This window comes from Acidovorax sp. M2(2025) (genome assembly GCF_049330835.1).
Lineage (GTDB): Bacteria > Pseudomonadota > Gammaproteobacteria > Burkholderiales > Burkholderiaceae_C > Acidovorax.
This window is the reverse complement of the sequence record NZ_CP186262.1, coordinates 2,406,443-2,852,738: the sequence shown is the minus strand read 5'-3', so window position 1 is coordinate 2,852,738 and position 446,296 is coordinate 2,406,443. Positions and strand designations below refer to the sequence as shown.

General features: G+C 67.6%; 412 protein-coding genes, 2 tRNA genes, 1 other RNA gene and 4 pseudogenes (1 of these 419 only partly in view). 187 read left to right on the top strand and 232 right to left on the bottom strand.

The window, feature by feature from the left end; all coding sequences use genetic code 11:
- The first annotated feature begins 238 nt into the window (after positions 1-238).
- The 3 genes from ACOYR3_RS13260 to ACOYR3_RS13250 all read left to right on the top strand — a co-directional run bounded on the left by ACOYR3_RS13260 (position 239) and on the right by ACOYR3_RS13250 (position 2,462).
- A complete protein-coding gene (locus tag ACOYR3_RS13260; protein ID WP_422842840.1) occupies positions 239-1,192 on the top strand; it encodes a class I SAM-dependent methyltransferase in 954 nt (317 codons plus the stop codon).
- Positions 1,193-1,339: 147 nt separating this feature from the next.
- On the top strand, positions 1,340-1,861 hold the full coding sequence (gene xrtH, locus ACOYR3_RS13255; RefSeq protein ID WP_422842839.1) for an exosortase H: 522 nt from the start codon (positions 1,340-1,342) through the stop codon (positions 1,859-1,861).
- Positions 1,851-2,462: an exosortase H-associated membrane protein gene (locus ACOYR3_RS13250; RefSeq protein WP_422842838.1), complete on the top strand. Its 612-nt coding sequence runs from the start codon at positions 1,851-1,853 to the stop codon at positions 2,460-2,462. The genes xrtH and ACOYR3_RS13250 overlap by 11 nt, the downstream gene beginning before the upstream one ends.
- Before the next feature lie 50 nt (positions 2,463-2,512).
- Here the strand turns inward: ACOYR3_RS13250 and ACOYR3_RS13245 are convergent, their stop codons facing one another.
- The 5 genes from ACOYR3_RS13245 to ACOYR3_RS13225 form a co-directional block, all read right to left on the bottom strand.
- Entirely contained in the window at positions 2,513-3,004 is a 492-nt protein-coding gene (locus ACOYR3_RS13245; RefSeq protein ID WP_422842837.1) for an EVE domain-containing protein, read from the bottom strand.
- 177 nt (positions 3,005-3,181) lie between these two features.
- Positions 3,182-3,835 (bottom strand): DNA oxidative demethylase AlkB, encoded by a 654-nt coding sequence (gene alkB, locus ACOYR3_RS13240; protein ID WP_422842836.1) that lies wholly within the window; start codon positions 3,833-3,835, stop codon positions 3,182-3,184.
- 159 nt (positions 3,836-3,994) lie between these two features.
- Positions 3,995-4,744: a 2OG-Fe(II) oxygenase gene (locus ACOYR3_RS13235; RefSeq protein WP_422842835.1), complete on the bottom strand. Its 750-nt coding sequence runs from the start codon at positions 4,742-4,744 to the stop codon at positions 3,995-3,997.
- A complete protein-coding gene (ada, locus tag ACOYR3_RS13230) occupies positions 4,741-5,877 on the bottom strand; it encodes a bifunctional DNA-binding transcriptional regulator/O6-methylguanine-DNA methyltransferase Ada (RefSeq protein ID WP_422846588.1) in 1,137 nt (378 codons plus the stop codon). The genes ACOYR3_RS13235 and ada overlap by 4 nt, the downstream gene beginning before the upstream one ends.
- 389 nt (positions 5,878-6,266) lie before the next feature.
- On the bottom strand, positions 6,267-8,873 hold the full coding sequence (locus ACOYR3_RS13225; protein ID WP_422842834.1) for a DEAD/DEAH box helicase: 2,607 nt from the start codon (positions 8,871-8,873) through the stop codon (positions 6,267-6,269).
- Positions 8,874-9,162: 289 nt separating this feature from the next.
- Here ACOYR3_RS13225 and ACOYR3_RS13220 point away from each other — a divergent pair, with 289 nt between their 5' ends.
- The gene (locus tag ACOYR3_RS13220; protein WP_422842833.1) at positions 9,163-10,182 is read left to right on the top strand and encodes an alpha/beta hydrolase fold domain-containing protein; all 1,020 of its coding nucleotides are present in this window, start codon (positions 9,163-9,165) and stop codon (positions 10,180-10,182) included.
- Between the two features lie 37 nt (positions 10,183-10,219).
- On the opposite strand, the gene ACOYR3_RS13215 is transcribed toward ACOYR3_RS13220, so the two are convergent.
- The 6 genes from ACOYR3_RS13215 to ACOYR3_RS13190 all read right to left on the bottom strand — a co-directional run bounded on the left by ACOYR3_RS13215 (position 10,220) and on the right by ACOYR3_RS13190 (position 14,939).
- Entirely contained in the window at positions 10,220-10,942 is a 723-nt protein-coding gene (locus tag ACOYR3_RS13215; protein ID WP_422842832.1) for a hypothetical protein, read from the bottom strand.
- A gap of 55 nt (positions 10,943-10,997) precedes the next feature.
- Positions 10,998-12,356 carry a sensor histidine kinase gene (locus ACOYR3_RS13210; RefSeq protein WP_422842831.1) on the bottom strand — a complete coding sequence of 453 codons (1,359 nt, stop codon included), beginning with the start codon at positions 12,354-12,356 and terminating at the stop codon, positions 10,998-11,000.
- An 8-nt stretch (positions 12,357-12,364) separates the two neighbouring features.
- Positions 12,365-13,036, bottom strand: a complete 672-nt coding sequence (locus tag ACOYR3_RS13205) for a response regulator (RefSeq protein WP_422842830.1) — start codon at positions 13,034-13,036, stop codon at positions 12,365-12,367.
- A 15-nt stretch (positions 13,037-13,051) separates the two neighbouring features.
- Complete coding sequence (locus ACOYR3_RS13200; RefSeq protein WP_422842829.1) at positions 13,052-13,555, bottom strand: cytochrome b/b6 domain-containing protein; 504 nt, start codon at positions 13,553-13,555, stop codon at positions 13,052-13,054.
- Between the two features lie 73 nt (positions 13,556-13,628).
- Positions 13,629-13,886: a PepSY domain-containing protein gene (locus ACOYR3_RS13195; protein WP_422842828.1), complete on the bottom strand. Its 258-nt coding sequence runs from the start codon at positions 13,884-13,886 to the stop codon at positions 13,629-13,631.
- A gap of 141 nt (positions 13,887-14,027) precedes the next feature.
- On the bottom strand, positions 14,028-14,939 hold the full coding sequence (locus ACOYR3_RS13190; protein WP_422842827.1) for a helix-turn-helix transcriptional regulator: 912 nt from the start codon (positions 14,937-14,939) through the stop codon (positions 14,028-14,030).
- A gap of 130 nt (positions 14,940-15,069) precedes the next feature.
- Between ACOYR3_RS13190 and ACOYR3_RS13185 the strand changes: the two genes are divergently transcribed.
- Positions 15,070-15,558 (top strand): DUF3237 domain-containing protein, encoded by a 489-nt coding sequence (locus ACOYR3_RS13185; protein ID WP_422842826.1) that lies wholly within the window; start codon positions 15,070-15,072, stop codon positions 15,556-15,558.
- 81 nt (positions 15,559-15,639) lie between these two features.
- Entirely contained in the window at positions 15,640-16,665 is a 1,026-nt protein-coding gene (locus ACOYR3_RS13180; RefSeq protein ID WP_422842825.1) for a Bug family tripartite tricarboxylate transporter substrate binding protein, read from the top strand.
- A gap of 36 nt (positions 16,666-16,701) precedes the next feature.
- Here ACOYR3_RS13180 and ACOYR3_RS13175 read toward each other — a convergent pair whose 3' ends face one another.
- Positions 16,702-17,202 carry a hypothetical protein gene (locus ACOYR3_RS13175; RefSeq protein WP_422842824.1) on the bottom strand — a complete coding sequence of 167 codons (501 nt, stop codon included), beginning with the start codon at positions 17,200-17,202 and terminating at the stop codon, positions 16,702-16,704.
- 85 nt (positions 17,203-17,287) lie between these two features.
- Positions 17,288-17,539 (bottom strand): GlsB/YeaQ/YmgE family stress response membrane protein, encoded by a 252-nt coding sequence (locus ACOYR3_RS13170; protein ID WP_422842823.1) that lies wholly within the window; start codon positions 17,537-17,539, stop codon positions 17,288-17,290.
- 235 nt (positions 17,540-17,774) lie between these two features.
- Between ACOYR3_RS13170 and ACOYR3_RS13165 the strand changes: the two genes are divergently transcribed.
- Positions 17,775-18,161 (top strand): hypothetical protein, encoded by a 387-nt coding sequence (locus ACOYR3_RS13165; protein WP_422842822.1) that lies wholly within the window; start codon positions 17,775-17,777, stop codon positions 18,159-18,161.
- Between the two features lie 67 nt (positions 18,162-18,228).
- On the opposite strand, the gene ACOYR3_RS13160 is transcribed toward ACOYR3_RS13165, so the two are convergent.
- A complete protein-coding gene (locus ACOYR3_RS13160) occupies positions 18,229-18,810 on the bottom strand; it encodes a C40 family peptidase (RefSeq protein ID WP_422842821.1) in 582 nt (193 codons plus the stop codon).
- A 207-nt stretch (positions 18,811-19,017) separates the two neighbouring features.
- Here ACOYR3_RS13160 and ACOYR3_RS13155 point away from each other — a divergent pair, with 207 nt between their 5' ends.
- The 4 genes from ACOYR3_RS13155 to ACOYR3_RS13140 all read left to right on the top strand — a co-directional run bounded on the left by ACOYR3_RS13155 (position 19,018) and on the right by ACOYR3_RS13140 (position 23,465).
- Positions 19,018-20,106 carry a PQQ-dependent sugar dehydrogenase gene (locus ACOYR3_RS13155; protein WP_422842820.1) on the top strand — a complete coding sequence of 363 codons (1,089 nt, stop codon included), beginning with the start codon at positions 19,018-19,020 and terminating at the stop codon, positions 20,104-20,106.
- 156 nt (positions 20,107-20,262) lie between these two features.
- Positions 20,263-21,900, top strand: a complete 1,638-nt coding sequence (locus ACOYR3_RS13150; RefSeq protein ID WP_422842819.1) for a thymidine phosphorylase family protein — start codon at positions 20,263-20,265, stop codon at positions 21,898-21,900.
- Positions 21,901-21,902: 2 nt separating this feature from the next.
- Positions 21,903-22,844, top strand: a complete 942-nt coding sequence (locus ACOYR3_RS13145) for a ribose-phosphate diphosphokinase (protein WP_422842818.1) — start codon at positions 21,903-21,905, stop codon at positions 22,842-22,844.
- A 15-nt stretch (positions 22,845-22,859) separates the two neighbouring features.
- Positions 22,860-23,465: an isochorismatase family protein gene (locus ACOYR3_RS13140; protein ID WP_422842817.1), complete on the top strand. Its 606-nt coding sequence runs from the start codon at positions 22,860-22,862 to the stop codon at positions 23,463-23,465.
- Positions 23,466-23,724: 259 nt separating this feature from the next.
- On the opposite strand, the gene ACOYR3_RS13135 is transcribed toward ACOYR3_RS13140, so the two are convergent.
- The 17 genes and pseudogenes from ACOYR3_RS13135 to ACOYR3_RS13055 form a co-directional block, all read right to left on the bottom strand.
- Positions 23,725-24,402, bottom strand: coding sequence for a hypothetical protein (locus ACOYR3_RS13135; protein ID WP_422842816.1), 678 nt, complete (start codon positions 24,400-24,402; stop codon positions 23,725-23,727).
- A gap of 264 nt (positions 24,403-24,666) precedes the next feature.
- Positions 24,667-25,095 (bottom strand): hypothetical protein, encoded by a 429-nt coding sequence (locus ACOYR3_RS13130; protein ID WP_422842815.1) that lies wholly within the window; start codon positions 25,093-25,095, stop codon positions 24,667-24,669.
- A 73-nt stretch (positions 25,096-25,168) separates the two neighbouring features.
- A complete protein-coding gene (locus tag ACOYR3_RS13125; protein WP_422846651.1) occupies positions 25,169-25,663 on the bottom strand; it encodes a hypothetical protein in 495 nt (164 codons plus the stop codon).
- 22 nt (positions 25,664-25,685) lie between these two features.
- Positions 25,686-25,793 carry a DUF1010 domain-containing protein gene (locus ACOYR3_RS13120; RefSeq protein ID WP_422846587.1) on the bottom strand — a complete coding sequence of 36 codons (108 nt, stop codon included), beginning with the start codon at positions 25,791-25,793 and terminating at the stop codon, positions 25,686-25,688.
- Positions 25,794-25,825: 32 nt separating this feature from the next.
- Positions 25,826-25,969, bottom strand: a pseudogene (locus tag ACOYR3_RS13115) (hypothetical protein); the annotation flags it as partial.
- 68 nt (positions 25,970-26,037) lie between these two features.
- Positions 26,038-26,574, bottom strand: a complete 537-nt coding sequence (locus ACOYR3_RS13110; RefSeq protein ID WP_422842814.1) for a hypothetical protein — start codon at positions 26,572-26,574, stop codon at positions 26,038-26,040.
- Between the two features lie 197 nt (positions 26,575-26,771).
- Complete coding sequence (gene mmsB / locus ACOYR3_RS13105) at positions 26,772-27,659, bottom strand: 3-hydroxyisobutyrate dehydrogenase (RefSeq protein ID WP_422842813.1); 888 nt, start codon at positions 27,657-27,659, stop codon at positions 26,772-26,774.
- Positions 27,660-27,974: 315 nt separating this feature from the next.
- A complete protein-coding gene (locus ACOYR3_RS13100; RefSeq protein WP_422842812.1) occupies positions 27,975-28,364 on the bottom strand; it encodes a DUF488 domain-containing protein in 390 nt (129 codons plus the stop codon).
- Between the two features lie 25 nt (positions 28,365-28,389).
- Positions 28,390-28,920, bottom strand: a complete 531-nt coding sequence (locus tag ACOYR3_RS13095; protein ID WP_422842811.1) for a TfoX/Sxy family protein — start codon at positions 28,918-28,920, stop codon at positions 28,390-28,392.
- Positions 28,921-29,183: 263 nt separating this feature from the next.
- A complete protein-coding gene (locus ACOYR3_RS13090; RefSeq protein ID WP_422842810.1) occupies positions 29,184-30,350 on the bottom strand; it encodes an acyl-CoA dehydrogenase family protein in 1,167 nt (388 codons plus the stop codon).
- A gap of 45 nt (positions 30,351-30,395) precedes the next feature.
- The gene (locus tag ACOYR3_RS13085; protein ID WP_422846586.1) at positions 30,396-30,776 is read right to left on the bottom strand and encodes a lysozyme inhibitor LprI family protein; all 381 of its coding nucleotides are present in this window, start codon (positions 30,774-30,776) and stop codon (positions 30,396-30,398) included.
- Between the two features lie 146 nt (positions 30,777-30,922).
- Positions 30,923-32,446 (bottom strand): CoA-acylating methylmalonate-semialdehyde dehydrogenase, encoded by a 1,524-nt coding sequence (locus ACOYR3_RS13080; protein ID WP_422842809.1) that lies wholly within the window; start codon positions 32,444-32,446, stop codon positions 30,923-30,925.
- 227 nt (positions 32,447-32,673) lie between these two features.
- Entirely contained in the window at positions 32,674-33,198 is a 525-nt protein-coding gene (locus tag ACOYR3_RS13075; protein ID WP_422842808.1) for a phage tail protein, read from the bottom strand.
- A 15-nt stretch (positions 33,199-33,213) separates the two neighbouring features.
- Positions 33,214-34,413, bottom strand: coding sequence for a hypothetical protein (locus ACOYR3_RS13070; RefSeq protein WP_422842807.1), 1,200 nt, complete (start codon positions 34,411-34,413; stop codon positions 33,214-33,216).
- The gene (locus ACOYR3_RS13065; protein ID WP_422842806.1) at positions 34,410-35,435 is read right to left on the bottom strand and encodes a sulfotransferase family protein; all 1,026 of its coding nucleotides are present in this window, start codon (positions 35,433-35,435) and stop codon (positions 34,410-34,412) included. The genes ACOYR3_RS13070 and ACOYR3_RS13065 overlap by 4 nt, the downstream gene beginning before the upstream one ends.
- The gene (locus ACOYR3_RS13060; RefSeq protein ID WP_422842805.1) at positions 35,423-36,271 is read right to left on the bottom strand and encodes an aspartyl/asparaginyl beta-hydroxylase domain-containing protein; all 849 of its coding nucleotides are present in this window, start codon (positions 36,269-36,271) and stop codon (positions 35,423-35,425) included. The genes ACOYR3_RS13065 and ACOYR3_RS13060 overlap by 13 nt, the downstream gene beginning before the upstream one ends.
- Positions 36,268-37,098, bottom strand: coding sequence for a hypothetical protein (locus tag ACOYR3_RS13055; protein WP_422842804.1), 831 nt, complete (start codon positions 37,096-37,098; stop codon positions 36,268-36,270). Before ACOYR3_RS13055 ends, ACOYR3_RS13060 begins: the two co-directional genes overlap by 4 nt.
- 260 nt (positions 37,099-37,358) lie before the next feature.
- Here ACOYR3_RS13055 and ACOYR3_RS13050 point away from each other — a divergent pair, with 260 nt between their 5' ends.
- A complete protein-coding gene (locus ACOYR3_RS13050) occupies positions 37,359-38,261 on the top strand; it encodes a LysR family transcriptional regulator (protein WP_422842803.1) in 903 nt (300 codons plus the stop codon).
- Positions 38,262-38,324: 63 nt separating this feature from the next.
- Here the strand turns inward: ACOYR3_RS13050 and ACOYR3_RS13045 are convergent, their stop codons facing one another.
- From ACOYR3_RS13045 to ACOYR3_RS13030, 4 genes are all read right to left on the bottom strand, one after another.
- Positions 38,325-39,434, bottom strand: coding sequence for a hypothetical protein (locus tag ACOYR3_RS13045; protein ID WP_422842802.1), 1,110 nt, complete (start codon positions 39,432-39,434; stop codon positions 38,325-38,327).
- 181 nt (positions 39,435-39,615) lie between these two features.
- Entirely contained in the window at positions 39,616-41,391 is a 1,776-nt protein-coding gene (locus tag ACOYR3_RS13040; protein WP_422842801.1) for a DUF4384 domain-containing protein, read from the bottom strand.
- A 41-nt stretch (positions 41,392-41,432) separates the two neighbouring features.
- The gene (locus tag ACOYR3_RS13035; RefSeq protein WP_422842800.1) at positions 41,433-41,867 is read right to left on the bottom strand and encodes a hypothetical protein; all 435 of its coding nucleotides are present in this window, start codon (positions 41,865-41,867) and stop codon (positions 41,433-41,435) included.
- Between the two features lie 164 nt (positions 41,868-42,031).
- Positions 42,032-42,505, bottom strand: a complete 474-nt coding sequence (locus ACOYR3_RS13030) for a hypothetical protein (RefSeq protein ID WP_422842799.1) — start codon at positions 42,503-42,505, stop codon at positions 42,032-42,034.
- A gap of 481 nt (positions 42,506-42,986) precedes the next feature.
- Here ACOYR3_RS13030 and ACOYR3_RS13025 point away from each other — a divergent pair, with 481 nt between their 5' ends.
- Both ACOYR3_RS13025 and ACOYR3_RS13020 read left to right on the top strand, forming a co-directional pair.
- Positions 42,987-43,805, top strand: a complete 819-nt coding sequence (locus ACOYR3_RS13025; protein WP_422842798.1) for a LuxR C-terminal-related transcriptional regulator — start codon at positions 42,987-42,989, stop codon at positions 43,803-43,805.
- Positions 43,806-43,864: 59 nt separating this feature from the next.
- Positions 43,865-44,683 carry a sensor histidine kinase gene (locus ACOYR3_RS13020; protein ID WP_422842797.1) on the top strand — a complete coding sequence of 273 codons (819 nt, stop codon included), beginning with the start codon at positions 43,865-43,867 and terminating at the stop codon, positions 44,681-44,683.
- Positions 44,684-44,903: 220 nt separating this feature from the next.
- Here the strand turns inward: ACOYR3_RS13020 and ACOYR3_RS13015 are convergent, their stop codons facing one another.
- From ACOYR3_RS13015 to metE, 13 genes are all read right to left on the bottom strand, one after another.
- Positions 44,904-45,062 carry a DUF3309 family protein gene (locus tag ACOYR3_RS13015; protein WP_291484101.1) on the bottom strand — a complete coding sequence of 53 codons (159 nt, stop codon included), beginning with the start codon at positions 45,060-45,062 and terminating at the stop codon, positions 44,904-44,906.
- 241 nt (positions 45,063-45,303) lie between these two features.
- Positions 45,304-46,947 (bottom strand): DHA2 family efflux MFS transporter permease subunit, encoded by a 1,644-nt coding sequence (locus tag ACOYR3_RS13010; protein WP_422842796.1) that lies wholly within the window; start codon positions 46,945-46,947, stop codon positions 45,304-45,306.
- Between the two features lie 15 nt (positions 46,948-46,962).
- Positions 46,963-48,282: an efflux RND transporter periplasmic adaptor subunit gene (locus ACOYR3_RS13005; protein ID WP_422842795.1), complete on the bottom strand. Its 1,320-nt coding sequence runs from the start codon at positions 48,280-48,282 to the stop codon at positions 46,963-46,965.
- A gap of 166 nt (positions 48,283-48,448) precedes the next feature.
- Entirely contained in the window at positions 48,449-49,921 is a 1,473-nt protein-coding gene (locus ACOYR3_RS13000) for an efflux transporter outer membrane subunit (protein ID WP_422846585.1), read from the bottom strand.
- A gap of 64 nt (positions 49,922-49,985) precedes the next feature.
- Positions 49,986-50,495, bottom strand: a complete 510-nt coding sequence (locus tag ACOYR3_RS12995) for a MarR family winged helix-turn-helix transcriptional regulator (protein WP_422842794.1) — start codon at positions 50,493-50,495, stop codon at positions 49,986-49,988.
- 140 nt (positions 50,496-50,635) lie between these two features.
- Complete coding sequence (locus ACOYR3_RS12990) at positions 50,636-52,147, bottom strand: hypothetical protein (protein ID WP_422842793.1); 1,512 nt, start codon at positions 52,145-52,147, stop codon at positions 50,636-50,638.
- Between the two features lie 150 nt (positions 52,148-52,297).
- Positions 52,298-53,122 carry a glycosyltransferase family 2 protein gene (locus ACOYR3_RS12985; protein ID WP_422842792.1) on the bottom strand — a complete coding sequence of 275 codons (825 nt, stop codon included), beginning with the start codon at positions 53,120-53,122 and terminating at the stop codon, positions 52,298-52,300.
- Positions 53,122-53,478, bottom strand: coding sequence for an EamA family transporter (locus ACOYR3_RS12980; RefSeq protein WP_422842791.1), 357 nt, complete (start codon positions 53,476-53,478; stop codon positions 53,122-53,124). Before ACOYR3_RS12980 ends, ACOYR3_RS12985 begins: the two co-directional genes overlap by 1 nt.
- A complete protein-coding gene (locus ACOYR3_RS12975) occupies positions 53,475-54,311 on the bottom strand; it encodes a sugar phosphate isomerase/epimerase family protein (RefSeq protein ID WP_422842790.1) in 837 nt (278 codons plus the stop codon). The genes ACOYR3_RS12980 and ACOYR3_RS12975 overlap by 4 nt, the downstream gene beginning before the upstream one ends.
- Positions 54,308-55,099 (bottom strand): pyridine nucleotide transhydrogenase, encoded by a 792-nt coding sequence (locus ACOYR3_RS12970; RefSeq protein WP_422842789.1) that lies wholly within the window; start codon positions 55,097-55,099, stop codon positions 54,308-54,310. The genes ACOYR3_RS12975 and ACOYR3_RS12970 overlap by 4 nt, the downstream gene beginning before the upstream one ends.
- Complete coding sequence (locus tag ACOYR3_RS12965) at positions 55,096-56,244, bottom strand: FAD-dependent oxidoreductase (protein ID WP_422842788.1); 1,149 nt, start codon at positions 56,242-56,244, stop codon at positions 55,096-55,098. The genes ACOYR3_RS12970 and ACOYR3_RS12965 overlap by 4 nt, the downstream gene beginning before the upstream one ends.
- Positions 56,241-57,269, bottom strand: a complete 1,029-nt coding sequence (locus ACOYR3_RS12960) for a glycosyltransferase (protein WP_422842787.1) — start codon at positions 57,267-57,269, stop codon at positions 56,241-56,243. Before ACOYR3_RS12960 ends, ACOYR3_RS12965 begins: the two co-directional genes overlap by 4 nt.
- 356 nt (positions 57,270-57,625) lie before the next feature.
- Entirely contained in the window at positions 57,626-60,007 is a 2,382-nt protein-coding gene (metE, locus tag ACOYR3_RS12955) for a 5-methyltetrahydropteroyltriglutamate--homocysteine S-methyltransferase (RefSeq protein ID WP_422842786.1), read from the bottom strand.
- Between the two features lie 108 nt (positions 60,008-60,115).
- On the opposite strand from metE, the gene ACOYR3_RS12950 reads away from it, so the two are divergent.
- Positions 60,116-61,042 (top strand): LysR substrate-binding domain-containing protein, encoded by a 927-nt coding sequence (locus tag ACOYR3_RS12950; RefSeq protein WP_422842785.1) that lies wholly within the window; start codon positions 60,116-60,118, stop codon positions 61,040-61,042.
- On the opposite strand, the gene ACOYR3_RS12945 is transcribed toward ACOYR3_RS12950, so the two are convergent.
- On the bottom strand, positions 61,020-61,454 hold the full coding sequence (locus ACOYR3_RS12945) for a nuclear transport factor 2 family protein (RefSeq protein WP_422842784.1): 435 nt from the start codon (positions 61,452-61,454) through the stop codon (positions 61,020-61,022). The genes ACOYR3_RS12950 and ACOYR3_RS12945 overlap by 23 nt on opposite strands.
- 92 nt (positions 61,455-61,546) lie before the next feature.
- On the opposite strand from ACOYR3_RS12945, the gene ACOYR3_RS12940 reads away from it, so the two are divergent.
- Positions 61,547-62,413 (top strand): LysR family transcriptional regulator, encoded by an 867-nt coding sequence (locus ACOYR3_RS12940; RefSeq protein ID WP_422842783.1) that lies wholly within the window; start codon positions 61,547-61,549, stop codon positions 62,411-62,413.
- 189 nt (positions 62,414-62,602) lie between these two features.
- Here ACOYR3_RS12940 and kdgD read toward each other — a convergent pair whose 3' ends face one another.
- Together kdgD and ACOYR3_RS12930 are read right to left on the bottom strand one after the other, a co-directional pair.
- Positions 62,603-63,514, bottom strand: coding sequence for a 5-dehydro-4-deoxyglucarate dehydratase (kdgD, locus tag ACOYR3_RS12935; RefSeq protein WP_422842782.1), 912 nt, complete (start codon positions 63,512-63,514; stop codon positions 62,603-62,605).
- Between the two features lie 49 nt (positions 63,515-63,563).
- A complete protein-coding gene (locus ACOYR3_RS12930; protein WP_422842781.1) occupies positions 63,564-64,544 on the bottom strand; it encodes a Bug family tripartite tricarboxylate transporter substrate binding protein in 981 nt (326 codons plus the stop codon).
- A gap of 273 nt (positions 64,545-64,817) precedes the next feature.
- Here ACOYR3_RS12930 and ACOYR3_RS12925 point away from each other — a divergent pair, with 273 nt between their 5' ends.
- The gene (locus ACOYR3_RS12925; protein ID WP_422842780.1) at positions 64,818-64,964 is read left to right on the top strand and encodes a hypothetical protein; all 147 of its coding nucleotides are present in this window, start codon (positions 64,818-64,820) and stop codon (positions 64,962-64,964) included.
- An 80-nt stretch (positions 64,965-65,044) separates the two neighbouring features.
- Positions 65,045-66,046 (top strand): Bug family tripartite tricarboxylate transporter substrate binding protein, encoded by a 1,002-nt coding sequence (locus tag ACOYR3_RS12920; RefSeq protein ID WP_422842779.1) that lies wholly within the window; start codon positions 65,045-65,047, stop codon positions 66,044-66,046.
- 26 nt (positions 66,047-66,072) lie between these two features.
- On the opposite strand, the gene ACOYR3_RS12915 is transcribed toward ACOYR3_RS12920, so the two are convergent.
- The 9 genes from ACOYR3_RS12915 to prpC form a co-directional block, all read right to left on the bottom strand.
- Positions 66,073-66,396, bottom strand: a complete 324-nt coding sequence (locus ACOYR3_RS12915) for a helix-turn-helix domain-containing protein (protein WP_422842778.1) — start codon at positions 66,394-66,396, stop codon at positions 66,073-66,075.
- Between the two features lie 285 nt (positions 66,397-66,681).
- Positions 66,682-68,511 (bottom strand): ABC transporter ATP-binding protein, encoded by a 1,830-nt coding sequence (locus tag ACOYR3_RS12910; protein WP_422842777.1) that lies wholly within the window; start codon positions 68,509-68,511, stop codon positions 66,682-66,684.
- Positions 68,512-68,656: 145 nt separating this feature from the next.
- Complete coding sequence (locus tag ACOYR3_RS12905; protein ID WP_422842776.1) at positions 68,657-69,127, bottom strand: CopD family protein; 471 nt, start codon at positions 69,125-69,127, stop codon at positions 68,657-68,659.
- Between the two features lie 86 nt (positions 69,128-69,213).
- Complete coding sequence (locus tag ACOYR3_RS12900) at positions 69,214-70,566, bottom strand: diguanylate cyclase domain-containing protein (protein ID WP_422842775.1); 1,353 nt, start codon at positions 70,564-70,566, stop codon at positions 69,214-69,216.
- A gap of 157 nt (positions 70,567-70,723) precedes the next feature.
- Positions 70,724-71,584 (bottom strand): isocitrate lyase/PEP mutase family protein, encoded by an 861-nt coding sequence (locus ACOYR3_RS12895; protein ID WP_422842774.1) that lies wholly within the window; start codon positions 71,582-71,584, stop codon positions 70,724-70,726.
- Between the two features lie 55 nt (positions 71,585-71,639).
- Positions 71,640-72,815 (bottom strand): 2-methylaconitate cis-trans isomerase PrpF, encoded by a 1,176-nt coding sequence (gene prpF / locus ACOYR3_RS12890; RefSeq protein WP_422842773.1) that lies wholly within the window; start codon positions 72,813-72,815, stop codon positions 71,640-71,642.
- Positions 72,812-73,210, bottom strand: a complete 399-nt coding sequence (locus ACOYR3_RS12885) for an endonuclease domain-containing protein (RefSeq protein WP_422842772.1) — start codon at positions 73,208-73,210, stop codon at positions 72,812-72,814. Before ACOYR3_RS12885 ends, prpF begins: the two co-directional genes overlap by 4 nt.
- 269 nt (positions 73,211-73,479) lie before the next feature.
- Entirely contained in the window at positions 73,480-76,146 is a 2,667-nt protein-coding gene (gene acnD, locus ACOYR3_RS12880) for a Fe/S-dependent 2-methylisocitrate dehydratase AcnD (protein WP_422846584.1), read from the bottom strand.
- Between the two features lie 120 nt (positions 76,147-76,266).
- Entirely contained in the window at positions 76,267-77,424 is a 1,158-nt protein-coding gene (prpC, locus tag ACOYR3_RS12875; RefSeq protein WP_422842771.1) for a bifunctional 2-methylcitrate synthase/citrate synthase, read from the bottom strand.
- 157 nt (positions 77,425-77,581) lie between these two features.
- Between prpC and ACOYR3_RS12870 the strand changes: the two genes are divergently transcribed.
- The 8 genes from ACOYR3_RS12870 (at position 77,582) to ACOYR3_RS12835 (ending at position 93,995) form a co-directional block, all read left to right on the top strand.
- Positions 77,582-79,060, top strand: coding sequence for a short-chain fatty acyl-CoA regulator family protein (locus tag ACOYR3_RS12870; RefSeq protein ID WP_422842770.1), 1,479 nt, complete (start codon positions 77,582-77,584; stop codon positions 79,058-79,060).
- A gap of 229 nt (positions 79,061-79,289) precedes the next feature.
- Positions 79,290-82,421 (top strand): bifunctional diguanylate cyclase/phosphodiesterase, encoded by a 3,132-nt coding sequence (locus tag ACOYR3_RS12865; RefSeq protein WP_422842769.1) that lies wholly within the window; start codon positions 79,290-79,292, stop codon positions 82,419-82,421.
- A 358-nt stretch (positions 82,422-82,779) separates the two neighbouring features.
- On the top strand, positions 82,780-86,301 hold the full coding sequence (gene smc, locus ACOYR3_RS12860; protein WP_422842768.1) for a chromosome segregation protein SMC: 3,522 nt from the start codon (positions 82,780-82,782) through the stop codon (positions 86,299-86,301).
- 61 nt (positions 86,302-86,362) lie between these two features.
- A complete protein-coding gene (locus ACOYR3_RS12855; protein ID WP_422842767.1) occupies positions 86,363-87,487 on the top strand; it encodes a cell division protein FtsZ in 1,125 nt (374 codons plus the stop codon).
- Positions 87,488-87,973, top strand: coding sequence for a GNAT family N-acetyltransferase (locus tag ACOYR3_RS12850; RefSeq protein WP_422842766.1), 486 nt, complete (start codon positions 87,488-87,490; stop codon positions 87,971-87,973).
- Positions 87,966-90,056, top strand: a complete 2,091-nt coding sequence (ligA, locus tag ACOYR3_RS12845) for an NAD-dependent DNA ligase LigA (protein ID WP_422842765.1) — start codon at positions 87,966-87,968, stop codon at positions 90,054-90,056. Before ACOYR3_RS12850 ends, ligA begins: the two co-directional genes overlap by 8 nt.
- Before the next feature lie 10 nt (positions 90,057-90,066).
- Positions 90,067-92,433 (top strand): penicillin-binding protein 1A, encoded by a 2,367-nt coding sequence (locus ACOYR3_RS12840; RefSeq protein WP_422842764.1) that lies wholly within the window; start codon positions 90,067-90,069, stop codon positions 92,431-92,433.
- A 257-nt stretch (positions 92,434-92,690) separates the two neighbouring features.
- Positions 92,691-93,995 (top strand): hypothetical protein, encoded by a 1,305-nt coding sequence (locus ACOYR3_RS12835; RefSeq protein ID WP_422842763.1) that lies wholly within the window; start codon positions 92,691-92,693, stop codon positions 93,993-93,995.
- Positions 93,996-94,024: 29 nt separating this feature from the next.
- Here ACOYR3_RS12835 and ACOYR3_RS12830 read toward each other — a convergent pair whose 3' ends face one another.
- On the bottom strand, positions 94,025-94,576 hold the full coding sequence (locus ACOYR3_RS12830) for an NUDIX hydrolase (RefSeq protein ID WP_422842762.1): 552 nt from the start codon (positions 94,574-94,576) through the stop codon (positions 94,025-94,027).
- A gap of 98 nt (positions 94,577-94,674) precedes the next feature.
- On the bottom strand, positions 94,675-95,370 hold the full coding sequence (locus ACOYR3_RS12825; RefSeq protein WP_422842761.1) for a fumarylacetoacetate hydrolase family protein: 696 nt from the start codon (positions 95,368-95,370) through the stop codon (positions 94,675-94,677).
- Positions 95,371-95,518: 148 nt separating this feature from the next.
- Between ACOYR3_RS12825 and ACOYR3_RS12820 the strand changes: the two genes are divergently transcribed.
- The 3 genes from ACOYR3_RS12820 to ACOYR3_RS12810 all read left to right on the top strand — a co-directional run bounded on the left by ACOYR3_RS12820 (position 95,519) and on the right by ACOYR3_RS12810 (position 97,624).
- Complete coding sequence (locus ACOYR3_RS12820) at positions 95,519-95,974, top strand: MarR family winged helix-turn-helix transcriptional regulator (RefSeq protein WP_291490006.1); 456 nt, start codon at positions 95,519-95,521, stop codon at positions 95,972-95,974.
- Between the two features lie 97 nt (positions 95,975-96,071).
- Entirely contained in the window at positions 96,072-96,740 is a 669-nt protein-coding gene (gene maiA, locus ACOYR3_RS12815) for a maleylacetoacetate isomerase (protein WP_422846583.1), read from the top strand.
- On the top strand, positions 96,740-97,624 hold the full coding sequence (locus tag ACOYR3_RS12810) for a polyphenol oxidase family protein (RefSeq protein ID WP_422842760.1): 885 nt from the start codon (positions 96,740-96,742) through the stop codon (positions 97,622-97,624). Before maiA ends, ACOYR3_RS12810 begins: the two co-directional genes overlap by 1 nt.
- Here ACOYR3_RS12810 and ACOYR3_RS12805 read toward each other — a convergent pair.
- Entirely contained in the window at positions 97,544-97,879 is a 336-nt protein-coding gene (locus ACOYR3_RS12805; protein WP_422842759.1) for a hypothetical protein, read from the bottom strand. The two genes, ACOYR3_RS12810 and ACOYR3_RS12805, sit on opposite strands and share 81 nt — an antisense overlap.
- A 127-nt stretch (positions 97,880-98,006) precedes the next feature.
- On the opposite strand from ACOYR3_RS12805, the gene ACOYR3_RS12800 reads away from it, so the two are divergent.
- The 3 genes from ACOYR3_RS12800 to phbB all read left to right on the top strand — a co-directional run bounded on the left by ACOYR3_RS12800 (position 98,007) and on the right by phbB (position 102,020).
- Positions 98,007-99,707 carry a PHA/PHB synthase family protein gene (locus tag ACOYR3_RS12800; RefSeq protein WP_422842758.1) on the top strand — a complete coding sequence of 567 codons (1,701 nt, stop codon included), beginning with the start codon at positions 98,007-98,009 and terminating at the stop codon, positions 99,705-99,707.
- 101 nt (positions 99,708-99,808) lie between these two features.
- Positions 99,809-100,987: an acetyl-CoA C-acetyltransferase gene (locus ACOYR3_RS12795; protein WP_422842757.1), complete on the top strand. Its 1,179-nt coding sequence runs from the start codon at positions 99,809-99,811 to the stop codon at positions 100,985-100,987.
- Positions 100,988-101,282: 295 nt separating this feature from the next.
- Positions 101,283-102,020 carry an acetoacetyl-CoA reductase gene (phbB, locus tag ACOYR3_RS12790; protein ID WP_422842756.1) on the top strand — a complete coding sequence of 246 codons (738 nt, stop codon included), beginning with the start codon at positions 101,283-101,285 and terminating at the stop codon, positions 102,018-102,020.
- A gap of 588 nt (positions 102,021-102,608) precedes the next feature.
- Here the strand turns inward: phbB and ACOYR3_RS12785 are convergent.
- The 6 genes from ACOYR3_RS12785 to dapC form a co-directional block, all read right to left on the bottom strand.
- The gene (locus tag ACOYR3_RS12785) at positions 102,609-104,627 is read right to left on the bottom strand and encodes an ABC-F family ATP-binding cassette domain-containing protein (protein ID WP_422842755.1); all 2,019 of its coding nucleotides are present in this window, start codon (positions 104,625-104,627) and stop codon (positions 102,609-102,611) included.
- Between the two features lie 107 nt (positions 104,628-104,734).
- On the bottom strand, positions 104,735-105,676 hold the full coding sequence (gene prmB, locus ACOYR3_RS12780; RefSeq protein WP_422842754.1) for a 50S ribosomal protein L3 N(5)-glutamine methyltransferase: 942 nt from the start codon (positions 105,674-105,676) through the stop codon (positions 104,735-104,737).
- The gene (dapE, locus tag ACOYR3_RS12775; protein ID WP_422842753.1) at positions 105,673-106,872 is read right to left on the bottom strand and encodes a succinyl-diaminopimelate desuccinylase; all 1,200 of its coding nucleotides are present in this window, start codon (positions 106,870-106,872) and stop codon (positions 105,673-105,675) included. The genes prmB and dapE overlap by 4 nt, the downstream gene beginning before the upstream one ends.
- A gap of 173 nt (positions 106,873-107,045) precedes the next feature.
- Positions 107,046-108,209: a PilT/PilU family type 4a pilus ATPase gene (locus tag ACOYR3_RS12770; RefSeq protein WP_422842752.1), complete on the bottom strand. Its 1,164-nt coding sequence runs from the start codon at positions 108,207-108,209 to the stop codon at positions 107,046-107,048.
- Positions 108,210-108,370: 161 nt separating this feature from the next.
- Positions 108,371-109,204 (bottom strand): 2,3,4,5-tetrahydropyridine-2,6-dicarboxylate N-succinyltransferase, encoded by an 834-nt coding sequence (dapD, locus tag ACOYR3_RS12765; RefSeq protein WP_291489996.1) that lies wholly within the window; start codon positions 109,202-109,204, stop codon positions 108,371-108,373.
- Between the two features lie 11 nt (positions 109,205-109,215).
- Positions 109,216-110,421: a succinyldiaminopimelate transaminase gene (dapC, locus tag ACOYR3_RS12760; protein ID WP_422842751.1), complete on the bottom strand. Its 1,206-nt coding sequence runs from the start codon at positions 110,419-110,421 to the stop codon at positions 109,216-109,218.
- Positions 110,422-110,855: 434 nt separating this feature from the next.
- Between dapC and ACOYR3_RS12755 the strand changes: the two genes are divergently transcribed.
- Positions 110,856-112,346, top strand: coding sequence for a methyl-accepting chemotaxis protein (locus ACOYR3_RS12755; protein WP_422842750.1), 1,491 nt, complete (start codon positions 110,856-110,858; stop codon positions 112,344-112,346).
- A 48-nt stretch (positions 112,347-112,394) separates the two neighbouring features.
- On the opposite strand, the gene rsxB is transcribed toward ACOYR3_RS12755, so the two are convergent.
- From rsxB to ACOYR3_RS12740, 3 genes are all read right to left on the bottom strand, one after another.
- A complete protein-coding gene (gene rsxB, locus ACOYR3_RS12750) occupies positions 112,395-113,123 on the bottom strand; it encodes an electron transport complex subunit RsxB (protein ID WP_422842749.1) in 729 nt (242 codons plus the stop codon).
- Positions 113,124-113,173: 50 nt separating this feature from the next.
- Entirely contained in the window at positions 113,174-114,703 is a 1,530-nt protein-coding gene (locus ACOYR3_RS12745; RefSeq protein ID WP_422842748.1) for a polyhydroxyalkanoate depolymerase, read from the bottom strand.
- Between the two features lie 195 nt (positions 114,704-114,898).
- Complete coding sequence (locus ACOYR3_RS12740) at positions 114,899-115,996, bottom strand: GTP pyrophosphokinase (protein WP_422842747.1); 1,098 nt, start codon at positions 115,994-115,996, stop codon at positions 114,899-114,901.
- A 199-nt stretch (positions 115,997-116,195) separates the two neighbouring features.
- On the opposite strand from ACOYR3_RS12740, the gene ACOYR3_RS12735 reads away from it, so the two are divergent.
- Positions 116,196-118,982, top strand: coding sequence for a bifunctional diguanylate cyclase/phosphodiesterase (locus ACOYR3_RS12735; protein ID WP_422842746.1), 2,787 nt, complete (start codon positions 116,196-116,198; stop codon positions 118,980-118,982).
- A gap of 28 nt (positions 118,983-119,010) precedes the next feature.
- On the opposite strand, the gene dusA is transcribed toward ACOYR3_RS12735, so the two are convergent.
- Positions 119,011-119,997 (bottom strand): tRNA dihydrouridine(20/20a) synthase DusA, encoded by a 987-nt coding sequence (gene dusA / locus ACOYR3_RS12730; RefSeq protein WP_422846582.1) that lies wholly within the window; start codon positions 119,995-119,997, stop codon positions 119,011-119,013.
- A 432-nt stretch (positions 119,998-120,429) separates the two neighbouring features.
- Between dusA and ACOYR3_RS12725 the strand changes: the two genes are divergently transcribed.
- Positions 120,430-121,017, top strand: coding sequence for a lysophospholipid acyltransferase family protein (locus ACOYR3_RS12725; RefSeq protein WP_422842745.1), 588 nt, complete (start codon positions 120,430-120,432; stop codon positions 121,015-121,017).
- Between the two features lie 216 nt (positions 121,018-121,233).
- On the opposite strand, the gene ACOYR3_RS12720 is transcribed toward ACOYR3_RS12725, so the two are convergent.
- On the bottom strand, positions 121,234-121,734 hold the full coding sequence (locus ACOYR3_RS12720) for an Lrp/AsnC family transcriptional regulator (RefSeq protein WP_422842744.1): 501 nt from the start codon (positions 121,732-121,734) through the stop codon (positions 121,234-121,236).
- 164 nt (positions 121,735-121,898) lie between these two features.
- On the opposite strand from ACOYR3_RS12720, the gene ACOYR3_RS12715 reads away from it, so the two are divergent.
- On the top strand, positions 121,899-123,047 hold the full coding sequence (locus ACOYR3_RS12715; RefSeq protein WP_422842743.1) for a saccharopine dehydrogenase family protein: 1,149 nt from the start codon (positions 121,899-121,901) through the stop codon (positions 123,045-123,047).
- A 33-nt stretch (positions 123,048-123,080) separates the two neighbouring features.
- Here ACOYR3_RS12715 and ACOYR3_RS12710 read toward each other — a convergent pair whose 3' ends face one another.
- Positions 123,081-124,952, bottom strand: a complete 1,872-nt coding sequence (locus tag ACOYR3_RS12710; RefSeq protein ID WP_422842742.1) for an AMP-dependent synthetase/ligase — start codon at positions 124,950-124,952, stop codon at positions 123,081-123,083.
- A gap of 327 nt (positions 124,953-125,279) precedes the next feature.
- Here ACOYR3_RS12710 and ACOYR3_RS12705 point away from each other — a divergent pair, with 327 nt between their 5' ends.
- Positions 125,280-126,614, top strand: a complete 1,335-nt coding sequence (locus ACOYR3_RS12705) for a ferredoxin reductase family protein (RefSeq protein WP_422842741.1) — start codon at positions 125,280-125,282, stop codon at positions 126,612-126,614.
- Between the two features lie 23 nt (positions 126,615-126,637).
- Here the strand turns inward: ACOYR3_RS12705 and ACOYR3_RS12700 are convergent, their stop codons facing one another.
- Positions 126,638-127,276, bottom strand: coding sequence for a GntR family transcriptional regulator (locus ACOYR3_RS12700; protein ID WP_422842740.1), 639 nt, complete (start codon positions 127,274-127,276; stop codon positions 126,638-126,640).
- Between the two features lie 118 nt (positions 127,277-127,394).
- Here ACOYR3_RS12700 and scpA point away from each other — a divergent pair, with 118 nt between their 5' ends.
- From scpA to bioB, 9 genes and pseudogenes are all read left to right on the top strand, one after another.
- Complete coding sequence (gene scpA / locus ACOYR3_RS12695; RefSeq protein ID WP_422842739.1) at positions 127,395-129,566, top strand: methylmalonyl-CoA mutase; 2,172 nt, start codon at positions 127,395-127,397, stop codon at positions 129,564-129,566.
- Between the two features lie 137 nt (positions 129,567-129,703).
- Positions 129,704-129,865 (top strand): annotated as a pseudogene (locus ACOYR3_RS12690) (GIY-YIG nuclease family protein); the annotation flags it as partial.
- A gap of 288 nt (positions 129,866-130,153) precedes the next feature.
- Positions 130,154-131,119 (top strand): methylmalonyl Co-A mutase-associated GTPase MeaB, encoded by a 966-nt coding sequence (gene meaB, locus ACOYR3_RS12685; protein WP_422846581.1) that lies wholly within the window; start codon positions 130,154-130,156, stop codon positions 131,117-131,119.
- A gap of 46 nt (positions 131,120-131,165) precedes the next feature.
- Positions 131,166-132,698, top strand: coding sequence for an acyl-CoA carboxylase subunit beta (locus tag ACOYR3_RS12680; protein ID WP_422842738.1), 1,533 nt, complete (start codon positions 131,166-131,168; stop codon positions 132,696-132,698).
- 21 nt (positions 132,699-132,719) lie between these two features.
- On the top strand, positions 132,720-134,768 hold the full coding sequence (gene accC, locus ACOYR3_RS12675; RefSeq protein WP_422842737.1) for an acetyl-CoA carboxylase biotin carboxylase subunit: 2,049 nt from the start codon (positions 132,720-132,722) through the stop codon (positions 134,766-134,768).
- Between the two features lie 31 nt (positions 134,769-134,799).
- A complete protein-coding gene (locus ACOYR3_RS12670) occupies positions 134,800-135,642 on the top strand; it encodes a YdcF family protein (protein ID WP_422842736.1) in 843 nt (280 codons plus the stop codon).
- A 62-nt stretch (positions 135,643-135,704) separates the two neighbouring features.
- A complete protein-coding gene (locus ACOYR3_RS12665) occupies positions 135,705-136,172 on the top strand; it encodes a VOC family protein (RefSeq protein WP_422842735.1) in 468 nt (155 codons plus the stop codon).
- Between the two features lie 23 nt (positions 136,173-136,195).
- Positions 136,196-136,663, top strand: a complete 468-nt coding sequence (locus ACOYR3_RS12660) for a YiiD C-terminal domain-containing protein (RefSeq protein WP_422842734.1) — start codon at positions 136,196-136,198, stop codon at positions 136,661-136,663.
- Between the two features lie 370 nt (positions 136,664-137,033).
- Positions 137,034-138,095, top strand: a complete 1,062-nt coding sequence (gene bioB, locus ACOYR3_RS12655; protein ID WP_422842733.1) for a biotin synthase BioB — start codon at positions 137,034-137,036, stop codon at positions 138,093-138,095.
- Positions 138,096-138,104: 9 nt separating this feature from the next.
- On the opposite strand, the gene ACOYR3_RS12650 is transcribed toward bioB, so the two are convergent.
- Genes ACOYR3_RS12650 through ACOYR3_RS12640 form a run of 3 tightly spaced genes read right to left on the bottom strand, consistent with a single transcriptional unit; the run spans position 138,105 to position 142,923 of the window.
- Positions 138,105-139,301, bottom strand: a complete 1,197-nt coding sequence (locus tag ACOYR3_RS12650) for a response regulator (protein WP_422842732.1) — start codon at positions 139,299-139,301, stop codon at positions 138,105-138,107.
- A complete protein-coding gene (locus tag ACOYR3_RS12645) occupies positions 139,270-142,347 on the bottom strand; it encodes a response regulator (RefSeq protein WP_422842731.1) in 3,078 nt (1,025 codons plus the stop codon). The genes ACOYR3_RS12650 and ACOYR3_RS12645 overlap by 32 nt, the downstream gene beginning before the upstream one ends.
- Before the next feature lie 42 nt (positions 142,348-142,389).
- A complete protein-coding gene (locus tag ACOYR3_RS12640) occupies positions 142,390-142,923 on the bottom strand; it encodes a molybdopterin-dependent oxidoreductase (RefSeq protein ID WP_422842730.1) in 534 nt (177 codons plus the stop codon).
- A gap of 177 nt (positions 142,924-143,100) precedes the next feature.
- Here ACOYR3_RS12640 and ACOYR3_RS12635 point away from each other — a divergent pair, with 177 nt between their 5' ends.
- From ACOYR3_RS12635 to ACOYR3_RS12625, 3 genes are all read left to right on the top strand, one after another.
- Complete coding sequence (locus ACOYR3_RS12635; RefSeq protein WP_422842729.1) at positions 143,101-143,349, top strand: hypothetical protein; 249 nt, start codon at positions 143,101-143,103, stop codon at positions 143,347-143,349.
- 224 nt (positions 143,350-143,573) lie between these two features.
- Positions 143,574-144,938, top strand: a complete 1,365-nt coding sequence (locus ACOYR3_RS12630; RefSeq protein ID WP_422842728.1) for an IPTL-CTERM sorting domain-containing protein — start codon at positions 143,574-143,576, stop codon at positions 144,936-144,938.
- 711 nt (positions 144,939-145,649) lie between these two features.
- Complete coding sequence (locus ACOYR3_RS12625) at positions 145,650-146,450, top strand: SDR family NAD(P)-dependent oxidoreductase (RefSeq protein ID WP_422842727.1); 801 nt, start codon at positions 145,650-145,652, stop codon at positions 146,448-146,450.
- A 73-nt stretch (positions 146,451-146,523) separates the two neighbouring features.
- On the opposite strand, the gene ACOYR3_RS12620 is transcribed toward ACOYR3_RS12625, so the two are convergent.
- From ACOYR3_RS12620 to ACOYR3_RS12605, 4 genes are read right to left on the bottom strand one after another with little or no spacing between them, the layout of a single operon-like run.
- On the bottom strand, positions 146,524-147,999 hold the full coding sequence (locus ACOYR3_RS12620) for an MATE family efflux transporter (RefSeq protein ID WP_422842726.1): 1,476 nt from the start codon (positions 147,997-147,999) through the stop codon (positions 146,524-146,526).
- Entirely contained in the window at positions 147,996-148,511 is a 516-nt protein-coding gene (locus tag ACOYR3_RS12615; protein ID WP_422842725.1) for a MaoC family dehydratase, read from the bottom strand. Before ACOYR3_RS12615 ends, ACOYR3_RS12620 begins: the two co-directional genes overlap by 4 nt.
- A 33-nt stretch (positions 148,512-148,544) precedes the next feature.
- A complete protein-coding gene (locus ACOYR3_RS12610; protein ID WP_422842724.1) occupies positions 148,545-149,804 on the bottom strand; it encodes an MFS transporter in 1,260 nt (419 codons plus the stop codon).
- Positions 149,794-150,297, bottom strand: a complete 504-nt coding sequence (locus ACOYR3_RS12605; RefSeq protein WP_422842723.1) for a MarR family winged helix-turn-helix transcriptional regulator — start codon at positions 150,295-150,297, stop codon at positions 149,794-149,796. Before ACOYR3_RS12605 ends, ACOYR3_RS12610 begins: the two co-directional genes overlap by 11 nt.
- Positions 150,298-150,380: 83 nt before the next feature.
- On the opposite strand from ACOYR3_RS12605, the gene ACOYR3_RS12600 reads away from it, so the two are divergent.
- Both ACOYR3_RS12600 and gloA read left to right on the top strand, forming a co-directional pair.
- Positions 150,381-150,932: a PaaI family thioesterase gene (locus ACOYR3_RS12600; RefSeq protein ID WP_422842722.1), complete on the top strand. Its 552-nt coding sequence runs from the start codon at positions 150,381-150,383 to the stop codon at positions 150,930-150,932.
- Positions 150,929-151,342 (top strand): lactoylglutathione lyase, encoded by a 414-nt coding sequence (gloA, locus tag ACOYR3_RS12595; RefSeq protein ID WP_291489961.1) that lies wholly within the window; start codon positions 150,929-150,931, stop codon positions 151,340-151,342. The genes ACOYR3_RS12600 and gloA overlap by 4 nt, the downstream gene beginning before the upstream one ends.
- 154 nt (positions 151,343-151,496) lie before the next feature.
- Here gloA and ACOYR3_RS12590 read toward each other — a convergent pair whose 3' ends face one another.
- The gene (locus ACOYR3_RS12590; RefSeq protein WP_422842721.1) at positions 151,497-152,009 is read right to left on the bottom strand and encodes an OmpA family protein; all 513 of its coding nucleotides are present in this window, start codon (positions 152,007-152,009) and stop codon (positions 151,497-151,499) included.
- A gap of 120 nt (positions 152,010-152,129) precedes the next feature.
- Between ACOYR3_RS12590 and ACOYR3_RS12585 the strand changes: the two genes are divergently transcribed.
- Together ACOYR3_RS12585 and ACOYR3_RS12580 are read left to right on the top strand one after the other, a co-directional pair.
- On the top strand, positions 152,130-152,723 hold the full coding sequence (locus ACOYR3_RS12585; protein ID WP_422842720.1) for a gamma-glutamylcyclotransferase: 594 nt from the start codon (positions 152,130-152,132) through the stop codon (positions 152,721-152,723).
- Between the two features lie 98 nt (positions 152,724-152,821).
- The gene (locus ACOYR3_RS12580) at positions 152,822-153,373 is read left to right on the top strand and encodes a superoxide dismutase family protein (protein WP_422842719.1); all 552 of its coding nucleotides are present in this window, start codon (positions 152,822-152,824) and stop codon (positions 153,371-153,373) included.
- A gap of 87 nt (positions 153,374-153,460) precedes the next feature.
- On the opposite strand, the gene ACOYR3_RS12575 is transcribed toward ACOYR3_RS12580, so the two are convergent.
- Positions 153,461-154,021, bottom strand: a complete 561-nt coding sequence (locus tag ACOYR3_RS12575) for an NTP transferase domain-containing protein (protein ID WP_422842718.1) — start codon at positions 154,019-154,021, stop codon at positions 153,461-153,463.
- A gap of 64 nt (positions 154,022-154,085) precedes the next feature.
- The gene (locus ACOYR3_RS12570; RefSeq protein WP_422842717.1) at positions 154,086-154,985 is read right to left on the bottom strand and encodes a LysR family transcriptional regulator; all 900 of its coding nucleotides are present in this window, start codon (positions 154,983-154,985) and stop codon (positions 154,086-154,088) included.
- 110 nt (positions 154,986-155,095) lie between these two features.
- Here ACOYR3_RS12570 and ACOYR3_RS12565 point away from each other — a divergent pair, with 110 nt between their 5' ends.
- The 9 genes from ACOYR3_RS12565 (at position 155,096) to ACOYR3_RS12525 (ending at position 169,100) form a co-directional block, all read left to right on the top strand.
- Positions 155,096-156,379 (top strand): alpha-hydroxy acid oxidase, encoded by a 1,284-nt coding sequence (locus ACOYR3_RS12565; protein WP_422842716.1) that lies wholly within the window; start codon positions 155,096-155,098, stop codon positions 156,377-156,379.
- Between the two features lie 198 nt (positions 156,380-156,577).
- Positions 156,578-156,847, top strand: a complete 270-nt coding sequence (locus ACOYR3_RS12560; RefSeq protein WP_422842715.1) for a hypothetical protein — start codon at positions 156,578-156,580, stop codon at positions 156,845-156,847.
- Positions 156,848-156,990: 143 nt separating this feature from the next.
- Positions 156,991-158,274 carry a TolC family protein gene (locus tag ACOYR3_RS12555; protein WP_422842714.1) on the top strand — a complete coding sequence of 428 codons (1,284 nt, stop codon included), beginning with the start codon at positions 156,991-156,993 and terminating at the stop codon, positions 158,272-158,274.
- A gap of 49 nt (positions 158,275-158,323) precedes the next feature.
- Positions 158,324-158,935 (top strand): hypothetical protein, encoded by a 612-nt coding sequence (locus ACOYR3_RS12550; protein WP_422842713.1) that lies wholly within the window; start codon positions 158,324-158,326, stop codon positions 158,933-158,935.
- A 50-nt stretch (positions 158,936-158,985) separates the two neighbouring features.
- Positions 158,986-160,131 (top strand): efflux RND transporter periplasmic adaptor subunit, encoded by a 1,146-nt coding sequence (locus ACOYR3_RS12545; protein ID WP_422842712.1) that lies wholly within the window; start codon positions 158,986-158,988, stop codon positions 160,129-160,131.
- A gap of 24 nt (positions 160,132-160,155) precedes the next feature.
- On the top strand, positions 160,156-163,338 hold the full coding sequence (locus tag ACOYR3_RS12540; protein ID WP_422842711.1) for an efflux RND transporter permease subunit: 3,183 nt from the start codon (positions 160,156-160,158) through the stop codon (positions 163,336-163,338).
- Positions 163,339-163,692: 354 nt separating this feature from the next.
- Positions 163,693-164,115 (top strand): hypothetical protein, encoded by a 423-nt coding sequence (locus ACOYR3_RS12535; RefSeq protein WP_422842710.1) that lies wholly within the window; start codon positions 163,693-163,695, stop codon positions 164,113-164,115.
- Between the two features lie 162 nt (positions 164,116-164,277).
- The gene (locus tag ACOYR3_RS12530) at positions 164,278-165,888 is read left to right on the top strand and encodes a Fic family protein (RefSeq protein ID WP_422842709.1); all 1,611 of its coding nucleotides are present in this window, start codon (positions 164,278-164,280) and stop codon (positions 165,886-165,888) included.
- A gap of 650 nt (positions 165,889-166,538) precedes the next feature.
- Positions 166,539-169,100 (top strand): SIR2 family protein, encoded by a 2,562-nt coding sequence (locus ACOYR3_RS12525; protein ID WP_422842708.1) that lies wholly within the window; start codon positions 166,539-166,541, stop codon positions 169,098-169,100.
- Between the two features lie 297 nt (positions 169,101-169,397).
- On the opposite strand, the gene ACOYR3_RS12520 is transcribed toward ACOYR3_RS12525, so the two are convergent.
- The 3 genes from ACOYR3_RS12520 to ACOYR3_RS12510 form a co-directional block, all read right to left on the bottom strand.
- Positions 169,398-171,677 carry a molybdopterin cofactor-binding domain-containing protein gene (locus ACOYR3_RS12520; RefSeq protein WP_422842707.1) on the bottom strand — a complete coding sequence of 760 codons (2,280 nt, stop codon included), beginning with the start codon at positions 171,675-171,677 and terminating at the stop codon, positions 169,398-169,400.
- Positions 171,678-171,847: 170 nt separating this feature from the next.
- Positions 171,848-172,312, bottom strand: coding sequence for a (2Fe-2S)-binding protein (locus ACOYR3_RS12515; protein WP_422842706.1), 465 nt, complete (start codon positions 172,310-172,312; stop codon positions 171,848-171,850).
- Positions 172,313-172,462: 150 nt separating this feature from the next.
- The gene (locus ACOYR3_RS12510) at positions 172,463-173,035 is read right to left on the bottom strand and encodes a TetR/AcrR family transcriptional regulator (RefSeq protein ID WP_291489942.1); all 573 of its coding nucleotides are present in this window, start codon (positions 173,033-173,035) and stop codon (positions 172,463-172,465) included.
- A 115-nt stretch (positions 173,036-173,150) separates the two neighbouring features.
- On the opposite strand from ACOYR3_RS12510, the gene pdxH reads away from it, so the two are divergent.
- A complete protein-coding gene (pdxH, locus tag ACOYR3_RS12505) occupies positions 173,151-173,825 on the top strand; it encodes a pyridoxamine 5'-phosphate oxidase (RefSeq protein ID WP_291489941.1) in 675 nt (224 codons plus the stop codon).
- 16 nt (positions 173,826-173,841) lie between these two features.
- On the opposite strand, the gene ACOYR3_RS12500 is transcribed toward pdxH, so the two are convergent.
- From ACOYR3_RS12500 to msrA, 10 genes are all read right to left on the bottom strand, one after another.
- Positions 173,842-174,798, bottom strand: coding sequence for an AEC family transporter (locus ACOYR3_RS12500; RefSeq protein WP_422842705.1), 957 nt, complete (start codon positions 174,796-174,798; stop codon positions 173,842-173,844).
- Positions 174,799-175,044: 246 nt separating this feature from the next.
- Positions 175,045-176,055 (bottom strand): ABC transporter substrate-binding protein, encoded by a 1,011-nt coding sequence (locus ACOYR3_RS12495; protein WP_422842704.1) that lies wholly within the window; start codon positions 176,053-176,055, stop codon positions 175,045-175,047.
- A gap of 231 nt (positions 176,056-176,286) precedes the next feature.
- The gene (locus ACOYR3_RS12490) at positions 176,287-178,413 is read right to left on the bottom strand and encodes a TonB-dependent receptor domain-containing protein (protein ID WP_422842703.1); all 2,127 of its coding nucleotides are present in this window, start codon (positions 178,411-178,413) and stop codon (positions 176,287-176,289) included.
- A gap of 220 nt (positions 178,414-178,633) precedes the next feature.
- Positions 178,634-179,002 carry a hypothetical protein gene (locus tag ACOYR3_RS12485; protein ID WP_422842702.1) on the bottom strand — a complete coding sequence of 123 codons (369 nt, stop codon included), beginning with the start codon at positions 179,000-179,002 and terminating at the stop codon, positions 178,634-178,636.
- Positions 179,003-179,278: 276 nt separating this feature from the next.
- Positions 179,279-179,896 (bottom strand): DUF3299 domain-containing protein, encoded by a 618-nt coding sequence (locus tag ACOYR3_RS12480; RefSeq protein WP_422842701.1) that lies wholly within the window; start codon positions 179,894-179,896, stop codon positions 179,279-179,281.
- Between the two features lie 50 nt (positions 179,897-179,946).
- Positions 179,947-180,201 (bottom strand): hypothetical protein, encoded by a 255-nt coding sequence (locus tag ACOYR3_RS12475; protein WP_422842700.1) that lies wholly within the window; start codon positions 180,199-180,201, stop codon positions 179,947-179,949.
- A gap of 77 nt (positions 180,202-180,278) precedes the next feature.
- Entirely contained in the window at positions 180,279-181,514 is a 1,236-nt protein-coding gene (locus ACOYR3_RS12470) for an FtsX-like permease family protein (protein WP_422842699.1), read from the bottom strand.
- A complete protein-coding gene (locus ACOYR3_RS12465; protein ID WP_422842698.1) occupies positions 181,511-182,194 on the bottom strand; it encodes an ATP-binding cassette domain-containing protein in 684 nt (227 codons plus the stop codon). The genes ACOYR3_RS12470 and ACOYR3_RS12465 overlap by 4 nt, the downstream gene beginning before the upstream one ends.
- Complete coding sequence (locus ACOYR3_RS12460; RefSeq protein WP_422846580.1) at positions 182,191-182,616, bottom strand: Fur family transcriptional regulator; 426 nt, start codon at positions 182,614-182,616, stop codon at positions 182,191-182,193. Before ACOYR3_RS12460 ends, ACOYR3_RS12465 begins: the two co-directional genes overlap by 4 nt.
- A gap of 225 nt (positions 182,617-182,841) precedes the next feature.
- Positions 182,842-183,375, bottom strand: a complete 534-nt coding sequence (msrA, locus tag ACOYR3_RS12455; RefSeq protein WP_422842697.1) for a peptide-methionine (S)-S-oxide reductase MsrA — start codon at positions 183,373-183,375, stop codon at positions 182,842-182,844.
- Between the two features lie 208 nt (positions 183,376-183,583).
- Between msrA and ACOYR3_RS12450 the strand changes: the two genes are divergently transcribed.
- The 6 genes from ACOYR3_RS12450 to ACOYR3_RS12425 all read left to right on the top strand — a co-directional run bounded on the left by ACOYR3_RS12450 (position 183,584) and on the right by ACOYR3_RS12425 (position 191,246).
- Positions 183,584-184,294 (top strand): TetR family transcriptional regulator, encoded by a 711-nt coding sequence (locus ACOYR3_RS12450; protein ID WP_422842696.1) that lies wholly within the window; start codon positions 183,584-183,586, stop codon positions 184,292-184,294.
- Between the two features lie 2 nt (positions 184,295-184,296).
- Positions 184,297-185,487 carry an efflux RND transporter periplasmic adaptor subunit gene (locus ACOYR3_RS12445; protein ID WP_422842695.1) on the top strand — a complete coding sequence of 397 codons (1,191 nt, stop codon included), beginning with the start codon at positions 184,297-184,299 and terminating at the stop codon, positions 185,485-185,487.
- A gap of 15 nt (positions 185,488-185,502) precedes the next feature.
- A complete protein-coding gene (locus ACOYR3_RS12440) occupies positions 185,503-188,697 on the top strand; it encodes an efflux RND transporter permease subunit (protein WP_422842694.1) in 3,195 nt (1,064 codons plus the stop codon).
- Positions 188,698-188,722: 25 nt separating this feature from the next.
- Positions 188,723-189,436 carry a protein-L-isoaspartate O-methyltransferase family protein gene (locus ACOYR3_RS12435; protein WP_422842693.1) on the top strand — a complete coding sequence of 238 codons (714 nt, stop codon included), beginning with the start codon at positions 188,723-188,725 and terminating at the stop codon, positions 189,434-189,436.
- A gap of 34 nt (positions 189,437-189,470) precedes the next feature.
- Complete coding sequence (locus ACOYR3_RS12430; RefSeq protein WP_422842692.1) at positions 189,471-189,815, top strand: rhodanese-like domain-containing protein; 345 nt, start codon at positions 189,471-189,473, stop codon at positions 189,813-189,815.
- Between the two features lie 90 nt (positions 189,816-189,905).
- Positions 189,906-191,246 carry a TolC family outer membrane protein gene (locus ACOYR3_RS12425; protein WP_422842691.1) on the top strand — a complete coding sequence of 447 codons (1,341 nt, stop codon included), beginning with the start codon at positions 189,906-189,908 and terminating at the stop codon, positions 191,244-191,246.
- Here the strand turns inward: ACOYR3_RS12425 and ACOYR3_RS12420 are convergent.
- From ACOYR3_RS12420 to ACOYR3_RS12410, 3 genes are all read right to left on the bottom strand, one after another.
- Entirely contained in the window at positions 191,236-192,600 is a 1,365-nt protein-coding gene (locus tag ACOYR3_RS12420; RefSeq protein ID WP_422842690.1) for a 3-deoxy-D-manno-octulosonic acid transferase, read from the bottom strand. The two genes, ACOYR3_RS12425 and ACOYR3_RS12420, sit on opposite strands and share 11 nt — an antisense overlap.
- Positions 192,597-193,391 (bottom strand): carbon-nitrogen hydrolase family protein, encoded by a 795-nt coding sequence (locus ACOYR3_RS12415; RefSeq protein ID WP_422842689.1) that lies wholly within the window; start codon positions 193,389-193,391, stop codon positions 192,597-192,599. Before ACOYR3_RS12415 ends, ACOYR3_RS12420 begins: the two co-directional genes overlap by 4 nt.
- Positions 193,392-193,454: 63 nt before the next feature.
- Complete coding sequence (locus ACOYR3_RS12410) at positions 193,455-194,843, bottom strand: phosphomannomutase/phosphoglucomutase (RefSeq protein ID WP_422842688.1); 1,389 nt, start codon at positions 194,841-194,843, stop codon at positions 193,455-193,457.
- Between the two features lie 145 nt (positions 194,844-194,988).
- Between ACOYR3_RS12410 and ACOYR3_RS12405 the strand changes: the two genes are divergently transcribed.
- The 4 genes from ACOYR3_RS12405 (at position 194,989) to ACOYR3_RS12390 (ending at position 202,182) form a co-directional block, all read left to right on the top strand.
- A complete protein-coding gene (locus ACOYR3_RS12405) occupies positions 194,989-196,593 on the top strand; it encodes a DNA-3-methyladenine glycosylase 2 family protein (RefSeq protein ID WP_422842687.1) in 1,605 nt (534 codons plus the stop codon).
- A 58-nt stretch (positions 196,594-196,651) separates the two neighbouring features.
- The gene (locus ACOYR3_RS12400) at positions 196,652-197,293 is read left to right on the top strand and encodes a methylated-DNA--[protein]-cysteine S-methyltransferase (RefSeq protein ID WP_422846579.1); all 642 of its coding nucleotides are present in this window, start codon (positions 196,652-196,654) and stop codon (positions 197,291-197,293) included.
- Positions 197,250-198,164, top strand: coding sequence for a DMT family transporter (locus ACOYR3_RS12395; protein WP_422842686.1), 915 nt, complete (start codon positions 197,250-197,252; stop codon positions 198,162-198,164). Before ACOYR3_RS12400 ends, ACOYR3_RS12395 begins: the two co-directional genes overlap by 44 nt.
- Positions 198,165-198,357: 193 nt before the next feature.
- Positions 198,358-202,182, top strand: a complete 3,825-nt coding sequence (locus ACOYR3_RS12390) for a sensor domain-containing protein (protein ID WP_422842685.1) — start codon at positions 198,358-198,360, stop codon at positions 202,180-202,182.
- A 59-nt stretch (positions 202,183-202,241) separates the two neighbouring features.
- Here ACOYR3_RS12390 and ACOYR3_RS12385 read toward each other — a convergent pair whose 3' ends face one another.
- From ACOYR3_RS12385 to ACOYR3_RS12365, 5 genes are all read right to left on the bottom strand, one after another.
- Positions 202,242-202,475 carry a DUF2798 domain-containing protein gene (locus tag ACOYR3_RS12385; protein WP_422842684.1) on the bottom strand — a complete coding sequence of 78 codons (234 nt, stop codon included), beginning with the start codon at positions 202,473-202,475 and terminating at the stop codon, positions 202,242-202,244.
- Positions 202,476-202,497: 22 nt separating this feature from the next.
- Positions 202,498-202,731 (bottom strand): thioredoxin family protein, encoded by a 234-nt coding sequence (locus tag ACOYR3_RS12380; RefSeq protein ID WP_422842683.1) that lies wholly within the window; start codon positions 202,729-202,731, stop codon positions 202,498-202,500.
- Between the two features lie 51 nt (positions 202,732-202,782).
- Entirely contained in the window at positions 202,783-203,829 is a 1,047-nt protein-coding gene (locus ACOYR3_RS12375) for a permease (protein ID WP_422842682.1), read from the bottom strand.
- A 109-nt stretch (positions 203,830-203,938) separates the two neighbouring features.
- Complete coding sequence (locus ACOYR3_RS12370) at positions 203,939-204,472, bottom strand: sigma-70 family RNA polymerase sigma factor (RefSeq protein WP_422842681.1); 534 nt, start codon at positions 204,470-204,472, stop codon at positions 203,939-203,941.
- A 125-nt stretch (positions 204,473-204,597) separates the two neighbouring features.
- Positions 204,598-206,490, bottom strand: coding sequence for a propionate--CoA ligase (locus tag ACOYR3_RS12365; RefSeq protein ID WP_422842680.1), 1,893 nt, complete (start codon positions 206,488-206,490; stop codon positions 204,598-204,600).
- Positions 206,491-206,725: 235 nt separating this feature from the next.
- Here ACOYR3_RS12365 and chrA point away from each other — a divergent pair, with 235 nt between their 5' ends.
- Positions 206,726-208,090, top strand: a complete 1,365-nt coding sequence (chrA, locus tag ACOYR3_RS12360; protein WP_422842679.1) for a chromate efflux transporter — start codon at positions 206,726-206,728, stop codon at positions 208,088-208,090.
- Positions 208,091-208,102: 12 nt separating this feature from the next.
- Here chrA and ACOYR3_RS12355 read toward each other — a convergent pair whose 3' ends face one another.
- Both ACOYR3_RS12355 and icd read right to left on the bottom strand, forming a co-directional pair.
- Complete coding sequence (locus tag ACOYR3_RS12355) at positions 208,103-209,425, bottom strand: IS4 family transposase (RefSeq protein ID WP_422842678.1); 1,323 nt, start codon at positions 209,423-209,425, stop codon at positions 208,103-208,105.
- A 233-nt stretch (positions 209,426-209,658) separates the two neighbouring features.
- On the bottom strand, positions 209,659-210,918 hold the full coding sequence (gene icd / locus ACOYR3_RS12350) for an NADP-dependent isocitrate dehydrogenase (protein ID WP_422842677.1): 1,260 nt from the start codon (positions 210,916-210,918) through the stop codon (positions 209,659-209,661).
- A gap of 201 nt (positions 210,919-211,119) precedes the next feature.
- Between icd and ACOYR3_RS12345 the strand changes: the two genes are divergently transcribed.
- Positions 211,120-211,317, top strand: a complete 198-nt coding sequence (locus tag ACOYR3_RS12345; RefSeq protein ID WP_422842676.1) for a hypothetical protein — start codon at positions 211,120-211,122, stop codon at positions 211,315-211,317.
- A gap of 139 nt (positions 211,318-211,456) precedes the next feature.
- Positions 211,457-211,960 (top strand): DUF192 domain-containing protein, encoded by a 504-nt coding sequence (locus ACOYR3_RS12340; protein ID WP_422842675.1) that lies wholly within the window; start codon positions 211,457-211,459, stop codon positions 211,958-211,960.
- A 130-nt stretch (positions 211,961-212,090) separates the two neighbouring features.
- Here the strand turns inward: ACOYR3_RS12340 and ACOYR3_RS12335 are convergent, their stop codons facing one another.
- Both ACOYR3_RS12335 and xseA read right to left on the bottom strand, forming a co-directional pair.
- Positions 212,091-212,672, bottom strand: a complete 582-nt coding sequence (locus tag ACOYR3_RS12335) for a superoxide dismutase (RefSeq protein ID WP_422842674.1) — start codon at positions 212,670-212,672, stop codon at positions 212,091-212,093.
- Between the two features lie 201 nt (positions 212,673-212,873).
- On the bottom strand, positions 212,874-214,199 hold the full coding sequence (xseA, locus tag ACOYR3_RS12330) for an exodeoxyribonuclease VII large subunit (RefSeq protein ID WP_422842673.1): 1,326 nt from the start codon (positions 214,197-214,199) through the stop codon (positions 212,874-212,876).
- Between the two features lie 471 nt (positions 214,200-214,670).
- On the opposite strand from xseA, the gene ACOYR3_RS12325 reads away from it, so the two are divergent.
- The 6 genes from ACOYR3_RS12325 to adk all read left to right on the top strand — a co-directional run bounded on the left by ACOYR3_RS12325 (position 214,671) and on the right by adk (position 218,859).
- Positions 214,671-215,303 carry a MotA/TolQ/ExbB proton channel family protein gene (locus ACOYR3_RS12325; RefSeq protein WP_422842672.1) on the top strand — a complete coding sequence of 211 codons (633 nt, stop codon included), beginning with the start codon at positions 214,671-214,673 and terminating at the stop codon, positions 215,301-215,303.
- Between the two features lie 46 nt (positions 215,304-215,349).
- Entirely contained in the window at positions 215,350-215,784 is a 435-nt protein-coding gene (locus tag ACOYR3_RS12320; RefSeq protein WP_291485812.1) for an ExbD/TolR family protein, read from the top strand.
- A 66-nt stretch (positions 215,785-215,850) separates the two neighbouring features.
- Positions 215,851-216,918, top strand: a complete 1,068-nt coding sequence (gene lpxK, locus ACOYR3_RS12315) for a tetraacyldisaccharide 4'-kinase (protein ID WP_422842671.1) — start codon at positions 215,851-215,853, stop codon at positions 216,916-216,918.
- Positions 216,919-216,993: 75 nt separating this feature from the next.
- The gene (locus ACOYR3_RS12310) at positions 216,994-217,176 is read left to right on the top strand and encodes a Trm112 family protein (RefSeq protein WP_291485815.1); all 183 of its coding nucleotides are present in this window, start codon (positions 216,994-216,996) and stop codon (positions 217,174-217,176) included.
- Positions 217,173-217,994, top strand: a complete 822-nt coding sequence (gene kdsB / locus ACOYR3_RS12305; RefSeq protein WP_422842670.1) for a 3-deoxy-manno-octulosonate cytidylyltransferase — start codon at positions 217,173-217,175, stop codon at positions 217,992-217,994. The genes ACOYR3_RS12310 and kdsB overlap by 4 nt, the downstream gene beginning before the upstream one ends.
- Positions 217,995-218,202: 208 nt before the next feature.
- The gene (gene adk / locus ACOYR3_RS12300) at positions 218,203-218,859 is read left to right on the top strand and encodes an adenylate kinase (RefSeq protein ID WP_291485819.1); all 657 of its coding nucleotides are present in this window, start codon (positions 218,203-218,205) and stop codon (positions 218,857-218,859) included.
- A 160-nt stretch (positions 218,860-219,019) separates the two neighbouring features.
- Here adk and ACOYR3_RS12295 read toward each other — a convergent pair whose 3' ends face one another.
- Positions 219,020-219,979 carry an asparaginase gene (locus tag ACOYR3_RS12295; protein WP_422842669.1) on the bottom strand — a complete coding sequence of 320 codons (960 nt, stop codon included), beginning with the start codon at positions 219,977-219,979 and terminating at the stop codon, positions 219,020-219,022.
- Positions 219,980-220,068: 89 nt separating this feature from the next.
- On the opposite strand from ACOYR3_RS12295, the gene lexA reads away from it, so the two are divergent.
- From lexA to ACOYR3_RS12280, 3 genes are all read left to right on the top strand, one after another.
- Positions 220,069-220,743, top strand: a complete 675-nt coding sequence (gene lexA / locus ACOYR3_RS12290) for a transcriptional repressor LexA (protein ID WP_422842668.1) — start codon at positions 220,069-220,071, stop codon at positions 220,741-220,743.
- 168 nt (positions 220,744-220,911) lie between these two features.
- Positions 220,912-221,448 (top strand): hypothetical protein, encoded by a 537-nt coding sequence (locus tag ACOYR3_RS12285; RefSeq protein WP_422842667.1) that lies wholly within the window; start codon positions 220,912-220,914, stop codon positions 221,446-221,448.
- Positions 221,449-221,719: 271 nt separating this feature from the next.
- A complete protein-coding gene (locus ACOYR3_RS12280) occupies positions 221,720-222,727 on the top strand; it encodes a D-2-hydroxyacid dehydrogenase family protein (RefSeq protein ID WP_422842666.1) in 1,008 nt (335 codons plus the stop codon).
- Positions 222,728-222,844: 117 nt separating this feature from the next.
- Here the strand turns inward: ACOYR3_RS12280 and ACOYR3_RS12275 are convergent, their stop codons facing one another.
- The 4 genes from ACOYR3_RS12275 to ACOYR3_RS12260 form a co-directional block, all read right to left on the bottom strand.
- On the bottom strand, positions 222,845-223,972 hold the full coding sequence (locus ACOYR3_RS12275; protein ID WP_422842665.1) for a branched-chain amino acid ABC transporter substrate-binding protein: 1,128 nt from the start codon (positions 223,970-223,972) through the stop codon (positions 222,845-222,847).
- A gap of 130 nt (positions 223,973-224,102) precedes the next feature.
- Positions 224,103-224,357 carry a hypothetical protein gene (locus ACOYR3_RS12270; RefSeq protein ID WP_422842664.1) on the bottom strand — a complete coding sequence of 85 codons (255 nt, stop codon included), beginning with the start codon at positions 224,355-224,357 and terminating at the stop codon, positions 224,103-224,105.
- Positions 224,358-224,680: 323 nt separating this feature from the next.
- Positions 224,681-225,115 carry a DNA polymerase III subunit chi gene (locus ACOYR3_RS12265; RefSeq protein ID WP_422842663.1) on the bottom strand — a complete coding sequence of 145 codons (435 nt, stop codon included), beginning with the start codon at positions 225,113-225,115 and terminating at the stop codon, positions 224,681-224,683.
- An 18-nt stretch (positions 225,116-225,133) separates the two neighbouring features.
- On the bottom strand, positions 225,134-226,630 hold the full coding sequence (locus ACOYR3_RS12260) for a leucyl aminopeptidase (RefSeq protein ID WP_422842662.1): 1,497 nt from the start codon (positions 226,628-226,630) through the stop codon (positions 225,134-225,136).
- Between the two features lie 23 nt (positions 226,631-226,653).
- On the opposite strand from ACOYR3_RS12260, the gene lptF reads away from it, so the two are divergent.
- From lptF to ACOYR3_RS12205, 11 genes are all read left to right on the top strand, one after another.
- Positions 226,654-227,757 carry an LPS export ABC transporter permease LptF gene (gene lptF / locus ACOYR3_RS12255; protein ID WP_422842661.1) on the top strand — a complete coding sequence of 368 codons (1,104 nt, stop codon included), beginning with the start codon at positions 226,654-226,656 and terminating at the stop codon, positions 227,755-227,757.
- Positions 227,754-228,860 carry an LPS export ABC transporter permease LptG gene (gene lptG / locus ACOYR3_RS12250; RefSeq protein WP_422842660.1) on the top strand — a complete coding sequence of 369 codons (1,107 nt, stop codon included), beginning with the start codon at positions 227,754-227,756 and terminating at the stop codon, positions 228,858-228,860. The genes lptF and lptG overlap by 4 nt, the downstream gene beginning before the upstream one ends.
- Positions 228,857-229,252, top strand: a complete 396-nt coding sequence (locus ACOYR3_RS12245; protein ID WP_422842659.1) for a sirohydrochlorin chelatase — start codon at positions 228,857-228,859, stop codon at positions 229,250-229,252. Before lptG ends, ACOYR3_RS12245 begins: the two co-directional genes overlap by 4 nt.
- Before the next feature lie 68 nt (positions 229,253-229,320).
- On the top strand, positions 229,321-230,262 hold the full coding sequence (locus ACOYR3_RS12240; protein WP_422842658.1) for a CysB family HTH-type transcriptional regulator: 942 nt from the start codon (positions 229,321-229,323) through the stop codon (positions 230,260-230,262).
- Positions 230,263-230,310: 48 nt separating this feature from the next.
- The gene (locus ACOYR3_RS12235) at positions 230,311-231,462 is read left to right on the top strand and encodes a pyridoxal phosphate-dependent aminotransferase (RefSeq protein WP_422842657.1); all 1,152 of its coding nucleotides are present in this window, start codon (positions 230,311-230,313) and stop codon (positions 231,460-231,462) included.
- A gap of 312 nt (positions 231,463-231,774) precedes the next feature.
- Positions 231,775-231,870, top strand: a complete 96-nt coding sequence (gene kdpF / locus ACOYR3_RS12230) for a K(+)-transporting ATPase subunit F (RefSeq protein ID WP_422842656.1) — start codon at positions 231,775-231,777, stop codon at positions 231,868-231,870.
- Entirely contained in the window at positions 231,867-233,663 is a 1,797-nt protein-coding gene (kdpA, locus tag ACOYR3_RS12225) for a potassium-transporting ATPase subunit KdpA (RefSeq protein ID WP_422842655.1), read from the top strand. Before kdpF ends, kdpA begins: the two co-directional genes overlap by 4 nt.
- Positions 233,664-233,796: 133 nt before the next feature.
- Complete coding sequence (kdpB, locus tag ACOYR3_RS12220; protein WP_422842654.1) at positions 233,797-235,878, top strand: potassium-transporting ATPase subunit KdpB; 2,082 nt, start codon at positions 233,797-233,799, stop codon at positions 235,876-235,878.
- Positions 235,879-235,930: 52 nt separating this feature from the next.
- Positions 235,931-236,548, top strand: coding sequence for a potassium-transporting ATPase subunit KdpC (gene kdpC, locus ACOYR3_RS12215; RefSeq protein ID WP_422842653.1), 618 nt, complete (start codon positions 235,931-235,933; stop codon positions 236,546-236,548).
- 67 nt (positions 236,549-236,615) lie between these two features.
- Entirely contained in the window at positions 236,616-239,336 is a 2,721-nt protein-coding gene (locus ACOYR3_RS12210; protein ID WP_422842652.1) for a DUF4118 domain-containing protein, read from the top strand.
- Positions 239,337-239,372: 36 nt separating this feature from the next.
- On the top strand, positions 239,373-240,071 hold the full coding sequence (locus ACOYR3_RS12205) for a response regulator (RefSeq protein WP_422846578.1): 699 nt from the start codon (positions 239,373-239,375) through the stop codon (positions 240,069-240,071).
- A 1-nt stretch (position 240,072) separates the two neighbouring features.
- Here the strand turns inward: ACOYR3_RS12205 and ACOYR3_RS12200 are convergent, their stop codons facing one another.
- The gene (locus tag ACOYR3_RS12200; RefSeq protein WP_422842651.1) at positions 240,073-241,026 is read right to left on the bottom strand and encodes a helix-turn-helix transcriptional regulator; all 954 of its coding nucleotides are present in this window, start codon (positions 241,024-241,026) and stop codon (positions 240,073-240,075) included.
- A 94-nt stretch (positions 241,027-241,120) separates the two neighbouring features.
- Here ACOYR3_RS12200 and ACOYR3_RS12195 point away from each other — a divergent pair, with 94 nt between their 5' ends.
- Positions 241,121-241,729: a glutathione S-transferase family protein gene (locus ACOYR3_RS12195; protein WP_422842650.1), complete on the top strand. Its 609-nt coding sequence runs from the start codon at positions 241,121-241,123 to the stop codon at positions 241,727-241,729.
- A gap of 30 nt (positions 241,730-241,759) precedes the next feature.
- Here ACOYR3_RS12195 and rng read toward each other — a convergent pair whose 3' ends face one another.
- From rng to ACOYR3_RS12160, 7 genes are all read right to left on the bottom strand, one after another.
- Complete coding sequence (gene rng / locus ACOYR3_RS12190) at positions 241,760-243,247, bottom strand: ribonuclease G (protein ID WP_422842649.1); 1,488 nt, start codon at positions 243,245-243,247, stop codon at positions 241,760-241,762.
- A 45-nt stretch (positions 243,248-243,292) separates the two neighbouring features.
- On the bottom strand, positions 243,293-243,907 hold the full coding sequence (locus tag ACOYR3_RS12185) for a Maf family protein (protein ID WP_422842648.1): 615 nt from the start codon (positions 243,905-243,907) through the stop codon (positions 243,293-243,295).
- A gap of 102 nt (positions 243,908-244,009) precedes the next feature.
- The gene (gene rlmH / locus ACOYR3_RS12180; RefSeq protein ID WP_312563133.1) at positions 244,010-244,477 is read right to left on the bottom strand and encodes a 23S rRNA (pseudouridine(1915)-N(3))-methyltransferase RlmH; all 468 of its coding nucleotides are present in this window, start codon (positions 244,475-244,477) and stop codon (positions 244,010-244,012) included.
- Between the two features lie 81 nt (positions 244,478-244,558).
- On the bottom strand, positions 244,559-245,311 hold the full coding sequence (rsfS, locus tag ACOYR3_RS12175) for a ribosome silencing factor (protein WP_422842647.1): 753 nt from the start codon (positions 245,309-245,311) through the stop codon (positions 244,559-244,561).
- 194 nt (positions 245,312-245,505) lie between these two features.
- A complete protein-coding gene (hemF, locus tag ACOYR3_RS12170) occupies positions 245,506-246,477 on the bottom strand; it encodes an oxygen-dependent coproporphyrinogen oxidase (protein WP_422842646.1) in 972 nt (323 codons plus the stop codon).
- Entirely contained in the window at positions 246,477-247,772 is a 1,296-nt protein-coding gene (purD, locus tag ACOYR3_RS12165; RefSeq protein WP_422842645.1) for a phosphoribosylamine--glycine ligase, read from the bottom strand. The genes hemF and purD overlap by 1 nt, the downstream gene beginning before the upstream one ends.
- A 222-nt stretch (positions 247,773-247,994) precedes the next feature.
- The gene (locus tag ACOYR3_RS12160; protein WP_422842644.1) at positions 247,995-248,714 is read right to left on the bottom strand and encodes a YebC/PmpR family DNA-binding transcriptional regulator; all 720 of its coding nucleotides are present in this window, start codon (positions 248,712-248,714) and stop codon (positions 247,995-247,997) included.
- A gap of 303 nt (positions 248,715-249,017) precedes the next feature.
- Between ACOYR3_RS12160 and ACOYR3_RS12155 the strand changes: the two genes are divergently transcribed.
- The 11 genes from ACOYR3_RS12155 to ACOYR3_RS12105 all read left to right on the top strand — a co-directional run bounded on the left by ACOYR3_RS12155 (position 249,018) and on the right by ACOYR3_RS12105 (position 260,875).
- Positions 249,018-250,556: a helicase HerA-like domain-containing protein gene (locus ACOYR3_RS12155; protein ID WP_422842643.1), complete on the top strand. Its 1,539-nt coding sequence runs from the start codon at positions 249,018-249,020 to the stop codon at positions 250,554-250,556.
- A 187-nt stretch (positions 250,557-250,743) separates the two neighbouring features.
- The gene (locus tag ACOYR3_RS12150) at positions 250,744-251,556 is read left to right on the top strand and encodes a glycine-rich domain-containing protein (RefSeq protein ID WP_422842642.1); all 813 of its coding nucleotides are present in this window, start codon (positions 250,744-250,746) and stop codon (positions 251,554-251,556) included.
- A gap of 136 nt (positions 251,557-251,692) precedes the next feature.
- Positions 251,693-252,535, top strand: a complete 843-nt coding sequence (locus ACOYR3_RS12145) for an enoyl-CoA hydratase-related protein (protein ID WP_422842641.1) — start codon at positions 251,693-251,695, stop codon at positions 252,533-252,535.
- Between the two features lie 238 nt (positions 252,536-252,773).
- Entirely contained in the window at positions 252,774-253,748 is a 975-nt protein-coding gene (locus tag ACOYR3_RS12140) for a threo-3-hydroxy-L-aspartate ammonia-lyase (RefSeq protein ID WP_422842640.1), read from the top strand.
- A 77-nt stretch (positions 253,749-253,825) separates the two neighbouring features.
- Positions 253,826-254,455 carry a uracil phosphoribosyltransferase gene (upp, locus tag ACOYR3_RS12135; protein WP_274113290.1) on the top strand — a complete coding sequence of 210 codons (630 nt, stop codon included), beginning with the start codon at positions 253,826-253,828 and terminating at the stop codon, positions 254,453-254,455.
- A gap of 225 nt (positions 254,456-254,680) precedes the next feature.
- The gene (locus tag ACOYR3_RS12130) at positions 254,681-255,691 is read left to right on the top strand and encodes a BMP family protein (RefSeq protein ID WP_422842639.1); all 1,011 of its coding nucleotides are present in this window, start codon (positions 254,681-254,683) and stop codon (positions 255,689-255,691) included.
- 129 nt (positions 255,692-255,820) lie between these two features.
- The gene (locus ACOYR3_RS12125; protein WP_422842638.1) at positions 255,821-256,792 is read left to right on the top strand and encodes a 5'-methylthioadenosine/S-adenosylhomocysteine nucleosidase; all 972 of its coding nucleotides are present in this window, start codon (positions 255,821-255,823) and stop codon (positions 256,790-256,792) included.
- 201 nt (positions 256,793-256,993) lie between these two features.
- Positions 256,994-258,541 carry an ABC transporter ATP-binding protein gene (locus tag ACOYR3_RS12120; protein WP_422842637.1) on the top strand — a complete coding sequence of 516 codons (1,548 nt, stop codon included), beginning with the start codon at positions 256,994-256,996 and terminating at the stop codon, positions 258,539-258,541.
- 117 nt (positions 258,542-258,658) lie between these two features.
- Positions 258,659-259,720 carry an ABC transporter permease gene (locus ACOYR3_RS12115; protein ID WP_422842636.1) on the top strand — a complete coding sequence of 354 codons (1,062 nt, stop codon included), beginning with the start codon at positions 258,659-258,661 and terminating at the stop codon, positions 259,718-259,720.
- Positions 259,721-259,727: 7 nt separating this feature from the next.
- Positions 259,728-259,955, top strand: coding sequence for a hypothetical protein (locus tag ACOYR3_RS12110; protein ID WP_422842635.1), 228 nt, complete (start codon positions 259,728-259,730; stop codon positions 259,953-259,955).
- A complete protein-coding gene (locus tag ACOYR3_RS12105; RefSeq protein ID WP_422842634.1) occupies positions 259,952-260,875 on the top strand; it encodes an ABC transporter permease in 924 nt (307 codons plus the stop codon). Before ACOYR3_RS12110 ends, ACOYR3_RS12105 begins: the two co-directional genes overlap by 4 nt.
- Here ACOYR3_RS12105 and ACOYR3_RS12100 read toward each other — a convergent pair.
- Complete coding sequence (locus tag ACOYR3_RS12100; protein ID WP_422842633.1) at positions 260,854-261,222, bottom strand: VOC family protein; 369 nt, start codon at positions 261,220-261,222, stop codon at positions 260,854-260,856. The genes ACOYR3_RS12105 and ACOYR3_RS12100 overlap by 22 nt on opposite strands.
- A 73-nt stretch (positions 261,223-261,295) precedes the next feature.
- Between ACOYR3_RS12100 and ACOYR3_RS12095 the strand changes: the two genes are divergently transcribed.
- Positions 261,296-262,564, top strand: a complete 1,269-nt coding sequence (locus ACOYR3_RS12095) for an amidohydrolase family protein (protein ID WP_422842632.1) — start codon at positions 261,296-261,298, stop codon at positions 262,562-262,564.
- Positions 262,565-262,741: 177 nt separating this feature from the next.
- Here the strand turns inward: ACOYR3_RS12095 and ACOYR3_RS12090 are convergent, their stop codons facing one another.
- The 9 genes from ACOYR3_RS12090 to ACOYR3_RS12050 form a co-directional block, all read right to left on the bottom strand.
- On the bottom strand, positions 262,742-263,875 hold the full coding sequence (locus tag ACOYR3_RS12090) for an ABC transporter permease (RefSeq protein WP_422842631.1): 1,134 nt from the start codon (positions 263,873-263,875) through the stop codon (positions 262,742-262,744).
- A 1-nt stretch (position 263,876) separates the two neighbouring features.
- Positions 263,877-266,618 carry a ribosome-associated ATPase/putative transporter RbbA gene (gene rbbA / locus ACOYR3_RS12085; protein ID WP_422842630.1) on the bottom strand — a complete coding sequence of 914 codons (2,742 nt, stop codon included), beginning with the start codon at positions 266,616-266,618 and terminating at the stop codon, positions 263,877-263,879.
- Positions 266,615-267,724, bottom strand: coding sequence for an HlyD family secretion protein (locus tag ACOYR3_RS12080; protein WP_422842629.1), 1,110 nt, complete (start codon positions 267,722-267,724; stop codon positions 266,615-266,617). Before ACOYR3_RS12080 ends, rbbA begins: the two co-directional genes overlap by 4 nt.
- 275 nt (positions 267,725-267,999) lie before the next feature.
- On the bottom strand, positions 268,000-269,223 hold the full coding sequence (locus tag ACOYR3_RS12075) for a GGDEF domain-containing protein (protein WP_422842628.1): 1,224 nt from the start codon (positions 269,221-269,223) through the stop codon (positions 268,000-268,002).
- A 183-nt stretch (positions 269,224-269,406) separates the two neighbouring features.
- A complete protein-coding gene (locus ACOYR3_RS12070; protein ID WP_422842627.1) occupies positions 269,407-270,708 on the bottom strand; it encodes a hypothetical protein in 1,302 nt (433 codons plus the stop codon).
- Positions 270,709-270,863: 155 nt separating this feature from the next.
- Positions 270,864-271,631 carry a hypothetical protein gene (locus ACOYR3_RS12065; RefSeq protein ID WP_422842626.1) on the bottom strand — a complete coding sequence of 256 codons (768 nt, stop codon included), beginning with the start codon at positions 271,629-271,631 and terminating at the stop codon, positions 270,864-270,866.
- A gap of 4 nt (positions 271,632-271,635) precedes the next feature.
- Positions 271,636-272,211 carry a hypothetical protein gene (locus ACOYR3_RS12060; RefSeq protein ID WP_422842625.1) on the bottom strand — a complete coding sequence of 192 codons (576 nt, stop codon included), beginning with the start codon at positions 272,209-272,211 and terminating at the stop codon, positions 271,636-271,638.
- The gene (locus ACOYR3_RS12055; RefSeq protein ID WP_422842624.1) at positions 272,208-272,507 is read right to left on the bottom strand and encodes a DnaJ domain-containing protein; all 300 of its coding nucleotides are present in this window, start codon (positions 272,505-272,507) and stop codon (positions 272,208-272,210) included. The genes ACOYR3_RS12060 and ACOYR3_RS12055 overlap by 4 nt, the downstream gene beginning before the upstream one ends.
- Positions 272,508-272,681: 174 nt before the next feature.
- On the bottom strand, positions 272,682-273,395 hold the full coding sequence (locus tag ACOYR3_RS12050; RefSeq protein ID WP_422842623.1) for a YebC/PmpR family DNA-binding transcriptional regulator: 714 nt from the start codon (positions 273,393-273,395) through the stop codon (positions 272,682-272,684).
- 203 nt (positions 273,396-273,598) lie between these two features.
- Between ACOYR3_RS12050 and ACOYR3_RS12045 the strand changes: the two genes are divergently transcribed.
- Complete coding sequence (locus ACOYR3_RS12045; RefSeq protein ID WP_422842622.1) at positions 273,599-274,828, top strand: nucleoside recognition domain-containing protein; 1,230 nt, start codon at positions 273,599-273,601, stop codon at positions 274,826-274,828.
- A 319-nt stretch (positions 274,829-275,147) separates the two neighbouring features.
- Positions 275,148-275,873, top strand: coding sequence for a hypothetical protein (locus tag ACOYR3_RS12040; RefSeq protein WP_422842621.1), 726 nt, complete (start codon positions 275,148-275,150; stop codon positions 275,871-275,873).
- Positions 275,874-275,891: 18 nt separating this feature from the next.
- Here the strand turns inward: ACOYR3_RS12040 and ACOYR3_RS12035 are convergent, their stop codons facing one another.
- The 3 genes from ACOYR3_RS12035 to sbcB form a co-directional block, all read right to left on the bottom strand.
- A complete protein-coding gene (locus ACOYR3_RS12035; protein ID WP_422842620.1) occupies positions 275,892-277,211 on the bottom strand; it encodes a protein kinase domain-containing protein in 1,320 nt (439 codons plus the stop codon).
- Positions 277,212-277,241: 30 nt separating this feature from the next.
- Positions 277,242-278,489 (bottom strand): cystathionine gamma-synthase family protein, encoded by a 1,248-nt coding sequence (locus tag ACOYR3_RS12030; protein WP_422842619.1) that lies wholly within the window; start codon positions 278,487-278,489, stop codon positions 277,242-277,244.
- A 241-nt stretch (positions 278,490-278,730) separates the two neighbouring features.
- Positions 278,731-280,176: an exodeoxyribonuclease I gene (gene sbcB, locus ACOYR3_RS12025; RefSeq protein WP_422842618.1), complete on the bottom strand. Its 1,446-nt coding sequence runs from the start codon at positions 280,174-280,176 to the stop codon at positions 278,731-278,733.
- Positions 280,177-280,384: 208 nt separating this feature from the next.
- On the opposite strand from sbcB, the gene ACOYR3_RS12020 reads away from it, so the two are divergent.
- On the top strand, positions 280,385-281,797 hold the full coding sequence (locus ACOYR3_RS12020; protein WP_422842617.1) for a lytic murein transglycosylase: 1,413 nt from the start codon (positions 280,385-280,387) through the stop codon (positions 281,795-281,797).
- A 37-nt stretch (positions 281,798-281,834) separates the two neighbouring features.
- Here the strand turns inward: ACOYR3_RS12020 and ACOYR3_RS12015 are convergent, their stop codons facing one another.
- The 4 genes from ACOYR3_RS12015 to dnaE form a co-directional block, all read right to left on the bottom strand.
- A complete protein-coding gene (locus tag ACOYR3_RS12015; protein ID WP_422842616.1) occupies positions 281,835-282,092 on the bottom strand; it encodes a DUF2789 domain-containing protein in 258 nt (85 codons plus the stop codon).
- A gap of 325 nt (positions 282,093-282,417) precedes the next feature.
- Positions 282,418-284,769: an ATP-dependent Clp protease ATP-binding subunit ClpA gene (clpA, locus tag ACOYR3_RS12010; protein ID WP_422842615.1), complete on the bottom strand. Its 2,352-nt coding sequence runs from the start codon at positions 284,767-284,769 to the stop codon at positions 282,418-282,420.
- 57 nt (positions 284,770-284,826) lie between these two features.
- Positions 284,827-285,195, bottom strand: a complete 369-nt coding sequence (clpS, locus tag ACOYR3_RS12005; RefSeq protein WP_422842614.1) for an ATP-dependent Clp protease adapter ClpS — start codon at positions 285,193-285,195, stop codon at positions 284,827-284,829.
- A 111-nt stretch (positions 285,196-285,306) separates the two neighbouring features.
- Positions 285,307-288,846, bottom strand: a complete 3,540-nt coding sequence (dnaE, locus tag ACOYR3_RS12000) for a DNA polymerase III subunit alpha (protein ID WP_422842613.1) — start codon at positions 288,844-288,846, stop codon at positions 285,307-285,309.
- Positions 288,847-289,040: 194 nt separating this feature from the next.
- On the opposite strand from dnaE, the gene ACOYR3_RS11995 reads away from it, so the two are divergent.
- Positions 289,041-289,841 carry an outer membrane protein assembly factor BamD gene (locus ACOYR3_RS11995; RefSeq protein ID WP_291485931.1) on the top strand — a complete coding sequence of 267 codons (801 nt, stop codon included), beginning with the start codon at positions 289,041-289,043 and terminating at the stop codon, positions 289,839-289,841.
- Here the strand turns inward: ACOYR3_RS11995 and ACOYR3_RS11990 are convergent.
- The gene (locus tag ACOYR3_RS11990; protein WP_422846577.1) at positions 289,804-291,858 is read right to left on the bottom strand and encodes an ATP-dependent DNA helicase; all 2,055 of its coding nucleotides are present in this window, start codon (positions 291,856-291,858) and stop codon (positions 289,804-289,806) included. The genes ACOYR3_RS11995 and ACOYR3_RS11990 overlap by 38 nt on opposite strands.
- Before the next feature lie 238 nt (positions 291,859-292,096).
- Here ACOYR3_RS11990 and ACOYR3_RS11985 point away from each other — a divergent pair, with 238 nt between their 5' ends.
- Positions 292,097-292,903 carry a PP2C family protein-serine/threonine phosphatase gene (locus tag ACOYR3_RS11985; RefSeq protein WP_291485935.1) on the top strand — a complete coding sequence of 269 codons (807 nt, stop codon included), beginning with the start codon at positions 292,097-292,099 and terminating at the stop codon, positions 292,901-292,903.
- 125 nt (positions 292,904-293,028) lie between these two features.
- On the opposite strand, the gene ACOYR3_RS11980 is transcribed toward ACOYR3_RS11985, so the two are convergent.
- The 5 genes from ACOYR3_RS11980 to ACOYR3_RS11960 all read right to left on the bottom strand — a co-directional run bounded on the left by ACOYR3_RS11980 (position 293,029) and on the right by ACOYR3_RS11960 (position 300,694).
- A complete protein-coding gene (locus ACOYR3_RS11980) occupies positions 293,029-293,793 on the bottom strand; it encodes a hypothetical protein (protein WP_422842612.1) in 765 nt (254 codons plus the stop codon).
- Positions 293,790-294,887: a cell division protein ZapE gene (gene zapE, locus ACOYR3_RS11975; protein ID WP_422842611.1), complete on the bottom strand. Its 1,098-nt coding sequence runs from the start codon at positions 294,885-294,887 to the stop codon at positions 293,790-293,792. The genes ACOYR3_RS11980 and zapE overlap by 4 nt, the downstream gene beginning before the upstream one ends.
- A gap of 83 nt (positions 294,888-294,970) precedes the next feature.
- The gene (gene lpdA, locus ACOYR3_RS11970) at positions 294,971-296,398 is read right to left on the bottom strand and encodes a dihydrolipoyl dehydrogenase (RefSeq protein ID WP_422842610.1); all 1,428 of its coding nucleotides are present in this window, start codon (positions 296,396-296,398) and stop codon (positions 294,971-294,973) included.
- 90 nt (positions 296,399-296,488) lie between these two features.
- Positions 296,489-297,763, bottom strand: coding sequence for a 2-oxoglutarate dehydrogenase complex dihydrolipoyllysine-residue succinyltransferase (gene odhB, locus ACOYR3_RS11965; RefSeq protein ID WP_422842609.1), 1,275 nt, complete (start codon positions 297,761-297,763; stop codon positions 296,489-296,491).
- A 51-nt stretch (positions 297,764-297,814) separates the two neighbouring features.
- Entirely contained in the window at positions 297,815-300,694 is a 2,880-nt protein-coding gene (locus tag ACOYR3_RS11960) for a 2-oxoglutarate dehydrogenase E1 component (protein WP_422842608.1), read from the bottom strand.
- 256 nt (positions 300,695-300,950) lie between these two features.
- On the opposite strand from ACOYR3_RS11960, the gene ACOYR3_RS11955 reads away from it, so the two are divergent.
- Positions 300,951-302,006 (top strand): AI-2E family transporter, encoded by a 1,056-nt coding sequence (locus ACOYR3_RS11955; RefSeq protein WP_422842607.1) that lies wholly within the window; start codon positions 300,951-300,953, stop codon positions 302,004-302,006.
- A gap of 379 nt (positions 302,007-302,385) precedes the next feature.
- Here ACOYR3_RS11955 and ACOYR3_RS11950 read toward each other — a convergent pair whose 3' ends face one another.
- Complete coding sequence (locus ACOYR3_RS11950; protein WP_422842606.1) at positions 302,386-303,084, bottom strand: SOS response-associated peptidase; 699 nt, start codon at positions 303,082-303,084, stop codon at positions 302,386-302,388.
- A 37-nt stretch (positions 303,085-303,121) separates the two neighbouring features.
- Between ACOYR3_RS11950 and ACOYR3_RS11945 the strand changes: the two genes are divergently transcribed.
- Together ACOYR3_RS11945 and ACOYR3_RS11940 are read left to right on the top strand one after the other, a co-directional pair.
- Positions 303,122-303,571, top strand: a complete 450-nt coding sequence (locus ACOYR3_RS11945) for a LexA family protein (protein ID WP_422842605.1) — start codon at positions 303,122-303,124, stop codon at positions 303,569-303,571.
- Positions 303,572-303,597: 26 nt separating this feature from the next.
- Positions 303,598-304,899, top strand: coding sequence for a Y-family DNA polymerase (locus ACOYR3_RS11940; RefSeq protein ID WP_422842604.1), 1,302 nt, complete (start codon positions 303,598-303,600; stop codon positions 304,897-304,899).
- A 337-nt stretch (positions 304,900-305,236) separates the two neighbouring features.
- On the opposite strand, the gene ACOYR3_RS11935 is transcribed toward ACOYR3_RS11940, so the two are convergent.
- The 4 genes and pseudogenes from ACOYR3_RS11935 to ACOYR3_RS11920 form a co-directional block, all read right to left on the bottom strand.
- Complete coding sequence (locus ACOYR3_RS11935) at positions 305,237-306,046, bottom strand: DNA-methyltransferase (protein ID WP_422842603.1); 810 nt, start codon at positions 306,044-306,046, stop codon at positions 305,237-305,239.
- An 85-nt stretch (positions 306,047-306,131) separates the two neighbouring features.
- A pseudogene (locus tag ACOYR3_RS11930) lies at positions 306,132-306,200 on the bottom strand (hypothetical protein); the annotation flags it as partial.
- Positions 306,201-306,383: 183 nt separating this feature from the next.
- Entirely contained in the window at positions 306,384-307,472 is a 1,089-nt protein-coding gene (locus ACOYR3_RS11925; protein WP_422842602.1) for a phage portal protein, read from the bottom strand.
- Positions 307,472-309,265: a terminase ATPase subunit family protein gene (locus ACOYR3_RS11920; protein WP_422846576.1), complete on the bottom strand. Its 1,794-nt coding sequence runs from the start codon at positions 309,263-309,265 to the stop codon at positions 307,472-307,474. Before ACOYR3_RS11920 ends, ACOYR3_RS11925 begins: the two co-directional genes overlap by 1 nt.
- Before the next feature lie 157 nt (positions 309,266-309,422).
- On the opposite strand from ACOYR3_RS11920, the gene ACOYR3_RS11915 reads away from it, so the two are divergent.
- The 28 genes from ACOYR3_RS11915 (at position 309,423) to ACOYR3_RS11780 (ending at position 329,175) form a co-directional block, all read left to right on the top strand.
- Positions 309,423-310,250, top strand: coding sequence for a GPO family capsid scaffolding protein (locus ACOYR3_RS11915; RefSeq protein ID WP_422842601.1), 828 nt, complete (start codon positions 309,423-309,425; stop codon positions 310,248-310,250).
- Positions 310,251-310,316: 66 nt separating this feature from the next.
- Positions 310,317-311,327 carry a phage major capsid protein, P2 family gene (locus ACOYR3_RS11910; RefSeq protein WP_422842600.1) on the top strand — a complete coding sequence of 337 codons (1,011 nt, stop codon included), beginning with the start codon at positions 310,317-310,319 and terminating at the stop codon, positions 311,325-311,327.
- A gap of 17 nt (positions 311,328-311,344) precedes the next feature.
- Entirely contained in the window at positions 311,345-312,046 is a 702-nt protein-coding gene (gene gpM / locus ACOYR3_RS11905; protein WP_422842599.1) for a phage terminase small subunit, read from the top strand.
- Positions 312,047-312,155: 109 nt separating this feature from the next.
- Positions 312,156-312,620, top strand: coding sequence for a head completion/stabilization protein (locus ACOYR3_RS11900; protein ID WP_343734490.1), 465 nt, complete (start codon positions 312,156-312,158; stop codon positions 312,618-312,620).
- Entirely contained in the window at positions 312,620-312,823 is a 204-nt protein-coding gene (locus tag ACOYR3_RS11895) for a tail protein X (RefSeq protein ID WP_422842598.1), read from the top strand. Before ACOYR3_RS11900 ends, ACOYR3_RS11895 begins: the two co-directional genes overlap by 1 nt.
- Positions 312,824-312,829: 6 nt before the next feature.
- On the top strand, positions 312,830-313,060 hold the full coding sequence (locus ACOYR3_RS11890) for a hypothetical protein (RefSeq protein WP_422842597.1): 231 nt from the start codon (positions 312,830-312,832) through the stop codon (positions 313,058-313,060).
- Positions 313,057-313,620 (top strand): glycoside hydrolase family protein, encoded by a 564-nt coding sequence (locus ACOYR3_RS11885; protein ID WP_422842596.1) that lies wholly within the window; start codon positions 313,057-313,059, stop codon positions 313,618-313,620. Before ACOYR3_RS11890 ends, ACOYR3_RS11885 begins: the two co-directional genes overlap by 4 nt.
- Positions 313,617-313,874: a hypothetical protein gene (locus ACOYR3_RS11880; protein WP_422842595.1), complete on the top strand. Its 258-nt coding sequence runs from the start codon at positions 313,617-313,619 to the stop codon at positions 313,872-313,874. Before ACOYR3_RS11885 ends, ACOYR3_RS11880 begins: the two co-directional genes overlap by 4 nt.
- Positions 313,868-314,425, top strand: a complete 558-nt coding sequence (locus ACOYR3_RS11875; RefSeq protein WP_422842594.1) for a DUF2514 family protein — start codon at positions 313,868-313,870, stop codon at positions 314,423-314,425. Before ACOYR3_RS11880 ends, ACOYR3_RS11875 begins: the two co-directional genes overlap by 7 nt.
- Complete coding sequence (locus ACOYR3_RS11870; RefSeq protein WP_422842593.1) at positions 314,409-314,903, top strand: phage tail protein; 495 nt, start codon at positions 314,409-314,411, stop codon at positions 314,901-314,903. The genes ACOYR3_RS11875 and ACOYR3_RS11870 overlap by 17 nt, the downstream gene beginning before the upstream one ends.
- Positions 314,904-315,007: 104 nt before the next feature.
- Positions 315,008-315,472, top strand: coding sequence for a phage virion morphogenesis protein (locus ACOYR3_RS11865; protein ID WP_422842592.1), 465 nt, complete (start codon positions 315,008-315,010; stop codon positions 315,470-315,472).
- Positions 315,473-315,547: 75 nt separating this feature from the next.
- A complete protein-coding gene (locus ACOYR3_RS11860; protein ID WP_422842591.1) occupies positions 315,548-316,147 on the top strand; it encodes a phage baseplate assembly protein V in 600 nt (199 codons plus the stop codon).
- On the top strand, positions 316,144-316,494 hold the full coding sequence (locus ACOYR3_RS11855) for a GPW/gp25 family protein (protein ID WP_422842590.1): 351 nt from the start codon (positions 316,144-316,146) through the stop codon (positions 316,492-316,494). Before ACOYR3_RS11860 ends, ACOYR3_RS11855 begins: the two co-directional genes overlap by 4 nt.
- On the top strand, positions 316,491-317,432 hold the full coding sequence (locus tag ACOYR3_RS11850) for a baseplate J/gp47 family protein (RefSeq protein WP_422842589.1): 942 nt from the start codon (positions 316,491-316,493) through the stop codon (positions 317,430-317,432). The genes ACOYR3_RS11855 and ACOYR3_RS11850 overlap by 4 nt, the downstream gene beginning before the upstream one ends.
- Positions 317,425-318,645 carry a phage tail protein gene (locus tag ACOYR3_RS11845; RefSeq protein ID WP_422842588.1) on the top strand — a complete coding sequence of 407 codons (1,221 nt, stop codon included), beginning with the start codon at positions 317,425-317,427 and terminating at the stop codon, positions 318,643-318,645. Before ACOYR3_RS11850 ends, ACOYR3_RS11845 begins: the two co-directional genes overlap by 8 nt.
- 4 nt (positions 318,646-318,649) lie before the next feature.
- On the top strand, positions 318,650-320,896 hold the full coding sequence (locus ACOYR3_RS11840; RefSeq protein WP_422842587.1) for a hypothetical protein: 2,247 nt from the start codon (positions 318,650-318,652) through the stop codon (positions 320,894-320,896).
- A 10-nt stretch (positions 320,897-320,906) separates the two neighbouring features.
- The gene (locus tag ACOYR3_RS11835) at positions 320,907-321,572 is read left to right on the top strand and encodes a hypothetical protein (RefSeq protein ID WP_422842586.1); all 666 of its coding nucleotides are present in this window, start codon (positions 320,907-320,909) and stop codon (positions 321,570-321,572) included.
- Positions 321,572-321,931: a hypothetical protein gene (locus ACOYR3_RS11830; protein ID WP_422842585.1), complete on the top strand. Its 360-nt coding sequence runs from the start codon at positions 321,572-321,574 to the stop codon at positions 321,929-321,931. The genes ACOYR3_RS11835 and ACOYR3_RS11830 overlap by 1 nt, the downstream gene beginning before the upstream one ends.
- A 2-nt stretch (positions 321,932-321,933) precedes the next feature.
- The gene (locus ACOYR3_RS11825) at positions 321,934-322,392 is read left to right on the top strand and encodes a hypothetical protein (protein WP_422842584.1); all 459 of its coding nucleotides are present in this window, start codon (positions 321,934-321,936) and stop codon (positions 322,390-322,392) included.
- Entirely contained in the window at positions 322,389-322,631 is a 243-nt protein-coding gene (locus tag ACOYR3_RS11820) for a hypothetical protein (RefSeq protein ID WP_422842583.1), read from the top strand. The genes ACOYR3_RS11825 and ACOYR3_RS11820 overlap by 4 nt, the downstream gene beginning before the upstream one ends.
- A 24-nt stretch (positions 322,632-322,655) precedes the next feature.
- Complete coding sequence (locus tag ACOYR3_RS11815) at positions 322,656-323,852, top strand: phage tail sheath protein (protein ID WP_422842582.1); 1,197 nt, start codon at positions 322,656-322,658, stop codon at positions 323,850-323,852.
- 39 nt (positions 323,853-323,891) lie between these two features.
- Positions 323,892-324,401 carry a phage major tail tube protein gene (locus ACOYR3_RS11810; protein WP_422842581.1) on the top strand — a complete coding sequence of 170 codons (510 nt, stop codon included), beginning with the start codon at positions 323,892-323,894 and terminating at the stop codon, positions 324,399-324,401.
- A gap of 153 nt (positions 324,402-324,554) precedes the next feature.
- A complete protein-coding gene (locus ACOYR3_RS11805) occupies positions 324,555-324,836 on the top strand; it encodes a phage tail assembly protein (protein WP_422846575.1) in 282 nt (93 codons plus the stop codon).
- 8 nt (positions 324,837-324,844) lie between these two features.
- The gene (locus tag ACOYR3_RS11800) at positions 324,845-324,961 is read left to right on the top strand and encodes a GpE family phage tail protein (protein ID WP_422842580.1); all 117 of its coding nucleotides are present in this window, start codon (positions 324,845-324,847) and stop codon (positions 324,959-324,961) included.
- A gap of 41 nt (positions 324,962-325,002) precedes the next feature.
- Positions 325,003-325,179: a hypothetical protein gene (locus ACOYR3_RS11795; protein WP_422842579.1), complete on the top strand. Its 177-nt coding sequence runs from the start codon at positions 325,003-325,005 to the stop codon at positions 325,177-325,179.
- Positions 325,180-325,212: 33 nt separating this feature from the next.
- Positions 325,213-327,693 carry a phage tail tape measure protein gene (locus ACOYR3_RS11790; RefSeq protein ID WP_422842578.1) on the top strand — a complete coding sequence of 827 codons (2,481 nt, stop codon included), beginning with the start codon at positions 325,213-325,215 and terminating at the stop codon, positions 327,691-327,693.
- Positions 327,694-327,703: 10 nt separating this feature from the next.
- Positions 327,704-328,147: a phage tail protein gene (locus tag ACOYR3_RS11785; protein WP_422842577.1), complete on the top strand. Its 444-nt coding sequence runs from the start codon at positions 327,704-327,706 to the stop codon at positions 328,145-328,147.
- Positions 328,144-329,175 carry a contractile injection system protein, VgrG/Pvc8 family gene (locus ACOYR3_RS11780; protein ID WP_422842576.1) on the top strand — a complete coding sequence of 344 codons (1,032 nt, stop codon included), beginning with the start codon at positions 328,144-328,146 and terminating at the stop codon, positions 329,173-329,175. The genes ACOYR3_RS11785 and ACOYR3_RS11780 overlap by 4 nt, the downstream gene beginning before the upstream one ends.
- Positions 329,176-329,287: 112 nt before the next feature.
- On the opposite strand, the gene ACOYR3_RS11775 is transcribed toward ACOYR3_RS11780, so the two are convergent.
- From ACOYR3_RS11775 to ACOYR3_RS11740, 8 genes are all read right to left on the bottom strand, one after another.
- Positions 329,288-330,253 (bottom strand): hypothetical protein, encoded by a 966-nt coding sequence (locus ACOYR3_RS11775; RefSeq protein WP_422842575.1) that lies wholly within the window; start codon positions 330,251-330,253, stop codon positions 329,288-329,290.
- A gap of 317 nt (positions 330,254-330,570) precedes the next feature.
- Positions 330,571-330,750 carry a DUF1496 domain-containing protein gene (locus tag ACOYR3_RS11770; protein ID WP_422846574.1) on the bottom strand — a complete coding sequence of 60 codons (180 nt, stop codon included), beginning with the start codon at positions 330,748-330,750 and terminating at the stop codon, positions 330,571-330,573.
- Between the two features lie 219 nt (positions 330,751-330,969).
- On the bottom strand, positions 330,970-331,848 hold the full coding sequence (locus ACOYR3_RS11765; protein ID WP_422842574.1) for a hypothetical protein: 879 nt from the start codon (positions 331,846-331,848) through the stop codon (positions 330,970-330,972).
- Positions 331,848-332,687 (bottom strand): hypothetical protein, encoded by an 840-nt coding sequence (locus tag ACOYR3_RS11760; protein ID WP_422842573.1) that lies wholly within the window; start codon positions 332,685-332,687, stop codon positions 331,848-331,850. Before ACOYR3_RS11760 ends, ACOYR3_RS11765 begins: the two co-directional genes overlap by 1 nt.
- A 102-nt stretch (positions 332,688-332,789) precedes the next feature.
- The gene (locus tag ACOYR3_RS11755) at positions 332,790-333,188 is read right to left on the bottom strand and encodes a hypothetical protein (RefSeq protein ID WP_422842572.1); all 399 of its coding nucleotides are present in this window, start codon (positions 333,186-333,188) and stop codon (positions 332,790-332,792) included.
- Positions 333,175-333,489: a hypothetical protein gene (locus ACOYR3_RS11750; protein WP_422842571.1), complete on the bottom strand. Its 315-nt coding sequence runs from the start codon at positions 333,487-333,489 to the stop codon at positions 333,175-333,177. The genes ACOYR3_RS11755 and ACOYR3_RS11750 overlap by 14 nt, the downstream gene beginning before the upstream one ends.
- A 36-nt stretch (positions 333,490-333,525) precedes the next feature.
- Positions 333,526-333,945 carry a helix-turn-helix domain-containing protein gene (locus ACOYR3_RS11745; protein ID WP_422842570.1) on the bottom strand — a complete coding sequence of 140 codons (420 nt, stop codon included), beginning with the start codon at positions 333,943-333,945 and terminating at the stop codon, positions 333,526-333,528.
- Between the two features lie 363 nt (positions 333,946-334,308).
- A complete protein-coding gene (locus tag ACOYR3_RS11740) occupies positions 334,309-334,536 on the bottom strand; it encodes a hypothetical protein (protein ID WP_422842569.1) in 228 nt (75 codons plus the stop codon).
- 24 nt (positions 334,537-334,560) lie between these two features.
- Here ACOYR3_RS11740 and ACOYR3_RS11735 point away from each other — a divergent pair, with 24 nt between their 5' ends.
- The 11 genes from ACOYR3_RS11735 to ACOYR3_RS11685 all read left to right on the top strand — a co-directional run bounded on the left by ACOYR3_RS11735 (position 334,561) and on the right by ACOYR3_RS11685 (position 340,435).
- A complete protein-coding gene (locus ACOYR3_RS11735) occupies positions 334,561-334,803 on the top strand; it encodes a hypothetical protein (protein WP_422842568.1) in 243 nt (80 codons plus the stop codon).
- 147 nt (positions 334,804-334,950) lie between these two features.
- Positions 334,951-335,268, top strand: coding sequence for an ogr/Delta-like zinc finger family protein (locus ACOYR3_RS11730; RefSeq protein ID WP_422842567.1), 318 nt, complete (start codon positions 334,951-334,953; stop codon positions 335,266-335,268).
- 90 nt (positions 335,269-335,358) lie between these two features.
- Positions 335,359-335,514, top strand: coding sequence for a hypothetical protein (locus tag ACOYR3_RS11725; RefSeq protein WP_422842566.1), 156 nt, complete (start codon positions 335,359-335,361; stop codon positions 335,512-335,514).
- Between the two features lie 11 nt (positions 335,515-335,525).
- Complete coding sequence (locus ACOYR3_RS11720) at positions 335,526-335,666, top strand: hypothetical protein (protein ID WP_422842565.1); 141 nt, start codon at positions 335,526-335,528, stop codon at positions 335,664-335,666.
- Positions 335,667-335,668: 2 nt separating this feature from the next.
- Entirely contained in the window at positions 335,669-336,007 is a 339-nt protein-coding gene (locus ACOYR3_RS11715) for a hypothetical protein (RefSeq protein ID WP_422842564.1), read from the top strand.
- Complete coding sequence (locus ACOYR3_RS11710) at positions 336,007-337,929, top strand: replication endonuclease (RefSeq protein WP_422842563.1); 1,923 nt, start codon at positions 336,007-336,009, stop codon at positions 337,927-337,929. The genes ACOYR3_RS11715 and ACOYR3_RS11710 overlap by 1 nt, the downstream gene beginning before the upstream one ends.
- A gap of 21 nt (positions 337,930-337,950) precedes the next feature.
- On the top strand, positions 337,951-338,181 hold the full coding sequence (locus ACOYR3_RS11705; RefSeq protein WP_422842562.1) for a hypothetical protein: 231 nt from the start codon (positions 337,951-337,953) through the stop codon (positions 338,179-338,181).
- Positions 338,178-338,441, top strand: a complete 264-nt coding sequence (locus tag ACOYR3_RS11700; RefSeq protein ID WP_422842561.1) for a hypothetical protein — start codon at positions 338,178-338,180, stop codon at positions 338,439-338,441. The genes ACOYR3_RS11705 and ACOYR3_RS11700 overlap by 4 nt, the downstream gene beginning before the upstream one ends.
- Positions 338,442-338,465: 24 nt before the next feature.
- Positions 338,466-339,104 (top strand): hypothetical protein, encoded by a 639-nt coding sequence (locus tag ACOYR3_RS11695; RefSeq protein WP_422842560.1) that lies wholly within the window; start codon positions 338,466-338,468, stop codon positions 339,102-339,104.
- Positions 339,105-339,129: 25 nt separating this feature from the next.
- Positions 339,130-339,333, top strand: a complete 204-nt coding sequence (locus ACOYR3_RS11690) for a DUF4224 domain-containing protein (protein WP_422842559.1) — start codon at positions 339,130-339,132, stop codon at positions 339,331-339,333.
- A gap of 1 nt (position 339,334) precedes the next feature.
- Complete coding sequence (locus ACOYR3_RS11685) at positions 339,335-340,435, top strand: tyrosine-type recombinase/integrase (RefSeq protein ID WP_422842558.1); 1,101 nt, start codon at positions 339,335-339,337, stop codon at positions 340,433-340,435.
- Here ACOYR3_RS11685 and ACOYR3_RS11680 read toward each other — a convergent pair.
- The 6 genes from ACOYR3_RS11680 to tolB form a co-directional block, all read right to left on the bottom strand.
- Entirely contained in the window at positions 340,395-341,144 is a 750-nt protein-coding gene (locus tag ACOYR3_RS11680; RefSeq protein WP_422842557.1) for an HNH endonuclease, read from the bottom strand. The two genes, ACOYR3_RS11685 and ACOYR3_RS11680, sit on opposite strands and share 41 nt — an antisense overlap.
- Before the next feature lie 145 nt (positions 341,145-341,289).
- Positions 341,290-341,365, bottom strand: a tRNA-Lys gene (locus tag ACOYR3_RS11675).
- A 42-nt stretch (positions 341,366-341,407) separates the two neighbouring features.
- Complete coding sequence (locus tag ACOYR3_RS11670; RefSeq protein WP_422842556.1) at positions 341,408-342,193, bottom strand: tRNA threonylcarbamoyladenosine dehydratase; 786 nt, start codon at positions 342,191-342,193, stop codon at positions 341,408-341,410.
- 2 nt (positions 342,194-342,195) lie between these two features.
- Entirely contained in the window at positions 342,196-342,990 is a 795-nt protein-coding gene (gene ybgF, locus ACOYR3_RS11665) for a tol-pal system protein YbgF (protein ID WP_422842555.1), read from the bottom strand.
- Entirely contained in the window at positions 342,990-343,526 is a 537-nt protein-coding gene (gene pal, locus ACOYR3_RS11660; RefSeq protein WP_422842554.1) for a peptidoglycan-associated lipoprotein Pal, read from the bottom strand. The genes ybgF and pal overlap by 1 nt, the downstream gene beginning before the upstream one ends.
- A gap of 45 nt (positions 343,527-343,571) precedes the next feature.
- Entirely contained in the window at positions 343,572-344,900 is a 1,329-nt protein-coding gene (gene tolB / locus ACOYR3_RS11655) for a Tol-Pal system beta propeller repeat protein TolB (RefSeq protein WP_422842553.1), read from the bottom strand.
- Positions 344,901-345,204: 304 nt separating this feature from the next.
- On the opposite strand from tolB, the gene msbA reads away from it, so the two are divergent.
- Complete coding sequence (msbA, locus tag ACOYR3_RS11650; RefSeq protein ID WP_422842552.1) at positions 345,205-347,010, top strand: lipid A export permease/ATP-binding protein MsbA; 1,806 nt, start codon at positions 345,205-345,207, stop codon at positions 347,008-347,010.
- 19 nt (positions 347,011-347,029) lie between these two features.
- Here the strand turns inward: msbA and ACOYR3_RS11645 are convergent, their stop codons facing one another.
- The 6 genes from ACOYR3_RS11645 to mltG all read right to left on the bottom strand — a co-directional run bounded on the left by ACOYR3_RS11645 (position 347,030) and on the right by mltG (position 351,742).
- Positions 347,030-347,704 (bottom strand): ankyrin repeat domain-containing protein, encoded by a 675-nt coding sequence (locus tag ACOYR3_RS11645; RefSeq protein ID WP_422842551.1) that lies wholly within the window; start codon positions 347,702-347,704, stop codon positions 347,030-347,032.
- Positions 347,701-348,507, bottom strand: coding sequence for a TatD family hydrolase (locus ACOYR3_RS11640; RefSeq protein WP_422842550.1), 807 nt, complete (start codon positions 348,505-348,507; stop codon positions 347,701-347,703). Before ACOYR3_RS11640 ends, ACOYR3_RS11645 begins: the two co-directional genes overlap by 4 nt.
- A gap of 129 nt (positions 348,508-348,636) precedes the next feature.
- Complete coding sequence (locus tag ACOYR3_RS11635; RefSeq protein ID WP_291485964.1) at positions 348,637-348,996, bottom strand: PilZ domain-containing protein; 360 nt, start codon at positions 348,994-348,996, stop codon at positions 348,637-348,639.
- A 16-nt stretch (positions 348,997-349,012) separates the two neighbouring features.
- Positions 349,013-350,023, bottom strand: a complete 1,011-nt coding sequence (locus tag ACOYR3_RS11630) for a DNA polymerase III subunit delta' (RefSeq protein ID WP_422842549.1) — start codon at positions 350,021-350,023, stop codon at positions 349,013-349,015.
- Positions 350,020-350,697 (bottom strand): dTMP kinase, encoded by a 678-nt coding sequence (tmk, locus tag ACOYR3_RS11625; protein WP_422842548.1) that lies wholly within the window; start codon positions 350,695-350,697, stop codon positions 350,020-350,022. Before tmk ends, ACOYR3_RS11630 begins: the two co-directional genes overlap by 4 nt.
- Before the next feature lie 58 nt (positions 350,698-350,755).
- Entirely contained in the window at positions 350,756-351,742 is a 987-nt protein-coding gene (gene mltG, locus ACOYR3_RS11620) for an endolytic transglycosylase MltG (RefSeq protein WP_422842547.1), read from the bottom strand.
- Positions 351,743-351,787: 45 nt separating this feature from the next.
- On the opposite strand from mltG, the gene ACOYR3_RS11615 reads away from it, so the two are divergent.
- Positions 351,788-352,705 carry a YgfZ/GcvT domain-containing protein gene (locus ACOYR3_RS11615; protein WP_422842546.1) on the top strand — a complete coding sequence of 306 codons (918 nt, stop codon included), beginning with the start codon at positions 351,788-351,790 and terminating at the stop codon, positions 352,703-352,705.
- A 27-nt stretch (positions 352,706-352,732) separates the two neighbouring features.
- On the opposite strand, the gene ACOYR3_RS11610 is transcribed toward ACOYR3_RS11615, so the two are convergent.
- Genes ACOYR3_RS11610 through ACOYR3_RS11600 form a run of 3 tightly spaced genes read right to left on the bottom strand, consistent with a single transcriptional unit; the run spans position 352,733 to position 355,513 of the window.
- On the bottom strand, positions 352,733-353,644 hold the full coding sequence (locus ACOYR3_RS11610; protein WP_422842545.1) for a YbgC/FadM family acyl-CoA thioesterase: 912 nt from the start codon (positions 353,642-353,644) through the stop codon (positions 352,733-352,735).
- Positions 353,645-353,653: 9 nt separating this feature from the next.
- The gene (locus tag ACOYR3_RS11605) at positions 353,654-354,616 is read right to left on the bottom strand and encodes an alpha/beta hydrolase (protein ID WP_422842544.1); all 963 of its coding nucleotides are present in this window, start codon (positions 354,614-354,616) and stop codon (positions 353,654-353,656) included.
- Positions 354,617-354,643: 27 nt separating this feature from the next.
- Positions 354,644-355,513, bottom strand: a complete 870-nt coding sequence (locus ACOYR3_RS11600) for a 2-keto-4-pentenoate hydratase (RefSeq protein WP_422842543.1) — start codon at positions 355,511-355,513, stop codon at positions 354,644-354,646.
- Between the two features lie 103 nt (positions 355,514-355,616).
- On the opposite strand from ACOYR3_RS11600, the gene ACOYR3_RS11595 reads away from it, so the two are divergent.
- Positions 355,617-356,753, top strand: coding sequence for an iron-containing alcohol dehydrogenase (locus ACOYR3_RS11595; RefSeq protein WP_422842542.1), 1,137 nt, complete (start codon positions 355,617-355,619; stop codon positions 356,751-356,753).
- 258 nt (positions 356,754-357,011) lie between these two features.
- Positions 357,012-359,861, top strand: coding sequence for a bifunctional diguanylate cyclase/phosphodiesterase (locus tag ACOYR3_RS11590; protein ID WP_422842541.1), 2,850 nt, complete (start codon positions 357,012-357,014; stop codon positions 359,859-359,861).
- Positions 359,862-359,904: 43 nt separating this feature from the next.
- Here the strand turns inward: ACOYR3_RS11590 and ACOYR3_RS11585 are convergent, their stop codons facing one another.
- From ACOYR3_RS11585 to ACOYR3_RS11575, 3 genes are read right to left on the bottom strand one after another with little or no spacing between them, the layout of a single operon-like run.
- Positions 359,905-361,080, bottom strand: coding sequence for a patatin-like phospholipase family protein (locus ACOYR3_RS11585; protein WP_422842540.1), 1,176 nt, complete (start codon positions 361,078-361,080; stop codon positions 359,905-359,907).
- A 2-nt stretch (positions 361,081-361,082) separates the two neighbouring features.
- Positions 361,083-361,910 (bottom strand): HDOD domain-containing protein, encoded by an 828-nt coding sequence (locus ACOYR3_RS11580; protein WP_422842539.1) that lies wholly within the window; start codon positions 361,908-361,910, stop codon positions 361,083-361,085.
- A 60-nt stretch (positions 361,911-361,970) separates the two neighbouring features.
- Positions 361,971-364,340 (bottom strand): Tex family protein, encoded by a 2,370-nt coding sequence (locus ACOYR3_RS11575; RefSeq protein ID WP_422842538.1) that lies wholly within the window; start codon positions 364,338-364,340, stop codon positions 361,971-361,973.
- A gap of 124 nt (positions 364,341-364,464) precedes the next feature.
- Here ACOYR3_RS11575 and ACOYR3_RS11570 point away from each other — a divergent pair, with 124 nt between their 5' ends.
- Positions 364,465-364,869: a hypothetical protein gene (locus tag ACOYR3_RS11570; RefSeq protein WP_422842537.1), complete on the top strand. Its 405-nt coding sequence runs from the start codon at positions 364,465-364,467 to the stop codon at positions 364,867-364,869.
- A 26-nt stretch (positions 364,870-364,895) separates the two neighbouring features.
- Positions 364,896-365,975, top strand: coding sequence for a DUF72 domain-containing protein (locus ACOYR3_RS11565; RefSeq protein WP_422842536.1), 1,080 nt, complete (start codon positions 364,896-364,898; stop codon positions 365,973-365,975).
- Between the two features lie 49 nt (positions 365,976-366,024).
- Here the strand turns inward: ACOYR3_RS11565 and ACOYR3_RS11560 are convergent, their stop codons facing one another.
- From ACOYR3_RS11560 to ACOYR3_RS11455, 22 genes are all read right to left on the bottom strand, one after another.
- Entirely contained in the window at positions 366,025-367,290 is a 1,266-nt protein-coding gene (locus ACOYR3_RS11560) for a multidrug effflux MFS transporter (RefSeq protein WP_422842535.1), read from the bottom strand.
- Positions 367,291-367,356: 66 nt separating this feature from the next.
- Positions 367,357-368,379: a GGDEF domain-containing protein gene (locus ACOYR3_RS11555; protein WP_422842534.1), complete on the bottom strand. Its 1,023-nt coding sequence runs from the start codon at positions 368,377-368,379 to the stop codon at positions 367,357-367,359.
- 221 nt (positions 368,380-368,600) lie between these two features.
- Entirely contained in the window at positions 368,601-369,194 is a 594-nt protein-coding gene (locus ACOYR3_RS11550; RefSeq protein WP_422842533.1) for a methylated-DNA--[protein]-cysteine S-methyltransferase, read from the bottom strand.
- A gap of 215 nt (positions 369,195-369,409) precedes the next feature.
- The gene (locus tag ACOYR3_RS11545) at positions 369,410-370,315 is read right to left on the bottom strand and encodes an SDR family oxidoreductase (RefSeq protein WP_422842532.1); all 906 of its coding nucleotides are present in this window, start codon (positions 370,313-370,315) and stop codon (positions 369,410-369,412) included.
- A gap of 223 nt (positions 370,316-370,538) precedes the next feature.
- On the bottom strand, positions 370,539-371,474 hold the full coding sequence (locus ACOYR3_RS11540) for a glutathione S-transferase family protein (protein ID WP_422842531.1): 936 nt from the start codon (positions 371,472-371,474) through the stop codon (positions 370,539-370,541).
- Between the two features lie 30 nt (positions 371,475-371,504).
- On the bottom strand, positions 371,505-373,172 hold the full coding sequence (locus tag ACOYR3_RS11535) for an isovaleryl-CoA dehydrogenase (protein ID WP_422842530.1): 1,668 nt from the start codon (positions 373,170-373,172) through the stop codon (positions 371,505-371,507).
- Between the two features lie 52 nt (positions 373,173-373,224).
- On the bottom strand, positions 373,225-373,677 hold the full coding sequence (locus ACOYR3_RS11530) for a GNAT family N-acetyltransferase (RefSeq protein ID WP_422842529.1): 453 nt from the start codon (positions 373,675-373,677) through the stop codon (positions 373,225-373,227).
- Positions 373,677-374,693, bottom strand: coding sequence for an NADP-dependent oxidoreductase (locus ACOYR3_RS11525; RefSeq protein WP_422842528.1), 1,017 nt, complete (start codon positions 374,691-374,693; stop codon positions 373,677-373,679). The genes ACOYR3_RS11530 and ACOYR3_RS11525 overlap by 1 nt, the downstream gene beginning before the upstream one ends.
- A 98-nt stretch (positions 374,694-374,791) precedes the next feature.
- Complete coding sequence (locus ACOYR3_RS11520; RefSeq protein WP_422842527.1) at positions 374,792-375,223, bottom strand: PaaI family thioesterase; 432 nt, start codon at positions 375,221-375,223, stop codon at positions 374,792-374,794.
- Positions 375,224-375,356: 133 nt separating this feature from the next.
- A complete protein-coding gene (locus tag ACOYR3_RS11515) occupies positions 375,357-376,148 on the bottom strand; it encodes an SDR family oxidoreductase (RefSeq protein ID WP_422842526.1) in 792 nt (263 codons plus the stop codon).
- A gap of 180 nt (positions 376,149-376,328) precedes the next feature.
- Positions 376,329-376,541: a hypothetical protein gene (locus tag ACOYR3_RS11510; protein WP_422842525.1), complete on the bottom strand. Its 213-nt coding sequence runs from the start codon at positions 376,539-376,541 to the stop codon at positions 376,329-376,331.
- Complete coding sequence (locus tag ACOYR3_RS11505) at positions 376,541-378,394, bottom strand: acyl-CoA dehydrogenase (RefSeq protein ID WP_422842524.1); 1,854 nt, start codon at positions 378,392-378,394, stop codon at positions 376,541-376,543. The genes ACOYR3_RS11510 and ACOYR3_RS11505 overlap by 1 nt, the downstream gene beginning before the upstream one ends.
- Positions 378,395-378,442: 48 nt before the next feature.
- The gene (locus tag ACOYR3_RS11500; protein ID WP_422842523.1) at positions 378,443-378,919 is read right to left on the bottom strand and encodes a hypothetical protein; all 477 of its coding nucleotides are present in this window, start codon (positions 378,917-378,919) and stop codon (positions 378,443-378,445) included.
- 198 nt (positions 378,920-379,117) lie between these two features.
- Entirely contained in the window at positions 379,118-379,624 is a 507-nt protein-coding gene (locus tag ACOYR3_RS11495; RefSeq protein ID WP_422842522.1) for a PaaI family thioesterase, read from the bottom strand.
- A gap of 3 nt (positions 379,625-379,627) precedes the next feature.
- Positions 379,628-380,803, bottom strand: a complete 1,176-nt coding sequence (locus ACOYR3_RS11490; protein WP_422842521.1) for an acetyl-CoA C-acyltransferase — start codon at positions 380,801-380,803, stop codon at positions 379,628-379,630.
- Between the two features lie 201 nt (positions 380,804-381,004).
- Positions 381,005-383,104, bottom strand: coding sequence for a 3-hydroxyacyl-CoA dehydrogenase NAD-binding domain-containing protein (locus ACOYR3_RS11485; RefSeq protein WP_422842520.1), 2,100 nt, complete (start codon positions 383,102-383,104; stop codon positions 381,005-381,007).
- 304 nt (positions 383,105-383,408) lie between these two features.
- Positions 383,409-384,104, bottom strand: a complete 696-nt coding sequence (locus tag ACOYR3_RS11480) for an ABC transporter ATP-binding protein (RefSeq protein WP_422842519.1) — start codon at positions 384,102-384,104, stop codon at positions 383,409-383,411.
- 93 nt (positions 384,105-384,197) lie between these two features.
- A complete protein-coding gene (locus ACOYR3_RS11475; protein ID WP_422842518.1) occupies positions 384,198-384,983 on the bottom strand; it encodes an ABC transporter ATP-binding protein in 786 nt (261 codons plus the stop codon).
- A 2-nt stretch (positions 384,984-384,985) separates the two neighbouring features.
- Positions 384,986-386,305: a branched-chain amino acid ABC transporter permease gene (locus ACOYR3_RS11470; RefSeq protein WP_422842517.1), complete on the bottom strand. Its 1,320-nt coding sequence runs from the start codon at positions 386,303-386,305 to the stop codon at positions 384,986-384,988.
- A 3-nt stretch (positions 386,306-386,308) separates the two neighbouring features.
- Positions 386,309-387,262, bottom strand: coding sequence for a branched-chain amino acid ABC transporter permease (locus ACOYR3_RS11465; RefSeq protein ID WP_422842516.1), 954 nt, complete (start codon positions 387,260-387,262; stop codon positions 386,309-386,311).
- Between the two features lie 90 nt (positions 387,263-387,352).
- Positions 387,353-388,588 carry a branched-chain amino acid ABC transporter substrate-binding protein gene (locus ACOYR3_RS11460; protein ID WP_422842515.1) on the bottom strand — a complete coding sequence of 412 codons (1,236 nt, stop codon included), beginning with the start codon at positions 388,586-388,588 and terminating at the stop codon, positions 387,353-387,355.
- A gap of 272 nt (positions 388,589-388,860) precedes the next feature.
- Positions 388,861-390,504, bottom strand: coding sequence for a 3-(methylthio)propionyl-CoA ligase (locus tag ACOYR3_RS11455; RefSeq protein ID WP_422842514.1), 1,644 nt, complete (start codon positions 390,502-390,504; stop codon positions 388,861-388,863).
- A gap of 212 nt (positions 390,505-390,716) precedes the next feature.
- Here ACOYR3_RS11455 and ACOYR3_RS11450 point away from each other — a divergent pair, with 212 nt between their 5' ends.
- The gene (locus ACOYR3_RS11450) at positions 390,717-391,403 is read left to right on the top strand and encodes a Crp/Fnr family transcriptional regulator (protein WP_422842513.1); all 687 of its coding nucleotides are present in this window, start codon (positions 390,717-390,719) and stop codon (positions 391,401-391,403) included.
- Positions 391,404-391,686: 283 nt separating this feature from the next.
- On the opposite strand, the pseudogene ACOYR3_RS11445 reads toward ACOYR3_RS11450, so the two are convergent.
- Positions 391,687-391,836: pseudogene (locus ACOYR3_RS11445) on the bottom strand (IS110 family transposase); the annotation flags it as partial.
- 309 nt (positions 391,837-392,145) lie between these two features.
- Positions 392,146-393,192 carry an IS110 family transposase gene (locus ACOYR3_RS11440; RefSeq protein ID WP_422842512.1) on the bottom strand — a complete coding sequence of 349 codons (1,047 nt, stop codon included), beginning with the start codon at positions 393,190-393,192 and terminating at the stop codon, positions 392,146-392,148.
- A gap of 356 nt (positions 393,193-393,548) precedes the next feature.
- Here ACOYR3_RS11440 and ACOYR3_RS11435 point away from each other — a divergent pair, with 356 nt between their 5' ends.
- From ACOYR3_RS11435 to ACOYR3_RS11415, 5 genes are all read left to right on the top strand, one after another.
- Positions 393,549-395,033: a protein adenylyltransferase SelO gene (locus ACOYR3_RS11435; protein WP_422842511.1), complete on the top strand. Its 1,485-nt coding sequence runs from the start codon at positions 393,549-393,551 to the stop codon at positions 395,031-395,033.
- Positions 395,030-395,443, top strand: coding sequence for a peptide-methionine (R)-S-oxide reductase MsrB (gene msrB, locus ACOYR3_RS11430; protein WP_422842510.1), 414 nt, complete (start codon positions 395,030-395,032; stop codon positions 395,441-395,443). The genes ACOYR3_RS11435 and msrB overlap by 4 nt, the downstream gene beginning before the upstream one ends.
- 23 nt (positions 395,444-395,466) lie before the next feature.
- Positions 395,467-396,006 carry a septation protein A gene (locus tag ACOYR3_RS11425; protein WP_422842509.1) on the top strand — a complete coding sequence of 180 codons (540 nt, stop codon included), beginning with the start codon at positions 395,467-395,469 and terminating at the stop codon, positions 396,004-396,006.
- A 26-nt stretch (positions 396,007-396,032) separates the two neighbouring features.
- Complete coding sequence (locus ACOYR3_RS11420; RefSeq protein ID WP_422842508.1) at positions 396,033-396,293, top strand: BolA family protein; 261 nt, start codon at positions 396,033-396,035, stop codon at positions 396,291-396,293.
- Positions 396,294-396,360: 67 nt separating this feature from the next.
- Positions 396,361-397,146: a foldase protein PrsA gene (locus tag ACOYR3_RS11415; protein WP_422842507.1), complete on the top strand. Its 786-nt coding sequence runs from the start codon at positions 396,361-396,363 to the stop codon at positions 397,144-397,146.
- 82 nt (positions 397,147-397,228) lie between these two features.
- On the opposite strand, the gene ACOYR3_RS11410 is transcribed toward ACOYR3_RS11415, so the two are convergent.
- Positions 397,229-398,041 carry a DUF1624 domain-containing protein gene (locus tag ACOYR3_RS11410; RefSeq protein ID WP_422842506.1) on the bottom strand — a complete coding sequence of 271 codons (813 nt, stop codon included), beginning with the start codon at positions 398,039-398,041 and terminating at the stop codon, positions 397,229-397,231.
- 248 nt (positions 398,042-398,289) lie between these two features.
- Between ACOYR3_RS11410 and ACOYR3_RS11405 the strand changes: the two genes are divergently transcribed.
- The gene (locus ACOYR3_RS11405; RefSeq protein ID WP_422842505.1) at positions 398,290-399,234 is read left to right on the top strand and encodes a midcut-by-XrtH protein; all 945 of its coding nucleotides are present in this window, start codon (positions 398,290-398,292) and stop codon (positions 399,232-399,234) included.
- A gap of 220 nt (positions 399,235-399,454) precedes the next feature.
- Here the strand turns inward: ACOYR3_RS11405 and ACOYR3_RS11400 are convergent.
- The 3 genes from ACOYR3_RS11400 to ACOYR3_RS11390 form a co-directional block, all read right to left on the bottom strand.
- Positions 399,455-399,531: transfer RNA gene (locus ACOYR3_RS11400), tRNA-Pro, on the bottom strand.
- A gap of 176 nt (positions 399,532-399,707) precedes the next feature.
- The gene (gene infA, locus ACOYR3_RS11395; protein WP_422842504.1) at positions 399,708-399,965 is read right to left on the bottom strand and encodes a translation initiation factor IF-1; all 258 of its coding nucleotides are present in this window, start codon (positions 399,963-399,965) and stop codon (positions 399,708-399,710) included.
- A 333-nt stretch (positions 399,966-400,298) separates the two neighbouring features.
- On the bottom strand, positions 400,299-401,516 hold the full coding sequence (locus ACOYR3_RS11390) for an HPP family protein (RefSeq protein WP_422842503.1): 1,218 nt from the start codon (positions 401,514-401,516) through the stop codon (positions 400,299-400,301).
- 181 nt (positions 401,517-401,697) lie between these two features.
- Here ACOYR3_RS11390 and ACOYR3_RS11385 point away from each other — a divergent pair, with 181 nt between their 5' ends.
- From ACOYR3_RS11385 to asd, 6 genes are all read left to right on the top strand, one after another.
- On the top strand, positions 401,698-402,885 hold the full coding sequence (locus ACOYR3_RS11385) for an ABC transporter substrate-binding protein (protein ID WP_422842502.1): 1,188 nt from the start codon (positions 401,698-401,700) through the stop codon (positions 402,883-402,885).
- 226 nt (positions 402,886-403,111) lie between these two features.
- On the top strand, positions 403,112-403,975 hold the full coding sequence (locus tag ACOYR3_RS11380; RefSeq protein WP_422842501.1) for a branched-chain amino acid ABC transporter permease: 864 nt from the start codon (positions 403,112-403,114) through the stop codon (positions 403,973-403,975).
- The gene (locus tag ACOYR3_RS11375) at positions 403,972-404,970 is read left to right on the top strand and encodes a branched-chain amino acid ABC transporter permease (protein WP_422842500.1); all 999 of its coding nucleotides are present in this window, start codon (positions 403,972-403,974) and stop codon (positions 404,968-404,970) included. Before ACOYR3_RS11380 ends, ACOYR3_RS11375 begins: the two co-directional genes overlap by 4 nt.
- Positions 404,963-405,739 carry an ABC transporter ATP-binding protein gene (locus tag ACOYR3_RS11370; RefSeq protein ID WP_422842499.1) on the top strand — a complete coding sequence of 259 codons (777 nt, stop codon included), beginning with the start codon at positions 404,963-404,965 and terminating at the stop codon, positions 405,737-405,739. Before ACOYR3_RS11375 ends, ACOYR3_RS11370 begins: the two co-directional genes overlap by 8 nt.
- Before the next feature lies 1 nt (position 405,740).
- Positions 405,741-406,457, top strand: a complete 717-nt coding sequence (locus ACOYR3_RS11365) for an ABC transporter ATP-binding protein (protein ID WP_422842498.1) — start codon at positions 405,741-405,743, stop codon at positions 406,455-406,457.
- A 50-nt stretch (positions 406,458-406,507) separates the two neighbouring features.
- Positions 406,508-407,356, top strand: a complete 849-nt coding sequence (gene asd / locus ACOYR3_RS11360; protein WP_422842497.1) for an archaetidylserine decarboxylase — start codon at positions 406,508-406,510, stop codon at positions 407,354-407,356.
- Positions 407,357-407,485: 129 nt separating this feature from the next.
- Here asd and hutG read toward each other — a convergent pair whose 3' ends face one another.
- The 22 genes from hutG to ACOYR3_RS11250 form a co-directional block, all read right to left on the bottom strand.
- On the bottom strand, positions 407,486-408,304 hold the full coding sequence (gene hutG, locus ACOYR3_RS11355; RefSeq protein WP_422842496.1) for an N-formylglutamate deformylase: 819 nt from the start codon (positions 408,302-408,304) through the stop codon (positions 407,486-407,488).
- A gap of 22 nt (positions 408,305-408,326) precedes the next feature.
- Entirely contained in the window at positions 408,327-409,730 is a 1,404-nt protein-coding gene (locus ACOYR3_RS11350; RefSeq protein ID WP_422842495.1) for a formimidoylglutamate deiminase, read from the bottom strand.
- Positions 409,727-410,974 carry an imidazolonepropionase gene (hutI, locus tag ACOYR3_RS11345; protein ID WP_422842494.1) on the bottom strand — a complete coding sequence of 416 codons (1,248 nt, stop codon included), beginning with the start codon at positions 410,972-410,974 and terminating at the stop codon, positions 409,727-409,729. Before hutI ends, ACOYR3_RS11350 begins: the two co-directional genes overlap by 4 nt.
- A 69-nt stretch (positions 410,975-411,043) precedes the next feature.
- Positions 411,044-411,637: a HutD family protein gene (locus ACOYR3_RS11340; protein WP_422842493.1), complete on the bottom strand. Its 594-nt coding sequence runs from the start codon at positions 411,635-411,637 to the stop codon at positions 411,044-411,046.
- Between the two features lie 22 nt (positions 411,638-411,659).
- Complete coding sequence (locus tag ACOYR3_RS11335; protein WP_422842492.1) at positions 411,660-412,457, bottom strand: amino acid ABC transporter ATP-binding protein; 798 nt, start codon at positions 412,455-412,457, stop codon at positions 411,660-411,662.
- Positions 412,454-413,122, bottom strand: coding sequence for an amino acid ABC transporter permease (locus ACOYR3_RS11330; RefSeq protein WP_422842491.1), 669 nt, complete (start codon positions 413,120-413,122; stop codon positions 412,454-412,456). Before ACOYR3_RS11330 ends, ACOYR3_RS11335 begins: the two co-directional genes overlap by 4 nt.
- Positions 413,123-413,155: 33 nt before the next feature.
- On the bottom strand, positions 413,156-413,911 hold the full coding sequence (locus ACOYR3_RS11325) for a transporter substrate-binding domain-containing protein (RefSeq protein WP_422842490.1): 756 nt from the start codon (positions 413,909-413,911) through the stop codon (positions 413,156-413,158).
- A gap of 51 nt (positions 413,912-413,962) precedes the next feature.
- Positions 413,963-414,739 carry an IclR family transcriptional regulator gene (locus ACOYR3_RS11320; RefSeq protein WP_422842489.1) on the bottom strand — a complete coding sequence of 259 codons (777 nt, stop codon included), beginning with the start codon at positions 414,737-414,739 and terminating at the stop codon, positions 413,963-413,965.
- 85 nt (positions 414,740-414,824) lie between these two features.
- Positions 414,825-416,558 (bottom strand): urocanate hydratase, encoded by a 1,734-nt coding sequence (gene hutU / locus ACOYR3_RS11315; protein WP_422842488.1) that lies wholly within the window; start codon positions 416,556-416,558, stop codon positions 414,825-414,827.
- A 39-nt stretch (positions 416,559-416,597) separates the two neighbouring features.
- Positions 416,598-418,136, bottom strand: coding sequence for a histidine ammonia-lyase (gene hutH / locus ACOYR3_RS11310; protein ID WP_422846509.1), 1,539 nt, complete (start codon positions 418,134-418,136; stop codon positions 416,598-416,600).
- A gap of 66 nt (positions 418,137-418,202) precedes the next feature.
- The gene (hutC, locus tag ACOYR3_RS11305) at positions 418,203-419,015 is read right to left on the bottom strand and encodes a histidine utilization repressor (protein WP_422846508.1); all 813 of its coding nucleotides are present in this window, start codon (positions 419,013-419,015) and stop codon (positions 418,203-418,205) included.
- A gap of 30 nt (positions 419,016-419,045) precedes the next feature.
- The gene (locus tag ACOYR3_RS11300; protein ID WP_422846507.1) at positions 419,046-419,825 is read right to left on the bottom strand and encodes an ABC transporter ATP-binding protein; all 780 of its coding nucleotides are present in this window, start codon (positions 419,823-419,825) and stop codon (positions 419,046-419,048) included.
- Positions 419,822-420,658, bottom strand: a complete 837-nt coding sequence (locus ACOYR3_RS11295) for an ABC transporter permease (RefSeq protein ID WP_422846506.1) — start codon at positions 420,656-420,658, stop codon at positions 419,822-419,824. The genes ACOYR3_RS11300 and ACOYR3_RS11295 overlap by 4 nt, the downstream gene beginning before the upstream one ends.
- 22 nt (positions 420,659-420,680) lie before the next feature.
- Positions 420,681-421,646, bottom strand: coding sequence for an ABC transporter substrate-binding protein (locus ACOYR3_RS11290; RefSeq protein ID WP_422846505.1), 966 nt, complete (start codon positions 421,644-421,646; stop codon positions 420,681-420,683).
- A 379-nt stretch (positions 421,647-422,025) separates the two neighbouring features.
- The gene (locus ACOYR3_RS11285; RefSeq protein ID WP_422846504.1) at positions 422,026-423,426 is read right to left on the bottom strand and encodes a HAMP domain-containing sensor histidine kinase; all 1,401 of its coding nucleotides are present in this window, start codon (positions 423,424-423,426) and stop codon (positions 422,026-422,028) included.
- Between the two features lie 8 nt (positions 423,427-423,434).
- Positions 423,435-424,133: a response regulator transcription factor gene (locus tag ACOYR3_RS11280; RefSeq protein WP_422846503.1), complete on the bottom strand. Its 699-nt coding sequence runs from the start codon at positions 424,131-424,133 to the stop codon at positions 423,435-423,437.
- Positions 424,134-424,150: 17 nt separating this feature from the next.
- Positions 424,151-424,480, bottom strand: coding sequence for a hypothetical protein (locus ACOYR3_RS11275; RefSeq protein ID WP_422846502.1), 330 nt, complete (start codon positions 424,478-424,480; stop codon positions 424,151-424,153).
- Positions 424,481-424,497: 17 nt separating this feature from the next.
- On the bottom strand, positions 424,498-424,965 hold the full coding sequence (locus ACOYR3_RS11270) for a Spy/CpxP family protein refolding chaperone (protein ID WP_422846501.1): 468 nt from the start codon (positions 424,963-424,965) through the stop codon (positions 424,498-424,500).
- 147 nt (positions 424,966-425,112) lie between these two features.
- Positions 425,113-425,394, bottom strand: a complete 282-nt coding sequence (locus tag ACOYR3_RS11265; RefSeq protein WP_422846500.1) for a hypothetical protein — start codon at positions 425,392-425,394, stop codon at positions 425,113-425,115.
- A gap of 27 nt (positions 425,395-425,421) precedes the next feature.
- Complete coding sequence (locus tag ACOYR3_RS11260) at positions 425,422-425,622, bottom strand: hypothetical protein (protein WP_422846499.1); 201 nt, start codon at positions 425,620-425,622, stop codon at positions 425,422-425,424.
- A 193-nt stretch (positions 425,623-425,815) separates the two neighbouring features.
- Positions 425,816-426,133 carry a hypothetical protein gene (locus ACOYR3_RS11255; RefSeq protein ID WP_422846498.1) on the bottom strand — a complete coding sequence of 106 codons (318 nt, stop codon included), beginning with the start codon at positions 426,131-426,133 and terminating at the stop codon, positions 425,816-425,818.
- A 146-nt stretch (positions 426,134-426,279) separates the two neighbouring features.
- Positions 426,280-426,540 (bottom strand): hypothetical protein, encoded by a 261-nt coding sequence (locus ACOYR3_RS11250; RefSeq protein ID WP_422846497.1) that lies wholly within the window; start codon positions 426,538-426,540, stop codon positions 426,280-426,282.
- Positions 426,541-427,482: 942 nt separating this feature from the next.
- Between ACOYR3_RS11250 and ACOYR3_RS11245 the strand changes: the two genes are divergently transcribed.
- A complete protein-coding gene (locus tag ACOYR3_RS11245; protein ID WP_422846496.1) occupies positions 427,483-427,965 on the top strand; it encodes a hypothetical protein in 483 nt (160 codons plus the stop codon).
- Positions 427,966-428,311: 346 nt separating this feature from the next.
- Here the strand turns inward: ACOYR3_RS11245 and ssrA are convergent.
- The 4 genes from ssrA to ompA form a co-directional block, all read right to left on the bottom strand.
- Positions 428,312-428,697, bottom strand: a transfer-messenger RNA (tmRNA) gene (gene ssrA, locus ACOYR3_RS11240).
- A gap of 13 nt (positions 428,698-428,710) precedes the next feature.
- Positions 428,711-429,388 carry an HAD family hydrolase gene (locus ACOYR3_RS11235; RefSeq protein ID WP_422846495.1) on the bottom strand — a complete coding sequence of 226 codons (678 nt, stop codon included), beginning with the start codon at positions 429,386-429,388 and terminating at the stop codon, positions 428,711-428,713.
- Entirely contained in the window at positions 429,388-430,101 is a 714-nt protein-coding gene (ubiG, locus tag ACOYR3_RS11230) for a bifunctional 2-polyprenyl-6-hydroxyphenol methylase/3-demethylubiquinol 3-O-methyltransferase UbiG (protein WP_422846494.1), read from the bottom strand. The genes ACOYR3_RS11235 and ubiG overlap by 1 nt, the downstream gene beginning before the upstream one ends.
- A 93-nt stretch (positions 430,102-430,194) precedes the next feature.
- On the bottom strand, positions 430,195-430,836 hold the full coding sequence (gene ompA / locus ACOYR3_RS11225) for an outer membrane protein OmpA (RefSeq protein WP_422846493.1): 642 nt from the start codon (positions 430,834-430,836) through the stop codon (positions 430,195-430,197).
- Positions 430,837-431,060: 224 nt separating this feature from the next.
- Here ompA and gyrA point away from each other — a divergent pair, with 224 nt between their 5' ends.
- From gyrA to ACOYR3_RS11170, 11 genes are all read left to right on the top strand, one after another.
- A complete protein-coding gene (gyrA, locus tag ACOYR3_RS11220) occupies positions 431,061-433,706 on the top strand; it encodes a DNA gyrase subunit A (RefSeq protein ID WP_422846492.1) in 2,646 nt (881 codons plus the stop codon).
- A 108-nt stretch (positions 433,707-433,814) separates the two neighbouring features.
- Positions 433,815-434,924: a 3-phosphoserine/phosphohydroxythreonine transaminase gene (gene serC / locus ACOYR3_RS11215; RefSeq protein WP_422846491.1), complete on the top strand. Its 1,110-nt coding sequence runs from the start codon at positions 433,815-433,817 to the stop codon at positions 434,922-434,924.
- Positions 434,925-434,987: 63 nt separating this feature from the next.
- On the top strand, positions 434,988-436,085 hold the full coding sequence (gene pheA / locus ACOYR3_RS11210; protein ID WP_422846490.1) for a prephenate dehydratase: 1,098 nt from the start codon (positions 434,988-434,990) through the stop codon (positions 436,083-436,085).
- A 12-nt stretch (positions 436,086-436,097) separates the two neighbouring features.
- Entirely contained in the window at positions 436,098-436,970 is an 873-nt protein-coding gene (locus ACOYR3_RS11205; protein ID WP_422846489.1) for a prephenate dehydrogenase, read from the top strand.
- A gap of 163 nt (positions 436,971-437,133) precedes the next feature.
- Positions 437,134-439,170 (top strand): bifunctional 3-phosphoshikimate 1-carboxyvinyltransferase/cytidylate kinase, encoded by a 2,037-nt coding sequence (locus ACOYR3_RS11200; RefSeq protein WP_422846488.1) that lies wholly within the window; start codon positions 437,134-437,136, stop codon positions 439,168-439,170.
- Between the two features lie 195 nt (positions 439,171-439,365).
- The gene (rpsA, locus tag ACOYR3_RS11195; RefSeq protein WP_422846487.1) at positions 439,366-441,051 is read left to right on the top strand and encodes a 30S ribosomal protein S1; all 1,686 of its coding nucleotides are present in this window, start codon (positions 439,366-439,368) and stop codon (positions 441,049-441,051) included.
- A 99-nt stretch (positions 441,052-441,150) separates the two neighbouring features.
- Positions 441,151-441,483, top strand: a complete 333-nt coding sequence (locus ACOYR3_RS11190) for an integration host factor subunit beta (protein WP_422846486.1) — start codon at positions 441,151-441,153, stop codon at positions 441,481-441,483.
- A 121-nt stretch (positions 441,484-441,604) separates the two neighbouring features.
- Positions 441,605-441,946 carry a LapA family protein gene (locus ACOYR3_RS11185; RefSeq protein WP_422846485.1) on the top strand — a complete coding sequence of 114 codons (342 nt, stop codon included), beginning with the start codon at positions 441,605-441,607 and terminating at the stop codon, positions 441,944-441,946.
- Positions 441,936-443,093, top strand: a complete 1,158-nt coding sequence (gene lapB / locus ACOYR3_RS11180) for a lipopolysaccharide assembly protein LapB (RefSeq protein ID WP_422846484.1) — start codon at positions 441,936-441,938, stop codon at positions 443,091-443,093. Before ACOYR3_RS11185 ends, lapB begins: the two co-directional genes overlap by 11 nt.
- Before the next feature lie 40 nt (positions 443,094-443,133).
- Positions 443,134-443,448 carry a ComEA family DNA-binding protein gene (locus tag ACOYR3_RS11175; RefSeq protein WP_422846483.1) on the top strand — a complete coding sequence of 105 codons (315 nt, stop codon included), beginning with the start codon at positions 443,134-443,136 and terminating at the stop codon, positions 443,446-443,448.
- Positions 443,449-443,569: 121 nt separating this feature from the next.
- A protein-coding gene (locus ACOYR3_RS11170; RefSeq protein WP_422846482.1) for a monovalent cation/H+ antiporter subunit A crosses the window boundary here: on the top strand, positions 443,570-446,296 show its 5' portion. Its footprint extends 219 nt past the window's final position; only the first 2,727 of its 2,946 coding nucleotides appear in the window; its start codon is at positions 443,570-443,572; its stop codon lies beyond the right edge, outside the window.

Below are 446,296 nucleotides of genomic sequence, written 5' to 3'. Positions count from 1 at the left end.
GGCTCCCCGACGCGCTCGCGCGCCACGTCCTGCGGGTGGAAGGCATCTGCGGCGTGACGCCGGGCGCCTACTGGCAGCGCTTCAAGCTGCGCACCGCGCGCAGGCAGTGGTTGGTGACGGATGCCGGGCCGGGGCGATAATCGGCGGGTGCTATTAATTCAGTAGCTGCTGGTGCAGCGTGTGCAAGCGCCACGGCCCATTTTTGTTTCAGTCCTTCTTGAACCCCGGTCCACCTTCCATGCAAGCCCTGCTCGACGCCATTGCGGCCATGCCCCTGCCCACCGACGCGGCGCGCATCTTCCACGGCCGGGGCGGGCGGCACCCGGGCTGCGAGCAGTGGTCGCTGGACGCCTACCCGCCGGTCTTCGTGCTGACCAGCTTTGCACCGGTGACCGAGCCGGAACTGGCCACCCTGGGCGCGGCTCTGCAGGCCCGCTGGGCGCAGATCGCCCCGGCGGGCGAGCCGCTGAACTGGGTGTTCCAGCACCGCGGCGAGGCCTTGCGGTCGGAAGGCCGCAGCGAGACGCGCCTGATGGCCGGCGCCGCGCCCGACCCGCACACCGTGACCGAGGCGGGGGCCCGCTACCGCGTGCAGGTGCTGCGCGGGCAGAACCACGGCCTTTTTCTGGACATGGCCGAAGGCCGGCGCTGGGTGCGCGAGCATGTGGCCGCCCGCCGTGGCGAGCGCCCGGGGCTGAAGGTGCTGAACCTGTTTGCCTACACCTGCGCATTCTCGGTGGTGGCGCTGCAGGCGGGTGCGCGCCAGGTGGTCAACGTGGACATGAGCCACGGGGCCATCGGCACCGGCCAGCAAAACCACCAGCTCAACGGCCTTGCGGCCGGCGCCAGCTTTCTGGCCCACGACATCTTCAGCAGCTGGGGCAAGATCACGCGCAGCGGGCCCTACGGCCTTGTCATCGTGGACCCGCCCAGCTACCAGAAGGGCAGCTTCGTGGCCACCAAGGACTACGCCCGCCTGATCCGGCGCCTGCCCGACCTGCTGGCGCCCGGCGGCCATGCGCTGCTGTGCCTGAACGCGCCGGAGCTGGACACCGCCTTCCTGCAGCAGCAGGTGCGTGAACTGGCGCCCGAGCTGGCGTTCGTGGAGCGCGTGGCCAACCCCGCCGTGTTCGCGGACGCGCAGCCGGAGCGGGCGCTGAAGGTGCTGGTGTATGCCGCGCCAGCGTTGTGAGGCGGCAAGCCCGGCCGCCTGGCAAAGAAGCCATTGGCGATTTCGGCTTTGGGCCTTTGCGGGGGCATCTGATATTCTTCGCGGCACTTTGACGGGCGCAACGGGCATCGCGACGGTGGGCGCTCCACCGGTTTCTTTCGGCGGCGTATGGTTCGATTTTTCCTGATTTTCATTGCCGTGCTGGCAGTCCTCTTTCGCATCGACATGCTGGACGACGTGCAGCGCGTGGCCGTAGAGCCCTGGACCAGCCTGCTGGCCACGGCCAGCGCCGCGCTCATGACGCCGCTGGACTCCGACGTGGCGCACCACGGCCGCATCCTGATGAGCAAGGCCACCGGCTTTGCCGTCTCCATCGAGGCGGGCTGCAACGGGGTGGAGGCCGCCATCATCCTGATCGCGGGCATGATCGCCTTTCCCTCGCGCTGGATCCACAAGCTGGCGGGCATCGCCATCGGCATTGCCGCCGTGCAGGTGGTGAACCTGCTGCGCATCATCAGCCTGTACTACCTGGGCAAGTGGAACATGGCCGTGTTCGAGTTTGCCCACCTGTACCTCTGGCAGGCGCTCATCATGCTGGACGTGCTGGTGGTCTGGATGCTCTGGATCCGCTGGATCGCCCGCCAGACGCCACCCCCTTCCGACCAACCTCCCGTTGCCCATGCAGCTTAGTTCGCTCGGCCGTTTCCTGCTGGTGGCCATCGCCAGCCTGCTGTGCCTCATGCCCCTGTGGTACTACCTGTCGGCCCAGTTCTCCGTGCCCGTGTTCTTCATGGCCGGCGAGGCGGCTTCCTCCCTCTTTGACTGGGCGCTGAGCTACACGCGCAACGAGACCGTGGGGGTGCTGAACACCACGCTCAAGGTGGTGTCGGTGCAGAACGGCCAGTTCCGTTCGGGCAAGCTCGCGCCCATGGTGGACTACCGCATGCTGGGCTACGGCATCGTGATCCTGTGGGCCTTGCTGCTGGCCTCGTTCCCCCGCCACTGGGGGCGCAAGCTGCTCATCGGCTCCCTGGCCATGCTGCCGGTGCAGGCCCTGAACGTGGCCGTGCAGTGGTGCAACGATGTCCTCAACCGCGCCGGCCCCGAAGTGTTCGTGCAGACCGGCTCGCCCCAGTGGGTGGCCGACGTGGTGGCTTTCCTCTACCACTTCAACCTGTTCATCTTCACGGCGCTGGCGCCGGTGCTGCTGTGGCTGTGGCTGGACCGCGAGTACCTGGCCAAGCTGCGGGAGCAGGCGCGCGCCGCCATGGCCGTGCGCCAGGCTTCGTAGCCAGGTTGCCGCGCGCCCCCTGCGGCCCCGCGCCGCCGCAGGGGCAGCAGCTACAGCATCTGCAGCACGGCAGCCCACTCCGCCGGCTCCACCGGCGTGATGGACAGCCGGTTCCCCCGCTGCAGCACGCGCATGCCCGCCAGCGCCGGGTGCTGGCGCATCTCGGCCAGCGAGAGCAGCCGCGTCTTGCGCACCGCCTGCACGTCACGCAACAGCCAGCGCGGGGCGTCACTGCGCGACTGCGGGTCGTAGTACGGGGAGGCCGGGTCGAACTGCGTCGGGTCCGGCCGCACGCCGGAGACCACCTGGGCGATGCCCGCAATGCCGGGCTCGGGGCAGCTGGAGTGGTAGAACAGCACGCCGTCGCCCACCTGCATGGCGTCGCGCAAAAAATTGCGGGCCTGGTAGTTGCGCACCCCCGTCCACGGCACGGTGGCGCCCGGCGCGGCCAGGGCGTCGTCGATGGAGCATTCGTCGGGCTCCGATTTCATGAGCCAGTAGCGGGGGGGCGGTGGCGCGGGCGGGGTGTCTTGCAAGGTCATGGCCGCCATTCTGGCAAAGGAGTGCAGAGCGTGCCACGGGTGGTCACGGCGGCGAGATGCTCATTTATTGATAGCTGCTTGCGCTTGCTGTATGGGCGCTGCAGGTCATTTTTGCTTGATTTTTTTGCTGCGTCTCCCGCCCCGGCCGCGCGCTGCCCGCAAAGCGGCACACCGCGATCAGCCGGCTTTGCGGAAGGTGAGGTTGATGCGGCACGCGCCCGTCAGCGGGTGCTCCGCCGCCGGCAGCGGCAGCACGCCGTGAAAGCGCAGCCGCGCCGGCCCGCCCCACACCACCACATCGCCATGCAGCAGCGGCACGCGCCGCGCCTTGTCGGCGCGCTCTGCGCCGCCCCACAGGAACAGGGCCGGAATGCCCAGCGACACCGACACGATGGGGTGCGCGTAGTTGCCCTCGTCGCGGTCCTGGTGCAGCGACAGGCGCGTGCCGGGCGCGTAGCGGTTGATGAGGCAGGCGTCCGGTGCAAACCCGGCAAACCCTGCGGCCTCGGACGCATCGCGCGCCAGTTGTTTGAACAGCGCCGGCATGGCGGGCCAGCGCTCGCCCGTTTCGGGGTCCCGCGGGCCGTAGCGGTAGCCGCTGCGGTCGCTGATCCAGCCCAGCGGGCCGCAGTTCGTCATGGCCACCGACATGCGCTTGCCGCCTGGCGTGATGAGATGGCGGAAGGGAGATTGGGCCGTGATGGCATCGACGGCCTGCAGCAGTTCTGCCGCCTGCTCCAAGGCAAAGCCGCGCAGCACCACGGCGCCCGGCTCCAGCCACTCGGGCTCTTGCGGGGCGGAGGGCAGATCGTCGAACAGGCCGAGGGTCATCGCTTTTTCCCGTTGCATGCCATTGCGACAGTGCGTCGCCACTGGCGCAATGCCGCGAGTGCACCCGTGGAACGGGCTTTGCCGGGCCACCGGGTGCGTCCCCCTCCCGCGCAGCGAGAGAGGGGTGAAGGCGCCGCAGGCGACGCAGGGGGTGTCACGCTATTGGGCATCATGAAAGATGATGCCCACGGTATGGCGCTGCCCCGAGCGCACGCGGCTCACACCGTGGCGCATGTTCACGCGGTACGTGCCCCGCGTCCCCTGCACCGGCCGGTGGTGCACCGCGAACGCGACCGCATCGCCCTGGCGCAGCGGCACCACTTCGGCACGCGACTGCATGCGCGGGCGCTGCTCGGTCAGCACGAACTCGCCTCCGGTGAAGTCGCGCCCCGGCTCCGACAGCAGGATGGCCACCTGCAGCGGGAACACGTGCTCGCCGTACAGGTCCTGGTGCAGGCAGTTGTAGTCGCCCGGCCCGTACTGCAGCAGCAGCGGGGTGGGGCGCAACTGGCCTGCCGCATGGCAGCGGGCGATGAAGTCCGCATGCCGCGCCGGAAAGCGCACATCGATGCCCATGGCGGCGTTCCAGTGGTTGGCGATGGGCTGCAGCTGCGGGTACAGCGCATCCCGCAGCCCGGCCACGGCGTCGGGCAGCGGGTAGCTGAAGTACTGGTACTCGCCCAGGCCGAAGCCGTGGCGCTGCATGACCACGCGGCTGCGAAACAGCGGCGGGCCGGCGCGGCCGTACAGCGACGCCAGGGCCGCGCATTGCGCCGCGTCCAGCAGCTGCGGCAGCACGGCATGGCCCTGGGTGTGCAGGTCGTCGGCGGCCTGCGCCCAGTCGATGGCCGCCACACGGGCGGGCCAGGCCGTGGCGTCGGGGCGCGCAGGATGGGGCAGGGCGCTCATGCCGCTTTCTCCCGGGCCGCGGCGTGCGGCTGTGCGGCGACGGCCTCGCGCTCCAGCAGCGCCCGCTTGCGTTCCACACCCCAGCGGTAGCCGGAGAGGGCGCCGTCGCTTCGCACCACGCGGTGGCAAGGTATGGCCACGGCCAGCGCGTTGGCGCCGCAGGCCTGGGCCACGGCACGGGTGGCGGCGGGAGCGCCGATGCGTGCGGCAATCTCGGCGTAGCTGGCGGTCTGCCCGGCGGGAATGGCGCGCAGCGCCTGCCACACCCGCTGCTGAAAGGCGGTGCCCCGCACGTCCAGCGGCAGGTCCAGCCCCAGCCCGGGCGCCTCGACAAAGGCCACGACCTGCGCCACCAGCGTTTCGTAATCGGCATCGCCGCCCACCAGCTCGGCCTGCGCGAACCGGTCCTGCAAGTCGCGCACCAGGGCGTCGGGGTCGTCGCCCAGCAGGATGGCGCACAGACCCTGGCCGCTGTGCGCCACCAGGATCGCGCCCAGCGAGCACTGCCCCACCGCAAAGCGGATGCGCTGGGCCGCGCCGCCCGCGCGGTAGCGCGTGGGCGTCATGCCCAGCACCTGGGCGGACTTTTCGTAGAAGCGGCTGCTGGACTGGTAGCCCGCGCCGTAGATGGCGTCGGTCACCGAATCGGCGCCGGGCTGCCCCAAGGCACTGCGCACGCGCTGCTCGCGCTGGGCCGCCGCATAAGCGCGGGGCGTGAGCCCGGTGGCCTGCTTGAAGACGCGGTGCAGGTGCGAGCTGCTCAGCCCCAGGCGCTCCGCCAGCGCGCCGAGCGTGGGCGCGCGGCCCGCGGCGGTATCGGCCTCGATGAGGCGGCAGGCCTGCGTGACCCAGCCGGCGTGGTGGGCCTGTGCCGAGGGCTGCTGTGGCTTGCAGCGCTGGCAGGGCCGAAAACCGGCGCGTTCGGCCTCGGCGCAGCTGGCGTGAAAGCGCACGTTCTCGGGCCTGGGCGTGCGCGCCGCGCAGCTGGGGCGGCAGTACACGCCGGTGGTCTGCACGGAATACCAGAAGCTCCCGTCCGCTGCCGCGCTGCGGGCGACCACGGCCGCCCAGCGCGGGTCGGCCTGGGTGGCGGCGGCCTGCTGGGCTTTGGCGGATGGGGCGGCGTGCGGCATGGCTGGGGTGAACGGGCGCAAGGGCGAGGGGCGGGTGGCGGCAGTCAACAGCATGGCGGGCTCCGGAAGACAAGAAGGGATGCCTGCCACTCTAGGGACCACGCACCCGCGGCGCACTCCGAAGCTTGCTTTTGAATTCTGCGCCATCGGGGGCACAAAGCAGTGCGTACGGTTGCTATTGTATTGATAGCTACTCGCGCTTTCTGGATGGGCTACGCAGGTCATTTTTGCCTGATTAGCGACCTACCTCAGACGCTTTCTCTTCCCCACCCGTTCGGGCTGAGCCTGTCGAAGCCTTGCACGCGCGCTGCAAGCCCTGGCTTCAATGGGCTCAGCCCGAACGGATGGAGTGGTATCTGAGACAGGTAACTAATCAGGCAAAAAACGCCTCAAACTTCCGGTGGCTGCAGCGCACGGGCCCGCCGCTTGCCCGTGCTGCCCCAGCGCCGCGCGTCCTCCCCGGGAATGCCCAACGGGTTGTTGGCCGGCTCGGTCAACGGCGCCAGTAGGGCATGCAGGTCGGCCTCGCTGAACTTGACTGCGCCCTCGGCATCGTGCCCAAGCACGCCGCTGGCCAGGGCTGCCTTGCGGGCCTGCAGCTCCAGCATGCGTTCCTCGATGCTGCCTTCCACCACCAGCGAGTAGACGAAAACCGGCTGCTCCTGCCCGATGCGGTGGGCGCGGGCCGTGGCCTGCTCCTGCACGGCGGGGTTCCACCAGGGGTCCAGGTGGATCACGGTGTCGGCGGCCGTGAGGTTCAGGCCCACACCGCCTGCTTTCAGGCTCACCAGCAGGATGGGGGCGCTGGTGTCGTCCTGGGCCTGGAAGCGTTTCACCACGGCACCCCGCTCGCGCGGCGGCGACTGACCCGTGAGGGTGAGGTAGGGCAGTGCCAGGGCATCGAGCTGCTCGGCGGCCAGTGTCAGCATCTCGGTGAACTGCGAGAACACCAGCACGCGGCGCCCTTCCTCGACCAGCGGGGGCAGCAGGTCGGCCAGCAGTTCGAGCTTGGCGCGCTCCATGGTGTGGGCGGTCTTCGTGGTTCCTTTGACGAGCCGCGGGTCGCAGCAGACCTGGCGCAGCTTGAGCAGTGCATCCAGGATGGCGATCTGCGCCCCGTCAAAGCCCTGGCGCTCCAGTGCGCGGCGCACCTGCTTGTCGGCCGCCGTGCGCACGGCCTCGTACAGCTCGCGCTGCTTGCCCTGCAGCTGCACGCGCAGGATGGTCTCGGTGCGCGGGGGCAGCTCGGTGGCCACGTCCTGCTTGCGGCGGCGCAGGATGAAGGGGCGCACGCGCTGGGCCAGCAGCTGGGCGCGCAGGGTTTCACCGTTCTCTTCGATGGGCTTGCGCCAGCGGGCGTTGAAGCTGCGCACATCGCCCAGAAAGCCGGGCATCAGAAAGTCAAACTGCGCCCACAGCTCGCCCAGGTGGTTTTCCAGCGGCGTGCCCGTCAGGCACAGCAGGTGCGGGGCCTGCAGCTTGCGCAGCGCACGGGCACTGCGGCTGCCGGCGTTCTTCACCATTTGCGCTTCGTCCAGGATCAGCAGGTGAAACGGCTGCGCGGCCAGCGCGTCCACGTCGCGCCACAGCAGCGGGTAGGTCGTGAGCGCGAGGTCGTGGTCGGCGATCTGCGGGTAGCGCTGGCCCCGGTCCGGCCCGTGCAGCGCCAGCACGCGCAGGCTGGGGGCCATGCGGGCCGCTTCGGCCTGCCAGTTGAAGAGCAGCGAGGTGGGCAGCACGACCAGGGCGGGGCGGGTGAGCCGGCCGGCTTCCTTCTCGGCCAGCACATGGGCCAGCGCCTGCGCCGTCTTGCCCAGGCCCATGTCGTCGGCCAGGATGCCGGAGAGGCCCTGTTCGCGCAGGTACTGCAGCCAGGCCAGGCCCTCCAGCTGGTAGGGGCGCAGCTGCACCCGCAGGCCCGCCGGCGCGGCCACGGGGCGGGGCGTGCCGATGCGGCGCAGGCGCTGGGCCAGCTGCGCCAGGCCCACGTCGCCCTGCAGCTGCCAGTCGTTGCTCCAGCCGTTCACGGTGCCCACGCGGTGGGCCTGCACCAGCCCGGCTCGCAGGGCCTCGATGCGGCGCGCCTCCCAGGCGCCCAGGTGCAGGGGGGCGCCGTCCTGGCGCAGGTTGCCTGCATTGCGAAGAGGGTCGGCCAGCAGGTCCACCATCGCGCCCACGATGGCCTTGAGCGGCCCGGCGGGCGCCTCGATGCGCTTGCCGCCGGGGGCCCGCAGTTTGATGATCGCCAGGTCGTCAATGGCCGCCATCTGCTGCGCGTTCAGCCAGCGCGGGTCGCGGCGCAGCAGGTCGGCCAGCAGCGGCGCCAGGTCCAGCGTTTCGCCGTCGATCTCGATGCCCAGCGTCAGCAGCCAGGCGCCTTCGCGCTCGGGCAGCAGGAGCTTTTGCACCGGGCGCTCGCGCGGCGCCAGAGGGCCGTCCACCTCCTTGCCCAGCAGCTCGCCGGTGTCGGGGGCGATGTGCAGCTTCCAGCGCAGCACGGGCACGCTTTCGTGCGCAAAGCCGGGGTGCACCACCACGCTCCAGCCCTCGGCTCGCAGCTGCGGCACCACGTCGGCCCAGAAGTCGCCAAACTGCGCCTCCTGCGCCAGCGTCCACACGGGGCCCAGGCTGCTGGCGGCGGCGCGGTGGCGCCACTGCAGCTTGGTTGCGTCCACGGGGATCAGGCCCAGGTCCCACACGCGGTCCAGCGCGTCGGCCTCGGCCGCCAGGTTGCGCTGCAGGCGCACCACCGGGCCGCCGGTGTCAAACAGCTCCTGCACGGCAGCGGGGCGTGGACCCAGGATGGAGGTGGGCGCGCTTTCGTGCCAGGTGGCGCCGCCGTCGGTGCGGTAGGTGAAGTCGATCTGCGCCAGCGTCACGCTGTCGCCGCGCGGACCCAGGCGGCCGTGGGGCGCCATGCCCAGCAGGCCCTGGCCGCGGCCCAGGGTCATCAGCGTGATGCGGGGCTGGAAATGGCCGGGGACGGGGGCCGTCATCGGGCGGCGCGCGCCGCGGTGCCTTGCGGAGCAGTGCGGGCAGTGCGGGCTGGGCGGGCTGGGCGGGCTGGGCGGGCTGGGCGGGCTGGGCGGGCTGGGCGGGCTGGGCGGGCTGGGCGGGGAGCGAGGGGCGGCATGGGCCGATTGTGCCCGGCAGCGCTCACCCCTGGGCCGGGGCGCCTGCCGTTGGCGTAATCACCTAGGATAAAAAGGTAGTTATCGCTATAAATTAGCCCATGAAAACGCCCGCGCTTCGTGTTCCGTATGTCCTTTTCCCGTCACCTTCACCATGAGTTCATCGCCTCTCAAATGGGCGGCACGCGCCGCCTGCCGCATGCCCATGCCCCTCATCAAGCGCCTGGCCGGGCCCGCGCGCACGGTGGACGGCCAGCAGCTGGACCCGTTGGTCCAGTTCATGGTGCGCTACTTTGCCGACCCGCCGGGCACCCTGGATTCGGTGGAAAAGACCCGCAGCGGCTTCGACACGCAGGGCGACTGGCTCACCCATGCCCCCGAGCCGTCGGTCCATGCCGAGCGCTGGGTGGCGCAAGGCCCGGCGGGGGCCGTGAACTGCGACATCTACCGGCCGGCCTCCCTGCCGCGGCGAGACGCGCCGGTGCTGGTGTTCTTTCACGGCGGCGGACATGTTGCGGGCTCGCTCGTCTCGCACCGCGACGTGTGCCGCCAGCTCGCCCACGAGGGGCAGTGCGCCGTGGTGGCCGTGGACTACCGGCTGGCGCCGGAGCACCGCTTTCCGGTCGGCATCAACGACTGCCTGGCCGCCTTTGACGCCGTGGTGGAACAGGCTTGGCAGCTGGGGTTTGACCCGGCCCGCATCGGCGTTGGCGGCGACAGCGCTGGCGGCAACGCCGCCGCCGTGGTGGCCCAGCAGCGCCGCGGCGCACCGTGCCCCCCGCGGCTGCAGATGCTGTGGGTTCCCTGGGTGGACATGAGCCAGCAGTCGCGTTCGTACGAGCTGTTTGCCGAGGGCTACTTCCTCGAGAAGGCCAAGATGGAGTGGTACACGGACCTGTACCTGCGCGGTCCGCAGGACGCCCTGGACTCCCGGGCGTCACCCCTGCTGGGGGATGTGCAGGGCGTCTGCCCGGCGGTGCTGTGGATGGCCGGCTTCGATCCCCTGCGGGACGAGGGGATGGCGTATGCCGCAAAGCTCCGGGCCGCCGGCGTGCCCGTGCATGCCAAGGTGTTCGAGGGGCTGGTGCACCCGTTTCTCAACGTTGCAGGGGCCGTGCCTGCAGCCCGGGCTGCGTTTGCCGAGGCCACCACCTTCCTGCGGGCCGTTCTCTGACCCGTGGTGCGTGCGCCGCCGTGCCGCAGCGCGGGCTCTAGCGGAATTCCCAGGCCACACCCGCCTGGGCAAACGTGCGCCCGCTGCCCCAGCCTGCGGAGGCCGAGAGCTTGAGCCCCTCGGCCAGCGTGTAGCGCACGCCCAGGGCCTTGTCGGGGCGGGCGCGTTGCTCTCCGTGGATCTCGGCGGTCAGCTGCAGCGCGTCCGTGAGCGGTGCTTCGGCGCCGGCAGCCCAGGTGACGGCGGTGTCGCGCACGCCCAGGGTCTTGGTGCTGCGCTGGCCTGCATTGAAATGCAGTGCCCAGCGGTCCTGGCGGTAGGTGGCCAGGGCCAGGAGGGCGCGTTCCCGGGTGCTCACGGGCTGGGGGGCTGCGTCGGTGTGCGTGCGGGGGGTGTTCAGGTCCAGCCGCGCGCCCAGCGACCAGCCGGCGTCGGCCTGCAGGGGCACCCATTTCAGGCTCAAGCCCTGGCCTTGCGTCTCCACGGCGTTGCGGGTCTGCCGGTCCTTGTCGCGGGAAACCGCCACGCCCAGCTCCAGCCCTTCGGCCACGCCCGCGCCCAGCGCCAGATCGACCCCGCGCGCGCGGTCGTCGCGGTGGAGGGTGCTCTCCACCTTGAAGGCGCCCCGGTCCAGGGTGCCCGCGTCATCGGTGGTCATGGGTGCTTCGGCCCGCGCCAGGCCGGCACAGGCCCAGCCCAGCGCCAGCAACAACGTTGCGGCGGAGCACCTGCCCGGGGCGGGTGCACGCGTGGTCTTCATGAAAAGGTCCTCTCTGGGGGCGGGCCCAGACGCCGCCCATCTTTGAAAATAATTGTTACACATGTGAGCCGCCAGACGGCGGCCCGGCGGGCCAGCGAAGCTCGACGCAAAAGCCTTGCGGCGTGCGCGGCACGCTGGCGTGGCCTCCGTGGGCGCGGGCCACCAGGTCGGCCAGCGCCAGCCCCAGGCCTTGCAGGGCGCTGCCCTCGCCATAGGTCTGCCGCTGCAGTGACTCCTGCAGCCGGGCGCAGGTGTCGGGGGCGCAGCCCTGGCCGTCGTCCTGCACGCGCAGCACGCTGTCCGTGGCGTCCTGGCGAACGCTCACCGCCACCTGCCGGGCCTGGAAACGCCGGGAGTTGTCGAGCAGGTTCCACAAGGTGGCCGCCAGCAGGTCGGGGTCGGCCCACAGGGTCGCCTCCTGGTGGAGGGTGACGGCCAGGCCGTGGAAGGCCAAGTCGTCCAGCAGGTGGCGCAGGTCCAGGTTCTGGCGCTGCGGCTCCGCGCTGGTGCGGAACATCATCAGCAGCGCGTTCATGGCGTTGGCCAGCCGCGCCGCCGCCTGGCGCGTGCGCACCAGGCGGGGCTGCAGGGCTTCGGGGGCCTCGCGGATGGCCAGCGCCAGCTGCACGTCGATGCCCGCCACGGGCGTGCGCAGTGCGTGCGCGGCATGGGCCGTGAAAGCGCGTTCGCGCACCACACGATGCGCCAGCCGCTGCCCCAGGTCCGCAATGGCCTGCTCGATGGGCTGCAGCTCCTGCCGCGGCGTGCCGCGGGGGGCAGTGCCGGGGACCAGCGGGTCATAGGCCTGCACGGTGCGGCCCAGCCAGCCTAGAGGACGCAGCTCCTGCCGGATCCGCCAGTTCATCAACAAGGCGGAGAACAGGCTCACGGACAGGGCGGCCGCCAGCGTGTACAGCACCACCTCCTGGTGGATTCCGTCGCGCTCGGCACGGCTTTGCGCCACCACCAGGAAATGGCCGGGCTGGTGGCGAAAGGCGGAGGTGTACGCCCGCCATTGGCCGTCGGCGGTCCATTGGGCTGCCGGGGCCGGGGCCGCCAGCAACGCCTGGGCCGGCGCCTTGGGCGAGCGGCTGACGACCGTTGCCTCGGCGCTGTCGACCACCTGCCACACCAGATGTTCTTCGTCCGGGGCGTCCGGCCCGGACGTGCCCGCGGGCCGGGGTGCGGGATTTTCCGCGGAAGCCATGGCGCTCTGGACAATCTCGGCCGCCTCCAGCAGTTCCTGGTCCATCAGTTCTCCCAGCTCGTGGGAGATCACCTGCCACACGACCACGGCCGTGAGCACGCCGAAGACGACCGAAATCCACAGCAGCGACTGGACCAGCCGGGCGCGGATGGACGGGGGCGGCGGGGCGGATGCCGCGGGCGATGAGGAGGAAGAAGGCGCTGCCATGGCAAGAATCAGCCCGGCCCCGCAGCCTGTGCAGCCGGCACCCGGTAGCCCATGCCGCGCACGGTCTGGATGGCTTCCTTGCCCAGCTTGCTGCGCAAATTGAAGATGTGCACCTGCAGCGCGTTGCTGGACAGTTCGCCGTCCAGGCCCAGCACCAGCGCTTCCAGATCGGCTGCGGACACCGTGCGCCCGGCCCGCAGCACCAGGGCCTCCAGCACGGCCCATTCGCGCGCGGTCAGGTCCACCTTGCGCCCGTGCAGCCAGGCCTGCCTCTCGGCCAGGCTGACTTCCACCGGGCCCATCACCTTGCGGGGCGCGCCGCCTGCCACGCGCCGCGCCAGGGCGCGCAGCCGGGCGCAGAGTTCTTCGGGGGCGAAGGGCTTGACCAGAAAGTCATCGGCCCCGCTGTCCAGGCCCCGGATGCGGTCGCCCAGCAGGTCGCGGGCCGTGAGCACCAGCGCCGGCGTGGTGTCGCCCTTGGCGCGCAGGCTGCGCAGCCATTCCAGCGCCGAACCGTCGGGCAGGTTCCAGTCCAGCAGCCAAGCGTCGTAGGGTTCTCCCACCAGGGCCCGGGCCTGGGCCAGCGTGGTGCACCAGTCCACCAGATACCCGTCCTGCAACAGAAAGTCGCGCAGGCCTTCTCCCAGCGTCGGGTCGTCTTCCAGCAGCAGCAATCGCACAGGCGCCCCTCCGGTTCAGAAGCGTTCCTTGGTGCCCGTCACCATGGCCCGCACCAGGCGCACCCGCTCCAGACGCCCCATCACCAGGGCGGCCGCAGCGTGCAGCCCGGCCGCCACCAGCAGGGCATGGGCGAGGAACTCGTGCAGTTCCATCAGCCACTCTTCGCCAAAATAGGTGTCCGTGGTCTGCAGCCACCCCGTGAAGCCCAGGGCCAGCACCAGCGCCATCAGCGCCAGCATCATCAGTGCGCCCAGCGGGTTGTGGCCCAGGTAGACAGGGTGCTCGCCCCGGCGCAGCGCGCGCGCATGCGCGGCAAGCCGGCCCGGCGTGGGAAAAAAATCCGCGAAACGTGCATGCCGGCTGCCCACGAACCCCCACACGGTGCGGGCCAGCACCAGGGCTGTGGCGGTGTAGCCCGCCCATTCGTGGGCCGTTTTCCCTTCTTCCAGCACAAACTGGTTGAGCACCACGCAGGCGACCAGGCTCCAGTGGAAGATGCGGACAAAAGGGTCCCACACCGGGGTGGCGGCGGGTGGCGGAGACAGCGGGGCGGAGGGGGCAGATGTTTCGCGGAGCATGGGGCCGGGCCGGTTACTTGCGTTCGAGTTCCGCGCCGGTGGCGGGGTCGAAGTAGATCTCGACCTTCTTGCCGGCCTTGTCCAGCCCATAGATTTCATAGCACTTGCCCTTGCTGACCTTGAAGGTGCGGATCTGGTAACCCTGCTTCTCCATGGACGCCTTGAAGTCGGCCTCCTTCATCCACTTGTCTTCAGGAACCTTGCAGGTCGGGCCGGCGAACGCGGTGCCGCAGCACAGGGCCAGGGCGAGGGCGGGGAGTTGCAGTTTCATGGGGAAAAGCCTTTGCAGTAGAGGTAGAACGGCGCGGGCGAAGTGCCCGCGCCCTGCATTGGACGGGGGCCAGATTAAGTGGGCATGAAGCCACAGGCGGGCAGGGCAGGCCGAGCTGGGCCAGCTTCCGTCTGGGCGGGCCTACGCGCCCAGGACCCGGGCAAACAGTTCGTTGCGAAAGTGAATGCCCAGGCGCGCGAAAGCGCGGTTGCGGTAGGTCTTGACGGTGGGCACGCCCAGTTGCAGATCGCTGGCGATGCCCTCGTGCGTCATGCCTTGCAACAGGCGTGCGCACACGTCCAGCTCGCGGTCGGTCAGGCCCACCTGCAGCCGCACCAGGCGCATGCGCAGCAGGGCCAGGCTGTGACTGCCCTGCGGGGCCTGCAAGGGCAGGGCTGCGTGGTGCGGTGGCTCCGCTGCGCGCGCGCGCCCATCTGCGCACACGGGGGGCGGCAGGGCGGGCAGGACGCCCGGGCGCTGCGACAGCTGGATGTGCTTGCGCGTGAGCGCCAGCAGCACGGGCGCCACCGATTCGAACGCGCCGATCTGCCGGTCGCTGAAGGGGCGCTGGTGCTGGTGGCGGTAGAAGTTGACGGCGAAGACCGAGCCGTCGCTTTCGTGCTCCACCACCGATACGCGCTCGGACACCCCATGCGCGTCGTACACCCGCGCGCGGTGCTCGCCCGGGACGTCGGCGGCGCTCAGGTGGCACAGGCGCGTGGCGGGCTCGTCCAGCGGCATGTCGTCAAAGGCGCGGCCCCAGGTGCGGTCGCTGCGGTAGGGGCCCGACAGGTAGGCCCACCAGCAGTCGCGCGTGGTGTCCGGCACGCCCCTGCTGGCGGAAAGGAACAGCGTGGGCTTGCAGCGGTGGCCCGTGCGGTACACCGACCACGATGCCGCGGGCAGCACGGGCTCCAGGTCCTGCAGCAAGCCGGTAGCGAAGCCGGGCTCGCCCACCCGCTCGACCATGGGGGCCAGCGCGGCGCTCGCGCCCTGCGGCGCCATCGGCCGGCCGGCCGGCGTCTGCAAGGAGGAAGGAAGCCACTGCCGCATGGGTGAAAGGACGTTGTCGGTGGAAGGCCCTTGGGGGCGGGATGGAGGGGATGTGCGCCGCACTCTCCGGGTTGGTCCGTCATCCTCCGGGATGACAGGCGGGCCGGGCAACGGGACTTACGCTAACGCCATGCCTGAATCCCGCACCGAGACCTCCGTCATGCCCCCGCCCGCCTTGCGTTTTTTTGCCGACCTGCGCGTGGAGGTGGGCACGCCCCAGGAGGTGGGCCGCACCGCGCACGGCGTGCGGAGGGTGATCCCCATCCTGGGCGGCACCGCCGCCGGCAACGGCTGGACGGCGCGGGTGCTGCCCGGCGGCGCGGATTTCCAGCTCATCGTGAACGAGCGGCTGTCCGAGCTGGATGCCCGCTACGTGCTGGAGATGGACGGCGGCGACCGCCTGTATGTGCACAACCGCGCCGTGCGTTCGGGCCCTGCCGAGCTGATCGCCCGCCTGGTGCGGGGCGAGCCGGTGAATCCGGCCGAGATCTATTTCCGCTGCAGCCCCAGTTTCGAGACGGCCTCGCCGGCATGGTCGTGGGTGGCCGAGCGCCTGTTTGTGGGCACCGGCGCCCGCTACCCGGACGCAGTGGCCATGCGCTTCTTCGAGCTGCAGTAGGCAGCACGCGCCGCCCCCGCTTTCGCCGGGTGCGGCGCCCTGGCCCAGGACATTGACAACCTACGAGAACAGGAGACACCCATGACAAACCCCCAGCACCCGCAGCCGTGCGCCCAGCCTTTGCGCCGCGCCATGGTGGCCGCTGCCTGCGCCCTGGCCGGCCTGGCCCCCTGGGCGGGCGCCCACGCGCAAACGGCGCCCGCCGGCTATCCCAGCAAGCCGGTGCGCATCATCGTGGGCTTTGCCGCGGGTACGGGGCCGGACATCGTGGCGCGCCTGCTGGCGCAGAAGCTCTCCGAAGGGTGGGGCAACCTGGGCGTGATCGTGGACAACAAGCCCGGCGCCGGTGGCCTGATCGCCGCGACCGAAGCCGCCCGGGCCGCGCCGGACGGCTACACGCTGATGCTGGGAGAGACCGGCCAGCTGAGCATTGCGCCCAGCAGCTACAACAAGCTGCCGTACGACCCGGCCCGCGACTTCGTGCCCGTGAGCCAGGTGGTTACGTCGGACTTCGTGCTGCTGGTCAATCCCCAAAAGGTGCCCGCGCGGAATGTGAAGGATTTCGTGGCCTGGACGCAGCAGCAGAGGGGGCTGTTCCTGGCCACGTTTGGCGCGGGTACGCCCGGACATTTTGGCGCCTTCATGTTTGGCGACGCGGTGAAGCTCAAGCCCGAGCCGGTGCACTACAAGAACACTGCGGACGCGCTGGGCGGGCTGTTCAGCGGCGACGTGCAAGGCGTGTTCGCCAGCGTCGGCCTCGCCGCACCCCAGGTCAAGGCGGGCAAGCTGGCGGCGCTGGGCACGACGGGCGCCACCCGCAACCCCAGCCTGCCCGAGGTGCCCACTATCAAGGAGCAGGGCTATGCCAACCTGGAGTTCTCGTCCTGGTTCGGCATCGTCGCCCCGGCCCGCACGCCGCCGGAGATCGTGGCTAGGCTCAACGCCGACGTGGTGCGCGCCGTGCAGTCCCCGGAAGGCCGCGCGAAGATGGAAGAGGCGGGGTTTCGCGTGACGGGCACCAGCGCGCAGGAGTTTGCCCGCACCATCGCTGCCGACACGGCCACCTGGGGCAAGGCCGTGGCCGCCACCGGCTTCAAGGCGGACTGAGCCGCCGGTTCCCGCCGTTACCCGGCCTGCCGCGGGTCAGGGGGCCGTTCGTCCCTTGGCAACCGATGGGGCTGGCAGCTGCAGCTGGGCCGCCTGCACCACCCGCACGCAGTCGCGAAGGTGTTGCTCGCCCAGGTAGCGCAAGGTGGCATAGCCCAAAGTTGCCGCCACGGCCTGGCCCGCCAGGGGCACGTACTTGGCGGCCTGCCGGGTGGTCAGGCGCACGCCCACCGTCTGGGTGGCCCGCAGCACCAGCTCGCGGGTGATGAACTTGCCGATCAGCACCGACCCCACCAGGCCCACCGCCTTTTGCACCTGCTCGCGTTTGTGTGGAGACAGGCGGTCGAGCTGCTCGGGCGCCAGGCCGAACTCGGCATTGATCTGCGGCAGCAGGCGCGACAACAGGGCCGCGTCCACCGCCCAGTCCAGCCCCGGCACGGGCACCAGGCTGGCGCCGGCGGCCACCAGCGCCCTGCGGTGCAGCAGGCGCCGGCTGCGTTGCACGGCGGCGGTCAATGCCGGATTGCCGGCGGCCATTTGCAGGGAACTGGGTGTGGATGCCACGAGCATGTTGTACCGCAACACGGCGCAATGCGGAAGCAATGGGAGGCTTCCGGCGCTGTCAGCCGTTGCCCCGGGAGCGGCTGAACAAGGCCAGGAGCAGCGCGGCGCCCACCACCGCGGCCACCCAGCCGGTGGCTTCCTCCTGGTGGTACCAGCCCATGGCCAGGCCCACGTAGGTGGCCAGGAAAGCGCCGATCACTCCCAGCAGCAGGGTCATCACCCAGCCGAGTTGCCTGTGCCCCGGCAGCAGGGCCCGGGCCAACAGCCCCACCAGGGCTCCTACCAGCAGTGTGTCCAACAGCGCTTCCATGATGTTTCTTCCCCGGTTGTTGTGCCATGCAGGCGTCTGGATTCACTGTACGAAAGGGGAAGAAGCCCCGCTTGTCGGACAACGCGCCCTGGCCGTGCCTGCGATTCCTGCAGCGGGCGGTACACGCAGGCCTGGGGCCTGTGGGCCGTGTCTGACATCGCTGTGCGGCAGGAGCCTGCTGTACGGGCTGCATGCCGGGGAATACAGTGGAGCTTCGCATCGAAAGGAAGCACACATGGCAGAAAAAAGTTCGTCCCGCGCCTTTTCCCTGGTGTTCGCGGCCGCGTTTACTGTGGCAGGCGTGCTGGCCGGACCGGGTACCGCCCTGGCCCAGAACGACGACGAGGCCTCGCTGGCCCGCGGCGCCGTGCCCGACACGATTCCCCAGCAGCGCTACCAGAGCGCGATCCGCGAGGCCGGCGGGGGACTGAAGGTGAGCTTGGCAGAATGCCGCGCAATGGCGGCGGCGGACCGCAAGGCCTGCGAATCCCAGGCCCGGGCACGTTACCAGGCGGACATGGAGCAGGCCAAGGCCATGCTGCGGGACGCATCCCTGCGGCCCGTGAATGTGGTCGGGGGGCCGATTCGCAGCAGCGAAACGGTGTACCAGGTTAAGCCGTAGCCCGGCGGACCTTCAGGAGCCCCGGGGCGGGGCGCTTCGGCGGCTGCCGCAGAGTGCGGCGGCTCGATTATTTGACTTGGGGCGCGTCTTCCGCAGCGGCGGTGGAGGTTGGCACGCGGCGGGCGCCGTTGAACCGGCGCACCCAGTAGGCTGCGCCCATGTCTTCTACCCGCACCTGGGCACCGCTACGTGGCGCGTGGATGAACTTGTTGTCACCCACATAGATGCCCACGTGGCTGAAGCTGCGGCGCATGGTGTTGAAAAACACCAGGTCGCCCGGCTGGAGTTCCTTTTTGTCGATCACCTGCGTGGCGGCGGCCTGCTGGTCGGCGCGGCGGGGCAGCATGAGCCCCACGGTTTGTTCGTACATTGCGCGCACGAAACCGCTGCAGTCGAAGCCGGTTTCTGCGCTGTTGCCGCCGCGCTTGTACGGTACGCCCAGGAAGCCCATGGCGTTGACCACGAGGTTGGACGCCCGGTCGGCCACCGTGTGGGCCTGGTTGGCCACCTTTTGGCTCACGTCTTCCAGACGGGTCAAAAGGCCCTTGTCCGTCAGAAAACGGTCCATTTCATCGGGGTTGGTCGCCTGTGGAGCGGCCTGAACGGAGGTGGCGCAGGCCAGGAGAAGGGTGCAGAGCCATCGGGACATGGGGGCGAAGGGTACCACGTGATGGTTGCTTATCAGAAATAATCACCCCGCAAGCCCTTGATTTTGTTGAAGTAAGTCAAAACGCGCCGTCGCGGCGCGGGGGAATCCGCCGTGGAAAACTTGGGTAAAAAATCGTTTGCAGCGCCCTGTGGTCCAGCGCGGGCAGCTCTGCTTTTGATAGCGCTTGCCGGCACCGGTACCGGTGGTTTGACCCAGCCCGCCGGTGCGCCCGCGGCCCCCCTTGCGGTGGAAACCGTGGCCCAGGGGCTGGAGCATCCGTGGGCCGTGGCATTTTTGCCGGGTGGGCGGTTTCTGGTGACCGAACGGCCGGGGCGCCTGCGGGTGGTCCAGGCCGATGGCCGTCTGGAGCCGCCGCTGGCCGGGTTGCCGCCAGTGGCGGCGGGCGGGCAGGGCGGCCTGCTGGACGTGGTGACGGACGCGGACTTCGCGCGCAACCGCCGTATCTACTTCTGCTACGCCGAACCCGGCCCCCCTGGCCTATCCCGCAGCCGCACCAACAGCACGGCCCTGGCCCGCGCCACCCTGCCCGAGGGAGCGGCCGGCCTGCAGGACGTGAAGGTGCTGTTCAGCCAGCGGCCCAAGGTGGCCAGCTCCCTGCACTTTGGCTGCCGGATTGCCCAGGCGACGGACGGGAACCTGTTCCTGGCGCTGGGCGAGCGCTACCACCACAAGGACGACGCCCAGCAGCTGGGCAACCACCACGGCAAGCTCGTGCGCATCACCCCCGATGGCGCGGTGCCGCCCGACAACCCGCTGCGCAGGCAGGCGGGCGCTTTGCCCGAGATCTGGAGCTACGGCCACCGCAACCCGCAGGGCGCCACCTTCGGGCCCGACGGGCAGCTGTGGACGCATGAGCACGGCCCGCAGGGAGGCGACGAGGTCAACCGCCCGCTGCCGGGGCGCAACTACGGCTGGCCGGTGATCACCCATGGCGAGAACTACGGCGGCGGCAAGCTGGGCGAGGGCGCCGCCCGCGCAGGCATGGAGCAGCCGCTGCATACCTGGGTGCCCTCGATTGCGCCGTCGGGCATGGCGTTTCTGACCAGTGCGCGCTATGGCCCGGCCTGGCAGGGCAGCCTGTGGGTGGGCTCGCTCAAGTTCGGCACGCTGCACCGGCTGGAAGTGGGCGACGGCAAGGTGCTGCGGGAGGAGGCGCTGCCGCTCCAAGGTCCCCGCGAGCGCATCCGCGACGTGCGCCAGGGCCCCGACGGCCTGCTGTACCTGCTGACCGACAGCCCCCAGGGCCGCTTGTTGCGCCTGCCAGCGGCGCAGTAGGCGCAGCAGGGCCAGAGCCTGCCGCCGCGCGGACAAGTTTTGCGGGGCCGCGGCGGTCTTGATCTGGATCATGAAGGGTGGACGATTTGCACCGCCCGCCGGATGGCCGGGTGGCCCCTGTGCCGCGGCGGGGCGTTTTCGGTTTAGGCTGGCGCGATGCACGCCGAGACGCTTCCTCCTCCTTCCTCTCCTTGCGCGGATTCCCCGGCCGGTGCCGGGGCCGCGCCGCTTTCTGCCGACAACCCGGGCGGCGCCCCGCGCTCGCAACTCGCGCTGCGCCGCGTGGCCATCGACACCTGGCGCGAGAACGTGGCCTACCTGCACCGCGACTGCGCCGTCTACCGGGCCGAGGGCTTCCAGGCCCTGTCCAAGATCGAGGTGCGCGCCAACGGCCGCCGCATCCTGGCCACGGTGAACGTGGTGGACGACGCCGCCCTGGTGGGTTGCCACGAGCTGGGGCTGTCGGAAGACGCCTTTGCCCAGCTGGACGTGGACAATGGCCACACCGTGTCGGTGGCCCAGGCCGAGCCGCCGGAGTCCATGGGCGCGCTGTTCCGCAAGATCGCCAGCGAGCGCCTCACGCGCGAGGACTTCGGCGCCATCGTGCGCGACATTGCCGAGCACCGCTATTCCAAGATCGAGCTGACCGCGTTCGTGGTGGCCTGCCAGAACGAGCTGGACCGCGAAGAGGTGTTCTTCCTCACCGATGCCATGGTGGCCAGCGGCCGGCGGCTCGACTGGCACGAGCCGCTGGTGGTCGACAAGCACTGCATTGGCGGCATCCCCGGCAACCGCACGACGATGCTGGTGGTGCCCATCGTGGCGGCGCACGGCATGCTGTGCCCCAAGACGTCCTCGCGCGCCATCACCTCGCCCGCCGGCACGGCCGACACCATGGAGGTGCTGGCCAACGTGGAGCTGCCGCTGGAGCAGCTGGCCGACATCGTGCGCGACTACCGGGGCTGCCTGGCCTGGGGCGGCACGGCCCACTTGTCGCCGGCCGACGATGTGCTGATCTCGGTGGAGCGGCCGCTGTCCATCGACTCGCCGGGGCAGATGGTGGCGTCCATCCTCTCGAAGAAAGTGGCGGCCGGCGCCACCCACCTGGTGCTGGACATTCCCATCGGCCCCACGGCCAAGGTGCGCTCCATGCCCGAGGCGCAGCGCCTGCGGCGCCTGTTTGAATACGTCGCCCGGCGCATGGGCCTGTCGCTGGACGTGGTCATCACCGACGGCCGCCAGCCCGTGGGCAATGGCGTGGGCCCGGTGCTGGAGGCGCGCGACGTGATGCGCGTGCTGCAGAACGATCCGCGCGGGCCGGACGACCTGCGCCAGAAGGCCCTGCGCCTGGCCGGGCGCCTGATCGAGTGCGACCCCGACGTGCGCGGCGGCGACGGCTACGCCATTGCCCGCGACATCCTGGACTCCGGCCGGGCGCTGGCGCGCATGAACGCCATCATCGCCGCGCAGGGTGGCAAGGGGTTCGACCACAACCACCCGGCCCTGGGCGCGCTGACGCTGGACGTGGTGGCGCCCACCAGCGGCGTGGTGGCCGGCATCGACAATTTCCAGATCGCCCGCGTGGCCCGGCTGGCCGGCGCCCCCAAGGTGCCCGGCGCTGGCGTGGACCTGCTGCGCAAGCTGGGCGACACCGTGGCCGCGGGCGAGGTGCTCTACCGCGTGCACGCCAGCTACCCGGCCGACCTGGAATTTGCCCGCCAGGCCTGCGCGCAAGGCATCGGCTACTACCTGGGTTCGGCCGAAGAAATGCCCAAGGTGTTCGTGGAGTTCTGACCATGGCCGCACACCCCGCCGAACCCCACAACGCCGCCGGCCCCGCCTGCCTGCTGCTGCACTTTGCCGACGAAGCCGCGCCCGCCCAGCGCCTGGCCCATGCGGCCGGGCTGACCGCAAAGGAGATTGACCGCCACCGCTTCCCCGACGGCGAGCTCAAGCTGCGCCTGCCGGTGGATGCCGCAGGCCGCCTGCCGCCCCGTGCCGTGCTGCTGCGCAGCCTGCACGACCCCAACGAAAAGCTGGTGGAGCTGCTGCTGGCCGCCCGCGCCGTGCGCAGCCTGGGCGTGCAGCACCTCACGCTGGTGGCGCCGTACCTGGCGTACATGCGGCAGGACATGGCCTTTCACCCCGGCGAGGTGGTCAGCCAGCAGGTGGTGGGCGGCTTTCTGGCCGGGCTGTTCGATGCCGTGGTCACGGTGGACCCGCACCTGCACCGCATCGACACGCTCTCCCAGGCCATTGCCGTGCCGCAGGCCCTGGCCCTCAGCGGCGCCGAGCCGCTGGCCGACTGGATTGCCCAGCGGCGCCCCGGCGCGCTGCTGGTGGGGCCCGACGGTGAATCCGCCCAGTGGATCGCCCAGGCCGCGGCGCGCCACGGCTTTGACCACGCCGTGTGCACCAAGGTGCGCCACGGCGACCGTGACGTGGCCATCGAGCTGCCGCCGCTCAACGCCCAAGGCCGCGCGGTGGTTCTGCTGGACGACATGGCCAGCACCGGCCGCACGCTGGCCCTCGCTGCCCGCCTGCTGCTGCAGGCCGGCGCCGCATCGGTGGACGTGGCCGTGACCCACGCGCTCTTCGCGGGCGACGCACTGCAGGTGCTGCGCGACGCCGGCGTGGGCGAAGTCTGGAGCACCGACTGCATTCCCCACCCCAGCAACACCGTGCCCATGGCCGGGCCGCTGGCGCAGGCGCTGCGACAATGCAGCGTTTCGAGCTGAGGAAACCTCCCAACCATGCTGCTTGACGCTACCGAATCCCAACTCGTCCTGGTGGACTACCAGGAACGCCTGATGCCCGCCATCCACGAAGGCCCCGCCGTGCTGGCCAACGCCCGCCGCCTGGCCGAGGTGGCCCGCATCCTGGACGTGCCCGTGTGGGGCACCGAGCAAAACCCCTCGCGCCTGGGCCCCAACGACGCCGCGCTGCGCGCCGCCTGCCGCAAGACCCTGGCCAAGATGCACTTCAGCGCCACGGAAGAAGGCCTGGGCGAATGGCTGCGCCCGCCCGCCAAGCCCCAGCAGGGCGGCAACGCCCGCAGCCTGCCCAAGCACCTGCAAAAGCCCGCCCAGCAAGCGCCCGAGCGCGGCACCATCGTCATCGCCGGCTGCGAAGCCCACGTGTGCCTGCTGCAGACCGCGCTGGACCTGATCGACGACGAGTTCGAGGTGTGGGTGGTGACCGACGCCTGCGGCTCCCGCACCGAACGCAACCGCGACGCCGCCTTCGACCGCCTGGCCGGCGCCGGCGCCGAACTGGTGACCACCGAAATGGTGGCGTTTGAATGGCTGGGCAGCTGCGAGCACCCGGCATTCAAGGACGTGCTGGCACTGATCAAGTAGCCCGGGTTGAGGGTCTTTTTGCCTGATTAGTTACTTGTCTCAGATACCACTCCATCCGTTCGGGCTGAGCCCGTCGAAGCCAGGGCTTGCAGCGCGCGTGCAAGGCTTCGACAGGCTCAGCCCGAACGGGTGGGGAAGAGAAAGCGTCTGAGGTAAGTCGCTAATCAGGTCTTTTAGGCCTCCTGCGCTTGCCCAGCAAGCGCGGGCAGCTATTAAATTTGCAGCAATTGCCTGCGCGCCATGCGCTGTTCCGCGGTGGTCAGCGCGCAGGCTGCGGTGCCTGACCCCGCGCCCGCGCCTGTGCGCGGCGCATCCACAGCTTCCAGCCAAACGCCGCCACCACCACCGCCGCAAAGCTCCAGCCCAGCACGCGGGACGCGAGCAGCTCGCCTTCGCGCGCCGCGCCCATGAAGAACAGCAGGAACGCCAGCGCGTGCACCAGCCAGCGCTGCACCCGCACCCACAGCGGCTCGCCCTTGTACAGCCAGGCCAACGCCACATCCACGCACCACCACACGGCAAACACCGTGTCCAGGCGCGGTGCGGAAACGCGGGAGGTGTGCAGGATGCGGCTCCAGTCGTTGCCAAACATCACCACCACCGCCCAGTAGAAGTGCACCGCGAAGGCCAGCAGCGAAGCCGTCCAGAACGCCCGCCACAAGCTGCCCAGCAGAGCCGATTCGCGCCGCACCACAAAGAACGCCAGCGCCGGCGCGGCCAGCACCAGAGCGGCCCAGATGGTGAAAAACGTGCGATGCAAGTCCTGCCGCTGCGCGGCGCTGAAATCCGGCGCCGCGCCGTCGGGCGGCAGCAGCGAGAACAGATCAGTCTGCCGCGTGAAGTAGGCGGCGGCAAATGCCAGCCCGAGCAGGAGTGCCAGCGCGATGCTGGCGATGCGCACGGCGCGGGAAGAAGGGGCAGGGTGCCAGGGAGTCATGCAAACGTCTCGTCAAGGGGGTGGGATCAAGGTTTGCATGGTATGGACTGGCCCCGGTTGGGAGCGTCGGGTAGCCGACGTTGGCGGCTGGGGGGCGAACGGTGTAGTGCGGGTTGTGTCGAGTGCCCGCCAACATTGGTCAGGCCGCCGACCGCCTGACTTAAACCAACAGGCCTCTGCGGAATGCGGGGCGGTTCACCTTTCTTGATTGATCGATCGTGACGATATGTCAGGCGGCTAACGCTGGAGGTAAGCGGGCCAGCGTTAGCTGGTCTGCTTGACCGATTTTTTAGGCACGCTCTCAGAAATGCATAATTGCTCGAAGAGCGGCGCGTGATCCTTGTCGAGCTTGCCATCAGCAACCCATTTTGAAATTTGAGCTCTTGTGAATAATGGCTCATTGAGTTGGATCTGGCGAATGGTTTCTCGGAATAAGTCTTGGCCGAAAGCATCTGTTTTTGCCAAGAGCTCTATGATTTCTATATTCTGATTTTGATAGTGAGATTTCTTGTAAGTGCGCAGCGTTGCTTGTGCAATGCCTGTGACGTTATTGGCTTTGGAAAAGACGTACCAACTTTGTGATCGGACGAATTCTTGAAGTTTTCGCTTTTCATGTGTTTGGTAAACTGCATAAGCCAGTCCGGCAATACCAAGAAGAACGCCAATGACTCCTAAGATGTCAGAAAAATTCATTCGATACCTAACGTTTGAATTCACCGGCCTGCGCGGCTCTTCGCGCAGGTCCGGTGGAATGAGAGGTTAGCCATCAGAGGTTGTACCAGCGGCAAGCAAAAGACGCGACCAAGAACAAAAAGCCGATGCCGAACACCGTGCCTTTGGGACACCGGATTAGAAACTTGAGTACGAGCCCAATTGAAGTAGCCATGGCAACGGGGATCAGATACCCAACGATTGCGGTTAAGAGTTTTGGCATGCCGCCGGCAACGAGGCCGAGCGCGAGCAGCGACAGCAAAACAACAACCCATGGGCCAACTGCTCCACCAATGGCTGGCAGCAGGAACGCAACTACGAGCCAACCCAACAATAGGAAGAGGGCAGAGACAATCAACGACGCAAGATTCTGCGTAGCACTTTGCACACGAAACCTAACATCAGCATCTATCTGTTGGTTCATTGGTATCAACGCGCGCTGAATTGCCGAGTTGATAGGACTTCTCTCCTCCTCTCTGAAGAAGTAGTCCGCGGCCATGAATACGGCTGCGCTCGATTGCAGAAACAAAATTGTGGCTTCGGAGATCATGGTGATGGCTAACGCCCTGAGTTCAGTCGCCGCCGTAGGCGGTCGGCTGCGACGAATAGTTAGACCCGAAGGCCAAAAGGGAGCGCCCAGACTTGAAGACGGGTGCGGCCCATGAAAAGCGCTGCGCCACGGAAGCGGCGCAGCGCTGCAAGAATGATAGCGGGTAGCGCTTGCTGCACAAGCGCTGGAGGCCAAAAGGCTTGAAGCCGACAAAGTGAATGCAGGCGAAGCCCAGCAGAGCACCAAAACCCCCCAAGGAGAAATCTTTGAGAAGGGCGAAGCGCTGGAGTTAATGGCAGCCTGCATAAAGCGAAGTGTGAAGGGACTAACGAACCAAGGTAAGCGGCGGCGTAGCCGTCCGCTTGAGCGCCGAGTTAGCCACGGGGGTCAAAGGATGCAAACCCACTTCTCTGTTCCTTTTTTTGTTTAAGGAAGTGTTCGACGTTGTGTAGGTTCAGCATGTCTTTCGCGTGAACCCGCTCAACTTCCTCCCGGAGTTCCGCAATAGGCGGATAGTTAGATTTTCCGAATTCGATAAGATCTCTTTTGTCATGACTGGCTTTTAGAAACATAATATTAAGTTCCCGAGTTTTTGAGAACACTTCGCTGCTCAGCCAAAGAGGATGGGATGTTGAATCGAGAAATAACTTGTAAACCTCAGTCCAGGTTGCCTCATTCGAAAATACTTGATGGTAAGGCCGCTGGTCATCATCAAGTACAGTCAACTTAAGGGCATTTATCAGCTGCTCTAGCCGTTCATACGCTTCTAATCTGCGCTTAATTATCGTCTTGAAATAATCATTGACATAGTCATTGCGTTTACCACGTAGGCCGAATGCACCTGCTATAAGTGCGCCAACGACACCGGACAGCAGTGAGCTTGAAAAAATGGCAATCCAAAAATCCGGCATAGGGCTAACTAGAAATGGACGACGCCACAACCGCAGCCGTGGGTCTGATAAAAAATTCTGACATCGTTTTCTCCAGATAAATTCATCAAAACCTCATTTAGCCAAGTCTAAGAACTTCAGGATAAAAACCATAACGGGCGCTGTAACGACATGCTACAGCGCCCGTTCTCATCCGCAAAGGGCCGCAGCCCAACCCATCAAGCCTTTTTCTGCACCATCTTGATCACGCTGGAGAAATCTTCCGCGCCATGTCCCGCCAAGCTGTGCGCCGCATACAGGTTGCGCGCCATGCCCCCTAGCGGCGTGGCAGCCTTCACCGCCATCGCATTTTCTTGCGCCAGGCCCAGGTCCTTGAGCATCAAGTCCGTCCCAAACCCTCCCGCATAGCCTTTGCTCGCAGGCGCGGTTTCCATCACGCCCGGGTAAGGGTTGTACTTCTCCAGCGCCCAGTTGCCGCCGGAGCTGCGGCGCATGATTTCGCTGAGCACCTTGGGGTCCAGGCCGTTGGCGACGCCCAGGGCGATGGCTTCGCTGGTGCCGGCCATCAGGATGCCCAGGAGCATGTTGTTGCAGATCTTGGCGGTCTGGCCTGCGCCCACGCTGCCGGCGTGGAAGATGTTGGCGCCCATCTTTTCGAGCACGGGGCGGGCGCGCTCCAGGTCGGCCGCGTCGCCGCCCACCATGAAGGTGAGGGTGCCGGCGATGGCGCCGCCGGTGCCGCCGGAGACGGGGGCGTCGATGAAGGCCACGCCTTTGGCCTTGGCGGCTTCGGCCACCTTGCGGGAGCTGGCGGCGGCGATGGTGGAGCAGTCGATCACCAGCGTGCCTGCGGGTAGCTGGGCCAGCAGGTCGCCTGCGCCCAAAAAGAGGCCTTCCACGTGCTGGCTGGCGGGCAGCATGCTGATGACGACTTCGGCACCCGCCACGGCGGCCTTGGCGTCGGCGGCGATGGGTACGCCGTCTGCGGCCAGCTTGTCGCGCGCGGGTTGCGAGAGGTCAAACGCGCGTACCTCGTGGCCGGCCTTGTGCAGGTTGTGGGCCATGGGGCCGCCCATGTTGCCGAGGCCGATGAATGCGATTTTCATGGTGTGTGTCTCCTGGGTTTGAAAGGGAAAGTTGGTATGGTTTTGATAGCTGCTTGCGCTTGTCCATCAAGCGCAAAGGGCTAAAAATGTTTGATGATTTGTTTGCCTTCAATGGCCCATTCGCACTGAGCCTCTCGAAGAGACTGGGGTAAAAGTGCCCTGGCTTCGACGAGCTCAGCCCGAACGGGGCGGGGGAATCGGAGGCATGCGGTCGAAGGGCTCGGGCCAGAACGTGCCCCGGCTTCGACGGGCTCAGCCCGAACGGTTGGGGGCGGATCTGGGGCATACAGCTGGTGTACCCAATAGGTTGGACATTCATTCGCGGATGTCCGCCCCGCGGCTGGCCAGCTCGGCGCGCAGCACGGACCGGTGGCAGCGCGCCTCGTCCTCGCAGTAGCAGCCTACGGACATGGCGCTGTGGTGCGACAGTGCGGCCAGCAAATCCAGCGTGCGGCTGGCTTCGGGCTGGGTCAGCTCCTTGCGGAACTGCTTGACGAAGGCCTCCCATTCCTTGTCCGTCTGGGCCTGCTGGCCCTGGGCCATCAGCTCGGGGGTGGGGGAGAGCAGGGGGTACCACACGTCGTAGTAGTCGCGGCTGGCGAACTCGGCCTTGGGCACGCCGCGCGGTGGGCGGCGCACGGTGCCGATGCGGGTGCCTTCCTCGGCGGAGCGCGGGGTTCCTAGGCGGACGATGCGAAGGGGCATGGGAGGAGCCTTTCCGGGGCGGGGGTCAGTCGTCGGCTTCGAAGATGCTGTGCTTCTTGGCGGCGGGCTTTTTCGGCTGGGCCGGGGCGCTGGCTGCGGTTTTGGCGGTGGCTTTTGTACGCGCTTTCGTACGCGCTTTTGCCGCGGTCTTGGCGGCCGGGCGGGCGGCGGTGGCTGTTTTCTCGGTGGCAGTTTTCTTTTTCTTCTTGGGTGGCGTGGCCTTGGCGTGGGGGTTGTAGGCCAGGGCTTCGTTCAGCCAGTAGTTCCACTGCGCGCGGGTGGCGTAGCCGTTGGGCTCCACCCAGAAGTAGCCCTTCATGCCGCCGCCGGGGGACAGCTCGCGCGTGTTCTGCATTTCTTGCAGCGCGCCGTGCTGCTCGGGCGGCAGGCGCACCAGCAGGTCTTCGCCCTTCACGCCGATGCACAGCTTGCCGTCCACAAAGAAGCAGTAGCAGCCGAACATGGTGCGCTCGTCCACGTCACTGCGGTGCGCGAGGGCGCTGCGCACGGCGTCGATCAGGTGCAGGGTTTCGTCGCTGAGGGGGCGGGCGGGCATGGTGGGTGGTTCCTGGGGCTGGCTAGGTGCCTGGCTCGGAGGGCTCTGGCGCCCCTACCTCTGGTGGGTGAGGGCGTGAAAACGGCGTTGTATGGGGGCGGCCCCCTCTCCCCAACCCTCTCCCGCGAGGGGAGAGGGAGTAAGCCCCAGCGCCGCAGGCGGGTGTTCCAGTCCAGGGCAGATCGTTCATCAGTCAAATTGGCTTCTAGCGCTTATAGGGAAAGCGCTAGTAGCTATGAAAAATGGAGCAAATGCGCCGCGGGTCATCGAATCACCTCCGGCGCGTCCCCATCGAGCATGCGCCGCGCAATGATGACGCGCATGATCTCGTTGGTGCCCTCCAGGATCTGGTGCACGCGCGCGTCGCGCAGCAGGCGCTCCAGCGGGTATTCGCGGATGTAGCCGTAGCCGCCGTGCAACTGCAGGGCTTCGTTGACCACGTTGAAGCCGGCGTCGGTGGCAAAGCGCTTGGCCATGGCGCAGTAGGTGCTGGCGTCGCGGGCACCGGCGTCGAGCTTGCTGGCGGCCAGGCGCACCATCTGGCGGGCGGCGACCAGCTCCGTCGCCATGTCGGCCAGCTTGAACTGCAGCGCCTGGAAGCTGGCGATGCTTTTGCCGAACTGCTTGCGGTCCTGCATGTACTGCTGGGCCTGGGTCAGCGCCCCCTGGGCGGCGCCGACGGAGCAGGTGGCGATGTTGATGCGCCCGCCGTCCAGCCCCTTCATGGCGATCTTGAAGCCTTCGCCCTCCTGGCCCAGCAGGTGGTTGGCGGGAATGCGCACGTTGTCAAAGCTGATGGTGCGGGTGGGCTGGCTGTTCCAGCCCATCTTGTGTTCCTTCTTGCCGTAGCTGATGCCGGGCGCATCGGCCGGCACGGCAAAGGCGCTGATGCCGCTGGCGCCGGATTGCGCATCCCCGGTGCGGGCCATGAGCACCAGCAGGTCGGTGCTGCCCGCGCCGCTGATGAAGGCCTTGCTGCCGTTGAGGACGTATTCATCGCCCACCAGCTCGGCCCGGGTCTTGAGCGAGGCGGCGTCCGAGCCCGCGCCGGGTTCGGTCAGGCAGTAGGAGGCGAGCTTGTGCCCGCTGGTGAGCTGCGGGCCCCAGAGGCCGCGCACCTCGGGGGTGGCCCAGGTGCCCAGCATCCAGGTGGCCATGTTGTGGATGGTGATGAAGGCGGTGGTGGAAGGGTCCACGGCCGCCATTTCTTCAAACACCAGCGTGGCGTCCAGCCGGGGCAGGGCCAGGCCGCCGGCGGCCTCGGGCGCATACAGGCCGCAAAAGCCCAGTTCGCCGGCCTTGGCGATGGCCTCGCGGGGGAAGATGCCCTCGGCGTCCCACAGGGCGGCGTGGGGGGCCAGCTCGGCCTGGGCAAAGTCGCGCGCCGTCTGGGCGAAGGCGCGTTGTTCTTCGGTCAGCTCAAAGTCCATGGTGTTCGGGTCTCGTCGTCGGTTCTTGTTGTTCTGGGGCAGGGTTCAGGGCTTGGCGGAGGGATGGTCCGGCGTCAGCCAGCGCAGCAGGCCCCGGCGGCGCGCCTGGGTCTCGGCCGTCAGGCACTCGTGGTACAGGCGCGGCCACTCGGGCTCCGACTCGCTGCTGCGCTGTGCCTGCTTGCAGCGCGTGGTGCGCTCGCGCTGCCAGGCCGCCTGCTCCTGGCGCAGCTGCGGCCGTTCGTGGGCCGCCAGCGCCCGCATCACGTCGCCGTAGAGGATGGCGATCTCCGTGTCGGCCGCCTGGAAGGCCTGCACGGCGCAGGCATTGGTTTCTTCCACCGTGCCCGCAGCGTTGCAGGCGGCCCCGGCCTGTGCGTGGGCCTGGGCCCCGACCAGCATCCCGCACGCAGCGCCGAAGACCATGGCCCATCCCCGCATCGTTGTCAGATAAGTTTGCATGCCCCGCTTTTACCACCGACCCCACGGGCCGCGACGGGTGTTCCCCTCCGCATCGCGCAGCCATGCAGGGAAAGGGGGAGCGGCGCAGCCGCGCAGCCGCCCTTGGGGGATTACTTCAGGCTGATCGTCGTGTTCACGCCCTGGCTCACGGTGCTGTCGTCAAACCAGCGCGCCGTCACGGTCTTGGTCTGGGTGTAGAACATCACCACCTGCTTGCCGTAGGGCCCCAGGTCGCCCAGCTTGGAGGCGCGCGAGCCGGTGAACGAGAAGATCGGCACGGGCACGGGGATCGGCACGTTGATGCCCACCTGGCCCACGTCGATCTCTTCCTGGAACTTGCGCGCTGCGGCGCCGCTTTGCGTGAAGATGGCCGTGCCGTTGCCGTTGGGGTTGGCGTTGATGAACTCGATGGCTTCGTCCAGCGTGTCGGCGGCCGCCAGGCACAGCACGGGGCCGAAGATCTCCTGGTCGTAGATGGCCATGCCGGGCTTCACGCCGCTGAAGATGGTGGGGCCCACGAAGTTGCCCTTTTCGTAGCCGGGCACGCTGGGGTTGCGGCCGTCCAGCTCCAGCGTGGCGCCGTCGGCAATGCCGCGTTCGATGAGGCTGCTCACGCGGTCGCGTGCGGCGCACGAGATCAGCGGGCCCACATCGGTGCCCTTTTCGGTGCCGCCGCTCACCTTGAGCGTCTTGGCCTTGGCCACCAGCTCGGGAATCCACTTTTGCGATTCGCCCACCAGCACCACCACCGACAGGGCCATGCAGCGCTGGCCCGCGGCGCCAAACGCGGCGCCGGCCAGGGCGTTCAGGGTCTGCTCCTTGTTGGCGTCGGGCGCCACGATGGCGTGGTTCTTCGCGCCCATCATGCACTGCACGCGCTTGCCGTTCAGGCTGGCGCGGTTGTAGACATGGGTGCCCACCTTGGTGGAGCCCACAAAGCTGATGGCCTTGATGTCCGGGTGGTCGCAAATGGCGTTCACCGCGTCTTCGCCGCCGTGCACCACGTTCAGCACGCCCGGCGGGATGCCCGCCTGCAGCGCCAGTTCGCACAGGCGCATGGTCACCATGGGGTCTTGCTCCGACGGCTTCAGCACGAAGGTGTTGCCCGTGGCAATGGCCATGGGGAACATCCACAGCGGAATCATGGCCGGGAAGTTGAACGGCGTGATGCCCGCGCACACGCCCAGGGGCTGCAGCACGGTGTAGGTGTCTACGCCGCCCGCCACGTTGTTGGCCAGCTCGCCCAGCTGCAGGTTGCCGATGCCGGCCGCGTGCTCCACCACCTCCAGGCCGCGGAACACGTCGCCTTCGGCGTCGGGCAGGGTCTTGCCTTGCTCGGCCGTCAGCAACGCTGCCAGCTCGCCCATGTGCTCGCGGATCAGCTGCTGCAGCTTCAGGAAGATGCGCGCACGGGCGCCGATGGGCGTCTTCTTCCAGGTCTTGAACGCCTCTTTGGCGCTGGCCACGGCGGCGTTGATTTCTTCGGGCGTGGCAAAGGGCACGCGGGCCAGCACCTCTTGCGTGGCCGGGTTCACCACATTGCGCCACTGGGTGGACTTGGAATCGACAAACTGGCCGCCGATCAGCAGCTTGACGGTGGGGGCCAGGGCGGCCACGGGGGCGGGGGCATTCATGCGGTTGTCTCCTCGAAGGGGGTGGGCCTGTGGTCAGGCGGTCCGCGCATGGTATGCGTGCAAATATGTAATTTCAACTGCGCAAACTGCAACCTGATTGTGCTTTTATGCACAGGCTCCGCTGTGGCGCGCTGCGCTGGCGCATTGGACGGCGCAGGCAAAAAAAGGGCCGGCCCCATGGGCCAGCCCCTTTGCGTATTGCTGCGGCTGCGCGGCTTGCGCCGCCTTCAGTTTCTCGACGGGTAGATCCCTTGCAGGGCAATGATGAAATTCATGCCCAGGTAGGGCTGCATGATCGAAAACGGCTGGCTGCCGCCCGAAATCCCGGCGGTCGCGCTCAATTGCACGTTGCCCGATGGCGCAAACTGCGCGCTGCGCTGGTTGGAGGCTGCGGGAACGGAGCCATTGGCAGGCGCGTCCAGGGTGCCGATGGCAGACGAGGCCGGGACCGACACCACATGGTTGTGCGCGGGCATCTCCGTAATGATGAGGGTGTGCGTGGGGCTGCCCGATATCTCGCCAAGGTCTACTGGAGGTAGCCCTGGCCCCTGGCCCGTACCGACCGGAACCCGGCCCCGCAAATCGGGCAGCGCGAAGGTGGTTTGCCCATTGCCGCCGTAGGTCGTGCCCACCAGGGAGAAGAGGGCAGTGTTCTGGGCAATGGACATGATTTGCCCCATGCAAAAGGCCCAACCGCGGGGAGCAAAGTTGCCCGCAAACATCCGGATTTCAGCAATAAACGGTTCACTCATAGCAATTCCTCATCATCAAGTCAGAAAGTAGCCGGTGGTCCATCCGCCGCGCGCGCGAGACGCAGCCGGCAAGACCGGTGGATGTTGGTGCTGCAGCCCGGCGCTGGCAGATGCGGCCGTGGCGTGCCACAGCGGGCCGGCGCTGTCCTGGCCTGCGTCCTGCCAGCGGCGCTCGCCACGCGGCCCAGCCAACGGGGCGGCATGCAGGGCGGCCCATACGTCTTTTGCGCTGGCGCCAGGGTGCGCTGCGGCGAGGGCCGCGCCCAGGCTCGCGCCAGCTTCTGCGCCCAGCAGCGCAGCGGGCGTCCATGCCAAGCCGGCGCGGGTGAAAAGCCCGGCCCATGGCTGGGGCGCGCGCTCCGCGTCAGGCCAACTGCCCACCGTCCAGGCCGGCAGGCCTGTGTCCGGCGAGGCCAGCCACGGGAAGCCCGCCAGCGCGCTGCGCGCAGGCCGCTGGGTGCGCCACCACTGGCCGAAACGCTGGGCCTGGCTGCCCGAGAAGAGGGCGACCACCACGTCCGGCTGCAGGGAGACGGTGGCCTCGCGCAGGCCGCTGAACTCATGGGGCTGCTCGGGGGTGCCCGCGATATGGCGCCCGACAATCTGGCCGCCCAGCGTGCGCCAACGGTGCTGGAAGGCCTGGACAAAGTCATAGCCCGACTCGTGCCAGCCCAGGGCCAGGAACGCGCGCGGCCCGCACTGGCGATAGACCTGCTCGGCCAGCGCGCACGCCATGGGACACAGTTCCAGGCTGTGGCGCACCTGCCAGGGATGCCGGTGCGCGGCCTGCCCGGCCTGCACTGGCATATCCGCACCGCTGTCGCTGATCCACAGCGGGATTCCGCGCGGCCCGGCCAGCGCCGCCACGTTGTCGGCCAGCAGGGGGGGCATCCAGCCCACCACGGCGTCGAACTTTTCCGTGCGCAGCTTGGCGTCGATGGCGCGGGTGGGCTTGGACGGCAGCGGTCCTGCGCTCAGCCAGTCGATCGACACCTGCCCGGCGCCGGCCTGGGCCAGGCCCAGCTCGACGCCCCGGCGGTAGTCGTCCGCCAGCTGCGGAAGCTTTTCAGAGGCCGGGGCAACCCCCAGGATGCGCCAGCGCGTGGGCGCGCGCCCGGCTGGCGCGGCAAGGGCACGGGCCCCCGCCGGCAGGCCGGCCGCCATGGCCGCGCCGCTGCTGGCAAGAAAGTGGCGCCGGGGCAGGGCGGTGGTCATGGCAAGGCCTCCTCGGATTGGGGGCTGGTGGCTGTGCCGTGGGCACGCCGCAGGTCCTGGAGCGCTTGGTAGTGGGGCGTGATCCATTGCGCGGTCACGGAGTGAAGAAGATCGCTGGCCATGCTGTGCTTGGGTAAGGTGTCCGGAACGTACGGCTGGTGGGGGTGTTTGCTGTGCCGTGTAAGGCGCTCGCGCATGCGGGCGTGGTCCTGCGGCGGCACGTGCCACCGCATGTGGGGCAGCACCTGGTCGATGATTGCGCCGGGCAGATCGGCATGGTCCAGCAGGAGCGTGCGCGCGGGCGCGAACTCCCGCACCATGGCCGCGTAGATGGCGCCCAGCACGCGGGCGCAGTACTGCTCGGTGGGCATGCGCAGCTGGTCTTCGGCGGCGACGCCGTCCAGGAAGTCGCCCAGGCTGCCGGGCACCAGGAAGAATCCGCGCTCGCGCATCTGCGACACCATCACCGACAGCGGCTCACGGGCCAGGAACAGCCAGGGGGCGTTGGGCCAGGCCTCGGCAACCAGGGCGGCATGGCGGGTATTCCACGCGTCCATCTTGAGGCTGCAGGACTGAAGGGCCGGACTGGCCGGATCACTGCGCTGTGCCCAGGCGCTGTTCCATGCCCGCAGCGCCTGCACCGTGGTGGCCCGGTCGAGCAGTCCCTGGGGCAGCGCCACGCGCAGCAGATAGTCCACCGGCGCGGGTTCGGACAGCTGCAGGTGGTGCGGGCTCTCGGCCAGGGTTTGCGTGATGAGGGTGGAGCCGCAGCGCGACACGTGGAACGTGATGAGCGACGGCGCCAGGCCCGGAGACTGTGCGTGCCAGGCCAGCAGGTCTTCCAGTGGGGTTTGCCGGCGGAAGGCCTGGTGGAACGGATGCCGCATCTGGCGCTGGATGCTGTCCTGGAAAAACGGGGCCAGCAGGGGCTCGTCCCCCAGGCGCATCCAGTCCACCTGCACACGGCCCGCGTGCGTGTAGAACCGGATGGGGCGCCAGCCGCTGAAATTTACAGCACCCATTGTTCTGTCCATGCGCGGCGCCCGGCCTTCATGGCCGATTCCACGTCCGAGGGGTCAAACGGGAAGCCCGCCGCGGCGCCCAGGCGCACCGATGCTTCCTTGAACTCCGCGGGGTCCGAAATGGCGCTCAGCCGCGCCGCACAGTCGGCATCGGTGCCGACGAAGTCCCGAAACCGGAGAAAGGCTTCCCAGGGGTCGCTGGCGCCGGGCAAGGGGTCGCCGCGGTCTCCTTGCGCGAACGCTTCGGCCAGGCGGGCATCCACCGCCGCATCCGCCACCAGGTGGATGCGTGCCAGGTCGCCGCGGTTGCGCACGCGGTGCGGGCGGGACACATCGATGTACCAGCACTCGCCCTCGCGCAGCGGCACACGCTCGCCGTCCACGTGGAAGAAGACGCGCTCCCCGGTCTGCAAGGGAACGTGCAGCCGGGCTTCGCCGCGCGCGGCGTTCAAGCCGGCATCCACGTGCTCCTTGATCTCGCAGCCCGGCAGCAGGCGCATGAGGCGCACGGACTTCCAGGGCAGTGCCATGGCCTGCAGCATGGCGCGCAGCGTGGGCACCTGTGCCAGCGCCGGCGCTTCCTCATAGGCCGAAGGCGGTGCCTCCAGCGGCACCACGTCCATGGCGGCGGCCGGCGCGTAACGCAGGGCCAGCGCCTGCCACCCGCCATCGTGGCGGCCTTCGTTGAAGTGGGTGCGCCACAGCGTTTCCGGCAGAGCGTTCACTTCCGCCAAGGCTGCGGCGGTGTCGAACCGCCACGGCAAGCGGGTGGTCGGAACGGCCCGCAATCCATCTGGCTGCGGCCATCGCTCGGCAAAGAGCCCGGGAGCGGTCATTGCGCGCAGATGGCGTAGGACGAACAGGAGGTGGTCTGGGTTGCCTCGCGGTAGGAGTTCAGCAGCTGAACCGTCCAGCTTTGCACGCCCACCCCGCACGTACCGCCGGATGTCGGGAAGCTGGAGGCGACGAACACCGCGCCGGCATTGTTGCCGCCCACGCTGTTGGCGCCCTGGTAGCCACCGCCGATCACCTTTTCGCCGGCATTGCAGCAGGCGATGACGGCGCAGGTGTCTGCGTTGCCTGCAGCCGTGGCGGACCGCACGGTCACCACCAGCGCGCTGCCCGCAGGGCCCTGGGGACCGGTCGCTCCGGTGGCGCCTGCGGCTCCGGTCGGGCCGGTAGGCCCGGTAGCGCCCGCGGCACCGGGGGTTCCTGGTGTGCCCGAAGGGCCGGCAGGGCCCGTGGCCCCAGTAGCGCCGGTCAGCCCGGCGGGGCCGGTGGCCCCTGTGGCACCTGTTGCGCCGGAGGGCCCCGTCGCGCCGGTGGCCCCGGTGGCGCCTGCGGGGCCGGTGGCCCCGGTGGCCCCCGTTGCGCCGGTGGCCCCCGTGATGGCGCCCGCTGCGCAATGCCCCAGCCGGCCGGACGGACCGTCAAAGCACAGCACATTGGCATTGCTGCTGGGCGTGCCGCCCAGGCTGGGCATGAACACGTCGCCACTGTCTTGAACCCGCAGGCGCTCGGCGTTGGCGGGGCCCTTGACGACAAACCCACCGCCTGGCGGCGGCGTGACGCTGACGTCGGCCGCATGGACCGTCAAGGAAGCCAGTGCCATGCAGGCCTGACCGGCCCAAAGCGACTTGTGCAGGAAAGCGGTACGTTTCATAAATCCCTGGAATGAACGAGGCAGATAGGCGGGGGAGCATCGCAGCGATGCCCCGGGCGGGGGCCGGGCTCGCAAGGCCCTTGGGCTCTGGCGGTTCGGTCAGCGCGGCGGAGTGTGCAGTAATTTGCATTTGTTGTAAATTTTTCTATGACCTGTGTCATGGGACTGCGTTATCAGGGCGATCCCGCCTGCGGCAGGAGCCAGGGCGTGCGCAAGGCTGCGGGCCCGAAAAGGACCCTGGCGGGGCCCACAATCCGGGCATGGACTGGGACCACTTCCGTTACTTTCTTGAACTGGCGCGCGCCGGCACTCTGGCAGGGGCAGCCCGGCGGCTGGGCGTGGAGCACACCACGGTGTCGCGGCGCCTGCAGGCGCTGGAGAAGCAGGTGGGCGCGCCCCTGTTTGCGCGCGAGTCCGGCGGGCACCGGCTGACCGAGGCCGGGCGCCAGCTGCTGCCGCAGGTGGAGGCCATGGAGGCGGCGTTCCTGGCCATTGAAAACGCCACGCCGGGCGTGCGGCAGGGCCTGCACGGGCTGGTGCGCATCGGCACCACCGAGGGGTTTGGCAACCTGGTGCTGGCGCCCCAATTGGCCCGTTTTGCGCAGGATCACCCCGGCCTGGTGGTGGACCTGCTGGCGCTTCCACGCCTGGTGCACCTGTCGCGGCGCGAGGCCGATATCGTGATTTCGCTGGAGCGGCCAGCCCGCGGGGCGGTGCTGGTGGTCAAGCTCACCGACTACGTGCTGCAGCTGTATGGCGCCCGCGACTACCTGGCGCGCCACCCGCCCATCCGCACGGCCGATGACCTGCGGGGCCACGCCTTCATCAGCTATGTGGACGACCTGTTGTTCAGCAAGGAGCTCCAGATCCTGGACGAGCTGCACCGCCCGGCGAACTTTGTGCTGCGCAGCACCAGCGTGCTGGCGCAGTACGAGGCCGCCCGGGCCGGCACCGGCCTGGCGGTGCTGCCGGCCTTCGTGGCCGCGCAAGATTCGTCGCTGGCCCCGGTGCTGCCGCAGGTGGCGCGCTTCCAGCGCACGTTCTGGATGTCCATGCCGGCCGAGAACAAGCATGTGGCGCGCATGCAGGCCACCTGGGCCTTTCTGCGCGAGGCCGTGGCGGCCCGGCAGGGGCTGCTGTTGCCGGCGCCCGATGCTGGATAGGGTGCTATACAAAACAGAGCGCCAGGCGACGCGCCGACGCCATGGATATGCCGGCGGAGACTGTCAACGGCCGCCCGGTGCGGCGGTCGCCTTCCACTCGGCTGGAACCCATTCGTACAGCGGGCTCGGGTCGCGCTGCCAGCCCTGGGGCGCTGGCAGCCGCCCGGCGCCCGGGGCCGCGCCGGTGGGCCCGGTGTCGATGGACGCCAGCTGTTGCATCCAGGCGATGTTGACCGTGCCGTCGGGCGCGGGCTGCGAGAAGATCAGTGCAAGCATCCTGCGGGCTTTTGGATCGCCGCCGCCTGCGGCGATCTGGTACAGGCGTATGGCTTCGGCGTAGTTGGCGGGAACACCGTCCCCCTGGTGGTAGCGGCGGGCCTGGTCGTACCAGTCGGCCGCGCTGCGGCGCGCCACGGGAACACCGTTCGCGGCGCCCGAGCGGATGCGGGCTGCCAGCAGGCTGGCGTTGGCGGCCGCGGCTTCCGACCGCGCGGCTGCAGCCTGGAATTGGGCCAGCGCCTTTTCCGTGTCGCCTGCGGCCAGGAACTCCAGCCCCAGTTCGTTGCGCGCCGAGGCACTGCCCGCGCGGGCGGCATCCAGCAGAAGTTTTTGCAGCGCGGCAGGGGAGGGAGGGGGCGCAGCTGCGGGCGTCCCGCCGCGTCCTGCGAGCGTGGGGGATGCGTTCTCGTGAGGGGAGATCGGAGCCATCGCCTTCGCCGCGTACCACTGCAGGTACCGGGCCAGCCCGCCGTCCGTGCTGCGCAGCTGCGCAATCCAGCGCATGGCGACGGCAGGGTCGGGCGGCTTGACGCAGCCGCTGAGCTGGCACCACGCCAGGCCGGCGGGCGCCAACGGGTGGCCCAGCAGGTGCGCGCGTTCAAACCAGTGCTGGGCCTGCGGCGGGTCCGCGGGCATGGCAAGGCCGTGAAGGGCCAGCAGGCCCAGCAGCCAGGCGGCGTCGGCCGGGGCGAGGTCGCCTGCGTTGCGTTGCTTGTGCGGAGGTGGACCGTCCGCTTGCGCGGTGTTGCGAAGCGTCTGCAGTGCTTTTTCCCGTGCTGGGTCGTCTGGCCCTGCGGCGCGGGGCGATGGGTCGCCCAGCACCGGGCGTTCGACGGGGAACTCGGCCGGTGTGGGAAGTGCCTGGGCCGACGCCTGCACGGGCGGCGCGGGCACCCACAGGCATGCGCAGGCCAGTACAAGGCTGGCGGGCCGCCAACGCCACCACGCGCCGCAAGGCGAGGGGTGCGGGAGGGCCGGGCGGGCAGCGGCGGCGCCGGGCACCGCACTCCCCCGTTGGCGTGGCCTGGTACCGGATGCGTGCATGTCGCCAGTGGGGCTGAGCGTGCCGTACCACTTACTTGCGTGCGGCGGGTTGCGCGGCCGCGGCAGGCATCACGCGGCGGGGCACCACATGCCAGTACACCGCGTTGCCCGTGTATCCCTGCGGGCCCACGGCCGCTGCGAAGGCCTCGTTCACGCGCTCAAGCGCCTGGTAGTCCTTCACGGGCTTGAGGGGGGCGCCGCGCAGGGCCTCGGGCAGGCGGGGCGTGCTGTCTTCGTCGGTGGCAAAACAGGCCACGCCTTCGGTGCCGGGGCTGGCCGCGTCCATGATGAAGCCGGGGTTGGGGCTCATCCAGTCGGGGATGCGGATGGCTTGATTGGCCGACACCCAGCCTGTGGGATTGGCCTGGTTGGGCAGCAACCGGATGACGGTGCCGGTGGCATCGGCCAGATAGCACTGCAGGTAGGACGCCCGCGATACCGTGGCCGACAGGAAGATCTGTTCGCCCACTTCAAACGCCGTGCGCTCGAGCAGCACGTTCTCGATCTGCAGGTCGATGGTGCGGTCGGGCGCTGCCGCGCCGTAGCGCCATGGCGCCCGCCCGCCGAACACTTCGGGCGCGGTGGTCGCAGGGGGGCCGGCGGCGGCATCCGCCGAGGCGACTGTTTCGGCCACGGGCTCCGCATGCGTGCTGGCCCAGCCGATGCGGGCCAGCGTGCCATCGGCGGACAGGCCGACGAAGTTGCGCAGTGCGCGTTCGTAGGTGGCGAAGTCCACCACGCCGGTCACCACCATGCCGTTGTCCGCCTGAAAGCGCGCCAGGGCTCTGCGCAGGTCCGGGCTGTTGTCGGGCACGGGCGTTGCGCTGGGGGCGAGGTAGCCTTGGCTGGCCAGCGACCGCGCGATGAGCTGCGTGCGCACGGCAGGGGAGCCCTCGTCGAACCAGTCGCGCAGCTGGCGCTGGAAGTCGGGGTGGTTTTGCTCCAGCGTCAAGCACTGCCAGTACGGTACCCGCGCCCACTTGCCGATGAGCTCGATGGTGGCCAGGTCCACCAGCGTGCGCACGGCGCCGCCCGAGCCCTGGGTGTAGTCGCGCCCGACGTTGAACTGCACGCCATAGGTGCCGATGCGGCCCGCCAGATCGATGCCCTGGCCGCCATTGCCGATGATGACCTCGTTGGCCGAGTCCAGCCCCGGGATCAGCGTGCGCGTACGGAAGTCGCCCAGGTGCATCTCCAGGCCGATGATGGTGGCGTTGCGGCTCTGGCTGTATCCGAGGTCGACGCGGGGGCCGGAAAGCCCGGCGTCGAACCGATTGTTGATGACGTTCTGGTCCACAAAAGAGATGGAGCCCGACAGGTACAACGCCGGCCGCTGGAGCTGCATCTGGTTGTTGTTGAGCAGGATCGTGGTGAGGTTTTGCACCGTGTCCTGCCGCGCAATGTCCACCTCGTAGTCGACAAAGCGGAACGCATTGCTCAGCCGCGACATCTGGGACAGCGCGGTGATCACCATGTCCTTGGTGGCCACGGTCACGCGGGTGGAATAGTCAGGGATCTGCTTGCTGGTGATGAGCGTGGTGGGCAAGCGTGCATCGCGCAGCAGGTGGTCCATGCACATCAGCGAATCGGAAAAGCTGGAGATGGAACGCGTGGGGCGCACCACGGGCCGGTCGGTGATGGAGGCCATGCCCTGGAATTCCTGGTCCTTGCGCGGATCACGCGGGGTGGCGCAGCCAGCAAGCCCGAGGACCACGGCCAGTGCCAGCAGCACCCTGCGGAGTTTGGCGGGGTCGGGCCCCGCCCAGAGGAAGGGGCCGGAGCGGGCCGGGCTGGCGGTGGGGCGCATGGGGATCTCCTCGGTACCGGAGCTGTGCCGGGCAGAACGGGCTATTTGCAGATGTTGACGAGGTCGCCGCGCAGAACGACGACTTGCGGGGCCTGGTTTGGACCGTACCGGCCCGCGCCAGCGGCGCCCCCTGCCACCGTATTGCTCCCCACCTCCTGCACGCAGGTCTTCTGCATGCCCTGCGCATTGGCGGTGGTCACGACATCGTTCTGCGTGGCCACGCCGGCCGGGTCGTCCGAAAAGGCTTTGGCTTCGTACCGGGCAATGCGGGCACGCAGCCACGACGGCATGGTGCCGGGGTTGTCCAGTCCGGTGGATTGCGCGGGTGCACCCGTGGGCTGCATCTGCACGGTCAGCTTCTTGGTGAGGACCACCGGGTCTTCACCGGGCGCCTGGGCGCCGGCGGGGGCTGCAGCGAAGGCGGCTGCCAACGCAGCCGCACCTGCCGAACGCAGCGCGTTGAAAAGTGTGCGCATGGAACACCTCGAGAAAACGGGAAGTCCGCAATGGGAACCTGGCCTGCGCCCTGCGGGGGGCAGTGCACCCGGTGCGCGCCTTGGCATGCGCGCGACCGGGCAGCGATGCAGCGCCCCGAGCCGGCCACTCTAGGCCCGCAGTGCGCTGGCGGTTGCCCTGGGGTTCAGTGGGGCCAGCCGGAGGTCTTGGTGGGCTGGCAGGTGAAGCAGGCGTTGTTGCTGGCGATGTTCTGAACCGCCTTGCTGTTGCTGCCGCTGGACAGGTTGTTGACCGACGAGCCGAACATCGCGGTGAACTGCTGCGAGTTGCCGCTGATGGTGACCTCGCCCACGTTGGACGACAGGTTCTGGCTGGCATAGGCGTCGCTGCCGCTGGCCGTGTTGGTCACGTTGCCGCCCACGCCGGTGACGGTTTGCACGGAGTTGCCGCTGATGGAGACGTTGCCGGTATTGGATGCCAGGTTCTGGAACGCTTCGCTCTTGGCGCCCGTCGAGTTGTTGCTGACTGACACGGAGGTCAGCGACACCGACTGGGTGGAGTTGCCAGTGATGGAGATTTCCGGGTTCGATGCGACAGGGCCGGTGGCGAGCGCAGCGGTGGCGAGGGTGCTCAGGGCAATGAAAGCAAGGGTTTTCATGACAGTTCCTTTGGGAATGAACATCGGCACATGCTGCAGCCCCAGGAGAAGGCGGCGCAGCGTTGGGACAGGGCTTGCGGCCGCGATCTCCGAGGAGGCCGGGAGCCGTGGGCGCTGTCTGGTTTCAGTGTGGTTCGGGATCTGTCTTGCGCGAATCCGCTGAACAAGGTAGCCGGATCGGTGGAGCGTTGCCGCTTCGGGGCCGCCATTTGCCTGCCGTAGTTGACCGAGGGTCCCCCTGTTTGAACGCAGTGCACCCGGCGCCGCAGATCTGCAATTTCAGGTAGTAACTATTTGTAACGTTTGTAAGTTGATTATTTGATGATGGATTTCAACCATTTTTTAGCGCATCTTGCAGGCCGGCTGCTGCATTGGCGCGCGACCACGGCGCCCGCAAGCGCCTTACGGGATCTCTGGAAAGCCCGGCGGGGTAACGATTGTTTGAAGACGCAACGGACGCACACACAAGGAGTTTTCGGGAATGAACCACTGGCAAACGGGCACCTCTTCGCCACCGCCTTCGGTCGACCTGGCCGATCTGGGGGTTGCGACCACGGACCCACCTTCCGCCTGGGTACCAGGCCAATTCGATACCTTCGACAATCCTCCCTCCGTATGGCCGGCTTTTCTGGCGGGGCAGAAAGCCAGCCCTGTGCGGGTGGTGCTGGTCGACGATGACGCGCATGTGCGCCTGGTGATCGCCCAGGACCTGATGGCCGATCCCCGCACTTTGCTGGTGGGGCAGGCGGGCAGCGTCCGGGAGGGGCGCAGGGTGATCAAGCAGCAAGAGTTCGACGTGCTGCTGGTGGACCTGAATCTGGGCGATGGCGACGCTTTCGATCTATTGCAGCAGCTGCGGGCCTCGCGGCCTTCCGCCCAGGCCGTCGTGATCTCGGTCATGGAGAACGACGAGCAGGTCATGCGTGCTTTTGAACTGGGCGCATCGGGCTACGTGACGAAGAACTCCTGGTTCCGCAACTACGCGCAGGCGGTGTTGCAGGTCGCCAATGGCGGGGCCTCCATCACGCCCAACATTGCTCGCAGGCTGCTGCAGCGTTTCGACCGGGCCCGAGGCGCAGAGACCAAGCGCCGGCAGCCCGACGAGGTCGAGCGTCTGTCGGTGCGCGAGAAGGAGATCCTGCGCATGGTGGCCAGCGGCTACACCAGCGACGAGGTGGGCGCGCGCTTGCTGATCAGCGGCATGACGGTCAACACCCACCTGCGCAACATCTACCGCAAGCTCCAGGTGCGCACGCGCGCCCAGGCCGTGCGCTTTGCTTCGTTGCGGGGGCTCTTCTAGCCGGCGTCGGACGGGGTCGCAGGTGCCAGAGCAGCCCGCCAAACCACCCGGTTTCACCCATGTTTCGTACCCGTCCGCCGTGGTTCGCCGCAGTGTGCATCGGCACCTGGCTGCTGCAGTTTGCGCTGATGACCGCAGTGGCTCTCTGGCGGGAAACCACCAGTGGGCCGCAGCATCGGTGGCTGGAGCTGGCCGCTTTGGGTACCACGTTGGTGCTGGGCGTCATGCTGCTGGTCCAGTTGCCCCGGGCCCTGCAATGGCGTCCCCGGCTCAGCGTGCGGCCCAGCGCCGAAGTTCTGGCACAGCGGCGGCGCATTGCCCGGGACTTGCATGACAACGTGGGCTCGCAGCTGGTCTTCGCGTTGGCTCTGCTGGAATCCTCCGAAGACCGGGATCAAGTCCGGGCTGCGCTGGAAAAATGCCTGCTGGACCTTCGGCTGCTGACCGATGCCATGGGCGGCGACGACGCATCCTTGGCCGACCGTCTTGCGCAGTTGCGCTACCGTATCGGCCCCGTGCTTGCGCAGCGTGGTATCCGCATGTTCTGGAACGTGGAGGTCGCCCCCGAAGCCGATTTCCCGCACCGAGACAGCGCCGCGCAACTGGTCGCCATCGTTCAAGAAGCGCTGAGCAACGCCCTGCAGCATGCCCAGGCCACCGAGATCGAATTGCGCGCAAGCACCCTGCCGGACCCCGCATGCTGGTGCCTCGAGATCCGCGACAACGGCCAGGGTTTGGCATCGCCCCACGGGGGCTCGGGAATGGCGGGGATGGCCCACCGGGCGATCCTGGCTGGCGGCGCATTGCACGTGCTGCCAGGTGCGCAGGGCGGCACATCGATCCGGGTGGTGATCCCGCTGACCGGCCGGATGGACTGAACGGCGCGGGGGCGCACCGGCTCATCCCTGCATGGGCTTCCGGTGCCTGGGTGGTGTGGCGCTGTCCACGCACGGGATGCAAGCGCTGCAGCCCTTGGGCTCCCTACCTGTTGACACCCTAAAACCCGCTGAAAGAAAAAAGAAACGGCCGGGACTCGGCCGTTTCCTTGGGGGCTTGCCGCGGCAACAGGGACAGGAACCCCGGTTGCCGCCGGCACCGTCATATCCGTCCCATCAGCAGCAGGATGACCAGAATCAGCACCACCAGCCCCACACCGCCGCTGGGCCCATAGCCCCATGAGCGGCTGTGGCCCCAGGTGGGCAGCACGCCGATCAGGATGAGGATCAGAACGATCAGGAGAATCAGCGAAAGCGACATTGCGGTTCCTTGTTGTGGATTGCGGTGTGTGCATTGTTGGCACCGCTGCGCACAGGCCCCGCAGGCGCGCCACCCGCCGGGCGGTCAGCCGTTTCCGACACCCCCTGTGGGAACGTGCGCCCCGGGGAATTTTCTTTTGCTATCAAAAAAATAGCTTGCAGCGCTTGAAGGACGGGCGCTGCAAGCTCGCAGGACCTCAAAGTCCTTCACGTGCGCGGATGCGGCGTTGGGACCCTTTCCGTCAATGGGCGCCGCCTGCATCGGCAGCGCCGCCGCCTGCCGCACGGGGCGGCCGCCGGGTCAGCCAGATGAGCGCGATCAGGAACAGGAACAGCGCAGACGAGCCCAGGAAGATGTCGTCGGCAGCGCGCGTGAACGCCTGCTGGTCGATGAGCCGGTTGATCTGCGCCAGCGCCTGTTCCTGCGAAAGCCCGGCTGCCGCCAGGCTGCTGAGCGTCTGGGCAAACACCCCCTGGCCTTGCACCAGCCCCTCGGTCAGGTGTGCGTGGTGCATGGCGGCGCGGCTCTCCCACAGCGTGGTGGCAATGGACGTGCCCATGGCCCCCGCGGTGATGCGCACGAAGTTGGACAGGCCTGCCGCCGCAGGAATCCGTTCGGGCGCAATGCCCGCAAGCGTCAGCGTGGTGAGGGGGATGAAGAAGAACGCCATGGCCGCGCCCTGCAGCAGCGTGGGGACCAGGATGTGGATGAAGTCGGTCTGCACGGTGAACTGCGAGCGCATCCACAGCACTGTGCTGAACACCACAAAGGCCCCCGTGGCCATGCGGCGGGGATCCCACTGGCCGACCTTGCGCCCCACCAGCGGCGTGAGCAGGATGGCAAACACGCCCACCGGCGCCAGCGCCATGCCGGCGGACGTGGCCGTGTAGCCCATCCACTGCTGCAGCCACAGCGGCAGCAGCACCACGTTGCCGAAGAACAAGGCGTAGGCCACCGACAGCGCCAGCGCGCCGAACGTGAAGTTGCGGCCCTTGAAGAGCTTCAAATCCACCACGGGGTGCTTGTCGGTCAGCTCCCAGACCAGAAAGATCGCAAATGCGATCACCGCCACGACGGCAAGGATCACGATCTCATTCGAGGCAAACCAGTCCAGCTCCTTGCCCTTGTCGAGCATGAGCTGCAGCGCGCCCACCCACAGCACCAGCAGCGAGAGGCCCACGGTGTCGATGGGCAGCTTGCGGACCGGTGTTTCGCGCTTGCGGTAGATGCCCCAGGTGAGCACGCCGGCCAGCAACCCCACGGGCACGTTGATGTAGAAGATCCAGGGCCAGGAGATGTTGTCGGTGATCCACCCGCCCAGCAGCGGCCCGACCACGGGCGCCACGAGTGTGGTCACCCCCCATAGCGCCAGCGCGGTGCCCGCCAGCGCGCGCGGATAGCTGGCCAGCAGCAGGGTTTGCGACAGCGGAATCATCGGCCCGGCCACCAGGCCTTGCAGCACGCGGAAGAACACCAGCATCTCCAGCGATGAGGCAAAGCCGCACAGCCAGGACGTGAGCACGAAGAGCAGCACGCTCATGGTGAACAGGCGCACGGCGCCAAAGCGCTGCGTGAGCCAGCCGGTAAGCGGCACCGAAATGGCGTTGGCCACGCCAAAGCTGGTGATGACCCAGGTGCCCTGGCCGGGACTCACGCCCAGGTCGCCGGCGATGGCGGGGATGGAGACGTTGGCGATGGACGAGTCCAGCACGTTCATGAACGTGGCCAGCGACAGCGACAGCGTGCCCAGCAGCAGGGGGGAGCCTTGCAGCGGCGGGTAGGCAGCAGGCGGGCCGGGCGGAGCGGATGGCGGCGGCGCGGCGGCGGGCGCTGCCGGGGCAGGCACCGGGCCGGCAGCGTCAGCAGAGGGGTTGGCGGCACTCATGCGGAGTTCACCTGCTTACTGCACCACGGGCGACTGCATGGCAGCAGACGCTGGGGCCGAGGCGTGCTTTTGGGCCTGCACGGCAGACGGGCTGCTGCTCACCTTGGGCGACGCCATGGCCACGGCGGCCTTGCCGCTGCGCCCCAGGTTGGCCGCGATGATGTGCGCCACTTCGTCGTCGGCAGCCTTGAACTGCTCGTCAAACACGGCGGTGGCTGCCACGGGCGCGGTGCGCTGGGTGTCGGCCAGGGTCTTGCCGCTCTGGTCGGCCGTGTCCACCTTCACTTCCATGGACAAGCCCACGCGCAGCGGGTGTTCGGCCACTTCCTTGGGGTCCAGCGCAATGCGCACGGGCACGCGCTGCACCACCTTGATCCAGTTGCCGGTGGCGTTTTGCGCCGGCAGCAGCGCGAACGCGGCGCCAGTGCCCGCGCCCAGGCCGGCCACGGTTCCGTGGTAGACCACCTTGGTGCCGTACACGTCGGCTTCCAGTTCGGCGGCCTGGCCGATGCGCAGGGTCTTGAGCTGGCTTTCCTTGAAGTTCGCATCCACCCACAGATCGTTCAGCGGCACCAGCGTCATCAGCGGGGCGCCGGCCTGCACGCGCTGGCCTACCTGCACGCCGCGCTTGGCCACATGGCCGTCCAGTGGAGCCACCAGCTGGGCACGCTGGACGGCCAGATAGGCCTCGCGCACCCGCGCTGCGGCGCGCTGCACGTTGGGGTGCTGTTCCACCGACGTGCCTTCGGTCTGCGTCTGGCTGGCGGCCAGCTGCTCCTGCGCGGCCACCACGGCCGACTGGGCCGCGGCCACGGTGCTCTTGGCGGCGGCCAGCTGGGCATTGGCGTGCTGGAACTCTTCCTTGCCCACGGCGCCGCTGGCCATCAGCGGGGCGCGGCGGTTCACGTCGTCCTGCATGCGCGCGGCATCGGCCTGGGCGCGGGCCAGGTCGGCACTGCGCAGGCTGACCTGCGCCTTCAGCGCCGAGGTGTTGGCATACAGCGTGCGCACCTCGCGCACCGTCTGGGCCAGCTGGGCCTCGGCCTGCTCCAGCGCCACGCGGGCATCGGCGGGGTCCAGCTTGACCAGCACCTGTCCGGCCTTCACGTAGTCCGTGTCGTCCGCGCCGATGGACACCACGGTGCCGCCCACCTGGGGCGTGATCTGCACCACATTGCCCGCCACATAGGCGTTGTCGGTGGTCTCGACATGGCGGCCGTTGGCCCAGTGCCAGCCACCCCAGCCCAGGGCGGCGATGGCCACGGCGGCGGCGATGAGGGTCAGGCCCCGGCGGCGGGCGGTGTTGGCTTCGTTGGCGGTGAGGGGTTCGCTCATGGCGGTAATCTTTCCTGTTGGTGTTGTTGTGTGCTTGTTTGGTGCACCCTCACCGTTCGGGCTGACGCTGCCGATGCCTTGCGCGGCGCTTCGACAGGCTCAGCATGAACGGGTTGGGGTGTGCATGAAAAGGCGCTTTGCGGCTTTCTGCGGCGGACTCTTGCGCCTATTTGGCAGCGGTCTTCAGCACCGCCGTGTCATCGGTCCACCCGCCGCCCAGCGCCTTCATCAGCACCAGGCGCGTGTCCAGCTGGCGGGCCCGCAGGTCCACGGCGAGGCGGCGCTGGGCCAGCACCTGGCTTTCGGTGGACAGCACCACCAGGTAGTTGCCCAGGCCCGCGCGGTAGCGCTCCTGCGCAAAGCGGTAGGCTTTTTCGGCGCTGGCCACGGCTTCGTCCTGCAGCGCCTGCTGGCGGGTGAGGGACTGCACCGACGCGATGGCGTCCCCCGCTTCCTTCACGGCGTCCAGCACCGCGCCGTTGTACTGGGCGATGGCGGCGTCCAGCTCGGCCTGGCGGCCACCCAGCTGGGCGCGCAGGCGGCCGCCGTCAAAAATGGGCAGGCGCAGCGCGGGTGTCACGCCCATCTGGCGCGAGCTGGCGTTGAACAGCCGGTCCAGCCCCAGCGAGTTCAGGCCGATGAAGGCGCCGATGTTGATGTTGGGATAGAACTCGCTTCTCGCGCTGTTCACGCCCTGGGTGGCGGCCTCCACGCGCCAGCGCGCGGCCACCACGTCGGGGCGGCGGCCCAGCAGGTCGGCGCCCAGCACGTCGGGCACGGCCAGGGGGTGCAACGCGGCCAGTCGGGGCGTGAGGCCGGGCAGGGCGTCCGGGGCCTGCCCGGTCAGCACGGCCAGCTGGCGGCGGCCCAGGGTGATCTGCTCGTCCAGCGCCTCGATCTGCGTGCGCGCATCGGGCACGGCAGCCTGGGCCTGGGTCAGCTCGACCTGGCTGTCCAGGCCCGCCGCGGTGCGTTCCTGCGTGAGCTTGCGCTGTTCTTCACGCTGCTCCAGGGCCCGCACGGCCACGTCGCGCTGCGCCACCAGCCGGGCCAGCGCCACATAGCTGCGGCCCACCTGGGCGGCCAGCGTGTTGGCGGCAGCGGCCGCGTCAGCCTGCGCGGCTCGCGCCTGGCCCAGTGCGGCCTGCAGCTCGGCCGCGTGCTGGCCGAAGAAGTCCGGCGACCAGCTCAGCGTGGCCTGCACGTTGCCGCTGTTGTAGGTGTTGCCGGCAATCGGCGCGGGCACCAGGCCGTTGGCGCTGTAGCGCTGGCGGGTGGCGTCTACGCCCAAGGTGGCCTGCGGGCCGTTGGCGGCCTCGCGGACCTGGCTCAGGGCGATGGCCTGCTCCAGCCGGGCGCGGCTTGCCGCCAGGCTGGGGCTGCCCTGCAGAGCGGTGTCGATCAAGGTGTTCAGCTGGGCGTCGCCCAGGGCCGTCCACCATTGGGCAGGCGCAGCCGTCTCGTTAGGCGCGGCGGTGCTCAGGCCGGCGGCGGCTGGCGTGGTCTGGGCCAGCGGCGTATGGGGCGCGCCAGGGCTGGCACAACCCGCCAGCAGGGCTGCGGCGGCCAGGGCCAGCGCTGACACTGCGAAATGTGCCGCCAGGGCCTTGCGGGTGGAGGGCAGGGGAGCGTCGGAAATCACGGGTTTCTCCAGAATGGTTTTTCAGATGTTGTGTGGAGTGCGAAACGTGGCGGGCGCGGGCTCAGGCGGCAGGAGCGTCCGTGCCGCGCTGCTGGCGCAGTGCCTCGCCATTGGCCAGCATGCGGCGCAGCAGGCCCAGCAGCGTCTGCCACTCGTCGTGGCTGAAATCGCTGAGGTGGCCGTTGAGCACATCGGCGAGGACGGGCGGCACCAGCGCGGCGACACGCTGTCCTTCCGGCGTGAGCCGAAGCTGCACCACGCGCCGGTCTACCGTGGAGCGTTCGCGCACGACGAGGCCCTTGGCTTCGACGCGGTCCAGCGACCGGGTCATGGACGCCGGGTCCGTTTCCAGATCACGGGCCAGGGCGGCCACGGTGGCGCTCTCGTGCAGCGACAGCTTGAACAAAGGCAGCCACTGCGCGTAGGTCAGATCGTGCGCTGCGAGTTGGGCATCGGCCTGCGTGCGAATGGACGACATCACCCGGCGCATGAGGTAGCCGACGCTCTCTTCGGGAACCAGATGGCAGGGCTGGTAGAAGCCGGCGCCAGGTGAGGAAGAACGAGAGGTCATGGGGCGAATCTAATTTCCAAGACAATATTTGTCTTGTCAATGATTGATTAGCCCTGATTCATGAAGGGGAATTCGGCCGGGGAGGGGGCCGTCGCGCGAGGCTGCCAAGCCCCCTGGCGCAGCGTCAGGGGGCAGCAGACTCAGGGGTTTAAGGCGTCGGCGCGGTAGATGTCGTTGCGCAGATAGTAGGGGCGCCCGGGAACCTGGGTGTAGTGCTCATCGACCAGTGCTTGAACACAGCCGGCGTAGCTCTCCCAGGGAAAGCGGTCCCACACCTTCCATTTGTCGAGCAGCATGACCTTGGGGCGATATGCGGCAATTTGCTCGCAGGTATCAATCTTGATTCCGTACTGGGGATTTTCGTTGTATTTTTCTTGCCAGGGGAAATAGAAAAAATTTCCGGAAGCGGGCAACCGGTCTGCGACGATGTAGTCGTAGTTCCGGTTGGTGTAGGCGATAATTTTATCGTCCTTGCTGGTGAATTTTTGCACGAGCTTCGAAAATTCTGTTTCTTCCGCTATTTTACGCATCGTAAAATACTGCCGCTCACCGGGCAGAACGAGCGAGACCTTGAGGGTCAAGATGATGAGCACGAAAGCGCTCACTATTTTTGCCTGCGTATTCAACGTGGCAATGTGCAACGTCAGCAGGATGACCAAGCCAATCACCGCATGGTAATAGGGAAGCCCGTGAAAGTCCTCCCCGCGAATGAGCAGGCTTGCAATGCCCAGCGCGAGAACAATAGTGCGCCACGGCACACCTTTCTCGCGCGACGCCAACACCATTATCCCTGCCGCCGCGCCCATGAAGTAGCTGAATTGTCCCAGATTGCTCGTCAGGGCCCGGAGGGTGACGAAAACGAACGACTCAAAAGTTGGCGAGCCGAGGTAAATTGGGAGGATCGTACTGTTGAGGTAAAAGTGAAAGGCCAGATAACCGGGAAAAGAACTATAGGCGGCAAGAAAAAGCAGGTTTGCAGCAATCCCGACCGCCGTTCCGGCCAGCGCGGGACGCAGGTAGCGTTTTCGGAGCGAGGCAATAAAAAGAATCCCCGCCAGCGGAATGTAGGTGACGGCGAGAAACGGCAATCCTGCGATCAGCACCGATCCTGTGAAGCTTCGAGCGGACGTGACCGAATCAGGCCGTAGGATGGCGGGGAACGTGTACAGGAACAAGATGATGAGAAGAAATGCCCCTGTAATCGCCTGGTAGGTGTACATGTGCCCCAGCAGCTCGGGAAAATACAGGAGCATCACGCTGGCGGCAAAGACTGTGCAGCCGATCTTGACGCTCTTGCTGGAGAAGAGGGGGGAAAAATAGATGGACAGCAGCCCCGCACATTGCAGCAGCGCGACGGGAACCCGGTGGGCGCGTACGCCGAAGTTACCAAAGCTTTCCAGCACCACGCCACTGAGAAACGTCAGCGGTCCATGGTGGTTGAAGATTTCAGAATACAGCCTTTGCCCAGCCGCCATCATTTTCGCGGTGACCACGGTCTCGGACTCGTCTCCCCACTCGATGTGGCGCAGCAGGAAATACTGGTAACGGATCGCCAGCAGCACGAAAAGGGCGAGCACGGCAAGGAGGAATCCGTTCAGCAGGCGCTCTGTTTTTTCTTGACGGGATAAGATGGGGGAAGTATCTTTATTCACGGAAGAATAGATTCTCGATTTTTGGAGGCAGCTGCTCTGTATTTGAATCAGTGGTGCAACTGCACTCAACTTTCCCGCGCTCACGGGGTTCAGGCAACGTTGGGCGGCTTCGGAATGCGGGCCGCGACGGGGAGAACGTTGCCGCCGCGGTCAAGCTCCCAAAACCCGTGGGTCGTACCTGCCTGTGCAGGCGCGGAAAAGGGTCATCAGAACCGCAAGGTTGCCTTTGAAACTGCTGATCTTTGTGGGAACTTCGCCCTGCGGGTATTTTCTGGACGTGGGCAATTCCACGCACCGGTAGCCCAGCTTGGGAGCCCGGTACGAAAGGTAGGCCAGGAGCTCATACGCCACGAAAACGTCCCTGAACGGCGCTATCTGCGGGTCCAGCAGCATCCGCCGGCTGTAGGCGCGAAAGCCCTGGGTGGTGTCTGTCCAGGAAAAGCCCGAGGCCATGCTGAGGCAGGGCGCGTGAATCCAGCGGATCGCAAAATCACGCGATGCCGGGGTGTTTTCTGCAATCCCGCCTTGGATGAAGCGCGACGCCTGGACAAAATCGACGCCGTCCTGCAGCGCCGCAATGAACCGGGGAATGGCTTCCGGATCGTCCTTGTCGTTGCCGTCGATGGTGATGATGCCCTCGTAGCTTTCGTCCAGGGCGAAGGCATAGGCACAGCGCAATTGCGCGCTGAGTTTGCCTGCGCCGGTCTTGACCAGCAAGCCGCGCACGCCAAGGCTCTGCAATCGGCCGGTGTCGGTGGAACCGTCCCGGCTGCCGCCGTCCACGACCAGGATGTCAGCCACCTCGGAAATGCCATGCTGCGCCATGCGCTGCAGCAGCCGCGCCAGCCGTTCTCCCTCATTGATCACCGGGATGACCACGCACCAAGGGTGCAGGCGCCCCTTCCATAGCGGGAGGTCAAAACTTGGTACCTTCCAGGTCGCCCGCACGGGCGCGGGAATTGGTTCGGAAGCCATCACCACACCTTTGCTGAAATAAGGGCCACGCCGGCAATGACCAGGACGATGCCGGCGATGGTCGTCCCATGCAACGGCTCGTTGAAGACCAGCGTGGAAAGCACCGCCACCGTGGCCACCGCGCCGCACGTGAGGATGGGGTGGGCCACGTTCAAGGGCAGGCGGGCCAGCGCGGCCGCATACAGCAGAAAGGCGCCACCGTACAGCAGCAGGCCCAGCCAGAACGGCCAGTTGGCCAAGGCCGCCTGGGGATCGGCAGGCGAGGGAAAGCGCCGCGGCGGTGTCATGGCGATCTTGATGAGTACGCTGGCCCAGGCGTTGGACGCAATGCCCAGGACAAGAATCAGCCACTTCATGCCACGGCCTCCTTTCGGTCCGCGCGGTAATGCGCGTTTGCGAACCGCAGTGCACGTTCGACCGCTTCCAGCGGTGGCTCCGCCGTCGTCGCCAGCATCTCGATGGTCGCGACGTGGCGGGGCAGGGCGGCCGCGATGGCGCGGTGCAACGCGCCGTGGTCCACGCCCTTGTCTCCCAGGGGAGCGAGGTCGGGTTCGCTGAGGTGGATGTGGCCCACCAGAGGGCCGTGGGCTGCCAGTACTTCGGCAATGGACTCGCCGTTGATGGTGACGGCCCCGGTGTCGAGCTGCATGCGGATGGCGGGATGGGCCACGGCCTCCACCACGCGCGCCGTCTCGGCACTGGTCGTCATGAAATTGGCGCCGTAGCAGGGAGGATTGGGCTCCAGGCACACCACCACGCCATGTTGTTGCGCCACATCGCCCAGCCGCGTGAAGAACGCGACGGCATCCGCGTGGGCTTGCGCATGGGTCAATCCGGCGCGATCACGGTTCTTGGGCGATCCGAAGACCAGCCGGGTCGCGCCCAGCTGCCCCGCGATGCGGCAGACGGCGTTGAGATGCGTGAGCAGGGCTTGTTGTGTTGGCGGGGGGGCGAACACGTTCAGGCCGGTCGTGCCAAACAGCAAGGCTTGCATGCCCACGATCTCGATGCCCCGTTGCGCCCACCACTGCCGCACGCGCTGGATGTCTTCCGCGCGCGCCTCCAGCGGCCGGGGAAAGTACTTGCCGGGCGCAATGTCGATGGCATCCACGCCGCAGCGCGCCAGCAGCGCGGCGACGGCTTCATCCTCGCTGGGGTCCCAGGCGATGTTCGAGATCGAGAGCCTCATGCGCCCACCTCCGGCGCCAGAGCGCGGGGCTCCCATTGCGCGTACGAACGAATCGCCTGGAGGGTCTCGCGCTGGCTGTACTGGTAGGCTCCCTGGCCGCCGAAGACCTCCGCGTGGAGGGTCTGCATGTCATAGGTCGCGGGGTCGCGGCCTTCGAGCGTTTGCGTGAACGTTTGGCCAAAACCCTCCTGGGCGACCTGCGCCACGGTGATCGGCGCCGCTGTCAGGTGGACCAGCTTCAATCGCGCCTTCAATGCGGTCCCGATGTCGGACCACAGGTTGACCATGGGATAGAACTGGAAACAGCCGCGGCTTTCGATGGCGTGCAACTGGTTGGCGTTGTGCAGGTCAAAAATGACGTTTTTTCGCAAACCCGGGCCGACCAGGCCGGGCAGCCGCACGATCAAGTGGTTGGCAAAGCGCTCCTGCACAAATTCCTCCAGATAGCGCCTGTGCAGGCCATAGGCGTGCAAACCCTCCGCCGGCACGGGGGAATCCTCCCGCACCCCGATGGGGTGCTGGAACACGTCCACCGTGCTGATTAGCACAAACGTCCGGCATTGCATGGAGCCCAGATGGGCCATCAATTGCCGGATTTTTTCCAGATCGGCCCGCGGATCCTTGTTGGCGATCCACTTCTGTGCGGGGGCGCCGGCGCAGACCACGGTGTCGAAATCGCGTCCGGCAATTTCCTGGATATCGGTCGAGCGAAACATCGCTTCAAACCGCGTCTGCTTCAGCAATGTGCTTCCTACGAAGCCTGAATGCCCAATGAGCGCATTGTTCATACGTTGTACGGTTGCTTTAGGAATAAATTCTCTGTGTCCAGCTTCTGCAGGACATCATAGATATTGTCAATTTTTCCGCCGAGAATGGAGTAGCAGCCGGGCAATTCCTCGTGCTTTTCCCAAAGAATAGGGCGCCCATCATCGGCCTCGTTTTTCTGAAGCACCGTCTTGACCTCGAAAATGGATTCTGCGTATTCCATGCTCCGGGCGGAGGGGATATACCTTGCAACGTCCCGCAGCATCCGGTCAAAACGTGTTTCCTGCGGGTATGCGGAAAGGCGGGTGTAGGGATTGATGCCTCTTACATCCATCCAGTAGTCGTGCGGCGTATACCGCACATGCGACAGCGTGTGCAGGCCGCGGGCGGGAAACGGCATCATGGAGAAAAAAGGGCCGTCCATGACCGTGATGCCCAGTTCTGCAAGCGGTGCCGGCATGCGGACCAGCGCCATTTCGGTAATTTCCTGCTTCAGGCCGGTCTTGACGCCCGGAAAATCCCCTTCCAGCTGGTTGAGGCCGCTGTATGTGCAATTGAATACATAAGGGCTCTCCACGGCTTGCAGCCTGCCATCCGCACGTTGCACGGAAATCCGGATGTTTCCTTCGCCCGTGGCATAGAGCGCTTTGGCGCAGGATGAGAACCACACTTGGGCGCCGGTTTCCTGCAATTCCCGCGTGGCCTGCTCTGCGAGCTTTCTTGCGTTGAACGCGTACTCCTCGACCAGAAAGACCTCTTCGATCAAGCGGGGCTCGAACAGCTTGTGCAGCGTATCGTCAGCGCGCTGGATGGTGGCGCCAATATCGCGGCAAAAGCGCTCGAATTGCCGTGCGGTGACTTTGGAGTTGCGGCGCGCGATCGCGTACAGCTTGGTGAAGTCCTGGGTGACGGCCTGGGGCCAGTCCCGCACGAACTGCGGCAAGTTCACACGGCTGCGAAACGCCGTGGTGAAGCTGCGCGGATAGTGGTAGCCGTTGTGAACCCGCGCCTGGTTGTGGTAGGACGCCCGGGCCAGAAGGCTGGGCTCGCGCTCCAGCAGCAGCACACGCGGCAAGCCGCGCCGGCCTGCCAGGTAGATTGCAATCGCCGCACCGTAGAACCCCCCACCAATCACCGTTGCGTCGAAAACCTGGGTCGGCGATGTCATGCCACCGGTTCGGTTTGGGGTGCCGCACGTGCCGGCCGGGAGTGCGGCCCGACTTCCTCCAGGTTGAGCTTGTTCTGGCGGGTCATGTGGGTACTGGTGAACTCCTGCACCACGTGGTAGAGCGGCCCGTCCGTGGATGCTTTCACGACGTGGACGATGTACTCGCCAAGGACCAGGAGCACCAGCGACAGGAGAAAGAACATGCCCGATTGCTGCAAGGACAAGCTGATCCAGCCGGGCGCCACATTGGTCTTGAAGATCCCGATGGCCACGACATAAATGGAATAGACCAGGTTCGCGGCGGCACCAAAAAGGGATAAAAAAGTCACTGCCCGCAAGGGTGATTGCGTGGTCGATACCAGCAGGCGCAGGCCGCGGTGGATGCTCTCTCCCAGCCTCTTGACCTGTGGCGTTTGAGGGCGGCTGCGGTATTCCAGGTTGGCCCGTTCAAACCCGCCCGTTGCGGGCAGGTGCCGGTAGGTCAAGGCGGGCTGGGGGTGTTGAAGAATGAAGTTGATGACACGCTTGCTTAAAACCCGGTATTGCGGAGCCTCTTTGTCGAGGTGAATGCCACTGAATACCTTGTAAAGCTGCAAAAAGGCGTGATAGGCAACGGTGTAGGCAATGCTCTGCTGGGTCTTTTCCACATTCTTTGCAAAAACCACTTCGGCCCCCTTGCTTGTCTGCGCAAGCATCTGGGGCAGGAAGGCAATGTCATCCTTCAAGGGGTCCAGCACCGCAACATAATCGCCGAGGGCATTTTCAAGCCCGACCCAGGAAGCCGTGTCGGTATCGACTTCCTTGACAAGTGAATAAACCTGGACGTTTGGAATGGAGGCCTGCGACACCAACTGGCGCAGGCGGGGGGTGGTGCCGTCCGTGGAGGCATTGTCCACGATGATCAACTCATAGTCGCACACCAGCGAGCGCAACTGGGCCGTGGCCGATGTCAAGAGGTTTTCAATGCGCTCTTCCTGGTTGCGCACGACATAGACGACAGAGAGAAAAATCGGATAGAAATTCATCAAAAATCTCCAAAGAGGCGGACCCGCTTGGAGTTGATTGCGGAGGTTTTTTTGCCACAGAAATACGGTGCGCTGAAAATAGAGGCTTCACGATTGAGGTAGAAACTACCGAGAATCATCCGCATGCCCTACGCGGCGCCTCAAGGCAAGCGCAGGCAGTCACGCCTCGAGAAATCATCACCTCTAAAAAGAACCAGCCTCCAAGCCAAAGACTTGGAGGGCTGGCAGGCCCGAAGGCTGTTTGCCCGAGGGTCTTTAATTGTTAAATATGTTTTCCCATCCCGTCAACTATTTCGACAAGTTCTCTATTTTTCAAATTTTACAAAAAATAACATTAAAAATAGATGGATTTGCTTTCACCCTTGCCGCGCCAGTTCAGCCGCCCGCACCATATTTCGCAGCGCGGCCTCGGTTTCCGGCCAACCGCGCGTCTTGAGGCCGCAGTCGGGGTTGACCCACAGGTGTTCCACCGGCACCACCTCGGTGGCTTTCTTTAGCAACGCCAGCATTTCGGCCACGGTGGGCACGCGGGGGGAGTGGATGTCGTACACGCCGGGGCCGATCTCGTTCGGGTAGCGGAAGTTGGCCGTTCCCCCCGCGTCGGGGGCGCCGAACGCGTGCAGCAGTTCCATGTCTGATCGGCTGGTTTCGATGGTGATCACATCCGCATCCATGGCGGCGATGGCGGGCAGGATGTCGTTGAACTCGCTGTAGCACATGTGGGTGTGGATCTGTGTGTCGTCGCGCACACCGCTGGCACTGATGCGGAAGGCGCGCGTGGCGCGGTCCAGGTAGTTCTTCCACCCGGCGCGGCGCAGCGGCAGGCCCTCGCGGATGGCGGGTTCGTCGATCTGGATGATGGCGATGCCTGCGGCTTCCAGGTCACACACCTCGTCGCGGATCGCCCAGGCGATCTGGTCGGCCGTGGTGGCGCGGGGCTGGTCGTCGCGCACAAAGCTCCATTGCAGTATGGTGATGGGGCCGGTGAGCATGCCCTTCATGGGCTTGGTGGTCAGGCGCTGCGCGTACTGCGTCCAGGCCACGGTCATGGGCGCGGGGCGGGCCACGTCTCCGTAGATGATGGGCGGCTTCACGCAGCGTGAGCCGTAGCTTTGCACCCAGCCGTTGGCGGTGAAGGCAAAGCCGTCGAGCTGCTCGCCAAAGTATTCGACCATGTCGTTGCGCTCGGCCTCGCCGTGCACCAGTACGTCGATCCCCAGCGCTTCCTGCTTGCGCACGGCCAGGGCGATTTCTGCTTCCATCTTTTGTTGGTAGTGGGCTGCATCGAGCGCACCGCGCTTGAAGGCGGCCCGGGCCGCGCGGATCTCGGCCGTTTGCGGGAACGAGCCGATGGTGGTGGTGGGCAGCAGCGGCAGCTTCAGCCGGGCGCGTTGGGCCTTTTGCCGGATGGGAAAGGCGCTGGCGCGCTGGTCCGCACCCGGCGCAGCAGCGGCAATGCGGGCGGCCACGGTGGCGCGGTGCACGCGCGGGCTGGCGCGGCGGGTGGACAAGGCGGTGCGGGCGGCGCGCAATTCGCCTCCCACAGCATCCTCGCCTTGGACCAGGGCGGTGGAGAGCACGCGCAGCTCATCGAGTTTTTCCACCGCAAACGCCAGCCAGGATTTCATCTCGGCGTCCAACTGCGTCTCGGCCTGCAGGCTGAACGGCACATGCAGCAGCGAGCACGATGGCGCCAGCCACAGCTCGCCCTGGTGCTTGTCGGCCACAGGGCGCAGCTTTTGCAGCGCCGCATCCAGGTCGGTGCGCCAGATGTTGCGGCCGTCCACAACGCCCACCGACAGCACCTTGTGCGAGGGCAGCCAGTCGGCCACGCCCACCAGCTCGTCGGGCGCACGCACGGCATCCACATGCAGGCCCGCCACGGGCAGCTGGCAGGCCAGGCGCAGGTTTTCGGCCAGGGGCGAGAAGTAGGTGGCCAGCAGCAGCTTGGGCGCGCTGCGGGCCAGTTGCCAGTAGCTGGGCTCAAACGCGTGGCGCCATGCATCGGGCAGGTCCAGGCCCAGGATGGGCTCGTCGATCTGCACCCATTCCACGCCCTGGGCCTTCAGGCGCGTTAGCACGGCTTCGTACACGGGCAGCAGTTGCTCCAGCAGGCTGAACCGGTCGAAGCCCGCCGTTTTGGATTTGCCCAGCCACAAGAAGCTCAGCGGCCCCAGCAGCACGGCCTTGACGCGGTGGCCCAGCGCCTGGGCCTCGGCCACTTCGGCAAACAGGCGCTCGCTGGCCAGGTGGAACTGGGTGTGGGCGCTGAACTCGGGCACGAGGTAGTGGTAGTTGGTGTCAAACCATTTGGTCATCTCCAGGGCGGGCTGGCCGGTGGTGTGGTGTTTTGCAGTGCAACCGGCGCTGCAGCCCGCGTGGTCGGCGGCCGCCTGAGCCGACACCCCCCGCGCCATCGCGAAGTAGCGCGCCAGCTCGGGCGTGTGGGCGTCAAAGCCAAAGCGCGCAGGCTCGCAGCCCAGCAGCTGGATGTGGTTGGCCACATGGTCGTACAGGGCAAAGTCGCCCACGGTCACAAATCCCAGGCCGGCGTCGGCCTGCGCCTGCCAGTGCAACTGGCGCAGCTGGGCGGCGGTGGCCTGCAATTCGGTTTCGGTGCTGGCCCGGCGCCAGAAGGATTCGAGCGCGAACTTCAGTTCGCGCTGCGCCCCCATGCGCGGAAAGCCCAGGGTGTGCGTGAGCACGGGGCGGCGGGTGGTCGGAGCGGCGAGCGACATGGTGATTTCCTTCTTCTGAATGGAGCAATGCAATGAAGGCACCGATGGTCGCGCGGGCTCGTTTATTATTCAAACGAAAGTTTTATTCGTTCAACTTGAAAAATATTAATGGTTCAGTCGATCCTGGAAGTGCGCCACCTGCGCACGCTGGTCGCCCTGCGCGACAGCGGCAGTCTGGTGCGGGCCGCGCAGCTGCTCAACCTCACGCAGTCGGCGCTGTCGCACCAGATCAAGCTGCTGGAAGACCGCTACGGCCAGCCGCTGTTTGAGCGCAAGTCCGTGCCGCCGCAGTTCACCGCCGTGGGCGAACGCCTGCTGGCGCTGGCCGATGCCGTGCTGCCCCAGGTGGAAGGGGCCGAGCGCGACATTGCCCGCCTGGTGCTGGGGCAGGGCGGGCAGATGCGCATCGCGGTGGAATGCCATACCTGCTTTGACTGGCTGATGCCCGCCATGGACGCCTTTCGCACCCGCTGGCCCGAGGTGGAGCTGGACATCGTGAGCGGCTTCCATGCCGACCCCGTGGGCCTGCTGCACCAGGGCCGGGCCGATGTGGCCATCGTGTCGGAGGTGGATGCCGACGAAGCGGGCGTGGACTACCACGCGCTGTTCGGCTTTGAGATCCGCGCGCTGCTGGCCAACACGCACCCGCTGGTGGCCCGGCCGCACCTGGTGGCGCAGGACTTTGCCGACCAGACCATCATCACCTACCCCGTGCCCGACGAGATGCTGGACCTGATCCGCCAGGTGCTGGAGCCCGCTGGCGTGCGCCCCCCGCGCCGCACCACCGAGCTGACGGTGGCGATGCTTCAGCTGGTGGCCAGCGGGCGCGGGGTGGCGGCGCTGCCGCTGTGGGCAGTGCAAAGCTATCTGGACCGGGGATACGTGACTGCCAGACCGATTGGCGACAAAGGCTTGCGCGGCGAGCTGCACGCGGCCTGCCTGCCCAGCCTGTCGGCCAAGCCGTATCTGCAGGACTTTGTGCAAGTGACGCGCGAGACCAGTTTCGTCACGCTCAAGGGCGTGGAGTTGCTGTGACCGGATCAGGCGCGTACTTGTCGCCCACCGCTTCGCGCAGCGGGTGCGTGTCGTAGACGATGTTCATGTCGCGGATGCGGGTGCTGCCCGCGTCGAAGGTGAACACATCCACGCAGGTGAACGTCACCTCACGGCCATCGCTCAAGGTCCAGTCGTAGCGGAAGTAGGCGGCCACACGCACCGATCCGTCCTGGCCGGGCTGTGCAGAGGCAAAAAGATCCAGCACCGTGATCACGCTGCCGCTGGAGGCCTGGGCGAGCTTCCTGAAAAAGTCGCTGGCGCGCATCGTGCCCAGGAAGGGGGAATGCACCACGCCATCGTCTTCAAAACAGGCGATCAGCCCGTCGGTGTGGCTGGCGTGCAGGTGGGCGAGGTAGGTGCGGACGGTGTCGAGCGGGGTGGGCGCGGTCATGGTGGAAGCCTGGTGAAGAAGGATGCCCCGAGCTTCGCCGCGCAGGGCGCCTGCGGCAAGGGACAATGAAGCCTCATACATAAAAGCTGCTTATGTATCTGCGTTATCTCCACTACCTTCAAGCCGTCATCGAACAGGGCTCGTTTGCGCGCGCGGCGCAGGCCTGTGGGGTTTCGCAGCCCGCCATCAGCCAGGGCTTGAAAGTGCTGCAGGGGCAGTTCGCCGCGCCCTTGCTGGTGCGGGACGGGCGTCGCCATGTGCCCACCGAGCTGGCTCGGCGGGTGGTGGCAGAAGGGGTTCCGCTGGCGCAGCGCATCAACGCCTTGCCGCAGACCCGGCAGAGCGCGGCAAACCGCAAGGTGCTGCGGGTGGGGCTGACCAGCTCGGCCGCGCTGGTGTGCGGCCCCCTCTTGTACAGCACCTGGTGTCTGCCAGACTCCAGGCGATCGCTGCACATGCGGACGGCCGATGAGGGCAGCCTGCTCGCCGGCCTGCTGCGGCACCAGTTCGACGCCGTCGTCGCGCCCCGGCCGCGCAAGTTCGCGCACTCCGACGTGGCGCAGTGGCCTTTGTATGAACTGCATCCGCGCATCTACGCGCGGCGTCACCACCCGCTGGTCCGGGCGCGGTCGCTGGCGCAGTTGCAGGGCGCTGCATGGGCCTGTGTAGAGCCCAGTGTGAGCGGGCCCGTGGATGTGTTGACGGAGGCCCACCGCGTGCGGGGCTTGCCCGTGCCCTCCATGACCGTACGCTGCGCCGACTTTGCCAGCATGCTGAACCTGGTCGTCCAGACCGATTTGCTCGCCGTGTTCCCGCACCCGGCCCTGCTGGGCGCGGCGACCGAGTTGCTGGTGCCGTTGCGGCTGGCCGAGTCGTTGCCGCTGTACACGATGTGGCTCTTTCAACGGAACGGTCGCAAGCCGCTGATCGACCCGGGGGTGTTCGCACCCAGCGGGTGAGTGGCTCTTGGGGCGTTGAAACAGTGCGTGGTCGCGCCTGCGCTTCAGGGTCTGAATGCTCCTGTTTTTATAGCTGCCTGCGCAAGGTAGATGAGCTCTGCAGCCCAAAATGGCTCAAAATGTGCAGCCGCTGGTGCCGATCTCGCCAGCCCGTTCGGCCCCGGGGCCCCGGCAGCGCTGCCAGGCGGCTTACTGCGGCCCCAGCTTGGCGATCAGCGCCTTGAGCTCTTCCATCTCCTGCGGCTTGAGGTCCACCAGCGGTGCCCGCACCGGCCCGCCGTCGTGCCCCACGATGCGCGCGCCCGCCTTGATGATGGACACGCCGTAGCCCTCCACGCGGTTGCGGATGGCCAGGTACGGCATGAAGAACTCCTTGAGCAGCCGGTGCTGCGTGGCCATGTCGTCGGCCGCCACGGCCTGGTAGAACTCCATCGCCGTCTTGGGAATGAAGTTGAACACCGCTGAGGAATACACCGGCGTGCCCAGCGCCTTGTACGCCGCCGCATACACCTCGGCCGTGGGCAGGCCGCCCAGGTACGAGAAGCGGTCGCCCAGCTTCATGTAGATGGACGACATCGTCTCGATATGGCCCACCCCGTCCTTGAAGCCGATCAGGTTGGGGCAGCGGTCGGCCAGGATGGCCAGGGACTCGGCCGTGAGCTTGGTGCGGTCGCGGTTGTAGACGATCACGCCGAACTTCACGCTGTTGCAGACCTGCGCCACGTGCTCGATCAGGCCCTCCTGGCCCGCTTCGGTCAGGTAGTGGGGCAAGAGCAGGATGCCGTGCGCGCCCAGACGCTCGGCCTCTTGCGCATGGGCAATCGCCGTGCGCGTGGGGCCGCCGGCGCCGGCAATGATGGGCACCTTGCCGCGGCAGGTGTCCACCGCCGTCTTGATGACCTCGCTGTACTCTGGGCCCGAGAGCGAGAAGTACTCGCCCGTGCCACCGGCGGCAAACAGGGCGCTGGCGCCGTAGGGGGCCAGCCACTCCAGGCGCTCGATGTAGGTCTTGGGGCGGAAGTTGCCTTGCTCGTCGAAGTCCGTGATGGGGAACGAGAGCAGGCCGGAGCCCATGATGGATTTGAGGTCTTGGGGGGTCATGGTGGGGCGGGTTCGAAACAACTAAAAAAAGGGGGCGGGGCCGGAGGCGTCAGTCGAGCTTGATGTTGGCGGCCTTGACCACGCTGGCCCAGCGGGCGCGCTCCTTGGCAAAGAACTGGTCTTGCTCGGCAGGCGCCATGGTCACCACCTCGGCGCCCTGGCCGGCCAGGCGCGAGCGGATCTCGGGCGCGCGGATGGCGGTGATGAGAGCCTTGTTCAGCTTTTGCACCACGGCCTCGGGCGTGCCGCGTGGGACCAGCACGCCTTGCCAGGTGCCGGACTCGTAGCCGGCCACGCCTTGCTCGGCAATGGTGGGCACGTCGCCGATCAGCGGCATGCGGGTGGACTTGGACACGCCCAGCACCTTGAGCTTGCCGTTCTGCACCTGGGGCAGGGTGGCCAGCATGCCGTTCATCAGCACCTGGGTCTGCCCGGCCACGGTGTCCTGGATGGCGGTGACGCCGCCCTTGTAGGGGATGTACTGCCAGCGTGCGCCGCTGGCGCGCTCCAGCGCCACGCCGGCCAGATGGGGGGCGCTGCCGGTGGCCGTGACGGCGAAGTTCAGGTCGTTCTTCTTGGAATAGGCGACCAGTTCCTTGAGGTTGCTGACGGGCACCGAGGGGTGCACCACCAGCAGGTGCGGCGAGTAGGCCAGCATGGTCACGCCGCGCAGGTCCTTGGACGGATCGAACGACAGCTTCGTATACACCGAGGGGCTGATGGCCAGCGCGCCCACGTCGCACAGCAGCAGGGTGTAGCCGTCGGCATCGGCCTTGGCCACGAAGTCGGCGCCCAGGTTGCCGTTGGCGCCGGGCTTGTTCTCCACGATCACGCTTTGCTTGAGCGATTCGGACAGCACCTGGCTGATGGAGCGCGCAATGATGTCCGAGCTGCCGCCGGGTGGGTAGGGCACCACGATGCGCAAGGTCTTGGCGGGCCAGTCGGCACCGCCCGTCTGGGCCAGGGCGGGAACGGCTGCCAGCAGGGCAGAGCAGGCCAGCAACGCGGCACGGCGGCGAATCAGGGGCATGGGATGTGTCTCCAAGAAGTTGTTGTTAGTCATCGTACAACTTGATTTGGCCAAAGGCAATGAATTCCCCCCGAGCTAAGGGTAATTGCGGAGGATGTTGCCCCATTGTCTTGGCTTGCGTATCAGCGTAACTGCATCCGCAACGGCCCGAGGAGCGCTAAGGGTAATTCCCGGAGCCGCCGGGTTCTTGATCGCACCAAAATCCCATTTGTTGTATGACAACGTATGACATGACCGGCCCCCAGATTGACGCTTCTTGCAAGAAAGCCCCTGATGAAACCTGCCACTCCTCGCCTGCGCCGCAGCTGGCCGCCTTGCCTGGCCCTGGACCCCGCCATGAGCATCCCGGGCGTGCCGGTGTCGGCGGGCGTCCCAGCGGGCAGGGGGCCGAACGGGCTGCAGATCGTGGACTTGCCCTGACGCAGCACGCGCTCCGCGCGCCCCTTGCGCAGCTGCCCTTCTTACCTCCCTTATCCGAACCCCATCCCAGGAGACACACCATGCACCGCAGAACCTTCGTCCGCACCGCCGCCGTGGCGGCCGCCACCACCGCGCTGGGGGCCGCCGCGCTGCCCGCGGCCGCCCAGGGCAGCTGGCCCACCGGCAAGGCCATCACCTACGTCGTGCCCTTTGCGGCGGGCGGCACCACCGACACGCTGGCCCGGCTCATCGGCCAGCAACTGGGGCCGGCCCTGGGCACCACGGTGGTGGTGGAGAACAAGGGCGGCGCGGCGGGCAGCGTCGGGTCGGAAGCAGCGGCCCGCGCCGCGCCGGACGGCTACACCCTGCTCGGCGGCACCGTGAGTTCGCACGCCATCAACATCAGCCTGTACCCCAAGCTGGGCTATGACCCGCTCAAGTCGTTTGCCCCGGTCACGCTGATCGGCACCAACCCCGTGGTGCTGGTGGTGGCGGCCAACAGCCCGTACAAGACGCTCAAGGACGTGCTGGCCGCTGCCAAGGCGAAGGCGGGCGGCCTGTCGTCGGCGTCGGCCGGCACCGGCAGCTCCCAGCACCTGGCGGTGGAACTGCTCGCGTACAAGTCGGGCGTGAAGTTCACCCACATTCCTTACAAGGGCAGCGGCCCTGCCATCCAGGACGTGATCAGCGGCCAGGTGGACATGATGTTCGACACCACCGTGGTGGCTGCGCCGCACATCCAGAGCGGCAAGCTGCGCGCCATTGCCGTCACTTCGCCCCAGCGGCTGGCGTCGCTGCCCGACGTGCCCACGGTGGCCGAGTCGGGCGTGAACGGCCTGGCCGATTTCCAGGTGCAGTCGTGGCAAGCGGTCTTCGTGCCGGCGGCCACGCCCGCGCCGGTGGTCACGCGCCTGCACGACGAAATCCGCAAGATCCTGGCCCAGCCCGACATGCAGAACCGCCTCAAGGGCTTCGGCATGGAGCCGGCCGACCTGCCGCCTGCGCAGGTCGCGGCCTTTCAGAAAGCCGAAGTCGACAAGTGGGCGCAGCTCATCAAGGCCGCCAACATCAAGGTGGACTGACCAGCTCCCGCTTGCCGCCAGGAGCCTCAGGCGCCTGGAGCCGCGCCGGCCGGGGCCGTGCGCGGGGAGAGCACCCAATCCGGGTGCTGGCCTGTCAGCAGCAGGAACATGGCGAACACCGGCCCCTGCATGTTGCGCTCGTCGCCCATGCTCTCCAGCGCCTGCCAGGTGCGCGACTGCAGGCCGCCCCGGCTGCCGGTCTGCAGCGGATAGCCCATCAGCTGGGCGGCCTCGGCCTGGCTCAGTCCCGCTGCGGTGCGCGCGGCTTTGAGCTGCTCGCCCGTGGGAACGGGCATTGGCAGCGCAAGGGGTGGTGTGGGCTTGGGGGACTGGGGCAGGGGTTGGGGCATGGTGAGTTTGCTATTAAAAAGATAGCTTCTTGCGCTTTATGGATAAGCGCCAGAGCCCATTTTCACCTGATTAGTTACTGGTCTCAGATACCACTCCATCCGTTCGGGCTGAGCCTGTCGAAGCCAGGGCTTGCAGCGCGCGTGCAAGGCTTCGACAGGCTCAGCCCGAACGGGTGGGGAAAAGAAAGCGTCTGAGGTAGGTCGCTAATCAGGCATTTTCATGCAAATCCATGCCCAGCACGCGTGCACTGGCGCGGTACCGGGCGACGCGGTGGGGAGGGCTGTTCACTCGTCCTCGCCCAGGAAGCCGCCGCTCTGGTGCGCCCACAGGCGCGCGTACACGCCGTCCTGGCCCAGCAGCTGCGCGTGCGTGCCTTCCTCGACGATGCGGCCGGCGTCCAGCACGATGAGCCGGTCCATGGCGGCGATGGTGGACAGGCGGTGGGCGATGGCGATCACGGTCTTGCCTTGCATGAGGCGGTCCAGGCTTTGCTGGATGGCTGCTTCCACCTCGGAGTCGAGCGCGCTGGTGGCCTCGTCCAGCAGCAGGATGGGCGCGTCCTTGAGCATCACCCGCGCGATGGCCACGCGCTGGCGCTGGCCGCCCGAGAGCTTCACGCCGCGCTCGCCCACCTGGGCGTCGTAGCCGGTACGGCCCTGCAGGTCGGTCAGGCTCTCGATGAAGTCGGCGGCCTCGGCCCGCTGGGCGGCGGCGCGCATCGCGTCCTCGGTGGCGTCGGGCCGCCCGTACAGGATGTTCTCGCGCATGGAGCGGTGCAGCAGCGAGGTGTCTTGCGTGACCATGCCGATGTTGCGGCGCAGGCTGTCCTGCGTGACCTGTGCGATGTCCTGCCCGTCGATCAGCACGCGGCCCGCGTTCACGTCGTGAAAGCGCAGCAGCAGGTTGACCAGGGTGGACTTGCCGGCCCCCGAGCGGCCGATGAGGCCGATCTTCTCGCCCGCGCGGATGGTGAGGTTCAGCTGGTCGATGACCGGGCGGCCGTTGCCGTAGCCAAAGCTCACGTCCTCGAAGCGCACCTCGCCGTGCGTGACCTGCAGCGGCTGCGCGTGGGGCGCGTCCACCACGGTGCGCGGCCGGGTCAGGGTGTTGATGCCGTCCTGGATGGTGCCCACGCTTTCGAACAGCGTGGTCATCTCCCACATCACCCAGTGGGCATGGCCCGACACCCGCAGCGTCATGGCCGTGACCGCGGCCACGGCGCCGGCACCCACCTCGCCGCGCGACCACAGCCACAGGGCCGTGCCGCAGGCGCCCAGGATCATGGCCACCACCAGCAGCTGGTTCACGATCTCGAACCGGCTCACCAGGCGCATCTGCGCGTAGCCGGTGAGCTTGAACGCGTCCATGGCGGCCCGCGCGAACTCCGACTCGCGCCGGGTGTGCGAGAACAGCTTGACGGTGGCGATGTTGGTGTAGGCGTCGGTGATGCGCCCGGTCATCACGGACCGCGCATCGGCCTGCGCCTTGCCCACCTTGCCCAGGCGCGGCACGAAGTACCAGCAGGCCAGGCCGTAGGCCACCATCCAGGCCGCAAACGGCAGGATCAGCCGCGCATCAAAGCCGGCCAGCAGGGCCAGGATGGTGATCAGGTAGATGCCCATGCCGATCACCACGTCGGTGGTGGTGAAGATCATGTCGCGCACCGCCAGCGCGGTCTGCATGATCTTGGTGGTGATGCGCCCCGCAAACTCGTCGGCGTAGAACGCCATGCTCTGGCCCAGCATCAGCCGATGGAAGTTCCAGCGCAGGCGCAGCGGAAAGTTGATGGCCAGCACCTGGTGCTTGAGGCTGGTCTGCCACGCCACCAGCACCACCGAGCCCAGCAGCAGCGCGGTGATGGCCAGGATGGAGCCCTTGCGCTCGGTCCACAGCGCGGCCGGTGCCACGCTGGAAAGCCAGTCCACCACATGCCCGAGCACGGCGAACAGCAGGGCCTCGAACACCGCGATCGCGGCCGAGAGCACGGCCATGGCCACCACCCAGCCGCGCAGGCCGCGGGTGCAGTCCCAGACAAAGGCCATGAAGTCCTTGGGCGGCAGGTGCGGTTCGGCGGGGGGGTAGGGTGGAAGGCGGTTTTCGAAATACTTGAACACAGGGCAGCTCCTCGGCGCCGCATGGTAGAGGAGTGCCGGGCCCCGGGGTGTCAGCAAGGGGCTTGTCCGCAGCCTTCGTGGGTGAAACCCTGCGCATGCAGCGCGGGACGCATTTCTGTGCGCACGGAACGCGTGCGCGCCGCGGCTACGGCAGCACGGCAATCACCACGGTCAGCGAGCCCAGCGCGAGGTTGACGGCCACCCAGCGGCGGATGTCCGCCAGCGCCTTGCCGCCTGCGGGCCAGTCTGCGGCCGCCACGGCCCGCCGCAGGCGGGGAAACAAGGCAAGGCGGATGTGGCCGAAGATGGCTGCCATGACCAGCCCCAGCACCGCCATGGCGGCCCAGCCCAGGGGCATCGAAAAGCCCCCGGCCTGCGCGGCCTGGCGGGCGGCGCGGCCGATCATCCACATCCCGCTGGCCAGCACCACCGCCACGGCGCCGCCCACCGCGCCCAGAAAGCGCTGCAGCACGCCCTGCATCAGCTGCACGCGCAGGGGCGGCTCCAGCGATTGCGCCGCGGGCCGCAGGAAGAAATGGGCAAAGACCATGCCCCCCACCCAGACGATGACGGCCAGGAGGTGCAACAGCAGCAGCGCGCGGTGAACGAGGTCCATGGTGGAAGGCTCCGGTCAGCGGATCGGGAGGGCATTGTGCCGTGGGTGCGGCCCTTGCGGCCGCCACGTGGGGGCACCGCGGCCCGTCATGGCAACCCGCTGCCCCCGCCGGGCGCCGTGTGCACGCGGTTGCCGCCGCTTTTCTTGGCCCGGTACATCGCAGCGTCCGCGTGCCCCAGCAGGTGGTCTGCTTCGCTGCCGTGGTCCGGGTGGTTGGCGATGCCGATGCTGGGCTGGACGTGCAGGCGCACGCCGTCCAGGTCAAACGGCTGTCCGAACGAGGCCAGGATCTTTTCGGCCACCGTCAGGGCCTGGCCGCCCTCCAGCAGCACCACGAACTCATCGCCGCCCAGGCGGGCCACCGTGTCGGAATCGCGCACGCAACCCTGCAGCCGCTGCGCCACCCGCTGCAGCAGCATGTCGCCCATGGCATGGCCCAGCGTATCGTTGACCTGCTTGAAATCGTCCAGGTCGATGAACAGCAGCGACAGCAGGCCCTGGTCGCGCCGCGCGCGCGACAGGGCCATGCGCAGCCGGTCCAGGAACAGCTGGCGGTTGGGCAGGTGCGTGAGCTGGTCGTACTGCGCCATGTGCTCCAGGCGCTGGTGCATCTGCTTGCGTTCGATGGCGGCGGCCACCTGGGTGGAGACGAACTGCAGCAGCTCCTTGTCCTTCTCGGTGTAGCGGCCCCGTTCGCCGCCGTCGCTGCGCAGCACCAGCGCACCGATGGGGCCGTTCAGGGTGGGCAGCGGCGCGCCCAGCCAGTGCTGGGGCGTGCCATCGTGCGGCAGCGGGGCGTGTTCCAGGGTCGCGGGGGCGTGCGAGGTCAGCAGCACCGTGTTGCCGCTGCGGATCACCTCGGTGCACAGCGCGTCGCGCACCTGGACATGGGGCGCCGCGTCGTCGCTGGCGCTGGCCAGGTAGGGGAAACTGAGAGCGTCCTGGGCGGCGTCATACAGGGCCACGGCGAAGTGGGAGGCCGGCAGCAGCTTGCCCACGATCTCGTGGATGTGGCGGAACAGCGCCTGCAGGTTCTGCGTGGCGTGGGCCGCTTCGGAAATGGCATAGATGGCGGCCTGCATCGACTCGGTGAACTTGCGCTCGGTGATGTCGTGCGCCACCGCCAGCCGCACCTGCTGCTCGGGCAGCCAGCGCGCGGTCCAGCGCACATGCGCAACGGAGCCGTCCTTGCGCAGGTAGCGGTTTTCAAACTGCAGCTGCAGATGGCCCTCGGTCACGCGCTGCGCTTGCTGCGCGGTCATGGCGAGGTCGTCGGGATGCACCATGTCGAGCATGCGCTTGCCGATGACCTCGTCGGGCCGGTAGCCGAAGATGCGCTCGAAGGCGGGGCTGACAAACTCGATCGTGCTGTCCCGTTGGACAACGCAAACCGCGTCGAGCAGCAGGTCCACCACGTTCTGGGAAGAGATGCTTTGCATGGGGCGCACGGAGGCTGGGACGGCCCATTGTGCCGCGCACGCCCCGGTCCCGCTGGACCTTGTGCATTCGGCGCGGGCGCGGGGGGTGCCGCGCGCTGCAATGTGCTACCAATGGTATAGCTGCCTGCGCTTTATGGGCGGGCGCTAGAGCCTGTTTTTATTGGTATTTTTGCTCCAGCGCGTCCCAGTGGGTTTTGCGCACCAGCCGTTGGCGTTCTGCAAAGGGCGCCACCAGCGCAGGGTCTTCATCGATGCGCTGGTGGTCGCGCAGCACGGTCAGCGCCCTTTGCATTCCGGCCACGGCGCCCTGCAGGGCCGCGTTGGCGTACAGCACCAGGCCGTAGCCCAGGTCCGCCAGCTCGCGGGCGCCGGTGATAGGGGTCTTGCCGCCGATCACCAGGTTGATGAGCTGGGGCCGCGGCAGCAGCGCGGGCAGGGCGCGCACCTGCTCGGCGGTGGTCACGGCCTCCACGAACAGGATGTCGGCCCCGGCTTCGGCGTACTGCCCGGCGCGCTCCACGGCGGCGTCAAAGCCGTGCACGGCGGCCGCGTCGGTGCGGGCCATGATGAGCAGGTCGCCATCGCGCCGCGCATCGCACGCCGCGCGGATCTTGCCCACCATCTCGCGCGCATCGACCACGTCCTTGCCGTGGAAGTGGCCGCAGCGCTTGGGGCTGACCTGGTCCTCCAGCTGGATGCAGTCGGCGCCCGCGCGCTCCAGCGTGCGCACGGTGTGGTAGGTGTTGAGCGCGTTGCCGAACCCCGTGTCGGCATCGACGATCAGCGGCAGCTGCACCGCGTCGCGGATGCGGGCCGTCTGGTCGGCGATGTCGGCCAGGCCCATGAAGGCCTGGTCCGGCAGGCCCAGGCCCATGTTGGTCACGCCGGCGCCGGTGATATAGAGGGCTTCGAACCCCAGGTCTTCCACCACGCGGGCGGAAAGGGGATTGAAGGCGCCGGGGACGAGGACGCCGCGGCGGGCCTGGGCGAGCGCGCGCAGCTGCTGTTTGGTGTTCATGGTTTTGCTTTCTTGGTGGAGCTACAGAGGGACGGGCGTGGAGAGGTGCTGCCGTTTAGAGCGGAGGCACCCGGACCCAGCCCTCCATCAGGATTCGGGCGCTGCGGCTCATGAGGGCTTTGGTGACGGTCCATTGGCCGTTGATCCGCTCTGCCTCGGCCCCCACGTGCAACGTGCCGGAAGGGTGGCCGAAGCGCACGGCGCTGGGCGTGCCCCCGCCCGCCGCCTGGTTGACCAGCGTGCCCGGCACGGCCGCCGCCGCGCCGATGGCCACGGCCGCCGTGCCCATCATGGCGTGGTGCAGCTGGCCCATCGAGAGGGCGCGCACCAGCAGGTCCACGTCCTCTTTGCGCACCCGCTTGCCGCTGGCGGCCGTGTAGCTGGCCGGCGGTGCCACGAAGGCGATCTTGGGCGTGTGCTGGCGCGTGGCGGCCTCGGCGGGCGTGGCGATCAGGCCCATCTGCACGGCGCCGTGCGCGCGAACGGCCTCCAGGCGCGCCAGCGCCGCGGCATCGCCGTTGATGTCGGCTTGCAGCTCGGTGCCGGTGTAGCCCAGGTCGCCGGCGTTGAGAAAAATGGTGGGAATGCCCGCGTTGATGAGCGTGGCCTGGAAGCTGCCCACGCCGGGCACCTCGAGCCGGTCCACCACGTTGCCCGTGGGGAAGAGGGCTCCGGCGTCATCGGACGGGTTCAGGAACTCCAGCGGCACTTCGGCGGCGGGAAACGTGACGCCGTCCAGCTCGAAGTCGCCCAGCTCCTGCACCTGGCCGCCCGCAATGGGCACGTGCGCCACGATGGCCTTGCCAATGTTGGCCTGCCAGATGCGCACCGCCAGGTGGCCGTGCTGCGGAATGCGTGCGGCATCGATCAGCCCCATGTGCAGGGCGCACGGCCCCACGGCGGCCGAGAGGTTGCCGCAGTTGCCGCTCCAGTCCACCAGCGGGCGGTCGATGGCGACCTGGCCGAACAGGTAGTCCACGTCGTGCCCTGGCCGCGTGCTGCGCGAGAGGATCACGGCCTTGCTGGTGCTGGACGAGGCGTTGCCCAGGCCGTCGATCTGCTTGCCATACGGGTCGGGGCTGCCCAGCACCCGCAGCAGCAGGGCGTCCCGCGCGGGGCCGGGTCGCTGCGCGGCCTGGGGCAGGTCTTGCAGGCGGAAGAACACGCCTTTGCTGGTGCCGCCGCGCAGGTAGGTGGCGGGGATTTTGATTTGGTTGGTGATAGGGGTCATGGTGTGGTGGTTTCTCCCCTCTCCCCTTGCGGGAGAGGGGCCGGGGGAGAGGGGGGCTGCGCCTGCAGCGCTGCCCAGATGGCTTCGGGCACGCTGTGCGTGTTGTGCAGGATGTCGTTGTTCCAAAAGCGCAGCAGGGCGAAGCCCTGGCTGCGCAACCAGGCATCGCGGGTGGCGTCGTGGTCTGAATCCACATGTTGCCCACCGTCTGCCTCCACGATCAGCCGCAGGCCGAAATGCACGAAGTCCACGAAGTCCACGATGTAGGGGCCGATGGGCTGCTGGCGCCGGAATTTCTGGCCGTCCATGCGGTGGGCGCGCAGGTGCTTCCATAGCAGCTGCTCTGCGTCGGTCATGTTCTGGCGCAGGGTTTTGGTGAATTGGCGTTGGTGCATGGGCGGGGACCCCTCTCCCCCGACCCCTCTCCCGCGAGGGGAGAGGGGGGCAAAACGGATGGCAACGATTGTCTTCACGCTCGCGCCTCTCGCCCGCCAGGGGAGCGGGGAGGACGATATGGAGCCGCGCCGGTTGTCGCGCGCAAGCCCCTCTCCCCCAGCCCCTCTCCCGCGAGGGGAGAGGGGAGCAAAACGGACGGCAGCGATTGTCTTCACGCGCGCGCCTCTCCCGCCAGGGGAGCGGGGCGGAAGATATGAAGCAGCGGTTGTCATCGCGCGCAAGCCCCTCTCCCCTCGCGGGAGAGGGGTTGGGGAGAGGGGGCAGCCCCAGTCCGCGCCGCCAAAAAATCCTGCGCAAACCGCTGCAGCACACCACCCGCCTCATACACCGACACCTCTTCCGCCGTGTCCAGCCGACACGCCACCGGCACCCGCAGCGTCTCGCCGTTGCGCCGGTGCACCACCAGCGCCAAGGTGGCGCCCGGTGTCCGCTCCCCTTCCACGCCATAGGTCTCCGTGCCATCCAGCCCCAGCGTCCGGCGGTTCACGCCGGGCGCAAACTCCAGCGGCAGCACCCCCATCCCGATCAGGTTGGTGCGGTGGATGCGCTCAAAGCCTTCCGCCACCACCACCTCCACCCCCGCCAGCCGCACGCCCTTGGCGGCCCAGTCCCGGCTGGAGCCCTGGCCGTAGTCGGCACCCGCGATGATGATGAGCGGCTGGCGGCGGTGCAGGTAAGTCTCGATAGCCTCCCACATGCGCACCACCTGGCCCTCGGGTTCCACCCGGGCCAGCGAGCCTTTTTTGACCTGGCCGTCGACCACGGCCATTTCGTTGACGAGCTGCGGGTTCGCCAACGTGGCGCGCAGGGCGGTGAGGTGGTCGCCCCGGTGGGTGGCGTAGGAGTTGAAGTCTTCCTCGGGCACGCCCATGCGCGCCAGGTATTCGCCTGCGGCACTGCCCGGCAGGATGGCGTTGGAGGGCGAGAGGTGGTCGGTCGTGATGTTGTCGGGCAGGATGGCCAGCGGGCGCATGCCCTGCAAGGTGCGCGGGTGGGCGGCCAGCGCGCCAACGCCTTCGGTGTCCCAGTACGGCGGGCGGCGGATGTAGGTGGACTGCGGGCGCCAGTCGTACTGGGGCGGCACGGCCCGGCCGTCGTCCTGCCGCAGCGCAAACATGGGCTCGTACACGGCGCGGAACTGCGCGGGCTGGACCGCCCGGGCCACCACGGCGTCGATTTCTTCGTCGCCGGGCCACAGGTCCTTGAGCCGGGTGGGCTGGCCGTTGACCTCCGCCAGCACATCGTTTTCGATGTCAAAGCGCACGGTGCCCGCAATCGCATAGGCCACCACCAGCGGCGGCGACGCCAGAAACGCTTGCTTGGCATAGGGGTGGATGCGCCCGTCAAAGTTGCGGTTGCCCGAGAGAACGGCCGTCGCATACAGGTCACGGTCAATGATCTCCTGCTGGATGGCTGGAGGAAGCGCGCCGCTCATGCCGTTGCAGGTGGTGCAGGCAAAGCCCACGATGCCAAAACCCAGCTGTTCCAGCTCGGCCAGCAGGCCCGCCTCCTTCAAATAGAGCTCCACCGCCCGGGAGCCCGGCGCCAGCGACGTCTTGACCCACGGCTTGCGCGTGAGGCCCAGCCGGTTCACATTGCGCGCCAGCAGACCGGCGGCGATCACGTTGCGCGGGTTGCTGGTGTTGGTGCAGCTGGTGATGGCGGCGACGACCACGGCGCCGTCGGGCATCGTGCCCTCGCCGGGGGCGGGCATGGCCCAGGGGCCGGCAATGCCCCGGGCTGCCAGCTCGGTCGTGGCCACGCGTGCGTGCGGATGGGAGGGGCCGGCCAGGTTGCGCACCACGGTGGACAGGTCAAAGCGCAGGGTGCGGTCGTACACGGCGCCCGCGAGCGTGCCGGCCCACAAGCCGGCGGCTTGGGCATAGGTTTCGACCAGCGCCACCTGGCGGGCCTCGCGGCCGGTCAGCCGCAGGTAGTCCAGCGTCTGTTCGTCGATGCTGAACAGCGCGGCCGTGGCGCCATATTCGGGCGCCATGTTGGAGATGGTGGCGCGGTCGCCCAGGGTGAGCTTTGATGCGCCTTCGCCAAAGAACTCCAGGTAGGCACCCACCACCTTGGCCTTGCGCAGGAACTCGGTGAGCGCCAGCACCACGTCGGTGGCGGTGATGCCGTCCTGGCGCTGGCCGGTCAGCTCCACGCCCACGATCTCGGGCAGGCGCATCCACACGGCGCGGCCCAGCATCACGCTCTCGGCCTCCAGGCCGCCCACGCCCACGGCGATCACGCCCAGCGCATCCACGTGCGGCGTGTGGCTGTCGGTTCCCACGCAGGTGTCGGGGTAGGCCACGCCGTGGTCGGCATGGACCACGGGCGACATTTTTTCCAGGTTGATCTGGTGCATGATCCCGTTGCCCGCCGGGATCACCGCCACGTTGGCAAAAGCCTTCTTCGTCCATTCGATGAAGTGGAAGCGGTCTTCATTGCGGCGGTCTTCGATGGCGCGGTTCTTGGCAAACGCACCGGGGTCGGCGCCGCCGCACTCCACGGCCAGCGAGTGGTCCACGATGAGCTGCACCGGCACCACCGGGTTCACGGCGGCCGGGTCGCCGCCTTCCTGGGCGATGGCGTCGCGCAGCCCGGCCAGGTCCACCAGCGCCGTCTGGCCCAGGATGTCGTGGCACACCACCCGCGCCGGGAACCAGGGGAAGTCGGCGTCGCGCCGGCGCCCGATGAGCTGGCGCAGGTAGCTGTCCCGCTGCGCAGGATCGGCGCGGCGCACCAGGTTTTCGGCGTGCACGCGCGCGGTGTAGGGCAGGGCGGCCCAGGCGCCGGGCTGCAGGGCTTCAACGGCTTCGCGCGCGTCGAAATACTGCAGCGCCGTGCCGGGAAGCGGTTTGCGGTGGGCGGTGTTCATCATGGGATGGGGTGGGCTTGCTCTTGTTTTGTGAGCTGCTCGCGTTTTAGGGGCGCTATTTTCAGAAGAAAAACATGCTGGAAATGGCGTGAAGCGAGCGCGGGCAGCTATGGTTTTTGATCAGCGGCGCTCGTCAATCGGCACAAACTGCCGGTCTTCCGGCCCGGTGTAGTGGGCGCTGGGGCGGATGATCTTGTTGTCCTGGCGCTGCTCGATCACGTGCGCGGCCCAGCCGCTGGTGCGGGCAATGACGAACAGCGGCGTGAACATGGCGGTGGGCACCTGCATCATGTGGTAGCTCACGGCGCTGAACCAGTCGAGGTTGGGGAACATCTTCTTCTCCTCCCACATCACGGACTCCAGGCGCTCGGCGATGTCGTACATCTTGGTCGACCCGGCCTCTTGCGACAGGCGCCGGGCCACGCCCTTGATGATGGCGTTGCGCGGATCGCTCACGGTGTACACCGGGTGGCCGAAGCCGATCACCACCTCCTTGGCCTGCACGCGGCGGCGGATGTCGTCCTCGGCCTGCGCGGGGTTGTCGTAGCGCTTCTGGATCTCGAACGCCACCTCGTTGGCCCCCCCGTGCTTGGGGCCGCGCAGCGCGCCAATGGCGCCGGCCATGCTGGAATACATGTCGCTGCCGGTGCCGGCGATCACGCGGGCGGTGAAGGTGCTGGCGTTGAATTCGTGCTCTGCGTACAGGTTCAGCGAGGTGTGCATGGCGCGCACCCAGCTGGCGGGCGGCGGGGTGCCGTGCAGCAGGTGCAGGAAGTGGCCGCCGATGGAGTCGTCCTGCGTCTCCACCGCAATGCGCCGGCCCGAGTTGCTGAAGTGGTACCAGTACAGCAGCATGCTGCCCAGGCTGGCCATCAGCCGGTCGGCAATGTCTCTGCTGCCGGGCAGGTTGTGGTCGTCCTTCTCGGGCAGCGCGCAGCCCAGGGCCGAGACGCCGGTGCGCATCACGTCCATGGGGTGGCTGGCGGCGGGCAGCTGCTCCAGCGCCGCCTTCACGCTGCCGGGCAGGCCGCGCAGGGCGCGCAGCTTGGCCTTGTAGGCGTTCAGTTCGGCGTGGGTCGGCAGCTTGCCGTGCACCAGCAGGTGCGCGATCTCCTCGAACTCGCACACCTCGGCCATGTCCAGGATGTCATAGCCGCGGTAGTGCAGGTCGTTTCCGGTGCGGCCCACGGTGCACAGGGCGGTGGTGCCGGCCTCCACGCCGGACAGGGCGACGGATTTCTTGGGCCGGAAGGCGGGGGCCAGGATGGGGGCGTTCATGCAAAGGTCTCCTGCAGGTGGGGTGGCGGTGTTCAGGCTTGTCATACTTCGCAATCTACGCACAATGGTGTGTGTGCAAAAGACCTGAAATGGCGAAGATTTGCGAACGCCGCCACGGCAGTTTGCAAATGTTGCGAATAACCGGATCCGCCCAACAATGAAAAAGACCTTCATGGGAGTGCGCCTGCGCCGCCTGCGCGAAGAGCGCGGCATGACCCAGGTGGCTCTGGCGCGCGCGCTGGACCTGTCCGCCAGCTACCTCAACCAGATCGAGCAGAACCAGCGCCCGCTGACGGTGCCGGTGCTGCTCAAGATCAACGCCGTGTTCGGCGTAGACGTGCAGCGGTTTTCCGACGATGACGAGGCGCGCCTGATCACCGCGCTGCGCGAAGCGCTGGCCGATGCGCCCCCCGCCGCGGGCGGGGAGGGGGTTTCGCTGGCCGAGATCCGCGAGCTGGCCGCCCACATGCCCGCCGTGGCCCGCACGCTGCTGGCGCTGCACCAGGGGCGGCGCGAGGCGCTGGAGCGCCTGGAGGCCCTGGGCGCGCAAAACGCCCAGTGGGGCCTGGGCGACGACCGCAGCGCTGCCGCCGCGCCCTGGCAGCCGCCCGCGCCCATGGCGTACGAGGAAGTGCGCGACTTCTTCTTTGCGCGGCAGAACCACATTGCCACGCTGGACGATGCGGCCGAACGCTGTGCGAGCGACTGGGCGCTGCAGCCCGGCCGTGCGGACGAGAGCCTGGCGCGGCGGCTGGAGGCCGCCCATGGCGTGCGCCTGGCCGACGGGGCGGAGCTGCCCGGCGGTGCGCAGCGGGTGTTCCACGCGGACACCCGCGTGCTGCAGCTGGCGGCGGGGCTGTCGCGGGGGCAGCGGGCCTTCCAGATGGCCACGCAGCTGGCGTTTCTGGAGCAGGGCGCCGAGCTGGCCCGCCTGGCCGAGGGCGCCGGCCTGTCCAGCGACCAGGCGCGGGCGCTGGCGCGCATCGGGCTGGCCCAGTATTTCGCGGGGGCGCTGGTCTTGCCCTACACCGCGCTCCTGCGCGCCGCCGAGGCCGCGCACTATGACATCGACCGGCTGTGCCGCCAGTTCGGCGTGGGCTTCGAGACGGTGTGCCACCGGCTGTCCACCCTGCAGCGGCCCAGTGCCCGCGGCGTGCCGTTCTTTTTCATCCGCGTGGACCGGGCGGGCAACATCAGCAAGCGGCAGTCGGCCACGCACTTCCACTTCAGCAAGGTGGGCGGCACCTGCCCGCTGTGGAATGTGTACGAGGCATTTGCGCAGCCCGGCCGCACGGTGCCGCAGGTGGCCCGTATGCCCGACGGGCGCACCTACCTGTGGATCGCCCGCACCGTCGCCCGCCGCGCCGGCGCCTGGGGCGCGCCCGGCAAGGAGTTTTCGGTGGCGCTGGGCTGCGACATCCGCCACGCGCCGCAGCTGGTGTATGCCCGCGGGCTGGACCTGGCCAACCCCGAGGCCGCCGTGCCCATCGGCATGGGCTGCAAGGTCTGCGAGCGCGGCGACTGCCCGCAGCGGGCGTTTCCCCCCATCGGCAGGGCGCTGGCCGTGGACGAAAACCGCAGCCTTTTCACGCCCTACGCCGTTGCGGCCGCTCGGCCGGAGCGGCCTCATTTGTGACTGATAAGTTACAAAATACGCTCTTCATTTCATAGCTTGCACCGCCCGGTAATGTTGCGCAGGAGGCACTTTTTTGCAAAAAGAAGCGTGGTAACCGTTTGTTGGCCGAGGCAACCGTAGATTGCCGGTATCCTGCGCTCTTTCCCGTGCGGCCGGGTGGCCGCCGGGGCGGCAACGCAAGGTTTTCCCCCTGGACTCTCCGAGCACTTTCTTTCCTGCGGCGGACCCGGTGCCTCCACCGGGCCGGTACCGGCACTGGGTGTCGGGCGTGGCCGTGGCCGCGTCCGGGCTGGTGCTGAGCGGATTGCTGGGCTGGCACCAGGCACAGGCCACGGCCGAGATCGAAAAGGCCCGCTTCAGCCAGGAAACCCGGGCGTTCACCGAAGCCCTGCGCCAGCGGCTGGCGGGCCACACCGAAGTGGTCAACGCACTGCGCGGCCTGTTCACCGCCAACCCGCACCTGTCGCGGCTGGACTTCGAGCGTGCCGCCAGCGAGATGGAGGTGGGCCAGCGCTACCCCGGGGTGCGCAATCTCTCGTTCACCCGCTGGGTGCCGGGCAGCGAGCGCGCAGCCTACGAGGCCCGGGTGCGGGCCGACACGTCGCTGTCCCCGCAGGGCCTCCCGGATTTCCACATCCACCCGCCTGGCGAGCGGGCGGAATACTTTGTGGCCGAGTACCTGTGGCCCATGGTGGGCAACGAGGGCATCCTGGGCCTGGACATCAGCGCCCAGCCGGCCAACCTGGCGGCCATGCGCTACAGCCGGGACAGCGGCCAGACGGTGGTGTCCGCACCGTTCGACCTGCTGCAGGAAGCCGAGCACCGGGCCGGCATCGTGATTCGCGTGCCGGTGTTCGACCCCACGGCCGGCACGGCCGAGCTGCGTTTTCTGGGCGCGGTGGCGTCGACCATCCGCGTGTACGACCTGGTGCAAGGGCTGGGCCAGCAGGGCCTGCTCGAAGGCATTGCCGTGGCCATGTCCGACCTGGGCCCCGTGCGCACCGACCCCAGCCAGAGCACCGCGCTGCCGCTGCTGGAGCTGACGGCCCCCGCGCTGCCAGGCGCCCAGCCCGTGGTGCGCGACGTGGTGGTGCACGACCGGCGCTGGCGCTTCACCTTCTACCCCACGCGCACGTTCCTCACCCCGTCGGAATCCCGCCTGCCGTGGCTCGCCGGGCTGGCCGGGGCGCTGGTGTCGCTGCTGCTGGCCACCACCGTGGGGCTGCTGTCACGCCAGCGCACCCTGGCGCTGGCACGGGCGCAGGCCTCCGAAGAGGCGCGGCGCGAGAGCGAGGAGCGGTTCCGCGCGCTGTTCAACCAGGCCACCGTGGGCGTGGCGCAGGTGGACACCGCTACGGGCCGGTATGTGCGCGTGAACCAGCGCTATGCCGACATCCTGGGCTACGCCCACCCGCGCGACCTGCTGGGCCGCTCGTTCCACGACATCGTCCACCCCGCGGACCTGCCGAACGACCTGGCGCAGCTGGAGCGGCTGAAAACCGGGGAGGTGCCGCAGTACCGCCTGGAACAGCGCCTGCTGCGCCAGGATGGGCAGGTGGTCTGGGGCGACGTCACCGTCTCGCCGCTGTGGCTGCCCGGAGCGGCGCCGGAGCGCCACATCGCGGTGGTGCAGGACATCACCTCGCGCAAGCGCATGGAAGAGACCCTGCGCAGCAACGAACACCGCCTGCGCGGCATTCTGGAGCGGCTGCCCATGGGGCTGTGCCTGGTGGAGCCGGACGGGCGCATCACCTTCCGCAACCAGCGCTACGTGGAGATCTGCGGCTACACCGAGGCCGAGGTGCCCGACGTGGAGACGTGGTGGGCGCGGGCCTTTCCCGACCCGCAGCGCCGCGCCGCGGCCCGCCAGAGCTGGCGCGATGCGCTGGCGCGGGCGCAGGCCCGCAACGGGGTGGTGCCCAGCGGCGAGTACGCCATCCGCTGCCAGGACGGCCAGATGCGGCCGGTGGAAGTGTCCGGCGTGCAGGTGGAGGGCGGGCACCTGGTGACCATGCAGGACCTGAGCGAGCGCAAGGCGGCCGAGGAGGAGATCAACCACCTGGCCTACTACGACCCGCTCACCCGCCTGCCCAACCGGCGCCTGCTGATGGACCGCCTGCAGCAGGCGCTGGCCACCAGCGCCCGCCACGAGCGCAGCGGCGCGCTGCTGCTGCTGGACCTGGACAACTTCAAGACCCTGAACGAAACCCGTGGGCACGACAGCGGCGACAGCCTGCTGCAGGAGGTGGCGCACCGCCTGCGCAGCTGCCTGCACGAGGACGACACGGTGGCCCGCCAGGGCGGCGACGAGTTCGTGGTGGTGCTGGAGGCGCTGGGCGACAGCCCCGAGGAGGCCGCCGCGCGCAGCGAGGAGGTGGGCCAGCGCATCCTGTCGGTGCTGCGCGAACCGTACCGGCTGGCGGGCGGCGAATACCACAGCTCCATCAGCATGGGCATCACCATCTTCAGCGGCATGCGCGAGACGGTGGACGAACTGCTCAAGCGGGCCGACCTGGCGCTGTACCAGGCCAAGAACGCGGGGCGCGACACGCTGCGCTTCTACGACCCGCAGATGCAGGCCGCCGTCAGCGCCCGGGCGGCGCTGGAGCTGGACATGCGCGCCGGCCTGGCCCAGGGCCAGTTCGAGCTGTACTACCAGCCGCAGATCGACCGCGGCCGCATCACCGGCGCCGAGGCCCTGCTGCGCTGGCGCCACCCGCGGGACGGGTTTGTCTCGCCCGCGCAGTTCATCCCCCTGGCGGAGGAAACCGGCCTCATCCTGCCCCTGGGCGAGTGGGTGCTGCAGGCCGCCTGCGTGCAGCTGGCGCGCTGGGCCGCGGCCCCCGAGCTGGCGGGGCTGAGCCTGGCGGTCAATGTGAGCCCGCGGCAGTTCCACCAGAACAGCTTTGTTCCCCAGGTGCTCGCGGCCCTGGCCAGCTCGGGCGCGGACGGGCGCCAGCTCAAGCTGGAGATGACCGAGGGCCTGCTGCTGCAGGACGTGGAGGACACCATCGACAAGATGGGCCAGCTCAAGGGCTATGGCGTGGGCTTCTCGCTGGACGACTTCGGCACGGGGTATTCGTCGCTGGCCTACCTCAAGCGCCTGCCGCTGGACCAGCTCAAGATCGACCAGAGCTTCGTGCGCGACGTGCTGACCGACCCCAACGACGCCGCCATCGCCCGCACCGTGGTCGCGCTGGGCACCAGCCTGGGCCTGCGGGTGATTGCGGAAGGCGTGGAAACCGAAGCCCAGCGCGAATTCCTGGCGCGCCACCACTGCCACGCCTGGCAGGGGTACCTGTTCAGCCCGCCGGTGCCGGCGGCCGACTTCGAGGCGCTGGTGCGCCAGATGAATAGGTAGTCCCCCAGAGGCGCTGCGCGCCATCCCCCCGGAGGGGGGCGCACCCTTGTGGCCTGGCGGAGCCAGTTCCACGGGTGCACTGGCGTGGGGGAGCGCCAGTATCGGAGCGAGCGGGTCCTTCGTCGTACTGCAAAATTAATAGCTGCTACCGCTTGCTGAACGGGCGTTTCAGCCTATTTTTATCTCTAGTGCGGCAAACTTGGTGCCACAGCACCGCGCGCAAACCATTTGCAGCAGGTGAGGGCAGGGTGGCGCGGTATCATTCCGCCCTTGCCGCCAGCGGGTTTCCCTATGGAGCGGCCACCCGGCGCCACCGCCTGTCCTGTCTGTCACGCCTTCTTTGCCCGCTTTCTGACCCGTGCGTCTTACCTCCATCAAGCTTTCCGGCTTCAAGTCGTTCGCTGAGCCCACCAATTTCATGCTGCCCGGCCAGCTGGTGGGGGTGGTGGGCCCCAACGGCTGCGGCAAGTCCAACATCATGGACGCCGTGCGCTGGGTGCTGGGCGAGAGCAAGGCCAGCGAGCTGCGCGGCGAGTCGATGCAGGACGTGATCTTCAGCGGCACCACCACCCGCAAGCAGGCCAGCCGCGCCAGCGTGGAGCTGGTGTTCGACAACTCCGACCACCGCGCGGGCGGCCAGTGGAGCCAGTTTGCCGAGATCGCCGTGCGCCGCGTGCTCACGCGCGACGGCACCAGCAGCTACTTCCTGAACAACCAGCCCGTGCGCCGCCGCGACGTGCAGGACGTGTTCCTGGGCACGGGCCTGGGGCCGCGGGCCTACGCCATCATCGGGCAGGGCACCATCAGCCGCATCATCGAAAGCCGCCCCGAGGAGCTGCGCCTGTTCCTGGAAGAGGCCGCCGGCGTCTCCAAGTACAAGGAGCGCCGCCGCGAGACGGAAAACCGCCTGTCGGACACGCGCGAGAACCTCACCCGGGTGGAAGACATCCTGCGCGAGCTGAACGCCAACCTCGAAAAGCTGGAAAAGCAGGCCGAGGTGGCCGCCCGCTACAACACCCTGCAGGCCGACGCGACCCTCAAGCAGCACCAGCTGTGGTTCCTCAAGCGCGCCGATGCCGAGGCCGACCAGGCCAAGGTGCGGCTCGACGGCCTGCAGGCCGTCAACGACCTGGAATCGCGCATGGCCGACCTGCGCGCCGTCGAATCGGACCTCGAAACCATCCGCCAGGCCCACTACGCGGCCGGCGACCAGGTCAACCAGGCCCAGGGCAAGCTCTACGAGGCCACGGCCGAGGTCGGCAAGCTGGAGGCCGAGATCCGCTACGTGGTGGAAGGCCGCCAGCGTGTGGAGCAGCGCCTGGTGACGCTGGCCGAGCAGATCGCCCAGTGGCAGGCCCGCAAGGAAGAGGCCGACATCGAGCTGGAGAACCTGGCCGGCGCGGGCGTGGACGCCGAAGAGCGTGCCGAGCTGCTGGCCGCCCAGATGGAAGAGCAGGCGATGCAGCTGCCCGACCTGGAAGACGCCCTGCGCCAGGCGCAAAGCCGCGCCAGCGAGCAACGCGCCAGCGTGGTGCAGGTGCAGCAGCAGATCGGCGTGCTGGCGGCGGAGCAGCGCAGCATCGACGAACAAAGCCGCCAGCTGGACGCGCGTTTTGAGCGCCTGCGCTCCGACCGCAATGCGCTGGCGGCGCCGGACGAGGCCCGCCTGGACAACCTGCGCGAACAGCTCGATGCCGCCCAGGAAATTGCCGGGACCACCGAGGCCCGCCTGCAGGAGCTGCAGGAGGCCGTGCCCCAGCTGGACGACGACCGCCGTGCGCGCCAGCAGGCCGTGAACAGCGAAAGCGCCCGCCAGGCCGACCTCTCGGCGCGGCTGGAGGCGCTCAAGGCGCTGCAGGAAAAGGTCAAGACCGACGGCAAGCTGCGCCCCTGGCTGGCCAAGCACGGGCTGGAAGGCCTGCAGGGCCTGTGGAGCCGCATCCACATCGAGCCCGGCTGGGAAAACGCCCTGGAGGCCGCGCTGCGCGAGCGCCTGGGCGCGCTGGAGGTCGGCCGCCTGGAGATGGTGCGCGGCTTCCTGGGTTCGGGCACCGACGCGCCGCCCGCGCGGCTGGCCTTCTACAGCCCGCCCGCCGCGGGCCAGGCCGAGCCGCCGTCGGCACAGCCCCGACTGTCCGATCTGCTGCGGCTTCATGACGGGGGGCTGCGCGCCGTGCTGTGCGACTGGCTGCAAGGCTGCTTCACCGCCCCCACGCTGGACGAGGCCCTGGCCCGCCGCGCCGCACTGCAGCCGGGCGAGGTGATTTTTGTGCCGTCCGGCCACGCCGTCAGCGCGCACAGCGTGTCCTTCTATGCACAGGACTCCGAGCAGTCCGGCCTGCTCGCCCGGGCGCAGGAGATCGAGAACCTCGAAAAGGAGCTGCGCGCCCAGGCTTTGATCGCCGAGGAATCCCGCACGGCGCTGGTGCGCGCCGAAGCGGCCTACGCCGACGCATCGCAGCGTTTGGTCGCGGCGCGGCGCGAAGCCTCCGAGGCGCAGAGCCGGGCGCACGAGCTGCAGGTGGAGACGCTGCGCCTGTCCCAGCTGGCCGAGCAGACCCGCGCCCGCAGCCAGCAGATCGACGGCGACCTGGCCGAAGTGGAAGCGCAGCTCGCTGATCTGCAGGAGCGTCGCGTGGCCGCCGAGGCCCGGTTTGAAGAGCTGGACATGCAACTGGCCGAAAGCCAGGAGCGCGAAGCCAGCCTGGGCGACCGCGTGATCGAGGCCGAGCGCCGCCTCGCCGCCTGCCGCGAGCAGCAGCGCACGCTGGAGCGCCAGGTGCAGGAAGCCACGTTCTCCCAGCGCAGCCTGGAGGCGCGCCGGGGCGAGCTCAACCGCTCCATCGAGACGGCTACGCAGCAGGCCGTCGCGCTGGCCGACGAGCAGCAGCGCGCCCGCGATGAGCTGGCGCGGCTGTCCGACGCGGCCGCCCAGGGCGGGCTGCAGCAGGCGCTGGACGTGAAGATGGAGCGCGAAAAGCAGCTGGCCGCGCAGCGCAGCGAATACGACGACCTGACCACCAAGCTGCGCGCCAGCGACGAACGCCGCATGCAGCTGGAACGCGCGCTGGACCCGCTGCGCCAGCGCATCACCGAATTCCAGCTCAAGGAGCAGGCCGCGCGCCTGGGCCTGGAGCAGTACACCACCTTGCTGGCCGACGCGCAGGCCGACCTGGAGGCCGTGGCGCGCTCCATCGCCGAGGGCAATGTGCGGGTGCAGGGCCTGCAGGCCGAGATCGACCGCCTGCACCGCGAGATCGCCGCCCTGGGCGCCGTCAACCTGGCCGCGCTGGACGAGCTGAACCTGGCGCGCGAGCGCAAGGTCTTCCTGGACGCGCAGACCGCCGACCTGACCGAGGCGATGAACACGCTGGAAGACGCGATCCGCAAGATCGACGGCGAAACCCGCCAACTGCTCTCGGGCACCTTCGACACCGTGAACGCGCACTTTGGCCGCATGTTCCCCGAGCTGTTCGGCGGCGGGCAGGCCAAGCTCATCATCACCGGCGACGAAATCCTCGACTCCGGCGTGCAGGTGATGGCCCAGCCGCCCGGCAAGAAGAACCAGACCATCCACTTGCTGTCGGGCGGCGAAAAGGCCCTGACGGCCATCGCGCTGGTGTTCGCCATCTTCCAGCTCAACCCCGCGCCGTTCTGCCTGCTGGACGAGGTGGACGCGCCGCTGGACGACGCCAACACCGAGCGCTATGCCAAGCTGGTGTCCAGCATGTCCAAGGGCACGCAGTTCCTGTTCATCAGCCACAACAAGATCGCCATGGAAATGGCCGAGCAACTGATCGGCGTGACCATGCAGGAGCAGGGCGTCTCGCGCATCGTGGCGGTGGACATGGAATCCGCGCTGTCGATGGTGGATGCTTGAAGAAAGAAGATGACGCCCCCCTGTGTCGCTTCGCAACGGACAGTAGAAGACCCCCTCACCTATGAGCACATTGCAACTGAGTCTGGCCATCGTGGGCGGCCTGGTGCTGGCCCTGATCGTTGCCTACAACACCTGGACCTCGCGCCGCAACGCCCCCAAGCGCGCCTTGCCGCAGGAGCACGAGCCGGCCGCCGGTATGGCGGACCCGGCCCTGCGCCAGGAGCCCGGCTTCGACGGCGGCGCGGTGGCCGTGCCGGGCGATGCGTTCCAGGACCTGGACCGCGGCCTGGAGCCCGCCGACGGCCATGCCGTGGACCTGAGCGAAGCGTTGCACATGCCCGTGCCGCCGCTGTCGGCCGAGCGCCGCCTGGGGCTGGACCCGCTCATCGACGTGATTGCCGGCCTGCAGGTCGAGCACGTGGTGTCCGGCGACGCCGCGCTGGCCGCGCTGCCGCCCACGCGCCGCGCCGGCAGCAAGCCGTTTGCCATCGAGGGCCTGAACGAGGCCACCCAGCAGTGGGAGACGCCCGCCGCCGGCCAGCGCTACCAGGGCTTCCAGGCCGGCGTGCAGCTGGCCAACCGCATGGGCGCGCTCAACGAGATCGAGTTCTCTGAGTTCGTGATGAAGACGCAAGGCTTTGCCGACGCGATCAACGCCGCGCCGGACTTCCCCGACATGCTGCAGGAGGTGGCCCGCGCCCGCGAGCTGGACCAGTTTGCCAGCGAGCATGATGCGCAGCTGATGTTCATGTTGCGGGCCCGCCAAGCCGCCTGGAGCCCCGGCTACGTGCAGCAGAACGCCGCCCGCCTGGGCTTTGTGCCCGGCGCCATGCCCGGGCGCCTGGTGCTGCCCGTCTCGACGCCCGGCCTGCCGCCGCTGCTGACCCTGGGCTACGACACCCAGGCCGCCCTGGCCGAGGACCCCGACCAGTCCGCCATCCGCGACATCACGCTGAGCCTGGACGTGCCGCAGGTGTACCGCACGGAACAGCCCTTCACCCGGCTGCGCGACGTGGCTGCCGCGCTGTGCCAGGCCATGGACGGCGTGCTGTGCGACCAGAACGGCACCCCGCTGCCCGCCATGGCCATGGAGCCCATCGCCGCCGACCTGGAGCTGCTCTACGACCAGCTGGACGGCCGGGACTTGTCCGCAGGGTCGGCGCTCGCGCGCAGGCTCTTCAGCTGAGTGGCCGTGGCACGGGGGGCGAGCGCCGCGCAGGTACGGCTGGCTAACGAAGCCGACCACCGAGCCGTCAGGGCGCTGTACCGCGAACTGCGTCCGCAGGACCCGGAGTTGAGTGACGAGGCGTCCTTCCAGGCGTTCCGCGCGGTTCTCCATTCGCCGCAGGCAAGGCTGGTGGTTGCGCTGGACGATGGCGAAATCGGTGCCACCTGCATGCTGGCATGCCTGCCGAATTTCGCGAGCGCGGGCAGGCCCATCGGTGTCATCGAGCACGTGATTACCGGCGAGCGATTTCGCCGCCGGGGCTTGGCGTGGGCGGCGCTGGCGTTCGCCCTGGACGAGGCCTGGGCTATGGACTGCTGCAAGGTGTTCCTGCTCTCGGGTGCGCAGCGGGTGCAAGCCCACCGGCTCTACGAATCCGTCGGGTTTGTCGGGGGACGGGAACTGGGTTTTGTCCAAAAGAATCCCAGCGGGGTCCACCATGACTGAGCAATCCGACCTTTTTTCGGCCGCAGCGCAGACCAGCCAAGCGCAAGCAGCTATCAAAATTGAAGCGCTGCGGGCGCAGCTCAACACCTGGGCGCACCAGTACTACGTGCTGGACGAGCCCTCCGTGCCCGATGCGGAGTACGACCGGGTCTTTCGTGAGCTGCAGGCGCTGGAAGCCGCGCACCCCGATCTCATCACGCCCGATTCGCCCACACAGCGCGTGATCGGCGCGGTGATGGACGGCCTCACGCCCGTGCGGCACGCGGTGCCCATGCTGAGCATCCACACCGAGACCGACACCGAGGCCACCGGCGCCCAGGCGTTTGACACGCGGGTGCGGCGCGAGCTGGGCCTGGCGCCGGCCGACCCGCCGGTCGAATACGTGGCCGAGCCCAAGTTCGACGGCCTGGCCATGAGCCTGCGCTATGAGAACCGCCGGCTGGTGCAGGCTGCCACCCGCGGCGATGGCGAGGTGGGCGAGGACGTGACGCACAACATCCGCACCATCCGCCAGATCCCGCTGACCCTGCCGGACGGCGTGCCGCCACTCCTGGAGGTGCGCGGCGAGGTGTACATGCGCCGGGCCGATTTCGACGCACTGAACGAGCGCCAGCGCGAGCAGGGCGGCAAGACCTTTGTGAACCCGCGCAACGCGGCGGCGGGCGCGGTGCGCCAGCTCGACTCGGGCATCGCGGCCCAGCGGCCGCTGAGCTTCTTTGCCTACGGCCTGGGCGCCGTCACCCCGGCAGGCGAGGGCGGGCCCGTGTTCCGCACCCACTACGAGCTGCTGCAGGCGCTCAAATCCTGGGGTTTTCCGGTGGCAGCCCAGGTGCAGATTGCGCAAGGTGCTACTGAATTGGTAGCGTACCACCAGCAGGTGGGGGCCAGCCGCGACGCGCTGCCCTACGACATTGACGGCGTGGTCTACAAGGTGAACTCGCTGCAGCTGCAGCGCGACCTGGGCTTCAAGACCCGCGAGCCGCGCTGGGCCGTGGCACACAAGTACCCCGCGCAGGAGATGGCCACGCGGGTGGAGGGCATCGACGTGCAGGTGGGCCGCACCGGCAAGATCACCCCCGTGGCGCGGCTGGCGCCCGTGTTCGTGGGCGGCGTCACGGTGACCAACGCCACGCTGCACAACCTGTTCGAGATCCGCAAGAAGGGCGTGCGCAAGGGGGACACGGTCATCGTGCGCCGTGCGGGCGACGTGATCCCCGAGGTGGTGGGCGTGATGCCCGGCAACCGCGTGGGCTACGTGCCCAACTTCCACATGCCCAAGACCTGCCCCGTGTGCGGCAGCGCCGTGGTGCGCGAGAAGGGCGAGGCCAACCACCGCTGCACGGGCGGCCTGTTCTGCGCCGCGCAGCGCAAGGAGGCCATCCTGCACTTTGCCGCGCGCCGCGCCATGGACATCGAGGGCCTGGGCGACAAGCTGGTGGACCAGCTGGTGGACCAGGGCGTGATCCGCACGCTGCCCGACCTGTACCGGCTGGGCCTGGCCTCGCTGGTCGCGCTGGAGCGCATGGCCGAGAAATCGGCGCAGAACGTGCTGGCCGCGCTGGAAAAGTCCAAGCAGACCACGCTGCCGCGCTTCTTGTTCGGCTTGGGGCTGCGCCATGTCGGCGAGGCCACGGCCAAGGACCTGGCGCGGCACTTTGGCACGCTGGACGCCATCATGGATGCCAGCGTGGACGAGCTGCTGCAGGTGAACGACGTGGGCCCCGTGGTGGCGCAGGCCATCCACACCTTCTTCGAGCAGCCCCACAACCGCGAGGTGGTGGAGCAGCTGCGCGCCTGCGGCGTGACCTGGCCCGAAGGGGCGCCGGCCGAGCGCGCGCCCCAGGTGCTGGCGGGCAAGACCGTGGTGCTCACCGGCACGCTGCCCACGCTCAGCCGCGACGCGGCCAAGGACTTGCTCGAGGCGGCCGGCGCCAAGGTGGCCGGCTCGGTGAGCAAGAAGACCAGTTATGTAGTGGCCGGTGCCGAAGCCGGCAGCAAGCTGGCCAAGGCCGAGGAGCTGGGCGTGCCGGTGCTCGATGAAGCCGGCATGCTCGCCCTGCTGGCGGCCGGCCCGGACCTGTGAGGTTTTATTGATGCGCAATCCCTGGTTGCAATCGGTCCGCGCGCGTGCCGCGGCCGCACTTCGCTGGCTGGCCGCCGCCCTGGCATGGATCCCGCGCCCCGTGCGGCGCGTGCTGCTGTGGGGCGCCCTGGCGCTGCCGGCCATCGTGCTCGCCTACACCCTGGTGCTGTTGCCGCTCACCCCGTCGGTGGCCGACATCCGCAAGGCCAAGAGCGAGCTGCCGGCGCAGCTGGTGTCGGCCGACGGCAAGCTGCTGGCCGAGTACCGCTGGGCCAACCGTGAGTGGGTGGAGCTGGACAAGATTTCGCCGCATGTCGTGGACGCCCTCATCGCCACGGAAGACCACCGCTTCTACGACCACTTCGGGCTGGACTGGAAGCGCACGGCCTCCTCGGTGGTGCTCACGCTGCGGGGCGACCCGCAGGGCGGCTCCACCATCACGCAGCAGCTCGCGCGCAACCTCTTTCCGGACGAGATCGGCCGCTCGCGCGTGTTCCCGCAGGCGCTCACGCGCAAGCTCAAGGAGGCGATCACCGCGCTGAAGATCGAGGCTTCGTATTCCAAGGACGAGATCCTGGAAACCTATCTCAACACCGTGCCGTTCCTCTACAACGCCTACGGCATCGAGATGGCCGCGCGCACGTACTTCGACAAGTCGGCCGACAAGCTCAACGTGCTGGAAAGCGCCACGCTGATCGGCATGCTCAAGGGCACGGCGTACTACAACCCCGTGCTCAACCCCGAGCGCGCCCGGGACCGCCGCAACACGGTGCTGTCGCAGATGGTCAAGCGCGGCAAGCTCGACGAAAAAGAGTTCGAGACGCTGCAAAAGCGCCCGCTGCGCGTCAATTTCGAGCGGCAGACCGAGGTGATGGGGCCTGCGCCGCACTTCGCCATCCAGCTGCGCAAGCAGCTCATCGACTGGGCCGACAGCCATGGCTACAGCCTGTACGCCGACGGGCTGGTGATCCGCACCACGATCGATTCGCGCCTGCAGGCCATCGCCAACCAGGCCGTGGCCCACCAGGGCAAGCAGCTGCAGGCAGTGGCCGACGCCGCCTGGAGCCGGCGCGACGGCTGGAACGCGGCCAACGAACTGGTGCAGACCCTGGTGCGTGAAAGCGCCGAGTACCGCGCCGCCGTGGACAAGGGCGAGGCGCCCGAGGATGCGCTCAAGGCCCTGCTGGCCGACGATGCCTTTTTGCAGAAGCTGCGCACGGAGAAGACGCGGGTGCAGGCCGGCTTCCTGGCGCAGGATCCGGTCACCGGCCACGTGCTTGCGTGGGTGGGCAGCCGCGACTTTGCCCTGGACCCGTTCGACCACGTGCAGGCCGCACGGCGCCAGCCGGGCTCCACCTTCAAGCCTTTTGTCTATGGCGCCGCGTTTGCCAAGGGCGCCTCGCCCGAAGACACGCTGATGGACACGGCCGTTGAAATCCCCCTGGGCGGCGGCCGCGTGTGGCGCCCCACGGACGGGCGCGCGCCCAGCGAAGAGCCGATGACGCTGGCCGACGGCCTGGCGTTCTCCAAGAACACCATCACCGCCCAGGTCATGCAGCAGGTGGGGCCCGCCCGCGTGGCCGAGGTGGCCCGCGCCCTGGGCGTGCGCCAGTCGCCGCTGGAAGAGGTGCCCTCGCTCGCGCTGGGCACCAGCCCGGTCACCCTCAAGGAGATGGTGACGGCCTACTGCTCCATCGTGAACCTGGGGCGCTACGTGGAGCCGGTGCTGATCACGCGCATCGAAGACCGCGACGGCAAGGTGCTGGAGACCTTTGCCGAATCCACGCCCCAGGAGGTGTTCGACCCGCGGGCCGCGCAGACGCTGCGCAACACCATGCGGGGGTCGGTGGACCGCGGCACGGCCGCCGCCATCCGCACGCGCTACGGCATCCAGGCCGATGTGGCCGGCAAGACCGGCACCACGCAGGACAACACCGATGGCTGGTTCATCCTCATGCACGCCCGCGTGGTGGCGGGGGCCTGGGCCGGCTTCAACGACGGCCGCGTCACCTTGCGCAGCGATGCCTGGGGGCAGGGGGCCCGCAGCGCCCTGCCCATGGTGGGCGAGTTCATGCAGCAGGCCTTGCGCGCCAAGGTGGTCAATGCCGGCGACCGCTTCGTGGACGAGTTTGCCGAGGCGCCGCCCCAGCCGTCGCCACCGCCCGCAGACGCCTCGCTGGGCAGCATGCGCGAATGGATCCGCGGCCTGTTCCGCACGGACCCCGCCCCCCAGCCAGCTCCCCAGCCCGCGCCGCCACCCTGGCCGCTGGGGCCCGCGCCCCAGGCGCCCCCGGGGGGCGGCCCCAGCGGCCTGCCGCCTTCCACCTACGACCCCGGCCGGCCCCCGCCGCCCGCCGAGGAGCGCGTGGGCGGCTGAGGGCGGGGCTGCGCAGCGCGCGGCCTGGCACTTTTTTGCTGGCGTGGCTGGTGCCATGCCGCTAGCATGCGCGCCGGTGTGGGGTTGCGCCGCGCCCGGTGCGTGGTCCGGCCTGCCTGTTCGTGTCTGTGCAAACCTTTTGTGCTTCCCGCCTTTTCATGATCTCTTGCCCCTTCCGTTCGTCGCGGCTGGCCCCGGCTGTGGCCACCGCCGTTCTGCTCTGTGCTCCGCTGGCCAGCCGGGCCACGGATATCCGCATGACCCCGCCGCCCGGCGGTGCCGTGGTCGTGACCGACTCGGCCACCCAGTCGGTGCGCTTTCGGGTAGACGACAGCGGCAGCGTGCGCGCCCCCGGGCTGGTGGCGGCACCGGCCCAGGGCACCTTGCTGTGCTTTGACGGCACCAGCGGCACGCTGGGCAAGTGCTCTGCCGGCGTTGCGACGGGCGCCGTGGGCCCCACCGGCGCCACCGGTCCGGCGGGGCCCGCGGGCCCTGCGGGGTTGCCCGGCGCCCCGGGGCCCATGGGGCCAGCGGGCGCGACAGGCGCCACCGGAGCTCCAGGCGCCACCGGGCCGGCGGGAGCCCAGGGCCCCAGCGGCGCCATGGGGCCTGCGGGCCCTGCAGGCCCCCAGGGCCCGGCCAGCTCGATGGGGGTGTACGGCGATGGCTCGGGCGGCGCGTTCTCGGTGTTGCCGGGTGCCAACCTGGACCTGACGACTGTCAGCGGCTTCAACAGCCTGGCCGGGCGCCATCACCTGCAGTTCACCACCATCCAGGTGGATGGCTCCCTGAAGGTCCCCAGCGGAACGGTGCTGCGCGCCACGGGCGACGTCACGATCTCCGGCACCGTCACCGTGGTGGAGGGGGCCGGTGCCAGCGGGGCGGCGCCGCATCCGGGCATTGCGCTGTCGGCCGCAGGGGCATCGCAGGGCGGCACGGGGCTGCCGCCGTTGACGGCTTCGCTCTTGAAAAAGGCGCCCGCAGCGGCGGGCGGGGCGGGCTACCGGCCCAACGTATCGAACACGGGTGGCGAGGGGGGCGGCTCCCTGGTCATCCTGGCCGGTGGCAAGGTCACGATCTCGGCCCTGGGCGCGATCGATGCCAGCGGCCGCAATGCCTCCAACGCGCCCGCGGCCGGCGTGGATGCGGCCGGGGCGGGCGGCGGGGCCGGCGGCGTGATCATCGTGGCCTCGGCCAACAGCATCGTGGTGAGCGGGGTGCTGCGCGCCAATGGCGGCGCGGGTGCCTCGGGCGTCAACGGCAACACCGGCAACACGCAGGGCGCCGGTGCGGGCGGGGGCGGCGGTGGCGGCATCGTGCACCTGATTGCCCCCACGGCGCCGAGCATCACGGGCACGGTGCAGGCCAATGGCGGCCCTGCCGGCGTCGACGATCTCACCGGCACCCTGGCCGTCGCTGGCGGCGGGGGCGGCGCCAGCGGTGGGCAGGGCGGCAGCGGAGGGCTGATGAGCAGCGGCGTGCCGCAGTCTGCGCAAGCCGGCAGCAGCGGCTACGTGTTCACGACCGTGGTGCCGACGCCGGCGGATCTGTTCCTGCCCTGAGGCATTGAGCAGGTTCTGGTCCGGGCAGGCTACTCGATGTCGATGCAGTGCAGCCCGAAGGCGCCGGCCTTGCGGTCGGCAAAGTAGGCCTCCAGCGTTTCCTTGACGGTGCGGAACGCGATCTCGTCCCAGGGCACCTCCTCCTCGTGGAAGAGCCGCGCCTCGATGGTTTCGTAGCCCGGGTTGAACAGGTCGCTCAGCAGGGTGGCCTGGTAGAACAGGTGCACCTGCCCGACCCGGCGCACGTTCAGCAGGCTGAACAACGGGCCCATGCGGATCTGGGCGCCGGCTTCCTCGTCGGTCTCGCGCGCGGCGCCCTGGGCCGTGGTCTCGTCCAGCTCCATGAAGCCTGCGGGCAGCGTCCACTTGCCCCAGCGCGGCTCGATGTTGCGCTTGCACAGCAGCACGCGGCCGTCGGCCATCACCGGCACCGTCCCCACCACGTTGAGCGGGTTCTCGTAGTGCACGGTGTTGCAGGCGGGGCAGACGGCGCGCTGCTTGGTGTCGCCGTCGTCCGGCAGGCGGTAGACCACGGCGGTGCCGCAGGCGCGGCAGTGTTTGATAGGGCTGCGGAAGGTCATTCAGAGACTTTGGGTCAAACAGGCCTCCAGCGCTTGCGCCATAAGCGCGGGAAGCTATGAAAATTATAGTATCCGGCCCACGGAGGGCCGGTGCGCCGTTACACCACGTTCAGCCGCAGCGTGCCCAGGCCGTCAATGCCGCCTTCCAGCACATCGCCGCGCACCACGGCGCCAACGCCCTCGGGCGTGCCGGTGTAGATGAGGTCGCCCGGCTGCAGCTCCCACGCGGCCGAGAGGTGCTCGATGGTCTCGGCGATGTTCCAGATCAGCTGCGCGACCGTGCTGCGCTGGCGGTCCGCTCCGTTGACCTGGAGCCAGATGGCCGCGCGGGACACATCGCCCGCCTGCGCCGCCGGGGTGATGGGGCCAATGGGCGCGCTGGCGTCGAAGCCCTTGCCGATGCACCAGGGGCGGCCCTGCTTCTTCATGTCGTTTTGCAGGTCGCGGCGGGTCATGTCCAGGCCCACGGCGTAGCCGTAGATGTGCGAGAGCGCGTCGGCGGCCGCGATGTTCCGCCCGCCCTTGCCGATGGCCACCACCAGCTCGATCTCGTGGTGCAGGTTGGCCGTGAGGCTCGGGTACGGCAGGGGCACCGTCTCACCCTGCGGCGCCACGACGATGGCGTCTGCGGGCTTCATGAAGAAGAAGGGCGGCTCGCGGCCTGTAAATCCCATTTCCTTGGCGTGCTCTTCGTAGTTGCGGCCCACGCAGTAGATGCGGTGCACAGGAAAGCGGTCGCCGCTGCCCACGATAGGCACGCTGGCCACCGGGGCGGGAGAAAACACGTAGCTCATGTCCGTCGGTCTTTCGGGTTGGGCCTGCGCCGAGAGAAAACGCGGGCAGGCCTGGAATGAAGGGCTGGATTTCGTCGGGGCGCGGGCGCCCCCGGCGCAGTGTGCCATGGCTGCGGGCCGCGCGCCGGGGAGCGCTACACTCGCGCCCATGGCACAGAGCTTCGACTTCCACAACACGCCGGGCCACCTGGTGCGCCGTGCGCACCAGCGAACCGTTGCGCTTTTCATGGAGGAGACGGCCGGCTTCGACGTGACACCGGTGCAGTTTGCCATCCTGCACGAGCTGCTGGCCCGCCCCGGCGAAGACCAGGTCACCGTGGCCTCGCGCGTGGCCTTCGATGCGGCCACATCGGGGTCGGTGATCGGCCGGCTGGAAAAGCGTGGCTGGGTGCGCCGCGAGCCGGATACGCGGGACCGGCGCCGCAAGCTGCTGTGGATCACGCCCGAGGGCGAAGTGGCCGCGCTGCAGATGCGCGACGCGGCCCAGCGGGTGCAGGAACGGCTGATGGCCCCGCTGAACGCGCAGGAGCGCAGCGATCTCATGCAGCTGCTGCACCGCGTGGTGTACCAGCACCAGGACCCCGCCGGCGCCTCGGGCGCCTGAGCGCCCTCGCCGCCGGCGCAGCGCAGCCGCAGCCGTCCCGCGCCTGACTGCCTGCCGGCTCCCTTCCTTCCTTTTCACCGCAACCATGGGTTTTGCCATGCAGCTCTACAACTATTTCCGTTCTTCTGCCTCCTTTCGCGTGCGCATTGCCTTGCAGATCAAGGGCCTGGACTACGACTACCTGCCCGTGCACCTGGTCAAGGGCGAGCACAAGGCGCCGGCCTATGCCAGCCGCGTGGGCGATGCGCTGGTGCCCACGCTGGTGACCGACGAAGGGGCGGCACTCACCCAGTCCATGGCCATCATCGAATACCTGGACGAGACGCACCCCACGCCCGCGCTGCTGCCGGCCACGCCCCTGGCGCGCGCGCGGGTGCGGGCGCTGGCCCAGATGGTGGCCTGCGAGATCCACCCCATCAACAACCTGCGCGTGCTCAAGTACCTGGTGCACGAGCTGCACGTGGAAGAAGACGCCAAGAACGCCTGGTACCGGCACTGGGTGCGCAGCGGGCTAGAGGCCTTCGAGCGGCAGCTGGCGCTGTTGGCGCAGGAGCGCGCCGCGCAAGGCATGGCGCCGTCCGTGCTGTGCTGGGGCGACACGCCAACGCTGGCCGACTGCTGCCTGGTGCCGCAGATCTTCAACGGCCAGCGCTTCAACGTGAGCCTGGACCAGCTGCCGCTCACCATGGGCGCTTTCGAGGCCTGCATGGCGCTGCCCGCGTTCCAGCGCGCGCAGCCCTCGGCCTGCCCGGACGCCGAGGCCTGATGGACGTGTCCACGCCAGCGCCGGCACCTTTGGCGCCTGCCGACTGGCTCGCGCCGGACTGGCCCGCGCCGCCCGGCGTTCAGGCCCTGTGCACCACCCGGGCGGGCGGCGTCAGCGCCGCGCCCTACGACAGCCTGAACCTGGGCAGCCACGTGGGCGACGACCCCGGGGCCGTGCGCGCCAACCGCGCGCGCCTGCAGGCGACCTTGCAAAAGCTGGCGCCCGGCACGCGGCCCGTGTTCCTGGACCAGGTCCACGGCGATGGCGTGGTGCACCTGGAGGCCACCACCCCCGACGGTGTGAAGGCCGATGCCTGTACCGCCGCCGCGCCCGGCGTGGCCTGCACCATCATGGTGGCCGACTGCCTGCCCGTGCTGTGGGCCCACCGCTCGGGTGCCGTGGTGGCCGCGGCCCACGCCGGCTGGCGCGGGCTGGCGGGCACCGGGGGGCAGGGCGTGCTGGAGTCGGTGTTTCAGCGTTTTCAGGCCCTAACGCAGGCTGGATCTGCGCAAGAAGCTATCAAATTAGGAGCGTTTTCACCCTCCGCCGCGGTGGCTGCAGACACCCTGGTGTGGCTGGGCCCGTGCATCGGTCCCCGGGCCTTCGAGGTCGGTGCCGAGGTGCGGGACGCCTTCTGCCGCGACGACCCGGGCGCGCAGGCGTGCTTCGTGGCCCAGCCGCAGGCGCCGGGCAAATACCTGTGCAACCTGGCGGGCCTGGCGCGGCGGCGCTTGCGGGCCCTGGGCGTCACGCACGTCTACGGCAACGACGGCACCGACGCCTGGTGCACGGTCACCAATGCCTCACGGTTCTTTTCGTACCGCCGGGATGCCGCCACCCTCGGCAGCAGCGGGCGGCTGGCCGCCTGCATCTGGCGCACCTGACGCGCTGGCGGCCGCGGCGCCTTGCGCAGCGGCCGCCAGCTCGGCGTCGTAAGCCGCCTGTTCCGCCGCCTCGCGCGCCTTGATGGCCCGCTTGCGCGACGGCGTTCCCAGGATGTACACCAGGATGCCCATGGGCAGCGCCCCGTAGAGCGCAAAGGTGAAGAACGCGCCCAGCAGCGTGCCCGTGGGACTGGCGGCCTCGGCCACCGCCATCATGAGCGTGACGTAGGTCCAGGCAATGACGATGAGGTACATTGGTTTGTGTTCACTGCACGTGTTGTGATTCCGTTGCCAGGTGCCAGGGCGTCGGCAACAATGAATCCCGAAAGAGGGCGTTCCCGCCGGCCTGGCCGCCGCGGGCCCCCATCACCGAGGAAAGAGCATGCATTCTGAATCACCCTGGGCAGAAGGCGCCCAGCAGTTCCAGCAGATTTTCGGGCAAACCTGGGCCCAAGCGCTGCAGTCGTTCCAGAAGATGGACCTGGGCGGCGCGCTGCCTTCCGCAGCGGCCGTCAAGCTCTCGCCCGACAAGCTGCAGGCCTTGCAGCAGCAGTACCTCCAGGAGGCGCAGGCGCTGTGGTCGCAGGGCCTGCAAGGCACGCCCGAGATCAAGGACAAGCGCTTTGCGGGCGAAGGCTGGGCCAGCAACCCCGTGGCGGCCTTTTCCGCAGCGGCCTATCTGCTCAACGCCCGCACGCTGATGGGCCTGGTCGATGCCGTGGAGGCCGACGAGAAGACCAAGGCGCGCATCCGCTTCGGCGTGGAGCAGTGGATGGCCGCCATGGCCCCCAGCAACTTCCTGGCCTTCAACGCCGAGGCGCAGAAAAAAGCCATCGAGACCAAGGGCGAAAGCATTGCGAAGGGCATGCAGAACCTGCTGCACGACATTTCGCTGGGCCATGTGTCCATGACGGACGAGAGCCTGTTCGAGGTGGGCCGCAACGTGGCCACCACCGAGGGCGCCGTGGTGTACGAGAACGAGCTGTTCCAGCTGCTCGAATACAAGCCCCTCACGGCCAAGGTGTACGAGCGCCCGTTCTTGCTGGTGCCGCCGTGCATCAACAAGTTCTACATCCTGGACCTGCAGCCCGAGAACTCGCTCATCCGCTACGCGGTGGAGCAGGGCCACCGCACCTTCGTGGTGAGCTGGCGCAACCCCCACGAAGACCTGGGCCACAAGACCTGGGACGACTACGTGGAAAACGGCGCCATGGCCGCCATCGACGTGGTGCAGAACATCACCGGCGCTGAGCAGATCAACGCCCTGGGCTTCTGCGTGGGCGGCACCATCCTGAGCAACGCCCTGGCCGTGCTGGCCGCGCGCGGCGACGAGCCGGTGGCCAGCGCCACCTTCCTGACCACGCTGATCGACTTTGCGGACACGGGCATCCTGGACGTGTTCATCGACGAGGCCTTCGTCAAGTTCCGCGAGATGCAGATGGGGCACGGCGGGCTGATGAAGGGCCAGGACCTGGCGTCCACCTTCAGCTTCCTGCGGCCCAACGACTTGGTGTGGAACTACGTGGTGGGCAACTACCTCAAGGGCGAAACCCCGCCGCCGTTCGACCTGCTGTACTGGAACAGCGACAGCACCAACCTGCCCGGCCCGTTCTACGCCTGGTACCTGCGCAACTTCTACCTGGAGAACAACCTCGTCAAGCCCGGCAAGCTCACCGTGTGCGGCGAAAAGATGGATCTGGGCCAGCTCACGATGCCGGTGTACATCTACGGCTCCCGCGAGGACCACATCGTGCCGGCCACGGCCGCGTATGCGTCCACCCAGGTGCTGCCCGGCAAGAAACGCTTCGTGATGGGGGCCTCGGGCCACATCGCCGGCGTGATCAACCCGCCCGCCAAGGGCAAGCGCAGCCACTGGATGCGCGCCGATGGCAAGTTCCCCGCCACGCTGGACCAGTGGCTCGAAGGCGCCACCGAGCACCCCGGCAGCTGGTGGACCGACTGGTCGCAGTGGCTCAAGGGCCATGCCGGCAAGCAGATCGCTGCCCCCAAGGGCTACGGCAAGGGCACCAAGTTCAAGGCCATCGAGCCCGCGCCGGGCCGCTACGTCAAAGAGAAGGCCTGAGGCGCCCTGGCCGGGTACGCAGAAACCCTGGTATGGAACAGTGCGGATCTGCCGCGCTGCGAGAATCCCAACCAGCAACCCATCAACCACAAGGACATTCCATGGAAGACATCGTCATCGTTTCGGCCGCCCGCACTGCCGTGGGCAAGTTTGGTGGCGCCCTGGCCAAGACGCCCGCGACCGAGCTGGGCTCCGTCGTCATCCGCGAGGCCATTGCCCGCGCGGGCCTCTCCGCCGACCAGATCGGCGAGGTCATCATGGGCCAGGTGCTCGCCGCCGGCGTGGGCCAGAACCCCGCACGCCAAGCCGCGATGAAGGCCGGCGTGGCCAAGGAAACCCCGGCGCTGACCATCAATGCCGTCTGCGGCTCGGGCCTGAAGGCCGTGATGCTGGCGGCCCAGGCCGTGGCCTGGGGCGACAGCGAGATCGTGGTCGCTGGCGGCCAGGAGAACATGAGCCTGGCACCGCACGTGCTCAACGGCTCGCGCGAAGGCCAGCGCATGGGCGACTGGAAGCTGGTCGACACCATGATCGTGGACGGCCTGTGGGACGTGTACAACCAGTACCACATGGGCATCACCGCCGAGAACGTGGCCAAGCAATACGGCATCACCCGCGACATGCAGGATGCCCTGGCACTGGCCAGCCAGCAGAAGGCGGCCGCCGCCCAGGACGCGGGCAAGTTCGCGGATGAAATCGTGGGCGTGAGCATTCCCCAAAAGAAGGGCGACCCCGTCGTCTTCAATGCCGACGAATACCTCAACCGCAAGACCAATGCCGAAGCCCTGGCGGGCCTGCGCCCGGCCTTCGACAAGGCCGGCAGCGTGACGGCCGGCAACGCCTCGGGCATCAACGACGGCGCCGCTGCCGTGGTGGTGATGACGGCCAAGAAGGCCGCGGCGCTGGGCCTCAAGCCGCTGGCGCGCATCGCCTCGTTCGGCACCTCCGGGCTGGACCCGGCCATCATGGGCATGGGCCCGGTGTCCGCATCGCGCAAGGCACTGCAGCGCGCGGGCTGGAGCGCGGCCGACGTGGATCTGTTCGAGTTGAACGAAGCTTTTGCCGCCCAGGCCTGCGCCGTGAACAAGGAGCTCGCCATCGACCCGGCCAAGGTCAACGTCAACGGCGGTGCTATCGCCATCGGGCACCCCATCGGCGCCTCGGGCTGCCGCATCCTGGTGACGCTGCTGCACGAAATGCAGCGCCGTGATGCCAAGAAGGGCCTGGCCGCCCTGTGCATCGGGGGCGGCATGGGGGTGGCGCTGGCGCTGGAACGCTGACGCGCTGACACGCGCCTGCCCCCGCAGGCCAGCTGAAGAAGCCGCGCACCGACGCGGCTTTTTTTGCGTCTTTTTGTTGCTGCTTGTCGGCACCGTTGTCTCACGCCGGGGTGGCGGCGCAAGCCCGCGTGCAGAAGCTGCGCACGGGGCCCGGCGCAGCGCCATGATGCGTGTCAAACGTGTGAAGCATGCGGATATGTCAAAAATGAAAGGGGTTCAGTGTTTTCCTCCACGGCAGTGGCCTGTTTCTTGGGTAGAGTGGCTGCTGAGACGTTAACCAACAAGGAGAAATCACATGAGCCAGAAAGTCGCATATGTCACGGGCGGCATGGGGGGCATCGGTACAGCCATTTGCCAGCGCCTGCACAAGGAAGGCTTCAAGGTCATCGCCGGCTGCGGCCCCACCCGCGACCACGCCAAGTGGCTGGCCGAGCAGAAGGCGCACGGTTTCACCTTCTATGCATCGGTGGGCAATGTGGGCGACTGGGACTCGACGGTGGAAGCGTTCACCAAGGCCAAGAACGACCATGGCCCGATCGATGTGCTGGTGAACAACGCCGGCATCACGCGTGACCGCATGTTCCTCAAGATGTCGCGCGAGGACTGGGATGCCGTCATCGAGACCAATCTCAACAGCATGTTCAACGTCACCAAGCAGGTGGTGGCGGACATGGTGGAAAAGGGCTGGGGCCGCATCATCAACATCAGTTCGGTCAATGGCGAAAAGGGCCAGGCCGGCCAGACGAACTATTCGGCTGCAAAAGCCGGCATGCATGGTTTTTCGATGGCCCTGGCGCAGGAACTGGCCACGAAGGGCGTCACCGTCAACACGGTGAGCCCTGGCTACATCGGAACGGACATGGTCAAGGCCATCCGCCCCGACGTACTGGAAAAAATTGTCTCGACCGTGCCGGTGAAGCGCCTGGGCGAGCCCAGCGAGATTGCCTCCATCATCGCCTGGCTGGCCTCCGAAGAAGGCGGCTATGCCACGGGCGCCGACTTCTCGGTGAACGGCGGCCTGCACATGGGCTGAGGGGGCTTGGGATTCTCTTGAGGAATCCTTCGCACCGTGTGCATCTGCGGTCCCGTGGGGTCTGCTGCGCCCACTTTCCCTCGATTCGTGCAGAGCGTCCCTTGCGGTGCCGCAACGCGGTACCCCGCCGCACCAAGCAAAAGACCCCGCAATGCGGGGTCTTTTTTTGTCAGGGAACTGCCGGAGCGAAACCGGGTCTTCATCCTTGGATTTTCATCCAGCGCCGCATCAGGTCAGTCGTGAAGCCATTGTTTGGCATGATTCCTGCTTTTGCTAGGTGGCGGCACAGCCCAGGCGCAGGAACTTGCAAGTTGCGCTTCTCAGAAGCGGGCGGGAGCGCGCTTGCGATCGCGTTCGTCTTCGGGCCAAGCAGACATGATTGCGGTGGTGTTCATGGTGGAAAAACTCCTGTGATGTACCCACAACGCAGGCCATTGCGCGGCCGTTGACAGTGTTTCGCAAAAAAAAGCAACGGCACGTGCCCGAATGTGACGCCTCGGATTTGCTATCTTTTATGTAGCGCTCTGCGCAGATTGTGCAAGCGCTGGGTGTCAAAAAGACGGGCGGAAAAACACAAGAAATTACACTTCAGCCGGCGGCCTGGGCCGAAATTTCTTCCAGCGACCCTGAAATTTCCAGCCAGCGTTCTTCCAGCTGCGCGGTTTCGTCCTGGCCGGCCTTGAGGCGGCGGCCGCACTCCGCAATCTCGGCGGGGGGCAGTGTTTCGGCGAGCCGATGCTCCAGTTCGGTGCGCTCCGCCGCCAGGGCCGCGAGGCGCTTGTCGATCTGTTCCAGTTCTTTTTTGAGCGGGCGCGTCTTCTCGGCCAGTTGTTGGCGGGCCTGGGCGTCCAGCTTGCGCTGCTCGCGCTGGTCGCGGACCGGGGCGGCCGGGGCCGGGGCTGCGGTGGCGGGCGCGGCAGGGGGCGGCGCTGGCGCCGGCGGGGCGGATGCCGCCGCGGCCTGCTGCTCGGCCAGGCGGGCCTCTTCGCGCAGGCGCCGCGATTCCTCCAGCAGGTAGCGTTGGTAGTCGTCCAGGTCGCCGTCGAACGGCCCCACCACGCCGCGGCCCACCATCCAGAAGTCCTCGCACACCGAGCGCAGCAGCGCCCGGTCGTGGCTGACCAGCATCACCGTGCCGTCGAAGTCGTTGAGCGCCATGGCCAGGGCTTCGCGCGTGGCCAGGTCCAGGTGGTTGGTGGGCTCGTCCAGCAGCAGCAGGTTGGGGCGCTGCCAGACGATCATGGCCAGCACCAGGCGGGCCTTTTCGCCGCCGCTCATGGTGCCCACGGCCTGCTTGACCATGTCGCCCGTGAAATTGAAGCTGCCCAGGTAGCTGCGCAGGTCCTGTTCGCGGCTGGGTTGCTTGGCGTCGGGGCCCAGCTCCTTGGCCAGGCGGACCATGTGCTCCAGCGGGTTTTCCGCCGGGCGCAGCACGTCCAGTTCCTGCTGGGCAAAGTAGCCGATGTTCAGCCCCTTGCCTTCGGTGATGCTGCCGGCCAGCGGCTTCATGGTGCGGGCAATGGTCTTGACCAGCGTGGACTTGCCCTGGCCGTTGGCGCCCAGGATGCCGATGCGCTGGCCGGCCAGCACGGAGCGGTTGACGCCGGTGAGGATGGTGGTCGGCGTGCCTTCCTCGTCCACGTAGCCGAACGATGCGTCGCTGATGGCCAGCATCGGGTTGGGCAGGTTGGCGGGCTCCTTGAACTCGAAGGTGAAGTCGGCCTCGGCCAGGACGGGCGCGATTTTCTCCATGCGGTCCAGCTGCTTGACGCGGCTCTGGGCCTGCTTGGCCTTGCTGGCCTTGGCCTTGAAGCGGTCGATGAAGCGCTGCAGGTGCGCCATCTTTTCCTGCTGCTTGGCGTAGCTGGCCTGCTGCAGTTCCAGCTGCTGCGCGCGCAGTTCCTCGAACTTGCTGTAGTTGCCGCCGTAGCGGGTCAGCTGGCCGCTCTGGATCTGCAAGGTAACGTTGGTGACCGCGTCCAGGAATTCCCGGTCGTGGCTGATGACGATCATCGTGCCCGTGTAGCGCTTGAGCCAGGACTCCAGCCAGACCAGGGCGTCCAGGTCCAAGTGGTTGGTCGGCTCGTCGAGCAGCAGCAGATCGCTGGGGCACATGAGGGCGCGGGCCAGCTGCAGCCGCATGCGCCAGCCGCCGGAGAAGCTGTTGACGGGGTGGTTCAGCTCGCTGGCGCGAAAGCCCAGGCCCAGGATCAGCGCCTGCGCGCGGGCGACGGCGTCGTGCGCGCCGGCATCGTGCAGGTCGGAGTAGGCATGGGCGATGGCCATGCCGTCGTCGCTGGCCTCGGCCTCAGCCAGTTGGCGCTGCACTTCCGTCAGGCGCGTGTCGCCCTCCAGCACGAACGCGGTGGCCGGCTGGTCGGTCTCGGGCATGTTCTGCGCGACTTCGGCCATCCGCCAGCTGGACGGGATGTGGAAGTCGCCGCCGTCTTCGTGCAGCTTGCCGCTGAGCAGGGCGAACAGGCTGGATTTGCCGGCGCCATTGCGCCCGACCAGGCCCACGCTTTCGCCGGGATTGATGGTGGCGGACACGCTGTCGAGCACGACTTTCGTGCCCCGCCGCAGGGTAACGTTCTTGAGGGTGATCATGGGAGACCAGAAAAAGCACACCCGCGCAAGGCGGGTGGCATGCATGCGAAACAATGCGCGGGCCGTAACGGCCGCAATCGGGCCGCCCGGGGCGGCCTGCAAGGGCTCTATTGTGCCGTGAGCCGGGCGTAGGCCGCCAGCGCCTCGCGGGTGACCAGCAATACCTGGTCTTCGCCCGCGCTGGTGTCGAGCCAGAAAACCGGCAGCTCGGCGAAGGCCGCTTCGAAATGGGCGCGTTCGTTGCCGATCTCCAGCACCATCACGGCGCCCTCGCTCATGCAGGCGGGGGCCTGCGCGAACAGCCGGCGCACGAAGTCCATGCCGTCGGTACCGCCAGCCAGTGCGAGCTCCGGCTCGGCACGGTACTCGGCCGGCAGGGCGGCCATGCTGGTGGCATTCACATAGGGCGGGTTGCACAGGATCAGGTCCCAGGGGCCGGGCAGGGCGCCGAGGCCGTCGGACAGCTGCAGCCGTATGCGGTCCTGCAGGCCGTGCCGGGCCACGTTGATCTGCGCGACGGCCAGGGCGTCGGGCGAGATGTCCGCGCCGGTCACTTGAACCTCGGGCCACGCCATGGCGGCCAGCACGGCCAGGCTGCCGTTGCCGGTGCACAGGTCCAGCACCTGCTGGGTGCGGTCGCTCAGGAATTCATCCACGCCGCCGTCCACCAGCAGCTCGGCAATGAAGCTGCGGGGCACGATGGCGCGCTCGTCCACGTAGAACGGCACCCCCTGCAGCCAGGCCTCGCGCGTGAGGTAGGCCGCGGGCTTGCGGCTGGTGATGCGCTCTGCAAACAAGGCGGCCACCAGCGCCTGGTCAGCGGGGGCGACGGGCTGGTCTTTCAGGGAACCGGGCGCGTCCGAGAGGTCGCTGTCCAGCGGCAGGCCCAGGCGCCACAGCACCAGCCAGGCGGCCTCGTCGTGGGCATTGGTGGTGCCGTGGCCAAACGAGACGCCGGCATCTGCCAGGCACTGGGCACCCGAGGCGACGAGCGCGCCCACCGTGGTGCCCACGGGCAGGGCGGCGGGCTGCGGTGCGGGGGCGCTCATGCGCGCTCCGATCCGCCGGCCTGGCCTTCGGCCTGCGCCTGCAGGTTCTCCAGCGTGCGCCGGTAGATGTTCTTGAGCGGCTCGATATCGGCCACCACCACGTGCTCGTCGATCTTGTGGATGCTGGCGTTGGGCGGCCCCAGCTCGATGACCTGCGTGCAGATCCGGGCGATGAAGCGGCCGTCGCTGGTGCCCCCGGTGGTGGACAGCTCGGTGGCCAGCCCGGTTTCGGCGGCAATCGCCTGCTGCACGGCATGGACCAGCTCGCCCGGGGTGGTGAGGAAAGGCTCGCCCCCCAGCGTCCAGCGCAGGTCGTATTCCAGGCCGTGGCGGTCCAGCACCGCGTGCACGCGCTGCTTGAGGTCTTCGGCCGTGGATTCGGTGGAGAAGCGGAAGTTGAAGTCCACCACCACGTCCCCGGGGATCACATTGGTGGCGCCGGTGCCGCCGTGGATGTTGCTGATCTGCCAGCTGGTGGGCGGGAAGAAGGCGTTGCCTGCGTCCCAGGCGGTGGCGGCCAGTTCCGCCAGGGCGGGCACGGCCTGGTGGATGGGGTTGCGCGCCAGTTGCGGGTAGGCAATGTGGCCCTGGATGCCCCGCACCGTGAGCTTGCCGCTGAGGGTGCCGCGGCGACCGTTCTTGATCATGTCGCCGGTTTTCTCGACCGAGGTCGGCTCGCCCACGATGCAGTAGTCCAGCCGTTCGGCGCGCGCCTGCAACTGCTCCACGACCACCTTGGTGCCGTCCACCGACGGGCCTTCCTCGTCGCTGGTCAGCAGGAAGGCAAGGTTCAGCAGCGGCGCGGGCGTGGCCGCCAGAAACTCCTCCACGGCGACCACGAAGGCGGCGATGGAGGTCTTCATGTCGCTGGCGCCGCGGCCATACAGGCGGCCGTCCCGGTGGGTGGGCACGAACGGGTCGCTGCTCCATTGGGCCAGCGGGCCGGTGGGCACCACATCGGTATGGCCGGCAAAGACTACGGTTTTGATAGCTGCTTGCGCTTGCCCAGCAAGCGCTGCAGGCATTTTTGCCCACAAATTGCTGACGCGGAAGTCCGCCGGGCCGCTGTCCAGGCGCTCGCAGGTGAACCCCAGCGGCGCGAGCCGTGCCGCCAGCAGCTCAAGGCAGCCCGCATCGTCGGGGGTGGTGGAGGGCAGGGAGATCAGCTGTTCAGCCAGGTGCAAGGTGCGGGACATGGGGTGGGCAGGGCGTACAAAAAAGGTTGCGGAACTCCCGCAGCACGCGGGGCTGCGCGGCAGCATGCGCACGGCCCGGCAGACGAGGCAGATACGGCCATGCCGGGGCCGCACACAGCAGGGGCGCGGCTCCCCCGAAGGGGCGCGGTGTCGACGCGGCGCTCAGGGGATTCTCACCCCGCCGGCTTCACGTCCAGCACGATTTCCGTGAACGAGGGCAGGTCGTCGGGCGCGTCGCGGGCCTCCTTCTGGGCCTTGGCGGCCTTGGCCGCCAGCGAGAAGTCGTTCTGCAGGCGCCACATCAGGTTGGTGGGCGAGTCGGCGTACGCCAGGCCTTCCTTGCGGTCGATCTTGCCATCCTTGATCAACACGGCCAGGGCCTCCTCGAAGGTCTGCGAGCCCTCGGCCATGGACTTTTCCATGGCCTCGCGCACGCCGGAGAAGTCGCCCTTTTCCACCAGCTCGGACACGAGCTTGGAGTTGAGCATGACCTCCACGGCCGGCACGCGGCCGCCGTCGGACTTGCGCACCAGCCGCTGCGACACCACCGCCTTGAGCGCCGAAGCCAGGTCGCCCAGCATGGTGGGGCGCACTTCGACCGGGTAGAAGGACAGGATCCGGTTGAGCGCGTGGTAGCTGTTGTTGCCGTGCAGCGTGGCCAGGCACAGGTGGCCGGACTGCGCGTAGGCAATGGCGGCCGACATGGTTTCCCGGTCGCGGATTTCGCCGATCAGGATCACGTCGGGCGCCTGCCGCAGGGCGTTCTTCAGCGCCGTCTGCAGCGACTGGGTGTCGCTGCCGATCTCGCGCTGGTTGACGATCGACTTCTTGTTGCGGAACTGGTATTCGACCGGGTCCTCGATGGTGAGGATGTGCCCCGTGAGTGCCTCGTTGCGGGTGTCGATCATGGAGGCCAGGGTGGTGCTCTTGCCCGACCCCGTGGCGCCCACCACCAGGATGAGCCCGCGCTTTTCCATGATCAGGTCGCGCAGCACCGTCGGCAGCCCCAGCGACTCGAACTCGGGGATCTGCTGGGAGATGAAGCGGACCACCACCGCGTAGCTGCCGCGCTGGCGCATGGCGCTGATACGGAAGCGGCCCACCCCGCTGATGGGAACCCCCATGTTGAGCTCGCCCGTTTCCTCCAGCTCTTCGACACGGTCGGGCGGCACCACTTCGGACAGCAGGTTGCGCGGGGCGTCCGGCGGCAGGATCTGGTTGTTGATCGGGATGCACTCGCCGTTGATCTTGATCAGCGCCGGGGCATTGGCCGACAGATAGACATCGGAAGCCTTTTTCTCGGCCATCAGGCGAAGAATCCGTTCCATCGTGCTCATGGGGTGTCCCTCCGAATCATGGGCTCTTCGGCCCTGGAAAACGGGCACCCGCCTGGAGCGGCCCCCGCGCGCCCCGGCCGCGCGGCCGCACAGGCGGCGCCGGGCTGGTGCGGGCGGGGCGGGGCAGTGGTGCCGCCGCTCAGCAGGGGGGTGTCGTTCATTTAGTCGCGCAGCAGGTCGTTGATGCTGGTCTTGGAGCGCGTCTGGGCGTCCACCTGCTTGACGATGATGGCGGCGTACATGCTGTAGGGGGCGCCGTTGGCGGCCGTCTTGGGCAGGTTGCCGCTCACCACCACCGAGCCGGCGGGCACGCGGCCGTAGCTGATCTCGCCGGTGGCGCGGTTGAAGATGGGCGTGCTCTGGCCCAGGTACACGCCCATGCCCAGCACCGAGTTTTCCTCGACCACCACGCCTTCGACGACCTCGGAGCGAGCGCCGATGAAGCAGTTGTCTTCAATGATGGTGGGGCCGGCCTGCAGCGGCTCCAGCACGCCGCCGATGCCCACGCCGCCCGACAGGTGCACGCCCGCGCCGATCTGCGCGCACGAGCCCACGGTGGCCCAGGTGTCGACCATGGTGCCTTCGCCCACGTAGGCGCCGATGTTCACGTACGACGGCATCAGGATCGCGCCCTTGGCGATGAAGCTGCCGCGCCGCGCCACGGCCGGGGGCACCACGCGCACGCCGGTGGCCTTCATCTCGTCTTCGGACAGGTGGGCGAACTTGGTCTGCACCTTGTCATAGAAACCCAGGTCGCCCGCCTTGACGACTTCGTTGTCCTTCAGGCGGAACGACAGCAGCACCGCCTTCTTGATCCACTGGTGCACCGTCCACTGGCCCACGCCCTGGCGCGTGGCCACGCGCAGCGTGCCATTGTTCAGCTCGGCAATCACCTGTTCGACAGCGTCCTGCACTTCCTTGGGGGCCGCGGCGGGCGAGAGGCTGGCGCGGTTGTCCCAGGCGTTGTCGATGATGGTTTGCAATTGTTGGGTCATGGTGTGGTCTGTCAGGCAGTACGGGATTGGATGAATTGCACGATGCGCAGCGCGGCTTCCACGCATTCTTCGGCTTCGGCCACCAGGGCCATGCGCACGCGCTGGGCGCCAGGATTGCTGCCCTGGGCCTCGCGGGCCAGGTAGCTCCCAGGGAGCACCGTGACATTGTATTGAGCCAGGAGAGCCCGTGCGAACTCTGCGTCGTCCATTCCCAGGGCGTCGGGGACCTTGGCCCACAGGTAGAACCCGGCATCGGGCAGCGCCACGTCCATGACGCCGGCCAGCAGGGGCGTGACCTGGGCGAACTTCTTGCGGTAGAGCGTGCGGTTTTCCACCACGTGCTGCTCGTCACCCCAGGCCGCGATGCTTGCCGCCTGGATCACCGGGCTCATGGCGCTGCCGTGGTAGGTGCGGTACAGCAGGAAGGCCTTGATAAGGGCCGCATCGCCCGCCACGAAGCCGCTGCGCATGCCCGGCACATTGCTGCGCTTGGACAGGCTGGTGAAGGAAATCAGGTTCTTGTAGTCGCTGCGCCCCAGCTGGTCGGCCGCCTGGAGGCCACCCAGGGGCGGCTCGTCGCGGAAGTAGATTTCGCTGTAGCACTCGTCCGAAGCGATCACGAAGCCGTAGCGGTCGCTCAGCTCGAAGAGCCGCTTCCACTCGCTCAGCGGCATCACGGCGCCGGTGGGGTTGCCGGGGGAGCACACAAAGAGCAGCTGGGTGCGCTGCCAGACCGTTTCCGGAACGGCGTCCCAGTTGACGGCGAAGTTGCGCGAGGGGTCGCTGGCGACGTAGTAGGGCTGCGCCCCCGCCAGCAGGGCCGCGCCCTCGTAGATTTGGTAGAACGGGTTGGGGCAGACCACCAGCGCCTGCCCTTGCGACGGATCGACGACGGTCTGGGCAAAGGCAAACAGCGCTTCGCGGGAGCCGTTGACGGGCAGTACCTGCGTGGACGGGTTGAGCCCGACACCATAGCGCCGCTGCAGCCAGCGGGTGAAGGCTTCGCGCAAGGCCAGGTCGCCCGCGGTGGCGGGATAGCTGGCCAGGCCATTCAGGTTGTTACTGAGTGCATCTTTGATGAACTGGGGTGTAGGATGGCGTGGCTCACCCATCCCCAGGCTGATGGGGCCATACGCCGCCGGAGGCGTCACCCCCGCAAAGAGTTGCCGCAGACGCTCGAACGGATAGGGCTGGAGGTGGGAAAGCAGGGGATTCATGGGCCGCCATTATGGGCGATGCCCCGCGCGGGTTTAGAACGTGTTTACGATCTCCCAGGGGTCGCGCAGCGGTCTTTGCGGGAGGGGATGCAAGGCGCGGTGCGCCGTGGATAGCTCGGCTATCCACAAGCGCCGCAACGCCGCAGACCGCCCGCAAAGGCCGCTGCCCGAAGGGTTGGAGCGAAATCGGGTGATTGGACGCCCCGGCTGCTTGCATGGGCATGAGCCCATGCGGCGCATCCGAAGCATCCACTCTTCCCGATTGCGCTCCAACGCGATCCCCTGCGAGATCGTAAACACGTTCTTACAGGGTTCCCGGGCTGCGGTCTCCTCCCGCGCCTGGTAGCCGTACGACCTGTGGGCCTGTCAATCCTTCGTAAGTGCGCCCCCCTAGATTCGCGCCATTTGACAAGAACGACAGAGGAGACAAGAAGATGCCAGGATTCCTACCGCTGCGCCCGGGGCTTTGGTGGATGCGCAGGTGGCATCTGCCGGGCAAGCTGCTCTCGCTGGCGTTGACCGTGGCCGCGGCGCTGGCCGTGGCCCTGGCCGGCAGCCCCTGGTGGGCCGTGGCTCTGGCCGCAGGGCTGGTGGCCTATGCGCTGTGGGCGCTGTATGCCAGCCTGCGGGCCGACCTGGCGGGCCTGGCCCGGACGGTGGCTCTGACGCAAGGCGGCGACCTGCGCGTCCAGCCCGCCAGCCACTACGGCCGCGACGAGATCGGCGAAATGGCCGGATCGCTGGACCGCATGGTGCTGGCCCTGTCCTCCATGGTGGCCGACATCCGCAGCAACGCGGCCCTGGTGGCCCATGCCGGGGAAAGCCTGGCCGAGGGCAGCCGGGCCCTGGCGGAGCGCACCGAGCAGCAGGCGGCCAACCTGGAGCAGACGGCCGCCAGCGTGGAGCAGCTGTCGTCGGCGGTGCAGAACAACGCCCAGACGGCGCAGAGCGCGGACGCCCAGGCGGCCCAGGTGCGCGGCGCGGCCGATGTGGGCGCGCAAGCCATGGAGCGCGCCGTGCAGTCGGTGGAGGCCATCCAGCAGGGGGCGCGCCGCATGACGGAGATCATCGGCGTGATCGACAGCATCGCGTTCCAGACCAACATCCTGGCCCTGAACGCGGCCGTCGAGGCGGCCCGGGCCGGGGAGCAGGGCCGGGGTTTTGCCGTGGTGGCGTCGGAAGTGCGCATGCTGGCCAAGCGCTCCAGCGACGCCGCGCATGAGATCCGCGAGCTGATCGGCACGTCGGTGAACCAGGTGGAAACCAGCGCCGGGCTGATCCGCTCGGCGGGCGAAGGCATCTCGGGCATGGCGCGGGGCATTCGCAGCGTGGCGGCCAGCATGAGCGAGATCTCGGGCTCCAGCGCGCAGCAGAGCACCGGCCTGCGCGAGGTGAGCGCTGCGGTGCAGCAGCTCGACCAGATCACCCAGCACAACGCGCAGATGGTGGGGCATGCCGTGTACCAGGCCGAGGCCCTGGAAAGCCGCGCGTCCACCCTGTCGCGCGCCGTGTCCGCGTTCCGCCTGCAGCAGGGCACGGCCGAAGAGGCGGTAGCCCTGGTGCGCAAGGCGGTGGCGCTGCACAAGACCACTTCGCGCGACCAATTCCTGCGCAGCATCACCGACAAGCACCAGCCTTACCACGACCGCGACATGTACGTGTTCGTGCTGGACACGGCGGGCACCTACCTGGGCTTTGGCGGCAACCCGGCCAAGGTGGGCACGCGAGTGCAGGACATTCCCGGCATCGCCGGCGACCAGCTGGTGCGCGACATCGTCGCGCAGGCCGACCGCGAACCGGGCTGGGTGGAGTACGACATCACCAACCCCGCCACGGGCAGCGTGCAGACCAAGATGTCCTATGTCAGCCGCGTGGGCGACCTGTACGTGGGCTGCGGCGTGTACAAGACGCTCGCGGCGCGCTGACCCCACCCCTCCAGCAGGCCGCAGGACGGGCGTAGACCGGGCTGTGGACTACTGCGGGCCGGCCGCGCGCCGTTGCCGCGCGCGTTCCAGGGCGGCAGCAATTGCCGCCTGGCGCGATGCTGCTGCGGCATCGGCCGTGGCCCCAGCCGCAGAGGTGGCTGCCGGCTGGGGCGCACCGGGGACGGCCAGAGAGCGGTCTTGCCGGTCTTGCGCTGCCGCGTCGCCGGCATCCCCTGTGTCGTTCACGGTTTCCAGCGGCACCCGTTCGCGGTGTGCCTGGTAGCGCTGGCGGGCTTCCTGCGCCTGCGCGGGTGACCATGCCGCCCAGCCGGTGGCGGAGCCGCTGGCGTTTTCCAGCTGGATGCAATCCACCGGGCACACGGGAATGCACAGCTCGCAGCCCGTGCAATGCGGCTCGATGACGGTGTGCATCTTCTTGTGGGAGCCGACGATGGCGTCCGTGGGGCAGGCCTTGATGCACAGGGTGCAGCCGATGCACCAGGATTCGTCGATCCAGGCCACGGACCGCGGTGCCTCCACCCCGTGCTCGGCGCTCAGCGGCAGGGCCGGGCGGCCCGTGATCTGCGCCAGCCGGGCAACGCCCTCGGCACCGCCCGGGGGGCACTGGTTGATGGGGGCGGCGTCCTCGGCGATGGCGCGCGCATAGGCGGCGCAGTCCGGGTATCCGCAGCGGGTGCACTGGGTTTGCGGCAGCGCCGCGTCGATCCGGGCCGCCAGCGCCGCATCCGCCGGCGCGGCCTGGCGGGCAGGGGGCACAGACGGTGCTGGGGACCGCGCTGGAGACGGCGCTGCGGACTGCTGCGGGCTCAAGCCTTGCGCGCCGCGCTGCGGCGGGTGCGGGGCGCGGCACCCACCTTCGCGGGGGCTGCGGCGGGTTCGGCCCGCTCGGCTTGCGCGGCGCTGCCCACGGCCGGCGTCACCCAGCGGGTTGCCACGGTGGCGGCTTTTGCAGCCGCCTGCGCCGGCGCAGCAGCGCGCGGGGCGGCCGCCTTGGCCGCTGCGCGGCGGGGCGGATTGTCGTCCGGCGTTTCGGCCGCGTTGGCGGGCGTGCTGGCCGGCGCCTGGCGCTGGGGCTGCTCGTGCTGCTGGATGAAAGCGCGCACCTGCGGGTACGCCACTTCCCGCCAGCGGCGGCCGCTGAAGATGCCGTAGTGGCCTGCTCCCTGGACTTCCAGGTGCTGCTGCTCCTTGTGCACGATGCCGCTGCACAGGTCGTGGGCGGCACGGGTCTGGCCCGAGCCGGAGATGTCGTCCAGCTCGCCTTCCACCGTGAGCAGCGCGGTGGTCTTGATGTCCTGCGGCCGCACGCGCTCGATGGTGCCGTCCGGAGACCGCACGTCCCAGGTGCCATGGACCAGCTTGTAGTCCTGGAAGACGGTCTGGATGGTTTCGAGGTAGTAGTCCGCGTCCATGTCGAGCACGGCGTTGTACTCGTCATAGAACTTGCGGTGGGCCTCGGCGCTGGCGTCGTCGCCCTTGATCAGGTCCTTGAAGTAGTCGTAGTGGCTGGTGGCGTGGCGGTCCGGGTTCATGGCCACGAAGCCGGTGTACTGCAGGAAGCCCGGGTACACGCGCCGGCCTGCGCCGGGGAAGTTGTCGGGCACGCGGTAGATCACGTTGTTCTCGAACCACTCGAAGCTGCGGTTCGTGGCCAGGTTGTTCACGGCCGTGGGCGACCTGCGGGCGTCGATGGGGCCCCCCATCATGGTCATGGACAGGGGCGTGGTCTCGCCCCGGCTGGCCATCAGCGACACGGCCGCCAGCACGGGCACCGTGGGCTGGCACACGCTGATCACGTGGCAGTTGCCGTACACGCCCTGCAGGTGGCGGATGAATTCCTGCACGTAGTTCACATAATCGTCCAGGTGGAACTCCCCGTCGGACAGGGGCACCAGCCGCGCGTTCTTCCAGTCGGTGATGTAGACCTTGTGGTCCTTGAGCATGGTGCGCACGGTGTCGCGCAGCAGCGTGGCGTAGTGGCCGGACAGGGGCGCCACGATGAGCACCACCGGCTGCGCCTTGATCTTGGCCAGGGTGGCCGGATCGTCCGAGAACCGCTTGAAGCGCCGAAGCTCGCAAAACGGCTTGTCGATCTCGATGCGCTCGTGCACCGCCACGCCCACGCCGTCCACGTCCACCGAGTGAATGCCGAAAGCGGGCTTTTCGTAGTCCTTGCCCAGGCGGTACATGAGTTCGTAGCCGGCGGACATGCGCTGGGCAAACGGTGTCTCGCTGAACGGGGACAGCGGGTTGCTGAACAGCTTGGCCGCGGCCTGGGCGAAGTCGGTGAACGGCTCCATCAAGGAGCGCTGGGTTTCGTAAATGTGGTACAGCATGGGGCGAAACTCCGTTATGTTGCAGTGCAATATAGCAGCACCCGGTAACGCGCGCATGGAGGAAAACCACCAATGTGGAGTCGCGCAGGCGACAGATGGCGGGCCCGGCCGATCACCAGACAGGCTTGTTGAAAAATTGCTATAAAATTAGTAGCATCTTGCGCAATGCCCACTGCGCTAGAGCCTTGTAACGCGTCAGGACGCCTTGGGCTCGCCCGTTTCCCGGAGCCAGGCCTCGAACGCCTCGCGGGCGGAGTTGCGCAGGGCCGGGCGAAAGGCGGCCTTGTTACTCAGGTACAGGCAGTGGCGCATCACCGTATAGGGGTTGAAGCTGGCCTGTGGGTTGTGTTCCTCGAAATGCTGCTTGTAGCGCTTGACCACGCCCACGGTCTCGCGCAGCAGGCTGTTGAAGCGGGCGCGCGTCATGGCGCCGCGCGACCAGGCCTGGATGTCGTCCACAAAGCTGTCGACCTTGGACGGCTCGAACTCGAAATCCTTGAAGAAGTGCGTGGCGATCTTCAGGAAGGTGAAGGCATTGAGTTCGCTGCTGAACGCGTGGAGCTGCGACGGCGAAGCGGCGCTACCGTCGGCCGCAGCACCGTCGGGGGCCGGCTCGGCGGTCTCGTCAGGCGCCTGCAGCAGCTCGGCCGCCGTGGCGTCCCGGATCTGGCGGAACTCCCGGTCGGCCAGCTCGAACAGGGCGGACAGCACGTTGATGCGCCGCTTGAGCTCGCCGGGAATCGACTTCTTGTACTTGATGCGGTGGTCCAGGACGCTCCAGGAGTCCTGGATGATGGTGCGCACCTGCAGCTCGAACGGCAGGTGCGCATAGGCCGCGTGCTCGGGCAGGGCGCGTTCCGCGGTGCTGAGCTTGAGGTCCAGGTGCAGGCCCTTGTAGCCGAACGAGGCCTCCGTGCTTTCCACGGCCGACACCTTGTCCGTCACGTCGATCACCGCAAAATGCGCCCGCACGATGGCGGCGATCTTCTCCAGCTCGTCCTCGTACAGGCACACCACGCGCACGCCCACCAGGTCGGTGATGTAGTGCTGGATCTCGTAGGGCGTGTTGCCTTCCTCCAGCGCAGGGCGGTACTTGCGCACGAACTTGCGGATGCACTCGTCCACGTCCTTCACGCGCCCTTCGACCTTGGCCACCTCCACGCCCCCGGCGCGGGCAACCGCGGAGGCCACCAGCCCGGTGAACGCGGCGCAGGCGCCCTCCAGTGCGCCGGACTGCTGCGCATACCACGCGCGGAAGTGGGATTCCTCCAGGTCGAAATCAAGCGATGCCATGCGGGGCCTTGGGGTCGGTGGATGGGAGCCGGAAGCATCCGGCAGCCGTGTGAACCTGTTTTGACGATGGCGGGAGCATACCCAACCCGCCGGGGCAAAAAGTCCTGTTCCCCGCGGGGCGGATGGCCATAATAGCCCTGTCCGTTCTCCGCCACGGGCTCTTGACGCGCAGGCAGGCCATTCACCGGAACGACACCCCATGACGCAGCACTCCGACGCCGGCGCGCCCGCCGGACCAGCCTCCGGGGCCCCGCGCCGCGGTGCGATGGGTGCTGCCGCCAGCCAGCGGTGGCTGGCGGTGCTGCTGGCCCCGCTGGTGGGCCTGCTCACCCTGGGGCTGACCTTTCTCTACTGGCAAAGCGAAGAGAAGGGCGCCCAGGCGAAGCAGCAGCAGAACTTCCAGGTGGCGGCCGACCAGATCGCCTACAACCTCAAGGACCGCATGGCCACCTACGAGGTGGTGCTGCGCGGCGTGAAAGGGTATTTCGAGGGATCCGAGCGGATCGACCGGTCTGAATTCCAGGCATATGTGGGCGCGCTGGAACTGGCCAAGACCCGCCCCGGCCTGCAGGGCATCTCGCTCATCCTGCAACTGCCGGCCACGGCCATGGCGGCGCACCTGGAGGACATGCGCCAGCGCGGGTTTGCGCAGTACACCGTGCGCCCCGAGGGGCAGCGCGACGTGCTGGCTCCCGTGACCCACATCGAGCCACTGGAAGGCAACAACCTCAAGGCGCTGGGCTTCGACGTGCTGACCATCCCCGCCGCGCGGGAGGCGCTGTACCGCGCCCGGGACACGGGCACGCTGGCGCTGTCCGGCCAACTCCTGCTCATGCAGGACAGCGGGCCCGGCCTGGTGATGTACCTGCCCCTGTACCTGCGGGAGGCCGACACGCGCACCGAAGCAGGCCGGCGTGCGGGCCTCACCGGCTGGGTGGCCGCACCGTTCCGTATGCAGGACGTGATCCTCGGCCTGTCGCGGGAGTTTGATGCGGACATCGGGCTGCGCATCACCGACAGCACCGGGCACGACGCCGTGCTGTTTAGCAGCACCGCGCCATTGCAGGGGGCGGCGACTGCTGCGGCCGGCCTGGAAGCCCGCCGCGTGCTGGAGCTGGGCGGCCGGCGGTGGATGCTGCACATGGCGCCTCTGCCGGCCTTTGCGAGCCGGTTCCGGGACGCGGGCCACCATGCCGTGGCGCTGCTGGGCTTGGCGCTGAGCCTGCTGCTGGCCTGGTCCACCTGGCAGCTGGCCACCGGGCGGCAACGGGCCGTGGCCCTGGCGCGCAGCATGACGGCCGAGCTGCGCGCCACGCGCGACGACCTGGAGAGCACCCTGAGCGCCATCCCCGACCTGCTGTTCGAGCTGGACCTGGATGGGCGCATCCACCACTACCGGTCGGCCCGGGCCGAGGAGCTGGCCGTGCCCCCGGAGATGTTCCTGGGCCGGCTGCTGCGCGACGTGGTTCCGCCGGAAGCGGCGGCGGGCTGCCATGTGGCGCTGGAAGCGGCCGACCGCACGGGCTATTCCGCGGGCCACCAGTACCGCCTGGAGTTGCAAGGCGCCACGCACTGGTTTGAGCTGTCCATCGCCCGCAAGCAGAACGCGGCGCCGGGCACCGCGCCCCGCTTCATCGCCCTGTCGCGCGACATCACCGAACGCAAGCGGGCCGAGGCCCGCACGCACCAGCTGGCCTACTTCGACGCCCTGACCGGGCTGCCCAACCGGCGCATGCTGCTGGACCGCCTGGAGCACGCCCTGCTCAGCGCGCAGCAGGCTGCGCAGGTGGGCGCCGTGCTGTACATCGACCTGGACAACTTCAAGCAGATCAACGACGCGCTGGGCCATACGCTGGGCGATGCCCTGCTGCGGCAGGTGGCGCGCCGGCTGGAGGAGCACCTGCGCCCCGGCGACACGGTGGCGCACCTGGGCGGCGACGAGTTCGTGGTGCTGGCGCACAACATCGCGGCCGACATGGACACCGCCGGACGTGCCGCGCTGCTGGTGGCCGAGGAGATCCGGGCCGCGCTGGAGGTGCCGTACGCCATCGAGACCCACCTCTACAGCACCACGGGCAGCATCGGCATCACGCTGTTTCCCAAGCGGGGCGAAGGCGTGGAAGACCTGCTGCGCGAGGCCGATACCGCCATGTACCGCGCCAAGGACCTGGGGCGCAACCGCATCCGCTTCTACGAGGCCGCCATGCAGGCGGACGTGCAGGAGCGCCTGGCCCTGGAGCAGGACCTGAAGAAGGCCCACGAACTCGGCCAGCTCGCCGCCTATGTGCAAAGCCAGGTGGACGCGCAGGGCAGGGTGGTGGGCGGGGAGCTGCTGATGCGCTGGAACCACCCTGTGCGCGGCAACGTGCCGCCCAGCCGCTTCATCCCCGTGGCCGAGGCCTCGGGGCTGATCCTGCGCATGGGCGACTGGATGATCCAGCAGGCCTGCGAAGCCCTGGCCCGCCTGCAAGCCCAGGGGCTGGCGCTGTCGCTGTCGGTCAACGTCAGCGAGCGGCAGTTCCGCCAGGACGACTTTGTCGAGCGCGTGCGCCATGTGCTGGCCCACACCGGCGCCAACCCCGGCCACCTGGTCCTGGAAGTGACCGAAAGCCTGCTCATCGAAGACCTGGACGACACCATCGCCCGCATGACCGAGATCGTGCGCCTGGGCGTGCGCTTTTCCATTGACGACTTCGGCACCGGCTACTCCAGCCTGGCCTACCTCAAGCGGCTGCCGTTGTACGAGCTCAAGATCGACAAGAGCTTTGTCGACGACACGCCGGACGACCCCAACGACACGGCCATCGTGCAGTCCATCCTCTCCGTGGCCCGCCACCTGAACCTGCGCGTGGTGGCCGAGGGCGTGGAGACCCAGGCCCAGGCCGACTTCCTGGTGCAAAGCCAGTGCGACTTCCTGCAGGGCTACCTGTTTGCGCGGCCGGAGCCGCTGGCGGCCTGGGTGGCCCGGCAGCGCGGTGATTCGTGAAGAAGGTGCTTGGCCGCACCCGCCAGCGCTACAGGGCCGGCGCTGGGGCCTCTTCGGCAGTGGCCTGGTGGTACGACTGGCGCGCCAGCGCATGCACCTCGCGCGCCGGCCGGTCCTTGAGCAGGTGGTTGCTCCACACCTGGCGCCAGATACGGGCGCCAGGCAGGCTGTGGCGCAGGCCCAGCATGTGGCGGGCGATGTGGGGCCAGGGCGTGCCGTGCTGGGCGGCCTCGCGCTCCATGTACTCCACCATGGCCAGCTCCACTTCCTCGCGGGTCAGCGGGCAGGGCACACCACCGTGTTCGCCGTAGTAGAGCTGGTCCCAGCGGGCCAGCCACCAGGGGTTGTGGTAGGCCTCGCGGCCGATCATCACGCCGTCCAGGTGGGCCAGCTGCTCCTGCACCACGGCATCGGTGCTGATGCCGCCGTTGATGGCGATGGTGAACTGCGGGAACTCGGCCTTCAGGCGGTGCACCACTTCGTAGCGCAGCGGCGGAATGTCGCGGTTTTCCTTCGGGGAGAGGCCTTGCAGCCAGGCGTTGCGGGCGTGGACGATGAACACGGTGCAGCCGGCCTCGGCCACGGTGCCGATGAAGTCGCGCACGAAGCCGTAGTCCTCCACCTTGTCGATGCCGATGCGGTGCTTGACAGTGACTGGCAGGCTCCCGCCCACGGCGTCGCGCATGGCCTTCACGCAGTCGGCCACCAGCTGCGGCGCCTTCATCAGGCTGGCGCCGAACGCGCCGCGCTGCACGCGGTCGCTGGGGCAGCCGCAGTTCAGGTTGATCTCGTCATAGCCCCACTGCGCGCCCAGGCGGGCGGCCTCGGCCAGCTTGTCGGGCTCGTTGCCGCCCAGCTGCAGGGCCACCGGGTGCTCTTCGGCGTTGTAGCGCAGGTGCCTCTCGGTGCCGCCGTACAGGATGCCGCCGGCGTTCACCATTTCGGTGTACAGCAGGGTGTGGCGCGTCAGCAGCCGGTGAAAGTAGCGGCAGTGGCGGTCGGTCCAGTCCATCATGGGGGCGACGGACATGCGCCAAGGGCTCAGGGGGGTGGAGTCCACGGATATCAGGCAAAGGGTGGAATAGACGGCGGGGCGGGCGCCGGGCGCAGCGGCGTGGCCTTGTAAAGCCGGGCCGCGCGCAAAGCGGCAATTATCCCCGACCCGGGTTGGGCACGGCCGCTCCCAGGGTGTTGGGCGCGCAGAGGTTTGAAGCAAAAATGACCGCCAGCCCTTATGGGGAAAGCGCAAGCAGCTATTAATTTTGACACCTTCACCGTCAGCGGCCCTGCAGCCTTTTGCCCTGGCTCAAGGCGGGACAACGGGGGCATCAGCGATACTCGCGCCCTGCGTTCTGTTTCGTTTTGTCACGGGCGGCGAAATGCTGCTGCCCCAATTTCCCCAGCGCAGCGGTGTTGCCGCCTGCGCCCGCGCTGCCCGGTTCCTTCCATGCACTCCACCATTTTTGACACGCCCGTGGTCAACACCCTGCTGCGCGCCGTCTCCCGCGCCACCCTGCGCATCACCGGCTGGAGGGTCGAAGGCTGTCTGCCGCCCGATGCCGCCAAGAGCGTGCTGATTGCCGCGCCGCACACCAGCAACTGGGACCTGCCCTACACCCTGATGCTGGCGTTTTCGCTGCGCCTGCGGGTGTACTGGATGGGCAAGCAGAGCCTGTTCCGCGCGCCGTTTGGGGGCGTGATGCGCTGGCTGGGCGGTATCCCGGTGAACCGGGAGCAGGCCAGCAACCTGGTGGCCCGCTCGGCCCAGGCCATGCGCGATGCCGTGGGCCCCATGCAGCTCATCGTGCCGCCCGAGGGCACGCGCGGCAAGACGCGTCACTGGAAGACGGGCTTTTACTTCATCGCCCAGCAGGCGCAGGTGCCCATCGTGATGGCGTTTGTGGACTACGGCCGCAAGGTGGGCGGCCTGGGGCCGGTATTCCAGCCCACGGGCGACGTGGAGCGCGACATGGCGGCCATCAAGGCGTTTTACGCGCCCATCCAGGGCAAGAACCCGGCGCAGTTCGAGGCGTGATGCGTGCTGGGCCAATTTGGCTTGCAGGCCTTGATGGATAAGCGCAAGCAGCTACGCTAAAGATAGCGTCTGCATGCTCTTCGGGGCGCGCCCGTTGCGACTGGCGCGGCCCAGGCCGGGGCTGCGGCTCCAAGCCTGCCTGCGCAGGGTTGGACGGCCTGAAGAACTGCAGCCTGGGGCGGCCAGCACCGGGCGGTGCAGCCGCTCAGGGGGATGTCACCCCACCTGTCGGCGGTCGATCTTGCGGCTGAGCACGATGCTGGTCTGCGTCTGGTGCACGCCCTCCAGCTGGCCCAGCCGGTCGAGCAGGGTGTCCAGCTGCTCGTGCGTGGGGCAGCGCAGGAACACCAGGTAATCAAACGGCCCGCTCACGGCCGAGACCTCTTCCACCTCGGGCATGCCCGCCAGCGCCCGCAGCACGGCGGGGGCGGCGCGGGGCAGCACGCTCAATGAACACCAGGCGCGCACGGTGGTGGCGTCCAGCGGTGCGCCCAGGCGCACGCCGTAGCCGGTTACGACGCCTGTACGCTCCAGGCGCGCAATGCGGGCCACCACGGTGGTGCGGGCCAGGCCGAGCTTGCGGGCCAGCGTGGCGGTGCCTTCGCGCGCGTTGGCCTGGAGCAGGCTCAGCAACTGGCGGTCGGTGGCGTCCAGCACGGCCGGCAGGGGCAAGTGCGAGAGCGCAGGGGCGGATGACGGTGCGGAGGCAGAGGCCATGAAGCAGCCCAACAGTGATTGTGACCAGCATCTTCGCCGTAATGACGAAATTGGGCAAGTTGATCGACGGCTTTGGCGCTACACATTGACAGCAGGCTTGCCTAGCATCAAGGGCCTATCAACCTGGGAGCCACCCGCACCCGCCGCTTGCCAAGGAGCCTGCCATGACCACCCGTTTTGCCCCCACGACGCCCCGCCGTCCCGCCATCACCATCCTGGGTGCCGGCCACATCGGCTTTGCCATGGCCTTGCTGCTGCACGAGGCGGGCGACTATGAACTGACCGTGGCCGACCGGGACGCCGCCCGCCTGGCGCCGGTGGCCGCGATGGGGCTGGCCACGTTGCACATTCCCGGCGATGCGGAACTGGCCGGCGCGCTGCAAGGGCGCTTTGCCGTGCTGAACGCGCTGCCGTTCCATTGCGCCGTGAAGGCGGCCACGCTCTGCGTCCAGGCCCGCGTGCACTACTTTGACCTGACGGAAGACGTGCAAAGCACCCAGGCCATCCGCGCGCTGGCGGCCACGGCGCGCACGGTGCTGATGCCGCAATGCGGGCTGGCCCCCGGCTTCATCGGCATCGTGGGGCACGACCTGGCCCGCCGGTTCGATGCGCTGCACACGCTGCGCATGCGCGTGGGTGCGCTGCCCCGCTACCCGCAAGGGGCGTTGCGCTACAACCTGACGTGGAGCACCGAGGGGTTGATCAACGAATACTGCAACCCCTGCGAAGCCATCGTGGACGGCGTGCGCACCACCGTGCCGCCGCTGGAGGGGCTGGAGACCTTCGCGCTGGACGGCGTGGAATACGAGGTCTTCAACACCTCGGGTGGCCTGGGCACGCTCACCGAAACCCTGGCGGGCCGGGCGCGGCAGGTGGACTACCAGTCCATCCGCTACCCTGGGCACTGCGCCATCCTGAAGCTGCTGCTCAACGACCTGCGCCTGCGCGACCGGCGCGATCTGCTGCGCGACATCCTGGAGGCCGCCATTCCCACCACCGACCAGGACGTCATCGTCGTGTTCGCCACCGCGTCCGGACTGCGCGAGGGGCGGCTGGTGCAGGACTCCTACTCTGCCCGCATCCTGGGCACCCGCGTGGCCGGCCACACCCTGAGCGCCATCCAGCTGACCACGGCGGCGGGCATCTGCACCGCGCTGGACCTGGTGGCCGAGGGCCGCCTGCCGCAGCAGGGTTTTGTGGGGCAGGAGGCGGTGGCGCTGGCGGACTTTCTGGCAAACCGGTTCGGGACGGTGTATGCGGGGCAGCGGCCCGAGCGCACGGGCCTTCCGGCGGCGCGCGAGGTGGCCGCCTGACCTTCCGCCAGTGGGCGGCGCGAAGCCCCCGGCTTACCGCCCCCCGGGCTTTTGCTGGTACATCCCCTCGATGGCCGCCGCAAAGTGGCCCATCAGGTTGTTGCGCTTGAGCTTGAGCGTGGGCGTCATGAACGTGTTTTCAATCGTCCAGGGCGCAAGCGTCAGGTGCACGGTGCGGGGCACGGCATAGCGCGGAAAGCTGGCCGTGTTCTTTTCGATGCGCGCCAGCACGGCGCGGTGCACGCTCGGGTGGTTGAGGCTGGCGGCGTCCTGCGGGTCCAGGCCCAGGTCGGCGGCCAGGCGCTGCCATTCGTCCGCGTTGACCACGGCCACGCAGGCGATGAAGGGGCGGTTCTCGCCCACCACAAAGGCCTGCTCCAGCAGCGGGTCGGCCAGCAGGGCCAGCTCCAGATCGCCGGGCGGCACTTTTTCGCCGGTGGAGGTGACGATGATTTCCTTGATGCGTCCGCGGATGTAGATGCGGCCGCCCACGATGTCGGCCTGATCGCCCGTGCCCAGCCAGCCCTCGGCGTCCACGGTGCGGGCCGTGTCCTCGGGCCGCTTCCAGTAGCCCTTCATCACGATGGGGCCGCGCACCTGCAGCTCGCGGTTCTCGCCAATGCGCACCTCCACGCCCGGCAGCGCCCGGCCCACGCTGGCCGGGTCGTTGTCGTTGAGCGCATTGACCGACACCACGGGTGTGGTCTCCGTCATCCCGTAGCCCTGCACCAGCGGCAGGCCCAGGCCCAGGAAGCACTTGGCAATGGTGGGCGACAGCGGCGCGCCGCCGCTGACCGCCACACGCACCCGCCCGCCAAACTGGGCGAGCAGGGGTTTGGCCACAAGGGCCCGCAGCAAGGGCCAGGGCAGGGCAGCCATCCAGCCGCCGCCGGGTGCGGAAGCGTCCGGCGCCGGCGCGGGCAGGCCCTGCGCGGCGCAAAAGCGCGCCCACCCCTTGGCCTGGGCGGCTTCAAAGAGCTGCATCTTCCAGGGGCTGGGCGAGAGGGTTTCGAGCAGCTTGGCGTGGATGCGCTCGTAAATGCGCGGCACCGACACCAGCACCGTGGGCTGCACGGTCTTCAGGTCTTCCGCCAGCTGGGCCACCGAGCGCGCATACGCCACGCAGCTGCCGGACGCCATGGGCAGGTAGTACCCGCCCGTGCGCTCAAAGGTGTGCGACAACGGCAGGAAGGACAGGAACACGTCGTCCGCCGTGGGCGCAATGCGTTCCAGCACCGCCTTCACGTCGCTGATGACGTTGTGGTGCGTGAGCATCACGCCTTTGGGCTTGCCGGTGGTGCCGGAGGTGTACACGATGGCCGCCAGGTCCTGCGGGCCGGGCGGGGCCGGCAGCGCCACGCCCGTCTGCGCCGCGGCGCCCGCCAGCCATTGCGCCAGCGTGCCCACGGCCGGGCCGTCCTCCGCCGTGGCGGCCGCCGGGGCGGGGACTTCCCCATCCGTTACCACCACGGCCCGCAAGGCCGGGAAGGCGGTGCCCACGGCGCGGATCTTTTCCCACTGCGCGGCGTGCTCGACGATGAGCACCGACGCCTCGCAGTCCGCCAGGATGTAGGCAATGCTGCCGGGGTTGTCGATGGCGTGCAGCGGCACCGGCACGCACCCGGTGGCCAGGGTGGACTGGTCCGCACACAGCGCGTTGAGCCCGTTGGGCAGCAGGATGGCCACGCGCGCCGAGGCGGGCAATTGCAGCGCGGCCAGGGCCTGCGCCCAGGTGTCCACGCGCTGCCGGGCCTGCGCCCAGGTCAACTGGGTCCAGGTCTGCGTGGCGGGGTCGAAGGCCTGGTAGGCCGCGCCATCAGGGGTGCTGGCGGCGCGGAAGGCAAGAAGCTGGGGCAGCGTCTGGACGCTGGCGATGGAATGGGGGGCGGCGGAGGAAAGCGTCATCAGACTCACAAACAGGCGGAGCAGGCCGTGGCGGGCAAGGGCTGGGCGCACGGGCTCCTTCGCGTGCGCCGGCGCATCATATCCAGCAGGGGCGGGCAGAACCGCCGTGGGATTGCGCGCATTGTCAGGAATGGTTTGTTCCTGAATGCGGAATGGCGGCGCCGTGATCGGGGGCTCCGTCTCCTTTGATCTATCGCAAATCCGCGCCGTTTGGGCGCCACGGCGTCCGCGATGCACCCTTTGTTCACACGCCAGATACGCCAGGTCAATCCAGGTTTACACGGAGTTCGTACAGTTGAGCAGACTCCTTTGTGACCGTTGGCTTTTATGCGATCCCTTCACCGATATTTCTGGCTTTACCTTCTGGCCCTGAGCGGGCTCTGGCTTGCCACCGATTTCACCCCGTGGTCCACGGCCCCCAACTTTTTCGCCTGGCGTGCCGTGCTGATGCAGTACGGCGGCGTGCTGGCCATGGGGGTGATGAGCGCAGCCATGGTGCTGGCCGCGCGGCCGGTGGCGGTGGAGCCGCAGCTGGGGGGGCTGGACAAGATGTACCGCCTGCACAAGTGGCTGGGCATTGCGGCGCTGGTCATTTCGCTCAGCCACTGGCTGCTGGCCAAGGCGCCCAAGTGGATGGTGGGCTGGGGGTGGCTGGAGCGTCCGGCCCGCGGGCCCCGCCCGGAGCTGCTGGATGCGCCCGTGCAGCAGTTCTTCCTGAGCCAGCGTGGCTGGGCCGAAGGCGTGGGCGAATGGGCCTTTTATGGCGCGCTGGTGCTGATGGTGCTGGCGCTGATCCAGCGCTTCCCCTACCGGTATTTCTTCAAGACCCACCACCTGATGGCAGTGGCCTACCTGGCCCTGGTGGCGCACTCCGTGTTCCTGCTCCGGTTCGAAGACTGGACGGGCCTGCTCGGCCCCGCCATGGCGGCGTTGATGGCGGCAGGCACGGTTTCCGCGTTGCGGGTGCTGCGCGGCCGCGTGGGGGCCGGGCGCACCGTGGCGGGGCAGGTGGCCGCCCTGCGCCAGCATCCGGCGCTGGACGTGCTGGAGGTGGACGTGCAGTGCGCTGGCCGCTGGCCTGGGCACCAGCCGGGGCAGTTTGCGTTCCTCACGCTGCACGAGGGCGAGGGGCACCATCCGTACACCATTGCCTCGGCCTGGAAGGGACAGGGCACCATCACCTTCGTCATCAAGGCCCTGGGCGACTACACCCGCACCCTGAAAGACCGCGTGCGCGTGGGCGATGCCGTGCGGGTGGAGGGGCCCTACGGCCGCTTCACCTTCGACGGCCCCTGCCGGCGGCAGATCTGGGTGGGCGCGGGCATCGGCATCACGCCGTTCATCGCGCGGCTGCAGGCGCTGGCGGCTGCGCCCGATGGCCGGGCCATTGACCTGTTCCATCCCACCTCCGTGTACGACGAGCACGCCATCGGCCTGCTGGCCCGCGACGCCGAAGCTGCGGGCGTGAAACTGCACGTGCTGTGGAGCGAGCGGGACGGGCTGCTGGACGCGCAGCGGCTGGTGGCGGCGGTGCCCGACTGGGAAGACGCCGACATCTGGTTCTGCGGTCCGGCGCCGTTTGGCGCGGCGCTCAAGAAGGGCCTGCTCGCCCTGGGCATGCCCGAGTCACGCTTTCACCAGGAAGCGTTCCAGATGCGGTGACGGGACGGCCTGGCTGCGTGCGTTCAGGTCGCAGCTTCGAGGCCGTGCGAAAAGTGCTCCTGCATGGCCTGCACGGTTGCCGGGCCATTGCCTGCCAGCATCGCATCCAGGATGCAGCGGTGCTCGCGCAGCGAATCTTCGATGCGCCCCTGCTTGAGCAGCGAGTTGTGGCGGTTGAGCTTCATGACCTTGCGCAGGTCCGCCACCATCTGGCTGCGCCAGCGGTTGTCGGCCATCTCCAGCAGCTGCATGTGAAAGCGCTCGTTGATGGCGAAGAACTTTTCACGGTCGTTCACCGCAGCTTCCAACTCGGCATGCAGGGCCTGCAGGGCCTGGAGCTGGGACGGCGTGGCCCGCTGCGCCACCACGCCCGCCGCGTCGCTCTCCAGCAGCGACAGCAGGTGGTACACGTCGCGCAGGTCTTTTTCACTCATCTCGGTCACATAGGCGCCGCGGCGCACCTTCATCGTGACCAGGCCCTCGGCCGCCAGCACCTTGAGCGCCTCGCGCAAGGGCGTGCGGCTGATGCCAAATTCCTCGGCGATCTTGAGCTCGTCAATCCACGAGCCGGGCTCCAGCTCGCGCCGGAAGATGCGCTGGCGCAACTGCTCAGCCACTTCTTCGTACAGGGCGCGGGGGGTAAGCAGGGGCAGGGCAGACATGGCGGGATTGTAAGGGGTGAGCAATATTTTGAATCAATAATTATGAATGATGTAAACTTCGCACCACAGCCGGTAACCCTTGGTTGCTGATTCCTGCCAACTCCGCACGCCCCACGCCATGAGTGACTCTCCTCGCAACGCTCCGTCTGAATTTGCTCCTTCCACCCTGGAGGCCTGGGCCAAGGCCGCCGCCAAGTCGGCGCCCGGTGGCGACGTGAATGCGCTCAACTGGGTCACGCCCGACGGCATCACCGTCAAGCCTCTCTACACATCGGCAGACACCAAAGACCTGCCTTACGCCGATACGCTGCCCGGCTTCGAGCCCTTCCTGCGCGGCCCCCAGGCCACCATGTACTCTGTGCGGCCCTGGACCATCCGCCAGTACGCCGGCTTTTCCACCGCCGAGGAATCCAACGCCTTCTACCGCAAGGCGCTGGCCGCGGGCGGGCAGGGCGTTTCGGTGGCGTTTGACCTGGCCACCCACCGGGGCTATGACTCGGACCACCCCCGCGTGACGGGCGACGTGGGCAAGGCCGGCGTGGCGATTGACTCGGTGGAGGACATGAAGATCCTCTTCAACGAGATCCCGCTCGACAAGGTGTCTGTTTCCATGACCATGAACGGTGCCGTGCTGCCCGTGCTGGCCGGCTACGTGGTGGCCGCCGAAGAGCAGGGCGTGTCGCAAGACAAGCTCTCCGGAACCATTCAGAACGACATTCTGAAAGAGTTCATGGTGCGCAACACCTACATCTACCCGCCCAAGCCGAGCATGCGCATCATCGGCGACATCATCGAGTACACGAGCAAGAACATGCCCAAGTTCAACTCGATCTCGATCAGCGGCTACCACATGCAGGAGGCCGGGGCCAACCAGGCGCTGGAGCTGGCCTTCACCCTGGCCGACGGCAAGGAATACGTGAAGACTGCCATCGCCAAGGGCATGGACGTGGACGACTTTGCCGGGCGCCTCTCCTTCTTCTGGGCCATCGGCATGAACTTCTACCTGGAAGTCGCCAAGATGCGCGCCGCGCGCCTCTTGTGGTGCCGCATCATGAAGGGCTTCAACGCCAAGAACCCCAAGAGCCTGATGCTGCGCACGCACTGCCAGACTTCGGGCTGGAGCTTGACCGAGCAGGACCCCTACAACAACGTGGTGCGCACCACCATCGAAGCCATGGCGGCCGTGTTTGGCGGCACGCAATCGCTGCACACTAACGCGCTCGATGAAGCCATTGCGCTGCCCACCGAGTTCAGCGCCCGCATTGCGCGCAACACGCAGCTCATCATCCAGGAAGAGACCCACATCACCAACGTGATCGACCCCTGGGCCGGCAGCTACATGATGGAAAAGCTGACGCAGGACATGATGGACGCCGCCTGGAAGATCATCGAAGAGGTCGAAGCCATGGGCGGCATGACCCAGGCCGTGGACAGCGGCTGGGCCAAGCTAAAGATCGAAGCCGCTGCCGCCGAGAAGCAGGCGCGCATCGACAGCGGCAAGGACGTGATCGTCGGCGTCAACAAATACAAGCTGGCCAAGGAAGACAAGGTCGATATCCTGGAAATCGACAACGTGAAGGTGCGCGACGGCCAGATTGCCCGCCTGCAGGAAATCCGGGCAAAACGCGATGCAGCCAAGGTGCAGCAAGCGCTGGATGCTCTCACTTCTGCAGCAGAGTCAGGCCAGGGCAACCTGCTCGACCTCTCCATCCAGGCCATCCGCCTGCGCGCCACGGTGGGCGAGGTGTCTGATGCGCTCGAGAAGGTTTTTGGGCGCCATCGCGCCGATACGCAAAAGGTGACCGGTGTGTACGCAGCTGCCTATGACTCGGCCGAAGGCTGGGAAAAACTCAAGACCGAAATCAACGCCTTTGCCGAGAGCCAAGGCCGCCGCCCCCGGGTGATGATCGCCAAGCTGGGGCAGGACGGCCACGACCGGGGTGCCAAGGTGGTGGCCACCGCCTTTGCCGACCTGGGGTTTGACGTGGACATGGGCCCGCTGTTCCAGACCCCCGAAGAATGCGCCCGCCAGGCCATTGAAAACGACGTGCACGCCGTGGGCGTGAGCACCCTGGCCGCGGGCCACAAGACACTGGTGCCCGCGATCATTGCCGAGCTGAAGAAGCAGGGCGCGGACGACATCATCGTGTTCGTGGGTGGCGTGATCCCGGCGCAGGATTACGACTTCTTGTACGAAGCGGGCGTGAAGGGCGTCTATGGCCCCGGCACCCCCATCCCGGCCAGCGCCAAGGATGTGCTGGAGCAGATTCGCAAGGCCGTGGCAGCGTGACATCACTCTTTGCCACAACCCCCACCGTTCGGGCTGAGCCTGTCGAAGCCAGGGCGCGGGTCTGCGCAGGCCTTCGACAAGCTCAGGCTGAACGGGCTGGGATGCTCTGGGTATTTACCCAAATCAACGCCTGAAGCATGCGCCCGTTTTACGTCTACATCCTGCACTGTGCCGACGGCTCTTACTACGTCGGCCACACCGATGACATGGTGCTGCGCATGCAGCAGCATGAAAACGGTGAAGTGGGCTATACCTCACTGCGCAAGCCTGTTGAGCTTCTTTGGCAGGGCGAGTTTGAAACCCGAGAAGGTGCGTTAGCTTTTGAGCTTCAAGTCAAAGGTTGGTCAAGGGCCAAGAAGGAAGCTTTGATGGCGGGTGATTGGGAGCGAGTTCAGGAACTAGCCCATTCGCATGGGAAAACCACCAGTACGCCCTGGCTTCGACAGGCTCAGCCCGAACGGTCCGGGGAAGGCGGTCCAAGCGTGCCCCCTCCCGTTCAGCCTGAGCCTGTCGAAGGCCGGATCAAGCTCGTTCAAACTCTCCTGCAAGGGATCACAGGCCAACCCGGCCCCATCCAGCGCCGCGCCATGGCCAAAGCCATCACGCTGCTGGAATCCACCCGCGCCGACCACCGCGCGCAGGCGGACGAGTTGCTCACGGCGCTGCTGCCCCACACGGGCAAGGCGTTTCGCCTGGGCATCAGCGGCGTGCCCGGCGTGGGCAAGTCCACCTTCATCGAGGCGCTGGGCCTGTACCTGATCGGGCAGGGCCACCGCGTGGCGGTGCTGGCGGTGGACCCTTCCAGCACCGTGTCGGGCGGCTCCATCCTGGGCGACAAGACGCGCATGGAGCACCTCTCGGTGCATGAGAAGGCCTATATCCGCCCCAGCCCCAGCAGCGGCACGCTGGGCGGCGTGGCCGAGAAAACGCGCGAGGCATTGCTGGTGTGCGAAGCCGCGGGCTACGACGTGGTCATCATCGAGACCGTGGGCGTGGGCCAGTCAGAGACCGCCGTGGCAGGCATGACGGACATGTTCGTGCTCATGCAGCTGCCCAACGCAGGCGACGACCTGCAGGCCATCAAGAAGGGCGTGATGGAGATTGCCGACCTGGTGGTCATCAACAAGGCCGACATCGACAAGAACGCCGCCACGCGGGCCGAGGCGCAGATCACCTCCAGCCTGCGCCTGCTGAGCCAGCACGGCAACCCCGAACACGCCCACCACAACGCCACCCAGTGGCACCCCAAGGTCGTGCAGATCAGCGCGCTGCTGGGGCAGGGCGTGGACAGCTTCTGGGCCGCGGTCAGCGAGTACCAAAGGCTGCAGACCGCCAACGGCCGCCTGGCCCAGCGCCGCGAGAAGCAGGCCCTGGCCTGGATGTGGGAGCGCATCGAGGCCGGCCTCAAGCTCGCGTTCCGCCAGCACCCGCAGGTGCGCGCGCTGCTGCCGCAGCTGCAGGCCGACGTGGTGGCGGGGCGCATCGCCGCATCCACTGCAGCAAGAAACCTGCTGCTGGCGCAATCAGGAAAAGCGCAGGTAGCTATTGAATAGATAGCAAATTCATTCCCACGAGACAGCATTTCACCGAAGGACGACCATGCAAGACATCCTGGACCAACTGGAGAAAAAGCGCGAACTTGCCCGCCTGGGCGGGGGACAAAAGCGCATCGACGCCCAGCACAAGAAGGGCAAGCTCACTGCACGCGAGCGCATCGAGCTGCTGCTGGACGACGGCACTTTTGAAGAATGGGACATGTTCGTGGAGCACCGCTGCACGGACTTCGGCATGCAGGACAACAAGGTGCCCGGCGACGGCGTGGTCACCGGCTACGGCATGATCAACGGCCGCCTGGTCTTCGTCTTCAGCCAGGACTTCACCGTGTTCGGCGGCGCCTTGAGCGAAACGCACGCCGAGAAGATCTGCAAGATCATGGACCAGGCCATGAAGGTCGGCGCACCGGTGATCGGCCTCAACGACTCGGGCGGCGCCCGCATCCAGGAAGGCGTGGCGTCCCTGGGCGGCTATGCCGACGTGTTCCAGAAGAACGTGCTGGCCAGCGGCGTGGTGCCGCAGATCAGCATGATCATGGGCCCGAGCGCCGGCGGCGCCGTGTACTCGCCCGCCATGACGGACTTCATCTTCATGGTCAAGGACAGCAGCTACATGTTCGTGACCGGCCCCGAGGTGGTGAAGACCGTGACGCACGAGGAAGTGACGGCCGAGGAGCTGGGCGGCGCCATCACCCACACCACGAAGAGCGGCGTGGCCGACATGGCGTTCGAGAACGACGTGGAGGCGCTGATGATGCTGCGCCGCCTGTACAACTACCTGCCGCTCAACAACCGCGAGAAGGCCCCCGTGCGCAAGAGCAACGACCCGGCCGACCGCATGGACCTGAGCCTGGACACGCTGGTGCCCGACAACCCCAACAAGCCCTACGACATGAAGGAGCTGATCCTCAAGACCGTGGACGACGGGGATTTCTTCGAGCTGCAGCCTGAATACGCCAAGAACATCCTGATCGGCTTTGCCCGCATGGAAGGCCAGACCGTGGGCATCGTGGCCAACCAGCCGCTGGTGCTGGCAGGGTGCCTGGACATCAAGAGTTCCATCAAGGCCGCGCGCTTTGTGCGCTTTTGCGATGCGTTCAACATCCCCGTGGTCACGTTTGTGGACGTGCCCGGCTTCATGCCCGGCACCAGCCAGGAGTACGGCGGCATCATCAAGCACGGCGCCAAGCTGCTCTACGCCTACGCAGAGTGCACTGTGCCCAAGATCACCGTCATCACCCGCAAGGCCTACGGCGGCGCGTACGACGTGATGGCCAGCAAGCACCTGCGCGGCGACGTGAACCTTGCCTGGCCCAACGCCGAAATCGCGGTGATGGGCGCCAAGGGCGCGGTGGAGATCATCTTCCGTGAAGACAAGAACGACCCCGCCAAGCTGGCCGCCCGCGAGGCCGAGTACAAGGCCCGCTTTGCCAACCCCTTCGTGGCCGGCGCGCGCGGCTTCATCGACGACGTGATCCTGCCGCACGAAACCCGCAAGCGCATCTGCCGCTCGCTGGTGATGCTGCAGAACAAGAAGATCGAGAACCCCTGGCGCAAGCACGGGAACATCCCACTCTGAGCGGACGCGGAGAACAACAACATGTTTACGAAAATCCTGATTGCCAACCGCGGTGAGATTGCTTGCCGCGTCATCGCCACCGCCCGCAAGATGGGCATCAAGACCGTCGCCGTCTATTCCGACGCCGACAAGGAAGCCCGCCACGTCAAGCTGGCCGATGAGGCCGTCAACATCGGCCCCGCACCCAGCCGAGAGAGCTATCTGCAGGCCGAGAAGATCATTGCCGCCTGCAAGCAGACGGGCGCGCAGGCCATCCACCCCGGCTACGGCTTTCTGAGCGAAAACGAGGCCTTTGCTCAGCGCTGCGAAGACGAAGGCATTGCCTTCATAGGCCCCAAGGCGCACTCGATTGCTGCCATGGGCGACAAGATCGCTTCGAAGAAGCTGGCCAACGAAGCCAAGGTCAACACCATCCCCGGCTACAACGACGCGATTGCAGGCCCTGAACAGGCGGTGGAGATTGCCAAGGGCATCGGCTACCCCGTGATGATCAAGGCCTCGGCCGGCGGCGGCGGCAAGGGCCTGCGTGTGGCCTACAACGACAAGGAAGCGTTCGAGGGCTTTGCCAGCTGCCAGAACGAGGCGCGCAACAGCTTTGGCGACGACCGCATCTTCATCGAGAAGTTTGTGCAGGAGCCGCGCCACATCGAGATCCAGATCCTGGGCGACAGCCACGGCAACGTGATCTACCTGAACGAGCGCGAATGCTCCATTCAGCGCCGTCACCAGAAGGTGATTGAAGAGGCGCCCAGCCCCTTCATCAGCGACGCCACCCGCAAGGCCATGGGCGAACAAGCCGTGGCCCTGGCCAAGGCCGTGAAGTACCAGAGCGCCGGCACGGTGGAATTCGTGGTGGGCAAGGACCAGGACTTCTACTTCCTGGAGATGAACACCCGCCTGCAGGTGGAGCACCCGGTGACGGAATGCATCACCGGCCTGGACCTGGTGGAGCTGATGATCCGCGTGGCGGCGGGCGAGAAGCTGCCCCTCACGCAAGCCGATGTGAAACGCGAGGGCTGGGCCATCGAATGCCGCATCAACGCGGAAGACCCGTTCCGCAACTTCCTGCCGTCCACCGGGCGCCTGGTGCGCTTTCAGCCGCCGGAGGAGACGATGTTCCAGTCCGACACCAGCAAGAAGCTGGGCGTGCGGGTGGACACGGGCGTGTACGAAGGCGGCGAGATCCCCATGTACTACGACTCGATGATCGCCAAGCTCATCGTGCACGGCACGGATCGCAACGACGCCATCGCCAAGATGCGCGCGGCGCTCAACGGCTTTGTGATCCGCGGCATCAGCAGCAACATCCCGTTCCAGGCGGCGCTGCTGGCGCATCCCAAGTTCGTGTCGGGCCAGTTCAACACCGGCTTCATTGCCGAGCACTACGGCAAGGGCTTTGCGGCCGAAGACGTGCCGCACGACGATCCGCTGTTCCTGGTGGCCCTGGCCGCGTTCATGAACCGCCGCTACCGCGCCCGGGCCTCGGGCATCAGCGGGCAGCTGGCCGGGCATGAGGTGAAGGTGGGCGAGCAGTTCGTGGTGGTCACGCTGGGCGCCGAAGGGCAGAACCAGCACCACGAGGTGACGGTGTCTGACTTTGAAGACAAATCGGGCTCCAGCGCAGTCACGGTGGGCGGCAGAAGCTATCAAATCAGTAGCAACGCCACCCTGGGCCAGATCCGCGTGCAGGGCGCTTGCAACGGCCAGGGCTTCACGGCCCAGGTGGAGCGCGGCGCGGGCAAGAACCCGCTGGCCCTGCGCATCCAGCACAACGGCACGCAGATCGAGGCCATGGTGCTCTCGCCCCTGGGGGCGCGGTTGCACCAGCTGATGCCGTACAAGGCGCCGCCCGACCTGTCCAGGTTCCTGCTCTCGCCCATGCCCGGCCTGCTGGTGGATGTGGCGGTGCAGCCCGGCCAGAAGGTGCAGGCCGGCGAAAAGCTGGCCGTGATCGAAGCCATGAAGATGGAGAACATCCTCTTCGCCGCGCAAGACGGCGTGGTGGGCAAGATCGTCGCCGGCAAGGGCGAGTCGCTGGCGGTGGACCAGGTAATTCTGGAATTCCAGTGAAGCCAAGGCCCGTCCCCCCGTGGCCGCACCGTTGCCTTCCGCACGCCCGGTAGTCCCCACGGCAGACGGGCCGACGGGGCGCAACGCCCCGTGGCCGCTGCTGCGGTGCTTTTGCGCCGCGACGGGCGCCGTGCTGCTGGCGGACGGGCTGGCCCTGATGGCCCTGGGCTATTTCTCGGTGGGCGTAACGGTGCCGGCCGCGCTGGGCGCCGCGGGCAGTCTGCTGGCCTGGCGCTGGCACGCCGTGCAGGCCTGGCTGGGCCGGGCTGCGCCACGGCGCAGGTTGTGGCGCATGGGCTGGGGACTGTTTCTGCTCTGGGCGCTCAGCGTTGCCGCCTTCTGGGCGGTGCTGGCACGCCAGATGGGCGGCCACGGCCCTGCTGCCATCCGCCCGGCGCCGCAAGCCATCCTGGTGCTGGGCAGCGGCACGTCGCAGGGGCAGCCGTCGCCGGCCTTGCGCGAACGGCTGGACAAGGCCCGCGAAGTGGCCCTGGCCTACCCGCAAGCCTGGGTGGTGGTGTCTGGCGGCGTGGACTTTGGCGAAACGCTGAGCGAAGGCCAGGTGATGGGCAATTACCTGCGGGCGCAGGGCCTGGACGCCCGCCGCATCCTGCAGGAAGAGCGCAGCACCAGTACCGAGCTGAACCTGCGCTACAGCCTGCCCGTGCTGCAAGCCCAGGGGCTGGGGCCGGATGCCGCCGTGGCCCTGGTCACCAGCGACTTCCACACCGTCCGCGCGCAGCGCATCGCCCGCAAGGCGGGCTACACCCGGACGGTACCGGTGGCGGCCCCCACGCCGCTGTACATCCGCTACAACGCCTGGCTGCGCGAGTACTTTGCGTTTGCGGCTGGCTGGGTGCTGAACGAGTTGTAGGCCCCTCCGACGGCCCGCGCGCCGGGCCGCATTTCCAACCTCTTTTTCTATCGACCAACACCATGAGCACCCCACGTCCTTTCAAAGTCCTCGGTATCCAGCAAGTCGCCATCGGCGGCACCGACAAGCAGCGCATGAAAACCCTGTGGGTGGACATGCTCGGCCTCACGCAGACCGGCACGTTCCAGAGCGAGCGCGAGAACGTCGACGAGGACATCCTCGCCATGGGGCAGGGCGCCTTCAAGGTCGAGGTGGACATCATGCAGCCGCTGGACATCGACAAGAAGCCCGCCGTGCACACCACGCCGCTCAACCACATCGGCCTGTGGATCGACGACCTGCCCAAGGCGGTGGAATGGCTCACCGCGCAGGGCGTGCGCTTTGCCCCCGGGGGCATCCGCAAAGGCGCTGCGGGCTACGACATCACCTTCCTGCACCCCAAGAGCAACGACGAGTTCCCGATTGCGGGCGAGGGCGTGCTGATCGAACTGGTGCAGGCGCCGGCGGACGTCGTTGCCGCCCTGGGCTGAACGGGCAACGAAGGAGCGGCACGATGGCAGCCATGGCGCCGGCCGAACTGGAACGTTACCTGCACGAGCACATTCCGCTGTCGCACGCCATGGCGGTGGAAGTGGTGTCCGCGGACCCTGCCGGCGTGCTGCTGCGCGCGCCGCTGGCGCCCAACATCAACCACCGGGACACGGTGTTTGGCGGCAGCGCGTCGGCGCTGGCCATCCTGGCGGCCTGGTCCTTGCTGCACCAGCGGCTGCGGGCCGAGGGGCTGGACTGCCGCCTGGTGATCCAGCGCAACACCATGGAATACGAGCAGCCCATCGCCGGGGCCTTCCAGGCCCGCTCGGAACTGCTGGAGCCGCAGCTGTGGCCGCGCTTCACGCAGATGCTCGAGCGCCGGGGCAAGGCGCGTATCGCGGTGGCATCGGTCCTGAGTGGAGACGACGGACTCCCTGCGGGCCGCTTGGTGGGTGAGTTCGTGGCGCTGAACACCCGCAGGGTGGACTGACGCCAACGCCCGCCCCGCCGCACTGCCATAACTTCCGGCACACGCCAGCACGGATGGGCGCGGGATGGGCGCCGTAGCCCGCCAAAGCAGTCCAGATGCCGGCACCGCCCGCGCCGTGCGCGCAAACGCACGCAACGTCGCCCATCAGCGCCGATCCTGGGCGCGAAATGGCGGTTGTTCCGCGCGGAAAAGGCGGGGAAAAGATTGGCAGTTTTTGTGACCCCTGGATGCACCTTTGCGCGCATTTGTGTTTGAGAATGCGCGCTTTCTCCGCCCGCCACGCCCTCGCGGTGTGGCGTGATTTGTACCTCCGTCCCTGCCGCCGTGCCCGCCATGGCGCCAGGGACTGCCGATGAAGGACCGGACCCATATGGAAACTGCCGCCACCGCGATTGCCCCCCAGCCCGTGCAAGTGCACCCCCGCCCCAGCCTGCCTGCCGCACAAGGCCCCTGGAGCGTGGAAGCCATCCAGGCGCTGCTGGACAAGCCCCTGCTGGACCTGCTGTTCCAGGCCCAGACCGTGCACCGCGCCCATTGGCCCGCCGGCGACATCGAGCTGGCCACGCTGCTGTCGGTGAAGACCGGCGGCTGCCCCGAGAACTGCGGCTACTGCCCGCAGTCCTCTGAATTCGACACCGGCGTGCAGGCCCAGAAGCTCCTGAGCGTGGAAGAGGTGACGGCCGCCGCGCAGGCCGCCAAGGACGCGGGCGCCACGCGCTTTTGCATGGGCGCCGCCTGGCGCGCCCCGAAGGACCGCGACATTGAAAAGGTAAGCGCGCTGATTGGCGCCGTGAAGGGCCTGGGCCTGCAGACCTGCGCCACCCTGGGCATGCTGGAGCCGCACCAGGCGCAGCACCTGAAGGCCGCGGGCCTGGACTATTACAACCACAACCTGGATACGGCTCCCGAGTACTACACCGATGTGGTGAGCACCCGCCAGTACCAGGACCGGCTGGACACCCTGCAGGCCGTGCGCGCTGCCGGCATCAGCGTCTGCTGCGGCGGCATCGTGGGCATGGGCGAGGCGCCCGTGCACCGCGCGGGCCTCCTTGCCCAGCTGGCCAACCTGCAGCCGTACCCGGAATCGGTGCCCATCAACAGCCTGGTGCGCGTGCCCGGCACGCCGCTGGCGGACAGCGAACCCATCGACCCGCTGGACTTCGTGCGCGTGATCGCCGTGGCCCGCATCACCATGCCCAAGGCGCGCGTGCGGCTGTCCGCCGGGCGCCAGCAGCTGGGCGAAGCGGTGCAGGCGCTGTGCTTTCTGGCCGGCGCGAACTCCATCTTCTACGGCGACAAGCTGCTGGTCACCGGCAACCCCGATGTGCAGGCCGACGTGCAGCTGCTGGCCAAGCTGGGCCTGCACGGCCACCGCACCGAGGTGGCCGGGGAGGGCGGGGCGCCGCAGGGCTGCGGCACGGCCTGCGGCTGATCCGCCAAGTCAGGCCGCCGGGCTGGCACCTGCGCCTTCGCCGGGCTCCGCCTCGGTGGCCAGGTCCTGGGCCATGCGCTGGCGCTGGGCGTGCAGCGCGTGCTCGCTGTCCGCGAACTCCTGCGCAATGCGGCGGAACTCCTCCGACAGCGCGAGGAAGGCGTCCACCATGTCGGGGTCGAAGTGGCTGCCGCGGCCGTCGCGGATGATCTCGACGGCGTCCTCATGCGTGAAGGCGGGCTTGTACACGCGCTCGGAGATCAGCGCGTCGTACACGTCGGCCACCGCCATCAGCCGCGCCGACAGCGGGATCATGTTGCCCACCAGGCCCTCGGGGTAGCCCGATCCGTCCCATTTTTCCTGGTGGCTGTAGGCGATCTCCTTGGCGTAGCGGAAGAATGGGTTGTCGTGCGTGGTGTGGCTCTCGGCGGCGACGATGGCGTCGCGCCCCAGCGTGGTGTGGGTCTTCATGACCTCGAATTCCTCGGGCGTGAGCTTGCCGGGCTTGAGCAGGATGCGGTCCGGAATGCCCACCTTGCCGATGTCGTGCAGTGGCGCCGACTTGAAGATCACCTGGATCGCCTCCTCCGTCAGCTCGTCGCGGAACCGCGGGTGGTCCTGCAGCTTGCGCGCCAGCGTTTCCACATAGTGCTGGGTGCGCCGGATGTGGTTGCCGGTCTCGTTGTCGCGCGTTTCGGCCAGCGACGCCATGGCGCGGATGGTGGCGTCCTGCAGTTCGGCCAGGGCGCGCGTGCGGTCGAGCACCTCCTGCTCCAGAAACTGCTTTTGCCGGGCCAGCACGTCGCGGGCGCGTTTGACCTGCAGGTGGTTGCGCACCCGCGCCAGCGTGATGGCCGGGTTGATGGGCTTGGTGATGTAGTCCACCGCGCCCAGTTCCAGCCCCACGGTCTCGTCGTCGGCGGCGCTCATGGCGGTCAGGAAGATCACCGGCACGTCCTCGGTCTCGGGGTTGAACTGCAGCCGGCGCAACACCTCGTAGCCGTCCATGTCCGGCATCATGATGTCCAGCAGGATCAGGTCGGGCTTTTCGGCGGCCACGATCTGCAGGGCGCGCTCGCCGCTGGGCGCCAGCTTGACCTTGTAGTCCGGCCGCAGCAGATCGCTCATCAGCGACAGGTTGGCAGGGGTGTCGTCCACCACCAGCACGGTGCATTTACCGCTCGGTTCCAGAGGGTTGGTGTTCATGGGCAGGGTTCTCCTTGGAGGGCGTATCGGGCGCGGGCGCGCTGTGCAGCACGGCCAGGGCGTCGGTGAAGAGGTAGTTGTCCAGCGCGCGCTGCATGTCGCCATAGGCTGTGGGCCCCAGCAGCGCGGCCAGTGCCGGGCCGGCTTCCTTGAACAGTTCCACGGCATCCGAGTCGTCGTCCGCCAGCAGGGCGGCCAGGCGCTGCAGCAGGGCGCGGTCTGCCGCGTCCGCCACGCGGACGGGTGCGCCAGCGGGCAGGGGCGCCGGCCCCGCAGGCGGGGGCAGGGCCGCGGCCAGGGCCTGGCACAGCGCCCGGTTGGCAGCCTCCACGGGGCGCAGCAGGGCTTCCAGCTCGCCACGGCCCTCGGGCCTGGCCAGGGCCTGCTCCGCGGCCTGGGCCAGTGCCGCCAGGGCGTGGGCCCCGACCGTGCCCGCAGCGCCCTTGAGGGTGTGCAGCGTGCGCTGCGCCGCCTGCGCCTGCCCCGCGGCCAGCTGGGTGCGCGCGAGCGGCACCGCGTCGGCCTGGCCCGCCGCAAAGGTGCGCAGCAGGGCCTCGTAGGCCGCGCGCCGGCCCAGCACGCGGCGCAATCCGGCGGCGGTGTCCAGGCCCTTGATGCGGGACAGCGGACCGTCCCCGGCGTCCGCCGGCTGCCGGGGCGGTTGCGCAGGCGGCGGCGGGACGGGCTGCGGGGGAGCCTCCCCGGGTGGGCGGGGGCGCACCCATTGCAGCAGCGCGGCAAACAGCGTGTCGGGGTCGATCGGCTTGGCGATGTGCCCGTTCATGCCGGCGGCCAGGCATTGCTCGCGGTCGCTTCCCATGGCGTTGGCGGTCATGGCCAGCACGGGCAGGTCGGCCCAGGCGGGGTTCTGGCGCAGCTGGCGCGTGGCCGTGAGTCCGTCCATCACCGGCATCTGCATGTCCATGAGCACGATGTCGTACCGGGCCTGGGCCAGCCGGTCGAGTGCGGCCTGGCCGTTGTCCGCCACGTCCACCGCCAGCCCGGCACTCTCCAGCAGTTCCCGTCCCACTTGCTGGTTCAGGTCGTTGTCGTCCACCAGCAGCACCTTGGCGCCGTGCAGCGGGGCCAGCCATCCGGGCAGCGGCGCCGTGCGTGCCCGGCCGGCCGCTGCCGGGGCGTCTCCGCCCAGGGCGCGCAGCGCGGCATCAAAGAGCTGCGACGGGCTTACGGGCTTGGTCAGCACCAGCTGGATGCCCGCGCGGGCCAGCGCGTCGTACACATCGTTGTGGCCGTGGGCCGTGACGATGACGGGGCGGGGCGGGTGGGGCAGCAGCGCCAGCTGGCGGGCGGTCTCGAAGCCGTCCATGCCGGGCATCTTCCAGTCCAGAAAGGCAATTTCGCACGGCCGTCCCGCCGCATCGGCAGCCCGGGCCAGGTCCACCCCCTGCGCGCCGGAGCTGGCCAGCGTGACCGAAAAGCTCATGCTGGAGAGCAGCTCGGCCAGGATCTGGCGCGCCTGCTCGTTGTCGTCCACCACCAGCACGCGGCGCCCCCGCAGGTCGGGCTCGGGCAGCAGGGGCCGGGGCGCGGCACCGCCCAGCCCCAGGCGCGCCGTGAACCAGAAGGTGCTGCCGCGGCCCGGGGCGCTGCGCACGCCCACCGTGCCGCCCATCAGCTGGGCCAGCTGCTTGGAGATGGCCAGGCCCAGGCCGGTGCCGCCGTATTTGCGCGTGGTGGAGGTGTCGGCCTGCTCGAACGAACGGAACAGGCGCGACTGCTGCTCCTCGCTCAGGCCGATGCCCGTGTCCTGCACCTCGAAGCGGAGGGTCACGTCCTGCGCGTCGCGCGCCACTTCGCGCACGCGCAGAATGATCTCCCCCGTGTCGGTGAACTTCACCGCGTTGTTGGCGTAGTTGACGAGGATCTGCCCCAGCCGCAGCGGGTCGCCCCGCAGGGAGGAGGGCAGGTGCGGGTCCACGTCGAACATCAGCTCCAGCCCCTTGCTGGCGCATTTCTCGCCGAGCAGGTTGGCCACGTTGTCCAGCACCGCGTGCAGGTCGAAATCGACGGTTTCCACCTCCAGCTTGCCGGCCTCGATCTTGCCGAAATCCAGGATGTCGTTGATCAGACCCAGCAGGTGCTGGCCGGAGCGCTGGATCTTCTCGACGTAGTCGCGCTGGCGCGGCGTGAGGTCGGTGGCCAGGGCCAGGTGGCTCATGCCGATGACGGCGTTCATGGGCGTGCGGATCTCGTGGCTCATGTTGGCCAGGAAATCGGACTTCATGCGCGAGGCGTCCTCGGCCTTGGCCTGGGCGACCACCAGCTCATCCTCGTGCGCGCGCAGCGCCGCATTGGCCTGCTGCAGCTGCTCGGTGCGCTGGGCGACGCGGGCTTCCAGGGCCTCTTCGTTGCGCTTGAGGGCTTCCACCAGCTCGGCCTGCGCATCCAGCGCCAGGGCGTTGGCCTTTTCGCGCTGCAGGAACTGCCGCGCCATGGCAAATGCGAGCAGGAAGGTCAGCACGGCCTGGAACGCCGTGAGTCCCGTGGTGAGCAGGGTCTGGTGCTTGACTTCCTCGTTGCGCCGGTCGCCCAGCAGGGCCGAGTTGCGCGAGGCCTGCAGCGAAAGCTCCTGCACCGTGTCGCGCAGCTGGTTCAGTTCGGCGCGCAGCAGCCGCATGTTGGTGCGGCTGGAGGCCGGGTCCACGCTCTGGCCGAAGTAGCTGTCGCCCGCCGCCACAAATTTCTGCAGCGCCTGCAGGGCCGTGCCGTAGATCGGCTCGTCCTGCATGAGCGTGCGCGCCGTGCCGGTCTCCAGCGCGCTGAAACGGCTCAGGAACAGGTCGTAGCGCAGTTCCAGCCGGTCCATGGGCAGGCTGGCCGGGTCCTGGTCGAACTGGTAGAGCGCGTGGTCCAGCTTTTCATATTCCACGTTCAGCTGCAGGAAAGACCACAGGGCATTCACGTCGCCGCGGCGCATGACGGCTTCGACACTGCGGTACTGGTGGTATTGCACGCCCGCAATGGCCACGTACGCCAGCACCAGGCCGGCGATGATGAGCTGCAGAAGGTGCTTGCCGCGGTGCATGGCGCGTTGCAGTGGGGCGGAGGCAGGCCGTGGGCGGCGCGTTCAGCGGATCTGCAGCAGGTGCAGCTGCCATGCCGCGCGGTTGTAGTACAGCTCGCTGCGCAGCTCGGCCTTGGTGTCGAACGGGTACACGATGAACAGCGGGCCTTTTTCGCGCACCCGCATGGGGCGGCCGTTCATGAGGCGGGCCACGATCACATCGTGGCGCGTGGCGTCCTCCACCGGGATTTCCGTCTTGTAATCGTTCAGCGCCACGGCGGTGATGGTTTTCCCCTGGGCGCCGACGGCGGCCAGCACATCGCGAAGCAGCGGTCCCGTGAAGGTGACGGCGCTGGGGTACCACGGGGTCTGGGTGGAAAAGCTGTGCTGCGGCAGCTTTTCCAGCATCGCCATGTCGAACTGGGCGCGCGCACCCTGGTTGGCGTGGCGGATGGCGCCCTCGACGGTCAGCACCACCGGGCCGGTGGGCGCCTCAAGGGCATGGCTGACGGAGAGGCAGAACACCGCCGCGGCAGCGGCCGCCACGGTGGTGCAGCGGCGCGCCAGGCGATGCCTTGCGGGAAGACATGTGTGCATTCCGACCCTCCTGTTGTTGAGGCACAGTCTTACCGACGCTGGCGTGGGCTGTAAAGGCCTTTGTAGCCGGGGGCCCGGTGGCCGAGTAAGCAAGTGAAGTTGTCCGCAATCGGATTCCGGGCGCTTGATAGCGACGGGAATTTAGCCGGTTGGCGTGGATTAATACCACACCGGCGGATGAGAAGCTACACCAGACAAGCCAAGCTTAAACCAGATCAGTGGGGCAACGGTCTTTCCGGTGCATTGCAACTTCTCTTCTCAACAGAGAACGGACACGCTCTTCGGACAAGCTTTGAAAAAAGAATACTCCGCAAATTTCATTATTCATTAGAGGGAAGAAAGAGGCAGAAAAAAGATCTTGTATTTTGGTTCCTCGCCGAGGATAAAAAACTATTCCCAAACTATCAAGAACATTGGCCATCGTAGGAACATGTCGTAGGGGCGAAATGCTAGACCGCCTCCTAGTGTTAACAATTGTGAAATGTGAGACAACTCTGTTGACAATGATGGGCCACCTGGCAGAATTTTCGTCACGACAGACTTCGTTTTTTGTCGGTATTGCGCTTGTTGGGGACATGGTCTGGCGTCCCGTCTTGCCGTTATTTAGTAAATTTTTGATGAAATTAGCACGTTTTGCGAAGGAAAGATGAATGATTTTTGAATTCCTTAAAAGGACACCTTCGCGTGTGACTCTGGCTATATTTTCTGGCTTTTCGCTGGCATCCTTTTCTTCTATGGGTCAAGCGGCAGATTGCGTGAATGGAGCAATCATCACTGCGGCCACGACCTGCACTGTCCCTGCAGGAATGAACATTATGAGTTTCACCGTCGATGGCGGCGGTGGGGGAGCGGGTGGCTACAGCGCCGGAAGTGACGTATCGGGCAAAGGCGGCAATGGTACGGCCGGTTCACGAGTGACCGGACTCTTGCAAGTCGTCCCATCCAATCCCGTCAATATCGAGATTGGCTTGGCCGGTACGCCAGGGTTGGACAATATTGGCGGCCAAACTGGAGGACAAGGAGGAGTTGGCGCAGGCAACGGCGGGAACGGTGGCGGTCAGGAGGACCCTTCTGGATTCGGAGGGGGGGGCGGAGGGGGGGGGGGAGCCTCCGCACTTCACGTAGTAGGCGTTGGGGGGTGGGTACGCGCCGGAGGGGGCGGCGGGGGCGGCGGCGGAGGGAGCCTTGAGGGTGGGGTTGGCCACTTGAATGGAGGTGCGTCAACGATCGGTACAGCCGGAATTTTTAGTGCAAATGCTGGCGTTCCCGACCTCTGTGTAAACGCTGCGCCTGGTGGCGCGGGCGAAAACGTAGATATAGTGACCTTGGACGGCGGCGGCGGCGGCGGCGGGGGAGGAACATTCAGCGGTGCACCTTCGGTTGGATTCCACGCGCCAGCCGGAAGTCAGTTCGGCAGTGGCCAAAGTTCCCAAGGCGGACACATCGGAGATTCTTGCACTTCGGGTCGAGCTGAAGGAGTAGTTTATCTCGAAGGCGGGAGCAGCGGGACGGGCGGCGTTAACCCCTCAACTGCTCTCAGTCCGAGCACACCTATTAGCGCAAAGGGTGGACAGGTGGCATTGAGTTTTGCGTTTGATCCAGCTCGGACTGCTGAAGTCACAGCGATCACAGAGAACAACGTTACCGTCGTCGGTCCTTCTTCGAAACCCCCGGGATATGACGTGACTGGATATTCAGTCACCTGCCAAAGCGAAACCGGTGGAACTCCAGTCAGCGGCGGCATCAGCGGCTCAACTCCGCTCGTCTCGCCTTACACAATTAATATGCACCTGCCAAACGGCCATGCTTGGTCGTGTCAGGCGGTGGCCATCGTTGCAAATCTGGTCACTGGCGATGCTGTGAATACCATACCGGTTCCGAGAACAATCGTTCCTGCGGCTCCGTCCGCAGCACCCATACCAACCATAAATGAATGGGGTGCACTCCTACTTTCAGCGATCATTTGGATATTCGGGGTATCTAAAATTCGACGGCGCGTGCCCCCCAAAGAGTGATAATTTTCAAGAGGAGATCGCTTCATTAATGTAGCTGCTTAGATCCATTTGAGATCAATTTGAAGGTGGAGCACTATATAGTGCCGGTCGACGAATATTATTTCTAACTATGATTACCGCTTGACTTTGCATGGCCGGTATTCGCTTGCCTGAGCAAGCTTGCCGGTCAGAGTAGCTCGCCATAGAGGAGACTACACCGATGGACCGCCGTGGACGCTCCGCCACCAAATTGCAGATCCCCGACGCCAATCGCGCTGAGCTCAAGGCTCTGCTGCGTGTGCGCAAAGCGCCCGAGGACGAGAGGTTGGCATGCGAATCGTGCTCGGTTGCGCGGCTGGAGAGTCGGGACTGAGATTTACGAGAGTTTGGGCATGACAGTGCAAACCATCGCAAAGCGGCGTTGGAGCTAACAGGCGTACCGCCCGAGTCCACAATCTTGGACAACCGGGTTGAATCTGTCCAAAAATTTGGACATCCACTTGGCCCGTGCCGAAGTCGCACTACGCAACTATGTCGCACAGGTACGGCTTAGATTCAGCTTTAGCGTACAACTTTCCTATCCTTTTAGCGTACAAGTTTGCTTAGATACTCGGTAGCGGGCATCTGGATGCCGACTTGCACATTTGATATTTAACATAATATACATCGTATCTATTGACATGGGGGGCTTGCGTGCCCGCTGGGCGCCAGGCACCGGCTACCATGCAGCCCATGGCTTCTACCACCACCTCACCATCGTCCCGCCCGCCGGTCCAGTTTGGCCACCAGGGCCGCGTTTGCATCATCACGGGCGCAGCCCAAGGCATTGGCGCGGCGTGCGCACGCCGGTTTGCGGCCGAAGGCGCTCGCGCCGTGCTTGCCGACGTGGCCGACGCGCCCGGCCAGGCGCTGGCGCAGGAACTGGGCGGCCTGTACGTGCACTGCGACGTGGGCGACAAGGCGCAGGTCGATGCGCTGGTGGCGCAGGCGCTGGCCGCCCACGGCCGCATCGATGTGCTGGTGAACAACGCCGGCATCTTCCGCGCCGCGGATTTTCTGGATGTGACCGAGGCCGATTTCGACGCGGTGCTGCGCGTGAACCTCAAGGGCTCTTTCCTGGTCGGGCAAGCCGTGGCGCGCGCCATGGCGGCGTCGGGCGGCGGCGCCATCGTCAACATGAGCTCCGTCAACGGCGTGCTGGCCATCCCCAACATCGCCAGCTACAACGTGAGCAAAGGCGGCATCAACCAGCTCACGCGGGTGATGGCCCTGGCCTTGGCCGACCGGAACATCCGCGTCAACGCCGTGGCGCCTGGCACCATCGCCACCGAACTGGCGGCCCAGGCGGTGCTGACCAGCGACGAGGCCCGCAACAAGATCATGAGCCGCACCCCCATGAAACGGCTGGGCGAGCCCGCGGAGATCGCCGACGTGGTGGCCTGGCTGGCAAGCGACGCCGCCAGCTACGTGACCGGCGAGATCGTCACGGTGGACGGCGGCCGCATGACGCTGAATTACACCGTGCCGGTGTAAATTGCGCGGTAAAATACTCCTGATTTGATAGCTGCTCGCGATTTACCCATAAGGGCTAGAGTCTGATTTCTCTCTAATTCATCGGGCGCCCGGCCGGACAGCGGCCCAGCACGCTGGCGATGCTGCGCGGCCAGCCCACGGGGCCAAACCAGGCGCCTGCGGCGATGGCCCAGGCATTGACCAGGCCGTACAGCACCAGCGCCGCGGCCTGTGCGGCGAACACGGCCCCCAGGCCGCCGCCCCAGCGCAGCGCCAGCCAGCCGCCCAGCACTGCCATGGCCAGTCGCACCAGGTTGCCAGCCACCGGCCACAGCAGCCGCCCTGCCCCTTGCGAGGCAAAGTACAGCACCAGGCCCAGCCCGAAGAAGCCATACACCGGCCCTACCACGCGCAGGTACTGCGCGCCGGCGGCGTGCATGGCGACGTCGGCATTGAACAGCGAAAGCCATGCCGCAGGAAATGCGGCCGCAGCCAGCCCAATCGCCTGTGCCATGGCAAACGCCAGGCCGGCGCCGATCCAGGTGGCGCGCAACGCACGCTCCCGCTGACCCGCGCCCATGCAGGTGCCCACCATGGCCACCAGCGGCGCGCCCAGGCCAAAGACCAGCGGCACCAGCAGGTACTCCAGCCGCGCCGCCGTGCCATACCCGGCCAGCGCCGCGGTGCCAAAGCCGCCCACCAGCGCCGTGGTGGCGCCTATCGCGGCATTGGTGGCCACGGTGGAGACGGTGCCCACCAGCCCGACGCGCAGGATGTCCCAGAACAAGGCACCGCGCCAGCGCAGCTGCGCCAGCCGCGGCCGCAGCAGGCTGTGGCGTGACACCAGGTAGCCGCCCAGCACCAGGCTGCCCGCCAGGTAGTAGCCCACCAGCGCCAGCGCACCGCCCGCAATGCCCAGGGCGGGCACGGGACCCCAGCCGAAGATCAACAGGGGCGAGAGCGGCACTAGCACCGCGGCCCCCAGCACCGTCACCCAGGCTGGCACCGCCATATTGCCCGTGCCGCGAATGACGGCCGAGAGGGTGTTGAACAGCCATACCAGCACCGCGCCGGCAAATACCCCGTCGGAATAGACCAGCGCGGCCTCCAGCGCGCCGCCGGTGCCGCCCATGCGGGTGTAGAGCCAGCGCCCTCCTCCCACCACCGCCGCGGTGAACACCAGCGCAAACACGCCGGCAATGGCCAGGGCGTGCCAGACCAGGGCGTTAGCGTCGTCGCGCCGCCCGCCCCCCAGGGCGCGGGCAATGGCCGAGGCAATGCCCCCGCCCATGGCGCCGGCCGAGGTCATCTGCATGAGCATCAGCACCGGAAACACCAGCGCCATGCCGGCCAGCGCGTCCGTGCCCAGTTGGCCGACAAAGTAGGTTTCCACCAGCCCTACCCCCGCCTGCGCCAGCATCACCAGCACATTGGGGGCGCCAAGGCGCAGCAGCGTGGGCGCGATGGGCGCCTCCAGCAGCAGGCGGGTGCGCGGGTCCAACGGGGTGCGCACTGCGTCGTGCGGCGGCCCCCCTGTCTGGGCGGGGCTGGCCGCGGCGGGGGCGCTCATGGATTGGCCGGCGCAGGCGCCGGGGCGCCCGGGCGGCGCGGCACGACCACCCGCACGGTGGCCACCTGCACCACGTCGCCGTGCTGGTTGCGGGTTTCGCTGCGCACGGTGACCATGCCGCGGTCGGGCCTGGAGCGCGAAGGCTGGATCTGCAGCACCTCGCTGACCACATGCAGCACGTCGCTGGCGCGGGTGGGCCGCGGCCAACTCAGCTCGCCGCCCGCGCCGATGATGCCGCCCGCGATGGGCAGGCCCGAGGTCACCTGCAGCCGCATGGTGATGGCCGCCGTGTGCCAGCCGCTGGCGGCCAGACCCCCAAACAGCGTGGCGCGGGCGGCCTCGTCGTCCAGGTGGAACGGCTGGGGGTCGAACTGCGCGGCGAAGGCCTTGATCTGCGCCTCGTCCATCGCGTGCTCGCCGCTCTTGAACTGGTCGCCCACCGCCAGGTCGTCCAGGTACACGGGCGGCCGCTGTGCGTTGGCAGCAAGGTCGGGGGTCGGGGATTCCGTCATGGTGGGCGTTCCTCTGCAGAAGATGGGGCTGGCTCAGGCGGCGGACGCTGCCGGACGCGGCGGTTGCGCTTCGCGGATCGGCAGGTGGACCAGCGCAGCGCCCGCGGCCAGGACGATGTCGATGTACCAGACCCAGTCATAGCTGCCGGTGGCCTGGAAGACGCTGCCGCCCAGGTAGGCCCCCAGGAAGCCGCCGATCTGGTGCGACAGCATCACCACGCCGAACAGCAGGGCCATGTTGGCCGTACCGAACATCTTGGCCACCAGCCCGGCCGTGGGCGGCACGGTGGAGAGAAAGGTCACGCCCATCACCGCGGCAAACACCAGCACCACGGCCGGCGTCTTGGGGGCCAGCAGAAAGGCCAGCACCGCCAGGCCCCGCACCGCATACAGCAGCGAGAGCAGCGATTTCATGCGCCACCGGCCCACCGCCCAGCCCATGGCCAGGCTGCCCACGATGTTGAACAGCCCGATGACGGCCAGCGACCAGCCCCCCACTTCGGGGGCCAGCCCGCAGGCCGCAATGACGCCCGGCAGGTGGGTGGCCAGAAACGCCACATGAAACCCGCACACCAGGAAGCCCGCCGCCAGGTACCGGTAGCTGGGCGTTGCCAGCGCCTGGACCACGGCCTCGCGGGCGGTGAGCGCCTTGACGCCCGACGCGGCGGCGGCCTGCGCCGCCAGCGCTTGCGAATTGCCCCGCAGCACCCACACGGACGGCAGCGCCAGCAGCACCAGCACGCCCAGCCACTGCATGGCGCTGGCCCAGCCCACGGTGGCGGTCAGGCCGATGGCGATGGGCGCCATCACGAACTGCCCGAACGAGCCGCCCGCGTTGACCACGCCGGTAGCAAGGCCTCGGTGGCGCAAGGGCACCAGCCGCGCCGTGGCCGCCATCAGCACCGAAGGCCCGGCCATGCCGGCCCCGCCGGCCGCCAGCACGCCGATGGCCAGCACCAGCCCGGCGGTGGTCGTCATGTAGGGGGTGATGAACGTGCCCAGGGCCACCAGGGCCACGCCCAGCAGGATCACGCGCCCCGTGCCCACGCGGTCGGCCACGGCGCCGGCAAAGGGCTGCGTCAGCCCCCACCACAGCTGTCCGAAGGCAAACGCCAGGCTGATGCTGCCGATGCCCAGCCCCGTGGAGGTGTTGAGCGCCGACAGGAACAGGCCCATGGTCTGCCGCGTGCCCATGGTGAGCGCGAACGCGCCTGCTGCAGCCAGCAGCACCAGCCACAGGGCCCGGGGGGCAGCGGGCACGGCGCTGCGGGGTGGGGCATTCTCATTCTTCACGGGCCGTCTCCTGTTCAGGCGTGCCGGCCAGCAGCGGCAGGCATTCATCCACCAGCAGGTGCAGGGCTTGCACGCGCCCCACACCCAGCGTTTCGTTGAGCGCCAGCTGCGCCGCTTTCCAGTGACGCTGCGCCTGGGCGCGCTTGTCCCGGCCGGCGTCGGTGATGTGGACCAGGCGGCTGCGGGCATCCGGCCCGGCCTGCAACTGCACCCAGCCGGCATCCACCAGCGGCCGCAAATTGCGCGTGAGGGTGGACGCGTCCATCCGCATGGCCTGCGCCAGCTCGCCGGGCCGCACCGGGCCCAGGGTGAGTACATGCGAGAGCAGCGAATACTGCGTGGTCTTCAGCCCGCACTGGGCCATCTCCGCGTCGTAGTGCTGGGCCACACGGCGCATCAGCTGGCGCAGCTTGAAATTGGTGCAGCCCTGGGGGCGCGCCAGCGCGGCGCCGTCGGCTGCCGCGGGGGCAAGAAGGTCGGGTTCGGCTTGCATGGTTTTTATTGTAGCTACAATAATTGCATATGCAAGCGTTGGCTTGTATGCCCCCGCCCTTCCCCACTCCCTGAGGACACCCCATGACCCGACACAACCACCTGGAAGACTGGCTCGCGCAGGAGCGCGAGATCCTTGCGCGCCTGGACGCCGGCCCCGGCCCCGGCGTGGCGCGCCGCGAGCAGATTGCCCACCTGAACGGCCTGGAGCAGATGCAGGCCATGCTGCGCGCCGAGCTGCCCTATGCCCCGATCGCCAGGACGCTGGACTTCCTGATCGTGGAGGTTGGCGAGGGCACGGCCGTCTTCCAGGGCACGCCCCGGCCGGAGCACCTCAACCCCATGGGCACGGTGCACGGCGGCTGGTTTGCCACCCTGCTCGACTCGGCGCTGGGCTGCGCCATCCACACCCGCATGGAGCCGGGCCGGGGCTACACCACGGCCGAGCTGGGCATCAACCTGGTCAAGGCCATCACCCCCAAGGTGCCGCGCGTGCGCGCCGAAGGCCGGGTGATCCACTGCGGGCGCCAGCTGGCCACGGCCGAAGCGCGCCTGGTGGGCCCGGACGGCACGCTCTACGCCCACGCCACCACCACCTGCCTGGTTTTCGATCTGCCGGCACAATCGCGGGCATGAGATTCCTCCACACGATGCTGCGCGTTGGCAACCTTCAACGCTCGATTGACTTCTACACCCAGGTGCTGGGCATGCAACTGCTGCGCCAGTCCGAGAACCCCGAGTACAAGTACTCGCTGGCGTTCCTCGGCTTCGAGGGCGGCAATCCCGGCCAGGCCGAGATCGAGCTGACCTACAACTGGGGCGTGGAAAGCTATGAGCTGGGCACGGCCTACGGCCACATCGCCCTGGGCGTGCCCGATGCCTACGCCGCCTGCGAAAAGATCAAGGCCGCCGGCGGCAACGTGACGCGCGAGGCCGGCCCGGTCAAGGGCGGCAGCACCGTGATTGCCTTTGTGACCGACCCGGACGGCTACAAGATCGAGCTGATCCAGCGCGCCGATGGCGCTGCGGGCCAGGGGCTGCGTTGATTTTGCTATAAAAAATAGAGCTGCCAGCGCTTGCTGCAAAAGCGCTAGAGCCTGTTTTGGATTGAAGTAAAAAAACCCGGCGAGGCCGGGTTTTTTTGTGGGCGAGCCCGGCGCAGACGCCGGGCGCCACCGCGATCAATGGCAATCGGGGCGGTTACTGGCCGCCCAGCACCACTTCCACGCGGCGCGCCTGTTCGTTGGTGCCGGTGGCGGCGGTGACCTCGGGCTTCTTCAGCTCGATCTGTTCTTCGGCCACGCCCAGCGCCTTGAGGGCGTCGTGCACGGCCAGGGCGCGCTGCTTGGCCAGCTCGGCGTTCTGGGCCGCGTCGCCCGTGGCGTCGTGGAAGCCCGAGACGATGGCCTTCTTGCCGTCGGCCACGCCCTTGACCACATCGGCCAGGGCTTCGTTGGCGCCGGCAGCCAGGTCGGCCTTGGCGGTGGCAAAGAAGAACATCACCACACCGTTCTCCACGCGCACGCTGGCTTCTTCCACCAGCACCGGGGCTGTGGCGGCGGCAGGCGCTTGGGCCGCGGCCTTGGCCGGCGCGGCAGCACCCAGGCGCTTGACCACCACGGAGCCCACGACCACAGAAATGACCAGCGCGATGAGCGCAAACAGGAAACCAAGGGCAAAACGTTGTTGGCTATCGTCGTCGGAGCTGGACATGAGAAAAAGGTCCTGTGATGAGAGTGGATTGGAAGGGAAAATCGCGCAACGCGGCCGCCGAACCTGGCATCCAAGCCCCTGGGCCGCCTGCAACAAAGCTATCAATTGTAGAGTGAACGCATGACCCAGCTCCCAGCCCCCTTGCGCGATCCCGCTCCCATGCTGGAGCGCGTGCTGCACGAATGGGGCGGCCGCGAGGACCTGTGGATCTTCGGCTACGGCTCGCTGATCTGGCGGCCGGACTTTGACTACACGGAACGCCGCCCCGCCAAGGTGCATGGCTGGCACCGCGCGCTGAAGATGTGGAGCCGCATCAACCGCGGCACGCCCGAATGCCCGGGGCTGGTGTTCGGCATGCTCTCGGGCGGCAGCTGCCGGGGCATGGTGTTCCGCGTGCCGCAGGTGCACGGCCGGCCGGTGATGATCAACCTGTGGCAGCGCGAGATGGTCACCGCCGTCTACGACCCCCGCTGGCTGGAGTGCCACACGCCGCAGGGCCCGGTGCGGGCGCTGGCGTTCACCCTGTCGCGCAAAAGCCCCAGCCACACCGGCGTGCTGCCCGACCACGAATACTGCCGCATCTTTGCCCAGGCCAGCGGGCGATACGGCACCACGCGCGACTATGCGCAGGCCACCTACGACGAGTTGCGCCGGCACGGCATCCACGACCGCGCCCTCGCCCGCCTCATCGCGCTGGCCCAAAAAGAGGCATAGTGCACGTTTTGCGCCGTGCGCAAGCCCCCGGGCCGCAAGTGCGCGCCCACGGGCCCGCACAATGCCGCGTTTTTCCACCTGCAAAGGAGTTTCCCGCCATGAAGACAACCCCTTTCCGCCTGGCCGGCGTCCTCTCGCTGGCAGCTGCCGCGGCACTTGCCGGCTGCGCGGCCTATTCCAACAGCTCCTCGGGCGCCGCCGGCCCCTCGGCCACCGCCCTGCTGGCCCCCACGCGCGGCAACACCACCGCCGGCACCGTGACGTTTGTGCAGTCGGGCGCCACCGTGAAGGTCAGCGGCGAGATCACGGGCCTCAAGCCCGGCGCCGAACATGGCTTCCACATCCATGAAAAAGGCGACTGCTCCAGCGGCGACGGCATGAGCGCCGGCGGCCATTTCAACCCCGGCGGCAAGCCCCACGGCCACCACGGCATGGGCGAGCACCACACCGGCGACCTGCCCAGCCTGAAGGCCGACGCCAACGGCGTGGCCAAGTTCAGCTTCGAATCCAGCACCCTGCGCGTGGGCAGTGGCGACACCAACATCGTCGGCCGCGGCCTGATCGTGCACCGCGATCCGGACGACTACAAAACCCAGCCCACGGGCAACGCCGGCCCCCGCCTGGCCTGTGCGGTGATCGCTGCCAAGTAGACGGCCACCCGCCCTCCCGATGCCCCAGCCGCTGTCCGTCGCAGCGGCTTTCTTTTTGCGGGCATCAAGGCAAGAGGTGTTCGGCGGCTAGCGGCCGCGCGCCGCCAGCAGCGCCTCGGCGTGGCGCAGCGCGTCCACCGTGTCCACGTCGGTGACCACGCCTTCGTCCTCGACGGGCACCGCCAGGCCCCTGCCCTGCTCCACCCAGTGGCGCACCACGGGCGCGGCGCCTTTCTCGCCCGACAGGGCCAGCAGGGCAGCTCGGCAGGGCGTGCCAAACGCCACGGGGTGCCCGCGCTCGCCCCGGAATTCCGGCCACGCCACCACGGCCTGCTGCTGCACCAGCACCTGGGCCAGGGCCAGCAGCGTGGCGGGCTGCACCAGCGGCAGGTCGCCCGGCAGCACCAGCCAGCCCGCTGCGTTCGCCGTGCGGCGCACGGCGGCGGCAATGGAATCGCCCATGCCGGGGTGGCCCGCGTCTTCCACATGCCACGGCAGGCCGCTGGCGCGCACGGCGTCCAGCGTGTGCTGCAGCACGGGCTTGCCTGCCAGCAGGGCCTGCAGCTTGTGCACCGTGCCGCCCGAGGCGGCAAAGCGCTCGCCCCGGCCGGAGGCAAGGATGAGGACCGTGGGGGATGGAGGGGGCATGGGACGTCTGCGCTGGGGGAGGCCTGGCCAGCCCGAAGTGTGCATCGCCGAGTGCGCCGGGCCGTCAGAAAAAACCGTCGGCCACCGAGAAATCCGCATGGAGTGCTGCCTGGCTGCGCAGTTCGCCCACCAGCGGCCGCACATCGTCACGGCGGCTGTGCAGCGCGTAGGCCAGGCGGCCCAGGGGGACGGCGCTGGGCAGCTCCTGCAGCACCTGGCGGCGGCCCAGGGCCTGCGCCAGCCCCTGGGGCAGCAAGCCCACGCCGCGGCCATGGGCCAGCAGCCCCACGATGGCCCCCCAGTGGTTGCACGCCAGGCGCCGCACGGCGGGCGAGCCTGCCTGGCGCAGCCAGTCGTCCACCAGGGCGGTGACCCCCGAGCCCTGCGGCAGGGTGACCAGCGGCTGCTGCAGCAAGGCGTCTGCGTCCATGCAGCGCACGCTGCCCGCCACCTGGGGCGCCGCGCACCACACGAACGCCGCGTCCGCCAGGGGCACCGAGGTCAAGGCGCCGCGGCTCGCGGCACCCGCGATCACGGCGGCGTCCAGCTCGCCCTTGTCCAGCCGCTCCGAGAGGGCCTCGCCCACGTCGACATGCACGCTCAGCTCCAGGGCCGGGTGGGCGCCGGCCAGCGCCGTCGCCAGCCGGGGCAGCCACGTCAGGGCCGTGAGCTCGCCCACCCCCAGGCGGCAGGGGCCCCGCAGGCCGGTGCTGCTGCCCATTTCCTGGTGCAGGCGGTCGGCCTGCTGCAGCAAGGCACCCGCCAGCGGCACCAGGCGCGAGCCGGCTTCGGTCAGCGTGGCGCGGTGGCCGCCGCGGTCGAACAGCACCTGCCCCAGCGACGCCTCCAGCTCGGTGATGCGCTTGGAAAGCGACGACACCGACAAGTGCACCCGCTCCGCCGCCGTGGCAAAGCTGCTGCAGGTGGCGGCCCAGTAGAAGGCTTCAAGCTGTTTGAGGGTCATTTCGTTTCTATCTGGCAAATAAATCAATCTCAATAAATTCGCTTTCTTGATTTTCGCGGATTCCGGACACTGCCAGCCAGCCGCTGTTGGCACCTGACCGGAACGATCCCATGTCCGCCCCCTCCCCCGCCCTGACCCCGCCGCCCCTCAACGCCTGGGGCGCCTTCGACGGCGCGCGCCGCAGCGGCCGCACGCGCCACCTGCTGTCGCTGGAAGACTTTGAAGCGGCCGCCCGTCGCGTGCTGCCGCGCCCCATCTTTGGCTATGTGGCCGGGGCCGCGGAAGACAACCAGGCCCTCGTCGGCAACCGCCAGGCCTTTGCCGAGCTCGCCCTGGTGCCGCGTGTGCTGCGCAACGTGGCGGGGCGCGACCAGGGCGTCACGTTGTTCGGCCAACGCTATGCCAGCCCCTTCGGCATTGCGCCCATGGGCATTGCCGCCTTGTCGGCCTACCGGGGCGACATCGTGCTGGCGCGGGCCGCGGCGGCTGCCGGCATCCCCGCCGTGCAAAGCGGCAGCTCGCTCATCAGGCTGGAAGAAGTGATGGCCGCCGCCCCCGGCACCTGGTTCCAGGCCTACCTGCCCGGCACGCCCGAGCGCATCGACGCCCTGCTGCAGCGCGTGAAGGCGGCGGGCGTGCAGACCCTGGTCGTCACGGTGGACATTCCCGTGGCCGGCAACCGCGAGAACAACATCCGCGCGGGCTTCTCCACCCCGCTGCGCCCCAGCCTGCGCCTGGCGTGGGACGGCCTGGTGCGCCCGCGTTGGCTGGCGGGCACGCTGCTGCGCACCCTGGCACGCCACGGCATGCCGCACTTTGAAAACTCGTTCGCCGAGCGCGGCGCGCCCATCCTGTCGTCGCGGGTGCAGCGCGACTTTGCCGCCCGCGACCATTTCGACTGGAGCCACGTCGCCCGCATCCGCCGCCAGTGGCACGGTCCGCTGGTGGTCAAGGGCATCCTGAACCCGCTGGATGCCGCGCTGGCGCGCCAGCACGGGGTGGACGGCATCATCGTCAGCAACCATGGCGGCCGCCAGCTCGACGGCGCCGTGGCCCCGCTGCGCGTGCTGCCCGCCATTGCCGAGCAGGCGGGCAGCGGCATGACCGTGATGCTGGACGGCGGCATCCGCCGGGGCACCGACGTGATCAAGGCCCTGGCCCTGGGCGCCCGGGCCGTGTGGGTGGGCCGCCCCTTCAACTACGCCGCGGCGGTGGACGGCCAGGCCGGCGTTGCCGCTGCCATTGAGCTGCTGCGCGCCGAGGTGGACCGCAACCTCGCAATGCTGGGGGTGACCACCTGCGCGGAGCTGGGCCTAGAACACCTGATGGACCGGCGGGTGCTGACGGAACTGGCGCCGCCGTCTCCTGCCCAAACTCTTCCCGTCACAGGGTGATGAAGAAGGGCGTTGCCTTTCGCATTCCCGTACTTTGAAACGGTGATCGCTTCAAGGGCCTCTGCACAGCCCTACAATCCGCCGCGCATGCGCCGCTGGCTTCTCACTCTCTTGCTGGTCTTGTTGCCGCTTCAATCCGTCTGGGCTGAAGCGGCGGCCTATTGCCGGCATGAGCGCGGCGCTGCCAACGGCTTGGGCATGCGCTCTGCCGAGCGACACTGGGGCCACCACGAACACCAGCACGGCAACGCCGCGCCGGCGGCGGATGCGGACGATGCGTCCGGCCTGTTGGCAGGCGCCGATGTGGACTGCAACGTCTGCCACGCCGGGGGCGCTGTGGCCGTTCCCCTGTGGCAACCCGCGCCGGCCCTGCACGGGATCAGTGCGCAGCCGCGACGCCACACGCCCAGCCTGCCCACCCGCGCCCTCGCGCCGCCGGACAAGCCCAATTGGGCCGCCGCTGCCTGATCGGCGGACGGCAACGGCTTTCTCTCCCCTCCTTCGTTAGCCCTGTCGCCAGCGCTGGCCGTTGAATGCGGCCGGGCTGCGGCTGCGCGTGCCCTTGCGCCGATCTCCCTGCGTCTTTTCTTTTTGACTTTCAGGAGATCCGGATGAATTGCTTTTCCCGAAGCAAAGCCGCGGCGTGCGCGGCGGTGCTTCTGTGGGCGGCGGTTGCGAGTTCCGCCGCCCAGGCCCAAACCCTGGCCGAATGGGTGAGCGCCGCGTGGCACCGCCAGCCCGAAGCGGCCTCGACCGCGCTGCGCCAGCAGGCGCTGCAAGCCCAGGCCCAGGCCGCGCAAAGCTGGACGCCCGAGCCACCCGCGCTGCAGCTCAGCACCCAGACCGACCGGCTGAACCGCAACGCGGGCAGCCGCGAACACGAGGTGGGCATTGCCGTGCCCCTGTGGCTGCCCGGCGAGCGCGCACGCACCGCTGATGTGGCCCATGCAGAAACCACGGCCCTGGACGCCCGCCTGCGCGCGGCCGAATGGCGCAGCGCCGGCCAGGTGCGCGAGGCCTTCTGGGCCTGGCAACGTGCGCAGGTGGACGTGCAGGCGGCGGCCGAACGCCTGGCCACCGCCCGCCAGCTGGCCGCCGACGTGGCCCGCCGCGTGCAGCGCGGCGACCTGGCCCGCGCCGACCAGCACCAGGCCGATGGCGCCGTGGCCTCCGCCCTGGCCGAGCAGGCCAACACCCACGCCCAGCTGGCCGAAACCGCCCAGCGCCTGCGCGCCCTGGCCGGCATGGCGCCCACGCCGCAGACCATCGACGCTGATGCTGAACCCGCGCCCACCCCGGCGCCGGGCAGCGCCGACTGGGCCGGGCACCCCGCTGTGGCCGAGGCCTGGCAGCGCTGGCAAACGGCCCGCGCCCAGGTGGCGCTGCTGGAGCGCCAACAGCGCGCCAACCCGGAGCTGACCCTTTCCACCACCCGCACCCGTGATGGCCGGGGCGAGCCCAGCGCGCAAAGCCTCACGCTGGCCCTGCGCGTGCCCTTGGGCGGGGGCGACCGTCACCGCGCCAAGCTGGCCCAGGCCCAGGCCGATGCGCTGGAAGCCGAACTGCAGTGGCAGGCCGAGCAGCAGCGCGTGGTCGCCGACTGGGCCAGCGCCCAGGCCAAGGCCGATGCCGCGCAGGCGCAATGGGCGGCCGCGCAGGAACGCCACCGCCTGGCGGCGGAGGCCCGAGGCTTCTTCGCCAAGTCGTTCAGCCTGGGCGAGACCGACCTGCCCACCCGCCTGCGCACCGAGGCCGAGGCGGCCGACGCCGCCCGCCAGCTGCAGCGCGCCCGCGTGGAGCTGGCAGCCGCCCAGTCCACGCTGCGCCAGGCCGCCGGGCTGTTGCCTGCAGACGCCCCCACGGCGCTGGCAACGCACGGCACGCCACGGCCCTGAGGCGCTGCCCATGCCCACTTCGCACAACCCTTTTCCTTGGATTTCAAGCATGTTGACCCTGAAACCTTCCCGCACCACGCGCTGCCTGCGCGGTGCCAGCCTCGCCCTGTGGGCCGCGCTGGCCGCACTGACCCTGGGCTGGACAGCCGCCGCCCATGCCGACGCAGGCCACGACCACGGCGAGACGCCTCCCGCCGCCGCCGCCACGGCCCAGCCCCGCTTTGCCGCCACGTCGGACGAATTTGAATTGGTCGGCGTGCTGCAAGGCCAGCACCTGAGCCTGTACCTGGACCGCGCCTCCGACAACAGCCCGGTGGATGGCGCCCAGATCACGCTGGAAGTGAACGGCGCCGCCGTGCCCGTGCAAGCCCACGGCCCCGGCGAATACGAAGCCGCCCTGCCCCAGCCCCTGCCCGAAGGCGAGCACGCCATTGCCGCCACCGTGGTGGCAGGCGCGCAAAGCGACCTGCTGGCCGCCACGCTGGACCTGCATGGGGACGAGGCCGCCCACGCCGAAGGTGCCTCGGCCCCCGCATGGCGCAAGGCCCTGCCTTGGGCCGCAGGCCTGGCCGCCGTATTGGCTGCCATCGCGCTGGCCCTGCGGGCAACGCGGCGCAAGCGCCGCACGGGCAGCACCCCTGCCGCCGGAGGTGCCGCATGACCGCCCGCACCGCCCCGCTTGCCGCCCCCACAACCCCTTCACCGAACGCCATGCCCGTCCGCCGCCTCCCGCTGCTCGCCATCACCCTGGCCCTGTGCGCCACTTTGGCCCCCTTTGCCTGGGCCGGCCCAGGGCATGACCATGGCGATGCCCCGCCCGCCGCCACCGGCAACGGCCCGCGCCGCCTGCCCGATGGCAGCGTGTTTTTGCCCAAGCCCTCGCAGCGGCAAATGGGCGTGCGGACCCTGCCGGTGGAACTGGCCCCGCTGGCCCGCACCACCACCCTGCCCGGGCGCGTGGTGATGGACCCCGCCGCCGGTGGCAAGGTGCAGGCCGTGCTGGCGGGCCGCCTGCAGCCCGGCCCCAAGGGCCTGCCCCAGCTGGGCCAGGCCGTGCAGCGCGGCGAGGTGCTGGCCTATGTGGAGCCCGCCACCGGCACGCTGGAGCGCGCAGGCCAGCAGGCCCAGTTGGCCGAGCTGCGCGCCAGCCACGCCCTGGCCGCCAAGCGCCTGGCCCGCCTGCGCGAGCTGGCCGACACCGTGCCCCGCAAGGACATTGAAGCGGCCGAGAGCGAGGTCGCCAGCCTGCAGGCCCGCATCAACGCCGTGGGCGGCGGCCTGCAGGCGCGCGATGCGCTGCTGGCCCCTGTCTCGGGCGTCATTGCCTCGGCCAACGCCGTGGCGGGCCAGGTGGTGGATGCGCGCGAGCTGGTGTTTGAAGTGGTCAACCCCCAGCGCCTGCAGGTGGAGGCCCTGGCCTACGACCCCGCCCTGTCCGCCGATGTGGCCGGTGCCGCCATTGCCGTGGGCGGGCACAGCGTGCCGCTGCGCTTTCTGGGCGCGGCCCGCAGCCTGCGCGAGCAGGCCCTGCCGCTGCTGTTTGCGCCCGCCGCGCCGGACCCGGCCAAAGCGGGCGCAGCTCCCGCCAGCCTGGCCGGTGTGGCCGTAGGCCAGGCACTGGAAGTGCACGTGCAGCACCGCACCCAGCTGCAAGGCCTGCGCGTGCCCAGCACTGCGCTGGCCAAGAACCCCGCCAACGAAACCATCGTGTGGGTCAAGACCGCCGCCGAGCAGTTTGCGCCGCGCGTGGTCACGGCCGCGCCGCTGGATGGCAGCTCGGTCGCCGTCACCGCCGGGCTGGCCGCGGGCGACCGCGTGGCCGTGCAGGGTGCCAACCTCATCAACCAGGTGCGCTGAGCACGCGCGAAAGGCCCCCGCACCATGTTCAAGTGGATTCTGGAAAGCAGCCTGCGCAACCGGCTGCTCGTCATCATCAGCGCCCTGGTCTTGATGGCCTATGGCGCGTTCACGCTCACCCGCACGCCGGTGGACGTGTTTCCCGACCTCAACAAGCCCACCGTCACCCTCATGACCGAGGCGGGCGGCATGGCCGCCGAAGAGGTGGAGCAGCTCATCACCTTCCCGCTGGAGACCACCATGAACGGCCTGCCGGGCGTGGAGAGCGTGCGCTCCGTCTCCAGCGCCGGGCTGTCGTTCGTGTATGTGACCTTTGACTGGCGCACCGACATCTACCGCGCCCGGCAAATGGTGTCCGAGCGCCTCACGGCCATGGAAGAAGGCCTGCCGCCCGGCGTGGTGCCCCGCATGGGGCCCATCAGCTCGGTGATGGGCGAGATCATGCAGATCGCCATCCCCATTGGCGCGCCTCCGGCCTCGGAGCCTGCAGCGGCAAATGCAGCCACCGGCAAGGCCCCTACCGGCAAGGCCCCGCCCCTCAGCGCCATGCAGGTGCGCGAATACGCCGACTGGGTGCTGCGCCCGCGCCTCATGGCCATTGCGGGCGTGGCGCAGGTCATCCCCATCGGGGGCGAGGTGCGGCAGTTTCAGGTGCAGCCCGACACCGCCCGCATGGCCGCGCTGGGCATTACCGAAACGCACCTGGAGGCCGCGCTCAAAGGCTTTTCGGCCAACACCTCGGGCGGGTTTCTGGAGCTGAACGGGCGCGAATACCTCATCCGCCACCTGGGCCGCACCTCGCGGCTTTCGGACTTGCAGAACCTGGCCCTGAGCACCCGCAACGGCCAGCCCATCGTGCTGCGGCAGATTGCCACCGTGCAGTTCGCCCCCGCCATCCGGCGCGGCGACGCGGGGTTTGAAGGCCAGCCCGCCGTCATCCTGGGCATCCAGAAGCAGCCCACGGCCGACACTATTGCCCTCACCCGCAGCATCGAAGCCGCCTTGCAAGAAATGAAGCCCTCGCTGCCCGCCGGCATGAACGCGCCGCGCGTCACCTTTCGGCAGGCCAACTTCATCGAGGCGTCCATCACCACGCTGCAGGGCAAGCTCATCGGGGCGTCCGTCTTTGTGGCGGTGATCCTGTACTTCTTCTTGGGCACGCTGCGGCCGCTGGTGATTGCGCTCACCGCCATCCCCACGTCCATCTTCCTCACGGGGCTGGTGTTCCAGTACTTTGGCCTGTCCATCAACACCATGACGCTGGGCGGCCTGGCCATTGCCATCGGCGGGCTGGTGGACGACGCCGTGGTGGATGTGGAAAACATCATGCGGCGCCTGAAAGAAGACCGCATCCGCCACCCTGAGCACCGCCTGCACCCGCTGGAGGTGGTGGCGCGCGCCTCCATGGAGGTGCGCTCGGCCATCCTGTATGCCACCGTCATCATCGTGCTGGTGTTCTTGCCCCTGTTTGCGCTGCCGGGCATGGAGGGGCGGCTGTTCGTGCCGCTGGGCGTGGCGTTCATCGTCTCCACGCTGGCGTCGCTTTTGGTGTCCGTCACCATCACGCCGGTGCTGTCGTACTACCTGCTGCCGGGCATGAAGCAGCTGGGGCATGACGACACGCGCGTGCTGCGCTGGCTCAAAAGCGGCTACCGGAGCAGCCTGCAGGCGGTACTGAACCGCCCGCGCGCCGCGCTGGCCGCCGCAGGCGTGGGCGTGCTGGTGGCTGCGGCGGCGGTGCCGTTCTTCCCCACCACGTTCTTGCCGCCCTTCAACGAAGGCACGCTGATGGTGGGGCTGCGGCTCAACCCCGGCGTGACGCTGGCGGAATCGTCCGCGCTGGCGCAGCAGGCCGAGCGGCTCGTCAAGCAGGTGCCCGAGGTAACGCACGTAGGCCGCCGCAGCGGCCGCGCCGAGCTGGACGAGCACGCCGAGGGCGTGCACGTGAGCGAGCTGGACGTGGGCCTGCGCCCCGCCGCCGAGCTGACGCGGCCCATGGACGCCATCGTGGCCGACATCCGCGCCCGCCTGGCACCGCTGCCCGCCGCCATCGGCATTGGGCAGCCCATCTCGCACCGCATTGACCACATGCTCTCGGGCGTGCGGTCGCAAATCGCCATCAAGGTGTTTGGCGAAGACCTGGATACCCTGCGCGGCCAGGCCGAATCGCTGCGCGGGCGGCTGGCGGGCATCCCCGGCCTGGCCGACCTGGAGGTGGAAAAGCAGATGCTGGCCCCACAGATCAAGGTGCGCGTGGACTACGCCGCCGCCGCCCGCTACGGCGTGCCCGCGCCCCAGGTGCTGGCCACGCTGCAAAGCCTGGTGGAAGGCGAGCGCGTGACGCAGATCGTGGAAGGCAACCGCCGCTTTGCCCTGGTGGTGAAGCTGCCCGAGGCCGCCCGCAGCATCGAAGGCCTGGGCCAGGTGCTCATCGACACGCCCCTGGGCGCCGTGCCCCTGTCGCGCCTGGCCACCATTGAAGACAGCGACGGCCCCAACCAGATCAGCCGCGACGACGGCCGCCGCCGCATCGTGCTTTCGGCCAACGCGCAGGGCCGGGCGCTGTCCGAGGTGGTGGCCGACATCCGCCGCGTGGTGGCCGAAACGCGCCTGCCCGAGGGCTACTTCGTCACCCTGGGCGGCCAGTTCCAGGCGCAGGAAGAAGCCTCGCGCCTGGTGGGCCTGCTCTCGCTGGTGTCGCTGGTGCTGATGTTTGTGGTGCTGTACAGCCGCTACCGCTCGGCCACGCTGGCCACCCTCATCATGGCCAACATCCCGCTCGCGCTGGTGGGCGCCGTGCTGGGGCTGTGGCTGTCGGGCCAGCCGCTGTCGGTGGCAGCCATGGTGGGCTTCATCACGCTGGCGGGCATTTCGGTGCGCAACGGCATCCTCAAGGTCAGCCACTACATCAACCTGATGCGCTTTGAGGGCGAGAACTTCTCGCACGCCCTCATCGTGCGCGGCTCCATCGAACGGCTCAGCCCCGTGCTGATGACCGCGCTGGTCACCGCCTTTGCCCTGGCCCCCCTGCTGTTCGAGGCCGAACGCCCCGGCACCGAAATCCTGCACCCCGTGGCCGTGGTCATCTTCTCGGGCCTCATCAGCTCCACCCTGCTCGATACCTACCTCACCCCCGCCCTGTTCTGGCTGTTTGGCCGAAAGAGCGCCGAACGTCTGATGGACGAGCGGGATGCGGAGGCGTTTTGATGCAGACGACTACGGCGATTTGCCCCCACCCAACCGCCCTTGCGCTGGCACCGGTATGCACCTTGGTCCGCGCCCACGCTTTGATCGGCGCCCGGCCCCCATGACCTAACCCGCCCCCTGCCGTTCACGCTGAGCCTGTCGAAGCGCCACACAAAGCCGTCCACAGGTCCAGCCCATGCGGCTGTTGTATTGAGAGGCCCTTTTGAAAAACTGAAATATCCGTTCGGGTTGAGCTTGTCGAAACCGCGCGCCGCGCTTCGACAACCTCAGCGTGAGCGGTGGAAGCAGGCGCTGGCCCATCAACAAGCACACCGAAATCCATTCATTCACCCACTTACCAACCAGGAGAAAACCATGCCCTTCAACACCCCATCCACCATCAGCAAACCCCTGCGCCGCCTGTTCACCCTGGCCGCCCTCACCACCGCCACCCTGCTCGCCCCTGCCCTCCCCGCCCACGCCCACGGTGAAGCCCACAGCCACGCCCCGCAGCACGGCGGCGTGGTGGTGGAGGTGAAAGACATGGATCTGGAGCTGGTCGCCAAGCCCGACGTGCTGCAGCTCTACCTGCGCGACCACGGCAAGCCTGCCGACGTGAGCAAGGCGAGCGCCAAAGTCACGCTGCTGAATGGTTCTGAAAAGCAGGAAGCCACACTGGCCCCTGCAGGCGACCGGCTGGAGGCCAAGGGCAGCTTTCGCGTAGCGCCGGGCACCAAGGCGCTGGCGCAGGTAACGGTTGGGGGCAAGGTGCTTTCCGCACGCTTTGAGATCAAGTAAGCGGAGAACTGCTCAATCGGGCCGCCACAGGTGCGGCTCCAGCGCCCGAACACCGGGCGCTGGGTGCCTCGCTCATCAACGCCCTGCACCAATCAATAAAGATTTATAGGAAAAATCAAGATTTCATAACAAAATAAAGAACCTCTGACGAAAAAACATGCCATGACTGCCACCGCCCTGGGCTTTACACGCATTGCCGAAATGCTGGGCATTGAACCCGTGCAGCCCCTGTTCACGCGCAGTCACATCGGCTCGCAAAACCGCACCGAACTGCATTTGGCGGCCGAAATCCGCACCTGGACCCCGCAATACCAGCCCAGCGACACCTTTCGCGGCCACTTTGAATTTGGGCTCAAGTACGAGCGGCTGAACTTCGAGTTCTTCTCCCGCGTGTTTGAGCGCATCAACCCGCTGGAGATCACTGCCTGGCTCCAAGACGCGCCCACCGGCGCCTACGCCCGGCGCACCGCCTTTTTGTACGAATGGTTCACCGGCCAAACGCTGGACGCGCCCGACACCGGCGCCAACGTGGGCTATGTGGATGCCATCGACCCGGCCCTGTACCTCACTGCCACCCGCTCCGCCAACCACAAGCGCTGGAAGGTGCGCAACAACCTGCCCGGCCCACGCAGCTATTGCCCGCTGGTTTACCTGGGGCCGCAGTCCGAGCGCAACCTGTACGACGTGCGGGCTGGCGTGGAGCGGCTGAACACCGCCTACGGAGCCGACCTGCTGCTGCGCAGCGCAGCGTGGCTCACCCTGAAGGAATCCCGCGCCAGCTTTGCCATTGAACGGGAGCAAGAGCAAGGCGACCGCGTCAAGCGCTTTGCCGCCGCCATAGGCGAACTGAGCGGCCGCATGGAGGCTCCGCTGGAGCCCGCAGGCCTGGCCCAACTGCAAACCGCCATCCTCGGCAGCACCGCCCTGCGCCTGGGCGTGCGGCAATCACCCGTGTTTGTGGGGCAATCGGGCTTTCAAGGGCAAGTGGTGCACTACATCGCGCCGCCACCGGCTGCGGTGCAAGACATGCTGCAAGGCCTGCGCAGCTTTGAAGCCAGCACCCGCCGCGCCCCAGCAGACATCACTGCAGACGCCAGCGCAGAAACCGCCGCAGGCACCGCCACCGTGGCACGCGCTGCGGCCGTGTCATTCGCCTTTGTGTACCTGCACCCCTTGTCAGACGGCAACGGGCGCGTGCACCGCTTCCTGTTCAACCACCTGCTGGCAGCCGACGGCGCGGTGCCACCCAACCTCATCATCCCCGTGTCGGCCACCATCGCGGGCTCGCCCGCCGGGCGCGCCGCCTATGACCGCGTGCTCGAATCCTTCTCCAAGCCGCTGATGCGCCGATACGAAGGCCAATACCGCTTTGCCACCCTGCACACCTACCCCGACGGCGTGACCAGCGACTTTCACTTTGCGGCGGAGCAAGACGCCCTGCACGCCTGGCGCTACCCCGACCTCACCCCCCACGTGCGCTACTTCAGCGACCTGCTGCGCGACACCGTAGACCATGAAATGGCCCGCGAAGCCGCCGCCCTGCGCGACAACGACGCCGCCCGCGAGGCCATCAAACAATGGGTGGAAATGCCCGACCCCGATGCCGACCGCATCATCGCGTCCCTGCGCAGCAACGGCTGGGCCGTAACCGGCAAACTGCGCCGCGACCAGCCCGACATCTTTGCGCCGGGAGGTCGACTGCACCACTTGCAGGACGCGATTGTGGAAGCCGTGAAAGAGGTGATGACGCGGCATGGGACGCCTGCGCCATAGGGTTTTATGGAAGATTAAGGCGATTGCTAAAGAAAAATAGGAGTCGCTAGCGAATCTGCGGGCTTGTGGCAGTGCTGATTGCCACGCACCAGCGGCGCCACGACAAGCCCGCTGAGAAGCAAGCTGTCGCAAAACCTCGCCACAAGGTGGTGGCGCAGTGGACTCTGGGGAGCAAAGTGCAATCGGCGCAGAGTCAAATGCAGCGAGGGGGCCGCAGCCAACACGCCCAAGTTCCGCACTTCAAAATTGATAGCTGCTAGCGCTTATCCAGAAAGGGCTAGCAGCACTTTTCATTCAATATGGATGTTCTGCTGCGCCAGGGACGGCTTTAGGCTGGGTGCAGACGGTCAGGATGCGCTGGCAAATATCGGCGGGCGCCGATACCTGACTTTGGCCGGCTCGCCTAGCGGCTGACCGCTGTGCCTGAAGTTGCCCTTCGGCCGCGGCAGGGCGGAGGGGTAGGTCCACGATCTGGCGGCGACGCAGGGCCAACGATTGCCCCCGCTAGCGGAGAAATAGGACTTTCGACCCTGAAGAGACATAGGCAGACCCCAGCCCGGAAGCCAGCCGACTCGCACCCCACGTTTGAAGCTCTGGTCGATGTGCCTTTAAAGTGCAAAATGGACAGCAGTTTCACACCGAGCGCATCAATGAGCGAATCGTCCCAGTCTGTAGTTGAAGCCCTCAAGTCGTTCTTCCAAGACGCAGCCGAACCGGTGATGTTTACCGGCGCGGGCGTTTCAATGTTGGCGGGGTTGCCCGACTGGAAGGCGCTCTTGTCTCAAATGGCCGAATCTGTTCGGGCAAAGGATGCCTTGACAGCCAACATGATGACGCAGCTCATTGCGAAGGGAAGCCTGACAAAGGCGGCAGAATACTTTTGGCTTAGCGGCGAAGTGCCCGACGGGGACAAGAATAAGACCCTCAAGAGCATTCTTGACTCCTATGACGCGACACCTCTCTTGCCACTTGCATCATTGCCGGTCAGTTCCGTTTTGACGACCAACTTCGACCGCAGCATTATTGATGCAATTGCTACCGCTAGAAAGCAAGCTCCCCGCGATTATCGGCTCGGAGACTCTACATTTTCCGGAGCGGTTTGGGAAACCGATCTCTATGTGGCGCGGATTCACGGATGCATTGAGGCGCCAAATAGGATGGTGCTGTCGGATTCGCAGTTCAATGTCATGCTATCCGATGAGATTTATATTGACCTATTGACTCAGACGTTTCTACGCAGGCCGGTTCTGTTCTTGGGATTCTCGTTCTACGACCCTGCGATAAAGTTTGTACTGGAGTCCATCGAAAAGCGGTATGGGCACGCTGCGCCAGGTCGTCATATGGCCATCCTGCCAGATTCCAATGCCTCCGACCTGATTCATAAAGCGAATCGTCTGAATATCACGGTTGTGCAGTACGACTCGGCCGACCGGCACAAAGCTCTGTGGGATGGCATTGCTGAGTTCTCCAGGTCGCTGAAGAAGGAAAAAATCAGGCCGGTGGTTTCTTCCGATCATCCATATGCTGCAGCGAAGCAATACCTTGCAGCGTGCTATACACGAGTTAGTGTTGCCTCTGAATACACTCCGCTTCGCGAAATTGTCATTGAGGGAATTATCTCGGCCTCTCTGCAGGATAGCCACCCGAAATCACTCGGTCTTCCTGACTTGCACGAGAGTGTTCGAAAGGCGCTTGGAATCAAAGGCAAGGAGGTAAACGTCCTGGTCGATGGGGCAGTCAAGCAGCTAGTTGACGCAAAGCTTGTTCGTAGGCACAAGGTTGAGTCTGAGAAGGGAAAGAGGTTTGCCTGGAAAGGTGAGCCCGAGGGCGCGTCGTTTCTCGACGATGCGATAAAGACGCTGGTAACCAGCCTGTGCAACCGAGCCTACGTTCAGGAAGGTTGGAGGCCGCCACAGCATGTTTCTGACGTGATGCATAGTTTTCTTAAGGAAATCGTCTTCCGCAGAGGCTGGGATTTGGGGGCGGCATTTGCATCCGGTAAGGCCCCCGATAATGTGGCATTTCGCCCTGTTCTGCTAGAAGTCGGAGGGCGTCTTTCCGCCTTCGACCGTGAACGCGTTGAGCGTACGGTGGAAAGCCTCTTTCAGCGCCCAACTGAGCAAGAGGGGGCGTTGCTGGGTGAGCTTGGGCGCATCAGCTTTGCGGTTGAGCTGGCCTTTCAGGCACCAAGGAGTACCCTGCTACATAAAACAACGCTGCCGCGGAGACTGTACTTCGATGCAAACCTGCTGCTTCCGATTTTCGTGGAGGGTCATCCACACCATCGAACCTACAGCAATACGCTTCGGACACTGAAGGCAGCTTCTTCAGGCGCCGGCAACAGCCTCCAGCTGGTTGCATATAGTGGCTATTTGAATGAGATGATAAGTCACAAGAACGCCGCAGTGGCATACGTTAAGGAGGCAGGCGATGACTTCGATGCGCTGGCTAGGAGCGACGCAATGTATCACGGCGCTGGCAATATAAATGTTTACATAGGCGCCTATGTAAATATGGTTGTCAACGGCCAAGTCTCAGACTTTGATGGCTTCATTAAGCGAGTAGCCCCATATTCAAATGAGACGGAGCTTAGGCGTTGGATTGAGAAGCAGGGGTTTATTGTCGCCAACTCTGCCAAAAATTCCGCCTATACGAAGCTCTACGGTCTTTTGGAGCGAAGCAATGCCACTCGACTCGAATTCGGCAAGCAACCGATTCTGATTGAACATGATGCGCTGCAGCTTGCCTTGTTAGATGCTGACTGCAGTAAGGGCGAACGGGCGCTCTTCGTAACTGCTGACCGTGCGCTGTACGAAGACATTTCCCCGTCTGATTTTGGTCGCTTGGCTGAATTTATGGTCAGCCATGTTGGCATCGTTCAAATAGTGGACCTCTTGGTTGGTAGCAAGGGAGACGAACAGACCTTGGGCGAGCTGCTATGGAGCAATAAGGTCTCGGATAAGGCGCAGCGCGTCAGGTCCTATCTGACCATTGAAGCTCTAACCAAGTACGACGCCGCGCTTGCAATGGACATGCACTCGGTGGTCGAGGCGCAGTCCGAGGCCATCGCCAAGGAGCTGGAGAGGGTAGGAGCAGACCTTGACTCACATGAGTCCAAGACGCGTGTCAAAGCATTCAGGTCGCTTGGGTCGCTGGAGGCCAACTTCTTCGCAGGCATGAGCGAGGCCATCGACAAGCAGCGCAAGAAGTGAGCCGGCCGTGGGTCGCCCACGGAGGTCGTACTGTTGACGTTCGAGCGCCCCGTGGTCTCAAGATCCAGTGGCTGCTTGGTGCCGGTCAGCGTGAGTTCGATCGGCGACGCTGAGAGGCCGCAATCGCTGCATTGCAGTCACCTCTCCCACCACATCCTTTACCGCTGGTAGCAAGCCGAAAGCTGCTCGCCAAACACCACCTCAGCAATAGCTGGAGCGCTGAGCTGGTGTAATCGAATGGGCTAAAAAAAACGCCGGGCTTTCCCAAACCCGGCGCTCTCTTTTCATCCGCCCCGCTCAAGCCAACTTAAACGGCAACTCCCGCGGCGTCTTCCCCGTCAACCGCGCCACCGCATTCGCAAACGCCGGCGCCAGCGGCGGCAACCCGGGCTCGCCCATGCCCGTTGGCGGCTCCGCGCTCGGCACGATGTGCACGGCCACCTGGGGCATGTCGGTGATGCGGGGCACGGCGAAGTCGCCGAAGTTGCTTTGCTCCACCACGCCGTCTTTCAGGGTGATGGCGGCGCCGGGCAGGCACATCGACAGGCCCATCAGCGCCGCGCCCTGCACCTGGGCTTCCACGCTCTTGGGGTTGACGGCCAGGTTGCAGTGCACGCCGGCCGTCACAGTGTGCAGCTTGGGAGTGCCATCTTTGCTCACCGATGCTTCGACCACATACGCCACCACGGAGCTGAACGACTCGTGCATCGCCACGCCCCAGGCGCGGCCTGCGGCGAGCTTCTTTTTGCCGTAGCCGGACTGGTCCACCGCCAGTTGCAGGGCGGCCTTGTGGCGGGGGTGCTTGTCGCCCATCAGGCGCAGGCGGTAGGCCACGGGGTCTTGCTTCGTCGCGCGGGCCACTTCGTCCAGCAGGGTTTCCATAGCGTAGGCGGTGTGGGTGCTGCCCACGCTGCGCCACCACAGCACGGGCACGTTGACCTGCGGGTGGTGCACCGACAGGCGCATGGGGATGTCGTAGGGCTCTTTCATGCCCTCCACGGCCGTGGCGTCCACGCCGTTCTTGACCATGAAGGCCTCGAATGGCGAGCCCTTGAGGATGGATTGGCCGACGATGACGTGGTCCCACGCCAGGATGTTGCCCTGGGCGTCGAACCCGATCTCGGCGCGGTGCACGTGCATGGGGCGGTAGTAGCCGCCCTTGATGTCGTCCTCGCGGCTCCACAGGGTGCGTACGGGGGCGGTGATGCCGGCGGTGCGCGCGGCCTTGGCCACGCCGCAGGCTTCCACCACGTAGTCGCTGGTGGGGATGGCGCGGCGGCCAAAGCCGCCACCGGCCATCTGGGTGTGCACCTTGATGTTTTGGGGCTGCAGGCCCAGCACCTTGGCGGCAGCCATGGCGTCCAGGCCGGGCATCTGGGTGCCCATCCACAACTCGGCTTTGTCACCGTCGAGCTTCACGGTGCAGTTCAGCGGCTCCATGGGCGCGTGGGCCAGGTACGGAAAGGTGAACTCGGCGCTGATTTTTTGCGGCGCGTTGGCCAGCGGGGCCACATCGGCGGGGATGGCGATGGTGCCGGTCTGCTGGGCCAGGGCGCGGTATTGGGTGAGCAGCTGGGCGGTGTCGGCCTTCTCCACGCCGGCGGTGTCCCATTCCACCTTGAGCGCATCGCGCCCCTGCTTGGCGGGCCAGTAGCCTTCGGCAATGATGGCCACGCCTTCGCCGCCGCGGTCGGTGGGCACGCGCAGCACGGCTTTCACGCCCTTTATGGCCTTGGCGGCGCTGTCGTCCAGCGACTTCACCTTGGCGCCGAACACGGGCGGGCGGGCCACCACGGCGGTGAGCATACCGGGCAGGCGCACGTCAATGCCGTAGTCCTGCTGGCCGCTGGATTTGGCCTGGGCATCGAGCCGGCCCGTGGGCTTGCCGATGATGCGGAACTGTTTGGGGTCCTTGAGGGTGACTTTCTCGGGCACGGGCTGCTGCATGGCGGCCTCCGCCAGCGCGCCGTAGCTCAGTTTTTTGCCGCCGGGGCCCACCACAAAGCCTGCGTTGGTGCGCAGGGTGGATGCGTCCACACCCCACTGCGCGGCAGCTGCGGACACCAGCATGGCGCGGGTGCGGGCACCCAGCTCGCGGTATTGGGTGTACGAGTTCTTGAGCGAGTTGGAGCCGCCCGTGAGGTGCATGCCAAAGGCGGGGTCGGCATAGGCGGGGTTGGCGTCGCCGAGCACGCTGCGCACACGGCTCCAGTCGGCGTCCAGCTCTTCGGCCAGGATCATGGGCAGGCCGGTTTGAACGCCCTGGCCAAAGTCCAGGCGGTTGATGGTGACGGTGACGGTGCCATCGGTGTCAATGCGCACAAAGGCCGAGGGCTGCTCGAAGGGCTTGAGGCCGGCGGGTGCGGCTGCGCTCGCTGCGTCCTGCGCGGCAGCCACCAACGGGTAAGCCCCCAGCGCAAAGCCGGATGCGGCCGCGGCCTTGAGGAAGGTGCGGCGTGGCACGCCCTCGGGGGCTGCTGCATTTGCTTCGGTATTGATAGCGCCTTGCGCTTGATCCATGAGCGCTACCAGGCCTTTTGGCATGTGGTTGCGGGCGGTTTGAGCGTCGAAATGCATGGTGTTCTCCTGCTCGTAACTGTTTTGACGATGTGTTGGGGATGCGGCCTTGCCGCCACCGTTCGCCCTGAGCTTGTCGAAGGGCTCCGGCAGGGAGCGCCCTGGCTTCGACAGGCTCAGCCCGAACGGCTGGTGGGTGGCCGTGGCTGTAATGCGTGCTCGAAATCCGCTCAAGCAGTCAGCGACTTGGCGGCGTCGTGGATGGCGGCGCGGATGCGCACGTAGGTGCCGCAGCGGCACACGTTGCCCGCCATGGCGGCGTCGATGTCGGCGTCGGAGGGCTTCTTCTTGCCCTTGAGCAGCGCGGTGGCGCTCATGATCTGGCCGCTTTGGCAGTAGCCGCACTGGGCCACGTCGTGCTTCACCCAGGCGGCGTGCACGGCCTTGCCCACCTTGTCGTCGGCGGCAATGGCTTCGATGGTGGTGATCTTCTGGCCCACGGCGGCCGAGATGGGCGTGATGCACGAGCGCACGGGTGCGCCGTTCAGGTGCACCGTGCAGGCCCCGCACAGCGCCTGGCCGCAGCCAAACTTGGTGCCGGTCATGCCCAGCGTGTCGCGCAGGGCCCAGAGGATGGGGGTGGAGTCGTCGGCGTTGACGGCGGTGTCCTTGCCGTTGATGTTCAGGGTGGGCATCGTGGGTTCTCCGGGGGGTGTAGCGAAGCGATTGCGGGAAGGCGAATGCGGGGCGCGTGAGCGCGCTCTGGTTTTAAGGGAATAAATATTCGATTAAACAGCAAAGTTGGGGTTTGTGCACGGTGCCGCTACCAGGGCGGCAGCATCCGGTCAGGCTTTGATAGCGTCCCAGCAAAGGCTGAAAGCCATTTGCAAAACCTGCTCGTCATCGGCCAGGGTGCCCGACCGGATCAGGTTGGCCGTCTCGCGCACCGACCCGACCAGGCTGGCGGTGAGCAGCGGCACGGGCACATCCTTGAGGATCTCTTGCCGCTGGCCCTCTTCCACCACTGCAAAAAAGCCGGCCATCAGGCGCGTGGAGAACTCGCGGTTGCCGGGCGTGAACCAGGGGGAGTTGTAGTACTGCTCCTGAAACACCACCTCCGCATACTGGTCCAGCCGGTGGCGCAGCAGGTTGCCCCACATGCGGCGCACTTTGGCGCGGTAGGGCAGCTCGGGCGTCACGCCTTCCATGATGCGGGCAGCCGTGACGGTCTTGGCGTCCTGGTAGAGCTGGCTGATCAGCTCGTCCTTGGACGGGTAGTACACGTACAGCGTGCTGGTGGCCAGCCCGGCGGCGCGGGCGATCTGGGCCATGGTCAGGCCGCTCAGGCCCGTCTGGGCCACCAGGTCGAAGGTGGCCTGGGCAATGGCGCGCTGCTTTTCGTCGTCTTTGGGTTTCATGGGAGCCTGCGACTATAAGCGAATGAACGTTCGGCGTCTGTTCGTCGCTCCACCCAGCCTGGAGCCGGGCGAATAGTGGGGTTGACCTGTGGCGGGGTACTGCGCGGCAGCGGCCATGCACAATCGGCCCATGACCTCGCCCTCCTCTCCCCTTTCCTCCGCCATTGCCGACCTGCGCAAGAGCTACGAGCGCGCCGAGCTGAACGAAGACGCCTCGCACGCCGCGCCGCTGCAACAGTTTGACCAGTGGCTGCAAGAAGCCATCAAGGCCCAGATCCCCGAGCCCAACGCCATGACGCTGGCAACCGTGGGCAGCGACCTGCGCCCCAGCACGCGCATCGTGCTGATCAAGGGCTATGACGAGCGCGGCATCGTCTGGTTTACCAACTACGACAGCCGCAAGGGCCGCCAGCTGGCGGGCAACCCGTTTGCGGCGCTGCAGTTCCACTGGGTGGAGCTGGAGCGTGTGGTGCGCATCGAGGGCACGGTGGAGAAAGTGAGCGACGAGGAAAGCGACGCCTACTTCCACAGCCGCCCGCTGGATTCGCGCATCGGCGCCTGGGCCAGCCCGCAGAGCCAGGTAATTTCAGGCCGCAGCGTGCTGGTGGCCAACGCGGCCAAGTACGGCGCGCAGTTCATGCTCAAGCCGCCGCGCCCGCCGCACTGGGGCGGCTACCGCCTGAAGCCTGAGCAGTGGGAGTTCTGGCAGGGCCGCAAGAGCCGCCTGCACGACCGCCTGCGCTACCGGCTGGATGCTGGCGAGTGGGTGCGCGAACGGCTGGCGCCTTGAACCCGGGGGCGGTGGGTCACCCCACCACCCAGCGCGTCACGGCCAGGATGACCACCGGCATGGTGGCCAGGGCCAGGGCGGTGGAGACGGCCACGCTGGCGGTCACCTCGTCCTCGGCCACGCTGTAGCGCTGGGCAAACAGGAACACGTTGGCGCCCACCGGCAGCGATGCTGCCACGATCATTACCGCCAGGGGCAGGCCCGAGAGGCCGAGCGCCCAGCCCAGCGCGGCCAGCACGGCGGGATGCACCACGCACTTGACCAGCGCGATCCGCAGCGCCGCGCGGAAGTGGTGTCCCACCTTGGTGAAGGCCAGCGTCACCCCCACCAGCAGCAGCGCAATGGGGCCCAGCGCCTGGCCCAGCAGCTGCAGCGGCTTGTTGATCACTTCGGGCACCACCAGCCCCGTCTGCGCAAACAGCAGGCCCGCGATGATGGGCAGCGGCACGGGGTGCAGGATGCCATTGCGCACGGCCTGCAGCACGGTGCGCCACATCGGCTGCTGCGCCCCGCCCGGCCGGCCCGCATGCTCGCGCGCCACGGCCAGCTCGAACACCACGGTGGCGGCCGTGAGCAGGATGAGCGAGTGCACCGAGATCAGCGTGAACAGGGTGACCAGCCCGGCCTCGCCAAACACCAGGCCCACCAGCGGCACGCCGATCATCAGCGTGTTGCTGAAGGTGTTGGCCAGCGCCCGCGCCGCCCCCAGGCTGCTGAAGCCCAGCACCGCCAGCGTGGCCGCGTACACCAGTCCAAACGCGGCAAAGTAAATGCCCACCGGGCCGAAGTCCAGGTCCTGGATGTGCACCGTGCTCATGGTGCGGAACAGCAACGCGGGCGTGAGCACCATGAACACCAGGTTGGCCAGGTCCTTCACCGCGGCGGCGCGTATCCACCCGCGCCGCCCCACATAAAAGCCCAGGGCGATGAACAGGATGACGGGGGCCAGCGAGGTGAAGACGGGCGAGTTCAAGGCAGGAAACCGGTGGGTGCGCGGCAGGGGCGTGCCGCAAGAGATGGCAGAGGTGGCCGGTATTGTGGCCGACGGCGCAGCTATTGTTGTTGTAGCTGCTCGCGCTTGTCCCATAAGCGCTGCGGCCCATTTTTATTCAGATTGCACCCGACAGCCGGGTCTTGCATGGGGCCTTCTGGCGCACTCCAACGGAGGTCCGCTGCTTGAGCCGCAGCCGCACCCGCAGCGGCAGGCGCTGGCGCGGGGTCAGTGCGGCGGCGCCGTGACCTCGCGCTCCCAGCGGTCGATGAGCCGCTGCCGCTCGGCCACCGATCCGTACTTCACGTAGTCGTAGTTCACCAGCCGCGTGCGGGGCAGCGAGGGCATGCGCGGGTCCATGGGCGTGTCGCGGTGCGATGGCACATGGAACTGCCCGGCCGCGACGCCGAACTGCTGGGCGCCCGGGGTGAGCGCCCATTCGTAGAAGCGCCGCGCCAGCTCGGGATGCGGCGCGCCCCGGACCATCGACATGGAGCCGATCTCCGCGCCCGTGCCCTCGCAGGGCACGACGCCGGCCACCGGCGCGCCCTGGAGCCGTTCGGCCGGCACGTCTTGCAGAAAGCTGACCGAGGCCATGGCTTCGCCCCGCCCCACCACCCGCACGGCGGCCGTGCCGGCGCGGGTGTACTGCCCCACGTTCTGGTGCAGGGCCTTGAAGTAGTCGAACGCCTTGTCCTCGCCCAGCAGCTGCACCAGCGTTGCGACAAAGGTGTAGGCCGTGCCGGAGCTGGCGGGGTGCGACACCACCACCTGCCCGCGAAAGGCGGGCTGCAGCAGGTCGTGCCAGCACTGGGGGGCGGCCACGCCGCGCCGCGCCAGCACGTCGGTGTTGACGGCGATCCCCAGGGGGCCCATGTAGACCCCCACGGTGTGCCAGTTGGATTGCTTGGCCTGCGCCTGCGCCCACAGGCGCAGCTGAGGCAGCGAGGGCGACTTGTACGCCTGCGTCAGCCCCAGCTCGGCCGCCTGCAGGTGGGGGTCGCCGGTGCCGCCGAACCACACGTCGATGCGGGGGCTGGCGCGCTCGGCCGCCAGCTGGGCCAGCGCATCGCCCGAGCCGCGGCGCACCACCTGGACCTTGGCGCCGCTCACGCGGCCAAAGGTGGTTGCGATCAGCGAACACCATTCCTCGCGCACCGAGCACATCAGCTGCAGCGGCTCGCCGGCGCCCTGCGCCCACAACGGTCCGCCAGCCCCGGCCAGGACCAGGGCGGCCATTCCTCGGAAAATGCGGTGCGCCTTCATCATCGTGGAGGTTCCTGTTGCTGCTGCGCGGAGCCCTGCCTGCGGGCCTGCGGCGCCGTCGGCCTTGCGGCACCTTACGCCTGGGCGGCGTTCACCCCCTGATATGTATCAGATTGTTGCTCCGCCGTGGACTGGGACCGTCCCGCAGGCGCCAGGGCCGACGCGCGCCGCGGGGCCCCACCGCAGGGCCGCGGCGGCGGCGCGTCAGAACGCCACCTTCATCCCCACGGTGATGTTGCGCCCCATGAGCGGGGCCGCCGTCTTGATGAACGAGGTGTGGGCGTAGGCCAGCCGGTCGGTGAGGTTGTTGGCCTTCAGGTACACCTGCCAGGGCGTGCCGGCGCTGAACTGGCCGTTGTAGCTCACGCCCAGGTTGAGCATGCCGTAGCCGGGCGTGGCGGATTCAAACGCGGCCACGCGGTTCTGGCGCGCCACCTGTACCCACTCCACCTGGCCTTCCCAGGCGTTCCAGTGGGCGTCCAGCCGCACGCCCGCGCGCGTGGCGGGGATGCGCGGCAGGTTGCCGCCGCCGTCGACGCGGGCGCGCACGGTGTCGCCGAACAGCGTCAGGCCCAGGTGGCGGTTGAGGCGCTGGCGCACCTGCCCTTCGATGCCGGTGAAGGTGGCGTCGGCCTGGCTGTACTGCAGCAGTTGCAGCCCGTCCAGCGCGTCCAGGGTGCGGCCGTAGATGTAGTCGTGGATGCGGTTCCGGAACACGCTGACGCCAAAGGTCGTGTCGCCGCTGGTCTTTTTCAGGCCCAGGTCGATGTTCTGCGAGATCTCGGAGCGCAGGTCGGCGTTGCCGCGCTCGTAGGTGCTGGTGGCCATGTGCAGGCCGCGGGCGTACAGCTCTTCGGCCGTGGGCGCCCGGCTGGCGCGGGTGAACGAGGCGCCCAGCTGGTAGCCGGGCGTGAACTTCCAGACCGCGCCCAGCGATGCCGAGGTGCCGTTGTGGCGGCGCTCGATGCCGCTGGTCTGCGCCTCGGCGGTCTGGCGGTCGTGGCGCAGCGCGGCCTCGAAGCGCCAGTCGCCCACGCGGTATTCCTCCAGCGCGAACAGGCCGGTGCGGCGGGTGATGGTGGGCTGCACATAGGCTTCCTCGCCGTCCGCGCTGAACTTGCGCTGCGAGGTCTGCAGGCCGATCACGCCCTTGAAGCCGGCGATGGGCTCGTGCTGCAGCTCCACGCGCGTGTCGTAGGCCTTGTTCTTGAAGGTGGTGCTGATGGCGCCGTCCTCGACCTCGTCGTGCACGTAGTCGGTCACGCCCGCGCGCAGCCGCAGGGCCGAGACGCCCGCAAAGGGGTTGCGCAGCTCGCCGCGCAGGTCCAGCCGTTCGCTGCGCAGGTCCACCACGGGCACGTCGGCCGGATCGGCGCCGCCGTGGTCGTGGTCGTGGCCGTCGTCCTCCCCGCCATCGTGCGCACCGCAGTGCAGGTGGTCGCCGTGGGTGTGGCAGCCGTCAAAGCCATGGTTGTGGCCCGGCAGGCCGTACTTGGCCGTCTGGCGGGTGTAGGCCGCGCCCAGGTAGCCGCGGTCGCCCACCCACGACAGGCCCACGCTGCCGGTGTCCGTGCGGTTGAAGCTGCCGGGCACCTTGCTGCCCCCGGCCCAGCCCTTGCCCACGCCGTAGTCGCCGGCATCGCGCGCCACGCCTTCCACATGCACGGCGAGGTTGCCGGCGCCCCCGGTGAGCGAGAACGCGCCGGCGCCCTCGCGGGCCCCGGTGTTGGCGCGCAGCTCGGCGCTGCCTTCATAGCCCTTCTCGGGCACGGCGGTAGGCACCTTGCCGTCCAGCACGTTGACCACGCCGCCCACCGCGCCGTTGCCGTACACCAGCGCCGAGGGGCCGCGCAGCACTTCGATCTGCGTGGCCAGCAGCGGCTCGGACACCACGGCATGGTCGGGGCTGAGCGTGGAGGCATCGTGCAGCTCGGCGCCGTCGGTCAGCACCTTGATGCGCGGGCCGTCCATGCCGCGGATGATGGGGCGGCTGGCCCCCGCGCCAAAGTGGCTGCTGGTGATGCCGGGCTCGCTGTTCAGCGTCTCGCCCAGGGTGGCTTCGCGGCGGCGCAGCAGCTCGTCGCCTTCGAGGACGGTCACGGGCGTGGTCATGTCGCCCGCGCCCAGCTGCAGCCCGCTGGCGGATACGGTGACGGCGGGAAGGCTGGCCGGCGTGGGCGCGCCGGGCGTTTCGCTGGCGCTGGCGGGCGCGCCTTGCGCTTGTACGGAGCCACTGCCGCCAAAGGCCAGCAAAGCGGCCAGGGCCACGGGATGGAGGGCGGGACGGTAGCGCAGCGCCGTGCGGCGGGTGGCGGTGAAGGTGTAGGTCATGGTGTGCAAAGGGGTTCGCAGCAGGTGCGGTCCATACGGAAGCCCGTGGCGGCCCGGCACGCCGGGCAGGCCAACGGCCGGCCCGCGCGAACGCGGCATCCACGAGAAAATGAATAAAAATGGCCGCCAGCGCTTTACCAGAAAGCGCAAGCAGCTATGAAATCAGGAGTATTTGCGGCCATCCGCCGCAAGGCGGTGCCGTGGGGGAGCGTGCCGCCGGTCAGGCGCGCGGCGGGCCCCGCGCGTAGAACAGCGCTTCGTGGGTGGCCCCGGCCTGCCCGGCGGGCCCGGGGGGCGTCTGCGCAGGCGCCGCACCAGGCGGCAGCGCCAACGGGGTGGCGTGCGCGGCGTCACCCAGCGCCAGCTGGTCGAGCACCAGGCAGTCTGCGGGGGTATGGCTGCCCAGCAGCTGCAGCAGGGCCTGGGGCGCTTCAGTCGGCGCGCGGCCTGGGGCCTGGGCGTCCCGCGCGTCGCGGGCGGGCTGCTCCGCGCCTGCCAGCGCGTGGCCGGCATGCACCCGGTCCAGTGCCGTGGCGTGGGCGATCTGGTGCAGGCGCCCGATCGCGGGCACCAGCACCAGGGCCAGCACCAACCAAGCCAGGAGTGTGGGCGGCAGAAGACATCGAAGCGAAACGCGCGAAAACCGAGGATCGCGCGGTGCTACCGACAAGCCCAGGGTGGGCCCCTGGGCGCAGGAGGTGGGACCGCGCGAGACCGGTTTATCGCGCGTTGCAGCCGATGCTCCTTCTGCCGCCCGCACTCCTAGGGCGGCGTGCGCAGCCCAGCGCCGCCGGTCGTGGCGGCGTGCGGGCGTGTTGCGCGGGGCGGTGCGGGCCATGCAGAAAAAAAGGCGCGGGGCGGACTGTTACTTCACGGGCACGGCGTCCACCACGCGGTAGTACAGGCCGTAGGGGTCGTTGGGGAGCACGGCAAACTGGCCTTCCACCACCACGGGCTCCAGCGAGTAGCGCACGGGGGTCTTGGCCTTGACCTCGACCATGCTCTCGGGGCCGCCCGGCGTGCAGAACGAGCAGGTCAGCGGCACGGAGGTGAGGATGAAGTGCGTCTGGGTGGGCTTGGCGTCCAGCGGCACCATGAAGCCCTGGATGCGCTGCACGGTCTTGTCCATGCCCTTCTGCGCGCTGCTGAACACCGGCAGGATGCCGTTCTTGGTGGTCTTCTTGCTCAGGTCCGCCAGCACCGACCAGGGCACCACGTCGCTGCGCTGGGGCAGCGGCGCGATGGGGCTGTTGGGGCTGTGGTAACCGGCGCCGGTGCCGGCGGGCAGCGGTGGGGACAGCGCCGGGGTGGCGGCGGTGGAGGCCGCTGCGTCGGCCGGCGCCCTGCCGGTGGCACGCTCGAACGCCCCGGGCTCCGGCTTGGTGGCCCCGCTCACGGGCTGGGCCAGCACGGTGCCGGCCCCGCCGGCCCACAGGGCCAGGGTCAGCGCAGGGATCAACAGGGAACGGGGACGGGTGGCCATGGCGGGGAACCTCCGGAAAAGTCCGTGTCGGGATAGAAGGTGGATCGGTGTCAGTGCGCGTGCTTCATGCCGCAGTACTTGCCGATGGCCAGGTTGCGGCAGGCGGCCTGCAGGTCTTTCTGGCACTGGTCTTCGCCCTTGCCGGATTCCAGGCATTTGGCGGCGGCCTCGTGCGCCGCGGCCATGGCGCGGTGGCGGGCGATGTCTTCCTTGGTTTCCTTGTCGTTGTGGGCCTGGGCGTGCGCCAGCGCACCCGCCAGCAGCAGCAGCGGGGCCAGGGCCAGGAGGGAAAGGCGTTGGGTCATGAGGGGTCCTTCAGGGTAGCGAACAAAAAAATAGGTGGGTCCAGCGTGTCCAGCGGATTGCACGGCTTGGCGGGCTTTCACGGCTGGCTCAGCAGGTCCGCCACATCGGTGCGGTAGGCCTGCATGGCGGGCAGCAGCGCTGCCAGGGCCGCCACGCCCGCCGCCAGCAGCGGCACGCCGGCCTCGGCGGGCATCCAGATCCAGCCGGTCACGGGCAGCAGGCCCTGCGCCTGCAGCGCCCAGCCCAGCCCGTGGGCCAGGCCGTGGCCCAGCAGCAGGCCCAGGGCGGACGCCAGCGCGGCCAGCCACAGGGCCTCCCACAGCACCAGCCCGGCCACGCGGCCCGGGGGGGCGCCCAGCATGCGCAGCATGGCCAGGTCGGCGCGGCGCTCGCGCACGGCATTCCACAGGGCGATGAAGACGCTCAGGGCCGCCACGGCCAGCAACACGCCGCCAAAGGCGCGCAGCACGTCGGCCCCCACGCCCAGCAGGCGCAGCAGGCGCGTGACCTCGATGGCCGGCGCCGCCGCCTGCAGGCTGGTGCCGCTGTTGATCTGCCGCGGCAGCGTGACGGCGGCCATGGGCGTGCGGTAGCGCACCAGGGCGACGGTGACTTCGCGCTCCTCTTTGAGGATCTCCAGGTCTTCGGCGTCGTTGGCCGTGGCCATCTCGTGCACCGTCCAGACGGACTCGGTGCTGGTCAGGATCAGCCGGTCCAGCACGCAGCCGCAGGGCGCGAGCACGCCGCTCACGCGGTAGGGGTGGTCGCCGTGCGCGTGCCCTCCCCCGCCCAGGCCGTGGCTGCCGACGAAGGTGGCGCCCACCAGCGGCGCACCGGCGTGGCTGGCCCGGACGATGCCGCGCGCCGCGCTGGCGCCCAGCACGGCGTCCATGGGCTGCTGCCAGAGCGCGCCTTCGGCGAACGTGGCCTCGTAGTGCGCCACGTAGTCGGCGGTGGTGCCCACGATGCGAAAGCCCTGGTAGCTGTCGCCCAGGCTCAGCGGTATCACCTGCGCCACCAGCGGGTTCTTCTGCAGCGCCTGCACTTCCTGCAGCGGGATGTTGCCCGTGGGCACGTCGATGTGGAACACGCCCGCCAGGATCAGCTGCAGCGGGCTGCCTTTGGCGCCCACCACCAGGTCGATGCCGGTCAGGTCGCGCTCGAACGCGCGGTCCAGCTGCGTGGCCACCAGCAGCACCAGCGTGATGGCCGCCAGCCCCAGCGTGAGCACCAGCAGGTTGAGCACCGCCGCCAGCGGGCGCGACCACAGGTAATGCCACGAGAGCCGGGCCAGATTTACTATGGATTTCATAGCTGCTCGCGCTTGTCCAGCAAGCGCTGGGAGGCTATTTCATTCAAATCCAGCGTCTGCGCGCCGGCCAGCGCCTGCACCACGCGCTGGTCGTGCGTGGCAATCACCAGGCTGGCGTCGCAGGCCGCGGCGCTGTGCTGCAGCAGGGCCAGCGCATCGGCAGCGGCCTCGTCGTCCAGGCTGGCGGTGGGTTCGTCGGCCAGCAGCACCTGGGGCGCCAGCAGCACGGCCCGCGCCAGCGCCACGCGCTGCGCCTGCCCGCCCGAGAGCTGGTGCGGCCGGCGGGCGGCCAGCGCGGCCACGTCCACCTGCGCCAGCGCACGCTCGATGGCGGCGTCGTCGCGGGGCAATCCGGCCGCAAAGTAGGCCAGCGCCAGGTTGTCCGCCACCGAAAGCGCGCTGCTGAGGTACAGCTTTTGCGGCAGAAAGCCGATGGTGCGTGCGCGCCAGGCGTCGATCTCGCTGCCGCGCTGCGGGCCCAGCTGCGTGCCCGCCACGAACAGGTCGCCCCCGCTGGCGCCGCGCAGGCCCGCGATCAGCGCCAGCCAGGTGGATTTGCCGGCGCCCGAGCGCCCGCGCACTAGCAGCGTGCCGCCCTGGCGCAGGTCCACGTCCGGAAACCGCAGCGGCGCCGCGCCGCCCGTGGTAAAGGTGTAGGAAAGCCCCCGGGTGCGGATCATGCGGCCGCCCCTCCCGCCGGGTGGGCGCAATCTGCGCAGCGTCCGTGTACTGCAATGTCCACCGCCAGACTCTCATGCCCCGCAGTGGCCAGCGCCTGCAGCACTTGCTGCAGGGCGTTCTGCACCGTGGCCGAGCCTTGCGAGAGCCGGAACTGGCGATGGCAGTCGTCGCATTCAAAACGCGGCGCCACGCCCTCTTCGCCTTGCGGGGCCCGCGCGTACCGCGTGACGCGGGCGGCGTCCACGTGCTTGTGCAGCAGGCCGGCGGCGGCAAAGCGGTCCAGCAGGCGGTAGACGGTGACTTTGTTCACCCCCACGCCCGCCGCGGCCAGGGCGGACTCCACTTCGGCTTCGGACAGTGCCGCGTCGGGCCGGTCCGCATACAGTGCCGCCAGCGCCCGCGCAGCCCGCGTGGCCCGCATGCCGGGCGGCAGGGTCCATTCAGCAGCAGAGGCGGGGGACGAGGTGGTTTGGCGCAAGGAAGGCACGGCAGAAAAGGCCGGCGCCGCCCCCGCCCGGGCGGGGTGCGGCAACCGCGCCATAACGCAATTGGCTTGCATTATGCAGCCTTTGGGCGTCGGCGCCGCTCCAATGCCCGCCTGCGGCGCTGGGCCACCGTGTGCTCCGGGCTGCGCGGGCCCGGCCGGTCACTCTGCCTTGAGATACCGCGCAAACGTCTTGCGAAACTTCTCCACCTTCGGCCCCACCACGAACGCGCAGTACCCGGCGCCGGGGTTCTTGGCAAAGTAGTCCTGGTGGTAGTCCTCGGCGGCGCTGTAGTTGTGCAGCGGTTTCACCTCGGTGGTGATGGGCGCGCCAAACAGCTTGTCTTGCGACATCTGGCGGATCATGGCGTGGGCGATGTCGCCGTGCGCGGGGTCTTCAAAGTAGATGCCGCTGCGGTACTGCGTGCCCACGTCGTTGCCCTGGCGGTTCAGGGTGGTCGGGTCATGGGTGTGGAAGAAGATCTCCAGGATCTCCTCCAGGCTGATCTCGCTGGCGTCAAACGTCAGGCGCACCACCTCGGCATGGCCGGTGTCGCCGGTGCAGACCTGCGCGTAGCTGGGCTGGACGGTGTGGCCGTTGGTGTAGCCGCTTTCCACGTCGGTCACGCCGCGCACGCGGTCGAACACGGCTTCGGTACACCAGAAGCAGCCCCCGCCAAGGGTGATGGTCTGCAAATTTTGGGGGGTATCTGCCAAACAGGCCTCCGTGCAATTTGGCGCGGATGGTACGCGCACCGCCCGGCCATCCGGGCAGCGCGGGATTGTGCCCCAGGATGTAGCAAGGGCTACACATTTAAATGCGCACGGGTGATCACACTCCATTGACGCTCCGCCGTCCCGTGGCTACATTACTAACCAGTCAGTCATTAACTACGTCTTTCCGGTGTCCCCCTCGCCCCCTCCCTCTTCTTCCGTTGCCGGCCAGCCCAAGCGCGAGCGCCGCAAGGAGGCTCGCCCCGGCGAACTGCTGGAGGCCGCGCTGGACCTGTTTGTGGAAAAAGGCTTTGCCGCCACGCGCGTGGACGAGGTGGCCGCCCGGGCCGGGGTGTCCAAGGGCACCCTCTTCCTGTACTTCCCCAGCAAGGAAGAGCTGTTCAAGGCCGTGGTGCGCGAGAACATCGCCGGCCGCTTTACCGAGTGGAATGCCGAGCTGCAGACCTTCGCGGGCTCCACCAGCGATCTGCTGCGCTACTGCTACCAGGTGTGGTGGGAGCGCGTGGGCAGCACCAAGGCCTCGGGCATTACCAAGCTGATGCTCAGCGAGGCGCAGAACTTCCCCGACATCGTGGCCTTCTACCAGCACGAGGTCATCCTGCCCGGCAAGGCGCTGATCCGGCGCATCCTGGAGCGCGGCATTGCGCGCGGGGAGTTCCGCGCCATCGACCTCGACTACGGCGTGTTCCTCGTCCTGGCGCCCATGATCTTCCTGATGATGTGGAAGCACTCGCTGGGCGCCTGCGTGCCCGAGGGCGAGAACCTGACCCCCGAGCGCTACATCGCCTGCCAGGTCGACAACCTTCTGCAGGGCCTGTGCGTGCGGCCGGACGCTGCGCCTGCACCCCAGTCCCCTCCTCCCTCCCCTTCCCGCTCCTGACCATGAAACGCTGGATTCCCTGGGTGGCTGCCGCCATCGTCATCGTGTTGCTCGGCGGCGGCGTGTGGCGTGCCCTGGCCGCGCGCCAGGCGCAGCAAAAAGCGCTGGCCGCAGCCGCCACCCAGCGCGCCGAGGCCCCGCTGCAGCTGGCGGCCGACGAGGTGCTGCGGGTGCAGCGCCGCGACCTGGTGCTGGGCGTGCCGATCTCGGGCGCCCTGCGGGCCGTGGACTCGGCCATGGTCAAGGCCCGCGCGGCGGGCGAACTGCAAGGGCTCACGGTGCGCGAGGGAGACCGCGTGAAGGCCGGCCAGGAGATCGCCCGCATCGATCCCACCGAGGCCCGGGCCCGGGTGCGGCAGGCGCAGCAGCAGGCGGACGCCGCCAAGGCCCAGGTGGACATCAACCAGCGCCAGTACGACAACAACCGCGCGCTGGTGGCGCAGGGCTTTATCTCATCGACCGCGCTGGTCACCTCGCAGGCCAGCCTGGAAGCTGCCCAGTCCAGCCACCAGGCCGCCGTGGCGGCGGCCGACGTTGCCCGCAAGGCGCTGGACGACACCGTGGTGAAAAGCCCCATCAGCGGCCTGGTGGCGCAGCGCCTGGCCCAGCCCGGCGAGCGGGTGGCGGTGGACGCGCGCATCGTGGAGGTGGTGGACCTCTCGCGCCTGGAACTGGAGGCGCAGCTTCCCCCCGCGGACGCCGTGGCCGTGCGCGAGGGCCAGAAGGCTTCGCTCACCGTGGAAGGCCTGGCAGAGCCGGTGCCGGCCACCGTGGCACGCATCAGCCCCAGCGCCCAGGCCGGCAGCCGCACGGTGCCGGTCTACCTGCGCGTGGATGCCCGCCCTGCCGCAGCGCCGCAACTGCGCCAGGGGCTGTTCGTGCAGGGCCTTCTGGACACGGGGCGCGCGCCGGTGCTGGCCGTCCCGCTGGACGCCGTGCGCACCGACAAGCCGGCCCCCTACCTGCAGACCGTGAAGGACGGACGGGTCGCGTATGTGGAGGTCCAGACCGGCCAGCGCGCGCTGGTGGACGGCCAGACCCTGGTGGCCGTCCAGGGCGTGCCCGAAGGCACCGTCGTGGTGGCCGGGCGCATCGGCCAGCTGCGCGAAGGCACGGCCGTGGCCTTGCCGCCGGCCGCCGGGGGGGCGCCTGCGCCCGCCGCTGCGCAAGCCGCTTCCAGCCCGACCCCCTGAGCGCCGCAGCCTGCCATGTGGTTCACCAAAGTCAGCCTGAAGAATCCCGTGTTCGCCACGATGGTGATGCTCGCCATCGTGGTGCTGGGCCTGTTCTCGTACCAGCGCCTGAAGGTCGACCAGTTCCCGAACATCGACTTTCCCGTGGTGGTGGTCACCGTGGACTACCCCGGCGCCTCGCCCGAGATCGTCGAGAGCGAAGTCACCAAGAAGATCGAGGAAGGCGTCAACTCCATCGCGGGCATCAACGCCCTCACCTCGCGCAGCTACGAGGGCACGGCGGTGGTCATCATCGAGTTCCAGCTGCACATTGACGGCCGCAAGGCCGCCGAGGACGTGCGCGAGAAGGTGGCCACCGTGCGCCCCAACCTGCGCACCGAGGTCAAGGAGCCGCGCGTGCTGCGCTTCGACCCCGCCAGCCGGGCCGTGTGGTCCCTGGCCGTGCTGCCCGATGAGACATCGAACCGCAGTGCCGTGGAGCTGACCACCTGGGCCGAGCAGGTGCTGAAAAAGCGCCTGGAAAACGTGCGCGGCGTGGGCGCCGTGAACCTGGTGGGCGCCACCAAGCGCGAGATCAACATCTACCTCAACCCCCAGGCGCTGGAGGCCTACGGCATCACCCCCGACCAGGTGGCCAGCGCCGTGCGCAATGAAAACCAGGACCTGCCCGTGGGCTCCATCCGCTCGCTGGCGCAGGAGCGTGTGGTGCAGATCGATGCCCGCATGCAGCGGCCGGAGGACTTCGGCAAGATCATCGTCGCCCGCAAAAACGGAGCGCCCGTCCGCCTGGACCAGGTGGCCCGCGTCAACGACGGCGCCCAGGAGGTGGAAAGCCTGGCGCTCTACAACGGCCAGCGCACGCTGCTGCTGTCGGTGCAGAAGTCGCAGGGCGAAAACACCATCGAGGTGGTGGACGGCCTGAACGCCGCGGTGGCCGAACTCAAGAACCAGTTGCCGCCCGGCGTGCGCCTGGAGACCATCGGCGACAGTGCCCGCCCCATCCGCGTGGCCGTGAACAACGTGCGCCAGACGCTGATCGAAGGCGCCATCCTCACGGTGCTGATCGTGTTCCTGTTCCTGAACTCGTGGCGCTCCACCGTCATCACGGGCCTCACGCTGCCGATCGCCCTCATCGGGACGTTCCTGTTCATGAACATGTTCGGCTTCACCATCAACATGATCACGCTCATGGCGCTTTCGCTGTGTGTGGGCCTGCTGATCGACGACGCCATCGTGGTCCGCGAGAACATCGTGCGCCATGTGCAGATGGGCAAAGGCGCCTACGCGGCCGCCATGGACGGCACGCAGGAGATCGGCCTGGCGGTGCTGGCGACCACGCTGTCCATCGTGGCGGTGTTCATGCCCATCGGCTTCATGGGCGGCATCATCGGCAAGTTCTTCCACGAGTTCGGCATCACCATCGTCGCCGCGGTGATGATCTCGATGTTCGTGAGCTTCACGCTGGACCCCATGCTGTCGAGCGTCTGGCACGACCCGAGCATCCATGCGCACGGCCAGCGCACGGTGCCGGTCACGTTCTACGACAAGACCGTCGGCCGCGTCACCGGCTGGTTCGACCGCGCCACCGACGCGCTGGCCGAGGGCTACCAGCACATCCTGCGCTGGTCGCTGGTGCACAAGCTGGCCACGCTGCTGATTGCGCTGGGTGTCTTTGTGCTCAGCATCTTCATGGTGCCGCTGCTGGGCACCGAGTTCGTGCCCAAGGCCGACTTCTCGGAGACGACGGTCAACTTCTACACGCCGGTCGGCTCGTCGCTGGAGGCCACCGAGGCCAAGGCGCGCCAGGTGGAAGGCATCCTGCGCGAGCTGCCCGAGGTGCGCTACACGCTGGCCACGCTCAACACCGGCAACGCGCAGGGCAAGATGTACGCCGGCATCTACGTGCGCCTGGTGGACCGCAAGGACCGCAGCCGCAGCGTGGACGCCATGTCCGCCGTGCTGCGCGAGCGCCTCAAGCAGGTGCCGGGCATCACCGTGACGCACGTGGGCTTGCTCGACCCGGTGGGTGGGCAAAAGCAGATCGAGTTCTCGCTGCAGGGCCCGGACCTGCAGGAGCTGGAGCGCCTGACGCGCCAGGTGAGCGAGAAGATCCGCGACATCCCCGGCCTGGTGGACCTGGACAGCAGCGCCAAGCCCGACAAGCCCGTGATCGCCATCGACGTGAAGCGCGACGTTGCCTCCGACCTGGGCCTGTCGGTGGCGCCCATGGCCGCCTCCCTGCGCACGCTGGTGGCCGGCACCACGGTGGGCAACTGGCGTGCGCCGGACGATCAGACCTATGACGTGAACGTGCGCCTGGCGCCCGAGTCGCGGACCGCGCCGCAAGACCTGGAACGCCTGCCCTTCGCCCTGGCCGCCGCGGACGGCAGCACCCGCATCGTGCGCCTGGGCCAGGTGGCGAGCGTGACCGAATCCACCGGCGCCAACCAGATCAACCGGCGCGACCTGACGCGCGAGGTGGCCGTGAACGCCAACGTGGCATTGCGCTCCGCGGGCGAGGTGTCGGCGGACATCCGCAAGGCGCTGGACTCCATCAGCTTCCCGCCGGGCTACCGCTACCAGTTTGGCGGCTCCACCAAGAACATGGCCGAGTCGTTCGGCTACGCCGTGTCGGCGCTGGCCATGGCCATCATCTTCATCTACATGATCCTGGCCAGCCAGTTCAAGAGCTTCCTGCAGCCGCTGGCGCTCATGACCTCGCTGCCGCTCACGCTCATCGGCGTGGTGCTGGCGCTCATGATGTTCCGCTCCACGCTGTCGATGTTCTCCATCATCGGGGTGGTGATGCTGATGGGCCTGGTCACCAAGAACGCCATCTTGCTGGTGGACTTTGCCATCCGCGCCCGCGAGGAGCACACCGACGACCAGGGGCGCCCCCTGCCCGGCCTGCCGCGCGCCGACGCGCTGCTGCTGGCCGCGCGCGTGCGGCTGCGCCCCATCCTGATGACCACGCTGGCCATGATCTTCGGCATGGTGCCGCTGGCGTTTGCCCTGTCCGAAGGGTCCGAGCAGCGCGCCCCCATGGGCCAGGCCGTGATCGGCGGCGTCGTCACCTCGTCGCTGCTCACGCTGGTGGTGGTGCCGGTCGTCTACTGCTACATGGACGATCTGGCGAACTGGGCGCTGCGCAAGATGGGGCGCGGCGGCGCACCGGCCCGCGAGGCCTCTAAAATCGAGGGTTTGTCCTGACCCACGCCTCCCCCGGAGAAAACCCATGAACCTGCCCCTGAACACGCTTGCCAACACCAGCGACCCGGTCTCCCAGGCCCGCTACAACATGATCGAGCAGCAGATCCGCCCCTGGAACGTGCTGGATGCGGACGTGCTGGACCTGCTGGCGGTGGTGCGCCGCGAGGACTTCGTGCCCCCGGCCTACCGCAGCATGGCCTTCATGGACATCGAGATCCCGCTGCTCGGCGGCGATGCAGAGGCCGCCGTGCGCCAGGGCCAGTGCATGCTGCAGCCGCGCGTGGAAGCCCGCATGCTGCAGGACCTGCAGGTGCAGCCCACGGACCGCGTGCTGGAGATCGGCGCCGGCTCCGGCTACATGGCCGCCCTGCTCGCCCACCGGGCCGAGCGCGTCGTGTCGCTGGAAATCCACCCCGAGCTGGCCGAGATGGCCCGTGAGAACCTGCGCGATGCCGGCATCCAGAACGCCGACGTGCGCGTGGGCGACGGCGCGCGCGACACCATTCCGGACGGCCCGTTCGACGTGATCGTGCTCAGCGGCTCGGTGGCCGAAGTGCCCGCCAGCCTGCTCTCGCTGCTGCGCGACGGCGGCCGCCTGGCTGCCGTGGTGGGCAACGAGCCGGTGATGCGCTTCACCCTGGTGCGCCGCACTGGCGACCGCTTTGTCACCACCTCGCCCTGGGACACCATCGCCCCCCGCCTAGTGCACTTCCCCGAGCCGTCCGGCTTCACGTTCTGAGCCCGCACCGCGCCCTTCTTCGGAGTTTCCTCGCATGATCGATCACGTCCGCCCCACCCAGCTGCCGGCCTGGTTCGCAGCAGCGGCCCCGCAGGGCGGCCGCCCCCTGGTGCTGGACGTGCGCGAACCCTGGGAGCTGCAGACCGCCAGCGTGCGCGCCGATGGGTTTGATCTGCTGGCCATTCCCATGGGCGAGCTGCCAGGACGCCTGGCGGAGCTGGACCGTTCACGCCCCACCGCCTGCCTGTGCCACCACGGCGCACGCAGCCTGCGGGTGGCGGCTTTTCTGGAACACCACGGTTTCGAGTCGCTGGCCAACATCACCGGCGGCATTGATGCCTGGTCGCACGAGTGCGACCCCGGGGTGCCGCGCTACTGACCCGGCCGTGCCCTGGCCCGCTGCAACGGCTCCCTCGCACTGTTTCGCCTGTTCCGCTCGATCCGCAGACTCTTCCGAAGGACTTTCGTCATGACACCGCCCCGGCTTCTCTCCCCGCTGTCCCTACTGTCCCTGGCGCTCGGCGCGGCGCTGGCCGCACCGGCGCAAGCCCAGAGCCTGCTGGAGCTGGTGGAGTCCGCCCGCACGTACGACACCACCTGGCAGTCGGCCCGCGCCCAGCTGGACGCCGCCGAGCGGCGTGCCGACCAGGCCCGCGCGGGGCTGCTGCCCAGCGCCGCACTGACCGCCGGCCTCAGCCGCGCCAACGTGGAGCTGAGCCGCCCGCCCATGGAGAACACGGGCAACACGCAGACGGTGGGCGTGCAGGCGTCGCAGCCGCTGTACCGCCCGGCCAACCGCATCAGCCTGGAACAGGGCCAGCGCGGGGTGGACGTGGCGCAGGCCCAGCTGGACGCCGCCACGCAGGACCTGCTGGTGCGCGTGAGCCAGGCCTACTTTGACGTGCTGGCCGCCCAGGACACGCTGACCTTCGTGCAGGCGCAAAAGGCGGCCGTGTCCGAGCAGCTTGCGGCGGCCAAGCGCAACTTCGAGGTGGGCACCACCACGGTGACCGATTCGCGCGAGGCCCAGGCCCGCTACGACCTGGTGCTGGCGCAGGAGATCGCCGCGGAGAACGACCTGCGCGTCAAGCGCCTGGCGCTGGACCAGCTGGTGGGCGTCACCGGCGCCCAGCCCCGGCCGCTGGCCCTGCCCGTGCAGCTGCCCCCCATGGCGCCCGACAACGTGGCGGCCTGGGTGGACACCGCCCGCGACCAGCAGCCCGGCGTGCGCCAGGCCGCCATCGCTCTCGACATCGCCCGCCTGGAGACCAAGAAAGCCGAGACGGGCCACCTGCCCACCGTGGACCTGCAGGCCGGCTACAACATCACCCGCAACCCGCACGGCACCATCACCGCGCCCGGTGTGAACAACCGCACCAACAGCGCCAGCGTGGGCGTGGCCTTCAACCTGCCGCTGTTCGCCGGCTTTGCCGTGCAAAACCGCGTCAAGGAAACCCTGGCGCTGGAAGAAAAGGCCGCGGCGGACCTGGAAACCACCCGCCGCAACGTGGCGCAGGCCACCCGGGCAGCGTTCTTTGGCGTGCAGTCCGGCCAGGGCCAGGTGCAAGCGCTGGAGGCGGCCGAGGCGTCGAGCCAGAGCGCCCTGGACGCGAACAAGCTGGGCTACCAGGTGGGCGTGCGCATCAACATCGATGTGCTCAACGCCCAGAGCCAGCTCTACCAGACCAAGCGCGACCTCGCCCAGGCCCGCTACAACGTGCTGCTGGGCACGCTCAAGCTGCGCCAGGCCGCGGGCACGCTGACGCAGCAGGATATCGAAGCAATCAACGCGCTGCTGGTCAAGCCCTGACAGCGCCGGGCGCCGCCGGCGGTAACTGCGCCACCTGCGGCACCAGCGCCCGCACGGCCTGGGCCGTGGCTTGCGCGGCGCCGCGGTGCGCCGCCGCAAAGCGGTGGGCGTGCTCGCGCGCCAGGGCGAGGCTGGCGGCGTCCTCCGCCAGGTCCACGGCCCGCACCATGCCCTGCGCCAGATCGGGCACCCGCTCGGCCGCGCCGGCGGCGCAGGCCAGCTCGGCCGCCTCGGCGAAATTGAAGGTGTGCGGCCCCAGCACCACGGGGCACCCGCAGGCCGCCGCCTCGATGAGGTTCTGCCCGCCCAGGGGGGCAAAGCTGCCGCCCAGCAGCGCCACGTCGGCCAGGCCGTAGTAGAGCGCCATCTCGCCCAGCGAGTCGCCCAGCCACACGTCGGCCGCCCCGGGCGCGGACGCCCAGCGGCTGCGGCGCGAGACGGTGAGGCCGGCGCCCTCCAGCAGTTGCTGCACCTCGTCAAACCGCTGCGGGTGGCGCGGGACGATGAGCCACTGGACCGAATTTGCTACGTTATTGATAGCTTCTTGCGCTTGCGCAGACTGGGCTAGAGGCTGTTTTTTTTGGAAATTTTCAAGCCACATCGCCTCTTCGCCCTCGCGGCTGCTGGCCAGCATCACCACCGGCCGGCCGGTCTGCTGGCGCCACGCCCGGCCCTGCGCCAGCAACGCTGCGTCGGGCACCAGGTCGAACTTCAGGTTGCCCAGCACGCCGCGCACCGGCGCCCCCAGGCTGCGCAGCCGGCGCGCATCATCCTCGGTCTGCGCCCACACGGCAGCCAGGCCGGCGTAGGCGGGCCGGGCCAGCGGGGCCAGCCGTTGCGCCTGGCGCTGGGATTTTTCGCTCAGCCGCGCGTTGGCCAGGACCAGCGGCACCCCGGCGCGCTGGCAGCCCGCCACCAGGTTGGGCCAGACCTCGGTTTCCATCAGGATGCCCACGGCGGGCCGGAAGCGGCGCAGGAACCGGGACACCGCGCCCGGCGTGTCCCACGGTTGCCACACCTGCACGTCGCCGGGCTGCAGCAGCTTGGCGCCCTCGGCCCGGCCCGTGGCCGTGCCATGGGTGAGCAGCAGGCGCATGCCGGGCAGTTGCGCGCGCAGCTGCGCCAGCAGGATCGCGGCGGCGCGGGTCTCCCCCAGCGAGACGGCGTGGATCCACACCCAGTGTCCCGGCGGCTGCGTGCTGGCGGACGGATGGACGGGCCCATAGTGGCCAAACCGCTCGTCCACCGCATGCGCATAGCCCGGCTCGGCCACCGCACGGCGGCGCAGCTTGCGGCGCAGCAAGGGCTGGGCGCACCAGGTCAGCAGCGAATAGCAGGCCAGCGCGGCCTTCATGCGGCCGTCCAGGCTTGCAGCTCCACCACCCCGCCGGACCAGCCGCTGTCCCCGCGCGCGGCCCAGACCATGCAGGGCGCATCGTCCGGCGCCGCCGCCACGCAGCGGCCGCCGGGGGCCCAGAACGCGCTGCGGCCGGCGCTGGCGTAGCCGCCGGTGCGGCCGCTGTAGTTGGCCAGCAGCACGCCCATGTCGAGCTGGCGCGCATAGCCCTCCAGCTGGGCGGACTCGGGGCCGTAGCCCCGTTCGGACACGAGGGCGCTGGCCACGTACAGCGCGGCGCCGGCGTCGCGCGCGGCCTGCGCGTGTTCGGGGTGGGTCAGGTCCGCGCAGACCGCCACGCCGACCGGTTCGCCCGCCAGCAGCTGCACGCCCACGTCCTCGGTGCCGGCGCTGGCGAACGACGCCTCGCTGTCGTGCAGGTGGCGCTTGCGGTACAGCCCCACGCTGCCGTCGGGCCCCAGCACCCAGGCGCCGATGGCGGGCAAAGCGCGGCCTGCCCCGGCGTCAGGCGCCTGCGCCGCCGGGGCGGGCGCGCCCACCACCAGCGTCATGGCGTGGTCGCGTGCCGCCTGGCACAGGGGGGCCAGCGCGGGGTGGTCCGGCGCCAGCACGTGGTCTGCGAGCAGGTGCGGCTCGTACCCGGTGAGCGACAGTTCGGGGAACACCAGCACCTGCACCCGCTCGTAGGCAGCCATCCGCACGAAGGCGAGATGGGTCTGTACGTTGCGCTCAAGGTCGCCCGCCACCGAGGCCGATTGGGCGGCCGCGATGCGCAAGGGGGTGGACAAGGACGGATGCATACGGGACAAAGCCGGTTACGGCGGTCTGGGCGGCGGTCCGCCCTGCGGTTTTCAGTGGCTGGAGGCCCCGACCTGCGCGCCGGGCTTGACGCGCTGCAGCAGGGCCAGCATGGCCGATTCGATGCGCTGCAGGGCCTCGGGGGTGTGGCCTTCGAAGCGCAGCACCAGCACCGGCGTGGTGTTGCTGGCGCGGATCAGGCCAAAGCCGTCCGGCCAGTCCACGCGCAGGCCGTCGATGGTGCTGATGGCGGCCGGCGCCGCGAACGTGGCCGCGGCCAGCGCCTGCAGCTCGGCCGTCAGGCGGTGGGGTTCGCCCTCGGCACAGGCCACGTTCAGTTCGGGCGTGGAGAAGCTGGTGGGCAGGGCGTTGAGCACGGCGCTCGGGTCGCTGTGGCGGCTCAGGATCTCCAGCAGGCGGCAGCCCGCGTAAGTGCCGTCGTCAAAGCCGTACCAGCGCTCCTTGAAGAAGATGTGGCCGCTCATCTCGCCGCCCAGCGGGGAGTTCGACGCCTTCATGCGTGCCTTGATGAGCGAGTGGCCCGTCTTGAACATCACCGGCACGCCGCCCGCTTCGCGGATGGCGGGCGCCAGGCGCTGGGTGCACTTCACGTCAAAGAGGATCTCGCCTCCGGGCACCCGGGTGAGCACGTCCTGGGCAAAGAGCATCATCTGGCGGTCGGGGAAGATGTTGGTGCCGTCGCGGGTGACGATGCCCAGGCGGTCGCCGTCGCCGTCAAAGGCCAGACCCAGCTCGGCGTCGCTGCCCTGCAGGGCGGCGATCAGGTCGCGCAGGTTCTCGGGCTTGCTCGGGTCGGGGTGGTGGTGGGGGAAGTTGCCGTCCACCTCGGAGTACAGCTCCACCACCTCGCAGCCCAGCGCGCGGAAGATCGCGGGCGCCGAGGCCCCGGCAATGCCGTTGCCGCAGTCCACCACGATCTTCAGCGGGCGGGCCAGCTTCACGTCGCTCACGATGCGCTCGCGGTAGGCGGGCAGCACGTCCACCGTGCGCACCGAGCCGCCGGGCTGCAGCTGCCAGCTCTCGCGCTCCATGGTGGTGCGCAGGGCCTGGATCTCGTCGCCGTAGATGGCGCGGCCGTTCAGCACCATCTTGAAGCCGTTGTAGTCCTTGGGGTTGTGGCTGCCCGTGACCTGGATGCCGCTGGCGCACAGCGTGTTGGCCGCAAAGTACAGCAGCGGCGTGGTGACCATGCCCACGTCGATCACCTCGATGCCCGCCTCCACCAGTCCTTGGATGAGTGCCGCCGCCAGCGCCGGGCCGGACAGCCGGCCGTCGCGGCCCACGGCCACGGTGGTCTGCCCTTCGGCGCGAGCGGCCGTGCCAAAGGCGCGGCCCAGGCCCAGCGCCACCGATTCGTTCAGGGTGGAGGGCACGATGCCGCGGATGTCATAGGCTTTGAAGATGGCGGGCGTGGGCTGCACTGAAGGCCTTTCTCAGGAGGAGTTTGCAAAGTCCGGAGCATTGTAGGCGGGCACTTTGCCGCGCCGCAGCAGATGTCCACGGCAGTGGTAACCACATGTCCGAAAACGGCCGGTGTCGCCGCCACGGCTGCCTATCATGCGGTCCATGACCTCCCTGGCCCCGCCCTCCTCCAGCGCGTGCGACACCCCGCCGCCCCCCGCCGCCGATGCGGCATCGGACGACGGACGCTACCTGGCCGTGCTGGCCCGCGACGCGCGCTTCGACGGGCATTTCTTCACCGGCGTGACCTCCACCGGCATCTACTGCCGCCCGGTCTGCGCCGTGCGTGCGCCGCGCCGGGAAAACTGCCGCTTCTTCGCCCTGGCCGCGCAGGCCGAGAACGCGGGCTTCCGCCCCTGCCTGCGCTGCCGCCCCGAGCTGGCCCCGCAGGCGCTGGTGTGGTCGGTGCAGGACGCCAGCAGCATCCTGGTGCAGCAGGCCGTGCAGCTGCTGGAGGCGCCCGAGCTGTGGACCGCTGCCGGCGTGCCCGAAGCGACCGGCGGCGCCACCGTGGCCCGGCTGGCCGCGCGGCTGGGGGTGAGCGACCGGCACTTGCGCCGCATTTTCGAGGCCGCGCTGGGTATTTCGCCCCTGCAGTACCTGCAGACCCGGCGGCTGCTGACCGCCAAGCAGCTGCTGACCGACACCGACCTGCCAGTGACCCAGGTGGCGCTGGCCAGCGGCTTTGCCAGCGTGCGCCGGTTCAACGCGGCCTTTTCGGGGCACTACGGGCTCAACCCTACGCAGTTGCGGCGCACCGGCACGGGCGCGGGAGCCCGGTCCGCCGGGGCGGTGCGCCTGGCCTACCGCCCGCCGTACGACGTGCCGGCCCTGCTGGGCTTCTTTGAGCGCCGGCAGTTCCATGGCGTGGAATGCGCCTGGGCGGACGACCCCGCCGGCCCCAGCCTGCGGCGCACCGTGCGGCTTGCGCCAGCCGCCACGGGGCACGCCGCCGAGACAACGGGCTGGCTGCACCTGCGCTTTGACACGGCCCGCCACCAGGTGCTGCTGCAGACCAGCGACAGCCTGGTGCCGGTGCTGCCGCTGGTGATCCGCCGGGTGCGCGCCCTGCTGGACCTGGACGCCGATCCGGCCGCTATCCATGCCGTGCTGCACCCGTATTTCCCGCAAGGTGGTGGCCTGCGCGTGCCGGGCGCGTTCGACGGCTTTGAACTGGCCGTGCGCGCCGTGCTGGGCCAGCAGATCACCGTCGCGGCCGCCCGCACCCTGGGCCAGCGGCTGGTGGAGCACCTGGGCGAGTCCCTGGCCACCCCGTGGCCGGAGCTAAACCGCCTGTTCCCCACGGCCGCCGTGCTGGCCGCCGCCGATGGCGACACGCTGGGGCAGCTGGGCATCGTGCGCCAGCGCCAGGCCGCGATCGTGGCGCTGGCCCGCGCGGTGGACAGCGGCGCCCTCGCCCTGCACGCGGGCGCGGACCTCGCCCGCACCACCGCCGCGCTCTGCGCGCTGCCCGGCATCGGCGACTGGACCGCCCAGTACATCGCCATGCGGGTGCTGCGCTGGCCGGACGCCTTTCCCGCCGGGGACGTGGCGCTGCACAAGGCGCTGGGGGTGCAGGGGCAGCCCCACCCGGCGCGGGCCGCCGAGCAGGCCTCGCAGGCCTGGAGGCCGTGGCGCAGCTACGGCGTGCTGCGCGCCTGGGCGGCGGGCACGGTCGCGTCCCCGGCAGAAAAACTATCAAAACAATAGCTGCTTGCGCTTATCCATCAAGCGCTGGAGCCACTTTTTACCCCAATCACCCATGTCCATGCGATTTCATCCCCTCACGGTGCAGCGGCGCACCGACACGGCGCTGGGGCCGGTGCGCCTCGCGGCCTCGCCCGCCGGGCTTGCGGGCGTCTGGTTCGAAGGCCAGCGGCACGCGCCCGTGGCAGCACTGCAGGGCGCCGCCGCCTGGCCCCACGCCGCCGGCGACCACCCGGTGCTGGCCGCCGCAGCGCGCCAGCTGCAGCAGTACCTGCAGGGCGAACGCGCGGACTTTGACCTGCCCCTGGACCTCTCGGGCGGCACTGCGTTCCAGCAAGAGGTCTGGCGGGCGTTGCTGGCCGTGGGCCGCGGCGCCACGACCACCTACGGCGCCCTGGGCCGGCAACTGGGCCGCCCGCTCGCGGTGCGGGCCGTGGGGGCGGCCGTGGGGCGCAACCCGCTCAGCGTGGTGGTGCCCTGCCACCGCGTGCTGGGGTCGGACGGCAGCCTCACCGGCTACGCGGGAGGCCTGGATCGCAAAACGGTTTTGCTGCGCCTTGAAAATGCCCTGCCGCCCGGCGCTTCCTGGCCGCCGCCCGGCAGCGCCGCGGCCCGCCCTGTGCCTTTTCCTGATCCCTCTTCTTCACCGAAAGACCCGCATGACCACTCCCGCCCACGCGCCGGCATCGCACTGGATTGCTGAATTCATCCTGCTGGCGGCGCTCTGGGGAGCCTCCTTCCTCTTTATGCGCCTGGGCGCGTCCGAGTTCGGCCCGCTGCCGCTGGTGGGGCTGCGGGTGGCGCTGGCTGCCGCCTTCCTCTGGCCCATCATGGTGCGCCAGGGGCATGGCGCGGCACTGCGGCGGCACTGGCGGCCCATCCTCTTTGCGGGGGTCATCAATTCGGCCATTCCGTTTGCGCTGTTCGCCTGGGCCGTGCTGCACATCGCCACCGGGGTCACGTCCATCCTGAACGCCACGGTGCCCTTGTTCGGCGCCCTGGTGGCCTGGATGTGGCTGGGCGACCGCATCAGCGCCCTGCGCTGGACCGGCCTGGCGCTGGGCTTTGCGGGGGTGGCGCTGCTGGCCTGGCGCGCGCCGGCAGGCACGGGCTTCAAGACCGGCCAGGCGCACTGGGCCCTGGCGGCCTGCCTGCTGGCCTCGGCGTTCTACGGCCTGTCGGCCAGCTTTGCGCGGCGCTATCTGGCGGGCATCCCGCCGCTGGCCACGGCGACCGGCAGCCAGCTGGGCGCGGCGCTGGCGCTGGCCCTGCCCACGGTCTGGTTCTGGCCCAGCCAGCAGCCGGGCCTCAGGGCCTGGGGTGCCATCGCGGCCATTGCGGTGATGTGCACGGGCATTGCCTACATCCTGTACTTTCGCCTCATTGAAAGCGCCGGCCCCAGCCGGGCGCTGGCCGTCACCTTCATTGCGCCGGTGTTCGCGGTGCTGTACGGCACCCTGTTCCTGGGGGAGCAGGTCACGCCGTGGATGGTGGGCTGCGCGCTGGTGATCGTGTGCGGCACCTTGCTGTCAACCGGGCTTGTCAGGACGCTGGGGCGCGCAAAAGCTGCTTAGAAAGGCGGCGCCGAAGCCCTAAACTCGCCCTATGGGTGTTTTTCCGGGCTTCCGCTGTCTGACCCCGCCTGCGGGCGGCGCGGGACGGGCCACCGCCTTTTTCTCCGCCCTGCCTCGCCCTCCTGTCCCCTTCGCCCACGCGGCCGTGCCGCCCCCCGCGCCCCCGTGCGGGCCAGCCACAGGATGACCGCCCATGGGTAACAACACCCTGCTGGCGGGCACGGCCCTGATGCTGCTGCTGCTGGTGCTGGCCTGGCTCCCGCCGCAAGAATCCCTGCACCCGTCTCCCCGCACCTCGCTGCTGCTGGGGCTGGCGGGCGGCGTGGTGTCGGTGGCGTCGTTCGAGGCGCTGCAGTGGAATGCGCCCGAGCTGCGCGTCGTGGCCTACCCCACCGCCGCAGCGTTCCTGGCGCTGTACTTTGGTGCCGCCGCTGCCACGCTGGCGGCGCTGATCGCCCTGCTGGCAGTGCTGCGCGTCGACCCCTCCGCCGCCATCGCCGCGGTGGCCGTGCTGGGCACCGCCGTGGCCACCGGGCTGCTGTGGCGCCTGTGCGAACAGCACCTGCGGCTGCGCCACAAGGAATGGGGCGTGCTGGCGGGGCTGACGCTGACGCTGCCGTTGTCGGTGGCGGCCAGCCTGTGGGCCGCATCGGGGGCGGCCGGGGCCGCCAGCAGCCTGCCGTGGTACCACGGGGCCGGCGTGTTCATGCTGGGAGTCGGGCGGCTGCTGCTGGCCGGCATGGCGCGCTCCGAGCTGGCACGCCAGGACATCCAGCACACCCTGGCCCAGCAGGAAAAGCAGTTGCGGCTGACCGTGGACTCCATGGGCGGCGGCCAGTGGCAATGGGACGTGGTGCGCCGGCAGTTCCGCTGCCACGGCCGCTTCTATGAGGCGTTTGGCATCAGTGCGGCTGAGCAGGACGGCGGCGACCTGTGGCAGCGCTGGTACGCCCTGCGCCACCCGGCGGATGCCGACCGCAACGCCGCCAGGCTGGCGCGGACCATGGACGGGCTGGAAGAAACCTATGAAGCCGAGTTTCGCGTGCAGGACACCCAGGGCCGCTGGCGCTGGATCATGTCGCGCGGCACGGTGGCCAGCCGCGACGCCCAGCAGCGCCCCACCAGCCTGATCGGCATGGACGTGGACATCACCGACCACCGCGAGGTCCAGAACGCCCTGCGCTCGTCGGAAGCCAAGTACACCACCTTCTACCTGACCCTGCCGGACCCGGCGGGCATCTCGCGCATCGCCGACGGGCGCTACGTGGACGTGAATCCTGCGTTCTGCGAAGTGCTGGGCCGCCCGCGCGAGGAGATCGTCGGCCGCACCTCCATGGACCTGCGGATCTGGGCCTCCGAGCAGGAACGCACCCGGCTGGTGGAAGCCTTCCGCCGCGACGGCAAGGTGGACCGGCTGCCGCTGGTGGCGCAGCGCGACGGGGTGCGCATCCCGGGGCTGATGTCGGCCCGCTCCGTGCTGGTCGAGGGCGAGCCGTGTTTCGTCTTCGTGTTCCATGACATGTCGGAATCGGTGCGCGCCAGCGACGAGCTGCGCGCCCTCAACGGCCTGCTGCAGCAGGCGGGCCGCCTGGCGCGGCTGGGCGCCTGGGAAGACGCGCGCGGCCAGGGGCTGGTGTACTGGTCGGACGTGTGTTTCGACATCCATGGCCTGCCGCCCGGCGCGCCCCTGCCACGCGACTACATCGGTCGCCACGTTGCGCCCGCCTACCGCGAGCCGCTGCGCCAGAACTTCCGCCGCTGCATCCTGGAGCGCCGCGACTGGAGCATGGAGCTGGAAGTCCAGCACGCCGACGGCCGCCTGGTCTGGGTGCGCGCCCGCGGCGAGCCGGTCATCGAGAACGACCGGGTGACCCGCGTTCGGGGCGTGATGCAGGACATCGACGAGGCCAAGCGCGCCGAGCAGCGCCTGCGCCAGTCGGAGGAGCGCTTCTCGCGCATCTTCCAGCTCATGCCCTACCCCATGGGCCTGTCGCACCGCAAGGACGGGCGCTATGTGGACATCAACCCGGCCTGGGTGGAGATGCTGGGCATTCCCCGCGAGGAGGCCATCGGCCACACGGCCGTGGAGCTGGGCATCTTCAGCACGCAGGACCGGCAGAAACTCCTGGAGGAAGTCGAGCGCGCAGGCCACCTGAGCAGCTACGAGGTCAACCTCAACGTGCGCGGCGGCCCGCCGCGCACCGTGCTGCAGTCCATGCGCGCCACCGAGTTCGACGGCGAGCCCTGTTGGCTGTTCTCGGTGCACGACATCACCGACCGCAAGCGCAACGAGGAGCGGGTGCGCGAGCGCGAGGAACTGCTGTCGCTCACTCTCTCGGCCGCATCGCTGGGCTTGTGGGACTGGAACCTGGGCGCCGGCACCGTGACGGGGGATGCCCGCTGGTGGTCGCTGCGCGGCGCACCGGCCCCGGACGACCTGTCGGCGCCCACGCCCTGGACAGCGGGCATTGCGGCGGAGGACATCGACCGCATCGCAACGGAACTCGCGCGGCATGCGGCCCACCCCGCGACGCCCTTTGACGCCACCTGGCGCGTCAATGCGGCGGGCACGCCGGCGCGGTGGGTGCGCAACCTGGGCAAGATCGTCGGTTTCGACGCCCAGGGCCGCCCCGAGCGCATGCTGGGCGTGGCCATTGACGTGACGCCGCAGCGCGAGCAGGAAGTCCTGCTGCAGCGCCTGGCCCTGTTCGACGCCTTGACCGGACTGCCCAACCGCGTGCTCCTGGCGCGCAAGCTGCAGGAAAGCATGGACCAGGCGCGCCAAGGCGGGCGGCAGCTGGGCGTGGCCTATCTGGACCTGGACGGTTTCAAGCCGGTGAACGACCGCCTGGGCCATGGCGCCGGCGACCGCCTGCTGGTGGTGGTCGCCGGGCGCCTCACCCGGGCCCTGCGGCCCATGGACACGGTGGCGCGGCTCGGCGGCGACGAGTTCGTCATCCTCCTGCCCGACCTGGGTGCCGTGGGCGACTGCGAGCGCCTGATGGACCAGGTCATGGAGAGCATCTCGGCCCCCTACACCCTGGACGGCGAACGGGTGGTGGTGACCGCCAGCATCGGCTACACCATGTTCCCGCAGGACGACGCCGATGCGGACACCCTGCTGCGCCACGCCGACCAGGCCATGTACGCCGCCAAGCAGGCCGGCCGCAACCGATTCCACCAGTTCGACGCCACCCAGGAGCGGGCGCTGCAGTTGCAGCGCGAGCAGGGGCGCAACCTGCGCGACGCGCTGTCGGCATCGCAGTTCACGCTGTTCCTGCAGCCCAAGGTGGACATGAAGTCCGGCACGGTCGTGGGGGCCGAGGCGCTGGCCCGCTGGCTGCACCCCGAGCGGGGGATGGTGCCGCCGGGCGAGTTCCTGCCGCTGCTGGAAGGCACCGAGCTGGAAGTGGCCTTCGGCGAGTGGGTGGTGGAGGCCGCGTTCGGCGTGCTCGGGCAGTTGCAGGCCCGCGGCGTGCAACTGCCAGTGAGCGTGAACATCGCCGCCCAGCACCTGCAACGGCCGGATTTCGCCGACTGGATGGTCCGGTGCGCCGCGCGCCATCCCGGCGTGCCGCCCCGCCTGCTCGAAATCGAGATCACCGAAAGCGCCGCGCTGTACGACCTGGCCGCCGTGGCCCAGACGCTGACGGCGTTGCGCGCCGTGGGCATGGGGGTGTCGCTGGACGACTTCGGCACGGGCTATTCCTCGCTCACGTACCTGCGGCGGCTGCCGGTGGACACGCTCAAGATCGACCAGAGTTTTGTGCACGGCATGATGGGCGACCCGGGGGATCTGGCCATCGTGCAGGGCGTGATCGGGCTGGCCCGCTCGTTCGGCTACCGCGTCATCGCCGAGGGCGTGGAAACCGTCGAGCAGGGCCAGATGCTGCTGCAGCTGGGGTGCAGCCTGGCCCAGGGCTACTGCGTGGCGCGGCCCATGCCGGTGGCGGACTTTGCCGGCTGGGTGCCGGGCTGGCAGCCGCCGCAGGGCTGGCAGCGGGGCCGGCCGGCTTGAGCGCGAAATGGACCGCAGCGGTCCATTGGCAGCCGGCGATTTCCCGGTCCGGCAGGCTCCTAGCCCGGCTGCACTCCCAAGAGCCTGCCGGTGATCTTGCGCGCGAGCGGAGCGAGGAAAAAGATCACGGGCACGCCCACCACGTAGGCAATGCCGAACGCCCTCGCCCAAGCGCGCAGAAACTGGGCGCTCCAGCCCACGTTCACCAAGGTGATGACAAACGTCATGATGAAAATCATCAACGCGCCCATCACCATGGAGAACACCAGATGAAATTTCTTCTGCGGGTGCATGGCGGCAGTCCTTTCGGAGAATTCAGGCGGAGAGCCATTGTTCGATTTTCTCGCGGCTTGGAACGCCGCCCGCGTGCACCACTCTTCCGTCGATGACCACGCCAGGAGTGCTCATGACCCCGTAGCTGGCGATTTCGCGCATTTCCTCCACCTTCTGCAGCTGGACCTTGACGCCCTTGGCCTGCGCCACCTGGTCAATGAGCGCGATGGTGTTCTTGCAATTGGCACAGCCCGAGCCGAGTACCTTGATGTCCATGGAAGTTCCTTTGGGTTGGGATTGGGATTGGGATTGGGGTTTGGGAAAGGACTAGAGCACTGCGTTGAACACAAAGCCGACCAGCAGGATGCCCGTTGCCACAACGGCAGCAAACGTGGCGATCAGCCGGACTTTGAGCACCTTGCGCAGGATGATCATTTCGGGGAGCGACAGCGCGATCACGCTCATCATGAACGCCAGGACGGTGCCCAGCGCAGCGCCCTTGGCCAGCAACGCCTGCACGATGGGGATGACGCCCGCCGCGTTGGTGTACATGGGGATGCCCATCAGCACGGCCAGCGGCACCGACCACCACGCCTGCTTGCCCATGAAGGCGGCCATGAAGTCTTCGGGCACGTAGCCATGGATGGCGGCGCCCAGCGCAATGCCGCCGACGATGTAAGGCCAGACCTTGCCAACGATCTCGTGCACGGCGGAAAAGCCGGCCTGGATACGGTCTGCCAGGGTGGCCTCGGGGTCGTCAAACTGTGCAGCGGCCTTGGGCATGTCGCGCACCCAGTCTTCCAGATGGGCTTCCATTTTCAGGCGCCCGATGGTCCAGCCAGCGACGATGGCAACGCTCAGGCCCAGGCCCATGTACAGGAGCGCGACTTTCCACCCGAACATGCCCAGCAACAGGGTCAGCGCCACCTCGTTCACCATGGGGGCCGAGATGAGAAAGGAGAACGTCACGCCCAGCGGCACCCCCGCCTGCACAAACCCGATAAACAGGGGCACGGCCGAGCACGAGCAAAACGGCGTGACGATGCCCAGGCCCGCCGCCATCACATTGGCGGCCCCCTCGCTGCGCCCGGCCAGCAAGGCCCGGGTGCGTTCCGGCGTGAAGTAGCTGTTGACCATTCCCATGGCGAAAACCACACCCGTGAGCAGCATCAGTACCTTGGGGGTGTCGTACAAGAAGAACTGGAGGGCACTGCCCAGGTGGCTGGCGCGGTCCACCGGCAAGGCGGCGACCAGCGCTTCCGACACCGGGACCAAGGCCCGGTACAGTCCCAGCCAGGCAAGGGTAGCCAGGGCCAGAAAGGCGATGGGATGGCGCAGTGCCCAGGGCTTCTGGGGAGCATTGGTGGAGTCCATGCCTGTGAAGACGTAGCGCTCCGCCAAAAGATGCACCTTTCCCAAAAATAAATGCCGAGAGGATGCCGGCCTTTTGCGGCGGCCCACCCGGCACCAGGAATGGCGCCTTTCAGAGAGGCGACCGTGGCACAAAGTCTTGGACGTGCCCCGCCGTGTCCAGCTTCACGTTGCACGCAGCGGTCATTTGCCGCTTCATGCGCAGCCGGGCGCGCTGAATACGCGACTTGGCGGCGCTCAGTGTCAGCCCCTTGACGGCGGCGTAGTCCGCCTGCGCCATGCCCTGCAGATCGCACAGGGTGATGGCTTCGCGGTCTTCGGCGGACATTTCCGACAACACGCGGGGTAGGCAGGCGCTCAAGCCATCCACGGCGTCGGGAAGCTCGGCCTCCGGACTGGGGAGATCGTCCGGCAGCTCTACCGTATCGCGCACGACGCGCAACCGGTCGGCCAACGTGTTGCGAGCGACTTCGAACAGCCAGGCGCGGGCATTTTCAACAGAGCAAAACCGCTCCCCCTGGCGGAGCGCCTTGAGAAACAAGTCTTGCAGCAAGTCGTCCACGTCGGCCGTGTCGCGCAAGCGGTGGCGCGCCCAGGAGCGCAACTCCGGCTCGTTCTGCATCCAGGCTCTTTGCAAGCAGTTCATCGCGAAATTTCCAGCAAATCCGCTTCCGCGGCTCCCCTGTCTATCATCGCACCGGCGTGCGGGTCTGCTTGCCGCCTTGCCCGCACGCAACAACAACGTCGCCTTTGCGCGGGGCCGCGCGGGCTTCAGCCGACCAGTTCCTTCACCTGCTGCAGCGCCGCCGGGTCTTCCATGGTGGTCAGATCGCCGGGATCCCGCCGCTCCGCCACGGCCTGCAGCGCACGGCGCAGCAGCTTGCCGCTGCGCGTTTTGGGCAGCACCGTGACGAAATGGACGCGCGACGGGCGCGCCACGGCGCCCAGCTGGCTGTCCACCTGCTTCATCACCTCGCCTTCGAGCTTCAGGCGCGCGGCGTCGTCCGTCAGTACCGAGGCATCGCGCACCACGGCAAACGCCATGGCCACCTGCCCCTTCAGGCTGTCGGCCACGCCCACCACGGCCACCTCGGCGATGTTGGGGTGGGAGGCAATGCTTTCCTCGATCTCCCGGGTGCCCAGGCGGTGGCCCGCCACGTTGATCACGTCATCCGTGCGGCCCAGGATGAAGTGGTAGCCGTCGGCATCGCGGATGCCCCAGTCGAACGTGCTGTAGATCAGGCGCCCCGGAATGCTCTTCCAGTAGGTGTTGACGAAGCGCGCATCGTCGCGCCACACGGTCTGCATGCAGCCCGGCGGCAGCGGGCCTTCGATGGCGACCACGCCTTTCTGGTTGGCCCCGGCAAGTTCCTCGCCCGTGGCCTCGTCGATCAGCTTCACGTCATAGCCGTACATCGCCTTGCCGGGGCTGCCGAAGCGCGTGGCCTGCTGCTGCACCCCGTTGGCGAGGGTGAGGATGGGCCAGCCGGTCTCGGTCTGCCAGTAGTTGTCGATGATGGGGACCTGCAGCGCATCGCTGATCCACTGGGCCGTGGGTTCGTCCAGCGGCTCGCCGGCCAGCCACAGCGCCTTGAGGCTCTTCACGTTGTACTTGGCCAGGTAGGCCGGGTCCTGCTTCTTGAGCACGCGCACGGCCGTGGGGGCCGAGAACATGTGCGTCACTTGGTACTTCTGCACGATGCTCCACCACACGCCCGCGTCGGGCCGCGTGGGCAGGCCTTCGTACATGATGGTCGTGAGGCCGGCGATCAGCGGGCCGTAGATGATGTAGCTGTGGCCCACCACCCAGCCGATGTCGCTGGTCGCAAAGTACACATCGCCCGCCTTGGCGTCGAAGATGTGCTTCATGCTGGCCGCCAGCGCCACGGTGTAGCCGCCCGTGTCCCGCTGCACACCCTTGGGCTTGCCCGTGGTGCCGCTGGTGTACAGGGTGTAGCTGGGATGGGTGGATTCCACCCATTCGCAGGGCACCTGGGCGCTCAGGTGCTGCTCGCGCAAGGCCGCCCATTCGTGGTCGCGCCCGGGCTGCAGGTGCATGGGGGCCAGGCCCCGGTTGACCATCAGCACGGCAGCCGGCTTGTGTTTTGACAACGCAATGGCTTCGTCCAGCAGCGGCTTGTAGGGCACCACCTTGCCGCCGCGGGAGCCTGCGTCGGCACTCACCACCGCGGTGGGCTCCGCGTCTTCGATGCGCGAGGCCAGCGAGCCCGACGCGAACCCGCCGAACACCACCGAGTGCAGGGCCCCGATGCGCACGCAGGCCAGCATAGCGAAGGCGGCCTCGGCAATCATGGGCATGTAGATCAGGACCCGGTCGCCCTTCTTGACGCCCAGGGATTGCAGCACCGCCGCCATGCGCTGCACTTCCGCGTGCAGTTCGGCAAAGCTGTAGCTGCGCTCGGTGTTGGTTTCGGTGGAGATCGCCACCAGGGCGCTCTGCCCTGCGCGGGCGGCCAGGTGGCGGTCCACGGCGTTGTGGCAGAGGTTGGTGGTGCCGCCCACGAACCACTTGGCAAAAGGCGGCTGGCTGTAGTCGCAAACCTGCAGGGGAGGCGTATGCCAGTCGATGAGCTGGGCTTGCTCGTTCCAGAAGGCATCGCGGTGGTCGATGGACTGGCGGTAGAAGTCGGCGTACTCGGTCATGAAAGTCTCCTCGGCATCTCTCTCGCGCCCTGCTGCAAGCAGGTTTTGAATTCATAATTATTCATGATGGGCTTGCGGCAAACTGACGGCAGTGCCGGGCGCACCAACCTGAGGGCCCGCGGCTGGGCGCCGCGGTGCGCCGTGTCACCCCGGATTGCTAGACTGCGCAGCAGCTTGACTGCCCCGGCAGCCCACCCCGGGTGGGGCTGGACCCGCAACCGTTCCAAACCGCCGCATGCCCCCTGCCCCGCCAGATTCTGCACCCCCGCCCGCCGAGCGGCCGGCGCCCGTGCACTTTCAAGAGGCTTTCCTGTTCTGGCTCAAGCTCGGCTTCATCAGCTTCGGCGGGCCTGCCGGGCAGATTGCCATCATGCACGCCGAACTGGTGGAGCGCCGCCGATGGATCAGCGAAGCCCGGTTTCTGCATGCGCTGAACTATTGCATGGTGCTGCCCGGCCCGGAGGCCCAGCAGCTCGCCACCTACATCGGCTGGCTCATGCACCGCACCCGGGGCGGCATCGTGGCGGGCGCCCTGTTTGTGCTGCCCTCGCTGTTCATCCTGATCGGGCTGTCGTGGGTGTACGTGCGCTTTGGCGACGTGCCCGTCATCGCCGGCATCTTCTACGGTGTGAAGCCCGCCGTGACGGCGCTGGTGCTTCAAGCGGCCCACCGGGTGGGAACCCGTGCACTCAAGAACGGCTGGATGTGGGCCATTGCCGCCGCCTCCTTCGTGGCCATTTATGCGTTCAGCGTGCCGTTTCCGGCCATCGTCCTGGCCGCCGGCCTCATCGGCACACTGGGCGCACGGCGCTGGCCCGCCGTGTTTGCGCTGGGCGGCGGCCCGGCTGCAGGGCGCCAACACTACGGCCCCGCACTCGTCGACGACGACACCCCGGCGCCGCCGCACGCCCGCTTTTCGCGCTGGCACCTGCTGGCGGTGGTGGGCGGCGGCGTGGCGCTGTGGCTGCTGGCCCTGGGTACCCTGGCGGCCACGCAGGGCTGGCAAGGCACGCTCACGCAGATGGGCTGGTTCTTCACCAAGGCAGCCCTGCTGACCTTCGGGGGGGCCTACGCCGTGCTGCCCTATGTGTTCCAGGGGGCTGTGGAGCACTACCACTGGCTCTCGGCGGCGCAGATGATCGACGGCCTGGCGCTGGGCGAAACGACGCCCGGGCCGCTGATCATGGTGGTGGCGTTTGTGGGCTTCGTCGGTGGCTGGCTCCACCAGGTGGGCGGGCCCGACGCCGTGTTCGCTGGCGCCGCGGCGGCAGCCGCCGTGGTGACGTTCTTCACCTTCTTGCCGTCGTTTGTCTTCATCCTGGCGGGCGGGCCCCTGGTGGAAGCGACGCACGGCAAACTGGGCTTCACCGCACCGCTGTCGGCCATCACGGCAGCCGTGGTGGGCGTGATCCTGAACCTGGCCCTGTTTTTTGCGTACCACCTGCTGTGGCCGCAGGGGCTGGGCGGCCGCATGGACTGGGCGTCTGCCGTGATCGCCGCGGGCGCGATGGTGGCCCTGCTGCGCCTGAAGGTGGGCGTGCTGCCGCTGCTGGGCGCCTGTGCAGCGGCGGGCCTGGCCGTGCAGTGGCTGGCGCGCTAAGAGCCATCCCTTTCAAGGTCTTTTCCCGGCAGCCTTCTTAAGCAAGCGAGCGGTAGAGAAGTGGGCGCGAGCGATGGCGCCGCCGACGTAGCCTTTGGCTTGAGCGACCTTGGGCTTGCGTTTGGAGGTGGCCAGTTGTTTGGGGCTCATGAGGCTGGCCAGGCGCAGCAGGCGTTCGAGCAGTCGCCCGACATCGCCGCCGGGGCGAGGCAGTTGCTCGGGTGGCAGCATTCGCAGCATCGTCCCGTAATCGGCCGCGATGTCCACCGCCAGATGGTAGGTGGATACGTCCAGTTCCGGATGGCTTTGGCGATGCGCATGTTCGATGAGTTGTTTGAGCACCGCCAGCACGTTGTACGCCAGCACCGCCACCGCAAATCCCAGCAGCGCCGCACGCGGGTGGCCCAGCGTCTTGATTTCGCTGTTCAGCACGGATTCCAGGCGGCCGAACAGACCTTCAATGCGCCAGCGCTTGCGGTACAGCTGCGCGATGGTGGCTGCGTCGACCTCGGGCGGCAGGTTGCTCCACAGCACGAGGGCCTGGTCGCCGGACTCGGTGGGCGTGTGCAGCGTGAGTTCGATGCGTCGCCACTGCCGCAGGGCTCCTTCGTGGGGTTCGGCCAGCTCGATAGCCTGCTCGCGCACCCCGCCCGTCTCGATGGCGGTGGCCTCGCTCCACGGCCCGCAGCCGCGCAGCCGCGGATGGCGCGCGTGCTCGCGCACGATGCAACCCGCACCGCGCTCGGCCAGCCCTTGCACGATGGCCCGGGTGCAGAAGTGCCGGTCGCCGATCCACACCTGCTGAGCCTGCGCCTGCTCAATCAGCGCCGCCGCGCCCGTGCGCTCGCTCTCGTGGGCGTCCTCGCAGGCCACGATGTCGCACACCAGCGCGCTGTCCGGGTCGTACACCACCAGCGTGTGGCCTGGCAGCGCCGCGCCCCGTAGTCCGCGCAAGGGGCCCAGCCGCTTCTCGCTGGCCGGCAGATGATTGCCGTCGAACACCCGCAACTGCCAGCCCGGCAGGCTTTGCCGCTCGGGCATGCCGCTCACCAACGGCGCCAGACGCCGGGCGCTGCCTTGCACCAGCGCCCGCAGCACGGCAGGCTCGGTGCGCTGGACCTCGGCATACAGTGCGGCCAGCGACACCGGCAGCTGCCGGGCCATCTTGCGCGCGGCCGCATGCAGCGAAGGCCGCAGTCCCAAGGTGACCAGCAGCATCAGCTCCACCACGCTGGAGAACAGCAGCTCCCGGGGGTACTGCCGTTGCCGGTGTGCCTGGAACACTTCGTCTATCCAGCTCGCTGGCAAGGCCTGTTCCAGTGCCAGGTGCGCCATCACCGCGCCCGGTGCCTGCTCCTCAAACCGCTCAATGATTTCCCGCCAGATTCTTTGCTCCCAGGTCCCACGATCCCCGTGAAATCAGAAGCTTAGATGATCAAACTCCAAAGACCTTGAAAGGGATGGCGCTAAGGGGTCCTCTTCACGGTTGCGCAGCGCCCAAAAGGAAAGCCCCGGCTCCACGACAAGAGCACGGGGCCCGCGGCCGTTGCGCCCTGCCGGGCGAACGTTCACATGTGGTCGATCATGACCTGGCCGAAGCCGGAGCAGCTCACCTGCGTCGCGCCCTCCATCAGGCGGGCGAAGTCGTAGGTCACCTTCTTGGAGGCAATGGATTTTTCCAGTGCGGCGATGATGAGGTTGGCCGCCTCGACCCAGCCCATGTGCCGCAGCATCATTTCTGCCGAGAGAATCTCGGAGCCCGGGTTCACATAGTCCTTGCCCGCGTACTTCGGCGCGGTGCCGTGGGTGGCCTCGAAGCAGGCCACGGAGTCGGACATGTTGGCGCCCGGCGCGATGCCGATGCCCCCCACCTGGGCCGCCAGCGCGTCCGAGATGTAGTCGCCGTTGAGGTTGAGCGTGGCCACCACCGAATACTCTGCCGGGCGCAGCAGGATCTGCTGCAGGAAGGCATCGGCAATGCTGTCCTTGATGGTGATGTCCTTGCCGTTCTTGGGGTTCTTGAGGCGGCACCACGGGCCGCCGTCAATGGGCTGGGCACCGAACTCCTTCTGCGCCAGGGCGTAGGCCCAGTCGCGGAAGCTGCCTTCGGTGTACTTCATGATGTTGCCCTTGTGCACGATGGTCACACTGGGCTTGTCGTTGTCGATGGCGTACTGGATGGCCTTGCGCACCAGGCGCTCCGTGCCCTCGCGCGAGACTGGCTTGACGCCCAGGCCGGAGGTGTTGGGGAAGCGGATCTTCTTGACGCCCATTTCATCCTGGAGGAACTTGATGAGCTTCTTGGCCTTGTCGGACTCGGCCTCGAACTCGATGCCGGCGTAGATGTCTTCCGAGTTCTCGCGGAAGATCACCATGTTGGTCTTCTCGGGCTCCTTCAGCGGCGAGGGCACGCCGCGGAAATACTGCACCGGGCGCAGGCAGACGTACAGGTCCAGCTCCTGGCGCAAGGCCACGTTCAGCGAGCGGATGCCGCCGCCCACGGGCGTGGTCAGCGGCCCCTTGATGGACACCACATAGTCGCGCAGCGCCTGCAGCGTCTCGTCCGGCAGCCACACGTCCGGCCCGTAGACCTTGGTGGACTTCTCGCCGGCGTACACCTCCATCCAGTGGATCTTCCGCTGGCCGCCATAGGCCTTGGCCACGGCCGCGTCCACCACCTTGATCATCACGGGCGTGATGTCCAGGCCCGTGCCATCGCCTTCGATGAAAGGAATGATGGGCTGGGCGGGCACATTCAGGGACATGTCGGCGTTGACCGTGATCTTCTGGCCTTCGGCGGGCACCTTGATGTGCTGGTAAGTGGTCATGGGGGCAGATCTCCTGTGGGGCGCTGCGGGGTGTCAGCAAATGGGAACGCGATGCGATCGCCGGCCCATTCTAATGATAAAAATTTTCCGAAAATCCCCTGCCTGCGCTTGCGCCACTGCTATCGTTGCGGGCGAAGCGGTGCCAGGCAGGCATTGCTTCGATCGATTGATTTTTCAACCCTCACACTGGAAACGGCATATATGAAAAAACTCCTCGCTGTCCTGGTGGCTGGCCTGTTCGCTGCGGGTGCTTTTGCACAAGCACCTGCCACGGCGCCTGCCCCCATCGCCCCCCTGGCATCCCCTGCTCCCGCCGCCAAGGCCAAGACTGCCAAGGTCCACAAGAAGAAGGCCACCAAGAAGGTCGCCAAAAAGAAGACCGCCCACAAGGCAGCTTGATTGCGGGCACGCGTGCGCGCCCTCCCTGGTGCGCCGCCCGCTGGTACAAAATCGCCCGCAGCCGCGGGCGATTTTTTTGCTGGTGCGTGTACTCGCCCATCCCCGTGTCCCCTCCTCTTTTGTTGCCGTGAGAGTTCCCATGCCCGCTTTTGCCCCCGCCCTTGTTGCCGCTGCGCGCCCGCTGGGTGCGCACATCGCTGTCCGTGCCGCCGCTGCGGCCCTTCTTGCTGCGTGCTGCGGCGCGGTCGGCGCCCAGGAAGCCCCCCAGCTGGACCTGCCCCGGGTGGAACTGACGGCCGGCATGCACCGCATTGATGCCCAGGTGGCGGCCACGCCCCAGGAGCGCCAGACGGGCCTCATGTTCCGCAAGGAGATGCCCGCGCACGAGGGCATGCTGTTCGTGTTTGAACAACCGGCTGCGCAGTGCTTCTGGATGAAGAACACGCTGCTGCCCCTGACAGCGGCGTTCGTGGATGACGATGGCACCATCGTGAACCTGGAGGACATGAAGCCGCAGACGCTGGATTCGCACTGCTCGGCCAAGCCCGTGCGCTACGTGCTGGAGATGAACCAGGGATGGTTCGCCAAGAAGGGCCTCAAGGCGGGCACGAAGCTGGCGGGGGTGCCGTTCCGCCGCAAATAGCGCGCCACGCCCCTTGGCAGCACCATGAAAAAACGGCCCCGCGGGGCCGTTGTGCTTTGCAAGCGCCCGGGCTTGCGGGGAGCTTGTGGGGGCTTGCGGGGTAAGGGCCGCGCCAGGGCGCGGCACAGGCTCAGGCGAAGTTGGCTTCAGCGAACTTCCAGTTCACCAGCTTGTCCAGGAAGGTCTCGACGAACTTGGGACGCAGGTTGCGGTAGTCGATGTAGTACGCGTGCTCCCACACGTCCACCGTCAGCAGCGCCTTGTCGGCGGTGGTCAGCGGCGTGCCGGCGGCGCCGGTGTTCACGATGTCCACGCTGCCGTCGGCCTTCTTCACCAGCCAGGTCCAGCCGGAGCCGAAGTTGCCCACGGCGCTCTTCACAAAGGCTTCCTTGAAGGCGGCATAGCTGCCCCACTTGGCGTTGATGGCCGCGGCCAGCGCACCCGTGGGCTCGCCGCCGCCGTTCGGTGCCATGCAGTTCCAGAAGAAGGTGTGGTTCCAGATCTGGGCTGCGTTGTTGTAGATGCCGCCGCTGGACTTCTTGATGATCTCTTCGAGCGCCATGTTCTCGAACTCGGTGCCCTTTTGCAGGTTGTTGAGGTTCACCACATAGGCGTTGTGGTGCTTGCCATGGTGGTACTCCAGGGTTTCCTGGCTGTAGTGCGGCGCAAGGGCGTCGATGGCGTAAGGCAGCGGAGGCAGGGTATGTTCCATGGTGGTGTTTCCTTGTGGTTTGAGATTCCGGGAGGCCCTTTGCACCGCCAATTGCCTGAGCAATGCAGTAGGACACGGCGCGAAGGGGGCATTGTAGGAAGATCAGGCGACCTGTGCAGCGTGAGGCCACTGACGGCGCAGGGACAGCGTACGAACAGGCCCGGACCCGGACCCGGACCCGGGCGCTGGCGCCTGCAGGGCCTACAGCAGGCGGGGCTGCTCCACCGTCACGTCCACCACGCCATCGGCCAGCTGGGCCCGCAACGCGTCGCCGGGACGGGTCTGGCGCACGCTGGACACCGCCCCGCCCTGCGTGTCGGTCAGCAGCGCATAGCCGCGCTGCAGCACCAGGCGGGGGTCCAGCAGATCCAGCCGCAGGGCGGCGCGCTCCAGCCGCTCCCTCTGCCGCGACAGGGCCTGGCCGATGCTTTGGCCCAAATCGGCCTCCAGGGCTTTCTGCGACTGCGCAAGGCGCTGCAATTTCAATAGCACTCCGTGCTGCATCTGCTGCGCCAGGCGGGCCAGTTGCACCTGCTGGCGCCCCACCAGGCCCGAGGGGCGGCCCAGGCGCGCGGCCGCCTGGTCGAGCCGCTGGTGGCGCAGGTCCAGCTGGCGCTGCACCGCATCGCCCAGCCGGTCGGACAGCAAGCCCAGCGCCCCCAGCCACACGTCGCGCGGCTGGGCCACCAGCTCGGCCGCGGCCGTGGGGGTGGGGGCGCGCAGGTCGGCACAGAAATCGGCAATGGAAAAGTCGGTTTCATGCCCAACGCCGCACACCAGCGGCACCGGGCTTTGCACGATGGTGCGCGCCAGTTGCTCGTCGTTGAACGCCCACAGGTCCTCCATGGACCCGCCGCCGCGCACCAGCAGAATGACGTCGATGGGCGGACTTGCAGGCAATTCGCCCCCCGGCGCCCGCCCCGCCTGCGCAAGCTGATACAGTTTTGATAGCGCCGCCACCAGCGATGCCGGCGCCGCAGCCCCCTGCACCTGCGCTGGCGCCAGCACCACCGGAATGTGCGGCACCCGCCGGCGCAGCGCGGTGACGACATCGTGCAGCGCGGCGGCGCCCAGCGAAGTGACCAGGCCGATGCCCCGGGGCTGCAGCGGCAGCGGCCGCTTGCGGCCGCTGTCGAACAGCCCCTCGGCCTCCAACTGCGCCTTCAGCCGCAGGAACTGCTCGAACAGGGCGCCCTGCCCCGCGCGCTGCATGCTTTCCACGATGAACTGCAGGTCGCCCCGCGCTTCGTATACCCCCAGGCGCCCGCGCAGCTCCACCAGTTCGCCGTCCCGCGGCGAAAAGTCCAGCAGGCTCGCGGCCCGCCGGAACATGGCGCAGCGCAGCTGCCCCGTGGCATCCTTGACCGAGAAGTAGCAATGCCCGCTGGATGCGCGCGAGAAGCCCGTGATCTCGCCGCGCACCGCGACAGGATTGAACCGCGCCTCCAGCGCATCAGCAATGGCGCGGCACAGCGCGCCAACTTCCCAGATGCGCGGCGCGGCTGCGGGGTTTGGACGGTCAAACATGAGATGTGGCGGGCCTTGGCGCCGTGCGCCGTTGCGAAGTACTCCACAGAAACGCGTGAGCGGGAGTGCCGGTGTGGAGCGCCAGACCAACTGCCGGCAAACCCAGCGCGTACGTGCAACCTGATGATTTATAAGGAATTTTCACTGCGCAATTTTTCATCAATCTGTTGCAACCACGGCGTGGCGCCACTTTGCCGGGGTTCATATCCGGGTTTCCCACAAAGTTATCCACAGTTTTTGTGGGTGAGACGGAAAGGGCACCGGGCGCTGATCCACCTCAACGGCGAGTGTGCAAGACCCGGTGGCAAGCCGAGGCTTCTCTGCACGGTTCGAGCGGGAAGTGTGCGCTGCGGATCGGGAGGGGCTGCAAGGCGCAAAACGCCCGAGTTCGCAGATGCACACGGCGCGATGATTTTTGCAGAGGATCCCTAGGCCATAATCGCCCGTTGCTTCATCTGTGCGGAGAGAGATTTGCTGTCCATCATACAAGCCGCAGGCTGGCCGATCTGGCCCCTGGTCGCATGTTCCGTCCTGGGATTGGCGCTGATTTTTGAACGCTTCGTGGCCCTCAAGACTGCCCGCGTCGCGCCCCCGAAGCTGCTCGACGAAGCCATCACCGTCTCCTCCAAGGCCTTGCCCACGCCCGACGTGGTGAACCAGCTGGCCCAGAATTCCGCCCTGGGCGAAGTGCTGGCCAGTGGCCTGCGCACCCTCAACAGCAACCCCCAGTGCACCGAGACCGACCTGCGCTCGGCCATGGAAGGCACCGGCCGCGCCGTCGCCCACCGGCTGGAGAAATACCTGGCGGCGCTGGCCACCATTGCCTCGGCGGCGCCGCTGCTGGGCCTGCTGGGCACCGTGATCGGCATGATCGAGATCTTCGGCTCGCAGTCCGGCACCGGCGGCGTGGGCAGCGGCAACCCCGCCCAGCTGGCCCACGGGATCTCGGTGGCGCTGTACAACACGGCGTTCGGCCTGATCGTGGCCATCCCCACCCTGATCTTCTGGCGCTACTTCCGCGCCCGGGTAGACGCCTACCTGCTGGCACTGGAGCTGGCCTCCGAGCAGTTTGTCCGCCACCTCCTGCGCGTGCGCAGGAAGTGAGCCGTTTGCAACGCCGCCACCGCGAGCCGCCCCTGGGACCGCTGACATGAACTTCCGCCCCCGCGCCAAGGAAGAGCCCGAGATCAACCTGATCCCGTTCATCGACGTGCTGCTGGTCATCCTCATCTTCCTGATGCTGACCACCACATACAGCAAGTTCACCGAACTGCAGCTGACCCTGCCCGTGGCCGATGCCGAGCAGCAGCGCGACCACCCGAAGGAAATCATCGTGTCCGTGGCCGCGGACGGGCGCTACGCCATCAACAAGACCAGCGTGGACGGCAAGAACGTCGATGCCATCGCGCAGGCCCTGCGCGCCGCCGCCGGCGCGGGTACGGGCAGCGTGGTCATCATCAGCGCCGATGCCATGGCGCCGCACCAGTCGGTCATCTCCGTGATGGAAGCCGCGCGGCGCGTCGGGCTCACGCAGATCACCTTTGCCACCCAGTCCTCGGCGTCTTCGCGCGCCGCGGGCGGCTGACCGGGCCAGCTACCCGGCCTCGCAGCCCCTTGGGGCGGTGGCCCTTCACGACGGCCGACGCATCACATGCCTGCCACCGGGGCACCGCCGACTTCCCGCCAGGGCACCGCGCACGCCGGCGCCCGGTTGCGGGCGCTGTGGCAGACGCGGGGGCTGGGCGCCTGGCTGCTGTGGCCGCTGTCGCTGCCATACCGGGCGCTGGTGGCGCTGCGCCGCGGGCTCTACGCAGCCGGCCTGCTCCCGTCCGGCCACCCGGGGCGCCCCGTCATCGTGGTGGGCAACGTGGTCGCTGGCGGCGCCGGCAAAACCCCCGTTACCCTGGCGCTGGTTCGCCACCTGCAAAGCCGGGGTCTGCGCCCCGGCGTCATCTCCCGCGGCTACGGCCGTAGCACGCACGACTGCCGCGCCGTGGCGCCCGACAGCCCGGCTCAGTCCGTGGGCGACGAACCCCTGCTGATCGCCCGCAGCAGCCAGGTGCCCGTCTTTGTGGCCCCCCGCCGCCTGGACGCAGCCCGGGCCCTGCTGGCCGCCCATCCCCAGACCGATGTGCTGGTGTGCGACGACGGCCTGCAGCACCTGGCCCTGGCGCGCGACCTGGAAATCTGCGTCTTCAACGACGAAGGCGTCGGCAACGGCTTCCTGCTTCCGGCGGGCCCGCTGCGCGAGCCCTGGCCCCGTGCCGTGGACTGGGTTCTCTCCCCGCAGGGGACGGCGCCCGGCCTCCGCCCGCCCCTGCGCGCCTTTGCCCTGCAGCGAGGCCTTGCGCCGCACGCGGTGCGCCGCGACGGCAGCCAGGTGCCGCTGAGCGCGCTGCAAGGCCAGCCCGTGCATGCCGTGGCGGCCATCGCGCGGCCCGGCGACTTCTTTGGCATGCTGCGCGCCCAGGGGCTTGCGCTCGAACAGGCCGAAGCCCTGCCGGACCACTATGATTTTGATAGCTGGCAGCGTTCAACTGACGGGCGCTACACGCTGATTTGCACCGAAAAAGACGCCGTCAAGCTCTGGCCCCGGTTTCCGGAGGCGCTGGCCGTCCCCTTGCAGCTGCACATCGACCCGGCCTTCTTTGCGGCGCTGGACGCCCGCCTGGCGGCCCTGGCGCCACAGCCCCGGGTCCGTGTGCACGGCCGCCCTTGAACGGCAGCCACCCGTGGCAGGCCGCTATCATCCCCGCAGCCTGCCGAACCCTTCTCTGAAAGCGCTCTCACCGCCATGGACCCCAAACTGCTTGAACTGCTGGTCTGCCCCGTCACCAAAGGCCCCCTGACCTACAACCGCGAGGCGCAGGAACTTGTCTCCCGCAGCGCCCGGCTGGCCTACCCCGTGCGCGACGGGATTCCCATCCTGCTGGAAAACGAGGCCCGGCCGCTGACCGACGAGGAGCTGGAGCAGTGAGCGGCACCGCGGACGCACCGCCGCGCCACCGCTTCACCGTGCTGATTCCGGCGCGCCTGGCATCGAGCCGCCTGCCCGACAAGCCGCTGGCCGACATTGCCGGCCTGCCCATGGTGGTGCGGGTGGCGCAGCGCGCGGCCGCCAGTGCCGCCACCCGCGTGGTGGTGGCCACGGACGCGCCCCGCATCCAGCAGGCCTGCGCAGGCCACGGCGTCGAAGCCATCCTGACCCGTGCCGACCACGCCAGCGGCAGCGACCGCCTGGCCGAGGCCTGCGTGCAGCTGGGCCTGGACGGGGACGACGTGGTGGTCAACGTGCAAGGCGATGAACCGCTGATCGACCCCGCCCTGATCGATGCCGTGGCCGGCCTGCTGCCGGCGCGTCCCGGCGCCAGCATGGGGACGGCTGCCCACCCCGTCGGATCGCTGGACGACTACAACAACCCCAATGTGGTGAAGGTCGTGCGGGATGCGCAGGGCTTCGCCCACTATTTCAGCCGCGCCCCCATTCCGTTTGCGCGCGACCACGCCGGCGTGGCCTGGTGGGAGGGCGGCCGGCAGCAAGCCGCCGCGCCCGGCGTGGCGGGCCTGGCCGGGTTCGCGCCGTTGCGGCATGTGGGCATCTACAGCTACCGCGCTGCGTTTCTGCGCGCCTTTCCGGCCCTGGCGCCTGCCCCGACCGAGGTGCTGGAGGCCCTGGAGCAGCTGCGGGCACTGTGGCACGGCCACCGCATCGCCGTGCATGTGACCGAGCATGCCCCCGGCCCGGGCGTGGACACGCCCCAAGACCTGGAACGCGTGCGCCGCCTGCTGGCCTGAGCGGCCCGGTGGCGCGGCCCCGCCGGGCCCCCTGGCAGCGCCCCGCGGCCCCAGGGAAACCCGGGCCGGGGTGTAAGTCTGGACGGGGTGGTCGCATGCTATCCTCGACCGCAACGAGAGCATCGCATCCGGGCGCAGCACCGCAACCAGGCGGGGTAGCAGCGTCCCCGCCAGCGGCGCCAACGATTTCTAACCTTCGAGGACCTCCATGAGACTGATTCTGTTGGGCGCGCCTGGCGCCGGAAAGGGCACGCAAGCCACGTTCATCTGCCAGAAGTACGGCATCCCGCAAATCTCCACGGGTGACATGCTGCGCGCCGCCGTCAAGGCCGGCACCCCCCTCGGCCTGCAGGCCAAGGCTGTGATGGACTCGGGCGCCCTGGTCAGCGACGACATCATCATCGGCCTGGTGAAGGAACGCATCGCCCAGGCGGATTGCGCCAACGGATTCCTGTTCGACGGTTTTCCCCGCACCATTCCGCAAGCCGACGCCATGAAGGCCGCGGGCGTCAAGCTCGACTATGTGCTGGAAATCGACGTGCCGTTCGAGGCCATCATTGAACGCATGAGCGGCCGCCGCTCGCACCCCGCCAGCGGCCGCACCTACCACGTCAAGTTCAATCCGCCCAAGGTGGAAGGCAAGGACGACGTGACCGGCGAAGACCTGATCCAGCGCGAGGACGACAAGGAAGAAACCGTCAAGAAGCGCCTGCAGGTGTACAGCGACCAGACCCGTCCCCTGGTGGACTACTACAGCAGCTGGGCCAAGGCCGACCCGGCCGCCGCCCCGAAGTACCGTGCCATCAGCGGCACCGGCAGCGTGGAAGAGATCACCGCCCGCGCCTTGCAGGCTCTGGCCAGCTGAGGCCCCCTGCACCCCGCGCCCGCCTGCGGCGCGCCGGGTTGCCCCACAAGACGGCCTGCCCTGTGCAGGCCGTCTTGCTGGGCGTTGGCCAAGGATGCTCTGCACGAATCGAGCGGAAAGCCGCAGATGCACGCGGCGCGGCGATTCGTGAAGAGTTTCCCTAGGCCCGCTGGCGCAGCAGCTCCAGCAGCAGGGAAATGCGGGCCTTGACCGGCGAAAGCCCCTCGGAATCGGGCAACGCATCGCCGGGCTTGGGCAGCACGCGCCCTTCGGCGCAGCGGGTGGACCGCACCACCCGCACGCCCCGGCCCTGGGCCCGCAACAGCGCGGCTTCCAGATCCCGGTGCAGGGTGCCGTTGCCGGTGCAGGCCACCACCAGCCCGTCCACCCCGTCGCGCACCAGCGCGTCCACCAGCAAGCCGGACGCGCCCGCATGGCTCACCACGATCTCCACGCGCGGCCACAGTGCAGCAGGCGCTATGTTTTCAATAGCGCCTTGCGCAGGCAGTTCGGGCGCGGGCGGCCAATCCTGCGCCAAACGCACCCTGCCCTCTTCCACCCAGCCCAGCGGCCCCGCGTCGCCGGCATTGAAGGCATCGACGCGGTAAGGGTGCACTTTCTGGACATTCCGGGCACCGTAGATCTTGCCGGACGCCACGGCCAGCACGCCGCGGGCACCCTCGGCTGCCGCAACAGCCACCGCATCCAGCAGGTTCTGGGGGCCATCCGGCGCCAGCGCCGTGGCCGGGCGCATGGCACAGGTCAGCACCACCGGCTTGGCGGCAGTCTGCAGCACCTCGTGCAGGAACCATGCAGTCTCCTCCAGCGTGTCCGTGCCGTGGGTGACCACCACGCCCCGCACGTCCGGCTGCGCCAGATACTGCGCACAGCGCTGCGCCAGCGCCAGCCATACCGCGGCGTCCATGTCCTTGCTGTCGATCTGGGCCACCTGCTCCGCCACCAGCGGCCCCCGCGCTGCTGCCTGCAACCCCGGCACGGCAGCCAGCAGTTGCTCCACCCCCACCTGGGCGGCCGTATAGCCAATGTTGTCGCCGGCCTGGGCCGAGGTGCCTGCGATCGTCCCGCCGGTGCCCAAAACCACGATTTTTTGCTCACTCACTTGCGCGCTCCGAAAAACTGGTGAAAAATACAGTTACTGGATTAAAAAACAGTTGGCCTTCCTTACCGCCGTCTTCAACGGGAACCACCATGCTCGACAGCCCCAAACTGACCGCCCGCCAACAGCAGATTCTGGATCTCATCCAGACCGCCATCGCCCGCACCGGGGCGCCGCCCACCCGCGCCGAAATTGCCGCAGAACTGGGCTTCAAGTCCGCCAACGCCGCCGAAGAGCACCTGCAGGCGCTGGCGCGCAAAGGCGTGATCGAACTGGTCAGCGGCACGTCACGCGGCATCCGCTTGCGAAGCGAGACAGTGCGGTCCATCAATGCAGCCCGGGGCACCCAGTTCCACCTGCCCATTCCGGGCCTGTCACAACTGGTGCTGCCGCTGGTGGGCCGTGTTGCCGCAGGCTCGCCGATTCTCGCGCAGGAACACGTCGATCAGACCTACAGCGTGGAAAACAGCCTGTTCCAGCACAAGCCGGACTACCTGCTCAAGGTGCGCGGCATGTCCATGCGCGATGCCGGCATCATGGACGGAGACCTCCTGGCGGTGCAAGCCACCCGCGACGCGCGCAACGGCCAGATCATCGTGGCCCGGCTGGGAGACGACGTCACCGTCAAGCGGCTGCGCCGCACCGCCAGCACCATCGAGCTGCTGCCCGAGAACCCCGACTACCCCGTGATCGTGGTCCAGCCGGGCGAGCCTTTTGAAATCGAAGGCCTGGCCGTAGGCCTCATCCGCAACACGATGCTGATGTAGCGGCCGCGGGTCGAACGCCGCGCTGGCGGCGTTCAGCCCTCTTTTTCTACCGCATCCCAGGTGGCGGGCGTTGGGCCTCCCAGCAATGGAGCTGGCAGGTCGGCCCTGGGGTGCGGGTCCGTTTCGCAATCCTGCCTGTGTTCGATCCCCGACTTTCGGAGTTTTCACATGGGAACCATTGCCTCACCCTCTTGCACCGCGCTGCTGACCCCCTTGCGCGCGCTGGCCACCTGGTTGCGTTCTGCTGCGGGGCCCTCAGGCGCGCTGGCTGGCACAGCCGGCGCTGCCGCTGCTGCTGCCGAGAATTCGGTGGCCTCCACGACCGGCCAGGACGGCCTCGCGGCCACTGCCCGCCCCCGCCCGCCCGAGCCCGCAACCCAGCGGCCGTTGCGCGGCAACTGGCCCTTCACCGTGAATCCCCCCTCGGCCCGACCCGTTCCCGGGCCGGCATCCGCCCCTCCGCAAGCCGCCCCCTGGACGGCAGTGCCCTCGCAGGCTAGGTCCGCCACCACCGTGCGCAGCCGCTGGCCCAAGGGCAACGCGGCCGGCAAGGGCAGCGCGCCGGATGGAACGCTGCGGGTGGTGCGCAGGGGTCCGCACGGTACAGGCGCACAAGGCAGGCTGGTGATTGCCGGCCGGATGGCCGACGTCTGCGCCGAACTGGACCGCATGGTGGCGCTGGAAGCGGCATTGCAGACCTCCTGACGCAACGGGGGACGTGGCAGCGCGCCGGCTTCAGGCAACCCCGCGGTCCAGCCGTCCACGGCGGGCCTTGCTTTCCTGGTCCGCTACTCGGCGCTACCAGCGATCCCGCAAAAGCAGCACAGCGCCAGCGGGCACACGGGCCGCGGAGCCTGCAGGGCCGGGCCGGCAGCTCTGCAACGCCTGACAGCCTGTCACCAAAACACCCCGCCATCCAGGCCCTTCAGCCTGCGCCGCAGCCATGCGGGGTGTTTTGCCAAGGCACAATGTCGGGATGAACATCGTGATTCTCGACGACTACCAGGACGCAGTCCGCAAGCTCCACTGTGCCGCACGGCTCGACGCCTACACCGCCAAGGTGTACACCAACACGGTCAAGGGACTGGGCCAGCTTTCGGTGCGTTTGAAGGACGCGGACATCATCGTGCTGGTGCGGGAGCGCACCCAGATCACCCGGCAGCTGGTCGAAAAACTCCCCCGCCTGAAGCTCATTGCCCAGACTGGCAAGGTAGGCAGCCACGTCGACGTGACGGCCTGCACCGAACGCGGGATTGCCGTGGCGGAAGGTATCGGTTCGCCCGTGGCTCCAGCGGAGCTGACCTGGGCCCTGGTGATGGCCGCGATGCGCCGGCTTCCGCAGTACATTGCCAACCTCAAGCACGGCGCCTGGCAGCAGTCGGGGCTGAAGGCGGCATCGATGCCTCCCAATTTCGGCCTGGGCAATGTGCTGCGCGGCAAGACGCTCGGCATCTGGGGCTACGGGCGCATCGGCCAGCTGGTGGCTGGCTACGGCCGCGCCTTCGGGATGAATGTGCGCGTCTGGGGCCGCGAAGCATCCCGGGCACAAGCCCTGACGGACGGCTACCAGGCCGCAGCCACGCGCGAGGAATTTTTCTCGCAATGCGACGTGATCTCGCTGCACCTGCGCCTGAACGACGAAACGCGCGGCATCGTTTCGCTGGAAGACCTGTCGTGCATGAAACCCACCTCGCTGCTGGTCAATACCTCCCGCGCGGAGTTGATCGAGCCCGACGCGCTGATCGCCGCACTGAACCGCGGCCGCCCCGGAATGGCCGCCGTGGATGTGTTTGAAAGCGAGCCCATCCTGCAAGGCCACGCACTGCTGCGGCTCGAAAACTGCATTTGCACGCCCCATATCGGTTATGTGGAGCAAGACAGTTATGAGCTTTATTTTGGTGCGGCCTTCGATAACGTGGTGAATTTCATCAAGGGCACGCCCACCAATATCGTGAACCCCGGCGCCTTGCAGGTGCGGCGCTGAACCCATAGCGGTTGTTCTGGCTGCCCAAAAGGAAAAGGCTTCCCGAGGGAAGCCTTTTCCTTTGATACCGGCCGGCAAGGGCTGAACCCCGCCGCTGCCGAGCCAGGTTCGCTCCAATTACAGGGGCGTCTTCTTGCCGTCCTTGTAGACGTACAGGGTGATCGCGGGGTTCTTCATTTCGCCGTTGGGCTCGAAGGCGATCGTGGAGGTCACACCCTTGAAGTTGGACTTGGCCAGCTCAGGCGTGTAGACCTTGGGGTCCACGGAGTTGGCGCGCTTCATGGCGTCCACCAGCAGGAACGTCGCGTCGTAGGTGTAGGGGCTGTACACCTGGAACTGGCCGGGGTACTTGGCGTCGTACTTGGCCTTCCAGGCCGTGCCGCCAGGCATCTTGGCCAGCGAAGAGCCGCCTTCCGCGCACACCACGTTGGCCAGGGTCTTGGCACCGGCAGCCAGCTTGGCGATTTCAGACGTGCAGACGCCGTCGCCACCGAAATACTTCACGTTGCCCATGCCCAGCTGTTCCATCTGGCGCAGCATCGGGCCGGCTTGGGGGTCCATGCCGCCGTAGAAGATGGCATCGGGGTTCTTGGACTTGATGGCGGTCAGGATGGCCATGAAGTCGGTGGCCTTGTCGGTCGTGAACTGCTCGTCCACCACCTTCATGCCCTTGGCGGCCGCCGTCTTCTTGAACACGTCTGCCACGCCCTGGCCGTAAGCGGTACGGTCGTCGATGATGGCCACGGTCTTGAGCTTGAGCGTATCCACCGCGTAGAACGCCAGGCCAGCGCCCAGGGCGTTGTCATTGGCGATGATGCGGAAGGTGGTCTTGTAGCCGGGCTTGGTCAGGTTGGGGTTGGTTGCCGCGCCCGTGACGTGGGGGATGCCGCAGTCGTTGTAGACCTTGGAAGCGGGGATGGTAGTACCGGAGTTGAGGTGGCCAACCACGCCTGCAACCTTGGCGTCGCACAGTTTCTGTGCAGCGGCTGTGCCTTGCTTGGGATCGGCAGCGTCGTCTTCAGCGACCAGTTCGAACTTGATCTTCTTGCCGCCGATGGTGACGCCTTGAGCGTTCAGCTCTTCAATGGCCATGCGGGCGCCGTTTTCGTTGTCCTTGCCGTAGTGAGCTTGGGCGCCGGAAACCGGAGCCACGTGGCCGATCTTGACCACCTGCTCTTGTGCAGAGGCCACGCCGGCAACAGCCGCGATAGCGGCAACCACGGTCAGTTTCAACTTCAATTGCATATCAATCTCCAGTAAAGATAAACGCTGAGAATGTTCTTGTGTCTCAACGCAGGCGAACATATCGCAATTTACGGGCCAGATCATTAGGGAACACGATAAAGCGCGAGAGAAACCACAAGGGAATACCCTGTCATCTCCTTGGCGCAGAAGACGTGCCGCTGGCCAGTTCGTCCGCCACCGCTTCGTACACAGCGTGCCGCACCACGGATTCGATTTCTTCACGCAGCCGCGGCAGCACCGATCGTGTCTGTTCTTGCACCACCGTGGCGATGGCTTCGCGCAAACGTTGATCCAGAACAACGTCCACGCGCTGCATCACGCGGTGCACCATGTACTCCTCCATGCCTTCGGGCAACGGCCGGTGCGGCATGGGCCGAGCGGTCATTGCGGCAGCCGCAACGGCAGGCTGTGCTGGCGAGGGCATGGGCACTGCAGCCGGCCTGGCCGTGGGCACCTGGCCGGAGCCCGGGACCGTGGCACGCGGCACCATCACCGCGGGCGGAGGGGCGCTGGGCAGCGGCGGGCGCCCCAGCGCTGCTGGGGCGGCATCGGCCGTCGCGCGGCCCGCACCAGAGGGCGCTGGAGGCACGGCCGTGGTGCGTGCCGCCGGGGCGACGGGGGCTTGCAGGGGCGTGGATGCCGGCACCTGCACCACTTCGGTGAGCGTGGGGACAAAGCGCGGCGGTGTCTTGGGCGGAAGAGAAGCCATCAGCCAGCTTTCAGTACAAGGTCGTGGCGGACGATGGCGTAGCCCTGCGATGCATAGAAGCGCCAGCGTGCCCGCGCACCGCTGCGGTCTGCCTCGTCCTGCGCGCTGACCACTTCCACCACCCGTTCAAAGCGCTCAAACCCCTGCGGAACCTCGGCGTGCAGGTTCAGCAGCACGTCCTGGTGCGGGGCCCCACCCGGGTCAGCCGCGAGCACCACCGGCGAGGCCCGCAGCAGGCGTTCGTCCGCATCCTGCGTGCAGTGCGCCACGAAATCCTGCGGCCCCAGGTTCCACAGCATCTTGTCCAGCATGGCCAGCGCCTGCGGCGGCGCCGCAATCACCAGCCGGCTTCCGCTGCGCTGCACTTTCCGCGCAAAGCGGCAGGCGTAGGCCAGCTTGTCCGGCGCATTGAAATGGAAGGCGACTTCGGTCATCGGCGCCACCGCCTGCGGTCAGGCCGCCCGGGCCCGGGCTGTGCGCCGGGGCGTGGCAGGCTTGGCCGCCGCCAGGGTGCGCGACTGTTCCAGCAGGTAGTGCACGAGCAAGCCGACCGGCCGCCCTGTGGCCCCCTTGGCGGCCCCGCCCTTCCAGGCCGTGCCGGCGATGTCCAGGTGCGCCCACGCAAGCTCGCCCACGAACTTCTGCAAGAACTTGGCTGCGGTGATGGAGCCTCCGGCCCGCCCGGCCACGTTGCCCATGTCCGCGAAATTGCTCTTGAGGCCGTCCGCGTAGTCATCGTCCAGCGGCATCCGCCAGCACGGGTCCTGCGCCGTTTCTCCCGCCTGCTGCAGGGCCGAGGCCAGTGCGTCATTGTTGGCAAAGAGCCCGCTGCGCACGCCGCCCAGCGCGATCACGCAGGCGCCGGTCAGCGTGGCAATGTCCACCACGGCGGCCGGCTTGAACCGCGCCGCATAGGTCAGTGCATCGCACAGCACCAGCCGGCCCTCGGCGTCGGTGTTGAGGATTTCAACGGTCTGACCGCTCATGCTGGTGACCACGTCGCCGGGCTTGACCGCGCGGCCGTCGGGCATGTTCTCGCAGGCCGGCACCAGGCCCACCACATTGATCGCGGGCTGCAGCTCCGCCAGCGCGCGGAACGTGCCCAGCACGCTCGCAGCGCCGCCCATGTCGAACTTCATCTCGTCCATCTCGGCCGCGGGCTTGATGGAAATGCCGCCGGTGTCGAACGTGATGCCCTTGCCCACCAGCACCACCGGCGCCTGGTCCTTGCCAGCGCCGTTGTAGCGCAGTTCGATGAAGCGCAGAGGTTCTTCGGAACCGCGCGCCACGGCCAGGAACGCCCCCATACCCAGGCGCGCGACCTCGGCCGGGCCGTGGATCTTGCATTGGATGCCCGGCAGCTTGGCCAGCGTCTTGGCCGCATTGGCCAGCAAGGTGGGGGTGGCGTGGTTGGCGGGGCGGTTGCCCCATTCGCGGGCAAACTCCACGCCGGCCACCAGGGCCACGCCGGTGTCGAAATCGGTGCGCACCGCCGTCGCGCCGGGCACGCCCAGCACACAGCGGCCCAGGCTGCGGGCCTCGACCTTGGTCTTGGTGGCGGTGTAGACGTAGCTGGCGTCGGCCACGGCCTGCACGGCAGCACTGACCGCGCCGGCCGCGGGTTCTGCCGCAAAGCACAGCACGGCGCGCTTGGTCTGCGGCGCCTTCAGCGCACCGGCGACGGCCTGCACGGCCTGGCGGGTCGCACGCGCCGAACCGTCGCCCTGCCCCACCAGCACCACGCGGCGCGCGGCGATGGCGGGCGCCTGGTACAGCTGCAGGTGCTTGCCCGCCTTGGGAACGAGATCTCCGTTCTTGAGCGCCAGGGCCGCCAGGGCGGACAGGGCGTCCTTGCCCGGCTTGAAGCCTTCGGGCAGCAGGACGACCAGCAGGTCGCATTTCTCCGACGCTGCGGCAGCAAGGTCAAGGGTCTTGAGATCAAAGTTCATAATCAGTGTTTTCCTTCGAGCCAATGTTATTCGATTCATCCATTCGCAAGGAGCTGGCGCGCAGCTTCGGCGCGACGCTGGTGGTGCTGGTCACGGTGGTGATGACCATGATGCTCATCCGCACGCTGGGCCAGGCATCGCGGGGCAGCGTGAGTCCGTCCGACGTGATGCTGGTGATGGGCTTTACCGTGCTGGGGCAGTTGCCCACCATCCTGAGCCTGAGCCTGTTCATCGCCGTGGTCGGCACGCTGTCGCGCATGTACCGCGACAGCGAAATGGTCATCTGGTTTGCCAGCGGGCGGGGGCTGGTGTCCCTGCTCAAGCCGCTGCTGCGGTTTGCGTGGCCGGTCATGGTGGTGATCGCCGTGCTGTCCCTGCTGGTGTGGCCCTGGGCCAACTCGCAGGTGCAGGAGCTCAAGACCCGCTACGAGCAGCGCAGCGACATCGACCGCATCGCCCCGGGGGAGTTCCAGGAATCCTCCAACGGCAGCCGGGTGTTCTTCATTGACAAGGACAGCCCGGACACGCAGGTCGGCAACAACATCTTCATTGCCGCCACCGATGGCGACAAGGAATCCGTCACCTCCGCGCGCAGCGCCCGGCTGGAGACGCGCAACGGCGAGCGCATGGCCCTGCTGACCGACGGCCAGCGCCTGGAGACGTCGCGCACGCAGCCGGGCGTCAAGATCAGCGAATTCTCCGAATACGGCACGCGCATCGGCTCGGCGCCCGCGGGTTCGGCCGAAGAAGCGTCCGTCAAGATGCGGCCGACCCATGAGCTGCTGATGCAACCCCTGCCGGCCTACCGAGCCGAGCTGGGGTGGCGCCTGGGGCTGGCGCTGGCCGCCATCAATTTCGTGGTGCTGGGCCTGGCCGTGGCCAGCGTCAACCCGCGGGCGGCACGCAGCACCAGCCTGGTGTTTGCGCTGTTCGCCTTCGTCGTCTACTACAACCTGATGACGCTGGGCCAGAGCTGGGTCGGTGCAGGCCGCCTGGGGCTGGCCCCGTTCATGGTGCTGCTGCACGGCGGCATGCTGCTGGCGTCGCTGGCGGTGCTGGGCATCCGGCACAACCAGTGGTCGCTGCGGCGGCTTTGGGCCGCACGCAGCGCCGGGGGAACCGCATGAAAACCCTGCGCCGCCTGATCCACCGCGAAGCCCTGCTCGCGGTCGCCTTTGTCACCGCGGGCTTTCTGGCCCTGTTCTTCTTCTTCGACCTGGTGGACGAGCTGCGCTGGGTGGGCAGCTCCGGGCCCGGGGGGTACCAGTTGTCCCACGCGCTGCTGTTCGTGGCGCTGAGCGTGCCCAGCCACTTGTACGAGCTGCTGCCCATCACCGTGCTCATCGGCACCATCTTCGTGATGGCGCGGCTGGCCCAGAGCTCGGAATTCACCATCATGCGCACCAGCGGGCTGGGCCCCTGGCTCGCCTTGCGAACGCTGGTGGCGCTGGGAAGCGTCTTCGTGGTGCTGACATTCGCCGTGGGCGACTATGTGGCGCCACTGGCCGACCGCGCCGCCCAGCTGGTGAAGGCGCGCTACCTGGGGCGCCTGACCACGGGCGCCACCGGTGCCTGGCTCAAGGAACGCCAGGAAGACCGATCGTATGCCGTGAACGTGCGCGCGCTCACGGCCCAGGGCGGCATGCTGGACGTGCGAATCTTCGAGTTCGATGCCAAAGGCCGCCTGGCGTCGCAGACGCGCGCGGCGTCCGGCCATTTCGGCCGGGACGGCGCCTGGACGCTGGAGCAGGTGCAGCGCAGCCGGTTTGAACAGCGGGGCACCGACGAGGCCCGGGTGGAGCGCCTGGACGCCCCCACCTTTGAATGGCCGACCCGCATCAGTGCGGACATGGTGGCGGCGTCGCTGCTCAAGCCCGACCGCATGGCCACGATCGACCTCTTCCAGTACATCCGCCACCTGGACGCCAACGGCCAGTCCGCCCAGCGCTACGAGATCGAGTTCTGGCGCAAGGTGTTCTACCCGCTGTCCTGCCTGGTGATGGTGGTGCTGGCCCTGCCCTTTGCCTACCTGCACTTCCGCTCGGGCGGCATTGCCGGCTATGTGTTTGGCGGCGTGATGGCGGGCATCAGCTTCTTCCTGCTCAACAACGTGTTCGGCTATGCCGGCAACCTGCAGAACTGGTCGCCTATGCTCACGGCGGCAGCGCCGGGGCTGATCTATTCATTGCTGTCGCTGGCGGCGTTTGGCTGGCTGGTGCTGCGGCGATGACCGGTGCACCCCCTTCCATGGGCCGCCAGGCCGTGGTGCTGTTTTCCCACGGCTCCCGCGATCCGCTGTGGCGCGCGCCCATCGAGGCCGTAGCGGCCCGCATTGCCGCGCAGCACCCCGCGCGCCCGGTGGTGTGTGCCTACCTGGAACTCAGCGAGCCCTCCCTGGCCCAGGCCGTGGATCAACTGGTGCTGCAAGGCGCCACCGGCGTCACCGTGGTGCCCATGTTCCTGGGCACGGGCAAGCATGCACGGGCCGACCTGCCGGTCCTGGTGGATGCGTTGCGCGCCGCGCACCCCGGGGTGCGCCTGCACGTCCAGCCCGCCATCGGCGAAGACCCGCGCCTTACCGCCCTCATGGCCGAGATCGCCTGCGAACGGCCGCCCGGCTGAAAGCTGCAACCACTGATTCACTTAGACGATTGCAGCATAATGATGCAATTCTTTAGGCGATATCAGATATGAACCTGCACCAGTTCCGCTTTGTGCAAGAGGCCGCGCGGCGCAACCTCAACCTTACCGAGGCCGCCAAGGCCCTGCACACCTCCCAGCCGGGGGTGTCCAAGGCCATCATTGAACTGGAAGAAGAGCTGGGCGTGGACATCTTCGCCCGCCACGGCAAGCGCCTCAAGCGCATCACCGAGCCCGGCCAGCACGTGCTCAAGAGCATCGAGGTCATCATGCGCGAGGTGGGCAACCTGAAGCGCATCGGCGAGCAGTTCAGCGCGCAGGACAGCGGCACCCTCAGCATCGCCACCACCCACACGCAGGCCCGCTACGTGCTGCCGGTGCCCGTGGCGCGCCTGCGCGAGGCCTATCCCAAGGTCAACATCAGCCTGCACCAGGCCACGCCGCACGAGGTGGCCCGCATGGTGATCGACGAGGTGGCCGAGATCGGCATGGCGACCGAGTCCCTGGCCGACTACCCCGATCTGGTCACCCTGCCCTGCTACGAATGGCAGCACGTGCTGGTGGTGCCCAACGACCACCCGCTGGCACAAAAGGAACGCATCGGCCTGGACGACCTGGCGCACGAGTCGCTCATCACCTACCACCCGTCCTTCACCGGCCGCGGCAAGATCGACCACGCCTTTGCGGCGCGCAAGCTGCAGCCGCGCATCGTGCTGGAGGCTATCGACTCGGACGTGATCAAGACCTATGTGCGCCTGGGCCTGGGCATCGGCATCGTGGCCGAGATGGCCATGCGCGACGACCCCGTGGGGGACCTGGCCGTGCGCCCGGTGGGCCACCTCTTCGGCCAGAGCGTGGCGCGCGTGGCTTTCAAGCGCGGGGCCTACCTGCGCAACTTCGTGTACCGTTTTGCGGAGCTGCTCAGCGACCGCCTGAGCCGCGAGCTGATCGCCCGCGCCATGACCGGCCACGTCAGCGACTATGAGCTGTAAGCCGCGTCGCCGCACGCTGATGAACAACGCATCCTTCTCCTCCTTGCCATGACCACCCCCACCTTCCCCAGCAAGCTGCCCACCGTCGGCACCACCATCTTCACCGTCATGTCGGCCCTGGCCACCGAGCACCAGGCCGTCAACCTCGGCCAGGGCTTCCCGGACTTTGAATGCGCGCCCGCGCTGGTGGATGCCGTCACCCAGGCCATGCAGGCTGGCCACAACCAGTACCCGCCCATGCCCGGCGTGCCCGTGCTGCGCGAGGCCGTGGCCCGCAAGATCGAGGCGCTGCACGGCCGCGCCTACCACCCCGGAGCCGAAATCACCATCACCGCCGGGGCCACGCAGGCCATCATCACCGCCATCCTGGCCATCGTGCACCCGGGCGACGAAGTGATCGTGCTCGACCCCTGCTACGACAGCTACGTGCCCAACATCGACCTGGCCGGCGGCAAGGCCGTGCGCGTTCCGCTCACGCCTGGCACCTTCCGGCCCGACTTCGGCAAGATCAGCGCCGCCATCACGCCGCGCACCCGGGCCCTCATCATCAACAGCCCGCACAACCCCAGTGCCACGATCTGGACGGCCGAGGAGATGCGCCAGCTGGAAGCGCTGCTCGCCCCCACCAACATCCTGCTCATCAGCGATGAGGTGTACGAGCACATGGTGTTCGACGGCGCCGAGCACCAGAGCGCCGCGCGCTTCCCCGGCCTGGCCGAGCGGGCGTTCATCGTCTCCAGCTTTGGCAAGACCTTCCACGTCACCGGCTGGAAGGTCGGCACCGTGGCCGCGCCGGCGGCGCTCACCGCCGAATTCCGCAAGGTGCACCAGTTCAACGTGTTCACCGTGAACACGCCCATGCAATACGGCCTGGCGGCCTACCTGCAAGATCCCGCGCCCTACCTGCAGCTGCCCGCCTTCTACCAGGCCAAGCGCGACCTGTTCCGCGAAGGCCTCAAGGATTCGCGCCTGAAGCTGCTGCCCAGCACCGGCAGCTACTTCCAGTGCGTGGACATCTCTGCCGTGAGCGACCTGAGCGAATCCGACTTCTGCCAGTGGCTCACCCGCGAAGTGGGCGTGGCGGCCATCCCGCTGTCGGCCTTCTACGCCGATGGCTTTGACCAGCGCGTGGTGCGGTTCTGCTTTGCCAAGAAGGACGAAACCCTGCGGGCGGCGCTGGAGCGGCTGCGCAAGCTGTGACACGGATCTGGCGCTCAGAATTTCAAGCAAAAATAGCCTCCAGCGCTTATGCAGAAAGCGCTGGCAGCTATCAGATTTGATGCGGTCATTCAGAACCGCAACGCCCCGGCGCAGTCGTCTCTTGATGCCTTCTTGATACCCCGCCCCCACCTCTTGCACCCATCTTGATGCAGGCATTCCTAGCATCGGTCCATGTCTCAAGGAGGTGCACATGGACTGGTTTTTCAGGGCAAGGGGCGGCGCGCAGCTTGCCATCAATGGCGTAGCCAAGGGCTGCGCGCAGCTGACGGCGCGCTGCGAAGGAGCGCGGTCATGAATAGCGGCTGGATGATTCTGGCCGCCCTGCTGGCCGCCGGCCTCTTGGTGTACCTGGTCGCGGTGCTGCTGCGGCCGGAGGACTTCTCATGAGCACCGGTGCCTGGCTGCAATTGGCGGTGTTCTTGGCACTGCTGCTGGCGCTGGCCTGGCCGCTGGCGCGTTGGATCGACGCCGTGATGGCGGGCCGCTTCGCGCTGGGGCGACGGCTGGAGGGGCCGCTGTTCAAGCTCGCAGGCGTGCAACCTGACGAGGAAACCGGCTGGTGGCGCTACGCGCTGGGCCTGCTGGTGTTCAACGGCCTGGGCGTGCTGGCGGTGTATGCGCTGCAGCGCTGGCAGGCGGTGCTGCCGCTCAACCCGCAGGGCCTGCCTGCGGTGGCGCCCGACTCCGCCTTCAACACGGCCGTCAGCTTTGTCACCAACACCAACTGGCAGGGCTATGGTGGCGAAAGCACCATGAGCTACCTCACGCAGATGCTGGCGCTGACGGTGCAGAACTTCCTGTCGGCCGCCACGGGTCTGGTGGTGGTCGTGGCGCTGGTGCGCGGCTTTTCACGGCACTCTGCACAGTCCATTGGCAACGTATGGGCCGACCTGACCCGCGCCACGCTGTGGGTGCTGTTGCCCTTGTCGCTGGTGCTGGCGGTGGTGTTTGCAGGCCAGGGCGTGATCCAGAACCTGACGCCCTACACCGAAGTGCAGACGCTGGAGCCCGTGCACTACGGCGCGCCCAAGTTCGATGGCGCAGGCCAGCCCGTGCTCGACGCGCAGGGCGCTCCGGTCACCGAGCCCGCCACACAAGCCACCCAGACCCTGGCCATGGGCCCCGTGGCCTCGCAGCTGGCCATCAAGATGCTGGGCACCAACGGCGGCGGCTTCTTCAACGCCAACTCGGCCCACCCGTTCGAGAACCCCTCGGCCGCCAGCAACCTGCTGCAGATGCTGGCGATCTTCCTCATCCCCGCCGCGCTGTGCCTGGTGTTTGGCCGCATGGTGGGCGATGAGCGCCAGGGCTGGACGATTCTGGCGACGATGAGCCTGCTCTTCGTGGTGGCCGTGGTTGCGGCTACCGCCTTCGAGCAGCAGGGCAACCCGCTGCTGGCCTCGCTGGGCGTGGACCAGGCCGCCAGCGCCCTGCAGGCGGGCGGCAACATGGAAGGCAAGGAGACGCGCTTCGGCATCGCCACCTCGGCCCTGTTCGCCGTCATCACCACGGCAGCCAGTTGCGGCGCAGTGATTGCCATGCACGACAGCTTCACGCCCCTGGGCGGCATGGTGCCCATGGTGCTGATGCAGATGGGCGAGGTGGTGTTTGGCGGCGTGGGCTCGGGCCTGTACGGCATGCTGGTGTTTGCCATCCTGGCCGTGTTCATTGCCGGGCTGATGATTGGCCGCACGCCCGAATACCTGGGCAAGAAGATCGAGACGCACGAGATGAAGCTCGTCTCCATCGCCATCCTCGTCACGCCCCTGCTGGTGCTGCTGGGCACCGCCGTGGCGGTGATGAGCGAGGCAGGCCGCGCGGGCCTCTCCAACCCCGGCGCACACGGCTTCAGCCAGGTGCTGTACGCGCTGTCTTCGGCCGCCAACAACAACGGCAGCGCGTTTGCGGGCCTGTCGGCCAACACCCCGTTCTACAACGTGCTGCTGGCCGTGGCCATGGGGCTGGGCCGCTTTGGTGTGATCGTGCCCGTGCTGGCCATGGCCGGGTCCCTCGCCGCCAAGAAGCGCGCCACCGCCACCGATGGCACCTTGCCCACCCATGGCGCGCTGTTTGTGGCGCTGCTGGCCGGCGTGGTGCTGCTGGTGGGCTTGCTGAACTACGTGCCCGCCCTGGCGCTGGGCCCGGTGGTGGAGCACTTGGTTCTTTGGCCACGCGGCTGAAGCCCTCCACCACCCACGACCCGTTCGGGCTGAGCCTGTCGAAGCCAGGGCACGCGCCGTGCAGCCCTTCGACAGGCTCAGGGTGAACGGTCCCGTGGTGCATTCAAAAGAAAAGACCGATAAGGAAATTGCCATGAGCCGCAAAACCTTGACCCTGTTCGACCCCGCCCTGGCGCGCCCCGCGTTGCTGGAGGCTTTCAAGAAGCTGGACCCGCGCGTGCAATGGCGCAACCCGGTGATGTTCGTGGTGTATGTGGGCAGCGCCTTCACCACCGCGCTGGCCGCCAGCAAGCCCGAGGGCTTCACGGCAGCCGTGGCGCTGTGGCTGTGGTTCACCGTGCTGTTTGCCAACTTTGCCGAAGCCATGGCCGAAGGCCGCAGCAAGGCCCAGGCGGCCTCGCTGCGCGGCCTGAAAAAGCAGACCTGGGCCAAGAAGCTCGACGGCCAGTTTGACCGCACCACTCCCCGCACCGAGCTGACCTGGCTGCCGCTGGAGGCAGCCAACCTGCGCAAGGGCGACGTAGTGCTGGTGGAAGCGGGCGACACCATCCCCGCCGATGGCGAGGTGATCGACGGCGTGGCCTCGGTGGACGAAAGCGCCATCACCGGCGAATCCGCCCCCGTGATCCGCGAATCGGGCGGCGACTTCTCGGCCGTGACCGGCGGCACCCGCGTGCTGTCCGACTGGATCGTGGTGCGCGTGGCCGTGAACCCCGGCGAGACCTTTGTGGACCGCATGATCGCCATGGTCGAAAACGCCAAGCGCCACAAGACGCCCAACGAGATCGCGCTGACCATCCTGCTGGTGGCGCTGACCATCGTGTTCCTGGGCGTGGTGGTCACGCTGCTGCCCTTCTCGCTGTTCAGCGTGCAGGCCAGCGGCGCGGGCGAGCCGGTGAGCCTGGTGGTGCTGGTGGCCCTGCTGGTGTGCCTGATCCCCACCACGATTGCGGGCCTGCTCAGCGCCATCGGCGTGGCCGGCATGAGCCGCATGATGCAGGCCAATGTGATCGCCACCTCGGGCCGCGCGGTGGAGGCGGCAGGCGACGTGGACGTGCTGCTGCTGGACAAGACCGGCACCATCACGCTGGGCAACCGCCAGGCCAGCCAGTTCGTGCCCGCGCCGGGCGTGAGCGATGCCGACCTGGCCGATGCCGCCCAATTGGCATCGCTGGCCGACGAAACGCCCGAGGGCCGCAGCATCGTGGTGCTGGCCAAGCAGAAGTTCAACCTGCGCGAGCGCGACATTGCCGCCCTGGGCGCACAGTTCGTGCACTTCACCGCACAAACCCGCATGAGCGGGGTGGACCTGCAAGGCACGGGCAGCCAGGCGCCGCGCCAGCTGCGCAAGGGCGCGGCCGACGCCATCCGCCGCCATGTAGAGGCGCTGGGCGGGCGCTTCCCCACCGCGGTACAGACAGCAGTGGACGACGTATCGCGCCGGGGCAGCACCCCGCTGGTGGTGGCCGACGGCCCCCGCGTGCTGGGCGTGGTGGAGCTGAAAGACGTGGTCAAGGGCGGCATCAAGGAGCGCTTTGCCGAGCTGCGCCGCATGGGCATCAAGACCGTGATGGTGACGGGCGACAACCGCCTGACGGCCGCTGCCATTGCCGCCGAGGCGGGGGTGGACGACTTCCTGGCCGAGGCCACACCCGAGGCCAAGCTGCAGCTCATCCGCAGCTACCAGGCCAATGGCCAGCTGGTGGCCATGACCGGCGACGGCACCAACGACGCCCCCGCCCTCGCCCAGGCCGACGTGGCAGTGGCCATGAACACAGGTACCCAGGCCGCCAAGGAGGCGGGCAACATGGTGGACCTGGACAGCAACCCCACCAAGCTCATCGAGATCGTGGAGACCGGCAAGCAGATGCTGATGACGCGCGGCTCGCTCACCACCTTCAGCATCGCCAACGACATCGCCAAGTACTTCGCCATCATCCCGGCGGCGTTTGTCACCACCTATCCGCAGCTGTCGGCGCTGAACTTCATGCACCTGGCCAGCCCCTCGTCGGCCATCCTGTCGGCCGTGGTGTTCAACGCGCTGATCATCATCTTTTTGATCCCGCTGGCCTTGAAGGGCGTGCCCTACCGCGCCGTGGGGGCCGCCGCGCTGCTGCGCCGCAACCTGGCCATTTACGGGCTGGGGGGCATGGTGGTGCCGTTCATTGGCATCAAGCTGATTGACATGGTGCTGGCTGCCGCGGGTCTGACCTGATCGCAGCCCGCCCGCCAACACAGCTCCCCAATCACTGACAAGGAAAAATCGCATGCCCATCCGTATCCCTCGCGACGACGCACCCGCCAGCCCCGGCGGCCTGCTGCGCCCGGCCCTCACGCTGTTCATCGTGCTCTCGCTCGTCACCGGCCTGCTGTACCCGCTGGCCGTCACGGGCGTGGCGCAGACAGCCTTCCCGCACCAGGCCAACGGTAGCCTCATCACCCAGGGCGGCAAGGCCGTGGGCTCGGAGCTGATCGGCCAGTCGTTCACCGAGCCCGGCCACTTCTGGGGCCGCCCCTCGGCCACGGCGCCCATGCCTTACAACGCAGCGGCATCGGGCGGTTCCAACCTGGGGCCGACCAACCCGGCGCTGGCCGAAGCCGTCAAGGCGCGCACCGAAGCGTTGCGCGCTGCCGACCCCGGCAACACCCGTCCCGTGCCGGTGGACCTGGTCACCGCATCGGCCAGCGGGCTGGACCCGCACATCAGCCCCGCAGCCGCCTCCTACCAAGCCGAGCGCGTCGCCCGCGCCCGCCGCCTGCCCATGGCGCAGGTGCAGGCGCTGGTGCTGCAGCACACCGACACCCCCTGGCTGGGCCTGCTGGGTGAGCCGCGCGTGAACGTGCTGGCCTTGAACCTGGCGCTCGATACGCTATCAAAACAATAGCTGCTTGCGCTTAATGGACAAGCGCTAGAGGCCATTTTTATTCCAAATTGACGAGTACACTGTGCCCATGCAGGACCGCCCCGACCCCGACGCTCTGCTGCAGCGCCTGCAGCAAGAGCAGGCCCAGGCCCGCCGCGGCCGGCTCAAGGTGTTCTTTGGCGCCAGCGCGGGCGTGGGCAAGACCTTTGCCATGCTGTCGGCCGCCGCCGCGGCACTGGCGCAAGGAACGCCCGTCACCATCGGCGTGGTCGAGACCCACGGCCGTGCCGATACCGAAGCGCTCACCGCCCACCTTCCCCGCCTGCCGCTGCGCGCCCTGCCCTACAAGGACCGCTCTCTGCCCGAGTTCGACCTGGACGCCGCCCTGGCCTGGGGTGCCGAGCACCCCGGGGGCCTGGTGCTGCTGGACGAGCTGGCCCACAGCAACGTGCCCGGCTCGCGCCATCCCAAGCGCTGGCAGGACGCCGAAGAGCTGCTGGCCGCAGGCGTCGACGTGTGGTCCACCCTGAACGTGCAGCACCTGGAGAGCCTGAACGATGTGGTGAGCGGCATCACCGGCATCCGCGTGTGGGAGACGGTGCCCGACCATTTTTTTGACGCCGCCGACGAAGTGGTGGTGGTGGACCTGCCCCCCGACGAGCTGCTGGCGCGCCTGAAGGCCGGCAAGGTCTACCTGCCCCAGCAGGCCGAGCGCGCCGCCGCCAACTTCTTCCGCAAGGGCAACCTGCTGGCCCTGCGGGAGCTGGCCCTGCGCCGCACGGCCGACCGGGTGGACGGTGAAATGCGCGCCTACCGCCGCGCGAGCAGCACTGCGCCCTCGGCCGTGTGGCCCAACCGCGAAGCCCTGCTGGCCTGCGTGGGCACCGGCGACAACGCCGAGAAGGTGGTGCGCAGCTGCGCCCGCCTGGCCGCGCAGCTGGGTCTGCCCTGGCACGCCGTGCATGTGGAAACGCCCGAGCAGGCGGGCCGGTCGGCCAGCCTGCCCCCGCAGGTGGAGCGCACCCTGAAGCTGGCGCAGCAGCTGGGCGCGGCGGCCTGCGCCGTACTGCCCGCGCCGCAGCCCGCCCAGGCCCTGGTGCGCTATGCGCGCGAACACAACCTGGTGCGCGTGGTGATGGGGCGCGGCGCCCGCCGCTGGCCCTGGCAGGACACCCTGGCCGACCAGATCGGCCGGCGCGCGGGCGACCTGGACCTGCTCCAGGTGGGCGCCGTGCCCTCGCCGGCCGGCAGCCCGGGCAGCCGGTCCCCGGCGGCCGCACCGCGCGCACCGTTCTGGCCGGGCTACATTGCGGCAGCGCTGGCCTGCTGCATGGCCGCCGTGCTGGCCACACCGCTGGCCAGCGTGCTGGAGCTCACCAACATCGTGATGCTGTTCCTGCTGGTGGTGGTGGGCGTGGCCCTCAAGTACGGGCGCGGGCCGGCCATCCTGGCCGCCTTCCTGGGCGTGGGGTTCTTCGACTTTTTCTTCGTGCCGCCGCATTTCACGTTTGCGGTGAGCGATGCGCAGTACCTCGTCACCTTCGCCGTCATGCTGGTCGTGGCCCTGGTGGTGGGGCAGCTGACGGCCGGCCTCAAGGTGCAGGCCGAGGCCGCCACCGACCGCGAGCACCGGGTGCGCGGCCTGTACGACATGGCGCGCGACCTCTCGGCCGCGCTGCTGCCCGAGCAGGTGGCGGAGATCGGCGCGCGCTTCATCACGGGCGAGTTCAACGCCGGCAGCACGCTGGTGGTGGCCGACGACGACAACCGCCTGCAGACCCTGCCCGGCGGCGGCGCCCCGGTGGACCTGGCCGTGGCGCAATGGGCGTTCGAGCGCGGCGAGCCCGCCGGCCGCGGCACGGACACGCTGCACTCCAGCCCCACGCTGGTGCTGCCGCTCAAGGCGCCCATGCGCACCCGCGGCGTGCTGGTGGTGGCCCTGCCGCCCGGCCCGCTGCCGGGGGTGGAGCAGCGCCGCCTGCTGCAGACCTGCGCCTCCCTGCTGGCCATTTCGCTGGAGCGCATCCACTACATCGACGTGGCGCAAAAGAGCACCGTGCAGATCGAATCCGAACGCCTGCGCAACTCGCTGCTGTCCGCCATCTCGCACGACCTGCGCACGCCCCTGGCCTCGCTGGTGGGCCTGGCCGAATCGCTGGCCCTGGTGCAGCCGCCGCTGCCTGCGCCGCAACAGGCGCTGGCGGCCTCCATCGGGCAGTCGGCGCGGCGCATGAGCGCCCTGGTCAACAACCTGCTGGACATGGCGCGGCTGGAGGCCGGGGCCGTGCAGCTCAACAAGGCCTGGCAGCCCCTGGAGGAAGTGGTGGGCAGCGCCCTGGCCGCCTGCGCCCCGGCCCTGGCCGCCCACCGCGTGGACGTGCAGCTGCCGGACGGGCTGCCCCTGCTGCAGATCGACGCCGTGCTGATGGAGCGGGTGCTGGTCAACCTGCTGGAGAACGCAGCCAAGTACACGCCCGCGGGCACCGCCATCCACCTGGCCGCAGAAGCCCGCAGCGACATGGTGGCCCTGTCCGTGAGCGACGAAGGCCCCGGCCTGCCCTCGGGCCGGGAGGAGCTGCTGTTTGAAAAGTTCGAGCGCGGCGCACGCGAAAGCGCCACGCCCGGCGTGGGCCTGGGCCTGGCCATCTGCCGCGCCATCGTGCAGGCGCACGGCGGCAGCATCCGCGGCGACACCCTCCTCGACCCGCAGGGCCGGCCGGCCGGGGCGCGCTTTACCGTGCTGCTGCCGCGCGGTGCGCCGCCCACCGACCTGGGCGATGATGTGCAGCCATCCCCTGCAAACTCCTGAGTGCCTGAACGCCCAAGTGTCCTGATGCCCGACCGCATGCCCGACCTGCCCACCCACATCCTCATCGTCGAGGACGAAGCCGACATCCGCCGCTTTGTACGCCTGACGCTGGAGACCGAAGGCCACACCGTGCACGAGGCCGCCACGCTGCAGCGCGGCCTGATCGATGCCGGCACCCGCCGCCCCGACCTGGTGGTGCTGGACCTGGGCCTGCCCGACGGCGACGGGGTCGACCTGATCCGCGAGCTGCGCACCTGGTCGGCCATGCCCATCATCGTGCTCTCGGCCCGCAGCGCCGAGGCCAGCAAGATCGCCGCTCTGGACGCCGGTGCGGACGACTACCTCGTCAAGCCCTTTGGCGCGGGCGAGCTGCTGGCCCGCGTGCGCGCCCAGCTGCGCCGCAGCCAGACGCTGGCGGGCAACGGCGCCCCGCAACCGCTGATCCAGTTTGGCGACATCACCGTGGACCTGGTCCGCCGGACGGTGGAGCGCCAGGGCCAGCCGCTGCACCTGACGCCCATCGAGTACCGCCTGCTCACGCACCTGGCGTCGCAGCCCGACCGCGTCATCACCCACCAGCAGCTGCTCAAGGCCGTGTGGGGCCCCGGCCACGCCGAAGACACGCACTACGTGCGCGTGCACCTGGCCAACCTGCGCAAGAAGGTGGAGGACAACGCCTCCATGCCCCGGCACCTGCGGACCGAGGCGGGGGTGGGCTACCGGTTCGTGCCGTAGTTCAGCCGGCGCACCGCAGGGCACGCTCGCCCGCCACCCGCAGGCGTTCGCGCAGCGCGTCAGGCGCCAGCACCTCGAACTCCACATCCAGCGCCATCAGCCAGTACACCAGCGCATCGCCCACGCCGCACTCCATCAGGCAGCGCTGGCCGCCATCCCAAGGCTGCAGCACGGCGGCCGAGGGCGGGATGCGGCGGGCCATCTGCGCATGCGGCGCGTTCAGCGCCACGCGCGCCCGCTCGGCGTGCTGCGGCGCGGAGATCGAGCGGGACACATAGGCCTTCAGATCGCCCCCGTCCGGCGACGCACGCGGCGCGAAATGCGCGCCCAGCCGCGGCTCCCCCACGATCCGGTCGATGCGGAAGGTGCGCCAGTCGCCGCGCCCCCGGTCCCACGCCACCAGGTACCAGCGCTGGCCCGTGTGCACCACGCCCTGGGGCTCCACGGTGCGCTGCGTGCTGCGGCCCTGGCCGTCTTCATAGGCAAATTCGGCGCGCAACTGGTCGCGGCAGGCCGACGCCAGCGCGGCCAGCACCGAAGCCTCCACCACGGGGCCGGTGCGGTCCAGCGGCAGGATGGTGGAGCGCAGCGCGTCCACCTGCTGGCGCAGCCGTGCGGGCATGGCCTGCTCCAGCTTGACCAGCGCGCGCAGGGCGGGCTCTTCGATGCCGCCCACGGCGCCGGCCGTGGCGGTGCGCAGCGCAATGGACACGGCCAGCGCCTCGCCGTCGTCCAGCAGCAGCGGCGGCAGCGCCTGCCCCGCGCGAAAGGCATAGCCCCCGGCCACGCCGCTGCTCGCCTCCACGGGGTAGCCCAGCTGGCGCAGCCGGTCAATGTCGCGCCGCAGCGTGCGGGGGTGGACCTCCAGGCGCTTGGCCAGGTCCTGCCCGGCCCAGTGGCTGCGCGTTTGCAGCAGCGACAGCAGGCGTAGCAGGCGGGTGGAGGACGTCAGCATGGCCGCACTGTACCGCGCATCGAGGGCGAAAACTGTCCGCAATGGCGCCTACAGTGGCCCCACGCTTTTTTCGTCAACCCCCAAGGAGTTCTTCATGTCCATCGTCCTGTACTGGTACCCCATGTCCAGCGCCACCCCCATTGCCTGCGCGCTGGCCGAACTGGGCGTGCCCCACGAGCGCGTCAAGATCGACATCCTGGCCGGCGAGCAGCGCCGCGCCGACTACCTGGCCCTGAACCCCAATGGCAAGGTGCCCACGCTGACCGTGGACGGCGCCCCGATGTTCGAGGCGCTGGCCATCCACCTGTGGCTGGGCCACCGCTTTGGCGTGGAGCGCGGCCTGTGGCCCGCCGCCGGCACGCCCGAGGCGCTGCAGGCCCTGTCGTGGTGCGCCTGGGCCTACGTGACCTACGGGGCCGTGCTAGTGCGCCTGCAGGTCGCCACCAAGGGCGAGGAAGCGCTGCGCAGCCCCCAGCATGCCGACGCCGCCCTGCGCGGGCTGAACGAACTGCTGGCCGTGCTGGACGCCCGTCTGGCCGCCCAGCCCTGGATGCTGGGTGCCGACTATTCGCTGGTGGACCTGGTGGTGGGCTCGGTGCTGGGCTACAGCGTGTACCTGGGTGCCCCGGTGCAGGCCCACCCGCATGTGCAGGCGTGGCTGGCACGGGTGCAGGCGCGGCCTGCGATGCAGATCGAGGCCTGACGTCCTCAGTCGATCAAGAGAAGAGTGCTGCTACAGCAGCACGATGTCGTACTGCTCCTGCCCCATGGCGCTCTCGGACTGCAGGGAGATGGGCTTCTTGATGAAGTCCGACAGCCCGGCCAGGTGCTGGCTCTCTTCGTCCAGGAACAGCTCGACCACCCGGGGCGAGGCCACCACGCGGAACTCGCGGGGGTTGAACTGGCGCGCCTCGCGCAGGATCTCGCGCAGGATGTCATAGCACACGCTGCGCGCGGTCTTCACGCTGCCCTTGCCCTGGCAGGCTTCGCAGGGTTCGCACAGCATGTGGGCCAGCGATTCGCGGGTGCGCTTGCGCGTCATCTCCACCAGGCCCAGGTGCGAGAAGCCGCCCGCCATGGTCTTCACGCGGTCGCGGGCGAGCTGCTTGCGGAACTCCGCCAGCACGGCCTGCTGGTGGTCTTCGCGGGCCATGTCGATGAAGTCCACGATGATGATGCCGCCCAGGTTGCGCAGGCGCAGCTGGCGCGCAATGGCCTGCGCGGCCTCCAGGTTGGTCTTGAAGATGGTGTCGTCGAAGTTGCGCGCCCCCACGTAGCCGCCGGTGTTCACGTCCACGGTGGTGAGCGCCTCGGTCTGGTCCACGATCAGGTAGCCGCCGGACTTCAGGTCCACGCGCCGGCCCAGCGCCTTGGCCACCTCCTCGTCGATCGAGTACAGGTCGAAGATCGGCCGCTCGCCCTTGTAGTGCTGCAGCTTGCCGGCGGCGGCGGGCATGAACTCCTGCCCGAAGGCGCGCAGGCGCTGGAACTGCTCCATGGAATCGATGCGGATGGTCTGCGTGTAGTCGCCCACCAGATCGCGCAGCACGCGCTGCAGCAGGTCCAGGTCCTGGTGCAGCAGCGACATGGGCGGCTGGCGCAGGGCGGCTTCCTTGATGCGCGCCCAGGTCTTGCGCAGGTAGGCAATGTCCTCGGCCAGCTCGGCGTCGGAGGCATCTTCGCCGTTGGTGCGCAGGATGAAGCCGCCCCCGCCGCCGCTGGCCTTGTCGCCCACCAGCGCCTGCAGGCGCGCGCGCAGCGCGTCGCGCTCCGCGGCCGGAATCTTCTGCGACACGCCCACATGGTCGTCCTGCGGCAGGAAGACCAGCAGGCGGCCGGCAATGCTGATCTGCGTGGACAGGCGCGCGCCCTTGGTGCCGATGGGGTCCTTGATGACCTGCACCATGAGCGCCTGGCCTTCGAACACCTGCTTCTCGATGGGCACCTGCGGCTCATTCTTGCGGGCGAAAGCCGGCGGCTCCCCCCCTTCCTGGCGCTGCCACACGTCGGCCACATGCAGGAAGGCCGCGCGCTCCAGCCCGATGTCGATGAACGCCGACTGCATGCCCGGCAGCACGCGCGACACCTTGCCCAGGTACACATTGCCCACCAGCCCGCGCTCCAGCGTGCGCTCCACATGCAGTTCCTGCACGGCGCCATGCTCGACGATGGCCACGCGGGTTTCCTGGGGCGACCAGTTGATCAGGATGTCTTGTTGCATGGTTTGGTGCTGGGGGTCTATGGTTCGCGTCGCTCAGATCGCAACTTAGATCGCAAATCCGGCGGCACGCAACAGCTGCGCCGTCTCGTACATGGGAAGCCCCATGATGCCCGAATAACTGCCCGCCAGGTGCTCCACGTACGCCGCCGCCCGGCCCTGGATGCCGTAGGCCCCGGCCTTGCCCAGCGGCTCGCCGGTGGCCACGTAGGCATCGATCTGCGCGGCCGTCATCGGCGCGAACTGCACCCGCGACACCGACAGCGCCGACAGCCGCTTGGCGCCCACCTGCAGCGCCACGGCAGTGAGCACGCGGTGCTCGTGCCCGGCCAGCTCGGCCAGCATGCGGGCGGCGTGCGCCGCGTCGTCGGGCTTGCCATAGATGGTGCGGCCCAGGGCCACGGTGGTGTCGGAGCACAGGATGGGGGCGTCGGCCAGGCCCCGGCGCACGCGCCGCGCCACGGCGGCGTCGAGCTTCAGGCCTGTCACGCGCTCCACGTAGCTGGCGGGCGCCTCGCCGGGCAGCACGGCTTCCAGCGCCTCGGCGTCCTCTTCGGTGTCGCCCTCCCCATGGGGCAGGAGCAGGACATGGGCGATGCCCAGCTGCTCCAGCAACTGGCGGCGGCGGGGGCTTTGCGAGGCAAGGTAGACAAAATCGGGCATGGCGTGGAATTTTGAACCAAATCGGCCTGTAGCGCTTACCCAGCAAGCGCAAGGAGCTATCAAAAAGAGAGCACTCTCCGCAACCGGTGCGGGGCCCTGCGCCTATTCGCGGTGGTACGGGTGGCCCGCGTTGACGGACCAGGCGCGGTAGAGCTGCTCGATCAGCAGCACCCGCACCATGGCGTGCGGCAGGGTCAGGTCCGACAGGCGGATGCGCTCGTGCGCGGCCTGGCGAAAGGCGGGGTCCAGGCCGTCCGGCCCGCCGATGACCAGGGCCACGTCGTCACCGCCCAGCTGCCAGTCTTTCAGGCGCTGCGCCAGGGCCTTGGTGGTCAGGCTGGTGCCGCGCTCGTCCAGCACCACCACACGGGTGCCGCGCGGGATGGCTGCCTCGATGCGTTCGCGCTCGGCGGCATACAGGGTTTCCAGGGTCTTGGAGCCGCGCGGTTCGGTCTTGACGGCCTTGAGCTCCACCTTCAGCTCGGGCGGAAAACGCTTGGCGTAGTCGTCATACGCGGTCTGGGCCCAGTCGGGCACCCGCTGCCCGACCGCCACGATCAGCAGTTTCATGGGAGGGGACGCTGTTCAGTTGGGTTCAGAAAAACGCCCGCCCGGCGCGGGCCGGGCGGGCTGGATGCATGCTGGCCGGGATCAGGCCTTCTTGGCGCGCGCCGGGGCCTTCTTGGCGGCGGGTTTTGCTGCCGGCTTCGCTGCCGGCTTGGCCGCGGCCTTCTTCGCAGCAGGCTTCTTGGAGGCGGGCTTGACCACCACGGTCTTCACGGGCGCCTTCTTGGCGGCGGGCTTCTTGGCTGCCGGGGCCTTGGCGGCTGCGCTGCCGGCCGCCGTCTTACCGGCCGGGGCCTTCTTGGCGGGCGCTTTCTTGGCGGCGGCCTTGGGCTTGGCTTCGGCCGCAGGCGCAGCGGCCGCGGCCTTGGGCTTGCCAGGCTTGCGCGCGGGCACGGCCTGCTCGGCGGCGGCCTTCTTGGCCGGGGCCTTCTTCTGCGCCGCGCCTTCGGGCTTGGCGGCGCCCAGCTTCAGGCGCACGGGGGTGTCGCCCCACAGCTCTTCCAGGCGGTAGTACTGGCGGATGGCGGGCTGCATGATGTGGGCCACGGCCGGGCCGCAGTCCACGATGATCCATTCGCCGTTGTCCTCGCCCTCGATGCGCGGCTTGCTGAAGCCGGCTTCCTTGACGGCCTCGCGCACGCTGGCGGCCAGGGCCTTGGTCTGGCGGTTGGAAGTGCCCGACGCCACGATCACCCGTTCAAACAGCGGCGAGAGATGCTCGGTGTTGAAAACCTGGATGTCTTGCGCCTTGACATCCTCCAGGCCATCGACGATGGCGCGCTGGAGCTTGGTGACATCTTTCTTGGCCGCGGTTTCCGATTTGGTGGAGGTGGTCATCAGGTGGTGATCAAAGAGAGAGTGGATTCAATATAGCGTGCAACGCAGCGCGCGACCACTAGGGCCGCGCCTCGGGTGTTGCGCCGGTGTTGCGCGTTGCAGCGGAGGATTTTTGAGGTGTTTTTGGCGTCTGGCGCCCGTATGAAAAGCGCGGGCAGCTATTGAAAGTATAGCTTTTGCACTTTTTTGCCCCGTCAGCTCCGCGCCGGGGCCGCGCCGGACAGCCAGTCCCGGCGCACCAGAAAGCGCTGCAGCAGCTCGGCCTCGGCCGAATCGGCGGGGTCCGTGCGCTGGTACGACCAGGCCACCAGCGGCGGCATGGACAGCAGGATGGACTCGGTGCGCCCGCCCGACTGCAGGCCGAAGTGCGTGCCCCGGTCCCACACCAGGTTGAACTCCACATAGCGCCCGCGCCGGTAGAGCTGGAAGTTGCGCTCGCGCTCGCCGTAGGCCATGGCCTGGCGCTTTTCCACGACGGGCAGGTAGGCCGCAAGGAACGCATCGCCCACCGACTGCGTCATCGCCAGGCTCTGCTCGAAGCCCAGTTCCGAGAAGTCGTCAAAGAACACGCCGCCCACGCCGCGCTGCTCGTTGCGGTGCTTGAGGAAGAAATACTCGTCGCACCACTGCTTGAAGCGCGGGTACTTGTCGTCGCCAAAAGGTGCCAGCGCATCGCGGCAGGTGCGGTGGAAGTGCACCGCGTCCTCTTCAAACCCGTAGTACGGCGTGAGGTCCATGCCGCCGCCAAACCAGCAGGTGGGCGCCTGCCCGGGGTGGCCGGCCGCGATCATGCGCACGTTCATGTGCACGGTGGGCACATACGGGTTGCGGGGGTGGAACACCAGCGATACGCCCATGGCCTCGAACGGCGCGCCGGCCAACTCCGGCCGGTGCTGCGTGGCCGAGGGCGGCAGTTGCGGGCCGCGCACGTGGCTGAAGCCGCAGCCCGCGCGCTCGAACACGCGGCCGTTTTCCAGGATCTTGGTGAGGCCGTCGCCCTGCAGCGGCTCGCCCGGCGCCTTGCTCCAGGCATCGGCCAGGAAGCGGGCGCCGCCCTCGCCTTCCACGGCTTCCAGCGCGCCGGTGATGCGCGCCTGCAGGCCCTGCAGGTAGCCGCGCACGCGGGCCACCGTGTCCGCGGTGTTCAGGCTTTGCGTGCCAGCCATCAGCTTTTCAGGGCCCGGAAGCCGATGTCGCGGCGGTACTGCATGCCGTCAAAGTGAATGCCCCGCGCCACGTCGTAGGCGCGCTGCTGCGCCAGCTTCACGCTGTCGGCCAGCACCGTGACGCACAGCACGCGGCCGCCGGTCACGCTCACCACGCCGTCCTGGAGCTGCGTGCCGGCGTGGAAGACCACGGCATCGTCCGCGTCCTGCGGCAGGCCGGTGATCTTGTCGCCCTTGCGCGGGTTCTCGGGGTAGCCATGGGCTGCCATCACCACGCCCAGCGCGGGCCGGCGGTGCCATTGCAGTTCCATCTGGTCGAGCTTGCCGTCCACGGCCGCCGTGAGCACGTCCACCATGTCGCTCTTGAGGCGCATCAAGATGGGCTGCGTCTCGGGGTCGCCCATGCGGCAGTTGAATTCGAGCGTCTTGGGGTGGCCCTTGGCGTCGATCATCAGCCCCGCGTACAGGAAGCCAGTGTAGGGAATGCCGTCCTTTTCCATGCCGCGGATGGTGGGCAGGATGATCTCGCGCATGGCGCGGGCGTGCACGTCGGCCGTGACCACGGGCGCGGGCGAATACGCGCCCATGCCGCCGGTGTTGGGGCCCTGGTCGCCGTCCTTCAGGCGCTTGTGGTCCTGGCTGGTGGCCAGGGCCAGCACGTTCTTGCCGTCGCACAGCACGATGAAGGAGGCTTCCTCGCCCTCCAGGAACTGCTCGATCACCACGCGCGGCTCCGCCTTCCCATCGGCGCCTTCGTTGTGCTGCACGCCGTATTTGTTGTCCACCAGCATGAAGTCCACCGCCTCGTGCGCTTCCTGCAGCGTCATCGCCACCACCACGCCCTTGCCGGCGGCCAGGCCGTCGGCCTTGATGACGATGGGCGCGCCCAGGCGGTCCACGAAGGCGTGGGCCGCGGCCGGGTCGGTGAAGGTGTCGTAGTCGGCCGTGGGAATGCCGTGGCGGCGCATGAACGCCTTGCTGAACGCCTTGGAGCTTTCAAGCTGCGCGGCGGCCTGCGTGGGGCCGAAGATCTTCAGGCCGTGCGCGCGGAACTCGTCCACCACGCCGGCAGCCAGGGGCGCCTCGGGGCCGACCACCGTCAGCCCGATCTTCTGCTCCTGCGCCCAGGCGCGCAGGGCCTGCACGTCGGTAATGGGCACGTTCTCCAGCTTCGGGTTCAGTGCCGTGCCGCCGTTGCCTGGGGCCACGTACACCTTGGTCGCCTTGGGAGACTGGCTCAGCTTCCACGCCATTGCGTGTTCACGGCCGCCGCCACCAATCACAAGTACTTTCATAGGAACCTTTGGTGAACCCCTGCCGGCACAACGCCGCAGCTCGGGGCTCGTAAAAAAACTCTATCGCTGCGACCCACCACGTCGTGCGCTCTGCGCACAACTGCCGAAACTGGCGCGCCCTCCAGGGGGGACGGCGAGCCACGGCCGCCCCGCAGCGAGGGCGTCGTCCCCCTCCCGTGCAGCGAGAGCGGGGCAGCAGCGAAGCCGCTCAGGGGGAGCTTCTCACAGTGCCGCGTTGTGGTAGACCTCTTGCGTGTCGTCCAGGTCTTCCAGCACATCCAGCAGCTTTTGCATCTTGGCGGCATCTTCGCCGGTCAGCTCGATGGTGTTTTCGGGGCGCATGGTCACGCCCGCCACCTCGGCCGTCAGGCCTGCGGCCTCCAGGGCATTTTTCACGGCTTCGAAGTCGGCCGGTGCCGTGAGCACCTCGACCGCGCCGTCCTCGTCCGTGATCACGTCGTCGGCGCCCGCTTCCAGCGCCACTTCCATCACCTTGTCTTCGCTGGTGCCGGGGGCAAAAATCAGCTGGCCACAGTGCTTGAACTGGAACACCACCGAGCCTTCGGTGCCCATGTTGCCGCCGTGCTTGCTGAACGCGTGGCGCACTTCGGCCACGGTGCGCACCCGGTTGTCGGTCATGGTGTCGATCATGATGGCCGCGCCGCCGATACCGTAGCCCTCGTAGCGGATTTCCTCGTACGTCAGGCCTTCGGCGTTGCCGGTGGCCTTGTCGATGTTGTACTTGATGCGGTCGGCGGGCATGTTGGCCGCCTTGGCCTTGTCCACCGCCAGGCGCAGGCGGGGGTTGGCTGACAGGTCGCCGCCGCCAGCGCGGGCGGCCACGGTGATTTCGCGAATGATGCGGGTCCAGATCTTGCCGCGTTTCTCATCCTGCCGCCCCTTGCGGTGCTGGATGTTCGCCCATTTACTGTGTCCTGCCACGGGAAGTCCTTTGGTCTTGATTTAATCTACTGCGCAGATTTTACTTTTTGCCGAACACAGGGAGCCGCCGCACGTGTGGCGCGGGTCCGTGTGCGCTGCGAATCGGGAGGGAGCGGCCCAGGGCCGGCGTTGCAAGCGCCTGCCAGACCGCGCAAATGGGGTGCGAATGTGGTGCAAATGTTGCGCAAAAAGCGCGTGATTGCCAACATTTGTTACGCAAGCACCCCCTCTTCGACACGCAGCGGCACACGGCGTGCCGCGCTTGCCGCTTGTGCTGGCCCCCGCATTCCAAGGACACCCGACATGGCCGAACCCCTTCTGATCGCCAAACACAACACCACCGAGTGCCATCTCCTGCCCGGCCTGGCCAACCGCCACGGGCTCATCACCGGCGCCACCGGCACGGGCAAGACCGTGACGCTGCAGACCCTGGCCGAAAATTTCTCGCGCATCGGCGTGCCGGTGTTCATGGCCGACGTGAAGGGTGACCTGACCGGCGCCAGCCAGCCGGGCAAGATCGGGGACAAGCTGGCCGGCGTGCTCAAGGAGCGCGGCCTGGACCTGCCCACGCCCCTGGCCTGCCCCACCACGCTGTGGGATGTGTTTGGCGAGCAGGGCCACCCCGTGCGCGCCACCATTTCCGACATGGGGCCGCTGCTGCTGGGCCGCATGCTGGGCCTGAACGAAACCCAGCTGGGCGTGCTCAACATCGTCTTCAAGATCGCCGACGACAACGGCCTGCTGCTGCTGGACCTGAAGGACCTGCGCGCCATGCTCACCTACGTGGGCGACAACGCCAAGGAGTTCACCACCGAGTACGGCAACGTCAGCGCCGCCAGCGTGGGCGCCATCCAGCGCGGGCTGCTGCAGATCGAACAGCAAGGCGGCGACAAGTTCTTTGGCGAGCCCATGCTCGACATCCAGGACTTCATGCAGACCGTGGACGGCAAGGGGGTGGTCAACATCCTGGCCGCCGACAAGCTCATGAACTCGCCGCGCCTCTATGCCACCTTCCTTTTGTGGATGCTGTCGGAGCTGTTCGAGCAGTTGCCCGAGATCGGCGACCCCGAGCAGCCCAAGCTGGTGTTCTTCTTCGACGAGGCCCACCTGCTGTTCAACGAGGCGCCCAAGGTGCTGGTCGAGCGCATCGAGCTGGTGGTGCGCCTGGTGCGCTCCAAGGGCGTGGGGGTGTATTTCGTCACACAGAACCCGCTGGACATCCCCGACAGCGTGCTGGCCCAGCTGGGCAACCGCGTGCAGCACGCGCTGCGCGCCTTCACCCCGCGCGACCAGAAGGCCGTGAAGGCCACCGCCACCACCATGCGGCAAAAGCCGGGGCTCGACATCGAAACCGCCATCACCGAGCTGGCCGTCGGCGAGGCGCTGGTGAGCTTCCTGGACGCCAAGGGCCGGCCCAGCGTGACGGAGCGCGTGTTCGTGCTGCCGCCCGGCAGCCAGCTGGGCCCCATCACCCCGCAGCAGCGCCAGGCGCTGATGGCCCAGTCCCTGGTGGCCGGCGTGTACGAGAAGGTGGTGGACCGCGAATCCGCCTACGAGAAGCTCCGGGGCCGGGCCGAGGCCGCGCCCGCCGCCCCCGGCGCGGCACCCCCCGCGGCCAGCGGTGGCGCTGACAGCCCGGCGCGCAGCGAAGGCGGCGGCCTGGGGGGCGGCTTCCTCAACGACCTGCTGTTCGGCACCACCGGCCCGCGGGGCGGCCGCCGCGACGGCCTGGTGCAGACCATGGCCAAGTCGGCCGTGCGCACCGTGGGCACCAGCGTGGGCAAGGAGATCCTTCGCGGGGTGCTGGGGGGGATCTTCGGCGGCGGCAGCAAGCGGCGCTGAGCGGCCGGACGGGCCCGGCCCGTGGCAGCCTGCGGTGGCGAGCGCGCAACACGGTCGCCACCCTTTTGCCCTCCTTTTGCCACCTCCTTGCCGCATTTTTGTCATCCATTGGTCACATGCCTGCCCTGCAATCACGGGGCAGACCCTGCGCAGCACAACAACAAAAATCGACAAGGAGGGAACCGCGATGACAGGACTCCAGCGCGCCATGCTGCGCGTGGGCAGCCGGGCGATGCTGCTGGCCATTGGCGCATGGGCCCTCGCTATCGCTGGCGCACTGGCCGGCGCCTGGCGCATTCGGGGCGTTTGGGCGTTCTATTTCGTCGCCACGGTCATCGGGGTGGCGCTCACGGTCCAGTGGACCAGCGCAGTGCGCCAGCGCTTCATCCGCGAGGCGCCCCTGCCCCGCTTTCTTCAGCGCAAGCTGCGCGAAACCTACCCCCACCTGAGCCCGCGCGACTGCGACCTGGTGGAGCTCGGCCTGCGCCAGTTCTTCCTGGCCTGCCTGCGCAGCAACAAAGCCTTCGTCGCCATGCCCTCGCGCGCGGTGGACGCGCGGTGGCACGAATTCATCCTGCACACCCAGGCCTACAAGACCTGGTGCGAGCAGGCGCTGGGCTTCTTCCTGCACCACACGCCCGCCGAAACCCTGGGCGCGCGCAGCCGCCACAACGACGGGCTGCGCCGCTGCTGGTACTGGACGTGCAAGGAGGAATCCATCGACCCGCGGGCGCCCAGCCGCCTGCCGCTGCTGTTTGCGCTGGACGGCAAGTTCGCCATCCCCGGCGGCTTCACCTACGTGCCCGACTGCACCGACATCGCCCGCAAGAGCGACGCGGGCGGCAGCGGCGGCGACACCTACTGCGGCACCAGCTTTTCCGACGGCAGCTATGGCGGTGACGCAGGCGACTTTGGCGGGGCCGAAAGCGCCGACGGGGGGGGCGACGGCGGCAGTGATGGAGGGGGCGATGGCGGCGGCTGCGGGGGCGGCGGCGACTGAGCGCCCCGGCCGGGGCCGCGAAACGCTCTATTTTTGATAGCTGCCAGCGCTTTCCAGGAGAGCGCTGCAGGCCAAAATCACCCCAAGTCACCCAGGCGACGACATGGCCCGGGCAGGCCCGTCTACAGTGGCGGCCATGAACTCTCTCACCTGCTTTTCCCTCAGCATCACCGACCACGTGGCCCATCTGGTGCTGAACAAGCCCGAGGCCATGAACACCATGCACCCGACGTTCTGGCGCGAGCTGGACCAGGTGCTGGCCCACCTGAACACCACCGGCGCGGCCCGCGCCCTGGTGGTGAGCAGCACGGGCAAGCATTTCAGCGCGGGCATGGCGCTGGAGACCTTTGGCGGCGCCATCACGCTGGACGACCGCAGCCCCGAAGGGCGTGCCGCCATCTTCGACCTGCTGACCGACATGCAGGCCACCTTCACCCGCGTCGAAAGCCTGCGCATTCCCGTCATCATGGCCATCCACGGCGGCTGCATCGGCGGCGCGGTGGACCTGGTCACCACCGCCTGCGTGCGCTACGCCACGGCGGATGCGTTCTTCTGCATCCAGGAGATCAACATCGGCATGGTGGCCGACGTGGGCACGCTGCAGCGCCTGCCCAAGCTCATCCCTCTGGGCGTGGTCAAGGAACTGGCCTACACCGGCCGGCGCCTGGGCGCGGCCAGGGCCCAGGGCTACGGCCTGGTCAACGAGGTGCTCGACACGCAGGAAGCCTGCGTGGCCGCCGCGCTGCAGTGCGCCCGCGAAATCGCCGCCAAGCCGCCCGTGGCCATCTGGGGCACCAAGCAGGCCGTGAACTACGCCCGCGACCACAGCGTGGAAGACAGCTTGCGCCAGATGGGCTGGCTGCAAGGCGCCATCTGGAGCAACCGGCACGTGATGGAGTCCGTCACGGCCATGAAGCAAAAGCGCGCGGGCGACTTCCCCGACCTGCCCGCGCTGCAGCGTTTCAGCGACCTGGGCTGAAGGGAGCGGCCCCCGCGGCCCTGGCCCGCTCGGTGCCGGGCCGCCGCAGCCGGCCCAGTGCCACACCCATCCGAGGGCGCCGTTCTGGCGCCTCGTTCTTCTCAAAATTCATAGCTGCCCGCGCTTTCTCCACAAGCGCTGGCGGCCCTTTGCACCCTAAACCGCCGGCTGGCGGGCTATCATGTGCTGGCGTGGGCGCGCCCGCCGCCCCGCTTCTACCCATCCGGAGGACGACGCCATGACCCTGCCCAGCCTCACCCCGCCCACCTTCGAGGACGTGGCGGCCGCCGCCCACCGCCTCCACGGCATGGCCCACCGCACGCCCGTACTGCGCTCCACCAGCGCCGACGAAATGCTGGGCGCGCAGCTGTTCTTCAAGTGCGAGAACCTGCAGCGCACCGGCGCCTTCAAGTTCCGCGGCGCCTTCAACGCACTGTCCCAGTTCACCGACGAGCAGCGCGAACGCGGCGTGCTGGCCTTCTCGGCCGGCAACCATGCGCAGGCCATTGCCCTGTCGGCGCGGCTGCTGGACATGCCCGCCCTCATCGTCATGCCCGAGGACGCGCCCGCCTCCAAGATGGCCGCCACCCGCGAGTACGGCGCCCAGGTGGTCACCTACAACCGCTACACCGAAGACCGCGAGGCCATCAGCCGCCGCCTGGCGCTGGAGCGCGGCATGACGCTGGTGCCGCCGTTCGACCACCCGCACGTCATCGCGGGCCAGGGCACCTCGGCCCTGGAGTTTTTTGAGGACGTGCCCGACCTGGACTACCTCTTCGTCTGCGTGGGCGGCGGCGGCCTGCTGGCCGGCAGCCTGCTGGCCGCCGAGGCCCGCGCGCCCCACTGCCGCGTGGTGGGCGTGGAGCCCGCCGCGGGCAACGACGGGCAGCAGTCGGTGCGCGCGGGCCATGTGGTGCGCATTCCCACCCCCCACACCATTGCCGACGGCGCGCAAACGCAGGCGCTGGGCGACCTCACGTTTCCCATCATCCAGCGCCTGGCCGACGACATGGTCACCGCCACCGATGAAGAACTGGTCGAGGCACTGCGCTTCTTTGCCGAGCGCATGAAGATCGTGGTCGAGCCCACCGGCGCATTGGCGTTTGCCGGCGCCCGGCACGGCACCGTGGACGTGCGCGGCGCCCGCGTGGGCGTCATGATCAGTGGCGGCAACGTAGACCTGTCGCGCTACGCGCGCTTTCTGGCAGACTAGCCCCCATTCAAAGTTTTACCGTCTGGTGCAGCCCGAGCCTTCCCCTCGCGCGCTGTGCCTGCATTTCCAGGCCTCCCATGAGCAACGTCACCGTCATCACCCATCCCCTCGTCCAGCACAAGCTCACGCTGATGCGCAAGAAGGACGCCAGCACCAACAGCTTCCGCCGCCTGCTGGGCGAACTCTCCACGCTGATGGCCTATGAAGTTACGCGCGACATGCCGCTGCAGGACGTGCAGATCGAAACCCCGCTGGAGACCATGACCGGCAAGATGATCGACGGCAAGAAGCTGGTGCTCGTCTCCATCCTGCGGGCGGGCAACGGCTTCCTGGACGGCATGCTCAACGTGGTGCCCGGCGCCCGCGTGGGCCACATCGGCCTGTACCGCGACCCGGCCACGCTGCAGCCCGTGGAGTACTACTTCAAGATGCCTTCCGAGATGGACGAGCGCGACATCATCGTGGTGGACCCCATGCTCGCCACCGGCAACTCGGCCGCCGCGTGCGTGGACCGCCTGAAGAAGCTCAACCCCCGCTCCATCAAGTTCGTCTGCCTGCTGGCCGCGCCCGAGGGCATCGCCACGCTGCAAAAGGCGCACCCGGACGTACCCATCTTCACCGCCGCCATCGACCGCGAGCTGAACGACCACGGCTACATCCTGCCGGGCCTGGGCGACGCGGGCGACCGGATCTTTGGCACCAAATAGGCGCATGCGCTCCAGCGCCCCCGCCAGCCACCCCGGCGCCCTGCCGCCTGGGGTGGCTTTTTCTTGCCCGGACCCCGAACCATGAGGACGCCACTTTTTTTACCACTTGGTGGCTTTCCTCTGGCAGACTTGTCCGCCACGCCGCTGCCCTGCCCTGGCGCACTCCTTGCTTGAACGTGCAAATCACTTTTCCCGTTTTGTTTGCTTGACCGAAGGACCCCTACCATGACCACTCGCCGCATCTTCACCGGACGCCTGCTCTGCACCTCCATGGCCCTTTCTGCCGCACTGGGGCTGGCCCCTTCGCTGGCGTCGGCGCAGTCCAAGCTCAAGGTGGCGGCGGTCTACACGGTGCCGTTCGAGCAGCAGTGGGTCAGCCGCATCCACAAGGCCCTGAAGGCGGCCGAGGCGCGCGGCGAGATCGAATACAAGGCCAGCGAGAACGTGAGCAACGCCGACTACGAGCGCGTGATGCGCGAGTACGCCACCGGCGGCAACCAGCTCATCCTGGGCGAGGCCTTTGCCGTGGAGGCCGCCGCCCGCAAGGTGGCCAAGGATTTCCCCAAGACCTCGTTCCTGCTGGGCTCCTCGGGCAAGCCGCAGGCCCCCAACTTCAGCGTGTTTGACAACTACATCCAGGAGCCCGCCTACCTGAGCGGCATGATCGCGGGCGGCATGACCAAGACGAACAAGATCGGCATGGTGGGCGGCTTCCCCATCCCCGAGGTCAACCGCCTGATGCACGCCTTCATGGCGGGCGCCAAGGAGACGAACCCCAAGGTGGAGTTCACCATCACCTTCATCAACAGCTGGTTCGACCCGCCCAAGGCCAAGGAAGCCACCTTCGCCATGATCGACAAGGGCGCCGACGTGCTCTACGCCGAGCGCTTTGGCGTGAGCGACGCCGCCAAGGAAAAAGGCAAGCTCGCCATCGGCAACGTGATCAACACGCAGGAGCAGTACCCCGACACCGTGGTGGCATCGGCCCTGTGGCACATGGAGCCCAGCATCGACCGCGCGCTCAAGCTGGTGAAGGAAGGCAAGTTCACCGCCGAAGACTACGGCCCGTATTCGATGATGAAGCACAAGGGTTCCGAGCTGGCGCCCCTGGGCACGTTCGAGAAGAAGGTGCCGGCCGACATCGTGGCCAAGGTCAAGGCCAAGGAGGCCGACATCCTGGCCGGCAAATTCACCGTGAAGGTGGATGACAGCCAGCCCAAGTCCACGGCCAAGTAGCAACAGCCCCACCGTGGCGGCGTGCGCTGCCCGCCGCCCCCCTTTCTGATTGCGCCCAGGCCACCCCAGCAACGCGGTGGCCTGCGTTTTTTCCGGCATCTGTTTTTTTGGTTGACGAGGCGCTGCACCATGGACACCTCTTGCACATTCCGGCCGCTGCGGCTGCCGGCCCGGCTCACCCGCTGGCTGGGCGCCCTGGCGCTGGCGGCCGTGGTGGCCGGCTGCGCCACGCACCCGGCGCCCAGCGCAACGGCCGTGCGGCTGGACGACACGCCGCGCATCGCCGTCATCTCCGCCTTTGCCCCCGAGCTGGCCGTGCTGCTGCCCCAGGTGCATCAACCCGCCAAGCACAGCATCAACGGCGTGGAGTTCACCACCGGCACGCTCGAAGGCAAGCCCGTGGTGGTGTTCCTGTCGGGCATCAGCATGACCAACGCGGCCATGAACACCCAGCTGGTGCTGGACCGCTTCAACGTGAGCCACGTGGTCTTCAGCGGCATCGCGGGTGGCGTGAACCCTGGCCTGCACATTGGTGACGTGACCGTGCCCGCGCAGTGGGGCCAGTACATGGAATGGCTGATGGCGCGCGAAGACCGGCCCGGCCGGTACAGCGCCCCCGCCTGGATGAAAGGCGAGCTGACGATGCCCGCCTTCGGCATGATGCACCCGCGCCCCGTGGAAGTGCGCTCGGCCGCACAGCCCCAGCTTTCCAAAAAGTTCTGGTTTGAAGCCGACCCGAAGATGCTGGCCACCGCCCGCAGCCTGCAAAACGTGGGCCTGGAACACTGCCTGGCCGCCACCTGCCTGAAGCAGCGCCCGCAGCTGGTGGTGGGCGGCAACGGCGTGTCCGGCCAGGCCTTTGTGGACAACAAGGCCTTCCGCGAATACGCGTTCAAGACCTTCGAGGCCAACGTGCTCGACATGGAAACCGCCGCCACCGCCATGGTGGCCCACAGCAATGGCGTGCCCTACATCGCGTTCCGCTCGCTGAGCGACCTGGCGGGCGGCGGCGAGGGCGAGAACGAAATGGACACCTTCATGGGCCTGGCAGCGGCCAACTCGGCCAAGGTGCTGCGGGCCTTTCTGGCCGCGTGGAAGTGAGCGTAATGAACCCACAACGGCCTTCGCTATGCGCCGGTAGCCCCTCCCCCCTCGCGGGGGAGGGGTTGGGGAGAGGGGGAGCGTGGAAACAGCCGCAGCGCCCGACGTCAGCGCAGAGCCCCCTTTCCCCCACCCTCTACCGCCAGGGGAGCGGGTGTGACAGCCCACGGCAGCCAGCGCGCTGCACCGGGGAGGACTGACATGGAACCCGTCCTGCGACTGACCCAGATCACCAAGCGCTTTGGCAAGCTCGTCGCCAACGACCACATCAGCCTGACCCTCGCACGCGGCGAAGTGCTGGCCCTGCTGGGCGAGAACGGTGCGGGCAAGTCCACGCTGATGTCCATCCTGTTCGGGCACTACGTGGCCGACGAGGGCCACATCGAAGTCTTCGGCCAGCCCCTGCCCCCCGGCCAGCCGCGTGCGGCGCTGGCGGCGGGCATTGGCATGGTGCACCAGCACTTCACGCTGGCCGACAACCTCACGGTGCTGGACAACGTGCTGCTGGGCACCGAGCCGCTGTGGCGGCCCTTCTCGCGCCGCAGCGAGGCACGCGCCAAGCTGCTGGCCGTGTCGCAGCAGTTTGGGCTGCCCGTCAGCCCGGATGCCCGCGTGGGCAGCCTGTCCGTGGGCGAGCGCCAGCGGGTCGAAATCCTGAAGGCGCTCTACCGGGGCGCCCGCATCTTGATCCTGGACGAACCCACCGCGGTGCTCACCCCGCAGGAGAGCGAGGCGCTGTTCGACACCCTGGCGCAGATGGTGGCGCAGGGCCTGTCCATCATCTTCATCAGCCACAAGCTGGGCGAGGTGTTGCGCGTGTCGCACCGCGTGGCCGTGCTGCGCCAGGGCCAGCTGGTGGCCGAGGCGCCCGCGCAAGGCACCACGCAAGGGCAGCTGGCGCAATGGATGGTGGGCCATGCGATCGAAGCGGCCGAGCGCCGCCCCGCCAAGAAGGTGGGCGATCCCATCTGCACCCTGGCCAACGTCAGCACCGCCCCCACCGGGCGCGACCGGCTGAATGATGTGTCCCTCACCCTGCGCGCCGGCGAGATCGTGGCGATTGCGGGCGTCAGCGGCAATGGCCAGGTGGCACTGGCCGATGTGCTGTGCGGCGTGCGCAGCGCCGCCACCGGCCAGATCACGCTGCGCGGCGCACCGCTGCCAGCGCGGCCTGCGTGGCTGGTGAACCAGGGCGTGGCCCGCATCCCCGAAGACCGCCACGCCGTGGGCGTGGTGGGCGACCTGCCGGTGTGGGAGAACGCGGTGTCCGAGCGCCTGCGCGGCCCCTGGTTTGCGCACCCGTGGTACCGCGCCTTCTGGGTCAAGCGCCGCGCGGCGCGCCAGCACGCGCAGCGCGTGGCCGAGGCCTTTGACGTGCGCGGCGGCGGGGCCGATGCGCCGGCGCGGTCGCTCTCGGGCGGCAACATGCAAAAGCTCATCCTGGGCCGGGCGCTGATGCCGCCGCAGGATGCCGGTGGCGCGCACGCCGCACCTCCGCAGCTCATCATCGCGCACCAGCCCACCTGGGGCCTGGACATTGGCGCGGTGATGTTTGTGCAGCAGCAGCTCATCAACGCACGCGATGCAGGGGCGGCCGTGCTGCTGATCTCCGACGACCTGGACGAAGTGCTGGCGCTGGGCGACCGCGTGGCGGTAATGCACGACGGGCAACTGAGCGAGGCGCAACGCGCTGACGACTGGACGCGCGAAGCCATCGGCCTGGCGATGGCGGGGGCTGTGCACGAGTGAGCCATGCACCGCCGTCTTCCCCAGCCGTTCGGGCTGAGCTTGTCGAAGCCTTGCGCGGCGCTTCGACTGCTCTCAGTGAGCGGATTTAGAAAAGCCACACAACAACAACGATCCTTCATGAGACTCGAAAAACGCAACCACACCTCCCCCGCCGCCTACGTTCTGGCGCCGGTAGGCGCCGTGGTGTTCACATTGCTCGTCAGCGCCCTGCTGGTGCTGTGGGCTGGCGCGCCCGTGGGGCAGACCTATGCGCTGCTGCTGCAGGGCGCCTTCGGCTCGGTGTTTGCGCTGACCGAAACCCTCACCCGCGCCACGCCGCTGATCCTGACGGGGCTAGCCGCGGCCGTGGCCTTCCGCGCGCGGCTGTTCAACATCGGGGCCGAGGGCCAGCTCTATGCCGGGGCGCTGGCCGCCGTGGCCGTGGGCGGCATGCATGGCGGCACGGGCCTGGAATGGTCGCCGTATGTGCTCTTCCCCCTGATGATGCTGGCGGCCGCGCTGGCGGGCGCCGCGCTGCTGCTGGGCCCGGCGCTGATGAAGGCCCGGCTGGGCGTGGACGAGGTGGTCACCACGCTGCTCCTCAACTTCATCATGCTGCTGCTGGTGTCGGCGCTGCTGGACGGGCCGATGAAAGACCCGCTCTCCATGGGCTGGCCGCAAAGCGTGGCGCTGCAGGGTGACCTGGAACTTTCCAAGCTGGTGCCGCAGACGCGGCTGCACACGGGCCTGCTGTGGGCCGTGTCGCTGGCGGTGATGCTGTGGGCGCTGCTGGCGCGCACGGTGCCGGGATTCGACATCCGCGCTGCGGGGGCCAATGCGCGGGCTGCGGCGTTTGCGGGCGTGCCGATCACGCGCACGGTCGTGCTGGTCGCCCTGCTCTCCGGCGGGCTGGCCGGGCTGGCCGGCGCCATCGAGGTGGCGGGCCGCACCAGCTATGTGACGCTCGACATGTCGCCCGGCTACGGCTACAGCGGCATCGTGATCGCCATGCTGGCCGGGCTGCACCCGCTGGGCGTGATTGCTGCGGGCACCTTTGTGGCGGGCGTGCTGGTGGGAGCCGACAGCATGAGCCGCGCGGTGGGCGTGCCCACCTACATTGCGGATGTGATCGTGGCGACTTCGCTGATTGCGGTGCTGGTGGCGGGCTTGCTGACCCAGTACCGCATTCGCTGGAAGTGAGCACGCCATGAACAAGCACACGCACCAAAATTTCAAGCAAAATTGGCCTCTGGCGCTTGTCCATAAAGCGCAAGCAGCTATCAAAATGATAGTTTCGGTATTGTCCCCCTTGTCACCGTTCACGCTGAGCCTGTCGAAGCGCCGCGCAAGGCTTCGACAGGCTCAGCCCGAACGGGTGTTTCAAGCACCAACATGCCGACTGCACAACGCCAACCGCTGCGGAGCAGCCGCATGACCGAACTGCTCGACATCCTCGCCAACCCCGCGTTCTGGATCGCCACGCTGCGCGTGGCCACCCCGCTCATCCTGGGCACGCTGGGCGTGCTGCTGTGCGAGCGCGCAGGCGTGCTCAACCTGGGCATTGAAGGGATCATGGTGGCCGGGGCCTTCACCGGCTGGCTCACGGTATATGCCGGCCATGGGCTGTGGGCGGGGGTGCTGGTGGCGGCGCTCACGGGTGCTGCCTTTGGCCTGCTGCACGCTTGGCTCACCGTGGGGCTGGCGCTGTCGCAGCATGTGTCGGGCTTGGGCATCACGCTGCTGGCCACGGCGCTCAGCTACTACGGCTACCGCGTGAGCTTCCCCAAGGTGAACACGCCGCCCACCATCGAGCCCTTTGCGCCCATGGAGTGGCTGGGCGTTCCCATCCTGTCGGCGCAGACGCCGCTCACGCTGCTGGCGCTGCTGCTGGTGCCGCTCTTGGCCTGGCTGCTGATGCGCACCCCGCTGGGCCTGGCCGTGCGCATGGTGGGCGAGAACCCGCAGGCGGCCGAAGGCCAGGGCATCTCCGTGGCGGCCACGCGCACGGGCGCCATCGTCGCAGGCTCGGCGTTGATGGGCGTGGCCGGGTCGTTCCTCACGCTGTCGGCCTTCAACGCGTTTTTCTTCAACATGATCAATGGCCGCGGCTGGATTTGCGTGGCCCTGGTGGTGTTTGCCTCGTGGCGGCCCGGCAAGGCGCTGCTGGGGGCGCTGCTGTTTGCGTTCTTCGATGCCCTGCAGCTGCGGCTACAGCAGGCGGGCGACGCGTGGCTGCCCTACCAGGTGTATTTGATGCTGCCGTACCTGCTGTCCATCCTGGCGCTGGTGCTGGTGGCGCGCAAGGCGGCGTATCCGCAGGCGCTGATGAAGCCCTACCGCAAGGGAGAACGCTGATCCGACCACACCGCAAACTCGTTGCCGCTGGGCTCGGTGAAGTGAAAGCGCCGCCCGCCTGGAAAGTCGAACACCGGCTTGACGACCACCCCACCGGCCTGCTCCACCTGGGCCAAGGTGGCTTCGAGGTCGGCGCTGTAGAACACCAGCAAGGCGCCGCCCGTGGCCTGGGTGGAACACAGGCTGGCCTGGAAAAAGCCACCATCCAGCCCCTGGCCCGAGAACGCCGTGTACGCCGGGCCGTAGTCCACAAAGGCCCAGGCAAACGCCTTCTCAAAGAACGCCTTGGTGGCGGGCAAATCGCGCGCCGCAAACTCCACGTAGTTCAGCTTTTCATGCACATTCATCGGATGAGCCTTTCTTCGTAAGACCGTAGTGTGCCGCGCCGCGCGTCCCAGCGAATATCTACACTCCGTCACCATGCTCGACCTCCTCATCACCCACGCCACGCTGCCCGACGGGCGCCAGAACATGTCCATCGCCGTGCAGGACGGCCGCATCGCCGAAGTGACCGAGGGCTTGCAAGCCCCCGCGCACGAGACGGTGGATGCGGGCGGCCTGCTGGTGAGCCCGCCGTTTGTGGACGCGCATTTCCACATGGATTCGACCCTGAGCTACGGCCAGCCGCGCGTGAACGAAAGCGGCACGCTGCTGGAGGGCATTGCGCTGTGGGGCGAGCTCAAGCCCACGCTGACCCACGATGCCATCGTTGAACGCGCCCTGCAGTACTGCGACATGGCCGTGGCGCGCGGCCTGCTGGCGGTGCGCAGCCACGTGGACACCAGCCACGAGAGCCTGCTGCCGGTGCAGGCGCTGCTGGAGGTGAAGCGGCGCGTGGCGCCCTACCTGGACCTGCAGCTGGTGGCATTTCCGCAAGACGGCGTGCTGCGCAGCCCGGGCGGGCTGGCCAACCTGAAGCGTGCGCTGGACCTGGGCGTGGACGTGGTGGGCGGCATTCCCCACTTCGAGCGCACGTATGCCGACGGCACCGAGAGCGTGAAGATCCTGTGCGAGCTGGCCGCCGAACGCGGTAAACGCGTGGACATGCACTGCGACGAGAGCGACGACCGGCACTCGCGCCATGTCGAGACCCTGGCATACGAAACCCAGCGCCTGGGCCTGCACGGCCGCGTGACGGGCTCGCACCTCACCTCCATGCACAGCATGGACAACTACTACGTAAGCAAGCTCATCCCCCTGATGCGCGAGGCCGACCTGGGCGTGGTGGCCAACCCGCTCATCAACATCACCCTGCAGGGCCGCCACGACACCTACCCCAAGCGCCGCGGCATGACCCGCGTGCCCGAGCTGATGGCCGCGGGCCTCACCGTGGCGTTCGGCCACGACTGCGTGCTGGACCCCTGGTACAGCGGCGGCAGCGCCGACATGCTGGAGGCCGCCCACATGGGCCTGCACGTGGGCCAGATGACCAGCCAGGCCGGCATGCGCCAGTGCTTTGATGCGGTGACGGTGAACCCCGCCCGCCTGCTGGGGCTGGAGGGCTACGGCATCGCCCCGGGCTGCCATGCGGACCTGGTGCTGCTGCACGCCCGCACGCCCGTGGACGCCATCCGCCTGCGCGCGGCGCGCTTGGGCGTGTGGCGGCGCGGCCAGCGCGTGGCCGACCAGCCCGCGCCCACGGCGCAGCTGCACCTCCCGGGGCGGCCGGGGAGCGTGAGCTTTTTGTAGTGGGCTGCTGCAGCCACCACAGATCCGTAGGTCGGGTTGGGCATAACCCGACACCTTCGGCATCGCCAGATGCATGTCGGGTCACGCTGCGCTAACCCGACCTGCGAATCATCGGAAAATCGGGCTCCAGCGCCTATCCAGCGTGCGCTGGCAGCTATAAAAACAGAAGCACCCCGGTCACGCCATCCGCGCGATGGTCTTGCGAAACCGCGCCAGCGCCAGCGCAAACAGCACCGCGCCGATGGCCAGCAGCCATACCAGCGACGACCACACCACCGACAGCCCCGCGCCCCGGTACAGGATGGCCTGGGACAGCTCGGTGAAGTGCGTGGTGGGCGCCAGCGCCATCACGTACTGCACCCACAGGGGCATGCTCTCGCGCGGGGTCACGCCGCCGGACAGCATCTGCAGCGGCATCATGATGAGCACCATCAGCAGCCCGAACTGCGGCATGCTGCGCGCCACGGTGGCCATGAAGATACCCATGGAGGTGGTGGCAAACAGGTGCAGCGTGGTGCCCAGCAAGAACAGGGGCACCGAGCCCTCGATGGGCACGCCGATGGCGCCGCGGATCACCACGGTGAGCGACACCCAGGTAGCCGCCAGCACCACCAGGGCCATGGCCCAGACCTTGGCCAGCATGATTTCGCCGGGCGTCACGGGCATGACCAGCAGGTGCTCCACCGTGCCGTGCTCGCGCTCGCGGATCAGCGCGGCGCCGGTGAGGATGATGGAGAGCATGGTCACGATGTTGATCAGCTCCATGAGCGAGCCGAACCACGCCGGGGTCAGCGCCGGGTTGAAGCGCGCCCGCACCGCCAGCTCCACCGGCTGGGCGGGCACGCTGCGGTCGCGCTGCACGAACTCGGCCGCCTCCAGCTGCACGATCTGCTGCACCGCGCCGTTGGCCGTAAAAGCCTGGCCCATGCGCGTGGCGTCCACGTTGAGCTGGGCCTGGGGCGCCCGGCCCGCCAGCACGTCACGCTGGAAGTGCGCGGGGAGGTGCAGCACCAGCGTGAAGCGGCCCGCGTCCAGGCCCGGGTCCACCTCGCGCAGGCCGATCATGGCCGGGCGGGTGAACTGGGGCGGGTAGAAGGCGCTGGCAATGCGCTGCGACAGCGCCGAGCCGTCTTCGTCCACGATGGCGATGGGCACGTGGTACAGCGTCTCGGGCTGCGCCTTGCCGGCGGAATACACCGCCAGCGTGGTGGTGTAGACGATGAGGAACAGCATGGCCGGGTCGCGCCACAGGCTCCACAGCTCCTTGATGCCCAGTCTGAAAATGTTGGCCCACCGGCCACGCAGTGCCATGTCAGGACTCCTGCTTTTTCAACAAAGCGATTGCGGCGCCGATGATGACCGGCGCCGCCACCAGCATGGGCCAGAACTCGGCCTGCAGGTCTTGCAGCGTGAGGGCCTTGTTGAACACGCCCCGGCTGATGGTGAACATGTGGCTGGCCGGGTAGACCTCGCCCACCCAGCGGGCAAAGCCCGTCATGGCCGAGACGGGGTTGATCAGGCCCGCGAACTGCACCGCCGGGATGAGCGTGCCCACCATGGCAAAGAACATGGCCGCGATCTGGCTGCGCGTGACGGTGGACGCCAGCAGCCCCATGCCCGTGGAGCACAGGCTGAAGACCAGCGCCGCCAGCGCCAGTGCGCCAAAGCTGCCCGTCATGGGCACGCCAAACACCGTCACGGCGGCCAGGCACATGAGCACGAAGTTGAACAGCGCCAGCAGCACATAGGGCATCTGCTTGCCCAGCATGAACTCGGTGCGGGTGGTGGGCGTGACGTACAGGTTGATGATGGAGCCCAGCTCCTTCTCGCGCACCACGGCCAGCGCGGTGAGCATCGCGGGCAGCATGAGCAGCAGCAGCGGAATCACGGCGGGCACCATGGCCGGCAGGCTGCGCACGTCGGGGTTGTAGCGGTAGCGGGTTTCCACCTCCACCAGGCTTCGGGGTGCCACGCCCGTGCGGCTCTGGACGGCCTGGGCCAGCCAGTCCTGGTGCATGCCCAGGGCGTAGCCCATGGCCGTCTCGGCGCGCTGGGGCATGGCGCCGTCCACCCAGGCGCCGATCTGCACGGCCTGGCCGCGCTCCAGGTCGCGCGCAAAGCCGGGCGGGATCTCAAGCGCCAGCGCGATCTCGCCCGAGCGCATGCGCTGGTCCAGCTCCGCGTAGCTGGCGATGAGGGGGCGCTCCACAAAGTAGCGCGAGCCCGCCAGGTTCAGGGTGTAGGCGCGGCTGGCGGCGGACTGGTCGCGGTCCAGCACGGCAAAGCGCAGCTTTTCCACGTCCATGCTGATGCCGTAGCCCATCACGAACATCAGGATCAGAGAGCCCAGCAGCGCCAGCGCGCCGCGCACCGGGTCGCGCCGCAGCTCCAGTGCCTCGCGCCACTGGGTGCTGTGGATGCGCGCCAGGCTCTGGCGCAGGCGCTGCGCCCAGGTCGGGCGCGCCAGGGCCGCGCCCACCGGCACCGCGGGCGCGGGCTCTGCCGGGGCCTGCCCGGCCGAGCCGCCGCCGGCGTCCACCAGGTGGCCGATGAAGGCCTCTTCCAGCGTGGCGGCGCCGCGCTGGGCCACGATGTCGGCCGGGGCCGCGCTGGCCAGCACCCGGCCCGCGTGCATGAGCGAGATGCGGTCGCAGCGCTCGGCCTCGTTCATGAAGTGGGTGGAGATGAAGATGGTCACCTTGTCGCGCCGCGCCAGCTCCACCATCAGCCGCCAGAAGTGGTCGCGCGCAATCGGGTCCACGCCCGAGGTGGGCTCGTCCAGGATCAAGAGCTCCGGCTCGTGCACCATGGCCACGGCCAGCGACAGGCGCTGGCGCATGCCCAGCGGCAGCTGCATGGGCAGCGTGCCGCGCGCGCCCTGCAGGCCAAAGCGCTCCAGCATGGCCTGCACGCGCCGGGGCACCTCGGCCTCGGGCACGTGGAACAGGCGGGCGTGCAGCACCAGGTTCTGCTCCACCGACAATTCGCTGTACAGCGAGAACGCCTGCGACATGTAGCCCACGCGGCGCCGCGTGGCCATGTCCTTGGGGTCCACCGGCTGGCCGAACAGCCAGGCCTGCCCGTCGGTGGCCGGCAGCAGGCCGGTGAGCATCTTCATGGTGGTGGACTTGCCGCAGCCGTTGCTGCCCAGGAAGCCAAAGATCTCGCCGCGCTGGATGCGGAAGCTCACGTGGTCCACCGCCACGAAGTCGCCAAACTGCATGGTCAGGCCCTGGGCCTCGATGGCGATCTCGGCGGCCGCGTCCGCCTGCAGCGGCGTGATGACCACCGGCTGGTGGCCGCGCCGCTTGGCCTCGGGCAGCAGGGCCACGAAGGCGGCCTCCAGGCTGGCATGGCCGGCGCGCTGCACCAGCTCGGCGGGCGTGCCCGTGGCCAGGATGCGGCCTTCGTCCATGGCCACCAGCCAGTCAAAGCGCTGGGCTTCCTCCATGTAGGCGGTGGCCACCAGCACGCTCATGCCCGGGCGGCCGGCGCGGATGCGGGCGATCAAGTCCCAGAACTGGGCCCGGGCCAGTGGGTCCACGCCCGTGGTGGGCTCGTCCAGGATGAGCAGGTCCGGGTCGTGGATGAGCGCGCAGCACAGGGCCAGCTTTTGCTTCATGCCGCCCGAGAGCTTGCCCGCGGGCCGCGCCAAAAACGGGTGCAGCCCCGTGCTGCGCGTAAGGTCGTCAATGCGGCGCCGGCGCTCCGCCGCGCCGTGGCCGAACAGGCGGCCGAAGAACTGCAGGTTCTCTTCCACCGACAGCGTGGGGTACAGGTTCTTGCCCAGGCCCTGGGGCATGTAGGCGATGCGCGGGCACACCGCGTCGCGGTGGCGGCCATCGGCCATGTCGCCGCCCAGCACCGTCACCCGCCCCTGCTGCACTGCCCGCGCGCCGGCCACCAGCGCCAGCAGGCTGGACTTGCCCACGCCGTCCGGCCCGATCAGGCCCACCATGCAGGCGGCAGGCACCTGCAGGTCCACAGCCGCCAGCGCCACGGTGGCGCCGTAGCGCTGGCTGACGCCGGCAAGGGTGACAACCGGTGGGGTCACTGTGCGGCCTGGGGGGCAGCGGTCCGCAGGCTTTCCTTCACCGCCAGTTGCGGCGGCCAGGGCACGCTGGAATCCATGCGCAGCCAGGCCACGCCAGGCAGGCCGGTCTTGACCTGCTCGCGGTGGCGCTGCAGCAGCTCCTTGGGAATCTGCGCCCGCACACGGAACATCAGCTTTTGCCGCTCGCTGGCCGTCTCGACCGTCTTGGGCGTGAACTGCGCGGTGCTGGCCACAAACGACACGGCCGCGGGGATCACGAAGTCCGGCGCGGCGTCCAGCACGATGCGCACTTCGCTGCCCAGCGCCACGCGGCCCGCCACGGTCTCGGGCAGGAAGAAGGTCATGTACACATCGGTCAGGTCGGCCAGCTGCAGCACGCGCGCCCCGGCGCCCACCACCTCGCCCGGCTGCACCACGCGGAACTGCACGCGCCCGTCGCGCGGTGCCTTGAGCTCGCTGTCGGCCAGCTCCACGTCGATGCGCGCCAGCGTGGCCTCCAGCGCGCGCACATTGGCCTCCGCACTGGTCACCTGGGCGCGGGCGGCGCCAATGCCGGCCTGCGCGGCCTTGGCCTGCGAGCGCGCGGCCGTCAATGCCGCCTGCAGGCTGTGCACCTTGGCGCGGTCGTCGTCCAGCAGCTGGCTGGAGAAGAAGCCCTCGCGCGCCAGCTTTTCCGAGCGCGGCAGGCGCCGCTGGGCGGTATCCAGGTCGCTCTCGCGCTGGGCCACCACGGCCAGCGCGGCCTGGTGGTCGCTTTCGCGCTGGGCCACCTGCACGCGGGCGCTGTCGATGGCCGCCTGGGCCTGCTGCAGCCGCGCCACGGCTTCGGCGCGCTGGGCCTGCAGGCTGTCGATCTGCATGCGGGCCACGGGCTGGCCGGCCTGCACGAAATCGCCCTCGCCCACCAGGATCTCCTGCACCCGCCCGGCCAGCTTGGCCGCCACGGCCACCTCGGTGGCCTCGATGCGGCCGTTGCCGCTGACAAAGCCCGGCCCCGGCCCTGCATCGCGCCAGGGCGCCAGCCGCCATGCAAGCGCTGCGCCCGCCAGCACCACCGCCACCACGGCAATGATCTGCGCTCGGCTGCTGATAGTTTGAATGCCCATGGTGCTCCCTGTGTCGGTCCCCAAAAATCGGCCTGCGAACCGTTCAAGAGGACGCCAGGCATGGTAGCTTCGCGCCCGCACTGCCCCAAGCGGCAAGGCACGCTCGCTTGACTTGTGTCAACTTTGGCCCGGCATCAGGCTTTTTCTTGCACGCGCGGGCTTGGGATGGCGGGCAGCCGGCCCTGCCAGCGGCGGCCGCTCTCTGCGTTTTAGTAGGCAAAACAGCCTGCAGCGCTTGCTGAACAAGCGCAAGCAGCTATGCTTTCAATAGCACCTCACCCCAGGACCAGCGGCGCCACGCGCCCCCCGGCCGCCACGGGGCCGGACAGTGGCGCCGGGCTGGGCGCGGGCTGCACTTCGACCCGGTTGCGCCCCCGCTGCTTGGCCTGGTACATGGCCTCGTCTGCGCGCTGCAGCACGGCGTCCGGCGCGTCGGCCGGGCCGGCCAGCGCCACGCCGATGCTCACCGTCAAGGCTGCGCAGGCGCCGCCCCCCACCGGCACCGGGGTGCTTTCCAGCAGGGACCGCAGACGCTCGGCCACGGCGGCGCCCCCTGCGCTGTCGGCGTTGGGCAGGAAGATGCTGAACTCCTCGCCCCCCAGGCGGCCCATCACGTCTTCGTTGCGCAGGCAGCGCTGAGCCACCTGCACGAAGTGGCACAGGGCGTCGTCCCCGCCCTGGTGGCCCCAGGTGTCGTTGATGTTCTTGAAATGGTCCAGGTCCAGCACCAGCACCGCCAGTCCGCTCTGCGCCCGCTGGGCGCCGCTCAAGGCCTTGTCCAGCAGGGTCAGAAAGGCCCGGCGGTTGAACACATTGGTCAGCGGGTCCACCTCGGCCAGGTGGCGCAGTTCGCTGGTGATGAACTCGTTGGTCAGCATCAGCGCGCCAAAGCCGATCAGCACCAGCGCCGCGTTGGACTCCAGCACCACGATATGGGACAGGGCCGCCACCAGCGCCCCATCGCCCGCGTTCCGCGGCACCGCCAGGGCGAACGCCAGGGGCCGCAGCAGCACGAACAGCCCGTGGGCCCCCACCATGGCGGAGAACAGGTAGCGCGCAGGCACCTGGCGGAAGCCGCCATGCGCAAGGGTCCGCGCCGTCAGCACGAAGCACACGCCCGACATCAGGCCCGCCAGCACGAACCGCACCCCGGTGTGCGGCCGGACCATGGTGAAGTACAGCGCGACCGCCGTCAGCAGCCCCACCGCCAGTACCGCCCACCCGTGCCGCAGCGGCTTGCGGCCCATGTAGACGCGGCTTCCCATCCAGCACAGGTAGCCGGTCAGGCTGATGCTGATCTGCGCCACAGCCACCGACAGCGGTTCGGGCAGCCCGTCGCGCACCAGCAGGCAGGTGCTGAACACCGAGCTGCTGAGAAACGCCAGCACCCACAGGCGCAAACCTGGAATCTGGCGATTGAAATACCACACCGCGAACAACAGCGCGGTGATGAGCATCGACAGCATCGCCGCCAGGATGATCAGGGTGGGACTGTGCACAACGCGTACGCCGGAAAAGCAGGGTCTTCAGCAGGGGCGCGCGCGGGACGTCGGGGGCGCGGCGGGACAAGGCGGGCAAGCATGTTAACCCAGCCAACGCGCTGCCGACGGGGCGCCTGTTGCGCCCGCGCCGCGAAACGCCGCGGCGGCAACGCCCCCCGGGTCGCAGAGCGGCGGCGCCGGTCAGCCCTGCACGTTGCATTCCCGGCGCAGCAGCGCCAGGGCATCGTGCATCTGGTAGTCGCGGTCGCTCAGCAGCGTGGCCTGCGCGTCCTGCACAAAACCGTTCCACAGCGCCAGGTAGTCCGGCTGGTGCACGCCGGGGGCATGGCTGCGGATGAAGTCGGCCGCCAGTTCGGGCTGCAGGCCGGATTTGCGCGCCTTGCGCACCAGGCTGGCAGCGGCCTTTTCGGTGAGCAGCGTCTTCTTGGGCACGCCCGCGGCCAGACACAGGAACAGGGTGAGCAGCGACGGCTCGTCGTCGTGCCCGTCCACCGCCCGCATCCAGGTCTTGCTGGCAGGCTGCGGGGGCTCGTCGGTTTCATCGAGCGCGTCCAGGCTGCGGTGCAGCTGGTCCACCTCGGCCAGCGGGTCGTCCAGCAGAAAGTAGCGCGCGCGAAAGGCGCCCAGCGGCCGCAGCAGCGTGCGCAAGGCCACCTTGGGGTCCAGCAGGCGCGGCAGGTCGGCCTGCACGGCTTCCCTGTGGGCCTGCACCACGCTGCGCAGTTCGGCGGGCAGGCCGTTCGGGAGCGTGGGAACCAGCGGCTTGGCCGCAGCGGCGCGCGCCTTCTTACGCAGCGCGGTCACGCGCCGGTCCAGGGCCGCCGCGCTGGGCCAATCGCCCTCGGCCAGGGCGCCCGGCGCAATCGCCTGCATCAGCAGGGCCGTGCGGATCACGGCTTCGGCGTCGGCCCCGGCCGCCTCCAGCTCGTCCGTGTCCAGGTCGTACTGCTCGGCCAGCCACTCGGCGGCGCGCAGGGCCTGGGCAATCTCGCTGCGGCGCGCCCATTCCGCGCGGTACTCGGCATGGCTGCGCAGCGACCACGCGGCCAGCAGCGCCGTCTCCGCATCGGCATAGCCGGCCATGCCGAAATTGCTGCTCTCGGGCAGGGCAATCAGCCGCCGCAGCATGTCCGACCCGCCCTTGGAGCGCGACAGCAACGAGTGGTCGCGCAACGACACGGCCGCCTGGGCCAGGTCGCCGCCCGTGGTCTCCAGCAGGTACAGGCTGATGAGATTGACCATGCGGTCCCGCGCCTTCTCCAGCTCGGGCCGCAAGAACTCGGTGCCGAAGTAGCGCGCAATCTGCACCATGCCCTTGGGCGCATCGGCATGGATGGCGGCCAGCCGCTCCGCACCCAGGATGCCGTGCTGCACGCCGTAGACCAGCGCCTTTTCAAAGAATGGGCGGGCGTCGTGGAGCTGCAGGGCGCTGGCAGCCGCCGCAGGGGAAGTATCGGGAGAAGGCGTATCAGGCAGGGTCATAGGGTATCCATCACACACTCGGCGTTCCTCACGGCCCCTGCAACGGGCGCGGCCCGAGCCAGGACCGCTGCGCAAGGGCCGCCCCGCCGCGCTGGCGGTGTCCCCCTTTCCGAACGGCATTGCCGAAGGCGCGCAGCGCCACAGGGGGAGGTTCTCTAGATCGCAGACTCTTCGTCCGACGTGCGCGCCGCGGGCGTGGCCTTGCCCCGGTCGGTTTCGCTGGTCTCGAACTTGCCGTCGTCTTCCTCGGCGGGGGTCTCGTCGCCCTCTTCCAGGCCCAGGTCAAAGGCACGCGCCTTGGCGCGCAGCACCAGCAGCATTTCAATGAACAGGTCGCGGCACTCGTAGCGCAGCAGCCAGGCCATCTGCATCCAGTCGCCGTCGGCCACCTCGTCCAGGTCCACGCGGGGCTGCACGTAGCCCGAGGCCAGCAGTTCGTCGTCGCTGAGCGTGGGGCCGTAGTCCTCGGTGGCGTCAAAGGTGCCGGTGCGCGCGAACGCCTCGATGCGGCTCCACTTTTCGGCAAAGTAGTTGGCCAGGGCCTCGGCGCCGCCCTCCAGGTCGCCGATCGCGGTGAGGAACTCCACCGGATCGGCGCCGTCGCGGAAGATCACCGCGTTCACCATGTTGCGCAGGTGGGTGTGGGTGAGGTCCTTGTACTGCTTTTCCAGCACCATGGCGCGCGCAAACTGCTCGGGCGTGACGAGCAGGTTGACGACAGACGCCTTGGAGTCGTCGTACTCGCGCATCACGGCCAGGATGTCCTTGGGCGCGAGCTGGTCCAGCACCACCATCAGGGCGTTGTCGCCTTCGGCATCGGCCAGGTCGGCCAGGGCCGCCTCGGCGCCCACGATGTCGCCGGCGGCGATCAGGCTGGTGGTCTTGGTGATAAGGGCCAGGTGTTGGTTGCTGCTACTGCTCATGGGGTCATTCCTTGCGCTCAAAGCCCACATCGGCCAGCCAGTTGGCGCTGGCCTCTTCGCGCGTACGGCTGTTGTGCGGGTCCACCGCGTCGTCGGCGCTCAGGGCGCTGTAGTCGTCGTCGTGCTCGGCGGTGTCTGCGCCGTCTTCATCGGCCTGCGCGTCGTCGTGCATTGCGGCGGCGGGCGCTAGGCGGGCGTGCTGTTGCAGGTATTCCAGGCCGGCGGCCACCGCCAGAAACCGCGCGCCCTGGGGCTCGCGCAGCACGGTCTGGGCCAGGCCCTGCGCCCAGGGCTCCAGCGCCACGGCGTGGCCCAGGCTGTGCCAGTCGGGCAGCTCGTCGCGGCCCTGGGCCAGCAGGCGCTCCACGGCGTCGGCCTGCACAAAGCGGAAGGCCTGGTGGAAGGCCACCGCCACCATCTCGGGGGCCAGGTCCATCATCTGCACCAGAAAGCCCATCTCGGCACGCTTTTCGGCCAGGCGCTTGCGCAGGACGTCCTTGCCCTCGGAGTCGGACACCAGGTCGTCCAGCTCTGCCTGGTAGGCAGAGCGCAGGTCATAAAAATAAGGAGAAAGTTTCACAGGGCAGAAGGATGGGAAAGAATGCGCGCGCTGTAGGCCTGCCAGATCTCCTGGGCGGTCTGCAGCGGGTCGTCCAGCAGGTTGCGGCGGCGGTTGTCGTCATAGGCCTGGCGGGCGGCGTCGTCCGACAGCACCTCGTAGGCCTTTTGCACGGCCTGGAAGCGCTGCGCGGCATCGGCCGCCGCGTTGCGGTCCGGGTGGTAGAAGGCGGCCTTTTGCCGGAACGCCTTCTTGATGTCCGCCAGCGTGGCGTTGGCCGGCACGCCCAGCGCGGCGTAGTGGTCTGCAGTCGTCATGCGGGAATAGCGAACGGGTCGTTGGAAGGCTCAGGCCCCGCGGCGGGAAGGCCTTGCGGGGCCGCCGGCGCGTCGGCGCCGACAGCGGAGATGGGGCGCACCGCCCCAAAAAACAAGAGCGGCCGCGCGCGGCGGCCTGGCTGTATTGCCAGCCCTATCGGTGATCTGTCTTTATCAGCCGGCCAGACTCACAAAGACGTTCTGCACGTCGTCGTTGGCGTCGATGGCGGCCAGGAAACTCTCCACCTCTTCCAGCTGCTCGGCCGTCAGGTTGGCGGGGTTCACGGGGTTCTTGGGCTTGTAGCCCAGCTTGGCCGTGAGCACCGTGAAACCCTGGGCCGGCAGTGCGCGGCTGACCAGGTCCAGGTCGGTCGGGTCGGTCCAGAACATGGTGGTTCCCTCTTCGTCCCCGGCCTCGAAATCCTGCGCGCCGGCCTCGATGGCGGCCAGTTCCGGGTCGGCGCCCGGCGTGGCCGGCTCGGCTTCGATCATGCCGACGTGGTTGAAGTCCCATGCCACCGAGCCCGAGGTGCCCAGCTGCCCCTTGCGGAAGAGCACCCGCATCTCGGGCGCGGTGCGGTTCACGTTGTCGGTCAGGCACTCGACCATCACCGCCACCTGGTGCGGCGCAAAGCCTTCGTAGATCACGCGCTCGTAGTTCACGGCGTCGGCACCGGTGCCGGAGCCCTTCTTGATGGCGCGCTCCAGCGTGTCCTTTGGCATGGAGGCCTTGCGGGCCTGCTCCACCACCAGGCGCAGGCGTGCGTTGCTGGCCGGATCGGCACCGCCGCGTGCGGCCACGGTGATTTCCTTGACCAGCTTGCCAAACAGCTTGCCCTTGGCATCGGCCACCAGGGCCTTGCCTTTTGCTTTCCACTGCGCGCCCATGGGGTTACCTTTTCGTGTGGGATGGGGAGAGAGTTGTGCCGCGGGTCGGCCCACGCGGCAAAACCCTATAGTTTACTCGTGGCCCCCAGAGCCCGGGCCGGGTGCTGGCGGAGCGGTCCGGCTTTGCGGGCGCCGCCTGGCGAGCGTGTAATCTTGGAACCTGCCATGTCTCCGATCCGCCGCCCCCGCCACTAGCGCCCTGCATGCTCAACACCCTCTGGCTTGGTTTCTTCCTTACCGCGGCGGTGGCTGCCCTGGCCCAGTGGCTGGCAGGCGGCCATGGCGAGATCTTTGCCGCCATGGTGCAGGCGCTGTTCCAGATGGCGAAGCTGTCGGTGGAGGTGATGGTGCTGCTTTTTGGCACGCTTACGCTGTGGCTGGGCTTCCTGCGCATTGCCGAGCGGGCCGGCATCGTGGACGCCCTGGCCCGCTGGCTGGCCCCGCTGTTTCGCCACCTGATGCCGGGCGTGCCCAACGGCCACCCGGCCCTGGGCCTGATGACGATGAACTTTGCCGCCAACGCCCTGGGCCTGGACAACGCGGCCACCCCCATCGGCCTGAAGGCCATGCGGGCGCTGCAGGAGCTGAACCCCGAGCCCGGCACCGCCACCAATGCGCAGATCCTGTTCCTGGTGCTCAACGCCTCGTCGCTCACGCTGCTGCCGGTCACCATCTTCATGTACCGCCTGCAGCAGGGTGCGGCCGACCCTACGCTGGTGTTCCTGCCCATCCTGCTGGCCACCTCGGCGTCCACGCTGGTGGGGCTGCTCAGCGTGGCCGTGGTGCAGCGCCTGCCGCTGTGGCGGCCGGTGGTGCTGGCCTACCTGCTGCCCCTGGCCCTGCTGCTGGGGGCCTTCATGGCCCTGCTCTCCACCCTCAGCGCCGCAGCCCTGGCCTCGCTGTCCTCGCTCCTGGGCAACCTCACGCTGTTTGCGCTGGTGGTGCTGTTCGTCGCCGTCGGGGCCTGGCGCAAGGTGCCGGTGTACGAGGCCTTCATCGACGGCGCCCGCGAGGGCTTTGACGTGGCCAAGGGCCTGCTGCCCTACCTGGTGGCCATGCTCTGCGCCGTGGGCGTGTTCCGCGCGTCGGGGGCGCTGGGCTACGTGCTGGACGGCATCCGCTGGTGCGTGGAGGCCGGGGGCATCGACGCACGATTTGTGGATGCGCTGCCGACCGCGCTGGTCAAGCCGTTTTCAGGGAGCGCGGCCCGCGCCATGCTGATCGAGACCATGCAATCCCAGGGCGTGGACAGCTTCGCCGCCCTGGCCGCGGCCACCGTGCAGGGCAGCACGGAGACCACCTTCTACGTGCTGGCCGTGTACTTTGGCGCGGTGGGCATCCAGCGCGCCCGGCACGCCATCGGCTGCGCGCTCCTGGCGGAGCTGGCGGGCGTGGTGGCTGCCATCGCGGTGTGCTACCACTTCTTCGGATGAAGGCCGGGCCGCGCCGACAGGACGTCATTTTCAGTCAATTTCGACCTCAGACCTTGCTGGATAAGTGCCAGCAGCTCCTCTTTCAATAGCAAACTTTCGCGCCACCTGCAAAGTCCTGGCGGCCGCCCGCTGCCTCCTCCAGGCACAGGCGCGAAACGCTTGGTCAAGGAGCGGCGCAACGCCCAGGCAAGCCGCAGCGTTGCCCAGGGCCTACGCTGCCCGGCATCCCGCCCATCGCGGCAACGGTCCTGCGCCGGGCGGTTCCCTTGACGGGTCCTTTCGGCTACCACCGGCCTTTCCCTTGACTTGACTGCACGCCATGCACCTTCTTCGCCCCTCCTTGCCCCGCAGCGCGGTACGTCGCAGCACGCCGCTCGCCGTTTCACAGATTCTGCTGGCGTTGTGCGCCGGTGCCGCCGCCACCAGCGCTGCGGCCGCCACGGTGTTTGACAACCTGGGGCTTGCCGATTCGGGCTTTTACAGCGCCGTGGACTTTGGCCAGCACCTGGGCGTGCGAATTGCCGCCGGCGCGCCGGCGGTCTCCGTCACCGGGCTAACGCTGCTATTGAACGACGCGGGCTCTACCGGCGGCCTGGTCGTGCGGGTGTGCGATGACGGCGCGGGCGGCAGCGCGCCCGGCGCGTCTTGCACGACCTTTGCCCCGCTGGACCCCGTGCCCACGGCCGGGCTGGGGCCGGTGCGGTTCACTGGCACCCACCCAGCGCCCGCGGGCGGCCATGTCTGGGTGGTGGCCCATGGCACGGTGCCCAACCTGGGCCCGGGCAGCCCCGGCAGCAACTACCGCTGGGCCTGGGCGGGAGGCCCCGGAACGACCTATGGCTCCACCGACGGCGGCGCGACCTGGGCACTCGAGCCCGGCACGGTGCTGCTGAGCGTTACCGGGGCGCCCACGGGCGCCCCGGCGGCGGTGGGTATCCCGGCGCTGGGTGGGGCCGGTCTGGCGGTCCTGTCCCTGGTGCTGGGCGCTGCAGGTGCCCGTGCGTCCCGCCGCAGAGTCTTGCGCGGCGGGCGCCAGACTTCGTAGGCGGTTCGCCCGCCCGCCTCACTCGGGGGCGCTCAGCCCCTGCTCCCACTCGGCCACTTGCTCATTGGTGGCAATGAGCCGGCCCACCAGGAGCTTGATGAAGGCCTTGTCAAAGCGCGACTGCAGGTCTTCCGATGCGCCCCGCAGTGCCGGGTTGCGCACCTTGAGCACCAGCACCTCGGTCTCGGCCACGGCGGTGGCCGTGCGCCTGCGGTCTTCGGGCCGCAGATAGGTCATCTCGCCCAGCGTGACGCCAGGCCCCAGGGTGCTGAGGTGCCAGCCCTGGCGGCTGACGGCGACCTGCCCTTCGATCAGGATGCAGAACGAGTCGCCGGGCGTGTTCTCCCGCATCAGCACGGTGCCTTGCTCCAGCCGGCGCCAATGGCCCAGGCGCATCAGCTCCCACAGCGCAACGTCGTGGAAGTCGGCAAAGAACGGCAGCGCCCGCAGGCGGGCAAAGCGTTCGGCTTCGGTGTCCTGCGACTTCTGGCGCGGCAGGCCGCGGTGCACCGACAGCAGCGCCTGGGCAAACTCGTCCCAGGTGGCAAATCGCTCTTCGGGCTGCTTGGCCAGCGCCCGCAGCAGCACGGCGTCCACCGCTTCGGGCAGCGAGGCGCGCAGCAGGCTGGGAGGCGTGGGGGCGTCGTGGCTGATCTTGTACAGCGTGGCAAAGTCGGTATCGCCCTCGAACGGGCGCCGGCCCGTGAGCAGTTCGTACACCACCACGCCCAGCGAGAACATGTCGCTGTGGTGGGTGAGGTCCTGCTCGCGCACCTGCTCGGGCGACATGTACGAGGGCGACCCCACCAGCCCCGAGAGCTGGGTGGCATCGCTGCGCAGCGACAGCGCCGCGCCGAAGTCGGTCAGCTTGAGCTCGCTCGCCTGCGTCAGCATCAGGTTGGCCGGCTTGATATCCCGGTGCACCAAGCCTTCGCGGCAGGCGTATTCCAGGGCGTTGCAGCACTTGAACGCGATGTCCAGCACCTGCGGCACGGGCAGCAGGGTGTCGGGGGTTGAGAAGGCCGAGAGCGGCCGCCCGTCCACGTACTCCAGCACCAGATAGGGCGGCAGGGCTTCTTCGTCGGCGTCCAGCAGCCGCACGATGTTGGGATGGCGCAGGCGCCCGGACAGGGCCGCCTCGTTGCGCAGCAGCTTGCGGTAGCGCTGGGCCTGTTGCGGCTCGCGCAGCAGGTGGGCGTGGGTCTGCTTGATGGCCACCTTGCGCCCCCGGAAGCCGTCCAGGCCCAGGTACACGATGCCGCTGGCGCCCCGCCCCAGCTCCCGCTCGATGCGGTATTTGCCAATGCTGGCGGGCGGTGCGGAGGTGGCTGTGGCCATGGCCGGGCTCTTGCGGGGTGTCGCCGGCGCTCAGGCGCCCTGCAGGGCCTGCGCGAAGTCGGCGAGCAGATCTTGCGTTTCTTCCAGCCCGACCGACAGGCGGATCATCCCGTCGGCGATGCCCATCGCGGCACGCACCTGCGGGCCGGCCTCCCAGAAAATGGTGTGCGCCACTGGGATGATGAGGGTGCGGGTGTCCGCCAGCCCCGTCGCCTTGATGGGCAGCTGCAGCCGGTTGCACACCGCCAGGCACTGGCCGGGATCGCGCAGTTCAAACGACAGCAGCCAGGAGCCCGCCTTCAGGTGCTTTTGCGCGAATGCGTGCTGCGGGTGCGACGGCAGCATGGGGTAGAGCACGCGCGCAACGGCCGGGTGCTGTTCCAGCCATTGCGCCAGGGCCAGCGCCGTGGCGCTGGTGCGGTCCATGCGCAGCGCCAGGGTCTCGGCGCCCAGCGCCAGCTGGTGCGCCGCCTGGGACGACAAGGTCGCCCCCATGTCGCGCAACCCCTTCTTGCGCAGCTGCTGCAGGCCCCAGCCCTTGGGGTCGCCCTTGCGGTAGGCGGCAAAGATGTTCGGGTAGCGGCTCCAGTCGTAGCGGCCGGTATCGGTGACGGCACCGCCCAGCGCAGCGCCCTGCCCGCCGATGCTCTTGGTCAGCGAGTTCAGCACCAGGCCGGCGCCCACGCTCTCGGCCTGGAACAGGTACGGCGACGCCACGGTGTTGTCCACCACGTAGAGCAAACCGTGCTCCTGGCACACCGCCCCGATGCCCTGCAGGTCGGGGATCTGCGTGCCAGGGTTGGCGATGGTTTCCACAAACACCATGCGCGTGGTGGGGCGCAGCGCGGCGGCCACGTTGGCGGCGTTGGTCACGTCCACCAGGGTCACTTCAATGCCCAGGTCGGCCAGCGTGCCGAACACGCTGTTGGTGTTGCCGAACACGAACTGGCTGGCCACCAGGTGGTCGCCCGCCTTGAGCAGCGTGAGGAAGATGGCGCAAATGCCCGCCATGCCGGTGGCAAAGGCGATGGTGCCCCGGCCGTTTTCCATCTGCGTGACCATGGACTCGAGCGCCGCCGTGGTCGGCGTGCCCTGGCGCGCGTAATTGAAGCCGCCCTTGGCGGTGCCCTGGAACACGGCGATCAGGTCCTCGACCTTGTCGTAGCCGTACTGCACCGAGGTGTGCACGGGCTGGTGGATGGCGCCCTGCTCGGCGCCACCCCGGCGGTCGGCGTGAACGATCTGGGTGGTGAAGCTGGGGTTCTGCGGTGTCGTCATAAAAATCTGCGCTGTTTCTGCGGGGCTACTTAGAACCTGTTCAAAATCTTTTCGGGGATCGCATTGGAGTGCAATCGGGATGAGGTGCAAGGTCATTGTGCGACCCCGAAAAGATCTTGAACAGGTTCTTACGAGGCGATCACTACTGGCGCGCCCTGATGCCAATGCACCCGTGGAACTGGCCTTGCCAGGCCACCGGGTGCGTCCCCCTCCGGGCGAAGGCGCGCAGCCCCTCAGGGGGCTACCGTTCCGGTGCAATGTGTTCGGCGTAATCGTACAAGGCGCCCAGAATGTCCTGCGTGCGCTCGTCGTCGGCGGTCTCCGAGAGGGTGTCGATTTCGGTAAAGAGCTGCTCCACCGTGCGCGCCCCGCCCTGCCCGTCGAAAAGGCAGGCGGCGCGGTGCGCCTCCCAGCGCTCCCGCTCCTCGGGAGACAGCGTGGCCGGGAAGTTCCGCGCCCGGTAGCGCCACAGCAGCTCAGCCAGGCGCGGGTCGTCAAAGTTCGCACGCGCCCTGGCCAGCTTGTCGCCGCTCAGGGTACGCAGGTCGTTCAGCAGGCGCCGGTCGTTGTTGCCCACAAACCCGCCGTACAGGTCCTGGTCCACATCCGGCGCGGGCTCTTGCGGGCGGGCAAACACCGCCGGCCAGATGCCGCTCATGTCGGGCAGCGCGCGCGCCACTTCGGCGTGTTGCGCCGCCTGCGCCAGGTCAATGCCCCAGCGCTGCGCCAGGGCGGGCGTGAGCGTGTTCACATTGCCCACCACCATGGGCGACTTGTTGAGGTGAATGGTCTTGATGGGCAGGCGCGTGGTGCCCTCGGGCAGCGCGTCCGCCCGGGTGAACATGCGCAGGCGGATTTCCTCCACGCCCATCGCCGCCAGCGGCGCGGGGTCCTGGGCCAGGTCCCAGGCGATGAGTTCGTTCTTGTTGGTGGGGTGGCTGGCCAGCGGCCACATCACGGCCAGGCAGCCCCGCTCGGCCGGGAACATGCCCGAGACGTGGAGGAACGCGCGCGCACTGGCGGCCGTGGCCGGCAGGCGCAGCTCGGCGGCCACACGGTCCTTCTTGTGCAGCGACAGCGCAAAGTCGAACAGCTTGGGGTGGAGCTGGCGGATCAGCCGGGCCAGCGCAATGGTGGCGCGCACGTCCGACAGCGCATCGTGCGCGGCCTCGTGCAGCAGGCCGTTGGCCTTGGACAGGTGCTCCAGCTTGAAGCTGGCCGCGCCGTCCTCCTTCTTCGGCCACTGGATGCCGTCGGGCCGCAGCGCATAGGTCATGCGCACCACATCCAGCAGGTCCCAACGGCCACATTGGTTCTGCCACTCGCGCGCATAGGGGTCGATGAGGTTGCGCCAGAACAGAAAGCGCGTGATCTCGTCGTCAAAGCGGATGGTGTTGTAGCCCACGCCGATGGTGCCGGGCTGGGCAAACTCCGCCTCGATGCGCGCCGCGAACGCGTGCTCGGGCACGCCTTGCTCCAGGCACTGCTGGGGCGTGATGCCGGTGATGAGGCAGGACTGCGGGTCGGGCAGATAGTCGTTGGCGGGCTGGCAATAAAGCATCAGCGGCTCGCCGATCTCGTTGAGCTCGGCATCCGTGCGGATGGCGGCAAACTGCGCAGGCCGGTCGCGGCGCGGGTTGGCGCCAAAGGTCTCGTAGTCGTGCCAGAGGAAAGTGTGGGCAGGCATGGGCAAACAATGAAAAGCCCGGCCAGGCCGGCCGGGCAGAACCAAGCGGCCAAATGGTACCCCATTTGAAGCAATATTGGCCTCCAGCGCTTGCATGACAAGCGCAAGCAGCTATCAAAAAAGGAGTAACCACGCGCCAGCGGCGGGCCATTCACGCCGTGATACACCTGCGCTCCGGCGCCAGCGCGTCGGCGCGGGACAATCGGGCATGCTTTGTCCCCCTGCCCTGACCTCGGCCGCATTCCGCCGCCGCATCCTCCCTTGGGCCGCCGCGCTGGCCCTGGCCGGCTGCGCCGCGCCGTCTTCCACCGTTGCGCCTGCCGCGCGGCCCCCCGCCCCGGCTGCTCCAGCCGCGCCAGCGCCCCAGCCCGAACGCCCGGCCACCACCTTGCCACCGACTGCGGGCCTCACCGAGCCGCCGCAGACCGCGGCGCACCGGCAAGGCTTTGACCGCTGGAAGGAGGCATTCCGGGCCCAGGCGCTGCAGGCGGGCATCCGCCCGGACACCGTGTACGGCGTGCTCGGCCGCGCCCAGTGGCAGCCCCGCGTGGTGGAGCTGGACCGTGCCCAGCCCGAGTTCACGCGCACCCCCTGGGCCTATCTGGACAGCGCCGTCTCGCCGCAGCGGGTGGCGCAGGGCCGCGCCAAGCTGGCCGAACATGCGGCCACGTTGCAGGCGGCGTCAGACCGCTACGGCGTGCCGGCAGCGATCCTTACCGCCATCTGGGGCATGGAGAGCAACTACGGACAAAACTTTGGCTCCTTCCGCACCGTGGACGCGCTGGCCACGCTGGCCTACGAAGGCCGTCGCCGCGCCTGGGCGCAGAGCGAGCTGCTGGCCGCGCTGCGCATCATTGACCAGGGCGACATCCCCGCCGACCGGATGATGGGCTCGTGGGCTGGGGCCATGGGCCACACGCAGTTTCTGCCCTCGGTCTTCCTGCGGCACGCGGTGGACGGCGATGGCGACGGGCACCGCGACATCTGGGGCAGCGTGCCCGACGTGGCCGCATCGACCGCGGCCTTTCTGGCAGGCGAAGGCTGGCGCAAGGGCGAGACCTGGGGCACCGAGGTCCGGCTGCCCGCCGATTTCGACTACGCGCGGTCCGAGCTCACGGTGCGGCAAAGCACCGGGCAATGGGCGGCGCAAGGGGTACAGCCCGTCGGCAGCGACGCCTTGCCGGCACTGGACGGCGCCTCCATCCTGACGCCCGCCGGCGCCCGCGGACCGGCGTTTCTGGTGGGGCACAACTTCCGCACCCTGCTGCGCTACAACAACGCCGTGACCTACGCGCTGGGCGTGGCCCAGCTGGCGCAGCAGATCGATGGCGGCGCGCCCATCCTGGGCGCCTGGCCGCGGGATCTCCCGGCACTCTCGACCGAACAGGTCAAGGAGCTGCAAGCCGCGTTGAACGCCCGCGGGTTCGACACCGGAGCTCCCGATGGCGTGCCGGGCCCGGCCACACGCGCCGGCCTGCGCCGTTACCAACAAAGCGAGGGGCTCCCCGCCGACGGCTACCCAACGGCGGACCTGCTGGCCCGGCTGCGGGGCACGCAGGCCGCACCGCGGCCTGCAGAACCGCCGGTGCCGCAGGCCGCGCCGGCATCCCCAGCCCGCTGACGGCGCCCACGCGCTCGCCGCTGGCGCCGGGCGCCTTTCACCCCCGCGCGGTGCCGTGCTCGGCGTCGGAGTGCAGCGCTTCGCTGAACTGGTCCACCACCATCGCCCAAGGCGCATCGGCCTTGAGCTGTTCGACCAGGAACGTGCGCTGGGCGTCAGACCAGTAGGGCGCGTCCCCCAGCGCCACTTCGGTGGGCAACTGGTGGCTCTTGATGAACTGCGCAATGCCCTGCTCGCTGGCATCCAGGCCCAGCTGCAGGAACAGATTCGTCATGGTGGGGTCGGCGGTGATCATGGCAGAAGCTCCTTGGGAGTGAAGTGAAGGGATGGGCCACGGCAAGCGCAAACGCCCGCGTGGCCTGGTGCCGGAAACATACCAGCTTGCACACCGCCAAACAGGCCCAGTGGCCTTTCAAAGCTGCTTTTGCCACAAGTTGAGCCTTCGCCGCAGGGCCTATCGCGCAGCACTCCGGCTCGCACTCGGGGTGTTGGCTGACACCCCAGCAGCATTCCCCTGGTGGCGGACCCGCGCGGGCCGGCCTGCGCAAAAAAAAGCCAGCCATCAAACGATGGCTGGCTTTTGGGACTAGGGCCCCAGCGGGCTATGCCCGCCGGCAGGCTCAATCCGCCGTCGCTTCTTCCGGCTCTGCCGGCTCGGACTTGGCGGCCCGGTCCTTCTTCGGCAGGGGCTGGATGTCCAGCAGCACCTCGGGCGTTTCCACCCCCTTGTCATCCTTCTTCACCTCGATGTCCACCGTCAGGCGGCCACCCTCGGTCAGGCGGCCGAACAGCAGCTCGTCGGCCAGCGCACGGCGGATGGTGTCCTGGATCAGGCGCTGCATCGGGCGCGCGCCCATCAGCGGATCGAAGCCCTTCTTCGCCAGGTGCTTGCGCAGCGTGTCGGTGAAGGTGACTTCCACCTTCTTCTCGGCCAGTTGCGTCTCCAGCTGCAGCAGGAACTTGTCCACCACGCGCAGGATGATCTGCTCGTCCAGCGCCTTGAAGTTGACGATGGCGTCCAACCGGTTGCGGAACTCGGGCGTGAACAGGCGCTTGATGTCGCCCATCTCGTCGCCCGCCTGCCGCGGGTTGGTGAAGCCGATCGTGGCCTTGTTCATGGTCTCGGCGCCCGCGTTCGTCGTCATGATGATGATGACGTTGCGGAAGTCGGCCTTGCGCCCGTTGTTGTCCGTCAGCGTGCCGTGGTCCATCACCTGCAGCAGCACGTTGAAGATGTCCGGGTGGGCCTTCTCGATTTCGTCGAGCAGCAGCACCGCGTGCGGCTTCTTGGTGATCGCCTCGGTCAGGAGGCCCCCCTGGTCAAAGCCCACGTAGCCCGGGGGCGCGCCGATCAGGCGGCTCACGGCGTGGCGCTCCATGTACTCGGACATGTCGAAGCGGATCAGCTCGATGCCCAGGATGAACGCCAGCTGCTTGGCCGCCTCGGTCTTGCCCACGCCCGTGGGGCCGCTGAACAGGAACGAGCCGATAGGCTTGTCTCCCTTGCCCAGGCCGGAACGCGCCATCTTGACGGCCGACGCCAGCACCTCCAGCGCCTTGTCCTGGCCGAACACCACGCTCTTCAGATCACGCTCCAGCGTCTGCAGCTTGCCGCGGTCGTCGTTGGACACGTTCGCGGGCGGAATGCGCGCGATCTTGGCCACGATCTCCTCGATCTCGGCCTTGCCGATGGTCTTCTTGCGCTTGCTGGGCACCAGGATGCGCTGCGCAGCACCCGCTTCGTCGATCACGTCGATGGCCTTGTCGGGCAGGTGGCGGTCGTTGATGTACTTGGCGCTCAGCTCGGCGGCTGCCTGCAGGGCGGCCGCGGCGTACTTCACGCTGTGGTGCTCCTCGAAGCGGCTCTTGAGGCCCTTGAGGATGTCCACCGTCTCGGCCACGCTGGGCTCGACCACGTCCACCTTCTGGAAACGGCGCGACAGGGCCGCGTCCTTTTCGAAGATGCCACGGTATTCCGTGAACGTGGTCGCGCCAATGCACTTGAGCTGGCCGCTGGAGAGCGCCGGCTTGAGCAGGTTGGACGCGTCCAGCGTGCCGCCCGATGCGGCGCCTGCGCCGATCAGCGTGTGGATCTCGTCGATGAACAGGATGGCGTTGGGCTTGTCCTTGAGCGACTTGAGCACGCCCTTGAGCCGCTGCTCGAAATCGCCGCGGTACTTGGTACCCGCCAGCAGCGCGCCCATGTCCAGCGAGTACACCGTGGCCTCGGCCAGGATCTCGGGCACGTCGTTCTGGGTGATGCGCCAGGCCAGGCCCTCGGCAATCGCGGTCTTGCCCACGCCGGCCTCGCCCACCAGCAGCGGGTTGTTCTTGCGGCGGCGGCACAGGATCTGGATCGTGCGCTCGACCTCGTAGTGGCGGCCGATGAGCGGGTCGATCTTGCCGTCCTTGGCGGCCTGGTTCAGGTTCTGGGTGAACTGCTCCAGCGGCGACGCCTTTTCGCTGCGCTCGCCGCCACCGCCACCCTCTTCGCCTTCCGCCTGGCCGTCGGCCTTGGCGGGCTCCGGCGGCTCGCCCTTCTTGATGCCGTGGGCAATGAAGTTGACCACGTCCAGGCGCGTGACGCCCTGCTGGTGCAGGTAGTACACGGCATGCGAATCCTTTTCGCCAAAGATGGCCACCAGCACGTTGGCGCCGGTCACTTCCTTCTTGCCATTGCCCGTGGACTGCACGTGCATGATGGCGCGCTGGATCACCCGCTGGAAGCCCAGCGTGGGTTGCGTGTCCACCTCGTCGGTCCCAGCGACCTGCGGGGTGTTGTCCTTGATGAAGTTCGACAGCGATGAACGCAGATCATCGATATTGGCCGAACATGCGCGCAGCACCTCCGCTGCGCTGGGGTTATCGAGCAATGCAAGCAACAGATGCTCCACGGTGATGAACTCGTGGCGCTGCTGACGGGCCTCAACAAAGGCCATGTGCAAGCTGACTTCCAGTTCCTGGGCAATCATGTGAACTCCTTTGTGCTTGCGTGGAAGGGATAACTCTAGATCGGGATCAAAGACCTGTTATTCAACAGGCTCACTGACACATTGCAGTGGGTGGCCCGCCTTGACGGCGGCGTCAAGCACCTGCTCCACCTTGGTCGCGGCCACGTCGCGGGAATACACCCCGCACACGCCTTTGCCGTCCAGGTGGATCTTCAACATGATCTGGGTGGCGGTTTCGCGGTCCTTGCTGAAAAACTCCTGCAGCACCACGATGACGAACTCCATGGGGGTGTAGTCGTCGTTGAGCATGACCACCTGGTACATCTGCGGCGGCTGGGTCCTCTGGGTGCGCCTTTCGAGCACGACCGAACCGCCGTCATCCTGCGCGGGCCGGGTCACGGGCGGCGCGGTGGGGGGCGAAGGTGGTTTTGTTGCCATGAAAATCATTCTAGCGATCCGCGCAGCGTGCTGCCGAGAGAGAAAACTGGCGCCGATCCGCATTTATTCAAGTCACCGCCCTGCCGCGCCGGCGGATGGGCGCCCGCGCCAGGGTCCGCATCACTCGTATACCACCGTGGCCGAGCCGCTGCCCGCCTGGGCCGTCCAGGCTGCCAGGGCTGCGTCGCTGGGGTAAAAACGGGCGCTTTCGCCCAGTTGCAGTTCCGCCACGGCCGCAGCGTCGCCGGCCGTGCAGCGCACTCCCATGCGCACCCGCAGACCGTGCACCAGTTCGCCCTCGGCCACCTCCTCGCGGCGCGGCGGGAATTCCTTGACCAGCCGCTGCACGTCCGGGCCCTTGTCCTGGACGGCGATGTGCAGGTATTTGCCGAAACGGCAGCGCGCCCCGGCCAGGTCCCACACCTGCTGCACCTTGACCCGGAGCCCGCCGCTGAAATGGTCCATCTGCAGCCGGCCCAGCACCACGATGAACTCGTCCTCCTTGAGCTGGTTGCGGTAGGAGTTGAGCAACGCCTCGTCCGCGGACGCTTCGATCACCCCGGACTTGTCGTCCAGGCGGAACAGTCCGAGCTTGCCCCGCTGGCCGTTGATCACCCGGAAGTCGCTGACGATGCCGGCAAGCACCTGCGGCTCGCGGCTGTCGAGCAGTTCATCGATGGAGGTGCGCACGAAACGCCGCACCTCGGTCGCCACCTCATCGAACAGGTGGCCGGACAGGTAGAACCCGATGGCCGTCTTCTCCTGGGTGAGCCGTTCCTTGATCCCCCACGGGAGCACGTCCACCAGGTCGGGCTCCTGCGTGCTGGAGCCATGGGCGTCCTCGCCCATCATGTCGAACAGCCCGCCCTGGTTCACATTGGCCAGCGTGGCCGCGGCAAAATCGAACGCGCGGTCGATGGACGCCACCAGCGCAGCCCGGTTGAGGTGGATGGAGTCGAAGGCCCCCGCCTTGATCAGGGCTTCCACGGTGCGCTTGTTCATGCGGGCCTTGTCCACGCGCACGCAGAAGTCGAACAGGCTCTTGAACGGCCCCTTGGTGGAGCCCTGGGGCCCCTCGCCCCGCCCCTCGCGCGCCGCTACCATGGCTTCGATGGCCTGTTGCCCGGTGCCCTTGACGGCGCCCAATCCGTAGCGGATCACCTTGTCCGTCACTGGCTCGAAGCGGTAGTTGCCGCGGTTGATGTCCGGCGGCTCGAAGGTCATGCCGAAATTCTTCACGGCGTCTTCGTACAGCACCTTGAGCTTGTCGGTGTCGTCCATTTCCACCGTCATGTTCGCGCAGTAGAACTCGGCGGTGTAGTGCACCTTGAGCCAACCGGTGTGGTACGCCAGGAGCGAGTAGGCTGCCGCGTGCGACTTGTTGAAGCCGTAGCCCGCGAACTTCTCCATCAGGTCGAACACCTCGTCGGCCTTCTCCTGGCTGATGCCTTTCTCGGCCGCCCCCTTGCGGAAGATGGCACGGTGCTCGGCCATTTCCTCGGCCTTCTTCTTGCCCATGGCCCGGCGCAGCATGTCGGCGCCGCCCAGGCTGTAGCCGCCCAGCACCTGCGCGGTCTGCATCACCTGCTCCTGGTAGACCATGATGCCGTAGGTCTCCGAGAGCACCGGCTCCACCAGCGGGTGCGGGTAGATCACCTCCTCCTTGCCGTGCTTGCGGTTCACGAAGCTGGGAATCAGGTCCATCGGGCCCGGCCGGTACAGCGCGTTCAGGGCGATCAGGTCTTCCAGCCGGCTCGGGCGCGCCTCTTTCAGCATGCCCTGCATGCCGCGGCTTTCAAACTGGAACACGGCTTCGGTCTTGCCCTCGGAGAACAGCCGGTAGGTGGGCCCATCGTCCAGCGGAATGTTCTCGAAGGCGAAGTTCTCCTGGCCCTTGTGGCGCTTCATGATGAACTCGCGCGCAATCTCCAGGATGGTGAGCGTGGCCAGCCCCAGAAAGTCGAACTTCACCAGGCCGATGGCCTCCACGTCGTCCTTGTCGTACTGGCTCACGGCCGACTCGCTGCCAGGCTGCTGGTACAGCGGGCAGAAGTCGGTAAGCTTGCCCGGCGCAATCAGCACGCCCCCGGCGTGCATGCCGATGTTGCGCGTCATGCCTTCGAGCTTTTGCGCCATCTCGATGATGGTCTTGACGTCTTCTTCCTTCTGCACGCGCTCGTAGAGCATGGGCTCCAGCTCCAGCGCGTAGTTGTTCTTGTCGCCCTCTTTCTTCACCTCGGGCGGATAGGCCAGCGTGTACGACATGCCGGGCTTGCCCGGCACCAGCTTGGAGATTCCGTCGCAGAAGGTGTAGCTCATGTCCATGACGCGGCCCACGTCGCGGATCGCGGCTTTCGCCGCCATGGTGCCGAAGGTGGCGATCTGGCTCACGGCGTTCTTGCCGTACTTCTCCTTCACATAGTCGATCACGCGGTCGCGGTTGCTCTGGCAGAAGTCGATGTCGAAGTCGGGCATGGAAACCCGCTCGGGGTTCAGGAAGCGCTCGAACAGCAGGTTGTATTGCAGTGGGTCCAGGTCGGTGATCTTCAGCGCGTACGCCACCAGCGAGCCGGCGCCGGAGCCCCGGCCCGGCCCCACCGGGCAGCCGTGGGTCTTGGCCCACTGGATGAAGTCACCCACGATGAGAAAGTAGCCGGGGAACCCCATCTTCAGGATGGTGCCCAGCTCGAATTCCAGCCGCTCCACATAGCGGGGCCGCTGCTTGTCGCGCTCCGCCGTGTCCGGGAACAGGTGCGCCAGCCGCTCCTCCAGCCCCTCAAAGGACGCCAGCCGGAAATACTCTTCGATGGGCATGCCGTTGGGCGTCGGGAAGTCGGGCAGCCGCGGCTTGCCCAGCACCAGCGTCAGATTGCAGCGCTGCGCGATTTCCACCGTGTTCTCGATGGCCGACGGCACATCGGCAAACAGGGCCTGCATTTCGGCCGACGACTTGAAATACTGGTCGCGGGTGAATTTGCGCACGCGGCGCGGGTTGGCCAGGATCTCGCCCTCGGCAATGCACACGCGCGCCTCGTGGGCCTCGTAGTCGTCGGCGGTGGCAAACTGCACCGGGTGGGTGGCCACCACCGGCAGGGCCAGACGCGCCGCCAGCTGGGTGGCCGCCACCACGTGGCTTTCGTCTTCCGCACGTCCCGCTCGCTGCAATTCGATGTAAAAACGGTGAGGGAACATGCCCGCCAGGCGCAGGGCCAGCGCTGCGGCGCCGGCCTCGTCGCCCTTGAGCAGGGCCTGCCCCACCGGCCCGGCCTGGGCCCCGGCCAGCACGATCAGCCCCTCGGACAGCTCCTGCAGCCACGCCCAGGTGCACAGCGCCAGGTTCTTGACGATGTTGCGCGTCCAGGCGCGCGCGAGCAGCTCCGAAAGGTTGAGGTAGCCCTGCCGGTTCTGCACCAGCAGCGCCAGGCGCGACGGCGCGCCGCCGGCTTCCTCGGGCTCGAGGTAGATTTCCGCGCCGAGGATCGGCTTGACGCCCTTGCCCCGCGCTTCCTTGTAGAACTTGATGGCGCCAAACAGGTTGTTGAGATCGGTGATGGCCAGGGCGGGCTGCCCGTCCTTGGCGGCCGCCTTGGCGACCTCGTCGATGCGGGTGGTACCGTCAACGACGGAAAATTCGGTGTGCAGGCGCAGGTGAACAAACATGCCAGGCATTGTAGAAACCCCGGCGCCGCCGGCCGCCGTCAGGCGCTTCCCCGGCACCCTGCTGGCAGCCGAAGGCCGCCGCTACAATGCCCTTTCGCGCCCGGAAGCCTGCAGTGCAATGTTGCACAGGCCTTCGAACAGGTGCGGAGTCATCTAGCACTCCTGTTTCCCCTTTTTGCTGAAAGCTGCCTGCGATGCTGCGTGCCCCATCATTGCCCCTCGTTTCCGCCCTGCTGGCGGCCGGTCTGCTGGCTGGCTGCGCCGGCACCACCGAAGACAAAACGGCCAACTGGAGCCCCAACCGTATCCATTCGGAGGCCAAGGACGAACTCAACAGCGGTGCCTACGACAAGGCGGTGCCGCTGCTGGAAAAGCTGGAAGGGCGTGCCGCGGGCACGCCGCTGGCGCAGCAGGCTCAGCTCGACAAGGCCTACGCGCAATACAAGGGCGGCGAAAAGGCCCAGGCCATCGCAACGCTGGACCGCTTCATGAAGCTGCATCCGGCCAGCCCCGCCCTGGACTACGCGCTGTACCTGAAGGGCTTGGTGAACTTCAACGACAACCTGGGGCTCTTCTCCTTCATCTCGCGCCAGGACCTCTCCGAACGCGACCAGAAGGCCGCCAAGGATTCGTTTGAATCCTTCAGCGAACTCGTCACCCGCTTCCCGGACTCGCGCTATGCGCAGGATTCCCGCCAGCGCATGACGTACATCGTCAATTCCCTGGCGCAGTACGAAGTGCACGTGGCCCGGTACTACTACCAGCGCGGCGCCTATGTCGCGGCCATCAGCCGCGCGCAGGTGGCGTTGGCCGACTACCAGGGCGTGCCCGCGCTGGAAGAAGCGCTGTATATCCTGATCCAGTCCTACGACGCGCTGGGCATGACCCAGCTGCGCGACGACGCGCGCCGCGTCATGGACGCGTCCTACCCCCAGAGTGCCTACCTGCACGGCGGCTTCAAGGAGAAGTCGGATCCGTGGTGGAAGTTCTGGTAAGTGCCTGAAGAGCCGCCTGGAAGTCCGCTTCGGACTCCAGGCGCCGCATGGGGGGCAGTGCCGCCAGCAGGCGTTTTCCGTACCCCATGCTCACCAGCCGGACGTCCCCCACCACCAGAACGCCCTGGTCGGTCTCGCGCCGTATCAAGCGCCCCGCGCCCTGCTTGAGCGCCACGGCGGCTTCCGGCAAGGCGTAGTCCCTGAAGGCGCTGCCGCCGGACTGCTCGATCTGCTGCGTGCGCGCTTCCACCAGCGGATCGCCGGGCGGCGGAAACGGCAGCTTGTCGATCACCAGCAGCTGCAGCGCGTCGCCCGGCACATCGAACCCCTCCCAGAAGGTGGCGGACGCCACCAGCACGCACCCGCGGCCGCCCTGCCCGGCCCCCTCGCGAAAGCGCTCCATGAGGTGGCGCTTGGGCCACTCGCCCTGCACCAGCACGTCCAGCAGGCCCGGCACTGCCAGGCGCTCCTTCAGCAGGTCGCCCAGGGTGCGCAGCGCCTTGAGCGTCGTGGTCAGCACGAGGGTACGCCCACCCAGCTGCAGCGCGGCCTCCCCCACCCACTGCGCCAGCACCGCACTGTGCGACGGGTCCGCCGGCGACGGCAGGTGGCGGGGCACGTACAGCGCGGCCTGGGACGGATAGTCAAACGGACTGGCCACGCGCAGGATCTGCGCATCCGTGAGCCCGGCCCGCTGGGTGAACCAGGTCAGGCGCTCGTCATGGCCCAGGGTGGCCGAAGTGAACACCCAGGCCCGGCCCGGGGTCTGCCCAGCCGGGGGGTGTTCGGGCCACCCGTCAGCGTCGGCCGGCGCGTCCGGCGCCTGCAGCAGCCGTGTGCGCAGGGCCTCCGCAATGTCCAGCGGCGACTCCGCCAGGCGCAGTTGCATGCCGACCTCCAGCCAGCGCACCGCGTCGGGGCGGCCGGGTCCGGCAAACCGGGCCAGGCGCGCCAGCAGTTCGCCGGCGCGTTCGTACAGGCGCACGAAGTCGGGCGCGATCTCGCTGACCGTGTCGAGCGCCTCCTGAGCCTGGGCGACGGCCAGCCCCGTCCTGCGCAGCGCCGCGCTCCAGGCTTGCGGCTCCAGGCCCTCCGGCGCCTCGCTGCTCCAGCGCAGGCGCGATCCGCTTCGCATGGCTCCGGCCGCCAGCCGCAGGTCTTTGGCCGCCAGGTCCACCCCGGCCGCCAGGCCTGTCCAGTCCGCCAGGCCGCGGGCCTGCTGCAAGCCGCTGGCGAGCAGGTCGCGGCCGAAGTCCGCCAGCTGCCCCGTGGACAACGCCATCCCCAGAAACTGCACGCCGGTTTCATTGATCTGGTGCGCTTCGTCAAACACCACCACGCGCACGGTGGGCAGCAGTTCGGCCATGCCCGATTCGCGCACGGCCAGATCGGCAAAGAAGAGGTGGTGGTTGACGACCACGATGTCCGCCGCCAGCGCCTCCCGCCGCGCCAGGTGCACATGGCATTCCCCGAAGCGCGGGCACTGGGCCCCCAGGCAGTTTTCACGGGTGGAGGTCACCAGCGGGATGACCGGCGAGCGTTCGTCCAGCCCGGGCAGCTCGGCCAGATCCCCCGAACGGGTGCCCTGCACCCATTGCTCCACCTTGGCCAGCACGCGGGCCACGCCGGGTTCCGTGCCGCCTTCCGCGTGGCGCGCCCGCTCCAGGCGGTACAGGCACAGGTAGCTGCCCCGGCCCTTGAGCAGGGCCGTGCGCACCGGCACGCCCAAGGTCTGCACCAGGCGCGGCAGGTCGCGCGCAAACAGCTGGTCCTGCAAGGCCTTGGTGGCCGTCGACAGCAGCACCCGCTCCCCGCTCAGCAGCGCCGGCACCAGGTAGGAAAACGTCTTGCCCACGCCCGTGCCCGCTTCCACGACCAGCACGCCGCCCGCCTCGATGGTCCGTGCCACCGCCTCGGCCATCTCCGTCTGCCCGGCGCGGGGCTGGAAATGCGCGTCCGCCCGCGCCAGCACGCCGCCGGGCGCAAACGCCTCCTGCACCATGGCCACCAGGGACATCGGGCGCATCTGGGACATCAGGCCGCCCCTTGCGGCGCAAAGCCGGCAACCGACCGCGTCTCGGCACTGCGCCGGCCCGGCCGGTGGTGCATTTCAGGCCGGCCAGATAAGGATGGACAAGGGGAGAAGGTCAAGGCAGGGGCGATGAAATGGCAAAAAGCCGACAGGCCAGCGGATAATAAAGGCTTGGCCCTTTGCGCGCGCTCCGTTGGCGGGCGCCCGCCCCACAATCAACAGCATGACCAAAGCGTTTCGCCTCATCGCGTCCACCGGCATCCACAAGGGAGACCGGGAGTACCAGCAAGACCAGGTGGCCTTGATCTCGCACCCGCGCTACAACGGCTGCGTGCTGGGCGTTGTGGCGGACGGCATGGGGGGCCGCAGCGGCGGCCGCAAGGCATCCGACCAGGTCATGATGACCGCACGCCAGCTGTTCGAGCGGTACTCGCCCGACGCCGACGACCCCGTCACCATGCTCAAGAGCATGGTGGAAGAAGCCCACATCGTCATCCGCCTGACCGCCATTTCCGCGGAGCAGGAGCCTCACAGCACGATCGCGGCCTTCCTCATCAATCCGCGCGGCGACTGCCACTGGGTGCACGCCGGGGATTCGCGCATCTACCACTTCCAGGGCGCCCGGATGGTGTTCCGCACCAGCGACCACTCCTACGTGCAGGCGCTGGTGGACCGCGGGGAGCTCACGGAGGCGGAAGCCAACAACCACCCGCACTCCAACATCCTGGTGGGGTGCCTGGGCACCGAGAGCGATCCCCCCATCACCACCCACGTGATCCCGCAGCTGCAGCCCGGCGATGTGCTGATGGCGTGCAGCGACGGCGTGTGGCACTACTTCTCCCCGACCGAGCTGGGCTCGGTGGTGGACGCCCTGTCTCCCCGCGAGGCCACCGAGTTTCTCGTCGAGAAGGCCCGCACCCGCGCCCGGGGGGGCGGCGACAACCTGTCGCTGGTGATCGTGAAGATCGAGGCGCTGGTGGAAGAGAAAAAGGTGGCCCGCCTGATCGCGGCGGACGCGGACCGCGGCTGAGTCTGCGCAGCACGGGGTCGGCGGCGCCGCAGACCGCGCGGCAGCCGGCACGGAGCCGCCGCGCCACCACAGCCGGCCAACAACCAACAACCAAGATCCCGCGGCGCCCGCCAGGGCGGAGGGCCTCAGGGCGCCGCCGACGCCGGCGGTAGCGGTGCCGCGGGCACATGCCCCCGGGCTGCCGACTCCGCGCGCGATTTTTCCACGCGTTCGCGGCGCTCCTGGGCGGCCTTCAACGCCCGCTCGTGCTGCTCGCGCGCCTGCGCGGCGCGCTCGTTGGTCGCGGCCGTGCGGGCGGCTGCTTCGCGGGCCTGGTTCTGCACCCGGGCGCGCTGCTCCTGGGCCCGCTGGGCGGCCTCCCGGTCCCGCTGGGCAGCATCCGTGGCGGTGGGCGCCTGCGGCGGCGCAGCCCGGCCACCGTTGCGCAGCACTGCGGGCGGCGTTGTTCCGTCCGCCGATGCTGCGCCTGACGGCGGAACGGCCTGTTGCTGCTTCTCTTCAATGGCCTTGCGGCGCTCGGCCGCCTTTTCCTTGCGCTCCGCGTCGTTGAGTTCGAGCTCGCGGGCACGCAAGCGCAGCTCGGCATCGCGCACGCCGGCGCGCACCTTGCGCAGGCAGTCCTCCACGGCAAAGCGCTGGTAGCAAGCCGCCTCGTCCTGCAGCTGCTTCGCGCGCAATGCCTCGCGTTCATGGCGGATGCGCTCGTGCTCCGCCTTGCCGCGCGGCGCGTCGGAGCGGTCCGCACCCGGCGTTCCGGACGGGGCGGCGTCCGCCGCCGGCTGCGTTGGGGACTCCGTTTGCTGCTGCTGCGCCTGCGCCCACGGCGCCGGCCCCAACACGCACGCCGCCATGGCAAGGCAGCAGGCTCCCAGGCGGTGGTACGAGGTCATGTCAGTCCTGTATCGACAGTCCGGCGTTCCAGCGACAGGAACTCCTTGGACTGCATTTCGTTGAGCCGCGAGATGGTACGCGGGAACTCGTGCGCCAGCGGGCCCTCGGTGTACAGCTGTTCGGGCGGTACGGCCGCGGACAGAATCAGCTTCACGCGGCGGTCGTAGAGCACGTCCACCAGCCAGGTGAACCGCCGCGCCGGCGACGCCATGCTCACCGGCATGTACGGCACGTCGGACAGCAGCACCGTGTGGAACTGGGTCGCGATCTCCAGGTAGTCGTTCTGCGACCGCGGACCGCCGCACAGCGTCCGGAAGTCGAACCACACCACCCCGCCGGCCTTGCGCCGCGCACGGATTTCGCGCTGTTCGATGTGCAGCACCGGGTCTTCGTCATGCACCTCGGCCAGCTGGTCGAAGGCGCGGTTCATTTCGGCGTCTGCCTCGGGGCCCAGCGGCGTGTGGTAGAGCTTCACATGCTCCAGCGTGCGGCGGCGGTAGTCGGTGCCGTTGTCGACATTGATGACTTCCAGCCGTTCGTTCAGCAGCGCAATGGCCGGCAGGATGCGGTCGCGGTGCAGGCCGCCCGGGTACAGGTCGTCGGGCTTGAAGTTGGAAGTGGTCACGAATCCCACGCCGTTGTCGAACAGCGCCGCCAGCAGCCGGTGCAGGATCATGGCGTCGGTGATATCGGCCACGTGGAACTCATCGAAGCAGATGAGCTTGTAGCGCTTGGCAATGCGAGCCCCCAGCACATCCAGCGGGTTCACCGTGCCTTGCAGGATCGCCAGCTCGCGGTGCACCTCGCGCATGAATTCGTGGAAATGCAGGCGCACCTTGCGCCGCAGCGGCACGGCGTTGAAGAAGCACTCCATGAGGAAGCTCTTGCCCCGCCCCACCCCGCCGTACATGTAGACGCCGCGCGGCACGTCCGGGCGGTTGATGAGCTTCTTGAGCGCATTGGAACGGCTGTGCTTGTACGCAGCCCATTCGTTGGCGCAGCGCTCCAGCGCATCGACCGCGCGCAGCTGGGCGGGGTCGCTGCGAAACCCCTTGGCCTGCAGCTCTGCTTCATATGCCTGTCTGACGTTCACCGCGCTTCACCCACAATGCTATAAAAACAATAGCTGATCGCGCTTATCCAGAAAGCGCGAGCAGCCATTTTTACCTCAAACCATCAGAAGTTGAGGGTGCGCTTGTCCACCGCCAGGGCGGCTTCCTTGGTGGCCTCGCTCAGGCTCGGGTGCGCATGGCAGATGCGCGCGATGTCTTCGGCGCTGGCTTTGAACTCCATGGCCACCACGGCTTCGGAAATCAGCTCGGAGGCCATCGGGCCCACGATGTGCACGCCCAGGATTTCGTCGGTGGCGGCATCGGCCAGGAACTTCACCATGCCCGTCGTGTCGCCCAGGGCGCGCGCGCGGCCGTTGGCGAGGAACGGGAACGTGCCGGCCTTGTACTTCACGCCATCGGCCTTGAGCTGCTGCTCGGTGCGGCCCACCCACGCGATCTCGGGGCTGGTGTAGATGACCCAGGGGATGGTGTTGAAGTTGACATGGCCGTGCTGGCCGGCAATGCGCTCGGCCACGGCCACGCCCTCTTCCTCGGCCTTGTGCGCAAGCATCGGGCCGCGCACCACGTCGCCCACCGCCCACACGCCGGGCAGGTTGGTCTTGCAGTCGCCGTCCACCACGATGGCACCACGCTCGTCGAGCTGCAGGCCCACGGCTTCGGTGTTCAGGCCGATGGTGTTGGGCACGCGGCCGATGGAGACGATGAGCTTGTCGGCTTCCAGCGCCTGGGCTTCGCCCTTGGCGTTGGTGTAGGCGATGGACACGCCCTTCTTGCCGGACTTGATCTCGCCGACCTTCACGCCCAGCTCGACCTTCAGGCCCTGCTTGTCAAACGCCTTCTTGGCTTCCTTGGCGATCTGCTCGTCCACCGCGCCCAGGAAGGTCGGCAGACCTTCCAGGATGGTGACGTCCGCGCCCAGGCGGCGCCAGACGGAGCCCATTTCCAGGCCGATCACGCCGGACCCGATCAGCGCCAGCTTCTTGGGCACGGCGCCGATGCGCAGCGCGCCGTCGTTGGACAGGATGTTCTCTTCATCGAAGGGCACGCCGGGCAGCGCACGGGCGTTGGAGCCGGTGGCCACGATGATCTGCTGGCCCGTCAGCGTCTCTTCGGCGGCGCCCGACACCTTGATCTCGTAGCCCCCTTCCACCGCCTTCACGAAGGAACCGCGGCCATGGAAGAAGCTGACCTTGTTTTTCTTGAACAGGTACAGGATGCCGTCGTTGTTCTGCTTCACGACGGAGTCCTTGCGGGCGATCATCTTCGCCACGTCCATCTTCACGCCCGTGGCAGTGATGCCGTGGTCCGCGAAATGCTTGTTGGCGTGCTCGAAATGCTCGGACGACTGCAGCAGCGCCTTGGAGGGAATGCAACCCACGTTGGTGCAGGTGCCGCCTGGCGCGGGGCCACCCTTGTCGTTCTTCCACTCGTCGATGCAGGCGACGTTCTTGCCCAGTTGGGCGGCACGGATGGCGGCAATGTAGCCACCGGGCCCCCCGCCGATGACGATCACATCAAATTGTTTGCTCATGGGAAATCTCGTTCAGTCTGTTGGAGAAAGACCCACCGGCGGGCAGGACCATAGGCCGGGCCACGCGGGTGGGTCGATGCAGTCAGGGGATCAGATGTCGAAAAGCAGGCGCGACGGGTCTTCCAGCGCGTCCTTCATGGCCACCAGGCCCAGCACGGCTTCGCGGCCGTCGATGATGCGGTGGTCGTACGACATGGCCAGGTAGTTCATCGGGCGGATGACGATCTGGCCGTTCTCCACCACCGCGCGGTCCTTGGTGGCGTGCACGCCCAGGATGGCCGACTGCGGCGGGTTGATGATGGGCGTGGACAGCATGGAGCCGAACGTGCCGCCGTTGGAGATCGAGAACGTGCCGCCGGTCATTTCCTCAATGCCCAGCTTGCCTTCGGCCGCCTTCTTGCCGAACTCGGCAATCTTCTTTTCGATGTCGGCGAAGCTCATCTGGTCCGCATTGCGCAGGATGGGCACCACCAGGCCGCGGGGCGAGCCCACGGCGATGCCGATGTCGAAGTAGCCGTGGTAGACGATGTCGTTGCCGTCCACCGAGGCGTTCAGCACGGGGTACTTCTTGAGGGCGTGCACGGCAGCCTTCACGAAGAAGGACATGAAGCCCAGCTTGGTGCCGTGTTCCTTGGTGAAGCTGTCCTGGAACTTCTTGCGCAGGTCCATCACGGGCGCCATGTTCACTTCGTTGAACGTGGTCAGGATGGCGTTGGTGGCTTGCGACTGCAGCAGGCGCTCGGCCACGCGGGCGCGCAGGCGGCTCATGGGCACGCGTTGCTCGGGGCGGCCGCTCAGGTCTTCCTTGCCTGCAGGGGCTGCCACCTGGGGCAGTGCCTTGGTGGGCACACCCGTGGGGATCACGCTGGGGGCCACGGCGGCCTTGGCGGCGCCACCGGCCACGGCGGCCAGCACATCGCCCTTGGTCACTCGGCCGTCCTTGCCCGAGCCGGCCACGGCCGATGCGGACAGGTTGTTCTCGGCCAGCAGCTTGGCAGCGGCCGGCATGGCCACATCGCCCTTGGAGCCGCCCGCGGCTGCAGGCGCTGCTGCAGCAGCAGGCGCGGCCGCAGCGGGGGCCGCAGCCGGTGCTGCTGCGGCGGGCGCAGCCGCGCCGGCCTTGCCTTCGGTGTCGATCTTGGCGATGAGCTGGTCCGCCACCACGGTGGCGCCGTCGCCCTGCACGATTTCTGCCAGCACGCCGGCCGCGGGCGCAGGCACTTCCAGCACGACCTTGTCGGTCTCGATTTCGATCAGGATCTCGTCCACGGCCACGGCTTCACCGGCCTTTTTCTTCCAGGTGAGCATGGTGGCTTCGGCCACGGATTCGGACAGCTGGGGGACTTTGACTTCTACGATAGCCATTTTGAATTCTTTCAGTAGGGTTCTGTTCTGTGTTCGGTAGGGGTGCTGGCCTTACTTGGTCAGGACAAAACCCTTGAGCTTGGCAAACGCGGCATCCACGAGCGCCTTTTGCTGCTCCTGGTGCAGGTGGGCATAACCCACGGCAGGCGATGCAGACGCGGCACGGCCGGCATAACCCAGCTTCTGGCCATCGAGCATGTTCTCGTGGATGTTGTGCTGGATGAAGAACCAGGCGCCCTGGTTCTGCGGTTCGTCCTGGCACCACACGATGTCGGTGGCGTTGGGGAACTTCTTGAGTTCGGCCGCAAAAGCCTTGTGCGGGAACGGATACAGCTGCTCCACGCGAATGATGGCCACGTCGTCGTCTTCGCGCTCGGTGCGCTTCTTCACGAGGTCGTAGTACACCTTGCCGGAGCAGGCGATCACGCGCTTGACCTTGGCGGCCTTCTTCACAATGGCTTCGTCCTGCTCGGGGATCACCGTCTGGAAGCCGCCCTTCGTGAACTCGGACAGCGGCGAGGTGGCGTCCTTGTTGCGCAGCAGCGACTTGGGCGTCATGATGATCAGCGGCTTGCGCAGGTCGCGCACCATCTGGCGGCGCAGCACATGGAAGATCTGGCTGGCCGTGGTGGGCTGCACGATCTGCATGTTGGCATCCGCAGCCAGCTGCATGAAGCGCTCCAGGCGGGCCGAGCTGTGCTCGGGGCCCTGGCCTTCATAGCCGTGCGGCAGCATCAGCGTGATGCCATTGACACGGCCCCACTTCACTTCGCCCGAGGCGATGAACTGGTCGATCACCACCTGGGCGCCGTTGGCGAAGTCGCCGAACTGGGCTTCCCAGATCACCAGGGTGTTGGGGTCGTTGGACGCATAGCCGTATTCAAAGCCCAGCACCGCCTCTTCGGACAGGATGGAGTCGATCACGACGAACGGAGCCTGGTTCTCGGCCACGTTCTGCAGCGGCACATAGGTGCCGGTGTCCCACTTCTCGCGCTTCTGGTCGTGGATCACGGCGTGGCGGTGCGTGAACGTGCCGCGGCCGCAGTCTTCACCCGACAGGCGCACCGGGTAGCCGCTGGCCACCAGCGAGGCAAACGCCATGTGCTCGCCCATGCCCCAGTCCACGGGGATTTCGCCGCGGCCCATGGCGGCGCGGTCGTCGTACACCTTCTTGACCAGCTGGTGCGGCGTCACGCTTTCGGGGATCGTCGTGATCTTCTCGGCCAGGCGCTTCCACTCGGCCAGGGGGATGGCGGTGTCGCCAGCGTCCGTCCACTTCTTGCCCAGGAACGGGCTCCAGTCCACGGCGTACTTGCTCTTGAAGTTGGTCAGCACCGGATCGACCGTGTGCTTGCCCGCATCCATGGCGGCGCGGTAGGCCTTGACCATGTCGTCGCCCAGCGACTCGCCCAGGCCTTGCGCTGCCAGCTTGTCGGCATACAGTTTGCGCGTGCCGGGATGCTGGCCGATCTTCTTGTACATCAGCGGCTGCGTGAGCGCGGGAGTGTCCTGCTCGTTGTGACCCAGCTTGCGGAAGCAGATGATGTCCACCACCACGTCCTTGCGAAACTCCATGCGGAACTCCAGCGCCAGCTGGGTAGCCAGCACCACGGCCTCCGGATCGTCGCCGTTCACGTGCAGCACCGGCGACTCGACCATCTTCACGATGTCGGTGCAATACAGCGTGGAGCGTGCATCGCGCGGATCGGACGTGGTGAAGCCGATCTGGTTGTTGATGATGATGTGCACCGTGCCGCCCGTGGAATACCCACGGGTCTGGGCCAGCGCCAGCGTCTCCTGGTTCACGCCCTGGCCGGCAAAGGCCGCGTCGCCGTGCACCAGCACCGGCAGCACCTGCTTGCCGTGGGGATCAGCGCGGCGGTCCATGCGGGCACGCACGGAGCCTTCCACCACGGGGTTCACGATTTCGAGGTGGGAGGGATTGAACGCCAGCGACAGGTGCACCGGGCCGCCAGGGGTCGTCACGTCAGAGCTGAAGCCCTGGTGGTACTTCACGTCGCCCGAGGGCAGGTCTTCCGGCGCGGTGTGGTCGAACTCGGCAAACAAATCCTTGGGCATCTTGCCCAGGGAGTTCACCAGCACGTTCAGGCGGCCGCGGTGGGCCATGCCGATCACGATTTCCTGCACGCCCTTGGCGCCAGCAGACTGGATCAGCTCGTCCATGGCGGCGATGAAACTCTCGCCCCCTTCCAGGGAGAAGCGCTTCTGGCCGACGTACTTGGTGTGCAGGAAGCGCTCCAGGCCTTCGGCGGCCGTTAGGCGGTCCAGGATGTGCTTTTTCTTCTCGGCACCGAAATTGGGCTTGCTGCGGATCGCTTCGAGCTTTTGCTGCCACCAGCGCTTCTGGTTCTGCTCGGTGGCATACATGTACTCGGCGCCGATGGAGCTGCAGTAGGTTTCGCGCAGCGCGTTGATCAGCTCGCGCAGCGTCATGCTCTCTTTGCCGAAGAACGTGTTGCTGGTGTTGAACACGGTTTCCTGGTCGGCGTCGGTGAAGCCGTAGAAAGAAGGCTCCAGCTCGGGAATCGCGGGGCGCTCGGTGCGCTTGAGGGGATCCAGATCGGCCCAGCGCTGGCCCACATTGCGGTAGGCGGCAATCAGTTGCTGGACGGCCGTGCGCTTGCGGCCCAGTTCGGAGTCGGCGCCGCTGGCCACGACAACCTTGGTGCCGCCCTGCTTGGCGCGCTCGGCAAATGCGTTGATGACGGGCAGGTGGGGAACGTCTTTGGCGTTCGAGCCGTCCACAGCCGGCACGTGTTGAAGTGCGTCAAAGTATTCGCGCCAGTTGTCTGGCACGCTGCCCGGGTTGGCCAGGTAGTTTTCATACATCTCTTCGACATACGGCGCATTGCCGCCGAAGAGGTAGGTGTTGCCTTGGTAGGCTTGATAGACGGACGTCGTATCGCTCATATTCCGCTGACCTCCGCTTTCCTTGGGAAAGCATTAGCTGGTTGAGAAACCTTCCGCGACACGGCTGAACCGATTGGCGGATGCGACTGTGGCTGGGGAAGGGCCTGGGGTTGCGGGCGTCATTGTGCCACTGATCGGCCAACCACCCAACGGGAACGGGTTCGCGCCCTCCCGGACCGGAAGGCAGCGCGACGCACGCCGCAAAGACGGGCGCGGCTCGCGTACAGTGCGGGCTACTGCAACACTGCCTGTCCCCATGACACAGCCTACCCCCCAGAACAAAGTCTTCCTGCTGCTGCTGGCCCTGGTCACGGTCGCCTTTGGCGCCATCCTCTGGCAGTTCCATGGGGCCGTCTTCTGGGGCGTCGTGCTGGCCATTCTGTTCACCCCCCTGCACCGCAAACTGCTGCGGAGCATGCCCGGGCGGCGCAATCTCGCGGCACTGTGCACGCTGGGCTTGTGCCTGGTCGTGGTCATCCTGCCCATGACGGCCATCGCGGTCTCCCTGGTGCAGGAAGCCACCGTCGCCTACGAACGGATGCGCTCGGGCCAGCTGAATTTCGGACTGTACTTCCAGCAGGTCATGGCCGCCCTGCCCGGCTGGGCCACCAACCTTCTGGAGCGGCTGAACCTGACCTCCGTGGCCGAGCTGCAACAAAAGCTGTCGTCCGTCGCCGTACAGGCCAGCCAGATCGTGGCCACCCAGGCACTGAACATCGGGCAGAACACGCTGGAGTTCCTGGTCAGCTTCGGCATCATGCTGTACCTGCTGTTCTTCCTGCTGCGCGACGGCGCCGACCTCGCCGTGCGCATCGGCCGGGCCACCCCCCTGGATGCAGAACACAAGCGCCAACTGGTCAGCAAGTTCACCACCGTCATCCGCGCCACGGTCAAGGGCAACATCGTCGTCGCCGCCTCCCAGGGGGCGCTGGGCGGCCTCATCTTCTGGATTCTGGGCATCCAGGGCCCCGTGCTGTGGGGAGTGCTGATGGCCTTTTTGTCGCTGTTGCCCGCGGTCGGCGCGGGCCTGATCTGGATGCCCGTGGCCATTTACTTTCTGGCCACCGGCTCGGTGTGGCAAGGCACCGTCCTCATCGCCTTTGGCGTGGGGGTCATCGGCCTGGTCGACAACATTCTGCGGCCAATTCTGGTGGGCAAGGACACCAAGATGCCGGACTACATCGTGCTCATCTCCACCCTGGGCGGCATGGCGCTGTTCGGACTCACCGGCTTCGTGATCGGACCGGTCATCGCAGCGCTATTCATCGCCAGCTGGGACCTGTTTTCGCCCGGCCCTGCGGAAAATTCTTGAGCGGCGCGCGCACCCATCTTGCAAGCCAGGCGCCTTGCAGTCCGTTCATGTGACTGGCTAACTACCTTTTGGGGTTAGCCGCACCAAGCCCCCGCCGCCGGAAGCACAAAACAAAAAAGCTCGCTATGGAATCCATAGCGAGCTTTTTATATCTGAATAGGCCTTTGGTGGTAGGACGTACAAGATTCGAACTTGTGACCAACGGATTAAAAGGCCACAAAGAAATCCATACAAATCAACGCATTAGGCAAAGAACAGTTCCGCAAAAGGCGGAAAAATGACCTTCTGCAACCCGCGCCAGCCCGTGAGCATGCCAAGTTTTGCGGAACAAAGTTTGAACGATGGCAGCTGATGGCGCTTAAGGTAAGGCTGCAAGTCCTCAAGAAGGGAAGCCTGACAACGCCGTGTGCTTCGCGTTGGGCTCTTTCGGCCCGTGCACAAACAGCTCGACCGGCGGCAGCTGAATCAGCGCCTCGGCCTGCTCAATGGTTCCGTGCAGCCAGGCATCCCAGTCGCCCTTTTCCAGCGGCACCACGGTGCGCTTGTCCTGCATGTGCGGTGGCCGTTTCTCGTCGGGCCGGTGCATCAGCTTGAGCAGCGGGTGCGCGTCGCAGACCTGCGTGACCATGGTGTAGCTGGGCAGCACTTCGCCCGTCGCCGGGTCGGTCCACTCGCTCCAAAGACCCGCCAGACCCCAAGGCTCCCCGTCAGCACGCGCAAATTGCCAGGCGGTGTGGACCTTGTCCTTCCAGTAGGGCTCAACGTACAGCTGCGCCGGGATGATGCAGCGCTGCCCCCTGCGCCAGGGGCCGCCGTAGGTCCACGATTTGGCAATGCCCTCGCGCCGCGCATTGACGGTGGCCAGGCGCTTGCCATCCTTGCCCCGCGGGACGCTGGTTTCCGAGTTCGGCGGGATCATGCCCCACTGCCCCACCACCAGCCGGCGCCCTGCCCCCGCAGCCCGCAGGAACGGTCCGCGGTACAGCGGGCTCATCTTGTCGCGCCATTCTTCCTCGGGCAAGTCGCCAAAGTGGAGCACCAACTGCTCCCGGCCGGGGACCTCGTAGTACGTGCACATGAGGCACATTCTGCGCCGCATCGGATACACTGTAAATATGTACAGTTTCTTGGATTCCCCGATGCCTGTGCCGTACGACACGGCAGCGCAGGCGTTCGCTCTTCCAGTGTGCGGCGTGAGCGTGCGGGCGGGGTTTCCATCGCCGGCCGATGACTTTGTGGTGGAGCGGCTGGACATCATGCAGTTGCTGGTGAAGCACCCGCAGGCCACCTACTTCTGGCGCGTGCGGGGCGACTCGATGCGTGAGGCCGGGATCGAGGATGGCAGCATCATCGCGGTGGACCGTGCGCTCCGGCCCAAGCATGGCTGCATCGTGGTGGCCCTGGTGGACGGCGAGTGCACCGTCAAATACCTGTACCAGCGCGCCGGCCGCATCAAGCTGCGCGCGGCCAATCCCACCTACCCCGACATCGTGCCGCGAGACAGCCAGACCATTGAGGTGTGGGGCGTGGTGCGTGGGTGCGTGAAGATTTTTGCCACCAACTGATCTGAGGGCGCCGCGAGTGCAGTCCAATGTACGCCCTGGTCGATGGCAACAATTTCTACGTCAGCTGCGAGCGGGTGTTTCGCCCGTCTCTGAACGGCCGCCCGGTGGTGGTCCTGAGCAACAACGACGGCTGCGCCATTGCCCGGAGCAATGAGGCCAAGGCCTTGGGCATCAGGATGGGGGCGCCGTGGTTTCAGATCCGCCACATGGAGGAAACGCACGGCCTGGTGGCGCTGAGCGCGAATTTCACGCTGTACGGCGACATGAGCGACCGCATGATGAGCCTGGCGGCGGGCCTGGGGCCAACGCAGGAGATCTACTCGATTGACGAGAGCTTCGTGAGCCTGCAGGGCGTGCGCGGCGACCTGACCCGGCGCGGGCGGGTGATCCGCGAGCGCATCCTCCAATGGGTGGGCATTCCGTGTGGGGTGGGCATCGGGCAGACCAAGACGCTGGCCAAGCTGGCCAACCACATCGCCAAAACTGCCGAGCGCAAGCCGGGAAGCTACCCGGCCGAGCTGGCCCAGGTGTGCAACCTGACCACCCTGCCCGCCCAGGATCTGGACGATGTGCTGGCCGCCACGCCGGTGGAAGACGTTTGGGGGGTGGGCCGCCGGATCGCCGCGCAATTGCATGAGGGGGACGTGCATACCGTGCTGGACCTGGCCCGGCTGGACCCGGCCACCGTGCGGCGGCGCTGGAGCGTGGTGCTGGAGCGCACGGTGCGCGAGCTGCAGGGCATGCCGTGCATTGCGCTGGACGATGCGCCAGCGCCCAAAAAGGAAATCGCCTGCACGCGGGCCTTTGGCACCGCCATCACGGACCTGCCGCCGATGGTGGAGGCCGTGAGCGAGTTCGCCAGCCGCGCGGCGGAGAAGCTGCGCAAGCAGGGCAGCCTGGCCAGCCAGCTGCTGGTGCTTTGCCACACTTCGCCGTTCCGGCCCGGCCCTCGCTTCAACAAGTCGGTGGTGGTGCCTCTGCGCCGGCCTACGGCCGACACCGCCAAGCTGGTGTGGGCGGCGGCGGCCGGCATGCGCCGCATGTACGAGCCGGGCTACAAGATGGCCAAGGCGGGGGTGATGCTGCTGGACCTGGTGCCCGCCAGCGTGCAGCAGGCCGAGCTGGACCTGGAAGATGAGGACCACCGCGACCGCAGCCGCTTGATGGAAGCCATCGACGCGCTCAACACGCGGTATGGGAAAGGGACCGTGCACTCAGCGGCCACCGGCGGGGGCAGCAAGGCGCCCAGGGAGTGGGGGATGAAACAGGAGCGGCGCACACCGCACTACACGACGCGGTGGGAGGATGTGCCGGTTGCGCGGGCGTAGGGCAAAAGCCGTGATTTTTCGTCATCTGAAACGAGTTGAAAACCTGCGGCAAGGCCGCGCCAGGCCTTGCGATGCTTGGCGCCGGCAGTGCCGTCAAAACCGGGCCATTAAGACCGGGGGCGGGGCGGGGTCTCGACTGCGCGCCGCGCCTTGCCGGGGTGCCTGGGCATGGATGGGCGGGCGCGTGGGGCTGGGAAGGCTGCGGCGAGGGCTAAGGAAGGGCCGTGGAGGGGAAGCACGGCGCAGGCGCATGGGTGGGTATGTGCCGGGGCCTGCGGCGCTGTACGGGCGCAAAAAAGGCCACCGGATGGGTGGCCTTTGTGCTTCGGTATGGGGGTTAGGCGGCGCGGCCCTGTGGTTCGGTGGCCACGCTGGCCAGGCGGGTGGCCGCTATGTCGAAGTAGTGCTGGTCCTGCTCAATCCCGATGAACTGGTAGCCCAGCTCCAGAGCCGCCACGCCGGTGGACCCTGAGCCCATGAACGGGTCAAGGATGACACCACCGGGCGGCACGGCCTGGCACAGCTGCTTCATCAGGTCCACCGGCTTGCCCGTCATGTGGAACTTGGCCCGGTGGTCCACGCGCTCGCGCACGACACCTGGCCACGGGCCGCCATGCTCTGCGATGGCCAGGGGGCCGTTGGAACCCCACACCACATATTCCGCCTGGTGGCGAAAGTAGCCCTTGTGCGGGGCGCGTGATGCTTCGGTTTTGTCCCAGGGAATGAGGCCGCGCCACACCAGCCCACCGGCCTGGAAAGCATCGGTCAACGCGGGCAGCTGGCGCCAGTCGGTGAACACCATGGCATAACCGCCAGGCCGCAGCGCCTGGCGCACCAGCGACACCCAGCAGCTGACCCAAAAGGCCCAGCTGCGGCCGTCCCGGTTGTCGCCGGAAAAATTGAGGTTGTGGGCGGCCGTGAGGGCGTGCCCGCTCTGCACGTACTTGGCAGCGGTGGATTGCATGCGGTCACCGCGCACCATGCCGCCGCTGCTGTACGGCGGATCGGTCACAAGCGCGTCAACCTGCAGGCCGAGCTGCTGCAGTAGCCGCACGCTGTCGCCCCGGTAGATGGTGGCGTTGCCTATCTTGAGGCACTGGGGTGCGTGGGTTGCCTGGGATGCCTTCGAGGTTTCGGGAGTCTTCATGTGTCATAGGTGAAGGCGCTCCCAGGCGCTCGCGTGAGGGGCTCAAGGCCCGCAGGTGGTTCATAGTCCCGCAGCGCGGGCACTTGATTGCGATCTGTTCAAACACGGCCTCTGCGAGCTTTCGCGCGCAGTGGCCGCAGCGGATTTCTTCCATGGTGTCGGCATCGCCTAAGATGCGTCCCGCCTGTGCACAGGTGACGGGGCCGCGGGCCAATGCCGTGGGCAATCACGGCGGAGGGGTTTGCGTTGGGTGTGACAGCACCCTTCACATTCGCCCTGTCTTTTTTTTTGAGTGAAATTCACTCCAAGCGCTTGAACAACAAGCGCGAGCAGCTATTTATTTTGTAGCGCCATCCTCCCTGCCTTCGATGACATAGGGGGCAAAGCGCACCAGTTCTTCCCCGAACCATTCGTTCAAGGCCTTGAAGCGCGCCTGCAGCGGCTCCAGCTCGTTGCGCGCGAACACTTCGGCCGCGGGCTTCACCGCACCGAAGCCGCCGGTATTGCCCGGAACGATGCCCATCAGTTGGGGCGGCACCCGGTGGGCCGCCAGAACATCGTCCCGGCTCACGTTTTTGATGCTGGTGAAGTCGTCCTTTGCGGCCACTTCGCTGATGGGCAGCACCTGAATGCCGTCCTTCTTGCCGTTGGGCGAATACATGAACAGGTTGCGGAAATTACCCGGCCCCTTCGCGTTGCGCATGGCTTCGCGCAGCGCGTCCACATCGCCCTGGGCCTGGGCCGGGTCCGTCATGTAGAGGATGAAGCCGGCGTGGCTCCCGTTGTTGTAATACTTGCGACGAAACAGGGTGGCCGATTCGTTAAGCCAGGCCGCCTGCAGCGTAGAGAGGTATTCGGGCAACCCGTACACCTCCTGATTGATGTCCGGTTCAATCAGGTGAAAAACGCTCCCCGGCTTGAATTCGTGTTCCTTCCCGAAGCCCTGCACAAAGTAGTAGGTGTCCAGCGCCTGGCCCCGGCGCATGTACTTGGCCAAGCTGTGACGCAAGCCCAGGTCACGCCCCAGTATGTTCGGCGTGCGCTCCAAATAGGCATTCCCGAAGGTGAGGAAATCCAACGCGAATTTGCCGAAGGTGTCACGGCTCAAAAGCCGGTGCGGCACGAAGGTGGACGCCAGCACGTTGCGCTTGAAATAGAGCGCGCTCGCGTGGTGCGTGGCGGCACGAAACGACCGCGCCAGGCCTTCCCAGCTGATGGGCGGCTCGTACCACTTGCCATTCAGCCAGGCCTCGCAGTAGTCCAGAATCTCGCGGCCGTCCAGCACCGGCACCGGGTCACCAAAGGTGAACGCCTGGGCGCTGGCCTGGGAGACATTGGACAGGGCCGAACCGGTGGCCGCAGCTGGTGCGGGCACGGTGTTGGAAAAGGCCGGCGCAGCTGCGCGGCGTGGGGTGCGCTTGGGCATCAGGAAAACTCCAGAACAGAGGTGGTGGCTTCGCTCGCGCCTTCCAGCGGCTCGAAGTCCATGGCGTGCATGCAGGCCCACGCCAAGTCGGCGTGGCCTGTTTCGTTGTTGCGGCCGGCGTCATAGGTGGCCTGGCGACCGCTGGTGGTAAGCACCTTTTTGATGGCCATGAAGGCCTGGGCAAGATCAACCGCGCCCGCGTCAAACTCCAGCCGGCCTTTGCTGATGACGCTTTTTGCTTTCAGCACCAGCCGGGTTTTCACGTCCACGCTGTACTGATAGGCCCGCGCGGCTGGGAAAAACTGCTTCACCAGCTGAAAGACGCCCTGCCCGATGCCCGTGGTGTCGATGCCGATGTGCTGCACGTTGAAGCGCTCCGTCACCTTCTTGATGGCTTCGGCCTGGGCCTCGAAGTCCAGCCCACGGAACTGGTGGCGCTCCAAAACGCGGAACTTCCCGCCAGGCTCTGCCGGTGGGGCCAGCACCACCAAGCCGGCGCTGTCGCCCGTATGGCTGGGGTCATAGCCGACCCACACCGGGCGCCATCCGAAAGGGCGCATGCCGAGCGGCTTCACATCGGCCCAGGCCTCCCAGCTGTCCACCATGCAGCGCTGCAGCTCTGCCAGCGGAAACACGCTGTAGCTGTCATCGAGGAAACCGCACATCAGCAGGTTCTCGAATTCCTCCGCGCTGTACTCCAGCCGCAGCTCGTCAATGTCGAACAGGTTGCAGCCGCCGCGCATGGCGTCCACGATGGTGACGATTTGCCGCCAAATCTTGTCTTCACCTGTGAAGCCACCGGCGAGCCTGTCGTGCGACAGGTCCAGCGTGATGCGCTCGTCCTTCGGCCGCTTCTTGTTGAAGCGGTCGCCAGACCACAGCGCGAAGGCCTCGTGCTGGATGCTGGACGGCGTGGAAAAGTAGGTTTTGCGCCAGTGCTTGTGCATGGCCATGCCGCTGGCCACCTTGTTCAGCTCTGTGAATTTGCGCGTCCAGAAGCACTCGTCAAAATAGAAATTGCCGTGGTAACCCTGGGCCGTCAGTGCATTGGTGCCCAAGAAATACAGCGTGGCGCCGTTGCTCAAAACGATTGGATCGCCCGACAGTTCCAAGTCGCAAGCCTCCTTTGCAAAGGCCACGATGTACTGTTTGAAAATGTGCGCCTGGGCCTTCGATGCACTGAGGAAAATCTGATTGCGGCCCGTGGCGATGGCATCGGCCAGGGCTTCGCGGGCAAAGTACCAAGTGGCCCCAATCTGCCGCGACTTGAGAATGAAGCGCGTGCGCAGCTCGCTATTGCGAAACCACACCTTCTGATAGTCGAACAGCGAATCACGGAACGCATCGAGCAGCTTTTCGTGCTGTTCCTCCGTGAAGTGGTTGCGCTCCTGTCGGCGCTTGGGCTTGTCGTTGCGTGCCTTGATGGCCGGGTTGAGGTCCGACTCCTTGCCCGTTTCACCGTACTTCTGCACGCGGGCCAGGCGCTCAATCTGCCGGCCCAGCAGGTCAATCTCTTTGAAGTCGCCACCCGTTTTGTGGTCCTTCATCACCAGCTGCACCAGCCGGGTTTCGAGCGCGGCTTCCACGCGCTGGGCCGGTTGCGCCTTGTCCCACTCTTCGGCATCCTTCCAGCCCTGCACCGTGCTGCGCGGCTCCCTGATGTATTCGGCAATGCTCGAAATGCGCCAGCCTTGCCAGTACAGGTACCGCGCGGCGCGGCGCTTGTCCGCGGCCAGGCCATCGGCAGGAACGGTGGAAAAAGGAAGCGCGGGCGCGAGCGTTGGGGAAGCCATGGGGCGAGTTTCTGCCGCCCGTCTGTGAAGCACTACACGCTTTCCGACCCTTTCAAATGTGCCTTTGCCGCACACAGGCGGCATTGATTGCTGGGCTCGCGCGACGGCGGGACGATGGCGGCTACTTCGACCACCACCGTTCAAGGAACCGCAACCCATGGCAACCAAATCGCGTTTTTTCCGTGTCGCTACCGAAGGCGCAACCACTGATGGCCGCGCCATCGAGAAAAAGTGGATTCAGCAGATGGCCAAGAACTTCGACCCCGCGAAGTACGGCGCCCGCGTCTGGCTGGAACACTACCGAGGCATCGCACCCGATGGCCTGTTCAAAGCCTACGGCGATGTGAAAGCGCTCGAAGCCCGCGAGGTGGACGGGGGCAAGCTGGCACTGTTCGCGCAAATCGAACCGCTGCCCGAGCTGGTGGCCATGACCAAGGCCAAGCAGAAGATTTACACCAGCATCGAGGTGAACCCGAGCTTTGCCGACACCGGCGAGGCGTACATGACGGGCCTGGGCGTCACCGACAGCCCCGCGAGCCTGGGCACCGATGTGCTGACCTTCGCGGCGCAGAACCCCAAGGCCAGCCCATTTGCCGGCCGCAAAGAAAACGAGGCCATCCTGTTCAGCGAAGCGGTGGAAGCCGAGCTGCACTTCGAGGAAAGCGACGACACCGACACCAGCGCCGGCAAGTTCTCCGAAGCGCTGAAAGGCCTGCTGGGCAAGTTCAAGAAAAAGGGCCAGACCGACGACGCGCGCTTTGAAGAAGTGCTGGCCGGCTTCGAGCAGTTCGCGCAGCTGGCGGAAAACCAGAACGCAGCCCACGACGCACTGGCAAAAGACCATGCCAAGCTGGCCAAAGACTTTGCAGCGCTGCAGACCAAGCACGACGAGCTGGCCAAGGCCTTGGAGAACACACCCAGCGGCAACCACACCCAGCGCCCGCCGGCGGCTGGTGGCAACGGCGTGGAACTGACCCAGTTCTAAGCCGAGACGCCCACCACGCACGACACCGAAGAACCGCCATCAATTCACCCATCAGGAAGCCAAAAAATGCGCAACGAAACCCGCAATGTGTTCAACGCCCTGCTGTCCCAAATCGCCCGCCTGAACGGCGTGGCCGATGTGGCCAAGCAATTCAACGTGGCCCCATCCATCCAGCAAGTGCTGGAAACCAAAATGCAGGAGTCCAGCGACTTCCTTAGCAAGATCAACATGACGCCCGTGGTGGAAGCCCAGGGCGCAAAGTTGGGCCTGGGTATGTCTGGCCCGGTGGCAAGCCGCACCAACACCGACAACGCCGACCGACAAACGCGCGACGTGTCCACGCTGGACAGCAAGGGCTACCAGTGCGTGCAAACCAACTTCGACACGCACATCAAGTATCAAAAGCTGGACGCCTGGGCCAAGTTCAAGAACTTCCAGACCCTGGTGGCCATGGCCATCCTGCGCCGCCAGGCCCTCGACCGCATCATGATCGGCTTCAACGGCACCAGCATTGCCGCCAACACCGACCTGGCCGCCAACCCGCTGCTGCAGGACGTGAACAAGGGCTGGCTGCAGCACCTGCGCGAAGACGCACCCGAGAACGTGATGAGCGGGGGCGCTACCGCTGGCGTTATCAAGATCGGCGCCGGCGCGGGCAATGACTACAAGAACCTCGACGCGGCCGTGTATGACGCCATCGGCCTGCTGGCTCCCTGGTATCAGCAAGACCCCGATTTGGTGGTCATCCTGGGCCGCGAGCTGCTGGCCGACAAGTATTTCCCGATGGTCAACGTGAACCAAGCGCCCAGCGAAACCCTGGCGGCCGACATCGTCATCAGCCAGAAACGCGTGGGCGGCCTGCAAGCGGCCACGGTGCCCTACTTCCCGCCCGCCGCCATGTTGGTGACGACTTTCGACAACCTGTCGCTGTACTGGCAAGAAGGCGCCCGCCGCCGCCGCATGGAAGAAAACCCCAAGCGCGACCGCGTGGAGAACTACGAAAGCTCGAACGACGCCTACGTGGTGGAAGACAACGACCGCGCGGCGCTGCTGGAAAACATCGTGTTGGTGGCCTAAGCCTGGAGCCCATCACCATGACCACTCCGGCAAAGCGCCACAAGCTGCGCGTGCTGGCCGAGCTGGCGGCGAAGGCCGCCGGCCCCGGCGACGAAGTGCGGGGCAGCGCCTACGAGCTGATGCTCGCCCAGCTGGCCGAGCACAAGCGCACCCTGAAAACCATACAGAGCACCGAGCGCAAGATCGAAGCCAAGCGCAAGATGCTGCCCGACTTCGAGGACTACGTGACCGGCGCGCTGGAAGGTGGCCAGGGTGGCCACGACATGGTGCTGACCACCGTGCTGGTGTGGCACCTCGACACGGGCAACTGGGCGCGCGGGCTGGAGATTGCCGCCTATGCGCTCGCCCATGGCCTGGTGCTGCCCGACCAGTACAACCGCACGCTGCCAACGCTGCTGATTGACGAAATCGCCACCGCTGCGGCCAAGGGGCAGCTGGTGGGCGACGAGGCCCTGCGCGTGCTCGCTGAGGTGGACCAGCTCACGGCAGACCACGACGCACCGGACCAAGCCCGCGCCAAGCTCTACAAGGCCATCGGCTATGCCTTGATCGGCAAGACGCCGACCAATGAGCCCGACTTCACCACGCTGGACGAAAGTAAAGCCCGCCTGGCCATGGAGAAGCTGCAGCGTGCCCACGAACTGTTCGCGCAGGTGGGCGTGAAAAAAGACATGGAACGCCTGGAGCGCCGCATCAAGGCGGCCACCGGCACCGACTGAGCGTACCCCGCACCCCGGCGGCTCCGGGTGCCGCGACCAAGGGCGCAAGCCCATCGGCCAAAGCACCCGGACCACCGCCGACCTATTCCCACCGCCCCGAGGCCCGCCCGTGAGTTTTGTCGCCACCGCCAATCCGCCCATCGAAGCCGAAGACGCCCAGGTCGAAAACGACCCGTGGTTTCCTGCAATCGACGCGCCCAAGGTCCGCGAGGCCTGCCTGCTGGACGGCACCGTGACGGCGGCGCGCCTGGCCGAAGCCATCGAGGGCGCCATCGACGCGGTGAATGCAGAGCTGCGCACATACAAGGCCGACCAGCTCGCCCAGGGCGTGGAATCGCTGGCGGATGCCGGCGACGGCCGCCAGGCTGGCCGCTACCTGCGCGCCATCCACGCCCATGTGCAGGCCGATCTGGCCGAGGCGTACCGAGAAATCGACACCACGCCGCACAACGACAGCAAAACAGAGCGCATACGCGAGCGCATCGAAGCCAAGGTGGACGAACACCGCCGCAAGCTCCGGTGGGCAATCTCCGACCTGCTGGGCCGGCCGCGCACCACCGTGGAGCTGATCTGATGCGCGCCATTGCACAGCAGCACGAAATGCTGGACGAGCTGTGCCGCCGCACAACGGGCAGCACGGCCGAGGTGGTGGAGGCCACCTTGGCCGCAAACCCAGGCCTGGCCAAGCTGGGGGCGCGTCTGCCGGCCGGCACCGTGGTGCAAATCGTTGTCCCGCCAAAACGAACCCAAAAACAAACCATCAATCTGTGGGACTGAACCACCATGAGCGACACCCCGAGCAACATCGCCAAGGCCGTGGGCGTGGAGGCCATGAAGGCATCGCCACCCGTTGCCGTAGCGGCGAAACAAGACGGCGGCTTCTTCACCCTGAGCCCTATCACCACCCTGACCTGCATCTATCTGGTGCTGCAAATCGCGTACTTGGCCTGGAAGTGGCACAACGAACGCGAAGACCGCAAAGCCAAGCTCAACGCATGCGAGGTGCCGAAATGACCACCAGCACCCGCCAGCGCATCGCCGTAGCGCTGCTGTCACTGTCGGCCGCCGGCTTTGCCACATGGACGGCCAGCGAAGGCGACGGCCACACCAGCGTGCGCGCCGATGGTGCCGTGTTGCACCACCCCTACGTGCCCACGGCGGGCGACGTGCCCACCATCGGCCACGGGTCCACCCGGTACGAGGACGGCACGGCCGTGCGCCTGACCGACCCGCCCATCACCCGCCAGCGGGCCGAGCAGCTGGCGCGCAACCTGCACAGCGAGGAAGAAGCCCGTTTCAAGGCCAGCCTGCCCGGTGTGCTGCTTTACCCCGGTGAGTACGACTTCTATCTGGACTTCGTGGGCCAGTTCGGGATCGGCAACTGGCGCAAGCCCAATTCCCCACGCACCTGGCTGCTGCGCGGCGACTATGTGGGCGCCTGCCAGGCGCTGCTGCTGTGGCGCTTTCAGGCCGGCCGCGACTGCCGCTTGCCACAGAACTGGGGGCCAAAGGGCTGCAAAGGTGTGTGGACGCGCCAGCAAACGAGGCATGCCAAGTGCATGGCGATGCAATGAGCCATGACACGCAAAACGAGCGGCTGGCCACCCTCAACCGCGAGGTGTTTGTGATTACCGCGCGTCCGAGAATCACACGCCAGACGACAGGTCCCGCGCGGGTCGAAATCTGCTATCAGGCGCCTGGTGCAAACCTTGTCATCGCCATGGCCCCAGGCGATGCCGAGGCCGTGGCCGAAGAACTGGTGCACGCTGCAGCGCGCGCCAGAGAAGTCAATCAATGCCGTGCGACCGCCAGGGGGCGCGAATGCTGACCACCCTGCGCGCCAACGCCTGGAAATACACCGCCATCGCCCTGGCACTGGGCCTGGGCTTCGCCGTGGTGAAGCAGACCCTACGCCTGGCCGAAGCCCAGCTCGAAGCCGCAAACACCGACGCCACCTTGCAAACCGAGCGTGCCAGCGCCGACCGCAGCGCCCTTGCCACATCCGAACGCTACCGAAAGCTGGGAGACACCCACCGTGATGAAATCGCCCAAACCGACACCGCGGCACAGGCCGCCATCGCTGCGGCTGATGCGGGCCGCGCTCGCGCTGTCGCTGCTCGCAACCGGTTGCAGCGCGACCTTGCCGACTACCTCACCCAGCACCGTGCCGCCGCCCAGGCTCGCGCCGCTGCCGGCCAGTGCGCGCCAGACGCCGCCCCCGCCGATCTGCTTGCCGACATGCTCCGACGCGCAGACGACAGAGCGGGAGAACTCGCGCACGTTGCTGACACCGCCCGCGCCCGTGGGCTCGCCTGCGAGCGCGCCTACGACAGCGCCCGCACCATGATCGAGGCCGCCCAAAATGGAAAAGCCGAGTAGCCTGCGCGAGACGCTGACCAAGGCCCTGCCGGCCGTCCAGAAAGACCCGCAGAAGCTGGCCATCTTCATCACCGGCGGCCGAATCATCCACACCGGCACCGACTCGCTGTCGTTTGAGTACGCCTACACCCTGCGCGCGCTGCTGCTGGACTATGCGGGCCATGCCGACGCGGTAATGGCGCCCCTGGTGGAGTGGATGAAGCGAAACCAGCCGGAGGTCTTCGACGATCCAGCAAAGCGCGCTCGCGCAATCCGCTTCGAGGCTGAGTATCTGAACGCCAAGGCCATCGACCTGCAGATTGATCTGGAACTGACCGAGCGTGTCATCGCGCGCCCACGTGCAAACGGCCCTGCGGGGGCGATGGACCTGATCCACCCCAAAGAACCACCGCCACCGCTGGCGATCCTGCAGGCCGAGCACTGGGAGGTGTACCTGCGCGACGAGCTGCTGGCCGAGTGGGAATACGCCCCACGATGAAATACCTGTTCACAGCCTGCTTTCTGCTGTGGGAGGGCTACCAGCGCGTGCGGGGCCGCTGGCGCCGCTGGGTGCGAGCCCGCCAGCGTGGGGAAGGTTGACCGATGGCCGACGACTTCATGCAGCTCGAAGGCTGGCTGCAACCCCTGCTGGATCGCCTGACCGATGCCGAGCGCCGCAAACTGGCCCTCGACATTGCCAGAGAGCTGCGCCGCGAGAACGCGGCCACCATCCGGGCACAGCACGGACCTGACGGCGAGGCCTGGGCGCCCCGCAAGAACGCGCTGCGCGACCAGCGCGGGCAGCTGCGCAAGCCCAAGGCGCAGAGCATGTTCACCAAGCTGGCCGGCGCCAAGCACCTGCGCGCCCAGGTCGAAGGCGGCGACGCGGTGGTGGGCTTCGCAGGCCGCACCGAGCGCATCGCCCGCGTGCACCACTTCGGTCTGCGCGACAGCGTGAAACCTGGCGGGCCGGAATACGACTACCCGGCGCGCCCGCTGCTGGGCACTTCCGACGACTTCACAAAGCGCCTGCAGGACCGCCTGCTGTCGCACTTGGCCGGGGGCTGATCTGCTGAATGTGTGCATCGCGCACACAGGGCAAACCGCGTGCTTTCTCACGCACGCGCGGGCACCATCAAACGCATGGACCGCCCCGTAGATCAACCCGAGTCGCCCTTTGAAATCCTGCGCCGCCTGGAGAACGTGGCGCGCGTGGGCACCATCGAGGAAGTGCGCACCACCAAGCCTGCGCGGTGCCGCGTTCGCTGTGGCGACATCCTCACCGGATGGCTACCTTGGGTAGCTGGCCGCGCGGGCGGCGCCGCCGGTTCGGTGTGGTGGCCGCCGGTCAAAGGCGAGCAGGTGCTGATGCTCGCGCCAGGCGGCGACCTGAACAACGCCATGGTGATGCCGGGCGCTTTCAGCGACAAGATGCCTCAGAACGGCGACAGCCCGGCCATGTTCCGCATGGACTTTGGCGGCGGCGCCTACATGGAGCACGACGCCATCAACGGGAACTTTCGCCTGGAAGCCATGGCTTCCATCACGATCCAGTGCATGGGCTCCAGCATCACCATCAAGGAGCACGAAATCACGCTGAGCGTGGGTGGCGCAACCGCCACGCTCAACCGCGAAGGCCTGCGCGTCACACCGGACGTGATCGCCGGGGAAGTCAGCCTGACCAAGCACGTCCACCCCGCAGTGAAGCGCGGCGGCGACGAAACTGACCCGCCCAAGAAATGAACCGCACCACCGGCCAATCCATCACCGGGCTGGAGCACCTGCGCCAGTCCCTGGGCGACATTCTCACCACACCCATCGGCTCGCGCGTCATGCGCCGCGAATACGGCTCGCTGGTGCCCGAGCTGATCGACCACCCCGACAACCTGGCCACCCAGGTGCGCGTCTATGCCGCGGTGGCCAGTGCGCTGATGCGCTGGGAACCACGCTTTCGCCTGTCGCGCATCGAATCACTGCGCGAGGCCGACCGCCCCGGCGCCGTGCTGTTTCGCCTGCACGGCACCTACGACCAGCGCGGCCGTGTCGGTCCGCTGTCCCTGAACGTGTCTGTGACAGGCCGCGCCGTATGAACAATCTCGACCTGTCCGCCCTGCCCCGCCCTGCCGTGGTCGAAGCCCTCGACTACGAAAACGTGCTGGCCAGCCTGCGCGCCGATCTGCTGCGCCTGTACCCGCCCGCCGCCGAGGTGATCGACCTCGAAAGCGAGCCGCTTATCAAACTGCTGCAGGTTGCCGCCTACCGCGAGCTGGTGATCCGCGCCCGCATCAACGATGCCGCCAGCGCCGTCATGCTGGGCTGGGCCGTGGGCACCGATCTGGACAATCTGGCCGCGCGCTACGACCTGGCGCGCCTGCCGGGTGAAGACGATGAGCGCCTGCAAGAGCGCGTGCTAATGGGCTACCACGCCCTGTCGGCCGCCGGCAGTCCCACCAGCTGGCGCTTGCGCGCCCTTTCGGTGTCGGTGGACGTGCGCCAGGTGGATGTGTGGGCAGACCGCCCCGGCCGCGTCAAAGTCTCCCTGCTCGCCCGCGTGGCCGCGCCAGTGGCAGACGTCGACGCACAGCAGCAGGCCATCGGCCGCGCCCTGTTTGGCGACCACCCAGAGGCCGGCGCAAACGCCATGTGCTGGCGCGTGGCCGTGCCAGGCGATGCCATCGTAGGCCAGACCGAAGCCGCCCTGCTGGCCGAGGACGTGCGCCCCCTGACGGTGGATGTGGACGTGACGGCCGCGCGCATCCTGCCGCTGGCCGTGGCCGCCACCCTGGTGCACCCGCCTGGCCCCGATGGCGCCGTGCTGGCCGCTGCTGCCGCGCAGCGCGTGCGCCAGCTGGGCCTGCGCACCGCCTTTCGGGTGGACCTGACACGCGCCGCCATCGTGGCAGCGCTCATGGGCGAGGGCATCCGCGACGCGGTGCTGGCCACGCCCGCCGCCGACATTGCGGCCGGCGCCGGTGAAGTGCCCGTCATCACGTCCATCACCGTCATACCCCAGGCGCGCCATGACTGAGCGCCACCACCTGCTGCCGCCCAACGCCACGCCCCTGGAGCGCGCGGCATCCTCTACCGTGGGGCCGTGGACCGTGGGCGACGCTGCCCTGTCCACACTGCAAGACCCCGCGCGCATCCCGGCGCACCTGCTGCCGCACCTGGGCCTGGCCGAAGACGTGCCCGTATGGCCCGAGGGCGAGGCCGAGCGGCGCGCCGTCATCAAGGCCAGTCCGCGTTTGCATGCCCTCATCGGCACCCCGCGCGGCCTGCGCGAGCTGGCCCGCCTGGCCGGAGCGCGCATCGAGCGCCTGGAAATGCCCCCCGCCAAAACCTTCCTGGGCTACTGGGACGCCGAAAGCCGGGCCGCATGGCTGTCGGCCCACCCGGAAATGCGTATCTACAGCCAGCGCGAGCGGGCACCGTGCGAAGGCCTGATGCTGGGCAGCGGCTACATGGGCGCCCAGGACGAGCCGCCAGCCCGCACCAGCGCCATGGCCCGCAGCGCGGTGCGCGCGGAAATCCGCTACCCCACCGGCCAGGTGCAGCCGCTCACCACCCACGGCTGGACCGACATGGCGCAGGACCGCACCGCCACCGTGGACCTGGCCCGCCGTGCCGTGGCCCGCGGCCAGCATCTGGGCCAGCCGCTGGCGGGCGTGATGAGCCGCGCCGATGCGCCGACCCGCTATTGGCGCGTGCAAACCGTGGCCTACCGCGAGCGGGTGCAGCTGCTCACGCTCAAGCAAATGTCGCCATCCATCGCGCCCCTGTCGCCAGACGCCGAGCCGGTGGCCGAGCGCGCGCCGCGCCCGCATGTGCTGTGCGCCGGCCTACCCCTTGGCGGGCTTGCTGGCTTCACCGTGCGCAGCGACAGCGCCCGGCGCATGTACGCCCGCATCCGCCTGCACGACCCGGCCGTGGCCAACGTGCCCAAGCACGGCCCCGCGTACCTGGGATTTACCCGCCTGAGCAGCCCGCCCTTTGTGGCGCTGGCCCATGTGCGCATGCCAGCCCGCAGCCAGCCCTTTGCAATGGCCGGCACCGCCATGCGCGCCGCGCTGTCGGCCGGAGACGCCCGCGAGCGCATCGCGCCTGTTCTTGACGCGCTGGACTGGGCGCGCGCCGCGCACGACAAGGTGCTGGTGCGCACCCGCCTACACGCCACCGCCCGCGCCAGCCGCATCCACAAAGCCGGCGCCGTGCTCGCCGGCCAGACCATCAACCGGAGCTAACCCCATGGAAAAACAAGTCATCTACCGCGACCGGCAAGAGCTGCAGGCCGCCGACCTCAACAACACGCAGACGTGGGGCGACGATGCGCGCCGGCACATCGTGTCGGACGCCGTCACGGCCGAGCGCCAGTTTGTCGGGCTTACGGTGTCCGCGCGCAGCGCCACCGAGCTGGAGATCGCCACCGGCCGGCTGTATGACGGCCCCACGGGCAAGGTGTTTGCGCTCGACGCCGCGCAGGTGCAATCGGTGTTTGCAATGCTGCCCCTGCAGGACCAGAAGTGGGTGGCCGTGAGTGTGTTCGGCGCAGAAGAGGACACCGACATTCAGCCGCGCGACTTCCTCATCGACCTGCAGACCCGCGAGGTGGAGCCCGAGGCCGTGGCCATGCAGCGCCGCCGCGTGGCAACCGTGCACATCGCCCAGGGCCTGGAGTCGCCCACCCCCGAGCGCCCGGAGCCGCCCACCGGCTACACGCTGATCGCCCATGTGCGCCTATCGCCCACCGGCGTGCAAGAGGTGGTGCTCGCCGAGGGCCGCCGCCTGCCCAACCTGCAGCGTGTGGACGCGCGGCTGCGCACTGCCGAGGGCTGGATTCTGGCGGCCGAGCCGCGTATCGCCCACATCATGAGCGACATCGCGGGCCTGGCTTCGGACCTGGCCACGCGCGCCAGCCTGGAGCACGTCGCGCAGCTGGGCGTGGACATGGCAAAGATCAAAGAGCGCATGGAAATCCCCGACGACTACGTTTTTTACGGCGGCGACCACTTCCTTGACGCCGACGAGAGCGACACGGCACACGCGGCCTACAGCGCAAGCACGTTCGAGGGCATCCGCCCCGCCATCGTCGCCCAGCAAACCGGCGCCCTGTCGCTGCTCAACCCCATGGACCCCGAGGCCCGCACCAGCGGTGCCGGGCTGATGCTGCCAGCCTACGACGAAGTGACGCGGCTGCGCATGGAGACGCGAGCCGGCGAGCTGGCCATCAATCAATACCAGTACCAGACCCTCAACGCGGTGCAGAAGACCCTGAGCCGCGAGCGCGTGCGCACCGGCGAAACACTCACGTACTGCACCAACTCCGCGTTCTGGAAAAGCGGCACCTATGACCCGGTGACCGGCATCCTGCGCCGCGGCGACGAGGTGTGGACGGTGGACCCGGCCGACCGCAACCGCGCGACCACCGACCACCAGATGCTGCGCGTGACGCGCGTGTGGGTGGACCGCTGGGAGGAACCCTATTGGGACATGGTGACAAGCAACTACGTGGTGCAAGGTTCCGTGCTCGCGCAAACCGTGCTGATGGCGCAAACCGGCTGGCTCACCAGCGCGGAAATCTTTGTCACCAGCGCCGACGCGGCCGGCGGCCTCACCGTGCTGGTGACCGAGGCCGCACTGGGCCAGCCCGATATGGAAAAGGTGCTGTCCCGCGCCACCCTGGCGCCGGGTGCCGTCACGGCCGGCTGGCTGAAAGTCGCCCTGCCTGACCCGTTGCTGGTGGAGGCCGGCAAGCGCTACGCCGTGGCGCTGGTGACCGGCGCGGGCCACCGCGTGGGATTCACCGAGGGGACGGAATACACCCAGGGCATCCTGATGTACACCCAGGACGGCGCCTACTTCACGCAGGCGGCCGAGCGCGACTTGATGCTGCGCCTGAACTTCGCGCGGTTCAAATCGCCGCGCGCCGTGGTGCAGATGCAGCCGCTGCAGCTCGCCGGCGGCGTGCAAGAGCTGGACATGCTCTACGACAGCGCCGTGCCCGCAGGCTGTCGCCTGGTGTGGGAATACCAGACCGGCGGCCTGTGGCGCCCCGTCACGCCCGACACGGCGCCCGCGTTCGGCAGCGCGGCGCTGGTGCCCCTGCGCGCGGTGTTCATCGGCACGCAAGACCTGATGCCCGCAGTGCGGCCCGCCACCGCCCAGGTGACGGTGCGCCGCCGCGGCGCCGCATTCGTGCACATCAGCACCGACCGCGTGCTGGCAACGCCGTCCAAGACCATCCGCGTGCGCCTGCTGCTGGAAGACTTCGACGCTGCCCAGGGCCACACCGTGGACTGCCGGCTGATCGTTGGCGGGGCCACCGTGGCCGCGGCATCGTTCCGCGACGAGGTGGTGGACGGCCGCAGCCGCTGGCGCGAGTTCCGCTTCGCCCTGGCCGCAACCACCGGCGCGTACCGCATCCGCATCGACGGCGCGGGCGTGACGGGCGCCCACCCCTGGCATGTGGCCGAGCGTTACGACCTGGCGCTGTAACGAGGACGCCATGCCAACACGGTTTGAAAAATACCGCATGAGGGACGGCGAAACGCCGCTGTCCCAGGACTACTTCAACCCCATCTTTGGGGACATTGACGCGCGCATTGCAGACCTTGAGGAACGCCGGGCAGACCTGCAAAGCGTGGTTGATGAGCTGACCCAGTTCGGGCTGGCCCGTATCGACACGCTGGTGGGTCCATCTATGGCGGAAGTGAACGCCATGATGGTGCAACTGCGCCAGCGACGCGACGAGCTGGAGGCGGCCGTGGGCAACGTGGGCGACCTGGCCACGAAAACACAGCTGGACGCGGCCATGGCGACCGTGGGCGCCGACCTCGACGCCCTGGAAGCCGCGGTTGCCGCCTTGCAGGACGGCAAGGTGGCAAGCGTGAACGGCCAGGCAGGCCCCATTGTCACGCTGCAGCCTGCCCACCTTGGGCTTGGGCCGGCCAACGGTCCCAGCGCGCTGGTGCTGACCCGCGACGCCCAGGGCCGCCTGGCCACCGTCACCTGCACGGTGGCAGGCAAGCCCGCCGTGCAGACCCTGGGGTACGACGCGCAGGGCCGCGTGGGAACTGTCACGACCACCTATGACGGCCGCACCCGCGTGGAGACGCTGACCTACGACGCCAACGGCCTCAAGTCCATTGCAGCAACCGAGGAGCAAGCCTGATGTTCGAAGCAATCACTCTCGACGCGGTGCGCCTGTTCCGCGAATTCGCCACCACCAAGCTGGCCGAGCTGCTGGCAGCGGTGAACGCCAAGGCCGCCGAAGTGTTGGCCGCCATCACGGGACAGGGCATCAAGTCCGTGCAGCGCGGGACCATCACGATCAACGGAAGCGGCTTAACCGCCACCGCGACCATATCGGCGGTCGTAATGAACAAGGCAGAACTGCGCCCACTGGGTTCGACCGGCGGGTCATCGGCCCACCGGATGGAACTCACTTCCCCAACGCAGGTAACGGTGATCCGTCGAAGCGCAGAAGCTGAGTCAAGCATCACGGCGTGGGAACTCACGGAGTGGAAATAGCCATGTTCTTCTACGCACAAGTGGACAGCGCACGACGCGCCTTCGCCGTCACACAGGCGGCATCTGAATTGGAGGGGCCGGACCTTGTGCCCCTGGACGCCTACGACCTGGGCGTGCTGGGAAAGGTGCACAACGCGGACACCGGCGAATGGGACGAATCGCCGGCCCTGGCCGCGCAGAGCAAGGTTTCCGTGCTGGCATTCCGCCGCCGCTTCACGATCCAAGAGCGGGCCGGCATCGAGTGGGCCGCGGTGGACCGCGCCGACCAGCCGGACGCCCAGCGCCAACAGGCCGCCCTGCTGCGCGCCACCCTGGCGGACCAAGCCGCCGCCAGCTTCATCGACCTGGCCGACGCCACCACGGTGGAAGGCGTCCAAGGCATGGAGGCCATGGGCCTGATTGCGCCCGGCCGCGCGGCAGAAATCCTGGGCGCTTCGGTGCAGCCGGAGGAACTGCCATGAAAGCCTGGGCCTTGAATCTCGCCATCGCCATGGACCAGCTGGCGAACGTGCTGCTGGCCGGCGCGCCCGACGAAACGCTATCCAGCCGCGCGCACCGCATGCGCGTGAAGGGGCACCGCTGGTGGGGCTGGACGGCAGACGCCATCGACGGGCTGCTGTTCTTCGACCCGAACCACTGCGCCCGCGCCTACGAATCGGAACGGCGCCGGCTGCAGCAGCCAGCCGACCTTCGCAACTGACCCAACCATCCACAGGAGAACCCCATGGCTACCCAAGCAAACTACCACCACGGCGTGCGCGTTGTCGAAATCAACGAAGGCCAGCGCAACATTCGCATCATCAGCACGGCCGTGCTGGGCCTGATCGTCACGGCGCCCGACGCGGACGCCACCGCGTTCCCGATCAACACCCCGGTGTTGGTCACCAAGGTGGACGCCGCCATTGCCAAGGCGGGCACCCAGGGCACCCTGGTGGGCGCCCTGACGGCCATCCGCGAACAAGCCCGCCCCATCGTGGTGGTGGTGCGCGTGGAGCCGGGCGCAGGCGCCGACGAGGCCGCCAAGGAAGCCGACCAGAACGGCAAAGTCATCGGCACGGCCGTGGGCTCGCAGTACACCGGCATGCAGGCCTTGCTGGCCGCCAAGGCCAAGCTGGGCGTGCAACCGCGCGTGCTGGGCGCGCCCGGCCTGGACACCCAGGCGGTAACCACCGCTCTGGTGGCCGTGGCGCAGAAGCTGCGCGCGTTCGTGTACGCCGAGGGCCACGGCGAGGACGTGTCCGAGGTGATGGACTACCGCCAGAACTTCGACGCCCGGGAGCTGATGCTGATCTGGCCACGGTTGAAGGTGGCCACGCCCGGCACGGGCGCCATCGTGGACGTGTCGCCGGTGGCCTATGCCATGGGCCTGCGCGCAAAGATCGACGCGGAACAGGGTTGGCACAAGACGCTTTCCAACGTGCCCATGAACGGCGTGCTGGGCATCGACAAGGATGTGTTCTGGGACTTGCAGAACCCCGACACCGACGCGGGCCTGCTGAACGCGGCCGGCATCACCACACTGATTCGCAACCAAGGCTTTCGCTTCTGGGGTTCGCGCACCTGCGCCACCGACGAGCTGTTCGCCTTTGAGAGCGCCACGCGAACCGCGCAAATCCTGGCCGACACCATGGCCGAGGGCCACTTCTGGGCGGTGGACAAGCCGCTGCACCCCAGCCTGGTGAAAGACATTCTGGAAGGCATCAACGCCAAGTTCCGCGAGCTGAAAAACCTGGGATACATCCTGAACGGCCAGGCCTGGTACGACGAAGAGGTCAACGTGTCGGCCACGCTCAAGAACGGCAAGTTGACGCTGGATTACGACTACACGCCCGTGCCACCGCTGGAAGACCTCACCTTCCAGCAGCGCATTACCGACCGCTACTACGCCGACTTCGCCCTGCGCGTGGGCACCGGCGAGTAAGGCACCACCGCACCGACCGATTGACCACAGGAGAACACCATGGGACTGCCCCGCAAGATCAAGAACTTTGCCACCTTTGTGGATGGCACCAGCTTTGTGGGCGAAATGCCTGAAGTGAGCCTGCCCAAGCTGGCCCGCAAGATGGAGGATTACCGCAGCGGGGGCATGAACGCCCCGGTGAAGGCCGACTTTGGCATGGAAGGCCTGGAAGCCGAACTGACCGCCGCGGGCTACATGAAAGAGCTGTTCACCAGCTGGGGCACGCTGCGCCACGATGGCGTGCTGCTGCGCTTTGCCGGTGCGCTGCAGGGCGACGACAGCGAAAGCGTGGACGCCATGGAAGTGGTGATGCGCGGCCGGTTCCAAGAAATCGACCCCGGCAACACCAAGGCCGGCGAGGCGACGGCCATCAAATACAAGGCCGCACTGAGCTACTACAAGCTGTCGATCAACGGCGAAACGCTGATCGAAATCGACGCCGTGAACATGGTCGAAATGGTCAACGGCGTGGACCGCCTAGCCGAAGTGCGCGCCGCCCTGGGCGTCTGACGCCGCCCCCCATCCGCTGGCCCTTCGGGGCCGCTCCCTTCCCCCAATCGCCCCAATCAATTTCCCAATGGGCAAGGAAACCAGACCATGAAAACGAACACCACCATCGATCCCACGGCACCCGCTGTCGCCTTCACGGCCCCACGCATCCCCATGGGCATCCTACTGGACACCCCCATCCAGCGCGGCGGCCAGACCATCACGCATGTGCAGGTGCGCAAGCCCAACGCGGGCGCCCTGCGCGGCCTGTCGCTTGTCGAAGTCTTGCAAATGAACGTGACGGCACTGCAAACCCTGCTGCCCCGTGTGACCGAGCCGCCCCTGCTGCGCCAGGAAGTGGACGCCATGGACCCCGCCGACTTGGTGGCGCTGGGTTCGGAGGTGGTGGGTTTTTTGGTACCGAAGGCGCAACGGGAGGGCTTCCAAACCGCGTAGAGGACGCCATGGCCGACCTGGCCCTGGTGTTCCATTGGCGGCCGGCCGACATGGACCCCATGAGCGTGGCCGAGCTGATGGACTGGTGCGATCGGGCGCGCGAGCGCTACGAGCGCCAGGGCTGACCCCCTACCCGCCCGCGCCATTGGATGTGCAAGAATGACCCATGCCCACCGTTTTGAAGTCCGCGCTCATTGCTGCCCTGGTCCTGTCGGGCCTGTGGCTGCTGCTGCTGCCCGTGTACTTCTGGATGCTGTACCGCGACGCGGTGCTGGCCCCGCAGCGCGCTGCCGACCTGGCCGAAGCCGAAGCGCTGCTGGCCGAAACCGCCCCCACCCGCTGACCCTGCGCGCCCCGGCCGCCCGAGGGGCGCGCCATGGCTGACCAACTGCGCCTGCGCGTGGTGCTGGACATGGCCGAGCGCGTGCTCGCGCCGATGAAGCGCATCAGCGGTGCCAGCAACGAAACCGCCCGCGCACTCAAGGCCGCCCGCGACCGCCTCAAGGAGCTGAACGACCAGCAGGCCGCCGTGGGCAACGTGCAGAAACAGGCGGCAGAGCTGGCGCGCCTGAACAACGCGCTCAAGGTCAAGCAGGCATTGCTCGACGGCATGCGCGCCGGCGGCACGGCCACGGCCGCGCAGCTCAAGCGCGAGGAAAACGGGGTGCGCAAGCTGGCGGACGCACTGGAAGTGCAGAAGGCGGCGGCCGTCAAGGCGCGGGCCGCGCTCAATGCCATGGGGGTTACCGGCAACCTGGGCACCGCGCAGGCACGCCTGAAAGCCGAAATCGACGGGGCCACGGCCGCCATGGGCAAGCAGCGGGCCGAGCTGCAGCGCCTGGCCGCGCAGCAGCGGCACCTGCAGGAACTGCGCGACAAGCATGCCAAGGCCATGATGCACACCGGCATGGCCGCTGCCACGGGCGTGGCCATGCAGGCGGCGGGCCGACGCGGCGTGGAAATCGGCCTGGGGCCGGTGGCCAACTACTCAAAGCACGAGGACGCGATGCTGGGCATTGCGCGGCAGGTGCCTGGCGCGCGCAACGAAATTGGGCAGCTGACCGAGGTGTACCGCCAGGCCGAGCGCGACGTGCGCGCCCTGAGCGGACAGATACCGCTGGCCACCACCGAAATCACGGCCATGATGACGGCCGCGGCACGCATGGAGGTGCCCACGGGCGAGCTGAAAGAGTTCACCCTGCTGGCCAGCGAGATGGCCACCGCGTTCGACGCGGTGCCGGACCAAGTCACCGAGTCCATGGGCAAGGTGGCCAAGAACTTCAAGATTCCGCTGACGCAGATTCGCGGGCTGGCCGATGCCATCAACTACCTGGATGACAACGCCATCAGCAAGGGCGCGGACATCATCGACTTTCTGAACCGCACCAGCGGCGTGGTGTCCACCGTGGCCATGAAGGCGCAGGACGCCGCCGCCCTGGGCTCCACGCTGCTGACGCTGGGCGAGCGCGCGGAAACGGCGAGCACCGCCGCCAACGCCATCGTGCAGAAGTTCGCAGCGGCGACGAAGGGCACCAAGAAATTCAAGGCCGCCATGGCGGAGCTGGGCCTGTCCACTGAGGCCGTGCAAAAGGGCATGGCCACCGATGCCATGGCCACGCTGAACAAGGTGGTTGCCGCCATCGGCAAGCTGCCGGCGGACCAGCGCATCGGCGTGATGGTGGAGCTGGTGGGCCTGGAGCACTCCGACACGCTGGCCAAGCTGGTGGACAAGCCGGAGGAACTGGCGCGCCAGCTGGAGCTGGCCAACGGCAAAGGCGCGCAAGGCTCCATGGCCCGCGAGGCCGCGGCACGCAACGCCACGCTGTCGGCGCAGTGGCAAATGGCCAAGAACCGCGCGTTCAACTTGAGCGCCACCGCAGGCGAAGCGCTGGCGCCGGCACTCATACGCCTGATGCGCGTGGTGAATCCGCTGGTGGAGGCCTTCACCGGGTTTGTGCAGCGGCACGCCACGCTGGTGGGCTGGGTGCTGGGTGCCGTGGTGGCGCTGTCCGCGCTGACCGCGGCGCTGGGGTTCCTGCTGGTGCCGCTGGCGCTGGTGGCCGGCAAGGTGATGCTGGTGCGGTTCGTGTTTGCTCGCCTGGGGCTGGCCGCCGCGGGGCCGCTGGCCGGTGGGCTGCGCATTGCCGCGCAGGCCGCGCTGGTGTTCGTGCGCGGCGGCCTGCTGGCCATGCTGGCGGCGGGCGGGCCGGTGATTGCGGCCGTGGCGGCCATCGCCGTGGCGGCCCTGCTGATCTACAAATACTGGGGGCCGATCAAGGCCTTCCTGGGCGGCATGTGGGAAGGCCTGGGCAACGGGCTCGCGCCGGTGTTGTCGCAGATGGGGCCGCTGCTGCAGATGGGCAGCACGCTGGTGGGCTGGCTGGGCCAGGCATGGCAGTGGTTCACCGCGCTGGTGGCGCCCGTGCAGGCATCTCAGCAGGCCCTCGACGGCTTTGCCAGCAAGGGGCAGCTGGTGGGCGAGGTGCTGGGCGGCATCCTGGCCAAAATCATCAAGATGGCCGACTACCTGCCGGTGCTCCGGCTGGCTTCGCAGCTGTTCGGCAGCACCGGCGGCACGACCCCAGCGGCTGCGGCCGGCTTGGGTATGGCCGCGGGCATGCAGCCGATGCCGGCCGTTGCTGGCGGGAACGCGCTGCGGCTCATTGGCGAGACCGAGCCGCTGAAATTTGCACCCCGCACGGCCGGCCCTACGGCCACCACCAACAACATCACGGTGAACGCCGCGCCAGGCATGGACGAACAGGCCGTGGCACGCGCCGTGACGTTTGAGCTGGACCGACGCGAGCGCGCCAAGAAGTCGCGCGTGTACTCGCAGTACAGCGACATTGACGGTTAGGAGCACACGCATGCTGTTTTCTTTGGGGCAATTCGCCTTCGGACTGCAGACACTGCCCACCGACCAGCTGCGCCGGCAAACGGCCTGGCGGCACCCCAGCAACTCGCGCGTGGGGGCGCGGCCGGCGCGCCAGTTTGTGGGGCTGGGCGAGGACACCATCAACCTGTCGGGCGTACTGGCTCCTGAGTTCGCGGGCTCCATGCGTTCGCTGGAAGCGCTGCGCAAGATGGCCGACAGCGGCAAGGCCTGGGCGCTGGTGTCGGGCGCGGGCGAGGTGTTCGGCGCCTGGACCATCGAGAACCTGACCGAAACCCGCTCTGTGCTGATCGACAACGGCGCCGCGCGCCGGATCGAGTTCGACCTGCAGCTGGCGGCCGTGGATGACCAGCGGGCCGAGCCATCGGGCGGGGTGGACCCCTGGCCGGTGGATGACTACTGGGAGTGGTGGCTGTGATTTTTGTCCCTGACTACCAGCAGACCAGCCAGCTGCACCGCGCGCCCACGTTCACGCTGGTGGTGGACGGGCGGGACATTTCCAAAAAGGTGGAGGCGCGCCTGGTGTCACTCACCCTCACCGAAGCCCGAGGCGGCGAAGCCGACCAGCTGGACCTGGTGATTGACGACAGCGACGGCCGCATGGGCATACCTGCGAAGGGGGCAGAGCTGGCCCTGGCGCTGGGCTGGGAAGGCAGCGGCATGCAGGACAAAGGTACGTTCGACGTGGACGAAGTGGAGCATAGCGGCGCGCCCGACCAAATCAGCATCCGCGCCCGATCCGCCGAGATGCGGCGCGAGCTGCGCACCCGCGCAGAGCGCAGCTACCACGGCAAGAAGCTGGGCGAAATCGTGGGCGACATTGCAAGGCGCAACGGCCTGCAGGTGCGCATTGACGACAGCCTGGCCAACACCCCTGTGGAGCACATCGACCAGACCCGCGAGAGCGACCTGCACTTTCTGACGCGCCTGGCCAAGAAGCACGACGCGGTGGCCACCGTAAAAAAAGGCCGCCTGGTGTTCAAGCCCATCGGATCCACCATCGCCGCGAATGGCGAAGCGCTGGAAACAATCACAATCACCCGCGCCGATGGCGACCAGCACCGCTACCACAGCGCCGACCGCAACGCCTACAGCGGCGTGCGCGCGTACTGGCACGACCCGAACGCGGCCGAGAAAAAGAGCGTGCTGGTAGGCGAGCAGGAAAACGAAAAGCGCCTGAAAGACACCTACGGCAGCGAGGCTGACGCCATGGCCGCCGCGCGGGCCGAGCGCGGGCGCATCGAGCGCGGCAAAGCCACCATGGAGCTGACGCTGGCCATTGGTCGCCCCGAGCTGATGCCGCAGACTCCGGTGGTGCTGCGGGGGTTCAAGGATGTGATCGACGCCACCGAGTGGCTGGTGGTGAAGCTGACGCACACCCTGGGAGATGGTGGACTGATCACGCGCCTGGAATTAGAAAAGCGGCAGCCAGCATACACAGATTAATCTTGACATAACGCGCCACCATCCCTGCCGAAGCACGGAGCCGGGCCAAACGGAGCCTATATTCATCCAGCAATATAAATAATTATATAAAATTGCCACAACTCATTTTTAATCATGCATCATCTTTCGAGTTTTTGTTCATTTTTTGAAAAATAGACAAAATTTGATTCAGCGATTTAATGTCAAATGATTGTTTATTCAAATTCGCAGGACGCTCCGGCCAAACAAAATCCCGAGCTACGGTGGTACCGAGTTGAGCATCTAGCGAACCAGGCACCGCAGACTCTTCACTCGCCAATTTCAACAAAAGCAATCGATCAAATATAGCCTTTATTTTTAATAGCTCGGTAGAGCTTTCAATGAAATTGCGATACTGTTTTAAGAACCATGCACTTATTAATTCTATAGCAACAAAAAGAGAGGCGCACGAAACAATTCCATACACATGCGCCTGCTTAAAGCCAACAAAGTGAAAAACCAGTTGCCAAGATATTATCGATATCAGAAAGAACGCAATTCCTGCACCCGCATAAAGGATGCCCTTATCCAATAGAGTAGATGCTTTCTCATCATTTGTTTCAGCCTGAATCTGAAGTAGCGAAGTTATTTCTTCAATCATTCGCTTAAAATCCTTAGCTGGTTCCTCCTCATCTCCACCAATAGGGAAAGGCCATGCAGCTTGAGGATCAAGTGATTTTTCATTTCGACGAGATGCACGCCTCAAAAAATCAACATCAGCAACTCTATTGGATGAGCCAACCAGGGAAGCAACAGCCCAAAGCATGGCCCCCAAACCCAATAATACCAAGTAATATCGGGAAATGAAGTTAGCCAGGGTATCGACATCATTTATACCGTAATAATAACCAAACGTTGCCGAGAACAGCCCTCCTAAAGCGGCTGCAAGGCTGTAGCTGCGTTTTCGTTGTTGATTTTTTATTCTTTCGAATTCTGCGATCTCCTGCTCTTGAAGTCGTTGAGCAAGAAGCTTCTCATTTAGATCTGCTTGTTTTTGCAAATCTTCGAGCCGCGCTTTTAAAATCTCATCATCAACACCAGGAATGGGGGAGACAGTCATTTCAACATAAAAATATTTGATTTATCAAATCTTGAGCCGCATTTGGCCAAACTATTCAGAATTTCAAATTCAAAACAACAGACCGAAGAACACCCTTTACACCAGAGAGCATTGTGGGTAGAGCTACACGGGATCGGCCGCACTGACATAGCCACTTCAAAAATTGGAAAATACATCCCTTCCAACGCAGTGATTTTTAATTAAACACTCAAAGCATTACTAATACTGAAACCAGGACTGAAAAAACAGGTAGATTTACCGTACACAAGAGCTAAGCGGCATAATTTTTTCACACTAAAATTACTAAATTACTCCATCTAACCGCGTGCCCACTTGGGCATTCCGTCGACTATCTGGCACTCCATCTCGAACCGGCCCATGCGAATCACAGCCCCGGCTGAGTAGGAGCCCCCTTGATAGTGGCAAGCCGGCGGTGAATCGGGTGCAGTCGCTACTCGGCCCAATTCGCTGCAAAGCAGGAACGCCGCAGCAATCACTGCCGACACCACACTAGCGGAACCTAAAAAAAAGCCACAGCCAAGGGGCTGTGACTAGATGTCGATATGTATTTTTCGATGTGGGTCACTGCATTGCCCGCTACTACTTGACCGGCATCCCTGCGAATTTCAACCTTCCCTTGCCCGTGCACCATTTGTTCCTTGGCTTAATGAGTTGGGCACAAATTGTTGCATCTCCGCGTGCAGGGCAATCGATGCTCATGAGCCAGCATCAACGTACCAGTTTTGGACTTGTTCGGCCAGTTCTTCGGGCCGCTCTGACTCTGCCAGCAGCATCAAGTTCGATTCGCGCATTTTGTAAGAGAAGTTCTCCCACCACCTCTCCCACTCGTCAACATTCGCTCTTGGCAAGAGTGTTGCGGATGGTGTCAAAACGGCAAGCCCGAGCTGCTTGCGGGTACGCACATGGCGAAACATTTCTAAATCCGCTAACGCCGTGACAACGTTCAGGCGCGCTTTGTTCAGATCAAGATAGCACGCAGAAACAACGCTGCTTGCTGTCTCTGTGTCGTCATAGGTGATGTCAAAAGAGTGGAACTTGTCCCCGTCTTTGATCTGAAGTCCACCCTCTGGCTGACTGATAGTCTCGTAACGCGTGCTCAGCCGGACTTTCATCAGCTCCGCCATTTTTTGACGTAGTGCTGGCTGTGTAATCCCTTGATTTCGCGGCCTACGTTCAGGTGCTGTGACCGTGACAACGCGTTCGAAAATACGCGATAGCACCGAATTTGCATCTGACCCGCTGACATAGTGGCCTTCACCAACACGGATTTGCGGGCTGGCGCTGACATAGCGCGACCAAGGGGAGTTCTTCGCTAACTGCAGATCCGCCGCAAGCTCACTGCGCAGCCAACCCCAGGTGTCCCTGCTGAAGCGGTCACCGTAAAAGCACTGAAGCCTCGCCGCCTCTTCGGCAACCCGAAAATTCACCAACTTGCCAGCCCGCGACAGCGCTACGCCGATCACGAAAAACTGAGGAACATGGAGTTCAGGCTGAAACTCAATGGTGTGCCACTTGCCCTCAAAGCCGGGCGCAACAGCGTCAGTTGCTTTTGCCAATTGGCTAAGGTCAATCATCAGATCACTCCAAGACGGTCTTGCAGCCATTGCTGCGCTGCGCGCTCGCCAACAAAAGAGAGAATTCGGTTTGCCAGTTCAGGCGCCTGTTTTGGAAACACATGGGCCAACAAACCACGGATTTCATCTTGGCATGCTGTGAGTGCCCTCTCGTGTTGGTGGGCCAGCAACACCATATGGCTACACACACTTTCAAACTCGCTGTGTGGCAGCTTGCGACCGTCACGCGCCCTTATCAGTACACGCATGGAGTCGCCTGGCGCTGAGGAATGTTGAAGGTCTTCGCGCAACCAGTTTTGGTGTCCGAAAACCATTTCGTGGTCTATCGGAACACAGGCGCCGCCCCTCGTAAATAGTACGTTGCCTGTATTGCGGTCGATGTTAAAAAACATTTCGTCAAAAGCTGCAATCGCTGCACCTTTTGCAGAGCGCAAAACCTCCAGCCACTTCGCATCGGCCTCGGCCCCAGCAAACAGTGCTTGAATGCTGCCAAAGTCCAATTTTTGCGATGCCCATGCCAACACGTGCCCATTGCTCACCCATTCCGCTGGTACACCGTTTCGGCCCAACACTTGAATGGCTTTCGCTTGTGAGAGCACAAGAATGGCCGCGTGTTTTGGCGCACTGATCCCAGCAGCCCTCAGGAAAAGCCAGGAGATAGCCTCGTTGCACGCACGCAGGCCATCGGGCTGCATCAGTTTGACGACACTGATGACGGGGGCGGATTGAACAGGGTACCGGACTTCGGCAATGTGGGTGGATGCATTCGCCCCACGGTGGGAAAGCGGACCCAAATAACTGATATAGGCGCTTTCAGGCAGAACAGGGAATTGGGTCATTGTGACATTGCACCTGTGCGCGACGTCAGTTAAGCAAATAGCGACGATCAAACGCGGTAACGCTGCATTGGCAGCATACTTATTTAAACAACACTGCCGTCACTAATACTGAATCTTACCGATCAAAAATCGAATTATCAGCCCATACGCTCCAGCCAAAAAAACAACTTTGGCATAGAAAAATATATTGGTTGGCCAATTTATCGCACTTGGCGCCACAAGAGGCGCCTCAATCCCCACGCCCTCCCTTTCCTTGCGCCATGTATATATACCCCATGCAATACTTCCATAAAAATATTGCAACAAATCCGAAGCCATGGCAAGCATTGCCAACAATAGAGCCCAATACAAATCTGCGTGCAATGTTACGCCGCCTGATTTGTTGTCCACCTTAAAGGTCCAAACAATTGCAACAGAAGCCAGCGCAAGCGTTCGAACGTTATCACTCAGCTTTCCGCTATACCCGTAATAGGCTTCACGATATGCTTTAATATTTGACATCAGGCTTCTTGGGACCGGTTGAAGTTGTACCGCTAAAACTTGGAGATTTTTTCACCGAGGCAGGCTTTTTAGCTGCAGCAGTTTTTTTCGTCGACGACAGAGCGTACTGAGCAATAGTTGAGCTGCTTGTCCGGGCACGCTTTATCTTGGCTATGGCTGCCGCTATATTCTTCTCTTCGACTTGAATAAAATCACTGCCAAGACTTTTTGATTTTTTCTTAACGATTTTTATTATCAGCTTTGCTTTTGATTGCGATAACTCTACAGCAAAGCCATCCGGCAGTTCGATTTCTATTTTCATAAAGTTCAGAAACTAAAGTTGCTCAATTAATGAATACTATTTCTTGGCTTTGCGGTTCAAGTTAAAAGTCATCGGGCCAGCTACTCTCTGATCGCCGCTCACATGCTGGCCCACGTCGCCGCCGATGGTGACGGAATGTCCGCCCCCTGCGGGCGCCTGCCCAACTTCCTGCAAGTAGCCACGCAAGACGGGGCTACCGTTGCGCCAGCGTGTCAGCAGGGTTGATTCCGCCTCCGAGAGCACGCCCGCGGACTCGCTCCCGCGCTTCCCGGTGACGATGTACAGCACGTCTGCGCCAGCATTGGCAACGCCGGCCAAAAACGAAACATCGGGGAAGCGCTCGCCCTTTTCGTAGTTGATGACCGCACGTTTGAGCACACCCCCGGCTGTGCCAAAGGCTTCCTGCGTCAAACCCAGGCGCTCACGCTCTTCGCGCAATCTTGAAAAAATGCTCATGTAGACACAAATTCATTGACAAGTGCCCAAACGGACACCACAATGCGTTTACGTTGTAACCAATCCACTCCAGATAGTACATGGACACCACCAATCCACCGCATGGCAAATGCGCAGCAAAGCCACGCACCGTGATGACGGCGGCGTTACGGAGCCAGCACAGCATGATTTGCTTCTCCATACGCCCGGGCCAGGCCTCCGTCCCCGCTGATCTGAATGCCTTTACCGACCTGTGCGCCGTGTTGTCGCAAGGCTTGCTGGAGCTGGTGCACAAGCATCTGCCCGGGGCCGAAATTGACATGGAAGTGGCCGAGGGCGCCACGCAGGTGCGTATGGCCTCGGAGGTATTTCGCCGTGCAGAGGCTATGCGCTCAAGTCCATTGAAGGCCTCCGACCCATCGCGGCAAGTGCCTGTTGCCTGTCCTCCAGCACCTGCTGGTGAATGCGCTGGGCAGCCTGCAGAAGCGCTTGGTACACATCGGGCAGGTCTTTCTCGATAGCCATGTCGATGCGTTCGCTTCTGCTGGCCGCCAGCTTGGCACCCACCAAAGCGGCCGCGGCTTGAAACACCGGCCAATTCACTTCTTCCATGGTTTGCTCCTCTGTGGTTTGACTATGTACACATCCCTCGCAACCCCGACAGCATCCGGCCAACCCAGCCAAGGTCCTGCACTGGCGCCCGACCGGCTGGTGCATGACAAGCCCATCGCCCTGCGCATGACGCAGGCAGAGCGCGATGAGGCCTTTCAGCTGGCGGGCGAAGAAAGCCGCAGCGCCAGCAGCTTTGCTCTGCACGCCTACCGGCTGGGCGTGGCCGAACACAAGCGCCGTCGCGCGGCCTTTGCCGCTAACTCCTGACGAGTAGCGCACCGTGCCTGGCATCCACGTTTTAAAGCGGTTGCGCCTTGTGGCCATTGTCTTGGCCATGCCGCTGCCATGCGCGCAGCCAAGTGCCGTTTGTGCGCACTACTTCACAGCCAATGCGGCAAATGAGGACGACACCCTATGCGCATGATGTGCCCCCACTGCAAACAGAACGCCTACACGCGCCACAGTGGCCAGCTGACCAGCACGAGCCGCGAGACGATCTTCCACTGCCGCAACTATGAGTGCGGGCACGTGTTCAGCGCCGTGACGGAAATCAACCGCACGATTTCCCCCAGCGCAACGCCCGACCCCTCGGTGGTGCTGCCCATGTCGTCCCACATCAAGCGCGCTTTGCTGCAGCAGCAGTTGCAGTCCATGCCATCGGCTGACTACCAGCCGCGCCATGGCGGCTTTGTGACGGGCGACCTTTTCGCCGCGATGCCCGCCGCCGGGTAACGCCCTCCCCCTCCCCCCTTTCTCTCTTCTGACGGTGCCCCTTTTTGGGGCCTCGCGGGGATTCGTTCGCCTTGTGTTTTTGGAGTTGCCATGCGTTTGATTGCTTTTCGCGTAACCCTGCTGGCATGCGCCTTGGCCGCCCCAGGCCTTGCCCTGGGTGCAGCCCCCTTGCTTTGGCTGGCGGGCGCCGTGGCGGTGGTGGGCCTGGCGGCCATGGTGGCCGCGCTTGCGGGGGTGGCCCCATGAGCTGCTTTCGCGTGACGCACATTGATGTGCACCACCACCGCCGGCGCATGCGCGTGCAGGCGTTGAACCGCGCCGGGGCCGTGGCCTGGGTTGAGCAGCTGTACGGCGATGCCTGGTACATCGCGGCCGTGCGTGAGGCGGGGGACCGCTGAGCATGTCCGAGGCAACGTGCCCCGAGCCGCTGCATTCGCCCATCGCGCGAGTGCACTACGCGCGCTTGTTCGGGGTGGGCAATGGATCCCTGCGCGATGAGTTCGTGCAGATGGCCAGCCAGAAGCGCTGGTCGGACGCCGAGTCCCGCGAGTGGGGGCGCATGGCCGAGACGCACCGCATGGCGCTGATGCTGCTGGCCGGTGTGGATGGCGACCTGGGGGCACTGGCCCAGCGCCACTGGCGCGAACTGCCGGAGCCCGAGCGCGTGGCCTTGAAGGCCGAGGCCCGGTTCGCGCGGCGTGAGTTCAGCCGCTTGCATGCGCTGACGGGGCGGTGGTGATGGGCAAGCGCAATCAGTTCCAAGACTGGGGGACAGTCGAGCGGTGGCAGGCCAACACACTCGCCGCCCAGCTGATCGCCACCTTGCCCCCGCAATGGGCCGAAGGGGTAGCCGAGCTGCGACGCTCGCCACCAGACACGCCGGCATGGCAACGCAACAGCGCTTGGTTGGAGCGCCTGCAAGAGTTCAAGGCCGAGCACGGCGACGCGCTGCACTGGAGCATGAGCGACGCCGATATTTGCGAGCGCGCGCAGGCGGTGGCCGAGGGTGTGACGCGCTTGATGGACCTGTGGCACGAACCGACCACGGATGCCGCGCCCGCGTCGATTGCAGACCTGACGCACAAGCCGCTGACCGAAGCCGAGCAAGTAGCGCTGGTGCGCACTACATGCAAGCTGCTGGATGTGGACCCGCCCGAGGCCGACACACCCAAGGGGGTGATCGGCAAGGGCCAGGACGTGGCCTTTTGGCGCAAGCGCCTGCGCCAGAAGGTGGCACGGGTACGCGAGTTGGGGGCCATCAAGCTGGGCGTGGTGAACCACCAGAAGGGTGGCTACTGCAGCAACGCGGCGGTGGAGAACCGCCAGCAGCAGTTGGCCCGAGCGGCCGCCATGATGGAACACACCCTGGTGCGCAATGAAGCCGGCCAGGTGTACCGCCTGGGCGAGCTGGCCAAGCTGGGCGTGTCCGACCGCGACGTGCGGCGGGGCGAGCTGATGGTGCGCATTCGCGGCTGCGAGGAATATGCCGACGCGGCTGGCCATGTGGGCCTGTTCTTCACGCAAACGCTGCCCAGCAGGTTCCACGCCATGCTGGCACCGCCCAAGGGCACGCGCCTGCCGTCGCGCAAGAACCCGAAATATGACGGATCAAGCCCGCGCGAGGGGCAGGCGTGGTTGCGCAAGCGGTGGGCCGATGCGCGCACGGCATTGGACGAAGCGGGTGTTCGGTTCTATGGATTCCGCGTGGCGGAGCCGCACCACGATGGGTGCCCGCATTGGCATTCGTTGTTCTGGTTTCAGTCCCACGCGGATGCGAAGCGGGCGGCGGCAATCATCAAGCAGCACTGGCTGAAGCCGGAGGACTGGGAGTTCCCCGAAGTGAAGGGACGGAGGGCGCGCTCGTTGCTGATGACGCGTGAGACGGGTGCCCGCAAGAACCGGGTGAACGTGAAGTGGCTCGATGCTGGGGGCGCCGCTGCCTACATCGCCAAATACGTGGCCAAGAACGTGGGCGGCTCGTACCAGATCAACCATCTGGACGGCCAGGCCGATGGCCATGCGCAGGGGGAGCTGTTCGACGTGGACGCGGGCGAGGTGCCCGGCTATGTGCGGGTGGATGCCTGGGCCGCGACCTGGGGTATTCGGCAGTTTCAGCCCATTGGGCAGCCCAGCGTGGTGGCTTGGCGCGAGATGCGCAGGGTGACGCATGACCAGGTGGAGCAGGCCCGCATTGAGGGCGACACCATCGCCTGGCGCATTTATGGGGCCGTGCACAAGGTGGGGGCCATCAAGGCCGACTGGCGTCGCTTCATGGAGCTGATGGGCGGCCCCTGCCGCAAGCGCGGCGAGTGGGCCATGTCGGTGGCGCACCGCGAAACCAAGACCACGAACCGCTACGGCGAGGACGTGGAAAAGAAGGTTGCCGTGGGCCTGGCGCTGCAGTCAGGCCGCTGGCTGATTTCGCGCCGCCAGGCATGGAGCCGGGTGGCCGATGGTGGCCAGGACCCCGAGGCCCGCGCCGCGAAGTCGGCGCCTTGGACTTGTTTCAATAACTGTAGAGCGCGCCTCACCGGCGAGCTTCGCCGGGCATTCTTAGGCCGGGGCCGTCACGAAATCGAGGACTGGACCCCGCAGACCGAACCACAGCAGCCGCCACACCGGCCCGCTGCCCACCCCTCTCCCAAATTTTTCCAACCCTGAACCACTGCAGGAGCTATGACCGTGCCCGCAAAACTGACCATGCCCACGCTGGGCCTCACCAATCCGCGCTTCCGGTATCGCAACGCCAGCAGCACGGACATATCGGAAACCTTCAAGCGCGCCCGCCGCGCCATGAACAAGGCGAAGCGGGACGCGGATAACGCGCAGCAGGCGCTGGAGTTGGAGCCCGTGGACAGCACGGCGGCCACCGTGGTGGTGGCCATGCCCCGGCGCGCGCGAGGTGCGGCTTGACCGTGTCCTCTGTGGAAGCCATGCATGCGGCCTGGCTGTCGCTGGTGCATCTGCCAGCGTGCCGTGAATGGCCCGCCGACTACGAAGCCGTGATGGCTGACCCGGTGCGCGGCCGCCTCGTGCGCTTGCAGGCCACGTTCTTGGCGCGCATCGCCGCCGAGAAAGCGGCGGCCCACTCGCCACCCCCTGCCCCTTCCATTGCCCTGCGCCCGCTGTGCTTTGACCGCAAGCGAGCTGCTGCTGGCGACCTCGACGACTGAATCACCCCGAACAAAAGGAGAACCATGAAAACCCCTCTCATCATCGCCCTGACGGGCCGGCCTGGCGTGGGCAAGGACACCATCGCGGACGTTCTCGCCCCACAACAGGGATTCGCCCGCATCGCCTTCGCTGATGCCCTGCGCCGCGAGGTGTGCGAAGCATGGCGCATCGACCCGCGCATTCTGACGGCCCGGGAGACGAAGGAGCTGCCTATTCCATCGCTGGCGGCCGGCATGTGCGGTGAACCAGCCTTCATGCGCTGGATCGCTGATGGCGGCGACAGCCTGACCGAACCCCGCAGTCCGCGCTGGGTGATGCAGCGCTGGGCATCCTTCAAGCGCCGATTCATCCCTGACTACTACGCACGGCTGGTGGAACGCTGGATAGGCCGTCAGCTGGGCTGCGGCTGGAACCGCATCGTGGTGACGGATCTGCGCGACCCAGTGGAGTGGACAATGCTAGCCCGATTGGGTGCGAAGGTGGTGCGCGTGCATCGGCCAGAGCTGGCCGCGCTGCCAGAGGACACGGCCATGCACGTGAGCGAGCAGCACCACGCGATCAAGGCCGAAGCGGACATCCTGAACGATGGCTCACTGCAGGCCCTGGCCGACGCGGTGGTGGAGCTGGTGGATTCAATGGCTGCGACGCCCGAGGCGGCTTGAGGGAAAAGGTATGGCGGAGCCTGCAATGTTCTTGGAGCCCGATGAGCTGTGTGTTCTGACGGGCCGAAAGCTGAAATCTAAACAGATTCAATGGCTGCGTGGCGAAGGCATCCCCTTTCGCATCAATGCGCTGGGGCATCCGGTGGTGACACGCGCCACGGTTGAAAGCCGCAAGCCCGAGCCCACGCAGCGGCCGGCCTGGAGCCCGCGTGTGATGGGAGCACGCTGACATGGGCCGCAAACCAACAAGATGGACCAATCTGCCGCGGGGGATGCGCGCGCGCGAGCGGGGCAACAAGATCCACTACTACCTAGACACCGGGGGCAAGCCGCGCAAGGAAATTCCACTGGGGTCGGACTATGTGGCGGCCGTGCACAAGTGGGCCGAGCTGACCGCCGCGAAACGCCCGGTCGGCGCGGACTACACGTTTGTCGACGTGGCGGTGGCATACAGGGCCAAGGTATTCCCCACCAAGGCCCCGCGTACTCGCTCGGACAACGAAAAAGAGCTGGAATGGCTGCTGAAATTCTTCGGAGATCCACCCGCGCCGCTGGACGGAATTGAACCACTGCACATGCGCCAATACATGGACTGGCGGGTGATAGAGGCCAGGAAACTGGCCATCCAGGCGAACGCGGAAAGAGTAGCCGCCGGGCGCGGCACACAACCTATTCCCGACACCTTGGGTCAGGTGCGCGCAAACAGGGAGAAGGCCCTGTTTTCGCACATGTGGAACTTCGCCAGGGAGAGCGGCTACACCAAAGCGCCGAACCCGTGCGCGGGCATCAAGGGCTTCAAGGAATCAGGCCGCGATGTGGTGGTGAGCGACCAGATGATGCAAAGCATCCTGGAGCATGCGGGCCTGCCGCTGCAGTTCGCCATCCGTCTGGCTGACCTAACCGGCCAGCGGCCGGGCGATGTGCTGCGCATGAGCGAAAGCCACATCAGCGGGGGCGTGCTGCATGTGCGGCAGGGCAAGACCGGGGCCAAGCTGCGCATTGAAATCGAGGGCGAACTCAAGCGCCTGCTGGCGGAGATACAAGTCTTCAAGTCGCAGTTCAAGGTGCGGCCGCTGGCGCTGCTGGTGAATGAGTCGGGTGAGCGGCTGTCGAAGCACATGCTGCGGGACCGCTTTGACGACGCGCGGGCTGCAGCGGGTATCGCCAAGGCGGACTTTCAGTTTCGCGACCTGCGCGCCACGGCTGCAACGGCCGTGGACGAGGAATCTGGAACGCGATCAGCCCAGGCGCTGCTGGGACACACTACTGAGGGGATGACGGCGCACTACATCAGGCACAAGGTGGGGAAGAAGGTGAAGCCTGTTCGCTAGCTCGATGCGCATTGATGATTGAGCGCAACTCTTGCACGGTGAGCAGGTGATCTCCACGGTGCAGCATGCGGTGGCAGTTCGCGCAAACCAACGCGACATCCTCAATCCTCGTAATTGCTTGCCCAGCCATGGATGAGACCGGCACTGTGTGGTGCGCCTCTATGTAATCGGCCCCAAGTTCACCATAGGCGGCGCTGAAATTGAACCCACACACATCGCAGTCCAGACGTCCGGTTTGAACCAATCTTCGCGCCTTTGCCTGGCCTGGAAGGGCCCCGCTACGTTCAATGTGCCGGTGCAACCGGTAAGACTGCGCCCCCTCGGGGTATTCCCGTCCTTCTTCTATTACCGCTTCTTCAATTCGGCCCACCGTCCGTTCCTCATCGGACGGATTCCGGCTCAGATCGTCCGCCCCTGCGTGACCGCCAGCGCCGTCAGAGACTGACTCTTCCAAAAAGTTGATGTACCGGCGAAGGGCTGCACCGTACATGCTGTGCCCACGCTTGTTGCGAGCCAAGAATACCGGCAGCTGTACAAGCCGCGATGAAATCTCTCGAAAGCTCCCAACGTCAAAAATCGACGTGAGAGGCCCATCGCTTAGCCCTGCCTCGATTGCCCACTCTGTCAGTGCGCCGCGCATCGCACCATCGTATTTTCTGATGGTCGATTCTGTCCAATTGCGACTTCTCATCCATTCTTCAAATGTCACACAACCCCTCTGTTGTCTAGCGAATGAGCCGTTTTGCGGAACACGATTGGAATTTGCGGAACAAGTAGCGACGAAAGCCGATGGTAACGCTATTGTTTTAGGAGCAATAAAAAAGGCTCTGTATTGCTACAGAGCCTTATGTTCTTGGTAGGACGTACAAGATTCGAACTTGTGACCAACGGATTAAAAGTCCGCTGCTCTACCAACTGAGCTAACGTCCCGACCTCATGCAGAAAGCATTTCGATTGCTGCAAAGCCTTGAATTATAGCGTGGTTTTTGCAGCCTTTTGGGGTGTGGATGCCAGTTTGTCCAGCACCCAGCCTGCGGCGCACATTCCGAACGCTGCGGTCACCGCCACCACGGACCCGTACCCATGGCAGTTCAACGTGCCATCGCCGGAGACGTTGCAGGACGCATCGGGCGGCGCCACCGCTTCCCGGCTGAAGACGCACGTAATGCCCATCTTGCTGCCGCCACGCGCTGCCTGGTGGTGCTTGCGAAGACGGTAGCGCAATTGCGCCAGGAGCGGATCGTGGGTTGTCAGGGCGAGATCGTCCACATCCACCTTGTGCGCGTGGCGCTTGCCGCCGGCAGCCCCGACGGCGATGTGAAGCACCTTGGCCGCATGGGCCCACGCCGCAATCGCCGTCTTGGCCGCAACCTGGTCGCAGGCATCGATCACGGCATCCACGGGCTGGGGCAGCAGGCCCGGCCAATTGTCAGGGCCAGCAAAGTTATCCACGCAGTGGACGGTGCAGCCGGGGTGGATCTGGGCGATGCGGTCCCGCATCGCCTCCACCTTGGCTTGGCCCACGGTGCCCTCCAAGGCGTGAATCTGGCGGTTGATGTTGGACTCTGCAACATGGTCGAGATCGACCAGCGTCAGCTCGCCGACGCCGCTGCGCGCGAGCGCTTCAGCCGCCCAGGAGCCCACCCCCCCGATGCCGATGACGGCGACACGGGCGCTGCGAATGCGCTGCGCCCCTGCCACCCCGTACAAACGCTCCAGGCCGCCAAAACGGCGCTCGAGCGCCAACGCATCCGGCATTGCTACTTCAGGCGAGACAGCCGCTCTTTGGCTGCGCTGGCAGCCTCGGCATGCGGATAAGCGCGAACCAGGTCCTCCAGCGTCTTGCGGGCGGCGCGCGTATCTTTCAGCTCGATCTGGCAGTTGGCGATCGACAAGGCCGCTTCGGGCGCACGGGCGTGGCCAGGCGCCTCGGCCAGCATTGCCTTGAAGTTGCCGATGGCTTCCTTGTAGTCGCGCGTTGCATACTGCGCGTTGCCAAGCCAGAACCGGGCAGAAGGAACAAATCCACTGCGCGGATACTGTCGAACGAACGCGGCAAAAGCAGTGCTGGCATCGCCGAACTTGCCCGAGCGGAACACCGCCAAGGCGGCTTCGAAGTCTTTCTTCTCGGCAGGGTCGGCCTGGAATTCCTGGCCGTCCAGCGTGACCTTGACCGGCTCGAACTGCTTGAGGCGCTCATCAACGCCCTGGGCAATGTCTTTCTGGCGCTTCTGCAGGTCGGCGGCGTCGCGCAGCAACTGTTCGTTCTGCCCGCGCAGCTTGGACTGTTCGGCCTTCAGGGTGTCGATTTCACCTTGCAGGTCGAGCAGGCTGCGGCGCAGCTGGCTGTTTTCTTCCGCCTGCCGCCGAGCCTCCTCTGCCGACCGCTGCTGCGACTGCTGCAGTCCGTCCACACGCTGGCGAATCTCGATGATGGCCCGCCGTGCCTCACTGTCCTCGAACAGAGCGGCATGGCTGGCTGGTACCAGGGCCGCCGACAGCAGCAAGGCCGCCGCCAGCGCCTTGGGCGTGAAGTGCAGAGCCATTGCGCGCATCAACGGTAGGACAGCTCGGCGCGGCGGTTCTGGGCGTGGGCATCTTCAGTGCTGCCCTGCACGGCCGGCTTTTCCTTGCCGAAGCTCACTGCTTCCATCTGGCTGTCCGGCACCCCCAGCAGGGCCAGCGAGCGGCGCACGGCTTCTGCACGCTTCTGGCCCAGGGCCAGGTTGTATTCGCGGCCACCGCGATCGTCGGTGTGGCCTTCGATCATCACCTTGCGGCCGTTGCTGGCCTTGAGGAAACGCGAGTGCGCTTCAATCAGCGACTGGAACTCGGGCTTGATGACATAGCTGTCGTAGTCGAAGTACACGATGCGGCTCACGCCGACGGGGCCTGCCGCGTCACGGCCCGATTGGCCGAGATCCACGCCTGCCACGCCGCTTTGCGCGGTGTTGCCAGAGTTGGCGCCGTTGGCGCCCAGGGTGGACGTGGCGTTCTTGTCTTCGACGGGGACGTCATCAAGTTTCACGCCGGAACTGCAGCCTGCGACCAGGGCTGCGACGGTAATGGCAAGGGTAATGCGTTTGAACATCCGAAATTCTCCTGAAAAACTGGATCACTGAAATGGGTTGAAAGTTCACTGCTTTTGGAAGGGGCCCCAATCCGGCTCGCGGATATCGCCGGCCTGGCCTGCCAGGCGGGCCTTGATCTTGCCGTCCAGCGTGGTGGTCATCAGCGCCTCGCGGCCCTGCTGCTGGGTGGCGTACACAATGAGCCGGCTGTTGGGTGCAAAGCTGGGGTTCTCGTCGGCGGTCGTATCGGTTACCGCGTTCACCGTCCCCGACGAAAGGTCCATGACATGGAGCTTGAACGCGCCGCCAACCCGCGAGATGTAGGCCAGCCAGCGGCCGTCCGGGCTGATGCTGGGGGAAATGTTGTAGCTGCCAGTGAAGGTCACCCGCTCGGCGCTACCGCCCGATGCCGGCACCTTGTAGATCTGCGGTGCGCCGCCCCGGTCGCTGACGAAATAGATGCTGCGCCCATCGCCCGAGAACACCGGCTCGGTATCGATTCCCGAGCTCTGCATGAGCCGGCGTGGCTCGCCGCCATTGGCGTCGATGGTGTAGAGCTGCGATCCGCCGTCGCGGCTGAGCGTCACGGCCAGCGTGCGCCCGTCCGGCGCCCACGCTGGCGCACTGTTGGAACCGCGGAAGTTGGCGATCAGCCGGCGCCGGCCAGACGCCACGTCGTGCACGTACACCACCGGTTTGCGTGACTCGAACGACACATAGGCCAGTTGGGCTCCGTTGGGCGACCAGGCTGGGGAAATGATGGGCTCCGGGCTCGACAGGGCCGACTGCGCATTTTCTCCGTCGGCGTCCGCCACCCAGAGGCTGTAGCGCGGACCGGTCTTGGTCACGTACGCGATGCGGGTCGAAAAGACACCCCGCTCGCCGGTGAGCTTCTCATAGATGAAATCGGCAATACGGTGCGCTGCCAGCCGCAGGTCGCCCTGCAGCACCACAAAGCTCTGGCCGCCCAGGTCCTGGCCCTTGACGACGTCCCATAAACGGAAACGCACGTCATAGCGACCGTCCGGCAGACGCGTCACGCTGCCTGCAGCCAGCGAGTCGGCACCCTTTTGCCGCCACAGAGCCACGTCCGGCCGGGTCCCTTCATCCAGTGCAGCTCCAGCAGCGTCCACCGCCCGGAACTGGCCGCTGCGTTCCAGGTCGGCCTGGACGATCGCGGAGATCTTCTGGGGGGACTGCGCTTCGCCGCGAAACGTCGCGATGGCAACAGGGAGTTGGGTCAGCCCGACGCCGGTCACCTCGACACGGAACTGTGCCAGAGCGGGGATGGCGGGGGTGGAGAGCAGCGCCGCCAACATATGGCGCCGCAAGGGATGCGGCGGGGCCGCGGGAGAAGAGGAAAGATCGTGTGTTGGAATGGGGTCTTTGGTCATTGGCATCCAGCGGTAGCCGAACAAATGCCGAACGGCAACCCCGAATGTTACACACAGCGGGCGCACCCCTGTGACAAACTGTGCGATTGCCGACCATTTCAGGCGCCCTCTGGACGGCCTCCGCCAGGTCGACCCGAGCCTGTTTGCGATGGCCCAGAGGGCAGGCAACGGCCGTGGTGGGTAGCCAATGGCTCGGCTAGTGGCAAGCACCGCAGGTCCCTCGCCGCCACGGCCATCGTTCAGATTCAGGGGTTGGAGCGCGATCCCCGCGCGACCGCAAGCAGGCTCTTAGAATCCCGGCCACATGCATGCGACCGACCCGGGCAATCCGCCCGCCCCCTCCCCCGCCCCCCCTGCCGCGAACCTGATCACACGGTTGCGCAGGCTGTCCGTCTACTTTGGAAACCAGCGAACCGCGTGGGTTCTGGCAGTGGCCGCCACGCTGGTAGGGGCCGTGACGGAGCCGCTGATCCCTGCGCTCCTGCAGCCCTTGCTGGACCGCGGCTTCACCCAGGGCACGCTGCCGCTGTGGCTGGTGCCGCTGGCCATCCTGGGCGTGTTCTTCGTGCGCGGCATCGCACAGTTCGTGGGGCAGTACGCGCTGGCGCGGATCGCCAACGAAGGCATGCTGACCCTGCGGCAGTCGCTGTTCGACAGGGTGCTGGCGGCCGAGATGGGCCTGTTCTCGCGGCAGTCGGCCAGCGCACTCTCCAACACCGTGGTCTATGAGGTGCAGACGGGCGCAACCTTGCTGGTGCAGGCCCTGCTCGGCATTTCGCGCGATGGCTTCACGCTGGTGGCACTGCTCGCATACCTTCTGTACCTCAACTGGCAACTCACGTTGATCGTGGCCGTGGTCGTGCCCGGCGTGGCCTGGATCATGAAGACCTTGTCGCGGCGCCTGTACCACCTCACCAAAAGCAGCCAGCAAGCCACCGACGAGCTGGCCTACGTGGTGGAGGAGAACGTGCTGGCCCATCGCATGGTGCGCCTGCACGGCGCGCAGGCCGGGCAGGCGGGCCGCTTTGCCACCCTGAGCCAGAGCCTGCGCCGACTGGCCATCAAGTCGACCATTGCGTCCGCCGCCATGACCCCGCTGACCCAGCTGCTGGCCGCCGCCGCCTTGTCCGCGGTGATCTGCGTTGCCCTGTGGCAAAGCCGCGGCACGGTGGGTGCGAAAGACGTCTCCGTCGGCGGCTTTGTCTCGTTCATCACCGCCATGCTCATGCTCATTGCGCCCATCCGCCGGCTGGCAGACGTGGCCAGCCCCGTGACACGCGGTGTTGCCGCGCTGGAACGCGGCCTGGCCCTGCTGGGCGACACCGGGGCAGAAACCGGCGGGCAGTTCCAGACCGACCGCGTGCGCGGCGCGCTGGAGCTCTGCGAGGTGACGGTGTCCTTCGGCCCTGACCACGCACCGGCACTGGACCGTGTCAGCCTGCGGGTGGCGCCCGGCGAAGTGGTGGCGCTGGTCGGCCCTTCGGGCGCCGGCAAGACGACCCTGGTCAATCTCCTGCCGCGGTTCGTGGCGCCTGCGTCTGGCGACGTTCTCGTGGACGGGCATGCCGTGGGCGACTGGGATCTGGGGTCGCTGCGCGCGCAATTCGCCATGGTGAGCCAGGATGTGGTGATGTTCAACGACACCATCGCCGCCAATGTTGCGCTGGGCCAGGCGGTGGACGAACCGCGGGTGCAAGCCTGCTTGGCAGCCGCCAACCTGGCGGACCATGTGGCGGCGCTGCCCAGGGGCATGCACACCGTGGTGGGGCACAACGCAGCGCAGCTCTCGGGCGGGCAGCGGCAGCGGCTGGCAATTGCCCGGGCGCTCTACAAGGACGCGCCCATCCTCATCCTGGACGAGGCCACGTCCGCGCTGGACACCGAATCCGAGCGTCTGGTGCAGGACGCGCTGCAGCGCCTGATGCAGGGGCGCACCACGCTGGTCATCGCGCACCGGCTCTCCACCATCGAGCATGCGGACCGGGTGGTGGTGATGGAGCGCGGGCGCATTGCCGAGCAAGGCACCCATGCGGAACTGCTCGCGCAGGGCGGCCTGTATGCACGCCTTCAGGCGCGACCGGCGGCCGGTGAAACGGCCGTGCTGGACTAAAGACCCAGCCGCCGCGGCGCTACCAGCGGCCGCGGTTGGGCTGGCGCCGGCGGATGGCCGCGGCGATTCTCTCGGCCGATTCCGTGCGGCTCACCCGCAGGGCAAAGTCCGCCGCCGTCAGGCCCAGCTGGTTCTTGAGCGTGGGGTCGGCCCCTTCGTCCAGCAACAGCTGGACCGCCTCCGTGGACCCGTAGTGCGCAGCCATCATGAGCGGCGTGGTTCCGTTCGGGGAAGCCGCGTCGATGTACGCATAGTGCTCCAGCAGCAAGGCGATGATGGCCACATGCTGGGCCGACCCCGCCGATGCGGCGTAGTGCAGCGGCGTCCAGCCGGTCTTGTTCACGTCCGCGTCGTGCGCAAGCAGCGCCTTCACAGCCTCCACATTGCCCTTGATGGCCGCCATCATCAGCGGGCTTTCGTCCTTGGCATTGCGCGCATCCACGTCGATGCCGCGCGATGCCAGCAAGGCCGCAAAGGCTTTTGACGAACCGTTTTGCAAGGCGATGGTGAGGCCAACCTGCCCTTTGGGGTCGCGGGTGTTGGGGTCGAATCCCCGCCGCAGCAACGCGGTCACCGCCTCCCCGTCGTCGCGCAGGATGGCAACAAAGAAATCCTCGTAGGCGCCCGCCCAGAGTGCAGGCGCCATGCCGGCCACGATCAGGCCCGCCACAACATGTCGGCGATGGACGCTCATGCCGCAACCCCCTTGAAAAGCGTGTCGAAGTTGCGGCTGGTGGCCTCGGCCACGGCCTCCAGCGCAAGGCCCTTGGTCTGCGCCACCTGCTTGGCCACCCACGGCACATAGGACGGGTTGTTGGTCTTGCCGCGGTAGGGCACGGGCGCCAGGTAGGGGCTGTCGGTCTCGATCAACATGCGGTCCAGCGGTACAAAGGCCACGACCTCGCGCAACTCCTGCGCGCTCTTGAAGGTCACGATGCCTGAAAACGAAATGTAGTAGCCGCGGTCCAGCGCCGCCCGCGCCACCTGCATGGACTCGGTGAAGCAGTGGAACACGCCGCCCGCCAGATTGCCCGGGCCATCCTCCCCTTCCTCGCGCAGGATGGCCAGCGTGTCGTCCGACGCACTGCGGGTGTGGATGACCAGGGGCTTGCCGCAAGTGCGGGCGGCACGGATGTGGTTGCGAAAGCGGTCGCGTTGCCACTCCAGGTCTGCCACGGACCGCCCGCCCTTGCGGTCCTCCATGCCGTAGTAATCGAGCCCCGTCTCGCCGATGGCCACCACGCGCGGCAAGGCGGCGCGGTCCAGCAGGTCCTGCACCGTGGGTTCGGCAACCCCTTCGTTGTCGGGATGCACGCCCACCGTGCTCCAGAAATTGTCGTGCGCCATTGCCAAGGCATGCACCCCGGCAAACTCCTCCAGCGTGGTGCAGATGCACAGGGCGCGGGTGACCTGGGCCTGGGCCATGGCCTCGCGGATGGCCGGCAGCTGGCTCACCAGTTCCGGAAAGTTGAGGTGGCAGTGCGAATCAGTGAACATGCGGCTTCAAAAAAAAGGGGGGGCCAAGGCCTGTCTCCGCACCCCGGCCCACCCCACCTGCCGAGGGAACGTCCCAAAGGAAAAAGCCGACCCGCGTGCGCAGGGTCGGCACGGGAGGGGCCGCGGCGGTCAAATGGTCTGGGTCGGCCGGTCCGACCCCAAGGCGGTCCCGAGCAGCTCTTCAATCTTGATCTTGAGCTGGCGCGACTTCTCGTCCTTGGGAAACTGGATGCCTACGCCCTGGGTGCGGTTGCCTGCCGCCCGGGCCGGCGTGACCCAGGCCACGCGGCCGGCCACGGGGTAGCGCTGCGTGTCGTCCGGCAGCGTGAGGAGCACATACACGTCGTCGCCAAGCTTGTAGTCCCGTTGCGTCGGCACAAAGATGCCTCCCTCCGTGAAGAAGGGAATGTAGGCAGCGTACAGGGCGGCCTTTTCCTTGATGGCCAGCTGCATGACGCTGGGACGTGGCGCGGTGGAGGGACTGCTCATGGGTGAAGGGTACGGCTCAGTGTTTGGAGTGTAGGGTGTTTCTCGCCTGGGCGACAAGCGCCTCCAGCATGAGGCCGGCGTTGAACGGGTGCTCCGCCGTGCGCGCTGCCTTGGCCAGCGCCCGCGACCAGCGCGTGAGCGCGCCCAGCGCCGGCAGCGCCTTGGGCAGGTCCGCCGCCGCGAAGTACCGGGGTGCGGCGCCGACCCGGGTGGACAGCAGGTCGTGGCAGAGCTTCTGCAGCGCATCGATGGCCTGGGCGGGCGACCAGTCTGCCAGCGCCGTGACGTCCCCCTTGGCCACCGCCTGGGGCAGCGCGGCCCAGGCCTGCGGGCTGCGGCCGGAGCGCGCTAGCAGCACGGCATCGTCCGGCCGGCCGCCGGCCGCACGCAGGAACGCTGACGCGGCCTCGGGCGCCAGGCCTTGCGCCTGCAGCCATGGCAGCATCTCTGCCTCGGCCGGCCAGAGCATGGTGTGGCCCAGGCAGCGGCTGCGGATGGTGGGCAGCAGCTGGTGCGCCGCCTCGCTCGCCAGCACAAAGCGCACATCGCCCGGCGGCTCTTCCAGCGTCTTGAGCAAGGCATTGGCGGTCACGTGGTTCATCTGCTCGGCCGGGTACACCAGCACGGCCTTGCCCCGGCCGCGGGCCGACGTGCGCTGGGCAAACTCCACGGCGTCGCGCATCGCTTCCACGCGGATCTCGCGGCTGGGCTTGCGCTTCTTGTCGTCGATCTCGGCCTGGGCTTTTTCGGACAGCGGCCAGCCCAGCTCCAGCATTTGCACCTCGGGCATCAGCACGCACAGGTCGGCATGCGTGCGCACGTCGATGGCGTGGCAGCTGGCGCACTGGCCGCAGGCGCCCTGCCCGCCCGGCGCATCGCACAACCAGGCACGCACCAGTTCCAGGCCCAGCGCATATTGCCCCAGGCCCGAAGGCCCCTGCAGCAGCCAGGCGTGGCCCCGCTGGGCCAGCAGCCGCGTGCGCTGCGCGGCGATCCAGGGCGCGGTCAGGGGGGTGGTCTCGCTCATCGGCCCCCCCCGTCGGCCGGCACCATGATCGCCAGCCAGCCCTTGCGCACCAGGAGGCTGGTGAGCTGCTGCCACACGCGGTGGCGCTCCAGGGCCGCGTCGATGCGCGCAAACCGGTGCGGCGCGGCCGTGGCGCGCTGTGCATAGCCCTGCACCACCCGGCGGAAAAACTCCACGGGCTGGGACTCGAAGCGGTCGGGCACCCGCGCGCCCACCAGGCGTTCAGCAGCCACCTCGGGCGCCAGATCGAACCACACCGTCAGATCCGGTTCTCGCATCAAATTGGCATCTGGGGCAAGCCCAGTCTGCGCAAGGCGCTCCAATAATGATAGCACCTGCAGATCGAAGCCACGCCCGCCGCCCTGGTAGGCAAAGGTGGCGTCGGTGAAGCGGTCGCACAGCACCACCTCGCCGCGGGCCAGGGCAGGCTCGATCACGTTGCGCAGGTGGTCGCGCCGTGCGGCAAAGATCAGCAGCGACTCGGTGAGCGCATCCATGGGATCGTTGAGCACCAGTTCGCGCAGCTTTTCCGCCAACGGGGTACCGCCCGGTTCGCGGCTGACCACAACCGTGCGGCCCTGGGCGCGGAAGGCGGCCGCCAGGCCGTCGATGTGCGAGGACTTGCCTGCACCGTCGATGCCTTCAAAGGAAATGAACAGACCGGGTCGTGGCATGGAAACCTTGGCGTGGCGTGGAAGGCCGTGGGGGTGGGCTTGGGCGGCGGACAGCGGGCTACTGCTGCCCGCGCTGGTACCGGTTCACGGCACGGTTGTGCTCTTCCAGAGAGGCGCTGAAATGGCTGGTGCCGTCGCCCTTGGCAACAAAGTACAGGGCCCGGGTGGGCTCGGGCTGCACGGCGGCCAGCAGGGCGGCTTTGCCGGGCATGGCGATGGGGGTAGGCGGCAGCCCCACGCGGGTGTAGGTGTTCCAGGGCGTGTCGGCCTGCAGATCGCGCTTGCGCAGGTTGCCGTCGAATTTCTCGCCCAGGCCGTAGATGACGGACGGGTCGGTCTGCAGCAACATGCCGGCGCGCAGGCGGTTGGCAAACACCCCTGCGATCTGCGCCCTGTCGCTTGCGCGGCCGGTCTCCTTCTCGACGATGCTGGCCAGGATCAGTGCCTCATCGGCCGATTTCAGCGGCGTGTCCGGCGCGCGCTGGGACCACGCAGCCTCCAGCCGGCGGTCCATGGCATGCAGGGCGCGGCGCAGCAGGGCCAGGTCGCTGGATCCCTTGGCATAGGCGTAGGTGTCCGGGAAGAAGCGGCCTTCGGGCGCCACGCCCGCACGGCCCAGCTGGGCCATCACGGCGTCATCGCTCAGCTGGGCCGTGTCGTGCCGCAGCTGCTCCTCCTTGGCCAGCGCCTGGCGCACCTGGCGCCAGTTCCAGCCCTCCACCAGGGTCACGGCGCGCAGGGTTTCCTCCCCACGCACCAGCTTTTGCAGCAAGCTGCGGGGCGTGGTCCCGGCTGGGATCTCGTAGTTGCCCGCCTTGATCGCCCGGTCCTGCCCCGACAGGCGGAACCACGCGTAGAGCAGCCGCGCATCGGTCTGCGCACCCGCGGCCACCACGTCCCGCGCAATGCCGCGCGGCGTGGTGCCCGGCTCGATGGCCAGCTCCAGGGGCTCGCCCGCGGCCACCAGCGGCTGGTGCAGCCACCAGAAGGCGGCGCCCCCCAGGGCGATCAGCACCACCGCAACCAAAGCCAGAAGACGTCGCACAACCCTGATGAATGTGTGTATGAAACCGGGCATCATAATTCAGCAATGACCACCCTACTGAACGGTATTGCTCCCCTGCACCACCTTGGTGTGATTCGCGTGGAAGGCGACGACGCCGCCAAGTTCCTGCACGGCCAGCTCACCCAGGATTTCGCCTTGCTGGGCATGGACCAGGCCCGCCTGGCCGGGTTCTTGACGGCCAAGGGCCGCATGCTGGCCAGCTTTGTCGGGTTCAAGCGCAGCGACAGCGAGATCCTGCTGCTGTGCAGCCGCGACCTTCTGCCCGCCACGCTCAAGCGCCTGTCGATGTTCGTGCTGCGGGCCAAGGCGCGGCTCAGCGATGCGACGGCGGATTTCGCGCTGTACGGATTGGCCGGGGACGCGGTGGGCCAGCTCGCGGGCGGCCCGCGCCCGGCCTGGACCCGCGACCAGGTGGGCGCCGCGACAGTGGTCCACCTGCACCCCGCGGAGGGCCAGCCGCGGGCGCTCTGGATCGCACCGGCCTCCAGCCCTGCACCCGAAGGCGCGGCGCTGAGCCCGGCGCTGTGGCTGTGGGGCGATGTGCGCAGCGGCGTCGCCACCCTCAGCGCCCCGGTGGTGGAAGCCTTCGTGCCCCAGATGCTCAACTACGAATCGGTGGGCGGGGTAAATTTCAAGAAGGGCTGCTACCCCGGCCAGGAGGTGGTGGCACGCAGCCAGTTCCGCGGCACGCTCAAGCGCCGCGCCTTCATCGCGCACGCGCCTGCGGAAGTGGCTGCGGGGGCGGAAGTGTTTGCCGCGTCCGATCTGGAGCAGCCCTGCGGCACGGTGGTGCAAGCCGCGCCGGCGCCGGGCGGAGGCACGGATGCCATCGTCTCGCTGCAGCTGTCCGCCGCGCAGGAGCCGCTGCAGGTGGGCGCCGCAGGCGGCGGCGTTCCCCTGGCGCTGCAGCCTCTGCCCTACGCCCTGCTCGAAGACATTTGAGCGGAGCGGCGGGCAGCGGAGCCCGGCCTACAGCCGCCGCGCCATCGCGATGTGGGAGATCCCGGCCTCTTCCCAGGGTTCGCCCACCACGGCAAACCCCGCCCGGCGGTAGAACCCCTCTGCGGCGCGCTGGGCGTGCAGCTGCACTTCCTTGTCGCCACGCGCCTGCGCCGCCGCCACCAGTGCATCGAGCAGCTGGCGCCCCCATTGGGACCCGCGCACCGAGCGGTCCACGGCCATGCGGCCGATGCGGCCCACGCCCGGCGCCTCCTGCAGCAGCCGGCCCGTGGCAACGGGCATGCCCAGCCGGTTGTAGGCCACCGCATGGCGGGCGCTCGCGTCCAGCGCGTCGGCCTCTACCTCGGCCGGGATTCCTTGCTCGCGCACGAACACGGCCGTGCGCAGGCGGCCGGCATCGCGGCCCAGCGTGTTCCAGTCGCCGGTGCGCACCTCGACCATGTCCGCGCCCGCCTCAAAGCCCTCAAAAATGACCCGCAGCGCGGGAGGCACGGGGCGCGAGGTCTGCGTGGCCGGATCGGCAAACACATAGACCAGTTCGCCCGAAACCAGCAGTTGGTCGCCGCTGAAAACGCCGGCTTCGAACACGCACGACGACCTGCCCACGCGCACGCAGCGCAAGCCCACGTCCAGCGCGTCATCCAGCCGCGCCGAGGCGTGGTACTCCACCGTGGCCTTCTTCACGTACATCTCGCCGCCCAGGGTAAGCATGCTGGCCTCGTACGGCAGCGCAAGGGCGCGCCAGTACTCGCTCATGGCCGTATCGATGTACATGAGGTAGTGCGCGTTGAAGACGATCTTCTGCATGTCCACCTCGGCCCAGCGCACGCGCAGGCGGTGGAAGCAGCGGAAGTGGCTGCGCGCCGGCGGCCGGGGCGTGGGGGCCGCGGCCAGCGGCAGGTCAGGGTGTGGGGTCTGCATGCTGTTGATTCACTCCATTCCAAAAGCCTGGCGCAGGGCCCGGGCGGCATCGGCATGGGCTTGGCGCGCCTCCGGAAGGGCGCGGCCCATCTTGATGAATTCGTGCGTCACGCCGCGGTAGATCTCCAGTTCCACGGGAACCCCGGCCATGCGCAGCTTGTCGGCGTAGTCCACGCCCTCGTCCACCAGCGGATCGCATTCGGCCAGGCCGATCCACGCCGGTGCCACGCCCTCCACGTCAGGCGCGAGCAACGGGGCGAACCGCCAGTCCTCGCGCTCCTCCCGGCTGTGCACGTAGTTGCCGAAGAACCAGCTGATGGCCGGCTCTTCCAGCACCAGTCCCTTCGAAAACGTGGCGTGCGATGGCGTGTCCTGGTGGGCCGCGCAGCCCGGGTAGATGAGCAGCTGCAGCGCCAGCGGCACGCCCGCGTCCCGCGCCAGGATGGCGTTGACCGCCGCCAGCGTGCCGCCCGCGCTATCGCCCCCCACCGCCAGACGCGCCGGGTCGGCGCCCAGGGTTGCGGCATTCCGGGCCATCCATTGCAGAGCATCCCAGGCGTCATTGCTGGCGGTGGGAAAACGGTGCTCCGGTGCGAGGCGGTAGTCCAGCGACAGCACGGCGCAGCCTGACAGGCGCGCCAGCTCGCGGCACAGGATGTCATGCGTCGCAATGCTGCCGATGGTGAAACCACCGCCGTGCAGGTACAGCAGCAGAGGCAACGCCGCATCGCGGGACGCGGCGTACAGCCTGCCTGGCAAGGCGTGGCCGTCGCGCGCCGGGATGTGCAGGTCCTCCACCCGCGCCAGGGCGGCCTTGGGCACCTCCAGCACATCGGCACCGGCCTGGTAGGCGGCGCGCGCGTCCTGGGGCGAACGGGTGTGCAACGGCGGGTGCCCGGCGCGCGCCATGCGCTGGAGCACGCTGCGCATCTGCGGGGTGAGTCGGGTGTGGTGGAGATGCAGGTCGGTCAACGGTACAGCTTCCGGGAGGCAGAGGGGTTACTTGAAGGTCACGCGCACGGGCGCGGCGCCCGGCAGCCCATCGTACGTGGCAGTCACCGACAGGCCGGGCTTGGGCGGCAGCAGGGGCGAGAAGGAGCCCAGGCTGATCAGGTCGCCCGGCTGCATGGCCAGCCCTTCCCGCGCCAGGGCCTGCGCCAGCCACACCACGGCATTGAGCGGGTGGTCCAGGATGTCGCTGCCCTTGCCGCCGCCCAGGCGTGCGCCGGTGCCATCCGTCAGCACCACCTGCATGTCCGCCAGGGACTGGAGCAAGGCAAAGCGCTCGGCGCGGTAGGCGGGCACCGGCATAGGCGCACCGGCCACGCCCAGCCGCGCGCCCACGTTGATGGCCGTGACGCCTGCGCCGTTGAGCTTGGGCGGCGCCTGCACCAGCAGGTCCGGCAGTTCGATGAAAGGAATGATCTGGTCGATCGCGTCCAGCACCTCCTGCGGGGTCCTGGCCTGGTTGACCGCGGCGCTCTTGACCCGCACCAGCATGTCGGCCTCGTAGAGCGGGCGTGCGCCGAAGGCGGCGTCCACGGTGGCGCCGCTGGCCAGCACCATGCCCTCATAGAGCTTGCCCCACACGGGCTTGTCGGTGCTGAAGCGCTTTTGCACGGCGGGATTCGTGAGCCCGGCCTTGTAGCCCACCACCTTGCCCATGCGCTGGGCCAGCAGCTGGTTCACCTTGGCGCGGGTGCAGGCGCCGTCGGCGTCCGAGAGGTTTTCGGGATTGGCTGCGGGGGTCTTGGCGGCGTAGTGGGCCACCAGGTCGGCCACCTGCGCATCGCTCAGGCATTCGGCCTGCACGCTTGTCGCACAGGCGACGGCAGCCAGCGCCGCCATCAGGGTTTGCTTCGTGTTCATTCAGGTCTCCTCCTTATAAAGTGGGCTGTCGACAACGGTTCGCAGTCCCGGAGGACTATCGTAATCGCTGGCACTTTGCCCGTCCTACCACTTCCGCTTCACCATGGCCTTCATCTACTACGTCACCCAGATCCAGTTTGAATTCGGCGCCGTCCAGCTGCTCCGCCAGGAGTGCGAGCGCGTCGGCATCACCCGCCCGCTGATCGTCACGGACCCCGGCGTGAAGGCGGCCGGCGTGCTTCAGAAGGCGCTGGACGCCCTGGCGGGCCTGCCAGTGGCCGTGTTTGACCAGACGCCCTCCAACCCCACCGAAGCCGCGGTGCGCGCCGCCGTGCAGGTGTACCAGGCGCAGGGCTGCGACGGGCTGATCGCCGTGGGCGGCGGCTCGGCCATCGACTGCGCCAAGGGCATCGCCATCGCCGCCACGCACGAGGGTCCCCTCACGCGCTACGCCACCATCGAAGGCGGCTCCCCACGCATCACCGAACGGGCCGCGCCGCTGATCGCAGTGCCCACCACCAGCGGCACCGGCAGCGAAGTGGCGCGCGGCGCCATCATCATCGTGGACGACCACCGCAAGCTCGGGTTCCACTCCTGGAACCTCGTGCCCAAGACGGCCATCTGCGACCCCGAGCTGACGCTGGGCCTGCCGCCCCTGCTCACGGCGGCCACCGGCATGGACGCCATCGCGCACTGCATGGAAACCTTCATGTCGGCCGCATTCAACCCACCGGCCGACGGCATTGCACTGGACGGCCTGACCCGCGGCTGGGCCCACATCGAGCAGGCCACCCGGGACGGCAGCCACCGCGACGCCCGCCTGCACATGATGAGCGCCAGCATGCAGGGCGCCATGGCCTTCCAGAAGGGCCTGGGCGCCGTCCACTCGCTCAGCCACAGCCTGGGCGGCCTCAACCCCCGCCTGCACCACGGCACGCTGAACGCCATGTTCCTGCCCGCGGTGGTCCGCTTCAATGCGTCCGCAGAATCGGTGCAGAGGGAAAAGCGCCTGGAGCGCATGGCCCACGCCATGGGCCTGGGCTCTGCCGGCGACATCCCGGACGCGATCCGCGACATGAGCGCCCGCCTGGGCCTGCCCACGGGCCTGGCCGCGATGGGCGTCACCCCCGGCATGTTCGGCGACATCATCCAGGGCGCCATGGCCGACCATTGCCACAAGACCAATCCCCGGGTTGCCACGGCCGAAGAGTACGGCGAGATACTGCGGCAGTCGCTGTGACCCCGGACGGGGCAGTGCCGCACCGGCCCTGCGCGGGCAGCGTGCGGCCGCGGGCCAGGATTGCGCTGTCCCACGCCGCGGAAGTGCGCGCTAGACTCGGGGGCGTCGGCATTTAATTAACAATTCATTATCCCGGGGAGCGCATGCGCGAACCGGCGCCGTGTGCCTGTGCGGAGCACCGCCCCAGCGGGTCCGAGAGCGCACGCGAGCGCCGCCTCCGCGCGCAGCGCCCTCCCGGGCTTCCGGAGGGCCCCATCCATGCGCAGTGGAAATCTCAGTACCTGGCTGCTGCGGGGCACCTACCCACGCCTGTATGTTCCGATCATTCTGATCATCCTGCTGGTCAGCGGGGTGCGCTACCACTTCCTGCTCTCCACGGAAACCGAGGAGGTCCGGCGCCACGCCGCGGCGGAACTGCGCCGGGCGGCCGACCTGCTGCTGCCCGCGCTGGCACCGGTGGCGGCAGAGGACCCTGCCGCACAGGTGGCGCGGCTGAACGATGGCCTGGCGCGCCTGGGGCCCGGCGTGCAGTCGCTGGCGTGGCAAGTGGCCAACCGGCCGCCTGTCCTTGCCGCGGCCCCCGCCGTGGCGGCAGCGGTGCCGCCGTGGTTCGAGCGATGGGTGGAGATCGCGCCCCCGACGCAGCATTTCGCGCAGGCGGCACCGGACGGCAGCACCGCGCGCCTGACGGTCACGCTGCAGCGCGGTCCCCTGGTCACCCAGGTCTGGAACACGGTGGTCGTGCAGCTGCGGATCTCCGCGCTCAACATCTTCACCATCCTGTTCCTGCTGACGCTGCTGCTGCGCGCCAACGCCCGCATGCTGCGGCGCCTGGCCGACGCTGCCGATGCCTTCCGCCACGGGCGGCTGGACACCCGCATGCAGGTGACCGGCACGCTCGAGTCCCGCGCCATGGCCAGCACCTTCAATGACATGGCGGGCAAGATCCAGTCGCTGGTCCTGTCGCTGCGGGAAACGCAGCAGCTGCAAAGCGAGCAACTGCATTTCACGCGCCAGCTGATCGACGCCCTGCCCCTGCCGGTTGCGGTGCGCGACACGCAGGGCGTGTACCTGGAGGTCAACCGCGCCTGGCAGCGCCTTTTTCACGCGCCGGCCAGCCCCGGCACGGCGCCCGCGTCGCCGCCCGCCTATCCGCAGGAACTGGCGCCCGAGCGCTCCACCCAGCTTGCGCAGGCGCAGGACAACGAGATCCGCATCCACCCCGCCAACCACCAGCCGCCCCGCGACATGGCGTACTACGAGGCGCCGTTCACCACCACGCGCGGCACCGTGGCGGGCAGCATCGGCGCGCTGGTGGACGTGACCGAGCGCAAGCGCGCGCAAGAAGCCCTGCGGGCCGAGAAAGAGCGGGCGGAGGTCACCCTGGCCTCCATTGGCGACGGCGTGATCACCACCGACCTGTCGGGCTGCATCGAAACCCTCAACGAAGCCGCGCAGCTCATGACCGGCTTCACCGCCGACCAGGCCGTGGGCCGGCAGCTGGACGACGTGTTCCGCCTGTACCAGCGGCTGGCCAGCCGCAGCGCCAGCGCGGCGGCCGAACGCGACCCCACGCCCGGCGCGCTGCGCCAGGTGTCGCAAGAGGTGCTGATCCACCGCTCGGGCGAGCGCTACGCCATCGAATACACCGCGTCCCCCATCCGCAAGCCCGACGGCATGGCCGTGGGCTGCGTGCTGGTGTTCCGCGACGTGACCGAGACCCGCAACCTGCAGCACCAGATCTCCTGGCATGCCCGGCACGACCCGCTCACCGGCCTGTACAACCGCGCGGCCCTGGCCGAGCGGCTGACCCATGCGATCTTCCAGGCCCGGCAAAAGCAGCGCCTGCTGGCGGTGTGCATGCTGGACCTGGACCATTTCCAGGCCGTCAACGACGCGCACGGGCAGCGCGTGGGCGACCGGCTGCTCAAGGAGACGGCGCGCCGGCTGGAGGCTTTCATCACCCCGCAGGACGCGGTGGCGCGCATGGGTGGCGACGAGTTTGCGCTGCTGCTGGGCGAGCAGCCCCACCTGGCCGCCATCGAGACCCGGGTCGGCGTGCTCATGCAGCAGCTGGCCGCGCCGTACGCCATCGACGACAGCGTGCTGCATACCACCGTGAGCATCGGTGTGGCCGTGTTCCCGCAAGACGACGCCAACCCCGACACCCTGCTGCGCCATGCCGACCAGGCCATGTGCCAGGCCAAGAACCTGGGGCGCAACCAGATGCACCTGTTCGACGTGCAGCAGGACCACGCGGTGCAGACCCAGCACAGCCGCCAGACGCGCGTGGCGCAGGCGCTGCAGGCGGGCGAACTGCTGCTGCACTACCAGCCCAAGGTGCACCTGCGCACCGGCGAGATCCTGGGGGTGGAGGCGCTGCTGCGCTGGCAGCACCCCGAGCAGGGGCTGCTGGGGCCGCAGCACGTGCTGCCGCTGGTGGAAGACCCGGAACTGGAGGAAGAGCTGGGCGAATGGGTGCTGCGCCAGGCCCTGGCCCAGATGCGCCAGTGGACCGATGCCGGCGTGGCGTGGGAGGTGAGCGTGAACATTTCCGCCGCGCACTTCCACCGGCCCCACTTTGTCGAGCGGCTCAAGGACATCCTGCACACCTGCCCCGAGGTGGCGGCCCACCGCCTGGAGCTGGAGATCCTGGAGTCCGCCGCGCTGCAGGACATGCAGCACATGCGCGAGATGATGCAGGACTGCCAGGCCCTGGGCGTGCGCTTTGCGCTGGACGACTTCGGCACCGGCTTTTCCTCCTTGTCCTACCTCAAGCGCCTGCCGGCCGAGACGATCAAGATCGACCAGTCCTTCGTGCGCGGCATCCTGGAGGACGGGGACGACCTCACCCTGGTGAGCGCCATCGTCGCGCTGGCCGCGGCGTTTGGGCGGCACGTGGTGGCCGAAGGCGTGGAAACCCCCGAGCAGGCGGCCCGGCTGCTGTCGCTGGGCTGCGAGCGCGGGCAAGGCTTCGGCATCGCGCGGCCCATGCCGGCGCACGAGGTGCTCACCTGGGCGCGCGACTATGCCGCCCGCCGCGTGGCCCAGGCTCCACGGCGCGGCGCGGCCACGGCGGACCTCACCGACAGCGCCCGGGGCTGGTAGCGCCGCACCGGCCGCGCAGATCCCGCTGCCCGTGCAGGGGGCGCTACAGCGGGTGCACGGCCGCCATGTCCGGCCGCTCCAGCCAGGCCTGCCATTCGTCCACCAGCTGCTGGCTGGCCCGCGTGGCGGCTTGCCAGGCCTTGGCACGGGCGGCGCTGTCCGTGCCGTAGTGCGTGAAATCGTTGCGGTCGGGCAGCTTGGCGTTGGGCAGGGTGCGCACCCAGTCGGGATTGGGCGACAGCACCACCATGGCGTCCAGCGCGGGCGTGGCGCGATGCCGCCACTTGAGCCCCTTGTCCAGCCAGCCGGGCACCACACGGTGCTGGAAATGCGGATACAGGACCAGGCGGGCCCCGCCCCCGTCGGCAGATTTCAAGCCATTTGGGCCTCTATCCCCCGCTGGCAAAGCGCCAGAAGCTATACTTTCCATAGCATTCTGTGACACTGCACCATAGGCCAGGTGCATGTGGTAATCGGTGATGCCCCCGTCCCAGTAGGCCCCGCGCGGCGCGCCCGGGATGTTGTGCACCGCCTGCAGCACGAACGGAATGGAGCAGCTGGCCTGCAAGGCCGGCATGAAGTTCTCCTCGCTCAACGCCACCTGCCGCGTGCGGTAGTCGTGCGTGCCGAACGGCAGCGCCGCGCACCCGCCGCCCGCAGCGGGCGACGAGAACACCACCCGCTCCAGCCATGCGCCCAGGGCCTTGCGGTGCACGGTGTTGGACACGAAGGCGCCTAGATAGCCCAGGGGCGTGGCCACCCGGTGCTCGCGCGCCAGCACATGCCGGCCGCGCGAGGTGACGATGTGCAGCCGGTATCGCGGATGGTGCAGCACCTCGCCGATACGCCCGCCGTAGAACGCCTGGAGGTTCTGCCCGAACCGCTCGCTCACATGGGCCGCCGTGGGCCGCGTCTTGCCCGGGGGCAGGTCATAGTCCTGGTGGATGTAGTCGTGCTCCAGCCGCTCGAACGCCGCCACGGGGTCGTCCAGGCAGGCCGTCGCCATGCGCCAGGCGCCAATGGACGCACCCACCAGGTCCACCGGCTGGCGGGATTGCAGCAGCCATTCGCCAAAGAGAAAACGGTCCAGCGGCCCGAGGATCAGGCCCTTGGGCCCGCCGGCGGCGGCCGGAATCACGCCCACATCCGCGGGCTGCAGGCCTTGGCGGGCAAGGTGCTGGCGGGCCCGCGGGCCGGCATGGAGGCGCAACGCTTTCATGCTCACACGACATAGTCCGCCGCGTCGGGCCGGGCGGTCCAGTCGATCGGGTCCTGCTGCAGCACCATGTCGATGTCCAGGCCCAGCGCCAGCCCGACTTCGCCCGGGAACGTGACGGCCAGCTCCTTGTCGCCCAGCTCGGCCTCGCGGGCGCGGGCCCGCCAGGCGGCCAGGTGGATGACGCCCGCCAGCGGCTCGTAGGCGCTGTGCTCAAACGGCGCGCTCTGGTACTGCAGTGCGTCCACCACCGTTTCCGGCAGCCGCCAGCGGCGCGCCAGGCCCGCCGTGACATGGCCGTAGCAATAGCCCAGGATGCGCTGCTCGATCTTGCCGCGGCGCAGGTCAAAAGGCGCCACCAGCGTGTTGATGGACTGGATCCTCTCCGGGTCGGCCAGGTGGATCACCAGCTCGCCCAGCGCGTGCAGGAGCCCGGCGGTATAGGCCGCCACCTGGTTTTGCTGCGCAATGCCCGCCAGCGAACGGGCCAGCTTGGCGGTGTTGAGGCTGTAGCGCCAGAACTGCTGCATGTTCACCCCGGGCACCGACCGCGACGTGGTGCCCAGCGGCGCCGACATCACCAGCGCGCGCACCTGGGCCGTGCCCAGCAGCGCCAGCGCCTCGGGAACGCCCGCGATCTGGCGGGGCAGCTGGAAGGTGTGGGAATTGGCCAGCTCCAGCAGCCGCCCGGCCAGGGCCGGGTCGGTGCCGAAAAACTGGTTCAGGCGGCGCAGGCTGGGCTCCTCATGGGCCAACTCGCTCATCAGCAGCGCCACAGCGCGCGGCAGGCTGGGCAGTGCCACGGGGCGGGCCAGCAGTGCGTTCAACTCCATGGGTCAGGCGCCAGATTGTTAATTGCTGGCGATTATGGCCTTCAATGCGCCGCCGGCCCGTCACCGACCCTTGACCTGTTGCAACTTGGCGAATGCCGACGCCATGGCCGACTGCTGCACCGGCTCCGGCGCCCGGCGCTGCGGCTGCGCGTAGCCGCGCCCCGCGCTCTCAAAACGGTTGTCCCGCGGCGCGCCCCGGTCGCCGCCCTGGCGCGGCGGCGCGTCGCCCAGCTTCATCGACAGGCCGATGCGCTTGCGCTCCACGTCCACTTCCATGACCTTGACCTTGACGATGTCGCCGGTCTTGACCACCTCGCGCGCGTCGTTTACGAACTTGTGGGCCAGCTGGCTCACGTGCACCAGGCCGTCCTGGTGCACGCCCAGGTCAACAAAGGCGCCAAACTGGGCCACGTTGCTCACGGTGCCCTCCAGCACCATGCCCACCTTCAGGTCCTGGATGTCTTCCACGCCGTCGTTGAAGCGCGCCACCTTGAAGTCGGGGCGCGGGTCGCGGCCGGGCTTTTCCAGCTCGGAGAGGATGTCCTTGACGGTGATGACGCCAAACTGCTCGTTGGCAAACAGCTCGGGCTTCAGCGTCTTGAGCATGTCGGCGCGGCCCATCAGCTCGGCCACGGGCTTGCCCGTCTTGGCCATGATCTGCTCGACCACCGGGTAGGTCTCGGGGTGCACGCCCGTCATGTCCAGCGGGTTCTCGCCGCCACGGATGCGCAAGAAGCCCGCGCTCTGCTCGAAGGTCTTGGCGCCCAGGCCGGCCACGTCCATCAGCTGCTTGCGGCTCTTGAACGCGCCGTTGGCCTCGCGCCAGCGCACCACCGCCTTGGCCACGCTGCCCGACAGGCCCGACACGCGGCTGAGCAACGGCACACTGGCCGTGTTCAGGTCCACGCCCACCGAGTTCACGCAGTCTTCCACCACCGTGCCCAGGGTGCGCGCCAGCTCGCTCTGGTTCACATCGTGCTGGTACTGGCCCACGCCGATGCTCTTGGGGTCGATCTTGACCAGTTCGGCCAGCGGGTCCTGCAGGCGGCGGGCAATGGAGGCCGCGCCGCGCAGGCTCACGTCCACGTCGGGCATTTCTTGCGATGCGTATTCGCTGGCGGAGTACACCGAGGCACCGGCCTCGCTCACCACCACCTTCTCGATGGTGCGATCGGCCTTGGCCGCCATCTTGATCAGGTCGGCGGCCAGCTTGTCCGTCTCGCGGCTGGCGGTGCCGTTGCCGATGGCGATCAGGTTCACGCCGTGCTTTTCGCACAGCTTGGCCAGCGTGAACAGCGAGCCGTCCCAGTCGCGCTTGGGCTCGTGGGGGTACACCGTGGCGGTGTCCACCAGCTTGCCGGTGGCGTCCACCACCGCCACCTTCACGCCGGTGCGGATGCCGGGGTCCAGCCCCATCACCACGCGCGGGCCGGCCGGTGCGGCCAGCAGCAGGTCGCGCAGGTTGTCGGCAAACACCTTGATCGCCACCTTCTCGGCCTCGTCGCGCAGGCGCGCGAACAGGTCGCGCTCGGTCGAGAGGCTGAGCTTCACGCGCCAGGTCCAGGCCACGCACTTGCGGATCAGGTCATCGGCCTTGCGGCCCTGGTGGCTCCAGCCCAAGTGCAGGGCGATCTTGCCTTCGGCGATGCTGGGCTTGCCCGGCTCGGGCTCCACCGGCAGCACCAGCTTGGCTTCCAGGATTTCGAGCCCGCGCCCGCGGAACACCGCCAGCGCACGGTGCGAGGGCACGCGGCCAATGGGCTCGTCGTATTCAAAGTAATCGCGGAATTTGGAGACCTCGGGGTCGTTCTCGTTCTTGCCCTCCACCTTCTTGCTGCGCAGCAGGCCCTCGGCCCACAGCCACTCGCGCAGGCTTTGCACCAGGGCCGGGTCTTCGGCCCAACGTTCGGAGAGGATGTCGCGCACGCCGTCGAGCACGGCGGGCACGGTGGAGAAGTCGGCCCCCGGCTTGCCATCGTCCAGCACCTCGGGCGGCTTGGTGAAGGCGGCGGCCTCCACGGCGGGGTCCAGCGTGGGGTCGGCAAACAGCTTGTCGGCCAGCGGCTCGATGCCGAACTCGCGTGCGATCTGCCCCTTGGTGCGGCGCTTTTGCTTGAAGGGCAGGTAGATGTCTTCCAGCTCCTGCTTGGTGGGGGCGGCCGCAATGGCGGCACGCAGCGCATCGGTCAGCTTGCCTTGCTCGTCAATGGCCTTGAGCACCGCCACGCGGCGGTCTTCCAGCTCGCGCAGGTAGGACAACCGGGCCTCCAGTTCGCGCAGCTGAATATCGTCCAGCCCGCCCGTCACTTCCTTGCGGTAGCGCGCAATGAACGGCACCGTGGCGCCGCCGTCCAGCAGCTCCACGGCTGCACGCACCTGTTGTTCACTGACCCTGATTTCTGCGGCCAACTGCCGGATGATCTGCTGCATGTGTGGCGAACTCTCTGACACTCAAACAAAACGCGAAGCGCGGGAGTTTGCCACAGCGCCAATGTGCCCCCGCAGAGGGCCCGGGCAGCGTTGCCGCCCTAGAATTCCCCCGCCGCCCACGCCCATGAACGCCCTCCCCTTCCCCATCCGCACCGAATGCCCGCCGGGCGCCTGCGTTTGCGACCGGGACGCCTTGCTGCAGAACCCCGGCGCCGACGCGCGCGTGCTGCAGCTCACGGTAACCGAGGAGAAAAAACTGCTGCAGCGGCTGGAGAACATCACCAGCCTGGCGGACCTGCGGCGGATGCAGGACCGCATGGAACAGCTGCTGGGCATCCGCGTGTCGATTGCGCCCAGCCCGAACGAGGTGCGCACGCTGCGCGGCATCACGATCCTGGTGCACGAGCAGCAGGGCCTGTGCCGCAAGACGCGGCAGGCCATTCCGGCCGCCATCAAGAAAGGCATGGAGCGGCAGCCGGAGATTGCGTTTGAGCTGCTCAACGAGGGCGGCCTGTTCTCGGGCTTGTAGACGCCCGGCCCCCTGCCCCCGCGCTCATGCAAGACGATCTGTTTGGCCCCGCGCCAGAGCCCCCAACCGCCGCCAAGCCCGCGGCGCCGCCCCCGCCTGAAGAGCGCGCGGCCGCCGAGCCCCGGGCGCGCCCCCGGCGGTCGGCGGGCGTGGTGTCCGCCGCGGCCGGCGACGAAGCGCTGCAGGCGCTGGCCCGGGCGCTGCCGCCGCAGTTGCGGCTGGGCACCTCGTCCTGGACCTACCCGGGCTGGAAAGGCCTGGTGTGGGAGGGCGAGCATTCCGCGCCCCAGCTGTCCAAGAACGGGCTGGCGGTGTATGCCCAGCACCCGCTGCTGCGCACGGTGAGCATTGACCGCAGCTTTTACCGCCCGCTCACGGCCAGCGAGTACGAACGCTATGCGTCGCAGGTGCCGGACGACTTCCGCTTTGTGGTCAAGGCGCCCAGCCTGGTCACCGATGCGCTGGTGCGCAGCGAAGAGGGCCGCGGCCGCCAGCCCAACCCGGCCTTTCTGAGCCCGGAGCTGGCCCGCACCGAATGTGTGGAGCCGGTGCTGCAGGGCCTGGGACACAAGCTGGGTGCGCTGGTGTTCCAGCTCAGCCCGCTGCCGCTGGCCGACCTGGACCGCCTGCCCGCGCTGCTGCAGCGGCTGCACGCCATGCTGCAAGCCCTGCCGCCCCTGGCCCCGCAGGCCCCGGACGGCGTGATCGCCGTGGAGGTGCGCGACCCCGAATGGCTGACGCCCGCGTTTGCCGCGGTGCTGCGCGAGGCGGGCACCACCTACTGCCTGGGCCTGCACGCCAAGATGCCGCCCCTGGCCGGGCAATTGCCGGTGCTGCGCGCGCTGTGGCCCGGGCCGCTGGTGTGCCGCTGGAACCTGAACCCGGTGCACGGCCCCTACGGCTACGAAGACGCCGAAACTCTGTACGCCCCCTACGACCGGCTGCACCACCCCGACCCGGACACGCGCGCCGCCCTGGCCGGCCTGGTCCGCGCGGTGACGCGCAGCGGGCAAAACGCCTTCGTCACCATCAGCAACCATGCCGAGGGCTGCGCGCCGCTGACGGTGCGTGCCCTGGCGCAAGCCACTGTGCAAAATTGCCCGTAGCCCTTACCCATAAAGCACAACAAGCTATCATTTCAATAGCAAGCCACTCTCACGATGCGCGCCCGCCCGCGTGTGGCCGGGCGGCACGGGGGCGGCCCAGCGTGGCCCAGGTCAGGGCCAGCCCCAGCAGCGCACCGCAGGCCATGCCCACCACCATGGGCAGCGGCTTGCCGGTGGCAAACACGCCCACCACCCCCATGGCCAGAGCGCCGATCAGCATCTGCAGCGTGCCCAGCAGCGCCGAGGCCGTGCCGGCGATGGCGCCGTGCTCCTCCAGCGCCAGCACCGAGGTGGTGGGAATCACCAGCCCCATGAGGCCGCTGGCCACGAAATACAGCGACAGCAGCATCGCCAGGCGGTCGCCGCCCGCCAGGTAGTACGCCAGCAGGGCCGCCATGACGGCGCCCGCCCCGCTCACAGCGGCCTTCACGGTGGCCACCAGCCCGAACCGGCGGCCCAGCCGCGCGGTGAACTGGGCCGCGGCGAAAAACGCCGCCGCGTTGACCGAAAACGCCAGGCTGTATTGCACCGGACTCAGCCCGTAGTGGTTGATGAGCACAAAGGGCGAGCCGGCCAGGTACACGAAAAACCCGGCCATGGAGCAGCCGCCAATGAACACCAGCCCCAGGAAATGCGTGTCGCGCAGCAGCAGCCAGTACCCCGACAGGGCGCTGGCGAGGCTGCTCTCCAGCCGGTCGGCGGGCAGGCGGGTTTCGGTCAGGCCGCGCGCCACCAGCAGCATGCCCGCCACAGCGGCCACTGCCACCGCCCAGAACACCCCGCGCCAGCCTGCCACGGCAATGACCCCGCTGCCCGCCAGCGGCGCCAGCAGCGGCGAGATGCTGAACACCAGCATCAGCAGCGACATCAGCCGCGCGGCCTCGGTGCCGGTGTGCAGGTCGCGCACCACCGCCCGCGGGATCGCCATGCCGGCGGCAGCGCCCAGGCCCTGCACGAAGCGCAGGGCCACCAGGGTGTGAATGTCGGTGGCCAGCGCGCACCCCGCGCTGGCCAGGGTGAACAGCGCCAGGCCGAAGTACAGCGGCGGCTTGCGCCCCACCATGTCCGACACCGGCCCGTAGAACAGCTGCCCGACGCCCAGCGCGATGAAGAACGCGGTCAGGCTCCACTGCACGGCGCCCACCTCGGCCCCCAGGCTGGCGCCGATGGCGGGCAACGCCGGCAGGTACATGTCGATGGCAAAAGGGCCGATGGCGGACAGCAGGCCCAGGATGAGGGCCGCCTTCAGAAAGCGGGAGAACGCGGACGGCGAGGCATCAGGAGACGAAGAAGCAGGGGAAGAAGTGGGATCCATACCCGGGCATTGTCGCCACACCCGCGGGCCCGGCGCTGCGGCCCCTTGCATGCCCCTGCGGGCCGCTCACTCCGGCGCCAGCTCGATGCGGTTGCGGCCGCTTTGCTTGGCGCGGTAGAGGGCGCGGTCCGCCCGGCGCACCAGTTCGGCGGGGGCCTGCTCGCGCCGGGGTACCAGACTGGCCACGCCGAAGCTCACGGTGACGATGCCCCACGGCGCCCCTTCGTGGGGCAGCGCCAGCGCAGCAATGGCCTGCCGGATGCGGTGCGCGACTTCCTCGGCCGCCGAAGGGCCGGTGGACGGCAGCAGCACCACGAACTCTTCGCCCCCGAAGCGCGCCACCACATCGCCCTCGCGGCCCCCGCCCGTCTGGGCCAGCGCCAGGGCCAGCGCCTGCAGGCAGGCATCGCCGGCCAGGTGGCCGTAGTGGTCGTTGAAATGCTTGAACACGTCCACGTCCAGCAGGATCAGCGCCAGCGGCGTTTGCGCACGCAGGGCGCGGGCCCACTCCTGTTCCAGCGCCTCGTCGAAGCGGCGCCGGTTGGCCAGGCCCGTCAGCGCGTCGGTATGGCTCAGCACCTGCAGCCGCTCGTTGGCCTGCGCCAGGGCCTGCGTGCGCTCCTCCACCAGGGCTTGCAGCTCCAGGTTGTGCTGGCGCAGCCGGGCCGCGGGGTAGACCTCGCCTTCGGGCGCATTGCCGTAGGGAATGGAGATGCTGCTGTGCGCGATCTTCCAGTCGCCGTCCTCCTGGCGGAACACCAGCACCAGGCGCGCCGTCTCGCGGGCAAATACGGGGTCCGGCTGCGGCAGGTGGATGTGGAAGAACGCGGTAACGGCCAGCACGTCCTCGCCCAAGTCCTGGGGGAACACCTCCAGGACCTCAATGCCGATGCGTTCGGGCACCTGGGCGAAGTCCTGCTGCGTGGTGCGAACCCACTCGGCGCGCGTCTTGACCAGCAGGTCGCTGCTGCCCGCAAAGCCGCTGAAGTTCTCGCTGAACCGGTCCAGCAGGCGCGTGTCCCGGGCGGCGTACATCTCGATGTATTCGTCGAACAGCAGACGGGCGAGCCGGTGGCGTTGCGGTGACATGGGCTGGTCCTCGTGTTCCGTGGCCGGTGGGGCACTGGGGTGGGCGCGCCGCTGCCGCTGGCCGCCCTGGCATGTGCACGGACATGGCGTGGCAGCGCGGTTCGGGGCGCTCGCAGGAATGTAGCACCGCCAACGCAGCACAGCGCAAAGACCGTGCAGCCGCGCGGCCGGGTGTGGACGCCGCCCCACACGGCGGGATTGCCGCCCCCAGACCTTCGGGCTTACCGCGGGTCGCCCAGCGCGCCGAACAGCGGCAGGGTTCCGCCGGGGCTTGCGCCCTCGATCTCCAGCATGCGCAGCTTGGTCAGCGCGCCGCCGCCGGCCGAGAAGCCGCCCGGCCGCCCGCCGGCCGCCAGCACCCGGTGGCACGGCACCACGGGCGCAAACGGATTCAGCCCCAGCGCCTGCCCCACCGCGCGCGCCAGGCCCAGGCTGCCCAGCTGCTGCGCCACGTCGCCATAGGTGCGGGTCTGCCCCGGCGCAATGGCCCGCGCAATGGCATAGACCTGCTGGTGAAAGGCGGGCACGCCCGACATGTCGAGCGGCACCTCCCGCAGGTCGCGGGGCTGCCCCGCCAGCAGGGCCTGGATACCCTGCACCGCGGCCAGCACGGGCGGGGGCAGCAGCCCGTCGGCCACGGCGGCGTCGCCCTGCAGGCACGGCGGCGGCAGCCCCCGCAGCAGGCGGCTGCGCGTGGCGGCGGGGTCGGCCTCGGGCAGTTGCACCGCGACGATGCCCGCCGGCCCCCAGGCAATGCCGCAGCTGCCCAGCGGCGTGGGGAACAGGTGGTGGCCGTATTCAGCAGGGTGTTGCACGCTACTATTTTGATAGCTGCTAGCGCTCTACCATAAAGCGCTGGAGGCCAATTTCACCTGATTGGCGACCTGCCTCAGACGCTTTCTCTTCCCCACCCGTTCGGGCTGAGCCTGTCGAAGCCTTGCACGCGCTCTGCAAGCCCTGGCTTCGACGGGCTCAGCCCGAACGGATGGAGTGGTATCTGAGACATGTAACTGATCAGGCAATTTCACTATCAATCCGCGCGCAGCGCTGCGCGCAACTGGGCGCCCAGCTCGGGCTTGGCGGCAAACGGGTCGGTGGGGTTGCGGCCCATCATCACGTCTTCCATGCGCGTCTGCACCGAGGCCAGCGCCTTGGAGTGGCTGTAGATGTAGAACTGGCCCTGGGCCGCCGCGTCGAACACCTTCTGCGCCACCTCGGCGGCCGTCACCTTGCCGCTGCCCACGGCCTTGTCGCTCATGGCCTGGCCGATGAGCTGGCTCTTGGTGGGCTTCTCGGCCGCCATGTCCTGCGGGCGGTTGCGGTGGCTCTGGTTGATGCCGGTGGGCACGAAGAACGGGCAGAGCACGCTGGCGCCGATCTGGTCGGTGATCAGCGACAAATCCTGGTACAGCGTCTCAGACAACGCCACCACGGCGTGCTTGCTCACGTTGTAGATGCCCATATTGGGCGCGGCCAGCAGGCCGGCCATGCTGGCGGTGTTGATGATGTGGCCGCGCCAGCTGGGGTCGGCCTTGGCCGCCGCCAGCATCATGGGAGTGAACAGGCGCACGCCGTGCACCACGCCCCACAGGTTCACGCCCAGCACCCATTCCCAGTCCTTGACCGAGTTCTCCCACACCAGGCCGCCCGCGCCCACGCCGGCGTTGTTGAAGACCAGGTGCGGTGCGCCAAAGCGCTGCTGCACGTCGGCGGCCAGCTGCTCCATCTGGGCGGCGCTGGACACGTCCACCTTGCGCGCCAGCACCTGGGCGCCTGCCGCCTGCATCTCGGCGGTGGCGGCGTCGAGCGCGTCCTGCTGCACATCGACCAGCACCAGGTTCATGCCCAGGCGGGCGCCAATGCGCGCGCATTCCAGGCCAAAGCCCGAGCCTGCGCCGGTGAGGACGGCGGTTTTGCCGGCAAAGTTGTCGATCATGTTGAGGGTCTCCTTGGGTAATGTGGCTTTTGCTGAATGAGCGGAATGAACGAATTGCGGGTGCCGGGCTGTTCTTCAACCGTTCGCCCTGGGCTTGCCGAAGGGCGTGCCCGCAGCAAGCCCAGGCTTCGACAGGCTCAGCCCGAACGGTCGGGGGCGGATTGCTGGCGCGGGACGATTCGGCGTGATCCGTGCAACGTGCGGTGCCGTGGACGGGCGTCCTTCAGGGCGCCACGGCTTTCAACACGTACCCGATGCGAGGGAAATGCACATGCACGGTTCCCGCGCGCGGGTCCGTGCGCCGCAGCGTGTAGCGGGTGCGCGTGGCGGCGATCAGCTCGCCCTCGGTGGGTTCGGTGCCAAAGCTCTCGGCGGCAATCGTGACCTGGCTGCCCAGGGGAATGCCGTGCTCGTCCTGGAACACGTCGTCCGCCAGCGGCAGCGGGTCCATGCCGGCGGCCACGGTGATGGCGTCTTGCGCGCTGAACTTTTCCATGCGGCCATGGCCCAGGGCGGCGATGCGGTCCATCCATTCCAGCACCGCAGGCGTGTTGGTGAAGATGTCCATCATCACCGGCACGCACTGGCGCGTGAACCACAGCGGGTGGTAGGCGGCAAAGTCGGCCAGGCAGGGTTCGGCGCCGAACAGAAAGTCGTGCTCTTCCACCATGTTGGCAATGCGGCGCAGGTACGAGCGGTACGCCACGGCAGCATCGGGCGCGCGCAGGCGCTGCATGCCGGTGCTCATGGCGCGGCGGTCGTCGCTGAAGGCCTGCGCTGCCGCGGGCGGCAGGTTGGCAAACAGCACGGCAGCGCCCTTGGGCTGCAGGTTGTAGGCCATGGCGGCCCAGAACAGCGTGGTGTCGGCCCACTGCGCGAACACGCGCGCGACGCCCTTCAAGTGCGGCGGGTACAGCACCGGCTCGGGCTGCTCGTGCTCCAGCACATCGCAGATCAGGGCCGAGTCGCAGTAGATGTCGGCGCCGATCTGCAGGAACGGCGTCTTGCGGTAGCCGCCCGTCAGCGCCACCACATCGGGCTTGGGCATGACGCTGGGGATGATGACGGACTTCCAGGCCAGTTGCTTGAAGCCGAGCACGGCGCGGATCTTTTCCGAGAACGGCGACGAGGGGTAGTGGTGCAGGATGAGGTGGGACATCGGGTTCTCCACGATTTCGGAAGGGGTGCGTCAGGCCGGGAGTGCGCGGACCAGGAGGGTGTCGAAATCCACGCCCGCCCCCAGCGTGCCAAAGCTGTGGCCCCAGTCGCCGGCCAGGCGCGAATCGCAGAAGGCGCCGAACACGGCGGCGGGTGCGCTGCGAAACAGCAGCGCCGCCTGCACGGCCAGGGCCACGTCCTGCGCCAGGCGGCGGGCCTCGGCCTCGGTGGTCATGGCGTCCACGCGCAGGGGCAGTGCAGCGGCCAGGCGGTCCAGCGCCGGGTGGGCGCCGCGGGCGGGGGCCAGCTCGTCGGCCAGGGCGGCGGCGGTGTCGGCACGGCGCACGGCGCGCAGCAGGTCCAGCGCCATGATGTTGCCCGCGCCCTCCCAGATGGAGTTGAGCGGCATCTCGCGATAGATGCGGGCCATCACGCCCTCGCCGCCCTCTTCCACATAGCCGTTGCCGCCCAGGCATTCCATGGCCTCTTGGGCAAACACGCTGCCGCGCTTGCACACCCAGAACTTGGCCACGGGCGTGAGCAGGCGGGCCATCACCGCCTCGTGCTCGCTCTTGTCCTTGTGGTCAAAAGCGCTGGCAAGTCTGATGGACAAAGCGGTAGCCGCTTCACTTTCGAGAGCAAGATCGGCCAGCACGTTGCGCATCAGCGGCTGCTCGATGAGCTTTTTGCCAAAGGCCGAGCGCTGGCGCGTGTGGTGCAGCGCAATGCTGAGCGCCTGCCGCATGAGGCCGCTGGTGCCCAGGGCGCAATCGAGCCGCGTCATGGTGCCCATCTCCAGGATCTGCGCCACGCCCCGGCCTTCCTCGCCCACGCGCCAAGCCATCGCGTCGATGAATTCGACCTCGGAGCTGGCGTTGGCGTGGTTGCCCAGCTTGTCTTTCAGGCGCTGGATGCGGAGGGCGTTCACGGTGTCGTCCGGCAGCACGCGCGGCAGGAAGAAGCAGGTGAGCCCGCCGGGCGCTTGCGCCAGGACGAGGAACGCATCGCACATCGGGGCGGAAAAGAACCACTTGTGCCCCGTCAGCCGATAGCGCGCGCCCCAGGCATCGTCGCCGTCGGGCAGGGCCTGGGTGGTGTTGGCGCGCACGTCCGATCCGCCCTGCTTCTCGGTCATACCCATGCCCATGGTGAGCGCGGATTTCTGCGAGAACAGCGCCAGACGCGGGTCGTACTGCGTACTGGTCAAGCCTTTGTTCCAGTCGGCCCACACGGCGCCATTGCCCCGCAAGGCAGGCGTGACGGCGTAGCTCATGGACACGGGGCAGAGGATGGACGGCTCGGCCTCGGTGAACAGCATGAAGCCCGCCGCCCGCTCCACATGCGCATGGCCCGTGTCCTGGCGCGACCAGGGCGTGGCATGCAGGCCGTGGCGCAACGCCGCGCCCATCAGCGCGTGGTAGCTGGGGTGGAACTCCACCACGTCCGTGCGGTGGCCGAAGCGGTCGTGCGTGCGCAGCTGCGGCTGGTGCGTGTTCGCAAGCCGTGCATGCGTCTGCATCTCGGCCGACCCCATCTCCGCGCCCAGCGCAGCCAGGCCCGCCAGCGGCAACGCGGGAGCCTGCAGGCGCAGGGCATCCTGCAGCGGCCGGTTGGCGGTGAACAGGTTCACGTCCACCCACGGCGTGCTCTGGTTGAAGACGTCATGGGTACGCGCCAGGGTGGCGGTGGGCAAGGTCATGTCGGCTCCTTCGCGGGTGGGTGGGGTGAGTGGTCGAGGGGCTGCGGCGGTGTCAGCCCGCCCTTCTCAGCATTTCAATGTGGGGAATGTCGTCTTCCAGGTACTCGTCGGACACCGCCTCAAAACCCAGGCTGCCGTAAAACCCCTGCAGGTGCGCCTGTGCGCTGATGCGGATGTCCCGGCCCGGCCAGGCCTGGCTGCAACGGGCAATGCCCTCCTGCATCAGCGCCCGGCCCGTGCCATTGCCACGCGCCTCCTTGGCGGTGACCACGCGGCCGATGGAGGGCTCGGGGTAGTTCACGCCCGGGTCCACCACGCGCAGGCAGGCTTGCAGCACGCCCGTCTCGTCGTAGCCCAGCAGGTGGTGCGATTGCTTGTCGGCACCGTCCGGGTCCTGGTACGGGCCCTGCTCCAGGATGAAGACCTTGCAGCGCAGGGCCAGGGCGTCATGCAGCGCATGCACGCCCAGGTCATCAAAGCGGGCCCAGGTCCACTTCAGCATCATCAGATCAGCTTGACCAGTTGCTTGCCAAAGTTCTTGCCCTTGAGCAGGCCCAGGAAGGCCTCGGGCGCAGCCGCAATGCCTTGTGCAATGGTTTCGCGCGGGCGCAGCTTGCCGGTGCCCACCAGCGTGCCCAGCTCCTTGAGCGCGTCGGGCCAGACTTCCATGTGTTCGCTCACGATGAAGCCCTCGACCTTCATGCGGTTGATGAGCATGAGCGCGGGGTTGGCCATGGGCAGCGGTGCGCCGTCGTAGCCAGCGATCATGCCGCACAGGGCGATGCGGCTGAAGGCGTTCATGCGCAGCATCACGGCGTCCATGATCCAGCCGCCCACGTTCTCGAAGTAGCCGTCGATGCCGTTGGGGCAGGCTTCCTTCAGCGCCTTGGACATCGCCTTCACGTCGCTGTGTTCCTTGTAGTCAATGCAGGCGTCAAAGCCCAGCTCTTCCACGGCGTACTTGCACTTGTCGGCACCGCCCGCAATGCCCACCGCGCGGCAGCCCCGGGCCTTGGCGAGGGCGGCAAAGGCGCTGCCCACGGCGCCGGTGGCGGCGCTCACCACCACGGTGTCGCCGGCCTTGGGGGCAATGATCTTGACCAGGCCGTACCAGGCCGTGACGCCGGGCATGCCCACGGCGCCCAGGTAGTGCGACAGCGGCACATGGGTGGTGTCGACCTTGCGCAGCGCGCCGGGCTGGTCGGCATCGACCACGCTGTACTCCTGCCAGCCGCCCATGCCCACCACCTTGTCGCCCACGGTGTACTTGGGGTGCTTGCTCTCGGCCACCTCGCCCACGGTGCCGCCGATCATCACCTCGCCCAGCGGCTGGCTGGCGGCGTAGCTCTTGCTCTCGTTCATGCGGCCGCGCATGTAGGGGTCCAGGCTCAGGTAGTGGTGGCGCACCAGCACCTGGCCGTCTTGCAGCGCAGGCGTGTCTACCGCCACCAGCTTGAAGTTGCTGGCCACGGCCTCGCCCTGGGGGCGGTTGTCGAGAAGGATTTGTTGGTTGCGGGGCATGGAAGAACTCCTTCGGAAATGCCGTTGAATACTATATTTTTGATAGCTGCCAGCGCTTATACAGCAAGCGCCAGAGCCATTTTTTACCTAAATTCCACTCAGTCAGTGGAAATGACCTTGAGGTCATTCACGCTGCGGCCGTCCACCGGCAGGCGCTTGACGTACTTGAACGTGCCGGTGGCGTGACAACACGCCCTGCCCTGGGCGTCATAAATCGTGCCCTCGGTAAAAGCCAGCGTGGCCGTGCGGTGGATCAGGCGCCCCTTGGCCACCAGCGGCCCGCGCGCAGGCTGCATGAAGCTGGTCTTCATCTCGATGGTGACCACGCCCAGCTCCGGCGTGTCGCTGCGCGCGGCCGTGGCCATGGTCACGTCGAGCAGCGTCATCGACGCGCCGCCGTGCGTCACGTCAAACGAGTTCATGTGCTCGGGCCGGGCCTCGTAGCGCAGCTCCGACTCGCCGCCCTCCATGTGGTGCAGCGTGAAGCCCAGGTGGCTGACAAACGGAATCTTGACACCGAAACTTTTCAAGGGATTTCCTCAGAACAGGGACATCAATGCACTCATAGCCGTTCACGCTGAGCCTGTCGAAGTGCCGCGCGAGGCTTCGACAGGCTCAGCCCGAACGGTGTTTGAGACAACCCCAACTCAACGAATCAACGATTCAACCACCAGTGACGATGCTGACGCCACCATCCACCGCCAGCCACTGGCCGGTGATGTGCTTGCCCGCGTCCGACGCGTACAGCGCGCACAGGCCCTTCAGGTCCTCGTCGTCGCCCAGGCGGCCCAGCGGGGCGTGCGCGGCCAGGGCTTCCTCGCCCATGGCCTTGAGCGTACCCACCGTCATCTTGCTGGGGAAGAACCCCGGGCAGATAGCGTTGACGCGGATGCTGTACTTGCCCCATTCGGCCGCCAGCGCGCGGGTGAAGTTGATCACGGCGCCCTTGGACGTGTTGTAAGCGATGGTGTTCATGCCCTTGGGGTTGCCGCCCAGGCCGGCGATGGACGCCACGTTGATGATGCTGCCGCCCCGTCGGGCGATCATGCTGTGCTTGGCGATGTGCTGGGAGAGGATGAAGTAGCCGCGCACGTTCAGGTTCATCACCTTGTCCCAGGCCTCGACGGGATGGTCTTCGGCGGGCGCGCCCCAGGCGGCGCCCGCGTTGTTGACCAGGATGTCCACGTGGCCCAGGCGCTCCAGGGTTTCGTCGGCCAGGCGGCGGATGTCTTGCTCGTTGGCGCAGTCGGCAGCGATCCAGCGCGCATCGATGCCGGCGGCCTGCAGGTCGGCGGCGGCTTCTTCCAGGTCGGACGCCTTGCGCGAGCTGAGCACGATCTTGGCGCCCGCCTCGCCCAGCGCATGGGCCAGCTGCAGGCCCAGGCCGCGCGAGCCGCCGGTCACGAGGGCCGTTTTGCCGGTGAGGTCAAACAATTGCTGGATGGTGCGGGTCATGGGGTATGTCTCCTTGGGTTGGTAGGTCGGTAGCACGGTGCAGGCGGGCGGTGGCGCCGCCGGCAAACCATCACGAAAAAGCTCAGCTGCGCGGCCATTGTGCGGCGCAATGGCGGCCGCGCGTGTCACGGGGGTGTCGGGCCTCGCTGCGGTCACGGCGGCGGGATGGCCCGGCGGGTGTCACGGCGCGCCGTCCTCCCGCAGGCGGGACCGCACAGCAATCAGCACCACGCCCGCCAGGGTGACTGCGCCGCCGCCAGCGCCCAGGGCCCAGCCCAGGGCGTCGCTGCCCGCGCGGGCCGTGGCAATGCCCAGCACCAGCCCAAACAACCCGCCGTAGATCAGTACCCACACCAGGCGGTCCAGGCGCTTGAGCGCATGCGCAGACGCCATCAGAAGGCCTCTTCCGGGAACGTTGCGCACGTCGCGTCGCGCGTGCTCACCACCTGCAGCCAGGCGCCGATCTTGGGCAGCTCGTAATGGAAGAAGTAGCGCATCGCGCCCATGCGGCCGACGCTGGCGGGCTGCGCCAGCGCGGCGTCACGGGCTTGCGTGGCCAGCGCCAGGTCCAGCCACACCCAGGCCAGCACCGTGTGGCCGAAGGCCTGCATGTACGGCACGGCATTGGCCAGCGCCTCGGCCGGCTGGCCGGTGGCCCAGGCCGCCTTGGTGGCGGCGCCCACGTCCTGCAGGGCCTTGCCCAGCGCGTTGGCATGGGAGGCCAGCGCGGGCACCTGGATCGCGCGCTCGATGGTGGCGTTGATGCGCGCGGCCAGCAACTGCAGCCCGCGGCCATTCTCCATGAGCACCTTGCGGCCCAGCAGGTCCATGGCCTGGATGCCGTGCGTGCCCTCGTGGATCATGTTCAGGCGGTTGTCGCGCCAGTACTGCTCCACCGGAAAGTCGCGCGTGTAGCCGTAGCCGCCGTGGATCTGGATGGCCAGCGAGTTGGCCTCCAGGCAGAACTCGCTGGGCCAGCTCTTGGCGATGGGCGTGAGCACTTCCAGCAGCAGGCGCGCCTCGTCGGCCGATGCCGCGTCGCCCGTGTGCTGCTCGTCCACCAGCTTCGCACAGAACAGGTTGAGCGCCAGCGCGCCTTCGCCATACGACTTCTGGGCCAGCAGCATGCGCTTGACGTCAGCGTGCTCAATGATGCGCACCTGGGGCTGGGCCGCGTCCTTGACCACGGCCGCAGCGCCGTCCTTGGGCCCTTGCACCGGGCGGCCCTGCGGGCGGTTCCTGGCGTAGTCCAGGCTGGCGTAGTAGCCGGCCAGGCCGAGCATGGTCGCGGCCATGCCGATGCCGATGCGCGCCTCGTTCATCATGTGGAACATGCAGGCCAGGCCCTTGCCGGGCTGGCCCACCAGGTAGCCCACGGCGCCGGCCTTGCCGTCCACCGGGAACCTGCCCTCGCCAAAGTTGAGCAGCGTGTTGGTGGTGCCGCGCCATCCCAGCTTGTGGTTCAGGCCCGCCAGCGCCACGTCGTTGCGCACGCCCGTCAGCTGGCCCTGCGTGTCCACCAGCTTCTTGGGCACGATGAACAGCGAGATGCCGCGCGTGCCCGGCACCAGCTTGCCGTCCGGCCCGGGGATCTTGGCCAGCACCAGGTGCACGATGTTCTCGGTGAGCTCGTGGTCGCCCGAACTGATCCACATCTTGTTGCCCGTGAGGCGGTAGCGCGGGCCGAGCGGATCGCTCTCATAGCCCTCGCCATCGGGCACGGCGCGCGTGGCCACGTCCGACAGGGACGAGCCCGCCTGCGGCTCCGACAGGCACATGGTGCCCGCCCAGCGGCCGTTGAACTCGTTGAGGGCAAACACCTCTTTCTGCAGCGCCGTGCCGTGCGCCATCAGCAGGTTGGCGTTGCCCGAGGTGAGCAGGTTGGAGCCGATGCTGATGGAGGCCGCCGCAAAGAAGCTGTTGGCCGCCGCTTCCACGGCGTAGGGCAGCTGCATGCCGCCGATCTCGTAGTCCTGCGCGGCCGACAGCAGGCCGGATTCCGCATAGGCCTTGAGCGCCTCGTAGGTGGCCTGGGGCAGGATCACCTTCTCGCCGTCGAAATGCGGCTCCTCGGTGTCCACCGTGCGGTTGAACGGCGCGTATTTCTCGCGCGCGATGCGCTCGCAGGTGTCCAGCACAGCGTCAAAGGTCTCGCGCGAATGGTCCGCGAAGCGCTCGCGGGCCGTAAGGCCCTCGGCACGCAGCCAGTCGTAGAGCAGGAAGTCGAGCGTGGAACGCAGGGTCATGAGGTCTCCTTGAATGCGGCCCGCCCGACCTCCTGCACAAGGCGAAGGTCAGCGAACGGGCAGCGTGATGTTCTTGAAACACCAGTAATCCAGGTCCGAATCGGGCCGGGGCTGGCAATTGGCCTCTCCAAGCTGCAGGCGCTTGGCACCGGCAGGGAGCGGGGGGAAAGTGATCTTCAGGAGCTTGGTGCGGCCCGGCTGGACGGTGTCCATCTTGCCGCCACACAGCGTGAGGCCGCTGACGGTGCGCTGGGGCAGCACCGTGCCGCTGTCCAGGTCCTTGAGCGTGAAAGCCTCGGTCGAACCGGTGCGGTGCGCGCAGGCCTCAAAGGACTCGCCGGTGGAGTTCTTCAGGAGCAGCGTGACGCGGGTCTGCTGGGCATCGATCACGATCTCCTGCAGCACCACATCGGCATCCGTCTCCAGCGGCTGCTGCAGCCTGAAGCTCTGGGCATGGGCTGCGCAGGCCACGGCCAGCGCAGACAGTGCGGTGAAAAATCGAAGGGCAGACAAGGTGTGGCGCATGGAACAACGGTCCGGTGAAGGTCAAGAGAACGGCAGAGGTACCCGGGAAGGACGGCTCCGGCATCTGCCGGGCCGGCAACCGCGGCGGATTCTGCCCCCGGCACCACACGCCCCGGGGCGCGGCACCCCTTCCCCGCAGTAACAATTTGCAACCCGCTTCCCGACCTCCAGTACCGGCTTCAATGCACTACAACGCCATCAGCCGCGCGCCGCCGCGGGCGCAGCACCTTCGCCCGCGGTGTCCGATGCGCCTGCGGGCAGCGCGGCAATGGTGCCCTGCGCCACGGCGCAGAGCTTTTCCTGCCCCTGCTGCACGGCATACACCTCGCAGCGGCACACGGCCTGGCTCTTGCCGTGGTGCACCGCCTCGGCACGCGCCACCAGCCGCTCGCCCAGGGCCGGGCGCACGTAGTTGATCTTGAACTCGGAGGTAACCACCGGCACTTGCATGGCCGTACCGCCAGCATAGGTGAGCGCGTTGTCGGCCAGGTAGCTCACCACCCCGCCGTGCGCAAAACCGTGCTGCTGGCGCAGTTGCGGCGCAAGGGCCAGGCCCAGCTCGCACCGCCCCGGCGCCAGCGCCAGAAGCTCGGCCCCCAGCAGCACGCTGAAGGGCTGGTTGGCCAGCACCTCCCGGCCCAGCGCCAGGAAGGCGTCGGGCGAGGCGATGCCGGAGCGCATGTCGGTGGGACGCTCCGAGTCCATGGCTCAGAACACCTCGAAGATGCCGGCCGCGCCCATGCCGCCGCCGATGCACATCGTGACGCAAACGCGCTTGGCGCCGCGGCGCTTGCCTTCGATGAGGGCATGGCCCGTGAGGCGCTGGCCGGACACGCCGTAGGGGTGGCCCACGGCAATCGCGCCGCCGTTCACGTTCAGGCGGTCTGCGGGAATGCCCAGCTTGTCGCGGCAGTAGATCACCTGCACGGCAAAGGCTTCGTTCAGCTCCCACAGGTCGATGTCATCGACCTTGAGGCCCAGCTTCTTGAGCACCTTGGGCACGGCAAACACCGGGCCGATGCCCATTTCGTCCGGCTCGCAGCCGGCCACCGCAAAGCCGAGGAAGCGGCCCAGGGGCTTGAGGCCCTTCTGGCTGGCGTACTGCTCGCTGGTCACCACGCAGGCACCGGCCCCGTCGGAGAACTGGCTGGCGTTGCCGGCCGAGATCAGGCCGCCGGGCAGCGCGGAGCGCAGGCCACGGATGGCCTCCACCGTCGTGCCTTCGCGGGTGCCTTCGTCCTTGCTCACCGTGACCTGCTTGGTGATCAGGCCCAGGGTCTTGTCGGCCACGCCGGCCGTGACGGTGATGGGGGCGATCTCCGCGTCGAACAGGCCGGCCGCCTGCGCTGCGCAGGCTTTTTGCTGGCTGGCCGCGCCGTATTCGTCCATGGCTTCGCGGGTGATGTTGTAGCGCTTGGCCACCTGTTCGGCGGTCTGCAGCATGCTCCAGTAGATCTCGGGCTTTTGCTTGGCCAGCGCCAGGTCCTGAATCATGTGCAGGTTCATCTCCTGCTGCACGCAGGAGATGCTTTCAACGCCGCCAGCCACGAAGACGTCGGCCTCGCCCGCGATGATGCGCTGGGCTGCCATGGCAATGGTCTGCAGGCCGGACGAGCAGAAGCGGTTGATGGTCACGCCCGAGGTGGTGATGGGCAGGCCGGCCTTCAGCGCAATCTGGCGGGCAATGTTGCTGCCCGTGGCGCCTTCAGGCGTGGCGCAGCCCATGAGGACGTCGTCCACATCGGCGCCGTCGATGCCGGCGCGCTGCACGGCGTGCTGCACGGCATGGCCGCCCAGCGTGGCGCCATGGGTCATGTTGAAGGAGCCCTTCCAGCTTTTGGCAAGCGGCGTACGGGCGGTGGAAACAATCACTGCGGAGGTCATGGAAATTCCTTTATTCGGTGAACGGTGTGCGCGCCTGGTGCTTCGCTTCGTCAATGAGCTTACAAATGAAATTGATGCGTTCTCGTGCCAGGCAAGGCGCAAACCGCAGTCATAGCAACGCTATGACGAGGATTTGCAACGCAACATGGTGCGAGAAGGCGCGATGTCATGTACGCGATTTGGCGAAGCGAAGTACCTGACTTACTGGAAGGCCTTGCCTTCGGCGGCGAGCTTGGCCAGCAGGGGCGCGGGCTTCCAGGCGTTGGCGTCGTCCATGGGGTTTTGCGCAAAGCGGTTCATGGCCTGCACCACGTTGAACAGGCCCACTTCGCTGGCGTAGTGCATGGGGCCGCCACGGTGGATGGGGAAGCCGTAGCCGGTCAGGTACACCATGTCGATGTCGCCGGACTTGCTGGCGATGCCCTCTTCCAGGATCTTGGCGCCTTCGTTCACCAGCGCGAACACCAGGCGCTGCACGATCTCTTCGTCCGAAATCTTGCGCGGCGTGACGCCCAGGGCCTTGCGGTGGTCCTCAATCATCTTGTTCACGACGTCGCTCGGGATCGCGTCGCGCTTGCCGGCCTGGTAGTCGTACCAGCCCGCACCGGTCTTCTGGCCGAAGCGGCCCATCTCGCACAGCAGGTCAGCGGTCTTGCTGTACTTCATGTCGGGCTTTTCGGTATAGCGGCGCTTGCGGATGGCCCAGCCGATGTCGTTGCCGGCCAGGTCGCCCATGCGGAACGGGCCCATGGCGAAGCCGAACTTCTCGATGGCCTTGTCCACCTGCTGGGGCGTGGCGCCTTCGTCCAGCAGGAAGCCGGCTTGCTGGCTGTAGCGCTCGATCATGCGGTTGCCGATGAAGCCATCGCACACGCCCGAAACCACAGCGGTCTTCTTGATCTTCTTGCCCACGGCCATCACGGTGGCCAGCACGTCCTTGGCCGTCTGCTTGCCCCGCACCACTTCCAGCAGCTTCATCACGTTGGCGGGGCTGAAGAAGTGCATCCCCACCACGTCCTGCGGACGCTTCGTGAACGAGGCGATCTTGTCCACGTCCAGCGTGGAGGTGTTGGAGGCCAGGATGGCACCGGGCTTGGCCACGGCGTCCAGCTGCTTGAACACGGCTTCCTTCACGCCCATCTCTTCGAACACGGCCTCGATGATGAGGTCGCAGTCCTTGAGGTCGTCATAGCTCAGCGTGGTGCTCAGCAGGGCCATGCGCTGGGCGTATTTGTCTTCCTTGAGCTTGCCCTTCTTCACCTGGGCTTCGTAGTTCTTCTGGATGGTGCCGATGCCGCGGTCCAGGGCTTCCTGCTTCATCTCCAGGATCTTGACGGGGATGCCAGCGTTCAGGAAGTTCATGGCAATGCCGCCGCCCATGGTGCCCGCACCGATCACGCCCACCTGCTTGATGTCGCGCTTGGGGGTGTCCGAAGGCACGTCCGGAATCTTGCTGGCGGCGCGCTCGGCCATGAACAAGTGGCGCAGCGCGCGCGACTCGGGCGTCCACATCAGGTTGATGAAGATCTCGCGCTCGACCAGCATGCCCTCGGCGAATTTCTTCTTGGTGGCCGCTTCCACGGCGTCCACGCACTTGGCGGGCGCGGGGAAGTTCTTGGCCATGCCCTTGACCATGTTGCGCGCGAACTGGAAGTACGCGTCACCCTCGGGGTGCTTGCAAGGAAGGTTGCGCACCAGGGGCAGTGGACGTGCGTCGGCCACGCTTTGCGCAAAGGCCAGGGCTTCCTCGGCCAGCGACTCGGCTGACGCGGACATCTTGTCGAACAGCTTCTGGCCGGGCACGGCGCCGATCATCTCGCTCTTGACGGGCTCGCCGCTCACGATGAGGTTGAGCGCGGCTTCCACGCCAATCACGCGCGGCAGGCGCTGCGTGCCGCCCGCGCCGGGAATCAGGCCCAGCTTGACCTCGGGCAGCGCAATGGCGCAGCCAGGCGCGGCAATGCGGTAGTGGCAGCCCAGGGCCAGTTCCAGGCCGCCGCCCATGGCCACGGTGTGCACAGCGGCAACGACCGGCTTGGCCGAGTTTTCCACCGCCAGGATCACGGACAGCAGATTGGGCTCCTGCAGCGACTTGTCGGTGCCGAACTCCTTGATGTCCGCACCGCCCGAGAACGCACCACCCGCGCCCGTGATGACGATGGACTTCACGGCGGCATCCGCATTGGCACGGGCGAGACCGTCCACGATACCTTGGCGGGTGGCCAGGCCCAGCCCGTTGACGGGCGGGTTGACCATGGTGATCACGGCAACGGAGCCGTGGACTTTGTATTCAGCGGTCATGGTGCTGTTGTTCCTTGGAAAATAGAAAAAGAACGGTCGTGCGATTTTTTATTTTAGAGACTTCGCCATGCTTTGACAGTGTCAATTTGTCCCCGGCGGGACAAGGGCGTTTCAGACACTCCGTGACGAGCCAACCGCGAGCAAAAAGAATGGGGGTCACCGAAGGCCGGGCACCTCAGTGGATCGCGAGAGAAGGGGCTGTGCCGCGGCTCCAGGCCTGCCTGCGCAGGCCTGGGCGGCAACGAAGCGCTGCCGACTCTGGCGGCTGCACCGAGGCGCGCAGCGCCTCAGGGGGATCGCCCTTCTAAACCTCCAGCCACTCCTTGCGGGTGTAGCTGTCGGCGCGCAGGCTGTCCGGCGTGCCTTCAAAGACGATGGCACCGTGGCCCATGACCAGGGCACGGTCCGATATCTTCATGGCGATGGTGAGCTTCTGCTCGATGAGCAGCACCGAGATGCCGCGGGCCTTGATGGTCTGCAGGTACTCGCCCACCAGCTCCACGATCTTGGGCGCCAGCCCTTCGGTGGGCTCGTCGATGATGATGAGGTCGGGGTCGCCCATCAGCGTCCGGCACAGGGTCAGCATCTGCTGCTCGCCGCCCGACATCACGCCCGCTTCGGTGTGCTGGCGCTCCTTCAACCGGGGAAACATGGCGTACATGTCGTCAAAGGACCAGCGGCTGCCCTTGCCATTGCCCTTTTGCCCCAGCATCAGGTTCTGGTGCACGGTCAGGTTGGGAAACACGTCACGGCTTTCGGGCACGTAGCCCAGCCCCAGGTGGGCGATCTCGTAGGCCTTCTTGCCGTTGAGGGACTGGCCCTTCCATTGCACCGTGCCTTCCCAGTCGACTAGGCCCATGATGGCCTTGGCGGTGGTGGAGCGGCCCGAGCCGTTGCGCCCCAGCAGCGCCACGATCTCCCCGGGCTGGATGCCGAAGGTGACGCCATGCAGCACATGGCTCTTGCCGTAATAGGCGTGGAGGTTCTCGATTTTCAGCATGTGACGACTCCCGCGCCGGCGTGGGCGGGCTGGCACGCGCGCAAGGCGCGGGAAGACGGGGCGGCAAGGCGCAGGGAACGAAGGTTGCGCATGTCAGTGCCCCCCGCCCTGCTCGTGCGCGACGACCGAGCCGAGGTACGCCTCCTGCACGCGCTGGTTGGCGCGCACCTTGTCGGGCGTATCAAAGGCAATCACCTCGCCATAGACCACGACGGCGATCTTGTCCGCCAGCCCGAACACCACGCCCATGTCATGCTCCACCGTGAGGAGGGTGCGCCCCTCGGTCACTTCCTTGATCAAGTGGATGAAGCGGGTGGTTTCGCTCTTGCTCATGCCGGCCGTGGGCTCGTCCAGCAAGATCACGTTGGCCCCGCCTGCGATGGTGATGCCGATCTCCAGCGCCCGCTGCTCCGCGTAGGTGAGGTTCATGGCCAGGGTGTCGCGCTTCTTGTCGAGCTTGATCATCTCCATGAGCTGCCGCGCACGCTCGTTGGCGTCGTGCAGGTTCGACAGAAAGCGCAGGAACGTGTACTTGTAGCCCATGCTCCACAGCACGCCGCAGCGCAGGTTCTCGAACACCGACAGCTTGGGAAAGATGTTCGTGATCTGGAAGCTGCGCGAGAGGCCGCGGCGGTTGATCTCGTAGGGGGGCATTCCGTTGATGCGCTGGCCGTTGAGGATCACGTCGCCGCTCGTGGGCGCGAAGCGCCCGCTGATCAGGTTGAACAGCGTGGACTTGCCCGCGCCGTTGGGCCCGATGATGGCCACCCGTTCTCCCGGGGCCACGGCCAGGTTGGCGCCGCGAATGATCTCCGTCTTGCCGAAGCTCTTGCGCAGGTCGCGCAGTTCGAGCGCGTAGGTTGCGTTGTCAGCCGCCATGGTCACTGAGCCTCTCCCCGCTTGATTTCATGTTCGATTTCTTCCTGGATGGAGCCCCACTGGCGCACAAACTGGCGGCGGCACAGCTCAAAGAGACCGAAGCCCGTGACCACCACAAAAATGGCGCCAAACCAGCTCGCAAAGCTCTTGGCGTTCAGGGTGGCGCCCAGGAACGGCAGCTCCGGCCCCAGGGCTGCATTGAGTTGCAGGTGGTAGGTCATCTCGACCATGCAGGCCGCGCCCAGCACCCCCACCAGGCCCGTGCCCGCCAAGGCCAGGTAGGACACCCACAGCCCGCGCAGCTTGCCGAATTTGGCCAGGCGCAGGTTCATCATGATCAGGCTGGCGATGCCGCCCGGCGCATACATCACCATGAACAGGAACACCAGGCCCAGGTACAGCAGCCAGGCCTTGGACAGCTCCGACAACAGCACCGACGCGATCACCAGCAGCACCGCACCGATGATGGGGCCGAAGAAGAACGTCGCGCCGCCCAGGAAGGTGAACAGCAGGTAGCCGCCCGAGCGGACCACGCTCAGGCTGTCAGCGCCGGTGATGATCTCGAAGTTGATGGTGGCCAGCCCCCCGCCGATGCCCGCGAAGAAGCCGGCGATGATGAACGCGAAGTAGCGCACCCGCTGCGTGTTGTAGCCGATGAACTCCACCCGCTCGGGGTTGTCGCGCACCGCGTTGAGAATGCGGCCCAGCGGCGTTCCGGTGAAGGCAAACATCGCCGCGGTGCAAACAAAGCAGTACGCAGCAATCAGGTAATACACCTGGATCGCAGGCCCGAAGGTCAGGCCCAGCAGCGGCGTGCCGTACACCCGGTCAGTGGTGATGCCGCCCTCGCCGCCAAAGAACTCGGGAAACATCAGCGCCATGGACGCGACGAGCTCGCCAATGCCCAGGGTGATCATCGCGAAGGTCGTGCCCGACTTCTTGGTGGTGACGAAGCCCAGCACGATGGCGAAGAACGCCCCCGCCAAGCCACCCACCAGCGGAATCAGCACCAGGGGAATGTTGACGGTCCCCTTGGTGGCCATGTTCATGGCGTGGATGGCAATGAACGAGCCGAGCCCCGTGTAGACCGCGTGCCCGAAACTCAGCATCCCGCCCTGCCCCAGCAGGATGTTGTAGGACAAGCAGATGATGATGAGGTAGCCGATCTGCGACAGCATGGTCAGCGCCAGGCTGCTGCGAAACAGCATGGGGGCCACGATGAGCAGCACGGCAAACAGGGTCCAGATGACAAAGCGGCCGACATTAAACGGCTTGAACCGGTAGTACGGCGTGGACGCCGAGGATGGTGTGGAAGTGGTCATGGGTCAGTCCTCCCGGGTACCCAGCAGGCCCTTGGGGCGGAAGATCAGGATCAGCACGAGGAACAGGTACGGCAGGATGGGCGCGACCTGGGAAATCGTGAGCTTGAGAAGCGGGTAGCCGAAGGTCTGGTCGGTCACGGCTACGCCCGCGGCCTGGAACACATTGATCAGCGAGTAGTCCAGCGCCACCGCAAAGGTCTGCACCAGCCCGATCAGCAGCGACGCCAGGAAGGCGCCCGCCAGCGAGCCCATGCCGCCCACCACCACCACCACGAAGATGATCGAACCCACCGATGCCGCCATGGCCGGCTCGGTGACATAGGTGTTGCCGCCAATCACGCCGGCCAGGCCGGCCAGCGCCGCGCCACCGCCAAACACCAGCATGAACACGCGGGGCACGTTGTGGCCCAGCGCCTCCACCATTTCCGGGTACTTGAGCGCGGCCTGGATCACGAGGCCGATGCGCGTGCGCGTCAGCAGCAGCCACACCGACACCAGCATGAGCAACGCCACCAGCATCACGAACGAGCGCGACTTGGGAAACTGCGTGCCGTACAGCGAGAACAGCGGCCCTTGCAGCTGCGTCGGCAGGCCATAGGGCACGGTCGAGCGGCCCCACACCAGCTGGACGACTTCCAGGATCAGGTAGGACAACCCGAAGGTGACCAGCAGTTCCGGCACGTGGCCGAACTTGTGCACCCGGCGCAGGCAGTACCGCTCGAACGCGGCGCCCAGCGCGAAGACCACCAGGGGAGCGATCACCAGCGCCGGCCAGAACCCCACGACGCCCGAGATGGTGAACGCAAAGTAGGCGCCCAGCATGTAGAAGCTGGTGTGCGCAAAGTTGAGCACGCCCATCATGCTGAAGATCAGCGTGAGGCCCGAGCTCAGCATGAACAGCAGAAGCCCGTAGCTCACGCCGTTCAGCAAAGAGATCACGAAAAACTCAAGATTCATTGCAATTTTTCATCACAAGGGGTGAAAAAAAGGCCCGAGCAGGTCGGGCCTCGAAGCGCCAGTGCGGGGACCAGGGCCTGGGCGTCCAGGTCAGGAGGGACGCTTCATCTGGCACGACGTGGGCGTGCTGGCCACGTAGGGCTCGTAGTACTTCACCGGAACGAAGGTGTAGCCAGTGTTCTCCGAGTCGATCGGGTACTTGCCGCCGGCCTTCTCCCACTTGGAGATGAACAGGCCTTGCTGCAGCTGGTGATCGGTCTTGCGCATCTCGACTTCGCCGTTGAAGCTCTTGAACTTCATTCCTTCAAAGACCGCCGCCACCTTGACCGGGTCGGTGGACTTGGCCTTGGCAAAGCCTTCCGACAGCATCGTGAAGGCGTGGTACACGGCGCCGGTGTACATGTCGTCGTTGAACTTCTTCTTGTAGTCCACCACGATCTTGTTGATCTCGCCGGGCAGGTTCATGTGGGCGTAGGCCACCATGTACACGCGGCCTGCAGCCGCCGCGCCCATGGCGGTGGGGCTGCCCGTAACCGAGCCGTAGTAGGTGTAGAAGTTGACGTTGTTCAGGCCTGCGTCGTTGGCGGCCTTGATAAGCAGCGCCAGGTCGGAGCCCCAGTTGCCGGTGATCACGCTGTCGGCCCCGGACTGCTTGATCTTGGCGATGTAGGGAGAGAAGTCACGCACCTGCGCCAGGGGGTGCAGGTCGTCGCCCACGAACTGCACGTCCGGGCGCTTGCGCTGCATCATTTCCTTGGCGTACTTGGACACCTGGTGCCCGTGCGAATAGTTCTGGTTGATGAGGTAGACCTTCTTGACCTCGGGCATGTCCTTCATGTACGTGGTCAGGGCTTCCATCTTCATGGAGGTGTCCGCATCCAGCCGGAAGTGCCAGTAGCTGCACTTGCTGTTGGTGAGGTCGGGGTCCACCGCCGCATAGTTGAGGTACACCACTTCCTTGCCGGGGTTGCGGGCGTTGTGCTTTTCCAGCGCGTCGATGATAGCCAGCGCCGGGCCCGACCCGTTGCCTTGCACCACGTAGCGCGCACCCTGGTCCATGGCAGAGCGCAGGGCGCTGGTGGTTTCCTGCGGGCTGAGCTTGTTGTCGATGCCGATGATCTCGAACTTGACGCCCGCCGCGTTCTTCTTGTTGAACTCTTCCGCGATGAACTGGAAGCTCTTGAGCTGGTTCGTTCCCACGGCCGCCATCAGGCCCGAAAGCGGGTCCAGCCAGGCGATTTTCACCGTCTCACCTTTTTGAGCGAACGCGCCGCTAGCGCTCGCCAGGACTACCGATGCCGCTACAGCCTTAATAGCAAATTTCATGGTCTTGTCTCCTTGTGAATCGATATGAACGCAGCGTACCGCGTTGCAACAAAGCAATGCTCAGGGATTGCCCCTACCAGCGTCACCCACGCGACTGAACCCCATCCCCCGGGAGGCGCTGCGGGCCTTCCCCCGCGTGCAATGCCCGGGGAAAGAACGCACCCAGTGGCCCGGCGAAGCCGGTGCCACGGGCGCGCGGGCCTGGTCTGCGCCAGGCTCCATGGCCGTGACCGTGACCGTGACGGCGCACCGGCGCGGCAGCTTTCATGCGATCAAAGGCCCGGGAGCTTGTAGCCGTTCAATTGCTCGCGCAGCTTGGTCTTGAGCATCTTGCCGGTGGCGCCCAGGGGAATGGCCTCGACGAACACCACGTCATCGGGAATCTGCCACTTGGCGGTCTTGCCCTCGTAGAAGGCGAGCAGTTCCTCGCGCGTGACCTCGGTGCCGGGGCGCTTGACCACCGCCACGATGGGCCGTTCGTCCCACTTGGGGTGCGGCATGCCCACGCACGCAGCCATCGCGATCGCCGGGTGGGCCATGGCGATGTTCTCGATGTCGATGGAGCTGATCCACTCGCCGCCGGACTTGATCACGTCCTTGCTGCGGTCGGTGATCTGCATGAAGCCGTCCGCGTCGATGGTGGCCACGTCGCCCGTGGGGAACCAGCCACGGCCCTGCGCGTCGCGCACCAGCGGATCGCCCCCCTCGCCCTTGAAGTAGCTGGCCACGATCCAGGGACCGCGCACCAGCAGGTCGCCGTAGGTCTTGCCGTCCCACGGCAGCTCCTGCCCGTTGCCGTCCACGATCTTCATGTCCACGCCGTAGATGGCCCGCCCCTGCTTGAGCAGAACCTTCATCTGCTCGTCCATCGGCATGGCAAGGTGCTTGTTCTTGAGCGTGCACAGGGTGCCCAGCGGACTCATTTCGGTCATGCCCCAGGCGTGCAGCACCTCCACGCCGTAGTCTTCCTTGAATGCATGGATCATGGCCGGCGGGCAGGCGGAACCGCCGATCACCGTGCGCTTGAGCGTGGAGAATTTCAGCCCGGAGGGCTTCATGTGGCCCAGCAGCATCTGCCACACCGTGGGCACGCCGGCCGCGTAGCTCACCTTTTCCGACTCCATCAGCTCATAGATCGACTTGCCATCCATGGCGGGACCGGGGAACACCAGCTTGCAGCCGGTGAGCGCGGCCGAGTACGGAATACCCCAGGCGTTGACGTGGAACATGGGCACCACCGGCAGCACGGAATCGCGGGCCGACAGGCACATCACGTCGGGCAGCGCAGCCGCATAGGCATGCAAGGTGGTGGAGCGGTGGCTGTAGAGCGCGGCCTTCGGATTGCCCGTGGTGCCGCTGGTGTAGCACATGCTGGAGGCCGAGTTCTCGTCGAACTGGGGCCAGACGTAGTCCGGCGACTGCGCCGAGATCCAGGTCTCGTAGCTGGTCAGGCCGGGGATGCCCGAATCGGCGGGCAGCCGGTCGGCGTCGCACAGGGCCACCCACTTCTTCACCGTGGGGCAGCGGGCATGCACGGCCTGCACCAGCGGCAGGAAGGTCAGGTCGAAGCACAGCACCTGGTCCTCCGCGTGGTTGACGATCCAGGCGATCTGGTCCGGGTGCAGGCGGGGGTTCACGGTGTGCAGCACGCGGCCGGAGCCGGAGACGCCGAAGTACATCTCCATGTGGCGGTACCCGTTCCAGGCGAGCGTGGCCACCCGGTCGCTGAAGGCCAGTTGCAGCGCGTCCAGTGCATTGGCCAGCTGGCGCGCACGCGCGGCCAGATCGCGGTACGTGTAGCGGTGGATGTCGCCCTCGACACGCCGCGACACGATCTCCGCGTCGCCATGGTGGCGCTCCGCAAATTCGATCAGCGACGAAATCAGCAACGGTTGGCTCTGCATCAGGCCCAGCATGGGTGCTCCTTGGATGTTGTAGTGAAGGGAGAGATGATCGTAGCGCGGAGCCTGGTGCCGGGCTGTCACCCGCGGGGACGCGGCCCCGGCTCCGTGCGCAGGATTCCGCCGCAGTGTGCGCGTTGCGCGCCAGCCTGCCAACACCTGTCGCTCCCTTGACAAAGGCCCAGGGATAACCCTGAAGGCGGGCGCCCAGCGGAGACAATCGCCCCATGCTTTGCTTTGCGCCCACCGCACAGCGGTTCATCGAAACGCAGCCCTGGTTCCCCAGCGTCCCGCCGGCGTTGCAGTCGCGGTTGCGCGACGAGGTGTTCGCCGAACAGGGGGACAAGGGATCGGTCATGATGCCCGCGGGCAGCGCGGTCCGGGGCTGGCATGCCGTGCTGTCGGGCCTGGTCATGCTGCAAAGCCCGGCCAGCCAGGGGCGCTCCTCGGCCTTCATCGGCGTGCCGGACGGCGAGTGGTTTGGCGAAGGTTCGGCCATGAAGCCCGAGCCGCGCCGCTACAACGTCGTGGCCTTGCGCCCCACCACGCTGCTGTGCCTTCCGCTGCCCCTGTTCTCGACCCTGCGCGAGACCAGCCTGGCCTTCAACCAGTTCCTGGTGCAGCACCTGAACATGCGCCTGGGCCAGGCGATGACCATCATCGAAGCCGGGCGCACGCAGTCCCCCGAGCACCGCGTGGCCCTGTATCTGAGCCGCCTGTTCTGGCGCAGCACGCGCCGGCTGAACCTCACGCAGGAAGAGCTGGGCCAGCTGGTGGGCCTGTCGCGCCAGACGGTGAACAAGGTGCTGCGCGGGCTGGAAGGCCTGGGCATCGTCTCGCTGGACTTCGGGCGCGTGGCCATCGTGGACGACGCGGCGCTGGACGCGTACCTCATCGCCACGGCGGCGCGCTAGGGATGCTTACATGGACGTCTCCAGAAGAGCAAGATTCAGCAGTGTGAAGGTCTGAAGGGTTTGCAGTCTTACATACGGCCTGTTGGTGCAGGGTGTTCGTCCTGCGGGCCCTGATGGCATTCGCGGGTGAGGCTCCTGTCTGCACGTCGAGCTCCAAGCCCTTTATCCCTATCGGATTGCCCCCACCCCGGTTTGACCTGGTGACCCATCACACAAGCTTCTTGCGTGCTCTCCTTCAAAACGTTTTCTTGGCGCCTGGAGTATTCAACCCATCGTTTTGGTCTCACGCTGCCGTGAGCTCAACTGGATTCCATTTCGCCTGCTCAAATGCCTTGCCTTTGACCAGAACTGCCCAGACTGTTCGGGCAAGCTTGTTGGCCAGGGCCGCAACAACCACGCTGTAGGGGCGGCGCAGCAACAGTCTGTCAATCCAGCCGCTTCGCTGGCTCCTGGCGATGACGGCTCTTACATGGACGTCTCCAGAAGAGCAAGATTCAGCAGTGTGAAGGTCTGAAGGGTTTGCAGTCTTACATACGGCCTGTTGGTGCAGGGTGTTCGTCCTGCGGGCCCTGATGGCATTCGCGGGTGAGGCTCCTGTCTGCACGTCGAGCTCCAAGCCCTTTATCCCTATCGGATTGCCCCCACCCCGGTTTGACCTGGTGACCCATCACACAAGCTTCTTGCGTGCTCTCCTTCAAAACGTTTTCTTGGCGCCTGGAGTATTCAACCCATCGTTTTGGTCTCACGCTGCCGTGAGCTCAACTGGATTCCATTTCGCCTGCTCAAATGCCTTGCCTTTGACCAGAACTGCCCAGACTGTTCGGGCAAGCTTGTTGGCCAGGGCCGCAACAACCACGCTGTAGGGGCGGCGCAGCAACAGTCTGTCAATCCAGCCGCTTCGCTGGCTCCTGGCGATGACGGCTCTGGCGCCGTGCATCAACAGGGTCCTCACATACGGATCGCCGCGTTTGGAGATGCCCAACTGCCGAGTCTTCCCGCCAGTGCCAGTCTGTCGGGGCGTCAGACCCAACCAGGCAGCGAATTGCCTGCCTGACTCGAAGCTGGACAGGTCGGTTGCGGTAGATACCAAGGCTGTCGCCGTCAACGCACCGATGCCCGGTATGGCCTGCAGCGCCTGCATGGGCCGGTTTTGCTTGACCATCGAGGCCAGCCGTTTGTCCAACTGGTCGATATCGCTTTGCAGGCTGTTGATGCGACGCAGTTGATCTTGAACGCTGGCGACCACCACCTCTGGAAGTCGCGCCTGTTCCTGGGCTTCGGCCAGGGCATCCTGAACGAGCTTGAGTAACGCACGGTGCCCCTCAGGCAACACGATGCCGAACTCATAGAGCAAGCCGCGCAACGCGTTGGTTTGCATGATGCGCACCTTCATAAGCTGAGCCCGCATCCGATGCAGGGTCAGACAGGCTTGCTGCTGCTCGCTCTTGACCGGCACGGCCTTAATGTGGGGCTGCTGGGCCGCCACCCAGATAGCCTGGGCATCACGGGCATCGGTCTTGTCGCGCAGGACAAAGGCACGGACATGCCGGGCAGGCAGCAGCTTGACCGCATGTCCCAACGCTTGCAGCGTTCTGGCCCAGTGGTGCGCACCGCCACAAGCCTCCAAAGCTACAAGCGACCTCTGACGGTTGGCAAAGAATGTAGTCACCCGATCACGCCTGAGCTTGTGTCGTGTGATCTCGCCTGTCTGGGCATCCACAACGTGTAGTTGAAACACGTTCTTGGCAATATCCATTCCGATGACGGGCAGCGTTGCGGTAGATTGCATGGCGGGGCCTCCGGATCTCAAGTGGTTGCGACGAACTTCCACTTTGGCACTTTGATGCCGTTGCCGCGAGGCCCCACCCACTATTGGGTCATGGGCCTACGCCATCAACGACGGTGGAGGTGGAGACGTCCATGCCATCTGCACGAATCGAGCGGAAAGTGTGCGCTGCGGATCGGGAGGGGCTGCAAGGCGCAAAACGCAGCAATAGCCGTAGCTATTGCGAGGTTTTGCAACGCCGCAGACCGCCCGAGTCCGCAGATGCACATGGCGCGATGATTCGTGAAGAGGATCCCTAGCCCTTTGCGGCGCAAATCCCTGCGGGCCGCGCGGCATCCGGCCTGCGGGACAATCCGGCCATGCATCTGCCCGCCGAGACCGACACCGCCGCAGCCGACGCCGGCCTGGCCTGGAACCACCGCTTCGCTGCGCTGGGGACGGATTTCTACACCGAATTGCGCCCCACCCCACTGCCGGCGCCCCACTGGGTCGGCACCAGCTCAGCGGTGGCCCGCCTGGTCGGACTGGACCCGGACTGGCTCACCTCGGACGCGGCCCTGCAGGCCTTCGCGGGCAACACGTTGCTGCCCGGCTCGCGCCCCCTGGCCACGGTGTACAGCGGCCACCAGTTCGGCGTGTGGGCGGGGCAACTGGGTGACGGCCGCGCCATCCTGCTGGGAGAGACGGCGCAGGGGTGGGAGATCCAGCTCAAGGGGGCCGGACGCACCCCCTACTCGCGCATGGGCGATGGCCGCGCCGTGCTGCGCTCCAGCATCCGCGAATACCTGTGCAGCGAAGCCATGCACGGCCTGGGCGTTCCCACCTCGCGCGCGCTGTGCATCACGGGGTCGGCTGCACCGGTGCAGCGCGAGACGGTGGAGACCGCGTCCGTGGTCACCCGCGTGGCCCGCAGTTTTGTGCGCTTCGGCCATTTCGAGCACTTCGCGGCGCGCGACCTTGCGGACCCGCTGCGCACGCTGGCGGACTACGTCGTGGACCGGTACTACCCCGAATGCCGGGCCTCGGCGGCCTTTGGCGGCAACCCCTACGCAGCGCTGCTGAACGCGGTCAGCGAACGCACCGCGCGCCTGATGGCTCAATGGCAGGCCGTAGGTTTCTGCCACGGCGTGATGAACACCGACAACATGAGCATTCTGGGCCTGACGATCGACTACGGCCCGTTCCAGTTTCTGGACGCCTTTGTCCCCGGCCACATCTGCAACCACAGCGACACCCAGGGCCGCTATGCCTACAACCGGCAGCCCAACGTGGCGTACTGGAATCTGTTTTGCCTGGCGCAGGCGCTGCTTCCCCTGATCGGCGACGCCGAGCTCGCCCAGGACGCGCTGGAGTCGTACAAGACGGTGTTCCCCGCCGAGTTCATGGCCCGCATGCGCGCCAAGCTGGGCCTGGCCAGCGCCCGGGACGGCGATGCCGCGCTGATCGACGGCATCCTGGACCTGCTGGCCCGCAACGCCGTGGACTACCCCATTTTCTGGCGCCGCCTTTCGCACGCCGTACAGGCCGGCGATTTCGAGCCGGTGCGCGACCTGTTCGCGGACCGCGCCGCGTTCGACCGCTGGTTGCTATCATATTCAGAGCTTCTTGCGCTTTATGGACGGGCGCCAGCGGCACTTTTGATGCTAAAAACCAACCCCAAGTTCGTCCTGCGCAACCACCTGGGCGAGCAGGCCATCCGCGCGGCGAAACTTGGCGACTTCAGCGAAGTCCAAACCCTCCTGCGGCTGCTGGAGCGCCCGTTTGACGAGCACCCCGGCCACGACGCGTACGCCGCCTTCCCGCCCGAATGGGCTTCCTCCATCGAAATCAGCTGCTCCTCATGACCTACCCCATCCAAAAGACCGATGCCGAGTGGCAAGCCCTTCTGCAGGACAAGGGCGCCGAGCCCGTGGCATGGCAGGTCACCCGCCATGCCGCGACGGAGCGCCCCTTCACGGGAAAATACGAAGCCCACTGGGCCGACGGCAGCTACCACTGCATCTGCTGCGGGGCCAAACTGTTTGACTCGGGTACCAAATTCGATGCTGGCTGCGGCTGGCCGAGCTTCTCGCAAGCCGTGCCCGGCGCGATCACGGAAATCGTCGACCGCAGCCATGGCATGGTGCGCACCGAGACGGTGTGTGCACAATGCGGGGCACACCTGGGCCATGTCTTTGAGGACGGCCCGGCCCCCACCGGGCTGCGCTACTGCATGAACTCGGCCTCGCTGGAGTTCGAGTCCGGCAGCAAGTGAGCACCGGGCTTTTCTGTTGACCCATGAAAATTCTGATCGATTTCTTTCCCATCCTGCTGTTCTTCGGTGCCTACAAGTTCTACGGCATCTATGTGGGCACGGCCGTGCTCATGGCAGCCACCGTGCTCCAGATGGCGCTGATCTATGCCATCGACCGGCGCCTGCAGACGATGCACAAGGTGACCCTGGTCCTGATCCTTCTCTTTGGCACGCTCACGCTGGTGCTGCAGGACGACCGCTTCATCAAGTGGAAGCCCACCGTGCTCTACGGCGCCATGTCGGTGGCGCTCGCGGTGGCGGTGTGGGTGCTGAAGAAGAACTTCCTCAAGCTCCTGCTGGGCAGCCAGCTGGCCCTGCCCGATGGCGTGTGGCACCGCCTGAACGTGGCGTGGATCGTGTACTGCGCCTTCATGTCCGCCATCAATGCCTATGTGGTCGTCAACTTCAGCACCGAAGCCTGGGTGGACTTCAAGCTCTGGGGCTACGTGTTCCCGCTGGTGTTCCTGGTGGCGCAGGGCATCTACGTGGCCCCGCATCTCAAGAACGACGAACCTGCCGCCTGACGCTGAAGAACAGGAAAAAAAGCTCCATGACATCCCTGGCCCAACAGATGCACGAGGCGCTCGCGCAGCGCCTAGCGCCCACCGCACTGGAAGTGCTGGACGAAAGCGAGGCCCACGCAGGCCACGCCGGGGCGAACGGCACCGGGTTCGGCACCCACTTCCGCGTCCGCATCGCGTCACCTTTCTTTACAGGCAAGCCCCGGGTCGCGCAACACCGCCTTGTGTATGATGCGCTGCAAGAATTTATTGACCAAGGCGTACACGCCCTTGCCATTGAAGTTCTCTGACCCGGCCCGATGTGCCCATGGCCGGAATCAGCCGGCACAAAATCACCCATCATTGTTTGGATTCCGCATGAAGAAACAGCTTCTGTCCGGCCTCGTGGCCGCAGCCGTGCTGGGCACGTTGGCGTTGCCCGCATCCGCCCAGAATGTCGCCATCGTCAACGGCAAGGCCGTGCCGAAGGAGCGCGTCGAAGCGCTCAAGCAGCAGGTGGAGCGCTCGGGCCGTCCGGTGACGCCGGATCTCGAGGGCCAGATCAAGGAAGAAGTCATCGCGCGTGAAATCTTCATGCAGGAAGCCCAGAAGCGCGGCCTCGAGGCATCGGCCGACTACAAGGCCCAGATGGATCTGGCGCGCCAGACCATCCTGATCCGCGAACTGTTCGCCGACTTCCAGAAGAACAACCCCGTGACCGACGCCGAGATCCAGGCAGAGTACGACAAGTTCGTCGCAGCCAACGGCGGCAAGGAATACAAGGCCAGCCACATCCTGGTCGAGAAGGAATCCGACGCCAAGGCCATCATCGCGTCCATCAAGAAGGGCGCCAAGTTTGAAGACATCGCCAAGAAGCAGTCCAAGGACCCAGGCTCTGGCGCCAAGGGCGGCGACCTGGACTGGGCCAACCCGGCCAGCTACGTGAGCGAATTCTCTGAAGCGCTGGTCAAGCTCGAAAAGGGCAAGATGACCGAAACGCCCGTCAAGAGCCAATTCGGCTGGCACGTCATCCGCCTGGACGACGTGCGCAAGGCCGAGCTGCCCAAGCTGGAAGAAGTCAAGCCCCAAGTGGCCCAGCAGCTGCAACAGCAAAAGCTGACCAAGTTCCAGGAAGACCTGCGCGCCAAAGCCAAGGTCGAGTAAGCGGTCTCGCACCTTCCTCCCATAAAAAAATGCGGCCCGGGCCGCGTTTTTTTATGGGCGCCTGCACAGCCGCCACCCTGCTCTACCCCGCCGCGGTCCGCGTAAACCAGGCCACGGCCATCAGCAGGCCGATCATGACGGGCTGGTGCAGCATGTAGTAGCTCAGGCTCCAGCGGCCCAGCACCGCCAGAGGCGCCAGCGCCGGCCACACCCGCTGCTGCAGCCAGCGGGCCCGCTGCCCGCCAGCCAAGGCCCACTGGCCCGCCGCCAGCCCCCACCACATCACACCCAGCCAGGGCAGCACCGGAACATAGTCTTCCGTATAGGGCTTGCGCGACACCCACCCCAGCCAGTTGAGCGCCCGGCCATTGAACCAGGAGGCCGCGTCGGCCCACGCACCGCCCAGCAGCGGTGGGGCAGCCCACGGCAGCGCCACGGCCACCGCACCGGCAAGCCACAGCCAGCGCCCCCAGCCCGCAGTGCAGCGGGCCACCACCAGCATCACGGCCATGCCATGCAGCACCCCGAAATAGATGAAGCTCTGCGGGAACATCACCAACGAGCCGGCCGACACCAGCAGCGCACAGCCGGCAATCTGCAGCCAGCGCCGCCCGAAACGGCCCCACCCCTGCCCCTGTTGCAAGGCAATGGCCTGGCCCACGCCAGCGCAGAAAAGAAACAGGCTCACGATGGCCGTGCGCTGCAGGGTCCAGAAAGGATCGGCGCGGAAGTTCTGCGGCCAAAAGCCCAAGTGGCTCAGGTCAAAACAGAAATGGAACACCGTCATCCACACCATGGCGAAGCCCCGCAATGCGTCCACGCTGTCATACCGCTGCGAAGTGCGAGGGGCCGGGTTTGGGGGCGAAAGGGGCTGAGAGAAAGGCACAGGGCTCATCAGGGATGGGGCATGGATTGCAAGGCAGGTGCAAGGGACAGCACCCCGCGGCCCCCGATGGTACGCAAGTCCCGGCAGGTACTGGCAAGCCCCAAGCAGCCCCCACGGGGCCGGGGAGCGCCCCGCCATCGCAGCGCCGTGAACGGCACAACTGCTTCATGATTGTTGACGGTTTGATTCCGCCATCGCAAATAGCATCGGGCGGAGTTTCACAGCCCAGCACGACCATGCGCTCGCCCTGCCCCTTCTTGCCCCGCCCGACCCGCGTTCTGGTCTTTGCCGCTGCCGCCAGCGGCTCCATGGCAGCCCTGGCGCAATCCGCCCCCGGCACCTGCCAGGTCTCCCTTGGCTATGTGGCGGCAACCCTCCCGGGTGCTGCGCCCGTCCCCGGGCTCACCTCGTTCAGCATGGCTGTTCTCGCAGCCCTGCTGGGCGGCTTGGCGTGGCACAGCCAGCGCACCCGGCGCGGCGCCAAGACCTGGGCCGTTGCGCTGTGGGCTTCTGCGGGCCTGCTGGGCATGCAGGGCGGTGATGGCCTGGTCCAGGCAGTGCGCGCTGCCGGGCCCTATGAGTTCAACAACCCTGCGGGCGGCACGGTGGCGGACGCCGCCATCCCCTACGCCAGCCCCGCGCCGCTGCTCACCGTGACCAACACCAGCGGCGTGAGCATCAGGATCGCCAGCAATGCCAATGCCGCCGAGACAGGCTCCTGCGCGGTGGGCGCAACCCTCGCGCCGGGCAGTTCCTGCACGACCGCGGCGGTGTGTGCCGCGCCTCCACCGCCAGCACCTCCACCGCCAGCACCTCCACCGCTGCAGCTGCTAAGTGTGCTCACCGAGCCCACTGCGGCTTGCGACATGACACAGCCGCTCTACGTCAAGACATGGACGCTGGGCCTCAATTCGGCGACCTACACGATTTACCCGCCCCGACTGGCCACCGCCCCCACCTTCTCGCCCAGTGACGCAAGCGTGACCACATCAATTGCCTATACCCAAGGGCCCGAACTCATCGCGAACCCAGCCACAGGCGGGGCCATCAATTTAGACCAAGCGGCAGCCGGCGTGCTTACGGTCACAGCTCTGGCCCCTTCAGGCTATGCCTTCGACGCGAATACTCCGCCCAGCACAGTCAAGACCTGGAACCTCCCATACCAGCAGTGCTGGACGGCGCGATTCAACCAATCCTTTTAAACAAACAGTTGCCGTTGGCTGAGAACGCAAAGCGAATTTTTGTCGGTTTTTGGCGGCAGCGTTCTCGCCGGCAACGCCCATGACACGGCCTGTTGCTTCGCCATATGGACAACCGGAGCATTGATACGGGCTGATTGAAGTATTTACCTAAGGCACAGCGCCCCCACAGGCGCAAGCAAAAAAGGCCCGCAGAGAAAATCTCTGCGGGCCTTGCAAACATTGGTCGGAGCGGCGGGATTCGAACTCGCGACCCTCTGCTCCCAAAGCAGATGCGCTACCAGGCTGCGCTACGCTCCGACAGCTAGTATTCTAACCCGGCATTTCCCTTGTTTTTGCCGATTGCCAGCCTTTTGTGATTCTTTTGCTAGCAATCGGTGGCGCGGACACTCGGCGACGCCTTGGTGCCCACAGCCCTTGCAGCAACAGTGCAGCGCGGGATCACCACAGAGACGCCCTGGTCGGCCGCCCGCCGATCAACGGTTGCCGGACGGCGCCGGGCCAGGGCCTCGGCCCGGGAGATGGCGGAAGGTGATGCGGCCCTTGGTCAGGTCGTAGGGCGACATTTCCAGCGACACCTTGTCGCCGGCCAGGATACGGATGTGGTGCTTGCGCATCTTGCCGCCGGTGTAGGCGATGAGTTGGTGCCCATTGTCCAGCGTGACGCGAAAGCGCGAATCAGGCAGCACTTCGGTGACGGAGCCCTGCATCTCGATGAGTTCTTCTTTGGCCATGTTCTCTATCTCTTCAATTCAAATATCTGTCTGCGATGGGCGGGTGCCGCCGGTATCCAGCCTTGCGGCAGCCGCAGGCGCAACAAAACAAACCACCGCGCCTTGCGGCACGGCTTAACACACTGGGCATTGCGGGGCGGTGGGAGACGCTGCACCCGGGGCGCAGATCAGGCAGAGGGCCGGGAAGACCGGCGTGGGCTCGGCTTTTCTTCAGTGGACAGGCAATGCACTGTGCAAAGCTTGTCAATTGTACTGCGATGCGCCCTGCTTTGCCTACAGAGCCTGTGGGTGGCGACATCGGAGCGCATTCACGCCCCCCGGCCAAAGCTGCGATCAGCGTGAAGCAGCAGCAGGCCGCAACTCTTCGCCTGGCTCGTCACGTCCCTGCACCGCCTGCGCCAGGGTGCGCACCAGGTCCGTCTGCGTGATCATGCCCACCAGGCGCTGTTCACCGTCCACGATGGGAATGTGGTGGTGTCCGCCCTGGGAAAACAGGGGCACGAGGTCCATGGCGTGCTGCTGGACCTGGGCCACCTGCACGGGATGGGACATGAGTTCGCCCACGGAGCCGGGCTGGCCGCTGCGCCCCATGACCAGGGCCCGCAGGCGTTGCCCCAGCCCTTCGTGCGTGTCCAGGTTGGCCAGGCGCATGAAATCGGCCACGGTGACGATGCCCACCACCAGCCGTTGCGCGTCAACCACCGGCAAGGCCTTGATCTGCTCGGCACGCATCAGCGTCCAGGCCTCCTTCAGCGAAACACCGGCCTCGACGGCAAAAGCCGGCCTGGACATGATGTCCTCGCACCGCAGGTCTCCCAGCGTGCGCTGAAACGCCGCACGGCCGGCCAGGTGCAGCAGGCCTTCCAGATCAGCGCGGCTCACGTCCAGCACCTGGTTGTAGTGGGCCAGGGCCGCATCCACGTCCGATGCGGTGAAGGCGCCGGCAGCAATGGCGCGGCCCTGCCGCGGCTGCTGCGGGTGCGGGTAGCGGCGCCCCGTCAGCGTGTTGTAGAGCACCGCCGCCACCAGCAGCACGCCCACGTTGAAAAGAATGGGAAACAGCGCCATCCGCCATCCGCTGCCGGCGTTGATCACCATGAACAGGGCCATCGCCCCGCCCGGCGGGTGCAGGCAGCGCAAGGGCACCATGAGCGCGATGGCAAGCCCCACGGCCAACGCGCCCGCTACGGCCGGATCGGGCACCCATGCGGCGCACGCCGCGCCCACCAGGGCCGACAGGGTGCTGCCGCCCACCACGGGCCACGGCTGGGCAAATGGGCTGGAGGGCATGCCGAACACCAGCACGGCGCTGGCCCCCAGCGACGCCATGATCCACGGGCCAGCGTGCCCTGCGCCCGCCCACCACCGGCTGAGCGCCGCGGTGAACAGCACGCCCAGCACCGCGCCGACGATGAAGCGCACCCGCTCGCGGCCATCAATGCCCAGCGGGGCGGGCCAGAAGGCGCGCAGCCAGCGGGCGGACCGCTCGGGCCATGGCGGGGTGGAAGGCGTGGAGGCGGGGGTGCGGGAGTCGGACAAAGGCTCTGGCATGGGGCAGACATCAGCGAGGCACTGTGCCTGGCCATCGCGATGGTACCGCCGCGGTCGCCCTGCCCGCTGCAGCACCACTGGCCAGGGCCTCCGCACGGTACGGGTAAGCCATAGGTTTCCACGCTGGGAGGGTTCAGGTAAATTGCTTTAAGCCTAAACAAACCAGCCTGGAGACTGCCCCATGACCTCTCGCCGTCTTGTCCTCCGCCGCAGTGCCGCCATCGTGGGCGCCGCATCCACCGGGCTCCTGCTGCCCGCCATCGTGCGGGCACAAGGCGGCAAGGTGAGGGTGGGCTTCATGCTGCCGTACACAGGCACCTTCGCCCAGCTGGGCGTGGCCATCGAGAACGGGGTGCGCATGGCCATCGACCAGCAGGGCGGCAAGCTCGGCGGCCGCGAGATCGAATGGTTCAAGGTGGACGACGAGTCCGAGCCCAGCAAGGGTGTGGAAAACGCCAGCAAGCTGGTGCAGCGCGACAAGGTGGATGTGCTGATCGGCACCGTGCACTCGGGCGTGCAGATGGGCATCCAGAAGGTCGCGCGCGACACGGGCGTGCTGAACCTCATTCCCAACGCGGGTGTGCATGCCGCCACGCGGGCCCTGTGCGCGCCCAATGTGTTCCGCACCTCGTTCTCCAACTCGCAGCCCACGCTGGCGCTGGGCAAGGCCATGGTCGAGAAAGGCCACAAGAAGGCCGTGTGGATTACCTGGAAGTACGCCGCGGGCGACGAGGCGTTCGAGGGCTTCAAGGAAAGCTACACCAAGGCGGGCGGCACCATCGTCAAGGAACTGGGCCTGCCCTTCCCGAACGTGGAGTTCCAGGCACTGCTCACCGAGATTGCCGCGCTCAAGCCCGACGCTGTGGCCTGCTTCTTTGCCGGCGGCGGCGCGGCCAAGTTCATCCGCGACTACGCGGCGGCCGGCCTCAAGGACAAGATTCCGCTGTACGGATCGGGCTTCCTGACCGAAGGGGTGCTGGATGCCGCCGGGCCCGCAGCCGACGGCATCATCACCACCATGCACTACAGCGACTCGCTGGACACGCCGCGCAACAAGCAGTTCCGCCTGGAATACGCCAAGGCCTTCCGCAGCCAGCCCGATGTGTACGCGGTGCAGGGCTACGACACGGGCCTGCTGCTGGTGCAGGGTGCCAACGCGGTGAAGGGCGACTTCTCCGCCAAGCCCGCCGTCATCAAGGCCATGGAAAGCGCCACCATCGACAGCCCCCGCGGCAAGTGGACGATGAGCAAAGCGCACAACCCCGTGCAGGACATCTACCTGCGCCGTGTGGAGAACAAGGAGAACAAGGTAATCGGCGTTGCGGCCAAGGCCCTGGCCGACAGCGGCGCCGGGTGCAGGATGGGGTAGATGTGACACCCCCCTGAGGCGCTGCGCGCCTTCCCCCCGCTCTCGCAGCGCTGCGCGCTGCGGGCAGGGGGACGCAGCCCTCGCTGCAGGGCGGCCCTTGCTTGGCTGCCCTCCATGGGGCCGCGCCAGTTGCCAGCTTCAGGGGCACAGATACCGCCGCCCAACGCAGCTTGACCGGAGGCGTTGGCCACTTCCGCCGCCGCCCGCAAAAACCACCTCCGTTTTCATGGACTTCGCCACCTTCCTGATCCAGTTGCTCAACAGCGTGCAGTACGGGCTGCTGCTGTTCATGCTGGCGGCCGGGCTCACGCTGATCTTCGGGATCATGGGCGTGGTCAACCTGGCGCACGGCAGCTTCTACATGCTGGGTGCCTACCTGGGGTATTCGCTGTCGGGGTATTTCGGCAGCCTGGCGCTGGCCATCCTGGGCGGCGCGCTGCTGGCGGTGGTGTTCGGCCTGGCGCTGGAGTGGCTGCTGTTTCGCCACTTCTACCACCGCGACCACCTGGACCAGGTGCTGCTGACCTTCGGCCTCATCTACATCTTCGAGGAACTGCGCTCGCTGCTGTGGGGCGACGACGTTCACGGCGTGGCCATCCCTGCCCTGCTCGACGGGTCCGTGCCGCTCACGGACACCCTGTCCTACCCCGTGTACCGGCTGTTCATTTCGGGCGTCTGCATCGCGCTCGCGGCCGGCCTGTACCTGCTGATTGCCAAGACCCGCCTGGGCATGAAGATCCGCGCCGGCGCGTTCAACCGCGACATGGCCGAGTCGCTGGGCGTGAACATCAAGCTCATCCACTCCACGGTGTTCGCCCTGGGCGTGGGGCTGGCCGCCGTGGCGGGCATGGTGGCGGCGCCGGTGTCGAGCGTGTACCCCAACATGGGCGCCTCGGTGCTCATCATGTGTTTCGTGGTGGTGGTGATCGGGGGCATCGGTTCGGTACGGGGCGCACTGGTTGCGGCGTTGCTGGTGGGGCTGGTCGACACGTTCGGCAAGGTGCTGCTGCCGTCCGTGGCGGGCATGCTCGTGTACATGCTGATGGCGGCCGTGCTGCTGTGGAAACCGGAAGGCCTCTTCAAACAATGAGCACACCCCGTGCCAACATCGAAGTGCTGCCCCGCAGCGCGCAGTTCACGCTGGCTCTCGGCCTGGTGGCCCTGCTCGCCTTTCCCTTCGTGGGCAGCGACTTTTATGTGCAGATGGTCACGCGCATGATGATCATGGCCATCTTTGCGATGAGCCTGGACCTGCTGCAGGGCGTGACGGGACTGGTGTCGCTGGGGCATGCGGCCTACTTCGGCATCGCGGGCTATGCGCTGGCCTTCCTGACGCCGGCAGACGCGCCGGTGAGCCTGTGGTGGACGCTGCCGCTGGCCGTGGCGGGCGCGGGCGTAGCGGCGCTCATCATCGGCTTCTTTGTGGTGCGCACGCACGGCATCTACTTCATCATGGTCACCATGGCGTTCGCGCAGATGGTGTTCTACCTGTTCTTCGACAACAAGGCGCTGGGCGGCTCGGACGGGCTGTACATCAACTTCCGGCCGGACGCATCCATCCTGGGCTGGTTGCCGTTCGACCTGGAAGGCCGCAAGACCTTCTACTACTTCACACTGGCGCTGGTGGTCGCCGTCTACGCCCTGCTGCGCCGCCTGCTCTGGAGCCCGCTGGGCCGGTCGCTGGCGGGCATCCGCATCAACGAGCACCGCATGCGGGCCATGGGGTTCGGCACGCAGGGCTACAAGCTCACCGCCTTTACCGTGGCCGGTGCGCTGGCGGGCCTGGCAGGCTACCTGTGGGGTGCGCAGACGGGCTACGTGAACCCCGAGCTGATGGGTTTTCACATGAGCGCGCACGCCATCATGATGGTCATCCTGGGCGGCATGGGCAACTTTGCGGGGGCCATCGTGGGCGCGTTTGCGCTGGAATACCTGCTGCATGTGTTCAAGGACCTCACCAAGCACTGGCAGCTGCTGATGGGCAGCTTCATCGTGCTGGTGGTGCTGGTGGCACCGCGCGGGCTGTTGGGCATGCTGGCGCGGCGCACATCCGGCAACGCACCGGAGGACGCACACCATGGCTGATACCGCCCTGCTCTGCGCCCGCCAGCTCACCAAGCGCTTTGGCGGCCTGGCCGCCGTGGGCGGCGTCTCCGTGGACCTGTGGCGCGGCCAGATCCACGCCGTGATCGGGCCCAACGGTGCGGGCAAATCCACGCTGACCAACCTGCTCTCGGGCGACCTGCCGCCCACTGCAGGCACGGTGCTGCTGAAAGGCTCGGACGTGACCGGCTGGGCACCCGAGCGCATCTCGCGCCAAGGCCTGGGCCGCAGCTACCAGAAGACCAACATCTTCCTGCCGCTGACGGTGCACGAGAACGTGCGCCTGGCCGCCCAGTCGCGCGACCCGCAGCAGCCCTGGAACCCGCTGCGCTGGTGGCAGGACACGCGCCGATCCACTATCAAAAACAGAGCGCTTTGCGCACGCCTGGAGAGCGCCATCGAGCTATCCGGCCTGAAAGACAGGCGCGCCGCCATTGCCGGCGCCATGAGCCATGGCGAGCAGCGGCAGCTGGAGATCGCCATGACCCTTGCGACCGAACCGCAGGTGCTGCTGCTCGATGAGCCGCTGGCCGGCATGGGCGTGGCCGAGGCGGAGCGCATGGTCGAGCTGCTGCTGCGCCTCAAGCCCGCCCACGCCATGATGCTGGTGGAGCATGACATGGACGCCGTGTTCACGCTGGCGGACCGGCTCACGGTGATGGTCAACGGCCAGGTCATCGCGCACGGCACACCCGCCGAGGTGCGCGCGGATGCCACCGTGCAGGCCGCCTACCTGGGCGAGGACCACTAGGATGAGCAACGCCCCCTGGATCGATGCCCGCGGCATCCACACCTTCTACGGCCCGAGCCACATCCTGCACGGCGTGGACTTTCGCGTGGGCCGGGGCGAAACCATCGGCCTCATGGGACGCAACGGCATGGGCAAGAGCACGCTGCTCAAGTCGTTGATGGGCCTGGTCAGGCCGCGCACAGGCACGGTGACCGTGGCCGGGCGCGACATGACCGGGCGCCCGCCGTATGAAGTGGCGCGCCTGGGCGTCGCCTACGTGCCCGAGGGGCGCGGCATCTTCGGCAACCTGAGCGTGGTCGAGAATCTGCAAATGGCCGCCCGCGCCGGCACCCGCGGCCAGCGGGACTGGACCTACGAGCGGGTGCTGGAGACCTTTCCGCGCCTGAAGGAGCGCCTGGGCCATGGCGGCCAGCAGCTCAGCGGCGGCGAACAGCAGATGCTGACCATCGGCCGCGCGCTCATGACCAACCCGGACGTGCTCATCCTCGACGAGGCCACCGAGGGCCTGGCCCCGCTGATCGCGCGGGAGATCTGGCGCATCTGCAGCCTCATCAAGGACAGCGGCATCAGCAGCGTGATCGTGGACAAGAACTGGAAGCACGTCACGCAAATCACCGACCGCAACGTGATCCTGGTGAAGGGGCAGGTGGTTTTTGAAGGCAGCTCGCAGGCGCTGCATGCCCAGCCAGCGCTGCTGGAGCAGTACCTGGGGGTGTGAGCGCAGGCCCCGTAGAATGGCCCGCTCCCTCTACCCAGGAAGCCCATCCCGTGTCTGACCGCCTCGCAGTCCTTCCGCAGTATCTTCTTCCCAAGCAGGCGCTGACGTCTCTTGCCGGCAAGTTCGCATCGGCCCAGCTCGGCGGCCTGACCACGGCCGTCATCCGCCGCTTTGTCGCTCGCTACCGCGTCAACATGGCCGAGGCGGCCAACCCCGACATCGCCAGCTACGCCACTTTCAACGATTTCTTCACCCGCGCGCTGAAGCCCGGCGCGCGTCCGCTGGCCGATGCCGACCTGGTCTGCCCGGTGGACGGGGCCATCAGCCAGTTCGGGCCGATTGCCCAGGACCAGGTCTTCCAGGCCAAGGGCCATTCGTATTCGACCACCACGCTCGTGGGCGGCGACGCAGCACTGGGGGCGCGGTTCGACAACGGCCACTTCGCCACGCTGTACCTCAGCCCGCGCGACTACCACCGCATCCACATGCCCTGCGCGGGCGAACTCACCCGCATGATCCACGTGCCGGGCGACCTGTTCTCGGTGAACCCTGTCACGGCACGGGGCGTGCCCGGCCTGTTCGCGCGCAACGAGCGGGTGGTGTGCGTGTTCGAATCGGCCCACGGGCCCTTCGTGCTGGTGCTGGTGGGCGCCACCATCGTCGGCAGCATGGCCACCGTGTGGCATGGCCAGGTGAACCCGCCGCGCCCCGGCATCCTGCGCCAGTGGGACTACGCGCCGGGCCAGGTGCGGCTGCAGCGGGGCGAGGAGATGGGGCGCTTCCTGCTCGGCTCCACCGTGGTGATGCTGTTCCCGCAGGGGCCGCTGGCCTTCAACCCCGCGTGGGCGCCGGCGCGGCCCATCCAGCTGGGCGAGGCGATGGCGCAGCGCGGCGGCTAAGAGCCTTACGATCCCCTGCGAGATCGTAAACAGACTCCAAGGCGCCCCCGGCAAGGGGGCTGCAAGCCTTTTTGACCTCCAGCGCTTGTCCAGAAAGCGCCGGAAGCTATCAAAACAAGAGCAATGTAATTACCCTTGGCGCGCCTTGGCAAACGCCAGCACCGCCGCCAGCATGCGCTGCAGATGCGGCTGCACGCCGGCCGCCACCTCCGGCAGGTAGTCAAACGGCAAGGCCTCCTGCATGTAGCTGCACTGCGTCATCTCCAGCTGCACCGCGTGAATGTTCTGCGCGGGCTGGCCGTAGTGGCGCGTGATGTACCCCCCCGTGAAGCGGCCGTTGAGCACGCCGGTGTAGCCCGGCGCGGACTCGGCGATGGCGAGCAGCTCCTGCGCCAGGGCCGGGTCGCAGCTGGCGCCGTTGGCGGTGCCCAGGTTCAGGTCGGGCAGCTTGCCCTCGAAAAAGCGCGGGAGTACGGAGCGGATGGAATGCGCGTCCCACAGCATGGCCACGCCGTGCCGGGCGCGGATGCGGTCCAGTTCGGCGCGCAGCTGCGCGTGGTACGGCGCCCAGACGGCCCCGCGGCGGGCGGCGATCTCCGCGTCATCGGGCACGTCGCCGTGCGCGTAGATGGGCGTGTCGTCAAACGTGTCCACCGGGCACAGGCCGGTGACGCTCTGGCCGGGGTAAAGGCTTGCGCCATCGGGGGGGCGGTTCAGGTCCACCACGTAGCGCGAATGCGTGGCCACGAGGATGGACGCGCCCAGGTCCTTGGCGAAGGCATACAGGCGCTCCATGTGCCAGTCGGTGTCGGGCACTTGGCGGGCCTCTTCCGTGAAGCGCGCGGCGAGCTGCGGCGGCACGTAGGTGCCGGCGTGTGGCATCGAGACGAGCAGCGGCGCGGTGCCCTGGTGGAACGTGAACGGGGGTAGCGGTGCGGTGTGGGTCATGGCAAAACCGGTGAAAGCAAAGTCAATCTGCGGCAATGGTGGCGGATCGCGCGGCCACAAAGGCCTGGGCGGCGGATGCATGCAGCGCGTGGCGGCCTTGCGCCACGCGCTGCACGCCGGCCACCCACACGCTGTCGATGGCCGAGGTGCGGTGGCTGCCGAACACGTGGGACGACAGCATGCTGGGCCCGGGCAGGTCGCGCAGCGCCACGTGCTGGGCGTCGAGCACGACGAGGTCGGCCCGCGCCCCCACGGCCAGGCCCGCAGCCCCACCGGGTGCGGTGCGGCCCGACGCTTGCGCACCGCCCTGCACGGCCTGCAAGGTCATGGCCGTGGCCACCTCGGCCTGGGTGCTGCTGGCCAGCACGTTGCGCTGGCGGCGCGACAGGCGCTGGCCGTATTCCAGCATCAGCAGCTCTTCGGCGGCATTAACGCAGGCGTGGCTGTCCGAGCCCACGCCCCAGCGGCCGCCGTGCTGCAGCCACCGCGGCATGTCGAAGATGCCGTCGCCCAGGTTGGCCTCGGTGGTGGGGCAGATGCCGGCCACGGCGCCGGTCGCGGCGGCGGCGGCATATTCCTGCGGGGTCATGTGCGTGGCGTGCACCAGGCACCAGCGTTCGTCCACGGGCGCGTGCTCCAGCAGCCACTGCACGGGGCGCTGGCCGCTCCAGGCGAGGCAGTCGTCCACCTCCTGCGTCTGCTCGGCGATGTGGATGTGGATGGGCGCTTGCGGATTCAGCGCCGTGAGGCCCTGCACGGCGGCACGCAGACTGTCCGGCGGCACCGCGCGCAGCGAATGCGGCGCCAGGCCCAAAATGGCCTCTTGCGCTTGTGTGGCGGGCGCCAGGCGCTCCAATAAAGAGAGCATGTTGTCCGTGTCGCGGAGAAAGCGCGCCTGGTCGGCCCGCGGCGGCTTGGCACCAAAGCCGCTGGTCTGGTAGAGCACCGGCAGCAGCGTGATGGCCATGCCCGCGCTCTGCGCCGCGCGCAGCAGGGCCTGCGACAACGTGGCGTCGTCGGCATAGGGCGTGCCGTCGTGGTCGTGGTGCACGTAGTGGAACTCGCACACGCTGGTGTAACCCGCCTCCAGCATTTCCACATAAAGCCAAGTGGCGATGGCCTGCAGCGATTCGGGCGTGATGCGGGCGGCAAAGCGGTACATCAGGTTGCGCCAGCTCCAGAAGCTGTCCTGGCTTTCGCCCCGGTATTCCGTGAGCCCCGCAAAGGCGCGCTGGAAGGCGTGCGAGTGCAGGTTGGGCATGCCGGGCAGCACCGGGCCGGTGGCCACTGCGGAGCCGTTGGGCTGGGCGTTGGGCGTGACGGCGGTGATGCGCCCTGCCCCGTCCCATGCGATCCGCACGTTGCGCGCCCAGCCCGTGGGCAGCAGGGCATCGGCAGCGAACAGCTGGCGGGAGGTGTCGGTCATGGCAAGACTCCGTGGATGCGCCCTTGCCGCACGATGGTGCAGGCGGGCTTGTGGCCGAACCAGTAGGCCAGCTCGGCCGCTTCGCGCAGAGGCCACAGCACGAAGTTGGCGGGCCGGCCGGACGCGATGAGGCCGTGCGAATCCTGCAGGCCCAGCGCGCGGGCCGCGTGGGTGGTGATGCCGGCCAGCGCCTCCGGCACCGTCAGGCGGAACAGCGTGCAGGCCATGTTGGCCATGAGCAGCAGGCTGAGCGCGGGCGAGGTGCCGGGGTTGTGGTCGGTGGAGACGGCCATGGGCACGCCCGCTTCGCGCAGCTGCGTGATGGGCGGCAGGTGCGTGTCGCGCAGCGTGTAGTAGGCGCCGGGCAGCAGCACGGCCACGGTGCCCGCGGCCTTCATCGCGGCGAGGCCATCGGCCGACAGGTGTTCGATGTGGTCGCACGACAGCGCGCCGTAGCGTGCAGCCAGCGCGGCGCCCCCCATGTCCGAGAGCTGCTCCGCATGCAGCTTGACGGGGATGCCGAGCTTCTGCGCGGCCTGGAAGACCTGCTCGGTCTCGGCCAGCGTGAAGGCGATGCGCTCGCAGAACACGTCCACCGCATCCACCAGGCCTTCGGCGGCCAGTGCGGGCAGCATCTCGTGGCAGACGAGGTCGGTGTAGGCCTGGCTGCGCCCTGCGTACTCTGGCGGAAACGCATGCGCACCCAGGAAGGTGGTGCGCACCGTCACGCCCAACGCCTCGCCCAGCCGGCGCGCCACCCGCAGCTGCTTGCGCTCGTGCGGGAGCGCCAGGCCGTAGCCGGACTTGATCTCGATGGCACAGACGCCCTCGTCCAGCAGGGCCTGCAGGCGCGGCGCCGCCAGGGCGAAGAGTTCGTCCTCGGACGCTTCGCGCGTGGCCTTCACGGACGACACGATGCCCCCGCCCGCCTTCGCCACCTCTTCGTACGTGGCGCCCGCCAGGCGCATGGCGAACTCGTTGGCGCGCTGCCCGCCATAGACCAGGTGGGTGTGGCAATCGACCAGGCCGGGCGTGGCCAGGGCGCCGCGCGCATCGTGGCGCGGAATGGCGGCGCAGGCCGGGGGCAGCGCCCGCACAGGCCCCACCCAGCGCACCATGCCGCCCTGCACCACCACGCAGGCGGGCTCGTCCGGGGCGCAGGGTGCATCGACCACGGTCAGTTCGGGCACAGGCCGCAGGTGCAGCCAGACGCCGTCGGCGCTGGGGGCGGTTGGCAGGTTCATGATCACTCTGTTTTTGATAGCTTGCAGCGCTTGTCCATCAAGCGCTAGCGGCAATTTTGATGCCTTTTTTCATGCCCCTGCGCCGCCAGGGCTTTGCGGGGCGCAACGTTCCAGTGCCACCCAGGCCAGCACCGGCGCCGCAGCGCCTTCGCCGGGCACCGGCTCAAGGTGCGCGCCCGGCGCGTCCACCCACCACAGGCCCTGCCCGGGCTCCAGCATGCGCGGGCCTTTCCAGCAACCCTGCAGCACCATGCACAACCCGGCGCGTGCCGGCGGCGGCGCTTCCTGCAGCACCCGCAGGGAGCCGGTCCATGCGCCGCGGCGCAGCATGAGGTTGAAGTCGGTCGAGGCGCCGCCCAGCAAGGTGCAGTCCACCGCATCGTCGCCGGAGAAGGCCAGCGGCTGCCAGCGGCGGTCCAGCGTGTGCTGCCAGCCAGCGCTGGCCAGCTGCACCCCGTCGCCCTCCAGCAGCATGATCTGGCGGTCAATGCCCGGGAAGGACGAGAACGGCCCGGCCGACGCAATGCTCGCCACGCTCACGCGCCAGCCAAAGTCCTGCAGGCCGGAGTGCTCGGGCCAGCACGCGACTTCGCGGGTGGAGCCACCGCCGTTCTTCCAGGGGGTGGGCGGCAACGCCGCCAGGTCAAAGTACTGCACCGTCATCGCCGCCCTGCGCACGCCCGCCTCACGCACGGGTGAGCACGGCCTGCAGGAACGAACGTGTGCGCTCCTGCGTGGGGTTGGTGAAGATGGTGGCGGGCGCGCCCGACTCGATGATGCCGCCGCCGTCCATGACGACGACCACATCGCCCACCTCGCGCGCAAAGTCCATCTCGTGGGTCACCACCATCATGGTCATGCCCTCGCGGGCCAGCAGCTTCATGACCTGCAGCACCTCGCCCACCAGTTCCGGGTCGAGCGCCGAGGTGGGTTCGTCAAACAGCATGACCTTGGGCTTCATCGCCAGCGCGCGGGCAATGGCCACGCGCTGCTTCTGGCCGCCCGAGAGGCTGGCAGGCATGGCGTCGGCCTTGTGCGCCAGCCCGACCTTTTCCAGCAGCGCGCGCGCCTGGGTTTCCGCGTCCGCCCGCGGCACGCCGTGCAGCTTGCGCGGCCCCAGGGTCACGTTGTCCAGCACCGAGAGGTGCGGAAACAGGTTGAACGACTGGAACACCATGCCCACTTCTTCGCGCAGCGCGTTCAGCTCGCGCTCGGGCAGCATCTGGCCGTGATCCACCAGCGTGCGGCCGCAGATGTCGATGCGCCCGCCCTGGGGTTGCTCCAGCCCGTTGCAGCAGCGCAGGAAGGTGCTCTTGCCCGAGCCGCTCGGCCCGATCACCACCACCACCTGCGAGGGCTGTACGTCGAAGTCGATGCCGCTGAGCACGACATGGTCGCCATAGGCCTTGCGCAGGCCGCGGATGCGCACCATGGGCTCCTGCTGCCGGGTTCCTTCTGCGATGGGGTTGCTGGCGGCGGTCATTGCACCATCCCTCCCGCCCGCAGGCGCAGTTCCATGTGGCGCAGGGCCAGCGTGGTCAGCCCGGTAAGCACGAAGTACACCACGGCAATGGCCAGGTACACCTCCAGCGAACGGTAGGACACGCTGATGATCTTCTGCCCCTCGTGCATCAGGTCGTGGATGGTGAGCAGCGACACCAGGGCCGAGTTCTTGATCAGCGCGATGAACTCGTTGCCCAGCGGCGGAATCATCCGCACCACGGCCTGGGGCAGGATCACCGTGCGCATCGCCATGCCCGAGGACATGCCGATGGAGCGCGCCGCCTCCATCTGCCCCTTGTCGATGGACTGGATGGCGCCGCGCACGATCTCGGACACATACGCCCCCGAGTAAATGCCCAGGCCGATCACGCCGCACACGAACGCGGGCAGCAGCACGCCGAACTGCGGCAGGCCAAAGAACAGGATGAACAGCTGCACCAGCAGCGGCGTGCCGCGGATGGCCGCCACGTAGGCCGTGCACAGGCTGTAGACCACGCGGTTCCGGGGGTTGAGGCGGCCAATGCCCACCAGCAGGCCCATCACGCAGCCCAGCAGCAGCGAGGCGGCGGTGATTTCCACCGTCACCACCGCGCCCTGCAGCAGCTGGGGAATGCCCGCCCATACGGGAGAAAAATCGAGTTCCATCGCTCAGATCGTTTTGTCGGTCAGCCTGCCGGGTTACTTGGCAGCCGCGCTGCCGCTAAACCACTTCTTCACGATGGCGGCGTAGGTACCGTCGGCCTTGAGCTTGGCGATGGCGGCGTTCACGGCGCGGGTCAGCTCGGGCGTGTCCTTGCGCAGGGCCATGCCATATTCCTCGGTGGTGAGCTGCTCTTCCAGCACGCGCAGGCCGGGGCGGGTGCGCACGTACTGGTAGGCGGCGGGCTTGCCGGTCACCGCCGCATCCGCGCGGCCGATGTCCACCAGGTTGAACATTTCCTGGTTCTTCTCGACCTCGACACGCTGCACCTTGGGGAATTTTTCGGTCAGGTACGCCACCGACTTGGTGCCCACTTGCACACTGACCTTCTTGCCATCCAGGTCGGCCAGCTTGTTGATGGCCTTGTTGTCGGCCTTCACCATCACCACCAGACCCCCGGCGTAGTACGAATCGGTGAAGTCCACCACCTTCTTGCGCTCGTCGGTGATGTAGATGGCCGATACCGCCATGTCGAAACGCTTGGAGATCAGGCCCGGAATCAGGCCCTTGAAGTCGATATCCACCCACTCGACCTGCTTGCCCATGGACTTGGCCACGGCCTCCACCAGTTCGACGTCAAAGCCGGTGCGCTTGCCGTTCTCCACGAACTCCATGGGCGGAAAGGTGGCGTCGGTGCCGACGCGCAGCACGTTGTCCTGGGCCTGGGCGCCCGTGGTGCACATGGCGGCGGCAGCGGCGAGACCGGCCAGGAGAAGGTTGCGGCGAGGGGTCATGGGAAAGCTCCTTGAGTAGGGGGAAAAAAGGAAAGGGGGATTCCGGGAAATTCACGAAGGGGTGAGCCGGCGGGAGATGCGCGCCGCAGCGACCACGGCCATGCCGATGAGCGCGGACTCCTGCCCCTGGGCCCGCAAGATCGGTGCCATCAGCGTGATGGCGCCGGCTGCCTGCCGGGGCGAGCCGAACACGGGCACGCTGACACCCCAGACGCCCTCGTCCACCTCGCCGGCGCTGACGGCGTAGCCCGCCTTGGCAATGGCATCGAGTTCATCCTGCGCCGCCTGCCGACGCGCCGGGTTGTCGCCGTAGTGCAGATCCAGCAGTGCGCCGCGCGCTGTCGGCGCCAGGTGGGCCAACAGGCATTTGGCCGAGGCGCCGCTGCGCAAAGGCACGCTGCGCCCTTTCTCGAAAGAGCAGCGCAACGCCTGGGTGCTGTCCACCATGTCCAGGCAGACAACGCTGTCGTTCACGGCCACCACCAGGCCCACGCTCTCGTTGGACTGCCGCGCCAGCGCCTGCATGTCCGGCCGCGCCTGGTGCACCAGGTGCGACGCCAGGTCGAACCCCAGCGCCAGCTGCAGGCTGAGCGGCCCTGGCGCATAGTGCCCATTGCTCTCCAGCACGAAGCCCCAGAGCTTGAGCCGCGCCAGCTGGCGGTACAAGGTGCTGCGCGCGAGCCCGGTGGCCTCCATCAGCTCGGCCGCCGACATGGGCTGCCCCTGCTGCGCCAGCAAGGCCAGCACGTGCAGGATACGGTCGGCGGCGGCAACAGAGGTGGGTCCGTGGGCGGGCATCGGTCCAGTATCAAAGGATTGCAGCGGCATTCCTACCCTGCATTCCCATTGGGTGGGAATGCAGTCCCTTTTTTTCATCCCGCCGCCCTGCCCCGTCCTCCCATCACCGGCCGCATCACTTCACCATGGGCAGGTTCAGGCCCTGCTTCTTCGCCGTCTCCACGGCCAGTTCATACCCGGCATCGGCATGGCGCATCACGCCGCTGCCGCAGTCGTTGACCAGCACGCGCGCCAGGCGCTCGGCAGCAGCCTCGGTGCCGTCGGCCACGATGACCATGCCCGAATGCTGCGAGTAGCCCATGCCCACGCCACCGCCGTGGTGCAGGCTGACCCAGGTGGCGCCGCCTGCGGTGTTGAGCAGCGCGTTGAGCAGCGGCCAGTCGCTCACGGCGTCGGTGCCGTCCTTCATGGCTTCGGTCTCGCGGTTGGGGCTGGCCACGCTGCCGGTGTCCAGGTGGTCGCGGCCGATGACGATGGGCGCCTTCAGCTCGCCGCTCTTCACCATCTCGTTGAAGGCCAGGCCCGCGAGGTGGCGCTCGCCCAGGCCCAGCCAGCAGATGCGCGCGGGCAGGCCCTGGAAGGCGATGCGCTCGCCCGCCATGTCGAGCCAGCGGTGCACGTGTTTGTTCTCGGGGAACAGTTCCTTGATCTTGGCGTCGGTCTTGCGGATGTCCTCCGGGTCGCCCGAGAGCGCCACCCAGCGGAACGGGCCCTTGCCTTCGCAGAACAGCGGGCGGATGTAGGCAGGCACAAAGCCGGGGAAGTCGAAGGCGTTCTTCACACCCTCATCGAACGCCACCTGGCGGATGTTGTTGCCATAGTCCACAGTGGGGATGCCCATGGCCTGGAAGTCGAGCATGGCCTGCACGTGCACGGCGCACGACTTGGCGGCGGCCTTCTTCAGCACTTCGTGCTGGGTCACGTCCTGCTGCGCGGCACGCCACTGCGCCACCGTCCACCCTGCGGGCAGGTAGCCGTTGACGAGGTCGTGGGCGGAGGTCTGGTCGGTGACCAGGTCGGGCTTCAGGCCACCTGCCTTGGCACGCTTGACCAGTTCGGGCAACACCTCGGCCGCGTTGCCCAGCAGCGCGATGGAGATGGCCTCCTTGGCGGCTGTGTGCTGCTGGATGAGTTCAATGGCGTGGTCGATGTCGCGCGCCTGCTTGTCCACATAGCGCGTGCGCAGGCGGAAGTCGATGCTGCTTTGCTGGCATTCGATGTTGAGCGACACCGCACCCGCAAAGGTGGCGGCCAGCGGCTGCGCGCCGCCCATGCCGCCCAGGCCCGCCGTGAGGATCCACTTGCCCGCCAACGAACCGCCGTAGTGCTGGCGACCGGCCTCGGCAAAGGTCTCGTAGGTGCCCTGCACGATGCCCTGGGTGCCGATGTAGATCCAGCTGCCCGCCGTCATCTGGCCGTACATGAACAGGCCCTTCTGGTCCAGCTCGCTGAAGTGCTCCCAGTTCGCCCACTTGGGCACCAGGTTGGAGTTGGCCAGCAGCACGCGGGGCGCGTTGGCGTGGGTCTTGAACACGCCCACGGGCTTGCCGGACTGGATGAGCAGGGATTCGTCATCGTTCAAGTCCTTGAGCGAGGCCAGGATCTGGTCAAAACACGCCCAGTTGCGCGCTGCGCGGCCGATGCCGCCGTACACCACCAGGTCCTGCGGGCGCTCGGCCACCTCGGGGTCGAGATTGTTCTGGATCATGCGGTAGGCGGCCTCGGTGAGCCAGCTCTTGCAGGTGAGCTGGCTGCCGCGCGGCGCGCGGACAACGCGGCTGGCGTCGTGGCGGGGGTCGGTGCTGGAGGACGAAGTGGCGGCAGCGATGATGGCGTCGTTGGCGTTCATGGTGGACTCCTGTGAATCAGTGGGTGTGCGTGGAAAAAATCAGGCGAAGCTGGGCAGGCATTGCGTGAGCGCTGCAGGCCAGGTGGACTGCTGGGCCCAGGCGCGCATGGCTTCGATGTCGGGGGCGAGGTAGCGGTCCTGCTCCAGGTAGGCCACACGCTTGCGGATGGCGGCGAATTGCTCCTCCACCAAGGGGGAAGACTTCAGGCTTCGGTCGAACTCCATGCCCTGCGCGGCGGCCATGGCCTCGATGCCGACCATCACCGCCGCGTTGCGCACCATGTCGCCCAGGCGGCGCGCGCCGTAGGTGGCCATGGAAACGTGATCTTCCTGGTTGGCCGAGGTGGGCAGGCTGGTCACGCTGCTGGGGTTGGCCAGGCACTGGTTTTCGGCGGCCAATGCGGCGGCGGTGACCTGGGCGATCATGAAGCCTGAGTTCACGCCGCTGTCGCGGATCAGGAACGCGGGCAGGCCCGACAGGCCCGGGTCAAGCAGCAGCGACAGGCGGCGCTCCGAGATGGCGCCGATCTCGGCCACGGCCAGCGCGATGATGTCGGCCACAAAGGCCACGGGCTCGGCGTGGAAGTTGCCGCCGGAGATCACGTCGCCGTTGTCGAAGACCAAGGGGTTGTCCGACGCAGCGTTCGCCTCGATGGTCAATACGCGCGCCGCGTGGTGCAGGTTGTCCAGGCACGCGCCCATCACCTGCGGCACGCAGCGGATCGAATAAGGGTCTTGCACGCGGCCGCAGTTGGGGTGCGAAGGGTCGATGGCGCTGCCGTCCAGCAGCGCACGCACGGCAGCCGCCACGGCGATCTGCCCGGCCTGCCCCCGTGCTTCGTGGATGCGCGCATCAAACGGCTTGACCGAGCCCTTGATGGCTTCGAGCGACAGGCAGCCCGCGACCAGCGCGGCAGCAAACACGCTCTCGGCGCCGAACAAACCCGCCAGCGCCAGCGAGGTAGACACCTGCGTGCCGTTGAGCAGCGCCAGCCCTTCCTTGGGGCCCAGCACAAAAGGCTGCAGGCCGATGGAACGCATGGCCTCCGCGCCCGGCACCACCTTGCCGTCCACCTTGGCCTGCCCTTCCCCGATCAGCACGCAAGCCAGGTGCGCCAGCGGCGCCAGGTCGCCCGATGCGCCCACCGAGCCCTTGGCCGGAATCACCGGCAGCACATTGGCGTTGGCCAGCGCCAGCAGCGCATCCACCAGCTCGGGCCGCACGCCCGAATGGCCGCGCGCCAGGCTCACGGCCTTGGTCGCCAGGATGAGGCGCACCACGTCGTCGGGCAGCGGGTCGCCCGTGCCCACGCTGTGCGACAGCACTAGGTTGCGCTGCAGATCGGCCAGGCGGTCGTGTGCGATCTTGGTGCTGGCCAGCTTGCCGAAGCCGGTGTTGATGCCATAGACCACCTGGTCTTCCTCCACGATGCGCTGCACTGTGGCCAGGGACGGCTGCAGGCCCGCGCGCGCCGACGCATCCAGCACCAGTTGCACGGGCCCGGCGTGGATGCGGCGCAGCTCCGCCAGCGTGACGCGGCCGGGATGCAGGGCGATGGGGGGTGCGTTGTGGGTCATGGCGTTGATCCTGTATATACAAGTAGGTACAAGCGAAAAACTATGTGCTTTTTGGCGAAAGAAAATTCAGCCCGCTACCGGATTGCCGTCGGCTCGGAAGCGGCTGCCCAGGCGGTAACGGGTGGCCGGGTGCAGACACCGCACCACGGTGATCGGCACGCCGCGCGACCAGGTGCGGCGGGTGAGCAGCAGGCACGGCTCCTGCGGAGACATCTCCAGCAGAGCGGCCTGCTCGGCGGTGGGCATGACGGCATCGACCACGTGTTCGATCTGGTCGAAGGGCACGTTGCGCACCAGGTATTCGGAGGGCTGCAGTTGCGTGAAGTCCTGCGCGGCGAACTGCGGCACCTGGCGCGGGTTCACGTAGCGGTCTTCCAGTTGCACGGGCAGGCCGTCCTCGCGGTGGATGCACAGCGAATGGAACACCGACTCGCCGGTGCGCAGGTCCAGCGCGGCGGCCACCTCCAGCGTGGCGGAGGTGCGCTCCACCGCCAGCACGTCGCAGCGGTAGTCGTGCCCGCGCTGGCGGATTTCGCTGGCCAGGTTGGCAATTTGCAAGAGCGTGGACTGGGGCTTGGCCTCCGCCACGAAGCTGCCCACGCCCGCCACCCGCACGATGCGGCCCTGCTCCACCAGTTCGCGCAGCGCGCGGTTCACCGTCATGCGCGAGATGCCGAACTGGGTGACCAGCTCGTTCTCGGACGGCAGGCGGTCGCCCGCGCGCCAGATGCCTTCCTGGATCTTGCGCGCAATGTGGTCCTTGACCTGCTCGTACAGCGCCATGGCCTGCGCGGGCGCAGCCGCCGAGGCCACGGCCTTGGCAGGCGTGGCGCTGCGCGGTGCAGCGGCGGTCGGGCGGCGGGATGGACGGACGCTCATGGGTGGATGCGGGACTGTTGCGGGTTCAGATCAGTGCAGGTCAGCCGCCATGGATTCGGCGCGGATCTCTTCGGTGAGACGCGCCTTGAGGTCCATGAACTCGGGGCTGGTCTTGATCGTGTAATGGCGTGGGTGGGGCAAGTCCACCGCCAGCTCGGTCTTGATGCGGCCGGGCCGCGCGCTGAACACGGCCACGCGGTTGGCCATGAAGATGGCTTCGTCGATGTCGTGGGTGACAAACAGCACGGTCTTGCGTTCGGCCTCCCAGATGCCCAGCAGCAGCTCTTGCATGAGCACGCGGGTCTGGTTGTCGAGCGCGCCGAAGGGCTCGTCCATCAGCAAAATCTTGGGGTCGTTGGCCAGCGCGCGCGCAATGGCGGTGCGCTGCTGCATGCCGCCCGACAGCTGCTTGGGAAAGTGCTGCTCGAAACCGCGCAGGCCCACCTTGGCGATGAAGTACGCGGCGCGCTCTTTTTGCTGCGCGTCGGGCATGCCCCGCTCGCGCAGGCCAAAGCGGATGTTCTGCTCGATGGTGAGCCAGGGGAACAGGGTGTAGCTCTGGAACACCATGCCGCGGTCGGCGCCAGGGCCTTCCACTGGCACACCGTCCAGCAGCACCCGGCCGCCGGTGGCGTGGTCCAGGCCCGCGACGATGCGCAGCAGCGTGGACTTGCCGCAGCCCGAGGGGCCGAGGATGGTGACAAAGTCGTTGTCACGCACTTCAAAATCGACCGGCAGCAGGGCCTGCGTGCGCTGGCCCTTGTGCCCCTCGAAGGTGCGCGAGACGGCTTGGATGGATACGCTGCTCATCGCACAAAACTCCAGGCAAACAGACGGTGGTTGAGCGCCTTGAAGGCGAAGTCGGACACCAGCCCGATGAGGCCGATGATGATGATGCCGAAGATGATCTGGCCGGTGTTGAGCAGCGACTGGCTGTCGGTGATCATGTGGCCGATGCCGCTCGATGATCCGATCAGCTCGGCCACGATCACATAGGTCCAGGCCCAGCCCAGCACCAGGCGCAGGGTCTCGGCGATCTCGGGCGCCGCGCCGGGGATGAGCACCCGCGTGACGATGCCCTTGTGGCCCGCGCCCAGCGTGTAGGCGGCCTCCACCAGGTCGCGCCGCGCGCCACCCACGGTGACAGCCACCATCAGCGTGATCTGGAAGACCGAGCCGATGAAGATGACGAGGATTTTCTGCGCCTCGCCAATGCCCGCCCACAGGATCAGCAGCGGAATGAAAGCCGAAGCAGGCAGGTAGCGGCAGAACGAGATGAAGGGCTCAAAGAACGCCTCGACCCCCTTGTACGCGCCCATCGCAATGCCCAGTGGCACTGCAATGACCGCCGCCAGGATGAAGCCACCGACCACGCGCCAGATGGTCATGCCGATGTCTTTGATGAAGCCGTATTCGGTGAACAGCAGCCAGCCTTCTTTCACCATGGTGACGGGGCTGGCCAGGAAGGTGGGCGACACAAAGCCGCCCAAGGTGAAGAACGCCCACACCGCCACAAACAGGGCGAAAAAGGCCAGCCCCAGCATCCAGCGGGCTCGGCTGCTCACAGGCTCCAGCGGGGCCAGCGAGCGCCGGCGCACGAGGGCCTTTGGCTCAGAAACGGACAGGGGTTGCACGGCGGACATGGAGCGCTCTTCTTCCGTCTATTTACTTGATGAAGCTCGCGTCGAACGTGACGGCCAGATCCTCGGGTGCCTTGCGGATGATGCCGGCCTCCAGCAGGATCGCCGTGGCGTCCTTCATGAAGGCTTGCAGTTCGCCCGCAAAGAACTTCTGGTTGGCGGCCTTGTCCTGCCAGCGCAGGAAGGACGACGACTTGGCAAACTGCTCGCCCGTCTGCTTGACGGCGGCGCCCATGATCTCGTTGGACTTGGTGGGGTCGGCCTTGATCATGTCCAGCGCCTGGAAGTACGAGTTGGCCAGCGCCTGCGCGGCCTTGCCGTTGGCCTTCAGCCAGGTGGGGTCGCAGCCCACGGTGTCCATCACCATGGGGTAGTCGAGCGTGGTGGCCAGAATCTTGCCGGCGCTGGGGTTCTCACGCACGGTGGACAGGTAGGGCTCGTACGTCATGGCAGCGTCGTTCTGCCCCGCCACGAAGGCTTGTGCTGCCGCCTGGGGCGAGAGCGTGGTGGTCTTCACGTCCTTGAGGCTCATGCCGTTCTTGCTGAGCATCCACGCCAGGCCGAAATACGGAGCGGTGCCGGGCGCGTCCACGCCGATGGTCTTGCCCTTGAGGTCGGCAAAGCCCTTGATGTCGCCGCGCACCGCGAGGCCGTCGGCGCCATAGGACTTGTCCATCTGGAAGATCTGCACGATGGGTACGCCGTTGGCGTTCCAGGCCACATGGGTCTCCACGGTGGTCGCGGCGCACTGGATGGATTTGGAGGCCAGGGCCAGGTGGCGGTCCTTCTGCGGGATCATCTTGATCTCCACATCCAGGCCGTTCTTCTTGAAGATGCCGGCCTTGTCGGCCAGCGTCAGCGGTGCAAAGCCCGTCCAGCCGGACATGCCCAGCACAATCTTGGTGTCCTGCGCGTGGGCCGCCCCGGCCAAGCCCGCCACGCATGCCGCAGCCGCTGCCAGCGACGTCCACTTCACAACCGATCGAGTCATCTTCTGCTCCTGTTTGAAAGTCATTGCCTGGATGCCCATGCCCGGACGGCACCAATGTCCGTCGCCGGATGATGACAGCCGGAGCATACCTGTATATACAGGGTAAACGCTAAATGCCGCCGTTCCCGGGATGGGTCACCTCATCAAGCAAGATGGAGGCCAAGTTCAGCGGGCGGGCGGCGGCAGCGCGCGCGTTACAACTGCCCGGCTGGCAGATTGCTATTAAATGAATAGCTGCTTGCGCTTTACAGGTAAGCGCTAGAGGCCGATTTCTATCAAACTTCGGCCCGAACACTGCGCAGCCTTGCCCGGCCGCGACCGCGCGTCCCGTGGCGGCGGCAGGTGCACCGCCGCGGTGCACGGGGGCGGAGGCCCAGCTTCAGCTGGCGCACGGCAGGCGTGCCGTCACGGCCAGGCCTGGATCGGCGTTGCGCACTTGCAGGCTGCCCCCGTGGGCCTGGGCCACCAGACGGCACAGGTACAGGCCCAGCCCTACCCCGCCGGTTGCGCGCTGGCGCGCCGTGTCCGGCCGGTAGAACGCCTGGGCCAGGTGGGGCAGGTGCTCGGGGGGCACACCAGGGCCGTAGTCGCGCACCTCGATCTCCACCACGCCATCGTGCAGCCGCACGTGCATCTCCGGGGGGGCTGCGGCAGGGTCATTGTGGCGCAGGCTGTTGTCCAGCAGGTTGCGCATCAGCAGGCGCACGCGCGAGCGATCGACGGTGCACGGCGGCAGGCTGCCGCTTTGCACATGCAGCGCCACGGCCTGGGCACCGGGGTGGCGCGGTTCCAGCTCGGTCACCACCTCGCGGGCCAGCGCGGCCAGGTCGGTGGGTTCGCGCTGCAGCGCCGCGTGGCGGCCGGCCAAGCGCTCGCTCTCCAGCAAGTCGGTGATCAGCCGCGCCATTTCGCCCAGGTCGCGCAGCAGGGCCGCGCGCTGGGCCTGGACTTCGGCGGTCTCGGGCAGCAGTTCGGTGTTCAGGCGCGCGCGCGTCAGCGGGCTGCGCAGCTCATGGCTCATGGCCAGCAGCAGTGCCCGCTTGGCCTCCAGCATCTGGTGGATGTCTTCCCCCATGGTGTTGATGGTGGCGGCCAGCTGCCCGAGCTCATCGGGCCGGTGGGCGTGGCGCACCGGAATCACCTCGCCAAACTCGCCCCGGCCAAAGCGCTGCGCGCCACGTCGGATGTCGTCCAGCGGCCGCAGCAGGTGCCGCACGTAGACGTAGGCCAGCGCAGTCAGCAGCAGCAGCACCGTGAGCGTGCCCCAGGCAATGCGCGGCCGCTTGTCCCACGAGAGTGCATTGAGCCCGAACTCGATATGGTGGCCATCGGCCGTCGTGCGGTGCAGCAGCCGGTAGCCGGTGTCCTCGCGGCTCCAATGGTCCTGGCGCTGCACCTTGTCGCTCATCCAGTCAGGGCGCGGCCGGTCGGGATGGGAATCCCACTGCACCTGCGGGCCGTCGATGCGCAACGTGACGGGCAAGCGGTCGGCAATCGCCTGGGCGCGCTCAATGCTCGGGGGGCTGCCGATCTCGGCGGTCAGCCGGTCCACATAGTCCATCAACAGCGGGCGGGCGGCTTCCTTCCAGCCCAGCGCCACCACCTTCTGCATCCCGGCCATGAACACGATGGCCACCGTGACTGCCAGCGCCATGAACACCAGCACCAGCCGCAGGTGCAGCGAATACCCGACGGCGTCGCGCGCGCGCCGGTGCCAGGGGCAGTCCGGGTCGTGCTTGCACTGCGGATCGTGGAAACGCGCGGCGCCCCAGGCTCTCATGCGGATTCTCATGGCGCGGGCGCGGCAGATCGGCGCAGGGCAAGGGAGTAGCCGGCGTTGCGCAGCGTCTTGATGCAGTCGAGCGGCTCCAGCTTCTTGCGCAAGCGGCTGACCACAATGTCCACCGCCCGGGTGTACAGCTCGGCCTCGTGGCCGCGCAGCTGGTTCAGGATGTCGTCCCGGCTGAACACCTTGCCGGGCTCGCGCGCCAGCAGGTGCAGCAGATCGAACTCAGTCCCCGTCAGTTCCAGCGCCTCGCCATGGCGCAACACGCTGCGGCGCGCGGCATCGATGCTCAAGCCCTCGAACTCCAGCGGCCCCTGGGCCCCAGCCACCGCCCCGCCCGCGCGCAGCCGGCGCAGCACCGTTTGCAGGCGGGCCACGAGTTCCCGCGGCTCGAAGGGCTTGGGCAAGTAGTCGTCGGCGCCCAGCTCCAGGCCCACCACGCGGTCCATCACGTCACCCCGGGCGGTGAGCATCACGATGGGCAAGTCACCCTGCTTGCGGATGGTGCGGCACAGTTCAAAACCGTCCATCTCGGGCAGCATGACGTCCAGAATCGCGGCATCGAAGCCCCCTGCCGCCAGCTGGGCCAGCCCATTGCTGGGGGTCAGGGCGTGGACCAATTCCAGCTCGAACCTCCGGAAATAAGCGGCCAGCGGCGCACCCAGCTGGGCATCGTCGTCAATGAGCAAAATGCGGTGCATGCGCGATTTTCACACTCTCAGCAATCCGCGCCGCCGGCAATCGACGGCGCGTCCCCGCCCGCGCCGCTGAGGGCACGGTGCCTGACGATGAGCCGGCGCAAGCGCCCTTGCGCACCGGCCTTGAGGGCATCAAAACGGTCGGCGGCCGCCAGCAGCGCGGGCAAGGACTCGGCAGCCACGCCGGGCTGGCGAGCGACCAGGCCCAGGGCGTGCTCGCGGTCGAAGCGCGGCCCCCACACCAGCGACATGAGCTCGTCATGGGGATCGGGCGTGCCCGCCAACAGCGCCGGCCCGTGCTGCCGAACGCCCTGCGCCAGGTAGCGAATGGTGTCCAGGTGGGGAGACATGCGGCGCCCTCCCGTCCTCAACCGTGGGACATCCAGCCGCGGCGCCGCTGCATCAGATCGCGCATCTTCTGCTGCTGGTCGGCGTTCAGGCTGTCATAGAAGTCGGCCAGCGCACCGATGACTTCCGGGCTGCCTGCCTGCAGCGTTCGCGTCTTTTCATCCACCAGCGCCTGTGCGCGGGCCCGGTCGAACTTCGGACCGGCGACCACCGCCTGCATTTCTGCGCGCGGGTCTTGGGCCGATCCACGGAGCGCGGCACGCTGCGTCTGCAGCTTGTCGGCCAGCACGTTGAGCTTGCTCTTTTGCTCCGCGTTCAGATCCAGCTTGCTGCTGATCCGATCCACAATCTTGCCGCGCACCTCGGCCATCTTTTCGGCGCTCATCGGGCCGCGGTGGTAGTGGCTGCTGGAGCAGGCGGTGAGACCGCCCACGGCGATGGACGCGCCAAAGATGCCCATCAGGGTTTTCTTGATCCAGGGTTTCATGCAGTTGTCCTTTCAGGGACGTGTGGAACATGGAACCCATGGTGCCGCGGGCCGCGCCGGGCGTAATCTCCGCGCAGTTTCGTTTTATTTCACTTTGTTTCGTGTGCAGCCAAGCCCGCGCAGCCATTGCGGTGGGCGATCAGGCCCCTACCGCATCACGGCGGCGAGCATGACCAGTCGCCGGGCCAAGGCGTGTGCATCCTCACGCATTTGCTCCACGGTCACGGCACCCACCGTCCAGCCGCGAAACCAGAGATCGTAGGCAGAGGATGCGGCGACCTCGGGCGAGTGAAAGCGGGCATCGCCATAGGCCTTGATGGCCTGCTCCAACTGGGGGTGGAACGTGGGCTCGCCGATCAGTCGCTTCCCATCAAAAACGCGGGCCACCACCTGGTGATCACCGTCCGGGCGGATATGCAGGGTGAGCATGAACGCTAGAGGCGAAGGACTGTTTCCTCAGCCCATCGCCTGCATTTCGCGGGTGCCCAAATCCGCAAACTGCAGCTCGCGTTCGACACCGTGCGCATCCCAGCGGTCGTTGGGCAGGTGATCGGTTTGCTGGCGCTGCAGGGCACCATCGCCCAGCTGTCCCATTTGCAAGGGCGGCAAACCCGGAGAATCCTGAGTCCGAGGACTCAATAAATCAAAAGAGAACATGGCGCACACTCCTTGAATCAAGCTCCGGCGCGCTCGCAGGGAACGCGGCCAAGCCATGAAATGATTGGCGCAGCACGGCGGCCAGTTCTTCGTGGGAACGCTCTGCGCGCGTTTGTAGGAGCACTCCGACAAGCAGGTGCACCGCGCGCTCCTCCCCACACCGGCGCACTCGCCGCTCCGTCCACGCGACAGGTCAGGCAGCCTTCGCCCACAGTGCAGGTTCGTCCATCTCCCGGCCCAGCGCGTCTCCCTCGCCCGCCAACAGGCCAATGCAGTCCAGGGCCGTGGGCGGCTCGCAAGGCTCGGCGTAAACGCGCAACGCGATGTCCTCCGCGGCAGGGGAAAAGTACAACCAGAGTTCGTCCTTTTCCTTGTCGTAGCATGAAAAAAGTGCCCTGCCGGAGCCCGGAGGGCACATCAGGAACTTCGACATGAACATCTGCTGGATGCGCAGCGTCGGTTCGAAAGCCTGGTCATCGTTCCCCAACCCCAACTTGTACCAACTGCTCATAGGTGCCTTTCCCCTGGCGGTGCCAGTTACATGGATGGGCTCATCCTAGAAGGCGGGGGCGGGCCGCATATTGCTTGTGCAGCGCATCAATCTGTAGGACAGGACCGGCTCGGTAAGCGCCCTGCCGGCAAGCGACGAAGTCGCTCTCAGTCGAAAGACGACTCCAGATCACAGGCCGCCAGATGCCGGGGGGTGGGTTTGCGCAAGGCAGATGCCCGCAGGGTCGCACAACCCAGGCCCGTGACATACAGCACCTGGGCTTTTTGAAGGGGTGAATCCACGGCCGGAAGCTGGACCTCGACCATGCCAGCTGCGCGCAAGATGCGCAACTTGTCGATGTTGCCGACGTCGGACTCAATCAGAGGAAGCGCATCGCGCTCCAGTTTTCGCAAGTACTCCATTGGCATGGGGGCCTCCGGCCTGAACGAACGAGCATTGTGCGCCGCAGCCCCTGCCCCACTCAAGGACTGATACACCAAGCTACAAGTGCGCTGTGCGCCCTGCGCCTGCATATGCGACACGCGCTTGCAACAAAGCCCCAACCACACGCAACCTGTAGGAAACCGCCTATACCGGAGCCCGCTGCTGTCGGACCCTTGCACACCAAGCACCCCCCTAGCATCGTCGCTTCGCCCGGTACAAGGTTCGCGGTCATGCCCATCCTTTTCATTTTTTTCGGCGTGCAGTTCCTTGCCGTCGCCCTGGCTACAGCGATTGCACGGTTGTAGCCTGCCACTGAGCTGCGGGCGGCGCCGTGCTGCCACCCCATCCTACTTCCGCAGAATGCGACTTATGTCACGCTGGCGCCCCGCGGCCGCGGCGGGCAGAAGCTTGGCACGTTTAGGATCTCGGTACCGTCAATCGGACGGTTTCGCTCCTTCCCTGTGCGCGAGAAGCAATAGTTCGGCCCGCCCCGTGCGGGCCATTTTTTTTGGCCGGAACTCGTATTTTCCGCCGCGCTCACTCCCCATTTTTCGTGTCTCGCGTTGTGCCAAATAGCCGCAAGGCGGCCGCGTGGTAGAGCACAGCCGCCACCGCAGACGTCGACTGGCACATCGCCACAAAATCCAACGATGGCTGCAGTTCTGTCGTTCTAGGACATAGATAGCACCACTTTGCCAAAGAATGTCATTCGACCGCGAGGCATGCCGATATTTACCGCTGCTGTGGCATCCTCGAACGCACTCCCCTCAGCCGGGCTGCAGCCCGGTTTACACAGCGCTCAACGCCATCGGTCGCCAGCGCAAGCAGGTATTTGGCCAAGCTGTGGGGAAGCTGATCAGGGTCAGGCAAGCGCATACGGATGTAGCACCGCTCCCTGAGTCCGCCAATGATGTTGGAGAGAGTCAATGAGCAAAACCAAGCAGTGTCTGAAGTGCGGTAAATCCACCCCCTACGACGGCACGGAGCCCGAGGCCTGCGCACACTGTGGCGCCATTTACCGCAAGGTCGAAGAAGCCCTGCGCAACGGCCCCATCTCGCGCCCCATGGGCAGCGCCACCCTTCCCCCCGCAAAGCCACGCTACGCCCCACTCGATCACATCGAGTTTGCGCGTGTCATGCGGGCAGAGAGCATTTATCCCACCTTCCGAGCGGCGGTCAACATCATTTACTGGGTGGGCATCGTTCTGGCCGTGCTCTCCCTGGTATCGGGTTTCTGGATCACCCTTCGCTCCCCCAGCGGGCCGGGCCCTGCCATGGGCGGACTGCTGGCGGCCGTATTGATCTATGTCGTGTTTCGCGTCACGAAGGAAATGAGCCTCATGCTTGCTGATCTGAGTGACGCCACCGTGCGCACCGCAGCACACAAAGAAGCGGCAGGCGCCCGGTAGTTAAGCGCGGGCCGCTGATGGAACCCCTGAATCGCGCTTGCTTGCGCTCGGGGGGACATACAGCATTGCAGCACACATGGTCAGTCAGCATGGGGGGTACAAAACGAGGGATGAAGGCAGCCGGTGGGGGTACAGATTCCCCTATGGCGACCCCCCTTCTACAGAGGGGAAGTGGGGGTACAAAACACCGATTTCACCAGATTTCTGGGTTTGTACCCCCACTTGTACCCCCGCTTTTGCCTGGCTGGGCATGGACGGCTGTAGACGGCCATGGACTGCAAGTCGTTGATTCACCAAAGAAAAAGGGCGTCCACTGGATTAGTGTGGACGCCCTTGGATGGGGTTATGGTGGAGCTGGCGGGAATTGAACCCGCGTCCGTAAGCCTTTACCGGGCAGATCTACATGTTTAGCGGTCTGTTTTAAATCTCGCCGCCCGTGTCGCGCAGTCGCACGCTACACGAGCCGCCAGTACCCTATTTTCTTGTCCTGACCCAAGGTACCCGGATCAGAACCAGCCTATGTAATTATCCTTGCAGCCGGGAGGCACTGATTGCTCAGAACCCCCTTGCCCAGCCCACAGGCCAACTGTTGCAAGGCTCACTGGCAATTAAGCAGCGAGTGCGAAACGTTCGTCGTTTGCAGTTAGTTTGTTAAATCGAGATTAACGAGCGTGACTCAAGCTCGACATGCACCGCACGATTCCGAACCCACGTCGAAACCAGGACAGCCCCTTAGGCCTCTATTTTAGGCGCTCTCCAGCAATTGCAAGAGCCCGGCGGGAGAATTTATTGTGGCATGGGCGCCCCACTCTGCCGGTTGCGTTGTCGCCCCCAGGTAGCCGTAGGCTGCGGCCACCGTGCCCATGCCGGCGGCAAGGCCCGCCACAATGTCGCGCTCATCATCGCCCACGTAGATGCATTCTCCAGGCGCCAGGCCCAGCCGCGCCGCCGCCTCGATCAACGGTGCGGGATGCGGCTTGGCATGCGGCGTGGTGTCGCCACTGACGACAGCGCCCGCCGTAGTGAACAGCGGCAATTTGCGGGTCAATGGCTCCGTGAACCGTGCTGATTTGTTGGTGACCACGCCCCAGGCCATCCGACATTCCACCAGCCGCGACACAAGTTGGGGCACACCATCAAAAATGGTGGTCCGCTCTGTCATGCACGACTCATAATTTGTGAAAAATTCTTCACGCAGCGCCAAAAACTCGGGATGTTCGGGGGAGATACCAAACGCAACCCCCAACATCCCCCGAGCCCCCGCCCCGGCCATGGGCCGGTAGCGCTCCAGCGGCAAGGGAAGCAATCCGCGGTCTGTGCGCATCTTGTCGGCAGCGGCACCGAGATCGGGCGCGCTGTCGATCAGGGTGCCATCCAGATCAAAAAGCACTGCGCGAATGTTGCGAAATGGAAGTCCTGCCATCACAAAAGACGCTGGGTCGCGAAAAGATAGTTAACACTTGTGTCGCTATTCAGCGAATAGCGGCGGGTGATCGGGTTGTAGCCAAGCCCTTTGGTGTTCTGAACAGTCAGCCCTGCGTGGCGGCAGCTGAGGGCCAATTCGCTGGGGCGAATCATCTTGGCGTACTCATGCGTCCCACGCGGCAGCATGTTCAGCAGGTATTCCGCCCCCACGATGGCCAGCATGAACGCCTTGGCGCTGCGGTGGATGGTGGAGAAAAAGACCCAGCCGCCGGGCTTGACTAGTTCCGCACAGGCCTGGACAACTGAGCCAGGGTCGGGAACGTGCTCCAGCATTTCCATGCACGTCACCACGTCAAAACTGGCGGGCTGCTCCTTCGCCAGCGATTCAACGCTGATTTCCCGGTACGTCACGTGCGGGGTCTGAGCCTCCAGGGCATGCAGTTGCGCCACACGCAGCGCCTTGGTTGCCAGGTCGATCCCGGTCACCTCCGCCCCGCGGCGGGCCATGGAGTCGGCGAGGATGCCGCCGCCGCATCCCACGTCCAGTACCCGCTTGCCAGCCAAACCGCCGCATTGCGAGTGGATCCAGTCCAGGCGCAAGGGGTTGATCTGGTGCAACGGACGGAACTCGCTTTCGGGGTCCCACCACCGGTGCGCCAGTTCGGAGAATTTGGCCAACTCGGCCGGATCGGCATTGACGGTTTCACTCATGGCAACAATTGTCCCCGAAAGAGCGCGCCCTATAGGAGGCCCAAATGCAAAAAGGCCCCGTTGCCGGGGCCTTTTTGTGAAGCAATCCGGAGATTACTTGGAAGCGGCGCGGGTACCGACCACTTCGATTTCCACGCGACGGTTCTTCGCACGGCCTTCGGCGGTCTTGTTGTCAGCCACGGGTTGCTTTTCACCCTTGCCTTCGGTGTACACGCGGTTCTTTTCGATGCCCTTGGACACCAGGTAAGCCTTCACGGCTTCGGAACGGCGCACGGAAAGCTTCTGGTTGTAAGCGTCAGAGCCGATGGAGTCGGTGTGACCCACGGCAATGATGACTTCCAGGTTGATGCCCTTGACCTTGGAAACCAGGTCGTCCAGCTTGGCCTTGCCTTCGGGCTTCAGCACCGACTTGTCGAAGTCGAAGAATGCGTCAGCAGCGTAGGTCACCTTGGTGGCCACGGCAGGGGCGGGAGCCGGAGCAGGTGCAGGTGCGGCAGCAGGAGCAGGCGCAGCAGCGGGAGCAGCAGCAGGAGCAGGTGCAGCGATAGCGCCATCACAGCCAGGAGCAGCCGTTGCGGGCGTCCAGTTGGCATCGCGCCAGCAGTACTCGTTGGTGCCGTTCTTCCAGACCAGTTGGCCAGAAGCATCACGCCAGTTGTCAACGGTTTGTGCGCCAGCGGCGGTTGCGAGCGCTGCAGAGGCAAACAACATCGCCACTTTGTTCAGTTTCTTCATGGTTCTCCTCTTGGGGAAAAAGCCGCAGCCGCGCTGCGAATCAGGACGCTGGGGATGACCACCATCCGAAGCGTTCAATTGATTGTGCCATACGTAACAGGGCAAAAGCGGCGCGGGGTGCCTGCCCACCGTAGGACAAAACCGGAATTCCCCGGATATGTTGCTGAGGCGCTACACGGTCTTACCTCTAAAATGATCCTCCTTTGCCGCCACCGCCGCCTCCAATGACCCAGTTTGCCAAAGAAACCCTGCCCATCAGTCTTGAAGAGGAGATGCGGCGCAGTTATCTCGATTACGCGATGAGCGTGATCGTGGGCCGGGCGCTGCCCGACGCCCGCGATGGCTTGAAGCCGGTGCACCGCCGCGTGCTGTTCGCGATGCACGAGCTCAACAACGACTGGAACCGTCCGTACAAGAAGTCGGCCCGTATCGTGGGCGACGTGATCGGCAAGTACCACCCGCACGGCGACTCGGCGGTGTACGACACCATTGTCCGGATGGCACAGGACTTTTCGTTGCGCCACATGCTGGTCGACGGCCAGGGCAATTTCGGCTCCGTGGACGGTGACAACGCTGCGGCGATGCGTTACACGGAAATCCGTCTGGCAAAGATTGCGCACGAAATGCTGGGCGATATCGACAAGGAAACTGTCGATTTCGGCCCCAACTACGACGGCAGCGAAAAAGAGCCCCTGGTATTGCCCAGCAAACTGCCCAATCTGCTGGTCAATGGCTCGGCAGGTATTGCTGTGGGGATGGCGACGAATATCCCTCCCCACAACCTCAACGAGGTGGTCGATGCCTGCCTGCACATGCTGCGCAATCCCGAGGCCTCCATCGACGACTTGATGGAGATCATTCCGGCGCCCGACTTCCCTACCGCCGGCATCATCTACGGCATCAATGGCGTGAAGGACGGCTACCGCACGGGCCGCGGCCGCGTGATCATGCGCGCCAAGTGCCACTTCGAGGACATCGACCGCGGCCAGCGCCAGGCCATCATCGTGGACGAGCTGCCCTACCAGGTCAACAAGAAGACCCTGCAGGAGCGCATGGCCGAGCTGGTGCACGAGAAGAAGATCGAGGGCATCAGCCACATCCAGGACGAGTCCGACAAATCGGGCATGCGCCTGGTGATCGAGCTCAAGCGCGGCGAAGTGCCCGAGGTGGTGCTCAACAACCTGTACAAGCAGACGCAGCTGCAGGACACCTTCGGCATGAACATGGTGGCGCTGGTCGACGGCCAGCCGCGCCTGTGCAACCTGAAGGACCTGATCGTCGTCTTCCTGCAGCACCGCCGCGAAGTGGTGACGCGCCGCACCGTGTTCGAGCTGCGCAAGGCCCGCGACCGCGGCCACGTGCTGGAAGGCCTGGCCGTGGCGCTGGCCAACATTGACGATTTCATCGCCATCATCCGCAACGCGCCCACGCCGCCCGTGGCCAAGAGCGAGCTGATGGCGCGCTCGTGGGACAGCAAGCTGGTGCGCGAAATGCTGACCCGCACCCGCGAGGATGGCGGCGTGGTCAACGCCGACGACTACCGCCCCGAAGGCCTGGAGCGCGAGTTCGGCATGGGCCAGGACGGCCTGTACCGCCTGTCTGAAACGCAGGCCCAGGAAATCCTGCAGATGCGGCTGCAGCGCCTCACCGGCCTGGAGCAGGACAAGATCGTGGCCGAGTACAAGGAAGTCATGGCGGTCATCGAAGACCTGCTGGACATCCTGGCCAAACCCGAGCGCGTGTCCGTCATCATTGGCGAGGAACTCACCGCCATCAAGCAGGAGTTCGGCCAGCACAAGCTGGGTACGCGCCGCAGCATCGTCGAATACAGCGCGCAAGACCTCTCCACCGAGGACCTGATCACGCCCACCGACATGGTGGTGACGCTGTCGCACACCGGCTACATCAAGAGCCAGCCGCTGTCCGAATACCGCGCCCAGAAGCGCGGCGGCCGCGGCAAGCAGGCCACCGCCACCAAGGAAGACGACTGGATCGACCAGCTCTTCATCGCCAACACGCACGACTACATCCTGTGCTTCTCCAACCGGGGCCGGCTGTACTGGCTCAAGGTGTGGGAAGTGCCGGCGGGTTCGCGCGGTTCGCGCGGCCGGCCCATCGTCAACATGTTCCCGCTGCAGGACGGCGAGAAGATCAACGTGGTGCTGCCGCTCACGGGCGACATGCGCACCTTCCCCGCCGACCGCTTCGTGTTCATGGCCACCAGCATGGGCACCGTGAAGAAGACGGCGCTGGATGAGTTCAGCAATCCGCGCAAGGGCGGCATCATCGCCGTGAACCTGGACGACGGCGACTATCTGATCGGCGCAGCCCTCACCGATGGGAAGCACGACGTGATGCTGTTCAGCGACGGCGGCAAGGCTGTGCGCTTTGACGAGAACGACGTGCGCCCGCTGGGCCGGGCGGCCCGCGGCGTGCGCGGCATGATGCTGGAAGACGGCCAGAGCGTGATCGCCATGCTGGTCGCCGAGGACGAGACGCAGAGCGTGCTCACCGCCACCGAGAACGGCTACGGCAAGCGCACCAGCATCGTCGAGTACACCCGCCACGGGCGCGGCACCAAGGGCATGATCGCCATCCAGCAAAGCGAACGCAACGGCAAGGTCGTGGCGGCCACGCTGGTGCATGCCGACGACGAGATCATGCTGATCACCGACAAGGGCGTGCTGGTGCGCACCCGCGTATCCGAGATCCGCGAACTGGGCCGCGCTACGCAAGGGGTGACGCTGATCGCGCTGGACGAAGGCTCCAAGCTCAGCGGGCTGCAGCGCATCGTGGAAAACGACGCCAATGCCGCCGACGCTGAGGGCGAAGCCGATGCCAACGGAACGCCGGACGCTCCCGACGCCTGAAACCTCCCGCGCGCCACGGTGCGGCCTGCCAAGCGCGGCCGTGGCGCTATCAAAAACAGAGCTGCCCGCGCATACCCCGCCTGCGCCAGCGGCGTTTTCGACTCCAATATGAAGCGCCCCTACAACTTCTCGGCCGGTCCGGCCGCCATTCCCGCCGAAGTCCTGGAACAGGCCGCAGCCGAAATGCTGGACTGGCATGGCAGTGGCATGGGCGTCATGGAGATGAGCCACCGCGGCAAGGAATTTCTCTCCATCTACGAGCAGGCGGAAGCCGATCTGCGCGAACTGCTGGCGGTGCCGCCCCAGTTCAAGATCCTCTTCATGCAGGGCGGCGGCCTGGCCGAGAACGCCATCGTTCCGCTGAACCTGTCGCGGGCCGGGGTGGTGGACTTCGTGGTGACCGGCAGCTGGAGCCAGAAGTCGCAGAAGGAAGCGCGCAAGTACGCGTCTGAGGTCAATGTGGTGGCCAGCGGGGAGGCCTCGGGCTTCACCACCCTGCCCGATCCCGCGTCATGGACCGTGAGCCGCGGCGCCAGCTACCTGCACATCTGCAGCAACGAGACGATCAACGGCATCGAGTTCCACCAGCTGCCCGACCTGAAGGCGCTGGGCAGCGACGCACCGCTGGTCATCGACTTCTCGTCCCATGTGGCATCGCGCCCTGTGGACTGGTCGCGCGTGGGCCTGGCCTTTGGCGGGGCGCAAAAAAACCTCGGCCCCGCCGGGCTCACCCTCGTCATCGTGCGCGAAGACCTGCTCGGCCACGCATTGCCCGCGTGCCCCAGCGCGTTTGACTACAAGACCGTGGCGGACAACCAGTCCATGTACAACACCCCGCCAACCTGGGGCATCTACGTTGCGGGACTCACCTTCCAGTGGCTCAAGCGCCAGACCGAAGGCGGCCTGAGCGGCGTGGCCGCCATGGAGCAGCGCAACATCGCCAAGGCCGAACTGCTGTACCAGGCCATCGACACCTCGCAGCTCTATGTGAACAAGGTGGCTCCCACCTGCCGCTCGCGCATGAACATTCCGTTCTTCCTGCGCGACGAGAGCCGCAACGAAGCCTTCCTGGCCGGCGCCAAGGAGCGCGGCCTGCTGCAGCTCAAGGGCCACAAGTCCGTGGGAGGCATGCGCGCCAGCATCTACAACGCCATGCCGCTGGCGGGCGTGCAGGCGCTGGTGGACTACCTGCGAGAATTTGAACAAAAGCACGCCTGACCGCCGCCCCGCGGCGCCGGGCCTCTGCACGCCCTCTGCACGCCCTCTACCCTGCCCCACCCCATGAACAATCCGCAAGCCTCTCCCGACCTCGCCAGCCTGCGCGTGCAGATCGACAGCATCGACCAGCAATTGCTGAAATTGCTGAACGAGCGTGCGCTGGTTGCCGAGCAGGTGGGTGAAGTCAAGAAGCGCGAAGGCACGCCGTTTTTCCGCCCCGACCGCGTGGCGCAGGTGATCGAAAAGATCCAGACCACCAACCCCGGCCCGCTCAAGGGCGCCCACGTGGCCGCCATCTGGCGCGAGATCATGTCCGCCTGCCTGGCCCTGGAGTCGCCGCAGCGCGTGGCGGTGCTGGGCCCCGAGGGCACCTTCTGCGAGCAGGCCGCCATCGAGTTCTTTGGCGGCGCGGCCGACCTGATGTACTGCGCCAACTTCGACGAGGTGTTCCACGCCACGGCGGCCGGCAGCGCGCAGTACGGCGTGGTGGGCGTGGAGAACTCCACCGAAGGCGTGGTCACGCGCTCGCTGGATCTCTTTCTGCACACCCCCACCCATGTGGTGGGCGAAGTCAGCCTGCTGGTACGCCACAACCTGCTGCGCACCAGCAATTCGCTGGACGGCATCGAGGTGGTGCTCGCGCATCCGCAGGCGCTGGCGCAATGCCAGGCCTGGCTGTCCAAGCACCTGCCGCATGCCGAACGCCGGCCCGTGTCGAGCAACGCCGAAGGCGCGCGCCTGGCCACCACCAACCCCGCCTGGGCGGCCCTCTCCAGCGAGCGCGCGGCGGCGCAGTTCGGGCTGCACATCGTGGCGCACGCCATCCAGGACGACGCCTACAACCGCACCCGCTTCGCCATCATCTGCCTGCCGCACACGCTGCAGACGCCCCCACCCTCGGGCAAGGACTGCACCAGCCTGGTGGTGTCCGTGCCTAACCGCCCCGGTGCCGTGCACGACCTGCTGGTGCCGCTGAAGAAGCACGGCGTCTCGATGACGCGCTTTGAATCGCGCCCGGCGCGCACCGGCCAGTGGGAGTACTACTTCTACATCGACCTGGACGGCCACCCCGCCCAGCCCCATGTGGCCCGGGCGCTGGAGGAACTGCGCAGCCTGTGTGCGTTCTACAAGGTCCTGGGCACGTACCCGGTCGCATCGTAAGGAGCCGCGCGGATGTTTGAACAATTGGGACTGATCGGCTGCGGGCTGATGGGCGGCTCGTTCGCGCTGGCGATGAAAAAGGCGGGCCTGGTCAAGCGGGTGGTGGGGTACAGCAAGTCGCCCTCCACCACCGACCGTGCGCGCCAGCTGGGCGTGATCGACGTGGAGGCGCCCTCGGCCCTGCTGGCCGCCGCAGGTGCCGACATCGTGCTGCTGGCCGTGCCGGTGGCTGCCACCGAGGCCACGCTCAAGGCCATCAAGCACCTCGTCACGCCGCAGATGCTGATCATGGACGTGGGCTCCACCAAGGCCGACGTGGTGCAGGCCGCGCGCCGCGCGCTGCGCGACCAGGTGGGCTCCTTCGTGCCCGCCCATCCCATCACGGGGCGCGAGGTCTCCGGCGTGGAGCATGCGGAGGCCGAGCTGTACAGCGGGCGCCAGGTGATCCTGACCCCCACCGAGCGCACCCTGACCGCGCAGCTGCAGCGGGCCAGCGACATCTGGACCGCGCTGGGATGCCGCGTCAGCAGCATGTCGCCAGAGTCGCACGACGCCGCCTTTGCGGCGGTGAGCCACCTGCCCCACGTGCTGGCGTTCTCCATGATGAACAGCATCATCGGCCAATCGAACGGGGACGAGTTTCTTTCGCTCGCAGGACCGGGGTTCCGGGACTTCACCCGCATCGCGGCCAGCGACCCCAAGGTGTGGCGCGACATCCTGCTGGCCAACCGCGACGAGCTGCTGGCGCAGTCCAAGCTCTTTCGCCAGGCACTGCACGCCATCGAGCAGGCCATGGAACAAGGCAACGCGCAGGCGCTGGAAGACATGCTGACCCTGGCCAGCGAAACCCGTGCGCATTGGCGCATGGGTGCGAAAAGAAAGTAACCCCCTGAGCCGCCTCCGGCGCCTTCCCCCTGAGGGGGACGCACCCGGTGGCCTGGCGGAGCCGGTTCCACGGGTGCACTGGTGGCGAGACACGCCAATTGCATAGGCCGCTGGCTGCACGAACGCTCTTAGCTCTTTGAGCTGCAATGGACGAATTTCACCGATGTACAGCACCGCATTCCTAGACCTCCCCCCGTTGCAAGCCGCTGCGGGCGAAGTCCACCTGCCCGGCTCCAAGAGCATTTCCAACCGCGTGCTGCTGCTGGCGGCGCTCAGCCACGGCACCACCACCGTGCACGACCTGCTGGCGTCGGACGACACCCGGGTGATGCTAGACGCGCTGCGCGCCATTGGCTGCACCGTGGACGAGCAGCCGGGCAGCAGCACCGTGCACATCACCGGCCTGGGCGGCCGCGAGCCCCGCTCTCCCGCCAAGCTCTTCCTGGGCAACGCGGGCACCGCCATGCGGCCGCTGACGGCGGCGCTGGCACTGCTGGGCGGCGAGTTCGAACTGTCGGGCGTGCCCCGCATGCACGAGCGCCCCATCGGCGATCTGGTGGACGCGTTGCGCCAGCTGGGCTGCCAGGTGGACTACCTGGGCAACGACGGCTACCCGCCGCTGCGCCTGGCACACGGCCAGGGCGTGCCGCCGCTGGCGGTGAGCACCCCCATCCGCGTGCGCGGCGATGTGTCCAGCCAGTTCCTCACGGCGCTGCTGATGGCGCTGCCGCTGGCCGCGGGCGCACAGCCCATCGTGGTCGAGGTGGTGGGCGAGCTGATCTCCAAGCCCTACATCGCCATCACGCTGCAGCTGCTGGCGCGCTTCGGCATCACCGTGGCGCACGACAACTGGCAGCGATTCACCGTCCCGGCCGGCAGCCGCTACCAGTCGCCCGGCAGCATCCATGTGGAGGCGGACGCCTCGTCTGCTAGCTATTTCATAGCGCTTGGCGCAATTGCAGCGGGCACTGGAGGCCAAGAAGGCATCAAGATCCAGGGCGTGGGCCTGGATTCGATCCAGGGCGACATCCGCTTTGTCGAGGCGGCACGCGCCATGGGCGCCGTGGTCACCGGCGGCCCCAACTGGCTGCAGATCGAGCGCGGCGCCTGGCCCCTCACCGCCATCGACCTGGACTGCAACCACATCCCCGACGCCGCCATGACGCTGGCCGTGATGGCGCTGTACGCCCAGGGCACCACCACGCTGCGCAACATCGCCAGCTGGCGCGTGAAGGAAACCGACCGCATCGCCGCCATGGCCACCGAGCTGCGCAAGCTGGGCGCCACGGTGGAGGAAGGCGCGGACTTCATCCGCGTGACGCCGCACACCCGGGTGCAAGACTGGCGCGCCGCCAGCATCCACACCTACGACGACCACCGCGTGGCCATGTGCTTCTCGCTGGCGGCCTTCAACCCGGCGGGCGTGCCCGTGCGCATCGAAGACCCCAAGTGCGTGGCCAAGACCTTTCCCGACTACTTCGAGACGCTGTTCTCGGTCGCCCACGCGGCCACCGAACAGGTGCCGGTGATCTGCATCGACGGCCCCACGGCCTCGGGCAAGGGCACGGTGGCTGCCGCCGTGGCGCAGCGGCTGAGCTACCGCTTCCTGGACTCGGGCGCCATGTACCGCATCACCGCGCTGGCCGCAATCCGCGCCGGCCTCGCCATCGACGCCGCGCACGAAGCCCGCATCGCCCAGATGGCCGAGACCCTGCCCGTGCGGTTTGAAGACGGCCGGGTGTGGCTGGGCAGCGACGACGTCACGGACGCCATCCGCACCGAAGAGGCCGGCATGAACGCCTCGCGCGTGTCCGCCCTGCCCGCCGTCCGGCTGGCGCTGGTGGCGCTGCAGCACAGCTTCCGGCGCCTGCCGGGCCTCGTGGCCGACGGGCGCGACATGGGCACGGTGATCTTTCCGAGCGCCCCTTTGAAGGTCTACTTGACGGCCAGCGCCGCCTGCCGCGCAGAGCGCCGTTATAAGCAGTTGATTTCTAAGGGTTTTTCGGCTAGTATCGACGACCTTCGTGCGGACCTCGAGGCGCGCGACCTGCGGGACAGCTCCCGCCCGGTCGCACCGCTCAAGCCCGCGCAGGACGCCCTGGTCCTGGACAACTCCGATTTGACGATTGAACAAGCCGTTGAAAAGGTGCTGGCCTGGTGGCAGGAGCGCCAGCCCTTCGCAGCTGCTGCGCAGGGCTGAAAGCGTGGAGCCTTCGGGCTCCAGGCAAGGCCGCAAGGCCCTGCCACAGGCCCACACGGCCCCTCTCGCGCGCCAGCGCACCGGTTGTGTGGATCGTTAACCTAACCCGCGGCTATGCCGCAAAAAACCACCGCAAGCAGCTATAAAAACGGTAGCAATGGTGCTGCCGGAATCCTGTTTGTGGCAAGGAAACACATGTCCGAATCTTTTGCCGCCCTTTTTGAAGAATCCTTGCAGCGCACGGAAATGCGCCCTGGCGAAGTCATCACCGCGGAAGTCGTGCGCGTCGAGCACAACTTCGTGGTCGTGAACGCCGGCCTCAAGTCCGAAGCCTACGTGCCGCTGGAAGAGTTCAAGAACGACAAGGGCGAAGTCGAAGTCCAAGTGGGTGACTTCGTGTCGGTGGCCATTGGCTCCATCGAAAACGGCTACGGCGACACCATCCTGTCGCGCGACACCGCCAAGCGTCTGGCTTCCTGGATGAGCCTGGAAAAGGCCCTGGAATCCGGCGAATTCGTCACCGGCACCACGTCCGGCAAGGTCAAGGGCGGCCTGACCGTCCTGGTCAACGGCATCCGCGCATTCCTGCCCGGTTCGCTGATCGATACGCGTCCGATCAAGGATCTGACGCCGTACGAAAACAAGACCATGGAATTCAAGGTCATCAAGCTGGACCGCAAGCGCAACAACGTGGTGCTGAGCCGCCGCGCTGTGGTGGAAGCCTCCATGGGCGAAGAGCGCGCCAAGCTGATGGAAACCCTGAAGGAAGGCTCCATCGTTCAAGGCGTGGTCAAGAACATCACCGAATACGGTGCGTTCGTGGACCTGGGCGGCATCGACGGCCTGCTGCACATCACCGACATGGCATGGCGCCGCGTGCGTCACCCGTCTGAAGTGGTGACGGCTGGCCAGGAAATCACGGCCAAGATCCTGAAGTTCGACACCGAGAAGAACCGCGTGTCCCTGGGCCTGAAGCAAATGGGCGACGACCCCTGGATGGGCGTCAACCGCCGCTACCCCCAAGGCACCCGCCTGTTCGGCAAGATCACGAACATTGCCGACTACGGCGCGTTCGTCGAGCTGGAACCCGGCATCGAAGGCCTGGTGCACGTCTCCGAAATGGACTGGACCAACAAGAACATCGCTCCGTCCAAGCTCGTGTCGCTGGGTGACGAAGTCGAAGTCATGGTCCTCGAGATCGACGAAGACAAGCGCCGTATCAGCCTGGGCATGAAGCAGTGCAAGGCCAACCCTTGGCAAGAATTTGCCCAGGAAACCAAGCGCGGCGACCGCGTGAAGGGCCCCATCAAGTCCATCACCGACTTCGGCGTGTTCGTGGGCCTGGCTGCCGGCATCGACGGCCTGGTGCACCTGTCCGACCTGTCCTGGAACGAGCCCGGCGAAGCCGCCGTGCGCAACTACAAGAAGGGCCAGGAAGTCGAAGCGATCGTGCTGGCCGTGGACGTGGACCGCGAGCGCATCTCCCTGGGCATCAAGCAGCTCGACGGCGACCCGTTCACCACCTTCGTGACGGTGAACGACAAGGGCCAGACGGTGACCGGCAAGGTCAAGTCCGTGGACGCCCGTGGCGCTGAAATCGACCTGGGCGAAGACATCGTGGGCTACCTGCGCGCTTCGGAAATCTCCCGCGACCGCGTGGAAGATGCCCGTAACGTGCTGAAGGAAGGCGACGAAGTCACGGCCGTGGTGGTGAACGTGGATCGCAAGACCCGCAACATCCAGCTGTCGATCAAGGCCAAGGACGCTGCCGACCAGCAAGAAGCCATGGCTTCCCTGTCGCAACAGTCGGCCCGCGAAAGCGCCGGCACGACCAGCCTGGGCGCCCTGCTGCGCGCCAAGCTGGACAACTCGGAAAAGTAAAGCACTGACCCGTTAAGCGGTCAGACAGCGGGCGCCTCGGCGCCCGCTCTTTTTTCACCCAAGACCTGCCCTGGCAGCCCGCCCATGTCCCAAGACTCCATGACCCGCTCAGACCTCGTTGAAGAACTGGCCTCGCGCTTTGGCCAGCTCACGCACCGCGATGCCGAATACGCGGTCAAGACCATCCTGGACGCTGTCGGCGACGCCCTGGTGCGCGGGCACCGCATCGAGATCCGCGGTTTTGGCAGTTTTTCGGTGAACCACCGTCCGCCCCGCATGGGCCGCAACCCCCGCAGCGGCGAGGCCGTGGCCATTCCGGAAAAGCGGGTGCCGCACTTCAAGCCCGGCAAGGCGCTGCGCGAAGCCGTGGACAAGCGCACGGCCGAGATGGAAGAACACCCCCCGCTGGCCGCCGCCTCGCATCAAAAGTGATAGCTTTCGGCGCTTGCTGCGCAAGCGCCCGGGCCGGTTTTGGTCCAAGACCGTTGCCGCGTGCCTCTGCGCAACCCCGGCGGCGACACCGCCTAGAATCCCCCCACCACTGGGGAGACCGATGAAATACCTCCTGTGGCTGCTCAAGGCAGCCATTTTTTTTACGCTGTTCGCGTTTGCGCTGAACAACCAGCAAGACGCCACCGTGCACTTCTTCTTTGGCACGCAATGGCGCGCGCCCCTGGTGCTGGTGGTGCTTACCGCCTTTGCGGCAGGTGTGGTCGTTGGCGTGCTGGGCATGGTGCCGCGCTGGTGGCGGCACCGCACGGCGGCCCGCCGGGCCCACGCGGCACTGTCGCCCGCCGTGGCGTCTGCCGCAAGCGCCCCTGCCGCGGCCGCTGCGGCCGCCCCGCACCCGGCGTCTCCTCCTCCGCCCGATCTGCCGTCCGCCCATGGAATTTGACCTGACCTGGATCCTCCTGGGCCTGCCCATTGCCTTCGTGCTGGGCTGGGTGGCGTCGCGCTTTGACCTGCGCCAGCTGCGCGCCGAGAACCGCCGCGCACCCAAGGCCTACTTCAAGGGCCTGAACTTTCTGCTCAACGAGCAGCAGGACCAGGCGATCGACGCCTTCATCGAGGCGGTGCAGAACGACCCCGACACCTCCGAGCTGCACTTCGCCCTGGGCAACCTGTTCCGCCGCCGGGGCGAATACGATCGCGCCGTGCGGGTGCACGAGCACCTGCTGTCGCGCGGCGACCTCTCCCGCACCGACCGCGAACGGGCCCAGCACGCGCTGGCGCTGGACTTCCTCAAGGCCGGCCTGCTCGACCGCGCGGAAGATGCCCTGCAGCGGCTGGAGGGCACCCCGTTCGAAGCCCAGGCGCGCCTGGCGCTGCTGGCCATCTACGAGCGCTCGCGCGACTGGCCTCACGCCGCGGCCATTGCCCAGAAGATGCACGCCGCCGACCAGGGCGACTTCAGCACGCGCCAGGCGCACTACCTGTGCGAACAGGCCCTGGCGCTCACCGCCCAGGGCGATCTGCCGGGTGCGCAGGCGCTGCTGGAGCAAGCCCTGGCCGCCGCGCCGGACGCAGCCCGCGCGCCCATCGAACTGGCGCGGCTGCAGCGCCTCATGGGCCAGCCGGCAGCCGTCCTCACCACGCTGAAGACCTTGGCCGAACGCACGCCGTCCGCCCTGCCCCTGGCCGCCGCGCTGATGGTCGAGGCCGCCACGGCCACCGGCCGCGTGCCCGAGGTCCACGCGCTGCTGCAAGCCCGGTACGCCGAAGCGCCCTCCCTGGATGTGCTGGAAAGCATCGTCGCCATCGAGTCCGCCGCCGAGGCCACCCGGCAGACGGCGCGCCAGCGCTACGTGCAGCACCTGGACAAGGAGCGCTCCCTGGTGGCGGCGTCGAAGTGGCTGGCCACCGAAAAGCTGGAGCACGAGGAGTTCCACCCGCAAATCCAGCGCGCGCTGGACCACGCGGTCAAGCCCCTCACCCGCTACCGCTGTGCGGCCTGCGGGTTTGAGGCCCGGCAGCACTTCTGGCAGTGCCCGGGTTGCCAGACCTGGGACAGCTACCCGGCCCGCCGGGTGGAAGAACTTTGATTTCCTGCCGCCCGCACCGCCCACGCACCGAAAGGCCCCCATGCTGAAGAAGCTGCTCCTCCTCGCCGCGGCGCTGTGTGCCGGCGCCGCCTGGGCGGCCGTGGAAGCGAACACCGCCACTGAGGCGGAGCTGGACAGCCTCAAGGGCGTGGGTCCGGCCTTGTCCGGCCGCATCCTGAAAGAGCGCGCAAGCGCCCCGTTCGCAAGCTGGCCCGACTTCATCGGACGGGTGGGCGGCGTGGGCCCGCGCACGGCCGCGCGGCTGTCGCAGGAAGGGCTCACGGTCCACGGCCAACCCTTCGACGCAAGCGCATCCTCCCCCGGGTCCGGATCAACGAGCCAACGCGCGCCCTAGGGGACGCCGCCGAGGCGGCGCACCGGCCGCGCGGAGCCCGACCGGACGCCGCGCTCCAGCACGGCACTTCACTGCGGCGCAGCGGCAGGGTTTTTAACGCGGCCCCTAGAATGGTCCGCGCATGCCCCTGGTCACCCTGATTCTTCTCCCCTTCGTCGCAAGCCTGTTGGCGGCCGTCCTCCCCACCAACGCGCGCAACACGGAATCCACCCTCGCAGGACTGGTGGCGCTGTTCTGCGCGGGGCAGGCGGCCCTGTACTTTCCCGACATCGCGCACGGCGGGGTCTTGCGGCAGGAACTGGCCTGGCTGCCCAGCCTGGGGCTGAACCTGGTCCTGCGCATGGACGGCTTTGCGTGGATGTTCTGCATGCTCGTGCTGGGCGTGGGCTCGCTGGTGGTGCTGTACGCCCGCTACTACATGTCGGCGGCCGACCCCGTGCCGCGCTTCTTCGCGTTCTTCCTGGCCTTCATGGGCGCCATGGTGGGCGTGGTGCTGTCGGGCAACCTCATCCAGCTGGCGTTCTTCTGGGAGCTGACCAGCCTGTTCTCGTTCCTGCTGATCGGCTACTGGCACCACCGCAAGGATGCACGGCGCGGTGCCCGCATGGCGCTAACCGTCACGGGGGCGGGCGGTCTGTGCCTGCTGGTGGGCCTGCTGGTGCTGGGACACATCGCCGGCTCCTACGACCTGGACCAGGTGCTCGCCGCCGGGCCCCTGGTGCAGCGGCACCCGCTGTACCTGACGGCCCTGTTGCTGGTGCTGCTGGGCGCGCTGACGAAAAGCGCGCAGTTCCCGTTCCACTTCTGGTTGCCACACGCCATGGCCGCGCCCACGCCGGTCTCGGCCTACCTGCATTCCGCCACCATGGTCAAGGCGGGCGTGTTTCTGCTGGCCCGCCTGTGGCCCGTGCTGTCGGGCACCGAGCCGTGGTTCTGGCTGGTGGGCGGGGCGGGCCTGGTCACGCTGCTGGTGGGCGGGTATGCCGCCATGTTCCAGAACGACCTCAAGGGCCTGCTGGCGTATTCGACCATCTCGCACCTGGGGCTCATCACCTTGCTGCTGGGCCTGAACAGCCCGCTGGCGGCCGTGGCCGCCGTGTTCCACATCCTCAACCACGCCACCTTCAAGGCCTCGCTGTTCATGGCCGTCGGCATCGTGGACCACGAAAGCGGCACGCGCGACATCCGGCGCCTGTCGGGCTTGCGCACCATGATGCCCATCACCGCCACGCTGGCCATGGTGGCCAGCGCGGCCATGGCCGGCGTGCCGCTGCTCAACGGCTTCCTCTCCAAGGAAATGTTCTTTGCCGAGACGGTGTACATGAATGCCACGCCGCTGCTGGAATGGCTGCTGCCGGCGGCGGCCACGGTGGCGGGCATGTTCAGCGTGGCCTATTCGCTGCGCTTCACAGTGGACGTGTTCTGGGGCCCGCCGGCCACCGACCTGCCGCACGCGCCCCACGAGCCGCCGCACTGGATGCGCGTGCCGGTGGAGCTGCTGGTGCTGGCTTGCCTGGTGGTGGGCACGCTGCCGGCCTGGTCCGTGGGAGCCTACCTGGCCGCCGCGGCGCGGCCCGTGGTGGGCGGCGAACTGCCCGCCTACAGCCTGGCGGTATGGCACGGGTTCAACACCCCGTTCGTGATGAGCCTGGTGGCACTGGGCGGGGGGGCCGCACTGTATGCGCTGCTGCGTTGGCAGCGCGAACGAGGCGCCATCGACGCGCCGCCCCTGATGCAGCGCCTGAGCGGCCAGCGGGCGTTCGAGTCCGCGCTGGCCCGCGCCAGCCTGGCGGGCCGCCGGGGCCGGCGCTGGCTGGGCACCGGCCGCCTGCAGTGGCAGATGCTGTGGCTGGCCTGCGCGGCGCTGGCCGCGGGCACCCTGCCCTTGTGGGCGCGGGGCCTGCCGATCGGCGACCGGGCGCAGCTGCCGCTGTCGCCCGCCTTTGCCCTGCTGTGGCTGCTGGGTGGCGTGTGCGCCGTGGCGGCGGCGTGGCAGGCCAAGTACCACCGGCTGGCGGCGCTGACGCTGCTGGGCGGGTGCGGCCTGTGCGTGTGCCTGACCTTCCTGTGGTTCTCCGCGCCCGACCTGGCGCTGACGCAGATCGTGGTGGAGGTGGTGACCACCATCCTCATCCTGCTGGGCCTGCGCTGGCTGCCGCGGCGGGACGAAAGCCTGCGCGTACCCACGCGGGCCGAGGAGGCGCGCACCCGCCTGCGCCGGTACCGCGACATGGCGCTGACGCTGGCCGCAGGCGGCGGCATGGCGCTGCTGTCGTTCGCCATGATGAGCCGGCCATTCCCGGACAGCACGTCCACCTTCTTCCTGGAACGTGCGCTCACCGAGGGCGGCGGCACCAACGTGGTCAACGTGATGCTGGTGGACTTCCGGGGCTTTGACACGTTTGGCGAGATCGTGGTGCTGGGCATCGTCGCGCTCACGGTGTATGCGCTGCTGCGGCGCTTCAGGCCCGCGCGCGAGGTGATGGACCTGCCGCCCCAGCAGCGTGCGCTGCCCGCGGACGTGGACACCGACCTGTCCAACCCGCGCCAGACGGCCGACACCGCCGTGGGCTACCTCATGGTGCCGGCCGTGCTGGTGCGGCTGATGCTGCCCTTTGCCACGCTGGTGGCGGCCTACCTGTTCATGCGCGGGCACAACGAGCCCGGGGGCGGCTTCGTGGCCGGGCTGGTGTTCTCCGTGGCGCTGCTGCTGCAGTACATCGTCTCGGGCACGTCCTGGGTGGAAGCCCACCTGCCGCTGTACCCGCGCCGCTGGATCGGCGTGGGCCTGCTGGCGGCGCTGGCCACGGGCCTGGGGGCGCTGGCCTGGGGTTATCCGTTCCTCACC

What these genes read in the sequence shown, in the direction of transcription:
- ACOYR3_RS12335 (WP_422842674.1), bottom strand. Translation starts at nt 212,672, where the DNA reads ATGGAACATACCCTGCCTCCGCTGCCTTACGCCATCGACGCCCTTGCG.
- ACOYR3_RS11185 (WP_422846485.1), top strand. Translation starts at nt 441,605, where the DNA reads ATGAAATACCTCCTGTGGCTGCTCAAGGCAGCCATTTTTTTTACGCTG.
- lexA (WP_422842668.1), top strand. Translation starts at nt 220,069, where the DNA reads ATGCTCGACAGCCCCAAACTGACCGCCCGCCAACAGCAGATTCTGGAT.
- tolB (WP_422842553.1), bottom strand. Translation starts at nt 344,900, where the DNA reads ATGACCAAAGACCCCATTCCAACACACGATCTTTCCTCTTCTCCCGCG.
- ACOYR3_RS12195 (WP_422842650.1), top strand. Translation starts at nt 241,121, where the DNA reads ATGTCCATCGTCCTGTACTGGTACCCCATGTCCAGCGCCACCCCCATT.
- upp (WP_274113290.1), top strand. Translation starts at nt 253,826, where the DNA reads ATGAGCAACGTCACCGTCATCACCCATCCCCTCGTCCAGCACAAGCTC.
- ACOYR3_RS11600 (WP_422842543.1), bottom strand. Translation starts at nt 355,513, where the DNA reads ATGAACACGAAGCAAACCCTGATGGCGGCGCTGGCTGCCGTCGCCTGT.
- ACOYR3_RS12570 (WP_422842717.1), bottom strand. Translation starts at nt 154,985, where the DNA reads ATGACCCTCAAACAGCTTGAAGCCTTCTACTGGGCCGCCACCTGCAGC.
- ACOYR3_RS11290 (WP_422846505.1), bottom strand. Translation starts at nt 421,646, where the DNA reads ATGACTCGATCGGTTGTGAAGTGGACGTCGCTGGCAGCGGCTGCGGCA.
- ACOYR3_RS11545 (WP_422842532.1), bottom strand. Translation starts at nt 370,315, where the DNA reads ATGATCGACAACTTTGCCGGCAAAACCGCCGTCCTCACCGGCGCAGGC.
- ACOYR3_RS11510 (WP_422842525.1), bottom strand. Translation starts at nt 376,541, where the DNA reads ATGGCGTCTGCGCATGCGCTCAAGCGCCTGGACCGCCTGGTGTGGGTA.
- ACOYR3_RS11810 (WP_422842581.1), top strand. Translation starts at nt 323,892, where the DNA reads ATGGGACTGCCCCGCAAGATCAAGAACTTTGCCACCTTTGTGGATGGC.
- ACOYR3_RS12580 (WP_422842719.1), top strand. Translation starts at nt 152,822, where the DNA reads ATGAAGACAACCCCTTTCCGCCTGGCCGGCGTCCTCTCGCTGGCAGCT.
- ACOYR3_RS12590 (WP_422842721.1), bottom strand. Translation starts at nt 152,009, where the DNA reads ATGTCCAGCTCCGACGACGATAGCCAACAACGTTTTGCCCTTGGTTTC.
- ACOYR3_RS12235 (WP_422842657.1), top strand. Translation starts at nt 230,311, where the DNA reads ATGACCACCCCCACCTTCCCCAGCAAGCTGCCCACCGTCGGCACCACC.
- ACOYR3_RS12720 (WP_422842744.1), bottom strand. Translation starts at nt 121,734, where the DNA reads ATGGCCTCTGCCTCCGCACCGTCATCCGCCCCTGCGCTCTCGCACTTG.
- ACOYR3_RS11260 (WP_422846499.1), bottom strand. Translation starts at nt 425,622, where the DNA reads ATGTTCTCTTTTGATTTATTGAGTCCTCGGACTCAGGATTCTCCGGGT.
- ACOYR3_RS12365 (WP_422842680.1), bottom strand. Translation starts at nt 206,490, where the DNA reads ATGACCGAGTACGCCGACTTCTACCGCCAGTCCATCGACCACCGCGAT.
- ACOYR3_RS13180 (WP_422842825.1), top strand. Translation starts at nt 15,640, where the DNA reads ATGACAAACCCCCAGCACCCGCAGCCGTGCGCCCAGCCTTTGCGCCGC.
- dapC (WP_422842751.1), bottom strand. Translation starts at nt 110,421, where the DNA reads ATGAATCCCCTGCTTTCCCACCTCCAGCCCTATCCGTTCGAGCGTCTG.
- ACOYR3_RS11825 (WP_422842584.1), top strand. Translation starts at nt 321,934, where the DNA reads ATGTTCTTCTACGCACAAGTGGACAGCGCACGACGCGCCTTCGCCGTC.
- ACOYR3_RS11955 (WP_422842607.1), top strand. Translation starts at nt 300,951, where the DNA reads ATGACACAGCCTACCCCCCAGAACAAAGTCTTCCTGCTGCTGCTGGCC.
- ACOYR3_RS11175 (WP_422846483.1), top strand. Translation starts at nt 443,134, where the DNA reads ATGCTGAAGAAGCTGCTCCTCCTCGCCGCGGCGCTGTGTGCCGGCGCC.
- ACOYR3_RS12420 (WP_422842690.1), bottom strand. Translation starts at nt 192,600, where the DNA reads ATGAAGGCCGCGCTGGCCTGCTATTCGCTGCTGACCTGGTGCGCCCAG.
- ACOYR3_RS12745 (WP_422842748.1), bottom strand. Translation starts at nt 114,703, where the DNA reads ATGCTGTACCACATTTACGAAACCCAGCGCTCCTTGATGGAGCCGTTC.
- ACOYR3_RS12105 (WP_422842634.1), top strand. Translation starts at nt 259,952, where the DNA reads ATGACCGAACTGCTCGACATCCTCGCCAACCCCGCGTTCTGGATCGCC.
- ACOYR3_RS11295 (WP_422846506.1), bottom strand. Translation starts at nt 420,658, where the DNA reads ATGTCCGCCGTGCAACCCCTGTCCGTTTCTGAGCCAAAGGCCCTCGTG.
- ACOYR3_RS13210 (WP_422842831.1), bottom strand. Translation starts at nt 12,356, where the DNA reads ATGGCAGCGCCTTCTTCCTCCTCATCGCCCGCGGCATCCGCCCCGCCG.
- ACOYR3_RS12635 (WP_422842729.1), top strand. Translation starts at nt 143,101, where the DNA reads ATGAGAAGCTACACCAGACAAGCCAAGCTTAAACCAGATCAGTGGGGC.
- ACOYR3_RS12510 (WP_291489942.1), bottom strand. Translation starts at nt 173,035, where the DNA reads ATGAAACCCAAAGACGACGAAAAGCAGCGCGCCATTGCCCAGGCCACC.
- ACOYR3_RS13055 (WP_422842804.1), bottom strand. Translation starts at nt 37,098, where the DNA reads ATGAAACGTACCGCTTTCCTGCACAAGTCGCTTTGGGCCGGTCAGGCC.
- serC (WP_422846491.1), top strand. Translation starts at nt 433,815, where the DNA reads ATGAAGCGCCCCTACAACTTCTCGGCCGGTCCGGCCGCCATTCCCGCC.
- ACOYR3_RS11540 (WP_422842531.1), bottom strand. Translation starts at nt 371,474, where the DNA reads ATGTCCCACCTCATCCTGCACCACTACCCCTCGTCGCCGTTCTCGGAA.
- ACOYR3_RS12565 (WP_422842716.1), top strand. Translation starts at nt 155,096, where the DNA reads ATGTCCGCCCCCTCCCCCGCCCTGACCCCGCCGCCCCTCAACGCCTGG.
- ACOYR3_RS12035 (WP_422842620.1), bottom strand. Translation starts at nt 277,211, where the DNA reads ATGGCCACAGCCACCTCCGCACCGCCCGCCAGCATTGGCAAATACCGC.
- sbcB (WP_422842618.1), bottom strand. Translation starts at nt 280,176, where the DNA reads ATGCCTGCCCACACTTTCCTCTGGCACGACTACGAGACCTTTGGCGCC.
- ACOYR3_RS12575 (WP_422842718.1), bottom strand. Translation starts at nt 154,021, where the DNA reads ATGCCCCCTCCATCCCCCACGGTCCTCATCCTTGCCTCCGGCCGGGGC.
- ACOYR3_RS12555 (WP_422842714.1), top strand. Translation starts at nt 156,991, where the DNA reads ATGAATTGCTTTTCCCGAAGCAAAGCCGCGGCGTGCGCGGCGGTGCTT.
- kdpA (WP_422842655.1), top strand. Translation starts at nt 231,867, where the DNA reads ATGAGCACCGGTGCCTGGCTGCAATTGGCGGTGTTCTTGGCACTGCTG.
- odhB (WP_422842609.1), bottom strand. Translation starts at nt 297,763, where the DNA reads ATGGCTATCGTAGAAGTCAAAGTCCCCCAGCTGTCCGAATCCGTGGCC.
- tmk (WP_422842548.1), bottom strand. Translation starts at nt 350,697, where the DNA reads ATGCCACGACCCGGTCTGTTCATTTCCTTTGAAGGCATCGACGGTGCA.
- ACOYR3_RS12470 (WP_422842699.1), bottom strand. Translation starts at nt 181,514, where the DNA reads ATGAAATCCATAGTAAATCTGGCCCGGCTCTCGTGGCATTACCTGTGG.
- ACOYR3_RS11280 (WP_422846503.1), bottom strand. Translation starts at nt 424,133, where the DNA reads ATGCACCGCATTTTGCTCATTGACGACGATGCCCAGCTGGGTGCGCCG.
- ACOYR3_RS13050 (WP_422842803.1), top strand. Translation starts at nt 37,359, where the DNA reads ATGGACTGGGACCACTTCCGTTACTTTCTTGAACTGGCGCGCGCCGGC.
- hemF (WP_422842646.1), bottom strand. Translation starts at nt 246,477, where the DNA reads ATGGCTGGCACGCAAAGCCTGAACACCGCGGACACGGTGGCCCGCGTG.
- ACOYR3_RS12120 (WP_422842637.1), top strand. Translation starts at nt 256,994, where the DNA reads ATGGAACCCGTCCTGCGACTGACCCAGATCACCAAGCGCTTTGGCAAG.
- ACOYR3_RS12265 (WP_422842663.1), bottom strand. Translation starts at nt 225,115, where the DNA reads ATGACCGAAGTCGCCTTCCATTTCAATGCGCCGGACAAGCTGGCCTAC.
- ACOYR3_RS11500 (WP_422842523.1), bottom strand. Translation starts at nt 378,919, where the DNA reads ATGCGCCACACCTTGTCTGCCCTTCGATTTTTCACCGCACTGTCTGCG.
- ACOYR3_RS11435 (WP_422842511.1), top strand. Translation starts at nt 393,549, where the DNA reads ATGCATCTGCCCGCCGAGACCGACACCGCCGCAGCCGACGCCGGCCTG.
- ACOYR3_RS13110 (WP_422842814.1), bottom strand. Translation starts at nt 26,574, where the DNA reads ATGCCGGATTTTTGGATTGCCATTTTTTCAAGCTCACTGCTGTCCGGT.
- ACOYR3_RS11985 (WP_291485935.1), top strand. Translation starts at nt 292,097, where the DNA reads ATGACCAAAGCGTTTCGCCTCATCGCGTCCACCGGCATCCACAAGGGA.
- ACOYR3_RS11920 (WP_422846576.1), bottom strand. Translation starts at nt 309,265, where the DNA reads ATGGCTTCCCCAACGCTCGCGCCCGCGCTTCCTTTTTCCACCGTTCCT.
- ACOYR3_RS12400 (WP_422846579.1), top strand. Translation starts at nt 196,652, where the DNA reads ATGCGATTTCATCCCCTCACGGTGCAGCGGCGCACCGACACGGCGCTG.
- ACOYR3_RS12425 (WP_422842691.1), top strand. Translation starts at nt 189,906, where the DNA reads ATGACACCGCCCCGGCTTCTCTCCCCGCTGTCCCTACTGTCCCTGGCG.
- ACOYR3_RS12370 (WP_422842681.1), bottom strand. Translation starts at nt 204,472, where the DNA reads ATGAACTGCTTGCAAAGAGCCTGGATGCAGAACGAGCCGGAGTTGCGC.
- ACOYR3_RS12185 (WP_422842648.1), bottom strand. Translation starts at nt 243,907, where the DNA reads ATGCCCGATTTTGTCTACCTTGCCTCGCAAAGCCCCCGCCGCCGCCAG.
- ACOYR3_RS11945 (WP_422842605.1), top strand. Translation starts at nt 303,122, where the DNA reads ATGTACAGTTTCTTGGATTCCCCGATGCCTGTGCCGTACGACACGGCA.
- maiA (WP_422846583.1), top strand. Translation starts at nt 96,072, where the DNA reads ATGCAGCTCTACAACTATTTCCGTTCTTCTGCCTCCTTTCGCGTGCGC.
- meaB (WP_422846581.1), top strand. Translation starts at nt 130,154, where the DNA reads ATGGCCAAAGCCATCACGCTGCTGGAATCCACCCGCGCCGACCACCGC.
- ACOYR3_RS12805 (WP_422842759.1), bottom strand. Translation starts at nt 97,879, where the DNA reads ATGTACCTCATCGTCATTGCCTGGACCTACGTCACGCTCATGATGGCG.
- ACOYR3_RS13225 (WP_422842834.1), bottom strand. Translation starts at nt 8,873, where the DNA reads ATGACGGCCCCCGTCCCCGGCCATTTCCAGCCCCGCATCACGCTGATG.
- icd (WP_422842677.1), bottom strand. Translation starts at nt 210,918, where the DNA reads ATGACCACTTACCAGCACATCAAGGTGCCCGCCGAAGGCCAGAAGATC.
- ACOYR3_RS11425 (WP_422842509.1), top strand. Translation starts at nt 395,467, where the DNA reads ATGAAAATTCTGATCGATTTCTTTCCCATCCTGCTGTTCTTCGGTGCC.
- hutG (WP_422842496.1), bottom strand. Translation starts at nt 408,304, where the DNA reads ATGACCCACACCGCACCGCTACCCCCGTTCACGTTCCACCAGGGCACC.
- ACOYR3_RS11485 (WP_422842520.1), bottom strand. Translation starts at nt 383,104, where the DNA reads ATGACCGCTGAATACAAAGTCCACGGCTCCGTTGCCGTGATCACCATG.
- clpS (WP_422842614.1), bottom strand. Translation starts at nt 285,195, where the DNA reads ATGATTTTCATGGCAACAAAACCACCTTCGCCCCCCACCGCGCCGCCC.
- ACOYR3_RS13100 (WP_422842812.1), bottom strand. Translation starts at nt 28,364, where the DNA reads ATGCCCCTTCGCATCGTCCGCCTAGGAACCCCGCGCTCCGCCGAGGAA.
- ACOYR3_RS13250 (WP_422842838.1), top strand. Translation starts at nt 1,851, where the DNA reads ATGCAGCTTAGTTCGCTCGGCCGTTTCCTGCTGGTGGCCATCGCCAGC.
- ACOYR3_RS12820 (WP_291490006.1), top strand. Translation starts at nt 95,519, where the DNA reads ATGGCACAGAGCTTCGACTTCCACAACACGCCGGGCCACCTGGTGCGC.
- ACOYR3_RS13060 (WP_422842805.1), bottom strand. Translation starts at nt 36,271, where the DNA reads ATGACCGCTCCCGGGCTCTTTGCCGAGCGATGGCCGCAGCCAGATGGA.
- ACOYR3_RS13195 (WP_422842828.1), bottom strand. Translation starts at nt 13,886, where the DNA reads ATGAAACTGCAACTCCCCGCCCTCGCCCTGGCCCTGTGCTGCGGCACC.
- mmsB (WP_422842813.1), bottom strand. Translation starts at nt 27,659, where the DNA reads ATGAAAATCGCATTCATCGGCCTCGGCAACATGGGCGGCCCCATGGCC.
- ACOYR3_RS12380 (WP_422842683.1), bottom strand. Translation starts at nt 202,731, where the DNA reads ATGGACATCAAGGTACTCGGCTCGGGCTGTGCCAATTGCAAGAACACC.
- ACOYR3_RS12605 (WP_422842723.1), bottom strand. Translation starts at nt 150,297, where the DNA reads ATGCAAGCCGAACCCGACCTTCTTGCCCCCGCGGCAGCCGACGGCGCC.
- ACOYR3_RS12050 (WP_422842623.1), bottom strand. Translation starts at nt 273,395, where the DNA reads ATGGGCGCGCAGTGGAAAGCAAAAGGCAAGGCCCTGGTGGCCGATGCC.
- ACOYR3_RS12945 (WP_422842784.1), bottom strand. Translation starts at nt 61,454, where the DNA reads ATGACCGCGCCCACCCCGCTCGACACCGTCCGCACCTACCTCGCCCAC.
- hutU (WP_422842488.1), bottom strand. Translation starts at nt 416,558, where the DNA reads ATGAACGCCAACGACGCCATCATCGCTGCCGCCACTTCGTCCTCCAGC.
- ACOYR3_RS11960 (WP_422842608.1), bottom strand. Translation starts at nt 300,694, where the DNA reads ATGAGCGATACGACGTCCGTCTATCAAGCCTACCAAGGCAACACCTAC.
- ACOYR3_RS11365 (WP_422842498.1), top strand. Translation starts at nt 405,741, where the DNA reads ATGAGCAACGCCCCCTGGATCGATGCCCGCGGCATCCACACCTTCTAC.
- rlmH (WP_312563133.1), bottom strand. Translation starts at nt 244,477, where the DNA reads ATGAAACTGCTGATCGTGGCGGTCGGGCAGCGGGTGCCCGACTGGGCC.
- ACOYR3_RS12710 (WP_422842742.1), bottom strand. Translation starts at nt 124,952, where the DNA reads ATGACGCTTTCCTCCGCCGCCCCCCATTCCATCGCCAGCGTCCAGACG.
- ACOYR3_RS12970 (WP_422842789.1), bottom strand. Translation starts at nt 55,099, where the DNA reads ATGAACAATGCGCTCATTGGGCATTCAGGCTTCGTAGGAAGCACATTG.
- gloA (WP_291489961.1), top strand. Translation starts at nt 150,929, where the DNA reads ATGAGATTCCTCCACACGATGCTGCGCGTTGGCAACCTTCAACGCTCG.
- prpF (WP_422842773.1), bottom strand. Translation starts at nt 72,815, where the DNA reads ATGACCCCTATCACCAACCAAATCAAAATCCCCGCCACCTACCTGCGC.
- ACOYR3_RS11890 (WP_422842597.1), top strand. Translation starts at nt 312,830, where the DNA reads ATGAGCGACACCCCGAGCAACATCGCCAAGGCCGTGGGCGTGGAGGCC.
- ACOYR3_RS11420 (WP_422842508.1), top strand. Translation starts at nt 396,033, where the DNA reads ATGACATCCCTGGCCCAACAGATGCACGAGGCGCTCGCGCAGCGCCTA.
- ACOYR3_RS11950 (WP_422842606.1), bottom strand. Translation starts at nt 303,084, where the DNA reads ATGTGCACGTACTACGAGGTCCCCGGCCGGGAGCAGTTGGTGCTCCAC.
- ACOYR3_RS12465 (WP_422842698.1), bottom strand. Translation starts at nt 182,194, where the DNA reads ATGATCCGCACCCGGGGGCTTTCCTACACCTTTACCACGGGCGGCGCG.
- ACOYR3_RS11685 (WP_422842558.1), top strand. Translation starts at nt 339,335, where the DNA reads ATGGGCCGCAAACCAACAAGATGGACCAATCTGCCGCGGGGGATGCGC.
- prmB (WP_422842754.1), bottom strand. Translation starts at nt 105,676, where the DNA reads ATGAGCGCCCCCGCACCGCAGCCCGCCGCCCTGCCCGTGGGCACCACG.
- rsfS (WP_422842647.1), bottom strand. Translation starts at nt 245,311, where the DNA reads ATGACCACCTCCACCAAATCGGAAACCGCGGCCAAGAAAGATGTCACC.
- ACOYR3_RS12310 (WP_291485815.1), top strand. Translation starts at nt 216,994, where the DNA reads ATGGACCCCAAACTGCTTGAACTGCTGGTCTGCCCCGTCACCAAAGGC.
- ACOYR3_RS11465 (WP_422842516.1), bottom strand. Translation starts at nt 387,262, where the DNA reads ATGAATCTTGAGTTTTTCGTGATCTCTTTGCTGAACGGCGTGAGCTAC.
- ACOYR3_RS12320 (WP_291485812.1), top strand. Translation starts at nt 215,350, where the DNA reads ATGAACTTCCGCCCCCGCGCCAAGGAAGAGCCCGAGATCAACCTGATC.
- ACOYR3_RS11460 (WP_422842515.1), bottom strand. Translation starts at nt 388,588, where the DNA reads ATGAAATTTGCTATTAAGGCTGTAGCGGCATCGGTAGTCCTGGCGAGC.
- ACOYR3_RS12915 (WP_422842778.1), bottom strand. Translation starts at nt 66,396, where the DNA reads ATGCCCCAACCCCTGCCCCAGTCCCCCAAGCCCACACCACCCCTTGCG.
- ACOYR3_RS11835 (WP_422842586.1), top strand. Translation starts at nt 320,907, where the DNA reads ATGCCAACACGGTTTGAAAAATACCGCATGAGGGACGGCGAAACGCCG.
- ACOYR3_RS12515 (WP_422842706.1), bottom strand. Translation starts at nt 172,312, where the DNA reads ATGCCCACCCTGAACATCAACGGCAAGGACACCGCCGTCAACGCCGAC.
- ACOYR3_RS13245 (WP_422842837.1), bottom strand. Translation starts at nt 3,004, where the DNA reads ATGACCTTGCAAGACACCCCGCCCGCGCCACCGCCCCCCCGCTACTGG.
- ACOYR3_RS11390 (WP_422842503.1), bottom strand. Translation starts at nt 401,516, where the DNA reads ATGCCAGAGCCTTTGTCCGACTCCCGCACCCCCGCCTCCACGCCTTCC.
- ACOYR3_RS11865 (WP_422842592.1), top strand. Translation starts at nt 315,008, where the DNA reads ATGGCCGACGACTTCATGCAGCTCGAAGGCTGGCTGCAACCCCTGCTG.
- ACOYR3_RS12835 (WP_422842763.1), top strand. Translation starts at nt 92,691, where the DNA reads ATGACCCCGCCGCCCGGCGGTGCCGTGGTCGTGACCGACTCGGCCACC.
- ACOYR3_RS11725 (WP_422842566.1), top strand. Translation starts at nt 335,359, where the DNA reads ATGCGTTTGATTGCTTTTCGCGTAACCCTGCTGGCATGCGCCTTGGCC.
- ACOYR3_RS11830 (WP_422842585.1), top strand. Translation starts at nt 321,572, where the DNA reads ATGTTCGAAGCAATCACTCTCGACGCGGTGCGCCTGTTCCGCGAATTC.
- ACOYR3_RS12650 (WP_422842732.1), bottom strand. Translation starts at nt 139,301, where the DNA reads ATGAACACCAACCCTCTGGAACCGAGCGGTAAATGCACCGTGCTGGTG.
- ACOYR3_RS12040 (WP_422842621.1), top strand. Translation starts at nt 275,148, where the DNA reads ATGCACCTTCTTCGCCCCTCCTTGCCCCGCAGCGCGGTACGTCGCAGC.
- ACOYR3_RS12940 (WP_422842783.1), top strand. Translation starts at nt 61,547, where the DNA reads ATGTATCTGCGTTATCTCCACTACCTTCAAGCCGTCATCGAACAGGGC.
- ACOYR3_RS13160 (WP_422842821.1), bottom strand. Translation starts at nt 18,810, where the DNA reads ATGTCCCGATGGCTCTGCACCCTTCTCCTGGCCTGCGCCACCTCCGTT.
- ACOYR3_RS12630 (WP_422842728.1), top strand. Translation starts at nt 143,574, where the DNA reads ATGATTTTTGAATTCCTTAAAAGGACACCTTCGCGTGTGACTCTGGCT.
- ACOYR3_RS11735 (WP_422842568.1), top strand. Translation starts at nt 334,561, where the DNA reads ATGTACACATCCCTCGCAACCCCGACAGCATCCGGCCAACCCAGCCAA.
- ACOYR3_RS12785 (WP_422842755.1), bottom strand. Translation starts at nt 104,627, where the DNA reads ATGATCACCCTCAAGAACGTTACCCTGCGGCGGGGCACGAAAGTCGTG.
- ACOYR3_RS13190 (WP_422842827.1), bottom strand. Translation starts at nt 14,939, where the DNA reads ATGCGGCAGTGGCTTCCTTCCTCCTTGCAGACGCCGGCCGGCCGGCCG.
- ACOYR3_RS11320 (WP_422842489.1), bottom strand. Translation starts at nt 414,739, where the DNA reads ATGCCGCTGCAATCCTTTGATACTGGACCGATGCCCGCCCACGGACCC.
- ACOYR3_RS12385 (WP_422842684.1), bottom strand. Translation starts at nt 202,475, where the DNA reads ATGCACCCGCAGAAGAAATTTCATCTGGTGTTCTCCATGGTGATGGGC.
- ACOYR3_RS12355 (WP_422842678.1), bottom strand. Translation starts at nt 209,425, where the DNA reads ATGGCGCACCTGGCACTGGAACAGGCCTTGCCAGCGAGCTGGATAGAC.
- ACOYR3_RS12460 (WP_422846580.1), bottom strand. Translation starts at nt 182,616, where the DNA reads ATGCGGGCCACGCGGGCTGCGCGGGCGCTGGCGGCACTGTATGCGGAC.
- ACOYR3_RS11755 (WP_422842572.1), bottom strand. Translation starts at nt 333,188, where the DNA reads ATGTCAAATATTAAAGCATATCGTGAAGCCTATTACGGGTATAGCGGA.
- ACOYR3_RS12495 (WP_422842704.1), bottom strand. Translation starts at nt 176,055, where the DNA reads ATGGCCGCCCTGGTCCTGGCCGGGGCTGGCGGACCGTTGTGGGCGCAG.
- ACOYR3_RS11300 (WP_422846507.1), bottom strand. Translation starts at nt 419,825, where the DNA reads ATGAGCAGCGTATCCATCCAAGCCGTCTCGCGCACCTTCGAGGGGCAC.
- ACOYR3_RS12665 (WP_422842735.1), top strand. Translation starts at nt 135,705, where the DNA reads ATGAGCACCCCACGTCCTTTCAAAGTCCTCGGTATCCAGCAAGTCGCC.
- ACOYR3_RS13025 (WP_422842798.1), top strand. Translation starts at nt 42,987, where the DNA reads ATGAACCACTGGCAAACGGGCACCTCTTCGCCACCGCCTTCGGTCGAC.
- ACOYR3_RS12840 (WP_422842764.1), top strand. Translation starts at nt 90,067, where the DNA reads ATGCGCAATCCCTGGTTGCAATCGGTCCGCGCGCGTGCCGCGGCCGCA.
- ACOYR3_RS13075 (WP_422842808.1), bottom strand. Translation starts at nt 33,198, where the DNA reads ATGAGTGAACCGTTTATTGCTGAAATCCGGATGTTTGCGGGCAACTTT.
- ACOYR3_RS13040 (WP_422842801.1), bottom strand. Translation starts at nt 41,391, where the DNA reads ATGCGCCCCACCGCCAGCCCGGCCCGCTCCGGCCCCTTCCTCTGGGCG.
- ACOYR3_RS11490 (WP_422842521.1), bottom strand. Translation starts at nt 380,803, where the DNA reads ATGACCTCCGCAGTGATTGTTTCCACCGCCCGTACGCCGCTTGCCAAA.
- ACOYR3_RS11330 (WP_422842491.1), bottom strand. Translation starts at nt 413,122, where the DNA reads ATGGAACTCGATTTTTCTCCCGTATGGGCGGGCATTCCCCAGCTGCTG.
- ACOYR3_RS13095 (WP_422842811.1), bottom strand. Translation starts at nt 28,920, where the DNA reads ATGCCCGCCCGCCCCCTCAGCGACGAAACCCTGCACCTGATCGACGCC.
- ACOYR3_RS12950 (WP_422842785.1), top strand. Translation starts at nt 60,116, where the DNA reads ATGGTTCAGTCGATCCTGGAAGTGCGCCACCTGCGCACGCTGGTCGCC.
- ACOYR3_RS12445 (WP_422842695.1), top strand. Translation starts at nt 184,297, where the DNA reads ATGAAACGCTGGATTCCCTGGGTGGCTGCCGCCATCGTCATCGTGTTG.
- purD (WP_422842645.1), bottom strand. Translation starts at nt 247,772, where the DNA reads ATGAAAGTACTTGTGATTGGTGGCGGCGGCCGTGAACACGCAATGGCG.
- ACOYR3_RS13125 (WP_422846651.1), bottom strand. Translation starts at nt 25,663, where the DNA reads ATGATCTCCGAAGCCACAATTTTGTTTCTGCAATCGAGCGCAGCCGTA.
- ACOYR3_RS12680 (WP_422842738.1), top strand. Translation starts at nt 131,166, where the DNA reads ATGCAAGACATCCTGGACCAACTGGAGAAAAAGCGCGAACTTGCCCGC.
- ACOYR3_RS11575 (WP_422842538.1), bottom strand. Translation starts at nt 364,340, where the DNA reads ATGCAGCAGATCATCCGGCAGTTGGCCGCAGAAATCAGGGTCAGTGAA.
- ACOYR3_RS11190 (WP_422846486.1), top strand. Translation starts at nt 441,151, where the DNA reads ATGACCCGCTCAGACCTCGTTGAAGAACTGGCCTCGCGCTTTGGCCAG.
- ACOYR3_RS12440 (WP_422842694.1), top strand. Translation starts at nt 185,503, where the DNA reads ATGTGGTTCACCAAAGTCAGCCTGAAGAATCCCGTGTTCGCCACGATG.
- ACOYR3_RS11800 (WP_422842580.1), top strand. Translation starts at nt 324,845, where the DNA reads ATGGCCGACCTGGCCCTGGTGTTCCATTGGCGGCCGGCCGACATGGAC.
- ACOYR3_RS11640 (WP_422842550.1), bottom strand. Translation starts at nt 348,507, where the DNA reads ATGTTCACTGATTCGCACTGCCACCTCAACTTTCCGGAACTGGTGAGC.
- ACOYR3_RS12200 (WP_422842651.1), bottom strand. Translation starts at nt 241,026, where the DNA reads ATGCTGACGTCCTCCACCCGCCTGCTACGCCTGCTGTCGCTGCTGCAA.
- ACOYR3_RS12065 (WP_422842626.1), bottom strand. Translation starts at nt 271,631, where the DNA reads ATGAGCAGTAGCAGCAACCAACACCTGGCCCTTATCACCAAGACCACC.
- ACOYR3_RS11925 (WP_422842602.1), bottom strand. Translation starts at nt 307,472, where the DNA reads ATGCCCAAGCGCACCCCACGCCGCGCAGCTGCGCCGGCCTTTTCCAAC.
- ACOYR3_RS12715 (WP_422842743.1), top strand. Translation starts at nt 121,899, where the DNA reads ATGACCACCCGTTTTGCCCCCACGACGCCCCGCCGTCCCGCCATCACC.
- ACOYR3_RS12810 (WP_422842760.1), top strand. Translation starts at nt 96,740, where the DNA reads ATGGACGTGTCCACGCCAGCGCCGGCACCTTTGGCGCCTGCCGACTGG.
- ACOYR3_RS12140 (WP_422842640.1), top strand. Translation starts at nt 252,774, where the DNA reads ATGACCCTGCCCAGCCTCACCCCGCCCACCTTCGAGGACGTGGCGGCC.
- ACOYR3_RS13260 (WP_422842840.1), top strand. Translation starts at nt 239, where the DNA reads ATGCAAGCCCTGCTCGACGCCATTGCGGCCATGCCCCTGCCCACCGAC.
- xrtH (WP_422842839.1), top strand. Translation starts at nt 1,340, where the DNA reads ATGGTTCGATTTTTCCTGATTTTCATTGCCGTGCTGGCAGTCCTCTTT.
- ACOYR3_RS12030 (WP_422842619.1), bottom strand. Translation starts at nt 278,489, where the DNA reads ATGACGACACCGCAGAACCCCAGCTTCACCACCCAGATCGTTCACGCC.
- ACOYR3_RS12130 (WP_422842639.1), top strand. Translation starts at nt 254,681, where the DNA reads ATGACCACTCGCCGCATCTTCACCGGACGCCTGCTCTGCACCTCCATG.
- ACOYR3_RS13185 (WP_422842826.1), top strand. Translation starts at nt 15,070, where the DNA reads ATGCCTGAATCCCGCACCGAGACCTCCGTCATGCCCCCGCCCGCCTTG.
- ACOYR3_RS11560 (WP_422842535.1), bottom strand. Translation starts at nt 367,290, where the DNA reads ATGGATCCCACTTCTTCCCCTGCTTCTTCGTCTCCTGATGCCTCGCCG.
- ACOYR3_RS11915 (WP_422842601.1), top strand. Translation starts at nt 309,423, where the DNA reads ATGGCAACCAAATCGCGTTTTTTCCGTGTCGCTACCGAAGGCGCAACC.
- ACOYR3_RS11850 (WP_422842589.1), top strand. Translation starts at nt 316,491, where the DNA reads ATGAACAATCTCGACCTGTCCGCCCTGCCCCGCCCTGCCGTGGTCGAA.
- ACOYR3_RS11595 (WP_422842542.1), top strand. Translation starts at nt 355,617, where the DNA reads ATGGCCTTCATCTACTACGTCACCCAGATCCAGTTTGAATTCGGCGCC.
- ACOYR3_RS12920 (WP_422842779.1), top strand. Translation starts at nt 65,045, where the DNA reads ATGCACCGCAGAACCTTCGTCCGCACCGCCGCCGTGGCGGCCGCCACC.
- ACOYR3_RS12640 (WP_422842730.1), bottom strand. Translation starts at nt 142,923, where the DNA reads ATGCACACATGTCTTCCCGCAAGGCATCGCCTGGCGCGCCGCTGCACC.
- ACOYR3_RS11385 (WP_422842502.1), top strand. Translation starts at nt 401,698, where the DNA reads ATGACCTCTCGCCGTCTTGTCCTCCGCCGCAGTGCCGCCATCGTGGGC.
- ACOYR3_RS12245 (WP_422842659.1), top strand. Translation starts at nt 228,857, where the DNA reads ATGACCGGTGCACCCCCTTCCATGGGCCGCCAGGCCGTGGTGCTGTTT.
- bioB (WP_422842733.1), top strand. Translation starts at nt 137,034, where the DNA reads ATGGAAACTGCCGCCACCGCGATTGCCCCCCAGCCCGTGCAAGTGCAC.
- ACOYR3_RS12375 (WP_422842682.1), bottom strand. Translation starts at nt 203,829, where the DNA reads ATGGACTCCACCAATGCTCCCCAGAAGCCCTGGGCACTGCGCCATCCC.
- ACOYR3_RS12020 (WP_422842617.1), top strand. Translation starts at nt 280,385, where the DNA reads ATGCTTTGTCCCCCTGCCCTGACCTCGGCCGCATTCCGCCGCCGCATC.
- ACOYR3_RS13135 (WP_422842816.1), bottom strand. Translation starts at nt 24,402, where the DNA reads ATGACTCCCTGGCACCCTGCCCCTTCTTCCCGCGCCGTGCGCATCGCC.
- ACOYR3_RS11870 (WP_422842593.1), top strand. Translation starts at nt 314,409, where the DNA reads ATGGAAAAGCCGAGTAGCCTGCGCGAGACGCTGACCAAGGCCCTGCCG.
- hutI (WP_422842494.1), bottom strand. Translation starts at nt 410,974, where the DNA reads ATGAACCTGCCAACCGCCCCCAGCGCCGACGGCGTCTGGCTGCACCTG.
- ACOYR3_RS12530 (WP_422842709.1), top strand. Translation starts at nt 164,278, where the DNA reads ATGACTGCCACCGCCCTGGGCTTTACACGCATTGCCGAAATGCTGGGC.
- ACOYR3_RS12620 (WP_422842726.1), bottom strand. Translation starts at nt 147,999, where the DNA reads ATGAGCGCCCCCGCCGCGGCCAGCCCCGCCCAGACAGGGGGGCCGCCG.
- ACOYR3_RS11455 (WP_422842514.1), bottom strand. Translation starts at nt 390,504, where the DNA reads ATGCTGGGCCTGATGCAGAGCCAACCGTTGCTGATTTCGTCGCTGATC.
- ACOYR3_RS13130 (WP_422842815.1), bottom strand. Translation starts at nt 25,095, where the DNA reads ATGAATTTTTCTGACATCTTAGGAGTCATTGGCGTTCTTCTTGGTATT.
- ACOYR3_RS12585 (WP_422842720.1), top strand. Translation starts at nt 152,130, where the DNA reads ATGACCCAGCTCCCAGCCCCCTTGCGCGATCCCGCTCCCATGCTGGAG.
- ACOYR3_RS11760 (WP_422842573.1), bottom strand. Translation starts at nt 332,687, where the DNA reads ATGACCCAATTCCCTGTTCTGCCTGAAAGCGCCTATATCAGTTATTTG.
- ACOYR3_RS11980 (WP_422842612.1), bottom strand. Translation starts at nt 293,793, where the DNA reads ATGACCTCGTACCACCGCCTGGGAGCCTGCTGCCTTGCCATGGCGGCG.
- dapE (WP_422842753.1), bottom strand. Translation starts at nt 106,872, where the DNA reads ATGTCCCGCACCTTGCACCTGGCTGAACAGCTGATCTCCCTGCCCTCC.
- ACOYR3_RS11690 (WP_422842559.1), top strand. Translation starts at nt 339,130, where the DNA reads ATGTTCTTGGAGCCCGATGAGCTGTGTGTTCTGACGGGCCGAAAGCTG.
- ACOYR3_RS12870 (WP_422842770.1), top strand. Translation starts at nt 77,582, where the DNA reads ATGAAAAAGACCTTCATGGGAGTGCGCCTGCGCCGCCTGCGCGAAGAG.
- hutC (WP_422846508.1), bottom strand. Translation starts at nt 419,015, where the DNA reads ATGAGCGTCCGTCCATCCCGCCGCCCGACCGCCGCTGCACCGCGCAGC.
- ACOYR3_RS12800 (WP_422842758.1), top strand. Translation starts at nt 98,007, where the DNA reads ATGCATTCTGAATCACCCTGGGCAGAAGGCGCCCAGCAGTTCCAGCAG.
- ACOYR3_RS11525 (WP_422842528.1), bottom strand. Translation starts at nt 374,693, where the DNA reads ATGCCCCGCAACCAACAAATCCTTCTCGACAACCGCCCCCAGGGCGAG.
- hutH (WP_422846509.1), bottom strand. Translation starts at nt 418,136, where the DNA reads ATGACCCACAACGCACCCCCCATCGCCCTGCATCCCGGCCGCGTCACG.
- ACOYR3_RS11415 (WP_422842507.1), top strand. Translation starts at nt 396,361, where the DNA reads ATGAAGAAACAGCTTCTGTCCGGCCTCGTGGCCGCAGCCGTGCTGGGC.
- ACOYR3_RS12280 (WP_422842666.1), top strand. Translation starts at nt 221,720, where the DNA reads ATGAACATCGTGATTCTCGACGACTACCAGGACGCAGTCCGCAAGCTC.
- ACOYR3_RS12345 (WP_422842676.1), top strand. Translation starts at nt 211,120, where the DNA reads ATGAAAAAACTCCTCGCTGTCCTGGTGGCTGGCCTGTTCGCTGCGGGT.
- ACOYR3_RS12090 (WP_422842631.1), bottom strand. Translation starts at nt 263,875, where the DNA reads ATGGCACTGCGTGGCCGGTGGGCCAACATTTTCAGACTGGGCATCAAG.
- ACOYR3_RS11200 (WP_422846488.1), top strand. Translation starts at nt 437,134, where the DNA reads ATGTACAGCACCGCATTCCTAGACCTCCCCCCGTTGCAAGCCGCTGCG.
- dnaE (WP_422842613.1), bottom strand. Translation starts at nt 288,846, where the DNA reads ATGTTTGTTCACCTGCGCCTGCACACCGAATTTTCCGTCGTTGACGGT.
- ACOYR3_RS12260 (WP_422842662.1), bottom strand. Translation starts at nt 226,630, where the DNA reads ATGAACTTTGATCTCAAGACCCTTGACCTTGCTGCCGCAGCGTCGGAG.
- ACOYR3_RS12905 (WP_422842776.1), bottom strand. Translation starts at nt 69,127, where the DNA reads ATGGACCTCGTTCACCGCGCGCTGCTGCTGTTGCACCTCCTGGCCGTC.
- ACOYR3_RS13070 (WP_422842807.1), bottom strand. Translation starts at nt 34,413, where the DNA reads ATGACCACCGCCCTGCCCCGGCGCCACTTTCTTGCCAGCAGCGGCGCG.
- ligA (WP_422842765.1), top strand. Translation starts at nt 87,966, where the DNA reads ATGACTGAGCAATCCGACCTTTTTTCGGCCGCAGCGCAGACCAGCCAA.
- ACOYR3_RS12755 (WP_422842750.1), top strand. Translation starts at nt 110,856, where the DNA reads ATGCCAGGATTCCTACCGCTGCGCCCGGGGCTTTGGTGGATGCGCAGG.
- ACOYR3_RS12975 (WP_422842790.1), bottom strand. Translation starts at nt 54,311, where the DNA reads ATGAGGCTCTCGATCTCGAACATCGCCTGGGACCCCAGCGAGGATGAA.
- ACOYR3_RS13085 (WP_422846586.1), bottom strand. Translation starts at nt 30,776, where the DNA reads ATGGTCTTCGGCGCTGCGTGCGGGATGCTGGTCGGGGCCCAGGCCCAC.
- dusA (WP_422846582.1), bottom strand. Translation starts at nt 119,997, where the DNA reads ATGATGGACTGGACCGACCGCCACTGCCGCTACTTTCACCGGCTGCTG.
- ACOYR3_RS12900 (WP_422842775.1), bottom strand. Translation starts at nt 70,566, where the DNA reads ATGCAAAGCATCTCTTCCCAGAACGTGGTGGACCTGCTGCTCGACGCG.
- ACOYR3_RS13175 (WP_422842824.1), bottom strand. Translation starts at nt 17,202, where the DNA reads ATGGCCGCCGGCAATCCGGCATTGACCGCCGCCGTGCAACGCAGCCGG.
- ACOYR3_RS11880 (WP_422842595.1), top strand. Translation starts at nt 313,617, where the DNA reads ATGAGCCATGACACGCAAAACGAGCGGCTGGCCACCCTCAACCGCGAG.
- pdxH (WP_291489941.1), top strand. Translation starts at nt 173,151, where the DNA reads ATGCACAATCGGCCCATGACCTCGCCCTCCTCTCCCCTTTCCTCCGCC.
- ACOYR3_RS12100 (WP_422842633.1), bottom strand. Translation starts at nt 261,222, where the DNA reads ATGAATGTGCATGAAAAGCTGAACTACGTGGAGTTTGCGGCGCGCGAT.
- ACOYR3_RS11535 (WP_422842530.1), bottom strand. Translation starts at nt 373,172, where the DNA reads ATGACCTTGCCCACCGCCACCCTGGCGCGTACCCATGACGTCTTCAAC.
- phbB (WP_422842756.1), top strand. Translation starts at nt 101,283, where the DNA reads ATGAGCCAGAAAGTCGCATATGTCACGGGCGGCATGGGGGGCATCGGT.
- ybgF (WP_422842555.1), bottom strand. Translation starts at nt 342,990, where the DNA reads ATGCGCGCAATGGCTCTGCACTTCACGCCCAAGGCGCTGGCGGCGGCC.
- msbA (WP_422842552.1), top strand. Translation starts at nt 345,205, where the DNA reads ATGCATGCGACCGACCCGGGCAATCCGCCCGCCCCCTCCCCCGCCCCC.
- ACOYR3_RS13150 (WP_422842819.1), top strand. Translation starts at nt 20,263, where the DNA reads ATGCACGCCGAGACGCTTCCTCCTCCTTCCTCTCCTTGCGCGGATTCC.
- ACOYR3_RS11645 (WP_422842551.1), bottom strand. Translation starts at nt 347,704, where the DNA reads ATGAGCGTCCATCGCCGACATGTTGTGGCGGGCCTGATCGTGGCCGGC.
- metE (WP_422842786.1), bottom strand. Translation starts at nt 60,007, where the DNA reads ATGTCGCTCGCCGCTCCGACCACCCGCCGCCCCGTGCTCACGCACACC.
- ACOYR3_RS12015 (WP_422842616.1), bottom strand. Translation starts at nt 282,092, where the DNA reads ATGATCACCGCCGACCCCACCATGACGAATCTGTTCCTGCAGCTGGGC.
- ACOYR3_RS11790 (WP_422842578.1), top strand. Translation starts at nt 325,213, where the DNA reads ATGGCTGACCAACTGCGCCTGCGCGTGGTGCTGGACATGGCCGAGCGC.
- ACOYR3_RS11935 (WP_422842603.1), bottom strand. Translation starts at nt 306,046, where the DNA reads ATGAAGACTCCCGAAACCTCGAAGGCATCCCAGGCAACCCACGCACCC.
- ACOYR3_RS11710 (WP_422842563.1), top strand. Translation starts at nt 336,007, where the DNA reads ATGGGCAAGCGCAATCAGTTCCAAGACTGGGGGACAGTCGAGCGGTGG.
- ACOYR3_RS12855 (WP_422842767.1), top strand. Translation starts at nt 86,363, where the DNA reads ATGAGCACATTGCAACTGAGTCTGGCCATCGTGGGCGGCCTGGTGCTG.
- ACOYR3_RS13165 (WP_422842822.1), top strand. Translation starts at nt 17,775, where the DNA reads ATGGCAGAAAAAAGTTCGTCCCGCGCCTTTTCCCTGGTGTTCGCGGCC.
- ACOYR3_RS12125 (WP_422842638.1), top strand. Translation starts at nt 255,821, where the DNA reads ATGGACACCTCTTGCACATTCCGGCCGCTGCGGCTGCCGGCCCGGCTC.
- ACOYR3_RS12435 (WP_422842693.1), top strand. Translation starts at nt 188,723, where the DNA reads ATGAACCTGCCCCTGAACACGCTTGCCAACACCAGCGACCCGGTCTCC.
- ACOYR3_RS12825 (WP_422842761.1), bottom strand. Translation starts at nt 95,370, where the DNA reads ATGAGCTACGTGTTTTCTCCCGCCCCGGTGGCCAGCGTGCCTATCGTG.
- ACOYR3_RS12705 (WP_422842741.1), top strand. Translation starts at nt 125,280, where the DNA reads ATGCGATCCCTTCACCGATATTTCTGGCTTTACCTTCTGGCCCTGAGC.
- gpM (WP_422842599.1), top strand. Translation starts at nt 311,345, where the DNA reads ATGACCACTCCGGCAAAGCGCCACAAGCTGCGCGTGCTGGCCGAGCTG.
- ACOYR3_RS11845 (WP_422842588.1), top strand. Translation starts at nt 317,425, where the DNA reads ATGACTGAGCGCCACCACCTGCTGCCGCCCAACGCCACGCCCCTGGAG.
- ACOYR3_RS11750 (WP_422842571.1), bottom strand. Translation starts at nt 333,489, where the DNA reads ATGAAAATAGAAATCGAACTGCCGGATGGCTTTGCTGTAGAGTTATCG.
- ACOYR3_RS12205 (WP_422846578.1), top strand. Translation starts at nt 239,373, where the DNA reads ATGCCCGACCTGCCCACCCACATCCTCATCGTCGAGGACGAAGCCGAC.
- ACOYR3_RS13030 (WP_422842799.1), bottom strand. Translation starts at nt 42,505, where the DNA reads ATGAAAACCCTTGCTTTCATTGCCCTGAGCACCCTCGCCACCGCTGCG.
- ACOYR3_RS11995 (WP_291485931.1), top strand. Translation starts at nt 289,041, where the DNA reads ATGCTGCGTGCCCCATCATTGCCCCTCGTTTCCGCCCTGCTGGCGGCC.
- prpC (WP_422842771.1), bottom strand. Translation starts at nt 77,424, where the DNA reads ATGAACGCCCCCATCCTGGCCCCCGCCTTCCGGCCCAAGAAATCCGTC.
- ACOYR3_RS12550 (WP_422842713.1), top strand. Translation starts at nt 158,324, where the DNA reads ATGTTGACCCTGAAACCTTCCCGCACCACGCGCTGCCTGCGCGGTGCC.
- ACOYR3_RS12340 (WP_422842675.1), top strand. Translation starts at nt 211,457, where the DNA reads ATGCCCGCTTTTGCCCCCGCCCTTGTTGCCGCTGCGCGCCCGCTGGGT.
- ACOYR3_RS11470 (WP_422842517.1), bottom strand. Translation starts at nt 386,305, where the DNA reads ATGACCACTTCCACACCATCCTCGGCGTCCACGCCGTACTACCGGTTC.
- ACOYR3_RS12660 (WP_422842734.1), top strand. Translation starts at nt 136,196, where the DNA reads ATGGCAGCCATGGCGCCGGCCGAACTGGAACGTTACCTGCACGAGCAC.
- ACOYR3_RS11565 (WP_422842536.1), top strand. Translation starts at nt 364,896, where the DNA reads ATGCAAGACGATCTGTTTGGCCCCGCGCCAGAGCCCCCAACCGCCGCC.
- ACOYR3_RS11875 (WP_422842594.1), top strand. Translation starts at nt 313,868, where the DNA reads ATGCTGACCACCCTGCGCGCCAACGCCTGGAAATACACCGCCATCGCC.
- ACOYR3_RS11745 (WP_422842570.1), bottom strand. Translation starts at nt 333,945, where the DNA reads ATGAGCATTTTTTCAAGATTGCGCGAAGAGCGTGAGCGCCTGGGTTTG.
- clpA (WP_422842615.1), bottom strand. Translation starts at nt 284,769, where the DNA reads ATGATTGCCCAGGAACTGGAAGTCAGCTTGCACATGGCCTTTGTTGAG.
- ACOYR3_RS11635 (WP_291485964.1), bottom strand. Translation starts at nt 348,996, where the DNA reads ATGAGCAGTCCCTCCACCGCGCCACGTCCCAGCGTCATGCAGCTGGCC.
- ACOYR3_RS11805 (WP_422846575.1), top strand. Translation starts at nt 324,555, where the DNA reads ATGGGCATCCTACTGGACACCCCCATCCAGCGCGGCGGCCAGACCATC.
- ACOYR3_RS11495 (WP_422842522.1), bottom strand. Translation starts at nt 379,624, where the DNA reads ATGGACTCGGAGCGTCCCACCGACATGCGCTCCGGCATCGCCTCGCCC.
- ACOYR3_RS12150 (WP_422842642.1), top strand. Translation starts at nt 250,744, where the DNA reads ATGACAGGACTCCAGCGCGCCATGCTGCGCGTGGGCAGCCGGGCGATG.
- ACOYR3_RS13020 (WP_422842797.1), top strand. Translation starts at nt 43,865, where the DNA reads ATGTTTCGTACCCGTCCGCCGTGGTTCGCCGCAGTGTGCATCGGCACC.
- ACOYR3_RS11335 (WP_422842492.1), bottom strand. Translation starts at nt 412,457, where the DNA reads ATGACCGCCGCCAGCAACCCCATCGCAGAAGGAACCCGGCAGCAGGAG.
- ACOYR3_RS12700 (WP_422842740.1), bottom strand. Translation starts at nt 127,276, where the DNA reads ATGTCTGCCCTGCCCCTGCTTACCCCCCGCGCCCTGTACGAAGAAGTG.
- ACOYR3_RS11270 (WP_422846501.1), bottom strand. Translation starts at nt 424,965, where the DNA reads ATGAAACCCTGGATCAAGAAAACCCTGATGGGCATCTTTGGCGCGTCC.
- ACOYR3_RS12080 (WP_422842629.1), bottom strand. Translation starts at nt 267,724, where the DNA reads ATGGGCATTCAAACTATCAGCAGCCGAGCGCAGATCATTGCCGTGGTG.
- kdpB (WP_422842654.1), top strand. Translation starts at nt 233,797, where the DNA reads ATGAGCCGCAAAACCTTGACCCTGTTCGACCCCGCCCTGGCGCGCCCC.
- ACOYR3_RS11715 (WP_422842564.1), top strand. Translation starts at nt 335,669, where the DNA reads ATGTCCGAGGCAACGTGCCCCGAGCCGCTGCATTCGCCCATCGCGCGA.
- scpA (WP_422842739.1), top strand. Translation starts at nt 127,395, where the DNA reads ATGAGTGACTCTCCTCGCAACGCTCCGTCTGAATTTGCTCCTTCCACC.
- ACOYR3_RS12490 (WP_422842703.1), bottom strand. Translation starts at nt 178,413, where the DNA reads ATGACCTACACCTTCACCGCCACCCGCCGCACGGCGCTGCGCTACCGT.
- ACOYR3_RS12560 (WP_422842715.1), top strand. Translation starts at nt 156,578, where the DNA reads ATGCGCTCTGCCGAGCGACACTGGGGCCACCACGAACACCAGCACGGC.
- lpxK (WP_422842671.1), top strand. Translation starts at nt 215,851, where the DNA reads ATGCCTGCCACCGGGGCACCGCCGACTTCCCGCCAGGGCACCGCGCAC.
- ACOYR3_RS12405 (WP_422842687.1), top strand. Translation starts at nt 194,989, where the DNA reads ATGACCTCCCTGGCCCCGCCCTCCTCCAGCGCGTGCGACACCCCGCCG.
- ACOYR3_RS12155 (WP_422842643.1), top strand. Translation starts at nt 249,018, where the DNA reads ATGGCCGAACCCCTTCTGATCGCCAAACACAACACCACCGAGTGCCAT.
- ACOYR3_RS11860 (WP_422842591.1), top strand. Translation starts at nt 315,548, where the DNA reads ATGGACCGCCCCGTAGATCAACCCGAGTCGCCCTTTGAAATCCTGCGC.
- ACOYR3_RS12770 (WP_422842752.1), bottom strand. Translation starts at nt 108,209, where the DNA reads ATGAGCACGATGGAACGGATTCTTCGCCTGATGGCCGAGAAAAAGGCT.
- kdpC (WP_422842653.1), top strand. Translation starts at nt 235,931, where the DNA reads ATGCCCATCCGTATCCCTCGCGACGACGCACCCGCCAGCCCCGGCGGC.
- ACOYR3_RS11940 (WP_422842604.1), top strand. Translation starts at nt 303,598, where the DNA reads ATGTACGCCCTGGTCGATGGCAACAATTTCTACGTCAGCTGCGAGCGG.
- ACOYR3_RS11630 (WP_422842549.1), bottom strand. Translation starts at nt 350,023, where the DNA reads ATGAGCGAGACCACCCCCCTGACCGCGCCCTGGATCGCCGCGCAGCGC.
- ACOYR3_RS12600 (WP_422842722.1), top strand. Translation starts at nt 150,381, where the DNA reads ATGACCCGACACAACCACCTGGAAGACTGGCTCGCGCAGGAGCGCGAG.
- ACOYR3_RS11855 (WP_422842590.1), top strand. Translation starts at nt 316,144, where the DNA reads ATGAACCGCACCACCGGCCAATCCATCACCGGGCTGGAGCACCTGCGC.
- ACOYR3_RS13005 (WP_422842795.1), bottom strand. Translation starts at nt 48,282, where the DNA reads ATGAGCGAACCCCTCACCGCCAACGAAGCCAACACCGCCCGCCGCCGG.
- ACOYR3_RS11785 (WP_422842577.1), top strand. Translation starts at nt 327,704, where the DNA reads ATGCTGTTTTCTTTGGGGCAATTCGCCTTCGGACTGCAGACACTGCCC.
- ACOYR3_RS12210 (WP_422842652.1), top strand. Translation starts at nt 236,616, where the DNA reads ATGCAGGACCGCCCCGACCCCGACGCTCTGCTGCAGCGCCTGCAGCAA.
- ACOYR3_RS13140 (WP_422842817.1), top strand. Translation starts at nt 22,860, where the DNA reads ATGCTGCTTGACGCTACCGAATCCCAACTCGTCCTGGTGGACTACCAG.
- ACOYR3_RS11585 (WP_422842540.1), bottom strand. Translation starts at nt 361,080, where the DNA reads ATGAAAGCGTTGCGCCTCCATGCCGGCCCGCGGGCCCGCCAGCACCTT.
- ACOYR3_RS12520 (WP_422842707.1), bottom strand. Translation starts at nt 171,677, where the DNA reads ATGCATTTCGACGCTCAAACCGCCCGCAACCACATGCCAAAAGGCCTG.
- ACOYR3_RS12895 (WP_422842774.1), bottom strand. Translation starts at nt 71,584, where the DNA reads ATGAACACCAAACAGCAGCTGCGCGCGCTCGCCCAGGCCCGCCGCGGC.
- ACOYR3_RS11910 (WP_422842600.1), top strand. Translation starts at nt 310,317, where the DNA reads ATGCGCAACGAAACCCGCAATGTGTTCAACGCCCTGCTGTCCCAAATC.
- ACOYR3_RS12475 (WP_422842700.1), bottom strand. Translation starts at nt 180,201, where the DNA reads ATGACCCAACGCCTTTCCCTCCTGGCCCTGGCCCCGCTGCTGCTGCTG.
- ACOYR3_RS11450 (WP_422842513.1), top strand. Translation starts at nt 390,717, where the DNA reads ATGCTTTGCTTTGCGCCCACCGCACAGCGGTTCATCGAAACGCAGCCC.
- ACOYR3_RS12885 (WP_422842772.1), bottom strand. Translation starts at nt 73,210, where the DNA reads ATGCACCAACGCCAATTCACCAAAACCCTGCGCCAGAACATGACCGAC.
- ACOYR3_RS11505 (WP_422842524.1), bottom strand. Translation starts at nt 378,394, where the DNA reads ATGACCCTGCGTTCCACGCTCGACTTCCTGCTCTACGACTGGCTGCGT.
- ACOYR3_RS12735 (WP_422842746.1), top strand. Translation starts at nt 116,196, where the DNA reads ATGACGCAGCACTCCGACGCCGGCGCGCCCGCCGGACCAGCCTCCGGG.
- ACOYR3_RS11695 (WP_422842560.1), top strand. Translation starts at nt 338,466, where the DNA reads ATGAAAACCCCTCTCATCATCGCCCTGACGGGCCGGCCTGGCGTGGGC.
- ACOYR3_RS12145 (WP_422842641.1), top strand. Translation starts at nt 251,693, where the DNA reads ATGAACTCTCTCACCTGCTTTTCCCTCAGCATCACCGACCACGTGGCC.
- infA (WP_422842504.1), bottom strand. Translation starts at nt 399,965, where the DNA reads ATGGCCAAAGAAGAACTCATCGAGATGCAGGGCTCCGTCACCGAAGTG.
- ubiG (WP_422846494.1), bottom strand. Translation starts at nt 430,101, where the DNA reads ATGAGTGAAACCGTCAATGCCGATCCGGCCGAGTTGGCCAAATTCTCC.
- ACOYR3_RS11515 (WP_422842526.1), bottom strand. Translation starts at nt 376,148, where the DNA reads ATGACCCGCACCATCCAGCAATTGTTTGACCTCACCGGCAAAACGGCC.
- kdpF (WP_422842656.1), top strand. Translation starts at nt 231,775, where the DNA reads ATGAATAGCGGCTGGATGATTCTGGCCGCCCTGCTGGCCGCCGGCCTC.
- ACOYR3_RS12830 (WP_422842762.1), bottom strand. Translation starts at nt 94,576, where the DNA reads ATGACCTTCCGCAGCCCTATCAAACACTGCCGCGCCTGCGGCACCGCC.
- ACOYR3_RS13010 (WP_422842796.1), bottom strand. Translation starts at nt 46,947, where the DNA reads ATGAGTGCCGCCAACCCCTCTGCTGACGCTGCCGGCCCGGTGCCTGCC.
- ACOYR3_RS11895 (WP_422842598.1), top strand. Translation starts at nt 312,620, where the DNA reads ATGCGCGCCATTGCACAGCAGCACGAAATGCTGGACGAGCTGTGCCGC.
- ACOYR3_RS13090 (WP_422842810.1), bottom strand. Translation starts at nt 30,350, where the DNA reads ATGGACTTTGAGCTGACCGAAGAACAACGCGCCTTCGCCCAGACGGCG.
- ACOYR3_RS12965 (WP_422842788.1), bottom strand. Translation starts at nt 56,244, where the DNA reads ATGACATCGCCGACCCAGGTTTTCGACGCAACGGTGATTGGTGGGGGG.
- ACOYR3_RS11815 (WP_422842582.1), top strand. Translation starts at nt 322,656, where the DNA reads ATGGCTACCCAAGCAAACTACCACCACGGCGTGCGCGTTGTCGAAATC.
- ACOYR3_RS12270 (WP_422842664.1), bottom strand. Translation starts at nt 224,357, where the DNA reads ATGACCGCTCGGCCCATGCCGCACCGGCCGTTGCCCGAAGGCATGGAG.
- ACOYR3_RS11530 (WP_422842529.1), bottom strand. Translation starts at nt 373,677, where the DNA reads ATGATGCTGAAGTGGACCTGGGCCCGCTTTGATGACCTGGGCGTGCAT.
- ACOYR3_RS11670 (WP_422842556.1), bottom strand. Translation starts at nt 342,193, where the DNA reads ATGCCGGATGCGTTGGCGCTCGAGCGCCGTTTTGGCGGCCTGGAGCGT.
- ACOYR3_RS12525 (WP_422842708.1), top strand. Translation starts at nt 166,539, where the DNA reads ATGAGCGAATCGTCCCAGTCTGTAGTTGAAGCCCTCAAGTCGTTCTTC.
- ACOYR3_RS12045 (WP_422842622.1), top strand. Translation starts at nt 273,599, where the DNA reads ATGCTCAACACCCTCTGGCTTGGTTTCTTCCTTACCGCGGCGGTGGCT.
- kdgD (WP_422842782.1), bottom strand. Translation starts at nt 63,514, where the DNA reads ATGACCCCCCAAGACCTCAAATCCATCATGGGCTCCGGCCTGCTCTCG.
- ACOYR3_RS12740 (WP_422842747.1), bottom strand. Translation starts at nt 115,996, where the DNA reads ATGGCATCGCTTGATTTCGACCTGGAGGAATCCCACTTCCGCGCGTGG.
- dapD (WP_291489996.1), bottom strand. Translation starts at nt 109,204, where the DNA reads ATGACCCAACAATTGCAAACCATCATCGACAACGCCTGGGACAACCGC.
- ACOYR3_RS11580 (WP_422842539.1), bottom strand. Translation starts at nt 361,910, where the DNA reads ATGGAGTTGAACGCACTGCTGGCCCGCCCCGTGGCACTGCCCAGCCTG.
- ACOYR3_RS11410 (WP_422842506.1), bottom strand. Translation starts at nt 398,041, where the DNA reads ATGAGCCCTGTGCCTTTCTCTCAGCCCCTTTCGCCCCCAAACCCGGCC.
- ACOYR3_RS12390 (WP_422842685.1), top strand. Translation starts at nt 198,358, where the DNA reads ATGGGTAACAACACCCTGCTGGCGGGCACGGCCCTGATGCTGCTGCTG.
- ACOYR3_RS12095 (WP_422842632.1), top strand. Translation starts at nt 261,296, where the DNA reads ATGCTCGACCTCCTCATCACCCACGCCACGCTGCCCGACGGGCGCCAG.
- ACOYR3_RS12930 (WP_422842781.1), bottom strand. Translation starts at nt 64,544, where the DNA reads ATGCCCCTGATTCGCCGCCGTGCCGCGTTGCTGGCCTGCTCTGCCCTG.
- gyrA (WP_422846492.1), top strand. Translation starts at nt 431,061, where the DNA reads ATGACCCAGTTTGCCAAAGAAACCCTGCCCATCAGTCTTGAAGAGGAG.
- ACOYR3_RS11380 (WP_422842501.1), top strand. Translation starts at nt 403,112, where the DNA reads ATGGACTTCGCCACCTTCCTGATCCAGTTGCTCAACAGCGTGCAGTAC.
- ACOYR3_RS11285 (WP_422846504.1), bottom strand. Translation starts at nt 423,426, where the DNA reads ATGAGAGCCTGGGGCGCCGCGCGTTTCCACGATCCGCAGTGCAAGCAC.
- ACOYR3_RS12535 (WP_422842710.1), top strand. Translation starts at nt 163,693, where the DNA reads ATGCCCTTCAACACCCCATCCACCATCAGCAAACCCCTGCGCCGCCTG.
- xseA (WP_422842673.1), bottom strand. Translation starts at nt 214,199, where the DNA reads ATGTTTGACCGTCCAAACCCCGCAGCCGCGCCGCGCATCTGGGAAGTT.
- ACOYR3_RS12285 (WP_422842667.1), top strand. Translation starts at nt 220,912, where the DNA reads ATGGGAACCATTGCCTCACCCTCTTGCACCGCGCTGCTGACCCCCTTG.
- ACOYR3_RS11235 (WP_422846495.1), bottom strand. Translation starts at nt 429,388, where the DNA reads ATGGCAGGACTTCCATTTCGCAACATTCGCGCAGTGCTTTTTGATCTG.
- ACOYR3_RS12925 (WP_422842780.1), top strand. Translation starts at nt 64,818, where the DNA reads ATGAAACCTGCCACTCCTCGCCTGCGCCGCAGCTGGCCGCCTTGCCTG.
- ACOYR3_RS11245 (WP_422846496.1), top strand. Translation starts at nt 427,483, where the DNA reads ATGAGCAAAACCAAGCAGTGTCTGAAGTGCGGTAAATCCACCCCCTAC.
- ACOYR3_RS13235 (WP_422842835.1), bottom strand. Translation starts at nt 4,744, where the DNA reads ATGAGCGCCCTGCCCCATCCTGCGCGCCCCGACGCCACGGCCTGGCCC.
- ACOYR3_RS12645 (WP_422842731.1), bottom strand. Translation starts at nt 142,347, where the DNA reads ATGCACCGCGGCAAGCACCTTCTGCAGCTCATCATCGCCGGCCTGGTG.
- ACOYR3_RS12480 (WP_422842701.1), bottom strand. Translation starts at nt 179,896, where the DNA reads ATGGCCACCCGTCCCCGTTCCCTGTTGATCCCTGCGCTGACCCTGGCC.
- ACOYR3_RS12275 (WP_422842665.1), bottom strand. Translation starts at nt 223,972, where the DNA reads ATGCAATTGAAGTTGAAACTGACCGTGGTTGCCGCTATCGCGGCTGTT.
- ACOYR3_RS11205 (WP_422846489.1), top strand. Translation starts at nt 436,098, where the DNA reads ATGTTTGAACAATTGGGACTGATCGGCTGCGGGCTGATGGGCGGCTCG.
- ACOYR3_RS13170 (WP_422842823.1), bottom strand. Translation starts at nt 17,539, where the DNA reads ATGGAAGCGCTGTTGGACACACTGCTGGTAGGAGCCCTGGTGGGGCTG.
- ACOYR3_RS13215 (WP_422842832.1), bottom strand. Translation starts at nt 10,942, where the DNA reads ATGAAGACCACGCGTGCACCCGCCCCGGGCAGGTGCTCCGCCGCAACG.
- ACOYR3_RS12960 (WP_422842787.1), bottom strand. Translation starts at nt 57,269, where the DNA reads ATGAATTTCTATCCGATTTTTCTCTCTGTCGTCTATGTCGTGCGCAAC.
- lptG (WP_422842660.1), top strand. Translation starts at nt 227,754, where the DNA reads ATGAAAACCCTGCGCCGCCTGATCCACCGCGAAGCCCTGCTCGCGGTC.
- ACOYR3_RS11730 (WP_422842567.1), top strand. Translation starts at nt 334,951, where the DNA reads ATGCGCATGATGTGCCCCCACTGCAAACAGAACGCCTACACGCGCCAC.
- ACOYR3_RS11795 (WP_422842579.1), top strand. Translation starts at nt 325,003, where the DNA reads ATGCCCACCGTTTTGAAGTCCGCGCTCATTGCTGCCCTGGTCCTGTCG.
- ACOYR3_RS11375 (WP_422842500.1), top strand. Translation starts at nt 403,972, where the DNA reads ATGAGCACACCCCGTGCCAACATCGAAGTGCTGCCCCGCAGCGCGCAG.
- ACOYR3_RS12980 (WP_422842791.1), bottom strand. Translation starts at nt 53,478, where the DNA reads ATGAAGTGGCTGATTCTTGTCCTGGGCATTGCGTCCAACGCCTGGGCC.
- ACOYR3_RS11440 (WP_422842512.1), bottom strand. Translation starts at nt 393,192, where the DNA reads ATGCAATCTACCGCAACGCTGCCCGTCATCGGAATGGATATTGCCAAG.
- ACOYR3_RS12545 (WP_422842712.1), top strand. Translation starts at nt 158,986, where the DNA reads ATGCCCGTCCGCCGCCTCCCGCTGCTCGCCATCACCCTGGCCCTGTGC.
- ACOYR3_RS11610 (WP_422842545.1), bottom strand. Translation starts at nt 353,644, where the DNA reads ATGCAGACCCCACACCCTGACCTGCCGCTGGCCGCGGCCCCCACGCCC.
- acnD (WP_422846584.1), bottom strand. Translation starts at nt 76,146, where the DNA reads ATGAACACCGCCCACCGCAAACCGCTTCCCGGCACGGCGCTGCAGTAT.
- ACOYR3_RS12985 (WP_422842792.1), bottom strand. Translation starts at nt 53,122, where the DNA reads ATGGCTTCCGAACCAATTCCCGCGCCCGTGCGGGCGACCTGGAAGGTA.
- lpdA (WP_422842610.1), bottom strand. Translation starts at nt 296,398, where the DNA reads ATGAGCAAACAATTTGATGTGATCGTCATCGGCGGGGGGCCCGGTGGC.
- ACOYR3_RS12540 (WP_422842711.1), top strand. Translation starts at nt 160,156, where the DNA reads ATGTTCAAGTGGATTCTGGAAAGCAGCCTGCGCAACCGGCTGCTCGTC.
- pal (WP_422842554.1), bottom strand. Translation starts at nt 343,526, where the DNA reads ATGTTCAAACGCATTACCCTTGCCATTACCGTCGCAGCCCTGGTCGCA.
- ACOYR3_RS11990 (WP_422846577.1), bottom strand. Translation starts at nt 291,858, where the DNA reads ATGTCCCTGGTGGCCATGGTGCAGGAGGCGTTTGCGCCCGGCGGCGTG.
- ACOYR3_RS11250 (WP_422846497.1), bottom strand. Translation starts at nt 426,540, where the DNA reads ATGCCAATGGAGTACTTGCGAAAACTGGAGCGCGATGCGCTTCCTCTG.
- ACOYR3_RS13065 (WP_422842806.1), bottom strand. Translation starts at nt 35,435, where the DNA reads ATGGGTGCTGTAAATTTCAGCGGCTGGCGCCCCATCCGGTTCTACACG.
- alkB (WP_422842836.1), bottom strand. Translation starts at nt 3,835, where the DNA reads ATGACCCTCGGCCTGTTCGACGATCTGCCCTCCGCCCCGCAAGAGCCC.
- chrA (WP_422842679.1), top strand. Translation starts at nt 206,726, where the DNA reads ATGCCCCCTGCCCCGCCAGATTCTGCACCCCCGCCCGCCGAGCGGCCG.
- ACOYR3_RS11480 (WP_422842519.1), bottom strand. Translation starts at nt 384,104, where the DNA reads ATGCTGAAAATCGAGAACCTCCACGCCTATTACGGCAAGAGCCATGTG.
- ACOYR3_RS11570 (WP_422842537.1), top strand. Translation starts at nt 364,465, where the DNA reads ATGAACGCCCTCCCCTTCCCCATCCGCACCGAATGCCCGCCGGGCGCC.
- ACOYR3_RS11350 (WP_422842495.1), bottom strand. Translation starts at nt 409,730, where the DNA reads ATGACCGACACCTCCCGCCAGCTGTTCGCTGCCGATGCCCTGCTGCCC.
- ACOYR3_RS12725 (WP_422842745.1), top strand. Translation starts at nt 120,430, where the DNA reads ATGCACTCCACCATTTTTGACACGCCCGTGGTCAACACCCTGCTGCGC.
- ACOYR3_RS12110 (WP_422842635.1), top strand. Translation starts at nt 259,728, where the DNA reads ATGAACAAGCACACGCACCAAAATTTCAAGCAAAATTGGCCTCTGGCG.
- ACOYR3_RS12995 (WP_422842794.1), bottom strand. Translation starts at nt 50,495, where the DNA reads ATGACCTCTCGTTCTTCCTCACCTGGCGCCGGCTTCTACCAGCCCTGC.
- ACOYR3_RS11765 (WP_422842574.1), bottom strand. Translation starts at nt 331,848, where the DNA reads ATGATTGACCTTAGCCAATTGGCAAAAGCAACTGACGCTGTTGCGCCC.
- rng (WP_422842649.1), bottom strand. Translation starts at nt 243,247, where the DNA reads ATGCAACAAGACATCCTGATCAACTGGTCGCCCCAGGAAACCCGCGTG.
- ACOYR3_RS12430 (WP_422842692.1), top strand. Translation starts at nt 189,471, where the DNA reads ATGATCGATCACGTCCGCCCCACCCAGCTGCCGGCCTGGTTCGCAGCA.
- ACOYR3_RS12070 (WP_422842627.1), bottom strand. Translation starts at nt 270,708, where the DNA reads ATGACCCTGCCTGATACGCCTTCTCCCGATACTTCCCCTGCGGCGGCT.
- ACOYR3_RS11885 (WP_422842596.1), top strand. Translation starts at nt 313,057, where the DNA reads ATGACCACCAGCACCCGCCAGCGCATCGCCGTAGCGCTGCTGTCACTG.
- ACOYR3_RS13035 (WP_422842800.1), bottom strand. Translation starts at nt 41,867, where the DNA reads ATGCGCACACTTTTCAACGCGCTGCGTTCGGCAGGTGCGGCTGCGTTG.
- ACOYR3_RS13145 (WP_422842818.1), top strand. Translation starts at nt 21,903, where the DNA reads ATGGCCGCACACCCCGCCGAACCCCACAACGCCGCCGGCCCCGCCTGC.
- rpsA (WP_422846487.1), top strand. Translation starts at nt 439,366, where the DNA reads ATGTCCGAATCTTTTGCCGCCCTTTTTGAAGAATCCTTGCAGCGCACG.
- ACOYR3_RS11590 (WP_422842541.1), top strand. Translation starts at nt 357,012, where the DNA reads ATGCGCAGTGGAAATCTCAGTACCTGGCTGCTGCGGGGCACCTACCCA.
- ACOYR3_RS13080 (WP_422842809.1), bottom strand. Translation starts at nt 32,446, where the DNA reads ATGAATGCCCCCGCCCCCGTGGCCGCCCTGGCCCCCACCGTCAAGCTG.
- ACOYR3_RS11615 (WP_422842546.1), top strand. Translation starts at nt 351,788, where the DNA reads ATGACCACCCTACTGAACGGTATTGCTCCCCTGCACCACCTTGGTGTG.
- ACOYR3_RS12795 (WP_422842757.1), top strand. Translation starts at nt 99,809, where the DNA reads ATGGAAGACATCGTCATCGTTTCGGCCGCCCGCACTGCCGTGGGCAAG.
- lptF (WP_422842661.1), top strand. Translation starts at nt 226,654, where the DNA reads ATGTTATTCGATTCATCCATTCGCAAGGAGCTGGCGCGCAGCTTCGGC.
- ACOYR3_RS11325 (WP_422842490.1), bottom strand. Translation starts at nt 413,911, where the DNA reads ATGACCCCTCGCCGCAACCTTCTCCTGGCCGGTCTCGCCGCTGCCGCC.
- accC (WP_422842737.1), top strand. Translation starts at nt 132,720, where the DNA reads ATGTTTACGAAAATCCTGATTGCCAACCGCGGTGAGATTGCTTGCCGC.
- ompA (WP_422846493.1), bottom strand. Translation starts at nt 430,836, where the DNA reads ATGAAGAAACTGAACAAAGTGGCGATGTTGTTTGCCTCTGCAGCGCTC.
- ACOYR3_RS11275 (WP_422846502.1), bottom strand. Translation starts at nt 424,480, where the DNA reads ATGTCTCCCCACCTGGACACCATTCGCTACCTGGCGCAGGGCGTTCGG.
- lapB (WP_422846484.1), top strand. Translation starts at nt 441,936, where the DNA reads ATGGAATTTGACCTGACCTGGATCCTCCTGGGCCTGCCCATTGCCTTC.
- ACOYR3_RS12615 (WP_422842725.1), bottom strand. Translation starts at nt 148,511, where the DNA reads ATGACGGAATCCCCGACCCCCGACCTTGCTGCCAACGCACAGCGGCCG.
- pheA (WP_422846490.1), top strand. Translation starts at nt 434,988, where the DNA reads ATGAACAATCCGCAAGCCTCTCCCGACCTCGCCAGCCTGCGCGTGCAG.
- ACOYR3_RS12625 (WP_422842727.1), top strand. Translation starts at nt 145,650, where the DNA reads ATGGCTTCTACCACCACCTCACCATCGTCCCGCCCGCCGGTCCAGTTT.
- ACOYR3_RS11775 (WP_422842575.1), bottom strand. Translation starts at nt 330,253, where the DNA reads ATGACTGTCTCCCCCATTCCTGGTGTTGATGATGAGATTTTAAAAGCG.
- ACOYR3_RS12115 (WP_422842636.1), top strand. Translation starts at nt 258,659, where the DNA reads ATGAGACTCGAAAAACGCAACCACACCTCCCCCGCCGCCTACGTTCTG.
- ACOYR3_RS11340 (WP_422842493.1), bottom strand. Translation starts at nt 411,637, where the DNA reads ATGACGGTGCAGTACTTTGACCTGGCGGCGTTGCCGCCCACCCCCTGG.
- ACOYR3_RS12055 (WP_422842624.1), bottom strand. Translation starts at nt 272,507, where the DNA reads ATGACGACTGCAGACCACTACGCCGCGCTGGGCGTGCCGGCCAACGCC.
- ACOYR3_RS11555 (WP_422842534.1), bottom strand. Translation starts at nt 368,379, where the DNA reads ATGTCACCGCAACGCCACCGGCTCGCCCGTCTGCTGTTCGACGAATAC.
- ACOYR3_RS11475 (WP_422842518.1), bottom strand. Translation starts at nt 384,983, where the DNA reads ATGGCGGCTGACAACGCAACCTACGCGCTCGAACTGCGCGACCTGCGC.
- ada (WP_422846588.1), bottom strand. Translation starts at nt 5,877, where the DNA reads ATGCCGCACGCCGCCCCATCCGCCAAAGCCCAGCAGGCCGCCGCCACC.
- ACOYR3_RS11740 (WP_422842569.1), bottom strand. Translation starts at nt 334,536, where the DNA reads ATGGAAGAAGTGAATTGGCCGGTGTTTCAAGCCGCGGCCGCTTTGGTG.
- ACOYR3_RS11820 (WP_422842583.1), top strand. Translation starts at nt 322,389, where the DNA reads ATGAAAGCCTGGGCCTTGAATCTCGCCATCGCCATGGACCAGCTGGCG.
- ACOYR3_RS11255 (WP_422846498.1), bottom strand. Translation starts at nt 426,133, where the DNA reads ATGAGCAGTTGGTACAAGTTGGGGTTGGGGAACGATGACCAGGCTTTC.
- ACOYR3_RS11265 (WP_422846500.1), bottom strand. Translation starts at nt 425,394, where the DNA reads ATGCTCACCCTGCATATCCGCCCGGACGGTGATCACCAGGTGGTGGCC.
- ACOYR3_RS13015 (WP_291484101.1), bottom strand. Translation starts at nt 45,062, where the DNA reads ATGTCGCTTTCGCTGATTCTCCTGATCGTTCTGATCCTCATCCTGATC.
- ACOYR3_RS13220 (WP_422842833.1), top strand. Translation starts at nt 9,163, where the DNA reads ATGAGTTCATCGCCTCTCAAATGGGCGGCACGCGCCGCCTGCCGCATG.
- ACOYR3_RS11370 (WP_422842499.1), top strand. Translation starts at nt 404,963, where the DNA reads ATGGCTGATACCGCCCTGCTCTGCGCCCGCCAGCTCACCAAGCGCTTT.
- msrB (WP_422842510.1), top strand. Translation starts at nt 395,030, where the DNA reads ATGACCTACCCCATCCAAAAGACCGATGCCGAGTGGCAAGCCCTTCTG.
- ACOYR3_RS11840 (WP_422842587.1), top strand. Translation starts at nt 318,650, where the DNA reads ATGGAAAAACAAGTCATCTACCGCGACCGGCAAGAGCTGCAGGCCGCC.
- adk (WP_291485819.1), top strand. Translation starts at nt 218,203, where the DNA reads ATGAGACTGATTCTGTTGGGCGCGCCTGGCGCCGGAAAGGGCACGCAA.
- ACOYR3_RS12240 (WP_422842658.1), top strand. Translation starts at nt 229,321, where the DNA reads ATGAACCTGCACCAGTTCCGCTTTGTGCAAGAGGCCGCGCGGCGCAAC.
- ACOYR3_RS12395 (WP_422842686.1), top strand. Translation starts at nt 197,250, where the DNA reads ATGACCACTCCCGCCCACGCGCCGGCATCGCACTGGATTGCTGAATTC.